Here is a 350,581-nt window from a genome sequence, read left to right as displayed (position 1 = left end):
CCGACTCGGTAGCTCAGCTGGTAGAGCAATACACTTTTAATGTATGGGTCCTGGGTTCGAATCCCAGCCGGGTCACTTGTTGGGACAAACCATTTTTATTTATGGTTTGTCCTTTTTATTTTTCTTTAATTTGTTGTTTATCAGAAGAATATGCTGTAGTGCGGAATTAAGTTTAGGTGTTCGAAAATGATTTTCATCAAATTCTAGTTTTTCAGAAAAAATTGAACACAGAATCTTTCTTTTTGTCAACATATCTCCCTGCTTATAAAGAGTTGATATATTATTTACAATGTTGAGTGCTTGATCTATTTCCGATTTAAGTTTTTGAGTATTTTCTTTTTTTCTGTTATGCTGGTGTTGGAACTCCAAATCTTCAATTTTAGTTTTGTATTCTGTTTTTACGATGCTATAATCTTCGAAATCCAATCTATCTGAAAGATATTTTTCACGAGCATTGGTTAGTCTCTCATTTAATATCTTTATTTGGTCAGAAATGTTTTTATTTTTGTTGTTTGATCTTTTTAAGAGGTTGTTATAGTTTAAGAGAATTATTTCATTTAAAATATTTTTTACTCCTTCAGAATATTTGTATTTGCTGATTTCTTTTTCAAATGCTTTATTTACTATGTTTGAACTGTATCTATAACCACAAGTTGACTTACAACGATAGTAATAGTAATATAATGATTCCGAAGAAGACAAAAAGCCAACCAATCCATGGACTCCCGAACTACTTTCTTTAAAAGATAGAATTGAACAAGATTTTGGCTGTCAGTTCAATGGGGTTCTGTTAAATCTCTACCGTGGCCAAAATGACTCAGTCGCCTGGCATCGAGATAAGGAAAACCGATATGGAAAACGACCTGTCATCGCATCCATTTTGGACAAACCAGAAGCTTTGATTTCAGAAAAAAAGATCATCATCAAAGTAAATACAGCCTTCCTCTTCCTCACGGTTCCTTACTTATTATGAAAGGCGACTTGCAAGAATATTGGGAGCACAGGATAGCCAAATTAATTTTATCAATGAAAGAACGAATTAATCTAACGTTCAGATTAGTAAAGTTATAATAGAACAAAGTCTCAATTGATTCGAGTTATTTATATATTAGTATATGATTAATAACTTCAAACACTAGCCATAGCCTCTATTGGTAATTAAATTTTAGCATATTCAATGAAATGCTATTTTAGATGTAAATTAACTAAAAGAAGTAATAGATATCCTCTTTATAAATCTACACTATGTAAATAAAGAGAATTATTTTATAAAAATGTAATTTTGTTATAATTAATGAACATGTCTGATGAAAAACAATATTTTCTGTATTCTCACTCTCTTTTTTAGTCTTCTCAATGGGCAAAAAATTGATCAACGATCTATTGATAGCTTGTGGGTAGTAACCAAAGACAAGGATGCATATTCTAATAAGGGAACGAAAGAAATGCTTCGTTTATGTACAGAAATTTATTACCAATCTAAAAGTATCAATTACGAAGAAGGTGAATTGAGGTCTCTTGTAAAAATGTCTGAGATTTATATCAATGAACAAAATTATAAAGAGAGTTTGAATAAAATCTCCGAAGGTCTTATACTGGCAGAAAAAAACGAAAACTATGTAATTTGGTCGGATTTTCTTAGATTGCAAAGTACTGTCTATACTAAAATAGGATATTATAAAAAAGCCGATAAAAATTCACGCAAAGCATTATTTATTGCGGATAAAATAAAAGAAAATGACAGTAGATACATTGTAAAATCAAATGCTTACAGGAAAATAGCCGAAAATATAGAACAAGAAAATATATTGAAAAACAAATACAATTCTGTTCAAATCTATTTTTATAAAGCTTATGAAGAAACTAAAAAAATAAGCCAACATTTTCCTAGAAGGAATATATATATTGCAAGAAATGTTAAAAATCTGGCAAAAGTATTTTACTATCAGAATAAAATTCCCGAAGCAGAAAAATATTTGGACAGGTTTGTTGAATTAACCAAAGATGTTAAAAAAAGCCCTGAATATATTTCTTTCTATATCTTAAAAGGAAATATTGAAAACAAAAAAAGAAACTATAAAAAAGCGATTGAATTTTTTAATAAATCAATAGCTTTTTCACAAGAATACAAAATACTACCTGCAGAATTAATTGAAAGCTATTCCGGAATTGCAGAATCTTATAAAAGACTTCGAGATTATAAAAATGAGGCCGATTATCTTGATAAGGCTAAAAAAATCAGTGATAGCTTATCTTTTATGAAAAGCAGTCTCGTAGAAAAGGTAGGTAAATCAGAAAAAGAGGCAATGAATACTTACAAAAGTACAACTTACTTTATCATAGGTTTAGGATTGATTATACTAGCTTTATTAATTATTTTTATTAAAAAAAGAAAAAACATCAAAAATCTATTTTTTGAAAGAAATAAATATAAGGTTGCTGATAATCCAGATACGATGACAATCAATCCTCCCGAAATAAAACAAAATAATAAAGCTCATCCACAGGATTTAAATTACGTTATAGAACTGGCTAAAAATAACAATCATACTTTTTATCTAACATTTTCGGAACTATTTCCAACATTTAATCAGAAATTACTTGAAGTATCCCCTCAACTTACCCCTTCAGATTTAGAATATTGTGCCTTAATGAAGTTAAATTTTGATACTAAACAGATTGCAACATTCAAAAAATCTTCAATAGGTTCTGTAGAAACCAGAAAATCCAGAATAAGAAAGAAACTGAATATTAAAAATTCCGAGAACATTTATACTTGGTTGATGAAAATGTAAACCACTTAAAATCATAAAATTACATGACTTTGAATAGACTTGTAATATCTTGTAATAAAATGTAAGTTAGCTTTTTACTAGTTCTTTATTCCAATATAATAGTTTTGTCTCCAAAATAAAAAACAAACATTATTATGGAGAAAAAAATAGCATCGCTTAGTTTCGTGGCCTGCAGTATTTTTATGTTTTCACAAATAGGTATTAATACCGATACTCCTAGTGCAACTTTAGATGTTGTAAGCAAAGGAAACACTTACGCAACAAAAGCATTAGAGGTTAATAATTCAAGTGCATTAGAAATGTTTACAGTTGTTGACAATGGTAATGTAGGTATTGGTATTGCAAATCCATCTGCTCAATTACACACTACAGGTACTGTGCGGATGGAAGGACTGGGAACTAATCTCAACAATACAAAAGTAATGACTGCAGATACTGCAGGAAATATTACTACAAGGTCAACTAGCACTTTGCTTCCTCAGGTAATTTTAGGGGTAAATGGTCAAGATGCCATTCTTACAGCCCAGACCATATCTTCGATTAATAATGTTACAACTTATACGAATGCACTTCTTGTTAAGACTTTTACAATTTCACAATCCTCCATTGTTTCTTTTTCTTATAGCTTAGGTGCTTTGAGCCTTTCGACTGCATCAGGAAGTAGCGTTTTTAATGATGGATCTACTAAGCAGGTGGGAGCAAGATTAATATGGAAAACACTACCATCAGGAAGCAGTTTTTCATTAAATGGGGTTATTTGCATGAGCGCAATACCATTCTCAAATACCGCAGATACTTATGTAAGCGGTACTTTCTACCCATCAAACAGCTGTTCAATAATTTTAACGCCGGGAAACTATTCTGTTGAATTACAGGGACTAGTAAATGCCTTTGATAATACACAGGGGATTCGTGCTACTTTTGGGAGCAACAGCTACGACAGGCTTGACATTACGGCAACCGCGGTGCAATAATCTAACATTCATTAAATAAAATTATGAGCAATTTTAACTGGTGCTTATTCATCATTTGTTTGATGAATAGCAGTATCTTCTACTCTCAGGCAGGAATTAATACAACTAACCCTTCTGCAATGCTGGATATAGTGAGTTCCGGAAACACGGACACAACCAAAGCTTTCAAAGTCAACAACTCAAACTCCAAAGAAATGGTTACTATCCTTAATAACGGTAATATAGGTATTAATGTTCAGAACCCGGTAACAAAACTACACACTTCAGGAAGTATACGCATGTCTGGTATAGACACCAACAGTGAGAGTATGAAAGTAATGACCACCGATATCTCAGGAAATGTAACAACAAGATCTACCATTCTATTATTACCACAGGCTCTTGCCGGAGCAAATGGTACGGATGCGATATCTGCGACTCAGACTTTATCTTCTATAAACGGTATTCCAAGTTATACAAATAATCTGTTTGCTAGAAGCTTTACTATTTCTCAGACCTCGTTGGTTACTTTTTCTTATCAATTAGGTGTAGGAAATATTATCAATGTATCCGGAAATAGTTTAACTGATGGAGCTTCCAAACAAATTGGGGCCCGTTTAACATGGCAAACTCTGCCTGCGGGCAGCACTTTTACATTAAATGGTGTGATACATACGGATGCGATGTCATTTATGAATTCATCAGCTAATTATACAAAAGAATTTTTCTATCCAAGAGGAAATTGTACAATTACCTTGTCTCCGGGAACCTATTCTGTTGAACTGAAAGGATATGTATATGCATTTGATAATGATCAAGGCATTAGAGCCACTTTTGGAGGTTCACCATATGATCGATTTGACGTAATAGCAACATCTTTGCAATAAATAAAAACACATGAACAAAAAATTAATTCTTAGTATAACATTGCTGTTAACAGGTTTTGTATACTCTCAAGTGGGTATTAATACTAATAATCCATCAGCAACATTAGATCTGGTGAGCAAAGGTAATACCAGCTCAACCAAAGCCATGGAAATCAATAATGCAGCAGCAAAAGAAATGGTAACTATATTGAATAATGGTAATGTAGGAATTGGACAAAGCCTACCCACAGCTAGTTTGCATGTCAAAAACCTAGTTAGCCCTGCATTCAGATTGGAAGACGGAACTCAGGGAGCAGGTAAAGTTCTTACTTCTGACACTAACGGGAACTCTTCTTGGGTTTACCCTGCTTTAAAAGCAATTTCTGGCAATTTACCAACCTCTTTGGTAAGTTTTTCTTCCTATGGAACAGGAAATCCCCCTAATATTTCTATGTATACAGGAGGATATATCAATTTACCTCCCGGAAAATGGTTAATCTCTTTTGGTTCGATAGCCTCAATGGGTCAAAACGACAGAATTAACACTACCGATGCGCAATTATGGTGCACGGCATTTTTATCTGATTCTAATGCAGGAGCAGGAACAATTACAGCAGATTATATTTCTGCATATACAGGGCAAAGAGGTTCTGGAGGTTCTATAGGAAGAGGAATGAACAGGACAATGGTAATTGGTTCAATTGCGGTGAACAATGTGAATGGTGGCAACAAAACATATTATTTATGGGCAAACCAGGAATTAGAAACGGCACCGGCAGGTCCTTCTCAAATTAATATTAACGGAACCAGCACTGCGGGATATTGGATAAATCTTTTTGGAAATGGAAATTGGGAAAGATACTTTTATGCAATACCCATCCAATAATAAATATATAGATGTTGAGCAGTTAAAATTCAATAAGTAAAATACTGAAAATAAAAATTATTTTGAAAAATATACATATCGGAGAGTTTATTGAGGCCAGATGCAAGGAATTAGATATACCTATAGAAAGGATCTGCAAGTTTTTCAAGCTTAATGACGAAGAAATAGAAAAAATGTTTCAATTGGAAAATATGAATTCTGATCATATCCTTAAATGGTGCAAATTATTAGGGTACGATTTCTTCAGATTGTATTCTCAGCATCTCATTTTGTATTCTCCGGAGCATAGAAATATTAAAAATAAAAATACATCCCTGCCCCAATTCAGGAAGAATATCTATACAAAAGAAATTATTAATTTTATTTTGACTGAAATCAACGATGGCTCTAAGACCAAAGAACAGGTGATAGAATACTATAGAATTCCTAAAACTACTTTATACAAATGGATAAGTAAATATAACAATGAAAAAAAGTGAACTTCCAAACTACAAACTGATATATACTGATATCATTATAAAACATTATCCTGAAAAGGAGCCAGGTTGCAAAATTATTCTCGAAAAGAAGGAATTATCAGTTTTAGATGTTATTAAGCTTAATGAACTTATTTTTGGAAATACCGATAAAGAAACATCTATTAGAAATCAAAAACACAGGGCTTATAATGAATCTACGATAAGAGATATTTTGAATTACCAGAAAAACAATAAACTAAACAATTTTCAGCTAGCCAATCACTTTAAGCTAAGCAGAAATACAGTTGCCAAATGGAGAAAAGATTTTCCGATTGATTTTTAATTAAAGGGATTCAGAATTTTACAAACAGGTTTATCATTACCATTAGATTTGTTTTATAAAACTAGAAATCCAAGTAGCAATTTGCGGCTTGGATTTCATCTTTTTATTCTACAAATAACTGTTGTAAGATCATTCTTAAAGATGAATACTGGTGATAAATAATCTGAACTATTCTAAGGCCGATTAATGTATGAAGGCACAATGAATGCAGTAGTCACCTGAAAAATTAAGGGAGGAAAGAAATGGTAATTATTTCGGTCAGCCAAGGTGATGTAAAATTCATTCGATTTGGCAACGGACTTGATGAAATTAAACGGCAAAACCTCCTCCTATTACGACAAGATGTTTTTCATAAAAGGATATTCTTGTGATTGGTGTATAAAATGTATCCAATAATAAGACCAATTACAATAAAAAGTGGATTTACCATTATCTCATGGTTCCTTACTTATTATGAAAGGAGATCTTCAGGAAAATTAGGAACATCGGATCGCTAATTTTACTATTCCCATGAAAGAAAGGATTAATCTCACATTTCGGTTCATTCGAATGTCGGGTCAATAATAATTAAAATATATTAACTTCCAACTTAACGTCTTGTCTGCAAAGAGAAAATTCTTATTCTCCAGTAGATATAAAATTAAAAAATTAACCCCCTATGTCCATCACATATTACGATTTTAAAAATTTATCAAAGGAATCTCAGTATGAACTTGTTAGTGCTAAAGGAGTTGTGATCAGTGAAACTTATAAGGAAAAACTAAAGTTTGTGCTGTATAAAGTATCGTCATTTTCAGTTGAGATTGTTTATAATGTTACAAATGGGAAGATAGAAGGTTTAAATGTATTTCATAATAACGGAGCGTGTGATAAATATTGTGATTGATTTTGTCAGCTGGCTCTTCAATAGAATAACAGTTATTTCTATCATGTATGACGATGGTAGTTGGAATTAAAGTGTTATCACTTTCCGATTCCTGAAAAGAACAAAATTTTCATAAATTGTAATAAGTAGTAACTTGAAGGTTAAAGTTTTATGTTAGTTTTGTACTACTAAATTAAAAATTTATTTAACACAACCTAATTAATCTCATGAAAAATTGATATTTAGTATATAAATATTGCAATATCACTGTATTTATGGGAGATTAAAAGGAATGAAATCTTTTATTTTAGCGTAAGTTTGAAATTTCTATTTTTATCGGATTTTATCATCATTAAGAATTCGTCATACACTCTTTTAGTCCGCTAAAGAATATTACTTGTATTTGTTTGGATTGTATATGTAATTGTTTAATTATTATAAGAATTGGCATCTGTTAAGATATAAATGTATTATCAAGACAGTTATTAAAGTTTGTCTCCTTTTTTATGTCAAAAAGCTGAAAAATACGTTAAGGTGTATCAGATCACCTTATTTTTGAGCTCTTTATATTTTGAACGTCCTATGGGCAGTATTTCACCGGTTTTAATCTGCAGTCCATATCTTGAGCCAGGGTTAATCAGTATTTTTTCTGCCTCTTGGAGATTGACGAGATAAGACTTATGAATCCGTTCAAATCTTTCAGGAAGAAGCTGCTGCAAAAGTTCAAGTGATTTATCATGCAATTCCTGTTTCCCGTTTTTAAGATGCAGCTCTGTGTAGATTCCTGCTCCTTTGATATAGATAATTTCAGCAATGCTGACGAGCCTTATTTGTCCGGATTTCTTTACCGCAAGGTATTTCATCCCGTCATCCGATTTTATTGCAGGGCTGATAAATCTGTTCAGGGCCTGAAAAAATCTTTCTCTGTCAAAAGGTTTGGGAACGAAATCAAGTACACCATATGCAAAAGCAGTAATAGCTTTATCCGTGTTGGCTGAAACGATAACGGTGTGAAAAGAAGAAGCAACCATCTGTTCCAATACTTCAAAACCATTATCACCATTGAGATTCAGGTCTAGAAGAAGTAAATCCGGAAGTTGGGTGGTAATTTGATCAAGTCCTTTTTGAAGAGAATCACAGATGGTGATTCGGACAGATCTGTTTCCAAAGAATTCGGCAGTCATACGCTGTAAACGACGGGCGATTCTGGCTTCGTCTTCTATGATCAGTATATTCATGGTTTTAAAATTTGAATGATAGATATCCAGCCGTTTTCTGTAGCATGCGAATCAAATCTCCAGTTTTGCTCATAGCTTTCAGTGAGACGTGTCCGGATATATTTAAGTCCATTACCTCCTGCACGTTCTGTGAGAATATGCCGGTTCTTTGCAATGGTTTCAAAAACATATTGATGATGGCCTTCTTTTGTTACAAAATAACGAAGCATGAATTTAACAGTGTTCCCCGGTAAGGGTTCACTGTGGGTAATGCCATTTTCCAGCAATGTATGAATGATAGCGGGAGGTACCAGCTGGGTTTCATCTATTCCGTTTTGTTCCCATATATAATTAATTTCCTTACGAAAACTCATTACCGAGAGGTGTTGACGGCAAAGCTCCAATTCTGTTGTTATGGGAATCAGGGTTTGTTCAGAAATTTCGTTCATAATATCAAACTCTGCAGCCAGTGCCTGTATAAAACGCGCTCCTTCTTTTGGAGATTCTTCTACCCAGTCCATCATTGAAGTCAGGGTATTCCTTAAAAAGTGAGGCTGAATATTCTTTTTGAGCAGCTCCAGCTGAAGTCTTGAGGAAAGTAAAATTGCATTCTGTCGTTCTGCCTCCATGACACTTGTACGGATGGAATGCAGATAAAGCATGTTTAAAACAATTATAGTGAAACTGATGAACAGCCCAAAATCATAAAACACAAAACGATTGACCAGAGCACTCATTAAAAGTGCGAGCATCGCTATAAATCCTCCTTTTTCCTTTTGAATGATACCATTCAAAACCACAATGAAAGAAGCAATAAGCATAGCTAAACTATAGAGCCTGGCAGTCAGGTCATAGTGCCCGTAATTGGACCAGTAAAGAAATATTAAAGCTATCAACAGAGCAGCCATCAGCCATGTTCCTTTTTTAAAATTGAACTGGATGATAAAATACAGTGGAACCAATAATGCATTGGCAAAAGTCAGCCATCCGATAATCTCAAGTCGTATGAAAAACTGGGAGTAAGGGATTACAACATGAAATTTCAGATATTCCATAATCAGTAAGGAAAAAAACAGAAAGCAGATGATACCGAAGATCAGTATATCCCACTGTTTTTGCTTGCTGTTTACATAAAGAAAAAAGTAATATACAGCTGCTATAAGAAAAGCTCCCGCCATGAGATTCATATAAGACATTGTAACCAATGGTTCTGTCAATAAGGAATTATAAGGATCAACTTTATATCCAATACCACGTTGTACGTGTGGAAGTAATGATTGTGAACTGCGCAGGGCAACGGTGTGAAGGCCAGGTGAAATCAAATGATCCGGAATTCTGTAATAACTGCTTTCAGTGCCGGGTATTTCCGGGTTGCCATTTTGTGGAATCTGACCGTTATTACCAATCAATATTCCATCCCAGTACACTTCAAAAGAACCAAAGGATTCAATCTGAAGACCAAGCGGTAATACCTCATTTTCAACCTTACGCAGATCTAAATGAGTTCGTGACCAGAAAATTTTATCAGAGGTATTCGCTCTCTCTGGTGACCAATTCCTGTCATTGTAGTCCTTAGATGCCCAAGCCATGTCATCACCTGTTTTGTAAACAGGTGTCGGGTCTTCATTACGAATAACAGATGGGTTCAGTATGCCGAGCAAAATCAGCAAAAACATAAAATTATGCATAATGTAAATATACAAGGTAATTTGTAAAAGCTGATGGCAGTTTGCAAGTCTGTAGAGCCGTTCAGATGTTTTTATTCAAAATGAGTACTTCTGGAATCTAATTTTACATCATGAAACCAATACTACTCATTTTTCTGATCATGTTAACTGCTCAAAATTCCTTTGCGCAGTACGCACAAATAACGGGTGTCATTTATGAAAATCCATCTGTTCCTATCCCACATGTCAATGTAATACTGAAAGATAGCGCGGAAAAAATAATAATTACCAGTATTTCGGATACTAAAGGAATATTTAAGATGGAAAACATACCCGCCGGAAACTACCAGATCACCTATAATCTGATAGGTTTTAAGACAATGAGTAAACCAATAGAAGTTGGTACTGATCCGCTAATAGATGTTGGTATGATAACTTTGGAGGCTGACACAAAACTTTTGAAGGAGGTAGCATTAACCGGACATCGGGGTTCAGTCAGTTTAAAACTTGATAAGAAAGTTTTTGAAGTAGGTAAGGATGTTCTCTCTCAAACAGGAGCGGTAACTGATCTGTTGAACATTGTTCCATCAGTCAGTGTGAGTCCTGCTGGTGCAATAAGTCTTCGCGGTAATGCTAATGTATTGGTCTTAATTAATGGACGGCGAACCGGATTAACTCAGGGGAATGCGCTGGAACAATTACCTGCTGACCAGGTGGAACGTGTTGAAGTAATTGCCAATCCTTCTTCCAGATTTGATGCCGGAGGGTCGGCGGGAATTATTAATATCATTCTTAAAAAGAATAAAAAAGATGGTTTCAGCGGCCAGTTAAGGGTAGTTGGCGGTATTCCTAATGAAACCCGTGTAAGTCCCAGTTTAAATTATAAATCAAATAAACTTAACCTGTTCGCAACGTATGGTTTGCGATTATCAGATTATGTAGGTCTCTATAAAACAGAGCAGTCTACCGGACTTTCAGGTAATCCTGTTTATCTGAACCAAAGGCAGGATGAGAACCGCCATGATAATGCCAAGTTGCTTTATTTTGGTGCGGACTATCAGATTAATGACCATAATATGATTACTGCAGCCTTCCTTAGAAATTCTACACATGATCATGATAAGACCTGGCTGAACTATTCATATTCAGGAAAGAATGGTGCCACTGACAGTACACTCAGCCGCAGCGGAGAATCATGGGAAAAGCGAAGTTACAATCAGTTGGAATTTAATTATACCAAAAGTTTTGAACGCACTGGCAAAAAATTTACAGTGGATATGCAATACGATTTCTGGGATAGTGATAAAGAATGGAATCTGGCAACTAATAGAATTTTTCCGGCTCCTGTTATCTTTCCCACCATCAGAACGAGCTCGGTAGGAGGGAGTAAAGATCTGATGATTAAAACAGATATGATACAGCCACTGGACAGTACTTCGACACTGGAATTTGGATTAAAACTGGAGAACAGGAGGGTTAACAGTGATTTTATTGCAGAACAGCAAAACGCTGCGGGCTGGGAAATTATTGATCAGATCGACAATCATCTTTTATATAAAGAACTTATTGGGAGTGCTTATGTGCAGTTTGCAGGTAAGATTGAGAATTTTAGTTATCAGGGTGGGATACGGGGTGAATTGACCCGTATAGGAATTGAAGACCGCATAGGAAATTATACTAACGATAAAAGTTATAGCAGGTTATTTCCTACGTTAAATGTCAGTTACCGTTTTAATACAAACACAACCTTACAAGGTAGTTACAGCAAACGGATCAACAGGCCGTCATTGGGAATGATCTATCCTTTCAATGAGTTGACCGATCTGAATAGTCGTTATGTTGGTAATCCGGACCTGAACCCATCGTATGCCCATGTACTGGAACTGGCTTTCCTGAAAAACTGGAAGACCCTTACTTTTAATCCATCCCTTTATTATCAAAAAAATACCGGGGTCATTGAAGACTATACATATCGAAATACAGATGGTTTGTTTATTACCATGCCGGTTAATATCAACAAAGAAGAGCGCAGTGGTTTAGAGCTTTCCGTATTATATAACCCTGCCAAATGGCTGCAGGTAAATACGGAGCTTAATCTGTTTCATTATGTCAAGCAGGGGAGTTATCAGAATCAGGTCTTCGATTATTCAGGAAATACGCTTACAGCGCGTATCAGCGCTCAGGTGAAATTAAAGGATAAACTTGCTTTCCAGTCGGTGTATAATTTCAGGGGGGCTAATGCGACTGCCCAAACTTACTCAAACGCTTTGCACAGTATCGATTTTGGGTGCAGCAAAACTTTCTTAAAAGATAAGGCAACGGTGTCCTTTGATGTAAGTAATCTGTTCGATCTTCGAAAATCTGTCAGCAAGACCACAGGAGTCGATTATCAGATCAGTCAGACCAGTATTCCCAATGCAGCCCGTTACCGATTAACACTTGTATATAGACTTAATTTAAGAGATAACCAAACTGTTCGGCAGGCTAAAACAGGTAACCGTAATTAAGGGTATTTACATAAACATCTTCAAAATGAAATAATTACTGAATATTGAATAAATAAAGAAGTTACGATTTGAGATCACTATAAGAATTGAATGATTATTTTTTATATGAACAATGCTGCGAATGTGATTTATTTAAACATAAATAAATTATCTTTACAGTATCAATAAATAATAATGGGTTTGTACAGAAATATTCTTGTAGTTGGTTTTCTACTTGCTTTTCTTTCGATGTATTCCCAGCATTATACCACTCAGCTTTTCAATACAGATAATGGGCTTCCCCAGAATAGTGTAAAAGATATTATTAAAGACAAATATGGCTTTATTTGGCTGACAACAGAAAATGGTATCGTACGATATGATGGCCTTAATTTTTTAGTGTATAAAAATTTTCCCTTGAATAGCCAGAGGTTTACCTATTTCTATGGTAATCCTGAAAAGGATAGCATTTTTACATATGGAGATTATGGAAAAACTGTGCTAATCAATCAGAAAGCTCCAAAGGTAATTAACAATATAAAGAAATCTCCCTCAGTGATTGCCAGGGGGTATATAAATTATAGCGTATGTATTTCAAACTATACCTACAGCTTTTTTTTTATGAACTTTAAAAAAGGGCGGTATTTCATTGCCGAGAATTCCATCATTTATGAGGGTCAGGATTCAAATTCCCAGATCCGGGTGATTGAGAAACCTCTTTATAAAAATAGCCCCAATACTTTTGTCATTGGAGAGACTTTATTTTATATTGATCATAATTCTAAAAAAGTAAGAAAAATAGAAGAAGGAAGGCTTACGGCTACTTATGATGTGCCTATTATAGCTGATGTCAGAAGTAAAGTATTCTGGAATAGAATGAGTGGACAAGGGTTTGTCTTACATAATAATATTCTTTATCGATGTGCCTATAGTAATGGAGCATTCAAAATATCAAAACTTGTTCAGCTGGATAATGTCATTCAAAGCACCTTAATGAGTATTTATTATGATGAAAAATACAAAAAACTTTATTTGGGGAGCAGCACAGATGGGTTGAAAATTGTGAGTTTAACAGATTTTATTTCCTCGAAAAAAAAAAATCCAAAGTCGTTAGCCGTTTTTTATGCCATTCAACCTTTTAGTGACTCATGTGTAATAACGCCTGAAGGTGAAATCTATAACAGAAATGGACTGGTTAAAAGTAAAAATTTCGAAAAAAATATATCCTATTTTTTAAGTTTTGATAAGTACAGGAATATTATTACAAGTAAGGAACAAACTCTTTTTGTATATCATAAACAGAGAGATTTTCTGGATTTTCAAAGAGTTTCTACAGGAGAAGAGACCGTTAAAGATTTTTTATTTGCTGATGGAAAATATTACGTTTTGTCCTCCAAACAAAAAAAGGGAAGTACTCAATTCACGGGTATTTTGAGTATATATGAAGACTGGCCCTATAAATCTTTAAAGAAAAAATATTTTTTTGCCAGTGAACCCACCAGGATTATATTGACAGATGGTGGCAATATTTTAGTAGGGACTATAAAAGGTTTGTTCAAATTACCTGCTATATCGGATAAAATATACAATTTAACTGGTCATAATGAATTGTCGGTCCGGGACGTGATACGCAGCAAGGATGGAAACATATGGATAACAACCTTAGGAAAAGGGTTTTACCTTTTAAAAAATAACAATCTCATAAAATTGCCGGTCGATACTGAAGGAAACCTTCTGTCAGCTCACACCATATTGGAGGATAGAAATGGCTATTTTTGGATTTCCACAAACAATGGCTTGTACAAAATAAAGGAAAACATGTTGTTAAAATATGTTCAGAACCGAAACTTTAAAATACACTATTACAAATATTTAAAAGATACTGGATTTAGTACTAATGAATTTAATGGTGGAGGTAACATAAATGGTAATACATTAAAAAATGGAGACTTTGTTTTACCTTCCTTAGACGGTCTTGTTTTTTTTAATCCTTTAAAGGTCAAAAGCTATTATCCAACAGACATATACTTAGAAAGAGCCAGGATTGATGGTAAAGAATGTTTTTTTGCGAATACTTTAATACTTAGTCAGGAAGACACGAGAGCAGAAATTATTATTGATGTTCCTTACTATGCAAATCCGGACAATGTTATCATTCAGACACATCTTGATAATGAGAAAAAAAATGAATGGATATCTGTAGGAAAAGATAGAAGGGTTTTGCTTGGGAGCCTTGGTTATGGTACACATATTCTTACTGTTAGAATGCTTGTTTCTGATCAGCAGCAATATATCTTCAAAAAAATAAAAATTACTGTTCCTCCCTTTTTTTATCAGACGCTTTGGTTCAAACTGTTTACATGCATTCTACTACTGTTTTTACTTTATTTGTCCATAAGGTGGAGGACAAGTTTTCTTAGAAAAAAAACTCGTGAGCTGGAAGCAGTCATTCAGTTGAGGACAAAAATTTTGTCAGAAACGGTCAATAATCTCGAAGTTACTCAAATAAAATTGGGAAAGGAAATTGAGCAGCAGAAAAAGCTTATTGGAACCATTACCCATGATATTACTACACCGTTGAAGTTTATTGCCTTAACGAGTAAAGAAGTTTTAAATCATCAGGAAATGAGTGTATCCAGTACGGAAAGGATTTTGAACTCTATTTACAAGTCATCCAACCAGCTCTATAATTTTACAAAGACTTTGAAAGAGTACGCTGATATCTACAATGAATACAGGACTGATGAAACCGAACTTTATTCGTTATATGGCCTTGTGGAAGAAAAGAAAATTCTTTTTGAGGAAATTGCAGACAATCATAATACTACAATTATAAATCAGGTCAGCAAACAATTAATGATCCGTACCAGCAAAAATATATTGGCTGTTATTATTCATAATCTGATAGACAATTCAGTGAAATTTACAAGAAACGGAACTATTACGATCAATGGCTCAGATAAGGATACGTTAATAATTTTAGAAATTACGGATACAGGTCTTGGGATGGATGACCAGAAAATTGGGTACTATACTAAACTTCAGGAGAATATTGAAAATGAGAAGTTATTACTGCAAAAGTATGGTATGGGTCTTCATCTTGTACTGCAATTGCTCCAAATGATAGAAAGTAAAATTATAATCAAAAGAAACGAAGCAAAAGGAACTTCCTTCCAATTAATCTTAAAAAATCGGAAAAATGATTAAAAAAATCCTTATAGCGGATGATCATGATATTGTGTTAACGGGAACATCCATCATTTTAGAATCACGTATTCCTAATACTTTAATAGATACGGCGGCAGACTATCCTGAAGTTCTTGATAAAATTTCCAAACAAAAATATGATTTACTCATATTAGACATTAATATGCCTGAAAGCAGGAATAAAAAAATGATTTCAGAAATTAAGATCATCCAGCCTGAAATCAGGATACTTGTGTTTTCAGCGTATGAAGAAGATATTGGAGTGCAATATATCAGAGAAGGGGCAGATGGCTATATTAATAAATTAAGTAAGGTAGATACAATCTCTGAAGCAGTCATGAAAATGTTTGCAGAAGGCAACTATTACCCCAATGGTATTGTAAATAAACTTTTACAACCATCCGCACTTGATGGTATTAAAAGCTTATCCGAGAGGGAATACGAAATTTTTATACTAATGGTAAAAGGAAACGGAAATCTTGAAATTTCAAACGAAATGGAAATCCAGATGTCTACTATCAGTACCTATAAAAAAAGGATTCATAAAAAATTAAAAACGACCAATTTGGCTGACCTTATTAAATTATATGAAGCTTATATGTCATAGCTGTACCGTATTTTTCGTAGAAATTAGTTTTTTAAAGCGTAGAAAATTTTCTACAAATTGCTTAGTTTATTTCTACGCATTGTGATCTTTCCTGTAGTATTTATTCTAATACTTTTACATTATGTTAAACAACAGGGTTTAGTTAATGTAAATAAAATAATGATAAATGCTTAAAATTTCTACAAAACTAATTTTTGCGATGCTGGCTTTGAGCCCGGCCGTTGCTTTTGCCCAGGCGGGAAGTGTTGGAATTAATACTGTGAACCCTGGTTCTACCATGGATATTAACGGATCATTAGCTGCAAGTTATAAAGCGGTGAATACAACGTCTTATAATTTAACATCCTCAGACTTCCACATTTCATATAACGGAGGAGCAGATGCTATATTCAACCTGCCATCTGCTATTAGTGGAGTAGGGAATTTTAAAGGTCGTATTTACAGAATTAAAAATAATACGAACTTTAAAATCACTGTCTTTTCCGCGGCTCCGGAAACAATTAATGGTAGTACTACTATTTCAATTCCTGCGAATCAAAGTGTAGAACTGGTAAATACTGGGCTTACAGGAACAAATTCTACATGGGAACTTCTTTCAACAGGCTCATCTTCTACAGGAGACTATATTATTGTAAAACCTAATGCAGCTCAATCAGTATCTACAGGGTCAGATGTGACCTTCGGATCTGTAATTGCCTCTAATAACATTACTTATAATTCAGGAGTTTTTAATCTGAAAGCGGGAAAGACCTATGTCCTTCGCTGCCAGCTGCACGCCACTGATTTTTCTTTGGCAGGGGGATTTTTTATTTACGAATGGGTAGATGCTTCAAATAACTCTGTTCTTCCTTCCAGTACCACGGGAGTAGTTGATGCAATAAACAACTATCCGGCAACATCTCTTGGAGGGCAGCCGGAAGCTTATGCTATCTATAGACCTACTGTTGATACTTCTGTAAAAGTAAGATTAGGAGGGGCTGGAACTGCTCAACTGAATCCTGGGATAGGATTTATGACAGTTACAGAACTTGCTGGTGGTAACGGAAATGGGGGAACCACAATCATTAATAATAATATTACAGCAAGTAACGGTCTTACTCTTTCCGGAACGGATGTAAAATTGGGAGGCACCCTTTCACAAACAACTGATATTGCAACCGCAGGGAATAATTTAAGCATTAATGGCACCGGAAAAGTCCTTGTAGGAACCAATATTGTACCTGCCGGAGCTTCCAGTGCAAAGATTGTTATTGATAACGGAACCACTAATGGAGCCCTTCAGATTAAAGACGGTACCCAACAACTGGGATATGTACTCACAAGTGATAGTAATGGATTGGCAACGTGGTCTTCCACCGTTACTACTGCATTTGCCAATAACTGGACCTCTTATACCGGAACATTGGTGAACCCTTTTACAGGTGCTACAGGTGGTGGCGGGCTTGCTACTGGGATTTCAGTAACAATACCAGCAAAAGGGTGGTACTTTTTCCGGGCTGGTCTTACAATTGCTTCTGAATGTAACGATTATGTTTTTTACATCAATGGGATTGGTGAGGTCTGGAAAACTTACTGTAATGTTACTACTGTTGCTAATATGAGTCCAAGGGATCAGAACAGGGTACTCTATTTTTCAACTCCCGGAACCTATCCGGTATTAGCTATTAAAACTAACGGAGTAGTTCCTGCATTTAATATAGGAAACCCAAGCTTTTATTTAGATTTTGTGAAGTTTCAAAATTAAGTTGCTCAATTTATTTATAAGATCATCAGATCAGGAAAGATTCTAAAAACACACCATGAAATTTAGCTGTAAAGTATATATTCTTTACAGCTTTTTTTGCAATGTAGAAGAGTTTTAATCTTTATGATTTAACCTTTAAAAAACTTACTTAGGAACATATTTCATACAGATTTCTTCAGGAGAAATATGGGGTATTTCCTGAAACCCTATTTTCCGGTACAGATTGTAAGCCTTATCATTACCGGGAGTGACCTCCAGAATGATTTCAATACGATTAAATTTTTGGGAGGCTTCGGCAATAACGGCCTCAATCAGACCCTGACCGATATTTTTTCCTTGAAACTCTCTTTTTACATACATCTGGTAAATACTTCCGGTATTGTTTTCATTTTTAACAAAAGTGCAGATACCCACAAGTTCATGCTGTGCAAAAGCTCCAAATACAAATCGTTCCGGTGTTTGTTCTTCAATATCGCTTTCTATCCGGAATTTTTCAATATTTACGGCCTCCTGATAGGTTGCTCCAAAAGATTCAGGGAATTTTTCCAGACTTTCCAGGCGGATAGTCCTGTAAATTCTACTTTCTTCACGCTGAAGTTTTCGATAGCTAATATTTATCATAGGTATTGGGTTAGTCATTTTCATTAATATCCGGATACAAATATGTAGATTATTTTGAACTTCTTTTTAGTTTATCCGGTTGAATTTCAACATTTGTGTTAAAATTTTTTAAACTAAATGATGTATTTGTAACAAATTTTACTTCTGCGAGTCTTATTATACACAAAAGCAATCATTTTTTATCGGGAAAGTTTACATGACATTCCGGAAAGCTTAAAAAAATGCTTGTCTAGGGGGAAATTTTAGTACTTTATTTGAATGTTACATTTTTGCAAAATTAACTGCTTATTTCATAATAAGCATGATAAATTATGTATATTTATAACAATTATTGGGGGAAATAGTAAAATAATAGTAGCAGTTTGCCAAAATATTTCAATGAAATATGTATAGGTAGACATAGGGAAAAGTGGTGCTTGATGGAAAGAATTAATCTGATCGTTCTTAAGAATAAAAAAATACATTCAAAGGATATAAAAAAAATAATAGCCTGTACAATCTGCATAGGGTTATTATTATGTATGCTTTCGTGCAGCACTGATTCTCAGAATAAAGAAAGAGAAAATTTTGATACTTCTTTATTAAATCAGACTTCAGACCTTCAGTTGTCAGGGGAGTATGAGGCTCTTATCCGGCTGAATATAAAATATATGAAAAAGGCTGCGAAAATGAAGTATAAAGCCGGAAAAGGACTTTGCTATCTGAATATGGCAGGAGTGAATGTCTCGGCAGGAAATTATGATAAAGCCCGCTTTTTTTTTAACAAAGCAGAGAAAGATCTGAAAAACTCTGAAAATAATTATCATAAAGCAGCATTCTATAATGACTACAGTCTGTATTATTCTCATCTTAAAATAAATGATAAGGCTATTGAATGCAATAATAAAGCATTTTATTATTTAAAAAAGGCTGCAAAAACCAGTCTTGCCCGAAAGCTTCTTCCAAGACTATACGTAAACAAAGGAATTTACTATGCGTGGAAAGGATGGTTCGGAACTTCCTTAAAATGTTTTACCAAAGCAAATATACTGGAAAACTCGGCCTATAGCAATTGTATGGTTGCGCAATACTATTTGTTTGTTCATAAGCCTGATTCTGCTGGAATATATATTGCACAGGCAGATGAGAAGATGCTAAGCCAAAAGACAACTGATGTAGAATCCCTATGGGTTTATTATACTATGGGATACTACTATAATGAAATCAATAATAGTGAACAGGCTGAGAAAGCACTTAAGAAAGCTCTGGACATCAATATTAAAACAAGACGTACTTATTCTTCGCATATCAAAGAGGTTTACATGGCGCTGGCAGAATTGTATAAGAAAAAAAATGACGGTGGCAAAGCCTATTTCTATCTGAAAAAGTACATGGAAGAAGAAGGCAGATTTGATGCCGCAAGATTTACCACGATGAATAAGGCGACTGAGGATTTTATTTCTGAAGTAAAACAGGAGTCGGACTGGCATAAGAATGATCTTCCGCTATTTATTGCCCTGTCTATCGCTGTTCTTACCTTTTCAGGAGTATATGTCCGAAAGATAATTAACAAGCTAAAGCTAAACAAAAACTCCCTGAAAGAAGAAACGGATGAGCTGAAAAATCATGTGGAAACTAAGCAGCTTGAAGAAGTAATAGAACTTGCCAAACGGAATGATTCTTCTTTTTTATTAAAATTTAAAGAATTATATCCTGATTTTATAAAAGCACTTTTAAAAATCAATCCTGATCTTGAAAATTCAGAGCTGACTTTCTGTGCTATGTTGAAACTACGCTTTTCCTCCAAGGAAATAGCAGATTATACCTTTGTACAGCACAAATCTGTACAGCAAAAAAAATACAGAATCAGAAAAAGGCTGAATATTCTGGGAGAAACAGATATTTATGACTTTTTTGAAAACTTGGCAGAATAAAAAAATTCATCACAATAAAAGATGCCGGATTCTGTTTTATAAAAGATTTTATTATTTTAACAGAAGCACTACTAGAGAAAAAATGAGTATAATTTATTCTGATAGATCATTTGTAATCATAATTTATACAGGAATTTAGCTTAAATAGAGAAACATATGACACGTATTTTTCTTGCTGTTTTACTTATTATTTTAGTTTCATGCCATTCTCATTCAAAGAAGGAGGCTGAAAAGAAATTTGATATTTCTCTTCTGAAGCAGAACGAGAAGTTCAGAGTGGCCGGAGAATATGATTCTCTGATCAATCTTAATAAAAAGTATTATAAACTGGCTGATAAAATAAATTATGCTGATGGAAAAGCGCTTTGCTATATCAATCTGGCTGAGCTTAATATTTCATTAGAAAATTTTCAAAAATCTCAGATTCTTTTTGATAATGCAAAAGAAATTCTGGATCATTCGGAAGATAATATACACAAAGCCAGGTTTTATAATGTTTACGGCCGGTTCAATATAGAACTCCGGAGGGTTGACAAAGCTTTTCAATATAATAATGAAGCGATGAGCCTGATACAGAAAAGCGGTCAATCTGAACTTAAAAATGACCTTCTTTTCAGTATTTATTTCAGACAGGCCCTTTATTTTATCCAAAAAAAAGATTACAAAAAAGCACTTGAATATTTTCACAGGGCAAAAAAAATGGATAGCACAGGTCTTACCGATTGTGCAATAGGTGATTATGTTTATATGCATAAGAATAAAGATTCTGCATACAAATACGTTTCTACTGCTTATAATAAAGCTAATATAAGAGGAAAAGAAGACGGAATTGCCCTGTATGCCAATACTATAATGGGAGAATATTTTCTTACCAACAAACAATACGATAAGGCAGAAGAAACCCTTAAGAAGGCTTTGAAAATTAATGAAAAAACTAAACGTATCTATGCCTACTATGGCAAATATATTTATAACGATCTCAGGATATTGTATGAACATACTGGGGATAAAGAAAAAGCATACCTTTATTTGAAAGCATATACAGAGGCTTATTATAAAACTAATACATCTTTACTGGCCACAATCAATCAGGATATGGAATCCTTTATTACCGGAGCCCAACAGGATGCAGACCATCATAAAAATAAAATATACTGGATTTTCTTTTTATCACTGGCGGGTCTTTCTCTGCTAGGATTGTATGCATGGAGAATTATCAGGGCTTTGGGGAAAAGAAAAGAGGTACTTACGATAGAAGCCGAAAATCTGAAAATCAGAATGAATGACAACAAGCAGGAAGAGATTATAGAACTTGGTAAGAAGAATGATCCTGAGTTTCTGAATCGTTTTAAAGAAGCTTATCCTGAATTTATAGATCAGCTTTTAATAATTAATCCCGGTCTTGAAAGTTCTGAATTGATTTTTTGTGCGATGCTGAAACTGCATTTTACATCCAAAGAAATTGCAAATTATACTTTGGTTCAGCATAGAAGTGTCCAACAGAAAAAATACAGAATAAGAAAAAAACTGAATATTCCAGGAGAAACGGATATTTATCATTTCTTTGATACCTTGAAATAATTTTAAAAAAAAACTGTCTGATTCATCATGTCAGACAGTACTCGAAATATTCTCTTTTCACCACTTGGATTTTTTTGTGGTTTCTTTGTCCAAATATGAAAATTTTTAACCGAAACAAGAAAAAAAGCTATACTACACGAATACTACATCGTGTATTTGCTTTTTTAATTGATTGATAATTAGTGTATTATGTTTTATGTTGAATTTAAAGATTTTTTTTAAAAAAAGAATCAACAGTGCTGAAGTAACTTGCTTTTTTAGCTTGTATTCTAAAATAATAGACTCTTTATAAAATATTTTTTAGCCTGATTTTCAAGGTTTTTAATAAGTATATTGATAAAAACACTCAAATAATTTCATCTTTTTGAAATCTCTAAGAAATAAACAAATAATTAGGGCTGAACTATAAGTCATTGGTATATATGTACTTACGATTATGTTGTATCTGTGTAGTATCGTTTTTTTTTGTTTTTTATTCAGAAAATATAAGTTTTGCAAAGAGTTTTGTTGTGAATATCACATGATATATTTTGTTTTATTGAATTTATGATAATGTTTGTCGGTATCTTTAAGTATAGAAGCTCGATAATCCTTTCAATAAAAACCGCAATATATTCTTCCAAAGTAACTTTTAATAGAGCTTTATGAAAAAAAGAATTTTATTTGTTTGCGCATTAGCGTCTTGTTTTACAGCTTTCAATGCTCAGAGATGGGAATCTGTTTCTCAAAAATCTTCGCAGGTAAGAGAAGGTGTAGAAGTACAGCATTCTTACAGAGTTGATCTGAAGTCTTTGAGGGAAATGCTGAAAAATGCTGAAGAAACGGGAAAGAATGCACGTCCTGTTATTATTTCTTTGCCAACAGCAGAAGGAAAGATTGAAAAATTTGCTGTCTATAGCAATCCTGTAATGGATCAATCGCTTGTAGACAGGTATCAGCTGGGCTCCTATGTGGGAATTGGTGTGGATGATACTTCTAAATATTTAAGATTCAGTACATCCCCTACTGACATGCAGTCTATGATTATTAAAGACGGTGTATTCCAATTTATAGAACCCATAAGTACGGATAAACAAACTTACGGTGTATTTTATAAATCAAAAGAAACAGGGGAGCATGGTTTTAAATGTGATACCGGGGAGTATGATTTTAAAAATATAAATAAGCTGGTAGAAAATGGTAAAAAAATGCTTTCCGGAGTGGGAATTACCAGCAGACCTACCAATACAAAATACAGAAATTTTAGAATGGCATTATCCGTTACCGGAGAATACAGCCAATATCAATTGACCGCAGCGGGAACTCCTGCCAACGCAACAGATGATGTGAAAAAAGGAGTTGTTTTGGCAGCAATGAACAATACCATGACCCGTATAAATGGTGTTTTTGAAAGAGATTTTGGTACTCATTTAACAGTTCAGAACCTTCCACAGATTATATATCTTGATGCTGCATCTGATCCTTATACAGATAATTTAAATCTTCAGTTACAGCAGACTCTTACTTCTGCAGTAGGAAATGCCAACTACGATATTGGGCACGTTCTTCATCAAAATGCAGAAAGAAGTGGAAATGCCGGTGGAATTGGGATTGTCTGTACAGATCCTGCCAATAATACAGAAATTAAAAAAGGATCAGCTTATACCCAGGGACCTGTACCTGTTGGTGAAGTTTTTGACTTTACCGCAGCACATGAAATGGGGCACCAGCTGGGAGCTAATCATACATTTTCAAATACTTCTGTTACAGATGCTCTTCAGGGAGCGAATGTAGAACCGGGAGGAGGAACAACAATCATGGGATATGCAGGGATTACTTATGATAATGTACAGGCAAACGCAGATGGATATTTTCATTACAAATCCATTGATCAGGTACTGACCAATTTAGAAAATAAATCTACGTGTGGAGCATCTCAAAATATTATTAATAATACAGCTCCGGCAATTAATCCATTGTCAGCGTATAACATTCCTAAAGGAACGGCTTATTATCTTGAAGCTTCTGCTGCAGATGCTGAAAATGATGCTGTAAACTATACTTGGGAGCAGAACGATACTACAGATGATTTTTCTACCATTTCAGGAGATAGCGGATGGGGGTATAATCCCAAAGGAGCCTTAACGAGATCAGTTCCTGGTACACCAAACGGAAGAAGATATTTTCCTAAGCTGGAGACTGTGATGAACGGAATACTTACAGATAAGCAGGGATGGGAAACTGTATCATATATCCCTCGAACATTGAATTATGCTGTAACGGTAAGAGATCTGAATGCTCAGCGCCCAATGGTTTCAACCTCAACAACTACAGTAACAGTTGGGAATGATGGTCCATTCAAATTCAATGGGCTTACTGCATCTTCAGTATTGTATAATGATGCAGTAAGCACAATTTATTGGGATGTTGCCAATACGAATGCTGCACCTTATAATACAGCGAGCGTAAAAATAGATTATACTACAGATAATGGAGTCAGCTGGACGAACCTTGTTGCAGCAACTCCTAATACCGGAAGCTTTAGTGCACAAATGCCGGCTAATATAAATGGAGCTGTAAAATTAAGAATATCAGCTGTAGGAAACGTTTTTTACGCAGTATCTCCTGCCATTACTGTGGGCAGTGCACCTACATCTCCTACGTCAGCACCTACAGGTCTTTCCACTATAGATACTGAGATTTTCAAAACAACAGCGAGGGTATCTTGGAACAGTGTTCCGGGAGCTACCTATTCTGTTAATTATAGAAAAGCAGGAACTGTAAATTGGTCCAATGCAGTGAGCCCGGCAAATTCATTAGTATTAAATAGCTTAGAAGACGAAACAAATTATGAAGTACAGGTTGCAGCTGTAGTGAACTCTGCTGCCGGAGCTTTTTCTAATAATTATACATTTAAAACAAAAGGTTTAAAGACAGGAGTTGATTACTGTATATTGAATTCAGGGTCACCTTATTTTGCCGGAATTGTATCTGTTAAAGTAGCGAATTTGGATTACTTTAATGGGGTTGCAAGATCATATATAGACTTAAGCGAGGATCCTTCTAAAATAGTGAATCTTGTTCAGGGGAGTTCTTATACACTAAAGCCTGCTGTTGTAAACTTACTTGCTGCTGCAAATGAAAATGTCTCTGTTTGGATTGATTATAACAGAAACGGAGTATTTGAAGCTACTGAGAGAGTAAGCAGTATATCAGGTGGTGCTCCGAAAGGGCTTGTAAATTTTGGAGATCATAACTTTACGGTTCCAGCCACATCATATACAGGAGATAAATTATTAAGAATGAGAATTGTTGGTAAATATTCAACTGCAGCTCTTACTGATACTTGTGGTGAACTGGCAAGCAATGCGGGTGGTATTTTGGATCTTCCTGTTAAAATTACTGCTGGTGCTCTTGCTGTGAGAGAGGCTATTGACACAAAATCTTCAGAGGTATCTATTTATCCTAACCCAGCAGATACATTTGTAGAAGTGAAAAACCTTAAAGGTAAAGCAGATTACAAAATCTACAGTGCAGACGGAAGATTGGTTCAGGAAGGTAAAATTGAAGGTAAAATCAACGTTGCTTCTTTGGTAAAAGGAATGTATGTGATCACTATAAAAGATGATAAGAATACTTACAATACTAAGTTAATCAAGAAATAACACACATGAATCTTCGCATCAGGATCTAAAAAAGCGGAGAGAAAAAAAGTTTATTTAACTGAAAAAGGCTGTCTCTGGTTGAGGCAGCCTTTTGTTTATAATGAAGTAATATGACCATTAAAGAAATCCAGCATGGTTGCTAGTGATTTTTCAGAATGCATCCGTTCTCCATTTTCAAGAGATTCCTGTGTGGCAATAGCCGCTCTTTTACGCATATGATGTTCATAGTCGGAAATAGCTTCCTGTAATGTGCTGTAGCTGTTATTTGTTAAATATTCACTCAGCTCAAGGGCATCCAGCATGGCCATATTAGCACCTTCTCCCGCAAATGGAGGCATTACGTGGGCCGCGTCACCAATCAGTGTCAGATTGGGTTGTGCTTCCCAGGTCTGATCTGAAGGCATAGAGTAGATCAGGCGCGGAATAAACGGCGTAACAGCATTTTCAAACAACTCATCCCAGACAGGGCTCCATCCGGAATACTCTGTTTTGAACCATTTTAGTATCTGTGTATGATCAGAAAAATCAAGACCGCTGTCAGCTGGCCAGTTTTCATCAGCTTTAAAGCTTGCATAAAATCCAAGGTCTCCATTGCCTTTCTGACCTAATAAGATATTTTTGGTATTTCCAAATGCCATTATTTTTCCACCTTTAATCATAGCATCAATCTGAGGGGCATTTTCTTTTGAGACATTGCCTTCCAGCATGATGATTTCGGAATAAACAGGTTTACTATCAGTAAGATAAGGCCGTATTTTAGAATTGGCTCCATCACCGGCAATAACAAGATCTGCATATTCTGAAGTTCCGTTTTTGAAATGCAGAAGCCATCCTTCATTCAGGCGTTCCATCGTGAGAAAATGACTGTCCCAGACTACAGTTTCAGGATGTAATGATTCTAAAAGCATATTCCTTAGAGGCCCGCGGTCTATTTCAGGACGGAAATGTTCTTCGCCAAAATCTTCTTCAGGTTTTGTTTCATGATCATTGAAAAATATTTGAGCCTGTTCATTCATGATCAGGGTTCTGTCTGCTCCGGGGCGGAAAGTCTTTTTAAATTCTTCCAGCAGCTCGGCTTTGCGGATGGCTGCCAGCCCTGAATCTTCATGCATATCAAGAGGGGAACCCTGTACCCGTGCATGTTTATTGAAATCTCTTTCATATACTTTTACATCTGTACCTTTCAACTGTAAAAGTCTTGCCAGTGTAAGTCCTGCGGGACCGCCGCCAACGATTGCTATTGATTTATTGTCTATCAGCATTGTTTATTTAAATTTTACAATGCAAATTTATTTTCCTTTCAGCACGGATAATAGTACAAATCGGTCGTTTTTATTTTTTGATAATTCTTTAGGAGCAACTCCTGAAAATTTCTTCACTTCTTTGATGAAATGGTTTTGATCCGTGTAATTAAGTTCGGGAAAGAGTCTTCCCTGTGCAATGTGTTCTAAGGACTTTCTGAAACGCAGAATAGTAGAATAGGCTTTTAATGACAAACCAAGTTGTTTGGTAAAATAGCGGTTGATCTGTCTGCTGCTCCAGCCTGTTTTTTCAGAAAGTTCCTGCACGCTCATTTCGCCCTTTGAAGCATAAATCAATCCGAAAAGTCTGCGTTTTCTTTCATCTACCTTTGAGGGAAGCAGTTCTTTTATTTTTTGAATTGCTTTTTTACAACAGCAGGAAAAATCTTTTAAATCATCTGCTTTAAAATTCCAGAAATCGGGAGAAAGCTCTTTTCCAATATTCAATAGGTCTGCAATGGAGATATTTAAAATATATTCAACTGCAAGAGGTTTAAAACTTATGATAAATGCGGTAGTATGGGGTGCTATATACCTTTGTTCGGGATAAGTTTCCAGCCCGAGAAGGGTAATATGAAAAGGCTCTGAAGCAGACTGTGAAAAAAATAAATCAATTCTTCCGTCAGGAATGATCACCACTTCTTTAGCCTCATCCGAAAGGTTCTGAAAAGTTCCCAGATTTTCAACAAAATCCGCGATTTCTTTATCAGGTTCGATGAAATTATAGGTGAAGTCATTATCCATAAGTATGGTCTGTGGCAGACTGTTTTAACGAATGAAATTACAAAATTTGTTATAAACTGCAAAGTTATTGATACATTCACTGTAATCCGTGAGGCCAATATTCTTCAATATGAAAGATGACTTTTAAAATATAGACTTTTTAGTGTTACGGTTTTCCGTAAGCTGTACCTGTCTTTTTTATTTAATATTGCCGTAAAAATTTGAAACCATGGCAGTTTTATTGATTATTATTTTGTTTATACTGATGCTCTATGCATTTGGTACATCAGGGAAATTTAAAAAAGAATCACTTAGGAAAGATACACTGATTACCAATTTAAAAAGAGAGAATAATGAACTGAAAATGGAGAGATCCAGATTACAGCTTGATAAGAATACTCTCAACAAAAAAGTAGCTGAACTGATGCAGCATAATGATGCACTCCGAAAGTATCAGGACATTATTGATATTAAAGTTGAATGTGATTATCTTCTTAAAAAAGCAGAAAGAGATAGCTTGAGATTAAGAGAGAAGGCCGGACAAGAGCTTTCTAATGCTCAACTTGAAGCCCGAGAGCTTCGCAGAAATGTAAAGGAAAATACTGAGAAAAAAACCAGAGAGATAGAATTACTCTACGAAAATGCCGTAAATGAAGCTAAGCGTATTGTAGATAATGCTGAAGCGAGAGCAGAATCAATAGGTGGTGACGCTTATCGAAGTTTAAGGGAGGCTGATCAGATAGCGGACAGAATAAAAGCAATGAAAAATGTCATTGAGGGCTATGGCAATGAATATTTGGTTCCAACTTATACTTTATTGGATGAACTGGCAGAAGATTTCAGCCATAAGGAGGCCGGTGACAATCTTAAAAAGCTTCGACAAAACAATAAACTTATGATTGTTAGCAGACAGGCGGGTATCTGTGATTATATGGATGAGTCAAGAAGGAATACAGCGATTGATTTTGTTATTGATGCTTATAATGGAAAGGTAGACTCTATTTTAGCTTCCGTAAAGAAAGATAACTTTGGCATATTGAAACAAAAGATGGACGATGCATTTCAATTGGTAAACTTTAATGGACAAGCTTTTAGAAATGCAAGAATATCAGAGGTGTATCATAGTGCAAGAGTCGAAGAACTAAGATGGGCAGTTGTTGCCCAGGAGCTAAAATGGCAGGAACAGGAAGAACAAAGGCAGATTCGTGAGCAGATTCGAGAAGAGGAAAGAGCCCGTAAAGAATATGAGAAGGCAATAAAAGAGGCTGAAAAAGAAGAACAGACCTTAAAAAAGCTGATAGAAAGAGCAGAATCTCAGGTCGCGAAAGCTAATGAAGAACAGAAAATACTTTTTCAGCAAAAGCTGGAAGAATTACAGCAAAAGCTTAGCCAGGCAGAGGAAAAAAATCAAAGAGCAATATCTATGGCACAGCAGACCAGAACAGGAAATGTTTATATTATTTCAAACATTGGCTCATTTGGAGAAGATGTATATAAAATTGGTATGACAAGACGTCTGGAGCCTCTTGATCGTGTTCGTGAGCTTGGGGATGCAAGTGTTCCTTTTGAGTTTGATGTTCATGCTATGATTTATGCTGAAGATGCTCCGGCTTTAGAGAAACAGCTTCATAAGAAGTTTTTAAAAAGCCAGTTGAATAAAATTAATCCAAGAAAAGAATTTTTTAAATTAAATATTCACGATATCAGAAATTATCTTGATTCTATGAATATTAGCTGTAAATGGACACTGGCAGCGGAGGCCAAACAATACCGCGAAACCTTGAAGCTTGAAGAAGATATGAAAACCAATAAACAGCTGGAAGCAGAATGGGAACAGTATCAGGAGGTTACAGATCCTGTTACTTATGATGAGGTTATGTCTGAGGAATAACTGTATTATTGTTTTAGATATAGAATAAGAAGCCATTGAACTTAAAGTTTAGTGGCTTCCTATTTTTCATAATGAAAGCATTATGAAATTAGTTTTTTTAAGAAAAATAGGGGTTTAATCTATTATTGTCATCTTTAAAGTCTCTATATTTGAATGATATAAAGCATTGTAAATAAGAAATGCAAAATGAAAACGAATACTATGCAAAAAAAGGAAATCAATTTTATACAGCACAATGAATCTGCCTGGAATAAACAGGCATTGGAACAGAATGAATGGTCAAAAGCAGTAAGCTCAGAATTGATCAGTGATGCAAAACAAGGAAAATGGGAAGTTCATCTGACTCCAAAGCCACTGGACAAAGCATGGCTGGGAGATGTGAAAGGAAAGAAAATTCTGTGTCTGGCATCCGCAGGAGGACAGCAGGCTCCGATATTAGCTGCGGCAGGAGCATCTGTAGTGGTGTTTGATATCTCGGAAGAACAGTTGAAGCAGGATCAAAAGGTTGCAGAACGTGACGGATTACCACTGGAAATCGTTCAGGGTGATATGAGAGATTTGAGTGCATTTGAAGATGAAACATTTGATATTGTATTTCATCCTATTTCCAATCATTATGTAGAAGATGTAAATCCTGTTTGGAGGGAAGCTTATAGAGTTTTAAAAAAAGGCGGAGTATTGCTGGCCAGTTTTTTTAATCCTGTCGTGTTTGTAGCAGACAGGAATCCTCAGGATATAAAAGACGGAATTATCAGGCCAAAATATACGCTTCCTTATGCTGATATAAAAGACCTGAGCCAGGATCAGATTCAGAGAAAACTGGAAAATAATGAAGCTCTGGTTTTCGGGCATACACTTTCAGACCTTATTGGCGGACAATTGAAAGCTGGTTTTATGATTGAAGATTTTACTGAAGAAATGCAGCCTAATCCACGTTTTTTAATAGATAAATATCTGCCTACTTTCATGGCTACAAAAGCAGTGAAAGTAAATTTATGACTGTATTCTAATGGACAAATCATCAATTAATGCCTACTTTCATTCCCTTTTCAGTATCAAAGCGGAGGTGGTTGAAAAGATCACAGAAAAATTTATCCAGTTTGAATTAAAAGCCAATACTGTTTTGCTGGATAAAGAGGCCATCAGTACCAAAACATACTTTCTGGAAAAAGGCTATGTCCGTTCATACATCCTAAATGAAGACAATGAAGAGATTACCACCAATATTTATACTGCTCCCTGCTTTGTTAATGATTTTCTGTCTTTTTTCAGGCAGCAGCCTACTAAAGAAATATATCAGACCGTGACTGAATGCGTTTTCTGGGAAACAGGATTGGAGAATGTACAGGACAATTTTCATAATATTCCTGAATTCAGAGAATTCAGCAGACTTCTTTTTGTCCTGAACTACTATAATATTCATGACAGACTAATAGAAATGGCAAGTCAGAAAGCTTCCACAAGATATTTCAATCTGATGAAGAAAGATCCTGATATTTTTCAGCATGTTCCTTTAAAGATAATTGCTTCTTATCTGGGGATCAAAGACAGTTCACTGAGCCGGATCAGAAGGGATATTCATAAAATTTAATTTCTTTTCATTTGTCAAGTAATATTTCGGAGATCATCACTGATCTTTGCTAAAAATAATTTCATGAACAAAAAACATATTGTCGTTGTAGGATTAGGTGGAGTAGGAGGTTACTTTGGTTTTAAAATAAATCAAGCCAATGAAACTTCCGGAAAATATACTGTTTCTTTTGTTGCCCGAGGAGAAACCTATAAAAAAGTAAAAGAAAACGGATTAACCCTGATATCTCCCGAACATTTCAATAGTCAAACACATCCTGATGCTGTTCAAGAGAACATCAGTGATATTCAAAACCCTGATCTTGTGCTGATCTGTGTAAAAGAATATGATCTTGAAAATGTGTGTAAGCAGCTGATACCAGTCATCAGCAAAGATACCATATTGCTTCCGATGATGAACGGTGCAGATATCTATGACAGAATACGTAAAATAATTCCTGAGCATACGGTTCTTCCAACCTGTATCTATGTAGCGTCCCATATTAAAGAAAGAGGAACGGTGGAGCATAAAGGAAAAACAGGGAAAATGATTGTGGGAAGAGATCCTGAACATTTTTCTGCTCCTGTAGAGTGGATTACCGATCTTTTGAGCGAAAGCAAAATTGATTTTGATTTTAAAGACAATTCATTAACGGATATCTGGACGAAATTTATTTTCATTGCCAGTTTCGGATTGGTAACAGCTAAGCATAATTCATCTATAGGAGCTGTATGTACTGATGAACAGCAGAGAAACGAAGCTGCCGAAATTATGAAAGAAATAAAGAAGATTGCAGATAAAAAAGAAATCTATCTTCAGGAAGACATCGTTGATAAAACCTTTGAAAAAGCTTCTACATTTCCTTTTGAAACCCCGACTTCTTTACAGCTTGACATTCATTCAGGAAAGCAGGAAAATGAGCTTGAATTATTTGCCGGAGCCGTCTTAAAATATGGAGCCGAACTTGGAACAGAAACTCCTTTTACCCAAAAAATCTACACTGAAATTAAAGAAAAATAAGGTTTGGCTGAAGCCGATGAAGAATCAAAATAAAAAAGGGCGGGTTTTAACCCGCCCTTTTTGAAATTAAATATAAAAAAGATAGAATTTTAAGCATTGTGCATAAATTTCTGCCGATCGAGTAATACTTCATCCGTTTCCCGATGATCAGGATCATCTATACAGCAGTCTACCGGGCATACGGCCTTGCATTGAGGCTCCTCATGAAAACCTTTGCATTCCGTACATTTTCCCGATACGATATAGTAAACCTCGTCTGAAACAGCTTCATTATAGGTATCGGCATCAGCTTCCGTACCGTCCGGAAATGTGATATGACCTGAAAGTTTTGTCTTGTCTTTCCAGCGCCAGTCGATAGCGCCTTCGTAAATGGCTGAGTTGGGGCATTCAGGTTCGCAGGCTCCACAGTTGATACAGGCATCTGTTATTTTTATAGCCATATTGTTTGAATTTAAAGGGTTTAAAAAAGGGATTTCTTCAACGTCGGACGATTCAGAAATCCCCGCTAAACTTAATTACAGCAGTTCAACACTGTTCTTTTGAAAATAAGCAGCATAAAGTGTGCTAATTTTTATTTTTAAATCATTAATCTGCAGCAATTTGTACTGACAGCCCATCCATCTGAGCTGTAAGATGAATCTGGCAGGCTAATCTGCTGGTTGTATTGGTGTTAAATAATTCTGATAACAAGGCTTCTTCTATATCATTTTTTTCAGGAAGAGAAATGGTTTCACTCAGAATAAAACAATGGCAGGTAGCACACATGGCCATACCTCCGCACATAGCTTCCATAGGTAATTCATAAGCCTTGCAGATGTCTTTTAGGGTTAACCCCATTTCTAAAGGACACAGTAAAGTATGCGCAGTACCACTTTGATCAATAACTGTAATCGTAATTTCGTTTTCCATAATTCTTAGTCAATAGTAGCTACTACCTGTTTTTCTGCCTGCTTTCTGGTACCGTCAAAACCTTCAATACCGCTTACGGTGGTATATTTTAATACAAATTTTTTATTGGGATTTAAACGCTGATAGATACTTTGACAGGCAATGGCCGCTTCATGGAATCCACACAGGATCAGCTTCATTTTATAGGGATAGGTATTGATATCTCCTACAGCATATACACCTGGGATATTGGTCTGAAAATCTGTACTGTTATCTACTCTTACAGCATTCTTTTCAAGCTCTAGCCCCCAGTCAGCCAAAGGACCAAGTTTGGGAACCAATCCGAACAGAGGAATAAAATAATCAGTTTCAATGGGCTGTATTGTTCCTTCTTTTTCAACGAATATTTTTCTTAAGCGATCATCACCTTCTACGGCTATCACTTCTGCTGGAGTAATCAGGTTGATTTTTCCTTCCTGCTTTAATTTTTTCACTTTCTCAACAGAATCCAGAGCTCCTCTGAATTCATTCCTTCTGTGAATAAGAGTAAGTGATAATGCTATTTCAGCAAGATGAACCGTCCAGTCCAGCGCTGAATCTCCACCTCCTGCAATTACAACATGTTTTCCTGCATATTCTTCAGGATTTTTGATAAAATAACTGACTCCTTTTTCCTCAAAAGCAGATATATTTTCTATCGGTGGCTTTTTAGGCTCAAAACTTCCGAGACCTCCGGCAATAATGACGGCTTTTGCTCTGTGTTTTGTCCCTTTATCTGTAATTACTTCAAAAAGATTCTCTTCAAGTTTAAGAAGGTGTATCGCTGTTTCATTGAAGGTAAAACCTGGCTCAAATTGCTTGATCTGCTCATAAAGATTGTCTATGAGCTCTCCGGCAAGCACACTGGGAAATCCGGGTATATCAAAAATAGGTTTCTTAGGATATAATTCTGATAACTGGCCTCCCATCTGTGGCAGTGCATCTATAATATGGCAGCGCATTTTGAGAAGGCCGGCTTCAAATACCGTAAACAATCCTGCTGGGCCGGCACCAATGATCAGTACATCTGTTTCTATCATGTTATGAATGGTTTATAGTCGTGGTTTCTATTTTTTTAGTTGTTGCAATGCTGATAAGCTTATCAAACTTACCGGAATAAAAATCCGAGATTTCAGTTGGATTGCCAGAAGCAAATAATGATGATCTGACAACAGGGACACTGAATGGTAACGGCCACGCACGTAATGACTTGGCAATTGAATCCATTGCATTAATTCCCTGCATTGCCTGCAAACCATCAGCCCAGCATACTAATCCAACTGTTTTATCGGTAAGATAAGGCTCATATCTGCTGGCAGTCACTTCAAGCCAGTCCAGGCAATTTTTCATCACTCCCGGAATACTTCCATGGTAAAGGGGTGCCAGCCAGATGTGCAGATCGGCATCTGTAAACATCTGGGTCATACGTTCTACTGCCAAGGGAGTTTTGGTAAGGGTAACATCAAATAGCGGAATGCCGGAGTCAGCAAGGGTAAAAATATCAGTCTGAATTCCCAGTATTTTCAGACGTTCTGAAAAATAATCGGAAATCTGTCCGGAAGTAGATTGTGTTCTTCTTTCCAGAGATCCGTTGAATATGATTGCTTTCATTTTTTATTGTTTAAAAATTACTTTGGGTAAACCTATCTCGCCATACATCAGCGTTTTAACTAATGGTTTCAGAAGTCCTGCGGCTAATAAATAGAGTGCAGGATCATGATAGGTACTCGCCCGGACGACTACTTTCTGATTTTTATAATGTTTCAGGTCTGCATAGATGAGGCGGCGTTTCCAGAGATCGAGCAGAACTGTTTCTGCATTGTTCAAATCGACATACGAAGCATAGGGAGAAAGTTTATCCATAATCAGCATATAGGCCCAAGGTGGGATAATGGCATCCGTAGAACAGATGATTCCTACTGCTTTTTCGTTATAGACAGAAAAATCCACCGCAGCAATTGATTCTTTAAACTCTTTTTCCCTGACAATCATTCCCATGAAGAGATGGTCTTTGATATCCAGTTCCACCACTTCCGTTGTCGGTTTGTAGTCCGAAAGATCAAGGGCAATAATGCCTGAAGCTTTTGCTTTATTGATAAAATTTTCCTCAGTCATAGTTTGTTTATAATAAGTGTTAATTATCTTACTTTTGACAAAGCTTCTTCATATTTTCTCTCCACAGAAGACCAATCCAGAACAGACCAGAAAGAATCCAGATAATCTGCTCTTTTATTCTGATAGTTCAGATAATAAGCATGTTCCCACACATCTATTCCAAGAATAGGGAAGCCTCTGTTCATCGAAAGAACATCCATCATCGGATTATCCTGATTAGGCGTAGAACTAATGGCCAGAGATCCGTTGAATTTTACAAAAAGCCATACCCATCCGGAACCGAACTGTGCCAAACCTGTTTTTTTCATTTCTGCCTTAAGGTTCTCAAGACTTCCAAAAGTTGCGGTTATGTCATCATTAAGTGCACCTTCAGGATTAAGTTTGGGTTGGGGAGAAAGAATTTCCCAGAATAAAGAGTGATTATAATGACCGCCGCCATTATTTCTTATTGCAGGGCTGTATTCACTTATCCTTTGCAGTAAAGAATCAAGATCGGGATTGGTTTCATTGGTTTGCGCCAGGGCTGCATTCAGATTATCAACATAGGCCTGGTGGTGACGCTGGTGATGAATTGTCATTGTTTCTTTATCTATAAAAGGTTCCAGAGCATCATAAGCGTAAGGTAACTGCGGTAATGTAAATGGGTTCATCGTATTTATTTTTTTGATTATTGTCTGACAAAGGTAAAAATATATTTGAATAAAACAACTTTATGGTTGTTTTATAGATTAAGTAGTTTGAAAAGATAACAGTTTGTAAATCTTTGATTTATCTGTTGCTTTTGGAGGTTATAGAAAATGACTATATTTGTTGTTGAAAAATAAAACAACTTAAATATTGCCAAATGAAGAAGCCGGCTGCGGATCGTATTCTGATGTTTTTGAAGATGAGAGGTGAAGTTACATCACTTCTTATTGCTGAAGAATTGTCGATTACGAAAGAAGGAGCAAGAAAACATTTACTGAATCTTGCTCAGGAAGGATTGATCCGGTCTTCGGTGAAGAGCGAAGGAGTGGGGCGTCCCTCTACCTACTATACCCTTACAGAGAAAGGATTGGCTCAGTTTCCTGATACCCATGCAGATGTAACCGTTCAGATTCTGAGATCAGTGAAAAATCTTTTAGGTGAAAATGCACTGGATTTATTAATCAGTGATCGTGAGAAGAATACTCATGAACGATATGAAAAAGTGCTTTCTAAGGCAAAATCTCTGGAACAACGCCTTGAATCCCTGGCAACAATACGTAGTGAAGAAGGATATATGGCAGAATGGAAAAAAGAAGGAAAAGATTATTTTCTGATCGAAAACCATTGCCCGATATGTGCTGCTGCAACAGAATGCCAAGGGTTCTGCCGTGCTGAATTATCCAATTTCCAGTCGCTGATCGGTAAGGATTATAAAGTGGAAAGAATAGATCATATTATTTCCGGTGGGCAGCGCTGTGTTTATAAAATCAGCCAGTAATTTAATTTATCATTCAAAAAATGGCTTTAAAAGCAGTAATATTTGACATGGATGGAGTCCTGATAGATTCAGAAAAATTCTGGACTCAGGCAGAGCTTGATGTATTTTCATCTTATGGAGTACAGGTCACGGAAGATCTTGCAGCACAAACCAAATACATGACTACTCAGGAAGTAACAGAATTCTGGTATGAAAGATTTCCATGGGAAAATTTTGACGCATTAGATTTAGAAAATAAAGTAGTTTCAAAAGTGATTGAGCTGATACAAACCAAAGACTGTACAATATCCGGCGTGCAGGAATTTATCAGACATCTTAAGAATAAAGAATATAAAATAGGCCTGGCAACCAATGCTCCTTTGCGTGTGGCACACATTGTCCTTGAAAAACTTCAGGTTCGTGAGCTGTTTGATACTGTTCATTCGTCAGAGTTTGAAACTCAGGGAAAACCTCATCCTGCGGTATATCTTACCTCTGCACGAAACCTTGGTGTCTCTCCTGAATCCTGCATTGCTATTGAAGACAGCCATTCAGGATTAAGAGCTGCAAAAGATGCAGGAATGCAGACCATTGTTTTTACCAATAATGATGAAAGCATTGATTCGGATCTTGCCGATTTTAAAATATTGAACTTTGGCAACGCTTTGCTGCCGGTGTTTAGTGAATAGTGAATAGTGAATCCGCTTCGCTGTGAATTTTAATATGTGGTGTAAAATTCACGATTGACTGCGCAGCAAATTGACTATTGACATTAAGATTTGAATAGTGAATAGTGAATCCGCTTCGCTGTGAATTTTAATATGTGGTGTAAATTAACTATTGACTGCTTAGCAAATTGACGATTGACATTAAGATTTGAATAGTGAATAGTGAATCCGCTTCGCTGTGAATTTTAATATGTAGTGTAAATTAACTATTGACTGCTTAGCAAATTGACGATTGATATTAAGATTTGAATAGTGAATAGTGAATCCGCTTCGCTGTGAATTTTAATATGTAGTGTAAAATTCACGATTGACTGCGCAGCAAATTGACTATTGACATTAAGATTTGAATAGTGAATAGTGGATCCGCTTCGCTGTGAATTTTAATATGTAGTGTAAAATTCACGATTGACTGCGCAGCAAATTGACTATTGACATTAAGATTTGAATAGTGAATAGTGGATCCGCTTCGCTGTGAATTTTAATATGTAGTGTAAAATTCACGATTGACTGCGCAGCAAATTGACTATTGACATTAAGATTTGAATAGTGAATAGTGAATAGTGAATCCGCTTCGCTGTGAATTTTAATATGTGATGTAAAAATTGACGATTGACTGCGCAGCAAATTGACTATTGACATTAAGATTTGAATAGTGAATAGTGAATCCGCTTCGCTGTGAATTGTAATATGTGGAGTAAAAACTGGCGATTGACTGCGCAGCAAATTGACTATTGACGCAATCACGAATCCCATCTCTCAATACCTCATCAAAATCTCCATCAGCACAAGAATAGAGACCAGTTTTTTAGACGACTGGTATTCAGGGCTCAGTTGCTCACGGATTTCCCCCAAAGCTTTGCTTAATTTATTACTTACCGTCTTATTGCTTATTCCCAATGCTTCTGCAGTTTCATTAACGGACATATTTTTCCGGATCCTCATATCATATACCTGCTGTTCCGTTGAAGGGAGCTGGGCAACCACTTCATCAATCATCGATAATAAAGTATTGATCTCATTTTCTTCAAGAATTTCAAAATAATCTGTATCCGAAATCTCCAGCTCATTGGGGATGTCAAACTCGTCAATACTCAGCGTGGGAGGAGCTTTTTTATAACTGTTATAAAAGTCAAGGATACGGTAATGAAGGTGGCGGAGAAGATAGCCTTTTGCGCTTTCAGAATCGTCGGTTTGTATTGTATCCGTATTCTCTAAAATCTTTACCCATAGGTTCTGAAGGATTTCTTCAGCGATTTCTTTATCCCGGGTCCGCACAAAAACAAAGCTATATAGACTATCCCAGTATCGGTCATACAGCAGCATAAATGCAGGGCGGTCGCCTGATTTTATTTTCTTTAATAATGTATAGTCTGTTGGGCTCATATTGTTGATGCAAAATTACCTAAAGGAAAATTAACTTTTTGTGAACTTTGGGTATGGTAAGATTAAATATTTCTGAAAAACAAGGTCAAAATAGCGGGTTAATGTTGAGTAAATGTGAAAAATGGTGAAAATTATTAACAATTTGCTCATAATGTGAATATAACGTTAAGAATGCCCTGGGGAAGTTTTTCATTTTCACGGTCTTATAGATAGAAGTATCTGTGAATACAATGAAAGACTTTATGAAAAAACGTTTACCCTATAAAAATATTGAAGCCTTTGTTTTCAGACTTTGGGAACGGGAAGTTTCTGAAGATTCAATTTCTGAAAAAGAAAAAGAACTTTTAACAAAATGGAGAATCCAGACTGAAAAAGATCTGGATGCTGTTCATAGAAAAGAATCCAGAGAAAGGGTATTATCCGGACTGGAACACTATTTCCCCAAAACAGATAATATTGCTGTACATTCTGTAAAAAGATTTACAACACATCTGTATAAAATAGCAGCGGTTATTATTCTGCTTTTGTCATTGGGAGGTATTTTCACATATACAATGTTCATTAAGCCTGATGTTTATCTTGCAAAATCAGAAAACCGTATTGTTCATCTTGAAGACGGATCTGTGGTTACTCTTTTGCCAGGCGCCGAACTTACCGTTGAAAAATCATTTCCTGCTTCTACCAGAGTGGTAGATTTAAAAGGAGATGCCATCTTCTCTGTAGCCAAGTCAAAAGTACATCCTTTTGTAGTACGGGCTGATGGTTTCAGTACTAAAGTTTTGGGAACTGTATTTAAAATCTCCCAGTCTGGAAAGAAGAAAGCGGTTGATCTTTATGAAGGAAAGGTGGCTGTATCTTCTCCGGGAGTTCCGGTTTCTTTCCTTAAACCCAATCAGAAATGGACAAATTTCGGGATTGCGCATACTACAGCGGTTATTTCAATACGTCCGGTGAAAAGTTCAGCAAAGAAAGTTTCTGCACTACTGTCTTTAAGCTTTAACGATGTTCCTTTAAAAGAGGTTGTAACTGTTCTTGAGAGCAGCTATAGTACAAATATATCATATCCTAAAGATGCTGAAGGTAAAAAGATCACTGCAGATTTTACCGGAGGAACGGTAGGAGAAAATATTGAATCGCTGGCCTTCATCCTTGGATTGGAGGTACAGAAAAAAGAAAACACCTATATCCTGAAAAAATAGAAAACAACTCAAAAAATTAAATAATCATAATCAAGAGAACACTTTAAGTATGAAAAGTTTGAAATGTGGGATTACCATAGCAGCCTTATTTTTTACTGTAGCCGCAGAGGCACAGGAGCTGGTTCAGAAAGTAACATTTTCTGTACCTGCCAACAGACCGTTGATTGAAGTTTTGGAGGAATTTGCCGGAAAAACGGGAATGAGACTGGCTTATTCCAAGGTAGATATTAAAGAGCTGAAGGTAAAAGGAGTGAAATGTGAAAATACATCTGTTAACAGCTGCCTGAAGGATATTACCAATGGCCTTCCTGTTGTGTATCGTCTGCATGGTGATCTTATTTCGATAAAATATGAAAATTCTAACATCTCGGTATTGGGAAACGGACGTATTTCCGGTAAAATAGTGGATGAGGTAGGAAATCCTATCACCGGAGCTGAAATTACTATAGCCAAGAAAACTGTAATAACAGATAATAACGGAGATTTTACGGTAGATCTTCCCTCAGGTACCTATAACCTTACAATAAAAGCTTCAAAATACAATACGCTGAGAGTTGAAAAATTATCCGTCATCAATAAAGAAACCAACTCAGTATCATTTGCTCTAAATAAAGCTTCCGATAAAATTACAGATATTAAAGAAGTTGTGATTACGGCAGCGCGTAAAGCTGATACCCAGGCAGGGCTTCTTGCTCAACAGAAAAAAGCGGCACAGATGAGTGATGGTATTTCAGCAGAACAGATTTCTAAAACTCCGGACAGCGATGTGGGAGGAACTCTGAAAAGAGTAACAGGAATTACAACTATCGATAATAAATATGTTGTCGTAAGATCTATGGGGGAACGGTGGAATACGGCAGCCATGGACGGAATTAATCTCCCAAGTACGGAAGCCTATAATCAGAATTTCTCCTTTGATATTATTCCTACGGCAATGGTGGAAAGTGTTGTGGTAAGTAAGTCTGCAACACCGGATATGAATGCCAGCTTTGCAGGAGGGTATGTAGAAGTGAGAACCAAAGATATTCCCAATGAAAATTTTACAACCGTAACAATGGGAACTTCTTATAACGATCAGTCTGCATTTAAAGAATTTCTGACACGCAAGCGGGGAAAGTATGATTATTTCGGATATGACGACGGGACAAGGGATTTTCCCAAAGGACTGGAAGCGGTAAACTGGACGGATCCGAAATTTTTTGAGCAGTCCAAACAATTTACCAATGATAATTTCAGCACCTACAAAACCAGAGGTGACATGGGATCTAATATACAGCTGGCCCTGGGAAGAACTTACGCTCTGAAGAACAATAACAAATGGGGATTTGCCGGAGCATTTGTCATCAGAAACGAACAGAATAAACTGGATATAGACCATACGGGAAGAGGAAACTGGCTGGATACCACAGGAATGCCTGATGCAAACGGACAGATTCCGTTTTATAATTTCAAAAACAGCGGAGCTTCCTATAATTATAATTCTACGCTGGCAGGGATGTTGAATTTCGGGTTACAGCTGGGAAAAAACCGAATTTCATTCCGCAATTCATATACCCATATTTTTGATAATACTTTGACAAGAGTTACAGGGTGGAATGAATATTCAACCGGGAGCGGAATGGCTGCCAACGCTGAATTAGCCTATAATTATTTTTATAACGGAGTTATTCCCAATAATGATCCGGCTCAGATCAAAACATTAGACAGGCCTTATACCGATAATACCAATTACCCGATTTTTCAGACGCTTTTGCAAAATAAGCTGGAAGGAAGCCATAAAATAGGAAATACAGAGATCAGTTGGTTTGGGGCCCGTACAGGAGTAGCTTCCGATACCAAAGATTATACACAGTATATTACCCGGTATGATTTCATTGGAAATGAGATTTTAGCTTTTCATAAAATTTATAATTCCGGAGCAGATTTCTACAGAGGATATATTGAAAACAGAGAAACAGACTACAACTATGGAGCTTCCGTGAAATGGGATATGGATGCGGGAAGTTTTAAAAATACTATTAAAACGGGATATGCAGGGGCTATAAAAAACAATACCAACCAACAGCAGAAGTTTTTTCTTCGTGTTGATGAAAACCGGGACGTTCCCAATAGCGAGAAGAACTATTTGACGATGTATGGTTCGCTTGCTGGCTGGTTTGATGGTTCCCATTATGTTCCGGGTGGTATTGGTTGGGAAACCAGAGGACTCTATAAAAATGACAAATATGAAGGAGAAGTCAATCAGCATGCTGTATATGTTATGTTTGATAACCGTTGGAAGAAGATAAGATTGGTATGGGGACTTCGCGCAGAATATTTTAAATACAATATGATTTCTCAGCAGCTGGACCCTTCAGATTCTAAATACATCATGAGAACTGCGATAGAGGATAAGCCATGGCAATGGATGCCTTCTGCGAATTTTACATACAGTCCTACTAATAAAATCAATCTGAGACTTGCTTATAATAAATCAGTAATACGTCCTCAGTTTAATGAAAGAACAGGGCTTCCCTATTTTGATCCAATCGCCAATGGGTTGATTTACAATACGGAAATGAGTTCTTCAGTCATTAATAATTATGATTTCAAATTTGAATGGTTTCCGGGGCTGGGAGAAATATTTTCTGCAGGACTCTATTACAAAAATATAGACAGACCTATCGAGCGTGAAGGGCATATTTCCAGTGAAGGGAATCTTTTCTTATACAATGGAAATTCAAAAAATGCAAAGCTGATAGGAGTGGAAGCTGAGGTGAGAAAAAGTTTAGGCTTTATTGCAGACGGAACTTTTCTGGAAAAACTTTTCATAAGCGGAAACTTTACCTATAACCATACAAAAGTAGTGGCCTTTAAAGACCTGTACAAAACAGGTGATAATGATGAAACCTATGAAGTGAAACGACCGCTTTACGGACAGACTCCTTATGCCTACAACCTTGGATTGGTCTATGACGGAAGCCGTCTGGGACTGAGTTTTTTGTATAACGCGAAAGGAGATCAGTACATCACGGTGGGATATGCTTACAAAGGAGAGGAAATCCAGCGTCCTTATGCTGTAGCCGATGCCCAGATCTCTTATAAATTCCTTCGTAACAGAAACTTTGAAGTGAAATTTAATGTAAGAAACCTCTTCAACAGGGTAAAGGAATATTATAACAATTTCAATTCTTATCTCGCTGCCAAAAATGGAGGAGGAAGTAATGTGGGTACGGAAAGAGAAGCATGGGATCTTCTTCCGGGAGCAACAGACAAGTATGATAAAAATATTGATAAGATCATGTTTCGGGCGTACAGCGGAAGAATGTTCAGTCTAAGTGTGAATTATACTTTTTAAAAAGAAGACACCAAATGTAAATATAAAAAGAGCTCAGGATAGCACCGTACAGGTTTCGGTAACCTGATCAAAAACTGGAAGAATACTGATGAAGCGCACAGCAGTACCGGTTCAGAAAAAAACCGAACGTTAATGGCTTTTCCCAGGTATTAACGGTTTCTATGGGAACTTCCCCAATGCAGCTCCTCCTGCAGTGACGGATGAATTCTAAAAACCAAATCGAAGGAATAGTGAGGCAGATATTCCTGAATATTAAAAAACTGATCTGGTATATAAAATAACACGACCGGATTTATTAAAAATTATAACAATGAAAAGACTAACTCTAATTGCAGTGGCAGCATTATCTCTTACAGCTTGTCAAAACGATCAACTGGCGGATTCATCATCTCCATTCGAAATGAAATCTACTTCTGCTGAGTACCTTACAGCTTCGGCTCTTCCGGTAACCAGCGTAAGTGGTGCTATTACTACAAATACTACATGGAGCGGTGTAGTTGAATTAGACGGAGTTGTAACCGTAAAAAATGGTGCTACACTAACAATCCAGCCGGGTACATTCATTAAAGCTAAGCCAAACACAAGCAATACTGCTACAGGAGTTTTGGTAATTGCTAAAACAGGAAAAATCAACGCAGCAGGTACTGAAGCACAGCCAATCATCTTCACAAGCTACAAATTGCTAGACGGAAATGAAGATACAACTGCTGCTCCTGGTGATTTCGGAGGGGTTATCGTATTAGGAGATGCTCCTACCAACACTCCTTTCACAAAAACAATTGAAGGATTATCTGGTCCGGATTTCTATTACGGGGGTACTAATGCTTCTCACAACGGAGGAACATTGAAGTATGTACGTATTGAATTTGCAGGATTCGATCTTTTGGCTCCGAACTCAGGAAACGAAATCAACGGTCTTACTTTAGGAGGAGTAGGAAACGGAACTACTTTAGATCATATTCAGGTATCTTTCGGAAAAGATGACTCTTTTGAATTCTTCGGTGGTACTGTAAACGCTTCAAACCTTGTTTCTTTCGCTGCGGATGATGATAACTTCGATTTTGATAACGGATATACAGGAACTATTACTTGTGCTCTTGCTTTGGCAGATTACAACTCTACACACAGTCTTAGCGGATCAAGCCCTGATTCTAACGGTATCGAGCTTGATAACAACGCAGACGGTTCTTCTACATCATTGTTGACTCACCCGGTAATCAACAACCTTACGATCATCGGTTCTAAAAACTCTGCGAAGGGGGCTTTGTATGAAAACGGAATCCATATCAGAAGACACGGAAGATTAACGTTAAATAACGCTGTGGTTACAGGTTACCCTGTGGGAATCAAAGTAGAAGGTACAGGTTCTGAACTTTCTTCAGCTTCAGCATACAACACAATCCAGATCCACGGATTTACTACTTCAGTTACAGGTACAGGAACAGCAGGAATCCCTGCAGCTAACCTATTGACTGGAACTCCTGCATCTCTATGGGGTATGAGTCAGCCTTTCTTCAACGAAGGTGGTTGGAATGTATCTCCAAGAAACTGTGGAAACTTCCAGGGACTTTGGACAAAATACAATTTCTCCATTGTAGAATAAATAAAAACTTTTAAAAAGCAGGGAACAGCACATGCTGATTCCTTGCTTTTAATTCAAAAACCTTAATAATCAGCATTATGAAAAAAATAATTTTATCATCTGTCCTGTTTTTATCTCATTTGGCTGCCGCACAGTCTCTGGTATGGGGAAATTCTTTTGATACTCCTGCTGACCTTCAGGGATGGACTTTTCACGATTTGAACAACAATAGCAACGGATGGGTACAGGGACAGAATATCTACCACAACGGAACATCTTTAGCATATGGAACTGCCGGCGTTCTTCGTCATTCCATCAGTTTGGTTCCAAGTGGAAGTGTTACAGGATTTGGGGCAGAAAATGACTGGATTATTTCTCCTCAGATTGATCTTACAAATACTGCAGGAACTGTTACTCTGGCAGCCTATATCGGGAGACAGAGATCTACTCATACTATTGTTGCCAGAGAACTTTTTATCTATGTAAGCACACCACAGAAAGAAGTTCCTACATTATCAGACTTCCAGGCAATGACGGTAGATGCAAATGGAAATGATGTTCAGAGTATTTATAAAATACAGGTAGGTGACTCAGCCAATCCCTTTCCGGCTGATCTTACCCAGTTTGTAGAATCCCTTGTAGATCTTTCTGCTTTTGCAGGAAAGAAAATCTATATCGGAATGTGGTCAAACAGAAAAACAAGCGGAAATAATGTTCAGAACATCAATATTGATGAGATGGGAATCTACGCTACTTCATTTTTGGGAACTAAGGATGTAAAAAGAAACAAAATTATAACACAAATAACAGAAAATCCGGTAAAAGAATCTTTACAGCTGCAACTTAATCCGGCATTGAAAGAAAATATGACGGTGGTAACCATTTACAACGCAGCAGGACAAAAAGTACTTACCGCTCAGTATTCCAAAGCCATCAATACCGCAGGGCTTACATCTGGAGTTTATATCGCAGAAATCACAGACGGAAAGACTACGGAAAGGTTGAAGTTTATTGAAAAATAGCTCTTCTACCTTTAGAAACTGATTCCAGAAATACCATGAATTTTTAATATAAGATAATGGATAGTATGATAAAAGGCTATCCAGAACATATCCAACTAGTTTTTTTATAATTATATATTGCCCTGCTCTCGGGCAGGGCAATATTTTTTAAGTTTTACAATGAAATAATTGAAGAAAGATGAACAGAATCTTTGCATTACTACTATTATTTACTGTACTGTTATCATGCACAGACAGCAACACGATGGAGCTGTATGATAAAGTACAGAAACCCGGAGAGGTTAATATCAAAGGATTTTCCAAGCCTGATGTCCTTCAGCTGAGGCTCAATGGAGCGCCTGTATCCATTGAAGGAAAAACATCCTATACCAATAAAATAGAAACCCAGCTTCAGTTTGTTCTGGATCAGGGAGAAAACAATAAACTGTCCGTATATAATAATGAAACGGGAACCGAAATTGCAAAATACAATATTACCTATGACAATATAAATGATTTTAAAAACTTATACTTTTTCAATCTTCCGGGGATTTATCTGCAGACTTATGCCGTAAAGCCTCAGGTTAATCTTGGAAAAGTTGGGTTTGAATTTATTTTTTCTAATCTTGGCGAATTTTCAGGAACTATACTGAAAGATGTGAAAGGCGTTCTGAAAAGAGAAAATGGAGTAGTGCTGGCAGAATTTGACAACATTGGGAAAGACAATTTTACCGCAGTAAAAATTTACAGTTTTTTCAGCTCTACAGCTCCGGTATATCTGGAATTGTACAAACCGGGAACTACAGAGCCTTATTCCGGATCTAAAATGATTCAGGTGAAATTGAAACAGCACACAGGAGCAAACATGATCGTCCTTCAGGAAAAAATAGAAAATGGTGAATGGGTGGTAAAAGGAGATATTGATATCGCAGAATATCTGTAATTGCGTATGAAAAATTTTTTAAAACTTCAATGTATTGCGATCGCAGTCTTTCTCATTTCGTGTACGAATAATAATGACGAAAGCGCACCTGTTTTTCCTGAAGGAAGTACAGAATCTGTAAATCTATGGGTTCAGGACAGTATGAAGCGGTATTATTACTGGGCAGATCAGATGCCTGCAAAACCAGATTACCATCTTCCCGTAAAAGATTTTTTTAAAAGTCTGCTGTCTTCCCAGGACCGGTTTTCTTTCATGGTCAATACTGAAGATTCTTCTACCTATCCACGTTCCATAAGGAATATGTATGGTTTTGATTATACCGTTGCCAAGCTTGCCAGCAACCAGGTGGTTACAATTGTTAAGCTGGTTCTTCAAAATTCTCCAGCCTTCAATGCAGGGCTGGAACGGGGAATGATTATTACGAAAATCAATGGAAAAACTATTACAGCAGCAAATGCAGAATCAATGGCTTCATCCATTAAAGACCAGACTGTTGTAGATCTTACCGTAGGAAAATGGCAGAACGGAGCGATTACGGATGAAAAAAATATCACCGTTTACTATGGTTTCTCTTTTGAACAGCCCATTTTATCTAAAGTTTTTGAGAAAAATGGTAAAAAAGCAGGATACCTGTATATCTATGATTTTCCGGACGGAATGACACCAATCCTTAACCAGAAATTTGCAGAATTTAAGGCTGCCGGAGTGCAGGAGCTTATTCTTGATCTCCGCTATAATTATGGAGGTTCCGTATCATCTGCGGCGGCTCTTTGCTCATTGATTCCTTCAGGGTTGTCGTCTGGTTCGCCATTCATCATTTTTAAAGGAAATAAAAACGGAGGAGAAGTAAAAAGAACATTTGCCCAGCAGATTGCTTATGATCCCAAAGCTCTTGATTTTAATACTTTACGTGCCAATGCATTGGGATTACAGAAAGTATTTATTCTCACATCCAACAGTACAGCATCTGCAGCGGAAATTGTCATCAACAATCTGAAGCCGTATATGCAGGTTATTCAGATCGGAGATACTACTTTAGGTAAAGATATGGCCGGGTTTGTAGTGGAAGATAAGCGGAAACCGAGAAAAATTTCCTGGCAGATTCATCCCGTAATTTACAAAGTATTTAATGCCAGCGGAGCCGGTGAATACAACAACGGAATTTCTCCGCAGATCATTGTCAACGAATATGCCGGGCTGCCACTATTACCTTTAGGTGATCCTAACGAAACTCTTATTTCTTCTGCCCTTAACGGAGGTTATTTCAAATCCGAAGGCCAGGAAAAGAACGGAAATGTTACAATTTTATATCAGAGTGACGTGCCTCCGGTGATGATGGAAAAATAATTTGGATTGAAAGAAAATGAATGTCAATATTTTAAACCATTAAGAGGTCTGAAGAAATAAAGTATAGTTAAGATCAATCATTCTGATGTTAAGTTAAAGCTAAGCTTGATCCTAATAATCTTAACGTCTAATGGTTCAAGAAAAATTAAAAGGTTTATTTAATAAAAAATAATATATCGAATAGTAAAAGTAAAAAATCAAATTTCTTTACCCTTTTACTTATTCAGGAACACCATAAAATCACAAAATCATGCAGGGAATAGAACCGAAACTTCACATGAACCTGACCAGCCGTATTGAATATTACCGTCTGCTGATAGAGGCTGCGGAAGATCCTGAAAGCCAGCCTACAGATGTGGCTACGCAGATTTCAGAACTGGGTCATCTGTATGAAGAATATCTGCTTAATAAAAAAAATCTGGAGAACAGTATCAAAAATTATCGCCAGTATCATAATGATCTACGAAAAAACCTTACCGTAAGGCTTCGGGAGCTCAGAAGAAAAGCAAGGCAGAAATAGTATCTGAAATCTACTTTATCGGCTGATTTTACTGTGAAATTCATACCTTTATGACATCAAGTTGAAGGACGACAGGTTTATGAATTTTAATCACACAGAACTTTCCGGTTATTTGCATTTGTTCTGGCAGTTTTCCTGGCCGCAGTGGATGATATTCAGTCTTATTATTAACATTTTTTTGTATCTGTTTTCTATTGGTTTATATGTTTTTATTGAAAAAACTTGCCGTAAAAGTCAGCTGCAGGAAAAAAATCATCCTGTCACAAAATCCGATTTCTACCTCAGCTTCCTTACCATAATCTGTAACAGCTTTGTTATGCTGCTGGGAGCTTTCTTATGGAAAAACGGATGGATTGTGCTTGGAGAGACTCAATCAGCAGTCAGGATCATAGCAGAAGTTGCTGCATTGCTTCTTTTGATGGATCTTTTGATGTATTTCTTTCATTATGGTGCCCATTTGCCTTTTATCTATAAAATGCTGCATAGAAAACACCACGAGCATGTAAGCACCAATTTTCTGAGCCTTTTTGTTCTCCATCCTTTTGAAACAATAGGATTTGGTGTAATGATGCTTGTTTTACTTATTGGATATGATTTCTCCGTAATTTCTATTTCCATTTATCTTATGCTCAACCTTATCTGGGGAACCATAGGACATCTGAACAGAGAGTTTTTTCCGGCCTCATTTGACCGCTTGCTGGTAGGAACAACAAGGTTTCATAATCAGCATCATTTGGATGAAAGCAAAAACTTTGGATTTTATACGTCTATCTGGGACAGGGTATTTGGAACTTATAAGTAGAAGAAGAATATTACAGTTTTACATGATTCAACACTTTGCTTAACAGGTAATTAAAGTTTTCCAATTCTTTAGAAGTCAGTATAGAAGCTGTCTGTCCGGTAATGTTTTTACGAAAAGTTTCCGAATTTTCTATGATAAACCTTCCTTTATCCGTTACTGAAAGGTTAAATTTCCGGTGATCTGTTTCTTCCTGTTTTTTGATAATCAAATCATTGCTGATCAGAAATTTCAGCTGCTTCGAGATGGCTGCCTGGCTGATATTGAATGCTGCTGAGATTTCCCTTCCTGTGGCTGTTTCTTTTCTTAAAATGAATTCAATGATATTATAATGAGCAGCCGTAACTCCATTGATATTTCCCCGGTTCATATGAGCCAGAATAAGACATTGGAAATTCGTAAATGTGTTAAAAAACTCTTTTTCAATGGGTTTCATGATAAATATACTTAACTTAGTTAATTATTAACAAAGTTAAGTATTTAAAATGGAAAATATAGAAATTACCAATGCCCGGCAAAATAATCTCAAAAATATTTCCATAAAAGTTCCAAAATATAAGATCGTGGTTTTTACGGGAGTATCAGGATCCGGGAAATCTTCATTGGTTTTTGAAACCATTGGAGCAGAAGCTCAAAGGCAGATTAATGAAACCCAGAACAGTTTTATCAGAAACCGTCTGCAGCATTATGGTCTGCCTGATGTAGATAAAATTGAAAATCTGAATGTTCCTATCATCATCAATCAGAAGCGGTTAGGAGGAAATGCCAGATCTACCGTGGGAACGGCAGCTGATGTGTCTGCTTCCTTAAGGCTGTTATTTTCGAGAATGGGAAAGCCCTTTGTAGGATACTCTAACGTTTTTTCGTTTAATCATCCGCAGGGAATGTGCCCGGAATGTGAAGGGCTGGGTTTTGTTCAGACTCTGGACGTGAATGCATTAATTGATCGTGAGAAATCTTTAGATGAAGGCGCCATCCGGTTTCCAACCTTCCAGCCAGGTGGATGGCGTTTAACAAGATATACTTTGTCCGGATATTTTGATAATGATAAAAAGCTGAAAGATTTTACCGGTAAAGAATGGGAAATTTTGCTGCATGCACCGGAACATAAGCCTAAACATCCCCATAAAGATTGGGGAAAAACTGTAAAATACGAAGGAATTGTTCCCAGAATAGAAAAAGCGTTCCTGAAAAAAGATTCTAAAGAAAATATCACAAGAAAAGATGCTCTGAAAAATATTGTGATCACAAAAATATGTCCGTCGTGTGAGGGAAAACGGTTGAATGAAAAAATACTTTCATGCAAGATCAAAGGAAAAAGTATTGCAGATTGTATGGCTCTTTCCGTAGATGAATTGTTTGAATTTATCACTTCGTTGGATTCAAAGCCATATGAAGTCGTCATCAATGAACTCTCAGCAAAACTGCAGAATATTATGACCATCGGGCTGCAGTATCTGACTCTTGACAGAAGTACCAATACCCTTTCGGGAGGAGAATCTCAACGTATAAAAATGGTGCGGAGCCTGGGAAACAGCCTGATAGATCTTTTATATATTTTTGATGAACCCAGTATTGGCCTTCATCCGAAAGATCTGCAGAATATTATCACCATTATACAACAGATCAGGGATAAAGGAAATTCGGTCTTAATTGTAGAGCATGATCCGGACCTGATAAAAATGGCAGACCATATTATTGATATTGGTCCGGGCTCAGGAAGAAACGGGGGAGAAGTGGTCTATGAAGGGACATTTAAAAATTTGAAGGCATCCACTGGCAAAACAGGATCTTATTTTGCAAGGAAGCCGTTTATAAAACAAAAATTCAGAAAGCCTGATGGCTATCTGGAAATTAAAAATGCCAACAGGTTTAATCTTAAAAATGTGACTGTAAAGATTCCGACCGGAGTAATGACAGTTGTAACGGGAGTTGCAGGATCCGGCAAAAGTACTTTGATAAATCGTATTCTGCCGGAGCTGTATCCGGATGTGACCATTATTGATCAATCTTTGTTTGCTGCAAGCGCCCGTTCCAATTTGCTTACTTATCTAGGCATATCAGATATTGTGCGTAAGCTTTTTGCACAATCTAATCATATTTCAGACAAGCTTTTCAGCAGAAATAGCGAAGGAGCCTGTAAAAACTGCAAAGGATTGGGAATAGAAAAGATTGATCTTGCTTTTATGGATGATATTGAGCAGCCCTGTGAAGTTTGCGGAGGTTCGGGATTTGATCCTGAAGTGCAGCAATATAAATATAACGGAAAAACAATTGTGGAAGTGATGAATATGACCGTTTCCGAAGCTGTGTCTTTTTTTAAAGAAGAACCGGTTCTCAAAAATTTTGACCTGCTGATACAGCTGGGACTTGACTACCTGACTCTTGGACAAAGACTTGACAGCTTTTCCGGAGGTGAGAGACAGCGCCTTAAACTGACAAGAGAACTGAAAAACACCAATCAGATCATTATTCTTGATGAGCCGAGTACGGGGCTGCATCCAAGTGATACACAAAAGCTGTTGACTTTTTTTAACGGTCTTGTAAATCAGAATAATACGCTGATAGTTATAGAACACAATCTCGATATTATTTCACAGGCAGACTGGATTATTGATATGGGGCCCGGTGCCGGAAAATTTGGAGGAAAAGTGTTATTTGAGGGTACTCCGCCGGAGCTGTTGAAGAGCAAAATATCATTTACTGCAGAGTTTTTGAATAAGCATATTCAGTAAGATAAAATAATGAAGAGTATTAAGTTGAACTGTATTGTCATTGCGAACCAAAGGTGAAGCAATCTCATCAATGCGGTTCAACTTAATACTCTTAAAACCTAATCGGCCTTAATGGTTTAAAGGTTAATTTATTTAACGGCTTTCACAGCAGATTTAATGGCTTTCTCAACCATTCTCCAATCGTAAAAGTGAAATACTCTGCCATTGCTCATTGCAACGAAAACTCCTTTAGGAAATTTGGGTCCTAAATTAACGTTTGTTACCTCAGAACCGTCGCTTTCCAGCGTAGAAACAGGAATCTCGGCAATTTTCCCTTTGGACTGATCTTCTCTCAAATAAACATTGAATGTATCATTCTGCTGATTGGAAACCAGAATATATCCTTTTCCTTCAGAAGTAGGATAGATTGAAATTCCTTCTACATCAGATTTAAAATCCCCTTTTCCAAAGACAGATAGTTCCTCATTTCCTTTGGCCGGATCTGCATAATATTTGTGAATGCCAAACTGTTCATCAGAATAATAAATATAGCCCATTTCATCATCTACAGCAATGCTTTCAATCTCTTTCAGTCCGCTGTATTTCCCGAATTTGCGAACAACCTCACCTGTGATAGAGCCATTCTTTTCAATCAGTTTATATTGCCAGAGATATCCTTCAGCCGGACCTGATTTTCTTCCCACAACAGCAAATATTTCTTCTGTCTGTGGATTTTTATAGAGAGAAATTCCCATCGGGCCACGTTCAGATTCTCCATCAAATACAGAGATTTCTCCAACTTCTTTCAGCTCAGGAAGTGTATATAATTTTACTTTGTTGGTTTCCCTTTCCGTTACGGCAGCGATATCTGTTTTTTTACCGTTCAGCATAAACCCATATTTCAGATCAACGTTATTGGGACGTTTCAATCCCAAAACCTTATTGATGATTTTTCCGTTAAGGTCAAAAGCATACAATCCTCCGTCAGTATCTTTATCGGTTCCAATGATGATGCTTTTTGAGGCATCTTGCGGATTAATCCATATGGCGGGATCATCAGTATCATGAACCACTGTTTCTGTGATAACGATTGGTTTTAATTTTTCTGTTACTTCTTTCTGCCCTGTACAGTTGACCACAAAAGGAAGAACTGAAAGAGCCCATATATAATGTATATTTTTCATGCGTATTTTAAAAATCAAATTTTACCCCCATTGTAAACCTGGGCTTGTAATATTCAGCCTGAGCCGTTCTGCTCTGGATTCCCTGGTAGTATCTTAACGGCTGATTTGTCAGATTATTGGCCTCTGCAAAAACTCTTAGCTGGCTTGTAATCTTGTAGGAAGCATTGGCATCAAGGAAAAACTGCTTGTCATAATAACGGTCGTCAAAGGCTTTTCCCCCCAGTTCATCAATATAATGAGACGCATAGTTCATGGAAACTCTGGCTGAAAAACGTTTGTTTTCCCACGAAAGAGACCCGTTGAACATATGGGGAGCCGCTCCGGGAAACCCTACATCTGTTCTTTCAATCCCTTCTTCATTGGTGATTCCTTTTGCTTTAGATTTGGTGTAAGTATAGTTTACATAAACTCCAAGTCCTTTCCAGAAAGCGCCTGGAATAAAGTCAAGCTGTCGTTGTAAAGCTACTTCAAAACCATAGATATCTACATTGTCACCATTACGCTGCTGGGTAAACTTCCAGTTGCTTTCTCCCGCTGGAATGGGGTTGGCCTGTCCTGCAAAATCATTCGCGAAATCATTGGCAGTATAATTTCTTTTGGAATAGGTATAAATAAAATCGTTCAGGTTTTTATAAAAAATTCCTCCCGAAAGAATCCCTACAGACTTAAAATACTTTTCCGCCATAAAATCAAAATTATAGGCATAAGTTGCTTTTAAGTCCGGATTTCCGGCAGCTACGATCTCGTCTTCTGAAATAACATTCAGGTAGGGAACCAATGAATAATAATTGGGGCGGGCAAGAGCCGTGGTAAATGCTGCACGAAGCACAAGATCCTGTACCGGAACATATTTGAAAGAAATATTCGGAAGTACATTGGTGTATGTATTGGTATTATTGATTTGTCCTACAAGGTCTTTTTCATTCATTACATAGTTTCCGGTGTAATCAATATTCGTGGTTTCAATACGTGCTCCAACGATCATGGATAGCTTATCATTGAAATCCTGATCCCAACGGATATAACCTGCGTAGATCTGCTCTTTTGCATTGTAGTTGCTTGAAAGATATTCTTCAGGTTTCAATGTACCATTAAATAAAACAGGATTGAACAGATCAAGATTTCCCAGATAAGATGGATCAACGAATGCTCCCGGAACATAATTTCCCGGCTGGAAGTTTTGTCCGTTAAGATAAATGGTCGGAACAGATAAAAGGCTTCCCATAGTATTGACAGGTGTAAAAGCGTAGAAATCATTCTCTCTTTCTTTTTTCTTCAAACGCACACGGAAACCAGTACGAAGACGTCCTTTCTGACCATCAATCACTGAAAATGGAAAACGTATATTCACTTTTGCGCCCAGTTCCTTTTCCTGTGTAAAGTTATTGGCATCGGAAAGATCACTCAATTTATAGCTTCCTAAATTATCTGCAGCAAGAAGATTGAACATAGGCTTTTCAGGATTACTAAGGTCAGGAGAGAAATTCATTTTGCTGTTTTCAAACTCTATATAGCGCTGGTGAGGCTTATCTTCACTTGCTATTGCATAGTTAACCGACCAGTCGAGATCTACTTTAGAACCTAATAAATGTTCTCCTCTTAAAGCATAGTTCTGAACTTTCTGTTTCTCAAGACGGGTGTTGTCATTATCAGCATCACCGCCTTTATTTTGTCTGGTAATACTTCCTTTCCAGTCTGTAATCTCGGTTTCATCAGCATTGTAGACCGGCTTTATTTTATATCCTAAAGCCAGTCTTGTTTCCTTATCATTTCTGAAATTATACATTGCTGAAGCGTAGATCTTATTTTTTGAATTGAATTCATAATCCATATTAAGATCAAAACTATGTCTGATACGGTGTTCATTATAATAACGTACCCCCATTTTGCTTACATAAACGGTCTGTGCAAGATCGTTCGCCTGGCTCCAAACCGGTTCTATATTATCCGAACCAAAATTGTTGTTATTATAGGAAAAACTGAATACAGCACCTAATTTTTTATCCAGAAACCGGTTTCCATAGACAAATCCGGCGGTATAATTTCCTTTTTCGCGGATAGGATTGTATCCTCCGGCAACGGTTGCAGAAATCCTTTGTCCGTTCGGGGAAGCTCTGGTAATAAGATTTACGGAACCTCCAATGGCATCAGCATCCATGTCTGGAGTCAGCGTTTTATTAACCTCAATTGTGGAGATCATATCGGACGGAATCAGGTCCATCTGTACATTACGGTTATCTCCTTCTGCTGAAGGGATTCTGTCACCATTCAGGGTAACGGAGTTAAGATTTGGGGCAAGTCCTCTGATGATAAGGTTTCTGGCTTCTCCCTGATCATTTTGTATGGTAACTCCCGGAACACGCTTCAACGCATCCCCGATATTGGCATCAGGAAAACGCCCGATCTGATCCGAAGAAATCACATTGGTAATATTGGCGTTATTTTTTTGCTTGTTTAAAGCTCTTGCCTGATTTTTTAAAGTAGCTCCTGACACTACAACTTCTGCAATAGAGGTTTCTTTTTTATCAAAAATAATATTCTGGCGGGTATTTTTCTCAGATTCAACCGTTACGTTGTATTCATGAACACCATATCCAAGATAATCAATTTTCATGGTATAACTTCCCGGAGGAACATTCAGAAATACAAAGTTTCCGTGCTCATCTGAGGTGGTGTAAATATTCCCCGGACTCAGAGAGATTTTGGCTCCCGGCAGGGCTATCTTTGAATCGTCGTTGATGTTTCCGGAAAGAGAACCGGTCTGTGCATAGAAAAAAATAGAGGCACAAAATAAAACAGATGTAAAAATTTTCTTCACTTTTCCTTTTTTAGATAAGAATCACAACAAAATTAAACGTCTGTTTGGGAAAAGTGTTGAAGAGAAAATTAACTGTTTCTTAAGAATTGTTAATATAAGGTTTTGTAAAAGATAAAAGATAAAAGATAAAAGATCTTGTTGTTAAAATTCAATAGGAGTGGGCATTAGCCCGCTTTAAAATTATAAATCAATCTATTGGCTTTAGCCAAAACTTAAAATTATTGTTTAATGGGAAGACTTAAGTATCTCCTGCACGATAATTTTAGATTTTTCTATCAACTCATTGGATCGGTAGAGCTGGCTGGTAAGTATCGAGCTTTCAAAAAGAAGATAGATATGGGCTGATGCAATATCATCTTGGACGTCTTCATTGAAGCATTCTCTCAGTTTATTTTTATGATATCGGATTACCTTGTGAATCTCTTCTTTATCAGCAGGAATTTCAGATAAGATATTCAGAAAGCTGCATCCTCTGAAGTCTTCTCTTTCATTCATATCAACAAGAAAATCAAAAGATTTCATGATTTTTTCCTGTATTGTTTTTGCTTCTGAAGTAAACTGTTCAAGTTCAGAGACCCAATAGTCATATCTTTTATTGAGAAATTCAATGCAAAGTTCATCTTTAGATCTGAAATGCTGATAAAAACTTGCCTTTGATACATTGGCCTCTTCAATGATCTGATTGATGCCCGTATTGTTGTAGCCTTGTTTATGGAAGAGAATCATGGCAGTGCTTAGTATTCTTTCTCGGGGTCGGGACATAATGTAAGATTTTTGCAAATTTAAAAAAATATGAACAGACTTGTATGTTAGATTTTAAATAAACCCTCTGGCATAATAAAGCTGAACAATAAAAAAAAGTACTGTGAAAAACCATACCACATAAGGATGGTAACTGAAATTATTTTTCAGAATATAGTGCAGGGCTTTGAAAAGCTTAAAGATGCCAATAATTCCAATGATAATAAAAGCCAGAAAGGCCAGGAAAAACAGATAATCTCTTGTTCCATACTCACTTACCTTACCAAGACGGTCCAGATAAGCCTCTACATTCAAGGTTTGTCCCAAAAACATAGCCGAGCTGATCAATATAAAAAATGGAGTAGAGGTATACACCGTGGTATAAATGAAAGAAAACAGTAAAGTCCGGAAAGTAACTGTATTTATTTTTTCCTTTTTGTACCATAATAAAGCAACGCTGAAGAGTACTGCGGTAATATTATTCATCAGGAATATAAACAGAGCCTTCTCTACCATACTCAATCCCTTGATCTTTGAAATAATATTGTGTTCCCCACCATAATCCATTAATAGAACAGAGATAATCACAGAGGTATAAACGGAAAGTTTGATAGGTGATAGATAGTCATGAAAACGTTCGGTCTCTTCTTTTTCCATTTCAAATACAGAAAGATCATAGCAGCGGCGGGGATCCTGAAACAATTTGAAAATGGTTACCGGAACCAGCAGTATTTCAATAATAATCTGCAGACACAGCTTCTCAAAACTATCGATCAACTTTTCAAACATATATGCGGGTATTTGGGAACATGTATGCAATTTAATTAAATTTTAAACGATATTTCAAAAAATAGAATCTGCAAATAAAAAAGAGTGAATGATTGTACTTAAATCATCCACTCTTCTATGGTGTAAAAACATTCCTTATTATCTAGGAAGTCCTCTTTTTAATGCATTATTAGCGATCTCTACCGCTTTTCTTTCTTTCCAGTCCATATACCTTTTTTTGTATCGTCCTTTCATAAAATTATCAAAATTACGCTGAACAGCAAGATTCCAAAGAGAATGTGCTTTTACAGCCCAGCTTTTGTCCCATGCACGCAGGGAAATAGAAAAAGACCCGTCCAGATATTTCATCCAGTGCCACCAGCCGGTAGGCATGAATAAAGTATCTCCGTGTTCCAGGAAGCATTCAATTCCTTCAATACCATCCAATGCCGGAAATTTTTCAAAATCAGGATTGGCAATATCATAATCTTCCAGCGCATAAGTAGCATATGGAAGCTTGTAAAGTCTGGATTTCCATTTGTATTCAAACAAAAGAACATGTTTTCTTCCATTGAAGTGGGTGTGGAAAATATGGGGCATGTCTATATCATAATGAAGGAAGGTCACAGAACCTTTACCTCCGAAAAACATACTCGGATATTTATCTAAAAATCCACCCATCAGATTCTTTGGCGGAACATAATCGTCCAAAAGTTTCGGGGCAAATTTTATAGGATCAAAGAAAAAGATTCTCAAATCAGTAGGCTCTCTCTGAATAAGATCAACATAATCACTGAAAGGCATTTTCGTAGTCGGAGTATTGATAGGAGCGGCAGGATCTGCTTTGGAACTGTCGTAAAGGGGAACTTCAACGTCGCCAACCACTTCTTTCATATATTCCATTGTCCACTTTTGGTAGGCAGGCCATTTTCTTGCCATATTTCTGATTACCACTGGCTTACATGGCTTTAGATATTTTTCACGGAAATCTTCTTGTGAAATGTCATCTACAATATCAATTGGTTTAAGGATTATTCCCATTTGTTCAAATTATTAAGCTAAAGTATTAAATATTTGCGACAATAAAACGGAAACAATTAAAATTATTTGGAATTGATATAAATAAATAGGGAAATAGAAATTCCAGCTTCTTTTTGTTGGAGTTATTGTACTGATTTTATAGTTTCTATATTCTTAGAATGTACTGTGTTTATGCCGTAAAATGACAGTTGCGAAATATAATAATTGTGTGTATCATTGTGCTATTAAAAATATCCATGAAACGTTTTACAACCATTATTTTCTCCCTTGTATTTGCAAGTGCTTTTTCACAGAAATCAGCTAAAATCTTTACTTCAGATATTGACAATTTTTGGGTGGCTTATGACAGCATTCAAAAAACAGAAAATCATACCCAAAAACTAGCCCTGATTAAAAAATTATATATCGATAAAGGAACAGCAGGCTTAAAAGCTTTTATGAAAGCCAGAGATTATAATGATACTGTGTTTGTAAACATCATTGATAAGTATCCTAAATTCTGGAATTCTGTCAGACCAAACACCCTGACGATAAAAACTAAAACAAATGAACTGGAAGCCAGTGTTATCCGGCTGAAGGAGATCTATCCGGATCTTAAAGAAGCTGAAATGTATTTTACGATAGGTGGACTTAATTCCGGGGGAACAGTGAGTGGAAATAAGGTATTGGTGGGTGCTGAACTGGCAACAGGGCTTCCATCTACAGATGTTTCAGAATTTGAGGAAGACTGGCTGAAAACCGTATTTGGCCAACAGTCTCTGGATAATATCGTCTCTTTAAATGTTCATGAATATATCCATACCCAGCAGACCGGAGACCGTAGAAGAGTTTTAAATAAATCTATAAAAGAAGGATCGTGTGATCTGATTGCTGAACTGGTGATGAATAAGCCACTGGAAAGAAAATATCTCTCTTATGGAAATGCTCATGCAGCTGAAGTTAAAGATCTCTTTAAAAAAGAAATGTTCACCGCTAATTTTGCAAACTGGCTTTATAACGGAAGAAAAAAAGGAGAAAGTGCAGATCTGGGATATTATATAGGATATGAGATTTCTAAATCCTATTATCGGAACGCAAAAGATAAAATACAGGCTGTAAAAGATATTATTGAACTGAATTATGACAACGATAAGGCCGTTGAAGAATTCCTCACCAGATCAAAATTTTTCACAGAAAAAATTGATAAACAAAAGCTGATCAAAGAATATGAGAAAAACTTACCCTATGTTGTAAAAACAGAACCTGAAAACGGTTCCGTAAATGTAAATGCTGATACGAAGGAAATAAGAATTACCTTTTCAAAAGAAATGGTTCCCAAAAGCTATTCCTTCAATCTCTCCAATAAAGGAAAAGAGTATTTTCCAATCACCAAAATAATAGGAATGGAAAATAATAACAGAACATTGGTTCTTTCAGCAGATCTGAAACCGGGTAAGGAGTATGAATTTGTGCTGACGAACAAAAGTTTTGCTTCTAAAGACGGGTATCCCCTGAGAAATGAAACACTTCTTGTGAAGTTTAAAACCATTGATAAATAGTTTGATCATCATGAGTGATAACCAGCTCATACCTTTGATAAAATTGCTTTTCTGCAAAATGGTACTATTGAAAGGATCTATAGTAAGGAAGAATTCAGCCAATTGAATGTACTTAAATTCTAGATAGAGTTTTAATTTAATACTCTTTAACATTCACAGTAAGCATCTTCAATGATTTTTTTATTAAATTGCCTTTTCAAACTAATAACTTATTTATTATGAAAAATTTAAAGAAAATCACGAGAGAAAATTTAAAATCAATTACAGGAGGTCGCCCGGCAGCAGAAAGTGAATGTATAGCATGTGGCTGTCCTACATCGTTATGTTATTACAAAAACGGTAATGGCGGTGGCGGTGGTTGTGGCGACCTCAGATGTGCATAAAAATTTTTATAAACAAACCTTCCTTTATCGGAAGGTTTTATTTTTTACTCCAAATTCTGTAGTTGTGATTCCGAAAACCTCTGATACAGTATATAAAGATTTCATTTCATTTTCATTATTTTTTTACAAATTTGCAAAATATACTATCATAAGCGTATATACTTACCTTTTTGAAAGTATGTAATAAAAAAACGATTATTATGCCTCAATTTTTCCACGATAAAAGACTGTATTATACCCCTATCGAATTTGCACTGAGTCATATTGGAGGAACCTGGAAAATGCCTGTTCTATGGAGATTACAGGAAAAACCCCTTCGTTTCAGTGAGCTTAAAAAGGATATTCCTCATATTACAGACAAAATGCTGACCAGCCAGCTGCGAGAACTGGAAGCTAAAGACATGATCCATCGTGAAGTATTCCCCGTAGTACCGCCAAAAGTAGAGTATAGTCTTACAGAGAAAGGGAAAAAAGCCATTCCCGTTATTGAAACCATTATGCAGTTTGGCTACGACCTGATCAAAGATGAAGGCATTGTTTTTCCGCCTAAAGAATAAAAAATAATATTGTCTTTTTTCATACCTTCACCTAAAATCTATTCTATAGTATGAAGCTGAAATTAGGGATTTTGGACCAGTCACCAGTAACAATGGGTGGCAGTGCAGCCTCCGCATTGGAAAACAGTATCAATCTCGCTTTACTGGCTGAAGAGATGGGTTTTCATAGCATTATGTATTCCGAACATCATGGAGTAGAAGCTTATGGCAGTTCCAGTCCTGAACTGTTAGCAGCCATTATACTAAGTAAAACCAGCCGTATTAAAATAGGAACAGCCGGAATTATGATGAGAAACTATTCTGCCTATAAAATTGCAGAATGGGCCAAAATGCTCTCCACTTTTTATCCTGAGCGTTTTATTCTCGGATTGGGAAAAGCTCCCGGAGGATTAAAAGATGCTGTTATGGCACTTAATAATCATAAACCGGTAGTTTTATCAAATATGGAAACGAAACTGGAAGAGATTATTCAACTGATCAGAGAGGAAGAAGGAATTTATGACGGACTTATTGCACAGCCTACCCATGTGCAGCATATGCCTGAAATCATGTGGCTGGGATCAGGAATGACTTCAGCAAAAGAAGCGGCTAAACATGGGACCGGATATTCCTTCGCTGCTTTTATGAACAGTGAGAACGGAATGGAAAATACAGAAGCTTATCTCAGAGAATTTGATGGCACTCAATATTTTTCCCAGCCTTCTTTACAGGTGGCGGTTGCTGTATCAGTAGCAGGCACTATTGAAGAAGCCAGACGAAATGCTTATGGAATGGCCTACCAGTTTTTACAATCCCGCCAGTTAGTAAGTCCTAATGCTGTTCTATCTCCTGAAGTTATAGAGGAAAAGATTTTGGGAACTAAAGATGAAGATGAATTTTTTACCTTTTTAGAAAGGATTATCATAGAAACACCACAGTCTGTACAACAGAAATTGCGGCAGATTTCAGAAAAATACAATACGGATAATCTGTTGATATTGTGTAATATGTACCGGGAAGAAGATCGTGTTTATACCTATAAGAGTATCATTGAAAATAATAACTAAGCCTCGCAGGAAGCAAGAAATTCTGTTTTAGATGGGGCTGTATTTAAAATAATTCAAACCGATGAAGCAGGATATTTCAAAATTATATATCATTACAGGTGGCCCCGGAGCCGGAAAAACAACGCTGCTGGATGAGTTCAACAAATATGGCTTGACAACAGTCCCTGAAGAAGGCAGGAGAATTATTAAAGAGCAGATTGAGTCTGGAGGAGAAGGACTTCCCTGGCAGAACAAAGAACTTTTTGCCAGTCTGATGTTTGATGAATCGGTAAAAACCTATCTGGAAATAAATCAATCGAGCCATTTGAAACCCGTTTTCTTTGACCGCGGAATATGGGACACGCTGGGTTATATGAGGCTTGAAAATATTCCTGTTCCGGAATTAATGACCACAAGAGCCAGAGAAATGGTTTATAATAACAATGTTTTCATTCTTCCGCCATGGAAAGAGATTTATGAAAATGATCCGGAAAGAAAACAGACCATTGAAAAAGCCACGCTTACTTTTGAATGTATGAAAGAGATTTATCAGGAATATGGCTTTAATATCATTGAAGTACCAAAAGTTACTGTAGAAAAGAGAGCCCGTTTTATCCTTGACAGAGTTCTGATGTAAAACTGAAATTAGTTGGCTCAGCGGAGATTTACCTTTACCATCATCAATTATCATTCATAATATGGACAATTTCTCATTTGAAAAAGAACTGATCGAACTTGCTGATAAAGATCTGACGGTAAGAGAAAAACTGTTTGCTGCCGGAAAACTATCCGGAGGTTACCATCCTGAAATGGAAAAGGTTCATAAAGCTAATGCACAGCGGCTCCGGGAAATTATAGCAGAAATCGGGTTTCCAACCCTCTCAAAAGTCGGTGAAAAAGGAAGTAATGCCGCATGGCTGATTATCCAGCACGCTATTGGTGAGCCAGAGTTTATGAAAGAATGCCTTATCATGATGAAAGAAAACAGCAATGATATTAATCCGATACATAAAGCTTATTTATATGACCGGATTCAGTTCTTTCAAAGCAAGCCTCAAAAATACGGAACTCAGCTGACTGCTGAAGGAATAATATATCCCGTAGAAAACAAAAAAACCTTAAACAAAGAACGAGAAAAAGTAAACCTTCCGGTATTGCCTGAAGCAGAAATCAACAAAATTCCGGAACCTGAAAATATTCCGGAAACAGATGATAAAAATGCTGAATATACGATTTGGAGGAAAAAAGTAGGCTGGATTTAAGAATGAAGAATGAAGAAAAAGTTTTTTACTTAAACTACGATAACTTCCAGCTCCGTCTTCCATCTTATTGACCCACTTTCAAAACCTCACGCACTTCAATATTCCCACCTATTTTAAAGATAGGATTGCCCTTAGCCATTTCTACCGCTTCATCAATAGATTCTGCCCGTACAATAATATATCCGCTGATGAATTCCTTGATTTCGGTATAAGGACCATCCGTTACAATATTATCCGCCTTTACCGTTTTTGCAGCTCCCGGTGCGGGCAAAAGAGTATTGCCCTTATCTACAAGCTTGTTTTGTGCAGCGATGCTTCCCAGCCAATTCAGGCGTTCCTGGATCTGTTCCGGAGAAGGCTTAAAATCAGAAATGTCTTTCAGTCTGAAAATTAATGCAAATTCTTTCATAATCAGATTCTTTATTTTAATGACGATCAGAGCAAGAGAAAGGGGACAGCGCTTTTAATTTATTTTACATCTGCCTTTCAACTGTTGAAACTGTTTTTGTATTTCAAATGTAATATAATCAGGTGCTGCATCTCTCGGATATTCAACATTTTTTATTTATCCAATAAAGGTCTGGGATCAAACAGCACTTTTAAAGTATGAATCTTTCCGTTTCTGATCTGATACCATCCGGAAGCTTCTATCGTTTTTTCTCCCATGTCAATAGTATACCAGAAACACACATCTTCACCGGACGTAAAAGCTTTGAGAATGGTATACTTAAACTTCATCTGCTTCATATCTTTGATGTAAACCGAAGCATTATCCCTTTTTCCCAATACTCCTATGAATTTAAAATCAGGATCAAGGCAGCTTTCCGCCTTGTCAAAATTTTCTTCATTTAAATATTGGATAAACTGTTCTGCTGTATTTTGCGTTGTATTGTCCATAAATGCTGTTTTTATTATTGAATACAAAATTAGTGGTTCATTAAATGGCTCACTTGTGACTATAATCACAAAATGAATCGAATTTTCTATTATTTTAGAATAGAAACTCTGCTTTTTGCATACGCAATCTGATCTTTTTCCTTTTCCTGATCCGGATGGTTTTTAAGGTACATCTGATAGTAGGTGAATGCATTTTTAGGCTGTTTCAGATTCAGATCATATAGAAGACCTAAACGGTAATAAATAATATTACTCGTACCAAAGGTTAATCCTCTTTTATAAGCTGTCACCGCATCATTATACTGATTTTTGGCTTCATAGATACCCGCCAATGCAGCATAATACAGCGTAGTATGATCTGAAATGGCTTCATCAATAGTCTTTTGTGCATAGATGGCAGCGTTATTATAATCTTTCAGTTCACGATAGCTTAAGGCCATGAAATACAATGTGCCTTCATTTTGTACTCCCATATCTTCCAGTATTTTATAAAGACTGATGCATCTTTGATAGTCTTTTACATAAAAATAAGCCTGGCCCATATCATTCATTATATTCACATCAGCATGGTTTTTAAGGAGTTTTTCACCAATTTCAATAACTTCCGGATATTTGGCGAGTTGATTGGCAACGGGTAATAGTGCCTGTTGTAAAGTGAAATTTTCTGTATCAGAAGCAATGGCTGTCTTTAAAGCATCATAAGCAGGCTGATACTGTTTCAGACCACTGTAAGTCTGGGAAAGATCATAAGCTACGTCAGGATCTATAGAATTTAATGAGTGGGCTTTTTTGAGGTAGTTCAGTTTAGTTTCGGGAGTCTCGGCATAGATGGCAAGCTGTTTATAAGCATTGAAATTAAGGCTGTCCAGCTGAATAATCTGTTGAAGGTAAGTCTTGGCATTAGTCGCATTACCCCGTCTGGAATTGATGCCGGCGAGACTAAATAGAGTTGACAGGCTGTTCGGTTGTAGGGTATTGATTTTTATATAATTTTTTTCTGCTTCCGGAAGTTTTCCGGCCATCATATTACAGTAGGCTATTTGCGAAAGAGCTTTTACATCCTGCGTATCACCAGGGTATATGCTTTGGAGGTATTGGGCAGCGTCGGCATAGCGTTGTGTTTCATAATATTCAAGAAGCTTTTCAGTGTCAATTTTTGCAGACTGAGCAGTGATCGTATTAAAGCATGATACTACAATGCACAAGCAGATTCCTATTTTCATCATGGTTATTTTTTAACTAAAATATTGGATATTTAATAAGCCTCCAAATTTTACGATCACATAATAGGGATTTTTAAAAATTTTATGAATAATTTATAGTAAAACCAAAACTTCTCTCATTAGATTTCTTATATTCATCCTGAAAAAAGACAGACAAAGATCAATATGGAAATTAAAACGGTACAATCATTCATTGACTATTACGAGAAAATAAGAGAAAGAACCAACCGCATTATTGCTGTTGTCCCGCCTGAACATATAGATTTTTCCTATAAACCCGGGAAGTTTACCATTGGTGATCAGATAAGACATATTGCCACTATAAAACGGTATATGTATGGAGAAACTATCAGAGGAAATAAAAGTGCTTATCCCGGATGTGGAAAAGAACTGGCCGACGGCTATGAAAATATCGTGAAATTTTTCAATGAAATGCACAGACAAACGTTGGAAATCATCAACGGCCTTTCTGATGAAGATCTTACCCGCAAATGCCTAACTCCGGCCAACAGTGAAATCTCTGTCTGGAAATGGCTCCGAGCAATGATAGAACACGAGATTCATCACAGAGCAGAATTATACATTTATCTCAACCTCTTGGATGTAAAAACACCCCAGATCTACGGATTTTCTGCCGAAGAAGTTCAGGAACTGAGTGTGAAACTATAGCGAAGGGGATTTTGAAGAATTTCAATCCGTTGGGGTTAATTTGTATATTAGCCCATTCAAAAAATAATAATGGCCAGACCTTTTATCATCCCTCTTTTACTGTTTCTAAACAGTGCCTATGCACAAACCCATTCAGATCTGAAACCCGGAGACACTTTAAAATATTCTCCCCAATCTCATAAACCTTCCTGGATCTCGGTACAGTCCACAGATGCCAATCTGGGAGTTGCTCTTTTTATGGAGGGGAAAAAGGTGAAAGAACAGGATGATTCCAGAGGGATAAAGAGTGTTGAACGCTTCTACTTTACCCCGGAAAAAGGGAAAAAATATGAATTTAAAATCTGGGCCAAATCTTATGTCGAAAAAAGTAAAACGGCCAGAGTTTCCATTACTGAATCTAAGTATGTTCCTGTTCTGGAAGGGAAATTCAGTCCTGATCAGTTGGTAGAAGACCTTCATACATTCCGTTCCATAAGGGAAAAAGCAAATTCCGGACTGTATGTATACAGAACAAGAAAGCAAATTGACAGTATTTATCAACTGGCTGAGCAAGAAGCCAGAAACAGCAAAAATATTTTTGATTTTTATAAGGTCATTGCAAAGGTTACCGGATTTGAAGGAAGCTGTCACAATTATACAGATCTTCCCAATCATGCTTCTTATTATCTCACCCAAAAACCGGAATATTTGCCCATAACACTGAAGAATATTGACGGTCGTCTGCTTCAGGATTCTAAAGATGTGGCATTGCCTTTAGGCGCTGAAATCCTTTCTATTAACGGAGTTTCTGCAAAAGAAATGATCAGTCGTTTTTCTCAATACTATTTTTCTGACGGATATTCCATGCCTTACAAAGAAACGACGGGCTTTGAGAGAGGAATGCTGGATAAATTTTATATAGAATTCGGAACGAACAAAAACTATATCATTAGCTATAAATGGAACGGAACCATAAAAGAAGTTTCACTGCCGGGAATATCATTGGAAAACTTTAAAAAACTTCAGGATTCAAGATTTTCACTTGCCTTCGACAAAAAACTGATGTCAGAAAAATACAGTTTGAATAAAGAAGGAGATGGAATCTATCGTTTATCCTTGAGAGGGTTTGATTTTGCTACCGGGAAAGAAGATCCTGCCTATAAAAAATTCAGTGCTTTTCTTGACCAGATGATGGATACTCTGGAACGTGAAAAAATAGAAAACCTGATCATCGATCTCAGAGGTAATACCGGAGGTACTGGGGCTCTTTATGAAAAAGTATTCTCTTATCTTACCCAAAGACCTTTCCGTGACAGCCACTATGCCTATACCAACTTTAATGAAGTGCCTATGGAAGAAAATCTGATTATAACACCTCTTTTTCTTTCCAATGGAGTACAGGACAAAAATGGTCTGAATGCTTACCTGAAACAGCTTTACCCTAAAGGAGTTCAGAGGAAATATTATTGGGCAGATGATAAGAATCCTTTGATCCTGCCCAACGAAAGAACTTTTAAAGGACAGCTTTATCTGCTTGTGGATCAACGGGTGGCTTCTGCAGCTTCACATCTGGCTTCCCTGATAAAATCTTATACCAATGCCATTGTGATCGGAAAAGAAACGGTAGGAGGCTACTATGAACATAACGGCCACCTTCCGCTGGTATATGAACTTCCCAATACCGGTATCCAGACCGGATTCTCTATTGTGCATGTCATTCAGGATGCGCAGAATCTTCCCGATCAGAAAAGAGGTCAGGGAATTATTCCTCATATCCAGATACAGCAGACCGATCAGGAATTCCTGGATCAGACTGATGTTTATCTGAAAAAAGTAGCAGAACTTCGGAAACTGTAAAGATTTTATTATTGAATGAATTTGTTTGAACTTTTATTTTTTGAAACATTAAGATTGCATTAAGGTATTGAGAATATTAAGATAGCTTCGCTTTAAACTTAAGAATCAGAATGATTAATCTTAACTATACTTATTTCTTAACCCATTCTTAATGGTTGTAATAGGTATAACATTTTTTGATAAGTTTAAAATAAAAAACCAGCTGTAAATTTACTATTTGCAGCTGGTTTTTTTGTTGCCAGAATTCACTCTTATTTTAGATTATTTCTATTTTAAGTGATAAATTTATTGTTTTTATTTATTAAAAGTTGTTAAATATCCATTTGATAAAGAGGTATTTATTTCTTTTGTTTAAATCATTTATTCTAGAATTATTAACTAAAAGTCGTAGAACTACTACAAAATTTCAGATTACTCACTGAAAATTTTTTGAATAGAGATTAGCGTTTTATCTTTGTAAGAACACCAACCCAATTACAAAAAAAATTGATAATGATTAAAATTCGCATATCATCACGATAAACAGGAAAAATCCTGAAATTCAACAGGGAGTAAAGTAAATACAATAATTGCTTTACCTTTTTACTCATTACATTTATGCCCTGTTTTGATCCCCATATCCGTATTTTATTCTTTAGGATAGAATCCGGATAATGAAAATGTATCTGTTCTTTTTTAGTTCAGGTAGATTTTAGCCTTAAAAAATTTGACATCCAATCAATCAAAATATTACAATTATGTTTCAGGACGATCATTCATCTAAAATGCCTGTTTCCAAAGATAAAATTCCAGCTGCAGATAATCTAAAACAGTCCCTGAAAGATCAGGCAGTAAGCAAAGCTACCCAGAAAGTACAGGAAAAATCAAGCGGAACTGTAAAAAAAGCTACGGAAAAAATGGTTCAGGCGCAGGCTTACACCGGGATGGTTCAAAGCGGCTCCCAAATGTTTATGAATCAGGTTAAACAGCCTAATCCACCTACATTGGTAGAAGATAAAGTATGGTCCAAACAGCCTACTTCCGGAATCTATAACGCCAATACAATCCCTGGCAATCAGGTAGCAGGAATCAACCGTGTAATAAAGCTTGAAATTGTAATTGACGGAAAAGTAATCAAGCATTTCAAACATTTTCAGCTAAAACAAAGTGCTGTGAAGCATCATGAGTTTGATCTTATGCTGGCTCACGATACGCTGGGAAGCTCGGAAAACCACAACCTGGAAGAAGCTCAGAACTTTCTGGGAAAAAGAATTACAGTAATTTTCAGATACAAAGACGTTGAAGACGGCCCTGAAAGAAACTTTGTAGGAGTAATTACCGAAGTAGGTTTCAGTCAGGAAAAAGGAAGTCTGGGAAATATTGTTCTTACCGGTTCAAGTCCTACTGTTCTTTTAGATGCAGCGCCTCACATTCAGAGTTTTGGCGGAGCTCAGGAGATCAGTCTGAACAGTATTGCAGATCAGGTCATCAAAGAAGGTCTGGGACAGAACGCCTTTGATTTCAGAGTAGATGCTGCACACGGAAACGTTTCGTACAGCTCACAATATGAAGAAACCCATTACAACTATCTGGCAAGAATAGCAGAAGCGTATGGAGAACAGTTTTATTATGACGGCGAAGTTCTGCATTTCGGGAAACTTCCTCCTCAGGAAAAACCTGTGAAACTTACTTACGGAAGCAGTGTGAGTGATGTAAAAATCAAAATGAAAGCCCAGCACGTAAATCCTTCATTTTATGGATATAACAGCAGTAAAAATGAAAAATTAACGGCAGGGAACTCTAAAATTAGCCATACTTCAGATATAGCTAAAAGAGCTTACGAAATTTCAGAAAAAACCTTTACAACCCCTTCATTGAGAGTAGCTCCGATAAAAGCGGTGTCTTTTATGGATGTAGAAAACTCTCAGAAAGGAACGGCAGGAAGTAAAGCCTCAGAAGTATTTGTTATTTCAGGTATTACAACAGTGCCATTCCTCTATCCGGGCTGTATCGCTGATATTGAAATGCGGAAAGCAGAAAGCAGTGAAACAACCTATTTCACCAAACTGATGATTATAGATATGCATCATGAGGTGGATGCAAGGGGATATTATACCGGAACATTTGAAGCAATAGCTTCTGACACAGGATTTATTCCCCGCCCTGAGTTCCATACTCCAAAAGCGGATGCACAGTTTGCCAAAGTGATTTCCAATACCGACCCTTTAAACCAGGGAAGAGTTAAAGTCCAGTTTGACTGGCAGAACGGCTCTACCACTACAGAATACATCCGTGTGATGACTCCCGATGGTGGTGGAAGCGAAAAAGTAAGCAAAAACCGTGGGTTTATGGCCATTCCGGAAGAAGGTGATCAGGTAGTAGTCAACTTTGCCCATCAGCATCCTGACCGTCCTTTCGTGATGGGAGGAATGTTTCACGGTGGAGTTGGCGGCGGTGGAGGAACCGGAAATAATATTAAAAGTTTAAGCAGTAAAAGCGGACATACCATGAGTCTGGATGATGCCGGAGGAATTACTGTGAGAGATAAAGACCAGAACTCCGTTTTTCTGGATGGTGCCGGAAATATAAGTATAGACAGTAAAATTTCCATTACCCTGAACTGTGGAAGCAGCTCTATTTATATGGATAAAGATGGAAATATTCAGATCAAAGGAAAAGAAATATTTGTGCAGGGAGTTAATATCGGAGTTGGGGGAACTACAAGTATCGGTGTTGGAGTAGGTCCTGAAGATGGTGATCCTACTTCCGGAGTCGGCATCAAATCAGATACCCTGGATATCGGAACCAAAACCCTTTCAATGAGAGGAGATACGGAAGCCAATCTCAGCAGCGGAGGAAAAATAAATGTGGGTGGCGGAAGTGAAACAAATATTGTAAGTGGAACTGTAAAACTGAATTAAAAGCAGATGAATCCGGTAGATTTGGAGTTGGTGAAATTAAAAAGGCAATGGCAGAAGGTCGTTTCAAAGAACGAAAAAAAACCTATGCTGATCTGTATAGGAGAAAAACATGAAACTGATCTTTTTGACGGATTTATTAAGTCAAAACTTTCCGAAGATGAAGAAGGGGATGATATTTTTTTACTCCATTATCAGGAATTTAACGGGATGAAATCCTTTGGACAGACATTACTGGATGAATGGACCGAGTTCTACGAAATGCTGAAAAAAAGTGAAGAAAATATTCCGCAATGGAACTTCAAAGATCCGGAGAAGACCTTTAAAACAGATGCTTACAAAGCGTTTTATCCTTTACTGGAATTAAAGAAAAACTTCCCGAATATTAAGGATTCCAGAATCTACTTATACATTGCTCCACTCAGAATCAGTGATACAGAAGAATTGTCTCTTTGGGTGAAAGAATGGTGTAAGATATGTGAAATGTCAGAAAATAAAGATATTAAACTGGTCTGGGCAGAACATCACACCCACAGAACACTACCACAGATTTCTTCAGCGTACAGTTTCAGGGTAGAAGTGGATATTCATCAGTTGATGCAGAATACTGCAGCTCACACTAACCGGAAAAAAAACAGCCCGGATACGGATTTTCAGCAGCAGATTCTTATAGCGAGTAATCATTTAAGCAAAGAAAGATTCAAAGAAGCGGAACATGCCTTAAAAACAGCAGTAAAACTGGCTAAAGAACAGAAAAATAAACAGGGAGAGATTTCTGCTTATTTTATGCTGACCCAGTCATATACAGCAGATAAGAAAAAGGACAGGGCAGAAGATACTTACCGGACTATATTTGAAGAAGTAGAGCCTGACTCGCCATTGGAAGTTCAGATGTATATGAATTACGGAAGCCATCTGTTAGGAAATTCCAAAAAATCCAAAGCAGAAAAAATATTTGAAAAAGCCGCAGAAACTGCACAAAAGATAGGAGAATATGCAATGGTTATTGAATGTTACAGAATTATCGGAACATTGAATGATACTGTGTTGACAAAAGATAAAATGATAAGGTATTTTGAAAAATGCCTCGATATAGCAAAATTAATGGATCCTTCGGTACGGGACCAGAGCAGCCTGCGGTTTGTAGCCTCAATGCTGATTCTCAAGTACGAAGGTAATCATGATAAAAAAACAATACTTGACAGTGAAATGAAAGCTTATTTTGGTGATGACTGGAGAGTGAGTGTAGAAAGGCCAAAAGCAGGGTAATCTCAAATTAAAAGAATCATGGCAGATCTGAATAAAAAAACAGTAAAACCCATCAAGGTTGCAAAACCGGATATGAATCCTGACCGCTCCCTGAAGGTAAACGCAGACGTTACTTCGGTTAGCTGGGACAAAACCAAGCAGGGATGGAAGAACGGGATGAAAAATAATGTTGATTCCCTGAACCCTGTATCTATGGTTAAATCCTTAGCCGGAGGAGACAGTGACCCGCAGAAAAGCAGTGGCGGAGGAGGTGGAGAAAGTGCTGTGGCTGCCGAAAAAGCAGCTCCGGAAAGTAAGGTGAAGCTGATCAAAGTTAATACACCGGCAATGCCTTCCACCGCAATTCAGCATACAAGCAAGCATTTTGATATTGTGCTGGCCATTGATATCCACTGGACACTGATTCCGCCGCCACCATCATTTATGCTGATCCCACTGCCATTGCCACATCCTTTTATCGGAATTGTTTTTGACATCATGGATTACATTACGATTACCATTCCAATTCCACAGTTCGCAAGAAATCTGATGCCGTCACTACCGGAAAGTATTCCGATGGGAGGCTCAATATACGTTCACGGAAGACACAAAGCCACCACAACTACAAGTGTAATGGGAGTTGTAATTCCATTCAGGCATATCACGTCATTAATTCCTGTGTATTTAATTCCCTTTCCTCAGGAGGCACCACACGAAGGAGAAGTGTACTATGGTTCGCAAACTGTTTTGGCGCAGGGAAGTAAAATGAGCGGAAACCAGCCGCAACAGGTTCTTACCTGTATGGGATTCCCCTTCGGGATGACTATGCTCCCTGCCATGCCAGATAAACCAAAGAAAAATCCACTGGCTTACTTTGCTTTCTATAATAACTTTTCAAGTATGTATATCCAGATCAATACGGGAGGTCCTGTATTGGTAGGGGGAGCTTTTGTTCCCCATGTCTACACCCCCGGAGAAATGCTGATGCGTCTTGCAGGAATGTTTTTAATGAGAAGCTTAACTAAGAAAATAGGAAAACTGGGAGCTAATGGTTTAAAAAAACTGAACAACAGTGTCCTTAAAAAAGCTCCTTTCAATAAATTTAAATTGGCCAATGCCTTATCCAAAAAATTATGTCATTACGGCCTTGAACCTGTGAATTTTGCAACCGGTGCCATGGTTTTCGAATGGGAAGATTTTATTATTCAGGGCAATATACCTTTAAGTTGGAGAAATATCTGGCATAGCGACCGGCCTTATGATTTTGGTCCTTTAGGAAATGGAGTCTTCAATAATCATGACCTGTTTATTCTTCCTGAAGAAGACAATAAGTTTGCCGGTTGGATGCATCCGGACGAAAATATAGCAATGTTGATTCCTGCACCTGAGATCGGAGAAGAAATGACCTATTTCAGAGATCAAAAGATATGGCAGTACAGACCAAGCAGCAATATTTGGGTGATCCGTAAAGGAACTGATATTTATACCTATAAACGTTTCCATCATGTTTCGGAAGGAACAATTTATAAGGTGATTCGTATTGAATATGGTGACGGAACAATCAGGGAATATGAGTATGAAGACCGGAACATTGTACTGAAAAGTATAAAAGATGTTAAAAGTGGGTACAGTATAGAAACTGTGATCCACCCGGAATATAAAAAAGTTACAGAAGTATATTACTGTTATAAAAAGCAGAGAGACCTGCAGGTTCGCTACGATTATGATGAGCGGGGAAATCTTACCCATGTCTGGGATATTCATAAAAAGGCCATTGTATTTGACTATGATGGAGAAAACCATGTTGTGAGAAGAACTAACCGGAACGGAATGAGCTATCAGTGGGAATATGACAAAAACGGAAGAGTAGTTCATACCACAGGTACGGATGGATACATGGAAGGGAAACTTCATTACCATGATGAGGAAGGCTTTACAGAAGTTATCTATCCAAAGCAAAACAATAAAACAGAGGAATATCATTACGATGAAAACTTTCTGGTTTACAAGAAAGTAGATGGAGAGGGTGGAGAAACATGGTACGATTTTACAGCGCACAACGAACTAAAGATGATAGGAACGCCTGAAGGACGTGTCCAGGGGTATACCTATGATGAAATGGGAAATATTAAAATTTTCCATACTCCGGATGGAGAAGAATACCATTATCAGTACAATGAATTCGGACAGGTAATTGCCCGTTTCTCCCCTTCGGGAGCTTCGGAAACATGGATCTATGATGATGAGGGAAAACTGATAAGCTATACCGATCCTGCCGAAGAAAGTGTTTATTATGAATATGCAGACGGTGGCAGACTTCCCGAAAAAAGCATAAAAGAACATATTACAACATCTTACGAATATAATAAGAGAGGTCAGCTTATTCAGCTTACCAATACAATAGGAGCTGAGCAATATTGGAAGTATGATGAATATGGAAGATTATTGGTTTTCAGCCCCAAACCTCTAAACAGAGTCCTTTGGAACAGAGATAAAATGGGAAGGGTTGTAGAAGTGAATGAACAGGGGCAGTTGCCACTAAAACTTCGTTACGACGCCTATGATCTTCCGGTGTATGCTACCGATGGGCGCGCAGAATGGCTGATGAGCTATACGCCAATGGGAAGGCTTAAACGTCAGGTCCGCAGGAATGCTCTTTCTCATAAAAAAGAAGAAACGTTGGTTTTCGGATATGATGCTTATGAAAATCTGATGAGAATTACCAATGAAAAAGGAGAAGTTTACCAGTTTGAAAGAAACTATAATGACGAAGTCACCGGGGAGACAGGTTTTGACGGCCAGAAAAAGTTCTTTGTAAGAGATAAAGACGGAATGGTCACCCAAACCAGAACTCCCCACGGAAAAGATATTTTTTATGAATATGATCTGGGCGGAAGATTAACACAGACCCATTATCCCGACGGAACCTGGGAAGCCTATCAGTATGACTCCTCAGGATTATTGGTTAAAGCAGATAATGAAAACAGCAGTGTAGCTTTTCAGAGAAATAAATTAGGACAGATCACCAGTGAAAAACAGGGTGCGTACACCATTCAATATGAATATGACACTCAGGCAAATCTGATCGGTTTGAAAAGTAGCTTAGGAGCCGAAGTAGACTATTCTTATAATGATCTGGGACAGCTTAAAACGGTAACTGCCACTATTCCGGAAGTGCATGCACCCTGGCAGATGAATCTTGAGATCAGCCGGAACGGACAGATGCATTCCCGTGAAATGACCGGCGGGGTAGAAAGCACTTTTGAACTTGATCATATCGGAATGCCGGTAAGTCAGAAAGTAATAGTGAATAAAGCCAATACTACCTTCCATAAAGATTATGACTGGGGAGCCGGAAGCCGATTGCTGCATACGCTGGACAGGGTGACAGGAGGAAGAACAAGATTTGATTACGATGCTTTCGGAAGCCTTGTTGCTGCAGAATATTCGAACGGAGAAGTACAGTACAAAAATCCGGATGCTACGGGATGTTTATATGAAAGTGCCCGGCAGACTGACCGCGTATACGACGAAGGAGGAAAGCTGATGCGCGATAAAAACTGGTTTTACCATTACGATGAAGAAGGAAATTTATTGTTAAAAAGTAAACGGCCCATCAACGATGCCAAACCGGAGCATAAAGAAGAACAGGAGAATACACATCCTTATTATAAAACCATTGCTTCAGATTGGCTGAACAGTCCGAAACTGCCGGATGGAGCTGCTTTACCCGATGTAACCGAAGACTCTCCAACAGAAATACAAAACCCGGAATGGTCTTCCGGAGACTGGGCGTATTCCTGGAATGCTAATGGGATGCTGGCTAAAGTAAAACGCCCCGACGGCAAAGAGGTAAGCTTTGAGTATGATGCCCTCGGAAGAAGAACCTCAAAAATTGGCCTAAAGAAAATAACTCGTTATATTTGGGATGGTAATGTTCTTCTGCATGAATGGAGTTATGATGCTGAAGAAGTTTCTGTAACGGTTGTAGATGATGACGGAAATATCATTGTGGGAAAAGAACCTGTGGAGAATGTGGTGACCTGGGTGTATGAAAGAGGAAGTCATGTACCAAGTGCGAAAATAATAGATAATGAATGTTACACGATTGTTAATGATTATTTAGGAACGCCAATACAGGTTTACACTGAAAAAGGAGAAAAGATTTGGGAGAGAGAGCTTAATATTTATGGAGATATAAAAGTTGAAATTGGTGTTGGAAATTTTGTGCCTTTCCGTTATCAGGGACAGTATTATGATGTTGAAATTGATCTTTGCTATAATAGATTAAGATATTATGATGTAAACAGTGGTTTATATATTAGTAAAGATCCGATAGATATTGATGGAGGTTATAATATCTATGCATATGTTCATGATTCTAACAATTATTTAGATATATTTGGTTTAGCCGGGCAAAGATGGGCAGGAAAAACTAAAAAAGATGGTACCCCTTATCAAAAGCCAGGCCCTAAGAGTAAAGGAACTGGTGATCATAATGCTAAAATTGATGAAATCATAGCAAGAGAAACAGCTAAACCTGGAGTAGAGCATATTGGTGGAGGTTCTAAAACAGAAATAATATTAGAAGACCTAGGAGGGCATAAAGATGTGAGAAGAATGGATGCATCATTTAAAAATGCTGATGGAGATATATACCACATAAATGTTGGACGAACATTAGAAGATGGAAAAACAGGAGTAATAAGAGAACGGCTAGCTTTGGAAGATGTTAGAAATGCTGGCCATGATGTTACTTTTGAAGGATATGGTAAAGCATCTGCGTATAGATAATTTAAAATAGTAAATAGAGATTAAATGGCAAGTAAAATAAGTATTTTAAATACAATTGATAATGTAATAGAGTATGCTAAACCTCTTTTAGATAAGTATGAAGTTTATGTATATATTGAATATAGAGATTCAGGAAAAGTGTGGCATACTTTGTTAGAAAATAATATTAAAGAAATTGATATTAATGAAAGCTATAGTTGTTTTTTTCTATCCACAAAGTTAATTGATGTTTCACAGAAAATAAGTTTCTATAGTGATGAAATATATGGTTATACAATAGAGGGAACCGGAGGTAGAGAAGACGGAGATAATATTGAACAGACGGCATTAAGAATGATAAGCAAGACTCCTGAAAAAAATATTAAATCATTTTTTAATGCACTGCTTAATATGTTAAAGAAAGATGCTGATTATGACAAAGGAGTTTACTCTGGTGCGGGAACTTTTTACAAGGATATTTTTTATTTAAAAAGTATGGGGCAAAGTAAAATATTCTGGTTTGATTTCAAAAGAAAAGATAAACCAATTAAAATTACGGGATAAGTAAATCTCATGAATAAATCCTTTATTAGATAACAATGGTTTTACAATTCTTTTTGCTTAAAACTAATATATAATTTTATTCTTCTGATTCAGAAAAGTTGGAGGATTTTATTTAAACTTTAAAAAAAGTATGTGAAGATAAAACTTTCATCAAAGATTTGTTTTCGCCGGGCGAACCAAACTGATCAAACATTAAAAAAATAATCTGAACATGTCGATACCATGGTAAACAGATAAAATTTAATCCAAATCCAATCCAAATATATATGAAGAAAATATTCTCAGAACTTAAAGGTTTTGTGGTATTTAGTCCGCAGCTTTTAGCAAATTACCTGCAAGAAAACAATCTTTCCGGTACTAATATTTTAAAATATTTCGTAGAAAATGAACATGGAGATGAAATAACCAAATCAGGCATCGCAATTCCCATCATAGGGGTTGAAGAAGACCATTATGCATTCCGGGTTTCCGTGAATGATGAAAAGATTTTGAATGATGATGAGGTAGAAGTAGAGTCGAGAGGCTGGATATTTCAGACCGCTAATAATGAAGTGAAAATTGTGGGCATCGGTTATTTAAAAGACATTACTTCTATTAATGCTGAAAACAGCATTACTTTATCTTTAGAAAACGGATGGTATTCCTTAAAAATAAGGGGAGGAAATAAAGATGGCGAAAGATTATTTGAACTGAATATGCAGAAACAGGACATGCATCCTGCTTTTACCGGAGATGTCACCACTGAATATTACTATGGATAAAATAGTGTTAAAAATAGTATAGAAGTCGAAATACTCCCTATTTAAGGGTAAATGACTGGTGATGAGTTCTTAATATTCTTGTTTTACAGGCATGAAAAAATAGAATTTTCTCCAAAGTTGCAGAAATACGAATTTTATTCAAAAAATATTTTGTCAGTAATAAAAAACTTTCTATATTTGCACCACTGAAAACAACGGTACTACCGGAGTTGAAGGAGAGTTGGCAGAGTGGTCGATTGCGGCAGTCTTGAAAACTGTTGACTGTAACAGGTCCGGGGGTTCGAATCCCTCACTCTCCGCTAAGAGAGACGTTTATTTTTAAACGTCTCTTTTTTTTGTTTTGCGAGTTGATTTTTCAGTTGATTGTCTTAGGGTGAGAGATTGTAAAATGTGTTCGACTTTTTGAATGTTTCTCAATATAAAAAATATTTGTTACTAGAATATTCCTTTAACCATTCAATCTTGTTGCTCAAAATCATCATCTTTTTTTAAGGTATTAGCTAGCATGTATAAGAAATCTAATATAACAATTGCTTCCTCTTCATTGGTATGTATCCCATTATTTTTCAGGACTTTTATTGCTTGAATAGTAGAAACCATTCGTCCAGAAAAATATTTTGTGATTCTGTTGATATCTTTCTCAATGATTTTTTGAGTTTTATCAGCCCTCTTATTGATTAATCCATCAAACATTATTATTTTTTTTAGGATTGGATTGATTTCTATATTTTCAAAGTCCTTTTTGAAAATATTTATTTCAGAAGGTGTAAACATACTTGCAATGTGTCTTTTGCCAACGAAGTCTTGAATGTTATAGACTTGAAAAATATTAATCCGATCTTTTGACTCTGTTTCATTGTCTTTATAAAAATCCATATTCAATTTCTGTGTAAGATGCTTTAGTCTCTCGTTAAACCATGGGTAATTTGATTATGCTCTTTTTTAGTGTCTCTGAAATCTTCAAAATCTATTTTTCCGGCTAATAAGTATCTTCTTGCATTTGCCAGTAGCTCATTATTTTGAGAAATTTCTGTAAGGACGATCTTTCTTTCATTCAATGCTTGCCTTCTAGCGGTGAATATATTTTCATCTTCGAGAATGAGATTAAAAAGGTTCATGTACACTTGGAAGGAGGGTGATTTTTTTTAAGAGACTTTCGTATGATTTTTCTAGAAAATCTGCTTTAAACCTGCCTTTGCATTTAGATGTACTACAATGATAATACCCGTATTTTTTGATTTTGCCCTGAGATGTACTTCCTGTCAACTTTCGCCTACAAAAAGGACAATTTATGAACCCTCTGAGTGGGAATAGAAGTTTTGATTGAAGTTTTGACTCATTCTGTTTGCGTTTACTTTTGAGTAATAATTGGACTGTTCGGAAAAGATTCTCTGCTATGATGTGCCTATGAATTCCTTTTACATATTGAATATCTTCAGTTTTAGTTGCTTTAACCGTAATTATTCCACAATAAATAGGATTATGCAGTATCTTCCAAAAATTATTCTTACTGCACAGTAGACCTTTTTGGACGGTCATCGTTCTCACCTGACTGATTGAATAGGTACCAGTAGCAAACTGTTCAAAAGCCCATTTGATTAAATCCGCTTGTGGCTGTTTAAGTTTCATGATTTTTTTATCATCTTCCCATTTTTCTGGCTCTACGCATTCCATCCGAAGCATTTCGTCCTCTTCTGTTGTTTTCAGCTTCAGGAATTGAAAGATAGACAGCAAGCATCACGATACTTTCAGGAACATCAAAATCGATTGGTTGGTCAATAGCGAATGGTTTTGTGTTTAAACTTCTTAATATACCAAGCATTTGATAGGCATATTCAATGTTACGGCTGAACCGATCCCACTTAATAAATAGTATATTTTCCGCAGGTCTTTTTATGTTATTTTTTAAAGTTTTAATAATCCTTTTCCATTCAGGTCGATTAAAGTCCTTTGCTGAAAAATCTTCTCTGAAGATTCCTTTGATTCAGTTCACAATATTTCAACAGCCTTTCCTCCTGCTCAGGAAGAGAATAGCCTTTTCTCATTTGTTCATCAGTACTCACTCTGACATATAAATACGCTGATTTCATAAGTATAGGGTTTATGAAATATCAACGTGAAAAGAGCTGTACTTTATTTAAAATTTAATTATTCCGCGGATCTAACTCTTATTGATTTATAGGTTTGCAGTATTATCTGCAAACTCATTTTATTGTTTTTTCGATGAGGTTATAGCTTTTATATATCAGAGCTTTCATTTTTTTCTAAATAAAATTTAATACGACGAGTTCTGTCGCTTCTGGGGGTGATCTTTGCTTCAAGGAAAAACACAGAAAATGAAATCAGACTTAAAAACTGATGGTGGATATCATTTGCCGGAAACCACCTAAAAAAATAAGGCTAAAACCTGAAGACAATCTACTAAAAAGAGATTCAGATCCTAACCTTTATAAAAACCAAAACAAAATTAAAAAATGGAAGCAATTAATCAAAATAATGGCTCACAAACTTTATTCAGATTTGCAACAATGCGAAGCGCGGAATTATCTGATCCAAAGAACAGGGAGAAAAGATTTATTTTCAGAAACTACCTAAGACAAAAAGGGATAATTGACCCAAGAGTAGAAGCTGGAGAATCTTTAAAAAACGTCTGCGAAAAGATCACAGGTTTAACAATAGAAACAGAAGCATCTCTTAAAGCTAAAAGTGTACAATTTTATGAATTGTCAGTTTGGGTTGCAAAAAATAAAGTAAAAGCAACCAAAGAGGAATTTGATGCTAAAATTAAGACTTACAAAGAGACTCCGAAACCTATTGTTGAAATCGATTCTAATATTTGGGATAATCTTATTTATCAGGTTGTTACCCAAAAGGATTTTTATGCAAAAGAAACTTTAATGCAATTTTTACATCTTGATCATATCCTTTCCAATTATGATGGAGCTACTGAGGCTCAGTATGAAGATGTTATTAAAGCCAAAGTAGTCCTTCCTAAGGAACTTTTTAGCGCAAAGTCTGCTTCTTCAAATACAGCTGTTTCAAGAGAGAGAAGCAGTATACAAAGTACTCCTTTTAACGATAGTGCCTTGAAGTTTGCAGAAGCCACAGTAAACTTAAAAGGAAATGAGGAGCTTAAAAGAACTTTGGAACAATTTGAAAAAAATTATCAAAAGGAATATGGAGCGGCTTATGAAACTGCTTACAAAGAATATCAAGAGCAGGTAAGACCTGAACAGGCAAGATATGATGCCCTTGTCAAAGAACAGGAATATCAGAAAGAGATTTTCCTAGCAGCAGATAATCGTGAAGGGCTCTCAAGTTTGAAATATATTCCGGTTCCGGAAGTTTCCAATTTCCAATTTAATTTTCATCCTGAAATTCAGTTAGAAGATCTTCAGCGACAATTAAGCCAGGGAAATAACGAGTCCTTACAACGAATCTTCGGTACTTCTGATTTGGCAGGTGCATTAAATAAAGTTTCAACCTTTACAGAGCTTTTTCAAACTATTGAACAAAACAGTCAACAGCTGCAGCAAACGATATTAAATAATACAAACCTTAATCCACAGGTTTCTACAACGGTAGGAGGTGTTGTCATTCCTGTAACGCAATCTGTCAATACTCAGGAGATTCCTTTTTTTGCCAGAACATTGAGTGGCAATATGGGCTTGGGGGATCATACCATGATTCTTACCACTGATATCAATGCTCCTAAACATATTGTAAGTGGAAGTTACACTATAAAGTCTTATGATGATCAACTTTTAGCAGGTGGAACCTTAGCTTATACATTTGATGCACCTAACGTAACCTCTTTATTCAATACTCCTGAAAAAATTCCCGTTGCTGTTATAGATACAAATGAAGTTTTGCTGTTGGAAGGTGAAGTTATTCTTAATGATGGTCTTGCATATACCATGAAAGCAAAGTTATTGTGGACGGCGAACAGAATGTACAGATTTGAAGGACCTGGAACATTTATAGTAAAAAATAAAGGTACCGGAGGTGATGGAGGAACCGGTAACTGTTTGCCTGTTTTGTTAAGAACCAGATCTTTTCAGAACTATTCGGACAGATGGTTATTAAGTATGACGCCTAAAGAAACTACATCACTATTTTCATCAGCTTCAGGAACACTCAAAATATTGGATAATAATGGGAATGTAGTTCAAACTTCAAATCAGTTACAAGTTGCCGGTGGAGGAGATTACTTATCCCTGTTTAGCGATGGAATTTTACCTCAATTGCAAATTACAGATGCTATAAAGAATGGCTGTCAGCTTGAAGCAGAGCTTACCCTTGACGACGGAAAAGTATATACCTGCAAAATTCCTATGACCATATATACCGCAGGAGGAATAGATTCGGTAACAAAAACCTATAATCTGACAGGTGAAGGAAGTGTTTGTCTGAAAAGTAAAGATACCTCGACAACACCTGAGGATGATCAGCCATTTATCCCATCAGGCTTTGGAATGAAAAATATTGGTATTGCGGATTACCGAAAGGTAGAACAAAGTACCTACTGTTATGTAGAAGGAGATGTTTCACACATCGAAAATATTATGGCAAGGGAGTATAGAGAAAAATCTTCAAGAAGATTAAAAAGAAGTGAATCCCAAACCACTAAATCTACGGAATCTGAAAAAGAGAAATTGACAGACACTACTTCTACGGAAAGGAATGAGATGCAAAGCGAAATTTCCAAAGTACTTCAGGAATCTAAGGATTTTGCAGCACAGGCAGGATTTAATGCATCATGGGGAGTGGGAGCAAAGTATATGCTAAATACTGCAGCTAACTATGCTACCCATAGTTCCAAAGAGGAAAGTAACAGACAGGCTGTTACTGAGGCGAAAGATGTTACAGCGAGAGCCCTGGAAAGGATTGTCACCAAAGTGAAAGAAGAACGTATTGATAAAATCCTTGAGGAATATGAGGAAAATAACAAACATGGTTTTGATAACACCAAAGGCAGCAATCATGTGGTGGGAGTTTACCGTTGGGTAGATAAAGTAGTAAAGAACCAGATCTTTAATTATGGAAAGCGTATGATGTTTGAGTTTATGATTCCGGAACCTGCCAAATTACATTCATTAGGAATGCAAGTAAGTAATAACCCTGAGAACCAATTGGTAAAACCTATTGATCCAAGAGAATCTGCCGGTATGCAGATCAAAGACTGGAGTGCTCTGACAGATTCCACAAAGCTAAAATACTGGCTGGGTTATTATAATGTTGAAGTTGATGAAAAGCTGGAACCTGTGGTATATGTTGGAAAATCCATTGATTACTCATCCACTGAATCAAAACAAGCCTCTTCAAAATCTGATCTTATTGCTATTCCGGAACATTATATCACTGAATCCTATATTGTGAAAAGCAGTAATTCTTTCCCAGGCTACAATGGTTGGGGAAATGGAGCAAGTTTACTGGTAGGAGGAGATAGTTCGACTAATGCATTTCTAAAATTCGTTCGGGAAGTTCCTATCACTATTGCTACAACCAATGCCCATTATTTCCATGCAACGGTTAATATCAAATGTGTATTACAGGAAGAATATAAAAACGGATGGATGCAGAAAGCATTCAATAAGATTATTGAAGCCTATAAAGTAGAATTGAGCAAATATGAAGCGGCTTTGGCAGATGCAAAAGCTGTAGGAGTTCAGATCAAAGGATCCAATCCGGGATTCTACAGAAAAATAGAAAATACCATTTTAAGAAGAAACTGTATCTCCTATATGCTGAATCAAAGCCCTGATGCATTACTCACGTTTGGTAAAAAAAGATATTATACCAATGATAATGCTTCTGTAGAAACTTTTCAGAATACAGACATCAAAGTGGATGAAAAACTGGATCAATATGCTGCATTTATCAAATTTATGGAACAGGCATTTGAATGGGAAATTATGAGCTATTATTTCTATCCTTATTATTGGGGAGAAAGAAAATCCTGGGCAGATTTATATCAGTTTGATGATAATGATCCTACATTCAGAGCCTTTATGCAGTCAGGAATGGCAAGAGTTATTGTTACGGTAAGACCAGGATTCGAAGAAGCTGTGAGACATTTCCTTGCTACAGGACAAATCTGGAACGGAGGTGAAGTTCCTGTTATTGATGACCCTCTATTCTTATCCATTGTGGATGAATTACGTTCGCCAAAAGCAACAAAAGAAGGAGAACCGTGGAGAGAGAAAATTCCTACTTCCCTTACCATTCTTCAGGCAGGTTCTATTGGGCTAATAGTTGAGAAAGCTTTGCCTTGCAACTGTGAACCGGGAGTGAAGTTTGATGATGAGCTGGGAGAAGTCTGTGGAACCAACTTTGAACCTAATGATTATCTCCTTGGAGTAGAATCATTGGAAGGACAAAAAGTCATTTCAGGAGACTGGAAATAAAATAGTCATTAATCTTAAAAATAAAAAAAATGCCAATTATAGGAAAAATTATACGTGTCAATGAATTACCTCCCATTGGAGAAAGGGAAACGAATGCTATTTATCAGGTAGCAGCGCCGGGTTCCCTATCTTACACAGATTATGCCGTTGATGAAAACGGTGATTTAAAGACCCATGCCGTTGTTGACGGAACCATTCCCCTGGAATTAGCTGATAACCATGTCAGTATTTCAAATGCTGATCTTTTGGCAGAAGGAATTGCGAGCCAGGCTCAGTATAATCTTAATACAAGAGAGAAATTAGCTAAGAAATTAGAAATTCCATTGACAGACGGAAACGCACAGGATTATCCTAAAATTATAGGATTGAATGATAATGGGAATGTTGCTAAACTTCCTGCGGGTGATTTGGGGAAAAATATGATGAATGCAAACCTGTCCAACAATGCAGCAAGAAGTCATACCCTTAATGCTTCATTTTCGATCAATACCTTAGGGAATCCTTATGTATTATCCGGGCTGCCCAATAAGAATTCTGATATTGCTAATTTTCAAAAAGTTGTAGTCCAAAATACCAGCGGCTTACATGCCATTGTAGACAGTAAAAATCTACTGATGGAAATGCCCGGTCAAATGACAGAAACTGAAAGATCAGCATGGAAAACGAAAATGAATGGAGGCTGGAGTACAGGAACAATGAGTGTGGCTGTTATATCCCCTCCGGTGGTGGATAAAACAGATCGTCCGTTCTGGATTAATCTGAAAGGAGCCAACTTAAATCTTCCTTCCACAAGCTTTAAAGTCGAGTTATGTACTCAGGACAGTATTTCTGCTGATACGGCTACTGTTGTTGCGTCCATCCCTGGTTCACAGGTTCAGTTGTATACCAATGGAATTGATCTGACCTTCTACTACAATTTCAAAAATATTCCGGTAGGAGAATATAAAATCAGATTATGGAATGGGGTAGCCTGGTATCTGACAAGTTTTACCATTCGTGTGGTAAGCCAGATCCAGCGTATCCCACTGAATAATATTGTTTGGGAACAGAAAATATACAATAATGCAGTATCACCCGCCATTACACAGGCAGGAACTGCTGTAAGCTACAGTTCTGACAGTAACGTAAAAGCACCAGCCGATGATTCTACTTTCATCGCAGCCAGAAAGACGAATCAACTGATTGGGGCAGACGAAGATTTTTACTTGAATGTTGAAATTACTGGTAAAACTGCAATAATTAATAGTGCTAATGGTAGTATGACCCATTTTGTAGGATTGGTAAATGCTGCTAATGGAGTAGATCTGTTAAATCAAACAGTTGCGAATGTAAGGCTGGTTCAGTCTTATTGGTATCCTATGTGTAAAATGTTTCCTGACAATTCAGCCGAAGCGGTTACTACTGCGGAGCCAACTTATGCCCTAAATGCAACATTTATAAGACGTGGGGGAAGCTGGACCGTTATTGTCAATTTCAATAACAAGACGGTTACCTATACCAAAACAGGCTATACAGGCCCGGTTGCTTTCGGAATGTACAATATGAATACAATGGGAAATACTGGTGTAAGTGCCAATATCGTTGAATTGTATAAACTATAACCTTTATCAAACTTTGAGTTTAAATCAATAAAAAGGCAGAGCCTAAAAATTCTGTCTTTCAATAAAACAGGATCTATGACTTTATAAACACTGTTATTTAACCAACAAAATTTTAAAACAATGAAAGAAAAATTATTAATACCTCAGCAGGTAGAGCAGCTTTTAAAAGAAATTAATACAACAAATCTAAACCTTGGGGAAATCCAGATCTCTGAACATCCTTTACTTACATCTTTTAACAGGTTTATCAGAATCAATAAAATGGTGGTAGACACAGAGCTTCCAAGGACTTACCTTTTTTATCAGCAGATTTTAAGAGATAAGGAAACCCATGAAATAGAACCTTCCAACCTTCCGACTCCGGAATGGCTGATTGGAGAAGAAGAATGGTCAAGCCTGAGAGATAAAAATTTCGACAGAATACTGGTTCCTGTAGTAGATGAAGAAACTCAGAATCCTGTTTTGGATGAGGATGGATATCCTAAAACCTCTATTGTTAAGGTGAATACCCATCATTACATGCTTTGGCTTGTTAAGAACAATAAAATAGGTTTTCTGGATCTTCTGAAAAGTTATTTGCAGGAATTTATTGAGATGAAAAGTAATGAACTCAATAAACTGTCTTAAATACAACATGTTATTGAGATGAATTCAATAACTATTCTACTGGCAGGGCCATAAAGCCCTGCCTTTTTCAAAAAAAGGAAAGATTATGGAAACACTTGAACTTAGAGAAACCATCAGTAAAGAATGGCGTACTGATGATTATATAAGAAAACAGCTGTTATGTAATAAATTAAAATACAGTAATCAGTTTAATCAGCGGTTTATTCTGGATTATAACATCAATGATTATGATGGAATTGCCGAAGAAAAATACATTAAGGATGATAAAGAGAACATCATATACTTAAAAACATATCTCAATAAGAATAAAGAGCTTGTGAATCTGGTACAAACAGAGTGTGAAATCAAATTTGTAATTAATGCAGCACAAGAGGAGATTTCCTGCCAGCTTATTTATTTTTATCACAGAGATGCCGACCAGCAAGAACTTAGGAGAAAGAAAGCTATCGTACTGGAAACCTTTTCCTATGAGGAATTCAGGAGATTAGTGATGCATGTAGGATTTGATGATTTTGAAAATTATTCTGAATACAAAAACTACTTCACAGAAATCTTTAAATCAGGTTTTTTAAAAGCAAAGAGTGCAGAGGAGCTTAAATTCCTTTATACCAATACTCCTGAGTTTGTTCTTCGGGGAATGGCTCTTGAGAATGAAACGTTATTCGGGCATCTGCTTGCCTTAACAAAGCTTGATGATACTGGAATTTTTAGTGGATGGAAGGATGGAAGTTCAGCTCTGATTAATGTATTAAAAGCATTTCCTGATCATATTTTTTTACTGAATAAGTTCAGGAAAAGTCCTGAACTCTGTAACAGGATTTATTTCAACCTGGACGGGGTAAGCGAGTTCAATGGAGAAATGAAATCCAACCGTATCATTTTTGCCACTATTCTGATGGAGTATTGCCTGTTTTCTTATAACCGTCCGAAGGTAGGGGCCCCTACTTTCAAAATAGGAAATGAATATAAAGTAAATACTGAAGTCTTTGGGCTGGCGGGAGATCTATTGGGGTTTGGAAAATCAGATGAAAAAATTTTTTTTCTTCAGCAGCAGAAAGAAGTAACAAAGAGAATTTTCATTGTACCCAAAGAAGGAGATCCTAATGCAACCGAGCAGGTGACAGAAGATCTGGATAAAGGAGCCGAGTTTTATCCTCTCGACATGGTTTACTTTATAAAACAACAGACATCAGAAATCAATGGAGAAGATCAACAGCAGAATTCTGTTGTAATGATGGTCCCGGCTATTTATGTAAAGGCATTGGCTGATGCAGAAAAATGGGAAGATATTAATGAAACCATCCGGATTGTGGCTGATATGGTAGGAGTCGTTTTTGGAATCGGAACATTGGCTTTATCCGGAAACCCGTACCTGTTATTAGCTGCAGCTGCAGATCTTAGTTTGGCATTACCGGATCTTACCATACAGGCATTCCGGGCGGAAATTGCCAAGCTTCCAGGAGGAGATGAGTTTCTGCGGCAATGGGATCTTATTTATAATGTATTGGGATCTGCTGTAGCTGTACCGCAGCTTGTCGTTGGTGTGGCACAAATTGTAACAGCCTTTTACAGAAGCTGTCTAAGCTTACTTAAATTACCCCAGACAGCAGAAAAAGTAAGAGAAGGGTTGCGTGCAAGTGCAATTTCCGTATTTTTAGATATAAATTCTGGACGTTTTGAACGTAGTCAATTAAAATTTTTGCAAACATCAGAATGGGTAATTCCAAGTGGCGGTTTTTTTGATAATATTTCTGGAATCAGACTAGAAAATATAGGTGCAGCTTTTATAGAAATTGTTAATGAGACAGGTAAAGCGAGCAAACAGGAGTATATGCTCATATATAGAGGATTGCCTGTGGCAAAAGGGAATAAATATATTAAACCCTATGCCGAACTTATGCAGAAGGTCAAACAGGCTAGCTATAGTGAAGAGAAGCTTGTAAATGTGCTTGAAGAAGCTCTTGATGATACATGGAAATATTTTCCTAAAGAGCCAGCTTCTGGAGCAAAGTATTCTACAACAAGTTTAGAGAATATGTATACCATAGGTTCTAAAAAAGAGTTTGAAAAAGGTGTAAAATATCTTAATGAGAAGGAACGAGAAACTTATGAAATATTTGTTCAACATGATAAAATAGTTAATTCAGAAGGAAATTTAATTGATACTTCTGGAAGTATATCAATTCTAGAAGATGGTACATCTGATATTACTGATTATGCTATTTTTGTAATGGCGGAAGATGGTAAATTGTACCTATCAAAAAATAGAAAAGTTGGAGAATTTCATCATTCGTCTTTTTTAGCAGGCAATCCCGTTGCAGCTGCAGGAGAGATAATTATAAAGAAAGGAGTGATTATAGAGATAAACAATGCAAGTGGCCATTATAAACCTTCTTTGGACTTTGTTAAAAAAAATATATTAAAAGAATTAAGTAGTAGGTATTACTTTGTTAGTGGTTATATTAATGAAGAAGGCATTAAGTTTACATCAGAATTTTAAAGTTACAATTATGAATAAGATATTATTAGGGGATGTTCTGCATAGTGTTCTATGCTTCCAAAAAATAAAACAGATTTACACCCATAAGGATATGTATAGATTTACAACAGCAGATATAGATTTATCAACTTTAAAAGTTGATATTGTTTTAAGAAATAAAGAAATTCTTGAATGGGTGATACAACATCCTGAATATGATTATAAAAAACTTTTAGAGTCACCATATAGTAATGATGAACTCTTCAGGTTTTTTAAGATTTATTATGAAGATATTATTTTTAAATTAAACAAATATTTTACGGAAGATTATTTTATCAGATTAGCGGAAATAGAAAATATGTAAATAAATGGTCGTCTCACAACTCGTGTAGACGACCATCTTTTATTATTCTCTACCTACTTGTCTAAGAATAAAGTTTTTTATTTTTTAGTTTTGAACAGCGGAGTTTATCAAAGGAAAGATCTTCGTATGTTTAGTCCTACAGAATGGGTAATCCCAAGCGCAGGGTTCATTTCAAAAACATCGGAATGTGATGCTCTGATACAAAATGGGGCTTTTTTTATGGAACTTGATGCAGCTGTTATTATGGAGAATATCGGAAAAAAAGGAGGTATTAATCCAGATGCTATAGGATCAATAAGCAGTAACAGAAAGTTTGCGTTGGTGTATAAAGGTGAGATTATAGCCCAGGGAAGTCGTTATGATAAAGCGTATCAGAAAGTTTTGCAAGAAATAAGAAAGGTAAGCTATAGTTCGGAGAGAGTTGGTGAAATATTGGAGGAATTAGTTGTTTTGAAAAATCGTACAAAACCAAGTAACCCTAAAAATATTTTTGCTAAACCTACAGGAATTATTACCAAAATACCTAAGATATCAGATGATGCAACAAGAATATCATTGGAGTTAGAAAATGAAGCCGCAGAAATTTTAGCAAAGAATGGATTTGATATAGAACAAAATCCATTTATTTCGGGAGTAAAAAATCCTGATTATAAAATTGAAGGGGAAATTTTTGATTGTTATTCACCTTATAAAAATACAAATGTGAGGAATATTTGGTCCTCCATAGAGAAAAAAATTAAAGAAGAGCAAACAAAAAGAATTATATTAAATCTTAAAATTTGGGAAGGAGACATAAATAAACTTCAAAATCAGTTTTCAGATTGGACTATTGAAGATCTGGAAGAGATCATCTATATAACAAAAGACGATAAAATTAATCATTTAAAAATAACAAAGTAAAATGGGACTAACATATAATATACAATTTAAAAGAAAATTAGAACAAAAACAGGAATTAACAGACCTTATTAAAGCACACGATAATTCACTTTTCTTAATATCTAAACTCTATGATTCTACTTTCGGTTGTGTGAACGGAGATTTTGATGGTGAGTTTATTGATTTGGAATTTGCAGGGGCTTCTTATGTTTCATTTGATGTTATAAAAAAACATGCAGGTTCAATATTATTAAGAAAATCTGTATTACAAATGGTTCATAAAATCACTGATGAAATTTATCCTAAAGAAGACTACTATTTAATTTTTAATGGAGATTATATCTTTGAAAAAAGAGAAAATGGTATTGTAAAAAGGAATAGTAACAGTGATTTTTATGATGGATTAGATTAAATTAAAAAAGAATAATTATATAACGGCAGCAATTAGTTGCCGTATTTTGTTTAAATAATATACATACAAAATATAAAATAATGGAACAGATTATACAAAAATTACATCATGGAATAAAACAAAGTGGTTGGGATTCTTATAAGGCTTTAAAAAATGAATTATTAACTTATAATTCAAAAGACTTAATTGTTAAACTGCTTGATACAAAAGATTTTAGATATACAGATAAGAAGTCTTTTTACGATTATTCCCGAATTATGGAAAGATTTTAATCTGGATGATTGGATGTATATTATTCGAAAAGTTGACCGTCCTACAAACTACCGATTATATATAGATGACGGACCCTATTTTGAAGACATTCGTTTTTTATATAATTGGATTGGTATAGATAGTATTAGTTTGTATAAAAATGATCAAGGAGTTTCTTCTAAAAGTAAACAAAGCTTAGATAAGGTATTTCCAATGTTCCTACATGATACATTGAGAAATGGAGATTATAAAGAAGAATTTTCAGACGGAACTTTTGGAGACATAAAGTATTTCCGAGATATGAAAACGCGATTAATAAGTCAAGGGGCAAAGCAAAGTCCGATGCCAAATTTATAATGATTTTTGGTCATTATAATTTATATAATAGAAATATTTAAATGCTTACTAACCGTTCAACTTTTGAACGGTTAGTTTATTTAATTTTACAGAATGGGTAATTCCCAGCGCAGGGTTCATTTCAAAAACATCGGAATGTGATGCTCTGATACAAAATGGGGCCTTTTTTATGGAGCTTGATGCAGCTGCTATTATGGAGAGTATTGGAAAGAAAGGAGGTCTTAATCCTGATGCCATAGGATCAATAAGCAGTAACAGGAGTATGCTTTGGTATATAAAGGGGAAAAGCTGATACAGGGTACCCCTAAATAAAAAGGTTTTAGAATTTTACCGAAGGCTGAAAAAGAACCAAAAGCGCTTGAGTGGGTTTTTAGAGGAAGTAAGACATGAGGGAGGAGCATTTGGTGAATCGATAGTAGCAACAACAGACACTACAAAGGTAAAGGCTTTTGAAGAAGGATTACAACAGTTTGCCAATAAGATAATTGCAAAGCCTTTTGAGAAAATGCCAGAGGCAATGCCTTATTTTAATCATAAATCGGTTGGTGATTCTATAAAACAAATAGGTACGTTGAATTGTGGTAATACTGCAGAAGTCATGGTTGATTTTTTGAGGACAGGGAAGTTACGAAGAGCTGAATCGTCACTTATGCAAGGAAAAGAATTAGTTGCTGTAAAATGTGGTGGTGGCAGTTTTCAACCTACAACAATTCCAAGAATGAAGCAATTAATGACAGAAGGAGATATTGTTGTAATTTATGGTGTTAAAGATAAATATCACATAAAAGGAACTTCTGAAGATTCCACAATAGGACATTATTTTGTAGGGATGAAAAAAGGTGGAGAATTGCATTTGTTTGATGGTCAAACTGGTGAATATGTAATATATGCGAATAATGATAAGGCCCGTAATTTCCTTCAAAGAGGTTATTTAGAATTTCAATATACTAAGGTAAAAAAATAATAGTTAAAAAAATAATTTTATGTTAACAGATCAAGAAATGCTTATAATAGCAAAAAAATTCATACGAAGAATAGTAGATGAAAGCATAGAACCAATGCTATATGATGACATTATTAAAAAACCATATGGAAACATTTATTTTTTTAATTCTAAAGAAGCCATTTTAACAGGAAATGATAATAAATCTTTAGTCGGAGCAGGTCCCTTTTTAGTAGAAAAAAAAACAAGAAGAGTAGTTGTCTTTGGTACTACGGGGATATTAGACAGACAACTAAAAGCCTATGAAAATGGTACTATGTCTACAGCTTTAGACACTTATTGGTATCCAGACGAAGATAGGTTCGATTATAAATAATCCTGATATCGCATAATTTTATCCGTAAAAACTTCTACAGCATTAGTTTATCTGAATTTTACAAAGTATGCTATTAAGGAATTTAAGAAGGTGATGATATAAGGTATATCCTGTACTTACAACTTAATTCAACAACAATTAAATCATATCAACGCTGGGACATATCACAGTTTGAAGGTATTCACAACGTGTTTTTTCAAATATGTTGGGATGTATCATAGTTTGAAAGGCATTCACAACCGAATTGAAGAAGGATATTTACGACCGCGTGTTGGGGCATATCACAGTTTGAAGGGTAGTCACAACATTTTATTCATAGAAATATCATCCCAGTGCGTTGGGACATATCACATTGAAGGATAGTCACAATAATGGTATAACCTCGTATGAGAAGGAAAAGTTGAGACGTATCACAATTTGAAGGATAATCACAATTATTCTTTAAGAAGCACGTCAATATGAGTATATATGTAATAATTCTGTTATATTAATGAAAGAAGATTTGGGGTTTTACTGTATTAAGATGTATGTAAATCAGTTGTTTAATGTTGCTTAGAAAACTCAAAAGGGGTATTAGGAGTTCGTCAGGACTCCCTCACTCTCCGCTAAGAGAGACGTTTATTTTTAAACGTCTCTTTTTTTTGTTTTGCGAGTTGATTTTTCAGTTGATTGTCTTAGGGTGAGAGATTAAAATGTTTTCTGGCTTTCAATGTTCCTTCAGCAAAAAAACGTTAGAATATATTAGGTGTTCAATATTCTCTTATCCATTGTTCTTGTAGTGTATCATTGTAATCTTTTTTAATCAGACTGCTGATATGTATAGAAATCTAAGATAACGATTGCTTTATTTTCATCAATGTATCTAATTATCTTTTAAAGTTTTTATTGCCTGATTGACTGAAATATTCGTCCGGAAAAATTCTCTACTCCCGCAGGCATTTTTCAAGTGATTTTCAATCAAAAAACGGGTTTGTAAATGTATTATATGCTGATTCAAATTTTTATTTAAAAAAGGATAAAAGCACATTTCTATCGTTCAGCTATTTTATTTCGTTACCGTATACAGCTGTAAATAATGAAAATAGAACAAACGCAAGTTTTAGTGCCAGCTTCAAAACTAATTTAGTTAAGGATTTACTTACTTTAAGTATTGCAGCTTCCGATATTTTTAAACAACAGGGAGAGAAAAGAACTACTTATTTTTCTAATGCTGATAAGCAATCTTATTATAGATACAATGATTTTAGAAGAGTGAGCATTACTTTAACCTATAAAATAGGGAAGCGTAAAAATTCAAAAAGAATTGATAATAATGATAGAATTGAAGGCCAATAAGGTTTATCAAAATATCTTCAGAAATCACTGCCATCCGCAGTGATTTTTTTTTGCCACTATGTGCCCGAATGGTATGTTTCCTGAAATCTTTTAAGGATCTTGAACTCATAAAAAATCTATCAATACATCGAAATCTATCGATAGGTTATGTTTTGCTTGATGATGAAAAATCAACAATTTTGCAAAAATTATTATTGACCTGATGTTTACATCAATGAAAACAAGATTCTAAAAACACATTTGACATCCCTCAGGCACACTTTTTATTGATAGGCTGCTGCAATTTGTTGAAGATTTTATTTTCATTTTGGAATCAGGTTTATGAATTATTAAAATGATTTATGAAAGGCTGATTAATCTCATCATGTAATAGTGAGGATTCACAACCTTTATTACCTCAAATTTTTAAATGAGAATATGAGAAAAAAAATACATAAAACACTTATTGTACCTTGTTGCTTCCTTATCAGCACCTTGAACGCGCAGGTAGGAATAGGTACAAATAATCCACAGGGGATTTTACATGTAGATGGAGCTAAGGATAATTCCGCTTCAGGAACACCAACGGTAACACAGGTTTCTAACGATGTTATTGTGAATAAAACAACAGGATTCATTGGTGCAGGAGTTCTTAATCCTCAGGTTCAGTTAGATATTAGGTCAGCAGGAAATGAAAATGCTCTTGGTTTAGGAACAACAACGATGTCTGCGGTAACAGCGGGTGCAGGTGCTACACGATATGATGTAAACAGTGTACCAGTGGGTGCTAAAATCGAAGTGTCTGATGGCGCAGTATGGCACAAAGCTTATATTGCTCCTCAAAAGGCTGTGATCGTCGTTCGTAAAATTGCAAGTCAGTCTATACCGTCTGCTACCGCAATTACCATTATAAATTGGAACGAGGTGCGTGACATGAGCAATAGCTTTGACCCAAGCTCTGGTGAGTTTACAGCTCCCCGAAATGGAACATATACTTTTTTATTAACATTCAATTTTAACGGGGCTGTTATTAGTGATGGTTCCAGAGTTGAGTCTCAATTTTATAATCCTACTACAGGCACTGTTCTTGCCAGTGTATATAAAACGTTCGGCCAGTCTATGACAGGTACAGCTGATGACGCGAATGCTACACGTTCAACACAGGCGGGAGGATCTAGTACCGTTACCCTTACTCTTACGGCAGGGACTAAAGTAAGTGTAAGACTATATCAAAATCTTACTTCAGGTTCAATTCCGCTTAGAGTTACTACTGATTCTTCAAATCCTGCAAATCCCGATGATGGATTTAACAATTTAACGATAATAGAACATTAAGATAGAGATTATGAAAAAGAAGATCAATATACCTTATAAACTATTTGCTTGTATTTTATTTTTTTCTGCAGTTAAAACAAAGGCACAAATAGGGTTTTTTACTCCTACACCTGCACAGACTTTACATATAGATGCCGGAAAAGACAATGGCTCAGCACCTGATGCAACAAAAATATCTAATGATGTTGTTATCACATCAGGAGGCCAGGTTGGTATTGGACTTTTAAATCCGGTTACTAAAGTTGATTTAAGGTCTTCGTCTGACCAGGGAATTATTGGCTTAGGTAATAATACACAGAGCCCTTCTGCAGCTGGAGGAGGAGCAATACGTTACAATAATGGTGGATTTTTAGAATATTCTGACGGTGAACAATGGATCGCATTACCACTTACCGCTCCAACAAAAGCATTGGTAAATGCCAGTAAAGGTTCTGCACAAAGTATTCCAAGTGCAGCTTCGACAGTTATTACAGGCTGGACAGAGACCGTTGATTTAGGAGCCGGTGCCGGTGGAGATTTTGATCCTTCCACAGGAGTTTTTAAAGCTCCCCGTGATGGGTTCTATCTGGTTTCTTTCAATATTACCCTGGCTAATGGAAATATCCCTAAAAATACATTTATAGAAACTGCAATAGAAAGTAGCCAAAGTACAGATAATATTCCTGTATTTAAAACTATAAATTCTTATCCTGCTTTTCAGGCTGGTGCAGTAAGTAATTATATAAGTGGTAATTGCAATGCTATTTTCAACCTTAAAAAAGATGATACTATAAAATTCAGCATAAGACATAATATAGGCAGTGCCCGAAATACCCTGAATGACAGTAAATTAAATAATTTAAGTATCAGTGAATTGTAAACACGTAATAATGGGACAAAAAAATAAAATAAAAAAAGTGATCAGTGCTGTTATTGCTTTGTCACTGAGTGTAACCTATATAAATGCTCAAATCGGAATAGGAGTACCAAATCCGTCAAATCCACTTGAGGTTAAAACGGATGCAGGTAATATTATAATTAATAGTTCAGGAAGAATAGGGACTATGGTTGCCAATCCCAAGGTAGCTCTTGATCTACGTGGTGGAACCAATAGTTCTGTGGCTATTGGAAATACAGCGAAAACAGCTGCCCAGGCTGGTGCTGGCGCATTGCGTTATGTTGCAAGTCCTGCCATTGGGGTAAAAGGATATTTAGAATTTTCCGATGGTTCAAATTGGGTCAGTTTTTATCCTAAAGGGAAACCGCGTATTATAGTAATGGCAAGTAAAACTACTCAGGATACCTATGTATTTGAAAGTGCAACCCCTTCAGAAATAGGAACTAAATCTGGTATAGTTCAAAGAAGATCCTCTTACTTAACGAACTGGACTGAAAAATTAGACTCTGATTCAGGGGTTCCAACCTCAAATTTTGACCCGGCTACAGGTGAATTTACAGCACCACGTGATGGAGTTTATTTTGCAACTTTTACTTTTGCATTACAATCAAGCCAGGTAAATACCGGTGCTAATAATCAAACTGAAGCAATCTGGGAAGTGAGAAATCCTGCCGGCACAATTACACAAAGAATAAAAACAAATAATGGATATGCTTCTGACACCGGAGCAAGTCCCAACGCAGTACCGGTAGGTTCAGCCTGTACAGTAAGTGTTTACCTGAATAAAGGCAGCAAACTAAGACCTTTTACCTGGATTACAGTAGCATTTGATGGTACAACCAGCCAGTTTGATGTATCAGGAAACGGGGCTTACAATGCACTTACGATCGTTGAACAGTAAAGATATTTCATAAGTTTGAACAATCTGATTTTAATTTTTAAGTCTCCCGGTCTGATTGTGGGAGACTTTTTTGAATGAAAAAGTAAACTTAAAATAAAAACCTGCAGCTCATGGGAACTGCAGGTTTTATTTTGGAGATCAGCGTTTTAACTTAATATCTCACAGGGTGCTATACAGATCACCCAGGGACATCTCTTTATTCCCGGAGGTGGGCAGCATGCTTCAGAACAACTCAATGCTCCGCCATTAATATTTTTCAACTGATCTCTTGAAATTTTTTTAGAATTTTTCATAGTCAAGTAATTGAATTAAACTAAAACTTAAGGCTGATTTCCACCGCCACATCCGTCATATGGCATACATTGCCACTTTCCGCCAATTAAGCAAAGCTGTCCGCCTCTGCAGTCAATGCCGCCCTTAATTGTTTTCAATTCCTGTCTTTCGATTTTCTTTAAATTTTTCATAATAATATAGGTTTAGTTCTATTCGAAATTAATCAATTTTTATCAACTGTCGTAGAATTATCATGAAAATATTTATTTTCAATGTGCTGATTGTTTGATATTTTCCTGTGTATTTTCTATAATTAAGCAAAATATAATGTATGTGAAGTAAGCTGAATAGGCCTTGTTAAGGGAATACACAAAGAATTGACATCTTTTGAATAAAATCTTGTCCTGTGGCAAGTTGGATTTCGTAATGACTTGCTAATTTTGGTTAAAAGTTCAATGACCAAATCCGATAATATTATGAAAAGTATATTCAAATCCTCAACCCTGAAGTCACTACTGATTTTAGCTGTTATGGTTATCACATCCCAGGTATACGGACAAAAAGTGAAACCTTCTGAAAGTGGCTATGCACCTGCTAACGGCAGCAAGGTTTATTATGAAGTCTATGGTAAAGGTAAGCCCATTGTATTATTGCATGGTGCTTTCATGACGATTGATACCAATTGGGGACAATTGATCCCGGAACTGTCAAAAAACAGAAAAGTAATCGCTGTTGAATTACAGGGACACGGGCATACTCCGTTTTCAGAAAGGAAATTATCACATACCGATCTGGCGAGTGATGTGACAAAGGTAATGGACTATCTGAAAATTGATAAGGCAGATGTAGCAGGATATAGCTTTGGCGGGGCAATCGCTTATCAGCTGGCAATACAGAGCCCGCAAAGGCTGAATAAGCTGGTTATTATTTCTGCAACTTATAAAAATAGCGGCTGGCTGCCTGAAGTCAATAATGCATTTAAAGGAATGAAGCCTGACCTCTTTATGAACAGTCCTATGCATAATGCTTATGATGCCGTAGCACCTGATAAAACAAAATGGACAAAGTTTCTGGAGCAGATGATTGCTTCTGCCGGACAACCCTTCGATCTGGGTGATGATAATATCTCTAAAATTTCAGCACCAGTTTTAATTATAGCGGGTGACAATGATGGGTTGGATAAAACTGAGCTGTCAAAAACCTATAGATTATTGGGAGGTGGAGTGTCTGCAGATATGGGACCTATGCCCAAATCCCAATTGGCTATTGTTCCCGGGCAGAGCCATGTCAGCCTGATGATGCAGACAGCAACAATTCTGAACTATCTGAACAGCTTTTTACAATAATAAGATACAATATGATTCATAAAACTGAATATCATGAGAAAAATAACTGTCATATCAATGATTACAATGGATGGTGTCATGCAGGCACCCGGCGGCCCTGAAGAAGATATATCCGGAAACTTTAAATATGGAGGATGGACTGTATCATATGGTGATGAACTTTTCGGTGAAATCATGCAGGAAGAAATGAAACAAACCGATTATCTTCTTGGGAGAAAAACATTCGATATTTTTTCATCCTACTGGCCTCAGCATGCTGAAGTCTGGCCGGGAATCAACGAAGGGAATAAGTATATTCTTTCTCAGACTATAGAGAATTTAGATTGGAAGAATACCTTTTTCCTCAAAAATCAGGATGATATCCGAAAGCTTAAGCAATCAGAAGGTGCTGATATTCAGATTTGGGGCAGCAGCGAACTTATTCATCTGCTGTTAAAGAATGACCTTGTAGATGAACTTCGCCTAAAAATCTATCCGTTGATTCTTGGTGAAGGAAAAAAACTGTTTGATGATAATTCGGTTCCGGCTGCTTTTGTCCTCACGGAAAGCCATGTAACATCAAAAGGAGTGATTATAGCTAATTACAAACGTGCTGGTGAGATTGTGACAGGCAATGTTGAAATGTAAATAGAGGGCTTTCATTATTTTTACAACTATTAAACCTACAATATGGATACGAAATTTGAAGCAGGAATAAATATTGCCATAAAAATTCCAAAAAGTAAATATGAAAAAACGGTAGTCTTTTACAGAGACATCCTGAAACTGAATGTTGAAGAAAAACCGATTAATAATCCAACGGTTTCCAGAACCCATGAGGTAAAATTCGGGAATAATGTCATCTGGCTGGACTGTGTAGATAACTATACCCATTCCGAAACCTGGTTGCAGCTTACAGTTCCTGATGTAGAAGAAGCTGCGGAATACCTTCGATCAAACGGTGTGGAAACCTGTGACGAAATTGAAGAGCTTCCTGAAAATATGCATTGGATAACCGATCCTGCAGGCACAGTATTTAACCTACAGGAAAGAGAATAACAAAAGAGGGAAAGATGACGTGGATAATTGTTTAAAATATGGTTTTAATCAAAAATTTAATATCTTTAACCATCAAATCATTAAAATTTTAAACAATTCATGAAGACGAAATCTTTACCTTTCCTCTTAACCCTCTTTTTTCAACTGGTAAGTACCATTGCATTTTCTCAGAAAACAGCAACTTTAAACTCTTTATTAGATAAAAATGCAGAATTTATTTTTCCGCAGACTCCCGATAAAATATCAAAAGCACTGAACATAAAAACTGTATTTTATGAAGATGCCAATGAGGAAAAATATGCGAAATGGCCTATGAAGACAGGATTGGAACTGTATTGCAGTCTGGGCAAAGATAATGCTGTTAATGAAATGTTTTTTGTCACCTCAGACAATAAGCCAGTAGTGGTAGAAGGACTTCCATTTGGTCTCATTATCAATAAAAGCACACTGCAGGACAGCAAAACCAAATTCAGTAAATACAATGCTAAAACGCAGAAACTCGGTGCAGGCAGTGAATTTCCGGGAGGTTCAAAACTGACTTTTAAGAAAGGAAAACGTTATGCAACCTTGTTTTTTGATCATAAAAATCTGCTGAAATCTTTAGGACTTACCACAGAACTTATTGATCCGGCAGCCAATTAATTTCAACAGTCTTCAAATACTATAAAATCCGTCACTTTTTTGGCGGATTTTCTCATTGTATTGAATAAAGTGCAGCCGCTTAAAAATGAACCGTGTCATTCATTCGTAAAAATCCTCCATTCATTTCTTTATTTCCTGAGTTCATTGTTTTCTGATTGAACCGCAGAAGCAGATAGAATAGCTTTGGCTTATCAAAACAGAAACAATTAACATTATCAACTATGAACAGAGAATTGATTTTTTTAAGAACATTTGCTTTTACAGCAGTCATTGGAATTGTATTTTTAGCCGCTTCAGCCTTCAAAACAGGCGGGCATGAGAAATTTACAGAGATTGATGTGGAAAGAATCAATATCGTTGAAAAAGATGGTACCGTAAAGATGATCATTACCAACGCAGGAAAATTTCCCAATGGGGAAGATAAAATAAACGGCAGTCCTACCAATAAAACAAGAAAAAAACGCTCAGGAATGCTTTTCTTCAATGAAGACGGAATAGAATGCGGAGGTTTTATTTATGACGGGCAGAAAAATAAAAACGGGCACAGCTCGGGATTATCCCTTACCTATGATCAGTATGACGGTGATCAGGTAATGCAGCTTTTGACTCAGGATTATAAGAAAGGAGATAAAAGAGTAGTGGCAAGCGGGCTTTACTTCAATGACCGTCCAACAAGAGAATCACAAATCAAAACCGGAGAGATACTTTCAGAACTGAGCCAGATAAAAGATCCGGAAGCTGCTCAGAAAAAATACAAAGAGTATGAACAGCAGGGACTGATTGGAGGAGCACCGAGAATGATGCTCGGGAAAACCAAAGATGAACATAACGGCTTATTCTTATTCGACAGTAAAGGCCAGCCACGGGCCAGATTCTGTGTAGATAAAAATAATGAAGCAAAACTGGACTTCTTAGACGATGAAGGAAACGTTACCGCATCATTTCCTGAAAAGAAAAAATAATAGTACAAAGAAACAGCCCTGTAAAAATATAGGGCTATTTTTGCAGAAAAATGACCACCCATAGCCAATGAAAGCTATTGTAAAACAGATCAGCCAAAACAGATACTTTCTTCTGTTTATCCTTTTGTTCGCTTATGTACAGTCTATTCATACCCGGATAGGGATAAGGAGAACCTTAGACTGGTATATTTTCACTCCGGAAGCCGCAGTTGTAACGCTCATTAGCGCGTGTATCCTGTTTTTTGTGATTGATTTTTTCATCAAGAACTGGCAGAAGTCGTCAACATTCAGTATTGCTGAGATCCTTAAAATATTCAGTTCGTCACTGTTGACGTACCTTCTGGTGATGAAGATAATAGGTTTTTTGATTGCCTTTGCTTTTGGGAAGATTGAAAAGAATTTTAATCAGGAAGTTGTTATTCTTTCTACTTTTTCAGATTTGATCGGGGGTTTTATTTATGGAAGTTTTTTTCTGGCATACCGTTACTACAAGAAGAATACAGATTATCAGAAACAGCTGGCTCTTTATGATCATGCATTGTCTGAAAGTAAGATCAATCAGCTGAAAGCCCAGCTTAATCCTCATTTTTTGTTCAATAATCTCAATATTCTGGATCAGCTTATAGAAGAAGATAAACGAGCCGCTTCAGACTTTCTCAATGAATTCGCAGAGATATACCGCTATGTTTTAGAGGTTTCCGATAAAAAATTAGTAGCAGTGGAAGAAGAGCTTGCTTTTGCAGAGAAATATTTTAATCTGATACAATACAAATACGGAAAAGCCTACTCATTACAAATAAATCATATAAAATCACAAGGAAAGATTATTCCGCTTTCATTACAGCTGCTGCTGGAAAATGCAGTACAGCATAATCTTGGAAGCCTTACAAATCCGGTTTTGGTCACAATAAATCTGGATCAGGCAATAACCGTTTCAAATAATAGCATACCCAAGCGTAACAGTAAAAAAACTTCAGGAAGAGCGTTGAATAATCTTAAAGAACAATATGCGTTATTAACCGACCGACAGGTGGAAATTTTTAAAACAGAAACCGGATTTGCAGTAACACTTCCTATAATTCCAGTATAAAAAAATGATAAAAGTTATAATTATCGAAGACGAAATTCCCGCCAGAAACAAGTTAAAACGTTTTATCAGCGAATTAAAAGAACCGGTTGAGATCCTTGCGGAGATTGCTACCGTAGAAGAAGCCGTTACTTTTTTAAAAAAATCAAGAGTAGATTTGATCTTTTCTGATATAGAGCTATTGGATGGAAATGCCTTTGAAATATACAATCAGGTAAGTATTTCCAGCCCGGTAATTTTCACTACAGCTTATGATCAGTATTGGATGAATGCCTTTGAAAGCAACGGTATAGAATATCTTTTAAAGCCATTTTCACTGCAACGTTTCCAAAAAGCATGGGATAAATTTCTTGTATTGAAAACCTCCGCATCAGAACAAAATGATGTCCTGATAAAGCTTCAGCAAATGCTCAATAGCAGTCAGATAGAGAAAAAATATAAAAAAAGATTTACGATTTCCTCACACCAGGGAATTTATTTTCTAAATACTGAGGATATCACTTTCTTTGAAGCAGAAGAGGGAATTGTCTTTGCTTTTGATGCTGCAGGAAAAAAACATTTGCTTAGTGAATCTACGCTAAAAGAAATTGAAAACCAGCTTAGTCCTTCGGATTTTTTCAGAATTAACCGAAGTGAAGTCGTTCAGAAAATACATATTGAAAGGATAGAGCGTTACAACAAAAATACACTGTCTATCCGGATAAAAGGAAAGCAAGCCCACCTTATAACAAGCCAGAGTAACACATCTGCTTTCAGAAAATGGATTGAAGAATAAAGATTAAATTTTTGACTGAAAATGATATAAAAAAGATCATTTGAAGCCAGAAAATGGGCATCCATTATCGCTAAAAAAATAGTTTAAAAAAACGCTTTAATTCCAGAATGAAAAACAATAACAAGTAGATGGTTTCTTTGAACTTGTTTGATTTTTTAACGACATATCTTAAGGATTTTGTAACAAAAAATGAGCAGAATAATCTAAATTACAATGTCTGCTGGGTGAAAAATGTGTTTTTAATAATAACATAATCAATGGGTTATGGTTAAATAATTATTGTTTGCATAAAATATCTTTCATGTTTTTATAAAATACCTATATTTACCACCAAGGAGTTCTTAACATCTTCTTTATCAACCGAAACTGGTTACACTTAGCTGTGTATTAAAAGGGAATCGTGTGCAAATCACGAACTGTCGCGCAACTGTAAGTAACATCAAGGTTTTTATCAAATAAAGGTCCACTGTATACCTCGTTATATGGGAAGGACGATAAAAACTGTTACAAGTCAGGAGACCTGCCTATTTCGAATTGACGATGCTTTCGCGGTCTGAAGCTTATAGTCAGGTATGATACGATATGGATAACAGTGGGATCAATATTTTTTGTCAGCTCATGTTATTTTTTGATGCAGATAAGTAGTAGAGTAGCATACTCTTTCATTATCGTGTATTCATCGTATTTTCCTTTTCCATACTTTTCTTTCTCACAGGCATTGTGAAGCTTACCGGAACTTTTTATGAGGATTTAATCAATATAAAAAGTAAAAAAAATGTACCCATTAGATGTCGATTATTCATGCAGGAGCAGCAGACTTGGAAATAAACAGGTTTGCAGGGAGGTAATGGTGTATAATTCAGGATTGCAAAAATCGGTTAAAACCAATCAGTTTCTTTTTGATTTCCTTTTTACCCCATCATTGAATAGCGGTGGCTATTCTGATGCCTGTTCATGGTTTTCTGTAAACAAATTTCAACTAAACAATAAAATATTATAATGACTACAAGTGAAAGTTTGAAGTCTCCCGGCATGAAATTCCGGGAGGCCATGCGAAAAGAAAGTCCCCTTCAGATTGTTGGCACCATCAATGCCAATCATGCACTGTTAGCACAGCAGGCAGGTTTCAATGCAATTTATCTTTCAGGCGGCGGAGTTGCTGCGGGCTCTCTGGGGATTCCGGATTTAGGGATTACCACGCTGGAAGATGTATTGATTGACGTTCAGCGTATCACGAATGTTTGCGATGTCCCACTCATGGTAGATGTTGATACCGGATTTGGCCCTTCAGCATTCAATGTGGCAAGAACTGTAAAATCACTGATTAAAGCCGGAGCTGCGGCTCTGCATATTGAAGATCAGGTAGGTGCAAAGCGCTGTGGACACCGCCCGGGAAAAGAAGTGGTAACCAAAGAAGAAATGACAGACCGATTGAAAGCGGCTGCAGATGCCCGTACCGATGAAAATTTTGTAATTGGAGCCCGCACCGATGCGTTTGCTAATGAAGGATTGGAAAAAACATTGGAAAGAGCGGTCGCTTACAAAGAAGCAGGTGCAGATTTCATTTTTGCAGAAGCCGTTCCTGATTTAAGCCTTTACCACAAATTTGTTGAAGCTGCAGGAATTCCGGTGCTGGCTAATATTACCGAATTCGGGATGATCAGTATGTACACGGTAGAAGAATTAAAAAATGCAGGTGTGGGACTGATTCTTTATCCGCTTTCTGCTTTCCGTGCTGCCAATAAAGCGGCTCAAAATGTATTTGAACACATCCGTAAAGACGGAACGCAGGCCAATGTATTAGATACCATGCAAACCAGGGAAGAACTCTATCAAAGCATTGGATACTATGACTACGAACAAAAATTAGACAACCTTTTTAAACAAAATAATTGATAATGTCAACTAACAGTGAACCTACATTTAAACCTAAAAAAAGCGTTGCGCTTTCAGGGGTAGCAGCAGGTAATACTGCTCTTTGCAGTGTTGGAAAAAGTGGAAACGATCTCCATTACAGAGGATATGATATTCTGGATCTGGCAGAGAAAGCACAGTTTGAAGAAGTAGCTTACCTTTTAATCTATGGCCAGCTGCCTACCGGAGCACAATTGAAAAACTATAAAGCAAAGCTGAAATCTTTGAGAGGCCTGCCTCATTCTGTGAGAAATATTCTTAAGAGTATTCCTGCAGCCGCTCATCCAATGGATGTCATGCGTTCTATGGTTTCTGCTATCGGAAGTATTCAGCCGGAAAAAGATGATCATAATATGGCAGGGGCAAGGGATATAGCAGATAAATTACTGGCGTCTTTCAGCTCAGGCCTGTTATATTGGTATCACTATACCCATAATGGAAAAGAAATTGATGTAGAAACCGATGATGATACGATTGGAGGGCATTTCCTTCATCTGTTACACGGGAAAAAACCTGCGAATTCCTGGGTAAAAGCAATGGAAATCTCATTAAACCTCTATGCAGAACATGAATTCAATGCTTCAACATTTACCAGCCGTGTGATTGCCGGAACAGGATCTGATATTTACTCTGCAATTACCGGAGCCATTGGCGCCTTAAGAGGACCAAAACACGGAGGTGCTAATGAAGTTGCTTTTGAAATCCAAAGCCGTTATAATTCGCCGGATGAAGCTGAAAGCGATATCCGCCAGCGTATTGCAAATAAAGAAGTGATTATTGGATTCGGGCATCCGGTGTATACCATTTCAGATCCGAGAAACGTAGTCATCAAAAAGGTGGCTAAAGAGCTTTCCGAAGAAGCAGGAGATATGCTGCTGTATACTATTGCTGAAAGACTGGAAACGATCATGTGGGAAGAGAAGAAAATGTTCCCGAACCTGGACTGGTTCTCCGCTGTTTCCTACCATCTGATGGGAGTTCCTACCCTGATGTTTACCCCGTTATTTGTCATTTCAAGAGTGACCGGATGGAGTGCCCATATCATAGAACAGAGACAGGATGGGAAGATTATTCGTCCAAGTGCCAACTATATAGGGCCGGAAAACAAAGAATTTGTGTCCATCAACGACCGGAAATAATGGAAAAATAGAATGTCGAAATGAAAAAGTAATCATTCATTTTCAATTTTTTACTCTTAACTTTTACTTAATTAAATTTTTCAACGATAAAAAAATGAGTTCACACATCTCAAACGAAAGACCACAACCCGATCAGGTATTAGCAAACATTGCAGACTATGTCTTACACTACGAAATTAAAAATGACCTGGCATGGAAGACTGCCCATTACTGTCTTCTTGATACAATAGGCTGTGGTCTGGAAGCATTGACTTACCCTGCCTGTACAAAGCTTTTGGGACCTGTAGTAAAAGGAACAGTAGTTCCTAACGGAGCAAAAGTACCGGGTACCCAATTCCAGCTGGATCCCATTCAGGCAGCGTTCAATATCGGGGCTATCATCCGTTGGCTGGATTTCAATGATACATGGCTGGCTGCAGAATGGGGGCATCCTTCTGATAATCTTGGAGGAATTTTAGCAACGGCAGACTGGTTATCCAGAACAAATATTGCCGAAGGAAAAGCACCTTTAAAAATGGAGCAAGTACTGGAAGCAATGATCATGGCCCACGAAATTCAGGGCGTAATGGCACTGGAAAATTCATTCAATAAAGTAGGGCTGGACCACGTTTTATTGGTAAAGCTCGCTTCTACAGCCGTAGTAGGAAAGCTGATCGGATTAAACCGTGAAGAAATTATCAATGCCGTATCACTGGCTTTTGTGGACGGGCAGTCTTTAAGAACTTACCGCCACGCTCCCAACACAGGTTCCCGCAAATCGTGGGCTGCAGGAGATGCTACTTCAAGAGCGGTACGCCTTGCGCTGATTGCAAAAACAGGAGAAATGGGCTATCCATCTGTATTGACTGCAAAAACATGGGGATTCTATGATGTCTCCTTCAAAGGAAATGAATTCAAATTCCAAAGAGAATACAGCTCTTATGTAATGGAAAATGTACTCTTTAAAATTTCTTTTCCTGCTGAATTTCACTCACAGACAGCAGTGGAAGCCGCAATGACATTACACGCAACTTTAAGAGACCTTGGGAAAACAACAAATGATATCAAAAAAATTACCATCCGTACCCATGAAGCTGCTATTAGAATTATCGATAAAAAAGGACCGTTGAATAATCCTGCTGACCGTGATCACTGCATCCAATATATGGTGGCAGTACCTTTGATCTATGGAAGACTGACAGCTGCCGATTATGAAGATAACATCGCTTCAGACCCAAGAATTGATGTACTTCGTGACAAAATTGAATGTGTGGAAGACGTTCAGTTTACGGCAGATTATCACGATCCGGAGAAACGCTCCATTGCGAATGCGATGACGGTAGAACTTAATGACGGAACTGTTTTAGACGAAATAGTGGTAGAATATCCTATTGGGCACAAGCGCAGAAGAGATGAGGGTATTCCGGAACTGATCAAGAAATATAAAATTAATCTTGCCCGTATTTTCCCGGAAAAACAACAAAGAACGATCCTTGAAAAATCATTGGAATATGACACATTGGTGAATCTTAACGTCAATGAATTTGTAGATCTTTTAGTCATTTAAAATCAATAAGAAAATGGAGAATTGAGTATCAAAACGTTTTTAAAGAATAGTCGGTATTTTTTTGAAAAATGATCAATTCTCCATTCTCATTTTTTATGATTAAACGTTCAATACTCCATTTTTAATTTAAAAACTATGTCACAAAAAATAAAAATATTAATCAATGGAAATTTTACAGAAAGTAAAACGAAAAACTATCTTCCTGTAGAAAACCCTGCTTCACAGGAGATCCTTGCAGAAGTTCCTCTCACAGAATTATCTGAAATAGATGAAGCCATTGAAGCCGCTGTGGAAGCCTTCAAAATCTGGAAAGAAGTTGCCACTCCGGAAAGAGCAAGACTGTTTCTGAAATATCAGCACCTTTTAAAAGAACATCAAAAAGAAATTGCGGAAATTCTTTCCAAAGAAAATGGAAAAACGTTTGCCGATGCTATGGGAGATGTATGGCGCGGTATAGAAGTGGTAGAGCATGCCTGTAATATTCCCACCCTGATGATGGGGGAAACAGTAGAAAACGTAGCAAGAGGGGTAGATACTTACAGTTACATTCAGCCTCTCGGCGTCTGTGTAGGAATTACTCCTTTCAACTTTCCGGCTATGATTCCTCTGTGGATGTTTCCTATGGCGATAGCATGTGGTAATACCTTTATTTTAAAACCTTCCGAGCAGACTCCTATGACGTCTATGAAAATGGCAGAGCTGTTTTTGGAGGCAGGCTTTCCTAAAGGCGTATTAAATATTGTACATGGCACTAAAGATCAGGTAAATCATATTTTGAACCATGCTGACATCAGGGCTATTTCATTTGTAGGCTCTGTACCGGTTGCAGAACACGTTTACCGCACAGGAACCGATAATCTGAAAAGAGTTCAGGCTTTTGGCGGTGCCAAAAATCATATGGTGGTCATGCCAGATGCCAATAAAAATCAGGTGATCAATAATCTGGTGGGAGCTTCCTGTGGTGCGGCAGGCCAGCGATGTATGGCGATCAGTGTAGCGGTATTGGTAGGAGAGGCACAAAACTGGATAGAAGATATTAAAACTGCTTTAAGTACAATAAAACCGGGAGTCTGGTCTGATGAATCTGCTGCATTTGGTCCATTAATCAATAAGCAATCTAAAGAAAAAGTGCTAAGGTTAATCAAAAGTGCTTACGACCAGGGAGCAGAAGTTCTCTTGGATGGAAGCAGCTGTGCTGTAGAAGGCTATGAAAACGGATATTTTGTAGGACCAACCTTATTTAGCAATGTATCGGTGGATATGGATATCTACAAAGAAGAAATTTTCGGCCCTGCATTACTCTTATTAAAGGCAGAAACATTAGATGAAGCGATCAGAATCATTAATGAAAACCCATATGGAAACGGAACTTCTATTTTTACCAATTCAGGGGCTGCTGCAAGAAAATTCCAGCATGAAATTGAAGTCGGGCAGATTGGAGTTAATCTTCCGATTCCTGTTCCACTGCCGTTTTTCTCTTTTACAGGATGGCGGAAATCATTCTTTGGCGATCTGCATTCTTACGGAAAACAAGGTGTTCGTTTCTATACCGAAACCAAGACCATTACCGCCCGTTGGTTTGAAGAAGATGTGCCGGGAGGAAGCGTGAATATGACCATTAATTTAAAATAAGGAAAAATGGGTAATTGAAATAGTTAGCCTTCTCAATTATTCATTCTCAATTCAAATAATTTTTCAACTCAATACTATGGAGTTTAACCTAAATGAAGATCAGCTGGCATTTCAGAATGCTGCGAGAAAGTTTGCTGAAAAAGAGCTGTTTCCATATGCTTCGGAATGGGATGCTGAAAAGAAATTTCCCAAAGAAGCTATTGTTAAGGCCGGAGAATTGGGCTTCTGCGGTGTATACACCAGTGAAGAAGCCGGAGGATTGGGATTATCACGGCTGGATGCTGCTATTATATTTGAAGAATTAGCAGCAGCATGTCCTTCCACTACAGCCTATATTACCATACACAATATGGTTTCATGGATGGTTGATGAGTTTGGAACTGATGAAATCAGGAAAAAATTATGTCCGGATCTGGCATCAGGCAAACTCTTGGGCTCCTATTGCCTTACTGAACCAGACTCAGGCTCAGATGCAGCAGGGCTTAAAACAACAGCTGTAAAAAAAGGAAATAAATATAGTATTAACGGAACCAAAGCATTTATCTCAGGAGCAGGTGAAAGTGATATATTAATTGTCATGGCGCGTACAGGAGAATCCGGGACCAAAGGGATCAGTGCTTTTGTGGTACATGCGGATACTCCTGGAATCAGTTTCGGAGAAAAAGAAAAAAAGCTGGGCTGGAATACACAGCCGACCCGTTTTGTGTTTTTAGATCATGTGGAGGTAGAAGAGAAATATCTTTTAGGAACATTAGGAGAAGGATTTAAAATAGCTCTGAAAGGATTAGACGGAGGCCGCATCAACATCGGAACCTGTTCTGTAGGAGCAGCCCAGGGAGCAATTAATCAGGCCCAGCGCTATATGCATGAAAGACAGCAGTTCGGAAAATCACTGGCTCAGTTTCAGTCTCTTCAGTTTAAAATTGCAGATATGGTCACAGAACTGGTTGCAGCGCGTCAGATGGTACAGCTGGCAGCATTTAAGCTTGATGGCAAAGATCCCAATGCCACTACTTATTGTGCAATGGCGAAAAGACTCGCTACGGATATGAGTTTTAATATATGCAACGAGGCCCTTCAGATTTTAGGCGGCTATGGCTGTACGCAGGATTTCCCGGTCGAAAGGCTGATGCGCGATGCCAGAGTGCATCAGGTAGTGGAAGGAACCAATGAAATTATGAAACTCGTGATTTCAAGAAAGATCCTTGAAGAAGGAGCTACTTTACAAATAAGGTGATCAACAGATTTTCATCAATGTAGCATTTAACCAGGAGGCTGTCTAAACTTTTACGGTTTTGTAAAGTTCAGACTACTTTTAATAATAATCTTCAATTTTCAATTCTCAATTTTTAATTAATTACCATGAGTGTAATCATAACAGAAATAAAAAATAACGTCGGTATTATTACCCTGAATTCAGAGAAAACCCTCAATTCGCTGTCATTGGAAATGATAGAAGAACTGAAAATTGTTTTGGAAAGCTGGAAGACCTCTGATGAAGTAGCCTGCATATTCCTTCAGGGAGCTGGCGAAAAAGCATTTTGTGCAGGTGGTGATGTAAGAAAATTACATGATGTTATTATTGCCCAGCGAAAAATAGATGGTACAAAGGTACCGCAGGACTGTTTCGACTTCTTTTCAAAAGAATATCAGGTAGACTATACCATCCATACCTATCCAAAACCTGTCATCGTCTGGGGACACGGAATCGTCATGGGCGGCGGAATTGGTCTGATGGTAGGTGCCTCACACCGCATCGTTACAGAAAAAAGTAAGCTGGCAATGCCCGAAATTACAATTGGCCTGTACCCTGACGTGGGCGGAACCTGGTTTTTGAATAAAATGCCTTCTGCCTATGGAATTTACTTAGGTTTAACAGGCGCAAGATTGGATGGTGCAGATTGTAAATTCTTAGGACTGGCAGATTATTACATAGAATCCTCTTCAAAAGAGACTATTCTGAATGCCCTTCTGCAGGCAGATTGGAACAGAGCATCTCATAAAACTGTTTCCCATATTCTCGGAAATATTTCAAAAGAATTCATTATTCCTGAGTCTCAAGCGGAATTACACGCTTCTTTTATCAAGCAGTTTGAAGAAATCGACTCTCTGGAAGATTTCAGAAAAATATTAATCAGTCATAATGATAAAGATGAATGGATCAGTAACAGTGTAAAAAGTTTTGAAGCCGGATCTCCAAGTTCAGCGCACATTATTTTCAGACAATTGAAACAAGGTAAAGATTTAAGTCTTGAAGAGGTTTTTCAGTCTGAACTGAACCTGTCGTGCCAGTGCTGTATCCACCCTGATTTTGCAGAAGGGGTAAGAGCATTATTGGTAGACAAAGATATGTCTCCGAAATGGCAGCCTGCAACATGGGAAGAGATCACGGAAGAATGGATAGATTCCTATTTTAAAGAATTGAAAATGGAAAATGAAAAATTGAGAATAGAGATTTAAGTATTGAAAATAAAATTTTTATTCTCCGTTTTAAACATCCGGTTTTATAGATGTTTTTAATCAATAAAGAGTTTTGCACTCTCAACTTTAAACTTTAAACTAAGAAATTATGTCAAATATAGCATTCATAGGATTGGGAAATATGGGTGGGCCAATGGCCGTTAACCTGATCAAAAAAGGTCATCATGTGATGGGCTTTGATCTTTCAGAAGAAGCTTTGAAAATACTGGTTTCAGAAGGAGGACAGGCTGCCGAATCTGCTGTAGCTGCCTGTAAGGACGCAGATGTAGTGATTTCGATGCTGCCTTCCGGAAAACATGTGGCTGATCTTTATTCAGAGGAATTTATAAGCAGCCTGAAACCAAACACATTGTTGATCGACAGCAGTACCATTGATGCCGTTACAGCCCGTACAGTGGCTGAACTTGCTGTTTCAAAAGGCTGCAGAATGATAGATGCCCCTGTTTCCGGAGGAACTGCCGGAGCTCAGGCAGGTACACTCACCTTTATTGTTGGCGGTAAACAGGAAGACTACGAAAAAGCCAGGCCGATACTCAAATGTATGGGACAGAATATTTTTCATGCCGGAGAATCCGGAGCGGGACAGGTTGCCAAGATCTGTAATAATATGCTGCTGGCCATTCATATGATCGGAACTTCTGAGGCCATCAATCTGGGGGTAAAACATGGTCTTAATCCCCAGATATTAAGTGAGATTATGCAGAAAAGTTCCGGAAAAAACTGGTCTCTGGACGTGTATAACCCTTATCCTGGAGTGATGGAAAATGCTCCCGCTTCCCGTAATTACTCCGGTGGTTTTGCCGTTGACCTGATGACAAAAGATCTGGGCCTTGCTGCAGAAGCAGGCCTGGAAACGAAAACATCCACACCCCTAGGAAACACTGCATTGAATTTATACAGAATGTGGAGTGAATCCGGGAATGGGAAAACAGACTTTTCAAGTATTATTCAATTTCTAAACAGAGATCTTTAAAAATGACTTTTGAAACATTACTATATCAACAGAACGGACACATTGGAACTTTAACAATCAATCGTCCGCAGGCCTTAAATTCATTGAATGAACAGGTTTTACAGGAACTGAAATCATTTGCCGACCAGATAAAATCAGATGAAAATATCAGGGTATTAATCATTACCGGTTCCGGAGAAAAAGCTTTTGTTGCAGGAGCTGATATTAAAGCGATGCAGCAGATGACTCCTGCAGAAGCAGAAGCTTTTTCTATTGCTGCACAAACTGCTTTTAATGCCATTGAGGAACTTCCCTTTGCCGTGATCGCCGCTGTGAACGGTTTTGCATTGGGAGGAGGTTGTGAACTGGCATTATCCTGTGATATTATTCTTGCCAGTGGGAAAGCAAAATTTGGACTTCCTGAAGTGACATTAGGATTATTACCTTGTTTTGGAGGAACCCAGCGCCTTCCAAGAGCTATCGGATTATACAAAGCAAGAGAAATGGTGTTCTCCGGAGAATTTTATTCTGCAGAGGTGTGTCAAGATTTCGGTTTTGTTAATCATGTTTTTGCTCCTGAAGAATTACTGAACGAAGCTCAAAAACTGGCAGAAACAATTGCTGCAAGAGGGCCTGTAGCCGTGGCAAAAGCAAAACAGTCTTTAAATGCAGGATTTGAACTGCATATCAGAGAGGGATTGAAACAGGAAGCCGCCTTATTCGGAGAATTGTTTACGACACAAGATCATAATGAAGGCATCGGAGCATTTATAGAAAAAAGAACTCCGGACTTTAAAGGAAACTAATGAAATGGAAAGTTGAAAATTGAGAATTAAAAAAATTAAAGATGATGCCTGTCGGCCATTATGATTTGACAGGTTAAGTCATGCTATTTTTAATTCTCAATTTTCCATTCTTATTATATAGTAATTCCATGATTGTTTTTCACCTCAGCCATCACAAATGTACTGTGGGTACTCCCGATAGAATCTACAGATCCAAGTTTATTAAACACAAAATCCTGGTAATGCTTCATATCCCGTACCTGAACTTTCAGAAGAAAATCAAAATCTCCGGAAATATTGTAGCATTCCGCCACTTCCTCAATTTCTAAAATTTCTTTCACAAAATCATAGCCTACAGATCTGTCGTGAATTTTCAGTTTGATCTGACAGAAAACCGTAAACCCACGGTTGAGCTTTTCAGCATCAAGAACAGCTGCATACCTTTTCACAAATCCTTCCTGCTCCAGTCTTTTTACCCTTTCAAAAACAGGGGAAGTAGAGAGGTTCACTTCCTTTGCAAGCTCTTTAACGGTCAGTTTTGCATTTTTCTGGAGCAGCCTGAGCAGCTGTATATCCTTATCATCGAGTTGTTCCACAGAATATTATTCTTTTAGATTATAAAAACAGTCAAATGTAGAGAATTATATGCTTTTTATTGTGTTTTTAAAAGTTTATTTTGCTTAATAATTTGATTTTAATTGTATTTTTATTCTGTATTGTTAATTTTACACAAGATTAAAAACTTTTACTGATGATCATCATCATAGGTAAAAGTACAGTTCTTTAGAGATACTTCATCAAACAGGAAAGGTTTTACATAACGTAGATTAATAGGGAATCGTGTGAGAATCACGAGCTGTCGCGCAACTGTAAGTAACATACCAAAAGTTTCTGTCCTTGTATATCCACTGCCAAAATGCGGGAAGGATGACGGAAACTGTTACAAGTCAGGAGACCTGCCTTTACTGAACTGACGATGCTTTCGCGGTCTGAAGCTTTGGGTCATACAGATGATATATCGGATTTATGTATTTTCTCTTCCGGGGAAACTACGTCGTTCGCTATGTCATTATTTTCCTGAACTTCTTATCTGTTAAAACATTACGAAGCATTTTAAAAAGACTTTATCAATAAGTTTAATTAAAAAGTTTAAAAAAATGCAAACTCACATTCTGGGCTATCCGCGTATTGGTAGCAAAAGAGAACTCAAAAAAGCCTGCGAGCAATATTGGTCAGGTAAAATCCTTTTGGAAGAGCTTCTGAATACAGGCAGAAATATCTGTAACCAAAACTGGAACATTCAGAAAGAAGCAGGAATAGATCTTATTCCCTGTAACGATTTTTCATACTATGATCAGGTGCTGGACATGAGCCTTGTGGTAGGGGCAATTCCCACACGTTATCATGAAGTAGTGCTTAAAAAGAATAATTCTGAACTGGATCTTTATTTTGCTATGGCAAGAGGATATCAGAAAGAAGGATTGGATATCACTGCGATGGAAATGACAAAATGGTTTGATACCAACTACCATTATATTGTTCCTGAATTTTATAAAAACCAGCAGTTTAAACTGAGCTCAGATAAAATCTTCAATGAGTTTTCCGGAGCAAAACAGGCAGGAATCAATGCAAAACCGGTAATTATCGGACTGGTTTCTTATCTGTTATTGGGAAAAGAAAAAGAAGAAGGATTTGATAAACTGGATCTGGCTGTAAGCCTTCTTCCCGTATATATAGAGATTTTAACAAAACTTCAGGAACAGGGTGCAGAATGGATTCAGTTTGATGAACCTTTCTTAGCGTTGGATTTAACGGAGAAAGCGAAAGAAACATATCATTTCGTTTACACTGAAATAAGAAAACGTTTCCCGAAACTGAAATTTATTGTGGCCACTTATTTTGAAGGATTAAATGATAACGGATTGCTGGCAGCCTCACTTCCGGTGAATGTATTACATATAGATCTGGTAAGAAATCCTGAACAGCTGGACGGTATTCTGAATGTTATTCCGGAAAACTTAAGTCTTTCATTAGGATTGGTTGACGGAAGAAATATCTGGAAAAATGATTATGAAAAATCTTTGTCTTTCATTCAAAAAGCAGTTGATCAATTGGGGTCAGAAAGGGTTTTGATTGCTCCTTCCTCTTCATTACTGCATTCGCCATGTGATCTGGATTTTGAAACCACTCTTAACCCGGAAATTAAAAACTGGCTGGCTTTTGCCAAACAAAAAGTGACAGAAGTGGTAACGCTTAAAGAGCTGGCATCCGGAACAGAAAATGAACAGGTTCTTGCCTCTTTTGAAGAAAATAAAAAAGCAATTGCGAGCAGAAGAACATCCTCCCTTATTCATGATGATGAAGTGAAGCAAAGAGCAAATGAAGTTACTGAAAAAGATGCTCAAAGGATAAATACGTTCAGAATCCGTAAAGAAGAACAACAGAAAGTACTACAGCTTCCTGTATTCCCAACAACAACCATCGGGTCATTCCCACAAACTACGGAGGTAAGAAGCTGGAGGGCAAAATTCAAAAAAGGAGAGCTTACGGCAGAGCAATATGATACTTTACTGAAAGAAGAAACCCAAAGAACCATTAGGTGGCAGGAAGAAATAGGAATAGATGTATTGGTGCATGGAGAATTTGAACGTAATGATATGGTGGAATATTTCGGGGAGCAGCTGAAAGGGTTTGTGTTCACCAAAAACGGCTGGGTACAGAGCTATGGAAGCCGTTGTGTAAAACCTCCTGTGATCTTTGGTGATGTTTCCCGCCCGGCACCAATGACGGTATATTGGTCCCAATATGCACAATCCCAGACTGAAAAATGGGTAAAAGGAATGCTGACAGGTCCTGTTACGATTTTACAATGGTCGTTTGTACGTGATGATCAGCCCCGTTCAGAAACGTGCAAGCAAATTGCTCTGGCTATCCGTGATGAGGTTGTGGATCTTGAAAAAGCAGGGATCAGAATCATTCAGATTGACGAACCGGCTATAAGAGAAGGGCTTCCGTTACGAAAAGCAGAATGGCAGAGCTACCTGAAATGGGCCGTTGAAGCTTTCAGGATTTCAGCAAGCGGTGTGGAAGATGCTACACAGATTCATACCCATATGTGCTACTCGGAATTCAATGATATTATTGAAAATATTGCTGATATGGATGCAGACGTAATTACCATAGAATGTTCCCGTTCCCAGATGGAACTGCTGAATGCTTTCGCAGATTTTAAATATCCGAATGAAATTGGTCCCGGAGTATATGATATCCATTCCCCAAGAGTTCCGTCAAAAGAAGAAATGATTGAACTGCTGAGAAAAGCTCAAAACGTGATCCCTGCGAACCAGCTTTGGGTAAACCCCGATTGCGGACTGAAAACAAGACACTGGGAAGAAACAGAAAAAGCTTTGATAGCAATGGTGGCCGCAGCTAAAGAAGCTTCCGTAGAATACGCACTTTAAAAAAACTTTAAAATAATTAGATTCCACAATTCAGATCGTGTTATGATTTTCATAGCACGGTCTGTTATTTTAAAAGGATAAAAATAGGGTGGGCGTGTAATATTATATTCATTTATTCTTTGATAATCTTAAAAGCGATATGAAAGTGAAAATCATTACAATAGCTGTTGTCATTCTGGTGATCCTTGCTTTCAGATCCTTTTTCTTAGATGAAGTTTAAGTTATTTCGCCTGTAATGAACTTGGCGGATAGCCAAACTGCTTTTTAAATGCGAAGGAAAAATGCGATAAATTTTCAAAGCCAAGATCCAGATAAATATCAGAAACCGATCTCCCTTTTTGGGTCAGCAGAAAATGAGCTTCCTTTAATCGCCGAAGCTGCAGCCACTGTCTTGGCGGTATCCCAAATATCTTTTGAAAATCTCTTTTAAAGGCAGACAGACTTCTTCCGGTCAAATAAGCAAATCGCTCTACATTGACATTGAAATGAAAGTTTTTGTTCATAAAAGTTTCAATATCTATTTTGTAAGGCTCAGAGAAATCAAATAGAATATCTTTAAGACCTGGATCATCGCTCAGCATCAGAAGTAAAGCTTCTTTCTGTTTCAGACGCAGAAGTTCTGTGGAAGCAGGAAGTTCTTCATAGGCCAGTAAAGAGTACATAAAAGAAGTTAATGCCTTTTGATCCGGTTTTATAAAAGCCGGAACATTGTCCTTTTTCTCTGCCTGATATCCATATTCACGGCTGAAATCACGTAAGATGGCTTCATCAAAATAGATGGTGACTGTTCTTATCTCTCCATTTTTAGGAGGATATTTGGCAAACTTCAGGAGACGGTTTTTTCTCGCAGAATAAAGTTCCCCTTCTTTAAATATCGTCTTTGTGGTCCCGTCATTCAGCTCCATTTCCCCGGAAAGAACCAGCCCCAGGCTATGGATTCGTGCAAACTGTTCTCCTTCCCTGAATTCTGAAAAATGACAGGAATAATTAATAGGTAAAGGAATAGTATTTTCGCTCATGGCTCAGACAGTTATTTCTTGATCGATTCTTTTTTCAAACTTACAAAACTTTTTTAGTATCAATAATGGGGTACTTATTGTTTAAATCCTCAAAGTCCCTATTCACAGACTTTGAGGATTTTACTATCAGGCAAGAATGGTCTTAGGTTCCAGATAAGCTTCCAGTCCAAATATACCATACTCACGGCCGATACCGCTTTGCTTAAACCCGCCGAAAGGAGCATAAGGATCATGCGAAAATCCATTGATACAGATTCTTCCGGCATCAATCTGTGCGGCAATACGTTCCGCATGCTCTTTATCGGAAGAACTGATATAAGCCGCCAGACCATAAGTGGTGTCATTGGCAATTGTTATAGCTTCCTCCTCATTAGTATAAGGAATAATAGACAGTACCGGGCCGAAAATTTCCTCCTGAGCGATACGCATATCATTACGAACATTGGTAAAGATGGTTGCTTTTACAAAATTACCGTTTTCAAGGCCTTCCGGTTTACCTTCACCACCTGCAAGCAGAGTTGCGCCTTCTTCCTGTCCAAGACGGATGTAGTTTTGTACCCTTTCAAACTGCTTGGTACTTACCATAGGTCCTACAAGAGTATCTTCATCGTTAGGGTTTCCTACTTTTACCTGTCCTGCAGCTTTTTTAGCCAGTTCATTCACTTCTTCCAGTCGGTTTTGGGGAACAAGCAGGCGGGTAGGAGCGATGCAAGCCTGCCCGTTGTTCATGTACGCTCCGAAAACAGCCATAGGAATAGCTTTTTCCAGATCGGCATCTTCAAGAATGATATTCGGAGACTTTCCGCCGAGTTCAAGGGTTACCCTTTTCATCGTGTCTACGGCTCCTTTCGCAATAGCTTTTCCTGTAAGTGTGGACCCGGTGAAAGATATTTTTGCGATATCGGGATGCTGGGTGATCTCTGCACCTACTACATTTCCTAACCCGTTTACAATATTGAATATCCCTGCGGGCAGACCGGCTTCATGGAAACATTCAGTAAGCAGCTGAGTTTGGGCAGCACTCATTTCACTTGGTTTGATAACGGCTGTACATCCGGCAGCAATAGCGGTAGCCAGTTTATTGCAGATAAAACTGTTGCTGGCATTCCATGGGGTAATGATTCCTACCACTCCCAAAGATTCAAAACGTACTTTAGAATGTCCAACCGTTTTTTCAAAGTCATAAGATTCCAGAGTGGTAATGGTTGTTGTAAAGGCTGAAATTGCATTTTGAACACTCATTCTGCAGAACTGCAGGGTTCCACCATATTCATTTACCATCACAGAAACCAGTTCATCTTCCCGCTTGCTCACAGCTTCATGCAGTTTTTGAAGTAAACCGATACGTTCTTTTTTTGTCGTTTTTGAAAAGGTTTTAAAAGCTTTCTTTGCTACAGCGATGGCCATTCGGGTGTCTTCTTCATTTCCCAGAACAACTTCTCCTGTTTTTTGATTGGTCGTGGGATTGATAAGGTCAAATGTTTCTGTTCCGTTCGGTGTAACAAATTCACCGTTGATGTAAATTTTATTAATCTGTTTCATTTTGATGATTTTAATATGACAAAGTTCGCCAGAAACAGAAAAGGTAAGTTTGCTGTATGGTTCAATTTTTATTTGTTGTATGGTTCATTTTTAAGAAACCAATTTCTATGGGAAATAAAGGCTGCTGGTTTTTCTTTTTGAATTAATATGAAAAAATGGACTGTTCTTCACTGAAAATGATTATTTTTATCATAACCAAGTAAACAGGTCGTTTTGAGAACAACACTTAAACTTATTACTGCTTAGTATCAGTCTCCGTAACCACAGGCTGATCGTTCTTTCGTTTGGGTAATTCTGCCCGAACAGGTTTTCATTTCATCATATTATGTATTGCATTGCCTGCAAAGGCAGCTATATCTGTTGTTTTGTCTTAATCATTATGATTTTCAAAGACTGAAATACAGATCAAATTATACCTTAAGAATAGTCTTTGGGTAAATCTCAGATGTATCAACCTTCTTGTAATGCGTGCATAATATGGAAAAAATCCAACAAAGAATAGCAAGCACGATTATAAGTAATGAGTACAAAACATATTTGGGAGGTAAAAGCGAAAAATACTCCCTTACTAAAAAAGAAATGCAGTCATTGTAACAGCGACAGGTTTTATTGCAGCGATAAGTTCAGACTGAATGCTCAAAAAAAGAATATTGATATATGGTTGATTTACCGATGTGTAAAATGCAGCAGCACCTATAACATGACTGTTTTTTCAAGAATAAGAACAGAATCTGTCAGTAAAGAACTGTTCAATAAATTTTCAGAAAATAATACGGAAATTGCCTGGCAATACGCCTTCTCGCAGGAGATAAAACGGAAAAATAACGTAGAAACAGATCTGGAAAGTGTAGAGTATGAAATTCTATACAATGGCATTCCTGTTGAAGATCTGATCAGTATGGAGAGTGAAATCATTTCGTTTCAGATACAGTGTTCTTTTGATTTTAATATAAGAATTTCAACCGTTATCAGGACCTGCTTAGGTCTTTCATCATCTAAATTGGACCTTCTGCTTGATTCAGACACTGTTTATTTTAACGGAAAGCCTTTACAAAAAAAGTACAAGATTAAAAACGGTGATATTGTTAACATCAAGAAACAAGCGCTGATCGACATCTATCTTATTGGGAAAGAAGACTTTTTTCTCAATGCTGTAAATGATAAATAATAAAAGAAGAGCCTCCTGATGATTATCGGGAGGCTTTTTTATCTTGAAATTTACTTTGTTTTTAAAAGATTAACCTGTTTCTGTAAAGTCTGTTTTTCCGGCTTTGATTTGGTCAGACGGATTGCTTCTTCAAAATGATAAATCGCCTGGTCCGGATGGATTTCAGAATATAAATATCCCAGCAAGCCATGATAATATTCGTTTCCGGTGAGATTAAGCTTTTCTGCTTCAGCAACAGCGATCTCATTACCATACACTTTGGAAAAAGCAAAAGCCCTGTTTAAGGAAGTAACCGGAGAGTATTCAATAATTACAAGCTGATTGTACAGGTTTAAAATATGCGGCCATTTATCTTTGGCAGATGAAGTATGCCAATACGCAATAGCTGCTTCCAGGTGGTATTTTGAAACGGAAGTACTGTTCATCTGACAGGATTCAATCAGGTAATAATTGCCTTTTTCGATCAAAGTTTTATCCCATAATGCTTCATCCTGCTCATCAAAAAGAATAGTCTCTCCTTCATCATTGGTCCTTGCATCCAGCCTTGAACTCTGAAAACACATTAAAGCCAGCAATGCATTGGTTTTTGGTGTATTGGTAAACGGATTGTCAGTAAGGATCAGAGTAAGCCTTATGGCTTCCAGGCAAAGGTCTTTACGGATCAAAAAATCATTCGTTCTTGAAAAATAGCCTTCATTAAACAATAAATATAAAGTAGCCAGTACCGTTTCCAGTCGTTGGTGAATATCCTGTTCACTTAAAGAATCTATCGTAAAATGGTGCATTCTGAGAGCTTCCCGCCCTCGTTGCAAACGTTTTTTTATAGTCTCTGTTTTAGAAAGAAAAGCGCTGGCGATTTCTTCCACACTGAAGCCGCAGAGAATCTGAAGAGCCAGGCATATTTGGGTTTCCAGGGAATTGACAGGATTACAGGTCACAAAAATCATTTCCAGCTGGCTGTCAGAGATGTTTTTGGTATCGAAATCTATGGTTGGATGCTCTTTTTCTGCAGTGCTTGCTTCATCTTTTTTATTTTTTTCAATAATGGAAAGGTGTTTGAAATAATCTTTTGCTTTATTCTTAGCCACTGTGTAAAGCCAGGCTGCAGGATTATCAGGAAGTCCGTTTAATGCCCAATATTCCGAAGCTTTCAGAAAGGTTTCGCTGGCAATATCTTCTGCAATTTCCATATGTTTGATATCAAAACTTCTGCAAAGTACAGCAACAATTTTACTGTACTCAGTTCTGAATAAATGCGGTGTTATTTCATTCGGATTGGTCATGACTGGTAAAAAGGCTTGACTTAAGGTAATGATTACAATTTACTGATTTCCCTTACTTCTACACTTCCTCCAAATAACAGGATAGGACATTCCTTACATAAAGCAGTGGCTTCTTCAATAGATTCCGCGTTGATAAGCGTGTATCCCATGATGGACTCTTTAATCTCAGCGTAAGGGCCATCAGAAATTATTCCGCCGGATTTTATAACCTGCCCTGTGCTTTCCAGACGGTTTCCTCTGTCTGCCAGTTTATTTTGCGCAGCAATTCCTGCAATCCAGTTCATCCATTTCTGGGTGTTGGCCTGCATTTGTTCCGGTGATGTCTTGGGCATAGACTTGTAGTCTGCACGGAAGACTAATAAGAATTCTTTCATTGTATTCAAATTTTGATTCATCTTAATGACGATCCGTTTTATTCAGTGGGGACAATTTTTTAATATAAATGTCAGAATTATTTCAAATCCATAGTGGTTCTGAAAACACCTACTGCATTTCCGGTAATACTGATGATATCGGGCTGATTGTCTTTCACGCTGACCCGTACTTTTACTTTACCAATCCTGTTGATGGCTTCCCCTTGTTTTCCGGTAAATTCAAAAATGTCATCAGTAGTTTCTATGATCTTGTTCTGAATAAAATAACCACCCAAAGGACCGTTTGCATTTCCTGTTACCGGATCTTCAGTAATACCGATGGCAGGGGCAAACATCCTTCCATTGGTTAATATTTCTTTTTCATTGGTATCAAAAGTAAATACAAAATACCCGTTACAACCGATTTCTTTACTGAGCTTTGTCAAAGTGGTAAGATCAGGAACCAGATGGCGTAAGGTCATATTGCTTTTAATGCCGATCATTACCTTTGAATGACCTGTAGAAGCGATTTGTACGGGGCATTTTTCATCAAGATCATCCATTGTCAGTCCCAGGGCCAGCACAATTTTTTGGGTCATTGAAGCATCAAAAACAGGACTCAGCTCAAATTTTCCCTGTGTCATGGTGATGAGATAATCATTGTTTTCTCTTTCAATATGAATAGGCAGTATTCCGATTTGGGTTTTGATTGTAATGGTACAGGAATCCAGCTGGTCTTCCTGAGCTTTTGCGTAGAGTGCGGCAATGGTAGCATGTCCGCAGGAGGGTACTTCTGTAGTAGGGGTAAAATACCTGACATGATAATCAAAATTTTCCTGGGGATTATCAGGTCTGAAAACAAATGCCGTTTCAGAATTATTAAGCTCTCTGGCAATAAGCTGCATTTCTTCAGACGTCATATTTTCAGCGTTCAATACAACTCCTGCAGGGTTTCCTTTGAATTTTTCTTTGGTAAAAGAATCAATTTGATACACGATAACTTCTTTCATAAAGGATGATTAAGTTTACTGTAAAAATACGGAATGAAACTGGTGATCCGATGCCTGTTTTATTGTCATTTGGCAAAAAATAAACCAGAATCCTTAGACTCCGGTTTATCAATAATGAATAGAAAGTTTCTGAGTATTTTAATCCCACTTATTTTGGGTTGAAACTGCATACTTTCCGGCACCTGTAAAGAAAAAGCTTAGACTTACCAGCATATAGATCACCAGTAATTCCAAAGCCCAGCCTCCAAATTCATTAAGCTTGAAAATATTGGCTGTCTGTGCAAGGATGGTGGCCGTAAAGCAATTGGCAGCAAAAACCATCCCTGCAAGGCGTGCCCGGAATCCTATAATCAACATAACGGGAGCTATAATTTCTCCTGCAAAGACACCATAAGCAAAGAATGTGGGTAAACCGTGCATGGCCATCATATCTTTAATAAATCCAACTCCGTGGATCAGTTTGCTGATTCCATAAACCGACATCGGAAATCCAATAGCTATTCTGGTGATAAGCATTCCTAAATCAATGTTCTTTTTCATTTCGTATTATTATTTAAAAGTTATATTTTATAAATGCCCCGATATTTTCCAGGGTCTTTTTTCCGTTGTTAAACTGATCAAAATTGGAAGCCAGCCCGTACATCATTTTATCCTGTTTTACACCAAGCCTGATGAACTGCAGTCCTCTGGGATACCCGCTGTCATCAAGGTTTCCTATAGCCAGCACACTGAAATATCCTTTAAGGTTACCCGTCAGATAAGGAGTGTATTCAAATGATATGGACTGTTCCAGAGAAAATCCTTTCTGATAGGTTGTTCCTATGGAGTAGGCGAGAGAATAGCCCGGCTGGACGATCTTGTATTGCAGATAAGCACTGAAAAATGCTCCAGGGTTTTTAATTCCAAATGCCGCATTGGCACTCAGCCTTTTGGTAAAGCTGTAAGCCAGCGTATTTCTGATGAAGAATATATTTTCTTTGTCTTTGGTGTATTCCGTATCAAATAAGGTAAGATTGTTCAGTTTCAGCCGTTCATTCAGCTGATAGTTGACATTGTGCATATAGGTATACGACCGATGTCCTAAAACAAGATCGGGAGTATAGGAAAGTTTCTGTGCATTCAGATTCAGGGAAGCTGATACAAGAGCTGTTATTGCAATGATTTTTGCCTTCATATTTCACTCATTAATTCTGTGAGCAAAATTATTCGGGCCGGAACGGAATAAACTTAAGAAATCTTAAGAAAGGTCAGACAGGTGTTTTTTTCTCAGATAACTCAGGTATTCTACGGTGATTCCCAGATAGGAAGCAATCATGTATTGAGGAAAACGCTGCTCAATATTGCGGTAGGTCGAGACGAATGTCCGGTATTTAGTATAGGCATCTACCCTTGAATGTTCAAAGGTTCTTTCTTGTAGCGTAACATAAGCAGACTGCATTTTCAGACGCCAGAATTCTGAGATAGCAGGAACTTCTTTGTATAATAATTCCAAGTTGCTTTTACTGATCTGTATAATGGTGGTTTCTTCATTGGCCTGAATAAACATTCTGGATGGCAATTCGCTCAGATAACTGTAAAGATCATTCACCCACCAGTTTTCAATGCCTAACTGGGTGGTATTTTCTTTTCCTTTTTCATCAATATGATAGGCGTACAGGCTTCCCTGAGCAATGTAACGCATGTGTCTGGAAATCTGTCCTTCACGAAGCAGATAGTCTTTCTTTTTGAGCTGTATAATTTCTAATTTTGAAGTGATACAGTCAATATCCTTATCTTCTAACGAAACGATTTCTTTAAAGTGCTCTATCAGCTGTGAAACTATAGGGTATGTATCTGTCATGAAGTAATGTGCTTTGTCCCCAACAATTATGGGCCTGCTCCGGCGCAAATTTACGTAAATATTAAAAACTTGTAATGATAAAGCTGGCTGAATACCCGCCGAAAGAAAAATGGGGTTTGAAAAATATGGGCTTCCAATGGGGTAAAGTACACAACAAGAAACTATTATTTGTAGTTTTGTAATTATCATGAAAATAGAGAATATGTCATTGATCAACGATTTGGGCAAGATTATTTTTTTCCTGTTTCTGCTGTTAAGCGCTTTCCTGATTACAGCAAAATCTGAAAGAAAACTACCGAATTATTTATTTGCTGCCTTTCTGTTGATTTCCGTCATTGATCTTTCTGGGTTTTTCCTGCCGCCGCCTGATAACAAGATAATCAAAGGATTCAAGCTGGCCAGTGTTCTGCTGCAGATGCCTTTGTATTTTCTGTATGTCAATGCGGCGTGTTATTATAATTTTACCCTTCGGACAAAACATCTTTTTCATGCAGTGCCGTTTTTGTGCTTCCTGGTCTGGTTTAGTATATCAGGAATTTCTCAGCAAAATGATCAGGCATTTGATATCGTTTCTACCATTCAGTATTACTTTTATATGGTTGCTGTATTTCTGGTGTTGAAAACATTCAGAAAGCTGTATCAGGAAAACTATTCCAGTAATCATCATCTTACCTATAAATGGCTGATGCAGACAACGATTCTCTTTTTGATCGGGAATACTTTTGTCCTGATCAGGGAATTATTAAAAGATAATGAAACTGCATTTTTATATTTATATACACTCAACTCGGTATTTGTATTGTTTGTCATCAGCTGGTTTGTATTGAATGCTTTATACCGTCCTAATCTTCTTGCGGGAATCAATAAAAATCTGATTCCTGTACAGCAAATTCAGGAACCCCGGAAAGAAGAGCCGGAGCAGTTGAAAAATCTCCTGAAATTTATGGAAACCGAAAAACCCTATCTGGATGATAAACTTACCTTACAGAAACTGGCGGAACAGATTGGTATGGCGGAAAAGCAGTTGTCGGTATTAATTAATCAGCATACAGGTAAACATTTTTTCGACTTTATTAATGAGTTCAGAATCAACAAAGCGAAAGCCCTTCTTAAAGATCAGCCTCAGCTTACGGTGCTTGAAGTGCTGTATGAAGTTGGATTCAATTCCAGATCTTCATTTTATACTGCTTTCAAAAAAGAAACAGGTGTTACGCCTACAGATTACAGAAAATCAGCAGTGTAAATAGTGTCCGATTTTAAGTCGGACTGATTTTCCAGATAAAAAGAGTCCGATTTCCGGTAGTCGGATATTTAAATCAGTACAAAGTTTCAGATTTGCTTCATCATTAAAATTTAAACAGATGAAACCACAAATCAGATTCGCATTGTTTCTTTTTACCATTCTGAACACCGGATTTTATTCCGGACAGCTGATCAGGCAGGATAAAATACAAAAAGCAGATTCCCTCGTGAGAAGCTACTCCAAATCCAATGAACCCGGAATGGCTGTAGGGATTATCAAAGACGGAAAAGTTATCTATAAAAAAACATACGGACTTGCCAATATTGAAGACCGGATTCCAGTAACGGATTCCACAGCTTTTGATATTGCTTCCGTTTCCAAACAATTTACTGCATTGGTCATACTTTTGGCTGAAAAGGAAGGCCGATTGTCATTGGAAGATGATATCAGAACTTATCTGCCGGAGCTGAAAAATTTACCTTATAAAATCACGATCAGGCAGCTGGCTAATCACATCCATGGTCTGCCGGACTTTACAAGCATCAAACGGTTGCAGGGATTTGGAGATGAATTCCGGGTGACGAATGCGGATGCCATAAAAACTGTTTTGGCGATTAAAAGTATCAATTTTAAACCTGGTGATGAATACAGATACAATAATACAGGATTTATGCTGTTGGCAGAAATTCTTCACAGGGTTTATAAAAAAGATTTTACCGAGATCCTTAAAGAATATATTTTCAAGCCACTGCACATGGATCATACGATGGCCGTGGATGATCCGGTGAAAATTATCCCGAATAGGGCGGAGTCTTACCAGGAAAAAAGTTCCGGTTTTGTAAAAACACCTCTGGGACAAATGGAAAATGGTTCTTCCAATATTTTTACCACTTTGAATGATCTGTGTATATGGGCTGCCAACTTTCAGAAACCATCCGTCGGAAGCCGTGAAATTTATAATAAGATGCAGCAAAGTACCTTATTGAATGCCGGTGAAAAAATAGAATACGGATTGGGTTTACAAACCGGAAAGTATAAAGGACTGGATATTGTATTTCATGGGGGAGGCACAGCCAGCTACAGATCTTATATCCTTCATATTCCTGCTTATCATCTGTCTATTGTTCTTGCGGGAAATAAAAGTGTCTTTGATGGATTGCTGATTGCCTACGGATTAGTAGACGTATTGCTTAAAGATCAGCAGACGTTTCCGGTACCTCCTGAAAAAATAGATTATACCACTGCTGAGTTAAAGCCATTTGCAGGAACTTACGAGATCAATCCCGGAAATTACCTGGATATTAAAACAGATGGCAAAAATCTTTACTGGGATCATAATAAAGCGCCTTTAAAAGCAGCAGGAGATCATAAATTTGATATTCCTTTTCTTCCCACCGCAAGCTTCACATTTCATCCCGGGAAGCTAACGTACAGGATCGGTGACTTTACATTCATCTGTAAAAAAGTAATATTAAAGCCTTTGAATGAAGACAAGATTGATCTTAATAAATATGCCGGGTTTTATAGAAATGAAGAATTCAATACCATTTATCAGTTGGTTGTTGAAGGCAATAAGCTTGTTGCCAGACATGCTATAAACCCTGATATCCCATTATATTTTCTAAGTGAGTCAGAAGTTTATTCCTATAAATCAATCTTTGGCCGTATTAAATTTAAAAATGATAGGAACAATACAATTTCAGGATTTATGCTTTCCGGAGCGAGCCTTAACCAGATTGAATTTAAAAGAATAAAATAGCTTTCAAAAGTGCCATTTCGGATATTGTGCAGTTAAAGTCCGGAATGACACTTTTTCAGTATAAAAAAATTATCTGGCCTGCCCGATATCCAGTTTATCAAATTTTCCTTCTGCATTTTTGTGGAATTTGAAGTAAGTCTGGAATGTTCCCCATTTTCCGGCTTTAAAATTACCATATATATTTTTTCCATCATTTTCTACGCGGTCTATGCTGAGAAACATCTCATTACCCAGAGCATTAGAGAAGAAAGATTGGAAATCTATGGAACGACCGTCATCGGTCATTGCAGGGTTTTCTGTGAAAAAACTATACCAGCTTTTATCACCGTTTTGTAAAGCTTCTATGGCTTTTTTTACTTCAGGGTCTGTTATTTTTGATAAGTCCATTATTTGTTGTTTTTTTGAAAGTTGTGGCTGTAGATTTTCTTTCTTTTTGTTTGTATTTTGTCCGCAGGTTATACAGGAGAAGCCTGTCAGGAATATGATGATCAGCTTATAAGTTCTCATTGGTTTTAGCTTTTAAGAGGGTGTTGCAGATAAATAATAATCAGATTCAGACAAAGAAAAGGAAGTTCTATCATAGCGCCTTTCAGGTCTTTGTTTAAAAGCTGAAAACAAATGATCAGGAGGATGCCGGCTGCCATCAGAAAATTTCCCCAAACAAATGTTTTTGGAAATAAAATCATTACAGAAGCCAGTATAGTAACCGCTCCGTTGATCATGAGTCCTGTTTTGTCAAATCCCCATTTCCCGAACATTTCAGCCATCTCTGGTTTACCGGAAATCATGGCGATTCCTTGTTTGAAGCCCATGAAGACTGCAAATAAAATCAATGCGGAATTAATAATCTTTAGAATCATTGACGTGTTTTTTATATTGTTATTACAAATATCAATGAAATTAATGATATAGCCATGGTGAAGTTTTCGGAATTTTTTTAAATGAAAAACAGGTGGATTTTGCTTGTTTATTCTTAAAGAAGAAGACCACAATTTATCTTATAAATTGTGGTCTTCTACAGCTTAGAACTATATAAACTACGATTCTGTTTTCAAATAACCATAATGTAAAGCTGTTTCTTTTCCGAACAAGCTTGAGAAAATATTCTGAAACTCATGGATGTACTTGCACTTTATAGCATTCCCATATATTTTAAGACCTTCCAGTATTTTCCTGGAACTTAGGTCTATGTCGTATTTTATAAAGGGTTCCGGTCTTTCATACCGTATACTCTTATCGGAACTGTAAGTTCTTGAAAACCCCAGTTTTTCAAGCCATTCTTCTGTTATTTTAATAGGTTTGATAGAAGATGCCGGGACCGAGATACTTTGAATATCATTTTCAATTTTAACAAAATAAGCCTGTTCGACATTGTGAAAGATCTCGGAGATCGTATAAATCTGATTATTATACTCCACCAAGTTCTTGATTTTTAAATCTGCTACGTTCATAATATCTTGATTTTTAGGTGATGATATAGTCCTGTATAAACAGCAAATACTATGCCCGGCATCATATTGTTGTCTCCTGTTTTAGGGAAGGTTAGGTTAAATTTTTACTATAAAAAATTAATAATATGTTAAAATAGTACACGTGTAGGCGAATTATAACGTGTTGCCAAAAAAATGGATGTGGTATGTATGTGGTACTAGTTTTTTGTTCTTGCTTTTGGGACTACATTAGCTGTGGCTAACAGAAGGGCTATAATAACTGCTATGATAAGAATTCCTATGAAGATATTCCAGGAATAAGCATGAAGAAGATAGCCGGTACCACTGCCCAAAATACTTGAACCAAAATAGTAAAACAGCCAGTAAATAGAAGTGGCCGAAGATTTTCCGCGTTTGGCATACAATGCAGTCATCTGGCTGGCCATCGTGTGGGCTGCGAAAAAAGAAAGGGTAAAAAGACCAAGCCCGAAAATAAGAATATAGATATTTTCAGATAATAACAATGCTGCTCCGGTAAGCATAAATAAAATAGAACCTTTCAGAATATCATTCATAGAAAACCTTCTGGAAAGACGCCCAACGATCATTGTTCCAAAGACCCCGAAAATGTACATGAGAAAAATAAAAGCGATGATAAAGTGGCTTAAGGAAAACGGCTTGGCTTCCAGTCTGAATGTCAGGTAATTATAAACGCTTACAAAAACGCCCATCAGTAAAGCGGCGGTACAATATAACCGAAGCATGTAAGGATTAGTCAGGAAAAACTTCATCTGTTTTACCTTAAGATGATAATCTGTTTTCTGTGGATTGAAAAACCTTGATTCCGGGAATAATTTCCAGAATACAGCTCCCAAAATGAAGCTTTCTATCCCGATAAAAAGTACTGCATTGCGCCACCCGAATTCACCAGCAAGAAGAGTCGCCATTATTCTTCCGCTCATTCCTCCGATGGTATTACCGCTGAGATACATGCTGATAGCTGCCGGTACTGCCAGAGCATTCACTTCCTCTGTGAGATAGGCCAAAGCAACGGCTGAAACTCCGGAAACAACAAAACCTTTCAGTACTCCGATAGCGATCAGGAGGCTTAAGCTTGGGATCCAGGTGGAAATAATGGTAAGTACGGCAGATGAAATCAATGAAAAGACCATCAGACCTTTTCTGGAATAGCTGTCTGCTTTAAAAGCAAAAAACAGTAATCCCAATGCCATGCCTATTGTAGAGGAAGATACAAGAAGGGAAGTATCACCTACAGACACCCCGAACTGTTCTGCAGCCATGGGCAGCATCGGCTGGAAAAGATAAAGCTGAGCAAAAACCGAAAGTCCCGAAAAGAAAATACAAAGTTTTATATATCGGAAACGTGAGCTTCCCTGACTGGCTTTTTCAGATGAATTCATGATTTTTTGCAATTAAAATGCAGTGGTTTGACAGAAAAATTAGGTTCTGTAAATTTCCTGATTATTTTTCGGATTTAAAAATCATTGTTTCAATGATATTTATTGGTGAAACAAATCAGAGTATCGGTAGGCTGCTGATATATTCTGAAGGGGTAATACCTTCCATCTGCTTGAATACTCTGTTGAAAGTAGACTGATTTGAAAATCCTGCCTCGGTATAAATGTACATAAGGGTTACCTTCTCAATATCATTTTCAGTAAGCAGTCTTTTCACACACTCAATCCTGTGCATATTCAGATAATTATTGAAATTGGGATACCCCTTTACCCGGATTGATTTTGAGATATAACTGCTGTTGATATCCATTTCTGCAGAAAGTTTTGAAATATTAAAATTAACATCTTTATACAGCTGTTTTTCTTTCATTACAAGCTCAATTTTCTCAAAGAGTTCATCTGCAAAGGGAGCTTTTTCTGTCACAAGGGCTGGCTGAACTTCCGGATTCTGAATTTTATCTTCAATTTCATGGTAAATTTCAAATCTTTTTATTTTATCCTTAAAGTAGAGCAGCAGAGATATTACAGCTACATTGGAAATCATAAGGATCGTATCTGTAATCCTTACATCATCCTGACTGTGCAGAGGGAAGTTAAAGCTGAAATTTTTTGAAATAAGATAGCCTGCAATAATATTCAATAATACAAATAGGCTGTAGATAAAGACGTATTTCCTCTGAAAGAAAACATATGCGGCCAGCGGAATCGGGATAAGCCACACAAAACTTGCTATAGAATTGTTCCAGAAAGCAAGCATGATATAAAAATTAAAAAGGGTTGCAATGATAATATAGGAATGCACCATCACATTTATCGAATACGTTTTACGTACAATCAGGTAAGTGTAAACCATTAAAAAAAGTCCTCCAAAAAGATACCAGGCCATTATTTTATCCGGAATGATAAAAGTAAATATCAAAGCAAATACAGCAAGAATAACAGACATCAGAATGTTGTAACAATACACCAGCTGTTTTTTGTACTGTTCAATTTTTATGTCTTTTGCGGTATTCATTTGTGGTAAAAAGATAATTTTAAATCATTTCAATTCACTTTACAACAGTCAAATATCAAAAAATAACTGCCGTAAAATATTGATTTTTAGTAACTTGTGTTTTAATGAGCCGTTTCCGGTTTTTCATTGATTATTAAGGAATTTGATTTATCCGTGCAGATAACTTTGCACCAGCTAGCTCAACCAAGGTTTATTGATTACCTATCAATTGATCCACATGATTTATTCACCCCCCCTTAATAATTTTAAACAAATATACTAAAATGAAGAAAATAAAATTAACTCTTGCCAGCATAATGATGAGCTTCTCAATAGCGGCATATTCCCAAGTAGGGATCAATACAGATTCCCCTAAAGTAACATTACATGTGGAAGGAAAACCGGATGTCGCTACCATTCCTGATGGGGTAATGGCTCCCAGAGTAACTGGCGATCAGCTGAAGGCGAAAGATAACGTCTATCTGGCTGCGCAGACAGGAGCATTGGTCTATGTGACTCAAGCGGTGACGATGCCTTCTGTAAAAACGGCAAAGGTAGATAAGGCCGGCTATTATATGTTTAACGGAACCACCTGGAAATTTGCATTTGGAGGAAAAGACGATGATATTACAATTGGAGACCTGATTTACTATCATGGGAGCATTCCTGCAGGTACTTCCGGGGCGGGTACATTGGCCAGTACCTATCTTTCTGATCTTCCTGTTTTGGGTGGCTTTTTAAGGCTTGATGCGCAGTTTAACAGCAGTTCAGCGGGTACAGGGGCAGGCACCACTTTTAATCCGAGACTTTATAATGCAGGAACTTCAGATGTGAAAATCTGGGTTTCGGAAATGTCTACCCATACCGGCGATTCTGACAACGGAAATATTAAACTATCACCAGGTGCCTACAGGCAGTTTGATGACGGTGTTTATCTTACACAGACCCATAATGAGACGGTAACTTTTGATATTACCATACAGGAACCAGAGCCAAGATGGTATAGAGTGTATTATGCATTCCGCGTAGATAATAAATCTACAACCGGAAGCAGTGATGCTACTACAACAGATTCCAATACTGCTGATAACACTAGAGAACTGTTTCTTTCTGTGCAGAGATTATATTAACAGAATGCTTTTCTATGATTCTAAAAATACATTGATACTATAAATAATCAACAGATCGACTGGTGAAAAATCTAGTGAGATTTGTGTTTTTCTGGAGCCGGAATACGATGAGATTCCGGCCCCGTTTTTTAATGCATCATTTCGTAGGCCTTGATCAGTTCTGCAATATTGGCGACATCAAGCTTTTGAAAAATTCTCTTTTTGTAAGTACTCACGGTAGACATCTGGATATTAAGCCTGTTGGCAATCTCAAGATTTCCGTTTCCGTCGGCAAGAAGCTTAAAGATTTCATATTCACGGGATGACAGCTTTTCTACAGGATTATTTCTTTTGTTTTGAATAATAAGACCAATCAGCTCTGCGGGATAGAAATACCCTTTTTCAATCACTGTTTTTACTGCATTTTTGATTTCTTCCTCACTGCTTTGCTTATTCAGGTAACCTTCTGCGCCTTCTCTGATATATTGGATGGCAACATCTTTATCATATCCTGAAAAGATAAGAATCTTGAGGTCATTCTGTATATTTTTAAGCTCCGGGATCATTTTTTTATACTGAGTTCCAGGCATATCAATATCTAAAATAAGCAGGTCATAACGTGAACCACCAAGCTTTTTTTTAACCTGGTCATAGTTTTCTGCAAAATCTATTTTCAACTCCGGATAAGCAGTCTCAAGAACCAGAGAGGTTCCTGCTCTTACTACATAATGATCATCAGCGATTAAAATTCTTTCATTCATAGAGATTAGTTTTTTTGAGTATTATTTTCACAACCGTTCCCGAAGGCTGGTTTTGACTGAAACTGATTTCAGCGTTGATTTTTTTTACCAGATGGATAACCATATGCAGGCCAAGACCTTTCCCTTTGAAGCTGGGGGTCTCCAGCGTAGGATTCCTGAAGAGGTTCATATAAGTGGCAATCTGTTCTGTGGACATTCCGATACCTGTATCTGCGATTATGATTGTGGATTTTTGTTGGGTTTCTGTAATATTCAGGCTTATATTTCCTTCAAAGGTGTTTTTCACGGCATTATCAAGAATATTATGAATAATGGCGGTTAAAATACTTTCATTCACTTTAGAATACAAAGTATGTTCAGCGAGTAGGCTGATTGTTGTTCCCTGTTCTTTGGCAATTTCACAGAATAGCCTGTTCTTGATTTCCAGGATTCTGTTGATAGGATATTCTTTTTCTTCAAAAATATTCTCTGCTTTGTAAAGTTCTGTATATTCTTTTAGATTCAGCGTAAACTGATAAAGCTGTTCTGAAGATTTATAAATACTGTCAAAATATTTCTTCTGAAGCTCCAGATCATCAGACTCATGAAGTTTCTGAGAAAGCATGGCAATAAACCGGATAGGAGTGGTGATATCGTGGCTGATGGTTTCCACCAGTTTTTTCTGATATTCCGTTTCTTTTTGCAGATTGCTTTTTACCGCTTCAAGGTGAAGGGAAGTTTCTTTCAGTTCAGAATTTTTATTACGGACAATCTGCTTTAATGCTTTATTCTTTATTCTTAAAAAATTGGTGGTCAGCTGAACAATGATAATGATGATAATCAGTATGACCACAGAGGCAGAAACTCTGAACAATAATGTCTGATAAAAAAGAGGCTGAATGTTGAAACGGATGGTCTTTACCTCATACTTTCCGTCCGGAGAAATAAGTATTCTTATACTGAGCATATATTCACCCGGAGAAAGATCACTGATGGTATATTTTAATTCGTTTCCTGTTGGGATCTGCTCCCATCCTGTATTTTCCTTTCCCGATATTTTTCCTTCGATGTAAAGGTTTTCGGGATTAGAAAAATAGGGGATGTCAATAAAAACATCCGCAGTTTTATAATTATTCTTTAAATCAAGGGTCTGATGGAAATACTGAGGTTCAGAATTTCCTATTTTTACCCTTTCAATATATATTTTATTCCTTTCCGGATAATAAGTCCGGATATTGTCCGGGTTAAAAAATACAAATCCGTCCATTGATGGAAATACAAATTCTCCATTCTCCAGAGCGTAGGCATTAGGCTCAGAGCTGCCATTGAATTCATTCGTGAGGAAGCCGTCTCTTTTGGTGAAGCGGTAATAAAAAACCGGTGTTTTTCTGTTTTCTGCATACTGCAGGAGCTGTTTTTTAGGAACTTTAAAAAGGCCGTTGTTGGAAGAAATCCAGTAAGCGCCTTTTGGATCTTCAAGAATATAATGAGCAGATTGCAGGTAGCCATTTCTGTCATTCGGCATCTTGATGAGCTTGTGGTTTCTGAAAAGATAAAACCCGTTTTTATTCGTCGTAATCCAGATCAGATTATCCTTTGTTCTGAAAATACTTTTGACATGGATATTTTTGATGAGCGGAGTTATGGTATTGCTTCCCAGCATGATCGAATACAGACCGTCACTATTGCCGGTCAGAATTTCACGGTCGCTGTACTGGAAAAAAATATTGACAAAGCTTTTAAAATTATAAGTGAAATCCGGACGGGTAAACAAATTTTTTTTATAAAGACGGAGTTGGGTACCCGAAAGGTCCGTAAATGTAGTGCCATAAAAATTTCCGCTTTTCATAAAAGCTTCAAACCCCTTACCGATGAAAGTTGAGTCCTTCCTTTTATATCCCGAATTTTTGTAATACCTGATAATGCTGTTTCTCTTTCTGATCAGAATATTTTCAGAATCGTCGTACATCATCAGATAATTATCATTGCACCCGAACAGGTGTTTTTTGACAATGCCGTTTTTCCCGAATTCTGTTCCGTCCTCAGCGATGATTGTATTTTTACTGAAGGGGAGAGATGCGTAATAGATATTATTGGAAAAATCAGCTTCCTTTTTTGAAATATAAAAATTGGTAAGCTTAAGTACATTAAGTCCGTTGTTAAGCGTTCCCAGATAAAGTTTATTGAAGTCTTTATCAAAAAACATAGAACAGTAAGAGTGGTTGCCTATTTCCTCAAAATTGATGAGAAACCTTAAACGGAGATTCTTTTCGTTACCCTCTAAAATATAAATGTTATCATGATTGATGATAAAAGTCTGATTGGTAATCTGCTGCCAGTAGATTTTGGTGTCCGGGTGATTAAAAAGTGTTGATTCTTCAGAAACAGAAAGCTGCCCTTTATAGATAGAATAGGTTTTCCTTTTTTTCAGATCATTAATAAAAAGAGTCTCATTCAGTACAAAAATATTATTCAGATCCTTATTGGTAAATGGGAGTGCTGTTTTTGTTTCTTTTTTCCCCTCTTTATAGATGATTGTGTTTTTTTCTGTAAAATAATAGGCTGAATTTTTAAGCTGTATAAAATACTGAATATCATTATAAAAGCTTGATGTTATAATATTATTGGCAATCCGCTGAACAATAGTATTGCCATTGGAAAAAGCCATTTTATCACTTCCGGTGAGATGGGAAAGTTTTGGAAACCTGTTCTTAATGATAATTTTATTCTCCTGGAAATTATTGAGTACCGTAATGCTGTCCAGGAGTGGATCACCAATAAATTCCCCGAAATGAAGATTGTTTACTTTGAAATTATTAAAGGTAATAAACGAACTTCCGTCATATCGTACAAGACCGTTTTCTGTAGAGATCCAGATAAAACCATATTTATCTTTGACAATGGCCTTTGCACTGCTTTGCGGAAGCCCATTGTCTATGTTATACCACGTAGAAGTGTGGCTTTGTCCGTAAATGTTAAAATAGATGCAAGCAAATATAAATGCCCAAACTCTCATATATGTGCAAAACAGATCTATATCTCCTGCATTAGTGCAAAAGACGGTTAATAATAGTGTTTGTACAAGTCAATGTTTTTTTAATGGGCAGGAACGATTGAAAATAAATTTTTATCATTGAAGTTTTCAGGTCTTTTGTGTTTTATATTTTTTGATTGTGTAAAAATAGTGAAATTATGGCGATAAATCAGTATTCTAAAATCTGTTTTGTACAAGTTTTATCCCGGTTTGCAGATGATAGGGTATATGAAATTTTCTGAAACATTATGATATTTCAATAATAAGTGATAAATTTATACTGAATTCAATTTGAAAATACTCCTATAAATCTCAGTGCTGTACCGAACTTGTGATTGGTTTTAGGATTTTGCAAATAATAAATATTGATGCTTTTGCCATTTTTTTTAGAATTTCCTGATGAATGGTTTTTACTTAGATTTAATTGCTTTTTGTAGTAAAAGTTTGACAAAAAAATGAGGTTAATTCTACATGACATCTTTGTTAAGGCTTATGAATATTCATATTTTTGCAAAAATATTTTCACAACGACTAAAGAAGATTTATTGTATAAATAATGATTCTAAGAACACAAACGGTTTTATCTCAAAAAAACAAAAGAGGCTGTATCACAAGTAAGGCCTCTTTTTTATTGTCCCATCAGAAATTTTGTTTTTAAACATACAAAACCTCCCATAGATACGGGAGGCGAATTAAACTGATTGTATATTGAAGTGTAATTCAATCGTTATTTATGAGTTTCAAGCCACTTCAGCCTGCGCTCATCCGGCAGATGCTGTACTTTGAAGTTTTCAAAAACAGCATTGAAGCCCTGTCCGTCAGGGCAGGCCGCCATTAGGCCAACCATTACCGGAGTATTATCCTGAAGAGGAGCATTCCGCATCATGATATAGTTTTTATCATCAAAAGAATAAAATACTTCCACAGCATCAAGTCTTCTTACGGCTTTTATCCAAACTGCAGGAGGTACTTTCTCTAATGTTATGACACTCCAGTCACTTTTGTTGTGGGTCACCACAGTGCTGAGGTTATACTTGCCGTCTACAAATTCCACTCCCGCTTTGATATAATGCTCTTTGTCAGTTCTCAGCATAAGACCCATCTGGTCAAACCTGGCCTTGTAACTGCCGGTGATTTTTACTTTTGCTTCAAATTCACCACCATACGTGGTGTAATAAAAAGGAGCATCATCCACCGTAAATCCATAATGTGAAACTCTCCAGTAATCGCTCTGCGGAGTCACAAACATCGAAAGGCTGTTGTTTTTGATTTCCCATTTTTCAGGCTCATTGAACCAGGTCATTTTCTCCAGGCTCTGGGCAGAAAGCTTTTGAATCAGGAATAGGGCACAAAAGCCTAAAATCAATTTCTTCATTCTCTTTGGATAAATTCTAAGGGTAAATTATTATTTTAGCAAAAGTATTATTAAACCTTATTCGCGTCAATACTGATAAATAACCATTATGGAAATCCGTGAACAGCTCAGCGATAAATTACTAGATAACGCTTCCAGAAAATGCATGCTTGATATAGAAATCTATAAGCAGAGGGCTCTTGCCTATTCCCAGATGGAGGGAGCAATCTGTGTATTGAGTGATATGCAGGCGAATAGAAGCTATATCTATAAATCTGCAGCCGCCGGAGAGCTTGGACTGGCCATGGGAGAAATCCCCACAGAAATTGATTCTATCTGGGAAGAAGAGATGCTGAAAAAAATCCATCCGGACGACCGTCTAAAGAAATATATCCATGAGCTCCGCTTTTTCAAATTACTGGATACTATGGAAATGGAACAACGCACAGAATATAGTGTTGTGTCAAAAATCAGGATGAAGGATAAAAATGAAGAATATCGCTGGGTAAAGCACCGTATGTTTTACATGTATTCACCCTCCAATGGCAGACTGAGGCTGGCTCTCTGTCTTTATAATATTGCTCTGGCTCCATCTATGGTTTCTGATTTTATGATTATCAACACCATAAAGGGAGAAGTTGTTGTAAAAGACAAACTTGATTATAAAAACATTCTGAGTCCAAGGGAATTGGAAGTTTTGAAATTTGTGGGAGAAGGCTATGCCAGCAAAGAAATTGCTGATATACTTTGCATAAGCATCAATACCGTCAGCAGACACCGTCAGAATATTCTGGAAAAACTAAAAGTAAAAAATTCTACACAAGCTTTCAAAGATAGTTTTTATTAACTAATGAGCTTCAAATATCCGAAAAGTTCACCATGTTATTTTGTATCTTATGATTAATTTTATACCTTGAATACAGATTAGCAAGAAAAATACGCGATGAAAAGAAGTGAAGAAATTACCCATAAATATTTTACCTTTCTGGACAAACATATTCAGGATGTTATTTCCGGAACCGTTCCGGATTTTATGGAACTGAACGAAATTGCAGGAGAGCTTGCAGTTTCTCATAAACACCTCACCGATACCATTAAAAAAGAAGCCGGAGAACACCCCTGTTATTTTTATGATGGAAAAATTATCGAGCAGGCCAAAAAAATGCTTATCAGTTCCGATAAATCTGTAGCAGAAATTGCCCGTATTTTTACATACGACCCATCCAATTTTTCAAAATTTTTTAAAAAAATGACCGGTTTTACTCCCGGAAATTTCAGGAATTCCAAAAAGAACTTAATCTGACTACTTTTTTTGTTTAATATTGCTGTAACAGGAGATTGACGCCGTGTTTTGTCTTTGAGTAGGGATTTGGCCAATCAAATTGTTGGTTTTAAAAGGTTGTTTAGTGAATTAAAATGTTAAAATAATGGGAAAATAATCTTTTATGAATGAGTCGTTTGTGAAAAATAATCATCATTTTTTATTATTTATATATTAATATTTCTTTATTGTTTGATTTTTTTATTAAATTTAGGTGAGAAAAAACTAATTAATTCAATAGGAAAAAAAAGTTAAAAAGATGCAGATATATAAAATAGTTTGGTTACCAGATCATAAGAATAAATTATTGTGTCTTTAATAATATTTAATCTTAATGCAGGGGTTTAAGCCCTCTAAATAGTTATATATTTGTTTCTTTTAAACCACAACAAACAAGATTAAGGATGAGCATCAATTTCACAACAGCAACTATTAAAGACTTTGAGAATATACCAGATAACGATATGGCTCAAAGGGCTGAAATTTTTTATGAATATTTAGACTATGTAAAGTCTAACGGACACATGAATTACAGACTGAAGAACACTTCAGGAACCAATGCGATACTGAATGTAAATATTGCAGACCAAAACAGAGAATTTGTTAGTTTTGTATCAAGTGATTATTTAGGATTTACACAGCATCCAAAAGTAAAACAGGCTGCTATTGAAGGAATCGAAAAATATGGTACAGGTACAGGAGCAACTCCTCTTATCGGAGGATATTTTGATTATCACAATGCCTTAGAAAAAAGAATTTCAAGCTTTTTTAAAAGAACAGAAGATGAAGCCGTAGTATTTACTACCGGTTATACTGCTAATAGTGCGAGTTTACAGTGTTTAATGCAGAAAGAAGATCTTGCTATTTTAGACATGGCAGTACATGCCAGTGTACACGAAGGATGCGCTTTTACCAATAAAAAAACCTTTCCGCACAATAATTTGGAATCTTTGGAACACATTTTGAAGGTATCTGAAAATCTGTACCGTACGAAACTCGTTATTGTGGACGGAGTGTATTCCCAGGATGGTGATACCTCCCGTATTAATGAGATCTACAATCTTGTGAAAAAGTATAATGCCTTTCTAATGGTAGACGACGTACATGGCGTTGGTATCCTTGGAGAAACCGGCAGAGGTACTTTGGAACAGACTGGATTATTAGATAAAGTAGACATCATCACAGGAACATTCAGTAAAACGTTTGGAAACCTTGGAGGATATGTCATTGCCGATAAGAAACTGGCCGCATTTATCAGATTCCATTCCCGTCAGCAGATTTTCTCAGCAACAGCTCCGCCATCATCCGCAGGAATTGTTAAAGCCATTGATTTAATAGACGAAGAACCTATCTGGAGAGAAAAACTCTGGAGCAATATCAATTATTTCAAAAAAGGACTTGACGATCTTGGATTGGATACCGGGGTTACCTGTTCCGCAATTATTCCAGTAAAAATAGGAGACCCCTATGTAACAGGAGAAGCCGGAAAACTACTAATAGAAAAAGGAATCTACACCAACCCGATTCTTTATCCGGCTGTACCAAGAAAAGATGCGCGTATCAGGATGAGTGTAACTGCAAGACACGAAAAAGAACATCTCGACAAAACGCTTAACGCGTTTGATGATATTAATAAAAAATTGCATATTGCAAAAAAATAATAATTATGCCTAGAAAAGTAGTGCAGGGCCCCATTAGGGACAAAGAAAAAACAAAGCAAAAACTGCTTGCTGCAGTTGGTAAAATTTTAAGAGTAAAAGGATACTCCGGACTAAAAGTAAGTAAAATTGCCGCAGTAGCCGGATTTGATAAAAAATTGATCTATGAGTACTTTGGAAGTACTGATAAACTGATTGATGAATATATCAAATCTCAGGACTACTGGAGCCAAGTTAACCAGGACGTTGATATGGATTTCTCTGATGGTGGACACGAACTTACTAAAATGGTTGTACTCAACCAGTTCGAAAACCTGAAGAAGAATAAAGAACTTCAGAAGATTATCCTGTGGGAGCTTTCAGAAAGTAAACCTATTCTTAAGAAATTAGTTGAACAACGTGAAGAGGTAGGAGAGGTTTTATTTGGAAATATCTCAGATCCTTATTTTGGCGAAGGGGTAGCTACAAGGCACAGAGCAATTATGGCTTTAATTGTTTCCGGGGCTTACTATCTTAACCTTTATACAGGATATAACGCAAACAAGTTCTGCGGTATTGACCTGAAAACTGAAGAAGGTAGAAAAGAGATTGAAAGCGCTATTGTTGAGTTGATTGACTTTGCATACAGCAAAAAAAAATAGGGATTAAAAGTTTTCCGATTTAAACAGAAATATGTTTTTGTTGATATTTGAAAACTTTTAATTTTCAAATTAAAACTATATTTCTTATTTTTGACCAATGGAAAATTTTATAGTATCTGCAAGAAAATATCGTCCTCAGGAGTTTGATACGGTTGTAGGACAATCCCATATTACGGATACTTTAGAACATGCAATTGAAGAAAGTCAATTAGCTCAGGCATTACTTTTTTGTGGTCCTCGTGGCGTGGGTAAAACTACTTGTGCCAGAATTCTTGCAAGAAAGATCAATGAGAAAGATGGCTCGGTTTCAGAAGATGGCTTTGCTTATAATATCTACGAGCTGGATGCTGCATCCAATAACTCTGTAGATGATATCAGGGAACTGATAGATCAGGTAAGATTTGCACCTCAGGTTGGTAAATACAAAGTATATATCATAGATGAGGTTCATATGCTGTCTTCTGCCGCTTTCAATGCATTCCTTAAAACACTGGAAGAACCGCCTGCTCACGCGATATTTATTTTGGCAACTACGGAGAAGCATAAAATTATTCCAACAATTTTATCCCGTTGTCAGATCTATGACTTCAAGAGAATTGTCATAGAAGACATTCAAAGCCACCTCAGAAATATTGCTCAAAAAGAAAATATCCAATACGAAGATGATGCATTGTATCTGATTGCTCAGAAAGCTGATGGTGCACTAAGAGATGCGCTTTCTATCTTCGACAGGCTTTCTACATTCTCCCAGAAAAACATTACGCTGGCAAAAGCAGCCGAAGTGCTGAATATTCTGGATTATGATCAGTATCTCAATATTGTAGACCTTGCCAAGGAAAACAAAATTCCTGAAGTGCTTTTTGCGTTCAATGAAATTGTAAAAAAAGGATTTGATCCCCATATTTTCATTGCCGGATTAGGAAATCATTTCAGAGATCTGATGATGGCGCAGAATACTTCTACTATTGATCTCATTGAAGTAGGAGAGAAGACAAAATCCAAATTTATAGAACAGGGACAGAAGTGGGCCGCCCAGCAGCTGATAGATGGCATTGAAATCTGCAATCATGCAGATATTAATTATAAGAATTCCAAAAACCCAAGACTTACGGTTGAAATTGCTTTAATGCAGCTGGCTTCACTGACAGCTAATTTAGGCGATACTAAAAAAAAAAGTTCCTGATCCTAGCTCCGTTTCTTAGCGAGAAACAGGAGGTTAAGTTGCCGGAAAAAGCTCCGGAGAAAAAAGAAGTCAAGGCAGACCAACCGTCTGCTGCTTTGGAAAAGGCGGATGAAACTTTAGTGACTAAAACAACCAGACCATTATCCAGACCCGGAATCTCTTCCGGCTTTAGCATCAATTCTTTTCTGAATAAAGAAGATAAAGTGGAAACAACGGAAGATGTTGTTGTGAAAACTGAAAACCTTCCTCAACACCATTTTACAGATACAGATCTGCAGATGGAATGGAAAATTATGCTTAAACAGCTTCAGGTAAAAAATAACTTTGTATTTAACGCAGTAAAAACCTTCAAACTGGAAAAAGCTGAGGAAAATAAAATCAAAGTTTTGTTCCCTTCAGATTCTGCCAAAGTAGAGTTTGATAAAATAAGCGGAGAATTTTTTAATCATTTTAAAAGAAAAATTCAAAACCATAGGATTGAAGTAGAATACGTCAGAGACGTTGAAAATCTGAAGATTGAGGTGGTAACCAAGAGAAAGATGTTTGAAAAAATGATCGAAAAAAATCCACTTTTAAAAGATCTTGATGATTTAATGAAGTTTGATTTGACATAATTTTTATATATTTGTCAAATATTTCTGTTGAAAATAGGTTTTCAACAAGATGAAATTACAACCAGAAAGGCTAAAACAAAGGCATTTCTAAAATAAAATGGAAAAATTGACTAATACATATCTGTCTTTTTTTGCGCCCGCTAATTACTTTTTTAGCGGTTATTTTAGTTTTTCTGCTTCTTATTATAGAAATTTCAGAACGTATTACCGATTTTATTGGTACTGTTAACTGAATTTCTTTCCAAAAAATACAGGAGAAGTAGAGCCCTATTATTTTCCTGATTCCTTTAAACAATTTTGAACGGCATTTTTTGAAAAGAATTATAAATTAAATTTTATAATCCAAAGGGCTATTGCTGTCAACGAAAAAATTATATAAAAAAACAATAAAATTTAGAATATGAATTTAAATGATTTGAAAAATGAGTGGATCGATGGGCTTACACAGCCTTTGATGATCGCGGGACCATGTAGTGCAGAAAGTGAAGCTCAGATGCTTGAAACCGCCAGGAGAATTAAAGAATCCAATGCCAATGTATCGGTTTTCCGTGCCGGAATCTGGAAACCTCGTACCAAACCAAATGGTTTTGAAGGAGTAGGAGTAATCGGTTTGAACTGGCTAAAAAAAGTAAAAGAAGAGTACGGTTTTAAAACAGCGACTGAGGTAGCCAATGCACACCATGTATTTGCAGCTCTGGAAGCGGATGTAGATGTCCTTTGGATTGGAGCACGTTCTACAGTGAATCCGTTTACAGTACAGGAAATTGCAATGGCTTTAAGAGGAACAGATAAACCTGTATTCGTGAAAAACCCTGTGAATCCGGATCTTGCATTATGGGTTGGAGCATTGGAAAGACTTTTAGGTCAGGATATTAAAAATCTGGGAGTAATTCACAGAGGATTTTCAACATACCAGAAAACAAAATACAGAAACAACCCGAACTGGCAGATTGCCCTTGATTTCAAAAGCCAGTTTCCAAATATTCCAATGCTGATTGACCCGTCTCACATCTGTGGAAACAGAACAGGCCTTGCAGATATTACACAGGAAGCTCTGAACGTAGGATACCAGGGTGCTATCATTGAATCACACTGTAACCCGGATGAGGCCTGGAGTGATGCATCTCAGCAGATTACTCCGGAGGTTCTTGCTGACCTTATCGGTAACCTAAAAGTAAGAAGTTCTAATCTTGCAGGATTTGAAGGAGAAATGGGAAGACACAGAACATTAATCTCAGATCTTGACTTCCAGTTAATTGAACTTCTTTCTCAAAGAATGAAAATTTCTGAAAAGATCGGTAAACTTAAAAAAGAAAATGATATTGCGATTTTCCAGCCTGAACGTTGGAAAGTAATCACAGAATACGCTAATCAAAAAGCAAAAGAAACCGGAATGTCTCAGGAGTTTATTGAAAAAGTTTTCAAAGCAATTCATGAAGAATCCATTGAAGTTCAAAACAATATTATGATCGAAAGATAAACTGAAGATAATAAGTAAGAGAATGTAAAGCTTTTACTGAATTTTCAGCTTAAAAAATAGATTAGGGCTTAGCCATCGGTATTTAAGGTATTGAAACATGTGTTTTTAAACCTATTTTCTGAATGCTAAGCCCTAATTGCGTATATTTGCACCAGCATTATCTATGAAAGGAAAAATCATTAAATCTACAGGCAGTTGGTACCAGGTTTTGGAATTGGAAACAAATAAAATTTTCGAAGCCAGAATCAGGGGGAAATTCAAATTAATAAAAACAAGGCTTACCAATCCGCTTGCTGTAGGAGATTTTGTTGAGTTTCAGCTGGAACAGGATGATATTGCCTGGATCACGAAAATTGAACCCCGCTCCAATTACCTGATCAGAAAATCAGTAAACCTTTCAAAAGAAGCCCATATTATTGCTTCCAATATTGATTTAGCATGTTTTATCTTTACCCTGAAGCATCCTGAAACATCTTTAGGATTCCTTGATAGGTTTTTGGCATGCTGTGAAGCCTATAATATTACTCCATTGATTCTTTTTAATAAGATTGATGTTCTCCATGAGGAAGAAATAGAAATTGTAAAAGATGTAGAGTTTCTCTACCAGGAAATTGGATATAATACATTGGAAATTTCATCCTATTCAAGACTGAATCTAGAGCAGCTGGAGGAAATTCTTAAAGATAGAACTTCAGTGTTCTTCGGACACTCCGGTTGTGGCAAATCCACTTTAGTAAATGCTTTACAGCCAGGATTAAATCTGAAGACATCTGAAATTTCAGATACCCACCTGAAAGGAAAACATACCACAACTTTTGCACAGATGCACTTCTGGGATTTTGGCGGAAACGTTATTGATACTCCTGGTGTTCGTGAATTTGCCATGATTGATATTGAAAAGGAAGAAGTGCAGCATTATTTCCCTGAGATTTTCAAAAAGAGGGAAGAGTGCAAATTTCATAATTGCCTGCACGTTAATGAGCCGAAGTGTGCTGTTCTTGATGCCCTTGAAACAGGCGAAATACAACATTCTAGATATTCTACTTACATTAAATTGATGGATGAAGCGGAAGAAGCTTCTCAGAAATAAATATAATAAGATCAATTTACTATATTATATTATAACTGCTGCAGATTAATTCGGACAATCTGTACAGATTCTATTGTTGTCATACCTGTATAATTTTTCTCGGATATTTTTTTTTAACGGTTAAATTTAACATTCTTAAAGGTTGTCTGTTTTTATGATTTGTTTTTTCTGAATTTTAACGAAAAAAATCTCTTTTTTAGATAACTCTACTTTTTGGCATGACAAATTTGGCAGATAACTCCACTTTTGGCATATTTTAGTTTATTGAAAAAATAATATTCTGGAAAACCCGATTATTTTATTAATTGAAATAAAAGCAATAATACTATTAAATATGTTTTTATTTGGCTGTTTAAATTATTAAATTAATAAAAAAGAGTGTTGTTTTTTGAAAATAAAAAACCCAGCCGAAGCTGGGTAAAAACTAATAACCATGAAAACTCAAATTAAACATGAGAATCGCAATAGAATAAACAATTACTGTGCCAAAGATTGGTTCATAATTTCTTAATAAAAGTTATTTTTATGTTAAAAAAAAATTAAAATAAAAATCAAAGATATTTTTTGTAATTTTGCGCCATTAAAAAAATATACATTTATGTCTAACATTACATTCACTATGATTAAGCCTGATGCAGTTGCTGACGGACATATCGGTGCTATATTGGGTAAGATTGCTGAAGGAGGTTTTAAAATCAAAGCTTTAAAATTAACTCAGCTTACAGTTGCTGATGCAAAAAAATTCTATGAAGTACACGCTGAAAGACCATTTTATGGTGAGTTGGTAGAATTCATGAGCTCTGGTCCTATCGTGGCTGCAGTTTTAGAAAAAGATAATGCAGTTGAAGACTTCAGAACATTAATTGGTGCTACTAACCCTGCAGAAGCTGCAGAAGGTACAATCAGAAAGATGTTTGCAAGAAGCATCGGAGAAAATGCTGTTCATGGTTCAGATTCTGACGAGAATGCATTAATCGAGGCTCAGTTCCATTTTTCAGGAAGAGAGATTTTCTAAGAAAATCATCTTACAAAATAAAAAATCCGGAGATAATTCTCCGGATTTTGTTTTTATATGAATGAGGCTTTCAGATATATTAAAGGTTGTTTTCAATGGCACCTACATTTTCTCTGTAGAGTTCCAGCGGTTTATTAAGTAAAACAGCAATGACGGTCATCTGCTTATCCAGCTTTTCCTTTGGAATATCAATATAAATAATTCCCGGTCTATCACTCCAGTAAAGTTTATTGTATATCGTATGTGACAACATAGTGCCTTCGCCTGCCACTCTTATTCTTGCAATTCCGTTTTTTATTCCTTTTAAGGCAATTGGGCCTGTAGGTGTTCCTTCCACAAAAAGATAAAGTGTCTGTTTATCTTTTGACAATGCGCTCATTCCTGAATAATGACCATCCGGTAATCCTTTTTCAGTTTCATAAAGCGCCTCAGCATGCTTACTGATCCACTGCAGGGTTTCCTGATTGGTGTTGGGTGTTTTCTTGATTTTCATATTGAGACCGTCACTGATCAGCCCTGAAGAAGTAGGGAGATTAGAACCATTATATAGCGTATTAGCTATGGTATAGACTGCTTCCTGTGTGTTTTTATTATCCAGAATTTCTGCCAGAGGATGATCTTCCTCCTTAAAGTTTTTCAGAAATACAGGTGGAGTATCAAAAGTAAGTTCTGCAACAGTGACATCTTTGTCAAATTTTACATTGGAAAAATTTAATGTCAGTGTTTTTTCAACATTGTAATCTGTTTGAATAACAGCTGAAGGATCTCCTATTATTTTTGCTGAAGTGGGCTTGGTTTCCAATCCATAAATCTTTGTGAAGTTTTTGGCTTCCTCCAGATAAAGGAATAAGAATTTTTTTGACGCAGATAAAGAAGACTTTCCTTTATAATTTTTAAAAGGTATTCCACGGGTTGTTTCATACTTGCTGATTTTTGGAAGTCCATCGGCCAAGATTTTTAAGAATCTCAACTTGCTCCTCGGGAATTGTACCATCTGACTTTGGACCAATATCAAGCAGTAAATTTCCTCCCATACTGATAACGTCTGCCAACGTTCTTACGATCATATTGGATGTTTTATAGCTTTTATCATAAGGCTGGTATCCCCAGGAATCATTCATGGTATAACAAAGCTCCCAGTATGGATTTTGTGGCGGAACTACCGGAATTCCCTGCTCAGGAGTATCGTAATCCCCATGATTATTGAGTCTTGAATTGATAATGATATTTGAATTGTATTTTTTGAGCAGATCCAGGGTCTGAGAATCTTTCCATTCCTCAGAAGTATGTTCCCAGTCTCCATCAAACCAAAGAAGGTCAGGGGAGTACTGAGAGGAAAGTTCATTAAGCTGGCTTTGATAGTAGCTGATGAAATTCTGCCATCGTTTCGGATCGTCTTTTATTTCGTATCGCTTTTTTGTCCTGGTATTGATGTCATAATAAGGATGGCTCCAATCCGGCAAAGAGAAATAAAGCCCTGTTTTTAATCCTGAACTTTTCAGAGCAGCAACAAAAGGACTTAAAACATCTTTTTTGGCCAAAGACTGCCCGGGAATAGTGGTTGCGTTTTCAGCCTTAGAATTCCATAATGAAATCCCGTCATGATGTTTGGTGGTAATAACAGCATATTTAGCTCCGGATTCTTTAATAAGATTTACCCACTGTTCGGGCTGATATTTTGAAGCTGAAAAACCATTCAGCTGTTTCATGTAATTTTCGTGATTGATATAATTGTTGAAAAATGACCATGATTCTGATATTCCATTCACGGAGTAGATTCCCCAATGAATAAAAATACCCAGTTTGGCATTTTTAAACCATTCCATTTTCTTGCTGTTGCCAACTGTTTGAATCTGTGCATTGGTATTATAAGCAGATAGTACCAATCCAAGGAAAACAGCTTTAATCAGACGGCTTTTCATATATAGTTTTATTTTACCATTAAATATAAATAAAGAAAGCATTACCGCAATAATTTCTTGATATTTACTCATAATTATTATCAGACTGTTTCCTTTATTATTGTATTTTTATTGATTTAAACTAAAAATTAAAATAAAACCCTTTCCATATAATTTAAACTTAAAATAAAAGTTCTGAATACATTGGATGGGAAAAATGGAACGTTTATTGTAAATTTTATCTGAAAAAAGCAATTATGAAAATTCCAGCAATATTAATGGCGAGTTTATTAGCAGTAGGAGTTTCTGCACAAAGCACTAAACCTGAAACTAGAACTAAGAAGTCTGTAAAAAAAGTAAAGAAAGCAACAGCCCCCGATACTGTTGAAAAGAAAAAGCCGGGAACACCAAAGCCTATCGTAAAAAAAGATACGCTTGTTCTTCGTGGCCATGGCTGTCCGGCTTGTGGAATGGGATAAAAGATGAAAAAACCGCTGTTAGGAATATCAATGATGGCAGACGCTGATTTTGTATCTGCTGTTTTGCCATTGCTGCAGAGCAACGCTATTGATGTTCTGGAATGGTCCTTTGATACCCTTTATCATACCAATGAACCGGATTGGCTTCGTGATCTGCTGAATTTTTATGCAGAAAATAATCGTTTGATAGGCCATGGTGTTTATTATTCTCTGTTTGATGCAAGATGGACAGAAAGACAGGACAATTGGCTGCAAAAGCTGAAAGAAGAAGTAAGCCTAAGGAAATACAATCATATCACGGAACATTTTGGTTTCATGAATACTGAAAACTTTCACCAGGGCGTGCCACTGCCGGTATCTCTGCATCCCAAAACTTTACAGATAGGAAAAGACAGGCTGTACAGGCTTCAGGAAACGGTAGGTATTCCTGTTGGTATAGAAAATTTAGCGTTTTCATTCTCTGTTGATGATGTTAAAGAACAAGGTTTTTTTCTTGATAAGCTAACGGAGGATACCAATGGGTTCCTGATTCTTGATCTTCATAATATTTATTGTCAATCCTGTAATTTCGGAGTAAAAATGCAGGAAATAATTGATCTGTACCCTTTGGATAAGGTAAAAGAGATTCATCTTTCCGGAGGAAGCTGGCAGGAGACTGTATATGGGAAAAAGCAGGTAAGGAGAGATACTCATGATGATGTTATCCCTGAAGAGATTTTTTCTGTTTTGCCTTCTGTTTTAGCAAAGTGTCAAAATCTGGAATATATTATTATTGAAAGGTTGGGCCATACGCTTAAAACGGAAGAGGACAAAGAAAATTTCCTGAATGACTTCAATAAAGTTAAAACAATAATCGAAGCTTCTGATTGGAAAGGAAGAAAAAAAAACAGCTGGAATAAGGGGCAAATACAGCTTCCGGAGAAACCTGTTGAAGATCTGGCTTTATTTGAAGAACAGTCCAGGCTTACCAGACTTCTTTTTGACAATGTGGAAGCAGCAGTCATCAAAGATCAGGATTTTCATTATTTTAAAACAGAAAACTGGGACCCTGAAATGATTCTTACTGCCCAAAATATTATCAAAAAATGGAATCCTTATTAATTCTGTCCTGATAACCAAAATTAAAATATATGAAAATGACAACACTAGTATTGATCATTACCGCTGTCCTCACTGCTCTGATAGGAGGACTTTTCTATGCTTATTCATGTTCTGTAGTTCTAGGATTGGGAAAACTTTCTGATGTAGAATATCTGAAAGCTATGCAGAACATCAACAGGGAAATTCTGAACCCTGTTTTCTTCATGAGTTTTATGGGAACAGCAGCACTTCTTCCGATATCTGCTTTTTTGTTCCGCGGACATCAGCCTGTTTTTATTTTTCTTCTGTTGGCAGCACTGGCCTATCTGATCGGTGTTTTTGGAGTGACGGTTGCCGGAAATGTTCCGATGAATGATGCGCTGGATAAGTTTGATATTTCCAATTCTACAACGGAAGCAATCAGGCAGATGCGCGCTAATTTTGAAAACAGATGGAATTTTCTGAATAATATAAGAACCGTTTTCTCTGTTATTTCTATCATTTTTGTAGTCTGTGCCTGTATCTGGAATAAAGAGGTGTAAATGGGTGAATAAGTAGAAATACCGAATCTTAGATTCAGTATTTCTACGGATGTATGTGTATGGTTTTATTCAGATATTTGTATTGTTAGTAAGACAAAACAAAGCTTTAACATTTTCAAAATGTTGAGAAAAAATTTATAACCACGAAGACTTCATTTCAAACAAGAGAAAAGGCAGCCATTGGCTGCCTTTTGTTTTTATGATAAAGATAATGATTAAATCTTTAGAAGCTCAATCGTTCTTTCCGGGCTTTCTGTAGAGAAAACAGCATTTCCTGCAACAAGAACATCAGCTCCGGCTTCAAAAAGCTTAGAAGCGTTATCAAGATTCACTCCACCGTCAATTTCAATAAGTGCTGTAGAGTTGTTGCTTAAGATAAGGTCTTTGGTTTCAGCAATCTTTTTGTAAGTATTTTCAATGAATTTCTGTCCTCCAAATCCTGGATTTACACTCATTAACAATACCAGGTCTACATCTGCAATGATGTCTTCAAGCATCAATACCGGAGTGGAAGGGTTTAAAACGACACCTGCTTTTACTCCTTTGCTCTGAATGTGATGAATGGTTCTGTGAAGATGAGTACATGCTTCGTAATGCACAGAAATAAGATCTGCACCATGATTGATGAATTCGTCAACATATTTCTCAGGCTCCACAATCATAAGGTGAACATCTACAAATTTTTTAGCATGTTGCTGAACGGTTTTCATTACCGGAAAACCAAACGAAATGTTAGGTACAAAACGGCCGTCCATTACATCAATGTGGAACCAGTCGGCCTGAGAATTGTTCAGCATTTCAATGTCTCTTTGCAGATTCCCAAAGTCTGCTGATAATAGGGATGGAGCAATAAGCTTCGTTTTCATTTTTACTTTATATTAGATATTTAGAGTCAGGAATCAAGAACCAAAACATGGTTAAACAGGTGTTTATGTACGTATTTTGGTTATCTTGAATCTTGTGTCTGGCATCTTGATTCTATTAATGATATTTCAGTTTCATTTCCGGTTTGATCTTAAGAATAGTTTCATAGATAAGTTTAATTACATTACCTACATCTTCCTTAGACACCATTTCTACCGTAGTATGCATATAACGCAAAGGTAAGGAAATTAAAGCACTTGGTACTCCGCCATTAGAATGGGCAAAAGCGTCAGTATCAGTTCCTGTAGCTCTGCTTGCTGCGGCTCTCTGGAAAGGGATTTTCTTTGTTTTTGCAGTATCAATAATTAATTCCCTGATGGTGTGATGGACGCTTGGAGCGAAGAATACTACTGGCCCGGCACCACATTTCTGATCTCCTTCTTTTTTCTTTTCAATCATCGGAGTGGTAGTGTCGTGGGTAACATCTGTTACAATGGCAATATTTGGTTTGATGGTATCAGCAATCATGTCTGCCCCATATAAACCTACTTCTTCCTGTACGGAATTGGTAATATAAAGCCCGAAAGGAATAGATTTTTTATTTTCTTTTAAAAGTCTCGCTACTTCAGCAATCATGAAACCACCGATTCTGTTGTCCAGTGCTCTGCAGACAAAATATCTGTCGTTCATTTCAAAGAACTCATCCGGATAAGTAATCATACATCCTACAAAAATTCCCATTTCTTCCACTTCCTTTTTAGAAGTAGCACCACAGTCGATGAAGATGTTTTCGATTTTGGGAGTTGGTTCATTCTGATTTGTTCTCGTATGAATAGCCGGCCATCCGAATACTCCTTTTACAATTCCGTTTTCTCCGTGAATGTGAACCACTTTTGAAGGGGCAATCGTTTGGTCAGAACCTCCGTTTCTGATGACATAGATTAATCCGTCATCCGTAATATAATTGACGTACCATGAAATTTCATCAGCATGTGCTTCAATCACTACTTTAAATTCAGCTTCCGGATTGATGATTCCATAGCAGGTTCCATAATGGTCTACTTCTATTTTGTCAACATAGGGTCTGATATAGTCCATCCAGACTTCTTGTCCCTTATGTTCATAACCTGTTGGAGATGATGTATTTAAATATTTCTCTAAAAATTTCAAAGATTTCTTTTCAAATTTCATAAAAAGGAATGATTTTTGCGTTTAATTTTTGTTGTTATAAGTGTAAAAATAATGAATTTTAGTAAGATTATCTGCCTTTTTATTTTCTTTTTTGGAGTCAGTGTTTTTGGCCAAAAGGATGGTGTAGTGGCAAAACCACTCAATCAATATCCAGCTGAATCCTTGAAAACGGATGAGTTTGGCAATAAATATTATTATGACGAGCAGCAAAAAGTCAAGATTTATGAAATCAACGGAGAGCCTGTAGTTGTATTAGATGAGTTGGTTTTGGTTAATAAACCAAGATTTAATAATCAACTTGATAAAAATTACTATTATTTTCTGAATAAAAAGCTGTACAGGGTATATCCGTTATTTGTTACTGCATTACAGCAGTACAGAGATATCCAGAAAGATATGAATGATATGGATAGCAAGGCTAAAAGAAAATTTGTAAGAGAAAGACAGAATATGCTGGCAGATCAGTATGAAAAACAACTGAGAGATCTTACAACAACTGAAGGGCAGGTTTTTGCAAAGCTGATGAACAGGGCTACTGGAAAAAATGTCTATGAAATTATCAAAGAACTGAGAGGTGGATGGAGCGCTTTCTGGTGGAATGTAAAAGGAAAAATGGCCGATATTGATCTGAAAGAACAATACGATCCACACAAGAACAGAACTGATGAATTTGTAGAGTCATTGCTTCAATCCAATTGGAATTCAGGGTATCTGCAGCCTTACCCGGGAGCAAGTGATTTTAAAGTCAAAAAATAATATAAATTCCTGTAAGTATTCTTACAGGAATTTTTCTTTTAATTTATCGAATACAATCTTATCTATAGGAAGTGGGAAAGGATTGTCCGGTCTGTCTATATCAATCCACTCTGTTTTTTCGATGCAGGGATCCATGATAATAAAATCCTCTTCATTCACTATATCCACTATATAATATATGGTAAGAAGCTGTTCGTTTTCTTTGAAGCGGGAAACCAGAAAGTTTTCCTGAGTATAGAAATGTTCCAGAACATTGATCTGTACATTCAGTTCTTCATCAAACTCACGATGCAGGCATTCCAGTACTCCTTCACCATATTCCAATCCGCCACCCGGAAATTTCATTAAAGGTTCGCCGGCATATTCTTCAAATAAAGTAAGGACTTGTTTGTCTTTTACCGCACATGCATACACTCTAATGTTGATCTTATCTATCATATATATAATGTATAATATTTGTATAGCTAATGTAAGGAATTTTGTTGAAAAAAGCTGGAAGTTGGAAGCGCGAAGCCGGAAGTTTAATACAATCTATTTTTTAATAATATTGAATCAACGTATCTTTATATATTAGTTATTATTTTAAAATAAAAAATCAATATTAATAAAACAGTTGGTTGTAAACATCCAGCTTCCATTCTATAATTTAATTGCATTAATCATCTCTCTCTTTCCCGGAGGTCCCTGTTTTTTTTCTACCTGGAAATTCAGTTCCTGAAGAATTCTTCTTACACTGCCTTTAGAAGAGTAGGTGGTTAATAATCCGTTAATGGCCATTTTGTCAGAAACCAGTTCAAATAGTGGCTTTTCCCAAAGATCGGGCTGTACTCTGGCACCGAAACAATCGAAATAAACAAGATTGATTTTAGGCAAATCAATGTCTTTCAGGTCAAAAAAATCACATTCTATCTTTTTTAAGTTGAATCCACTAATGATTTCTACTGACTTTTCCCAATCTGCCAGATGAATTTTCTGATAAATATTTTTAAACTCAAGGTTGTCAAAATGTTCAAAATAAGCCAAATCCTTAACTTCGGATTCATTTATGGGGTATTTTTCAAGCGAAAAATAATTGATGACATGATTTTTGTCAGTTTTTAAATATTCATTAATTGTTACTAAAACATTCAAACCTGTTCCAAAACCGAGTTCTAAAATATTAATTTCGCAATCATTTATTAAATTCAGTCCATTTTTAATAAACACATGTTCGGCTTCCTGAAGTGCTCCGTGATGAGAATGGTAGTTTTCGTTTAATTCATTGATAAACAGCGTTTTACTACCATCATTTGTGGTCTTAATCTCTCTTTTCAAGCTATTTTTTTGTCAAATTTACTCTAAAATTTTTATATTTAGAAAATTATGTTAAATTTGTAGAACATCGTAAAAATTTTAAAAAATGATAATTCAAAAAACTGAAAACTCCAGAATTTCTACATTTGACCCTAACGATTTTTCATTTGGTGGTACTTTCATAGATCATATGATTATATGTGAGTATGAAGATGGGAAATGGGGTGATGTAAAATTAGTTCCTTACGGTCCGATTCCTTTTACACCTGCCATGATGGGAGTAAACTATGGACAAGCTTGTTTTGAAGGTATGAAAGCCTATAAAGACAAAGACGGGCAGGTTTTCCTTTTCAGGCCTGAAAAGAATTTTGAACGTATCAATAAGTCAGCAAAGCGTCTTGCTATGCCTGAAGTGACTGAAGAAATGTTTTTGGACGGATTAAAAGCATTGGTAGATATGGATAGAGAGTGGATTCCACAGGGGGAAGGAATGTCTCTTTATATCAGACCATTGATTTTTGCTACAGAGGAAGCTTTGAAAGCAAGAGTATCTAATAAATATATGTTTGCAATCGTTGCTACACCAGCGAAGAGTTACTATTCTGAGCCGGTATCTGTAAAGATTTCTGATCACTATTCAAGAGCTGCAAACGGAGGAGTAGGTTCTGCTAAAGCTGCAGGTAACTATGCTGCTTCTTTCTATCCTACGCAATTGGCGATCGAAGAAGGATATGAGCAAATCATCTGGACAGATGATGCTACTCACGAATATTTTGAAGAGAGTGGTACAATGAATGTATTTGTAAGAATTAACGATACTATTTATACACCTCCAACGTCTGAGAAAATCCTTGACGGAGTAACAAGAGACAGCTTCATCCAGCTGGCTAAGAAAAGAGGCATTGAAGTAAAAGTAGAGCCAATTCCTGTGAAAACAGTGATTGAAGCGTTGAAGAACGGTTCTCTTAAAGAAGTATGGGGGGTAGGTACAGCAGTGGTGACCACTCAGTTCCAGGCTTTAGGATATGAAGGGGAAAAACTTGAACTTCCAAGACTGTCTGATGAAGAAAGCTTTGCTGCTATTCTTAAGAAAGACCTGGTAGACCTGCAGAATAACCTTTCCGAAGATCCTTTCGGATGGAGAGTTGTAGTAGATCATGCTTTAGAAACAGTTTAATATTTTTTTAAATAAACTATATAAAAGTCGGGTTTTTCCCGGCTTTTTTTGTATTTATGTATTCGTGTAAAATGTATGAATCACTTTTAATCAGAGATTCAGTCAGCTGTTTTGTTTTATTAGCAGATTGATGCATTCTTACATTCGCATATTTCCGGGTCAAGTTTTGTAATTGATTCGCGAAATGTGTATTTTCGCAAAAGTTTATGAAAAAAATACTCTTCATATCAGCCATAAGCCTGTTGAGCTGCAACAGAAATACACAGACGGCCCATCCTCCGGTAGGCGGTGTTTTAAGCCAAAAAGATCTGGATGTTTCTAAAAACAGGATGAAAAATCTGAATACCATAGAACGAGGCCAGATTCAGGATTGGATCAATGGCCAGTCTGTGAAGTTTTATCCTACGCAGCTTAATTACTGGGTGACGGCTGAAGGCTATGATCGGAGAGAAAGAAGGAAAGATGAAACTTTGATTTCTTATTCTTATGATCTGTATGATTTTGATCAGACTAAAATCTACGACCAGTCTTTTGAAAGGAGAGATGCCAGATTCGGGCACTTTGATGAACTGAGGGCAGTGGAAAACGCTCTGCGTTTTATACATGACGGAGAGGAAGTAACGCTTTTGGTGCCGTCTTCTTTGGCTTACGGGACTTTCGGAGACGAAAAGAAAATAGATAACGACATTCCATTAATCATAAAATTAAAAGCTCTATAATACATGAAATTGTTTAACAAGAATATAATTCTGGCAGCGGCAAGTATCTCGCTGATGAGTTGTACCCCAATTTATAAAAAAATGAACGTAGACAAAGAAACTTACGAAGGTCTTAATGACGGGCTTTATGCCAATCTTCAAACCACAAAAGGTAATTTGATTGTAAAGTTTGAAGACAAGAAAGCACCAGTAACTGTAGCCAACTTTATTGGTCTTGCAGAAGGGAAAATCGACAACAAAGCTAAGGCTAAGGGAGTTCCTTATTATGACGGAACTATTTTCCACAGAGTAATCAAAGATTTCATGATCCAAGGGGGAGATCCTAAAGGAACTGGAGCGGGTGATCCGGGATATAAATTCGAGGACGAAAGAAACGACCTTAAACATACAGGAAAAGGTATTCTTTCTATGGCAAACTCAGGACCTAATACAAATGGTTCTCAGTTTTTCATCACTGAAGTAGCTACACCTTGGTTAGACGGAAAACACACCATCTTCGGAAAAGTAGTAAAAGGTAACGATGTAATCGATGCTATTGCTAACGTTGAAAAAGGAGCTCAGGATAAGCCTAAAACAGATATCGTTTTAGAAAAAGTTTCTGTTTTCAGCAAAGGTGATGAGTACAAGCACTACGATGCAGCTAAGACTTTCAGCGAAGGAAAAGCTAAGATCGCAGAAAACAATAAGGCTTGTTTAGCTAAAGAAGAAGCTGAAAAGAAAAAAAGAGAAGAAGAATTCAAAGCTAACCAGGAGAAATTAGTTGAAAACCTAAAAGCTGGTATGCAGAAAACTGAATCAGGTCTTTACTATAAAATCACAAAAACAGCTGACGGTAAAGCTCCGAAAGCAGGTGATAACGTATCTGTACATTATGCAGGTAAACTGGTAGACGGAACTGAGTTCGATTCTTCATTCAAAAGAAATGAACCAATCGAAATTCCAATCGGAATGGGAAGAGTAATCAAAGGATGGGATGAAGGTATCCTGTTGTTGAAAGAAGGTGAAACTGCTACATTATTGATCCCGCCGGCAATGGCTTACGGAGAAAGAGGAGCAGGAGGGGTGATCCCGCCAAACTCTTGGTTGGTTTTCGATGTTGAGCTTGTAAAAGTAAAATAATTGAATTTTTAAAATATTCTCAAAAAGCCGTCCGCAAGGATGGCTTTTTTTATGGTACTCATTATATTTTGTAACGATCCACATAAAGGTTGCGACACATTTTAATATCCGGAAAGTTTTATCATTTTCTGGTAAAAAGTAATTCTGAAATTTGTAACACCCATTAAATAATGAAAACCAAATCACTTCTGTTTCTGTTCGTTCTGCTGTCGTTGATGGCTTTTTCGCAGACTAAGGTAAATCCTGACGATGCACCGATAAAAAAATCACTTACTTATTTTGTAAACAGCATTAAATCTAAACAGATAGATCAGGCAGTAAACTGTATATATCCAAAATTCTTCACCATAGTTTCAAAAGAGCAGATGACGCAGATTTTGAATATGACTTATAATAATCCATTCATGAAAATTGAAGTACAGGATTTGAAGTTTGGAAATATTGAAAAACCTGAACTCATTACTGGTGAATATTTTTCTATTACTCATTATTTTTTGAAACTGAAATGTAATGTCAGCTCATTAAATGATGAGATGAAAAAGAAAATGAACAGCGCTTTAACTGCCAAATATGGTGCAAATAATGTAAAATATTTAGCCAACGAAGGTTCATATCTCATCAATGCTAGTATGAAAGCCTGTGCTGTTTCAAAAGATAAAAAGTCATGGAAATTTGTGATTCTTGAAAAAGAATATAAAAAAGAACTGGTGAAAATCTTACCAAAGAAAATTCTGGATAAATTTTAAAGAGTTAAGCAGTAGGCATCGGATTTTGTATTAAAATAATGCCGTTTTGAAAATGGCGGTTTTTTGTTTCCTGTAAATACCGTAAAAATACGGATTTCGGTAAAGGGTTATTACTTCTATCTTTACCCATCACTTATAAGAAACAAAATAGAAATATGTTTGATCTGAATTACGACCTCATAAAAAAAGAAATTGAGGCAGAAATGTGTGAAGAACACGGTCTGCATCCGGAATTGATTAAAACAGATGAAGGCTTCGGAATAAAAGCCTGTTGTGAACCTTTCAGAGAAAAGATGGTTGAAAAATCCGGAAATATGATCGAAGAAGAAATCAAAAAGATCCTTGATGAAATGATGAAGGATCTCTTTAAAGAATAAGTTTTTACGATGTTAAGATAACTTTGTTGTTATCGCAGAGCTGCTCCGGAGGGAGTGGCTTTTTTGTTGGAAAGATTGTGTTTATTAAATTATTAATTAAAGTAGATATAAGAAGTCTGAGTTTTAATGGTTGTATAGTTTAATTATACAAGTAAAAAACCGCCCCAAAACAGGACGGTTTTTTCAGTAAAAATTAATTGAAAGTTATATTTATTATCTTTTCTTCATACTGGTTCCGGTTAGAGAACTGATGAATACAAGGCCAAAGCCGATATAAGCGGCAAACGCCGTAAGATATATAATTAAGCTGTTAAAGCTTGGTTTTAAGGCGTATACCAATACAGAAAATGCAGCAAAACTTAGTACCAGCAATAGGCTCCATATATTCAACTTTGCAGCATCTTCATTTCTCTTAAAAATCATTTCAAAAAAGGCTCTCATCATTACTTACATTTTAAGGGTTATACAATTAAATTAAAAAATAAAGGCGTACTCATCGCGGTAAAAAGAATAAATTCCTTTACTGGGCTAAGGTTCGTGATGACTTTGCCGTTTATCTATATCGTAATACCGGGCCTAAAAGTCCGGGATATTTTTGTTTTTTTTTGAATCAATAAATGATTCTGGTTATTGATGATACCAGTGAGATACGGGGTGCAAAGATGCTGTGAAAAATCAACGGGGGTTAATTAATCACGAGCCCGTATCTGTTACGGCATCGTAGAAAAAAAAGGATTCATATACTAGATATGAATTTGAATCAGTGGAAAAACTGAAAATCCACAGAAAACCTTTTTTCTCATCCTTAGTGTTTTTTTAATTTTTTCTCAATATTTTACACGCCAATATCATGCCAAAATACAAGTTTCGCGATTAACACTTTGTTTCACGGGGCTGCTGAAGCTCCTTTCTGAAACGTATTTTTATCTGTTATTTCCTTAAACGTAGAAAAAATTTCTGTTTTTAAAGGTGAGTTATCTGAAGTATAGAAAATATTACGGTGCAATTATTTTTTATATATTTAAAATCCTTTAGAATAGTTTAGAAATGAATCGGGAAAATTTAAAAGAGAGCATCAACATCTGTATAACAAATCTTTTTCAGCTGGTGAAAATCAATTGCCGGAATTCCGTTTCTCCCAACTTATTTTTTATTCTTTCTGATTGTAATGAATTTGAAAGCTCAAATGCCAGTGAACAGCGAGTTTTCCGGCATAGAATAAATAATTCAAAAACACTACTTACTTTAGATGCAGTACTGGATGTTTTACAAAAAGAGTTTGATGATCTTTATGATGTCACTCTGTATGTTTTCCGGGCAACTAGAAGAGAAACTATTATAGAAATTCAATATTACAGAAAATCAAATTTTGATGCCGATTACTTTTCTGTAGTAAAAGATAATCTACCGAGATTCCACTCGAAAATTGCAATGCCTGTGTATGCATGGGAAGAAGAGAAATTTGATGTCAATTGGGAATCGGGAGGTGGAATGCATCATATGTGGAAAACTTTTTTATGGAGAAATTTTCTATACAGACGTAGAATTAAAAATCTCAAAAGATAATTTTTAGGGTAAGAAATTAGCCATTGGAAAATATTTGTAAAATTAACGGGCTTCAGCCCGTTCCTATTGAAATAATGAGATATTGTATGGGAAAACAAAAACCGCCAATAGAGGCGGTTTCATATTTTACCAGTTTTTATCAATCATATAAATAATCTGTGTCAAAGCGGTGGCGCCTAATAAAAGCTCCCTTCTGTTCACTTTTTCAAAAGTATCTTCTTCCGTATGGTGAATGTCGAAATAGCGCTGAGAATCCGGCATTAATTCAGCGGCAGGAATTCCCATGTCATGAAGAGGATAAAGGTCTGTTCCGGAAAACCTTTCCTCAAAATTATAAACTCCGTAAGGAAGGAACAGATTTGACCAGCCTTTGATCTGATTTCTTTTGGCATCATCCATATCCAGGGCAATTCCTCTTGGTGCAAAACCTCCGGCATCGGTTTCTATAGCGAAAAGATGTTTTTCATTCTTTTCTTTTACCGTTTTACCATACTGTATCCCGCCTTTTACTCCGTTTTCTTCATTGGCAAAGCAGACCACCCTGATGGTATGGTTATTTTGTAGTCCTAACTTTTTAAAGGTTCTCAGAACCTCAATACTTTGCACAATTCCGGCTCCGTCGTCATGGGCACCTTCACCTACATCCCAGGAATCAAGGTGTCCGCCGACAACAATAACGCTCTGGTCTTTTTTTCCGGTGATTTCCCCAATTACAGAATGGGAGAGCTTTTCACCTTTCATTCCGCAGTTAGAATTAAGTTTAGCAGTAATTTTCTGGCTTTTCAGTAAAGCTTCCAGTTCATCTGCTGTAGTGCTTCCGATAGCTACGGCAGGTATTTTGGAGACTTTATCTTCATAGCGCATGGCTCCCGTGTGAGGCACATCATCAAAAGCTGATGACAGTGATCTGACGATGGCAAACTTACCTCCTTTTTTAGCCGTTAATGAAGCTGCCGTCGTTCTGTATTTTGCAGCATCACCATATGCTTTGAAGGTTTCTACAAACGACTGGCTGAAAGGGTAGTTGAAGAATACAATCTTATCTTTCACCTTTTCAGCCGGAAGTTTGTCATATTCTTCCATAGATTTTACCATGATAATTTCTCCTGAAATATCTTTTCCTCCGGTTCCTTCAGAATTTCCAAGGGAAAGCATTTTAAGACTTTTCCATTTTCCGTTAGCAGCCTGTATGTGCAGGGATTCTTTTCCTCTTTCCCATACCGGGATCATAACTTCCTGTAGCCATACTTTATCAGCGCCGGCATCACGGAGTTTCTGTTCTGCCCATTTTACTGACTTTTCGTAAGCTTCAGATCCGCTTAAACGATGTCCGATATTTTTTGTAAGCTCTCTCAGCTCAGTATATCCTTTTCCGTTGTTCAGAATTTCCGTAGAGATTTTTCTGAACTGAATAGAATCGTCTTTAGACTGTCCAAAAACAGCCATTCCAACAAGTAATAATGTAGTTCCTACTATCTTTTTCATAGTTACCAATTTTTATCAATCATATAAATAAGTTGTGTCATTACCGCAGAACCAAGTAACAGTTCTCTCCGGTTGACTTTTTCAAAAGTGTCTTCTGCCGTGTGGTGAATGTCAAAATAACGCTGCGGATCTGGTACCAGTTCAGCAGTGGGAACTCCCATTTCATGAAGCGGAGCAATATCCGATCCGGAATATTTACCCTCAAAATTATAAACTCCATAAGGTAAGAACAAATTGATCCAGCTTTTAATCTGGTTTCTTTGAGGATCGTCCATCTCCAGGGAAATTCCCCGTGGTGAAAAACCTCCGGCATCCGTTTCTATAGCAAAAAGGTGTTTTTCGTTGTTTTCTTTAACAATCTTGCCATATTGTTTTCCACCTTTTGTTCCGTTTTCTTCGTTGGCAAAACAGACAGCGCGGATGGTATGGTTATTTTGTATTCCTAATTTTTTAAATGTCCTTAAGACCTCGATGCTTTGTACAATTCCGGCTCCGTCATCATGAGCGCCTTCACCTACATCCCAGGAATCAAGGTGTCCGCCGACAACAATAACACTTTGGTCTTTTTTACCAGTGATTTCCCCAATTACAGAGTGGGAGAGCTTTTCACCTTTCATTCCGCAGTTGGAATTAAGTCTGGCTGTTACTTTCTGATTTTTCAACAGGGTTTCCAGCTCATCAGCAGAAGTATTTCCGATGGTAATGGCCGGTATTTTTGAAACGTTTTCATCATAGCGCATATTGCCGGTGTGAGGCACATCATCAAAAGCGGAAGAAAGTGACCGGATGATGGCAAATTTTCCTCCTTTTTTAGCTGTCAATGAAGCTGCAGTTCTTCTGTAGGGGCTTGCATCACGATAAGAAATGAAAGTCTGTACATTTCCCTGATCAAAAGGATAGTTGAAAAATACAATCTTATCTTTTACCTTTTCTGCGGGAAGTTTATCATATTCTTCCAGTGATTTTACCATAATAATATCACCTGAGATGTCCTTTCCGTTTGTCCCTTCGGAATTTCCGAGGGAAAGCATTTTAATACTTTTCCATTTTCCGTTTGAAGTCTGGATGTGTAGAGATTCTTTTCCTCTTACCCATACCGGAATCATGACTTCCTGAAGCCAGACTTTATCGGCTCCGGCATCACGGAGTTTCTGTGCAGCCCATTGTACTGATTTTTCATAAGCTTCAGAACCGCTTAAACGGTTGCCTATCGTTTTGGTAAGCTCTCTCAGTTCATTGTACCCTTTGCCATTGTTCAGGATTTCTGTGGAGATCTTTTTAAATTGGATAGAATCTTCCTTAGTCTGGCCAAAAACAGCCATTCCAAAAAGCAATAATGAAGTACCTAATATCTTTTTCATATTACCAGTTTTTATCAACCATAAAAATCATTTGTGTGATTGCGACTGCTCCAAGAAGAAGCTCTCTTTTATTTACTTTATCAAAAGTATCTTGTTCAGAATGGTGGTAATCAAAATACCTTTGTGTATCAACTACCAGCTCTGCTAAGGGAATATCAAGTTTTTTTAAGGGTGAAATGTCCTGAATTGCCTCAGTTTGGTCGAAATCATAAACCCCATAAGGAAGAAAATATTCTTTCCAAGGGTAAATCAGTCTTCTTCTCTGAGGTGACATATCCAGAGAAAATCCTCGTGGAGAATACCCTCCGGCATCTGTCCCTAAGGCAAAAACGTGTTTTTCATCTCTCTTTTTCACGAAAGCAGCATACATCTCACGGCCCTGGCCTCCGTTTTCACTGTTGGCATAGAGAACAACGCGGATGGTGTGGTTATTTTCATATCCGAGTGCCTTCAGTGTTCTTAAAACTTCGATACACTGAACAACACCTGTTCCATCATCAATTGCTCCTTCACCAAAATCCCACGAATCAAGCTGAGCACCTAAAACAATTACTTTGGAATCTTTTTTACCCTGAATTTCAGCAATAATATTGGGATTAGTAGTATCACCCTTTGATTCGGCAGTCATATTGATTTTAGCAGTGACTTTTTGCTTTTTTAATGTTTTTTCCAACTCATCTGCGGATCTTACTCCAATGGATAAAGCCGGAATTTTAACTTTATCATCTGGTTCATAGTAAATCATTTTGGCATGTGGAGTATCATCATTAGCTGTTGTAAGTGATCTTATAATTAATGCTTTTGCGCCTGTTTTAGCAATGATAGAAGCGGAAATCAATTTTGATTTTGCAGTCTGTAAATAGGAATCGCTTGTATTGATGATTTTCGGGTCCATAGGAACATTCACGAAAACGATCTTGTCTTTTAACTGGCCTATTGACATTGCGTTAAGCTCTGATGTGGTGTTAATTAAAACAATTTCACCTGTAAGGTCTTTTCCGCCCGTTCCTTCAGAGTTTCCGAAAGAAAGCATTCTGATATTCTTCCAGTCTCCGTTTCCGGCCTTGATCTGTAGAGATTCTTTTCCTCTGATCCATACTGGTGCTTTGGCTTCCTGCCTCCAGATCATGTCAATACCAATTTCCTTGAACTTTTTTTCTGCCCATTCTACTGCTTTTGTATAACCTGGAGTTGCACTGAAACGCGATCCGATTCCTTTCGTAAGTTCTCCAAGATTATCATAAGCCTTACCATTGGTCATGATTTCATCTGAAATTTTTCTGAACTCATCATGATAATTGAATTTGGCAAGCGTTGTTTTTTTTGCCGGATTTTTTTGTGGCTTTTTTTGAGAAAATAAAAATCCACTCAAAAAGAGTGGAAGTATAATGAATATTTTTTTCATTTTTTATTTACCTTTCTTTTTCCTTTGATAAAAGTAGGGAAAAAATGGGAATTTATTAAGGTTTCATATCATACATTACCAGCGCTGTAATCAATTTTGGCTCAATAAATGTACATTTTGGAGGCATGCTTAATTTTAAATCCGAAATTTTGATCATGTCATTAAAACTTACAGGATAAATTCCGAAACCAACTTTACCTTCACCACTGTCTACTTTTTCTTTTAAAAGATTGATTCCGTTGATGTTGGATGTTCCTTTTACATAAGAAATAAGTTCTGAGCTGTCTGGATCTTCAATTTTCAGGATATTTTTGAAAATATACTTGTCAATAAGGTGGTGGTCCAGATTATCCAGAGACATTTCCTTGGAACGGAGATCGTGCTTCACATGAAGAGAATAGAACTTCCCGTCCATATACATTGAAATGTGGAATTTCTGAGAAGGGTAATAGGAGGTTTCTCCTTTTTCGTGAATAAGAAAATAGTGTTCAAGTTCTTTCAGGAAAGTTTCCGGAGACATACCGTTCAAATCGTGTAAAATCCTGTTATAATCATGAATTTTAATAGATTGATTGGAAACAATAAAACTGTAGACAAAGTTGTAAAGCTCTGTACCATTATGTTTTTTGTTTTTCTCTTTATGATATTTGGCATTTATTGCTGTAGAACCAATTCTGTGGTGTCCGTCAGCAATATAAAATGAATCAATCTGATCAATCACTTCTTTAAACTGCTGCAGCTTCAGACGGTTGTCTATTCTCCAGATTTTATGTCTGATACCGATGGTATCTATATGGTTGAAGATAGGAACATTCTTTTCCTCATGATTCATCAGCAGCTCAATTTTTGAGTTGGCTGGATAGGTAAGCAGTACAGGTTCTGCCTGCAGGTTTACTTTTTCAAGGTAATGAGCCAGTTTTTCTTTTTTCTGAGGAATGGTACTTTCATGTCTTTTGATTTTTCCATTCCAGAAATCTTCAATACTAGCTAATCCCAGAAGTCCCCTGAATACCTGTTTATTGGGATAGATCTGCTCATAAAGATAGTAGGCTGAATTGTCCTGGACCAATTTCTTTTCGTCCAGAAGTTCTTCAAATGTAGAACGGATCTTTCGCAGATTCCGGTCAATATCTTTAGATTTACTTACAACATAAGGTTTAATCATATTGATGTAAGTATTTTCAACTTGAGCTTTCTCTGCAATCTCCTCCTGGGTAAAATTATCCAGTGGATGGGTAGGGAAAGTGCTCTCGAAGTCTCTATGAGGTCTTATTCCACGGAAAGGTTTAAAAACAGGCATATTTATCTTATAGTTTCTTTTTGTAGCTTAATAATTTGTTCTGCAAGTTCGATACCGATTTTTTCCTGAGCATCTACTGTATTTCCTCCAACATGCGGAGAAAGAGATAGGGCAGGGTTCATCAGTAAAGGCAACTCCGGGCTCGGTTCGTTTTCAAAAACGTCCAATGCAGCTCCGGCTACTTTTCCTGACTCGATAAAATCAATCAGTGTCACTTCATTGATGACACCTCCTCTTGCAGTATTCACAATATAGACTCCATCTTTCATTTTTTCAAACTGAGGGGTGTCTATAATATATTCATTCGTTTTCGGCGTATTGATACTGATGAAATCTGCATCTTTCAGGAATGCATCCATATCATTGGTGGACGTGATTTCAAAATTGACAGACTGCCCGTTGAAAAAGTTCAGGGTAAGAACTTCTGTTTTAGGGCTTCTTGTCAGAACAGTTACTTTCATTCCTAAAGCAATTCCTATTTTCAGGACTTCCTGACCAATACTTCCAAAGCCGATTACTCCTAATGTTTTCCCTGAAAGTTCATAGGCATTGCTGAATGACTTTTTCATAGCGCTGAAATGAGTATCTCCTTCCAGAGGCATCAGTCTGTTGGATTCGTGAAGGAATCTTGCCAGTGAAATGAAATGTCCGAAAACTAATTCTGCCACCGATTTTGAAGATGCTGTAGGGGTATTGATTACTTTAATCCCCTTACTTTTGGCATATTCCACATCAATGTTGTCCATCCCGATACCGCCTCTTCCAATGATTTTAAGGCCGGGACATGCATCAATCAGCTCCTGTCTCACTTTCGTTACACTTCTTACAAGAAGGACGTCCACGTTATTATCGTTGATAAAATTAATAACGTGATCCTGGGCGACTCTATTGTCCAGAATTTCAATTCCGGCTTCTTTTAAAGCGTTTTCTCCTGCTTTTGAGATTCCATCGTTTGCTAAAACTTTCATGAGTTATTTTGATTTAAAGATTGAAAAATATAAATATTTCAAAATTTTAAAACTGAGGCGCAAATTAATAAATTTAAATTAACTGCTTTTCAATCTTTCAATCTTTGAATTTTTAATGCTTAAATTACTTGATTGACTTCATTACATCCACCAAAACCTGCACACTTTCAATAGGTAAGGCATTGTATAAACTTGCTCTGTATCCGCCCAGGCTTCTGTGTCCGTTTAATCCACTGATACCTGCGGCTTTCCATGCATTGTCAAATTCTTCTTTTTTGCTTTCATCAGTGATTTTGAAAGAAACATTCATCAGTGAACGGTCTTCTTTCACGCAGAAAGTTTCAAATAGGGGATTGCTGTCGATTTCATCATATAAAAGTTTGGCTTTTGCTTCGTTTCTCTGTTCTGCAGCAGCAATTCCTCCGTTTTTTTCAAGATACTGAAGGGTAAGCAAAGACGCATATACAGGGAATACCGGCGGTGTATTGTACATTGATTCTTTGGCGATATGCTGAGAATAGTCCAGGATAGAAAACATGTTTTCTCTTCCGGTTTTACCAAGGATTTCTTTTTTGATCACCACTAAGGTAACTCCTGCAGGTCCCATATTTTTCTGAGCCCCTGCGTAGATCAGATCAAATTTGGAAAAATCAAGCTGTCTTGAGAAAATATCAGAACTCATATCACAAACCATCAAGGTATCCACTTCAGGGAAAGATTTCATCTGAGTTCCATAGATCGTGTTGTTGGAAGTACAGTGGAAATAATCGTATTCTGAACCAACCGTATAATCTTTAGGGATAAAAGAGTAATTTTCTTCTTTTGAAGAGCCTACTACATCTACTGTTCCTACTTTCTTTGCTTCTTTGATGGCTCCGGCTGCCCATGTCCCCGTATCCAGGTAAGCTGCTTTTCCACCTACTTTCATCAGGTTGTAAGGAACCATCGCAAACTGCAGGCTGGCACCTCCGCCTAGATAAAGAACTTCATAATCATCACCAAGATTCATCAATCTTTTTACAATTGCACGCGCTTCGTCCATTACAGCTACGAAATCCTTACTTCTGTGAGAAATTTCAAGAAGAGACAATCCGATACCGTTAAAGTCCAGGATAGCCTGTGCTGATTTTTCAAATACCTCCTGTGGCAAAATACATGGCCCTGCGCTGAAGTTGTGCTTTTTGTTCATATTTTTATTTTTTGGTTGCTTCCGGATTATATATTCCCGAAGCTTTATTTTTGGTTAAATTGGATTTTTGGACAAAAAAACCGCCTCACAGATAATGAGACGGAATTTTTTTATTCGCCGTGTAAGAATGCTTTTTTGTTAAGAAGAGCTTCTTCAGATTCTACGTGATCCTCGTCAGGAACACAACAGTCTACAGGGCATACCGCTGCACACTGAGGTTCTTCATGGAATCCTTTACATTCTGTACATTTATCAGTTACAATGAAATATACATCATCACTTACAGGTTCCTGTGGTGAATCTGCATCTACAGTAAGTCCCGACGGCATTGTAATCGTACCTTGAAGAGCCGTACCGTCAGAAGCTTTCCAATCTACAGCTCCTTCATATATTGCATTGTTTGGACATTCCGGTTCGCAAGCCCCACAATTAATGCATTCATCAGTTATTTTAATAGCCATCGCTAATTTTTTTTAAATTTGCACAAAATTACAAAATATTCCCCAATTTTAAAGTAATTATGAATACCGAAAATCAAGTTTTAGGACTTATTAAATTAAGTGATTATATAAAAGCGTTTTTAGCGAAGAAACCGGAAGATCACAATGAAGATGATGCAGATATTGAATTATTGTTGAAAAGGTCTGAAATAGAGAATCCGTGGTTTACTATTGATAATCAGAAATTTGCTTTACAGCAATGGGCAGATCTTCTGACTGAAGAAAATATTAAAAATTGGCTTGGAAATTATTCAACCTCTAAAATATCAAAAAGAGTTGGACTTATTTTAGCCGGAAATATTCCTTTGGTAGGTTTTCATGATGTGATGTCTGTTGTTTTAGGCAATCATATTCCTGTTATTAAACTTTCTTCAAAGGATAAGCGCATGATTCCGTTTTTATTAAAGAAATGGAATGAATTCTCCAACGATAGTGTAGTGTTTGAATTTGTAGAGAAATTAGAAAATTTTGATGCTGTAATCGCTACCGGAAGTAATAATACGGCCAGATATCTGGAATATTATTTCAAGAATCATTTAAGCATTATCCGTAAAAACAGAACTTCTGTTGCTGTGTTGAAAGGTGATGAAACGGACGCAGAACTGCAGCTGTTAGCAAAAGATATTTTCCAGTATTTTGGACTTGGATGCAGGAATGTGACGCGAATTTTCATTCCGCAGGATTTTGTCATTGACAGATTGTTTGAAAATTTCTTAGAATACCAGGATATTATCAATCATAATAAATATGCCAATAATTATGATTATAACAGGGCGGTTTATCTTTTGAATCAGGATAAATTCTGGGATAATAATTTTGTAATGCTGAAAGAAGATGATAAACTTTTCAGTCCGCTTTCTGTAATCAATTTCAGCAGATATGAGTCTTTGGATGATGTAAAAGCATTTATTGCTGAAAACGAAGAAAATATTCAGTGTGTGGTGTCTAAAGAGGAGTTGGGATTGAATGCTATTCCGTTTGGAGAAGCACAAAATCCGGGTCTTGATACTTATGCAGATAATGTGGATACCATGAAATTTTTAGAACTGGTCTGATTTTCGTATCTTCCATCACTTATTTCACCAGATAACAAAAATGAATACTATGAAAAAATTATTGCTGGGAATTGCTCTTGTGGGTGCACAATTGATGTTTGCTCAGAAAGTAGCAGGTGTAAAGGTTGAGGGTAACCAGAAAAAAGAGCAGCCGGCTGCTATAAGCAAGGAGAAAGTAAGTCTTTACAATGATAACTTTCTTAAGTTTGTTGATGCTCTGCAGGCTTCTGACCGTAAGACCATCGACGGACTGCTTTCTGAGAAGGTAAAGGAAATTGTAACGGATGATGTTCTTAAAAAAGTCAAAGACGGTATTGATCCCAATAAAAAGCTTGAAATCTTAAAAGCAGGATATTACAAAACGATGGATGGTATCAATCATCCAAGTATTAAGTATAAATATGCAGGAGAATCATCTTCCAAAGAGGCTATTACAGCTGTATTTGAGGATGACGGAAAAATTCTTGGCGTATTGCCTGCGAAATAAGATTAAAAATTTATTTTCGATTAACTAAAAAAATATTAACTATGATGACAGATGTTTTAGTCGCTCATTCTTCGGATGTGGAGAAGGCGGGTTTTTACAAGAAGACGTATTTGCATGTTGCTTTATCTATTCTTGCATTTATTGGAGTTGAAACGATATTATTGAAAACTGTTCCGGCAGAGCTTATCGCAATGATGTTTGGTCAGAGATATATCTGGTTGCTAATCATTGGAGTTTTCTGGTTAGCTTCTGTTTTAGCTTCTAAATGGTCGCTTTCACAAAGTAAATCTACTCAGTATTTAGGACTAGGATTTTACATCTTTTTGGAAGCAATTATTTTTATGCCTCTGCTTTTTATTGCTACAAATATACAAGGAGGATCAAATATAATCTTTCAGGCTGCAACTTTAACGATTGCAATGTTTGCAGGTATTTCAGCAGTAGCATTTACTTCTAAAAGAGATTTTTCTTTTTTAAGAAATATCATTGTGATTGGTGGGTTTATTTCCATCGGACTGATTGTAGCAGGGATGATCTTTGGTTTTAACCTTGGATTATGGTTTTCAGTAGGAATGGTAATCCTGGCTTCGGCTACTATTTTATATCAGACAAGTAAATTGAAAGACTCTTATGGAACGAACCAATATGTAGGAGCGGCATTACAGCTTTTTGCTTCAATTATGCTTTTATTCTGGTATATTCTGAGTATTCTGATGAGCAGAAGAAACTAATAGATAAGTTGATTTTATCTTTATAATAATAGTCCCGGTGATTTTTCATCGGGATTCTTTTTTTAATATAAATGGTGCAAATGATTTCACAGATAACACAGATTCAATAGGAACGGGCTTTAGCCCGTTTGTCTTTATAGAATCTTCCGATGGCTTCAGCCGAAATTTTTACCATTCAGCCATTTTTTTAACCACAGATTTCACAGATTGACACAGATGATTACATGTAGTTTTGATGATTTGATAACTATTGTCCTATTTGTGAAATTTGTGTAAAACATTTGTGTTATATTTGTGGTCTTTGGGAATTTAAACCAAAAAATCCTGATGAAAATATCACCGGGATTTTAATTGGTTATTCCTTGAAATTTTTCATACAACTTCCAGCCTCATGTGACCGGTTAAAGTCCTTTGAAGTACATTTTACAGTTGAAATAAAAGATTCTTAAAGAATAGAAAAAAGTATAGTAATGAGGAAAACCTCAGGTATTGTAGGTATGTGTTTTTTATAATCTTTTAATTAAAAATAATCAAAAGATATTATTTGTCGATTGATCCTAAAACCTTCTGAGCAAATGAGTTTAATGCATCTTTTTCGCTCATTCCGTTCTGTACGTTGGCGTGAACTTCTAAAGCTCCGCAAATGTTGGTAATTAATTCTCCTGCAACATTTAAGTCTTCTTCGCTTGTTCCTCTGAATTCGCAGAAACTTTCCAGTACTTCTAATGTTTTTTCAAGGTTTTCAGGAGTCTGATTCTGATAAAACTGTCTGATTACGGGTAATTTCATTATGCTAATTCGTTAAAAAGGTTAATTAAACTTTCTGTCTGGTTAGATTGAACCTGGTTGACCAGTTCTCCGTTTTTAAAGATGGCGAAAGTAGGTAAGTTGTCCACTTTTGCTAATTTTCTGCTTTCAGGAAGCTTTTCAGCATCTACATATAAAAATGGAATAGTATCATTTTCAGATGCCAGTTTTTTGAATTTTGGCTTCATGATTCTGCAGTTTCCGCACCATGTTGCGCCATATTGAACAACTACTTTTTCGTTGTCGTTAACTATATTTTGTAATGTATCTTCGGTTAGTTCTGTGTACATGATCGTAATTTGAAAATTTGTTAATTGGAAAATGTGCCAATGTTTTTGTAAAGAAGAAAATGAGATAACTTTCAATAATCCTGAGATCAGCTTTCAAGCTATCTCATTTTCAAATTAACACATTATATTAGTTCTTAGCTAAGTATTCTGCTGTAGAAGTTCTGTCAGCTTTCATTGCATCTTTTCCTTCTTCCCAGTTTGCAGGGCATACTTCACCATGTTTTTGAACGTGTGTGTAAGCGTCGATTAATCTTAAGAATTCTTTTACGTTTCTTCCAAGAGGCATATCGTTTACCGCTTCGTGGAAAATTTTTCCAGTTTCGTCGATAAGGTAAGTTGCTCTGTAAGTTACGTTAGAACCTGTGAAAACTTCTTCTCCTTCTTCATTATATTCAAAATCCTGATCCACGATTCCTAATGTATTAGCTAATTGTCTGTGAGTATCAGCTAAAAGTGGGTAAGTTACTCCTTCAATTCCTCCGTTATCTTTTGGTGTGTTCAACCATGCGAAGTGTACTTCGTTAGTATCACAAGATGCACCGATTACTTTAGTGTTTCTTTTTTCGAATTCACCTAAAGCCTCCTGAAAAGCGTGAAGCTCAGTAGGGCATACGAAAGTGAAATCTTTAGGGTACCAGAATAAAAGAACTTTTTGCTGGTTGTTTACTGCTTCATCAAGGATGTTGATTCTTAAATCGTCACCCATTTCGGACATTGCGTCAATTGTTAAATTTGGGAATTTTTTTCCTACTAAAGACATAATTTTCTGTTTTTATATTTAAATTTCTGTGGCAAAGGTATAAAAGATTCATCTATCGAACAAATAAATGTTGATAAATAAAATCTATAATTGTTTTTGACATGCTGTTAAACAAAAAGCCCTGATATCAGGGCTTTTTGTTTATTTTAGTAACCAAATACTTCGGTTAAATTAAGTTTTTTTACCTCACCTAATTTCTGCATATCGGCCTCATTTACTTTATCTTGAGATGCAACAAGACAGTATGTGTAGTTTTTGTTCTTCATTTCCTTATCATGGAATGTATTGATGTCTGCAAAAGACAGTTTTGGTGCCTGTTCGTAGACGTTCTTTCTCATGTCGAAATTGTTTCCGAGTCTTTGAGATTTCAGATAAGAGAAGATGATTCCGTCCTGAGTGATTCTTTCAGAAGCAATAGATTTTTTCAATCCGCTTTTTGCTGTTTCAAATAACTGTTCAGATTTTGGAAGCGTTGTTAAAAGTTCATTCATTGCCGTTGTAGACTCATTGAATTTGTCTGCCTGCGTTCCTACATACGCCATAATCATATCCTTGTCTGTTTTCTTGCTTGGAAGTGCAAAATAAGAATAGGTAGAGTAGGCCAGCGCCTTGGATTCTCTGATCGTCTGGAAAACAATAGATCCCATTCCGCCTCCAAAGTAGTTGTTGAACAAGCTTACAGTAGGAGTTGTTGAAGGGTTGTACTGGTCTGCGTTTCTTACCCAGAAAACCTCTGCCTGTACCATGTCATAATGGGCAAACAATACTTTATTTTTATCAGTCGGGATCTGAGCAAAAGTCTTAGACTTAGGTAGGTCTTTCAACGTTGCAGGAAGTTTGTGGACAGGTTTTAGAGAGGCAACCACTTCGTTTCCTGATTTCGGACCATAGTATAATACCTTGTGCTTGAAATTAAACAAATCATGAAGAACATTAATCAGATCTTCTGCTTTTAAGGCGTCAAGTTCAGCATCGCTCAATACATTGTTGAATGGATTCTGTGCACCATATTGAGCATAGCTTCTTAATCCGGCCATAATGGTTCCTTTATTCTGCTTTGCATTGGCTCTGGCTTTTTTCAGTCTTGTTTTGTAAGCATCAAGAGCTGCCTGATCTGCCTGGCAGTTTTTAATCAGATCTTCAAATAAAGAAATGGTTTTATCAAAGTTTTCATTTAAACCTTCAAGAGAAACATAAGTTTCTTCATTTCCGGCGCCTACATTGAAGCTTGAAGCAAGTTTATAAAATTCTTTGCTGATTACTTCTGAAGATTTGTCTTTGGTTCCTAAATACTGAAGATATTCTGCTGCTATAGGAAGAATTTTGTTGTTCCATTTTCCGGAATCAAAGTGATAATACATTCTGAACAGAGCATTGTCTGTATTTTTTACAGAAAGTACATCTACATCAGCCAATTTGTTTTTAGCGATGTCTTTATCATAATTCAACCATACCGGAGCGATTGGGTTTTCGGGCATTTCATCAATCTTCTTAAGGAAAGGAGACTGGTCTTCTCTGTTTACAGAAACAGGCGTAATTGTTGGTTTGTCAACTTTTACAATGCTCTTGTCTTCCCCTTTTCTTTTATAAACCGCAACATAGTTGTTATTCTGAAGATATTTGGAGACGAAGTCCATGATATCTTTCTTTGTAAGTTTGGAAATTTCGTCAACATATTCCAAGGATGCTTTATGGTCAATATCTGAAGTAAATTCATCCATCAGGATGCTTGCTCTTGATGAATATTTTTCATCCTTCTGAATAATACCTTTCTTTTCGTTATTGACAATAGACTGAATAAGATCATCAGAAAATTCCCCTTTTCTTAATTTATCAATTTCCTGAAGAAGAAGATTTTTTACTTCATCCAGAGACTGTCCTTCAGTTGGTTTTCCCTGTAAAAGTAATACCGAATAATCTTTTAAAGCATAAGAACCTGCATATGCTCCCAATAATTTTTGTTTTTTTACCAGATCAAGGTCAATTAATCCTGCCTGCCCGTTGGTAAGCATGTTTCCAACAAGGTTCAGCATTCTTGCATCTTTAGTAGAAGCGCCCGGAAATCTGAAACCAAGCATTACATTTTCAGGATTAGGTCCTGTAACCTCTTTTACAATGGGAGCAGTAATGGGTTTTTCCTGTCCTACTTTATATTCAGGAATAGCTTTAGGCTTCATATAAGAGAAAGCCTTGTCTATTTTTGCAATCACTTCATCCGGATTAAAATCTCCGGACATGATGATTCCCATGTTGTTGGGAACGTAATAATTGTTGTAATATTCTCGGATAGCGTGTAAAGAAGGATTCTTCAAATGTTCAATCGTTCCGATGGTTGTCTGCTTTCCGTAATTGTTGTTAGGGAAAAGGTTGGCAAACATCGTATCGAAAACTTTATCTCCATCATCATCAAGAGATCTGTTTTTTTCTTCATATACGGCTTCAAGCTCTGTGTGGAAGAGTCTTAAAACAGGCTCTCTGAATCTTTCAGCCTGTACAGCAAGAAATTTGTCAAGAACATTGGACGGCACATCTTCTGTGTACACCGTTTGTTCAAAGGAAGTGAAGGCATTAGTTCCGTCAGCTCCCATACCGGCCATCATTTTGTCGTATTCGTTCGCAATTGCATATTTTGCAGCCTCTCCGGAAACTTTGTCAATCTCTTTATAGATTTCTTTTCTTTTAGCTTCATCCTTAGTCTGGTTGTACTTTTCATAAAGAGCGTCAATTTGGTCTAAAAGAGGTTTTTCTTTTGCCCAGTCCTTAGATCCGAACTGATTGGTTCCTTTGAAAAGCATATGCTCCAGATAGTGGGCAAGACCCGTGTGATCTGCAGGGTCTGTTTTGCTTCCTGCCTTAGTGGCAATATACGTTTGTATTCTCGGATCCTTGTTTGTTGGACTTAAAATAACTGTTAATCCGTTCTTTAAGGTGTAATACCTTGCGGAAGTAGGGTCATTGGTAACGTATTTATACTTGTAGCCATTAGAATTTCCCTCTTTCCACTGGAAATCCTGGCCAAAAGCATATCCTGCAAAACTTGCAGCGGCAATACTGGTTGCGATGGTTAGTTTTTTTAACAGATTCATTGCTGTTGTGCTTTATTTTGGTTATTAATTTGTTAGTTGAATTGTTCCAGTAAATTTTTGATTCGCTTCATGGCTTCTCTCAAATCTTCTTCAGAGGCAGCATAAGAGAATCTGATACATTCCGGACTTCCGAAAGAGAATCCGCCAACACAGCCTACATGAGCATTTTCCAGAAGGAACATGGCAAAGTCATCAGAGTTCTTAATTTCGGTTCCGTTCAGGGTTTTTCCGATATAGTGCGAAATATCCGGGAAGAAATAAAATGCGGCTTTAGGAAGCAGTACTTTAAATCCCGGGATTTCTTTGATCAGTTCATACACAAGATCTCTTCTTTCTTTGAAGGCGTCAATCATATATCTGTATTCAGAAGGATCTGTTTTCAACGCAGTAATAGAGGCTCTCTGTGCCATGGTATTGGCTCCGCTGGTCATCTGTCCCTGTACTTTTTCACAAGCTTTTGCCAGCCATTCCGGACATGCAGAATAACCTATTCTCCATCCTGTCATGGCAAATGCTTTTGACATTCCGTTGATTACTGCAGTCTGTTCATATACTTCCGGGAACTGTGCAATAGAAGTTGTTTTTGTTTCGTAATTGATATATTCGTAAATCTCGTCAGAAATTATCGTTACCTGAGGATATTTAGCGATCACTTTAGCGATGGATTTTAATTCGTCATACGTATAATATCCACCTGACGGATTACATGGAGAACTGAAAAGTACCGCTTTGGTTTTCTCTGTAATAGCTTCTTCAAGCTGTTCTGCTGTTACTTTAAAGTCCGTTAAATAAGACGTAGGGAGCATTACGGAAGTTCCGCCCATCATTTTTACCATTTCATCATAGCTTACCCAATACGGAGCAGGAAGAAGCACTTCATCTCCATCGTTGATAATGGATGCCAGAACATTCAGAATCGCTTGTTTAGCTCCATTTGAAACACAGATCTGGGTAGGTTTGTACTCCAGGTTATTATCTCTTTTTAATTTGTAAGCAATAGCCTCACGCAGTTCCAGAAATCCGGGTACGGGAGAGTAGTGGCTATAGTTTTGGTTGATGGCATCAAAAGCGGCCTGTTTGATATTGTCCGGAACATCGAAATCCGGTTCACCAAGAGTTAAGCTGATCACATCTATTCCGCTGGCTTTCATTTCTCTGGCTTTGTTAGACATTACAAATGTCTGTGAGTATCCTAATCTTTTTACTCTATCTGAAAGTTTATCCATGTACTTTTTGAATTTTAACAAATATATAATAAAAACGTCTTTTGGGGGTAATAAAAGTAGGGGTTACTTAAAAGATTTTTGTCAGGTTTTGAACAGATTTTTCCTTGTTGGGATCATTATGTTACTTTGACAGGGATAAGCAGTTGTAACTTGTTTTGATCAAATGACAATCAATAATAGAGAATAAGTGAAAATTTAGGGTAAATAAAAAGTGCTTCTGAAGTTCAGGGTTTCGTATCTTTAAACAATCAAAGACCATTCTATGAAATATTCCGTTTTTTTATTGCTGATTTCCTGTACTGCCTTTTCTCAGCGGTACTCAAAAGATGATGAAGTGAAGAAATATGTCTCGCAGGTAAATGAAGATTCATTAAAATCCTACATCGGCAGACTGGTAAGTTTTGAGACCAGACATACTTTGAGTACAACAGATGATCCAAAACAAGGGATAGGAGCAGCAAGAAACTGGGTTGTGAAAAAATTCAATGAGTATGCAAAAAATTCCGGAGGCAGAATGGAAGTGTACCTTCAGCAGGAAGATCTTCAGCCGGATGGAAAACGAATTGATAAACCAGTCAATCTTGGAAATGCTGTTGCTTTCCTGAAAGGTACAGATCCGAATGACAAAAGAATATTTCTGATCGGCGGGCATCTTGACTCGAGGGTAACAGATGTAATGAACAGAACCTCCAAGGCGCCCGGAGCCAATGATGACGGCAGCGGAGTAAGTGCCGTTATTGAATCTGCAAGAATATTAAGCAGATCTTCATTTCCGACCTCCATTATCTTTGTGGCTTTTTCCGGAGAAGAACAATCCTTGCTGGGATCTAAACAATTGGCAGAAAAAATGAAGAGAGAAAATTTGCAGTTGGAAGCCGTTCTGAACAATGATATGATTGGCAATCCGAAAGCAGGGGAAACAGGAGAAATCAATACCCGTACACTCCGCGTATTCAGTGAAGGCCTGCCTTATAAAGATCTGGATAAAAAGGCAATGACAATCAGGAATCTGGGTTTTGAAAATGACAGCGAATCCAGACAGCTGGCGAGATATATTAAAGAAATTACAGAACAGTACGTTAAAGGACTTGAAATAAAACTGATCTACAGAAATGACAGGTTTCTGCGCGGAGGAGATCATACCAGCTTTGTCAATAACGGATTTCCTTCAGTAAGATTGACTGAGTATTACGAAAATTACGATCATCAGCATCAGGATATAAGAGTAGAAAATAATAAGCAATATGGTGATCTGCCTGAATTTATAGATTTTAAATATCTGAAGAAGAATGTGGCTGCAAACATTGCTGTACTTGCCAGTCTTGCCAAATCCACTTCAAAACCTGAAAAAGCAGAAATGGATGTCAAAGAATTAACGAATTCCACAACCCTCCATTGGGAAAAGCCAAAATCAGGAACTCCGGCAGGGTATTATGTGCTGGCACGGGAAACAGACAGTCCGGTATGGCAGAAAAAAATATTTACAAAAGAGCTTTCTATTAAAGTTCCGCTTTCCAAAGACAATTATATTTTTGCCGTACAGACAGTCAGCCAGTCCGGAAACCTGAACGTTCCTGTAATTCCGGGTATTGCGAAGTAATGATCTCTGCTGAAAAACCTGAAACAGGGCCTGCAGGGAAAAGTAGATTTGAATACAAGAGAAATAAAACTTATTTTTGCTGTTTATAATAATTCACATGTCTGCATCGTTACTATTAAAATATTTCCCGGATCTTACTGAAAAACAGAAAGAACAGTTCTCGCAATTGGAAAATCTGTACAACGAATGGAATGAAAAGATCAATGTAATTTCCAGAAAAGATATGGAGTCGCTGTATGAAAAGCATATTCTCCACTCTTTGGGAATTGCAAAAGTGATGGAATTTGCTCCGGGAACAAGAGTCCTGGATATCGGAACCGGAGGAGGTTTTCCGGGAATTCCTCTGGCGATCCTGTTTCCTGAAACAGAATTTACGCTGATTGATTCTATCGGTAAGAAAATCAGTGTGGTACAGGCTGTAGCGGAAGGCGTAGGATTGACGAATGTAACGGCTATCCACGGAAGAGCAGAAAAACTCAAAGAAAAATTCCACTTTGTAGTCAGCAGAGCGGTAACCCAGATGCCGGAATTTTTAAGATGGCTGAAAGGGAAGTTTGAAAAAGAACAGTTTAACCCTAAACATAACGGGATTTTATATTTAAAAGGCGGTGATCTTGCAGAAGAACTGGCCGGAATTAAATGTGAAATTTTCAACCTTAAACACTATTTTGATGAAGAATTTTTTGATACTAAAAAAGTAGTTTATGTATCAAAAGGTAATTTTAATTCCTGATTTTTATGTAAATAAGGAATAATTTTTGCTAATATTTGTTAATAATCAGAAAATTAAAGGTTATGAAAAAACTTTTAAATATTGGACTTTCAGTATTACTGTTTGGCGGGCTTCTGGTTTCGTGTAATGATGACGATTACCATACAATCGAATCTATCGATAAGATCAAAATAGACAGCGTAAAAATCGTCAATGACACGATGGCCGTTTTTGCAATACAGAGCATAAAAACGTATTCCACCTATCCGTCTCATTGTGATGGCTTTTACGGCTATGATTATATTTACAATACTAATCTTGAAAGAACGGTGACTTCCTACAAATATATCACAAACGGGCCTTGTACACAGGGAAGTTATGTAGGAGCCAATCAGATCAACTTCAGTCCGCAGAGAAAAGGAACCTATACTTTTAAATTCTGGAACGGAGGAAATAACTGGATTACGAAAACAATTGTGGTAGAATAATGAGATGGACTTTTGTATTGTGCTTATTGGCCGCTGCGATGGTATTCGGGCAAAAGATTACCTGGGAAGAAGGCAGAAAACTGACCTGGGATAATTTTAAAAGTCCGGTGAATAAGAAAAATAATCCCGATGTAGCAGCGTATACCCATTGCGGATGGGAATTTTCCTCTATAAAATCTTCCAATCCAAAAGCGCCGGTTACCATTACCATTACCACCATATTTAACGAAGAGAAATCCTGGAAGGATATTAAAAAAATAGATGATTACATACTTCTTCATGAACAGAAACACTTTGATATTGCAGAATTATTTGTAAGAAAATTCAGAAAGGCTGTCGCTGAAAAAATCAGGACTTCCGGTGATTATAACAAGTACTTCAAAACAATTTATGACGGGATATCCACCGATTATCAAAACTTCCAGATGGCCTATGACAGAGAAACCCGTCATGGAATCAATAAAGAAAAACAGGCAGAATATAATAATACGATTTCTGAACAACTAGACAACTTAAAAAGCTATCAAGCCCCTTGAAATTCCTCAATAAGATCATTCACGAACTGCTAGCGCAAAACCCGGACCTTTCTGCGTTTAATATCATTCTGCCCGGAAAACGTCCCATTGTGTTTATCAGACAGATCCTGGAGGAAAATAATTATTCAGGGCTTCTTCCCAATTTTTTTACCATAGAAGAACTCATCAATAAAATTGCAGATCAGCAGTCGATTCAGGGAATCCCGCTGTGGCTTTTCTCATTTGATGTGTATAGAAGTCTGAATCTTATTCCCAGGGATGATTTTTCGGACTTTTTGAAGTGGTTTCCTACTCTGCAGAAGGATTGGGATGATATTCTCAAATTTTCAGATAGTGATCAGGCCGTTCTGCAGTATATGTTTGATGAGGAAAGGATCAAAGAATGGGCTCAGGATCTTGGCGAGGATGATGATGTACCCAGAAAGAAGTTTCTTAATTTCTGGCAGAATATGAATGTTTTTCTCCCTGTTTTGAAAGAGAGGCTCCAGGAAAAAAACTGGGCAACTTCCGGAATGATTCATGAGGCAGCTAAAGCTAAGATTGCTGATTTTGCTGAAAATACCAAAGAAGAATTTGTCTTTTGTGGGTTCAACGCCTTTACTCCGGTGGAGGAAAAGCTGGTAAGAGGTCTTTTGAAATGGAATAAAGCGCAATGTTTCTTCCAGGCAGACCATTATTATTTCGATGATGAAAGACAAGAGGCCGGAAAGTTTCTGAGAAATCATAAAACCTGGAAAGAATTTGATGAAAACAGGACTTTTCAATGGATAGAAGATGACTTTAGCCAACCTAAAAAAATTAAAGTATACGAAGTATCCGGGAATGTGACCCAGACCAAGGTACTGCCCGAAATATTTAAGGAAATCAATAATAAAACCTATTCCAATACAGCAGTGGTATTGCTGGATGAAAACCTTCTTCCCGCCAGCCTGGATGTGATGCATGGGGTTGATAATTTGAATATTACGATGGGATTTCCATTGAAAAACTTATCCTTCTCCAATGCTGTGAAAAGACTTTTTTATCTGCAGAAACAGCTGGAAAAAAATAAATCCTCCTATTATTACAGAGATATTTTTCCGATTCTGGAAGAACTGCCTAAATCTGATGAAGACGAGCTGGTTATCAATGATTTTAAAGCCAAAATAGAAGAACGGAATATAGTATATATTTCTAAAAAACTTCTCTATGAACTGCTCAGCGGGTTATCATATTTTAACCTTCTTCAAAAAGCTGAGGGAACCAATGTTTATCTTGATATGCTTATTACGTTCTGTCAGCAGGTAAAATGGCTTGAAATAGACGATATTCAGTATGAGAATGTTTCTCACTTTGAAAATGCATTCAGAATTATCAAAAATCAGCTGACCCCCTACAATATTGAAATTAAAATGGAAACGCTGGAAATTCTGATCAACCAGCATATCAATTCTGAAAGTATAGATTTTCAGGGGGAACCATTGAGAGGATTGCAGATCATGGGATTGCTGGAGACCCGTCTCCTGAATTTTGAAAACGTTATCCTGCTTTCTGTCAATGAAGGAAAACTGCCGCTCGGAAATTCCCAGAATACTTATATTCCTTTTGATATCCGAAGGTTTTTTGATCTTCATACCTTCCTTGAAAATGACAGCATTTATGCCTATCACTTTTACAGACTGATTCAGGATGCTAAGAATGTACATTTGCTATATAACGCTTTAAGTTCCGGAGTGAATACAGGGGAGAAGAGCCGTTTCATTACGCAGATTGAAATGGAGAGCTCACATGAGATTGAACATCTGATTATTGAAAATTCTTCTGAGCCTATTACCACCAAACCTATAGAAATTTCCAAGACGCAGATTGTACAGGACCGTCTTCAGAAATGGAAGGAAAAAGTATCCGCATCCCACCTTACAAGTTACCTTTATAATCCGATTGATTTTTACCTTTCCAAGATTTTGAATACTTCGGAAACAGATGAAATTGAAGAAGAACTTTCTGTGAAAAATTACGGAAATCTGGTCCATTATTCTCTTCAAGAAGTGTATGAGGTATTGAAGGGTAAGGTTTTAAAAGAAAGTGATTTAAAAGATTCAGTTAAAGCAATAGATCAATATATAAATATTGCCATTGAAAAGCTGAAACACCAGCCGGAATTCTATGAGAAAGGAATGAATTATATTCATAAAGCAATTGCTAAAAAAGTGATTGAAAATATCCTTACTCATGATCTTGAATTGATAAAACAGGGAAATAAACTGGAGATTATTGACATCGAAAGAAGGTTTGAAAGCATCGATTTTCCTCTCGACGGAAATGATAAAATCTCTTTCTTCGGATTCATTGACCGTATTGATAAACTGAACGGGACTTTAAGAATTATTGATTATAAAACAGCCAAAATCAAAAATCTCAGTGTAAAAATTGATGGAGATAATGTAGCTGAATATTTCCATAACAGCGAAAGAAAACAGGCGCTTCAGCTTTGTATTTACCATTATGTGGTGCAGCATCTTCCGGAATTTTGGGGATACCCGATCGAAACAGGAATATGGAGCTTTGCAGATGCTAAAAAAGGAATGGTTTCCCTGCAGTTTGACAAAGGAAATATTGATGATGCAATGAAGTCGGTCAAAAGCCTGATTCTTGAAATCCTGAATCCGGATGTTAATTTTGTGGAAACCATAAAAACATATTAAAATTACTTGGTATTTGATTGAGTGATTTGTTTTGATTGAACATCAACAGATTAATTATTTAAAAAGATAGGCTGAAATACATTAATTTTCTTCGTGAGAGCAGCCGTAAAGCAGGCGGTTTTTTGTGTATCTTTACTCTTTATAACTTTTAAAGTTTCAATCGGATACACCAAGAATCACCAATGAAAAAGATCCTGATATTTTTTGCCATCGCGTTCTCTCTTATTATCAAGTCCCAGCAAAAGAATGATTCCCTGAATATTGCCCTTCAGAATGTGACCAAAGACACTAAATTTGGCCTTGCCCTCAGTGGCGGCGGTGCAAAAGGGTTTGCACACATCGGGATTTTGAAGATGATAGATTCATTGGGAATCAAAGTAGATTACATTACAGGAACAAGTATGGGTGGGATTTTAGGAGGTTTGTATGCAATGGGGTATAATGCGGACCAACTGAAGAATACGATCTATAAAATGGACTGGAACAGGATTCTGAGCAATAAAATCCCATACAGCAAAGTCAATATCAGCGAAAAAGACGAGTATGACAAATACATTCTTGAATTTCCTGTAGTTAAAGGATTTCCGACTCTCCCAGGCTCGTATATTGAAGGGCAGTATATGGGAGAAGTTCTTAATACACTTACTTTCAACGCAAAACATATCAATGATTTCAGCAAACTGAAGATTCCTGTTCAGCTTACTTCTTCCGATATTGAAAACGGTGGTCTGATCATGCAGAAGCAAGGCTCTTTACCGCTGGCTATTCGTGCTACATTGGCAATTCCTGCAGCTTTTGCACCCGTTTATATTGATGGGAAGCTTTTAGTCGACGGTGGATTGGATCGTAATTATCCAGCCAATGAGGTCCGGGAAATGGGAGCGGATTTTGTGATCGGAGGGTATACGGGCTTCAGGCTTTTTACCAAGAAAGAAATTGAAAATCCGATGAAGATGATTTATCAGACCCATGCCATCCGCTCGGTAGAGGATTTTAAACATCAAAAGGAGCTGTCTAACGTATTGGTAGATTTTGTAGATCCGCTGGGCGAAATTACAACGAAGGATTTTGCAAAATTCAGGAGGATCATCAAAATTGGAGAGGTAGAAGCGAGAAAACACCTTCCCGAGTTTGTAGCCTTGGCAGAAGCTCAGAGAAAAGCCGGAATTCAATATGAGCATCAGATGATTGAAGAGGTGAAACTGCCTACTGTAAAATTTACTTTTAATGAAGAAGACGGAACTCCTATTAACGATGCTGCGGAGGTTGAAGTGCTTAAAAAGCAAATGGGGCTGACGGAAGGGAAGTATTATGATGCAAAAACCGTAAATGAAGCCATAGACAGAGTATTCGGAATGCGTCAGTATGTAAAGGTGTATTATACTTACACGAATGAAAATGATGGTCTTGTAATGAATGTTTTCGTGAAAAGAGCAAAAAAAGGGGCTTTTAAACTGGCTCTGCACTATGATACGGAACAGTCTGTAGGGATTATTGTTAATTATACTTACAGGAATATTCTTCTGAACAGATCTCGATTTCTGGCAACGGTAGATATTTCCGAACGTTTTAAGGCTAAACTGGCATATCAGCAGTTCTTGGACAGTGGTGAGCGTTTGTGGCTGGATCTGGAAGCTAAAATGATTAATCTTAAAAGTAATGATCTGAACTTCAGATTATATGATGTAAATGATGATGGCAGTGACCGTTTTCCTAACCATATGTACCGAAATATAACCGGAAAGATTGCTTTGAATTATAATGTAAGCCCCAATGCTTACCTGTCACTGGGAACAGAATTCAGTACGGAAAGAATGTATAGTTTACTGGATAAAGTGGATCAGTCGAAAGTGGATAATTACAGTAAGAAACTGTATAACCACAGCAATTTCAACACATTTTTGAAGTTTGAACAGAACAATCTTAATAAAAGATATTTTACTACAAAAGGGAATCATCTTCAGGTGAGCACAAGATTTTATTACGGAGATCAGTATGAGCTTTACGATCTGAATACAGTACAGCCTCTTCTGTATCTGATACTAAATCCTAAAGATTCTTATTATTACGAACCTAAAAACCTTATTTCTTTTACTTTGAATGAGAATTATTTTTATCCGATCACACGAAGACTGACAGTAAAAGCAAATGTGTTTTTGGGAGCAAGTTTTGGATCAAAGAGAGATGATCAGGTTCCCTATCTTTTCCTGAATCAGAAATATAATCTTGGAGGAAGTGAATATAATAATGATCTTTTAAGCCCTGAATTCAATGGCCTTCGTCAGAAAGAACTTCCTATGACTTCGGTTGCTAAGGCGGCGGTATCCCTGCAGTATAGAATTATGAAAAAACTCTATCTTACTCCTTCCTTCAGCTATGGAAAAGTAAGCGAAGAGCTTTCTCCTTTTAATAACAGTTTTGATATGTTTGGGTATGGTGTGAACCTTGGGTATGAATCTCTCATCGGTCCTATAAGTATAAATGTTTCAAGAAACAATCAGCTTGATTTTTCAAGAATCTATTTCAGTATTGGCTTCAAATTTTAATAAGTATCGGACTTTATTGCTTAAATTAAAAATGTAAGTAAGAGTTTTTATTGTTTTTTATATCAGTATTTTATCAATATTTATTGATCTGTTATCCTTGGAAATAAAAAGCACTTCATTGCTGAAGTGCCAAAAATTAACTTGAAATGAGATATAGAAGAGTGATTGATTCTACAGTTTTACTTTTTTATGAATGACTTTTCCATTAGAAAGAGTGAGTTGTACCAGATATACACCGGATTCTAAATTTCTGGATTCAAATAATGGCTTATTGACTTCCTGCTGAACGACCAGAGAACCGGAAATACTGTAAATGCTGATATTTTTAATATCATTGCCGGCTTTTGCAATAATCTGCTGCTTTTGAGTGAAAATATCGGTACTGTTCTCAGAAGCTGGTGTGCCTCCAATTGCTTTATTAAACTGAAGATTGTAATAGGGAGTAACCACTTCAAAAGTATAATTTTTATTTTCGAGATCCTGAACATTGATTCCGCCAGCTTCATGATATTGTTTTTGAGAAATGCTTCTGATCAGGGTTTTATTTTCATCAAAAATATTCACAGTTGTAAGTTCATCCTGATTAACTTTCAATTGTAAAATTGATGAGTTCGCAGATTGTACGATTTCGTTTTCAGCAACTTCTTTAGGTGTATTTTTGATGTATGGAATTATTTTATTTTCGTTGTTTTCTGATACTTTCAATAGATAAACTCCGTCTTTTAAAGTTGATAAGCTATGTTCATTGGCTGTTCTGCTTTGAATTTTTTCTTTATTAAAATCTGTGATTTCAACCAGCTGCATATTGCCCAAATCCGGCTGTATTTGTGAAGAAAAAGGAGCAGGCTTTTCATTAGTTCTCTCTGCTGACTGTTTGCCGAAAATAGATCCTGCAATTGCCCATTCATTAAGAAGTCCGCCACTTCTCAGCGTATTGAATTTGGCATTGGAAGCCAGAGTGAATGGAAGAATTCCTCCAACATGTCCCAGTGGTCCCCAGTAAAAAGAATCCAGTTTGTATTTGTTCAGATCCCACCAAGGATAATATCCACGCTGAACATCAATGGCTTTAGAAGTGTTTTCAGGCGGAATGGCTAAATCAACAGTAGAATGCCCCAATGTCATAGGTGTTTTGTTGTACCAGTCGTAAACATCCTTAGGTTTCATACACTGTCTTAGCTTGTTATTTGGATTGTTGGTGACATCATTTACGAAGCTGGTTGTAAAGAGTTTTCTCCATATCACAGGTCCCCATAAAAGGCCGCCGTTATCCTGAACAACATGATAATTGTATTTGTCAAGATATTCTGCAGAAATGACTTCTGAAATGTTGTTATTATATGTTTTATATCCTGTATTGTTGCAGGTATGAAGAACGTTGGCCAGGAATGAAGTAAACGGGTAAATATCTTTTTCCAGAACTCCTTTATTTAAAGTAACTCCGGAGAAATCATACGGCCCGTCGCCCATATAGGCATATTTGAATTTGATATTATTAGGATTTGAAATGCTCAATCTTTTTAAAGTAGACATTGCAGCGTGGGCTCCCTGGGAATATCCGGCTAAAAAGTATTCATCATAGCGCTTAACCCCTAACTGACCCAGTACTTTATTGGCAGCAGTGATGAAATCTATGGTTGCGCCTGCTTCAGTGGCGTAGTCTACATAAGGGTGAACTCCGTCTCCGGTTCCCATCCCTACATAATCAGGAGCCATTAAAATGTAACAATTGAGTACGTAAGACAATTCAACAACAAATCCTGCTGTTAACGCTCCCTTAAAATTGGATGGAACATTATTTCTGCTGTCTGTTGTTCCGTGATCTGATACCACTGTTGACAATTTGAACCCTACATTGGGATACATAAGCAGTCCTGTAGCTTTTACAAGAACATTGTTTTCATTTTTGGTGTAATAAGTAATCTTGTAGCCCTTTAGTCCCACATTAAAACTGTTCAGATAGCCTGCGAATTCCGGAGCATCCTGATCACCGAGATTATTGGCGATAAAATTAATGACTCCCTGTGGTGTTAAATCCAGTTTCTGTTCCGCACTTACGACATCTCCAGCCTGCTGTGCAAAGTAGAATGGGGCGGCAAGGCCCAGTAAAAAAGTTGTAATTTTTCTCATATTGATGTATTTTGTATGGTATTAAGGTAATGACTTTAATAAATACGTAAAAATATTACGACATCAACAATTATTCATTGAATATCAATTCTCTGCAATGTGAGTAAAATAAAAGAGTCTGGCCTTCGGCCAGACTCTTTTTATATATTTTGTCTTTTTTTAGAAAGCGTTAATTCCCGTAATGTCTAATCCGGTGATCAGTAAGTGAACATCATGCGTTCCTTCGTAAGTAATCACAGACTCCAGGTTAGCAGCATGTCTCATCATTGGGAATTCACCCATGATTCCCATACCACCAAGGATCTGTCTGGATTCTCTGGCAATTTCAATAGCCATATGAACGTTGTTACGCTTAGCCATAGAAATCTGAGCCGGAGTTGCTTTATGGGCATTTTTAAGATTTCCTAACTGAAGACATAATAACTGAGCTTTTGTGATCTCTGTCAAGAATTCAGCCAGTTTTTTCTGTTGAAGCTGGTAAGAACCGATGGGTTTTCCAAACTGTTTTCTTTCCTTAGAATACTGAACAGCAGTACAGTGGCAGTCAATAGCAGCACCAATTACTCCCCATGAAATTCCATATCGTGCAGAGTTCAGACAAGACAAAGGTCCTTTCAGTCCTGTTACCTTTGGAAGAAGGTTTTCTTTTGGAACCTTTACGTCATTGAATACCAGTTCTCCGGTTTTTGAAGCTCTTAGGCTCCATTTATTGTGAGTTTCAGGTGTAGTAAATCCTTCCATTCCTCTTTCAACGATCAATCCCTGTACTTTTCCTTCCTCATTTTTTGCCCATACCACAGCGATGTCGCATAGAGGAGAGTTGGTAATCCACATTTTAGCTCCATTCAAAAGATAATGATCTCCCATATCTTTAAAATATGTTTCCATAGAACCAGGGTCTGAACCGTGGTTAGGTTCTGTCAATCCAAAAGATCCGATCATTTCTCCGGCAGCAAGCTTAGGAAGATATTTCATTTTCTGTTCCTCAGAACCGAATTCGTTGATAGGAAACATCACCAAAGAGCTCTGAACCGAAGCAGCAGAACGTACTGCAGAATCTCCTCTTTCCAGCTCCTGCATAATCAGACCATAAGAAATCTGGTCTAATCCTGAACCGCCATACTCAACCGGGATATAAGGTCCCAATGCCCCGATTTTTCCCAATTCTCTCATAAGATTAGGGATATCTGTGTGGTTTTGAGCGGCCTGATCAATCTGCGGCATAACAAAACTTTCAACCCAGTCTCTTACAGATTGGCGGATTAGTTTGTGTTCTTCAGTAAGTAAAGCATCAATTCCATAATAATCAGGGATGCTTGTAAGAGGATAATATGACATGATTTTTTGATTTGGTTAAAAGTAACATTTTTCGTGGTGTCTTGAAAATTTTTTTGAAAACTTATCTTAAGTTTGGTTTTCAGACAGATAATGCTCTTTTTATTGGTTTATAAAATAAATTCCGTGTTTTAAGCCTCCTCATCATTGGATATAGGATACTGATTGGTAGAATTGTGAACCTTACTTTTAAATTTATAAAGATAGGGAGCTTTATTGGCTGAGCCATCATACAGTTTTTCCAGCCTGTCAAGAATATTTAAGCTCAAAATTTTGCGTTGGAAATTATTCCTTCTGAATTTTTGGCCTAAAATAGTTTCATAAAGAGACTGAAGATCTTTCATCGTAAACTTTTCAGGAAGCAGATTGCTGGCCGCCACCTCTGTATTGATATTCATCCGCAGGTATTCTAACCCTGTCTCTATGATTCTGTCATGGTCAAAAGCCATCTTGGGCAAATTGTTTACCTCAAACCATTCACAACTTTCATTGAAAGCGTCAGGGAAAGTATTCGCCATTGAAAAATCAATAAGGCTGCAATAACCTACTGTAATGAATCTTTGAAAAATCCAGTGATCTTCCGGCACCTCAATTCCTTTATTGTTAAGAAGGATCTGATGCACATTATTTTCTGTACGGTCTATTCTTCCAAACGTATGAAACTGTTTCAGAAATATATCTTTAAGATGTGTTCTCTCAAATAAAACCCTTGCTGCAGCTTCCCTTAAATCTTCATCATTGAAAACAAAACCACCTGGAAGTGACCATAGATCCAGATCGTGATACTTTAAAAGAAGGACTTTCAAAATATTATTATGAAAGCCGAATATAGTACAGTCAACAGATATATGGGCAACAAAATCTTTGGTATCGATAAGTTCCCGAAGTGTTTCTTTACTTTTTGTGTCTTTGATTTTCATGGCTGTAAAAATAAAACTATTTTCTTTTTGAAACGTTAAAAAATACCAAACTAGTCACAAAAAGAAGAATTACGAAAGATAAGATATATAACGGATAAAAATTCAATAATTGTTTTTCAAACAGAACAGCAATGATAATCGAGCTTACAGAGCTGCCCAGTGAAGAAAATATGACAATAAGAGAGGTGAATAAATTTACTTTTTCCTTGTCCATCTGCGCAATCATTTTTGAATTGATGACAGGGTAGAGTGGTGACAAAAATAACCCGATCACCGGAAATAAGAAGAGAATTATCTTTGAATCTGCTGAATCAAAATATTGTACCCCTACAATCACTGTCAATAAAGAAATAATGAAAGCCATGCATGAAAGATAGTAGCCGGGTAATGAAAATCTTCGGATAATGTTGGCTGTTATTGTTCTTCCTGCATAAGAAAATACTGCCAGAAAAGAAGTAGCCTGAAGGGCAAAGAATGAATTGACTTTCAGATGATTTTTATAAAAAGATGGAAGCCAGGAGTTGAACCCCTGTTCTACAAAAACGATAAAAAATATAACCCCAAGAAATAATATTATTGAAGGAGTTACAAAGCCTGAAAGTTCAGTGAATATACTTTTATTTTCCAAAGGTTTGGCCTCAGAAATTTTAATTTTTGATAATAGGAATATCGTTAATGCCGATAAGAAAGCGATTAATAAAAAACAAAATTTCCAGTATTCAGAATATTCACTTGATACCACCCATCCAAAGCAGGTATTGACTACAAAGATTCCGATCATAAAAGAAGCTTCTACACTGTTCATAGTCTTTGCCAGTGACTTTTCATCCGAAATATTGTTCCTGATAATCCCAAAAACACAGATTTTACCAATCGCAAAACAAGCTCCGATGATGGCAAACCACAATTTGAAAAACCAAAAAACTTCTATAAACGGCAGCAGACAAGAACAAAAGCCGACAATTACCAAAGCCGAAATCAATGCTTTTTTTGTTCCCGTTTTATTGATAAAACTTACTGCAAAAAGAGAAATAAAAGCAATGGGCAGGTCTTTAAATGATTCTAAAAAACCCAATTCTCCGTATGTGATTTTCTCTTCGGCCAACTGCAGAATGATCAATCCCATACAGTTCAAAACCATTGAAAAAATAAGAAAGGTAAGTTTTAACGGAAGAGAAATTTTAGAAAGCTTGATGATCATTTTGGGAGACTTCTTTATTGTTTTTTTGTGAAATTTTATGAAATATTGATGCGAAGATAGGGCTTCTAACCCTGAAAAATAAAAGAAAAATTAAAATATTTATGAATAGAATGTTAATTAATTGAAAAAAAATATATTTTTATTGTCTCAATTTGAGAATTAAACAATAACTGTATATGAATGTAAGAATATCACGAAGCGTAGGAGTGGTTGCCGTCCTCTATTTTACGGCCAACTTCAGTGCCCAGACCACCAAGTCGAAGGACACAATTGCTAAAGAAAACAAAATAGACGAAGTTGTAGTGATAGGTTATGGTACTCAGAAAAAGAGTAATGTGACCGGAGCTATAGCAAGTATTAAAGCCAGCGATATAGAAAATATTCCATCCGGTAAACCGGAACAGGTATTACAGGGAAGGGCAGCCGGAGTTTCTGTAGTAACCAATTCCGGACAGCCAGGAGCTGCTGCTACTGTACGTGTAAGGGGTATTACCAGTTTTGGGGCGGGAAGCAACAGTCCTCTATGGGTAGTGGATGGGATTGTGGTGGACAATATCGGATGGCTTAATCAGTCTGATATCGAAAGTATCGAAGTCTTAAAAGATGGAGCTTCATCTGCAATTTATGGAGTTTCTGCTGCAAAAGGAGTAATTCTGGTTACTACTAAAAAAGGGAAAAGAGGAAAACTGACTCTTTCTTACAATGGGTTCTATGGCTTTTCAAATGCTTCAAAAAAACTGGACCTTCTGGATGCTACACAATATGCTAAAATTATCAATGAAGGCTTCGTTAATGATGGACAAGCTCCCAGATTTGCTAATCCGGAATCATTTGGTAAAGGAACCAACTGGCAGGATGCTATTTTCGGGACAGGTGAAAAATCTTCCCATGAAGTAAGCATTACAGGAGGTAATGAAAAATCAACCTACTATACGTCCTTCGGATATTTTGATCAGTCCGGTATTGTATTGAGTGATATCTCTTATTACAAAAGAATCAATGCTAGATTTAATTCAACCCATAAAGTTACAGACTACCTGACGATAGGCCAAACCTTTGCATACACCCATGTGAAGTCCCAGGGAGTAAGTGCAAACGAAGAATTTGGAGGACCGTTGGCTTCAGCAGTTAACCTGGATCCTACCACTCCCGTTGTTGTAACAGATTGGTCAATGGTAGACCCGAGTGGCTATACCAACCCTTATATCATCCGTGATTCTGAAGGCCGTCCCTATGGAATTTCAAGATATGTAAATCAGGAAATGACCAATCCGCAGGCTTTCCGTCATATACAACAGGGAAATTATAGCTGGTCTGATGATTTCGTAGGAAATGTTTTTGCCGAGCTTAAGTTTCTCGATCACTTTACATTTAAAACCAGCCTGAACGGTAAAAAATCCTATTGGGGAAGCCGTTCTTTTACCCCGAAATATTATTTAAGTCCAAACTATAACAATACCAGCTTCAACAGTCTGAATAAGGTGGATGAAAATAAATTTGAGTGGAGTATGGAAAATACTTTGACCTATCAGAATAAGTTTGGGGATCATAATATCAACATTATGATTGGGCAGGGAGTTTACCGATACAACATTGCTGGCGGAGCTAGTTTGACCTATAGTAATCTGCCTATTGATAACTGGCAGGATGCTTCTTTCAACTTTAATATTCCGCAGGATAATATTACTGCAACAGGATGGGATGGAATTCAAACCCGTAAAGCATCTTATTTTGGTAGAATCATTTATGATTATGCGGACAAATATTTATTCACAGGAACAATTCGTAGAGATGGTTCATCAAAATTTGCAACCAATCAGCATTGGGGAACTTTCCCATCTATGTCCCTGGGATGGAATGTTCATAAGGAAAACTTCTGGCCGGAGAACAAAGTAATTAATAACTTAAAACTAAGAGGAGGTTACGGAGTATTAGGAAATGATGAAATGGATAACTTCAGATTTGCAAGCTTCATGGTTTCAGGAAGTAACTATACCAATTCAGGTAATAATATCATCATTGGATATGCACCAAGTACATTGGAAAATCCAAACCTGAAATGGGAGCAGACCAGTCAGCTCAATATTGCGGCAGATTTAAAATTATTCAATAATTTCACTCTTACTGCCGACTGGTACAAAAAGAAAACAACAGATATCCTTAGACAGATCAATATTCCTGGCTATGTAGGAGTTCCGAATTTACCTTGGTCAAACGTAGGAGATATGCAGAATACCGGTCTGGAGCTTGAGTTAGGATATAAAAAGAACTGGGAAGATTTCGGAATTTCAGTGAATGGTAACTTCGCTACGATAAAGAATGAAGTTCTTAGATTGGAAGATGACATTAAATATTTTAACCTTGCTTCTTTCCAAACAATGGGAGCTGTTTCCAGAGTAGCAGTAGGACAACCTTACGGATCATTTTATGGACAGACTTATAGCGGTGTATTCCAAAATCAGGCACAAATTGATAACTATGTAAATGCAAATGGAGTAAAATTACTACCTGATGCAAAACCGGGAGACTTTATCTGGCAGGATAACAACGGAGATGGTAAAATTGATGATGAAGATAAAGTAAACTTAGGAAGCTCTATCCCGAAATATACTTTCGGACTTACAGTAAATCTTAATTATAAGAATTTTGATTTAATGATGTTCGCTCAAGGACAGGCTGGTAACAAGATTTTCCAGGGTCTGAGAAGATTGGATATGCTTGATGCCAACTATCAGACAAGAATCCTAGACAGATGGACAGGTGAAGGTTCTACCAACGATAATCCTAGAGTTACGCGTAATGACCCTAACCATAACTATTCATGGATGTCAAATTATTATCTTCAGAAAGGTGATTATGTCCGTCTGAAAATTGTTCAGTTAGGCTATACTATTCCTAAGGACGTTACCGAACGTTTCGGCATGAGCAAAGTAAGACTGTACATCACTGGAGAGAACCTTGTTACTTTCACAAAATATACCGGTTACGACCCGGAAATTGCAGGAAGAAATAATTCCGAACAGGATATTATTGGTGTAGACAGAGCTTACTATCCACAGGCAAGAACATTCCTGATAGGTGCTAATATTCAATTTTAATGATTAACAAAATGAAAAATAAGAATTTTATATATAAAGGACTTGCTGTTGCATTCCTGACAGGTCTGAGTTTTACCAATATGGGTTGCAGCGATTCCTATCTGGATGATGTACAGAATTCAGGATCTTTTAACACTGATTTGTATTTTCAGAATGAGCAGCAGTCTTTCAGTGCTCTGGTTTCAGTATATGATCTTTTGAGAAAATATTCCGGCGGATTCGAAAATTCAGTTACTTTCTTTAATGCAGGGTCCGATGATTTTTATTCAGGAGGAGGAAACTCTAATGATGGAGCAGGAATTCAGGGGCTAAATAACTATATGATTAACCCGAATACAATGCCAGCCAGTTACTGGAGAGACTATTATCAGGGAATAGCACGTGCTAACCTTTTAATAGAAAGAGTTCCGGGTGCTAATATGGGTGATGATATTAAGAAAAGATATATTGCAGAAGCAAAAGTTCTTCGTTCATTATATTATTTCGAACTGTTAAGAATGTTTGGAAATATTCCTTTGATCCTTAAATCCGTAAAGTTTGATGATAATTATTGGAATATTCCACAGGCTAATCCTAGTGATGTTTATACTCAGATAGAAAGCGATATCAATGCTGCTATTCCAGATCTGATGATGGTATCAAGTGGGAATGATAAAGGAAGAATCACACAGGGAACTGCAAGAGCTATTTTAGGTAAAATTTATCTTTATGATAAAAAAATGCCTCAGGCAGCAGCACAGTTTGCTGAGGTAAATGGTACTCCCGGAGGAACCAGCCAATATGGATATAAACTGGTAGCCAATTATGCAGACTTATTTAAAGTAGGTCCTGAATTATCGGATCCATATAAGTTTTCAACAGAATCTATCCTTGAAGTAATGCATACCAATAAAGGAAACTCCGATTGGGGATTCTGGGGGCAGGGTAAAGATGAAGGAAACTCTATCAACGTAATGGTAGGACCTCGTTCTTATTCACTAAAAGACATCCCGAATAATAATGCACCTGATATCTATTCAGGGTGGGCATTTAATACTGTAACAGAGAATTTTGTTACTTTCATGCAGGGAGACCCAAGACTGGATGTAACCGTTTTCAATGCAAAAAAACTGGTAGCAGATGGTAAAATTACTTACAGTCCAGCGTTTGCTGATACAGGATATTTCTTAAATAAATACTTACCTACGAATGCTTTAAAAAGTTCACTTCCAGGACCAGCAGAACTCAATTTCCGTCAGAATTATATTGCAATAAGATTAGCAGATACATATCTAATGGAAGCAGAAGCTTTAGGTGGAGCAGGAGCCAGAGCTCAGGCTTTATTAGATGCGGTAAGATCAAGAGTTGGATTAGCATCGGTTCCGGTTTCTTTACAGGCTATAAAAGATGAGAGAAGAAGAGAACTTGCAGGAGAAGGGCACCGATGGTTTGACCTTGTCAGATGGGGAGATGCTCCTTCTAAGCTTGCTTTCAAAGGATTTAAAGCCAATAAAAATGAAATTCTTCCAATTCCGTTCAATGAATTGCCGAATACAGTTTTAAAACAAAATCCCGGATACTAACACATGAAGTTTCACAACTTATATAGTTTCTTTAGAGGTGCCGCACTACTTAGTGGTGTGGCCCTTTTTTCTTTGTCGTGTACATCAGTTGCTTCCAATAAAGGAAATGAAGTTCAGTACTGGCTTACAAAAGGTGATGGTAGTGTAAAATTACAGCAGCAAGCTTCTGTTAAATTTGTAAATACTCCCAACAGCTTTCAACATATTGAAATTGATGATGCTCAAAAGTTTCAATATGTTGATGGCTTTGGATATACATTAACAGGAGGAAGTGTTGAGGTAATCAACAGATTGTCGCCTTCCAAAAGAAAAACACTGCTTAATGAACTTTTTGGAAATGGCAAAAACTCAATTTCCATCAGTTATTTAAGATTAAGTATAGGAGCTTCCGATCTTGATGGTGAAGTATTTTCATATGATGATTTGCCGGAAGGAAGTACTGATCCTTCTCTTTCAAAATTCAGCTTGGAAAAAGATAAAAATCTGATTGCTATGTTGAAAGAGATTTTATCAATCAATCCTAAAATTAAAATCATTGCTGCTCCGTGGTCTGCTCCGGTTTGGATGAAAGACAACGGAAAATCAAAAGGAGGCAGCTTAAAACCTGAATTCTATGGAACCTACGCACAATATTTTGTAAAATATATCCAGGGAATGAAAAAAGAAGGTATTACCATTGATGCTGTAACCCCTCAGAATGAACCTCTACACCCGGGAAATAATCCGAGTTTATATATGCCGTCTGAAAAGCAGGGAGATTTTATTAAAAACCATCTCGGACCGGTTTTTAAAGCCAATGGAATTACCACTAAAATTGTTGTCTACGATCACAATTGCAACAAACCTGAATATGCCATTGATATTTTAAGAGATTCTGAAGCTAATCAATATATTGATGGATCTGCTTTTCACTTATATGAAGGAGATATTTCAGCTTTAAGTGCGGTACATGATGCTTTCCCTGACAAGAATTTATACTTTACCGAACAATGGACCGGATCCAAAGGAACCTTTACCGAAGATTTGAACTGGCACACAAAAAATGTTATCATCGGGTCTATGAGAAACTGGAGTAAAATTGCGCTGGAATGGAATCTTGCCAATGATCCGAAATATGCGCCGCATACAGATGGAGGATGTACAGAGTGTAAAGGAGCAATTACCGTATCTGACAGTGAAAATTTTACAAGAAATGTTTCCTATTATATCATTGCACATGCATCCAAATTTGTTCCGGCAGGATCTCAGCGCATTGCTTCCACACAGACGGATAAACTTTCCACTGCAGCCTTTAAGACTCAATTTGGGAAAATAGTTTTAATTGTACAGAATGATAACCCTTCAGATGAGAATTTTAATATTAAATTTGCCGGGAAAACCGCTGCTGTAACAATTTCAGGACGTTCTGCAGCAACCTATATTTTTTAATTTGATACTATGAAAAGAGTGTATTTCTTACTGGCATTTTCCGCTTTTGGATGGAATGCTTACGGACAAAAGACAATTGATCAGAAAGTAGCTGAGTTGTTGTCTAAAATGACTTTGGAAGAGAAAGTAGGGCAGATGGTGCAATACAGCGGGTTTGAATACGCCACAGGGCCTCAGCATTCTAACTCGGCTGCTGTTTTGGAAGAAATTAAAAAAGGAAAAGTAGGTTCTATGCTGAATGTGGCAGGATCAGAAGAAACCAGATCGTTTCAAAAACTTGCAATGCAGTCAAGACTGAAAATTCCCTTGCTGTTCGGGCAGGACGTTATCCACGGCTATCGCACTACATTTCCTGTGAATCTGGGACAGGCGGCAAGCTGGGATCTTGGAATGATAGAAAAATCCGAAAGAATTGCTGCAACAGAAGCGGCTGCTTATGGGATTCACTGGACGTTTGCTCCAATGGTAGATATTGCCAGAGATCCGAGATGGGGAAGAGTAATGGAAGGTTCCGGTGAAGATACTTACCTGGGAACAAAGATAGGATTGGCAAGGATCAAAGGATTTCAGGGCAGAGGTTTGGGAAGCCTTGATGCGGTGATGGCCTGTGCAAAACATTTCGCAGCATACGGTGCAGCAGTAGGTGGTAGAGATTACAATTCTGTAGATATGAGCCTCAGACAGCTGAATGAAACATACCTTCCTCCGTTTAAAGCTGCTGCAGAAGCGGGTGTTGCAACTTTTATGAATTCTTTCAATGATATTAACGGAATTCCTGCAACTGCCAATCAATATATTCAGAGAGATCTGCTAAAAGGAAAATGGAATTATAAAGGCTTTGTGGTTTCAGACTGGGGAAGTATCGGGGAAATGGTTCCCCACGGTTATGCCAAAGATTTTAACGAAGCTGCTGAAAGAGCAATACAGGGAGGAAGTGATATGGATATGGAAAGCCGTGTCTATATGGCAGAACTTCCGAAACTGGTGAAAGAAGGAAAAGTGGATGCAAAACTGATAGATGATGCAGCGGGAAGAATTTTAACTAAGAAATTTGAAATGGGGCTTTTCGATGATCCTTATCGTTTTAGCAATGAAAAAAGACAAAAAGAACAGACTGATAATCAGGAAAACAGAAAATTCGGAAGAGAATTCGGTGCAAAAAGTATTGTTCTTCTTAAAAATCAGGGAAATATTCTCCCTCTTTCAAAAACTACAAAAACAGTTGCACTAATAGGGCCTTTCGGTAAAGAAACAGTGGCAAATCATGGTTTCTGGTCTATTGCTTTTAAAGATGATAATCAAAGAATCGTTTCTCAATTTGATGGAATTAAAAATCAACTGGATAAAAACTCTACTTTACTCTACGCAAAAGGCTGTAACGTTGATGACCAGGATAAAACTCAGTTTGCAGAAGCTGTAGAAACGGCTAAAAAAGCAGTTGTGGTCATTATGACATTGGGAGAAGGTCATGCGATGAGCGGAGAAGCAAAAAGCCGAAGTACTATTGGGTTTACAGGTGTTCAGGAAGATCTGTTGAAAGAAATTGCCAAAACAGGTAAGCCGATCATTCTGATGATCAACGCCGGAAGACCTCTGATCTTCAATTGGGCAGCAGACAATATCCCTACAATCATGTACACATGGTGGCTGGGAACTGAAGCCGGAAACTCTATTGCGGATGTTCTGTTTGGTACTGTCAATCCCGGTGGAAAACTTCCGATGAGCTTCCCCAGAACAGAAGGGCAGATTCCAGTGTATTACAATCACTATAATACCGGAAGGCCGGCAAAAAATAATACAGACAGAAACTATGTTTCAGCCTATATAGATCTTGATAACGATCCGAAATATCCGTTTGGATATGGCTTAAGCTATACCGATTTTAAATACTCGGATATGGTTTTAAGTTCCGCAAGCCTTACAGGAAATCAGGCTCTGAATATCAGTGTTACTGTTTCCAATACAGGAAAATATGATGGTGAAGAGGTGGTACAGCTTTATATCAGAGATCTTTTCGGTAAAGTAGTAAGACCTGTAAAGGAACTGAAAGGTTTCCAGAAAGTATTCATCAAAAAAGGAGAAAGTAAAAAAGTAGAGTTTAAGCTGACACCGGAAGATTTGAAATTCTTTGATGACAATCTGAATTTTGACTGGGAAGGCGGGGAATTCGATATTATGATCGGAACCAATTCTCAAAATGTGCAGACCAAAAGAATTAGCTGGTCAAAATAAATTGATTCGCATTGAATTCAATAGGAGCGGGCTTTAGCCCGCTTAATAAAATATCAGAAAATGGCTTTAGCTAAAACTTAAAACCTAATATATGAATCTCAAAGCTAAAAATATCATCAAAATAGGTGCAGCAGGGATTTCGTTTTTCTTTGCTTTAAACTGTGCCTCGCACAAACCTGATGCTCACAGAACTCTGATCTGGAATGATGAATTTAATGGTAAAGGTCTTCCGGATTCATTAAAATGGAATTATGATACCGGAGGAAGCGGTTTTGGAAATGAGGAAGCTCAGTTTTATACCAAAAACAGGCTAGAAAATGCCAGAATGGAGAAGGGAAACCTGATCATTGAAGCCAAAAAAGAAAATTGGGAAAACAATAAATATACTTCCGCAAGACTTTTAACCAAAGGAAAATTTGCTTTTCAATATGGAACAATAGAAGTCAGAGCAAAACTTCCCAAAGGCCGCGGTACATGGCCGGCAATCTGGATGATGAGCGAGAATATGAAAAAGTGGCCGGATGACGGTGAACTGGATATCATGGAACATGTAGGATACAATCAGGGTTTTATACATGCTTCCGTTCACACTAAAAAATACAATCATATTCAGGGAACGCAGAAAACAGATACTCTGTTTGTAAAAGATGCCAGCGAAAAGTTCCATGTCTATAAAGCAGACTGGACTCCCGAAAAGATTGATGTTTATATAGATGATAAGAAATTTTTCACCTATGAGAATAAAGAAAAAAATAATGAAGCATGGCCTTTTGACAGACCTTACTTTATTATTGTGAACCTTGCAGTAGGTGGGATGTGGGGAGGACAGAAAGGAATTGATGACTCTATTTTTCCACAGAAGTATTATATAGACTACGTAAGGGTCTATCAGAATAAATAATGAAAATGAGGACAATAGGTCCAAAAACAGAAAAAAAATAATGAGAAAACTAATTGTAAGTTGTTTTGTAGTAGGCGTTGTTATCAACGTTAATGCGCAGAATTATTGGAAAAAGAATGCAGGAAAAACAGCTAAGGTGATCCTTACCAACTCGAAAGCGAATGAGAAGATGGCGGATAAAGGAGCCGTTAAATTTGAACAATTCGGTCAGCCTAAAGAAACTGAGGCCTGTATTTTTGTGGCTCCCAATTTTAAATATCAGAAACTGATAGGAATTGGTGGTGCTATTACCGATGCATCAGCAGAAACTTTTTATAAAATGCCAAAGAACAAGCAAAAGGAAATCCTTGACGCTTATTTTGGCAAAAACGGATTAGGTTACACTGTTGTCCGTACCAATATGAATTCTTGCGACTTTTCCAGTGATTCTTATACTTATGTAGAGGATAATGACACTTCCCTGAAAACGTTCAACGTTGCTCATGATGAGAAGTATAAGATTCCGATGATCAAAGAAGCCCAGAAAATGATTGGGAATAATTTCACCTTCTATTTCTCTCCGTGGAGTCCGCCAGCCTGGATGAAATCAAATAAAAGTTTGTATAAAGGCGGAAGATTAGAAAATGAATATTACCAGACGTGGGCAGATTATTATATCAAATTCATTAAGGAATACGAAAAAAGAGGAATTAATATCTGGGGATTAACTGTTCAGAACGAACCAATGGCTACCCAAAGCTGGGAATCATGTATCTACACCGCTGAAGAAGAAGGAGAATTCCTGAAAAAGAATCTTGGACCAACACTTTGGAAAAACGGATATAAAGATAAAAAAGTAATGATCTGGGATCACAACAGAGACCTTATCTATCAAAGAGCAACGACCACATTAAGCGATCCGGAAACTGCAAAATACGCTCAAGGAATCGGGTATCACTGGTATGAAACATGGAATAATAAAACGCAGCTTTTTGACAATTTAGCAGAAACACACAGGGCTTTTCCGGATAAATTCCTGGCCTTCACGGAAGGATGCAAAGAACAGTTCAGTATGGATAAGATCTATGATGTAAGTCTGGGAGAATTGTACAGCAAAAATATGCTGAATGATTTCAATAAAGGAAATGCACTATGGACTGACTGGAACATTCTGTTGGATGAAACCGGAGGGCCCAATCACAAAGGAAACTTTTGTTTTGCCCCGATTATTGCAGATACCAAAACCGGAGAGGTTTTCTATACCTATGAATATTATTATATAGGACATGTTTCAAAATATATCAAACCGAATGCCCAGAGAATAGGGAGTTCTTCCAACAGAGCAGCACTGACGTCTTCTGCCTTTATGAACGAAAACGGACAGTTGGTAACTGTGATCATGAACGATTCAGATAATGATATTGAAACAAACCTGTGGATAGAAGGAATGGCAGCCAAACTGAACGCTCCGGCACACTCTATACAGACCGTAATTTTATAATATCATATTAATATTATTTTTGACAGACCCGGCGGCCTCGAAGAGGCCGCCGGGTTTATTTTAAATACTCTATACCACTGTATAAATTCTATCTTTAGACTTGAAAAAATAGGCGTAACTTATTGTATGATAGTTTGATATGTTGTTTTTTTATGAATTATATGATTTTTTTCAATAATTTTAATCTGTTCCTAAAATAAAAACTATGAAACCAACAACAAATGAAGAATTTTATGCAGGCCTGCACTTACTTCCCAGGCCTCATTACCCTTTTCCGGATTTCACTCATCCTGAGCTGCAAAAACAAAGACAAGAATATTATCAATGGATTGATGAAGAATACGCTTTTCAAAGTAAAGAAGCCCGTGAAAAGCATAAATCGCATCATTTGACAGATATTGCTGCAAAAGGTTGCCCTTTCCTTAAAAATATTGCAGAACTCAGGCCTTTAGCCAACTATACAGCAAATGGAGCAATGATGGATGATTATTTTGATCGTTGCAGCAGAGATGAAATGTACAGAATAATGGCTCAGGTTATTGCATTATTATCCGGTGAAAACTCTGAAGAACCCTCTGAAAATGGTATTTTTCATTTATTCTGGGTCCTCAGGCAGGATGCTCTCAATTGCGGTATTCCTCAAAGTATATACAGAAGATTTATAAAATCAATTCAGGATGTGCTGATAGGTTATTCAGAAGAAAAAACATACTATCGGGCAAATATTGTCCCGCCATTGCCTGTGTATCTGCTTATTCGTGAAGCTACAAGTGGAGTACTGCCATACTGTGATTATGCAGTATTACAGAAAGAATACAGACAGCTGCCGGATGAAATTTTCGAACATCCGCATATCAGGCGTATTTACTCTCTCTGTTCTTTAATGATTGGTATACACAATGACATCATCTCTTTACCCAAAGAAATTCACAGGGACGGAGATACCATGAATCTGGTAAAAGTTTTGCAGAAGGAGTATACACTCTCATTACATGATGCTTACATGAAAGCTCTGGAAATTCACGATCAATATTTAAAAGAATTTCTGGTATTGCGGGATCATCTTCCTCCGTTTGGGAAATGGCAGAATGAGGTATACAATTATATACAGGATTTGGGAATTATGATTGCCGGAGTATATGTATGGCATACTAATGATACTTCCAGATATGTGAATGGAGGATATGTGGAAGGGGAGTTCCCGGGCTAGAAATATTGATGACTGTTAAAAAAAAGAAAACCCATGAAACAGATTCATGGGTTTTCTTTTATGGTAAACGAAACGTTATCAGTTCGTTATTTTTTCGATGAATTATTATTCAGCATCATATTTACTGATTACTCTCTGAGTAACACCTGAGCTGCTGAAACCACCATCATGGAAAAGGTTCTGCATTGTTACTTTTTTCGTAAGATCAGAGAATAAAGTTACACAGTAGTCTGCACATTCAAGAGCTGTAGCGTTTCCTAGTGGAGACATATCTTCTGCATATCCAAGGAATCCTCCGAAACCTTTCACTCCGCTACCGGCAGTAGTCATTGTAGGAGACTGAGAAACCGTATTTACACGTACTTTTCTTTCTCCCCAATAGTTTCCGAAAGTTCTCGCAATGCTTTCAAGATAAGCTTTGTTATCAGACATATCATTATAATCCGGGAATGTTCTCTGAGCAGCAATATATGTAAGTGCTAAAATACTTCCCCATTCATTCATGCAGTCTTTTTCCCAGGCTACACGCATTACCTTATGGAAAGAAACAGCGGAAATATCCCAGCCTTTTTCCAACCAGTCGTAGTTCATTTCTGTATAATGTTTTCCTTTTCTTACGTTGATAGACATTCCGATAGAGTGAAGGATAAAGTCGATTTTTCCAAATTTTGCAACAGCGGCATCAAAAAGTTTTTCAAGATCTTCTATAGAAGTAGCATCAGCACCTATTACTTCAGAACCTGTTTTTTCTGCTAAACCATTTAGTTCTCCCATTCTTAAAGCAATAGGAGCATTGGATAAGATAAATTCAGCACCTTCTTCATGGCATCTTTCAGCAACTTTCCATGCGATAGATTGTTCATTAAGGGCTCCAAAAATAATTCCCTTTTTGCCTTTAAGTAAACCGTATGACATAATTCTTTAATGTTTATTATAATACAAATGTAGCAATAATTGTGGTTATGACATAATAAAAAATGGAGCCTTATCAATTTAAGACTCCATTTTATTGAAAATATTTATATGACTGAAATACTAATTGGTTTTCTTATTCCATTCTGCCTTTACATCCTCTGCCGCATCTTTGGTTTTTTCCCATGCCTCATCTGCTTTATCCTTGATATCCTCCCAGGCATCGGAGACATTAGCTTTTACCCTGTCAAACCAGTCTTCCTGGCTGGCTTCCTGATCATTATCTCTTTTCTCATTAATATAATCTTTAGCCTTATCTGCCAATTCATTGATTTTCCATTTGGCTTTGTCCGTTGCATTTTGTAAAGAATTTTCTACATTGTTTACTGCATTTTCCGCTTTGTTATACTCTGAATTGTTCATAATATTATAAATTTGGTTAGGTATCAGTAATTAAACAATAACCATTCCTAAAATAAAGAGTCTCTGTTAAACTTTTCATAATCTTTTGTTATTTTTTTCCAAATCAATAGTACCTTTAACTTATTAGAATTTGATAATTATGGAAAATATACGGTGTGGATGGTGCGAAAAAGATGACCTCTACAGAAAATATCACGATGAAGAGTGGGGAAGACCCGTGTATGATGATGAAACAATATTTGAATTCCTGATTCTTGAAAGCTTTCAGGCCGGATTGAGCTGGTATACTATTTTGTCTAAAAGAGAAAACTTCAGAAACGCTTTTGATCATTTTGATTATAAAAAAGTAGCCTCCTATTCAGAGAAGAAGATTGAAGAATTAATGAATAACTCCGGAATTATCAGAAACAGGCTTAAAATTTTGGCCGCAGTTACCAATGCTCAGCGATTTATGGAAGTTCAGAAAGAATTCGGGAGTTTTTCTAGCTATATCTGGAGTTTTACAGGCGGGAAGCCCATTAATAACAGGCCTGAAAAGTTATCAGACGTTCCTGCTACTACAGAAATTTCTGATCTTATTTCTAAAGAACTTAAAAAAAGAGGGTTCAAATTCGTGGGGTCCACGGTAATTTATGCCCATATGCAGGCTACCGGAATGGTCAATGACCACATAAAAGACTGCTTTACGAGGAAGTAATAGTTGGTTTTATTTGAATTTGATGATTTTTTATTTACATCCCGGACATTTGTATGGAATTTAGTCGAGCTTTCGGGACCTTATTTCTTTACGGGCATTTTGCCAGCTATTCCTTATAATCAGGTACAGGGGAAAAAAAGCCAAAGGCAGCGGAGTTATTCCATTGAAACCTTTCTTTATGGTAACATAGATACAGGCTGCTATTAATATTCCCATAATAATACAAAATGTAATATGAGCTGCAGAACGTTTCTTTTCTTCTTTTGTCAGTTCCTCAATAGAAAGTTCGGAAAGTTTATTGATTTCTGGCTGCTTAGTATTTTTCATATTCAATGGTTAGTTTTACTCTCGCTAAAGTAATAAAATAATCATAGCCCGGAATAAAATATATTTTGGGCTTAAACGGTTTTAATTTTTCCTGTCACTTGCACGAATAAACATTTTAAACAAAAATATTGTACACAATATAAATATTCTATCTTTGTTTATTAAAAAAAACGATGATCCCTTTATCAGAACATTTATGCTTTAAAACCTATGCCGTTTCCAGATATATCACAGGTTTATATAAACCTTATCTGGATGAAATTTCATTGACGTATCCTCAATATCTTGTCATGACAGTTTTATGGGAATATGGAGGAATGAATATCGGAAAGATCGGTGAGCACCTACATCTGGATAATGGAACATTGACTCCGCTGCTGAAACGCATGGAAAAAAACGGACTGATCATCCGGATCCGCAGCTCAGAAGATGAAAGAGTAGTACTGATCCATCTTACAGAGAATGGCACAAAACTCAAAGAAAAAGCAAAATTTATTCCTGAAGCCGTTCAAAACTGTATGCGGATGAGTGACGATGTAAAAACTCAGCTGATGGCTTCTTTAGACGGAATATTATCAATTCAACCCATATCTGAAATATGAAAAAAATAGGAATTATAGGCTATGGCTGGCTGGGAGAGAAAATCGCTTCTTCCTTATCCGGAAAATATACCATATCTGCAACGACAACAACGGAAAGCAAGGCCAGCGCTCTGAATAACAAAGGAATGAATGCTGTCGTGGCATCTTTTCCGGACTATCAGCTGACAGAACCTGTTTCTGAATGGGAGGAAATTAAAAATATGGATGTTTTGATTATTACTATTCCGGTGTCTGAAAAAAGCTGTTGTGTAAGTTCTCTATATAACAGAATTCAGAATTTGTCATCATTTATCGGAAATTTTAAAGGGCAAATGTTCCTGATGAGTTCCACAGGAGTGTATCCGGATCTTCCAAAAGACTTTACAGAAGAAGATGTTCCTTTGGAGAGCGTATCAGGAGAAAGAATGTTGAGAAACAAATATCCCCAGCTTAATATTCTGAGATTAGGAGGCTTGATGGGAGACAACAGGCTGCTGAAAAACTATAATGTGAGCAATATGGATCATGCCGTGAATCATATTCATTATGCTGATATCAATGCTATTATTACAAAAATGATTGAAAGCAAAACAGAAGCAAAACTTTATAATATTACGGCTCCGATTCATCCGGCAAAAAGCCAGGTGATTAATGCACAGAAAAATATTCCTGATGAAGAAGTTTTTGAAATAAAAGGGAAAAAGGTCTTATCTTCAAAACTGGTTTCTGAGCTGGATTATGTATTTCAGTATCCTGATCCGAGAACTTTCCATTTGTAATAATTGTATCGATTCCTATCCCTTTTTACCTACGAAACTTCTTTTGACCCCTTTGTTATTCCGTAGGAATCACTACATTATTTTTAAAGATTTGTATGGAATGACGAGGTTAGTGTTGAGCTTTATTCATGGTGAAAGGAACAAAACTCAACGATACAAATTCAATAGGAACGGGCTTTAGCCCGTTTTTTAAAATAAACAAATACCATTGGCTTTAGCCAAAACACAAAAAACTCCGGAAATATTTTCCGGAGTTTTTATTTTATCGTAAACAGAATTAATTACTTGATAATTCTTTCCAATACCCAATCAATAAGGTTTTTCTCTGAAGCATGGTGGTCTGCAGAGAACTCACCGCGTCTTCTGTTGGCGATAACGTTATTTACGGTAATGGCTTTGTGTCCTAATAATTTTGAAAGCGCATAGATCGCAGAGGTTTCCATCTCGAAATTGGTAATTCCAAGATCATTCAATGTTTCTAGGAATTTGTCATCTACTGCTTTCAAACGAAGCTGTCTTCCCTGTGGAGCATAGAACCCCGGGAATGTTGCCGTGTTTCCATGGTATTTGGCATCTTTATAATAATCACCCATTTCTTCAGCCCAGTCTGAGAAGTAAAGCATCGGCTTAATTTTTTCGTAAGGGAATTTTTCTAAGAAACCTTTGGAAAACTCATTCTCGAAGTTATAATCCTGATAGAAATGCATCAATCCGTCTAATCCTACTACATTTTGGGTAACCAGCATATTGTCAACCTGTACATCCGGGTTTACACTTCCACAAGTTCCCATACGGAATAGTTCAAGAGCTTTATGCTCAGTCTTAAATTCTTTATTTTTAAGATCGATATTCACTAAGGCATCAAGCTCGTTCATTACGATATCGATGTTTTCAGTTCCGATACCGGTAGACATTACCGTAATTCTTTCTCCACGAAGCGTTCCTGTATGCGTATAGAATTCTCTTTTATTTTTTTTGATCTCTACAGTATCAAAGTATTTTGAAACTTTTGCCACTCTGTCAGGATCACCTACAAGGATGATTTTGTCAGCAATATCTTCAGGTAAAAGATTCAGGTGGTATACACTTCCGTCTTCATTCAGAACAAGTTCTGAGGCAGCAAGTTTGTTTAGCATAATATGTATAATTTTGTTTTTTTAATTAATGATAATTGCGTCTTTATAAGGAGATGCCATTACTTCATAAATATCATTGTATTCTTCTACAATTCTTTTCTGGCCGTTCATTACTTCGTATACCGTAACGACAGTTTTTTCAATGTTTTTGGGATCCTTTCGCTGTGACGTGATTTCGTAGAAATGATTATCTTTTGTAAGAATAGAAATCAGTTCTTCCTTTGTAGAATTGTTGGAAGTCATCATTCCCGGGAATTCTGCCACAATATCTTTGAGATCAGAATAATTTTTATAAGGCTTGGTAACACCATTGGAATACACATACACATTGGGAATGTTTTTATCCTTTTCAAGGCGCACAAGATAATAATCAGAACCTTTTTTCTCTGCGTAGACAGCCATTTCCTGAGGCTTTCCTGATTGTTGTTCCGGTTGCTTTTTTTTCTGTGAAAATGCAGTCAGAGAAAGGAAACTTGCTGCAACAGCAAACCATAATTTTGTTTTCATAATACTATTTTAGTTTTTGATGTGTTGAATTCAATGTTAAAAAAATCCTCGCCCAATAATCTCCCACCATTATTTTTTACCGGTAATTCGAATAACCGCTTTCTTTAGAATAATGAATTTGATTTCGGGGTTTAAAATTAGTGAAAAATATAATATCAGAAATATAAACATTATTTAATCTGTTATTAAAACTAAGATAACATCAGATTAATACTTTTGCCGCTAAAAATTCATGAGATCTTATCCACTGCTTGTAATCGTCCTTCTGATAGGATTTGCAGTAATGTCTTTCAATCCTGTTTATAAAGGAAGAGAAAGCGAACATACATTTGTCAATAAAGGGTTATCCGACTTCAAAACCAAGCTCGAACAGCTGAAATCAGATGTTGATAAGTTCTCGGAAGACCGAATTTCCCTTGAAGAACTACAGAAATCACTGAGCAGTACCAGAAATTCATTCAAAGAAATTGAATTTTATGTGGCTTATCATTATCCCGAATTTACCAAAACCCATCTGAATGCAGCCCCCTTGTTTCATATTGAAGCTGCAGGAACATCCGCATATACACTTCCTCCGGAAGGATTGCAGGTGTTAGACGAACTTATATTTTCAGAGGAAGCAGGAAATGAAAAAGAAAAGATCAAAACAATTACTACTTTTTTATACAACAGCTATTCCGGATTCTATCTAAGTGCTTTAAAAAATGGCTTAAGCAAGGGCAACAACAAGACATTACCCTTACGTATTGAGCTGATCAGGATCTATTCTCTGGGAGTGACAGGTTTTGATACTCCCGGTTCTTTGAATATTTCTGAGGAAGCAAGCCATGCTTTTTCAGGAATGCAGAAATACATGAATGATGATGCTTATTTTAAAAATTATAATACTCAGAAAGCTAATCAGACTTTAACGGAAGCCATCAGCTACCTTTCAAAAAATACTGATTTTGAAAATTTTGACAGGATTGAATTTTATAAAAAATATGTACAGCCTTTGTATGAAGAATTTGGGAAATGGGACGGAAGACCTGATGATCTTAAAGAATTTTCCGGTTGGAATGTCGGAAACAAGAATTTTTTCAGCAGCGATTTTTTAGATCCGTATTTTTATACCTTACTGAAATCCTCAGAAGACAGCCCTGAACTCCGCAATCTTGGAAAATCAATTTTCTATGATCAGAATTTAAGCGGCAATGAGAAAATGAGCTGCGCAACATGCCATCTTCAGGAAAATGCTTTTACAGATCTTAAAGCAAAATCACAAAGCAATGTGGAAGGAAAAACTGTACTGAGAAATTCCCCTTCTTTATATAATGCTGTTTTTGCCAAGAGGTTTTTCTATGACCTTCGTGCTTTTTATCTTGAACAGCAGGCAGAACACGTCATTTATAATGAGCAGGAATTCAATACAAGCTATGAAAGCATTATTCAGAAATTAAAAACAAAACCTGAATATAAAAAGGCTTTCCGTACAGCTTTCAAAGATGGAAAGATCAGTAAAGAGAACTTTTCGAAGGCATTAAGCTCTTATGTTGCTTCATTGTACTCATTTGACAGTGATTTTGACCGTTTTATGAGGAATGAAAAGAATGTTTCCGATGATGTGAAAAAAGGGTTCAACCTGTTTATGGGGAAAGCCAATTGTGCTACATGCCATTTTGCACCTCATTTTTCAGGATTGGTACCGCCGTTTTTTAATGAAAATGAATCTGAAGTGCTGGGAATACCTGCCAGGCCAATTAAGCAACTCCCTATAGAGCTTGATCAGGATTTAGGAAGAGGAAACAGCCCTGTGAAAAAGGAAAAATCATGGATTTATGATTATTCATTCAAAACAGTTACTGTCAGAAATATTGCCCTTACCAAACCCTATTTCCATAACGGAGCTTTCAATACACTAGAAGAAGTTCTTGACTTTTATAATGAAGGAGGCGGAGAAGGATTAGGACTAAAAATGAAAAATCAAACTCTGGCACCGGATAAGTTAAACCTTACCGAAACAGAAATACATCAGATTATAGCCTTCCTGAACGCCCTTACCGATGTGAGTAAAGCGAAATAGACGGGGTGTAGGATTCGAGTTATGAGTTTATGATATTTCGGGAATGTGGAACAGAATACCGGAAAAAAATAAAAGGAACAGCTGATATGTGTACTACAATACAGCATAACCAGAATCACTTATCTCGAAATCTTGAACCTCGTAACCCACATCATTTAACACAAAATTAATCCCATTAACATTAGGTTTTTGATAAGTTAATATTTACCGATTTATATTTAAAATCCTATTAACAGAGACAAAGCTCTAAAAAAATAGTTTTGCAGTGTCTAATAAATCAAATAAAAAATGAAGAAAAAACTACTAACAGTGGGAGCGTTGGCTATAATGGCCAGTTCAGGTATCCAGGCACAGACTCTGATATTCAATAAGAATGCGTCTTGGAGCTACAAAGACAACAATCAGGCTCAGCCTGCGGGATGGAATGCTCAGACCTACGATATTTCAACGTGGTCGGTAGGAAACGGACCGTTAGGATACGGAGATCCTGTAACCACAACAATCAATTCTGGGCTTACAACAGCTTATTTTGCTAAAGATTTTACAGTAGATCTTTCAACACTTTCTGATACTATGGAATTGGGAGTAATGAGAGATGACGGTATTATAGTATACCTGAACGGAGAAGAAGTTGTAAGAGACAACATGCCTGCAGGTGCCGTTACATTCAATACTTTTTCTAGTACAACTATTGATGGGGCTGCAGAGAGTGTTTATAATATTTTCTCTATTCCAAAATCAAAATTTGTAAACGGTATCAACAGATTTTCTATAGAATTGCATAACAGAAGTACAACCAGTTCGGATCTGAGAATTGATGCTTACCTGAAAACAACAACTAATACAACGATCCCGGTAACTTGCAACGGAACACACATCAGCTGCTTTACTTCAATTGTTCCTACAGCACAGACTGATAAGCTGATCATCCCTGCTGAGCACAAATACCAGCTTATTTTAAAAGAAGGAGACAATTATACTGAAGGTGGAGGTTTGGTAGGAGGCCAGAATGACTTTACAGCTTATGTTGCAAAAGCAGGAAGCAGTACCAACGGATATCTTTCCGTAAACCATGAAACAAATCCTGGAGGAGTTACCATGGCAGAAATCAATTATAACGCAATTTCAAAGCTTTGGCAGCTGACAAAATCAAGGGCGGTAAGTTTCTCAGATCCAAGTCTGGTGCAAACCATCAGAAACTGTTCAGGAGGAATTACACCTTGGGGAACGGTAGTGACTGCTGAAGAATCTGTGACTTCCAATGACGTGAACAATGACGGATATAAAGATTACGGTTGGCTGGTAGAGATTGATCCTGCAACAGCTCAGGTAATTTCTAAAAATACAGACGGATCCAAAGGAAAACTTTGGCAGATGGGAATCATGAATCACGAAAACGTAGTGGTGAATAACGCAGGAACAACTGCTTATTATGGTGAAGACGGTGGAACACACATGGTCTATAAATATGTAATGGATACTCCAAATAACCTTTCTTCAGGAAATCTTTATGTATTAAAATTAGATCAGGGATTAACAACTGCAGGAGATCCGGTAGGAACTACAGCAACATGGATTCAGGTTCCTAATAAAACCAAAGCGGATCAGAATAATACAGCAACACTTGCTCAGTCATTGGGTGGAACGAAGTTTAATGGAGTAGAAGATGTTGATATCAGTCCGCTGGATGGAAGAATCTATTTTACGGCAAAAGGATTAGACAGAGTATACCGTTTACAGGATAACGGAACAACAGCTTCTCAGGTAGAGACATTTGTAGGAGGAGGTTCTTCAATGTATTCTTTCAATACCGCTCAAGGTATGAAAACTGAAGCTTGGGGAGATGGAAATGACAACCTTACTTTTGATGAACTTGGAAACCTTTGGGTACTTCAGGATGGAGGCAAAAACTATATCTGGGTAATTGCTCCTGATCATACACAGGCCAACCCTAAAGTAAGATTATTTGCGTCCATGCCTGCTGGTTCAGAGCCTACAGGATTGACATTTACGCCTGATCATAAATTTGGTTTCTTCTCTATTCAGCATCCGGATTCAACTATCTCTACAGATGTGGATGCTACAGGAAATACAATCAATTATAAAGGAAAATCAGCAACTATTGTTATTGCACTTAAAAACAATCTTGGAACTGAAGGAACTTTAGGGACTATCGACAATAAAACTGCAGAAAATACAGTAACGGTAGCACCAAACCCAACTTCCGGAATCGTAAAAATCAATTCAGAAAAAGGATTGAAAGATATTTCTGTGACAGCTTACAGTATGGACGGAAAAATTGTTTATACAAAGAAATTCAACGGAACCAATAAAGTATTGGACCTTGATTTTACGCAGCAGTTGGAAGGATCTCGTGTTTTAGTTTTAAATATTGAAGCTGAAGGAGGTTTCCAGAAAACAGTTAAACTTTTAAAGAAATAAATTATTTATAATTCTTGTCTGTCAGTGACTTTTGTTGCTGGCAGACCTTTTTATGTTTATGAAAAAGCTTTTCCTACTTATTTCCATTCTATCACTTTCTCAGATCAAGGCACAGATTGATCCGGTGAAATATCCTACTTTTACCAATATTGAAGATGCTTTAAACAGTAAAAAAACGGTCTACAGTATGAGTTTCAGAGAAAAAGGATTGTTCAATCTCCCTCCTCAGATTGTGAAGCTGGATTCATTATTTTTTCTGAATATCATGGCCAATAAGCTTGAAAAAATGGATCAGGAACTCTTTGAATTGAAAGAACTGGAAATTTTAAATGTGAATGAAAACAGCATTAAATACATTCCGGATGAGGTAAGCAGGCTTAAGAAACTGACTACTTTTTCAATGAATCTGAATAGTCTGACAAGCATTAATCCCAATATTGCAAAGCTTCAGAACTTAAAAGTAGTGCATTTTGATGCCAACAATCTGAATACCTTTCCTGAAGCCCTTATGGATATTGCAACGTTGGAAGAAATTAACCTTCAGGGAAACCAGATCAGTTTTATTGCAGACAGACTGGATCAGATCAGAAACCTTAAATTTTTGAATCTTTCTGATAATCAGATCAATGATCTTGGAAATCTGTCTTTTCCTAAAAACTTAAAATATCTTGAACTGCAGCAGAATGCCATCAACAAACTTCCGGAAAACCTTTTCAAAGCTCAGCATCTTGAATTTCTGAATGTAAGCGGAAACAATATCTCGGAAATATCACCCAAAGTAAAAGGGCTGAAGAATGTAGTCAGCATGAATCTGGCCAACAATAATCTGAAAGATATTCCTGTAGAAATCAAACAGCTGAAAAATCTGAAGACTTTGATTCTTACAGGAAACCCTATAGAAAAATCTACAATTGAAAATTTAAAAACCCTACTGCCGGATACGCAGATCTATTTCTAGATCTATCCGCCAACACGCTTGGTTTTATATCCCATTTCTTTAAGGATATTCATGATTTTATCACGGTTATCCCCCTGAATGATAATCGTTCCATCCTTCTCAGAACCGCCTATACCTAAGGTGGTTTTTATTTTCTTTGAGATTTTTTTCAGGTCTTCTTCACTGCCTTCCCAACCTTCAACAATCGTGACAGGCTTACCATTTCTTCCTTTTTTCTCAAATTTGCATACCAAAGGCTCTTTCTGCTTGAATTGCTCTTCAGGCATCTCAAAATCCTGCTCTTCATGCTCAGGAAAAAGATTCTTCAATTGATCTCGTAAATCCATACCGCAAAATTAAAAAGATTTACGGATTAATGAAATGAAATAATCAACGAAATTTTATTTTTCAACCGTGTCAAGATTTAAAACCTTGACACGGTTAAGTGTGTACAAATTAATCCGGTTTTTACGATATAACTTTAAATGGAACTGGTTGATGATCAGTTATCAATAAAATTCAAGACCTCAAATTCTTCTATTCATAGGAAATTAGGTAAATTTGTCTAACAAAAGTTTTACAAAATGTCAAAAAAAGCAATACTGGCAATTCTTGACGGATGGGGATTGGGAACAAACCCTGACGTTTCTGCAATAGATAAAGCAAATACACCATTCATAGACAGCTGTTACCAAAAATTTCCACATACTACGCTTGAAGCGAGTGGACTGGCTGTTGGGCTGCCTGCCGGACAGATGGGAAATTCTGAAGTTGGGCACATGAACCTGGGAGCCGGAAGAGTGGTTTACCAAAACCTGGTAAAATTAAATATGGCCGTTGAAAACGGAACATTGGGTCAGGAAAAAGTCATTCAGGATGCTTTTGAATATGCAAAAAGAGAAAATAAAAAAGTACACTTTATCGGTTTGGTTTCCAATGGAGGAGTACACTCACATATCAATCATTTAAAAGGATTATTGACTGCCGCAAAAGAATTCGGCTTGAATGAGAACGTTTTTGTTCACGCATTTACCGATGGCAGAGACTGTGATCCGCATTCAGGATTCGGATTTATTGATGAGCTTCAGAAGCATATGGATGCTACTACCGGAAAACTGGCAACAGTGGTAGGAAGATACTATGCTATGGACAGAGACAAAAGATGGGAGCGTGTAAAATTGGCTTATGATGCCCTTGTAGAAGGAGTAGGCGAACCAACAACTGATGCTTTGGCAGCGATCAAGACTTCTTATGATAATAACGTTACAGACGAATTCCTGAAACCGATCATTTTAATGAATACTACTGCAACAGGAAATGTAGTTCCGGTAGCAAAAATCATTGATAATGATGTAGTAATCTGTTTCAACTTCCGTACAGACAGAGGTAGAGAAATTACAGAAGTTCTTTCCCAGAAGGATTTCCCGGAATACTCTATGAAAAAACTCAACCTTTATTATATTACATTGACGAATTATGATAAAACATTCCAGAATGTACAGGTTGTTTTTGACGAAAATGTGCTGACGGAAACAATGGGTGAGGTTCTTGAAAAGAATGGAAGATCTCAGATCAGAATCGCAGAAACAGAAAAATACCCTCACGTTACTTTCTTCTTTTCAGGAGGAAGAGAAGAAGAATTTGAAGGCGAAAGAAGACTGCTTTGCCCAAGCCCGAAAGATGTTCCTACTTATGACCTGAAGCCGGAAATGTCAGCTTATGATATTACGAATGCTATTGTGCCGGAATTGGAGCAGGGAACTGCTGATTTTGTTTGTCTGAATTTTGCCAATACAGATATGGTAGGGCATACAGGCGTTTTTGAAGCCGCTGTAAAAGCTGCTGAAGTAGTAGATCAGTGCATCGAAAAAGTAGCCACTGCCGCTTATGAAAACGGATACGCTGTTTTTATCCTTGCCGATCACGGAAACTCAGACGTAATGATGAATCCGGACGGAACTCCTAATACACAGCACTCAACGAACCTTGTTCCATTTATCGTTATGGATAAAGACCATACATGGAATTTAAAGCCAGGAAAATTAGGAGATGTTGCTCCTACGATCCTTAAAGTAATGGGCGTTGAAATACCGGCTGCCATGACGGGAGATGTTTTAGTTGATTAAAATTCAATAATATTGTCAAAAGAATGCCGTTATACTTTGTATGACGGCATTCTTTTATGATTTATATCAGATAAGGTATGAGTTGCATACTTTATTATGCGTTAAATAATAAATAAATCATATCTTTGTAAATTAAAACTGAATAGTAAAATGTATCAAAAGCTTGTTAGGAAAGAAGTAATGGGATTATTGGAAAAGGAAGTAGGTTCTTTTCTTGATAAATTTTTAACGCCAATTGAAAAAATTTGGCAGCCTTCCGATTATTTACCAGATCCTTCAAGCGATGATTTTAAACATGACTTAGAAGAAATTCAGACTTTTGCCCGCGAAATGCCTTATGATCTTTTCGTAACCCTTATCGGGGACTGTATCACAGAAGAAGCTCTTCCTTCCTATGAGTCTTGGTTAATGGGAGTTGACGGAATCAATCAGGAAGAAAGATTAGGCTGGTCCAATTGGGTAAGAGCATGGACTGCTGAAGAAAACAGACACGGAGATTTATTAAACAAGTATCTTTATCTGTGCGGAAGAGTAAATATGAGAGAGGTTGAAATTACCACGCAATATCTGATTAATGATGGTTTCGATTTGGGAACAAGTATGGACCCGTACAGAAACTTCATCTATACAAGCTTTCAGGAAACAGCTACCAATATCTCTCACAGAAGAGTAGGTACGCTGGCTAAACAATCCGGAAACGGGAAATTGGCAAAAATGTGTGGGGTAATTGCTGCAGATGAAGCAAGACACGCTAAAGCATACAAACATTTCGTAGCGAAAATTCTGGAAGTAGACCCTTCAGAAATGATTCTTGCATTTGAAGATATGATGCGTAAAAAGATTGTAATGCCTGCTCACCTGATGAGACAGTCCGGACAAAAGGCTGGTGAACTTTGGGGACATTTTTCAGATGCAGCCCAAAGATGTATGGTATACACAGGTCAGGATTATATCAATATTATGAAAGACCTTTTGGATGAATGGAAAATTGAGCACGTAAAAGGACTTACAGAAAAAGCAGAAAAAGCTCAGGAATACCTGATGAAGCTTCCTGCAAGGCTTCAGAAGATCACAGACAGAGTTTCTACTCCGGATCTTCAGTTCCAGTTCAGATGGGTAAAAAGCTAATAAGATTTACATTATTATTTAAAATATAAAACTATTGAGTGCCTTTCTTTTGGGCACTCTTTTTATTTCTTATCTTTGCAAAGCTAAAAAAACAACAAAATGTTAAATAATAAAAAGATTGCTGTTGACTTTGACGGGACTATTGTAGACGATGCTTACCCGGCAATTGGAAAACCGAAAACTTTTGCATTTGAAACTTTGAAAAGACTTCAGGCTGAAGGATACAGACTTATACTTTGGACATACAGACACGGAAAAACATTAGATGAAGCTGTAGAATTCTGTCAAAAAAACGGGATTGAATTTTACGCTGTGAATTCAAGTTTTGAAGGGGAAGTTTTTGATCATGAAACTCAATCCAGAAAATTAGATGCAGATTGGTTTATTGACGACAGGAATTTAGGAGGTTTCCCGGGATGGGGTGAGATCTACAATATTATTCAGGAAAGAATAGAGTTCCGTGTAGAAGGGAAAGAAGTTCTTGCCTATTCAAAACTTAAAAAAGAAAAGAAAAAAGGACTTTTCTGGTAGTATAGATTAGAAGCCAGATATTAGAAATTAGTTTTTAATGTCAAATCAAAGCTTCTTTTTTTATCAGAAAAATTCTATAGATGGTTATAATATAGAAATACACATAATGCTGTAATCTAGCTTCTAACATCTAATATCTAACATCTATATACAATGATTCAATTAAAAACGATAGACGAATTACGTCTGATGAAGGAGAGTGCCCGACTGGTTTCTAAAACATTGGGAATGTTGGCAAAAGAAATTAAACCAGGGATTACGACCTTATATTTAGATAAACTGGCTCATGATTTTATTAAAGATCATGGTGCTGAGCCTGCATTCTTAGGATATGGAGGATTCCCGAACTCTCTTTGTATCTCTCCGAATGAGCAGGTAGTTCATGGGTTTCCAAACAAGGATGTAGTAAAAGAAGGAGATGTTCTTTCTGTAGACTGTGGAGTGATCCTTAATGGTTTCGTAGGAGATCATGCCTACACTTTTGAAATCGGGGAAGTGAAACCTGAGGTTAAAAAATTACTGCAGGTTACCAAAGAATCTTTATACAAAGGAATTGAGCAGGTTGTCAGAGGAAAGAGAATAGGAGATATCTCCCACGCAATCCAGGCACATTGTGAAAAAGAAGGATATGGAGTGGTAAGAGAGCTTGTAGGACACGGTTTAGGAAGAAAAATGCACGAAGATCCACAGGTTCCAAACTACGGAAGACAAGGAAGCGGAAAAGTAATTAAAGACGGTTTGGCAATTGCTATCGAGCCAATGGTTAATATGGGAACTGAAAAAGTGAAGTTTCATAATGACGGCTGGACGGTAACGACTTTAGATAACATGCCTTCTGCTCACTTTGAGCATGATGTAGCCGTAATCAACGGTAAACCGGTATTGCTTTCAACATTTGATTATGTATATGAGGCTTTAGGGATTGTAAGTGATGAAGAAAAGCAGTTCCAACTGGATTTTTAATGAAAAAGGTAACGAAACTTTTACTGAATAAAATTCCACGCCCTATGCTTATTAAAATGAGTATTTGGGCAAGACCGCTTATTTATCAGTTTTTCAAAGGTGATCAGTTTTATGATCCTATTGATGGAAGATCTTACAGAAAATTCCTTCCGTACGGATATGGAAAACAAAGAGAAAATGCTCTTTCTCCCGGAACTTTAAGCCTGGAGAGACACCGCCAGATGTGGCTTTATCTTCAGAACGAAACTGATTTTTTTATTAAGAATTATAAAGTTCTGCATATTGCTCCCGAACAGGAATTTTTAAGGAAATTCAAGAGAATGAGTAATCTGAACTACATTTCAGCAGACTTGTACTCTCCAATTGTAGATGTAAAGGCAGATATTCTGGATTTACCTTTTGAAAATGAAAGTTTTGATATTATTTTCTGTAACCACGTTCTGGAACATATCGAAGACGATGCCAAAGCAATAAGTGAACTGTACAGGGTTATGAAGCCCGGCGGATGGGGAATTCTTCAGGTTCCGATGAAAAATTCATTGGAGAAAACTTATGAAGATTTTACCATTAAAGATCCGAAAGAACGCCAGAAGCACTTCGGCCAATATGATCACGTCCGCTGGTACGGAATGGATTATTTCGACCGCTTAAGAAAAGCAGGTTTTGAAACAGAACCGAACTTCTATTCACAGAAATTCTCAGAAGAAGAAATTAAAAAATATGGCTTGAGACACAATGAAATCTTGCCTATCGTTTATAAAAAATAAAATAAAACCCGTTTCAACATTGAAGCGGGTTTTTATATAAATGAAAGGTTCTTTTTACTCTTTGACAAAAGGATAGGATTTATAATTTTCTACCGTTACAATATATTGCCCCTTTTGTAAGTTACTTGTATCAATTGATGTTGTGTTGCTATTCGTTGTAGTTTCAAATACCAGTTTTCCTGACAGATCATAGATCTTAATCGAAAGGTTTCTATCAATGTTTTCAAGATGTAAAACCTCTTTTACAGGGTTTGGATATGCTTTAAATGTTTTTGTGGCTGTTTGAGCTTCTTTAGTGCTCAGTTGTGCAGTATTGTTATAATATATTTTGTTTCCTGAAGGATCTGTGATCATAAGTGTTTTGATGTTGCCGTTAGTTGTGATCTGATAGCTGTATATAGATCCGTAAGCTCCTAAAACATACGCATCACAGTTTTTCTGATCATAGGCGCGAACTGGTCCTGCATTTCCTCCATTATAAAACAAAAGAGTACACGAGCTTGCTGTTTTGATGAGATTATTACCTCCGGGCATGACCCCGAAACTCATCATGGATGTGTTATAATATCTGGAGTTAATAACATAGCTTGTTCCTCCTGCTGAATTGAATGTAGTGGCAGGAACTCCGTTATCGATCAAAGGAGTATTGGTGGTCTGGCCGCTGCTTGTTACCATTTTGGAAATATACCAGTTGTTGTTAAGCAGTTCGGAAGTTTGCTGCGCAGCTAATAAACTGCCAGCGAAAAGGAATAGAAATTTTTTCATAGGTTAAATAGTTTCCCATAAAGATAGGGAATTTCTTATTTCTCAGTTCTATTACGTTAAATAAAAATGAGAAAGCAAAAACCGCCTTCAGTACGAAGACGGTTCCATTTTTAAATATAGATAAAAGTTTATGCCCTTTTTAGTGTGATGAAGACACTGCCTTCAAGCCTACCACAGACCCAATAAGTGTTACAATAAAGAAAACTCTCCAGAAACTTACAGGATCTTTAAAGAAAATAATTCCCATTAAAGCCGTTCCTACCGCGCCTATTCCTGTCCATACCGCATAAGCTGTTCCGATTGGTAAGGTCTGAGTAGCTTTGATCAGCAAAAGCATACTGATCGTCATTGTTATCAGGAAACCGGTATACCACAGGTACATCTCAGTTCCTGATGTTTCTTTTGCCTTCCCCAGACATGATGCAAAGGCAACTTCAAATAATCCCGCGATAACTAATATTAACCAATTCATTTTTTAAATTTTTTCTACTGCAAAGTTCAGAATTTGACAGGAGAAAAAATTTTACAATTGTTAAAAAATGAAGGTGGTTTTTAAGAAAGGAAGGTGGGAGCTGGAAGAAAAATTGATTATGATCATTCCTTTGGCTTTAGCCAAAACATTACAGAATTTTTAAATCCTTAAATTTTTCAATCTACTTGATTTCTGCCCGTATCCTGCTCAAACTTACTTGCGTTATCCCAAGATACGAAGCAATATAACCCAGCTGAACTCTTTTAAGCAGATCAGGCTGATAGGTCATAATATCTTTATAACGTTCCAGAGAAGTTTTGAACTGTCTGGAAATAATCAGCTCTTCGGATTTTATCATCTCGGCTTCTGCCAGTTTTCGACCCCAATTGGCAATATGAATATCTTCATTGAACAGTTTTCTGAGGTTTTCCGTTTCCATTCTGTACAGATCACAGTCTTCCAGTAACTCTATGCTTTCATAGCCGGGTTTGTCCTCCACATAGCTTTTCATAGAAAGAATGCACTGTCCCTCACTTCCAAACCAGAATGTAATATCATTATCCGCAGTTGACGAATAGGCACGTGCAATTCCTTTGCGGATAAAATAGAGATAAGGAATCACTTTATCAGCTTCCATAAGGCAAAAGCCTTTAGGATGAGAAACCTCAGTGATGTGATTTTTCAAACTGTTTTTTGATGTTTCAGGCAGGATGTAAATCTGATCAAGAATCTGGTCTATATTCATAAAGATGAATTCTAATATTCAAAAATATCAGTTTTAGACAATGCAATGCAAAATTATTTTATGGTTTTTACAGAAAAAGCAAAGCCGTCAGTTGGAGTACGCAGTTAAATATTTGATTGAAAAGGAATGTAAAGTCCAATAACTCTCTTTTTTCTTTTAAATATTGAGATTAACTGTAAAGACCAATTTTGTTTTAGTAACTTTGCAGTTCGTAATATTATTTTTATGCACAAAGCAGGATTTGTAAATATAGTTGGAAAGCCCAATGCGGGAAAATCGACCTTGCTCAACCAATTAATGGGAGAGAAGTTGGCGATTGTAACGCAGAAAGCTCAGACAACCCGCCACAGAATTTTTGGTATTTATAATGAAGATGACCTTCAGATTGTATTTTCTGATACTCCGGGAGTATTGGATCCAAAATACGGATTGCAGGAAAAAATGATGGATTTTGTAAAAGACTCTTTACAGGACGCCGATGTTTTCCTGTTTATTGTAGACGTTACCGATAAAGCGGAACCATCAGAATTTTTAATTGATAAACTGAATAAAATCCCTGTACCTGTACTTCTTTTATTAAATAAAGTAGATCAGACCGATCAGGCAGGCCTTGAAAAATTAGTAGAAGACTGGCACAACAGAATTCCGAAAGCTGAAATTCTGCCTATTTCTGCTTTGAATGCCTTCAATACAGAGGTTATTTTACCTAAAATAAAATCTTTACTTCCTGAAAATCCTCCTTACTACGATAAAGATCAGTACACGGATAAGCCCGAAAGATTCTTTGTAAATGAGGCAATACGTGAGAAAATCCTTTTGAATTATGATAAGGAAATTCCATACTCAGTAGAAGTAGTGACTGAGCAGTTCAAAGAGAAAGAAGGAATTATCTTCATAGATTCTATTATTTATGTAGAAAGAGATACTCAGAAAGGAATTATTATTGGACACAAAGGAGAAGCGATCAAAAAAGTAGGAACTGAAGCAAGATTAGATCTGGAAAAGTTTTTCACCAAAAAAATTCATTTAAACTTATTTGTGAAAGTGAAAAAAGACTGGAGAAAGAATGACAGAGATCTTAAAAATTTCGGTTACAGGTAAACTAAAATAGCCGGAATCCCGTTGTATTAAAAGATTTTTATTACCTTAGTATAAATTTTTTAGTAAATGAACTATAATAATTCAAGTTGGAGCTCAGTACCTAAAGATGTTATTTTATTAGCAGTGAGAGTATTTGTTGGTTTTGCAATGCTGTCTCATGGCTTTCCAAAACTTCAGATGTTATTGGCTGGCGGTAAAATTGAGTTTTTCGATTTTATGGGACTAGGGCCTCAGATATCTCTGATTCTTACGGTTTTTGCTGAATTTGTTTGTTCAATACTCCTTATATTAGGGCTTTTTACAAGAGTCGCTTTAGGTTTTCTGGTCTTTACCATGATCATCGCTGCTTTTGCAGTACATGGAGCAGATCCCTTTGAGAAAAGGGAAATGGCGCTTGTCTATCTTTCTGTCTATCTTTTACTCATGGTAATCGGAGCTGGAAAAGTTTCTGTGGATCATATGATAGAAAGAAGAAAAAGAGCTTCAGACTGGTAACTTTATAATAAGATAAAATAATAATGCACTTCAGGAAATGAAGTGCATTTTTTGTTCTTAATAATTGCAATGAGGTAGGCAATCCCAGATAGGAGCTCCACTTGGAGTTTTGCCTACTCTGCAGGCCATGTATCCTGGATCACATAATGGAGCACTTCCTCCTTTAATTGTTTTCAAATTGCTCTTTGATAATTTTCTTAAATTTTTCATACTATTTTAATTTGTAAGATAAAAGTAATGAAAAAATAAATATGACACCAAAAAGAGTCTTATTTTTTAATGTTAGAAATCTGTTAAAATTTACTACATTCGTAGAAAATGAATTTATATGAAGATAAAACTGACTATTTGCCTTTTGGCATTTCTCAATTTTTATGATGCACAGGAAAATATTACGTATCAGAAACCTTCTGCTGAGATCTTAAAACTGGCAGATTATGAAAGACCTCCAAGTGTTCTGATGAACAGCAAAAAAGACTGGGTAGTTTTTACTTACCGTCCAACATATAAAACCCTGGAAGATCTGAGCCAGAATGAAATGAAGCTCGGCGGGCTTAGAATCAATCCGGTGACCAATATCTCAAGCAGTATGACCTACTCCAATAATCTGAAGATCAGAAAGATCAATGATAAAAGTGAGATTCAGGTGAAAAATCTTCCTTCCAATCCGAAAATTGCCTATGTTTCGTTTTCACCGGATGAGAAGAAGCTGGCTTTTACCAATACAACAAATAAAGGAGTAGAGCTTTGGATTGTAGATATGGAAACAGCTTCTGCCAAAAAAATTACATCGGATAATCTGAATGCCAACTTAGGAATGCCTTATGTATGGTATAATGACTCTCAGAGCTTTCTGATCAGAACACTTCCGCCAAACAGATCTGCTCTTATAGATGCAGCCAAAGATCTTCCAACCGGTCCGATTGTTTCAACAGCAGATGGTAAAGTTTCCCAAAACAGAACTTATCAGGATCTTTTAAAAAATCCTCAGGATGAAAAAAACTTTGAAACGCTTACTGCTTCTGAAATTTATAATGTAGATCTTACAGGAAATCTTAAGAAATTGAAAGATCAGGATATGTATGCCGGCTTGAGTTTTTCTCCGGACGGAAATTATCTGATGGCTACAACGATTAAAAAGCCGTTTTCTTATATCGTTCCGCTCAACAGATTTCCATCAACAACGGTTGTATATGATATGAAAGGAAACGCTGTGAAAACAGTGAATGAAGTTCCTTTGAATGAAATCATGCCGAAAGGATTCTCATCGGTAAGAACCGGAAAAAGAGATATGGCATGGAGAAGTGATGCTCCTGCTACGCTTACTTATGCTGAAGCTTTGGATGGAGGAGATCAGTCTAAAACAGCTGATTTCAGAGACGAGGTATTTACCTGGGAAGCGCCATTTACAGCAGCTCCGAAATCATTCTTCAAAACAAAGCAGAGATATGATGATGTAGTTTGGACTAATGATCATTATGCTATTGTTTCCGAAGGCTGGTATGACACAAGAAATACAAAATCTTACCTGATAGATACGAATAACGGAGAATCTAAAGTTTTTGATGACAGAAATTATCAGGACGTTTACAGTGATCCTGGAAATTTTAATACAACAAAAAATCAGTACGGGAGATATGTAATAGATATGAAAGGAGGAAAAGCCTACCTGATCGGAGATGGATTTACCAAAGACGGGCAGCATCCTTTTATTGATGAAATGGATGTGAAGTCACTGAAAAAGAAAAGACTTTATACCTCTAATGTAAAAAACGGTAAAGAAGAGATTATTGATATTCTTAATGCTTCAAAAGGGGAAATTCTTACAACTCAACAGTCACCAAGCCTTTATCCTAATTATTTTAAAAAGAATATTAAATCTAATAAAGCAGAAGCCGTAACCAACTTCGCAAATCCCTTTGAAAGTATCAAAGACGTTTACAAAGAAGTAATTACTTACAAAAGAAATGATGGGGTAACTTTAACGGGAACTCTTTATCTTCCTGCCAATTACGACAGAAAAACGAAAAAAGAGAAGCTTCCGTTGCTGATTTGGGCTTATCCTACCGAATATAAAGATAAAAATACAGCAGGGCAGAATACCCAAAATCCGAACGACTTTACATTCCCGTATTACGGATCTTTTGTATACTGGACTACTAAAGGATATGCTGTTCTGGATGATGCTGCTTTCCCGATTATTGGCGAAGGAAAAACAGAGCCTAATGATACTTTTATTCCTCAGTTGGTTGCAAATGCTGAAGCAGCCATTGATGCCGTGGATCATCTGGGGTATATTGACAGAAAGAAAGTAGCTGTTGGAGGACATTCTTACGGGGCATTTATGACTGCAAACCTTTTGACGCATTCAAACCTTTTTGCGTGCGGAATTGCAAGAAGTGGAGCTTATAACAGAACCTTGACACCATTCGGATTCCAGAGTGAGCAGAGAAATTACTGGGATGTTCCGGAGATTTACAATAAAATGTCTCCGTTCATGAACGCTGATAAAATGAAAACACCACTTCTTCTGATTCATGGTGATGCAGATAACAATCCGGGAACTTTCACTTTACAGACTGAAAGATACTTTCAGGCATTGAAAAACCTTGGGGCTCCGGTAAAAATGGTTCTTCTTCCAAAAGAAGCCCATGGATATCAGGCTAAAGAAAATATCTTACACCTTTTATGGGAACAGGATCAGTTCCTTGAAAAATGTTTGAAGAAATAAATTACAAAAGAGACTGTTTATCACAAACAGTCTCTTTTTTTTGATTAAAAAATATAAATACGGAATTAAAAGGTATTAATTAAAACGTTATAGAATATGCATTAAGTTTTTCTTTAAAGCGAAGCTTATCTTAATAATTTTACTTTCTTAATAGACCTTAATGGTTTACATATTAAAGATGCTTCAGAATTTCATCAACACTCTTAAGTTCCATAAAATTCGGATGTTCCAGATTAACATCATGCTGTTCATGACTCCATGTGACATGATAAGGAATATGAGCTGCAAAACCTCCGATTTCCAATACCGGCAGAACGTCTGATTTTATAGAATTCCCAAGCATCAGGAAGTTTTCAGGTTTGCAGTCCAGATGTTTCAAGAGTTTTTTATAATCATTTTCTTTTTTGTCACTCATGATCTCAATATGATGGAAATAGTCCTGTAATCCTGAGTTTTTCAGTTTACGTTCCTGATCCAGAAGGTCTCCTTTTGTAGCCACAACCAGCCTGTATTTTCCCTTTAAGCTTTCAAGAGTCTCTGTAACTCCATCCAATAATTCAATAGGCTTCTGAAGAAGATTCTGCCCCAGCTGAATGGCTTTGTTTACCAGTTCCAGCGAAGCGGTGTTATTGGAAACCCTGCCAATCGTCTCAATCATACAAAGCATAAATCCCTTTACTCCGTAACCGTACAGGTGGAGATTCTGCATTTCTGTCTTAAATAATTCCTGCGATACCGAATGCTGTGGAAGATAGTCCTCAAGCAGCATACAGAACTCTTTTTCTGCCTCTTGAAAATAGGGTTCGTTGATCCAAAGAGTATCATCTGCATCAAAGGCGATAGTAGTAATATGATTATTCATTTTTGTTTTGTAATTTTCTGTTCTCAAAATTCAGTATAATATATCAATAAGCAAAGGACATTTGTCCCGGATCCATATGTTAAGAACCAATCAGGCATTTTTAAGCTATTTTGAAGAACTTTATCAGCAGCAGGACAGAGAAGAAGTAATCTTCAAGTCTTTTTCCAGGGATGGAAATATTCTGGTTCAGGATCAGCTGTTGTCAAAGGTCATGTTAATCAAAGAAGGAATTGCCAAATGCTATTTTACCGAAGAGAACGGAAAAGAATACATTGTCGAATTTCTGGGAAAAGGTGAGATTCTTGGAGAAGTGGAATTGATCAAAAATATCAATTGCTTATGCGGGGTAAAGGCAGTATCTGAGGTAACTGTTTATGAAATAACAGTTTCTTATTTTAAATCGTTGATCAATAATGATCTTACGCTGAATCATCTGTTGCTGGATTCATTTGCAGAACGAATTATCAATACTTCCAGCAGGGCTTCTTATCAACAGCTTTATACGGTAGAACATACTTTAACCCAATTATTGAATATGCAGTCCAAACAGGAAATTCAGATTTCAAAAGAAGATATGGCGGCCTATCTCGGAATTACGGGAAGGAGCTTGAATAGGATCTTGAAGGATTTGAAATAATTTCGTTGACAAGCAAAAAGATGTAAGGTTTTTTCAACGCTTATTTATAATTTTTAAACATCATTCTTTTGTTGGAAAATCGGAAAGACGCAAATTTTTTTTAATCCTTGTATATAATTTTAAGGCGCAAGAAAATCAAAGATTCTCAGCAAGTGATGACTATGAGCTTTTTTATTATAATTTGCTTAATTAGTAAAATCTTCGTGTGATTAAAAAATAACCAGTATTCAATTTTATCGGAGATAAAATCTTTGCGCCTTCAAAATATTCGATCTTTCAATTCCATTGCGCCTTTGCGTATTCCAACAAAAAAAATATTTTTTTTAATTAAAGATGTTTTTTTAATGTTTTTAAGGGGTGTTTTGTTATAAATAATTAAAATTAACAATTTAAGTATGGGTTTTAATGGGGTGTTTTAAAAATTTACTATTTTTGTATAAAATTAAGTTGAATATTCATCCATGGAAAAATTAAAGTTCAGAAATGCTGAATTGGCAGATTTAAATAAAATCGTAGCGATCTATAATTCAACAATTGCTTCAAGAATGGTTACTGCAGATATGGAAGAAGTCTCTGTAGAAAGCAAATTAAAGTGGTTTGAAGAACACAATCCTCAGACAAGACCGCTTTGGGTGGTTGAAGATGAACAGAGCCAGATTGTTGGATGGGTAAGCTTCAGTTCATTTCATGAGAGAGCAGCATACAACGGAACGGTGGAAGTAAGCATTTATCTGGATGAAACCTGCAGAGGAAAAGGATATGGTAAAACAATTCTTCAGTATTGTATTGATAATGCCGGAAAATTTGGGGTGAAAAACCTTGTAGCACTTATTTTCCTTCACAATGAGCCTAGTTTAAAACTGTTCAGATATTTTGGGTTTGAAGATTGGGGAAGTCTTCCTAATGTAGCAATTTTAGATGGCGTTGAGAGAAGTCTGAAGATTCTAGGAAAGAGAATAGATTGATGCACTTATATCGTAAAAAAATCTGCGTAATCAATAAGATCTGCGAGAGAATATAGATTAATGCTTTATTGCAAATTAACGAATATAAAAAAGGCTGTCTCAAATACTGAAACAGCCTTTTTTACTTTTATGAATTCTGCTTAATTCTTTTTGCAGACATATTCAGGAATCGTTTAACCAGGAAAACAGCGGAAACTGTTAATCCTAATCCGAGTGCAATCCACATTCCGAATGCGCCCATTTCCAAAGTAACACAGAAGAAATATCCCAAAGGAATAGTAATCACCCAATAGGCGATAAAAGTATAAATAGATGGGATTTTCACATCCTGCAACCCTCTCAACATTCCTAAAGCTGTTACCTGGATTCCGTCAGAAAGCTGGAACAGTGCGGCAATAATCATTAGTTTTGATGCAAGCATAATAACCTCTACCTCTTCTTTTTTCGTGAAGAAAGTCGGAAGTATATTTCTTCCTAAAATAAATACCAGTCCACAGATGCACATGAAGATAAAGGCAATTTTCAGGTTGTTGATTCCAACTTTTCTGAGTTCCACAAAATTCTGTTCACCCACTTTTCTGCCGATCATTACTGTAGAAGCAACACTAAACCCAACACATAAGTTAAAAGTGAAAGAGGCCATACTTAATGCAATCTGGTGAGAGGCAATATCATGAGCGGAGATTAATCCGCAGATAAATGCAGCTCCGGCGAAAGCTGTTACTTCAAAGAACATCTGTAAAGCTGTAGGCAGCCCCAGTTTCACCATTTTATCAAACATTTGCTTCGAGAAATCCTTAATTTTTAATGAGAAATCTTTGATATAACGTCTTGTTTTTTCTTCTTTTACCAAAACAAAATAAAGGAAAACAACCATGAAAATTCTGGAAATCAAGGTAGCCAGAGCAGAACCCTGTACACCCATCGCTGGAATTCCCCAAAGTCCTTTGATAAAGACATAATTTAAGGCAATATTGATAACATTTGCAATAATGGTTGCCTTGGTAACTCCAATGGTATAGGATAAGCCTTCAGAAACTTCACGAAGTGTCTGAAATGCCATAAATGGGATCATACTGACCACCATTATACTTAAGAAACCTACCGTATCAGGAATAATCTTAGCCGGCTGCCCGGAGTGATAGAGTAGAGGCATTCCCAAAAGTAAAATAACCATCAGAATCACCCCAACAGACATGTTGATGATGAATCCATGGCTGAAAACAGAATTGATTGTAGCATGATCCTGTTTTGAATGTGCTTCCGAAACCAATGGCGGGATAGCAAATGAAAAGCCCAACGCTAATACAAATATGGAGAAAAACACAGCATTACCCAATGAAACGGATGCCAGTGCATCAGCACCCAAAAGTTTTCCGACAATAATATTATCGAATAAGTTGACCGAAACCTGCCCCACCTGGGTAAGCATCACAGGCAGAGCCAAAGTCAGGCATTCTTTTGTATAGTTTTTGTTTAAAAATTTCATAATATTTTAAGATTCATATAGTTTATAATTCAAATAAGGCAAAAAAAAATTTGCAGTGGAACACTGCAAATTTTTATAGTATCGTAAATAATAGCTTTATTATTTCCTTACAAAACTTGCAACGTCACCTTCAGAAACAGTGTTTCCACCAAGAATAATCAATCTTTCCACAACATTCCTTAATTCCCTGATATTTCCAGTCCATGAAAGAGATTTTAAAGCATCAACAGCTTTATCATCAAACTTTTTCACAGCAGTACCATGCTCATCAGCAATCATACCTGAGAAATGCTCAACCAGCAATTTGATGTCCTCTTTTCTGTCATCCAATGGCGGAACATAGATTTCAATAACGGAAAGTCTGTGGTAAAGGTCTTCTCTGAATTTCCCTTCCTCAATTTCTTTCTGCATATTTTTATTGGTTGCCGCAATTACTCTTACGTCAACTTTTATTTCTTTATCACTTCCTACAGGAGAAACTTTGCTTTCCTGAAGCGCTCTCAATACCTTAGCCTGAGCAATAAGACTCATATCACCAATCTCATCAAGGAAAATCGTACCACCGTTAGCCTGTTCAAATTTTCCCTGCTTGTCTTTAATAGCTCCTGTAAAAGATCCTTTTACGTGTCCGAAAAGTTCAGATTCAATAAGTTCAGATGGGATTGCAGCACAGTTTACCTCTATCATAGGACCTCTTGCACGTTCACTTTGATTGTGGATGGCGTGGGCTACCAATTCTTTTCCGGCACCGTTAGGTCCTGTAATCAGAACTCTGGCATCCGAAGCGGCTACTTTTTCGATCATATCCTGAATCTTTTGAAGAGCAGGAGAATCACCGATCATCTGGTATTTTTTATTTACTTTTCTTTTTAAGGTTTTGTTTTCAGTCTGAAGATTTTTGTTTTCTTTCTTCAGGGTTTCCTTCACCAAAGCGTTTTTTACACTCGTGATCAATCTGTTGATATCAATTGGCTTGGAGATAAAATCGTATGCACCCTCTTTCAAACAGGAAACAGCAGAATCAATGTCTGCGTGGCCTGAGATCATGATAAAAGTAGTTTCTGGTTTTAATGCGAGACTTTGCTTCAAAAGTTCAGTTCCTGAAAGTTTAGGCATTTTAATATCAGAAATCACCAATGCGAAATCTTCTTTTTCTACCTGTTTGTAACCTTCAAGGCCATCTTCAGCGATAACAAATTCATAATCGGTTAGTTCATCCGAAAGAATACTGTGAAGTACTCCCGAGATTGCTTTTTCGTCTTCTACTATAAGGATTTTTTGCATAGTTGCAAATTTAAATTTTTTGTTTCAATTATTAGCAAAAACTGTACCTAAATATTCTATTTTGAATAGTCTCTTCTTCCAAAAATCGCAGATCCAACCCTCACAGAGTTAGCCCCACACTCAATAGCTGCCGGGAAATCATCACTCATTCCCATTGATAATGTATTCAGTGTTTTTAATTGATTTAATTCATCAAAAAGCCCCTTTAGTTTTAAAAATTCATTTCTGATCTGTTGCTCATCATCCGTGAATGTTGCCATTCCCATTAAGCCGGTAATTTCAACATTGGGAAACTGACTCTCTACATACTGTTGAAACAGATCTTTTGCTTCAGAGATTTCAAGCCCGAATTTACTTTCCTCAGCCGCAATTTTTACCTGCAGCAGAACCTTAATTACCCTATTGTTTTTTCCTGATTCTTTGTTGATTTCTGCTAATAATTTTTCAGAATCCACACTTTGTATCGTGTCTATGAAAGGTGCAAGGTATTTTACTTTATTGGTCTGCAAATGGCCGATAAGGTGCCATTGAATATCCTGAGGAAGGAGAGGATATTTCTCCATCAGTTCCTGTACCTTATTTTCTCCAAAAACTCTTTGCCCCAGATCATATACTTCCCGTACTGCAGAAACAGGGTGTGTTTTTGAAACAGCAACCAGCTGAACATGGGACGGCAGCTGATCTTTTATGGATTTATAATTTTCTTTAATACTCATAGATGCAAATTTCCGAAAATTCCCTGACAGTTGCCAGCGATGAATACATTTTACATGGCCCTTTTCAAACAAAAATTAATTCAAGACTTCATTGATCTTAGGATACTGAGAAATCTTTCTGAAAACAAACTTGTTGCTTTTCTGCAGTTTTTCAATAAACAGATCCAGCTCATTGATAGAATCTGTATCTCTGAGGTATTGATCATGAGTAAGGAAAACAAGGTGTCTCGAAGTTTTCTCAAGATCGTTAAAGAAAATACTGTCCACTTTCTTAATCATTGCTTCATGGCTTCCTTTTAAAGTCATTTTCTGGGAAGGTCTCCATTCAAGATCCCAGCCGATTACCTTGTAACCTGCTTTTTTAAGACCATCTGCAGCTGCAGTAGAGCTTTTAATATCAGTTACATTAATATTGTTGAGCCTCCAGATATTTCTTCCGGGAGTTCTTGCTATTTTATCAGTAAGCTTCAGGCTGTCTTTGGCGATATCAAAATCGTGTACTACAAATTCCGCATTTTTATAAAAATCGGTGTATTTGTTATGGGCATGGCTAAAGCTGTGATTAGCCAGTTCTACAAGAGGGTTTTGCTTCAGAAGCAGTAAATCATCTTTCTGTTTTTTGCTTCCATAGGCGTGTTTCCCTACCAGAAAGGCGGTTGCACAAACATTTCTTTTATCCAGAATTTTTAAAAGATTTTCGGTTCCCTGATTGGGGCCGTCATCGAAAGTAAGGTAGATCACTCTTTTATCCGGATCTACGCTTTCATCATCCATTTTAGGGACAATTTCTGCGGAAGGATGTTCTTGTGAACTGACGACGGGGTCATTATTCACTTCATTTTTAAAATTACAGCTATACAATAAAGCCGAAGTTGCACTCATCAATGCAAACATCCCGAGAAAAGTCTTATTTGTTGACTTTCCCGCAAAAATTTTTCTCATAAAGATAATGGAATTTAAATTGTTAAAAATCGTTAAAAATAACAGTTGAAAGTTAACAAATTACATGCCATGCTGTACAGCTTTTTTCTTTTTAAGTTTATTTTAAGAACTTTATTTTAAAGGGTATTTCTATTACTCGGTGCATTGTAAATTTATAACCTGTTTTTATTTAAACTTTAACATTTATAAATGCGAAACTAATAGGTTTTCTCTATTTTTATTAAGGTTTCAATATTCTTCATATAATAGGGAATTATTTTATGAGCAGCATCAAATTGTTGCAATAAAAGACAATTATTTTTCTAAAATGCTTTTTAAGTATAGAGAATTTTTAATGGCCGCTGTTCCCCAGGTATTATTAAAAAATATAAAAGCGGTTTGCTGAGAGTTTTTAATTTTTCCGGCAAGTTCATTCAAAAAGGCCTCGCTGTATTCGGATTTGTAAAGGACAGGCTTTCCGTGGAGTCTGTAATAGAGAATGGAAGGGTGGTTAACAATCAAGTCTTCAGGAAGATCAGCCGGAAAACTTACACCGGAAAAAGCAATACCCAGACTTTTTAGCAGATCAAAGATTTCTTTTTGCCACCATGAGTTATGCCGGAATTCAATTACATTCAGAAATGTATGATCTATAGAACTGATGATACGTTCTATATTTTCCGGAGTATTTTTAAAGGATGGAGGAAGTTGGTACAGAAATCCGGAGAGTTTGTCCTTCAGATGGCTGTGGATATGACTGCAGAATGCTGCTATGTCTTCTTTTGAGTTTTCAAGACGGTTTTGATGGGTAATAGATTTTGGGATTTTAATGAAAAACCTGAAAGAACCGGGAGTTTCATCATACCATTTCAAAAGTGTTTTTGATGTAGGTTTTCTATAAAAAGTAGAATTAATTTCTACTGCGTTGAATGTTTTTGAGTATAAAGAAAGAAAATCTTTGCTTGGGGCATTTTCGGGATATAATGACCCTTTCCAGTCGTTATTATAAAATCCTGAACACCCTATGTAAAGATTTTCTTTTGTCATGATGTTATTTTATATCCAGATTTACCGAGTTTAATCTCAATGAATTCAGAATCACAGACAGGGAACTGAAGCTCATTGCTGCAGCTGCAATCATAGGTGATAACAGAATTCCAAAGAATGGATACAATAATCCTGCCGCTATCGGAACTCCCAGTACATTATAGATGAAAGCGAAGAATAGGTTTTCTTTAATGTTTTTGAGAAGCTTTTCACTTAGTAATTTAGCTTTTGCAACACCCAGAATATCTCCTTTTAACAAAGTAATCTCAGCGCTTTCAATAGCTACATCTGTTCCTGTTCCCATAGCGATTCCTACATTTGACTGGGCAAGGGCAGGGGAATCATTGATTCCGTCTCCGGTCATGGCTACGATCTTCCCTTGTTGCTGCAGTCTTTTTACCTCGTTCAGTTTATCTTCCGGAAGACAATTGGCTTTGAAATGTTTAATTCCTAATTCATCAGCGACAGCTTTGGCTGTATGCTCATTATCTCCGGTCATCATAATAATATCAATTCCTTCGTTCATCAGCTGTTTAACTGCTTTTTTGGAGCTTTCTTTAATTTTATCTGTAAAACTTATGAAGCCAAGCACGTGCTGATCCTGTGCGATATAAGAGATGGTATGTGCCTTTGACTGTACTTGCACAGCTTTTTGCTTTAAACTTTCCGGAATAGTGATCTGATGTGAGATCAACAGATTTTCATTTCCTAAATAAGCTGTTTTGCCATTAATATTTCCTTTTACTCCTTTTCCTGAAATATTTTCAAACTGATCCACTTTTTCAGAAGTTATACTTTCATCTTTTGCTCTTTTTATGACCGCATTGGAAAGCGGGTGTTCTGAGTTTTGATTCAATGAAAAAGCCAGCTGTAAAATCTGCTTCTGATCTCCGGCTGCTGTTTCAATATATTCTACAGAAGGTTTTCCTTCCGTTAAAGTTCCTGTTTTATCTGTAATCAGAACATTTACTTTATTCATTTGTTCAAGAGCTTCAGCATTTTTGATCAGAATCCCGTTTTTGGCACCTTTCCCGATTCCTACCATTAAGGACATGGGGGTGGCCAGTCCCAGGGCACATGGACATGCTACAATTAAAACAGCAACAGCGTTCACGAATGCAAATAAGGTTCTTTTTCCTTCCGGACCGAAAAACTGCCACAGGATAAAAGTAAGTACAGCAATAAGAATTACAACAGGAACAAATACTTTTGCAACTTTGTCGGTAAGTTTCTGGATGGGCGCTTTGCTTCGGCTGGCTTCATTCACCATTTTAATGATCTGTGAAAGCAGTGTTTCATCACCTACTTTTTCAGCTTTCATGATAAATACCTGGTTGCCATTTATTGTTCCGGACGACACTTTATCATCCACATTCTTTTCAACGGGAACAGGTTCACCCGTGATCATACTTTCGTCTACGATAGAATTTCCCTCGGTAATTTTTCCGTCCACGGGAATTTTTTCACCTGGTTTTACTTTTAATAAATCTCCGATTTTCACTTGAGAAAGCAGTACTTTCTTTTCTTCACCATTTATAATAAGGTTGGCTTCGTCCGGTGAAAGATTCATGAGTTCCTTGATGGCATTACCTGTTTTTTTATGAGCGGCGGCTTCCATTAACTGGCCTAAAATAACAAGGGTTAAAATCACACAGACTGCTTCAAAATATAACGGAATTTCATGATTGTGGCCGCGAATTTCATGCGGAATAATATCCGGAAATACTAAAGCTACAATACTGAAAATAAATGCAGCAGCCACACCCAGCGCAATAAGGCTGAACATATTGAGATTCCATGTTTTAAAAGAAACCCAGCCCCTTTTCAACAGGAACCATCCGGAATAAAACATGACCGGAATAGTTAATGCAAGTTCAATAAATCCCTGAATCTGATGGGAAAAAGGAAAACTGATAAACATTCCGCCCATTGACAGGATGAAAACCGGAATCGTAAATGCCAGTGAAGTAATGAACTTTCTCTTTAATATATTATATGTTTCATCCTCTTCATCATCACTGCTGTCCGGCATTCTTACGAGATCCATTCCGCAGATCGGGCAGTCTCCAGGTTCATCACGAATAATTTCCGGATGCATAGGACATGTATATTTTGCGGTTTTCTTTTCCGGATACTTTACCAGATCCATACCGCAGACAGGACACCCTACGTTGGAATCATAGGTTTTATCACCTTCACAATACATAGGACAGTAATACCTACCTGCCATTTCCTCAGTTACTTTGGGGGCTTCGTGATTATGGCTGTTGTGATCATGATGATGATGAGCATGGGAGTGAGACTGATGCTGTTGTGCATGTGCTTTTTGTATAAGTTGTTCAGTGATCGGTTCTAAATGCATGTGGCAGACCGGGCAGTCTCCTTTTTCATCGTACACTTTATCACCTTCACAAAACATAGGGCAATAGTATTTTCCGATACTGTCATTAAAGTTTTCCGGAAGATTGGTTGCAGAAAAGGCTGGCTTATGATTGGGGTCTTTGGCCAGTTTTTCTTCAATGGGAACCAGGTACATTTTGCAGACAGGGCATCTTTCACCTTGTTTGAAATATACTTTATCTCCTTCGCATTCCATTGGACAATAGTATACAGAAGATGGTGATACCCGGTCCTGAGGTTTTACAAAGGCTTTCTCAGGATTATTCGGGTCTTCAAGCCTGTATTTTCCTATTTCTGCCAAAGCATCATTTAGCACTGAAAGTTTTACTCCATGATCGGAAGTAATGGTTGCGGTATTGTTTTCCAGATTGACATCGGCTTGTACACCTTCAACACTGTTCAGTTGATTTGAAATCTTTTTCTGGCAGCCGGAACAGGTCATTCCGAGTATTTTATACTGTTGTTCCATGATTCTTAAATTTATACTACAAATTTCCAAAACGGAAGGCTAAGGTTGTTATAAATTTAAGGATAATAGTTATAAAATTAGGTGGAATGGAAGAGTTTGAGGGTTAGAGAGTATAAGAGTAAGAAGGTGTGAGAGTTTGAGAGTTTATAAGTGTGATAGGAGTATTTAACTCCTTCACCCCTAAACGCTCAAACACTCAAACTTATAGATTGTCAAGTGCTTTGCGGTTGTGATCTTTGAGTTTTTTGAACTCAGTAGGAGTGAAGCCGGTTATATTCCGGAATTGGGAAGAAAGATGCTGAACGCTTTTATAGCCAAGCTTTCCGGCAATTTCAGTAAGGTTGAATTCATTGTAGAGAAGAAGTTCTTTTACCTTTTCAATTTTCTGAAGAATGAAGAACTGTTCTAAGGTGATATTTTCGTTTTGTGAAAATGTTTTTGAAAGTGAACTGTAGTCCTTATGGAGTTTTGAACTTAAAAATTCTGAAAGCAGAAAATCTTCAGCAATATCAAGGTCGCTGATCTTTATGATGATCAGGTTTTTGATTTTTTCAATAATCTGATGCGAAGAATCCATGATTCTTTCAAAACCTGTATCAAGCAATTCTTTTTCTATGGCCTGCATTTTTTCAGGAGAAACTTCAGTTTCTGTTTCTGCTGCACCTAATACAATAGAGCTTGTTTTTACATCTGCATTACGGAAAATATTTTCTACTGCCGTAATGCATCTGTTGCAAACCATGTTTTTTATGAAAATTCTCATAGACTGTTGTTTAACCTGTCTTTTACAAATTCAATCTGGGTTTTGCCGTGAGGAGAAGGGTTGCCTTCCGCATCAAGGTTTACCATTACGATTTTTTCTACAGTAATAATGGTTTGATGGGTCATTTTATTTCTTACATCACACCTTAAAGTAACAGAAGAGGAACCAAAATGAGTGGCCTCAATTCCTATTTCTATAATGTCACCCTGCTTAGCAGAACTTACGAAATTAATTTCTGAGATAAATTTGGTCACCACTTTTGTGTTTTCCAACTGGATAATGGCATATAATGCAGCTTCTTCATCAATCCATTGAAGGAGTCTTCCTCCGAAAAGAGAGTGATTAGGATTTAAGTCTTCTGGTTTTACCCATTTTCTTGTATGGTAGTTCATATCTTTTAATAGTTTGTAGCACAAATTTAGTGTTAAAAGCTGATGTTTTCAAAAGAATAGCATTTATTGATCTGAAAATAGTGATTCATTTTCTCAATCATTTCCTTTTGGAGCGCATGGCTTTTGTTTTTGTAACAGAAGTGTCATTCAGTAATGTTTGATATTCTTTGCTTTCTACAGGAAACAGGGCTACTTTCTTATCTTTATTATGGTGGATTCCGAATCCGTATCTTTTAGCTAATGGAGAAGATCGAAGGCAGGCTTGGCCTTTGGAAAAGAATTTTTCTCTTTCTTCCTGTTTTTCATTTTCTGAAATATCATTTTTAATGACATAACACTCAAAAATAATATCATCTGATGAATATTGATAAGGATTTTTTATAAGCTTCTCGTATTGAAGGCTGGCAATTGTTTTTTCTTTTTTCTCAGGAGGAATCTGAGCCCGGGAAACCGGACAGTCTTCGGCTACTTCAATAAAGGTGTTGATGTAATTAGTAGTGTGTTGTTTCATTTCTGAGTTTTAATTGAATAGAATACTATCTCATGGATTTTCAAAGTTATAGATGTCCAAGGCTTTTTTATTTAAAAAAAATTAACTAATTTTATATAATTGATTTTTTAAATGTAACTATTTGTAAATCAGTGTATTTTATTATGTTTGTGTTGTTTTTTGATTTTTGAGATTCAACATAATGTGAGAAATATGTAAAAAAAGCTTTGATTTGAAATTTTTAATTGTATCTTGCATACGTTTATATTTGGAATCAATATTTGTTCATTAATTTATGTTGTTTTTCTTTTATATACCAAATTTTTATTAATTTTTTAATTTATTTAAAATGAACATTTTTGTTTCAAACATCAATTACGCAACTAAAGAGTATGAGTTGCACGATCTATTCGCAGAATTTGGAGACGTATCATCAGCTAAAATCGTTACAGACAGAGAAACTGGTCGTTCCAGAGGTTTCGGTTTCGTAGAGATGGGTGATGAAGAAGGACAGCAGGCTATTGAAGCTCTTAATCAAAAAGAATTCAACGGAAAAGCTCTAAACGTATCTGAAGCTAAGCCAAGAGAGGAGAAGCCAAGAAGAAGCTTCGACAACAACAGAGGCGGAGGTTATGGTAACAACAACAACAGAGGCGGAGGCTATGGTGGTAACAACAACCGTGGCGGAGGCGGCGGAAATCGTTGGTAAAAATATGAAGCGGCTTTTAAGCCGCTTTTTTTATGCAATTTAATTTCCAGTAAATCATTTGATTAGAGTTTTGTATTGAAATATTGAGGTGTTTTGGCATAATTTTAGAAAATTATCAATCAATCAAAAAGTAAATTATAATGAAAAAACATTTATTAGCATTAATGATGGTGTTTGGTGGATTATTAATCAATGCACAAAACATCTACACTGGTCAGACTCTGGAGCAAAACAGAAAGTATTGGGCAAGTAACAACCGATATTATCTAATTTTTCAAAATGACGGTAATCTGGTTTTATACAATAGAGCGGGTGCCTCAATGTGGGATTCTAAAACAAATAATAAAGGGGTGAGAGCTGTTTTTCAGGAGGATGGCAATTTAGTCGTTTATACTCCGGGAAATGGAGTTGCTTTCAGCTCTAATACCAATGGCAGAAGAGCAGAAAGGTTAACGGTTCAGGATGATGGTAATCTTGTGATTTATAATGGTTCAAATCCTTTATGGGCCTCAAAAAGCGATTTGAAAAATGGCGGAAGAAATAATGGCTTTGGCCGTGGAAACGGTAATGTAAATACAGGACACAGATTCCGTAAGGGAGAAAAAGTATTTTCACCTAATGGCAGTTATTATTTAGCATTCCAAAATGATGGAAATCTGGTTTTATCCTATGACAGTGGTGATGTAATCTGGGCAGCCGGAACAGATAATAAAGGAAGCAGAGCTGAATTTCAGGCTGATGGAAACCTTGTTGTATATGATTCCTATAATAAACCTGTCTGGAGTTCAAATACTTCCCGCAGAGGAGCGAATAAGCTTTCCGTACAAAATGACGGAAACCTGGTAATCTACGGAGATTATACTCCACTATGGAGTTCCGGAACCAATAGATAAAATATTTTCTATATACAATAAAAAAAGACTGCCACAAGGACAGTCTTTTTTTTAATCTGTTATTTTAACCTGATCAGGATGTAAACATTTTCGTAATAAATGCTGGCCAGCTCATTGTCAGAATATTTTTCTCTTGTAATTTCATTGAAAATAAGCTTGACGTGGTATTTGCCCAAATCAGATTCCATTGCTATTTCAGGAACTTTTACGGTGCCGTTCTTGTTTTTATTTTCGTCAAATAACTGAATGATCTGCGGGCCGAAATCCACTTCTTCTTTAGAATTTAGTCTCAGTATCAATGAAGATTTATCAGTCAGCTGATCGGTAAGTTCAAACTGATCTTCATTCAGTTTCTGCGGATCTCTGCTGTAACGATGGAAAGAAAGTAAATATTGATAATTTTCGATTCCTATAATTTGTTTTTCAGGAACAAGAACAATTCTGTTCAGTTCGTAAGGCTTGTTTTTAACAGTAATATTTACATCCGAAAATTTATTTTGAATAGTATAATTGATGCTGTAAAATGTGCCTTTTTCAATGTTATCGGATAACTCTGCCTGATCTTTTTGATTCAGAAGATTTGATAAAAATTTGCCTTGTTTTCTCTCCGCCAGAAATTCAAATTTATCAGCAATCTCATTACGGACTGTATCCGTAATTTTTTTATTAAAATTAATTTTACCGGCACTGATCAGCTGATTTTGATTTAAAATATTCATCAGCTCAGTCTTCTGACTTCTCTTAGCAACACTGAAAGCATTAAAATAAGGGAAGATTAAAGCAAAAGCACCAAATAAAAATAAGCTGACCGGAATAAACTTTATCGTTGCCTTTCTGCTGAAAATAAAGTAAACAACAATGCTGAGGAGCCAAAGTGCGAGAAGGAAAACAAAATATCTTGGTTCTGTATAGCCATACTCCAGAATTCTTGTGAAAATAGCTGTGAAAAGCAGAATAATCAAAGGAACAATGGTATAATAAAATGCTTTTGAAAATATCTTAACCCATGATTTTGCATGTTCCTCTTTTAATGGATGTACCAGAAGCAACGCCAGAATTCCAACAATGCTGTAAGCCAGAACAAGATAAGAAACCCAGCCTCTGGGAAGCTGCCAGTTAATAAGGATTTTAAAAGAATAAAAATAAAGAATCGCTACGTAAATAAGCAGCAGCGGGATTAAGATAAACTGAGTAAAAAACTTTAAAACAACAGGATAGGTTCCATCTTTTTCGAGATTATTTAAACCTTTATCACTGAATAAAAGAAAAATAAAGCTGCTTCCGAAAATAGCCAGAACAAAAAATGTATCTGTATAACTTCTGTGATGAAAGTGAAAATCAAAAAGCTTGTCAACAGCTAAAATGGCCAATTCAACTCCGCCGGTCAAAACGCCTGTAAATACAACGGTAAGGAAAAAATTAACAAAAAGATTTTTGTTATACTGCCAGAATCTGAGTTCTCTGTCTTTTTTAAGAAACGGAATAAAAGAAACCAATAAGTGGGAGAGAAGAGCGGTAACAGCAATGATATAAGCATAGACCTCGGTGAAATTATTCTTTTTATCAGGCAGGATACAGTAGAACCCAATAAGAAAAGCAACACCACATAACTGTAATAATAATTCTTTCCCGATTCTCTGTGATACCATTTTCAGGGCAAACATCAGTGAAATTCCGAGGCAGGCACAAATCGTGAATTTAATATACGTTGTAACTTCTTCAAGCTCTGTTTCAGCAATGCAGATGGCCCCGATTGCAGCTAATAAAGCCACTGCCAGAACCATTGGATAACGGAAAATGACTTCATTGGCCCGGCTTAATGTTTCCTGGAGTTTTGTTTTCATGATTTGGTGTTTTTGAGAGTAAGATTAATCTTTTTTCTTCTTTTTCTTTTTGTCCTTCTCCTTCTCCTTTTCTTTCTCCTTTTCTTTCTCTTTTCCTTTAGCCTTCTTCTCTTTTTTAGGACTTAAGATTTCTTCAGCAATTTCAAACTTTGGTTCTTCAACTTTTGATGGTTTTATTTCGATTTTTAAGTCAAAATATCCTTTCATATCTTCCTGGGAAATTAATTTTTCGTTTAATAAAAGTTCCAGAATCTCCTTCCCAGAATTATTAAAGAAGGTATTCGATAGTTCTTTCAATAGGAATTTTTTATATCCTTCCAGAGGAACAAGTACTGTGTATTTGAAAATTCTTCCTTCTTTTACGGTGGATAGGTAGCCTTTCTCAACCAGTATTTTCAAATAAGTGGAAACCGTATTCTGGTGTGGTTTAGGTTCCGGATGCTGCTCCATAACGTCCTTCAGATAGAAAGATTCCATTTTCCAAAACAGCTTCATAAAGTTTTCTTCTGCGGCAGTAAGATGATTTATTTTCATAGAGTATTCTAATGTTGAAATTGAATATTGCAATAAAGATAGATAAAAGATACCATAAAAGCTATTCCGGCTCCCATAAATACCTCTTTTACGGTATGTCTTTTTAAAATAACCCGGGTAATCCCAACCAAAGTGGCAATTCCCAGCCATAGCAGACCCATTTTCCAGTCAAGGCTAAAAAATAAGGCTGCTACAAATATATTGAATGCGGTATGCATCGAGCTTTTGATGAAAAGATTGCTGATCTGTAAGGCAAAAAGAAGAATTAAAATAAACAGCATGACAAGATCAACAGATCCGTTTCTGATATAATGGAAAAGAAGATAAGCAATCACACAGGCTGCAATAAATATGTACAATGTTTTCCTTTGAACCCGGTTGGAGACATCCATATTGGTATACCTTCCTGTTTTCACATTCCACACCAGCCAAATGACAACTGGAATAATAATCATTGCTAATATGGGAATGAAGTACATCATAGAATCTTTAAGGGTGTATTCCCTGATGCTCATAAATGTAAAGAAAATGATCAGAGAGACCAATGGATTAAAAAAATCAGAAATGACTTTTGAAATTTTATGTAGCAATGAAGACTGTTTTTCTTCCATAATCAAGTTTAAAAATCAAATATACCATTATAACCCCAAAAAACAAATGGAAAACAGAGGTGTGAAAGGAGCTGAATAATATGAAAATGATTGGATTTCAGTTACTTTTGATAAAATAAAATATTTTTCTGCTATTTAAATTAATATTAAATTTTACCGAAAATGTATACCTTTAACTAATCAGTTTTAATCCTTATATAATGAAACATCTATTCACATTCCTTTTGATCATTGCAGGTTATTTTACTTTTGGACAAAAGCTTTCTCATGAAAATATTTCTGCGATGCCGGCCCCTGTACATCAGTTAAGAATTTATGAGGTTCCCAAAGAGAATAAGCAGGTTTTTCTGGACCGTTTCCGGGATCATGCGCTCAGGATAATGAAAAAATACGGTTTTACCATTGTAGCAACCTGGGAATCGGAATTCAGGGAAAAAACAGAATTTGTATACCTGCTTGAATGGAAAGATGAAAATGCAATGAAAACTGCATGGGAAGGATTTATGGCAGATAAAGAATGGAAGGAGATTAAAGCCAGAACAGCGAAACAATATGGTAATTTCGTTAATGAAATTGAAGACAGAACCCTGAAACTTACAGATTTTTCTCCGGAAAAGAAGCTATTAAAATAACCAAAAGATATATTAACAATAATTAAAGAGGAAAGAAATAGTAGAGCAAAAAGTACCAAATCCTGAGATCTCCTAATTATGTATTGTTTCAGAAAAGCCACATGGATAGGCAGATTCCTCATATATCGTGGTAAGAATGTAAAGGATAAAGTGCTGCTTCATCAGTCTTTCCAGGGGTCGAAAATTAAGAATAATCCGTTCGGCCTGCAAATAGATTTTACAGAAAAAACGAAAAGTTATCTATGTATAGAATAAAAACAAAGTTTTTTTCATAATTTTGCTCAACTATTTCATCATAAAAAAGCAAGAGCTAACACATGAAAGAATTTTCTAAAGAGGTATACCTGAAGTGGTATGAAGATATGACAATGTGGAGAAGGTTTGAAGACAAATGCCGTTCTCTTTACCTAAAACAAAAGATCAGAGGTTTTTTACATTTGTATAACGGTCAGGAAGCTATCCCTGCAGGATTCACACATGCTATGGATCTTACAAAGGATAGTATGATTACTGCTTACAGATGCCACATCCATCCAATGGCGATGGGCGTAGATCCTAAAAGAATTATGGCTGAACTTTGCGGTAAGGCTACAGGTACATCCGGAGGTATGGGTGGATCTATGCACATTTTCAGTAAAGAGCACCGTTTTTACGGAGGACATGGTATCGTTGGAGGACAAATTCCTTTGGGTGCAGGTATTGCTTTTGCAGATAAATATTTTGACAGAAAAGCAGTGAACATCTGTTTCTTTGGAGACGGAGCTGCAAGACAAGGTTCTTTACATGAGACCTTCAACATGGCAATGAACTGGAAGCTTCCTGTAGTATTTGTGGTAGAAAACAACCAATATGCAATGGGAACTTCTGTAAAAAGAACTGCCAATCACGAAGATATCTATAAATTAGGATTAGGATACGAAATGCCTTGTCTTGCTGTAGATGCAATGGATCCTGTAAAAGTAGCTGAAGCTGCTTATGAGGCTATTGAAAGAGCAAGAAGAGGAGACGGACCTACATTCATTGAAGCAAGAACATACCGATACAGAGGACACTCTATGTCTGATGCTGAACCATACAGATCTAAAGAAGAAGTGGCTATTCATAAAAATGATGACCCAATTGAGCTTGTAAAGCACAGAATTTTAGAAAACGGATGGGCTACGGAAGCAGACTTGGAAGCTATGGATAATAAGTCAAGAGACTTCGTTGAGGAGTGTATCGAATTTATGGAAAATTCTCCATATCCAGAAGCAGAAAAGATCTATGAGTATGTATATGCTCAGGAAAACTATCCATTCCTAGACAAATTAGAAAATTAATAATTAGATAATTTGAGAATTTGAAAATGAATTAGATTTTTTAATTCTCTCATCATCACATTAACAAATTATCATATTAGAAAATTATGGCAGAAGTAATTACGATGCCCCGCCTGTCCGACACTATGACGGAAGGTAAAGTGGCAAAATGGCATAAAAAAGTAGGAGATAAAGTAAAAGAAGGAGATATTTTAGCGGAAATTGAAACCGATAAAGCTGTTCAGGATTTTGAATCTGAAATAGAAGGTACCCTTTTATACGTAGGCGTAGAAGAAGGAGGTGCTGCTGCTGTAGACTCTGTTTTGGCTATTATCGGGAATGAAGGAGAAGATATTTCAGGATTGACAGGTGGAGCTGCTGCTCCCGCTGCAGGAACTGAAGAAAAAAAATCAGAAGAACAGCCTAAAGCAGAAACTGCTACACCTGCTGCAACAGAAGTTCCGGCTGGAGTAGAAGTTATTACAATGCCAAGACTTTCTGATACAATGACAGAAGGTAAAGTAGCTAAATGGCACAAAAATGTTGGAGATACAGTGAAAGAAGGAGATCTTCTTGCTGAGATCGAAACAGATAAAGCAGTACAGGATTTTGAGTCTGAATTCAATGGAGTATTATTGAAGCAGGGTGTAGAAGAAGGAGGTGCTGCTCCGGTTGATTCTGTATTAGCAATCATTGGTCCTGCAGGAACAGATGTCTCTGCTGTAGGCGCTCCAAAAGCTGCAGCTGCATCAACTGAAAAACCAGCTGAACAAAAAGCAGAAGCTAAACCAGAAGAAAAAGCGGCTCCTGCTGCAGACTCTTCATCTTCTGACAGAGTAGCAATCTCTCCACTGGCTAAGAAAATGGCCCAGGATAAAGGAGTTGATATCCACAGTGTTCAGGGATCTGGTGAAAATGGAAGAATTGTTAAAAAAGATATTGAAAACTATCAGCCAGCTGCGAAATCAGCTGCTTCAGCTCCGACAGCAAGTGCTGCTCCGGTTGCAGTAAGCTTTGTACAGGGTGAAGATACAGAGACTCCAAACTCTCAGGTAAGAAATATTATTGCAAAACGTCTTTCTGAAAGTAAATTCTCTGCTCCTCATTACTATCTGATGGTTGAGATCAACATGGATAAAGCTATTGAAGCAAGAAAAGAAATCAATTCTTTACCTGATACTAAGATCTCTTTCAATGATATGATCATTAAAGCTACTGCAATTGCTTTAAGAAAACACCCTCAGGTAAATTCAAGCTGGGCAGGTGATAAGATCATCCACAGAGGAAATATCAATATTGGTGTAGCAGTAGCTATTCCTGACGGATTGGTAGTTCCTGTATTGAAAAATACAGATCAGATGACGTATACCCAGATTTCTGCATCCGTAAAAGATATGGCCTCAAGAGCTAAGAGCAAAGGTCTTAAGGCTAACGAAATGGAAGGATCTACATTCTCTATTTCTAACTTAGGAATGTTCGGAATTGAAACGTTTACAAGTATCATCAACCAGCCAAACTCTGCCATCCTTTCAGTAGGAGCAATTATCGAGAAACCAATTGTAAAAGATGGTCAGATCGTAGTTGGAAATACAATGAAACTTTCATTGGCATGTGACCACAGAGTGGTAGATGGAGCTACAGGTGCTCAATTCTTACAGACATTAAGAACATATTTAGAAAGTCCATTAACATTGTTACTGTAATTTTCTGAAGTGAAAATATTGAAACCTCCCAAACCGGGAGGTTTTTTTGGTTTTGGGTAAATTAAAATGCAGATTACTAATAAACTCTGAAAAAGAAAATAATACTTTTCACATAATTTTTATAGCCAAAATATAAAGGAAATAATTAAAAAAATAATAGAAAAGACCTATATAAGTGGATGAAGAAAATCTAATCGGAATAAAACTAAAATAAAATATAAACCGCTTCAAAAAGCGGTTTTTTATTTGAAGGCAATTCACTATTTTTGAAACATGATTAAAGCAAGAAATATCCATAAATCTTATGGGAATTTAGAAGTACTGAAAGGAGTTGATATCCATATCAAAATGGGAGAGGTAGTTTCTATTGTAGGAGAATCAGGTGCAGGTAAATCTACGTTACTGCAGATTTTAGGAACGCTGGATCATCCGAGCCAATCAAACAAATATGATACTGAAATTGAAATAGCGGGAGAGTCATTTATTAATATGAATGACAAGCAGCTGTCAAAGTTCAGAAATCAGAACATTGGTTTTGTATTTCAGTTTCATCAGCTTCTTCCGGAGTTTACAGCGCTGGAAAATGTATTGCTTCCGACTAAAATAGCTGGAGCCAATGAAAGAGAAGCGCTAGAAAAAGCGTATGCCTTATTTGAAGATCTGAAGATAGAACAAAGACTGAATCACAAACCTAATCAGCTTTCAGGTGGAGAAGCACAAAGGGTCGCTGTAGCTAGAGCTTTAATCAATTCACCCAAAATTATTTTTGCGGATGAGCCTACAGGAAACCTGGATTCCAAGAACGCAGATGATCTTCACAGATTGTTTTTTGATCTTAGAGACAAATATAACCAGACTTTTGTGATTGTAACCCACAACCCGAATCTTGCAGAAATTACAGACCGCAAGCTCGTTATGAAAGACGGAATGATCATAGAATAGAAGCATACAATAGCAGATGATGAAACACTTTATTTTTCTTTTTATAATTTTAATTTCCTGCTCAAAAGCTGAATCTCAGCAGTTGAATTCATTGAATGTGCCTCAGACAAGGATTTCGGAAATTAAAAATTATATTAAAGGAAAAGAGTATAATCAGGAATTGGCTGTTTTTATCAACTTTAAGATTCCTTCCGGGAAGTATCGTTATTTCATTTATAACCTGAAAAATAATACAATTGTACAGCAGGCTGTTGTATCCCATGGTTCAGGTTCAGTCATTCCACAGTCTGATGCTTTAAAATTCAGTAATGTTGAAGGTTCTTATCAGTCGTCTCTGGGAAAATATGCCATCGGAGAAAGCTATGTAGGAAAGTTTGGTAAAGCTTACCGGTTAAAAGGGCTTGATTCTACCAACAGCAATGCAATGCAGAGGGCAATTGTCCTTCATTCCTACGGATGTATTCCTGATGTGGAATCTCAGACTCCGGCATGTTTAAGCTTAGGATGTCCGATGCTTTCGGTAAATGCTCTTAAAGAAACAGCAATATATATTGATCAGTCGACAAAGCCGGTGATCTTGTATGCATTTTATTAATTCATAACCTTTTTTTCATGGCTATAAAATTTCTTGCAGAAGATGACAGACCCAGAGAAAAGTTTTTGCAGAAAGGCAAAAGCTCACTTTCTGATTCTGAGCTGCTGGCTATTATTATGGGAAGTGGAAATAGAGAGGAAAATGCTCTGGAACTGGCACGGAAAATTTTAGCCTCAGTTAATAACAGTTGGCATCAGTTGAGCTTACTTTCTGCTAAAGATCTGATGAAATTCAAAGGAATTGGAGTTACAAAAGCGATTTCGATTATTTCAGCTTTAGAAATCGGAAAAAGAAAGACAGTACAGGAAATTCCTGAAAAAACTTTGATTGGTAACAGTAGTGACGCTTATTTTATTCTTCAAAACCAACTTTCTGACTTAAGAACTGAAGAGTTCTGGGCTATTTTCCTTAACAACAGTAACAAAGTAATTCATGTTTCAAAACTTACTCAGGGAGGAATCAGCCAGTCTATCGTAGATGTCAGAATTCTATATAAAACAGCACTGGATCATTTTTCAACGGGTATTATCATTGCCCACAACCATCCTTCCGGAAGTTTAAAACCAAGCAGGGAAGATATCAATATTACACAAAAAATAAAAGAAGCAGGAAATACTTTAAGTATCCAGCTTTTAGACCATATTATTGTCACGCAAGATTCCTATTTTAGTTTCTCGGACTCAGGATTATTATGATTAGAAGATTGAAATACCATGAAATTGATTTTGTAAAATATGCTCAATGTTTAGAAAATTCCGAACAAAGAAAATATTCTGCAACAAAAGATTTTTTAGATACAACTTCTACAATGCCATGGGAACTTCTGGTTTATAAGGATTATGAGGCTGTGATGCCTGTACCTTTTGTAAGAAAATACGGGATGAAAATTGTTCATAATCCGAAACTCTGCCAGCAACTCGGTGTTTTTTCCACTAAAGATAATGTTGACCTTAATGAGGCTTTTTTAGAATATCTGGAAAAAAATTACATGATCAGAGCTTATCCATTCAATGATGTAAACCAGCTTCGCGCAAAGATCAGAATCAAGAAGAACTTTTTATTATATCCCAATGCTTACGAGAAAGTACGTGCCAACTATTCTCCCAAAAGAAAAAGAAAACTCCGTTTAGATAAAGACGTTTTAAAAGAATCAGAAGTTAAAACCATCTCTTTTGACAAAGCAAAGACTTTTATAGAAGCCAACACGATAGGATTGAGTAAAGACAATGATTTGTGTGAATTCATGAGAATTTTTGAGAGTTTTCATAAGTTGGATTACCTGAAGTTCACAGCTTTTTATTATCAAAACAAGATGATCAACGTAATTGCTACTTACACAGACTGCAATATGGTAGCACTTTTGGGTAATTTTAATGATAAAGATTACGTAAAATTATCAGGAGCTTCAGTACTGATTGATACCGTTATTAAAGAAAATATTGAAACTCATATTTTTGACTTTGAAGGGGGAGAGCTGCCTAATATTGAAGAGTTTTTCAGAGGATTCCGCCCGGAATTAAGACCTTATGGAATTATTGAAAATTCAAAAAAGAACCTCTTTAAAAAATTAGGATATCTTATTATGAGAGGAAAGTCCTTTTTATGATGAAAAGCATTGTTTAGATTGGTTCTAATTAAGTAATATTCCGTAACTTTATAAAATCCTTAGTAAAACAGCTATGTTACAACAGATTCGTCAGTACAAATTATCATATATGCTTTATAACTTGTTTAAAAAGAATAAATTAAAGCATAATATTCCATTGTATAAGAAATACGGAATCAATAAGAATTACTTTTCAAGTATTTCGAGTAAAGATTTTGCTCATCTTCCTGCCAGTGATAGAAAGGTAAATTATGCAAAGCTTACAGAAACTCCTTTTTTTAAAAAGTTATCGGAAGAAAATAAAGAAAGTGTTCTTCAGTATGATGATAATGGCTATCTGATTCTGAGAAACTTTCTGACTCCGGAAACGGCTGATCAAATCAATACAGAAATTGATAAGCTGATGGAAAAAGGTACACTGAAGTTTATTTACGGAGGAAAACTAATGTTTGCCATTCATCATTCAGAAATTATTAGAAATATCGGAAGCGATAAGGAATTGTTAGAATTTTTATCTGTTTTACTAGATGGAAAATCCAAACTTTTCCAAAGTATCAATTTCATCAATGGAAGCCAACAAAAAACACATTCGGATAGTATTCATATGACGACTTATCCTCTGGGAGGATTGCTTGGAGTCTGGATTGCATTGGAAGATGTAGATGAAACGAATGGCGCTCTTCATTACATTCCCAAGAGTCATAAATTACCCTATTTCCTGAATTCTGATTATGATAATGAGGGTACAGCCCTGAAAATCGGCAAGAAAAGTTACAGAGCTTATGAAACATTTCTTGAAGATAAAGTAAAAGAACTGGGATTAAAAAAAGAAGTCTTTAACGCAAAAAAAGGTGATTTATTAATCTGGCATGCCAATATTCTTCACGGCGGTGAGCCTCATACGGATAAAAACAGAACAAGAAAGAGCCTGGTATATCATTTCTTTGATGAAAATAGTGTTTGTTATCATGAAGTGACTCAAAGGCCTGCATTGTTTGAATTGTAATCCTTTATTATAAAAGCTTTTTATAAGAATATAAGTTGATAGTTTTTTTACATTTGTATACTTATAATATCAACGTATGAAAAAAAGGGAAAATATTCTTGTTTTTATATTTTCAATCTATGTATGCATTATGTCATACTACCTATATGCCAACCATTATTACAATACTGATATGGAAGCTTATATGGGGTTGATTTATAAAACAGAATATCCCGAAATGAAAATTGAAGAGATTCATCAGAAAGTATATGATGAATTGCGGGAAAAGAACCCTGACTTTGCAGGATTAGGACCTGTAGATCCAATGGTGAAAGAATTAGCCAAAGGTGAAAGTACCTATTACAAAATATTGTCACAAAATCCTAAAGCCTATGAGGAAGAATTACAGCTTTTTGTAGTGAAGCCTTTTTATAATTTCATCAATTGGGCATTTTTTAAATTAGGTTTTAGTGCATCTGCTTCCAACTCTTTAATTTCAGCTATTTCTTACGCCCTGATTCTTATTTTGATTTTCATTTTTTTGATAAAAATTCTCAAAAACTATAGTCTTGCCTTTATCATCACGATTTTAATTTCCCTGTTCAAACCTCTTCAGGAGTCAGGCAGGCATGTCTCTGCAGATTCTTTATCATGTCTGTTGCTTCTCTTGAGCTTCTATATATTTTTAGTAAGAAAAAATTTCTTTCTTGCAGGTATCTTTGCTATGCTGTGTATTCTCACAAGACCGGAATATTTTATTTTTTATTCTTTTCTGTATGGCCTTATTTATTTTTATAGGAATAGGCTTCAGGTGAAAACAGTTCCATTATTGATATCATATGGATATCTGGTTCTTACCTTCTTTTTAATACAGGCTTTTAACCAGGTTTCATGGTCTGCACTCTTTATGAATCAGTTTACAAAAGTTCAGATTTACCCTGTATCACAGCCTGATCCGTTTTCTCTCTCAGATTATATTCACTTTATTAAAAGTAAAATAATGTTGGAGTTCAATGCTTCCTATTTTCCGTTGCTGTTGATTTTTATCATCATTATTCTGGCTAATAATTTTTCCCTTAATAATAAAAAAACACAGGCCCAGGTCTTGTTTTTTGCAATTGTTTATGGAACTGTCATGTTGAGATTCCTGGTTTTTCCGTCTCTGGCAAACAGGATGATGTCGGGCTTTTATCTTATAATTATCTTAGCATTAGTTTATATACAAAATTCTAAAGTGGATATCTTTAAAAACTCTTTAGAAGACGGAAAATAATTAGTAATTTTGCAGTCTAAAATTATGACGAGTCTTTCAGGATATCTACCGTATGCATTTGCATTAATTATTGCAATTCCTTTTTTGGTTTTGCTCAGACAATTTGTACACTCGTACATTACCCTTAAAAATCAGGAAATCAAACTACTTACCGTGAAGTCGAATTCAGAGAATAAGGCACATTCTTACGAAAGAATGACCTTGTTTCTGGACAGAATGAAGCCGTCAAACCTTATCCAGAAGTTTGATAGAGAACTAGCGGTTCATGAGTTTATTTTCCTTACCGAAAAAACAATCAATGAAGAATTTGAATATAACTCTTCGCAGCAGTTATACATCACAAAAAATTCATGGAAGAATATTGTAGACTCTAAAAATGCAATCATAGAACTCCTTCACAAAACCTATGACGGATTGAAAGGAGAGGTTCAGCTGGATGAATTCAAAACGATTTTCATCATGAACTACATGGAAGGAAACGATTATATTGTGGAAACAATAGAAGACTTAAGAAAAGAAATTTTAATAATAACTTAAAAAATAACAGATAAATAATGATTCCAAATTTTAAAGCACATCCATGGCACGGAATTTCTGCAGGAGAAGATGCGCCAAATGTTGTAAACGTATTTGTGGAAATTGTTCCTTCAGATACTATTAAATATGAAGTAGATAAAGAAACAGGATACTTAAAGGTAGACAGACCACAGAAATTTTCAAATATCATCCCTGCTTTATATGGTTTTGTTCCAAGAACATACTGTGACAAGGAAGTGATGAGACTTGCTGTGGAATCAGGAGCTACGGATGTTACAATGGGAGATCATGACCCTCTTGATATTTGTGTTTTAAGTTCTCACAACATCCACGCCGGAGGTCTATTGATGGAAGCTATTCCAATCGGAGGTTTCAAAATGATCGACGGAGGAGAAGCTGATGATAAAATCGTTGCAGTAATGATCAACGACCATGCTTTCGGACACTTCAGAGATATTGCTGAATTACCAGAAGCTGAAGTAAGAAGATTAATGCACTATTTCCTTACGTATAAAAACCTTCCGGATGAGCCTGCAAAATGTAGAATCCAGGAAGTTTATGGAGCTGAGCACGCAAGAAAAGTGATTAAAGCTTCTCAAACAGACTATGCAGATAAATTCGGAGGATAAGATTCTCTTAATGCAATACAATAAAAGAGGGTATACAGGTTTCTGTTTACCCTTTTTTTACGCATAGAATATGTCTGAAAGCCTTATTCAGTACTGTTTTTTCATAAATTTTGGCAACTATAAGTTCGGTGCAATATTTTTATCCTTTTTGATGATAAGCATCATACTGTTAAATTTTTTAATGCTTTGATGGTAATTATTTATTATATTTAATTTTCTATTACCAAAAAAATATTAAACTATGGATCTATTTGTGTTAGTGCCAATTTTTGGTGTCGTAGCTTTGCTTTATACATTTCTTCAGAGCAACTGGGTAAATAAACAGAATGCCGGAAATGAAAAAATGAAAATAATCAGCGGCCATATTGCAGACGGGGCAATGGCTTTTCTAAAGGCTGAATATAAAATCTTAATGTACTTTGTGGTGGTAGTCGCCATTTTACTCGCCGTAATGGGATCAAGTAATGCCAACTCACATTGGAGTATCGGTATTGCCTTTGCCGTAGGAGCTGTATTTTCCGCATTAGCAGGTTTTATCGGGATGAAAATTGCTACCAAAGCCAATGTCAGGACAGCAGAAGCTGCAAGAACTTCACTGTCGAAAGCGCTTAAAGTATCTTTTACAGGAGGTTCTGTTATGGGAATGGGAGTTGCCGGACTTGCTGTTTTAGGCTTAGGATCACTATTTCTGATCATTAAACAGATCTTTGCGCCCGATGCCACAGTAGATTCTCATGAAATGGAAAAGACTATTGAAATTCTTACCGGATTTTCTCTGGGGGCAGAATCCATAGCACTTTTTGCAAGAGTAGGAGGCGGTATTTATACCAAAGCGGCAGACGTAGGTGCTGACCTTGTAGGGAAAGTAGAAGCCGGAATCCCTGAAGATGATCCCCGAAATCCTGCAACCATTGCAGATAACGTAGGTGATAACGTAGGAGATGTAGCAGGAATGGGGGCCGATCTTTTCGGATCTTATGTTGCAACAGTTCTGGCAACCATGGTATTAGGTAGAGAAACTATTTCTGATGATGCATTCGGAGGTTTTGCTCCAATCCTTTTACCCATGCTGATTGCAGGGACAGGAATTATATTTTCTATGATCGGAACTTTATTTGTAAAAATTAATGATAACGAAGGCTCATCCACTTCCAGTGTACAGAACGCTTTAAACCTTGGAAACTGGGGAAGTATCGTTATTACAGCCATTTCATCATACTTCCTGGTAACTTATATCCTTCCGGAAAAAATGGTTCTAAGAGGCCATGAGTTTACTAAAATGGGAGTATTTGGTGCCATAATGGTAGGATTGGTTGTAGGTACTTTAATGAGTATCATTACAGAATATTATACTGCAATGGGTAAAAGACCTGTTTCCAGTATCGTGAGACAGTCTTCTACGGGGCATGCAACTAATATTATCGGAGGGCTTTCTGTTGGTATGGAATCTACCTTACTTCCGATTATCGTGCTGGCTGGAGGAATCTATGGATCTTATTTGTGCGCCGGACTTTACGGGGTTGCCATTGCCGCAGCAGGAATGATGGCTACTACAGCTATGCAGTTGGCAATTGATGCTTTTGGACCTATTGCTGATAATGCCGGCGGTATTGCCGAAATGAGTGAACTTCCCAAAGAAGTGCGTGAAAAAACAGATATTCTGGATGCGGTAGGAAATACAACGGCAGCTACCGGAAAAGGATTTGCAATTGCTTCAGCAGCTTTAACAGCATTAGCTTTATTTGCAGCTTTTGTTGGGATTGCAGGAATTGACGGAATTGATATTTACAGGGCAGATGTTCTGGCCGGCCTATTTGTTGGTGGAATGATTCCGTTTATCTTTTCATCATTGGCAATCACTGCAGTTGGGCAGGCGGCCATGGCGATGGTAGAAGAAGTAAGAAGACAGTTTCGTGAAATTCCGGGAATTTTAGAAGGGAAAGCACAGCCTGAATATGAAAAATGTGTTGCTATCTCTACAGATGCTTCCATCAGAAAAATGATGCTGCCGGGTGCTATAGCAATCATCTCACCGCTTTTGATAGGATTTATTTTCGGTCCCGAAGTATTGGGAGGATTTCTGGCTGGTGCTACGGTATGTGGGGTTTTGATGGGGATGTTCCAGAATAATGCGGGAGGAGCCTGGGATAATGCTAAAAAGTCATTTGAAAAAGGCGTTGATATCAATGGACAGACCTACTACAAAGGTTCAGAGCCACATAAAGCATCTGTAACAGGAGATACGGTTGGAGATCCGTTTAAAGATACTTCCGGACCTTCCATGAATATTCTGATTAAGTTAATGTCAATTGTTTCTTTGGTTATTGCACCTACTTTAGCTGTTTTACATAAAGATAAAATAGAGGCAAACAGAAAAGCAAAAATAGAAAGTCTTACAGGGGTTACCAGTGCTGCAACAGGTGTCAGTGCAGATGCCAAAATAATTGCTGTAGTTCCGGGAGAAATTAAAGGGCATCTTAATGAAAACGGCGACTTTGTGTATGAAACAGGAAATATTCAGAAAATAAAACTGGATGGAGGAAAAACGATTGCCATAGGAGATGGTAGCCAGCTTTACCAGCTTTATAATGTAGTAAAACAAAAAGACAAATCAGCTTTAGATCCTAATAAATGGTACACCATCGAAAACCTTTATTTTGAAACAGGTTCAAGCGATCTGAAGGCAGAATCTGTACTCCAGCTGAATACTTTAGCTGAAATCTTAAATGCATATCCTGATCTGAAAATAAAATTAGGCGGTTATACAGACAATAGCGGTAATGAGGATAGTAATCTTAAGCTATCCAACCTAAGAGCACAAACAGCAAAACTTAAACTACTTGAGTTGGGTATTTCGGCAGACAGAGTAGAAGCTGAAGGATATGGTTCACAATATCCGGTATGTGACGCTAATGACACCGATGAATGTAAAGCAAAAAACAGAAGAATTGATGTAAGAATTCTGGCTCTTTAAAATCAATTAAACTATAATGAAAGCACTGCCTTGGCGGTGCTTTTTGTTTACCATATAAACCTGGCATAGAAAGAAAATAAATATCTTGTAAGTAAAATATCCATAATCATCTGTGAAAATCCGTGAAATCTGCGGGAAAAAACAAATGCATGAGAAAAATCAAAGATTCCTTTTTAAATGTTCCAACGCCTGGATAATCAGTTCATCCTTTTTAGCAAAACTGAACCTGATATAATCTGAATTCTGCCTTGAATTATAAAAAGCCGAAAGTGGAAGGCAAGACACATTCTTCTCAATTGTAAGCCATTTTGAAAACTCTACATCCGTCATGGTAGTAGAAATATCCCTGAAGTTAACGACCTGAAAGACACTTCCTTCCGCCTGTTGTTCAACTTGCAGTGGAGTTTCCTGAATCAGCTGATTAAAAATATTTCTTTTATTCTGCATTATTTCTTTATTGACGGCCGGATCAAACACGTCCAGATACTTAGCGATAGCATATTGAGCAGGAGCATTGGCACTGTAAGAAATATACTGTTGGTGGCACTGAAATCTAGCTGTTAAAGTTTCAGAAGCAAGCATATAACTGACTTTCCATCCTGAAGTATGAAACATCTTGCCAAAAGAAAAGATACAAAACGTCTTTTCCCTAAGCTCCGGATGAATAAAAGAACTGTAATGATTAACTTCATCATAGCAGTAAGTGTCATATATTTCTTCGGAAATCAAATAAATATCGCGGTCCTTAATTAGTTCATACAATTGATTCCAGTCTTCCTTTTTCCACACTTTTCCGGTTGGATTTTGAGGAGAGTTTACAATGACAGCTTTGGTTTTTTCAGTGATACAGTTTTTAAACAAATCCCAGTTGATTGTAAAATCACCATCAAGATCATAATAAACCGGGATTCCTCCATTCATGACAACGGCAGGTCCATAAGTATAATATGAAGGTTGGATAATAATTACTTCATCATGCTGATTTAAAATTGATTTGAGGGAAGTATATAAAGCAAAGGTTGCACACGGGACTATGGTTATTTCTTTAGTTGTAACAGGAATTCTGTGAGTCCGTTTCGCATTATAACGGATGATACTTTCAATCAGAAGGGGATTGCCGGCGAGGGGCTCATAATGGTAAGTGTCTTTTTCAGCAGCTTCTTTTAAAAGTATTTTAAGTCGTTCATCAATATCAAAATCGGGGAGCCCCAGGGAAAGATCAAAGCTTCCGTGTCTGTCTGCCAGTTCGGACATTTCTGTAAAAAAGGAATAATGAGTAAATCCGAAAATTTTATCCACCTATTTTGTATTTTAATCAAATATAATAAAAAAATAACACCGTATTGGTTTTTAAATTGAAGTATTGTTAATTTTACAATGAATAACATGCGATTTTGTGATTTTGATTCTACATGTTGGGATTCAATAAAATTTGTTATTTTTAAGAAATTTATTCTTTATGAAAAAAATACTTATTCCGTTATTTGCTTTGGCTATAGTGACCAGTTGTGGAACGGCAAAAATATCTGATGGGAATGCCTCACATCCTGTTTCAACAAAACATAACAAAGCGTTTAACAATGCATACAAGGAAATTAATGCTGAGGATTTAAAGAAAAACCTGTATGTTATTGCAGCAGATGATATGGAAGGACGTGATACAGGAAGCAAAGGACAGAAGAAGGCGGGAGAGTATATGATTAATTACTATAAAAATCTTGGTATTTCCGGACCTAAAGCATTAGGCTCATACTATCAGAAAGTTCCATCTGAGTTTATGAAAAAAAGAGGCGGAGGTAACCTTCCCGATTCTGAAAATATTTTAGCTTTTATTGAAGGAAGCGAAAAACCGGACGAGATTGTTGTAGTTTCTGCACACTATGATCATGTAGGAACAAAAAATGGAGTCGTGTACAACGGAGCAGACGATGACGGAAGCGGAACTGTAGCGGTAATGGAAATTGCCAAGGCATTTCAGCAGGCAAAAAAAGCAGGAAAAGGACCTAAAAGATCGGTTCTGTTTCTTCATGTTACAGGAGAAGAACACGGATTGTTTGGCTCAGAATATTATTCCGAAAATCCTGTTTTCCCATTAGCCAATACCGTTGTAGATCTTAATATTGATATGATTGGACGTGATGATCCTGCCAACAGGGGAAAACAATACGTTTATGTAATTGGTTCTGAAATGTTAAGCTCTCAGCTTAAAGTGATTAATGAAGCTGCTAACAAAAGGACGAATAATCTGGAACTTAATTACAAATATGATGATTTGAATGATCCTGAACAGCTGTATTACCGTTCAGACCACTATAATTTTGCCAAACATAATATTCCTGTAGCCTTCTTCTTTGATGGTATTCATGAGGATTATCACAAACCGGGTGATGATCCTGAAAAGATTGATTATCAATTGTTGGAGAAAAGAACCCAGCTTATTTTTACCACAGCCTGGGATATTGCCAACAGGGAAGAAAGAATTGTGGTTGACAAAAAATAATCAAGATTAAAAAAATTGCGCCTTTGCGCTTATCAACAAAACAATTACCATGAATATAATAATCCGAGAAGCGAGACCGGAAGATATTCCCCAGATTCAGATTGTAAGAAATTCTGTGAAAGAAAATACATTGTCAGATCCAGGTTTGGTTACAGATAAAGACTGTGAGGAATTTCTTTTTCGCAGGGGAAAAGGATGGGTAGGTGAGGCAGAAGGTAAGATTGTAGGCTTTTCTATTGCTGACCTGAAAGAAAATAATATCTGGGCTTTGTTTGTACATCCGGATTCTGAAAATCAGGGAGTCGGCAGAAAACTTCATGACATCATGCTCGACTGGTATTTTGAACAAAAGAAAGACGATCTGTGGCTTGGTACTTCACCCGGAACACGGGCTGAGAATTTCTACAGAAAATCAGGATGGAAGGAGACAGGAACCCATGGAAAGGGAGAGGTGAAATTTGAAATGACCTATGAACACTGGAAAAATAAATAGTATGACACTGAAATTAAAATCTATCAGGCCCTTTATCGGGGCACAGAATTTTGAGATCAGCAGAAACTTTTATAAGGATCTCGGATTTGAAGAAGTTATTCTCGAGCCCAAACTGTCACTGTTTATAAGGGAGGAAATAGGATTTTATCTTCAGGATTATTATACAAAAGACTGGGTTGATAATACCATGATCTTTATGGAAGTAGCCAATACGGATGAATTCTGGGAGGAACTTGTATCTTTAAGACTTACTGATGCTTATGAGAATGTAAAACTTACTCCTGTAAGAACCATGGAGTGGGGAAAAGAGTGTTTTGTGCATGATCCTTCAGGGATTCTGTGGCATTTCGGTGAGTTTTTTTAAAGAAATAGAATATGATTTACGCATTTGATACCTATTATTATGAGGATTATGCCAATACCGTGTGTATTGCATTTGAGGACTGGACGTCTGAAAAAGAAGTGGAGGTTTTTATAGAACAGACTTCTGTGAGCTCAGAATATGAAAGCGGGGCATTTTACAAAAGAGAATTACCCTGTATTTTAAGTTTGCTGACGAAAATTGCATTAAAACCAGAAGATATTATCATTGTTGACGGATATGTTACCCTTGACAATGATGGAAAAATAGGCTTAGGCGGACATCTTTACGAAGCATTGGAAGAAAAGTGTCCTATTATCGGGATTGCCAAAAATGAATTTACAACTCCGGATTCCCAAAGGAGAAGTGTATTCCGTGGAGAAAGTAAAACACCGCTTTTTGTGACGGCCAAAGGAATGGATGTAGATGATGTTCAATTGAAAGTAGAACAAATGCATGGCGCTTACAGAATGCCTACGCTGCTTAAAAAACTGGATCAGCTGAGTAGAACATAAAAAAATTAAAGTCTTACCGTAGTGAGATTTTTTTTAAATCTTTAATATACCAATCGGTATATTTTAATTATCTTTGTAGTATTCCTTGTGGAAGGGGAGTTTTTTTTAACTAATAATATACTGATCGGTATTAAAAATAATTTCAAATGAAAGAAGTATTTATATTGGCTGCAAAACGAACTCCGGTGGGTGGCTTTATGGGAAGCCTGTCCGGACTTACAGCTCCTCAACTGGGAGCTGCTGCAATTAGAAATTCCTATGAAAGCATCGGATTGGCTCCGGAGCATATAGACAGTGTGTACATGGGAAATGTACTCAGTGCAGGGCTGGGGCAGTCTCCCGCAAGACAGGCTGCTATTTTTGGAGGAATTCCGGTAGACAAAGATGCAACAACGGTAAACAAAGTCTGTGCTTCCGGTATGAAGTCGGCTATGATCGGTGCTCAGCAGATTCAGCTTGATCTGGAACATATTGTCATGACCGGTGGGATGGAAAGTATGAGTAATGTTCCTCATTACGTTAAGCTCCGTCTGGGAACAAAATTGGGAGATACCCATCTTACTGATGGTGTGATCAAAGATGGTCTTTGGGACGTGTATAATGATTTCCATATGGGAAGTGCCGCTGAATTGGGCGTAAAAAAATATGGATTAACACGGCAGCAGCTTGATGAATACGCTTTGTTTTCCTATCATCGGGCTCAGGAAGCAGCTAAAAGCGGTAAATTCAGCAATGAACTGATCCCGATGCCAATTAGCGGAAAGAAAGGAACTGTAATCGTGGATAAAGACGAAGACATCGACAAGCTTATTCCGGAGAAAATTTCTGTTTTGAAACCGGCATTTGAGGCTGATGGTACACTGACAGCTGCTAACTCCAGCAACCTGAATGACGGGGCAGCAGCGATACTTTTAGGGTCTTTTCAGGCTATACAACAGCATCATTTGAAACCATTAGCCAGAATTGTAGCATATGCAGATGCAGCTCAGTCTCCGGAATGGTTTACCACTTCTCCGTCTATTGCCATTCAGATGTTATTGAAGCAAACAGGTCTCGGTTTATCTGATATTGATTATTTCGAGATTAATGAAGCCTATTCTTCAGTGATTTTATCCAATCAGCAGATTTTGGGTTATGATTTGAGTAAAGTAAATGTTTATGGTGGAGCGGTTGCTCTGGGACATCCGATTGGTGCTTCAGGAGCCAGAATTATAACAACTCTGGTTAATGTGCTTCGTCAGGAAAAAGGAAGATTGGGCATCGCTGCCATCTGCAATGGAGGAGGTGGAGCGTCTGCAATTCTTATCGAAAATATAAACTGATAAGAGAAGAATTCCTTAGATTTCATTCTTTACAACAAAAAGATCTTTCTTAAAGCAAAATTTGAGAAGGGTCTTTTTTATTTATAACAGATTGATTATCCATTAGTAAATGGTGTTGCTGGATGAATATTATCCGACAATAAAAGGGCTGTTTTTGCTAAACTGATAAATATCATCACATTCTTATTTTTATTAATTCTAAATAAATATAAATTTGTCTCAAGAAATTTAACAAAAAAATGAAAAAAATAACTACTCTTTCTGGTATTGTACTTTGCTCGCTGGCGAATGCACAGTTGCAATATTGTATGCCTGCATTTCAGTACGGAGCTGACAGCAATATGATCAGTAACGTTACTTTCGGAAATATTAATAATTCATCACCGGTTCAGTCCGGAAATGCACAAATTTATGAGAATTTTACTTCAATGTCCACAGATGTGCAGCCCGGAAGTAATTATAATATATCTGTAACGGGGCCTTCCAGTACTTTTCCGAGTGATGTAGTTGTTTTTATAGACTTTAACCAGAATGGTAATTTTGATGATGCCGGAGAAAGCTTCTATATTGGAAGACTTGAAGCAGCCAATCCGGCCAATGCATTTACCATCAACAATACAATAGTGATTCCTGCGAATGCGGCTAACGGGAGTACAAGAATGAGGGTTCTCAAGAATACAAATGTTCAGGCTTATTCTGATCCTAATGCTTCCAATTCTATCAGTTCAGCCTGTGATTCTGGTTTAAGAGCAGGGCAGACTGAAGATTATACCGTTAATATTATAGGAAATACAGCGAATTTCCCGGCTCCTTACTGTGGTGCTGAAAATGTGACCAGCCTTACGGTAAGCGAAATAAGCAAGGTAGAATTTGCAGGAACCGTAAGAAGCAGTGCTATTGACGGTAACTCAGACGTTCTTGAAAATTTTACGGCGACTGTCTTTACTGTAAACCGGGGAAATACCTATCCTATAACCGTAACAGGAGGTACGCAAGGGCAGAATACCGTATCAGTGTATGCTTATATTGATTTTAACCATAATAACCAATTTGATGCGGATGAGAAGTTTAACCTGGGTTATCTGGACAATTCCAATCCGGTTTCTGGTAAACAGTCCGGGGTTACAACAGAGAATATTACTATTCCAGCGGGAGCGCAGCTTGGAGAAACCCGTTTCAGATTGGTAAAAGCATATGAATCCAATTCATGGATGGGAACTTTGGAGAATCTTCCTTGTCCTTCAGGATGGTTTATCGGCCAGGCAGAAGATTATACGCTTAAAATTCAGCCGGAAAGTCTTTCAACAACAGAAGTTTCTAAGGAAGCATCAGCCAATGCTCAGATATATCCAAATCCTACAACGAATTCTGTGAATATCAAGATGAAAGAAGGTTTGGAGAAGTATGAAATTTACAATATGTCAGGGCAGAAGGTGCTGGAAGGTCATTCAATGAATATACCTATGGAAAATTTTGTTCCGGGAACCTATCTGATCAAAATTAAGACGAAGAATCACAAAACAGTTACAGAAAAGATTATCAAAAAATAGACACATCATATCTAAATCATATCCATATCAATTTTTGTTTTTAATCGACAGGTCCTTTACCTGTCGGTTTTTTAATTTTAAAGAACTGTTGTATTTAATTGATTTTTAAATATATTATGAACCAGATTCCAACAGATCCATAAGGTCCTGTTTTGAAAGTCCCTGAAGTTTTTTCCCATCAGTAGTTAGCAGATTCTGGGCCAGCTGTTTTTTCTTTTTCTGAAGCGTAAGAATTTTTTCTTCCACCGTATTAGAACAGATCATGCGGACGGCAATTACATTTTTGGTTTGTCCTATACGGTAGCTTCGGTCAATAGCCTGGTTCTCAGCAGCAGGATTCCACCATGGATCTACGAGGTAAATATAATCAGCCTGCGTTAGGTTAAGACCAACACCGCCGGCCTTTAAGCTGATGAGGAATACCCGGATATCATCGTTTTTCTGGAAATTTGTTACCTTTTCTCCTCTGTCCTTAGTCTGTCCCGTCAGATATTCAAACTGAATCTTGCGGCGCTCCAGTTCTGTCTTTATCAGATCCAGCATTCCGACAAACTGTGAGAAGACCAGAATTTTATGATCTTTTGATTTCCCAAGGATCTGTTCCATCAAAATCTCGATTTTAACAGCATTTTCACCGGAATATCCTTCTTTCATCAGAACCGGAGAATTACAGATCTGTCTGAGTCTGGTAAGCCCCGTAAGAACGTGCATGCTGTTTTTGTTCAGGTCGTCTTCATCATTGGCTGCAATAAACTCGCGAAGTTCTTTTTCATAAGCATCATAGATTTTGCGCTGTTCAGCATTCATTTCACAGTAGATGACTGTTTCTGTTTTTTCAGGAAGTTCTTTTGCAACCTGTTTCTTGGTCCTTCTGAGAATAAAAGGTTGTATCTTTTGCTGAAGCTCTACCGCGCGTTTACTGTATTCAAATTTATCGATAGGAATGGCGTAAATATCCTTAAAATACTGCTTGCTTCCCAAAAGACCCGGACAAGCGAAAGAAAGCTGGCTGTAAAGGTCAAAAGTACTGTTTTCAACAGGAGTACCGGTCAGTACAATTCTGTTTCTCGATTGAAGCAGGCGCGCTGCTTTATATCTTTCTGAATTTGGATTTTTAATAATCTGTGATTCATCCAGAAAAACATAATTGAAATTAAAATTTTTCAGGAAACGGATATCTGAAAGAAGCATACCATATGTGGTAAGGACTACTTCATAATCAGACATATGAGCGGTTGTCTTTGGCCTGTCTGCTCCATAATGCAGCAGAACTTTTATAGAAGGAGCAAATTTGCTAATCTCTTCCTGCCAGTTGAAAAGCAGGGAAGTAGGAACTACAATCAGATTGGTTGTGGGACCTCTTTTTTCTCTCTGAGACAGAATAAAAGCAAGGATCTGAATGGTTTTCCCAAGCCCCATATCATCTGCGAGACACCCTCCGAAGTTGAATCCATCAAGAAAATTAAGCCAGTTCAGTCCATCATGCTGATAATCTCTAAGTTCAGCATTCAGTTCAGCCGGGATATTGACCTTGGGAATATTTTTTACTTTTGAGAACTGAGTGGAATATGTGGTGAGTTCCTCCTGAACTTCCTGGCTCAGGATTTCCTTTTCAAACAGTGAAGTAACTTCCGTAAAATTGATTTTCGGAATCTTTAAAAGTTCTTCGTCAATTTCTCCTGCATGAAAGTAAGCGGCTATCTTTTCCATCCATTCTTCAGGGAGGATTCCCATGCTTCCATCATCCAGCTGAACGAATTTACTTTTATTCCGGATCGCGCGGTGAAGCTGTTTTAAAGAGGCTTCTTTAGGGCCAAATTTCACTTTTAGCTTAGCATTAAACCAATCCAGTCCGCTGGTAATCTGAATATTGATTTTAGCCCGGTAAGAGTTTAATTTGTTATTCTTTAATTCGTTAAAGCCCAGTATGGTTATTCCTTCATTTCTCCAGGTTTCAAATGCCTCAAGAAACCAGTTGTTATCCAGGAATTTATCCCTGTGAAGATAAAAATACTGATAGCCGTCCATCTGCTCCTCAAAATCAGGATGCTGCTGCATGATCAAAGAAGTAAAGCGGGCTTCTGCCGATTCATTTCTTTCTATTTTAAATGGGTTTCCATTCTGATCTGTATCAAAAAGCTGCTTTCGGGAATAGACGGGAACCTCTACATCTCCGTATTTCATTACCGGTGTAATTCCTATATAATTTTCCTGCTGGCGGAGATAAACAACTCTTTCTGTCTGATAATTTTTATCTTCAAGCTGTACTTTTGTTGCGGTTTGTATATAGCTGTAGTTTATATGAATACGTTCTTCTATGGTAGAGAGGACGTCCTTCATAAACGCGTCGTATTTTGAAGAATGAATCAGTAAAATTTCATTATTAGCCTTAAAGAACCTGATGATTCTGAGCATGTCAGGATGGTCTACAAAGCTGAAAGTGTTTCTGTTATAAACAAAATATTCATTTCTGAGTACAATATTTTTAAAAGGAACAGAAATATCATTAAACTGTATTTCTCCGGTTATTTCGTAAAACGGATCTTTCTTAAATACAGATAATTGAACCTCGGCATCTAAAGTGTTTAATTCAACTTGTGAAAGAGACTTTGCAGAGACAGTTTCTGCAATTTCCCGGTCGTGGTAATAGACTTCCAGCTGCAGAGGATTCTGTACAATGAGCTTTAAAGCTTCCAGTTCTGAAGCATTGTAATCTTCATTATAATTATTCTGGAAAGAGGTGATAGCCGTATAAAATTTGATGTCTGCCGGCTTCTCTGCTTTCCAAATCAGCTGCATGGCATCCACGGAAGTCACCGGATTTTTAATCTTGCCTGTCTGGGTTATTTCCGCTTCCATCAGGGAGAAGGTCATATGATTATAATAACGGTGCTTACCGATGACCAATATTTGTTTTTTTCCTGTTTCCAGCATAGCCAGCTCATCCAGTCTGGACGAAAGCTGTGGAAGAAGATCTCTTTGAAGCATTACCTCATCTACAGGCAGCATTTCCTTAATCTTAGGAAGGATTTCAATTTTGCCATTCCTGTATTCGAGCTGAAAATAATGATCCAGATCAGTTTCATTTTCAAGGCCATATGTTTTTGCTTTAGGGAGAAAAGCTTTTTTACGGAGCATATCATCAAAAAACAGGCGATAATTTTTATCCTCAATGATGCAATGGATAATTTCTGCCTGATGAGAGCACAGCTGATCTTTCTGGTTATCACATGTGCATGAGCAGAGTAGTGAACCGCCCACCTTGCTGATGCTGACCATTGGAAAATCCTGTAATGAAGATTGCTTTGTAAATATTCCTGAATTGTTTTCGATAGCAGCAGGATAGATTTCGCGGAAATCCCTGATTCCGATAAATGAGCTGTCCGAGGTATGTTTCAGCAGGTCATATACGGAAAGTGTACTGATATTGATGTTGTCAAGAATATATTCTGCCATAAAAATTGATGAAGGCAAACTTACAAAAAACAAATGTATTTAATAATCCATTTTGGCTACAGCTTACCCCATTTTGGCAACTCCTGCGTTTCTCCTAATGCTGAACTTTGTCCTGTAATTTTAAACAAAGAAAAATGAAAACAATTTTTATAACAGGTGCTTCTACAGGATTAGGAAAAGCAACTGCCCAATTATTTCAAAACAACGGATGGAGAGTAATCGCTACGATGAGAAATCCTGAAGCGGGAAGTGATCTTGCTGCCCTGGATAATGTGACTGTACTTCCATTGGATGTCACCAATCCGGAGCAGATAAAGTCAACCGCTAAACAGGTTATTGAGCTGGGAGATATTGATGTGGTTTACAATAATGCAGGATATGGGCTTATAGGCCCTTTGGAAGCGCTTTCGGATGAACAGATCGTAAAACAGCTTGACACGAATTTATTAGGGGTTATACGCGTTACACAGGCATTTATTCCTTACTTCAGGGAACAGAAAAAAGGAATGTTCATTTCTACAACGTCTATAGGAGGACTGGTTGCATTCCCGTTGGGCTCTACTTATCATGCTACCAAGTGGGCGCTGGAAGGCTGGAGCGAAAGTTTAGCTTTTGAGCTTAATACTTTAGGAATAGATGTTAAAACGGTTTCTCCCGGAGGAATCAAAACAGATTTTGTAAGCCGCTCTCTGGACTCAGCATCCAGCCCGGCGTATGAAGACATGACGAATTCTCTGTTTTCTAAAATGGAAGGGATGATGGAAGCCGCTTCTACTCCGGAACAGATTGCTGCAGTGGTGTATGAAGCTGCTACAGACGGAAAAAAACAACTGAGATATGTAGCCGGAGAAGATGCTAAAGCGATCTATGCACAGCGCCTTGAACTAGGTGATGAAGCATTCAGAGAGCAGTTTGGAAAGCAGTTTATTTAATCAGGTTTTGTAAAGACAGTATAAAGTAACTTATTTTATACTGTCTTTTCCGCCAAATAATTTATAATTTTATATCATGGAAAAGAAAGATAATATTCCTCTGAAAATTTCATCCATATCAGAATTACATGACATGTTGCAGCTTCCTAAACCGCTTCATCCGTTGGTAAGTCTGGTGGATAATACGAAAATGAGCATTAAAAAAGATATGCTGAAGAGAAGCTTTATCCTGAATTTTTATAAAATTTCGTATAAATATTCTACCACAGGAAAAATGGGCTATGGGCAGGGGTATTATGATTTCAACGAAGGAGGAATGATGTTTACCGCACCCGGACAGGTTCTTTCCACGGATGAGAATGCAGAATATTGTGGTTATACGTTACTGGTACACCCGGATTTCATCAGAAGCTACCCTTTAGCAAAGAATATCAAAAACTTCGGTTTCTTTTCTTACGATACCAATGAGGCACTGCACCTGTCTGATCAGGAAAAAACAACGATAACAGGACTGCTGGATACTATTGAAAATGAACTGAATACTACTATTGATGAAGTAAGCCAGGATGTTATCATTTCTTATATGGAGGTTCTCCTCAATTACAGTAACCGTTTTTATAAAAGACAGTTTATCACAAGAAAGGCTGTAAACAGTGACCTGTTGACGAAAATGGATGTCGTGCTGGAAAATTATTTTAATCAGCAGGAAACATTAAATAAAGGTCTTCCTACAGTAGAATTTCTTGCATCAACACTCAATCTGTCTCCTCATTATCTGAGCGATATGCTTCGTAATCTGACCGGACTGAATGCTCAACAGCATATTCATGAAAAACTGATCGAAAAAGCGAAAGAATACCTTACTACTACAGGTTTCTCTGTGTCAGAAGTAGCCTATGCTTTAGGATTTGAGCATCCGCAGTCATTCAATAAGCTGTTTAAAAAGAAGACTGATAAAACCCCTCTGAGTTACAGACAATCATTCAATTAGAAATATCACCCGGTTCAACTGCCGGGTGTTTTTTGTTATTGGTTAAAATGGAACATAAAAATGACAAAAACGGACTAGATTTTAATAGAGCAGCGTGTTTACATTTGCAAAAGGAATTTTTATCACCCCAGTTATAATGAACGAGAGAGAATCTTTTAATGCCAAAATGCCAACAGCCTGTTTCTTACTTTTCTTTGCCCATGGACTTGTTTTTTCTTCCTGGGCGAGCCGGATTCCTATCATTAAAACTGCACTTTCGATCAATGAAGCCCAGCTCGGGACGCTTTTGCTTCTGATGCCGATAGGACAGCTTTCAACAATGGTTTTGGCCGGAAAGCTGATCAGTATCTACGGCAGCAGCGGGATTATTAAAAGGTGCTTTTTGCTGTATCCTTTTTTTCTTTTATTAATTGGCTTGTCACCTTCTTACTGGACACTGGCGGTTGTTCTGTTCTTCTTTGGGGTTTCCGGGAACATGTGCAATATAGCGGTCAATACGCAGGCCATTGAAATAGAATCTGTTACCAAAAGATCCCTTCTTTCTTCCTATCACGGAGCCTGGTGTTTTGCTGGTCTTACGGGAGCTGTTGTGGGTTTATTGATGATTAACCTTCATGTGGGAACTTTCTATCATTTTGTTACTGTTTTTATTCTGGTAGGAATACTTTGGTTCTACAGTAAAGGAAATCTGACCAATATTATTCATAAAGCAGAACCGCAAACCCGGTCAATATTCAAGGCTGTGAATCCTACACTGGTTGGTTTGGGAATCATAGGATTTCTGAGTATGGCAATTGAAGGAGCGATGTTCGACTGGAGTGGGGTTTATTTTCAAACTATAGTTAAAGCTCCGGAAAATCTTGTTATACTGGGATATACAAGTTTTATTTTAATGATGACTTTAGGTCGTTTTATCGGGAACAGAATTATAGAAAAATACGGGAAAAAGATCGTTTTGCAATGTTGTGGAGTTCTGATGAGCGGAGGGCTTTTCCTAAGTGTTTTCTTTCCGGAACTCTGGATTTGTATCATCGCTTTTATGATTATCGGTCTTGGCAGTTCGCTGAGTGTGCCGTCCGTTTATAGCACAGTGGGAAAGGTGAGTACAGTCGCTCCAAGTATTGCTTTATCATTTGTTTCAAGCATTTCATTCTTAGGATTCCTGATGGGGCCGCCTCTTATCGGATATATTGCTGAAAGCTTTGATCTCAGGTATTCATACGGTCTTTTTGCCTGTTTTGGGATTTTACTGGCGGTTATGGCTGGACAGATGAAAGTATTCAGAAATAAAAATTAATAGGTTTACACGGGTAATTTTGACATCTGTTTAGAGATTTTTGACATTTTCCGGCTTTTTATTGTTGGCTAATCTTGCATTTCAAAAATACTGTTTCTAAAAACTCTTTATCTTTATTAAAATTTATCTCTATGAAACCGGTCTCAGGAATTTTAACTGAATCTGTTATTGATCATTCTTTTTCCGTCAAGCGACTAGAGAATGATCTGCCTTATTCCGGAAGCTTCGTAAGACTCAATTATCATCATATTCTAATGGTTGAGAGTGGTAGAGGTGTGTTGGTGGTAGATGAACAGTCTTTTGATATCGCAGGTCATAAAATCTTTTTACTGTCTAAAGGTCAGATCTGTAAGTTTGAGAATCATTCTGATGTTTCTGGCTATCATCTTTCCTTTGGAGACTGTTTTTGGGAAAGAGTGCCTTCCAGTGCCAGTAATTGTAAAGCTGTTTTGTTTAATAATGCCGCTGCGAATCAACAGCTATTACCAGATCAGGCTGAAAGAGACGAATTCTTAATTTTGTTTAAAATCTTACTGGCAGAATACGAAACAAAGTCTTATACCAATCAGATGGATGTACTGGCTGCCTATTTAAAGATCATCATGGTCAAATTAGCCAATATAAAAATTGTAAAAGAAGAAACTTTCGACAGTCAGGATTATATTGTTTACCGCAAATTTATGGAGCTGCTGAGCAGTCAGTATCATAGTCTGCATGCGGTAAATGACTATTCAGGGATGTTGAATATTACTCCACGGAGATTGAGCGGGCTGTGTAAGCGGTGCAGTAATAAAAGCGCAAAAGAGATCATCAACGGGCAGATTATCGCAGAAGCCAAAAGACTTCTTCAGTTCAGCTCTTATACTGTAAAAGAGATTGCTTATCAGCTTCATTTCGGGACCTCGGAACAGTTCAGTCACTTTTTTAAAAAAAATACGGAAATATCTCCGGCAAGCTATCGTAGTAATTTCATTCATATCGGGATGTAAAACAGCTTGAAATTTTGACATGTTATCAGTATTTATTGATATTCTCAGGCATCTGTAATCAGGATATCTTTGGATAAAATTACATAAAGCTATGTCAGTAAATCGTATGAAAGAAGTAGCCGGAATCATCATTCCGGACAGCAAAATCGCAGCAGAAGCCACAGAACTTCTATTGGAACACGGAACAGAATTTATCTACAATCATTCCCTGCGTGTTTTTTTATTCTCATCATTAAATGCCAAACGAGAAAACAAGGTTCATGATTCGGAACTGTTATATGTGGCATCAGTATTTCATGATCTGGGACTTGTTTCTCATTATAGCAGTCCGGATCTGAGGTTTGAGGTAGATGGAGCCAATGCGGCACGAGACTTTTTGAAAGGTCATGGGATTGCTCAGGATAAGCTTCAGCTGGTTTGGGATACCATTGCACTTCACACCACCATTGGAATCGCAGAACATAAGGAAAATGAGGTAGCCTTAATGTATTCAGGAGTTGGACTGGATGTGATGGGAGAAGGATATGAAAACCTGAGTACAGAACATCGGGAGGAAATTATCAAAGCTTTTCCGAGAAATGACTTTAAAAAGAAGATTATTCCCACTTTTTTCGGTGGTTTTGAATATAAAACAGAAACCACTTTTGGAAATATAAAAGCCGATGTCTGTGCCTTTATGATTCCGAATTTCCAAAGGAAAAACTTCTGCGACTGTATTTTGCATTCCCCGTGGTCTGAATAAGTAAAAGAAATTTATGCTTACAATTATACAGCCCCGGACATTCTTAGATGCTCAGGGCTGTTAAACTGTTTATATCCAGTTTTCAATAAGGTGAAGCCAAAGTGCTTTTTCTTCATTTAACAAAAAAACAGCTGAAGATTGTCTCCTGTTTGTAGTTTCTCCCGTGATCTGAGTCTCAATATAAGTGGCAAGACCATGATGATCAGAATAATGTACTTCTATATTTTCAATCTGAATATTTCGTTCCGGAAATTTTCCGAATACGGTAGGAAGCCAGTCTTCAAGCATAGACAGAATAACAGTATCTCCATTTCCATTAATCATCCTGAAGTCTGGAGAGAATCCGGATAATAATTTGTTATAAAGATCTTTCTCATTTTCTGTCTTACCCTGAAACCATTTTTCAATATTCCTGTGAAATTCTTCAATTTCCCAAATGATCTTTTCTGTATTGCTCATATTTTAAATGTATAATTTTTTTGTTATTTAAATGACTTTAATCAATGAATTTTCTCAATCTGCTTCCTGCCCTTATTCCAATAAGTTGAAAAATACCAATCATTCCTACTGCTGCTGCAAATGCTTTTGTGAATCCCAACATGGGTATCAGATTAAAAAATAAAGTTCCGATAACAGCTCCTCCGGTTACACTGCCAATCTGAATGCCAATGCTTACAAGTCCGGAAGCCTGCCCGGCTTTATCTTTAGAAATCTGAGAAATAGCTGTACGCATCATAACCGGCATAATGGTACCATGCCCGAATCCGGCTATAAACAAAGTGATATGAGTGATTAAAGATGGTTTTTGCTGAAAATAAAAAACGGCTGCACTTATCACAAAGCCTGTCGTCAGCAATCCCAATCCTACGTAGATCATTTTAGCAGCGCTCAGTTTTATCCGGGCGGTGATTAAAGGTCCCAGAAAAAAGGCAAGCCCATAAGGAACGATAGCCAATCCTGTCTGCATTGAATTCTGATGGAGAAACTGCTGCAAATAATAAGGATAGCAAATGAATAATCCTGCAGTGAAATTGTAAAAGAAGATGATCAGAAGGCTTAATGCAAAAGGTTTATGCTGCAGCAGTGCCGGATCTATGAGTACCGGACGGCTTTTTTGAAGCTGTTTCTTCTCATATCTTAAAAATAAAATAAGTAATAAAATTCCTCCAAGAAGAATCCCGAAAATCCACCATGCCCATTCAAATTTTTGCCCGAAAATAAGAGGGCAGATGAGCATAAGTAAGGCTGTAATTAATAATAAAGCCCCTGTAAAATCAATCCCTGTTTCTTCTTTCTTAGTATCCTCATTCATAGTAAAATGGATGCCCGGAATACAGATCATCGTAATAGGAACATTGACAAGAAATACCATTTCCCATGAAAAACTTCCCCAATGCATGCTTAAAAGAAGGCCGCCAAGTAATTGTCCAACTACAGAAGCAAGACCAAATACTGAACTGAAAAGACTCACAGCTCCAGGCTGCTCCTGACTGCTGAAAAGATCCTTTATAGAAGCCAGTACCTGAGGAGCCAGCAGTGATGCTCCGACCCCTTGAAACAGTCTGAAAATAATCAGCCATGTAATATCAGGAGAAAATGCGCAGGCAAGAGATGAGAACAGGAAAGTATATAATCCTGATATAAACACCTTTTTGCGGCCATAAATATCACCCAGCCGCCCTCCGCAAACAACAAGCGCTGCATAAGTGAGTCCATAAATGGCGATAACCATCTGAAGCTGATGATCGCTTGCTCTGAATGCTTTTTTGATAGATGGCAAAGCCATATTGACAATAAAATAATCCAGAGGTGAGAGAAAAGCACCTGCGATTAGAAAATTGAGTGCCTGCCACCGTTTCGGATATGTGTTCATATTTTTTTATGCAAAAATACCCGCTTTATGTTCTGTTAAAATTGTACTTTTGGAGGAAAATACTGTGTGATGAAAGGACTGCCGCTTGAAGCGATTGATGTAAGAGAAATAAAACTGAAAGACGAAGAGATCATGTTTAAAACAAAGACTCTTCTCTCGTTCGTTTATATCGTCAAAGGCAAAGGTACGCTGATGTATGATGGCCGCATTATTGATTTCTCTCAGAGTAAGCTTTTCATTATCCCTCAGCAGGAAGAGTATTGCTTTAAAAGTAAAGATGCTCAGTTTATCAGTATTCAGTGTCCAATAGAATTTATTGATAAAATACGTTTGGAAGCAGACCGTATTGAAAGCTGTGAAAATTTATATAAATTGCAATATATCAGCCATAATTATCATGCGAGGGCTGGTTGTGTATTCAGGAATAAAAATGATGAACGGTTTGCGGAAACCCTAATTCTGCAGATCGCTAATGAGTTTAAAAACAAAGCAGAAGATTATCTTATTATCCGCAACTGTATGTCGATCCTTCTGAATCTGATTGCCCGGAATATTATTCAGAGTGAAACTCCTGACCTTCAGGAAAACCGCAAAGCCTTTTCGATCATGAAGATCATCACTTATATTCAGCAGCATATAAAGGATCGTGAAAAAACCGGAATTCAGGTTATTGCTGAACATTTCGGAATTTCCGGAAATTATTTCGGAGAATATTTTAAACAGCAGACAGGAGTTTCTTATCAGGATTATCTGCAGGACTATAGACTGAAACTGGTAGAAACGTATCTGAAATACAGCAGTATACGGCTGAGTGAAATTGCCTATGAACTCCAGTTCAGTGATGAGAGCCATCTTTCCAAACTTTTCAAAAAATATAAGGGCGTGACACCTGGTGAGTACAGGAAACACTTCAAATAGAAACCTGCTTTACTAAGATTTTTAGTTCAGTTTTAAAAAAAAATATAAAGTCAACTATGTAGTTGACTTTATATTTTATATATTTACAGTAAATATATTTCAGATGGATTTTGACTTCATTAAAGAATTAGGATATAAAGCATTGGACAGCAGGCTGAAGAGAATCAGTGACAGGATGTCCCATGACGTTCGGAAATTTTATAAAGAATTTGGAATTGATGTTGAACCCAATTGGTATCTGGTCTTTATGCTGCTGAAAAAGAAGGGAGAAATTTCAATTACTGATATTGCTGAGCCACTGGGATATTCGCACCCATCTGTTGTGGTTATTGTTAAAAAAATGAATGAAAACGGTTATCTTATCATCAAGAAAGACAGTATAGATAAACGGAAACAGATTATTTCATTGTCTCCTAAAGCTATTGAAATGCTTCCCCAGCTGGAGAAGATCTGGGACAGCTGTGAAAAAGCAATTTTGAAAGTACTGTCAGAAGATCTGGGGATTTTCACTTATCTGGATCATATTGATCAGGAATTAAAAGATGAGTCTTTCCATCACAGGTTTAAGCACGAATATTTAAAATCAATCAAATCATGAAAGCATTAATTCTCATCACTGCATTTCTTTTTTCAAATCTTATGATTTCGGCAACGGAAACCAAAATCATGATACGAGCGAAAGCAAGAGATGCCAAATTTATCGGAACTTCATTGGGAGGCGCTCATATCATCATCAGAAACAAACTTAATCAAAGAATTCTGGCAGAAGGAAATACCACAGGAAGCACCGGAAATACAGATCTGATTATGAAAACGCCTAAAATCAGAGGAAATTCCATTGCAGACGAGCAGACCGGAGGTTTTGTGGCAGCAGTGGATATTGATGAGCCCACATTTGTGAATATAGAAGTGATTTCTCCTCTGAACAGTAAGCAGGCTCAAGCGGTTGTAAGCACAGAGCTCTGGCTGATTCCCGGGAAGCATATTGTAGGAGAAGGTATTATCCTTGAAATTCCGGGTTATATTATTGATATTCTCAAACCCAGAACGCATCAGTATATTGCATTGAGCAGTATTAAAGATAAACCTTTCCAGTTTCAGGCTAATATTGTTATGATGTGCGGATGTGTCATAGATAAAGGAGGGGTTTGGAATTCCGATGAAATTGAAGTAAAAGGAATTCTGAAAAAAGACGGAAAATTTGTAAAGAATATAGATATGTCGCTGGTTTCAACCAATCTTTTTGAAGGACATCATATGATAATTTCACCGGGAAATTATGAACTTGTCCTGTATGCTTATCATGAAAAAACAGGAAATACAGGTGTAGATAAAGTGAACTATGTAGTCTTTGAATAAAGCAATTACAATAAACTTGAATTAAAATCGGCTCTTTCAAAATTGTCATTCTGAACACAGACTAAAGGTCTGCGAACGTAGTTCAGAAGAGTGGTGAAATATCCTAAACCTTCAGAAAATAAATTATAAAACCTGAAGTTCTCTGAAAACCTCAATAATAGCTTCAATAAGTCCTTTATCTATCGTGTTTTCTGCAGCTAAATCCGGTAAAAGTGCTCTTAAGTCACCATGATCATCACGCTCAATGATAACTTCAGTTCCATCAACATCTACATACAATTTGTAGCCGTGTGAGAATGTGGCAAGCTTTCCGTTGAAAAGCAGTTCTTTACCCTTATAGGTTACCGGTACTTCAAATTCTTCCATTACTGTGGGATCTATTTATCGGACAAAGGTCGGAAAATTTTAATTGATATCCATCATGGCTCAATATGAAGATATCAGCAAAATGCCCGGCAACAAAAAGTCACCGGGCATCAACCAAATATTTAATATGAAAATTAAATCGTTTTCAGATACAGCTCCTGTAATTCCTGTGCTGTAAAGGCTTTGGAAGGTAAGTTTTGTACAAGTTCCCCCTGTTTCATAATACCGATATTGGTGGCTACACTTGCCGCATTGAAAATATCATGGGTAGCCATTAAAACAGTTCGGCCTTCCTTACCGAGCTGGCGCACAATTTCTGTAAATTCTGCTGTGGCTATAGGATCTAATCCGCTGGTGGGTTCATCAAGGAGCAGTACTTTTGCATCTTTGGCGAGGGCAATGGCAATTCCTACTTTCTGACGCATTCCTTTAGAATAACCTCCCAATGCTTTCTGATGGGCTGCTTCCTGTAATCCGGTGCGCTGAAGTAAGGCAGATAATTCTTCTTTCTGATAATTAAATCCTGCAATTTTGGAAAAGAAATCGAGGTTTTCTATTCCTGTAAGATGTGGATATAAAAGAACGGTTTCAGGGATATAAGCCAGATGCTTTTTTATTTTTTGAGGCTGTTCTTTTACAGAAATATCATTAATGAAAGCATCTCCGGAAGTTGCTTTAATAAGCCCCAGAAGAATATTGATCGTTGTGCTTTTTCCGGCTCCGTTTTGTCCGAGAAGAGCAAATATTTCCCCTTTCTTTACTTCCAGATTAAGAGAATGAAGAGCTGTAAAATCATTATATTTTTTATGTAAGTTGATTGTTTTTAACATAGTTTTTTGTATTTGTTTTGTGAAAGGATGATGAATAAAGCAATGAAGAAAAGATAGGGCAGTAGTAGCTGAGCCCATTTCAAATGTTCAGACAAGCTGAATACCTGTATGGTTTGCTGTGCCCAGTTGATAGATTCGGCATTCTTTCCTGAGAAAATAAGCGGATAAAAGAATAACCGTTTGTCCTCGTGAAATTTCTTAAGTGAAGAAGCATATTGCAATTGATTATTCATATCAGTTTTTGCGAGATGACTCTCTGTGAGCTGCGTATGGAGATTCGGAAGGAGATAGCCCAAACAGATGGCTGCCTGATTTCGTTTCTGCATTTTTTCGGTATACAGTTCAGCCGATTTTGCAGACTCCAGATCTCCCATATGCTGCATGGCATAATACCAGGTCCAGGTAAAAGTGTCATTTTCTTCTACGGTAAAATTTCTGTATTGAGGATATGCTTTATAGAATTTTTCCATAGTCGGGCGTTTGGCTTCATCCCATTTGTTGTGGTAGCCTTCTCTCTGTTCCATAACTGCTTTAAGGGATTCATGCACAGGATAGATCTTTTGGATCAGAATATTACTGCTCATCGGAATGATAAAATTGATGCTTACCCACACGATCAGAAGAATCAATGCATTCTGAGCCGATGATTTCCGGAAAGAAATTATCCATCTGGAGAGAGCAAACCAAAACAGAATATAAAGCCACCCACTAAACACAAATGCTGTATAATAAAGGTCTAAAGGTATTTTTATCCAGATCAAAGCAATGATCATTAGAAGAAAATACACAGCTGTTACAGCACAAAGTCTTATGAGCATTTTATAATCCAAAAGCTTTTGTAAATTGCCGCTCTGAACCGAAAGAAGCTTCCAGGTACCTCTTTCTTCTTCCTCAGAAATCAGATTATAGCAGAACGCAACAATCACCAATGGAAAAAGAAATACAATCACAAAGCTGAAATCAAAGTTTCCGACAGCAGCATTGGCAGGATTATAAAAATCAGAATTATAACGCTGTTCTTCAAGATTTCGGATGGTAACTCCCTGTATCGAAGGATTTAAATCACGCATTCCGATATTTAAGGCAGCCAGTCTGGGCGTTTCATTCATCAGATTAAATTTAATATAATAAAGAACCAATCCCAGATCATCTTTATGAAACTTCGTATTCCTTTCTATGCTTTCTTTCTGGAATGCTCCGCTTTTGGAAATAATATCTTCATTCCGGTCCAGAAATTTTTTCCCTGTATAAATAGCCATCATCCCGGCCATGAACAGAAATAACAATGCAATGATGTAGGCTTTGTTACGGTAAAATTGGGTGTATAAATAACGATTCATCTAGATTAGTTTTAATTTTCTTCCACTTATTTCAATTGCGGCAATGCATATTGCTAACCAAAGGAGTAAAGCAACAGCAGGTATTGACTGTTCTTTCAGGCTGTCCCCAACAGGAGTATACTGATAATTAAAGTCCGGGAATTTTTTCCAGTTTTCCTTATCAATCACAGCAGGTGGACCTCCTTTTTCCGGCTTTATATTGCTGATATGCTTAATCTGAAGATCATTTAAATGCTGAGACATCTGATAGCGGTATTCTTCAGCCTGTTTTTGAAACTGAGTGTAAGAGTAAAAATCAGTGCCCGTTGCAATCATAGAAAAATTTTTAACTGCAATGGCAGGATTGATTAATCCTGAGATATCAGTCAGGCTTTGTTGTTTGTGGTAAATAGTCTGCAGTTCTTTCTGATGTCTGATATAAATTTGAGAACTTATCTTTTCCCCCTCTTTCATGACAAACCCGCCATAGTTAAAAGGAAGTTCATCGGTGGAGCTTACTTTATAATAAGCCAGTAAAGAATCTTTAATTTTCTTAAAATGAGGATCATCAGGATTGTGGCTGTCTCCGGATTTTAGAATATCCTTTTCCAGATTGGTTTCAAAAGCGATACGGGAAGGAGCCGGATATAAATTCTGCGCGGCAAACTGAATTCCTTTAGGCAAAACAATAATGAAAAGAAGCCAGAACCCGATAAGACTGATGAGTGCTGAAGATGTGCTTTTACTGTTCGCAGAAACGATAACCGTTAAGGCGCTGATGAAAAAGTAATAGATCATATAGGCGGGCAGCAGGAATAACAAGCGTATTAAAATATCCGCTGAATCTGTGGTTTCTGACATCAGTGCAGCCACGAAAACAACAGGAATTACCGGAATAAGGAAGCATAAAGAAAACAGCCAGAGCCCCAGAATTTTCCCCCAGACAATATCTCTTCCTGAAGCTCCCTGTACACTAATGATTTTTAAAGTAGCGTTCTCACGTTCCTGTACGATCAATCCAAACCCTAAAAAAAGAATAATCAGAGGAACAATGCTCTGCAGAATAAACGCGCTGCTGAATGCCCCGAATCTTACCAAAGTACCTGAACTTCCGGCTTCCGATAGATTAGCTGTATTTTGTTTATGTGCCTCCAGAAATATAACATTTCCAAGATAATCATCTAATCCGTTATCAAAAATATTAAGAGGGTGCCCGATTCTGAAAACCAGATAACCGTAATGTGCCATTCGGTGCGGATGCTTATCAGGTCTGTGTTCCCAATGTTCCCGGATTTCTTTCCGGTATTCTTTAATTTTTGAAAAAGAATCGGTATATTTTGTAAACCCTATTCCGATGCTCAGCATACAGAAAAGGAGTACAGTAATGGTGATAAGCAGGTTCTGTTTCCCTTTAAACAGGTCTTGCCAGGTCTTTCTCACCATCAGTTGTAAGTTTGAAATAGCCATAATTTAAAATTTATAAGTAGCAGTTAGTAAATAATTTCTTGGGGTCCCCGGAAATAGCCTAAGATAATTCTGAGCTCCGATCCAGTAGACCTTGTTGGTCATATTATTCAGGTTAAAAGCCAGCTGGACAGATTTTGCAGGCGTATAATACAAGGCCGCATCTATGGTAGTATACGCCGGAAGCTCAAAACTTCTTGTAAACCAGGGCACTTTTGAACTCTGATAAAGCATTCCTGCTCCAATTCCAAAATCTTTTATCAGTTCTATGGTTGAAAAGTTGTAGCGTGTCCAGATATTGAAAGAATTTTTAGAAGTATTTTCTTTCCTTTTCCCTACAAGATCAGGATTGGTATCATCCAATATTTTAGCATCAATATAGCTGTAACCTCCGTAGATATGCCATTGAGGAAGAATCTGTCCCGAAAACTCAGCTTCAAATCCACGGCTACGGTCCGCACCGCGCTGTACAAGTTCATCAGGTTCTGAAGGATTGTTGGCATTGATGATAAGGTTTCTTTGATGGATCTCATAAATAGCAAGATTCAGAGAGATTCTGCCAAAAATTTGAGCTTTGACTCCCAGTTCTTTAAGATCAGAAGTTAAAGGTTTAAACCTCGCTGCAGATCCTGTAAGACCAGATGTATTAGGCATCAAAGTTACCGTATTGGATTGTGGCTGGAATCCGGTCAGGTAAGTTCCGTAAACGTTAATATGGTCTGTAAGACTATATGTTATTCCAAACCTGTACAGAAGCTTATTATTTTGGAATGAGGACTCATTGGATTCTTTGAAATTGGTAGTGTCCTGAAACCATTCCTGACGTATACCTGATAGAACTTTGAACTTTTTCCATGTGAAAAAATGCTGAATATAGGCAGCGTGTGTGGTTGTAAGGGCAGAAGGCAGAGGAGTTATGACATTCAACGTATTAAAATCATTACCCTGATAATTTTCTGCACCCGGATTCAGATCAAAAGGAGTGACGTTGGGTTTAGGGATGAGTATTCCGTTGTAATTGAGGGTCTGGTAATCAGAAGCATTGGCAGGTTGGTAAGAAGGAGCTACAGAACCATTCTTTAAAAGAAAACCTCTTGCGGCATTTTGCTGTCCGCCATATCTTTTTTCCCAGATCTGGCTGTCATAACCTATTAAAGCCTGATGCTGAACAGCACCTGTTTTGAATTTAAAATTAAAATAAGCATTGATATTGTCTGTTGCCCAATTTTGTTTTCTTTGCACAAACTGCATCATTGCGAGGCTGGAAACCGGTTTGTTATCCATATCAGGAACAAAAGAATTGGTTGTCCGGTGTTCCTGCAGGTTTTCTCTCCAGTATTGCTTCATATAGGAGGCATTAAAACTGATAGCGTCGTTAAAATGATGGGCAACACTTCCCATTAAAATCAATTCTCTGGTTTTAAAAAAATCATCAGGAGCTCCCAGATTCAAAGATCTTGGTGTACTGTACAAATCTGTTTTTCCGGCAACAGCACCGAAAATAGGCTGTCCTCTGTCCAGATTTCCATAAAGATCACTGAAAATCATTTCTACATTCACAGATGTTTTTTCATTGGGAACAAATGTGATGGATGGAGAAATTAAAATACCGCTGTTTTTGACATGGTCTCTGAACGACTGGGCGTTTTGGTAAGCTCCGTTAAAACGGTATAATAGCGTTTTACTCTTATTTAAAGGGCCTGTAAGATCTGTGGTGAGACGGTAAGTATCAAAACTACCTCCCGATAAACTGATCTCATGACGGGAAGTTGACAACGGTTTTTTGGTAACCATATTAATTGTTCCTCCGGGATCCACACTGGACATGGTAATGCTTGCCGGACCTTTAAAAACCTCCACACGCTCGATATTAGAAGTCATAGGCTGTAGAAAATAATACTGTCTGGTCCGCATTCCATTGATAATCTGTCCTTCTTCATTTTGACTGATTCCACGGATGTTGTATTGGTTGTAATAGCTGGAAGGAGAAACTCCATTCACATTTTTCATCACATCTCCAAGCTGAAAGGCCTGGCGGTCGGTAATCAGTTCCTTGGTAACTGTATTAAGAGTTAAAGGAAGATCTTTATTTTTCATAGCAATCTTGGTAGCAGCAAAAGAATAGTCTGATGTATAATCTTTAGACTTTCTTCCGATGATTTCAACCGTTTGTACCTCTGTAGATAAGGAATCTTCAGAACGGGACTGAGCATGTAGAAAAGCGGATGCGGTAACGAAACTTAAACTTAAAAGCTTCGCAGAATTTGGGGAAATACAATGAATTATTCCCAAATAATTATAATTACTGGTAATCATGAACTGGGATGTACGGGCAGTGAAACGCCCATTAATAAAAGGATATCTTTAATTTTGTGAAAACAGAGGTATCCACGGTATAACAGTACAGACTAAAAAATCTGTATACGAAAAAAGACAGCAGGATAAATTAAGCTGCCGCAAAAAATGAGGATGGGGGAGCCCGGGAGCTGAAGAAGTCGAGAAGACAACGGTATGAAATGGCTTTCGGTTGAGGCATTTCGCTGTCATTCGTACTATTGATCGCAAAATCCATATCCAGAGGTTCAGGAAGGAGAACATTATTCATGTGCATATGTAGTGCACACTGACATTCGTCGTCCTGTGAAAAGGTTGGAATTTTCTCTTCTTTGGAACCTTTTTTATAAATCACTTTACTTTTCGAGTGTTTAGCATGATCAAGACATGTGCTTACCCCGCTGACATTAGAAACAAATATCAGAAGTAAAGAGAAAACAAAAAAGACTCTGAGAAATTTTTGCATAATAGAAAAACAAAAGTACAATTTAATTTGATAAAAATGTAATGATGAAGAAAAAGTAATATATATTTTTTCAAGCTGTGATTTCAAACTGAGTGGTTTTATCTTCCGTTGGGCTCATGAAATATTTTCAACAGCCGTATGATCTGAATCATATTTTCTGATATAGACACTTGCTATATTTGGCCCATTGAAATTTCATATTTCTGACAAATTACAGTATAACCTTCCGATGATTCGGGAGGTTTTTTGTTTTATATTAAATTTATAAGTTACAGCCTCAATAAATTCAGAAATTGAGCAAATTCAACAAACATCTGTTTACAGGCAGAAGATGGACTGCAAGCAAAAAATACCGAGACCTTAGAGCATAAAAAATAAAATCAGTACTTAAAGGAAAAATAATAATAACACCCGATAAAAATAGGGGTTTTTCCTCACTGTTTTGGGATTTACAATTTTAATTTTGCTGAACAATACATAAAACGAAATACATGAAAACATCACAAAAAGGAATCAACCTGATTGTCTCATTTGAAGGCTTCAGCGCTAAGCCTTATCTGGACTCTGCGGGAATTCCGACGATAGGGTATGGTAGCACTTACTATCCCGGAGGAAAAAAAGTAACCATGAAAGATCCTGAAATCACAAAAGAAAAAGGAATAGAATTATTTGCTGCAGTCCTGCCAACTTATGAAAAGATCGTAAACTCAAAAGTGAAAATAGCAATTAATCAGAATCAGTTTGATGCTTTGGTTTCTCATGCTTATAATACCGGAGGATCTGAGACTTTGTTTTCTTTGGTCAATAAAAAAGCAGAAGAGCAGGCAATAAGAAATTGGTTTACTACGAAATATATTACTGTTGCTGGAAAAACATTAAATGGTTTAATTCGCAGGAGAAGGGCTGAAGCTAATCTGTTCTTTTCTAAATAAACTTAAGTATTACAAGACCGTTTTTAAATAGCATTATGGGAAACCATAATGTGTGCTTCCGGAATAAGTGTATTTTTGTATAAAATAATGATAACAATGCAACAGATACAAATAAAAATTAACAAAAGTGGTATAAATGGAGAGGCTATATTACATATATGTTTGACAAATACATATGATTTCGAATATACAGTGAAAAGAATCAAGATAGTTTCATGCGCGCCAGATAGTAAAAACAATGTTGTTGAGCATATTAGTAATGATGATTTTGAATTAGCTATTATGCCGAGAGAAAGTAAAGGGCATCAAATAAATATTAAAAATTTTAGAGAAGAAAACTGTTATACAGCAAAGATTGACGAAGATGATCACGGTTATCCTCTTCATGAAGCTCATTATGTTTATGCGGAAGATGCCGAGCAAAGGATAAACGATGATCTTGGACTTAGCTTTAATAGATTTTGGAAATGCAAACTTCCCTAATTCTTCAGGTAATGATCTGAAAGTAATAAAGAATCCCCACTATTAGGTGGGGAATTTCGTTATTTATTATCATAGTTTTCCAGATTATCAGTGGCACCGTCTACTTCTTTAGGTTCTATTGTAAAGCCTTTTTCATTAAAATTGTAAGGAAGTTCTAATTGTCCCTGTTGCCTACTTTTTAACTTGTTAAATTGTCCCCACATATGTTGCATATTATCAGATAATTGAAATAATGTCACCATTTGATTTATTTGAGCTGTTAAATGTGGATTACCAATATCTTCAGTTAATAATTGATGAAGCCTTGCTGTCTTATTTCCCACATTGCTTTTAGGAACATTCTTTTCTAACTCTTCTAAAATGCCAGCAGGAAGTTGTTCGTATATCAATTTCTTTGTCCAAGTTCCAATCACGCCTGGTCTTTTTTTTATTCCATTGACCGTAAAATCCCACCCATTTAACCTGAATAGCTCTTTATAATATATATCAGGAAATTTCTTTTGCCATGGAAGTAATTCCGCACTAATATATTTTGCTAAAATCTTTTGAAGTTCATCATTTTCTCTTTTATATTGGTATCCTGTAACTTCGTCAACTAATGCAACAATACCAACCTTGGCAACTGATCTTATTATTAGTTCTGCATTTTCAATTATATTTTCTGGAATATCTGTGCCGGTTTTTTTTGCTTGTAAAATCGAATCGCAAATATCAATCAATATAGTTACTTCGTAACCGTAAGTGCTTGATTGAGAGCCTCCAGCTTGGGGTCTTTGAAATGCAATAGGATTGTTTAATTGCTCTAAAACGCCAGTATTTAAATATGGTTTTATCGCCGAGTCATTAACAAACTTACTTAACCATGAACCTGAAGTTGATGTAGATCCTAGGGCTTTCTGAATTCCTCTACCTGAGAAAACTCTTGTTCCATCTTCCAGCACATAACAAGGTATTTCTATTTCTCCAAGTTGCAAAGGAGTTTTATCGGAGCCATATTCAGCTTTTATTATTTTTTTTGCTGTCATTTAAATTAGGTATTAGTTAAAATCCGAATATACAAACAATTAGAACACAAGCCTTACGGTTTCCCGTAGAGTTATAGCTACAGTCTATCCGTATATTCACGCAGTTTTTTAAAAGTACAAGTCAAGTTTTTTAAGTGTCCTCGGTTTCCCGGGGATTTTTACGTTAAAAGAAAATGTGCTATTAAACAGTATATGCATTGTTAGTGATAAAAAAGAGTTTTTAAGAGAGACTTTATTTAACACCACATCATTATAACTTATAATTCATTTTGCACTTTTACCTCCCTGTTGACGCGGGAGGTTTTTTATGACTATAGTCATAATTCAATTAATAGAGATTTATTAATTTTGAAATGTTAATAAAATTTTTTATTATAAGTTTTTATCCTCGGAGAGATCCGGGGATTTTTCTTTTAAAAGAGCGATGTTGTCCTGAAGATTTTAAGTGTGAGTTGTAGCCCCAACGGATGATTTCTCGAATTTTTTTAAAGAAGATTTATTGCGAATAGAAAGTATATATGAATATTTTGATTCTAGTGATAAGCCGTTTTGATTTCAAAATTTATATAAATGTCTCGTCCTAAAATAAGTTGACAATTAATTAAATTATTATGAAAGGTCAAGAATTAAAAAGTGAAAAATGAAAAATGAAGACAAAGAGACTACAGCATTGGCTTTAAATTAAAGGTAGTTTATAACCAGGTCCAATAGAAGTATGGCGTTAACGAATTGCTGGAAAATAGTTTACGAAGGTAAAACCACAAATATTAATATGAATAATTTCTATGGTCATCCTTTTTATATAATTTTTGAATATATAGAAACGGTGAGTAAACAGTTAACAATGTTAATTAATAAAAATAATAGATTACTTTCCGATCTTTTTCCTATAGAACTAATCTTGAAAGGTATTATTGATCACAATCAAGGTTACTGGTTAAATTTATGTTTATCTGTTATTATTAAAATGGAATGTTTAAACAGTAATATTATACAGCTTTTGATTACAGCTCAAAATAATAAAAAATTTAGTCAAGAATTAAGGCATAAAATAGCAGGCTGTAAAAGTTTGACATAGAGACTTTTATGCACAAAAAAATAGACAATTATCAAATAGTTGTCTCCTTCAGACTTAACGAGCATATCTTCAAACACTTTTATCGATGATTTGGTTAGATTAAGTCAAATTAAAAATGAATTATATCCCTCCAATTTATCAAACAAATTCTATTATACTTTTGTTTAATGCAATTAAGTTTTCAACACTTGTAGAAATTACTGTTGGAATAATAACTGTTTATTTGGCTGTTTCGTTCTTGTACCCATAAACCGAAGAGATATCGAAACATTTGGTGGAAGATTTAGAAAGAATTTCTGAAATTTCTAAAAAATGTATCGATCGTTGTCAGAAAAAGGGAAAATAGGAAGCAGAAATTTATATTGTAATATTTTAGTGAGAATATGTATCATCATTGTATACTTTTATTCGTCTTTTTGATGAAATGACTGTTTATGCCACTATAAGTTGTCAAAAAACAACAGTAAGTAGTGTAATTACAACTACTGCGATCCGGCTTTATGATAAAACTGACTATAATGTGTTTTACATTTGCCCTGTAGAAAAACTAAAATAAAAAATAATATGAATACCAAAATGATTGGCAGTAAAATTACTGAAGCACGAAAAAAATTAAGTATGTCACAAGCCGAGCTTGCTAAACATGTATTTGTAAGTCCACAGGCAGTTGGGAAATGGGAGCGTGGGGAATCATTGCCAGATATTATTACTTTAAATCAGCTGACAAAAATCCTGGATGTTGATCTAAATTATTTTTCAGAATATCTTCAATCTAGAGATGAGGCAGTACATAAAATAGATGGTAACGCGACCACAGAGGCAGATCAGATTATTCAGGGAAGTACTGATGCATCTGGCATTCGGGAACCAGAATTATTGATCAACTTCAGTGGTAGCAATTTAGCAAAAAGTGATTTTGCAGGTGTTATAGCCCATAAAAGAAAATTTTATGGAAGCTCTTTAAGCGAATCTGATTTTTCGGGTGCAGATTTAGTTGGCAGTACTTTTACGGGGAATGATATGCGTAAAGCTAATTTTGACGGCGCAAACCTGACTGATTGTGTTCTGTCTGTCAGTGACCTTTCAGAGTCAAGTTTTAATGAAACTATTCTCGTACGCACCGAATTCAATAAGTCGGGACTAGCCCAGGCAAAGTTCAATAATGCAAAACTTACCAATGTAAAGCTAATTAAGACCGATCTTACTAAAACAATGTTTGAAAACTGTGTTTTTGAAGGGGTAGATTTTGACTATTCCGATTTGAGGGGAGTATCTTTTGATGGGCAAACTTTTTTAGGCGTTAAATTTCATAATGGAGCATTGAATGAAGTCACATTTATTGGCGCGACCCTTAAAAATGTTTCATTCCGTTCGACATTTGCTTTGACGAATAGATATTATCGTGCTATTAAGACTGTACGTTTTGATGGTGCAATGATGGATAAATTAACATATGCAGCACTCAAAGGGATTGGAGCAGATTTGTCAAAAGTTACTATGATTTGAGTATAAAGTATAAAACAGTATACACCAAATCATTGGGGCTGCATTATAATAACCATAGCAAAATGATACCCTCTGTTATCAAAATGAGAGGGTAATTATTTTACATATTTTTCTAAAATATACAGAAATGCCCGGAAAGACTGATTTTTTATATTTAAACATTTTTTTTGCCAGTCATTTGATCGCAGAGAACCTACTGAATAGAAACTTTTTGATTGGCAGTCCATCACAAGCTTGGTGCTGTGATAACTTATTCCCAAACCAAAGATGTTTTTTTATAGCTAACAGGAATATAGATTTGTACGACAGAAAAATAATTGGCTGGAGTTTAAGTTCGGGGATGAGTAATGATTAGGCAAGTTTAGCCGCATGGAAAATGGCTGTTAAAAATAGAAAAGTTGACCATGGATTAATTCTTAACTCAGATAGAAGAGCTCGATATGCAAGTAAAAAATTCATCATGATTCTTGAATTTTATAGTGTAAAGAGAAGAAAAAGCGGAAAAGATAGTTGTTTGTATAATGCAGTAGCTTAAAGTTTTTTCAAATCATTGAAAACAAAATTGATTTAAAATAAAATATACAAAATTATTTACTTTTTAACAAGAAAAAACCGCCTCAGTTGTGAGACGGCTTCTTTTCATTAAGCATAAATTTGAAATGTACTATTGATTAATAAAAGGATTTGACCATTTTTTATCAGTGTATATATTTTTTCCGGAAAGGGTTTTAAGAAACGCTACAAGTGCTTTTTTTTCTTTTTCCGTGACTCTCAGGTTATTGGCCAGTGCCAAACGTATATCCAGCTTAGGATTCTTGCTGCTTTTTGGCACTTTATTATAATGATCTACAACACCCTCTAAAGTGGTAATAAGCCCCGAATGCATCATCGGTCCGTTGGATACCCCATTGCTGTTTACAAGATCCCGTAAGGAAGGAGATTTTGTAACGTTAATATCAATCCCGTTACTGTTGATTATATTGATGACTCCGTTATTACTGGAAATAGGAGCTATACTGAATTCAGGAGCTCCATGGCATCCGGCGCATCCAAGCCCACCAGCTATACGATCACCCCCGACCAGTAAACTCAGCACAGGGATCTCAAGGAAAAGCTTTTTGCCTAAATTTTCTTCTGCTGTAAAATTCGAGAATGAAGAAAAATCTGAAAAAGACTTGGCTCTGCCCTGATCATATTTAGAATCAAAGGAGGTAATACTTCTTACAAACTGAGCCAACGCATTCTGCATTTTACGTTCAGTAATATCAGAACTTCCATATGCTTTGGTAAATAATTCCTGATAGTAAGGTAGACCTTTAAGTCTGGTAATGAGATCATTCACTGAAAGGTCACCATTACTGCCACTAAATCCCATTTCTATATGATCTTTAATCGGCATTGTAGTTTGGGTTTCTAAAGAGGAAGCTCTTTCATCCCAGAAAAAACGGGATTCAAGGGAAAATTTTGTATTGACCAGTCTCATGGAATGTCTTCCTGTCTGTCCGTTCACCCCTTGGCTTGCAATGCTGTTGTCTCCGAATGCCAGCTCCTGTTTATGGCAACTGGCACATGACACCGTATTGTTAGAGGAAAGATTCTTATCATAAAATAAAACCCTTCCCAAGGTGGCTCCTGCATCTGTTATCGGGTTTAGAAAGGGAGCATTGTCTTGAATTATATACGAAGGAATCTCCTGATCTGAATAGTTTGCCAAATTATTCAGATCAATGTTATTTCCAAAAGTAGCTGTTAAAGCACTGGACCTTTTGTAGTGGGACAAAGCTGAAACTTCAGGATCTGTTTCGGAAATAGGGTCATAAAGAGCATCGTTTTGACATGATACTATGCCCAGCATTATGAAGGGCATAAGGAATAATTTTTTGTTTCTCATATAAAAGTATTTAAAATGTGTTAATCAGTAATAATGTCAAAAAGCTTATCAGCACGCATAATGGAGTGTAGATGATGGTGTCTCTTTGGGAAAATGGAGTATTTTTTATTTTCTTAAAAAAACCGATGTATCTAAAATCTCCTACTGCTCTTATAAAAAAAAGGAAAGTGTTTATCCATAAAATAGGCAGCGAAAATCTGCTGGGAAAGACAATTGCAGATGCTGGCAGCAAAAAACAAAAGCCTGTAATAAGACAAACGAAAGCACCCGGTTCAAAAAGCGGAATTTCGTTTTCTGTTGTGGGAACTGCCAAATCCTTACCCCATGTCCCTCCCAATGCCCAATAGATGTGCAGAAATGATATTGACAGAATAATAATCAATAAAATATACCCGGTTATATTCATATAATATTTTCCTTGATTTTTAAGATTTAAGCCAGTTTTGCATAATATATTTTCCCGTTGGGGTAAGAAAACTCTCAGGATGATATTGCAGTCCAGTAATATCATATTTTTCATGCCTTAGAGACATGATTGTGTCTTGATCATCAGTAGATGTTATGACCAGGTTTTGAGGTAGATTACGGTTTTCCACCACCCAGCTGTGATATCTTGCGACTTCAATATAATCAGGCAATTCTGTATAGATTTTCTCATTTTTGTTAAGTGAAATTATGGAACTGACTCCGTGATAAACTTGAGAAGTATTGATAAGGTGAGCTCCAAAAGCGACTCCTATGGCCTGATGCCCCAAACAGATACCCAATATTTTTTTTGAATGCTTATAAGTCTCAATCAAAGGAATGCATAGCCCGGCATCCTGCGGTATTCCGGGACCGGGAGAGAGGACAACAGCATCATAATCCTGTGCTATTTCCAGCTGGAAGGCATCATTCCTGTAAACGTCAATCTTATAGTTACCACATTCGGAAATAAGCTGTTTAAGGTTGTAGGTAAAGGAATCATAATTGTCTACTAGCAGTATTTTTTTCATAAGGCATATGATGTAAATTCTTTTAACGTGTTCAGAATTAAGGTGATTTTATTGTTTACTTCTTCCAGCTCTTTTTGAGGATCAGACGATATGACAACGCCGGCTCCGGCGCGGTAAGTCATCACTCCGTTTTCGAATAAAGCACTTCTTATAAGAATGCAGGTATTGATATCATTATTAAATCCTATCCAGCCAAGTAATCCTCCATAGTATGAACGCCTGCTGCTTTCTATATCATCAATAAGCTGTACCGCCTTGTATTTAGGCGCTCCGCTTAATGTTCCTGCGGGTAGAAACTCTTTGACCAGGCGGATCGTATTAAGCTCTGTATTTAGTTTTCCCTGCACCTGGCTTACCATATGGATCACATTATTATAATGTTCTATGGTCTTCAGTTTACTGATGTGTACATTTTTTGCATATCTGCTGAGGTCGTTCCTTGCCAAATCAATCAGCATATTGTGTTCTGCATTTTCTTTAGGGTCTGCTAGCAGCTCTTTTTCCAGTAATGCATCTTTTTCTTTATACATTGTTTTTTTATAGGTTCCTGCAATGGGTTTTACTATTGCCAAACCATCTGACGAACTGAAATGGGTCTCTGGTGATGCTCCTGCTATTGTATAGTTTTCTTCTTCCAGGAAGAAATAATACTGGGCACTGTTGTTTTTCAGCTCCACAAAAAATGTCCACGGATCGCCTGCATAGTTTCTGGAAAATCTTCGGGAAACAACCAGCTGGAATACATTTCCTATCTGGCAGTGATGTTTTGCTTTATTCACTTTTTCTAAAAATTCTTCCTCTGTACAGTCTTTTTCTTCTGTGTTGGATACTGAAAATCCTTTTAATCCGGTATTTAAGGTGTATTTCAGTTGTTCTTTCATTTCCGTGATCTCATCGCTTTCTCCATTATAATAGTTATTGATGCAGACAACTTGTGAGAGTGTGATATTGAAAACATAAATATATCGGTATAGAGAAAATTTAAAGAGTGGTAACTGGTTGCTTTCTCTTTCGTCAGCATATTTTTTCAGAGAAATATTTTCTATAAGCTGTATAGAATCATAGCTGCTGAAACCTAAAAGACCATTATACGGATGAGAAATATTTTCAGGGGTGGTTTTTTTCTGCCATTCAGCTGTTTTATCCCAAAAATTGAGCTCGTCAGTTTCTATTGTTTCTGCCTTTTCACCTGATCTGTATTGAAGCTCATTCATATTATTTGACTGTAATGAGGCAATAGATTCTGCCGCAATAAAAACCAGCCTGTGATTGTCATTATTTACAGCTTCAGAAACTTCAAACCAAATAGAACTTGTGGCTTTCTGCCTCAGAGAGTTATAAAAACTCTTCATATCAAAGTTTTCGGGGTAATCTGAACTTATATGAGAAGAAAAGATCTTAGTTTCTTTCATGGATTTAGTGTATTAAATCATTTATTATTTTACTTAGCAGGGCAGAGGTCTGCTTCGGATACTGGAACATAAAAAAATGTCCTCCCTCTACAGGAAAATAGCTTGTAGTATTGGACGTATGACAGTTCCAATCTTTATAGCAGTCTTTATTATTATACAGCTCATCATTTTCTGCTATGATTACTGCCAAAGGAGTTTCGATGATAATGGACGGCCAGTCTTCAACAGGATTTTCTTCTAAAAGTGCTGTATCTTTTTCCATAATCTCTATCCGTTTCTGCTGTACTCTCTGAAAAATCGGGGCATTTTTGCTTCTTTCATATTTCGTTGGAAGAATATCAAGCAGCAGGGCATTCCGCTTTTCTCTCGGCATCGGCAGTTCTGCAGACTGAAACAGGGGAGCCCGCATCCCTGAAACGATCAATCCTTTTGGCGTATAATCGTTCTGTAGATTAAATAAGATAAGAAGGGCTAAAACAGCTCCCATACTATGTCCCCACAATATGAAAGGTTGGTCTTTACTTATCAGCCTGCTTCTGATTTTATCCGAAATATCTTCTATAGTTTCTTCTAATGTTGAATGAAAAGGTTCCGTACTTCTCATTCCCCTTCCCGGCAGTTCTACATAATGTACCTCCACATCTTCCGTATTCAGTACATTGGCTACATTAGACATTGAGGAAGATGAGCCGCCCGCATAAGGAATACAGAACAATAGTGTTTTGTATTCCATCTAAACAGATAATTTACTTTTATCTATAAACATTACGGTTACTTTTCCTTTTGCACAGACAGAACCTTCTGCCGATGCTTTTACATAAATAGAGCAGGCGGGCCCTTTTCTCCAGTCTATACTTACCTCCAGCTGCAGCAAGCATCCTGGTAATACCGACTTTAGAAAATTAATCTGGACATTTCCTAAAACCCCTATTATGGGTCTTTCTGTAGGAGGAAGAGGCCCTCCTTTTTCCCATTCCAGATCATCTAAAGCCAGCATCAGCGATGAAGCCTGTGCTAAAGCTTCCGTAATAAGAACTCCGGGCATAATGGGGAAATCGGGAAAATGACCTGCGAAATAAGGCTCACCCATAGAGACGGCTTTTACAGCAGTAAGTTCTTTTCCGGGAATATAACCCGTCACTTTATCTATCAGAAGAAACGGATGTCTGTATTTTAAAATTTGAGTGATCTGATAGGATTCTAACAATGCTTCCATTTATTTTGTTTTTTCTATTATGGTGAGAATTACAGTTCCTGCCTTGTCTGCTGAAAGGACCAGAATGTTTTCCTGATCTGTTTTGTGAATGCTTTTTCCTTCGAATACCGAAACAGCATAGGCTATTCCCAGCATACCTCCGGCGTTGTCATTATCTCCAAAAAGGTTTTCAGGATAAATGACAGATGTGCTCAGTCCATTTTTTCTTAACACTTCTTCAAAAATAGTTTCATCAATTACCGAAGTGCCTCCGGAAAAAATAATGGTATCAAAACTGAATAGTGCTGCCATACCTGAAATATTCTGATATAGAAATGCTTCTGTCGGCAGATCCTCTGTATGGGTTTCAGAATGTATCTTTTTTATTGTGGCTAAAGGTTTTCTGCCTGCTTCAGATAAAGTTTCCCTACGTTCTAAAACCATTGCAATTCCAAGTTCGGTGGAGACTGGTCTGTGCAGGGTTTCATTTCCCCTGCGGATAGACTCCTGATATTCATTTCGGACTTCTGTAGAGGCAATAACTCCGTAGTCTGTGATTCCTTGTTTTAGATGGAGGGAAGCAATATCTAAAGCCTGAAGGCTTCCTGCCATCCCTGCACATACACTGAAATTGGGACCTTTTATTCCTGCCTGAATGGCCATCTGACTGGCTGCTGCATTGGCAATGGTGCTTGGAGCTTTCATTGGGCTTACACGGTCCGGGCCTTGATTTTTTGCAGTTAAATCAAAGATAAAACAGTCTTCAAGGTTGGAAAGTTCAGTGCCGTCATAAAGCCCGATTCTTTCAGGAGCTTCATTGATTATCGAACTTAAACTCCTGTTATGTATGGCATGAAATGCTGCATTACAGTACAACAATGTCGCTTTGTTAAGGAATCTCTGTCCTTTTGGTTTTAAAAACTTCTGGGGATCATGATCTTCAATGATTAAAGCTTTCGTTTCCGATTCTTTTCGGAAGAAATAATTGTCAATCTCCGTTCCGTATGGACTATTGAAGCCTATTATGGAAATTACTATATCGTTATTTGAAATGTTATTTGCTATCATATTTACTGAATATTACGCTGCATATATTTCCGCCAAAAGCGAAAGAATTACTAAGAACATGATCTACTTTATTTTCGATTTCTGAGGATGGCTGGATATGAAAATGAGTATTGAAAGCTTCATCAATTTTTTCTGTATTGCGGTTTCTGGGAACTTTTTGATGATGTAGGGAAAGAGTAGCCGTTACTGCTTCCAATGCACTGGCTGCTCCCATGCAGTGTCCTAACATGGATTTGATTCCATTGACATATAAAGAATCTATTTCTTCTCCGAAAACATTACGCATCGCATTTACCTCATGGGAATCATTGGCTTTTGTTCCTGTTCCGTGGGCGCTTACATAAGTGATGTTCTCTCTATCAATATTGCTTGATTTTATTGCATTGTTCATAGACAGGGTAGCACCGGAACCTTCAGGATCAGGGGCTGTAGGATCATAGGCATCACAGGCTAAGCCGTATCCTTTGATTTCGCCATATATTTTAGCTCCTCTTGCTAATGCATGTTCCAGTTCTTCCAATACTAAAACAGCAGCTCCTTCTCCTACAATCATTCCGTTCCTGTTCTGATCAAAAGGTTTGCAGTTGTCTTTTGACATGGCTCCCAATCTGTAAAAAACGGTGTAGCAGGACCGTGTAAAAGGGTCAGCTCCTCCTGCAATAATCAGGGAAGATCTGCCTTCACGAATCATAGAATAGGCGGTGCCGATAGCATAATTTCCTGCTGCACATGCTGTAGGAATTACCATATTTGTTCCGCCGAGATTGTAATATTTTGCTATACTGGCACTTAATTCAACCGGTCTGAAATAAGTAAGTGTTTTTGCAGCTTCAGATGAAAGGTCTTCATGTTTCATTTCCAGATTCCACTGATCTACAATTCTTTCTACAATATCCTGGTTGCCGTTTGTAGTACCCAGAATAACTCCGTAATTATTTTTTTTAGTGAATTTTTCAAAACCGGCATCTTTCAGACCCATGTCTATTGCGGCGGCAGCATAAGTAACGGCTTTACCATAAGGCTTAAAATGCTCCAGCAATTCAGTATTCTTATAATCTTTTTCCAAGTCTACTTCAGCAGCGCGGGTAACTCCTTTATAGGTGGAGGGCTCCAGTTTTGTAAGGTCTCCGACTCCTGATTCTCCATTCAGGATTTTTTCCCAAAAGGTTCCTTTTTCACAGGCTAAAGGGCTTACTACACCCATCCCTGTAATTACGATTCTTTTCATCTGTTTTGTGTTTTTTATAAAGTTAATCCTCCATCGATGATGAATGTCTGCCCAGTGATATAGCTGCTTTTGTCCGAGCACAGAAAGGTTACCAGCTCAGCAACTTCTTCCGTTTTTCCCATTCTTTTCATGGGGATCATCTGATCTATTTTCTTTTTGTCCTGTTCATTCATTTTGGCTACCATTTCGGTATCAATAAATCCCGGGGCAACAGCATTTACCTGTAAGTTGAATTTTGCAAATTCCAGAGCCAGTGTTTTGGTTAAAGAGATAACAGCTGCTTTAGTTGCTCCGTAATTGGCCTGTCCCACTGCTCCTCTTACTCCTGAAACAGATGATATATTGATGATTTTTGAATTTTTCTTTCGGATGAAAGATCTTATCACTGCTTTTGTGAGGTAATAGGTCCCATTCAGGTTGGTTTCCAGTACGCTGGTCCACATATCGGTGGTCATGCTGAAAAAAGGGGCATCCATTGTGATTCCTGCATTGTTTACTAAGCCGTATAGCGGACCTAATGCAGATTTTTCAATTTCGGCGATTAAAGAATTTGATTGTTCTTCATCTTTTATGTCAGCCTGGTAAAGCATTGCCTTACCCGGAAATTCAGCTGAAAGTTTGTCCAAAAACGCTTCTGCTGTTTCTTTCCCATGATTATAGGTAAATGATACGGATGCTCCCGATGAAAGCAACTGCTGAACAATGGCTCTGCCGATTCCTCTTCCGCCTCCTGTTACTAAAAAATGTTTGTCTGATAAATCTATTTGCATAATTATTTTTAAATCTTATTGAGTATGGAAAGGTCTCTGCTGCTGGTCTGTATTTTGGAATTAAGGCTGTTCATAAAATCTTCTGCGCTTCCAAAACTGCCTGCCAGGCGATGACCATAAGCAAGAACTTTACGGTTAAGTTCAAAACGCTGCTCCTGATATCCTGCCAGTGCTTCTTCCAAAGAAATCTCACAGTCAAAATACTTTGAAAGCCAGATGAACAGTTCTCCTGTATCTTCAATAGCCAGGTTCATTCCCTGTCCCGTAATGGGATGGATGGAATGTGCCGCATTTCCCAAAAGGAGTACCCTTCCTTTAAAGTATTGTTCAGAATGCATTCTGCATAAGGGAAAAGTGAGGAAATTGTCCAGTGAATTGATCTGGTTTAACATGTCATCACTTTGGGTAACAAATGTTTTCAGTCGGTTGATCAAAGTTTCTTTGTTTCCGGATTCTTTCAGGTTTTTCCCTTCTTCCATATTAAATCCTAAAACACATCGGGCTTCTGTATTGTTGATCGGGTAGAAATAGGCGAGCCCTCCGTTTTTGTCTACATACAATCGGTTGAGCTCTTCTACACTTGATGTAATAGGGTATTTGTTGAAATACATCACATGATCGTAATAGTCGAAATGGGATTTTATTCCCGCATATTCTCTTACAATGGATTTGGTTCCGTCCGCTCCGATAAGGATATTGCTGAAAATCTCTTCTCCTGAATTAAGGGTTACATAGACCCCGTTTTCCACTTCATTAATTTTTGAAACGGATTGATTGACCAAAAGTTCTATGGTTTTGATGGCCTGAATTTTATCATAAATCGTTTCCAGTAAAACACTGTATGGACAAACCATGAAATATCCTCTTTCGTTTTCTGCCTTATAATTGATGTGATCGACCTGAATGCCATTATAAAAAACGCTGAGCTGATCTCTCACTCTGCATTCCTTATTCATAAGTTCCTGTAGCAGTCCGTGTTTTTCAAGGACATTAATTCCGGAAGGCTTTAAAATATCGGCACCATTCATATTGACTTTAGCATTTTTTTCTAAAATCAGGATTTTTTTTCCTTGTGAACCAAGCAGCCAGGCCAGGAAAATACCGGCAATTCCTGCTCCTACAATGCAAACGTCATATTCTGTATATTTTGGATTTTGATTCATACGAATGATTCTGTTTTTAAATGAGAGATTAATAGTTCTATACTTTTTCTGTATACTTTATCCGGAATGAAGGAATGATCCATCACTTTATATTTTGTGCATACGTGATCCACCAATTCTTCTTCTGATAAATAATCTTTATGTAGGGCAACAAACTCTATCAATTCGTTACACCCAAGAAGGCTGCAGACTGGGGCAGATAGGGCCTCCACACTTGTAAGGATACCATTGTGTCCTAAAGCAACGGTCTCGGCACACAAATCTCCCAATCTATTGATGCTGTCTATAAATTGTCTTACATGATCAAAAGCCAATGGAAACCATTTTTTTGTATTGATAATTTCCCCTAGGGCATCCGATACAAACAAAATGTCTTTTTCTTTATAATGAATACTCACAGAACATGGACTATGGCCCGGAGTATAGATTACTTCCCAGATTCCAGATTCCGTTTCTATTTGTTCTTTATCTTTCAGAATGATGAAAGGAATCTGTTGTAAGTCCGCCGGAAATTTTTTAATCTCTTTATCTGAGATCAGGGCATTGAGCTGACGAATCCTTTTTACATATTTTTCATTACGGAAGTTTTTCACTGCATTTTCCGAGGCATATAGTTTTACATGCTTCAGATAAGGATAAAGAGATTCTATAGCTCCGCAATGATCATAATGGGAGTGTGTAATAAACCAGTGTCTGACTAATGACAGATCAGAAACATGTTTTTTCAATTGTGCCAGCAGAGTTTTGGCATCCCGGGTTAATCCTCCTTCTACCAGTATGTATTCCTGATTTTCTTTTACCAGATAAACCGGGTTGGATATTGTTCCCAAGATGGCTAAAGAGTTGTTTATATTTCCTGTTTTATTGATCCACATGGTATTATGAATTAGAATTTATATAAAACACTTCCCCATGTCGCTCCGGAGCCATATCCCACTATAAGTCCCAGCTTTCCTTCTCTTTCTTCCGGAGGAGTATTCTCCATATATTCACTCAAAGTGGTGGGTAAAGAACCGGAAGCAATATTTCCATATTTATGTACATTGATCTGTACCTTATTTCTTGGAATTCCCAGATTATTTATCACTGCATCCAAAATTCTCATATTGGGCTGGTGGGGAATAATAACATCTATATCTTCCATGGAAAGATTGTGCTTTTTCAATGTCTGTACTGTTACTTCAGTGAATTTCTCTACTGCATGTTTAAACATGGCTTTGCCGTTCATCCGGAAATAGGAACATTTGCTCTCATCTCCGCTGAAGGTTTTGCCTGATGTACCGGGACTTTCTGTCCAAAGCAGTTCAAAATAACTTCCATCAGCGTGTATTGCAGCATCCAGAATTCCTTTGTTCTGATCTTCTGAAGCACTTAGCACAACAGCTCCGGCGCCGTCACCAAGTAATATAGAGAGGTTTCTGCCCTCATCAGAATAGTCCATTCTTTTTGATAAAGCTTCTCCGCAGCAGACTAATATATTCTGATGAGTTCCGGTTGCTATAAATTGTCTTGCGATGTCCATTCCATAAATAAGCCCACTACACTGCGCCCGGATATCAAATACGGGAATTGTATTTTTCAGAGAAAGCATTGGCTGAATCAGGCAGGCCTGAGACGGATCATGGTAATCAGGACTCAATGTATTTACAATCAGCATATCGATATCTTCCGGTAAGAGATTGGCTTTTTCAATTGCTTTTTTGCAGGCTTCTACCATTAATACGCCTGTGCTTTCATTTTCAGAAATATGTTGTCTGGTGAGCACGCCTGTACGGGTTTCTATGAATTCTTCCGTGGTATTCATCCATTCAACAATTGTTTTGTTGTCTATGGTTGCAGAGGGCAGAGCATAACCAAATCCGGATATGACAGTATTCATTAGTCGTAGTTTTTGTTCATTACATTATCTATATCCTCTGTTGCGGCAGATTTTTTTCTGAAATATTCTACAGCATCTTCCACATCTTTTTCAAATCTGTTGTCTCTCCATACTTTCATGTTTTCATCATCATTAGGATCGCAGATTCCAAGTTCCAGGAAGTATCTCATCAGGGGAGCCATAATTCTGGAATTGATTTTCTGGCGGTTTTCACTTTCCAACACGGCAGGAATCAGTTTTTTATAATCTCTGAATGCAGGATTCTGAAAGCCAACGCGGGAATACACCACAATACTACAGACCGACATATCAAGCATGCTTCTAAGCATTGGAGCTGTACTTTCCTGTGCTTCTTTCAAAAATTCAGGAACCATATCTATAAACTCACGGATCATATTTTTGCCCCATTCTATATGTCTTGCTTCTTCTTTATGATGTTCTACCGCTACAGCTCTTGATAAGGGGGAAATTTCCTTGCTGTTGCAGTCTTCCATTGCATTGTTTTCTGCCAGCCATTCAATAAGAATGGTAAGGTAGATGGCCTTTAGGGGAAATTCGGACATTGAGGCATTGTGGCTGTATATTTCTCTAAGGTTTAAAGGGCTCGGGAAGGGGGTAATCTGAAAATGGGCCATTGCCTTTTTGAAGACCATTGCATGCACTATTTCTTCTTTGCAGAAATGATGTATGTATTTTACGACTTCGGGAAATTTTTTAAGGGAGCCATGATTGACGATTTTCATATAGTATTCTGACACAAGGTTTTCGAATACGATGAAAGTGTACCACCATGAACCTGTTTCATAGACGGATAAAAGCCTTCTTTCTTCTTCTGTAGCAAGGTCATAATAAGGTGTTCCGTAGATCGCAATATTTTCTCTTTTTTTCAGCCAGGCGCTTTCTACAGGTTCGTCCCAAGGATGATCCAGAAGGAGGCTCATCTGTTTTTTTTCGGAAGCTTTATTCAGTTTTTCTAGTAAGAGGGTAAACTTTGGGCTTAGTGTTTTTTTCTTTAGATTGCTCATATATTTTGTGTTTTTTCCATATTTAATAGTTTTCCTTGTGTAAATCCGAAACACATTGCGGTTTCATAGCCGGGACCTCCGGACCATGTGCTTACCAGTTTTACTTTGTCATTTGGGAAGTTGCTCAATAGCCCTAAATTGGTTTTTGGAAGCATTTTGTAGGCGAAAGCCGAACCTTTGGTAGCCAGTGTAAATTTGTAATTGGTCTTCGGAGTTGAAGATTCTGTATAGATCAGCTTGTCTTCTATCTGAGGAAAGGTTTTAAGAACTCTTTTGATCAGTTTTTCCTGAATTTTATCTTTTCTCTGATTATATTCTTCTTCGGACAGGTGGAACCAGCGGTCTCCATGATCCAGAACTATAAACTGGAGAATATAGCCGCCTTCCGGGTCTACCCGGTGATAATTGCTGACACTCAGGGTAAAAAGGTCATAATACCGGTCGTTCTCAAAATCTTCTTCTGTAAAGTCATCACCCGTGTCGGAGACCAAAAGGTATTCTGGTGAGCTAATTCCCAGTTCATCGGGTGGAACAGAAAGTACAGCAAATACACAAAAATGTCCCCATCCAACAGTAAAGTTTTCGAGAACTTCTTTAAATTCCTGAGACTTTTCATCTTTTTTCAGCATTCTTACTACATCTTCGGGAGGGCAGGTCGCGATGACTCTTTTGGTCTTTACTGTATTTTTCCGGGTGGTTACCAGCATATGGTCGCCCATATCTTCCATCTCATGCACCTGGTTTTTCTTCAGAAGAATTCCGCCGCGGTCTACAAATTCTTTTAACAGCAGATCCGAGATACGCTGTCCGGTTCCTTTCATAAATGCAGGGCCGCCATAGAACATGGCATAAAGGCAATGAAGAAAATAAAAGGCATTGACTTCATTGGAAATAGAACCTGAATAAATAGCAATGGGACTGAGTACTTCTACAATGTCCGGTCCTTTGAAAATGGATTGAAAGTAATCACGGGCTGTAATTTTTGATAAGCCTCTGCTTTCTCTCAAAATATCCCTGTTTATGGTATATTCATTCATCAGTTTTCTAAAAAACATATAATGCTGATATCCGTGAGATTCTATATCCTGAAATAGTTTTTCTATTCCTGCCAATTCATCCGGGAAATGGGTAATGAGTGTTTTTTTTATGTCTTCCGGCTCAGAGGGAAGTTTGATGAATTGGTTTTTATACACTACTGTTCCAATTTCTTCATGCAATTCGAATTCGTCCAGTAATGACTGTAGTTCGAGTCTTTTAAGGGTATTCCATAGGTTTCCAACATTTTCTTTGAGTCCGCTTACTTTATGTTGGCTGCAGTCAAAAACAAATTTTCTTTTGTTCCGATAAAAATTGGTAGCATAACCTCCTACTTTATGATGGGCTTCGCTGATGGCAACCGAGCTTCCTTCGGTAACTGCAGAAATACCGTACATAAGGCCACAAAGTCCTGCACCTATTACTAATTCATCGACTTCTAAATTTTCAATCATTATTTAGATTATTTTGTTTTATTTTTTCCAAAAGAAATAACCCTCACTTTTTTTAAAGTGAGTATTTTTAATTACGGATGTCTGTTATGAACCAACATTAATGGCTGTATTAATATTGGTGAAAAGTCAAAATCTATTAAAATCTTTGGGCCCGACACGCTGGTAAAACCCAAAGATTGTGTTTTGTATTCTTAAACGGCCAATTCTTCTTCCAGAACGTCTACGATATCTTTCGGCGTCTTCATTTTGATCAGGATTCCTTCATCTAAGCTGATGTCGAATTCTCTTTCCAGCTCAACCAAAACTTCCAATCCCATAAGAGAAGTAACTCCTATTTCATTTAACAGGTCTGTATCAGGTTTAATCATATTAATATCGCATTCTGCAATATCTGCTAAAATAGCATACACTTTGTTGAATAATTCTTGGTTTTCCATTCTATTGTAATTTTTAATAGTTAATATTTTCTGTATTCCATACCTGTGCTCCAAAACCCCATCCGATTCCTGCTCCGGCAAGTACAACTGTATTATTGGGTTTTATTTTCCCGTTTTTTAATGCAAAGTAAAGGGTCATGGGGATTGAGGCAGAGCTCAGGCAACTGTATTTTTCTACGGTGGTTGTATATTTTTCTTTCTTTATTCCTATTCCCATTGCCCACATTCTGATAAGCATTTTTGATGGCTGATGAAAGACAAAATGATGTATATCCTCAAGGGATGCGTCTGCCTTTTCTAAAGCTTTAAAGACAACCTCAGGAACATTTTGAGGCACAAATGTCTGCATTTGAGTGGGGGCATCTTCTCCTAATGTAAAGTAAGGACGGATAAATTCTTTTCCTGGTTTATCTGCTGGGGTTTTCCATTGTAATGTTGCAATATCATTATAGGTGGGAATGCTTTTATAGTGGGAAGAAACCAATTTTCCATCTTTTTCTGATTTTCCCATGACTATTGCTGCCGCACCATCTCCAAAAAGGGTAGAAGAGGGTAAGGAGAAGTCTGCAATTTGCGTAAATGTTTCTGCGGAACAGATCAGAACGTTTTTGTACATTCCTGTTTTTATGTAATCAGATGCTATTTGCAGGGCTACCAGGAATGATATGCATGCCTGGTTGACTTCCATGGTCATAGCTGAGTTTTTACAGTTCAGCTCTGTTTTTAAATATTCTGAAATTCCCGGGAAAATTCTGTCATCTTCTTTATCAGACCAACCCGTAATGGTGCATGTGGTTCCTATGATGAGATCTATGTCCTGTGCGGAAAGCCCCGCTTTTTCTATGGCTCCCAAAGATGCTTTTCTGGCAAGTTGAGAGCAGGATTCTCCTTTTTCTTTGTTTACCATATATCTTCCTTCCATTCCCCAGTTTCTCCACCAGTTTTTTGGAAGATTGGGAATTTCGGAAAACGGAGGCATGTCATTGGTGTAATATGTCTCTGGAAGTCCTATGGCTATACTTTTTATGGAGGAGTTATATTTCATCATTTGTAATTTTTAGAACCGAATATTGGGCAAGAAACGGATTATATGATACTATGGTGAGGGGGTGTTCTTTAAGTTGTTTGTTTTCTTGTAAATACCATGGAATAGTATTCATGGCTAGTGTATTTTCAGTTTCATGGGATGAGAGGTGTTCTGAAAACCATTTTTCTGTGATCACCGGGGTCTGTTGTTCTTTTAGTTTTAAGAATATATTTTTCAATTCAGAGTTGATAGCTTTTACAAAGGATGAACTGTAATTCCAGTTCAGTCTGAAAATGTACTTTTTTTTCAGGGCTTCTTCATCTCCTGCATTGAAGCTTAAACCCGCTTTTGATATTTCTGAGGAAAGAATATGGATATTTTCCAATTCTATTTTGTTGCTGTTTAATTTAAGGAGCAATGCATTTACCCCATCAGGAATACAGAATCCGTTTTTATCATCCTTAAGGAAATCCGAGAATTTATTTGATTGAATAATCAATGCATATTTATGCTCAGAGTTTGATAAAAAATCAGATGCGATTTTAATCATATTTCCTAAGTCATTATGAAACATTTCGAAAACGAATGCATTTTTTGCATTCAAATGCTTTTGTACTTCATGTCCTACGCCGGGAGCTGAGGTATTTCTCAGAGCAGTAGTATCGTATAGCGAAATAGAAGCGTTGATAATTATGCCCAGCTCATCTTGCGAAACAGCATTTTTATCCAATAACTGTCTGCTTAATTTTGAAGCCCAGGCGGATAAGGATTTTTCTTTTTCGGTTTCATAAATTTGGCATTTGAAGCCGTTCTGCATTTTACCACGAATACCAATGATATTCATTCCGGGAACTTCGCTTATTGCATCTATTATCTGCATATTTTAATATTAGTAATTTGTGTTATGTTAAATTGTTTTCCAGTCTTTTTCTGATTACTTTTCCATTGCTATTTCTTGTTAATTCTTTTATGAAATAAATTCTGGAAGGACGTTTATAGGAGGGGAAGTTTTCTGACAGTTTTTTTTGAATTTCTTCAGAAAGAGCATCAGTGGCTGTTTTGTTTTTTTCCACCAGATATAATACTGGCTTGGCAAGATCATCATCATCCAGGTAATAGCTGATGGCACATTCATTTACCTGCCTGAAGTTCTGTAATATATAATTTTCTATTTCAATAGGATTTACCCAGCGCCCATTTACCTTAAACAGATCGTCTTTTCTGCCGTGATAGATGTAGGAGCCATCTTCATTTTGAGAACACAGGTCTCCTGAAAAATACCAACCTTCTTTATATTTTATTTTATTGGTTTCTTCTTTTCCCCAATATGAACTGAGTGTGCTTTTTGGAGGATAAATGCACAGTTCACCTATCTCTCCGTAGTTTTCTATTGTTTCATCGGGCGTGTCGATCCTGCTTATTTTTATATGGTAGCCGGGAACGGGAACACCTAGTGATGAATTTTTACTTTGTTCTTTCAATTGGTAGTTGCACATGAAAATATGTCCTATTTCTGTAGAACCGATTCCGTTGATAATCGTTTTGTCAAATACTGCTTCCCATTCTCTGATGATAGATTCAGGAAGGGGAGAACCTGCGGATATAAATAATCTTATGCTATTGAATTCATTTTTTGAAAAGTTCTCGTGCTGATGAAGAATTTCCGTATATACTTTTGGGGTCCCAAATAAAATGGTGGGTTTATAAAGCCTTATGTTTTTTTTCAGATAATCAACTGTGAACCATTTTTCGTCAATTATCACAGAAGCTCCTGTGAGCAACGGAAAAAACAGACTGTTTCCTAATCCGTAACCGAAAAACATTTTGGAAACGGATAGTATGATGTCTTCTTTAGCAATTTCCAATGTCTTTTGTGCAAATAGCTCTGTATTTGTAAGCATAGTATGGTGCCTGTGCTGTACTGCCTTTGGATTACCGGTAGTTCCGGAAGTATATTGCCAGAAAGCAATCGGATTATTTTCTGTATATTCAAATTCCAATTCCAAAGAAACGGCAGGGAAATTTTGAGGAGATAAAAATTTCTGCAAATAATTTATTGAGCCATATTCTTTTACTGAAGGATTATTTACTATGATGCAATCATTTATAATGTGGTATGAGCTATGTATAGTATGATAAAGCCTAAGATATTGGTGATTATCTATAATAACCCCTGTTGCTTTAGAGTCCAGTAAGATATATTCTAATTCCGAATCCTGAATTAAAGGGTTAAGGGGAACGGGAATGCATCCGATGGATATTAAAGATAAGAATGAATAAATAAATTCCGGTGAATCATTCATAATCAGAATCACCCTATCTCCGCAACCAAATTTTCCTGTAGATCTTAGGCTGGTGGCAACGGTTATTATTTTTTCGGCTATTTCTTTTCCCGATAGGCTGTTAAGATCATAGAGGATCTGGTTTTCATTATTATATAACAATAAATTTTTAATGATATTCCTTGATGTATTCATAGAGTATATATTATCACTCCTGACCTTAATTTTAAAGTCAGAGTATGTAAATGATTAATCTGATTTTGATTTTTCTATCTAGAAAAGATTACTATATCTCTTGATTTATCTACCGGGAAGTATTGGAAAATAAGTGAATTAATTTTTGTCATTTGTTTGTGTTTTAAAGAGGAATTGTTATTTGGAATTAAATTTTATTTTAATACATCATCGAAAGTTGATTATCTGTGGTAAGATCTCTGCGAAATTATAAATTTACTGCTATAGCTATATGGGTATTGTGTTATAATTTCTGAAAAAAAGTATTTTTTCTTTGGTGCTTATTTTAGAATTTTTGAATCCTAAGAAAGCATGTTGTAGGAGTTGTGTATTAATTAGTAATATGTTGTTAATGTTGTATTATTGATTTGTTTTTTTTTTGATATATGTTGATGTTTTACTTTATTTAATGTGTAAATGTTGAATTTTTTAATTGTTGTAAATGGGGTATAATTTACTATGTATTTCTGTAAGTATATTGAAGTAGTATAGGTGGGGGGATGTCTTTTTTTATGGTGTCTTTTTCTGAATATATAACATTCATTTTTTAATAAAGGATGTAAATTTTTTTATGTGTATAGCTGTTTTCCTATTTGTCAAAGAAAATATTAACTACAGCTTCTAACACAATTGGTAATATGAATTTCTTACAGAAAAATAATATAAGGAAAGCTCTTTTAAAAATAACTTCATTCAACCACTAAATAACAGATATGCATACTTAGAGCTGGACTGAACCCACTTTCGATTTCTAAAATGGAATACCTTGTAGATAAAGATACTATGGTACCCAGCTGGAAATCTTTCAATTATTTAGCCTTTATTGTAATTGCTCTGAAAAATTCTATAAAAATGAAAAGTTTAAATGACTTCATTTATAAAATTGTGTTAAATGATTTAGATAAAACTCATATAGATTGAATTTCTTTACATTTTTATTGTTCTTTTAAATAAAAAATTGCTGTTTTTACTGCTAGAATTTAGACAGAATGTACAGATATTATCCATCAATTATATAATTTAGGCAAAAAGGGATTCTATCCGCAGGTAAAAATGATGCAGGACCTTTTGTGTTCTTTACTGACCATTATCATTTTCTTTGTCTCAAGTCATATAACTATATAATGATTGTTTGTCTCTTGAACTTTTGCCCTTCTTTTACTGATATTCATTTTCATACAGGCTTAGATACTTAGAAATGTATGGTTATATCAATTTTAAATGAATCAGAATAGTTATTTAATTTATTGACAATTACGTAGTTATGTGTTTTGAGTATATCTGAGTATGATAAAGAGTATATGTAAGAAGCATTTTTTTTTGGTCTGCAAAAGTTTGTTGTTAATATTGTATTCTCCTTATTAAAATAATATAAAGTGAGTTTGTACACATAATGGACAAAAGAGTTCCCCACTAAAGGAGGACCAGTGATGAAAAATATTTATCAATTTATAGTTAAGATCATGAAAAAGATTAGTTTAGTTGCTATTTTCCTATCTACAGTAACTTTTGGTCAGGTAGGGATCAATACGAGTGTTCCCACTGAAATTCTTGATGTTAATGGGATCGAAAGAGTAAGGGAGCTTCCAAAGCATCAAATGGCTAACACTATTTTCACAAAACCGGACGGTACAAAATCAACTGTTAAGGATCAAACTTTCACCGCTGTAAAAACGGTTGTTGCTGATGCGAATGGTGTCCTGGGCTATCTGGATGGATTACCGAAATTAAGTACCGATCCTGGATTGCCTGTAGGGGAGGCCATAACTAGGATTTATACAGTGCCTATTGCAATTGCCCAGGTAAACACTTTTAATTTAAACACATATGTCATCGCCAATAATCTTCCGGCATTGCCAATTATTGACGGACTGCAAATCAATCTACAAGGTGTAAGTTCAGCCTATTATGATCCACGAATTTACAATGTTTCATCAGCCCCCCAGTTGGTAAGCTACCAAACATTTGCTACACAGTTTAACCAAAACGAAACGTCTCTTAATAATACCGTCACAGCAGGAAATTATCTGCAGGTAGATATAGATGATCGCGTATTTTGGAGTACTACTGCTGCAGAAGTAGAAACAACAAATGTTCAGGTACAGATAGATGCCAATACTTACAGATGGTATGAGTTTAAGTGGTGGTGTATGGAGGTATCCGGCGATAAGAAAATTTTTATATCAGTCATTCGTAAAGCATAGGTTTTCACCGATTAGAGCAAAGCATAAGGTGAAGTATTTTATGTTTTTTACTTTCCTGAATAATGAAGATTATCCGGAATTGTTAAATCTTTGAAAACGATTAATAAATACAACAAACATTCTATCTTACTATTATGTGATGGAACAACGAGATGCGATAACACATATGAAAAAATTAAATTTAATTGTTGTTTTCCTATCTACAATGGCTTTGGGTCAGGTAGGAATCAACACAGGTATTCCCACTGAAGTTCTTGATGTCAACGGCATTGAAAGAATAAGGGAGCTTCCAAAACATCAAATGGCTAACGCTATTTTCACAAAACCTGATGGCACAAAATCCGTGAATAAAGATCAAACTTTCACCGCCGTAAAAACAGTTGTAGCTGATGCTAATGGTGTCTTGGGCTATCTGGATGGATTACCGAAATCAGGTACTGACCCCGGATTGCCTGTAGGGGAGGCCATAACAAGGATTTACACTGTGCCTGCAGTGACTGCCCAGACAAGCACTTTTAATTTAAAAACCTATATTATTGCTAATAATCTTCCGGGTTTACCGTCTATTGATGGTTTGGAAATGAATTTACAGGGTACTGCTGATCCCAGCTATTATGATCCCCGAATTTATAACATCTCTGGTTCGCCGCTGCTGGTGAGCTATCAGTCTTTTGCAACGGTAGGAAATGAAAATGAAACGTCCCTAAATAATAATTTACTACCAGGAGCTTATCTTCAGATAGATTATAATAACATCGTATTTTGGACAACCGCAAACGCTGAGGTGGAGACAACAAATTTACAGGTACAGATTGATAGCAATACCTACAGATGGTATGAATTTAAATGGTGGTGTATGCAGGTTTCCGGAGAAAAGAAAATTTTCATGTCTGTTACTCGTAAAGCTTAGTATTTCAGTTTATTATGGTGAAATAAGAAAAAGGGGATTGCATATTTTTTGTTTTCCCGAATAATTATGATAATCCGGAATTATTAAAGCTCTGAAAATTAAATACAAAATATTCCATCATGTTATTATATTGGGAACAATGTAGATACAATAACACATATTAAAAAATTAAATTTAACTGTTGTTTTCCTACTTAGGTACGAATTAAAACAAATTTTCCAACTAAAACCCTTGATGTCAAGAGTATTGAAAGAGTGAAGGCTTTCCCTTTTTCAAACAGTTCATAAATACAAAATATGCTTCAATTGATCAAATATTCTTTAGCATATAACCATGGCTAAGTCCATTTAATAATTTATATGGACGATTGATATTGTAATTTTTGGATTATTCTGATGGTGAACAATGGATTGCCTTGCTGCTTACAACGCCGACTAAGGCGCTGTGATTGCAAAAAATATACAGAGCAATGCTGTTACCTATATTGGCGTATGGATGGAAACTGTAGATTTAGATACTGTTAATGGTGTTTTTTAAAGCCTCACAGGATGGGTTTTATTTGGTTTCTTTCAATATTATCATCTCTAAAAATACATTTTTAGAAACAGCAATAGAAAGCAAAGAGCGCACAGATAATATTCCCATATTTAAAATAGTCAATTCTTATCCGGCATTTCAGGCTGGCACAGTAAGTAATTATATAAGCGGTAATTGCAATACCATTTTTAATCTTAAAAAGGATGATGCTGTAAAGTGTAATTTAAGCATTAGCGAATTGTAAAAAGTGACAATGACTATACTAAATTATAAAATTAAAAGCGTAATAACCGCTTTCATATCTCTGCTGTTCATTGTAACACAGGTTAATTCCCAAATTGTATTAGGGATATAAAATCCCATGGGTCTTGTTGAAATTAAAACTGATTCAGGTAATGTAATCTTAGATAAAACAATGGTTCGGTGGAATAGGAAATACCAATAAAACAGCCCAGGATACATATGTATTTGAAAGTGTTACACCCTTCCGAAATAGAAACTAAATCAGGGGTTATTCAACAACGTTCATCCTATTTGAGTAATTGAGCACAAGCGTTAGACCATTATTCTGGTGTTCCAACGACTAATTTTACACCAGCAACAGGTGAATTTACTGCCTAGCAAGATGGTGTGTACTTTGCAAACTTTACATTTGCATTACAATCCAACAAAGTAACTATGGGTGGTAATAACCAAACGGAGGTTATTTGGAAAGTTAGAACCCCTAGAAGGATAATTACTCAAAGGGTAAAAACAAATAATGGCTACACTTCAGATACTGGAGCCAGTCCTAATGCTGTACCTGTAGGTTCGGCATGTATGGTAAGCGTATACCTGAATAAGAGAGATAGATTAAGACCTTTCTGTAGGATTTGATGGAACAATAAGTCAGTTTGATATTTCAGGAAGTGGGGGGTATAATGTGCTCACTATAGTTAAACAATAAATATAACAAAGTATACTATATATTGTAACAAAGATGGATATTTGTTACAAACTAGAAAAAAGGCACCATTAGTGATCAATGGTACCTTTTTATTATTCTTAATCTATTACAACAATAAAAATAGTAGGTAAGTATATTGTATACTTATATAGTGTGCTGGAATATTTCTTCAGCTTTGGATTGTATTGATATAAAGCATTACGCTGTTTGATTCTCAATTTTTTCTAAATAAAGCTAGTCTGTGAATGGTGCACATATACATACTATTGTAGATATCGTGCGAATGAAATTAAAACAAGTAAGGAGGAGGTGTTTTCCCGAGTCTTGAATACTGGCATTCCTCTATAAGGCCATACTTCATATAAGTACTCATTCGCTCTACAAATCGTTGTATCCATTCATCGGGAAGAAAAGACATGAATTCATTCCGCATAATAGCCGTCTCGTGAAATAGCCCGTTCTCATGGACAGACGGATTTCTTCCCTGTAGTACAGAAAGCATTTGTATTCTTATTTTTTCCAACTCTTTTATAGGACAAAGTCCATAGGTGTCATCAAAGACGGCGATCCAGATCATCCAGCGGTTGCAGGGTATAATATGTTCATCGGGAATTGATGATGCTTCAGGAGTCATTCTTGCGGCAGCCATATGCAGCATCTGCAGTTTGTATCTTTCTCTTACCTCTTCAGTCAAAAAAGTGTAAGCGTTATCATACCAGTCATCAGCAGCTTTTTTCATAAGCTCTGTAGGGGCTGAAATACCATCGGCCCAGGGATAGTATCCCGGAGGGAAAAAATCCTTGGGATTAATTGTTAATTTTCTCTCTGTTTTCATTGGTTTGATGAATAGATTTTTTAAAAATAAATTTGTCAAACGGGTTATCATGGTGTATGATCATTTATGTTGAATAAAGCCTGCAGATCCTCGTTACTTACAATAGGTCCTGCAGTTTCCTGAATCCTGTACAGTATAACCGATTGAAGTGTCTTATTATTCCTTTACAAAAATGCTGTGTGGAATAATTGCATCATCACCCTCTTTACCATATTGTGGAATAATAAATGCTTTATGTTCATATCGGCTGGTTCCGGAGTTATAATACCAGTTGGCACAGCCACTAACATGCAGTTTAATATGATAAACATGATCGTATGCCGCTTCTTGAAATTCACCAAAATCAGGAAGATTATTATGCAGGTGATCAAGTTCCTGGGCATGGGCATTATGTATTCTCATGGCTTCTGTACAGGCTTCCTGGTAAGAAAGTTTATATTGATTTCTTAGAACGAAAATAATATTAAGACATTCATGATCTATTTCAATTTCTTTTTTCAGAGAGACAAAATCATTCTGAACGGCAATAAGCAAACATAGAAGTTCCCTGCAACGCTGCATAATGGGATGATTATAAACGTGAACGGGTAATGCGTAATTAATGGCCGGATCTGTCAGGTCACCATAGGGCATCATGCCAATTGAATACCTTCGGAAACTGAGATAGTGAGCAAGCAAAGGATATGTTCTGTTTTCAGCTTGCTTAAAAGGTATTTCTTCTGCGATACCATACATGATGAATTCATAAAAATTGATGGAAATACGCTCTATCCAGAACTGTGGCATGCCATTAGCCAGCCATTCCTTTCTTGCCGCTGCCATTTGGCGCAAAATTCCAATTTCATCTTCACGCGGATCTTCACCCATCATTACTTCATACACCCGATCTGCAATGACTTCCAGTTCTTTTGCAGGAGTCATCCCGAAATAGTCATCAAAAAGGGTGATATAGATCATCATTCTGGCACAGGGACGCATACGTTCTATGCTGTCGCATGTAGGATTCATATAAGTGGCAACTCTCGATAGAAACTGAGGTTTACATCTTCTTATCCCTTCTTCGGAAATAAAAGTATAATCATTATCATACCAGTCTTTTTCTTCATCATCAAAAGCATTGGCAATAGGGCTATTCACTGTAGGCCAGGGGTAATGGCATTTAGGAACAATTAATTCTTCTCTCATGGTTATCGTATTATATTATTAAAAATTAAATTATAGTAGATCGCATGTTTTAATAATTTGTTCCAAGAAATTTTATGGCATTTCTACTCCTTGGAAATATGTTTTATCTCAATTTTATCTCAAAATCCAAAGGTAGTGTGTCTTGCCCGTTAGTACTTCCTTAAGACTATTTGTTCAGCCGAGTATATTCCTTTTCAGCATATTGATCACTGGAATGATAACGCAAAGTATCCTTTATGTACCATGTATTCAATCCTTGAATCATCATTCCCTGATAAAGTACATATTGATATACCCGGTCGTTCCAATCACCAAAATCTGGCAGGTTTTCATGCAGAGCAACAAATTCAGCTACATCTTCATTATGAATGGATACTACTTTTTGTGTCGCCTCCTCCAATGAGATATTTTCTTCATGCTGTATAATAAGTACCAAATTAATCACCTCTCCTTTTCTGGCAATTTCTTTTTTCAATGAATACACATCATTTTGCCAGCTCATTATTCTACTCGTTAATGCCTGAATTCGCTGGATTACAGGATGAGCAGAAATCTCTTTAGGCAAAACAAATCCAAGCCCAAGTTCAGCCCAGGGTTCATAGGCATACATGGCAATGCTATATTCCCGGAATATCATATAATAGTTCCGCGGAGGAAATGTTCCTGTTGTCTTATAAGGAGCTTCGGCACGCATTCCGTATTTTATATAACGATCCATAAAAAAGGTGAATGTCTCCAGCCATTCGGGAGAGGTAACTGCAAGATATTCATCCCTGATCTGTGCCATTATTTTATCATGAGGATGCGCATCAGGCAGTGGCTGATTACCTTTGAGGATACCAATTATTCTTTTATGTATATTATCTACCTCTTCAACAGTACATAATCCGCAATAATCATCAAAAGTGGTAATCCAGATCATGAAGCGATTACAGGCACTTGCATGCTCATAAGTTGGTGCTATAGCAAGCATCCTGGCGGTGGCCCCGTGTAGGCCCATGCGTTTATAACTTTCACGGGTTTTCGCAGATAAAAAGGTAAAGTCAGTATCCAACCAGCTTTCTAGATCTTCCTTCATTTGATCAAAATGAGGATTTACCAAATCTGGCCATGGATATTCAAAAATTAATGCGTAAGGTTGTTCGAAATGTTTAACTTCAGATTCCATTTTAATTGGTTTTATTTTTAGTTATTCTATTATTAATAACCGTATTTCCTTGGTTATCAAAGGTGATTGTGCCCGAAAGTTTCTTTTAATTCTGAAAGGTTGGGAAACTTGGTATTATAATGATCAAGTTTGGTAAAAATATTCTTCCAATCACTTAGTATCATATACATATAATGTACCCAATTAACCACAGCTTCCTGCCAAATACCAAAATCAGGAAGAGAGGCTTGAAATTGTATAAACTTAAGGTCTTTATCAATTTAACGGATTGTATAAGAGAATCATTTTTTTGCTATTCCTTTATAAAAATACTGTGTGGAATAATAATATCATCACCTTCTCTACCATACTGAGGTACAATAAATGCCTTATGCTCGTATCTGCTTGTACCTGAATTATAATACCAGTCAGCGCAGCCGCTTATTTGCAATTTAATATGATAAACATGATTATATACTTCTTCTTGAAAAGAGCCAAAGTCTGGAAGAGATTGATGCAAATCATCCAGCTCCTGAGCATATGCGTCATGTAGTTTCATAGCCTCTGTACAGGCTTCCTGATAAGAAATTTTATATTGATTTCTTAGAATAAAAATAATATTTAAAGATTCATTTTCTATTTCAAGTTCTTTTTTAAGAGAGGCGAAGTCATTCTGGATCACAATAATCAGAGATAATAGTTCTCTGCAACGCTGTATAATAGGATGATTGTAAATATGGACAGGTAATGCATAATTAACTGAAGGATCTATCAGATCTCCGTAAGGCCACATTCCTATAGAATATTTCCGGAAACTAAGATAGTGGGCAAGTAAGGGATATGTTCTATTTTCAGCTTGTTTGAAGGGGATTTCTTCCATCATACCATACATGATAAATTCATAAAAGTTAATGGAGACACGGTCTATCCAAAAACGAGGCATAAATGTTTCCCATTCTTTTCTGGCTTGTGCCATCTGGCGCAAAATGCCAATTTCATCTTCGTGTGGATCTTGACCCATCATCACTTCATATACACGGTCTGCCATTATTTTCAATTCATTTGCAGGGGTCATTCCAAAAAAATCATCAAATATTGTAATATAGATCATTAATCTGGCACAGGGACGCATGCGGTCCATGCTGTCGCATGTTGGGTTCATATAAGTAGCGACCCTGGATAGAAACTGAGGTTTACATCTTTTTATTCCCTCTTCAGAAATAAAGGTATAGTCATTATCGTACCATGCTTTTTCTTCATCGTCAAAAGCATTGGCAATTGGGCTGGGAATAGTTGGCCACGGATAACGGCATTGTGGAAGGATTAATTCTTCTTTCATATCTATTATTTTACATTATTAAAAACTTAATTATAGTATTATGGTGTGTTTTAATTATTTGTTCTAAGACTTATAGCATTTCTATTCCCGGGAGATATGTTTTACCTCAAAATCCAAAGGTATTGGGGCTTGCCCGTCCGGGGTTACTGCAAAGCCATCCGGGAAGTACCTTTGCGTCCCTCCTTCATAATACCAGGCATTGCAACCAGTTACCATCAGTTTCATGTGATAGACATAATTTTCCACTTCTTTCTGATAAGGGCTGAAATCAGGTAGGCATATAGATAAGGATTCCATTTCTTTTACAAATTCATCATGTATTCTCAATCCTTCAATACAAGCTTCTTCGAATGATATGTTCTGTTCATTCTGTAAGATAAACATGATATTGAATCTTTCCGATTCTATAGTCATTTCCTTTCTTATCGACGCGTAATCATTCTGAATGGCAATAATAGTGGCAAGAAGTATTACCAGACGCTGAATAACCGGATGATTATAGATGTCAACAGGAAGTGCAAAGCCGGTAGCCGGCTCTATCAGGTCTCAATAGGTTACCATACCTATAGAATAGGCACGGATCATCAGATAGCGGGCAAGTGATGGATAGGTTTTGTTGAATTTAAAAGGAGTTTCTTCCATGATACCATACGTAATGAAACGATGAAAATTGGTGGCAATCCGGTCGATCCAGAACTGTGGCATTCCGTTGTCCATAAATTCCTTTCTTGCTGCTGCCATCTGGCGGAGTATCCCTCTTTCTTCAGGGTGGGGATCTTCCCTGGTCATTACTTCAAAAATCCGGTCTCTGAAAACTTTTAACTCTTCCAGCGGCATAAGTTCAACATAATCATCGAAGGTAGTTACATAGACAGCAAATCTGCCAATGGGACGGAAAATATCCCGGTCTGAAGTGGTGGGGGACATAAAAGCTCCCACCTGAACAAGTCTTTGTTTTTTGTACCTTTTTATAGATTCCGGGCTCATGAAACCATAATCAGTGTCATACCAAGTGCTTTCTTCTTTATAAAAAGTTTCACTAATCGGGCTGTATACTGTAGGCCAGGGATAAGCAGGCTTTGGGATGTGAATGATGTTTTTCATAATCAAGTTTTTCGGGCTTTAATTTTAGACTTATTGTTTGATTAATTACGGATCATATTACTGAGGTTATGATATATTTTTCTCGGTTTTCCTTCAACTCAGCAGTGGTATAGTATTTCATTATTATAGACTTATTTTTCTGAAATTATCCCTGTTGAGCATATTCCGGTCTAGGATATTCTCCAGGGACTTCGTAGCAGGGTGATTTTCCCAAATGATACCAAGCACCCAATCCTGAAAGCATCAACGTCATATGATGTACAAAGTTTTCTACATCCTTTTGAAGAGGACCAAATTCAGGGAGATTAACCTTTAATTCCACAAATTCCCTTACATAGTTATTATGCATCTGCATCGCTTCCATACAGGCTTCTTCCAATGAAATTTTGTATTGATGTTTCATCACAAATATAATATTGAGCACATCCGGGCTTATTATCAATTTCTTTTCTATGGACGCAAAGCTATTCTGGATGACCATAATACGGGACATCAGTGTCTTCAGTCGTTTAATAACAGGGTGTTTTGAAACAGAATCAGGTGCAATAAAGCCCATAGATGGTTCAACCGGGTCAGCATAAGGATACATAGAGATTGAATACTCTCGCATGAGGAGTAGGTGGCTTAATGTTGGAAATTCCTGTTTTAATTTGTAGGGGGTTTCCTCCATAATTCCGTAAGTGGTGTAGTCATGGAAAGACTCTGCCCAACGTTGAAACCAATTATCATTAACGTAAGGACGGAACTCATCCCTGCTTAATGCAACCTGTCTCAGTAGCCCGATGTCACCTGGTCTGGGATTATCGCCCAGCATTACATTCATAATGTCATCTCTGACGGAAGCTAACTCTTTTACAGGACAAAGCTCATAATAATCCTCATACAGTGTTAGCCAAACCATAAATCTTGCAATGGGTCTCATCTGTTCCATTGTTTTGGTGGCAGGAAACATATATGAGGCTGCTTGTATCAGATTATTTCTTTTGTATTTAATTCTCGTTGCTTCAGGCATGAATTGGTAGTCTCTATCAATCCAGTCATTCTGTTCTTCATAGAATGATTCTGCAAAAGGTGCAACTTTATAAGCCCAGGAATATTGTAAAACTGGGATGTCCAATTGTTTCATTATTGTGTATTTTAGATTAAAAAATATTTTTGCTTAAAGTCTTATCGAACTTGGTTCAACTTTTCCTTTAGCTCGCTTGCTTCTGGAAATTCCATGGCATTGTAGCGGTCCAGCTTTGTAGATACATTTTTCCATCCACTAAGTACCATGCTCATATAATGAACCCAGTTGACCACTGCATCCTGCCATATTCCAAAATCAGGGAGAGAGGTTTGTAATTCTACAAATTCTTTCAGGTCTTCGTTGTGAAGACGCAAATCCTCAAGACAGGCCTCCTTTAGGGACATCTGGCGTTCATGCTGAATCACCTTTACAATATTGTAATAGATACTGTCGGTTGCTTCATCTTTCAATACAGATTGTACTTCATTGAAAAAAGTAACTAGGTGGCATGCCAGTGTTTGTAAACGAATGATCACGGGATGCTCGTGGATCTCTTGTGGAAGTACAATTCCTGTTTCTAATTCTGTAAGCTGTAGAAAAGGATACAAACAAATAGAATTTTCACGTAAAGCAATGCATTCGCTCACACTGGGATAAGCTTTATTTTTCTTGTATCTTAATTCGGTTTCTAATCCTGTAAAATACCTGCTGATCATTTGGGTGAAGCGGGCCACTGATTCCTGCGGAATAAACTCCAACAGTTCAGCTCTTAATGAAGCCAACATAGGGCCTAAAGGTATTCCTGAGTCCTCAGCATTGATCTCGCCCTTTAGTATGGCAATAGATTGGGCGTGTACATATCCTATATCTTCAGGTTCACTTTCTTCATACAGATCATCATTGTACAAGGTCCACAACATCAGTCTGCAGATGGGCTTGAACCGTTCAGGTGATGCTGTTGGAAACCATTGCGCCGCAATATGCGCCGTTTTGGTTTTTTTGTACTTTTTTCGAAGATCGGGGTTTTGTTCATACAGCCAGAGATATTCTCCATCGATCCACTGATTTTCAGTGAGTTGTTGTAATTGCTCGGCATTGGGGTTTTTTAAGGTGGGGAACGGATACCTGAACTGTTTTCGAAGCAGTTCAAGGGTGCTAAAATTTTCAGTATTCATATTGTGATGATTATTGGTTTTGTCTTCATACTAATATACAATCGTATTGTGTTATAATTGCATTTTATTTCATAAAAAATTGAATATTAATATTAATATTTCTTGAAATGTCAATATTGATGAGGAAATTTTAAATAGAAAAAATCATTAAATAGAGTAAGAAATTCGGAATATCTTAAATTGTATTAATCCATTTAATACTTTTTATGATGCCATTTTAACACAAGAAAACCCAAATAATATAAGATTGAAAAAGGAAATAGGGTAGAATCTGGAAAATGTTGATTGATATTTTAATGGGCTTTCAGTATTTTTTCCTTTTTCTGAAATCTGATCATTAAATAAATCTGTTTTATATAGTTATTAATTTCATTTGTAAATTAATTTTACTATGTTATTTTTTATTACAATCAAGGGTTGAAAAAGTAATTATATAAAAGCTGATTGATGTAAAAGAAGCAAAAGGAATTTGTATTGTATTTGTGACATAATCAGTGTGTTGAGGTGAAATTACTATTTTGTTATTTCCGAAATCATTCAGTATATATTTATGTTTTTGATAGGGTTCAATGTACCTTTGCCGAAAATTATTGTTTCGAATACCTCTGATTATTCCTGTAGAATTCAATGTAATTTTGGATATGTTGATATAATCATAGTTTTCGCCTATCACGCTACTGAGAATTCTAAGAAACCTTTCAGAAATTTTTAGGCATATTAAAAAATACAAAACACAGAAAGATGAAAACTTACCTACTATAATTTCTCGACAACATCCGGACAGGTATCATTCATACACAAAGTCCCTAAAATCAACTACAGGTCTACAAAGAATAAGTGCCTGAAAAACACATATCTCAACGACGGAAGTCTATTAATCAATATATAGACATTTTCTGATTGGGTTATCTCATGATTGAAAAACGCAGGTCTAAACTTCAAAATAACGGAATTAAATTTCAACTTGTAAAACATTCATTATTAGTGAGTTGTTTCTTGGTTGTCTTTGTTTGAAATTCAGACTAAAAAATTATTTAATATTTATTTTCTATGAAATTAAAATCAACCTATTATGATGTCCGAAAATATACTTTTCGGTCGGCATGGATTATTTTGATGGCTTTCAGTAGTTTGACTGCTGTAAAGTCTCAGAATCTGCTGACAGAGAGTTTCAATTATGCTTCCGGTACATTGCTTACGAATGCCAATTGGTTACAGCTTGCAGCAGGAGCCCCTGCCATAGCTGTGTCTAATGGAAACCTTTCGAAGACAGGTACTATTGCCAATGGTTTTGGGAATAAAGTATTTTTGGCAAGCAGCGGACAGGATGTATACCATAGCTTTACATCAACAGCCCTCAATGCAACAACACCGGCGGTATATGCCAGTGCTGTGGTGAATGTATCTGCTGCACAGGCTGCGGGAGATTACGTGATCTCCCTGAATGATATTGCCCGGTTATATATCCGGGCAAATGGTACAGGGTTCAGTTTTGGAGTGATGAGATCCCCAGGAACTGTTGTTTATGAATCAGCCATAAGATCCTTCAATAGTAACATCAGGGTGGTTCTGAAGTACGAACAGATTGCAGGAGCAGCCAATGATATGGTTAAACTATATGTAGATCCCCCCTCAGGAACTGAACCTTTCACAGCGGATGTCTCTCACACCGGGACTGCTGCGGATATGACTTCAGTTTCATATATTGCGCTAATGCAGGGAACAGCGGCTAATGCTCCGACCCTTGAAGTTGATGGGATCACAGTAGGTACAATATGGGCAAGTGTTACTTCAGCTATTTATGATTATGGTGATGTTCCTTCCTCTTATGATTTCACCAAGGACGGAGTTTATGCTCCTGCGGCACATTCCCTTGGTCCCAATTTTTCATTAGGAAGTATGTTTCCGGATTCTGAGCTTGCTCCTAACAGTGTTTCCTCAGGGGCAGATAACAATGGAGCCAACGGAGATGGAGCCGATGAGGATGCCATCAATATTGCATCCAACCAGATCAGGAAAGGAATATCTTATACTTTAAACGTACCGGTTAATAATCCCTCCGGGACAAAATATGTATACGGATGGATTGACTTTAACAACAATGGAAGATTTGAAGCCGGAGAATTTGCAACGGTTGCTTTCAGTACTACAGGAAGCAGTACCCAGGTTCTTACCTGGCTTCCGGCACAAACCTCTACCATTGCAGCTGGAACCACTAAGCTTTATATGAGGCTTAGAATTTCCGACAGAATATTGCAGGATTTTACCACAGCGGCGAGTGGGGGTGCTGTTATTGATGAGAGAAGTATTGGAAACGGTGCTGTTTCCACAGGTAATGCAGCGGACAACGGTATAGTAGCCGGAGGAGAAGTGGAAGACTACCAGATAGAAGTAACCAATGCGTTCGACTACGGAGATGTACCTGCTGCCTTTGAGAATGATAAGGATGGAAATCCTTTGCCGGCATTGCATGCTCCGCTTTCAGGATTTACTATGGGAACTCTTCTGGATACAGAAATTTCTCCAAACAGTGTTGCTGCAGGAGCTGATAATAATGGAACCAATGGAGACGGAGCAGATGAAGATGGTATTACATCGTTAACGAGTGTAAGCCGTAATGTGGCTTACAGTATCACTGTTCCTGTGAATGTTCCGGGAACCCTGACAGGAACCAAATACGTATATGGATGGTTGGATATCAACGCAGACGGACGATTCCAGATAGGAGAATTTACAACTGCTACCATAGCTGTAACGGGTGCTACAAATGCCACACTAACATGGACAGCGGCTCAAACAGCTTTGATTCCAGCAGGAACTTCCAAAGTATACGCAAGGCTGAGACTTTCCAATTTGTCACTTCTTGACTTTAATTCAGGGAGTAATAGTGCTGTCATTGATGAAAGAAGTATAGGAAATGGAGCTACGGCCAGTAATAATGCTGCTAATGCTCTTATTACTGCTTTTGGAGAAGTGGAAGACTATCAGCTGCCTGTGGATTTATATGATTTCGGGGATGTTCCTGCTTCGTATGAGATCAATAATGCAGGTGTTTCAAACCCTGCAAGACAGATTGCTACTCCTCAGTATAAGATTGGCTCTGTTATAGATAGCGAGGATGCTGTACAGAGTGTAACAGTTGGTAATGATAATAATGGAACCAATGGTGACGGTATTGATGAAGACGGCTTTTCTGGAACCCTTCCTATTATTACAAAAGCGGCTCCATTTAGTTTTTCAGTACCGGTTACAGTTCAGACTGCATCATCGGTTATTGCATGGATAGATTTTAACAATAACGGAAAGTTTGAAGCCAGTGAAGCTTCTTACACATTGGCAACTGGTTCTGTTACAGGTTATCAGTCGGCTGCTGTTGGCAATTCTGTAAAAACATTTTGGTTTAGAGGAACACAGACGAATACAATACCAGACGGAATCAATAATCTGTATATAAGGATCAGGCTTACGCAAACTGCAGGTACAGATAACACTGTTACAACAGCTGTGGATGAACGTTCCATAAGTGATGGTGCTAATACTGGGATCTATACGATTCCGGTTAATGGAGAAGTGGAAGATTATCGTTTTATGGTAACCAGAAATCTAGACTTTGGAGATGCTCCGGAAAGCTATGAAATGGATAAGGACGGTTTGGGAAATCCTGCGAACTTTAAACCTGCAAGGAATTCTGCAACAGATGCTTTGTTTTTAGGAATGTCTTACACGCTGGAACCAGGTCCATCTTCTGTTGCTTCCGGAACGGATAATAATAATCCTAATGGCGATGGAGCTTCTGATGACGGCCTTTCCCTGGATCAACTGCGTATCCGTACCAATGCTACAAATACATATACTGTAGGAGTAAATAATACTACAGGAGCTGCGGCTACACTGTATGCCTGGATAGATTTTAATAATAATGGAAGATTTGAAGCAAGTGAGTTTGCTACAGCACCGGTTGCCAATAATGCCGTATCTGCGAATGTCAGCTTCACAGCGGCTCAGGTGAATACTATTGCAGCTTCCACCGGAAAAGTATACATGAGATTAAGATTGGTACAGCCCAATGCCGAATTAACAATAGCAGATCTTACTACAGGCACTAATGTAATGGTAGTGGATGAAAGAGCTATTGCAGATGGGCTTAGTACAGGATTGTATACTTCTGCTTCTCTAGGGGAAATAGAGGATTATCAGCTGATCATCACAAAAGATTACGGAGATGTACCCGGCAGTTATGAAAATGGAATTCCTGCATCTCATACCAACAGTATAATCCCTGAACTTATTATTGGGACGACAGTAGACTATGAGCTTATTAACAATGCGGTAGCTTCAGGAGATGATAATAACGGGACCAATGGAGACGGTGCAGATGAAGATGGAGTGATGACACCTCAAACTATTACAAGCGGTGCTCCGTTTACACTGACTGTACCCGTTAATACAACCGTTACCGGGACGAAGAATCTGTATGCATGGATTGATTTTAACGGAGATGGCGTATTTAACGGAAATGAAGCTTCAGTAGTTTCTGCATCAGTAACTGCGGGTACCACCAGTAACTTTACTCTAACCTGGAATTCCACAAATGCATCACCTTCTGTAATTTCAGCAGGAAAAACCTATGTGAGACTACGTCTTTCAGGAACCGCTCTTACCAATAGCAATAGTGCTAATGTTGTATTGATAGATACACGAAGCTTTGGACAGGGTGTTGATGAAGGAGAAATTGAAGATTATCAGTTTCAAGTGAGTAACTTATATGACTATGGTGATGTACCTGCTAATTTGTACGAATATACCAAAGACGCAGTGCCTGTATACCAGCCCGCACGTCAGGCTTCTTCTTCTACCTTAAGATTGGGTAGCACAGTAGATATTGAATCTGCTCCAAATGCCGTGGCAGCTAATGCTGATAATAACGGAACCAATGGAGATGGAACGGATGAAGATGGTATTACTTCAGTAATGCCCGTTTATAAAGGAATTAATTACTATTCTAAAGTGAGTGTACTGAATAATACAGGTGTCGCAAAAACACTATATGGATGGATTGATATTAATAATAATGGAAGATTTGAAGCTTCTGAGTTAGCTTCAGTTTCAGTACCAACTTCTGCATCTCAACAAACAGCAACACTTTTATGGACAGGAACCAGTACCAATACTATTCCTACAGGTACCACGAAGGTGTATATGCGTCTGCGTGTATCTGAAAATCTTTCTATGAGTGATTTTGTGACAGGTGTACCAGGTGCATTAGTGGATGAACGCTCTATAGGAGATGGGCTTAATACAGGTCTTTATAATATAGCCTATGGTGGTGAGGTGGAAGATTATCTTTTACCTGTAATTACTGATTTAGATTATGGAGATGCTGCTCATGCTTCTTATGAAACAAGCCGGACTAATATGGTAGCTCCTGCAAGACAGGCATCCAGTCAGGGATTATATCTTGGTAATAATCTGGCAGATTATGAAGTGGTAAAACAAATACAAACGGGGAATGCTTTAGGAGATGATACTGATGGGGAAGACGATGAAGATGGAACAGTACCGGGACCTGTAGTGTCTGGCGGTGGTTATAGCTTAAATGTTACGGCAACAAATAGTACAAGTGCTGCCAAAACACTATATGGCTGGATTGATTTTAATAACAATGGCAGCTTTGAAGCCTCAGAAGCAACTATGGCTTCAGTTCCTGCAGGAGTTAGTCAAGGAAATATAGTTTTGAACTGGGCAACAACTGCCACTAGTATTGTTGGAAATCCAAGCCAACTATATATGCGTTTACGTATATCGGAAGGTGTATTGACTGATTTTATAACTGGTGCTCCGGGACTTGTAGTAGATGAACGTGCACTTGCTGATGGCCTTAGTACAGGAGAATATGCTGCCAGTCCTGTAATATACAATGGTGAGATTGAAGACTATACTATTCCGGTAGCCACTGATTTAGATTATGGTGATGTTCCTGTGAGTTATGAAAAACCAGGTGCAGTCTTGATTCCTGCCAGACAAATTTCAAGTGCAGCATTACAGATAGGAACAACTCCGGACATAGAACCTTCTGCACAAAGTGTAGTTGCAGATACTGATAACAACGCAACGAATGGTGATGGACTGGACGAAGATGGAGTAAACCCTAGTGCAAATGAAGTAATAAGAGGAACAGCATTTTCTTTACCTGTAAAAGTAACGAACGTTATAGGATTAGCAAAAGTATTATATGGCTGGATCGATATAAATAATAACGGAGTATTTGAAAGCAAGGAAGCTACCTCTGTTTCAGTTCCTAATAATACTGTAAATGGAACCGTTGCGCTTACATGGACAGCCGCAAATACTGCTGATATAGTGACTTCAAATGTGTATCTGCGCCTGAGATTATCAGACGGAACCCTTACTGATAATACGGTTACTGCTTTATATGACGAAAGAGCTGTTGGCGACGGCCAGACTACAGGAGCTTATGCAGCCAATGCGTATCGTGGAGAGATTGAAGATTACAGACTTCATGTTACTTCTCCAATTGCATGTTCAGGTACTGCCAATATACCTGCTAATGGAACAATAACAGTTAATGGGATTCAGGTAACTTCTTCATCTTCAGGTAATGTGACTTATTATACTCCTGCTTACGGAAGTTGTAGCGGAGATACTATTAGCCCGGGATCATTATGGGTGGGTAATAACTCGCAGACTACTGCTACGCCAGCTTCTGCATGGTCTGTTACCTTTACCTTTGATAAGCCCGTTAATGATTTGGTAATTCTATTATCAGGTTCAGGAAATACCTATAATGAAGATTTTATTTTCAATTCCAATGGGGGAGCAGTATCTCTCTTCTCTAATAATTCTTGTTATTCAACAATTAATGGAAATAAAATAATCTCTGGTCAGGGTTCGCCTGCAGGTACTGGAGGTGGTGGTGTTTTCAAAATCAGTGCGCCAAATGCTTTTACAACATTAACGATCAATGGTGGAGGCGGTGCCAATGGTACCTTAATAGCAATGTGTTCGGCAAGTATTACGCCGCAGCCGCCTGTTATTAAGCAACTTACTCCTGATGACCAAACGGTATGTACAAATACAACACCTGCAGCGATTGCAGTTTCTGCAACAGGAACAGGAACATTGAATTATCAATGGTACAGTAACACAACAAACACCAATACTGGAGGAACAATAATAGCTGGGGCTACATCTGCAAGTTATACACCGCCAGCATCTTCTGTTCCGGTAACAAATTATTACTACGTAGTGATTACAGATGATAATGGAAGTACAACCTCACCTTCGGTAGATGTTATTATAAATGATTGTACAGGAGTACCATGCTATAAACCAGGTGCTACGACTGGTGGAGCAACATTAATTAGCAAGGTAGGAATCACTTCGTTAGACAGATCAATGGCACAAGCTGATAACTGGCCTGCAATACGTAGCGGAGCATGGCTTGTATTGGAAGCTAAAACCAAAGGTTTTGTACCTAACCGATTGGCTTTTGATGCTTCAGATAATCCTGTGGGAATTCCTGCTGCTAATTTCGTAGAAGGAATGATGGTGTATGATACAACAAATAAATGCCTGAAGGTGTATACCTCAACAGATGGTGGAACTACATTCAGCTGGCAATGTATGAACACACAGACATGTCCTGATTAATTAATAATAAATATTCATTCCGGAACCCAGAAGTTGGATTGCCATTCCGGAATGGATTTTAACTGTTAAAAAAACAAAAAATGAAATACACACATCAATATGTCATATTTTTAATAGTGACATTTTTAGCAGGGAGCCTTTCGGTTATCTCTGCACAGGAAAAAAGTCCTTTAACGAACAGCGTTTTAAATTTTGAAGGAACGGGCTTTCATCCCGGAACAAAAATGATGAGACTTTCAGGGGCCTCATTGCAACGTACTGATAACAAAAGAGCTTCCCTTAATGATAAAGGAATAGTAGTCGGGGAAAGCGGATTATATCAGATTTCTTTTTCTGGCAATATGCGCGAAAATGACAATTTTGAGCAAAAAGAAGAATATGTTGTATATATCAACGGTACGGAAGTGATGAAAGGCTATGAAGTTCCTTCACCTCCTACAGGAGTTCTGTCTTTTCAAAAAGAGCTAAAAAAAGGTGATATATTAAGTATCGGGACTACTGCTGATGATAAGGAACTGAAGAGTATGGCCGGAATTAATATGCTGTCGATGAGATTGCTGAAAAACTAATTGTGTAACTATAAAGTAACAATGAAAAAAATAACAACAACAATCATTCTATTCGCTGCGATAGCCGCAAAGTCACAGGTCGCTATAGATAAACCGAACGTAACGAATGGTTCTGTTTCTCTGGAATTTGGTGATACGGAGAACAAGGGAATAATTCTTCCTTATGTTACCTCCAAAAACGGGATTACAGAAAACGGGACAATAATTTATGATGCTTCTGATTTTAAAATTAAATACCTAAAGGATACCAATACCTGGTTTGATTTAAGTGTTGATCCCACAGGAACAGCTGATTTAAGCATTCAGGGTAGTGAAAAAATAGAGCAGCCGGGCGCTAAAGTAACTATTTACTCCACTGCAAGTGCAAATGATGCTCTACAGGGGATTCTTGTGCTTGGTGATGCAGATAAGGCAATGATACTTCCCAAAGTTGCCAGCCCTCATCTGAATATTATCAACCCAAGCGCGGGAATGATGGCCTATGATACTGTTAAAAAACAATTGGCGGTTTATAATGGCAAAGTATGGACATTTTGGAAACCATAGACTTTAATTGATACCATCTTCGGCCAGGTAGTTTGGATAGGGAATATTTATCTACAACTCTGCTTTGGCCGAAGCTTTATGTCATGGAAAAAATATGACAGGATTGTTGGAGAAAGTAAAAAAGAACTTTTAGAAATAATGGTAAATCCGGTTATCGATCCAAAGTATCAATACCTGTTTTTTATAGAATAAATGTTACGAGAACTTATACTATTCTTAAACACCAAAAAACTAAAAAATATTTTAAATGATAGACCTGACAAGAGATTCACATAGGATGACCAATAGAAAAAATGGGGAGAACGGGTAAAAAGAGATAAAAGCTGTGTTTGCAGATGTTCTTATGAAGTAGTCGAAATTCTTGGACTATGATTTTTCAGATTATATTCTCTTTTTATTATCATCATCGATTAATGCTGAAAGTAAAAAATAAAATACAGCTTCTCTGTTTGTTTTTTAGAAAAAATACACACAAAAATTTTTGATTTTATATTAGAATTAGTAATAAAACTGTAGAAAAATGAAACAACAGATCATAACGAAATATAGAATTCATAAGATAACCCTCTATGAATGGTTCATTAAATATTAAGAATTAGGAGAAAAATAATTACCACAACCTAGTTTGAAAAACACAATTAATAAAATATGGAAGAAACAAGCCCTGATTACAAAATGATCTTCACTGATATCATTACCGAACAATTTCCTCACAAAAAAGAATTATGCCAAAACATTTTAGGAAAAGAAAAGTTATCAACGTTCGATATTATAAAATTAAATAAACTACTATTTGAAAAAGAAAACAAGGAAAAAAATATCTTCAATCAAAAGCATCGTTCTTATGACACATCTACAATCCGGGAAATCTTAGATTATCAAATTAAAAATAATCTAAATAATACAGAACTGGCAAATTACTTTATGCTGAGCAGAAATTCAGTAACGAAGTGGAAGAAGATATTTAATATGAATCAATAAGATAAGATGATTTAAGATTTTTCATCTGTGTTCGTTCTATTATTTCCTTATCATTCAAAATAAACACAAACAAGTCTTAAAAACCACAAAAAATAAAAACATCAATAAAACCAGAACCGAAATTTTCGGCTCTGGTTTTATTTTAACTGTCAAAAACTCATTGTAAATGAGAATTTAAGTTTTATGAATACTGCTTTCTGAATTTTATAATTGAGTTTGTCTGTTCTTTTTTAGATTTTCTATAAAATAGGAAGGAGTGACCCCGGTTTCTTTCTTGAATACTGTTATAAATACCTGGTGGGATGCAAAACCGCATTCTTCTGCAAGATAGCTTATTTTATATTCCAGGTACTGAGGATCATCATACAGTTTTTGGGTTATATATTCAATTTTCAATCCGTTAATATAATTACTGAATGATTTCCCTTTTTGAGTTTTGATGATTTCGGTAAGGTATCTCTGATTGGTATTCAATGAATGGGCGAGGGAGCTGAGGTTTATATTTTTTTTCAAGTATTTGTCAGAACTTTCAAACTTATTCAGTTTGGAAAGTATTGAAGCCAGAGTTTCGTCTGAAATAGGCGTAAATGTAGATGCTTTTTTCTCTACTTTACTAGTGTTCTCAGTATTTGATGTATTTACATTGAGCTTTTCAACCAGCTTTTCATAATTCTTCCTGATCTTTCTGTTTTTTTGCCTCAGATATAATACCCCGATAAAAATAACCGCAAAAATTGCTAGTATGGAGCTGGTAAGAATTTTGAAAATGCTGTTATTGTAAGAAATGTCCTTTTGTGTACTGATATCTTTGAGAGTGTTATCTGTTATTTTTTTCTGAGTGACCGAGATACTGTCGGAAAGGTCTGAATACAGCTGGGTATATCGTAAAGTAGAATCTTTACTCTTAAGGGCTTCATAGGAGTTAGCCAGTACCATATAGGCAGTTAGTCTTTCATTGACATGCTTACTTTTCTTTTCCAGCTTCAATACCTCAGTGGAATAGGGGATTGCTTTTTGGGGCTGTTGTGTATACTCATAAAAGCTTCCTAATGCATTTAGGAGAATTATTTTGCTGGGTAATGTTTTAATTTTTTTAGTTTCCAGAATATGTAAAGCTTCCAGAAGGTATTTTTCTGCCAATTCAGGCTGCTGTGGTTTATAAATGCCGGTATAAAACATACCTATCTGGATATGAATAAAAGAAAGCATATAATATTTTTCATCCATACTAAGAATATTTTTATCATTATCAGGTAGCCGCTCTATTTCGTATAAACTCTTCTTGAAGTAAGACAAAATTGTATCCTGCGGGGCTTTGGTGGCCTCGGCATAACTTGCTAACTTTAAATAAGTACTTGATGATCTGAGATGCTGATTATTTTTTTTGTAATAGGAAAGCGCTATTTGAAATTCATTATAAGCTTCGCTATTCAGCCCTAAATTCCGGTAAGCTGAACCCCTAAATTCATGAACCTCTGCAAGAGCCTCATCATCATTAAGTTCCTGAGCCAGTTTTTCTGTTTTTTCTCCGTAGGTAAGAGATTTTTCATTATCTCCATTGCCATCAATAAGCTTTTTCATCAGATATTTACAACTGGACATCAATCCCTCTTTATATCCTATGGCTTCTGATCTTTTTTCAGCTTCTGTATAAAGGGCTATTCCCTTATCCAAATCCATTGCCGGGTTGGCTGGTGAAGAAAGTTTTGTGGCCAGGATGATCATCTTGTCGATTTCTTTTTTTTTTGCTTCTGAGGTTTGCTGTTTGCAGGCAAAAAAAATCAGACAAAATGAAAATAATAATAGTTTTTTCATTGTTGTGTTTTTATAGTTATAGAGGATGATTATTTAAAGATTTCTTTTTTGAGAGATTGAGGAAGAGAAATTATAAGCTCTAAAATTTTATTTAATTAGTTTTGATACTTTTTTGTGAGTGGAAACTTAAAAGTATCACAAAAATTTTTCATTATTTTCGATGCAAATATATATGTTTATAACCTTGGGTTCATTTTTTATGATATTTATAATTAAGTATTTCCAAATTTGATAACTTATAAATAATGTAAAATAGTCTGATTATCAATATTATTCATTTGTAAAATACGCCACTTAAACAAAAAAATAAATCTTTTGAACTTTATACATGAATTCCATATTTGTTAATACAAATTGTTGTTATTGAAATTAATATATCTGTAATATTGTATAAACCTTATTTGACATTTTTCAATAAGATAGTTAAGAAAATTTCCATTATACAACACACACACATACAAATGAAAAAAATATTATTATTACCAATTCCATACAACGGTTCCAATGCCGATAACCTTCATGGCATCGAAGTTGGTTGACCGGATCTTTCTATGATTTTATCAATATAATGCAGAGTTTGCTTTACCTAAGGAAGGAAAATAAATTTGTATGTCGAAAATAAGGAAGGGGTTTATCTGCGGATTTGATAAATTGACTTTGTGCATTATGCTGAATTTGGAAGACGGGTGATGAACTCAATGCAGGAATAATGGAAGGCGGCTGTTTGTAGCAATAAAACAAGGTTCTTAAACTTTAAACTATTTTTTTTAGTTTTTTTCATAGCATTAAAATTAAGAATATAAGAATCAGGCCCTAACAAAAGTAGCAACTCCATCTAATTCATGTATAAAAAGATGAATAAACTATAAGGTTAAATATCAATAGAGTAATAGTTACAATAAAAAAAGTAAATATCTTTGAGTCTTCAAGCAATATTGTTATATTTGTTCATGAATGAACATTCAGTTAGCTAAACTATGCAAGGGGAAAAATTAGATAAAAAAACTCAGATTGTAAAGACAGCATTACGGTTATTTTCAGAACAGGGTCTGCAACAGACTTCAATGGCGCAACTTTCAAAAGAGTCGGGAGTTGCCGTAGGAACAATGTACTTGCATTTTAAAAGTAAGGATGAATTGGTTGAAGGGTTATTTTTGCATATTCAAGAAGCATTTGGTAAAGCGATTGATCTTTCTGACTCAGAAATGAAAGCTTCTTACAAGGATCGTTTTTTTATTTTAGGCCGAAAAGTGCACCATTACTATGTAAACAATCCTGCCCATTTTTTCGTTGTGAATACACTTAATTATTCGCCATATATATCAAAAGAAATTACAGAATTGGGAAGAACATATTATCAGCAGTCTGTAGACCTTATGGCTGAGGGACTTGAGAACGGATCATTTCAGCCTATTAATATTGTGTTGCTTATCCGATTTATTTATAATGCTGTGATTGCACTGGTTCAGGTACAGCTTAAAGATAATGTGGAAGTTACAGAACATATGATAGACCAAAATATAGAAAGAATATGGAAAGCTATTACGTAAAAAAAACAACATAAAAACCGAATGAATATTCATTTATAAATGAATATCATTAATTATTAATGATTTAAAAATTTTATTTAAAATGACAGCGCAAGAAGCTTTTAATCAATTAGACCCTAAGAAATGGGCAGAAACTTCAGTAGTGGAAAAACTTCATCTACTGGAAGAAGTACAGAATAATCTGAAAAAGTATGCAGACGATTTGGGCACCTCTGATCAAAAAATGAAAAACACCATCATGGGTGAAGACATTTACACGCATGCCGAATCAGTATTTGCCACGGCAGTTCCATTGGCAGGAAATGTTTCAGCCTGCATCCAGCTTTACGAATCTATCGCGAAAGGTGAAATGCCAAAACCGTTGAATATTACCAAAGTAGATGATGATACCTATGATGTACATGTATTCCCAATGGATGCCAAGGACAAAGTACTCAGTGGAACACAAAGTGGACATTTGCGTATAAAGGGCACTCCGAAGCAGGTAAATCCTTTAGAAAAGCCAGCCGGGGTAACTGCCATTTTGGGAGCTGGAAATTACAGTTCATCACTTGAAATGGTAAAAGCCCTTTTTTACGATAACAAAGCTGTTATCCACAAACCACATCATCTGAACGAAGAAACTGATGCGATCTGGGAAAAGATTTTCCAGCCTATTATTGATTTTGGAGCCTTACGCTTTGTTTCAGCAGACCAGGGACGTGAACTTACAACAATTAATGGTTTAACGGCCATCTATTTCACAGGGGGGACGGGAACGGCCAAAGCAATTATGAGCAATACCAATACCCCTATGGTAGCAGAGTGTGGTGGCAATAACCCCTGTATTATAGTTCCCGGCGACAGACCCTGGACAAAAAAAGAAATGGAACACCAGGCTAATCAGATTGCTACCGTTGCCAAGCTCAATGGCGGTGCTGTATGTGGCCGCCCGCAAACTCTGGTGACTTCCAGACATTGGGAACAGAGAAATGAATTTTTAAATGCTCTGAGAAAAGCTCTTTCTGAAGATACTCCGGCTGCCGGGGCCTATTATCCGGGGACAGACAAAGCTGAGGAAGGTTTCAAAAAAGCCTATCCGAATGCAGAGATCTTAAAACCTGAAAACGGCAGATTCAAACATGCCAGTTTTATGCTTATTACAGACTGTGAAGAGGACAGCTATGCCACACAAAACGAAGCATTCTGCCAAATTATGGATGAAGTTGCATTAGACATACCAGCCAATGCCAAAGATTTTTTACCAAAAGCTACTGCATTCTGTAATGATAAACTATTGGGTTCATTGGGATGTATGCTTCTTATAGATGAAGACACCAAAAAGGCTTATCAGCATGAATTAGACACCGCAGTAACCCATCTGAAATATGGAGGAATAGCTGTAAACACTATTCCTGTAATTGTATTTTTAAGCCCTTATCTGACTTGGGGCGGAAATGAGCAAGGTAAAGAAATGGTATCCGGTTCCGGTAATTTCGGAAATCTGCTGGGCTTTGAAAATATTGAAAAATCAATTGTTTACGACAAATTTGTATCTCCTGGGCATATGCTTCGTACCAACCAGAAAGCATTTGACCATCTTGCAAAAAATATGGCAAGCTATTCCATGGAACCTACCTGGAGAAACTTAACAAAAATGGCCGGAATAGCAATGATAGACGGCTTAAGAAAGAAAGATTTCTAATTTAGCACCTCAATACATACAATGAGAAAAACAATTTTAATTACAGGATGTGGCAGCGGTATCGGACGTATGACTGCCAAATATTTCCAACAAAAAGGATGGAATGTGGCAGCCACTGTCCGCTCTAATCCGGAACAGGATACAGAACTTAACAGCCTGGATAATGTACAGGTCATAGCACTGGATGTTACCAAAGAAGATACGATTCAATCTGCCTTACAACAAGCCGTTGAACGGTTCGGAAAAATTGATGTACTCCTCAACAATGCAGGATATGGCTCTTATGGTATCCTGGAAGCAACACCAGAACAGGCTATTAGAATGCAGTTTGATGTCAATGTAATTGGGACCCTGCTGGTAGCTAAAAATATCATTCCCATCATGAGAAAGCAAGGTGAGGGGACGATTATCAATATTTCTTCAATGGGAGGTAAAATTTCTTTCCCATTAGGGACGTTGTACCACGGTTCTAAATTTGCAGTGGAAGGGTTGAGTGAAGCTCTTTCGTTTGAATTGGAAGCCATTGGTATCCAGGTGAAAATGATTGAGCCAGGAATGATCAATACGAATTTTGAAGAAACGGTAATGCAGAATATGAATGTGGATCCTACCCAGACTGAGTATGCTCCATTCCTGGAAAAAGTAATGAAAGGAATGCAGCAGGCAGGAAGCCAGAATTCGGAGCCTATTGTAGTAGCTGAGAAAATCTATGAAGCAGCCACAGATGGTAAAAAACAGCTTCGTTACATTGCAGGGGCGGATGCAGAGAAAATTATAGAAGCCCGTAAGCAGCTGAATGACGAGAGTTATTTAGCCATGATAAAACAAAGTATGGGGTTATAATATGGAAATTTTGCAAGAACTCAGTATATGGACAAAAGGAGATGAGTTGCAAGGCAAAATAATGGTAGGCATAGGACTTGTTTTAGTACTGTGCCTGCTATTGGGTTTCAAATATGAAAATCCTTTGTTAAAGGGGATGTTCATTCCTATTTGCCTGCTAACAGCTGCTTCTCTGGGGTATGGAAGTTTTATTACCTATTCCAGAACAAAACATCTCAAAACGCTTACAGAACAATACAGGAATAACCCAAAAGAAACAGTAAAAATGACCTTGGGTAAAGCTCAAAACGACCATAAGATCTACATTATTCTAAAAATTGTTTGGAGTACTTTGCTTATTCTTTCTGTACTTATTTTTTTATTTACTGTAAAAGAATATTACAAAGGACTCTTTCTCGGATTATTCTGTTTATTCGTTGGATTTTTATTGATAGAGACATTTTTACATAGCCGGTTAACCCACTGTTTTGAAAATGTCTCACGACTTGATAATCTATCCATTTTTTGATGAATCCTGGCGCCAGTGCAAGCCTGCCAAAGACATTTATATGTTTGTTCAGTTATAGGGATCACCTGTGATGAGAATAGCGCTTTCAAACTTCCCACGGTATAATTTCTGAGAATGTTATTGAAATTTATATTAAAAACTATTGAAAGAAGGGCGAAACAAGTTTTAAGTATCTATAACAGAAGCTTAAAATAATAACAGGAAAAGTAAAATTGCTTTTTACAAAAAATTTTATACTTTATCTTAATACAGTTATTTACAAGTCTTTAATCTCAATTAAAATTGAGATTCTTGATAAGAAAACCTGTTATTTTCGGAAATCATTACAACTAGTGATATGGTGTAAGTTGTTGGTATTTATTGTGTTGTAAGTGTGTTCTCGTTAGTTTGAATTACGATAAATAATTGAGCGATATTTTGGTGAATAATTATCTTATTTTAGATTTTTATAAATTATTATGTTAAATTATATAAAAGAGAAAAGGCAATTGGCCACTGATGAGATTGAATATGAGAAAAGTCTTTATTTTGATATTTATACTCTTGTCCTTGTATTTATTCTTTCCTGCAATGTCATACTGAATTTTTTCTTTTTAGATCAGCCAGTGTATAGTGGTATATTCTTCGGAATGGCTCTTTTTATGTTGTGCACATTATTGTGGCCAGATAAGATAAGGTTTAACCGGTATCTTTTGATGCTTCTTTTCTGGTTTTTGGGATTGATCATTTTTTATTGCGATATAATAAGCGGAAACGGAGCTATGAATTATTTGTCATATATTTCTCTTACCATAGCAGTTGCGTTTTTTTTTGATTATGATAAGGATAAGTATATTATTTTTATACTGGTAGCCACTTATATCATATTTTTTTTAATCAATATCATTACAGACTATTCTATATTTTCACCTCTTCATCAAAATCTTTCTCCCGTAAAACTTTGGTATATAAGGGTTTATAAGGCTATGGAGATATCCTTTTGTACTTTTGTTGGGATGTATATCATACATAGGAAAGAAAAAATGATCATAAAATATTATATAGAGAAGGAAAAGCTTAATGATTTTATAAAGAAAACGGACAAGATAAGCTCTTCCAATGAATTATATGAGTTAGCGATGAGTAAAAACTCACTTTTTATTACCTATTTTAAATCTGAATTTCCTGAATTTTTTGAAAAGATTTTAGAAGTTTGCCCAAATCTCATTTCATCAGAACTGGAAATATGTGCTTTGTTAAAACTGAACCTGACTACAAAGGAAATTGCCATTGCAACTAATGCAACTATCCGTGCAGTGGAAAACAAGAAACATAGAATCCGTAAAAAAATTGATCTTCCATCAGAAGCTGATCTGAATTTATATATCATAAATAATTTTTAAAACTAATTGATATTCAGTTGTTTAATGTTTTAGAGTATATGTGAGTAGGTTAGAAAGTAGATATGAAAAGAGACTTTTTAGCATTGGAATATCTTTTTATTTAATATTGCACTCATCTGGAAAATCAGATATAATTGAATTTTCTGAAACAAAACACAAATGTCTTAATATATAGCTGGGAATATTATTTTCCCAGCCCTCTCACGAGGATTAGGACACATTTCTTAAAGAAATCGTACACAAATTAAAATTTATGCACTAATGAAAAGAAATTATTATGCTTTAGGGATAACTTTTTTTTCCCTTTGTAATTATGCTCAAGTCGGTATTAATACAGCATCACCGGATCCAACAGTAATGTTGGAAATAAGGGGTCCCGGCAAAACTGATGCATCTTATATTATGAAACTGAATGATCTTGAAGAAGTTTCCTTTGCAGAAGGAGAATCTTATAATGTTCTTGGAGTGAATCAAGATTCTAAAGTTATTGCGACCAAACTTTCTCTAGGATACAGAACTTATGGTAATCATTTGTATGATGATCCCAAAACTTCAATTACCAATGGAAATGTTACAGGCACGAATAAGCTTAACCCGCATTTTGGGTGGTGGTACGCAGATGGGGTAGGTTATAGTGGCTATGGTTCACAGGGAATAAACACAGGGTTGGAAACTAATAGCGGGAGATGGATTTTACCTTATCAGAATACTTCAGGAGCTACCATTTCCAGTGTTTCAGAAAACTTTAATATAACAATCAATAATCTAAATTCATTTTCAGACAGCAGGGGTGCTCCTGTACAGAGTTGGCAGGGACAATGGTCAGAAATCTTCATAATAGAGGGTGATTCTCCTGTGGATGTATTTGTAACCAGTACACTTTCAGATGAGGCCATTAGAGAGTCTCCGGCAGCGTCAAGAACCGGTTTACAGACTTGTCGTGCAAAATCATTAGGTCTGGTAAAGCTTAGCAGTCCCAGTTATAATGCAAGTACGGGTACTCTCGTAAATACAGCATCATCTAATGAACCTTATATTTCACTTAAAACATATAATACTACTATGCCCAGAGTGCATTCTGGGAATTATTTCATATCTGGCGTTATCAGAAATGTAGATCCTGGCTATTATACTATTGTTCAAATGGAAAGGATGGATTGTTCAGATGAGAATTGGTTGGGGACTGGAGCTCCCAATATGGAGATGGGATGGGATGTGATGCGTGCTGACACCCATGCATGGTCTTATAGCTTAGGAATATATCATGAATAAAAATACAATGAAAAAATAAATTATGAAAAAAAATATTTCAATAGTATTGCTTTCTCTTGGTTCAGCTGCTTTTGCTCAGATAGGGATAGGAGTTACAAATCCTCAGGAAATACTGGAGGTAAAAAAAAATACACCTGATACAAACATTTTGAAGCTGGACGATGTTCCCCGTACTGCGGGTTCCTCTGTTGCTCAGCTTTATATAGATACTGAAGGTCATGTTTATGCCTCTCAGGGATTTAAAACTGCTAACCAGCAGGTGTCTACAATTTCTTGGTTTTCAAATGGTATTAATGGCATAGATTATGGCACATCTGGTGTGCAGAGGCCTGCAAAGCTACTTAGTTCTCCCACTTCAATTTATCAGGATTTTCCTTCGGTTAGTTATAAAGAAAATATCAATGGAACTCTTCAGGATATAAATATAGATAACGTAAGTAAGATTGTATTTACAACTGCGACCCCCAATAAAAATGTTCCTTTTGTTTATTCCCTTTCTGCTCTGGATATCCCGTTAGGAGTAGATCCCAATACCAATGAACAGGAAAGAGACGGGAGATTAACAGCAAGCAATTTTGTTTTAATACGAAACTTTCAGTTTGTAACAGCGGAAGTTTTTCTGGATGGCATTGCGACGGGGATTGTTGTTACAGATAAGGTATTCAAATCCCTGGATTGGCAAACTTATCTGTCGGGAGCTGTTATGGTCTCTGCACCGGGAGAACATGTCCTTACTCTAAAATATAAACTGATGAATAATGCTCCCAGAGATCTTAATACTTATTCTTATAGTAATTTTAATTCAGGAAATCATTCCTGGACGCCTAGATTAATGTTGATGTCTTTATCAGGATGGGCAAAACCTTAATTAATTTTAAAAAACACTAAAATGAAACTATTAAAAAAAATCAATATACCTATGGCTGTGTTAATATCAGCTGTGTGTTCAACATTAGGTGCTCAGGTGTTAATGTCAAACGATCTGGGTAGGATGAATAGCAATCCCTCTACAAATTTCGGGTTGGAAATTGACCCTAAAAATGGAGCTCTTCCTTTAAAGATCACAAATTTTCCCTTTAAGAATGAACCTACTCCTGGAAGTCGGCCTTTAATTATTGATGCGGAAGGAAAGGTAAAGAAGCTTAATATTGCAAAAGCCACGATATCTGATGTACTTTACAAAAAGTGGAACGTAACGGATTATAACGATTTGCAGACTGGAGTTTATACTATTTTACCCCCTTTCGGGGGGAGGCCTAATGCTGCATATAATTCCATTACAACGAATCTTACAGGATGTATGCACAGCGGCAGCAAAACAATTCCTTTGGTAGCCTCAGGTAGTGCAGTAACCAATTGTAGTGAGGTACCCAATGGAAACACCAAAATGTCCGGGTATGCAACTGTTCCCAACACAGATTTTAATCTAAGAGTTAATTTTAATCAGAAAGTATTCATTCATGCTTTTATTTTCGGACATGTTATCCCTACTTATCTTAATGGTACTTTATCAGTTGCTACTCCCAATTACGGATATACGACAGCTGCTGTATTGAATTCAAATTACAACAGAGAATGGCTGAATTCAGGTTCATTAACTGCGGACTGGGAGAATCATGGTGGTGCATTATCTTATTCCGGAAAAAAAGATCGTCTCTATCAAAACGGAAGTGATGTGGATGGTTATGACCAGGGTGGGGCTATGGTGTTCTATGAAGTGATTTATTCTACAGATAACGGAGCTACGTGGTTACACTCAGGAATCACATGCAATAATCGATATATTAAAGGGGTTCCTTTAAGAATAACGTTGGCCGGCGGAGTAGATATACCAGCTAATACGGATGTTCAATTTAAAATTATTTCTCATTACCGTTTTCCGTTTTATGCACAGCAAACAACCAATGGTGTGGCAGGCGGGGAGCTTAATGATAACTTTAAATTCCTTATCAATTCAATTAACATCCTTGCGGAAAGCAAAAGACAAATTGATCTGTAACCGGATTTTAACAGTTGAAAATAGCAAAAAATATTAGTTGCATTGACCACGGTTCTGAAAAAATCAGATGCTGTGGTCATTTTCGGATGTAGAATGTTATTTATAACAATACTTAAAATACACTTGATTTGAATTTTAAAAACATAAATATTGGAGCATTAATTAAAGAAATTGTTGCACAGAGCGGGATAGATATGTCTCGTATCTGTAGTTTTCTCAAATGTTCTGAAGAAGAGGTTATCAGTATGTATAGCGAAGAGAATTTGGATACTAATACGCTGCTGCGTTGGAGTAAATTACTGGAATATGATTTCTTCAGACTTTATTCTCAGCATTTAATACTTTATAGTCTGCTTAAAAAAGAACAAAATAAAAATATAAAAACTCAATTACCCCAATTCCGTAAGAATATTTATACTAAGGAGATGATAGATTTTATCCTTGAAAAGATCAATAAAGGAGAAAAAACCTGTAGTGAAGCTATAAATGATTATGGAATACCTAAAACAACACTATATAAATGGGTGAAAAAATACAACAATTAATGCTTAGTTCTAAAAGGATATATTACGATATCCTTTCTGATAAATATTCAGAGAGAATAAATGAATTTAAAAATTTTTTGGACAGGCAGATAAGTTAATAGAAACCTTTAATCAAATGTACAGGTCCTACAGCAGCAATGATATCCTTGAAATATTGGAATATCAGAAAAATAATAACCTGAATAAGTTGCAACTTGCCAATCATTTTAAACTGAGTAGAAATACGATCACAAAATGGAAAAAATGCTCCGGTCATAGATAATATAGATTGATATTCAAAAAATATTGTTAAATAAATAACCTTTTTATACATGAAAGGAGACCTTTTGAGTCTCCTTTCTAATACAAAATTATTATTTAAAAATTACTTTGTAAATCTGCCATTTTCACCTCCTCCGGAACAGTCTCTTTTTACTTCAGTTCTGTTTTCACAAACAACAAAGCAAAGGAAATAAGTTTTTGTCACCTTGTAAGTAACATTACAGTTTCCTTCTTTTACTGTAATTAAAGTGCATACTTGTCTATAGCATTGTGCTGTTTCAATCTCTTTAGCACTGTGTGCTTTTGCACTGATGTTTGCAGTTCCTAATGTTGCAAGTAATAATCCTGCGAATAATGTTTTTTTCATCGTAAATGATTTTTAAAATGTTAATAATGAATGTTATAGTGTGTTTTGTTTTCTATAGAAATATAATTTTCGATTAGCAAGGATAAATTATTGAACAGGTATTGCAATAATATCAAACTGATCTGTAGAAGTAGCTCCAAAGGTTGCCCTTATTCCATTAGAGTCATCAGTGTGGCAAAATAGGTAACCCACCAGATTAACAGTATAGGTACCTTCGTTTAATATAATGCTTCTGTTTCCGTTCAGGTAAAAAAGACCAAAGGCATAGCTCTTACCGCTATTGGTAAAAGGAATTCCGGAATCGATAATATCCTTTGAGTTTAAAATCAGTTTAGCACCCATTTTTTTTGAAGTACCGTCCAAAAGATTGCCTCCATTGGCTTTTAGTATATCAGAAGCGGAAATGTTATAGGAAAATGCAACCATTGATTTTTTAGACAGAGTAAAGGTTTTTGTTGCTAAAACTGGTGTTGTAGTTAGCTCCCCGTTTACGGCAGATATTGTACTGGTGATTGGTACGGCATCCAAACCATCGACTCCGATAATAACTTTGAAAGGCTGTGCAGGCATCCAGTTTACGGAACCTAGTACACCATTAGCATCAGCTACAAGAGTTTTAAGAGCTTTGAAAGACTGGTCTTTATTAACGGATTTTGTTCCATCCGGTTTAGTATAGATAACATTTGAAGTTCCGTCTGCCGGAAGCTCTCTTATTCTTTCTGTACCGTTAATGTCTAAAGTTTCGGTGGGAGTGGAAGTGCTGACACCTACACTGTTGGATTGAGCGTAAAGTGAAATGCATAATGAGACAGAAAAAGCTGTCAATAATTTTTTGTTCATTTTATGTTGTTTTTTAGTTCGGTGTTCAACCTGCCTGCGATTAACAGATTTGCAAACCTACGTGTTTACCTCTGCTATAGAAAATTTAACACAAGATGATTTATGAATATGTCCTCTTTTTTTTGGAAAATATTCTTAAGAAGAATAAATCCATCTATTAGGAATGATATTATATCTAATTATTTAATTATTAAATACTTAACGTTTATTAAGTACGAGTTGAATTATGAAAAACTCACATTGTTCTTTTGTGTAGATCAATAGGTTATGATTTAATTTGTTAACACAAACACGGCTAATGATAGAAAAAAAAAAATTGATTTTTTTGTTTTGTATACTCTCTTTTACAAGCTTAAAATCATTAAATGAATCCCAGATTGAAGAAGAAATTAAAAAAATTCAAAACCTTCCTGATAATAATCCCCATAAAATAATTGCTTTCTCTACGGATATATATCGGATCGCGAGGAATAGAGGGGACAAAAAAGGAATACTTGCAATTAACAGCTTGCTTATTAATAAATATTGCGAGATTGGAAATTTTAAAAAAGCAATTGAAAAATGTGATGAGATTGAAAAATTGGCTGGTAAAAATGATACAATACTGGTTAATTCTCATAGACTTAAAGCATCTGCTTATCTTGAGCTGAATGCTAATTATGAAAGCTTTCGAGAATTAAAAAAAGCCATTAAGACTGCAGATAAGCTAGAATCTCAAAATGATAAAAATTACATGAAAGCTCTTGTATATAAAGAATTTGTATCCTATTTTTCTCATGTGAATGCACCCATTGATTCAGTAATGTATTATCAGAATGAATGCCTGGAAAGCGCTATGAGTATTGATGACAATAAAGATTTTCAGGATAAAAAATACCATACTTTGGCTGTTGCTTATATGAATTTGGGAATGATGAATATAGCTTTAGGAAATATTAAAGAAGCTATCAATAAATTGTCAAAAGCGTTGGGGATTTGTCAGGATGAAAAGTATCATATTCATAAAGACCTTAAAGTAAGTATACTCAATGAATTAGCATGGACATATTATGACCAGAAAAACTATGATAAAGCTGCACACTTTGCAGCTCAGGCAGAAAGAGAAGAAAAAAAGGTAGGTATGCCTTATGTTCGCAGAGACATTTTTGAAATTGCATTTAAAACATATTCAGCATTAAAAAAGAAAGCACTCGCAAGAAAATATACGAATCTTTACATTCAGCTCAATGACAGCCTTGTAAATGTAGAGAAAAATGTAGCGGATATCAATAGGGAAAAATATATTATCGGAAAACAAGAAGATAACACGGGAAGGAAACAGGGTTATATTGTAATCTGGATTACTCTTGCTATTATTCTTCTTATAATCTGTATCGTTGTATGGAAAAAGTTATATAAACCATCTGATATTGCAGACCCAGGAAATAGTACGGCAGAACCAAATGAACATTTGAAAGTTCCCTATGAAAAAAACATAAATATACCTGACTATACAACAAGGTCTATCTTGGATAAGCTTGCCAAATTCGAAAAATCTCAGAAATTTATAAAAAAAGACATAAGTCTCAGCTCTCTGGCCAGCGATCTTGATACCAATACGCGATATCTCTCGGCTATTATAAAGCAGCATAAAAAGAAGAGCTACAGTAACTATATTAACGGGCTAAGAATAGCTTATATTAAAACAAAACTTATTGAAGATCCTATTTATAGAGAGTATAAAATAAGCTATCTAGCTGATGAATGCGGATTTTCGTCAAGAGAAGTTTTTGCTGTTACTTTCAAAAAAGATACAGGAATTACTCCTTCATACTTTATCAGCAGTTTAAATGATAAGTCTATACAGGATAGTCTTTCATTGGACTAATTCTAATTTTTTTGACAAATAATAATATATGTTAATATGATTAATTGATGGAGTCTGAAAGAAAGGCTGCAATTACTTATCGTGATGTATTCAGAATTTATTACCAGATTCTTTTTCCTGTATTAACCTAAAGTCATATTGTTGTACCTTAATAGATCCAGTGATATATATTTTAGATATAAAATAATAAAATGTTTAACCAACAGAATCAATGGACAAATGATAAAAACAAATGAACTTATGATGGATTTAAAACAAATTAAAATTGGGCAATTACTTGAAAACAGTGTAAAAGAAAATCATATAGAAATAGAACGTCTGTGCAGCTTTTTTAATTGTGAGGCTAAGAATATTGAGCAAATGTACGGTTCAGATACTGTAGGTACAGATATTTTAATCAAATGGTCTGAGCTATTACAATATGATTTTTTCAGATTGTATTCTCAGCATTTGGTTTTATATGCTCCTCCGGCTGCTAATAGATATAGCCAAGCGGGAACCAAAAAAAAGGATGTGATTCAAGAACTTCAGTTTCGTAAAAATATTTATACAAAAGAAATTATAGAATTTATTATCAATAGAATCAATAAAGGGGAAATGACCCGGGAAGAGGTCATCAGTAAATACCGGATACCCAAAACAACCCTTTACAAATGGCTGAATAAGTATAATTAATACAGAGAAGAATACAAATGATAGACTAAATATTGAACAATAATATTCTTTTGCTGAAATATTGAATATTTTAAACAACACATATAGTTTAATTTCTATATGGTTTTAGAAATTATAGTTTTTAGGATTGAGCAGTTTGCCAATAATAAAATAATCAAGATTTCCTATATTTTACAATAAAAAACAAACCTTAAGCACAATAAGTTTCTATTGATTTTTAATAGATATTTTGATTAACATAATAGCGTGAAGTAAATAGAGTGTAAAGGAAATTAGGAATTATTGTAATTTCAAAGCCCTTCATCAATATATTTTTTCCGATGTTACGATACTTGTACCAAAGTGTTGATTTTGAGATTAGAATCAATATAAAAATAATCTCATTACAGCAATTGTCTTACCAACATCTATTGTTCTTTTTTTATACTTAATTTACATTAGATTATACAAAGATAATCACGGTATTCGATTTATTTCTATTCAGAAATTATAATGAATCAAAACGGAATTTTGTGATTTTATCAATTGTATTTTGTCGTCTGATAACTTCTGAAAATGTAGCACAAAATTTAAACTAATATTTTTAAATTAATGTTTATCTTGTAAGTTATAAAATAGTAACTATGAAAAATTTTATCTTCTTCATATTGTGCTTCTTTTTTATAGATATCTATTCGCAATCTTTATCTGAAAAGGATTTGGATAAAAAAATTAATGCGCTAAAGGAACTAAGTCGTACAAATCCTAAAAAAACGATTGAGCTTTCAATAGAATGCTATAATTCAGCTAAAAAAATTGATTATAAAAAAGGGATGCTTAGCAGTATTATGATTCAACTGACAAAGTATTTTGATGTGGGAAATTTCAAGAAAGTAATTGAACTTAGCAAAGAAGCAGAACTTCTATCAAACAGCATGGAAGATCTGGAAAATTTATCAAATACATTTAGACTCAGAGCCTCTGCATATACTGAATTGGGTTTCAATGAAGAAAGCTTTAAAAGTTTTAATAAAGCTTTAGAAATATCTGAAAAAATTAAATCTTCTGATTCCAGGTTTTATTATAAATCTCTTATTTATACTGGGATGGGGACCTATATGGCCCATATTAACACACCTATAGACTCTGTAATTTTTTATCAGCAAAAAAGTTTAAATGAAGCATTAAAAATGACCTCCGATAAAAAAAATCTAAACAGAAAGTATTACTTAATTTCAAGAGCTTATATGAATCTTGGGATGACAAGTGTAGCAAAAGGAAACCTTAAACAAGCGGAAGAGCACTTTACCAAAGCTTTAGAAATTTGCAGAAATAAGAATTACTCAATAAATATACAAACCGAGGTATTGGTTTTAAATGAATTTGCATGGCTGTATTTTGATCAGAAAAACTATGACAATGCCATACAGTACGCTAAGGAAGCTGCTATCATGGAAAAACAGTTCAGTTTCCCATATATCCGTAGAGATATATATGAAGTTATGTTCAAATCCTATGTAGAGAAGGGAAACAAAGGAAAATCTTCCGAATACATGGCGAAATTTACCAAGTTGAATGATAGTATTGTAAATGCAGAAAAGAAAACGATCAATACCCCTGTGAAACATATTTTGTCTGAAAAAGAGAATGATAACCGAAGCCTGATGAATAAAATGATGATAACGGGTGCTGGTTTACTTGTGCTTTCAATGTCAGGAGGGTGGATTTATTGGAAAAAAAGAAACCATACCTTACATCTAAAGTATGAGAAGATCATTGAAAACTTAAAAAAATCAGAATCTGCTGAAGAAAAGAATATATCAACTGAAGTTCTGGTCATAGAAAATAATGAAGGTACCACTTATCCCAATGAAAAAACATCAGGTCTTATTATTAAAAATGATACTATAAATAATATTCTGTTGAAACTGGATAAAATTGAAAACTCGCAGAAATTTATAAGAAAAGACTTTACCCTTACATTTCTTGCTAGTGAGCTGAATACAAATCCCAGATATTTATCTGAAATTATAAAACAGCATAAAGGAAAAAGCTACAATAATTATATTAATGGTTTAAGAATTGGCTATATCACTAATAAACTTTATAAAAACCCTATATATAGAGAATATAAGGTCAGTTATTTAGCAGAACAATGTGGCTTCACATCCAGAGAAGTTTTTGCGGTTATTTTTAAAAAAGAAACGGGAATGACTCCTTCTTATTTTATAGGGCAACTAAAAAAAGAAAATACAACGTATTTGCAATAGTTATTTTTACTATTTTAATTTCTATTTATAATTTTTTAAAGGATAAGTCTTCAAAAACAGTGAAGTTTACCAATTTTGAATTTGATCTGCTATAATATTTATTTTATCAAATAACTGCAAAAAAATATTCCTAAAAAATAGAAATAATTATTATTAATGTGTTGTTAACATGAGTAATTGATAATAGCTTATGTGTTTTTCCGCCTTGGCAATCCAATTTCATGTTCCTGGGGATATGGTTTCCGCCATGTCATACTGATATCTTCATGCAGATTACGCTGAGCTTCCAATGATTTTTCTTTATCCATGGAATATCTTGGATCCGGAATAAAAGGCATTTTGGCCATTTTATGAATGGTAATAGTAGGAAAATGAAAATCGACCTCTACCGTTCCTAATAAGAGATAGCAGCCTCCTCCCTGAAAAGGATACTCTTCAAGACAGTTGGGAAAATGAGCGGTATCAAAATATTCTCCTTCAGCATCAATCCAGGTTCCGAAGTACATTGTACCTTTCTTGGTGGGAACATGCTTTCTTGAAATAAGATAAGCAAGCATTTTAACCTGTTTTTTGTGATATCTGATAAGGTTTTTGGCCATTACACTACTTCTGTATCGGGTTTGTAAAAGGTTAAAAGGACTGAATGAAACAGGAAAGCCTAATATTTCTATTTCATCAAAAGCATCTTCAAACTTATTTCTCTCTATAGAAGGTAATTTATAATCCTTTTGAGGCTCTTCCAATAAAGTCGGATGTCTGAAAGGAACTTTATTATTTCCCAACAGAAATCTTGATTCGATTAGCAGTTCATGTTTCTGTTTTTTGGTAAAGCGGAATGCCCCGATAAAGATTAAAATTTGTAATGTTTCAATACCAATAGGAATTCTTTTAACAAAATTTTCTAAAGAAGTATAATCACCATTCTGAATTCTTTCTTCAGAAATCAGCTGTGCTAACCTTGTTTCCAATCTTTCAATATGCATAAATCCCAAATAAACATCCAAACCATAAACCGTTGTCTGATATTCACTTAGATTGATACAAGGATTATAAACTGCAGCTCCCGACATCCGAGCTTCATGAATGTAGACTTCAGTTCTGTAGAAACCTCCGCCGTTATTGATAGCGGAGACCATGAATTCAATAGGGTAGTAAACCTTGAGATATAAGCTCTGATAGCTTTCCACTGCATAGGAAGCGGAATGTGCTTTACAAAATGAATAACCTGCAAAAGATTCGATCTGCCGGTATACTTCCATGGATAACTGTTCAGGATGCCCCAACTTTTTACATGATTCAAAGAAATTATCCTTTACTTTCTGTAAAGCAGATAAAGACCGTCCTTTACCGCTCATGGCTCGCCTTAGTACATCACCATCAGGGGCGGATAATCCACCAAAGTGCAGGGCAATTTTAATAACATCTTCCTGGTATACCATAATGCCATAGGTTTCTCCCAGCTCTTTTTCAAAAACCTCATGGAAGTATTCAAATTTTGTGGGATTGTTGTGCCTGAAAATATATTCCCGCATCATTCCGCTCTGAGCCACTCCTGGCCGGATAATGGAAGAGGCTGCTACCAATACTTTATAGTTATCACATTTCAGCCTTCTGAGTAATCCCCTCATGGCAGGAGACTCAATATAAAAACAACCGATAGTTTTTCCGGAACTTAAAAATTCATTGCATTTGTATTCATCTTTTGACAGAGAAGTATCCCGGATATCAATATCGATTCCTCTTTTTTCTTTAACCAGTTTTACCGTGTCATCAATGGTCCCCAAGCCTCTCTGTGAAAGAATGTCAAACTTTTCAAGGCCAATTTCTTCGGCGGTGTACATATCGAACTGTACAATCGGAAAACCTTTGGGAGGCATTTCCAGTGCAGAATAATCGGTTATGGATTCTTCTGATATAAGAATCCCACAGGAGTGCATGCTTCTCTGGTTAGGAAACTTTTCCAACAATTTTCCGTAGTAATGAACCTGTCTGGATACAGAATTGTTATCATGCTCCTGGATGGGTTTTGTTGCCAATATATCCAGTTCATCTTTTGGAAGTCCGAATACTTTTCCTATTTCCCTGAAAATAGAACGGTATTTAAATTCGACATTGGTTCCACAGAAAGCAACATGGTCTTTACCATATTTATCAAAAATATATTCCAGGATGATATCCCTGGTCTGCCAGCTCCAATCAATGTCAAAATCTGGAGGTGTTTTCCGGTTGAGGTTTAAAAACCGTTCAAAATACAGATCCAGTTCCAGAGGACATATATCAGTAATTCCGATGCAATAACTGACAATGGAATTGGCACCACTACCTCTGCCTACATGCATAAATCCCATCCGGTTGCTGTACTGAATAATATCCCAGGTAATCAGGAAGTAAGCACAGAAATTAAGCTGGTCAATAACTCTTAACTCTTTATCTACTCTTGCCTTTGCCTGTAGGTTATCATCGGAATACCTTTTTGAAAGGCCCTCATACGATAACTTCTTTAAAAGTTCAAAATCATTTTCCCTGCTATCCGTGAAATGCTTTCTATTTTTAGGGGTTGAAAAATCAAAATCAAAATAGCAGCTATTGACAATATACTTTGTATTTTCAATAATCTGTGGTTCATGGTAAAATTGAGCCAGAAGCTTTTTTTTATCCACAAACGTTTCGTTGTTTTTACAGTAATCAGCTTCTGTAAGCTTGCTGATCAATGTATTATGATCAATGGCTCTTAGTATTTTATGAAGCTCATATTCTTCAGAGGAGGTAAAGGTAACCGGATGGAGAATGACCATTCTATGGATGAACGGTTTCAATTCGGGCTTCATCAAAAAGTTTAATTGGTCCTGTCTGATGCCTATAAATTCATGATCTGCTAATTGTTCAGGAATATTCTCCAGTGGGTAAATAACAAAAGTATCTGTAAAATCAGGATTGGCTTTAGGAATTTCAATGCCATCACAGTTATAGGCCGTTAAAAGCCTGTTGATCTCTCCGATACTTTTTTGATTTCTGGCCAGGCAGATATAATACAGTTCATCCTGAACCCGTATTTCCACTCCGACGATCGGTTTGATATGGTGATCCTGGCAAAGCTTATAAAAATCATAGATCCCGGTAATGGTATTGATATCCGTAAGAGCCAGAGTTTTTATATTAAAATGTACAGCCTGATCAACCAGTTCTTTAATAGAAATGGTTCCATACCGAAGGCTATGATAAGAATGACAATTCAGAAACATCTTTTAATTATTTTAATAAACCGGAGGCTCTTCCTACACTTGAAGTTCCAAACCGGTTCTTGATTTTATCCATTGTCTGATACAGTGATATCAATTCTTCCGTATCTTCAAAGAGATCCATTTGATGGCATCCGTGAACCAATCCGGTAAACTTTACGCCAACCAGCCTTATTCTCATACGCCTGGTATATACTTTTTTAAAGAGTTCCAAAACATACCTGAGCAGGGTATGATCAGCTGAGGTGTACGGAATCCTGCATTGCTTATTTTCCGTATCAAAATTGGAATACCGGAGTTTTACCACCACTACCGATACCAGCCATTTTTCTGCACGTAGCTGATAGCAAAGCTTTTCTACCATTCCTGAGAGTATACTTTGAATACCCTGAATATCGATGCTGTCCTGGGCAAAAGTATCTTCTGTAGAGATGGATTTTCGTTCAGAGTAGGGAACTACAGGGGTTTCGTCAATTCCGTGTGCTTTTTTCCAAAGTTCATTTCCGTTTTTACCGATCAACTGCTGAAGTACATCGACAGGCATTTCTGAAAGCGTTTGTATCGTTCTTATACCCAGTCTTGAGAGCAACTGAAAGGTAACATCGCCAACCATAGGAATCTTCTTTACCGAAAGCGGATTTAAAAACGGCTGGATGTCAGTTTGTTTTACTTCCAATCTTCCG

Annotated in this window: 309 protein-coding genes, 2 tRNA genes, 3 pseudogenes and 2 riboswitches; of the genes and pseudogenes, 182 read left to right on the top strand and 132 right to left on the bottom strand. The window is 36.6% G+C overall.

Translation table 11 applies throughout. From position 1 onward, the window contains the following. Positions 1 to 2 precede the first annotated feature (2 nt). Positions 3 to 75: transfer RNA gene (locus FW781_RS19010), tRNA-Lys, on the top strand. A gap of 24 nt (positions 76 to 99) precedes the next feature. Here FW781_RS19010 and FW781_RS19005 read toward each other — a convergent pair. Continuing rightward, on the bottom strand, positions 100 to 702 hold the full coding sequence (locus FW781_RS19005) for a hypothetical protein (RefSeq protein ID WP_149388857.1): 603 nt from the start codon (positions 700 to 702) through the stop codon (positions 100 to 102). 46 nt (positions 703 to 748) lie between these two features. On the opposite strand from FW781_RS19005, the pseudogene FW781_RS22705 reads away from it, so the two are divergent. The 8 genes and pseudogenes from FW781_RS22705 to FW781_RS18960 all read left to right on the top strand — a co-directional run. After that, a pseudogene (locus tag FW781_RS22705) lies at positions 749 to 1,071 on the top strand (alpha-ketoglutarate-dependent dioxygenase AlkB family protein); the annotation flags it as partial. Between the two features lie 236 nt (positions 1,072 to 1,307). Next, a complete protein-coding gene (locus FW781_RS18995) occupies positions 1,308 to 2,795 on the top strand; it encodes a hypothetical protein (protein WP_149388856.1) in 1,488 nt (495 codons plus the stop codon). 134 nt (positions 2,796 to 2,929) lie between these two features. After that, positions 2,930 to 3,769 (top strand): hypothetical protein, encoded by an 840-nt coding sequence (locus tag FW781_RS18990; protein WP_149388855.1) that lies wholly within the window; start codon positions 2,930 to 2,932, stop codon positions 3,767 to 3,769. Between the two features lie 62 nt (positions 3,770 to 3,831). Beyond that, the gene (locus FW781_RS18985; protein ID WP_149388854.1) at positions 3,832 to 4,635 is read left to right on the top strand and encodes a hypothetical protein; all 804 of its coding nucleotides are present in this window, start codon (positions 3,832 to 3,834) and stop codon (positions 4,633 to 4,635) included. Between the two features lie 10 nt (positions 4,636 to 4,645). Continuing rightward, positions 4,646 to 5,500, top strand: a complete 855-nt coding sequence (locus FW781_RS18980) for a hypothetical protein (protein WP_149388853.1) — start codon at positions 4,646 to 4,648, stop codon at positions 5,498 to 5,500. Between the two features lie 62 nt (positions 5,501 to 5,562). After that, a complete protein-coding gene (locus tag FW781_RS18975) occupies positions 5,563 to 5,979 on the top strand; it encodes a DEAD/DEAH box helicase family protein (RefSeq protein ID WP_317133408.1) in 417 nt (138 codons plus the stop codon). Continuing rightward, positions 5,966 to 6,301, top strand: coding sequence for a helix-turn-helix domain-containing protein (locus FW781_RS18970; RefSeq protein WP_149388851.1), 336 nt, complete (start codon positions 5,966 to 5,968; stop codon positions 6,299 to 6,301). Before FW781_RS18975 ends, FW781_RS18970 begins: the two co-directional genes overlap by 14 nt. Before the next feature lie 658 nt (positions 6,302 to 6,959). Continuing rightward, positions 6,960 to 7,187, top strand: coding sequence for a hypothetical protein (locus FW781_RS18960; RefSeq protein ID WP_149388850.1), 228 nt, complete (start codon positions 6,960 to 6,962; stop codon positions 7,185 to 7,187). 518 nt (positions 7,188 to 7,705) lie between these two features. Here the strand turns inward: FW781_RS18960 and FW781_RS18955 are convergent. Then, positions 7,706 to 8,404: a LytR/AlgR family response regulator transcription factor gene (locus tag FW781_RS18955; RefSeq protein ID WP_149388849.1), complete on the bottom strand. Its 699-nt coding sequence runs from the start codon at positions 8,402 to 8,404 to the stop codon at positions 7,706 to 7,708. Beyond that, entirely contained in the window at positions 8,401 to 10,059 is a 1,659-nt protein-coding gene (locus tag FW781_RS18950; protein WP_228720240.1) for a histidine kinase, read from the bottom strand. Before FW781_RS18950 ends, FW781_RS18955 begins: the two co-directional genes overlap by 4 nt. Before the next feature lie 122 nt (positions 10,060 to 10,181). Between FW781_RS18950 and FW781_RS18945 the strand changes: the two genes are divergently transcribed. The 4 genes from FW781_RS18945 to FW781_RS18930 all read left to right on the top strand — a co-directional run bounded on the left by FW781_RS18945 (position 10,182) and on the right by FW781_RS18930 (position 18,094). After that, positions 10,182 to 12,557 carry an outer membrane beta-barrel family protein gene (locus FW781_RS18945; RefSeq protein ID WP_149388847.1) on the top strand — a complete coding sequence of 792 codons (2,376 nt, stop codon included), beginning with the start codon at positions 10,182 to 10,184 and terminating at the stop codon, positions 12,555 to 12,557. A 174-nt stretch (positions 12,558 to 12,731) separates the two neighbouring features. After that, positions 12,732 to 15,743, top strand: coding sequence for a ligand-binding sensor domain-containing protein (locus FW781_RS18940; protein WP_228720239.1), 3,012 nt, complete (start codon positions 12,732 to 12,734; stop codon positions 15,741 to 15,743). Next, positions 15,736 to 16,350: a response regulator transcription factor gene (locus tag FW781_RS18935; protein ID WP_149388845.1), complete on the top strand. Its 615-nt coding sequence runs from the start codon at positions 15,736 to 15,738 to the stop codon at positions 16,348 to 16,350. The genes FW781_RS18940 and FW781_RS18935 overlap by 8 nt, the downstream gene beginning before the upstream one ends. Before the next feature lie 166 nt (positions 16,351 to 16,516). Beyond that, on the top strand, positions 16,517 to 18,094 hold the full coding sequence (locus FW781_RS18930; RefSeq protein ID WP_149388844.1) for an autotransporter outer membrane beta-barrel domain-containing protein: 1,578 nt from the start codon (positions 16,517 to 16,519) through the stop codon (positions 18,092 to 18,094). A 144-nt stretch (positions 18,095 to 18,238) separates the two neighbouring features. On the opposite strand, the gene FW781_RS18925 is transcribed toward FW781_RS18930, so the two are convergent. Then, on the bottom strand, positions 18,239 to 18,715 hold the full coding sequence (locus FW781_RS18925; RefSeq protein ID WP_149388843.1) for a GNAT family N-acetyltransferase: 477 nt from the start codon (positions 18,713 to 18,715) through the stop codon (positions 18,239 to 18,241). A 419-nt stretch (positions 18,716 to 19,134) separates the two neighbouring features. Here FW781_RS18925 and FW781_RS18920 point away from each other — a divergent pair, with 419 nt between their 5' ends. The 3 genes from FW781_RS18920 (at position 19,135) to FW781_RS18910 (ending at position 25,853) form a co-directional block, all read left to right on the top strand. After that, positions 19,135 to 20,628: a tetratricopeptide repeat protein gene (locus FW781_RS18920; protein WP_149388842.1), complete on the top strand. Its 1,494-nt coding sequence runs from the start codon at positions 19,135 to 19,137 to the stop codon at positions 20,626 to 20,628. A 156-nt stretch (positions 20,629 to 20,784) separates the two neighbouring features. Beyond that, positions 20,785 to 22,209: a tetratricopeptide repeat protein gene (locus FW781_RS18915; RefSeq protein WP_149388841.1), complete on the top strand. Its 1,425-nt coding sequence runs from the start codon at positions 20,785 to 20,787 to the stop codon at positions 22,207 to 22,209. Positions 22,210 to 22,853: 644 nt separating this feature from the next. After that, positions 22,854 to 25,853, top strand: a complete 3,000-nt coding sequence (locus FW781_RS18910; RefSeq protein ID WP_149388840.1) for a reprolysin-like metallopeptidase — start codon at positions 22,854 to 22,856, stop codon at positions 25,851 to 25,853. Between the two features lie 95 nt (positions 25,854 to 25,948). Here the strand turns inward: FW781_RS18910 and FW781_RS18905 are convergent, their stop codons facing one another. Both FW781_RS18905 and FW781_RS18900 read right to left on the bottom strand, forming a co-directional pair. Further along, the gene (locus tag FW781_RS18905; RefSeq protein ID WP_149388839.1) at positions 25,949 to 27,115 is read right to left on the bottom strand and encodes an FAD-dependent oxidoreductase; all 1,167 of its coding nucleotides are present in this window, start codon (positions 27,113 to 27,115) and stop codon (positions 25,949 to 25,951) included. 27 nt (positions 27,116 to 27,142) lie between these two features. Beyond that, positions 27,143 to 27,898 carry a helix-turn-helix domain-containing protein gene (locus FW781_RS18900; protein WP_149388838.1) on the bottom strand — a complete coding sequence of 252 codons (756 nt, stop codon included), beginning with the start codon at positions 27,896 to 27,898 and terminating at the stop codon, positions 27,143 to 27,145. A 208-nt stretch (positions 27,899 to 28,106) separates the two neighbouring features. Between FW781_RS18900 and FW781_RS18895 the strand changes: the two genes are divergently transcribed. The 4 genes from FW781_RS18895 to FW781_RS18880 all read left to right on the top strand — a co-directional run bounded on the left by FW781_RS18895 (position 28,107) and on the right by FW781_RS18880 (position 32,358). Beyond that, positions 28,107 to 29,768: a GIY-YIG nuclease family protein gene (locus FW781_RS18895; protein ID WP_198425310.1), complete on the top strand. Its 1,662-nt coding sequence runs from the start codon at positions 28,107 to 28,109 to the stop codon at positions 29,766 to 29,768. A gap of 201 nt (positions 29,769 to 29,969) precedes the next feature. Further along, positions 29,970 to 30,767, top strand: a complete 798-nt coding sequence (locus tag FW781_RS18890) for a class I SAM-dependent methyltransferase (protein ID WP_149388837.1) — start codon at positions 29,970 to 29,972, stop codon at positions 30,765 to 30,767. A 10-nt stretch (positions 30,768 to 30,777) separates the two neighbouring features. Then, a complete protein-coding gene (locus FW781_RS18885; RefSeq protein WP_149388836.1) occupies positions 30,778 to 31,359 on the top strand; it encodes a Crp/Fnr family transcriptional regulator in 582 nt (193 codons plus the stop codon). A gap of 63 nt (positions 31,360 to 31,422) precedes the next feature. After that, complete coding sequence (locus FW781_RS18880) at positions 31,423 to 32,358, top strand: ketopantoate reductase family protein (RefSeq protein ID WP_149388835.1); 936 nt, start codon at positions 31,423 to 31,425, stop codon at positions 32,356 to 32,358. Between the two features lie 89 nt (positions 32,359 to 32,447). On the opposite strand, the gene FW781_RS18875 is transcribed toward FW781_RS18880, so the two are convergent. The 6 genes from FW781_RS18875 to FW781_RS18850 form a co-directional block, all read right to left on the bottom strand. After that, positions 32,448 to 32,798, bottom strand: coding sequence for a 4Fe-4S dicluster domain-containing protein (locus tag FW781_RS18875; protein ID WP_149388834.1), 351 nt, complete (start codon positions 32,796 to 32,798; stop codon positions 32,448 to 32,450). A gap of 145 nt (positions 32,799 to 32,943) precedes the next feature. Next, complete coding sequence (locus FW781_RS18870) at positions 32,944 to 33,267, bottom strand: 2Fe-2S iron-sulfur cluster-binding protein (protein WP_149388833.1); 324 nt, start codon at positions 33,265 to 33,267, stop codon at positions 32,944 to 32,946. A gap of 5 nt (positions 33,268 to 33,272) precedes the next feature. Then, positions 33,273 to 34,325 (bottom strand): NAD(P)/FAD-dependent oxidoreductase, encoded by a 1,053-nt coding sequence (locus FW781_RS18865; RefSeq protein WP_149388832.1) that lies wholly within the window; start codon positions 34,323 to 34,325, stop codon positions 33,273 to 33,275. Position 34,326: 1 nt separating this feature from the next. Continuing rightward, complete coding sequence (locus FW781_RS18860; protein WP_149388831.1) at positions 34,327 to 34,896, bottom strand: NADPH-dependent FMN reductase; 570 nt, start codon at positions 34,894 to 34,896, stop codon at positions 34,327 to 34,329. A 3-nt stretch (positions 34,897 to 34,899) separates the two neighbouring features. Continuing rightward, positions 34,900 to 35,400, bottom strand: a complete 501-nt coding sequence (locus tag FW781_RS18855) for a DUF2480 family protein (RefSeq protein ID WP_149388830.1) — start codon at positions 35,398 to 35,400, stop codon at positions 34,900 to 34,902. Positions 35,401 to 35,423: 23 nt separating this feature from the next. Further along, on the bottom strand, positions 35,424 to 36,050 hold the full coding sequence (locus FW781_RS18850) for a superoxide dismutase (protein WP_149388829.1): 627 nt from the start codon (positions 36,048 to 36,050) through the stop codon (positions 35,424 to 35,426). Between the two features lie 194 nt (positions 36,051 to 36,244). Here FW781_RS18850 and FW781_RS18845 point away from each other — a divergent pair, with 194 nt between their 5' ends. Both FW781_RS18845 and hxpB read left to right on the top strand, forming a co-directional pair. Beyond that, positions 36,245 to 36,865: a helix-turn-helix transcriptional regulator gene (locus FW781_RS18845; protein ID WP_149388828.1), complete on the top strand. Its 621-nt coding sequence runs from the start codon at positions 36,245 to 36,247 to the stop codon at positions 36,863 to 36,865. A 20-nt stretch (positions 36,866 to 36,885) separates the two neighbouring features. Next, entirely contained in the window at positions 36,886 to 37,533 is a 648-nt protein-coding gene (hxpB, locus tag FW781_RS18840; RefSeq protein WP_149388827.1) for a hexitol phosphatase HxpB, read from the top strand. A gap of 795 nt (positions 37,534 to 38,328) precedes the next feature. On the opposite strand, the gene FW781_RS18835 is transcribed toward hxpB, so the two are convergent. Beyond that, positions 38,329 to 38,955 carry an RNA polymerase sigma factor gene (locus tag FW781_RS18835; protein ID WP_149388826.1) on the bottom strand — a complete coding sequence of 209 codons (627 nt, stop codon included), beginning with the start codon at positions 38,953 to 38,955 and terminating at the stop codon, positions 38,329 to 38,331. Between the two features lie 242 nt (positions 38,956 to 39,197). On the opposite strand from FW781_RS18835, the gene FW781_RS18830 reads away from it, so the two are divergent. The 8 genes from FW781_RS18830 (at position 39,198) to FW781_RS18795 (ending at position 49,686) form a co-directional block, all read left to right on the top strand. Next, entirely contained in the window at positions 39,198 to 40,154 is a 957-nt protein-coding gene (locus FW781_RS18830; protein ID WP_228720238.1) for a FecR family protein, read from the top strand. 49 nt (positions 40,155 to 40,203) lie between these two features. Further along, entirely contained in the window at positions 40,204 to 43,491 is a 3,288-nt protein-coding gene (locus FW781_RS18825; RefSeq protein ID WP_149388825.1) for a TonB-dependent receptor, read from the top strand. Positions 43,492 to 43,801: 310 nt separating this feature from the next. Next, entirely contained in the window at positions 43,802 to 45,094 is a 1,293-nt protein-coding gene (locus FW781_RS18820; RefSeq protein WP_149388824.1) for a hypothetical protein, read from the top strand. Between the two features lie 77 nt (positions 45,095 to 45,171). After that, on the top strand, positions 45,172 to 46,095 hold the full coding sequence (locus FW781_RS18815; protein ID WP_149388823.1) for a T9SS-dependent choice-of-anchor J family protein: 924 nt from the start codon (positions 45,172 to 45,174) through the stop codon (positions 46,093 to 46,095). Positions 46,096 to 46,273: 178 nt separating this feature from the next. Further along, on the top strand, positions 46,274 to 47,017 hold the full coding sequence (locus tag FW781_RS18810; protein WP_228720237.1) for a hypothetical protein: 744 nt from the start codon (positions 46,274 to 46,276) through the stop codon (positions 47,015 to 47,017). A 6-nt stretch (positions 47,018 to 47,023) separates the two neighbouring features. Continuing rightward, positions 47,024 to 48,364, top strand: a complete 1,341-nt coding sequence (locus tag FW781_RS18805; protein WP_149388822.1) for a S41 family peptidase — start codon at positions 47,024 to 47,026, stop codon at positions 48,362 to 48,364. Positions 48,365 to 48,614: 250 nt separating this feature from the next. Next, entirely contained in the window at positions 48,615 to 48,884 is a 270-nt protein-coding gene (locus FW781_RS18800) for a hypothetical protein (RefSeq protein ID WP_149388821.1), read from the top strand. A gap of 79 nt (positions 48,885 to 48,963) precedes the next feature. Next, positions 48,964 to 49,686 (top strand): sterol desaturase family protein, encoded by a 723-nt coding sequence (locus FW781_RS18795; RefSeq protein ID WP_149388820.1) that lies wholly within the window; start codon positions 48,964 to 48,966, stop codon positions 49,684 to 49,686. Between the two features lie 10 nt (positions 49,687 to 49,696). Here the strand turns inward: FW781_RS18795 and FW781_RS18790 are convergent, their stop codons facing one another. Further along, positions 49,697 to 50,119 carry a MarR family winged helix-turn-helix transcriptional regulator gene (locus FW781_RS18790; protein WP_149388819.1) on the bottom strand — a complete coding sequence of 141 codons (423 nt, stop codon included), beginning with the start codon at positions 50,117 to 50,119 and terminating at the stop codon, positions 49,697 to 49,699. Between the two features lie 49 nt (positions 50,120 to 50,168). Between FW781_RS18790 and FW781_RS18785 the strand changes: the two genes are divergently transcribed. Next, a complete protein-coding gene (locus FW781_RS18785) occupies positions 50,169 to 52,418 on the top strand; it encodes an ATP-binding cassette domain-containing protein (protein ID WP_149388818.1) in 2,250 nt (749 codons plus the stop codon). Between the two features lie 128 nt (positions 52,419 to 52,546). On the opposite strand, the gene FW781_RS18780 is transcribed toward FW781_RS18785, so the two are convergent. The 5 genes from FW781_RS18780 to FW781_RS18760 form a co-directional block, all read right to left on the bottom strand. Next, complete coding sequence (locus FW781_RS18780; protein WP_149388817.1) at positions 52,547 to 53,581, bottom strand: phytase; 1,035 nt, start codon at positions 53,579 to 53,581, stop codon at positions 52,547 to 52,549. Between the two features lie 7 nt (positions 53,582 to 53,588). Continuing rightward, positions 53,589 to 56,399: a TonB-dependent receptor gene (locus tag FW781_RS18775; RefSeq protein ID WP_149388816.1), complete on the bottom strand. Its 2,811-nt coding sequence runs from the start codon at positions 56,397 to 56,399 to the stop codon at positions 53,589 to 53,591. A gap of 225 nt (positions 56,400 to 56,624) precedes the next feature. Further along, positions 56,625 to 57,161: a TetR/AcrR family transcriptional regulator gene (locus tag FW781_RS18770; RefSeq protein WP_149388815.1), complete on the bottom strand. Its 537-nt coding sequence runs from the start codon at positions 57,159 to 57,161 to the stop codon at positions 56,625 to 56,627. Positions 57,162 to 57,215: 54 nt separating this feature from the next. Further along, a complete protein-coding gene (locus tag FW781_RS18765) occupies positions 57,216 to 57,929 on the bottom strand; it encodes a hypothetical protein (protein WP_149388814.1) in 714 nt (237 codons plus the stop codon). 138 nt (positions 57,930 to 58,067) lie between these two features. Next, a complete protein-coding gene (locus FW781_RS18760) occupies positions 58,068 to 58,949 on the bottom strand; it encodes a cupin-like domain-containing protein (protein ID WP_149388813.1) in 882 nt (293 codons plus the stop codon). A 236-nt stretch (positions 58,950 to 59,185) separates the two neighbouring features. Here FW781_RS18760 and FW781_RS18755 point away from each other — a divergent pair, with 236 nt between their 5' ends. From FW781_RS18755 to FW781_RS18735, 6 genes are all read left to right on the top strand, one after another. After that, positions 59,186 to 60,487 carry an Ig-like domain-containing protein gene (locus FW781_RS18755; RefSeq protein ID WP_149388812.1) on the top strand — a complete coding sequence of 434 codons (1,302 nt, stop codon included), beginning with the start codon at positions 59,186 to 59,188 and terminating at the stop codon, positions 60,485 to 60,487. A 218-nt stretch (positions 60,488 to 60,705) separates the two neighbouring features. Beyond that, positions 60,706 to 60,870: a bacteriocin-like protein gene (locus FW781_RS22860; protein WP_449386663.1), complete on the top strand. Its 165-nt coding sequence runs from the start codon at positions 60,706 to 60,708 to the stop codon at positions 60,868 to 60,870. Positions 60,871 to 61,070: 200 nt separating this feature from the next. Continuing rightward, positions 61,071 to 61,427, top strand: a complete 357-nt coding sequence (locus FW781_RS18750) for a winged helix-turn-helix transcriptional regulator (RefSeq protein WP_149388811.1) — start codon at positions 61,071 to 61,073, stop codon at positions 61,425 to 61,427. 50 nt (positions 61,428 to 61,477) lie between these two features. Then, entirely contained in the window at positions 61,478 to 62,473 is a 996-nt protein-coding gene (locus tag FW781_RS18745; RefSeq protein WP_149388810.1) for an MsnO8 family LLM class oxidoreductase, read from the top strand. Positions 62,474 to 62,534: 61 nt separating this feature from the next. Beyond that, entirely contained in the window at positions 62,535 to 63,089 is a 555-nt protein-coding gene (locus FW781_RS18740) for an AAA family ATPase (protein ID WP_149388809.1), read from the top strand. Positions 63,090 to 63,150: 61 nt separating this feature from the next. Further along, positions 63,151 to 63,714, top strand: coding sequence for a DUF6624 domain-containing protein (locus FW781_RS18735; protein ID WP_149388808.1), 564 nt, complete (start codon positions 63,151 to 63,153; stop codon positions 63,712 to 63,714). Positions 63,715 to 63,778: 64 nt separating this feature from the next. Here FW781_RS18735 and FW781_RS18730 read toward each other — a convergent pair whose 3' ends face one another. The 3 genes from FW781_RS18730 to FW781_RS18720 all read right to left on the bottom strand — a co-directional run bounded on the left by FW781_RS18730 (position 63,779) and on the right by FW781_RS18720 (position 65,837). Then, the gene (locus FW781_RS18730; RefSeq protein WP_149388807.1) at positions 63,779 to 64,123 is read right to left on the bottom strand and encodes a YciI family protein; all 345 of its coding nucleotides are present in this window, start codon (positions 64,121 to 64,123) and stop codon (positions 63,779 to 63,781) included. Between the two features lie 152 nt (positions 64,124 to 64,275). Continuing rightward, complete coding sequence (locus tag FW781_RS18725) at positions 64,276 to 64,611, bottom strand: nuclear transport factor 2 family protein (RefSeq protein ID WP_149388806.1); 336 nt, start codon at positions 64,609 to 64,611, stop codon at positions 64,276 to 64,278. A gap of 89 nt (positions 64,612 to 64,700) precedes the next feature. Next, on the bottom strand, positions 64,701 to 65,837 hold the full coding sequence (locus tag FW781_RS18720) for a tetratricopeptide repeat protein (RefSeq protein WP_149388805.1): 1,137 nt from the start codon (positions 65,835 to 65,837) through the stop codon (positions 64,701 to 64,703). A 162-nt stretch (positions 65,838 to 65,999) separates the two neighbouring features. Here FW781_RS18720 and FW781_RS18715 point away from each other — a divergent pair, with 162 nt between their 5' ends. The 8 genes from FW781_RS18715 to FW781_RS18680 all read left to right on the top strand — a co-directional run bounded on the left by FW781_RS18715 (position 66,000) and on the right by FW781_RS18680 (position 78,881). Then, positions 66,000 to 66,503 carry a DinB family protein gene (locus FW781_RS18715; protein WP_149388804.1) on the top strand — a complete coding sequence of 168 codons (504 nt, stop codon included), beginning with the start codon at positions 66,000 to 66,002 and terminating at the stop codon, positions 66,501 to 66,503. 69 nt (positions 66,504 to 66,572) lie between these two features. Next, complete coding sequence (locus FW781_RS18710) at positions 66,573 to 68,339, top strand: S41 family peptidase (protein ID WP_149388803.1); 1,767 nt, start codon at positions 66,573 to 66,575, stop codon at positions 68,337 to 68,339. Between the two features lie 737 nt (positions 68,340 to 69,076). Next, positions 69,077 to 71,239, top strand: coding sequence for a type VI secretion system Vgr family protein (locus FW781_RS18705; protein WP_149388802.1), 2,163 nt, complete (start codon positions 69,077 to 69,079; stop codon positions 71,237 to 71,239). A 6-nt stretch (positions 71,240 to 71,245) separates the two neighbouring features. Then, positions 71,246 to 72,505 carry a tetratricopeptide repeat protein gene (locus FW781_RS18700; RefSeq protein ID WP_149388801.1) on the top strand — a complete coding sequence of 420 codons (1,260 nt, stop codon included), beginning with the start codon at positions 71,246 to 71,248 and terminating at the stop codon, positions 72,503 to 72,505. 18 nt (positions 72,506 to 72,523) lie between these two features. Next, positions 72,524 to 77,278: an RHS repeat-associated core domain-containing protein gene (locus tag FW781_RS18695; RefSeq protein WP_228720236.1), complete on the top strand. Its 4,755-nt coding sequence runs from the start codon at positions 72,524 to 72,526 to the stop codon at positions 77,276 to 77,278. A gap of 24 nt (positions 77,279 to 77,302) precedes the next feature. Continuing rightward, positions 77,303 to 77,821: a hypothetical protein gene (locus tag FW781_RS18690; protein WP_149388800.1), complete on the top strand. Its 519-nt coding sequence runs from the start codon at positions 77,303 to 77,305 to the stop codon at positions 77,819 to 77,821. A gap of 266 nt (positions 77,822 to 78,087) precedes the next feature. After that, entirely contained in the window at positions 78,088 to 78,582 is a 495-nt protein-coding gene (locus tag FW781_RS18685) for a hypothetical protein (protein ID WP_149388799.1), read from the top strand. A gap of 214 nt (positions 78,583 to 78,796) precedes the next feature. Beyond that, positions 78,797 to 78,881 (top strand) — tRNA-Ser (locus FW781_RS18680). Between the two features lie 157 nt (positions 78,882 to 79,038). Here the strand turns inward: FW781_RS18680 and FW781_RS18675 are convergent. The 4 genes and pseudogenes from FW781_RS18675 to FW781_RS18665 form a co-directional block, all read right to left on the bottom strand. Next, positions 79,039 to 79,458, bottom strand: a complete 420-nt coding sequence (locus FW781_RS18675; protein WP_149388798.1) for a hypothetical protein — start codon at positions 79,456 to 79,458, stop codon at positions 79,039 to 79,041. A 23-nt stretch (positions 79,459 to 79,481) separates the two neighbouring features. Next, on the bottom strand, positions 79,482 to 79,640 hold the full coding sequence (locus FW781_RS22525; RefSeq protein ID WP_172625762.1) for a hypothetical protein: 159 nt from the start codon (positions 79,638 to 79,640) through the stop codon (positions 79,482 to 79,484). Positions 79,641 to 79,686: 46 nt separating this feature from the next. Beyond that, positions 79,687 to 80,256 carry a recombinase family protein gene (locus FW781_RS18670; RefSeq protein ID WP_172625761.1) on the bottom strand — a complete coding sequence of 190 codons (570 nt, stop codon included), beginning with the start codon at positions 80,254 to 80,256 and terminating at the stop codon, positions 79,687 to 79,689. Continuing rightward, positions 80,222 to 80,627, bottom strand: a pseudogene (locus FW781_RS18665) (recombinase family protein). Before FW781_RS18665 ends, FW781_RS18670 begins: the two are co-directional and overlap by 35 nt. A gap of 429 nt (positions 80,628 to 81,056) precedes the next feature. On the opposite strand from FW781_RS18665, the gene FW781_RS18655 reads away from it, so the two are divergent. The 15 genes from FW781_RS18655 to FW781_RS18590 all read left to right on the top strand — a co-directional run bounded on the left by FW781_RS18655 (position 81,057) and on the right by FW781_RS18590 (position 97,706). Continuing rightward, complete coding sequence (locus FW781_RS18655; protein WP_149388794.1) at positions 81,057 to 84,989, top strand: hypothetical protein; 3,933 nt, start codon at positions 81,057 to 81,059, stop codon at positions 84,987 to 84,989. A gap of 29 nt (positions 84,990 to 85,018) precedes the next feature. Further along, on the top strand, positions 85,019 to 86,590 hold the full coding sequence (locus FW781_RS18650; protein WP_149388793.1) for a hypothetical protein: 1,572 nt from the start codon (positions 85,019 to 85,021) through the stop codon (positions 86,588 to 86,590). 120 nt (positions 86,591 to 86,710) lie between these two features. After that, positions 86,711 to 87,217 carry a hypothetical protein gene (locus FW781_RS18645; RefSeq protein WP_149388792.1) on the top strand — a complete coding sequence of 169 codons (507 nt, stop codon included), beginning with the start codon at positions 86,711 to 86,713 and terminating at the stop codon, positions 87,215 to 87,217. Positions 87,218 to 87,302: 85 nt separating this feature from the next. Continuing rightward, positions 87,303 to 89,717 (top strand): hypothetical protein, encoded by a 2,415-nt coding sequence (locus FW781_RS18640; protein ID WP_149388791.1) that lies wholly within the window; start codon positions 87,303 to 87,305, stop codon positions 89,715 to 89,717. 10 nt (positions 89,718 to 89,727) lie between these two features. Next, complete coding sequence (locus FW781_RS18635) at positions 89,728 to 90,060, top strand: hypothetical protein (RefSeq protein ID WP_149388790.1); 333 nt, start codon at positions 89,728 to 89,730, stop codon at positions 90,058 to 90,060. 126 nt (positions 90,061 to 90,186) lie between these two features. Further along, positions 90,187 to 90,960 (top strand): CdiA C-terminal domain-containing protein, encoded by a 774-nt coding sequence (locus tag FW781_RS18630; protein ID WP_149388789.1) that lies wholly within the window; start codon positions 90,187 to 90,189, stop codon positions 90,958 to 90,960. Position 90,961: 1 nt separating this feature from the next. Next, positions 90,962 to 91,351, top strand: coding sequence for a hypothetical protein (locus tag FW781_RS18625; protein WP_149388788.1), 390 nt, complete (start codon positions 90,962 to 90,964; stop codon positions 91,349 to 91,351). Positions 91,352 to 91,549: 198 nt separating this feature from the next. Next, positions 91,550 to 91,960: a hypothetical protein gene (locus FW781_RS18620; protein WP_149388787.1), complete on the top strand. Its 411-nt coding sequence runs from the start codon at positions 91,550 to 91,552 to the stop codon at positions 91,958 to 91,960. Positions 91,961 to 92,129: 169 nt separating this feature from the next. Beyond that, positions 92,130 to 92,252 (top strand): hypothetical protein, encoded by a 123-nt coding sequence (locus FW781_RS22765; RefSeq protein WP_262884125.1) that lies wholly within the window; start codon positions 92,130 to 92,132, stop codon positions 92,250 to 92,252. 66 nt (positions 92,253 to 92,318) lie between these two features. Continuing rightward, on the top strand, positions 92,319 to 92,924 hold the full coding sequence (locus FW781_RS18615; protein WP_149388786.1) for a hypothetical protein: 606 nt from the start codon (positions 92,319 to 92,321) through the stop codon (positions 92,922 to 92,924). Positions 92,925 to 92,943: 19 nt separating this feature from the next. Beyond that, positions 92,944 to 93,279 (top strand): hypothetical protein, encoded by a 336-nt coding sequence (locus FW781_RS18610; protein ID WP_149388785.1) that lies wholly within the window; start codon positions 92,944 to 92,946, stop codon positions 93,277 to 93,279. 897 nt (positions 93,280 to 94,176) lie between these two features. Further along, the gene (locus tag FW781_RS22830) at positions 94,177 to 94,614 is read left to right on the top strand and encodes an outer membrane beta-barrel protein (protein ID WP_149388865.1); all 438 of its coding nucleotides are present in this window, start codon (positions 94,177 to 94,179) and stop codon (positions 94,612 to 94,614) included. Positions 94,615 to 95,031: 417 nt separating this feature from the next. Then, positions 95,032 to 95,928 carry a hypothetical protein gene (locus tag FW781_RS18600; protein ID WP_149388784.1) on the top strand — a complete coding sequence of 299 codons (897 nt, stop codon included), beginning with the start codon at positions 95,032 to 95,034 and terminating at the stop codon, positions 95,926 to 95,928. Between the two features lie 10 nt (positions 95,929 to 95,938). Continuing rightward, positions 95,939 to 96,787 carry a complement C1q domain-containing protein gene (locus FW781_RS18595; protein ID WP_149388783.1) on the top strand — a complete coding sequence of 283 codons (849 nt, stop codon included), beginning with the start codon at positions 95,939 to 95,941 and terminating at the stop codon, positions 96,785 to 96,787. A 10-nt stretch (positions 96,788 to 96,797) separates the two neighbouring features. Then, positions 96,798 to 97,706: a hypothetical protein gene (locus FW781_RS18590; RefSeq protein WP_228720235.1), complete on the top strand. Its 909-nt coding sequence runs from the start codon at positions 96,798 to 96,800 to the stop codon at positions 97,704 to 97,706. A 146-nt stretch (positions 97,707 to 97,852) separates the two neighbouring features. On the opposite strand, the gene FW781_RS22855 is transcribed toward FW781_RS18590, so the two are convergent. Further along, positions 97,853 to 97,999 (bottom strand): bacteriocin-like protein, encoded by a 147-nt coding sequence (locus tag FW781_RS22855; protein WP_167375285.1) that lies wholly within the window; start codon positions 97,997 to 97,999, stop codon positions 97,853 to 97,855. A gap of 27 nt (positions 98,000 to 98,026) precedes the next feature. Then, entirely contained in the window at positions 98,027 to 98,170 is a 144-nt protein-coding gene (locus tag FW781_RS22520) for a bacteriocin-like protein (RefSeq protein WP_002980068.1), read from the bottom strand. Positions 98,171 to 98,455: 285 nt separating this feature from the next. Between FW781_RS22520 and FW781_RS18585 the strand changes: the two genes are divergently transcribed. From FW781_RS18585 to FW781_RS18510, 16 genes are all read left to right on the top strand, one after another. Continuing rightward, positions 98,456 to 99,325 carry an alpha/beta fold hydrolase gene (locus FW781_RS18585; RefSeq protein WP_149388782.1) on the top strand — a complete coding sequence of 290 codons (870 nt, stop codon included), beginning with the start codon at positions 98,456 to 98,458 and terminating at the stop codon, positions 99,323 to 99,325. Between the two features lie 33 nt (positions 99,326 to 99,358). Further along, positions 99,359 to 99,952, top strand: coding sequence for a dihydrofolate reductase family protein (locus tag FW781_RS18580; protein ID WP_149388781.1), 594 nt, complete (start codon positions 99,359 to 99,361; stop codon positions 99,950 to 99,952). A 42-nt stretch (positions 99,953 to 99,994) separates the two neighbouring features. Next, on the top strand, positions 99,995 to 100,363 hold the full coding sequence (locus FW781_RS18575) for a VOC family protein (RefSeq protein WP_149388780.1): 369 nt from the start codon (positions 99,995 to 99,997) through the stop codon (positions 100,361 to 100,363). Positions 100,364 to 100,462: 99 nt separating this feature from the next. Next, positions 100,463 to 101,005 (top strand): hypothetical protein, encoded by a 543-nt coding sequence (locus FW781_RS18570; protein ID WP_149388779.1) that lies wholly within the window; start codon positions 100,463 to 100,465, stop codon positions 101,003 to 101,005. A 221-nt stretch (positions 101,006 to 101,226) separates the two neighbouring features. After that, positions 101,227 to 101,967 (top strand): hypothetical protein, encoded by a 741-nt coding sequence (locus FW781_RS18565; protein WP_149388778.1) that lies wholly within the window; start codon positions 101,227 to 101,229, stop codon positions 101,965 to 101,967. Positions 101,968 to 102,034: 67 nt separating this feature from the next. Beyond that, on the top strand, positions 102,035 to 103,057 hold the full coding sequence (locus tag FW781_RS18560; RefSeq protein ID WP_149388777.1) for a sensor histidine kinase: 1,023 nt from the start codon (positions 102,035 to 102,037) through the stop codon (positions 103,055 to 103,057). 4 nt (positions 103,058 to 103,061) lie between these two features. Next, on the top strand, positions 103,062 to 103,829 hold the full coding sequence (locus FW781_RS18555; protein ID WP_149388776.1) for a LytR/AlgR family response regulator transcription factor: 768 nt from the start codon (positions 103,062 to 103,064) through the stop codon (positions 103,827 to 103,829). A gap of 350 nt (positions 103,830 to 104,179) precedes the next feature. Beyond that, a riboswitch (cobalamin riboswitch) is annotated at positions 104,180 to 104,371 on the top strand. A gap of 233 nt (positions 104,372 to 104,604) precedes the next feature. After that, the gene (locus FW781_RS18550; RefSeq protein WP_149388775.1) at positions 104,605 to 104,829 is read left to right on the top strand and encodes a hypothetical protein; all 225 of its coding nucleotides are present in this window, start codon (positions 104,605 to 104,607) and stop codon (positions 104,827 to 104,829) included. After that, a complete protein-coding gene (gene prpB, locus FW781_RS18545) occupies positions 104,829 to 105,725 on the top strand; it encodes a methylisocitrate lyase (protein ID WP_149388774.1) in 897 nt (298 codons plus the stop codon). Before FW781_RS18550 ends, prpB begins: the two co-directional genes overlap by 1 nt. Positions 105,726 to 105,727: 2 nt before the next feature. Continuing rightward, positions 105,728 to 106,882: a bifunctional 2-methylcitrate synthase/citrate synthase gene (gene prpC, locus FW781_RS18540; protein WP_149388773.1), complete on the top strand. Its 1,155-nt coding sequence runs from the start codon at positions 105,728 to 105,730 to the stop codon at positions 106,880 to 106,882. 94 nt (positions 106,883 to 106,976) lie between these two features. Continuing rightward, the gene (locus FW781_RS18535; RefSeq protein ID WP_149388772.1) at positions 106,977 to 108,428 is read left to right on the top strand and encodes a bifunctional 2-methylcitrate dehydratase/aconitate hydratase; all 1,452 of its coding nucleotides are present in this window, start codon (positions 106,977 to 106,979) and stop codon (positions 108,426 to 108,428) included. Positions 108,429 to 108,563: 135 nt separating this feature from the next. Then, complete coding sequence (locus tag FW781_RS18530) at positions 108,564 to 110,060, top strand: CoA-acylating methylmalonate-semialdehyde dehydrogenase (protein ID WP_149388771.1); 1,497 nt, start codon at positions 108,564 to 108,566, stop codon at positions 110,058 to 110,060. Positions 110,061 to 110,136: 76 nt separating this feature from the next. Next, positions 110,137 to 111,297: an acyl-CoA dehydrogenase family protein gene (locus FW781_RS18525; protein ID WP_149388770.1), complete on the top strand. Its 1,161-nt coding sequence runs from the start codon at positions 110,137 to 110,139 to the stop codon at positions 111,295 to 111,297. Positions 111,298 to 111,422: 125 nt separating this feature from the next. Next, a complete protein-coding gene (locus tag FW781_RS18520) occupies positions 111,423 to 112,520 on the top strand; it encodes an enoyl-CoA hydratase/isomerase family protein (RefSeq protein ID WP_149388769.1) in 1,098 nt (365 codons plus the stop codon). A gap of 109 nt (positions 112,521 to 112,629) precedes the next feature. Further along, positions 112,630 to 113,514 (top strand): 3-hydroxyisobutyrate dehydrogenase, encoded by an 885-nt coding sequence (gene mmsB / locus FW781_RS18515; protein WP_149388768.1) that lies wholly within the window; start codon positions 112,630 to 112,632, stop codon positions 113,512 to 113,514. Positions 113,515 to 113,516: 2 nt separating this feature from the next. Then, on the top strand, positions 113,517 to 114,299 hold the full coding sequence (locus tag FW781_RS18510; RefSeq protein ID WP_149388767.1) for an enoyl-CoA hydratase/isomerase family protein: 783 nt from the start codon (positions 113,517 to 113,519) through the stop codon (positions 114,297 to 114,299). A gap of 113 nt (positions 114,300 to 114,412) precedes the next feature. On the opposite strand, the gene FW781_RS18505 is transcribed toward FW781_RS18510, so the two are convergent. Next, entirely contained in the window at positions 114,413 to 114,874 is a 462-nt protein-coding gene (locus FW781_RS18505; RefSeq protein WP_149388766.1) for an Lrp/AsnC family transcriptional regulator, read from the bottom strand. A gap of 195 nt (positions 114,875 to 115,069) precedes the next feature. Next, a riboswitch (cobalamin riboswitch) is annotated at positions 115,070 to 115,256 on the top strand. 179 nt (positions 115,257 to 115,435) lie between these two features. On the opposite strand from FW781_RS18505, the gene metE reads away from it, so the two are divergent. Continuing rightward, entirely contained in the window at positions 115,436 to 117,739 is a 2,304-nt protein-coding gene (gene metE / locus FW781_RS18500) for a 5-methyltetrahydropteroyltriglutamate--homocysteine S-methyltransferase (protein ID WP_149388765.1), read from the top strand. A gap of 221 nt (positions 117,740 to 117,960) precedes the next feature. Here the strand turns inward: metE and FW781_RS18495 are convergent, their stop codons facing one another. Together FW781_RS18495 and FW781_RS18490 are read right to left on the bottom strand one after the other, a co-directional pair. After that, positions 117,961 to 118,758 carry a helix-turn-helix domain-containing protein gene (locus FW781_RS18495; RefSeq protein ID WP_149388764.1) on the bottom strand — a complete coding sequence of 266 codons (798 nt, stop codon included), beginning with the start codon at positions 118,756 to 118,758 and terminating at the stop codon, positions 117,961 to 117,963. 126 nt (positions 118,759 to 118,884) lie between these two features. Continuing rightward, the gene (locus FW781_RS18490; protein ID WP_149388763.1) at positions 118,885 to 120,300 is read right to left on the bottom strand and encodes an aldehyde dehydrogenase family protein; all 1,416 of its coding nucleotides are present in this window, start codon (positions 120,298 to 120,300) and stop codon (positions 118,885 to 118,887) included. 520 nt (positions 120,301 to 120,820) lie between these two features. Between FW781_RS18490 and FW781_RS18485 the strand changes: the two genes are divergently transcribed. After that, positions 120,821 to 121,468 carry a DUF1062 domain-containing protein gene (locus FW781_RS18485; RefSeq protein ID WP_149388762.1) on the top strand — a complete coding sequence of 216 codons (648 nt, stop codon included), beginning with the start codon at positions 120,821 to 120,823 and terminating at the stop codon, positions 121,466 to 121,468. A gap of 50 nt (positions 121,469 to 121,518) precedes the next feature. Here the strand turns inward: FW781_RS18485 and FW781_RS18480 are convergent, their stop codons facing one another. The 6 genes from FW781_RS18480 to FW781_RS18455 form a co-directional block, all read right to left on the bottom strand. Beyond that, positions 121,519 to 122,751: an RNA polymerase sigma factor gene (locus FW781_RS18480; protein WP_149388761.1), complete on the bottom strand. Its 1,233-nt coding sequence runs from the start codon at positions 122,749 to 122,751 to the stop codon at positions 121,519 to 121,521. A gap of 32 nt (positions 122,752 to 122,783) precedes the next feature. Beyond that, positions 122,784 to 123,125 (bottom strand): YciI family protein, encoded by a 342-nt coding sequence (locus FW781_RS18475; protein WP_149388760.1) that lies wholly within the window; start codon positions 123,123 to 123,125, stop codon positions 122,784 to 122,786. Between the two features lie 77 nt (positions 123,126 to 123,202). Further along, positions 123,203 to 124,114, bottom strand: a complete 912-nt coding sequence (locus FW781_RS18470) for a PhzF family isomerase (protein WP_149388759.1) — start codon at positions 124,112 to 124,114, stop codon at positions 123,203 to 123,205. A gap of 138 nt (positions 124,115 to 124,252) precedes the next feature. Continuing rightward, the gene (locus FW781_RS18465; RefSeq protein ID WP_149388758.1) at positions 124,253 to 124,654 is read right to left on the bottom strand and encodes a DoxX family protein; all 402 of its coding nucleotides are present in this window, start codon (positions 124,652 to 124,654) and stop codon (positions 124,253 to 124,255) included. Between the two features lie 13 nt (positions 124,655 to 124,667). Continuing rightward, positions 124,668 to 125,288 (bottom strand): hypothetical protein, encoded by a 621-nt coding sequence (locus FW781_RS18460; RefSeq protein ID WP_149388757.1) that lies wholly within the window; start codon positions 125,286 to 125,288, stop codon positions 124,668 to 124,670. Between the two features lie 63 nt (positions 125,289 to 125,351). Beyond that, the gene (locus FW781_RS18455; protein ID WP_149388756.1) at positions 125,352 to 125,954 is read right to left on the bottom strand and encodes a Crp/Fnr family transcriptional regulator; all 603 of its coding nucleotides are present in this window, start codon (positions 125,952 to 125,954) and stop codon (positions 125,352 to 125,354) included. Positions 125,955 to 126,141: 187 nt separating this feature from the next. Between FW781_RS18455 and FW781_RS18450 the strand changes: the two genes are divergently transcribed. Together FW781_RS18450 and FW781_RS18445 are read left to right on the top strand one after the other, a co-directional pair. Further along, complete coding sequence (locus FW781_RS18450; protein WP_149388755.1) at positions 126,142 to 127,197, top strand: helix-turn-helix domain-containing protein; 1,056 nt, start codon at positions 126,142 to 126,144, stop codon at positions 127,195 to 127,197. A gap of 118 nt (positions 127,198 to 127,315) precedes the next feature. Then, a complete protein-coding gene (locus tag FW781_RS18445; RefSeq protein WP_149388754.1) occupies positions 127,316 to 128,956 on the top strand; it encodes a serine hydrolase domain-containing protein in 1,641 nt (546 codons plus the stop codon). Positions 128,957 to 129,025: 69 nt separating this feature from the next. On the opposite strand, the gene FW781_RS18440 is transcribed toward FW781_RS18445, so the two are convergent. From FW781_RS18440 to FW781_RS18420, 5 genes are all read right to left on the bottom strand, one after another. Beyond that, entirely contained in the window at positions 129,026 to 129,463 is a 438-nt protein-coding gene (locus tag FW781_RS18440; protein ID WP_149388753.1) for a hypothetical protein, read from the bottom strand. Positions 129,464 to 129,468: 5 nt separating this feature from the next. After that, entirely contained in the window at positions 129,469 to 129,816 is a 348-nt protein-coding gene (locus FW781_RS18435; protein WP_149388752.1) for a DoxX family protein, read from the bottom strand. A gap of 177 nt (positions 129,817 to 129,993) precedes the next feature. Further along, on the bottom strand, positions 129,994 to 130,407 hold the full coding sequence (locus tag FW781_RS18430; RefSeq protein WP_149388751.1) for a hypothetical protein: 414 nt from the start codon (positions 130,405 to 130,407) through the stop codon (positions 129,994 to 129,996). A 197-nt stretch (positions 130,408 to 130,604) separates the two neighbouring features. Further along, positions 130,605 to 131,807: an MFS transporter gene (locus FW781_RS18425; RefSeq protein ID WP_149388750.1), complete on the bottom strand. Its 1,203-nt coding sequence runs from the start codon at positions 131,805 to 131,807 to the stop codon at positions 130,605 to 130,607. Between the two features lie 115 nt (positions 131,808 to 131,922). Further along, on the bottom strand, positions 131,923 to 132,879 hold the full coding sequence (locus FW781_RS18420; RefSeq protein WP_149388749.1) for a helix-turn-helix domain-containing protein: 957 nt from the start codon (positions 132,877 to 132,879) through the stop codon (positions 131,923 to 131,925). A 263-nt stretch (positions 132,880 to 133,142) separates the two neighbouring features. Between FW781_RS18420 and FW781_RS18415 the strand changes: the two genes are divergently transcribed. Continuing rightward, on the top strand, positions 133,143 to 133,988 hold the full coding sequence (locus FW781_RS18415; protein WP_149388748.1) for a hypothetical protein: 846 nt from the start codon (positions 133,143 to 133,145) through the stop codon (positions 133,986 to 133,988). Positions 133,989 to 134,116: 128 nt separating this feature from the next. Here FW781_RS18415 and FW781_RS18410 read toward each other — a convergent pair whose 3' ends face one another. The 3 genes from FW781_RS18410 to FW781_RS18400 all read right to left on the bottom strand — a co-directional run bounded on the left by FW781_RS18410 (position 134,117) and on the right by FW781_RS18400 (position 139,116). Continuing rightward, a complete protein-coding gene (locus FW781_RS18410) occupies positions 134,117 to 134,728 on the bottom strand; it encodes a response regulator (RefSeq protein WP_047384396.1) in 612 nt (203 codons plus the stop codon). Further along, positions 134,721 to 137,723: a sensor histidine kinase gene (locus FW781_RS18405; protein ID WP_149388747.1), complete on the bottom strand. Its 3,003-nt coding sequence runs from the start codon at positions 137,721 to 137,723 to the stop codon at positions 134,721 to 134,723. Before FW781_RS18405 ends, FW781_RS18410 begins: the two co-directional genes overlap by 8 nt. Before the next feature lie 745 nt (positions 137,724 to 138,468). Next, complete coding sequence (locus FW781_RS18400; RefSeq protein WP_149388746.1) at positions 138,469 to 139,116, bottom strand: DUF1349 domain-containing protein; 648 nt, start codon at positions 139,114 to 139,116, stop codon at positions 138,469 to 138,471. A gap of 88 nt (positions 139,117 to 139,204) precedes the next feature. On the opposite strand from FW781_RS18400, the gene FW781_RS18395 reads away from it, so the two are divergent. From FW781_RS18395 to FW781_RS18355, 9 genes are all read left to right on the top strand, one after another. Next, positions 139,205 to 139,942: a response regulator transcription factor gene (locus tag FW781_RS18395; protein ID WP_149388745.1), complete on the top strand. Its 738-nt coding sequence runs from the start codon at positions 139,205 to 139,207 to the stop codon at positions 139,940 to 139,942. A 96-nt stretch (positions 139,943 to 140,038) separates the two neighbouring features. Beyond that, on the top strand, positions 140,039 to 140,398 hold the full coding sequence (locus FW781_RS18390; protein ID WP_149388744.1) for a helix-turn-helix domain-containing protein: 360 nt from the start codon (positions 140,039 to 140,041) through the stop codon (positions 140,396 to 140,398). 422 nt (positions 140,399 to 140,820) lie between these two features. Continuing rightward, complete coding sequence (locus FW781_RS18385) at positions 140,821 to 142,077, top strand: aminotransferase class I/II-fold pyridoxal phosphate-dependent enzyme (protein WP_149388743.1); 1,257 nt, start codon at positions 140,821 to 140,823, stop codon at positions 142,075 to 142,077. 5 nt (positions 142,078 to 142,082) lie between these two features. Beyond that, complete coding sequence (locus FW781_RS18380; RefSeq protein ID WP_077414530.1) at positions 142,083 to 142,715, top strand: TetR/AcrR family transcriptional regulator; 633 nt, start codon at positions 142,083 to 142,085, stop codon at positions 142,713 to 142,715. A gap of 97 nt (positions 142,716 to 142,812) precedes the next feature. After that, positions 142,813 to 143,898, top strand: a complete 1,086-nt coding sequence (dnaX, locus tag FW781_RS18375; RefSeq protein WP_149388742.1) for a DNA polymerase III subunit gamma/tau — start codon at positions 142,813 to 142,815, stop codon at positions 143,896 to 143,898. A gap of 38 nt (positions 143,899 to 143,936) precedes the next feature. Then, a complete protein-coding gene (locus FW781_RS22700) occupies positions 143,937 to 144,512 on the top strand; it encodes a hypothetical protein (RefSeq protein ID WP_228720234.1) in 576 nt (191 codons plus the stop codon). Between the two features lie 400 nt (positions 144,513 to 144,912). Then, a complete protein-coding gene (locus tag FW781_RS18365) occupies positions 144,913 to 145,992 on the top strand; it encodes a chorismate mutase (protein ID WP_149388741.1) in 1,080 nt (359 codons plus the stop codon). A gap of 163 nt (positions 145,993 to 146,155) precedes the next feature. Beyond that, complete coding sequence (gene rsgA, locus FW781_RS18360) at positions 146,156 to 147,082, top strand: ribosome small subunit-dependent GTPase A (RefSeq protein WP_149388740.1); 927 nt, start codon at positions 146,156 to 146,158, stop codon at positions 147,080 to 147,082. 598 nt (positions 147,083 to 147,680) lie between these two features. Continuing rightward, on the top strand, positions 147,681 to 148,097 hold the full coding sequence (locus FW781_RS18355; RefSeq protein WP_034687444.1) for a nucleoside-diphosphate kinase: 417 nt from the start codon (positions 147,681 to 147,683) through the stop codon (positions 148,095 to 148,097). 79 nt (positions 148,098 to 148,176) lie between these two features. Here FW781_RS18355 and FW781_RS22695 read toward each other — a convergent pair whose 3' ends face one another. Next, the gene (locus tag FW781_RS22695) at positions 148,177 to 149,049 is read right to left on the bottom strand and encodes a hypothetical protein (protein ID WP_228720233.1); all 873 of its coding nucleotides are present in this window, start codon (positions 149,047 to 149,049) and stop codon (positions 148,177 to 148,179) included. Further along, the gene (locus tag FW781_RS22690; protein ID WP_228720232.1) at positions 149,015 to 150,091 is read right to left on the bottom strand and encodes an alpha-L-fucosidase; all 1,077 of its coding nucleotides are present in this window, start codon (positions 150,089 to 150,091) and stop codon (positions 149,015 to 149,017) included. Before FW781_RS22690 ends, FW781_RS22695 begins: the two co-directional genes overlap by 35 nt. Positions 150,092 to 150,255: 164 nt before the next feature. Here FW781_RS22690 and chrA point away from each other — a divergent pair, with 164 nt between their 5' ends. The 3 genes from chrA to chrI are packed head-to-tail and all read left to right on the top strand — an operon-like array spanning position 150,256 to position 152,099. Beyond that, complete coding sequence (chrA, locus tag FW781_RS18345; RefSeq protein ID WP_149388739.1) at positions 150,256 to 150,477, top strand: MNIO class RiPP chryseobasin precursor ChrA; 222 nt, start codon at positions 150,256 to 150,258, stop codon at positions 150,475 to 150,477. A 3-nt stretch (positions 150,478 to 150,480) separates the two neighbouring features. After that, entirely contained in the window at positions 150,481 to 151,578 is a 1,098-nt protein-coding gene (gene chrH / locus FW781_RS18340) for an MNIO family chryseobactin maturase (protein ID WP_149388738.1), read from the top strand. 35 nt (positions 151,579 to 151,613) lie between these two features. Next, positions 151,614 to 152,099, top strand: a complete 486-nt coding sequence (chrI, locus tag FW781_RS18335; protein WP_228720231.1) for a chryseobasin maturation helper ChrI — start codon at positions 151,614 to 151,616, stop codon at positions 152,097 to 152,099. A gap of 215 nt (positions 152,100 to 152,314) precedes the next feature. Here the strand turns inward: chrI and rpe are convergent, their stop codons facing one another. Both rpe and chrP read right to left on the bottom strand, forming a co-directional pair. Then, positions 152,315 to 152,965 carry a ribulose-phosphate 3-epimerase gene (rpe, locus tag FW781_RS18330; RefSeq protein ID WP_047384422.1) on the bottom strand — a complete coding sequence of 217 codons (651 nt, stop codon included), beginning with the start codon at positions 152,963 to 152,965 and terminating at the stop codon, positions 152,315 to 152,317. A gap of 115 nt (positions 152,966 to 153,080) precedes the next feature. Continuing rightward, complete coding sequence (gene chrP, locus FW781_RS18325) at positions 153,081 to 154,154, bottom strand: chryseobasin maturation metalloprotease ChrP (protein ID WP_149388736.1); 1,074 nt, start codon at positions 154,152 to 154,154, stop codon at positions 153,081 to 153,083. A gap of 51 nt (positions 154,155 to 154,205) precedes the next feature. On the opposite strand from chrP, the gene FW781_RS18320 reads away from it, so the two are divergent. After that, on the top strand, positions 154,206 to 154,910 hold the full coding sequence (locus FW781_RS18320) for a DUF4294 domain-containing protein (RefSeq protein WP_047422668.1): 705 nt from the start codon (positions 154,206 to 154,208) through the stop codon (positions 154,908 to 154,910). A gap of 21 nt (positions 154,911 to 154,931) precedes the next feature. Here FW781_RS18320 and FW781_RS18315 read toward each other — a convergent pair whose 3' ends face one another. Further along, positions 154,932 to 155,348, bottom strand: coding sequence for an NUDIX domain-containing protein (locus tag FW781_RS18315; protein WP_047384430.1), 417 nt, complete (start codon positions 155,346 to 155,348; stop codon positions 154,932 to 154,934). Positions 155,349 to 155,549: 201 nt separating this feature from the next. Then, positions 155,550 to 156,224 carry a tRNA (5-methylaminomethyl-2-thiouridine)(34)-methyltransferase MnmD gene (gene mnmD / locus FW781_RS18310; protein WP_149388735.1) on the bottom strand — a complete coding sequence of 225 codons (675 nt, stop codon included), beginning with the start codon at positions 156,222 to 156,224 and terminating at the stop codon, positions 155,550 to 155,552. 85 nt (positions 156,225 to 156,309) lie between these two features. Between mnmD and FW781_RS18305 the strand changes: the two genes are divergently transcribed. From FW781_RS18305 to FW781_RS18285, 5 genes are all read left to right on the top strand, one after another. Beyond that, positions 156,310 to 157,380: a branched-chain amino acid aminotransferase gene (locus FW781_RS18305; protein ID WP_149388734.1), complete on the top strand. Its 1,071-nt coding sequence runs from the start codon at positions 156,310 to 156,312 to the stop codon at positions 157,378 to 157,380. A gap of 206 nt (positions 157,381 to 157,586) precedes the next feature. After that, a complete protein-coding gene (locus FW781_RS18300; protein ID WP_149388733.1) occupies positions 157,587 to 158,099 on the top strand; it encodes an FKBP-type peptidyl-prolyl cis-trans isomerase in 513 nt (170 codons plus the stop codon). 81 nt (positions 158,100 to 158,180) lie between these two features. After that, the gene (locus FW781_RS18295; protein ID WP_228720241.1) at positions 158,181 to 159,218 is read left to right on the top strand and encodes a peptidylprolyl isomerase; all 1,038 of its coding nucleotides are present in this window, start codon (positions 158,181 to 158,183) and stop codon (positions 159,216 to 159,218) included. A 170-nt stretch (positions 159,219 to 159,388) separates the two neighbouring features. Beyond that, positions 159,389 to 159,964, top strand: coding sequence for a hypothetical protein (locus tag FW781_RS18290; protein WP_149388732.1), 576 nt, complete (start codon positions 159,389 to 159,391; stop codon positions 159,962 to 159,964). A gap of 155 nt (positions 159,965 to 160,119) precedes the next feature. Further along, positions 160,120 to 160,341 carry a hypothetical protein gene (locus tag FW781_RS18285; RefSeq protein WP_149388731.1) on the top strand — a complete coding sequence of 74 codons (222 nt, stop codon included), beginning with the start codon at positions 160,120 to 160,122 and terminating at the stop codon, positions 160,339 to 160,341. Positions 160,342 to 160,554: 213 nt separating this feature from the next. Here the strand turns inward: FW781_RS18285 and FW781_RS18280 are convergent, their stop codons facing one another. After that, on the bottom strand, positions 160,555 to 160,785 hold the full coding sequence (locus FW781_RS18280; RefSeq protein WP_149388730.1) for a hypothetical protein: 231 nt from the start codon (positions 160,783 to 160,785) through the stop codon (positions 160,555 to 160,557). A gap of 603 nt (positions 160,786 to 161,388) precedes the next feature. Between FW781_RS18280 and FW781_RS18275 the strand changes: the two genes are divergently transcribed. Next, the gene (locus FW781_RS18275; protein ID WP_149388729.1) at positions 161,389 to 161,907 is read left to right on the top strand and encodes a hypothetical protein; all 519 of its coding nucleotides are present in this window, start codon (positions 161,389 to 161,391) and stop codon (positions 161,905 to 161,907) included. A gap of 126 nt (positions 161,908 to 162,033) precedes the next feature. Here the strand turns inward: FW781_RS18275 and FW781_RS18270 are convergent, their stop codons facing one another. The 7 genes from FW781_RS18270 to FW781_RS18240 form a co-directional block, all read right to left on the bottom strand. Further along, positions 162,034 to 163,392 carry a M20/M25/M40 family metallo-hydrolase gene (locus tag FW781_RS18270; RefSeq protein WP_149388728.1) on the bottom strand — a complete coding sequence of 453 codons (1,359 nt, stop codon included), beginning with the start codon at positions 163,390 to 163,392 and terminating at the stop codon, positions 162,034 to 162,036. Between the two features lie 2 nt (positions 163,393 to 163,394). Further along, a complete protein-coding gene (locus tag FW781_RS18265; protein WP_149388727.1) occupies positions 163,395 to 164,753 on the bottom strand; it encodes a M20/M25/M40 family metallo-hydrolase in 1,359 nt (452 codons plus the stop codon). Between the two features lies 1 nt (position 164,754). After that, positions 164,755 to 166,158, bottom strand: a complete 1,404-nt coding sequence (locus FW781_RS18260; protein WP_149388726.1) for a M28 family peptidase — start codon at positions 166,156 to 166,158, stop codon at positions 164,755 to 164,757. Positions 166,159 to 166,213: 55 nt separating this feature from the next. After that, the gene (locus tag FW781_RS18255) at positions 166,214 to 167,458 is read right to left on the bottom strand and encodes a DUF1015 domain-containing protein (RefSeq protein WP_149388725.1); all 1,245 of its coding nucleotides are present in this window, start codon (positions 167,456 to 167,458) and stop codon (positions 166,214 to 166,216) included. 2 nt (positions 167,459 to 167,460) lie between these two features. Beyond that, on the bottom strand, positions 167,461 to 168,426 hold the full coding sequence (locus tag FW781_RS18250) for a D-2-hydroxyacid dehydrogenase (protein ID WP_149388724.1): 966 nt from the start codon (positions 168,424 to 168,426) through the stop codon (positions 167,461 to 167,463). Between the two features lie 124 nt (positions 168,427 to 168,550). Next, on the bottom strand, positions 168,551 to 169,615 hold the full coding sequence (serC, locus tag FW781_RS18245) for a 3-phosphoserine/phosphohydroxythreonine transaminase (protein ID WP_047423190.1): 1,065 nt from the start codon (positions 169,613 to 169,615) through the stop codon (positions 168,551 to 168,553). A gap of 110 nt (positions 169,616 to 169,725) precedes the next feature. Then, positions 169,726 to 170,076: a 4Fe-4S binding protein gene (locus FW781_RS18240; RefSeq protein WP_089691080.1), complete on the bottom strand. Its 351-nt coding sequence runs from the start codon at positions 170,074 to 170,076 to the stop codon at positions 169,726 to 169,728. A 59-nt stretch (positions 170,077 to 170,135) separates the two neighbouring features. Between FW781_RS18240 and FW781_RS18235 the strand changes: the two genes are divergently transcribed. The 3 genes from FW781_RS18235 to FW781_RS18225 are packed head-to-tail and all read left to right on the top strand — an operon-like array spanning position 170,136 to position 172,388. Further along, entirely contained in the window at positions 170,136 to 171,170 is a 1,035-nt protein-coding gene (locus FW781_RS18235; RefSeq protein WP_149388723.1) for an acyl-CoA reductase, read from the top strand. 49 nt (positions 171,171 to 171,219) lie between these two features. Continuing rightward, entirely contained in the window at positions 171,220 to 171,657 is a 438-nt protein-coding gene (locus FW781_RS18230; RefSeq protein ID WP_228720230.1) for a peptidylprolyl isomerase, read from the top strand. A gap of 41 nt (positions 171,658 to 171,698) precedes the next feature. Further along, positions 171,699 to 172,388 carry a Bax inhibitor-1/YccA family protein gene (locus tag FW781_RS18225; RefSeq protein ID WP_149388721.1) on the top strand — a complete coding sequence of 230 codons (690 nt, stop codon included), beginning with the start codon at positions 171,699 to 171,701 and terminating at the stop codon, positions 172,386 to 172,388. 540 nt (positions 172,389 to 172,928) lie between these two features. Here the strand turns inward: FW781_RS18225 and FW781_RS18220 are convergent. From FW781_RS18220 to FW781_RS18200, 5 genes are all read right to left on the bottom strand, one after another. Next, positions 172,929 to 173,177 (bottom strand): DUF6952 family protein, encoded by a 249-nt coding sequence (locus FW781_RS18220; RefSeq protein ID WP_002980002.1) that lies wholly within the window; start codon positions 173,175 to 173,177, stop codon positions 172,929 to 172,931. Continuing rightward, positions 173,177 to 173,485, bottom strand: a complete 309-nt coding sequence (locus FW781_RS18215) for a thioredoxin family protein (RefSeq protein WP_047384463.1) — start codon at positions 173,483 to 173,485, stop codon at positions 173,177 to 173,179. The genes FW781_RS18220 and FW781_RS18215 overlap by 1 nt, the downstream gene beginning before the upstream one ends. Before the next feature lie 127 nt (positions 173,486 to 173,612). Next, positions 173,613 to 174,245, bottom strand: a complete 633-nt coding sequence (locus tag FW781_RS18210) for a peroxiredoxin (RefSeq protein WP_047098363.1) — start codon at positions 174,243 to 174,245, stop codon at positions 173,613 to 173,615. Between the two features lie 146 nt (positions 174,246 to 174,391). Continuing rightward, the gene (locus tag FW781_RS18205; protein WP_149388720.1) at positions 174,392 to 177,331 is read right to left on the bottom strand and encodes a M16 family metallopeptidase; all 2,940 of its coding nucleotides are present in this window, start codon (positions 177,329 to 177,331) and stop codon (positions 174,392 to 174,394) included. A gap of 32 nt (positions 177,332 to 177,363) precedes the next feature. Then, the gene (locus tag FW781_RS18200) at positions 177,364 to 178,557 is read right to left on the bottom strand and encodes a pyridoxal phosphate-dependent aminotransferase (RefSeq protein WP_149388719.1); all 1,194 of its coding nucleotides are present in this window, start codon (positions 178,555 to 178,557) and stop codon (positions 177,364 to 177,366) included. Positions 178,558 to 178,819: 262 nt separating this feature from the next. Here FW781_RS18200 and FW781_RS18195 point away from each other — a divergent pair, with 262 nt between their 5' ends. The 6 genes from FW781_RS18195 (at position 178,820) to FW781_RS18170 (ending at position 187,123) form a co-directional block, all read left to right on the top strand. Further along, positions 178,820 to 180,157 carry a M20/M25/M40 family metallo-hydrolase gene (locus FW781_RS18195; RefSeq protein WP_149388718.1) on the top strand — a complete coding sequence of 446 codons (1,338 nt, stop codon included), beginning with the start codon at positions 178,820 to 178,822 and terminating at the stop codon, positions 180,155 to 180,157. 97 nt (positions 180,158 to 180,254) lie between these two features. Further along, positions 180,255 to 180,890 carry a 16S rRNA (guanine(527)-N(7))-methyltransferase RsmG gene (gene rsmG / locus FW781_RS18190; protein ID WP_149388717.1) on the top strand — a complete coding sequence of 212 codons (636 nt, stop codon included), beginning with the start codon at positions 180,255 to 180,257 and terminating at the stop codon, positions 180,888 to 180,890. Positions 180,891 to 180,952: 62 nt separating this feature from the next. Further along, positions 180,953 to 181,357 (top strand): hypothetical protein, encoded by a 405-nt coding sequence (locus tag FW781_RS18185; protein ID WP_149388716.1) that lies wholly within the window; start codon positions 180,953 to 180,955, stop codon positions 181,355 to 181,357. Next, positions 181,357 to 181,893, top strand: a complete 537-nt coding sequence (locus FW781_RS18180; protein WP_149388715.1) for a DUF922 domain-containing protein — start codon at positions 181,357 to 181,359, stop codon at positions 181,891 to 181,893. The genes FW781_RS18185 and FW781_RS18180 overlap by 1 nt, the downstream gene beginning before the upstream one ends. After that, positions 181,890 to 184,577 (top strand): PD-(D/E)XK nuclease family protein, encoded by a 2,688-nt coding sequence (locus FW781_RS18175; protein ID WP_149388714.1) that lies wholly within the window; start codon positions 181,890 to 181,892, stop codon positions 184,575 to 184,577. The genes FW781_RS18180 and FW781_RS18175 overlap by 4 nt, the downstream gene beginning before the upstream one ends. 182 nt (positions 184,578 to 184,759) lie before the next feature. Beyond that, the gene (locus FW781_RS18170) at positions 184,760 to 187,123 is read left to right on the top strand and encodes a patatin-like phospholipase family protein (RefSeq protein ID WP_149388713.1); all 2,364 of its coding nucleotides are present in this window, start codon (positions 184,760 to 184,762) and stop codon (positions 187,121 to 187,123) included. A gap of 171 nt (positions 187,124 to 187,294) precedes the next feature. Here FW781_RS18170 and FW781_RS18165 read toward each other — a convergent pair whose 3' ends face one another. The 4 genes from FW781_RS18165 to FW781_RS18150 all read right to left on the bottom strand — a co-directional run bounded on the left by FW781_RS18165 (position 187,295) and on the right by FW781_RS18150 (position 192,709). Continuing rightward, entirely contained in the window at positions 187,295 to 189,253 is a 1,959-nt protein-coding gene (locus tag FW781_RS18165; protein WP_149388712.1) for a T9SS type A sorting domain-containing protein, read from the bottom strand. 159 nt (positions 189,254 to 189,412) lie between these two features. Further along, complete coding sequence (locus tag FW781_RS18160) at positions 189,413 to 190,591, bottom strand: acyl-CoA dehydrogenase family protein (protein ID WP_149388711.1); 1,179 nt, start codon at positions 190,589 to 190,591, stop codon at positions 189,413 to 189,415. A 128-nt stretch (positions 190,592 to 190,719) separates the two neighbouring features. After that, entirely contained in the window at positions 190,720 to 191,508 is a 789-nt protein-coding gene (locus FW781_RS18155) for an NUDIX hydrolase (RefSeq protein ID WP_149388710.1), read from the bottom strand. Positions 191,509 to 191,524: 16 nt separating this feature from the next. Beyond that, positions 191,525 to 192,709, bottom strand: a complete 1,185-nt coding sequence (locus tag FW781_RS18150) for an MFS transporter (RefSeq protein WP_228720229.1) — start codon at positions 192,707 to 192,709, stop codon at positions 191,525 to 191,527. 176 nt (positions 192,710 to 192,885) lie between these two features. Here FW781_RS18150 and FW781_RS18145 point away from each other — a divergent pair, with 176 nt between their 5' ends. From FW781_RS18145 to FW781_RS18115, 7 genes are all read left to right on the top strand, one after another. Further along, on the top strand, positions 192,886 to 195,807 hold the full coding sequence (locus FW781_RS18145) for a SusC/RagA family TonB-linked outer membrane protein (RefSeq protein ID WP_149388709.1): 2,922 nt from the start codon (positions 192,886 to 192,888) through the stop codon (positions 195,805 to 195,807). A gap of 11 nt (positions 195,808 to 195,818) precedes the next feature. Beyond that, positions 195,819 to 197,369, top strand: coding sequence for a RagB/SusD family nutrient uptake outer membrane protein (locus FW781_RS18140; protein ID WP_149388708.1), 1,551 nt, complete (start codon positions 195,819 to 195,821; stop codon positions 197,367 to 197,369). A gap of 3 nt (positions 197,370 to 197,372) precedes the next feature. Further along, a complete protein-coding gene (locus tag FW781_RS18135) occupies positions 197,373 to 198,797 on the top strand; it encodes a glycoside hydrolase family 30 protein (RefSeq protein ID WP_149388707.1) in 1,425 nt (474 codons plus the stop codon). A gap of 9 nt (positions 198,798 to 198,806) precedes the next feature. Further along, the gene (locus FW781_RS18130) at positions 198,807 to 201,029 is read left to right on the top strand and encodes a glycoside hydrolase family 3 N-terminal domain-containing protein (RefSeq protein WP_149388706.1); all 2,223 of its coding nucleotides are present in this window, start codon (positions 198,807 to 198,809) and stop codon (positions 201,027 to 201,029) included. Between the two features lie 91 nt (positions 201,030 to 201,120). Continuing rightward, entirely contained in the window at positions 201,121 to 201,930 is an 810-nt protein-coding gene (locus FW781_RS18125) for a glycoside hydrolase family 16 protein (protein WP_149388705.1), read from the top strand. Between the two features lie 40 nt (positions 201,931 to 201,970). Next, the gene (locus FW781_RS18120) at positions 201,971 to 203,410 is read left to right on the top strand and encodes a glycoside hydrolase family 30 protein (RefSeq protein WP_149388704.1); all 1,440 of its coding nucleotides are present in this window, start codon (positions 201,971 to 201,973) and stop codon (positions 203,408 to 203,410) included. Positions 203,411 to 203,615: 205 nt separating this feature from the next. Further along, positions 203,616 to 204,620, top strand: coding sequence for a terpene synthase family protein (locus FW781_RS18115; RefSeq protein WP_149388703.1), 1,005 nt, complete (start codon positions 203,616 to 203,618; stop codon positions 204,618 to 204,620). A 105-nt stretch (positions 204,621 to 204,725) separates the two neighbouring features. Here FW781_RS18115 and FW781_RS18110 read toward each other — a convergent pair whose 3' ends face one another. Then, entirely contained in the window at positions 204,726 to 205,535 is an 810-nt protein-coding gene (locus tag FW781_RS18110; protein WP_062670284.1) for an enoyl-ACP reductase FabI, read from the bottom strand. A 120-nt stretch (positions 205,536 to 205,655) separates the two neighbouring features. Then, on the bottom strand, positions 205,656 to 205,955 hold the full coding sequence (locus FW781_RS18105) for a hypothetical protein (RefSeq protein WP_149388702.1): 300 nt from the start codon (positions 205,953 to 205,955) through the stop codon (positions 205,656 to 205,658). Between the two features lie 139 nt (positions 205,956 to 206,094). Here FW781_RS18105 and FW781_RS18100 point away from each other — a divergent pair, with 139 nt between their 5' ends. Then, complete coding sequence (locus FW781_RS18100) at positions 206,095 to 206,652, top strand: DNA-3-methyladenine glycosylase I (RefSeq protein ID WP_149388701.1); 558 nt, start codon at positions 206,095 to 206,097, stop codon at positions 206,650 to 206,652. Between the two features lie 60 nt (positions 206,653 to 206,712). On the opposite strand, the gene FW781_RS18095 is transcribed toward FW781_RS18100, so the two are convergent. Then, positions 206,713 to 206,979, bottom strand: a complete 267-nt coding sequence (locus tag FW781_RS18095; protein ID WP_149388700.1) for a hypothetical protein — start codon at positions 206,977 to 206,979, stop codon at positions 206,713 to 206,715. Positions 206,980 to 207,152: 173 nt separating this feature from the next. Here FW781_RS18095 and FW781_RS18090 point away from each other — a divergent pair, with 173 nt between their 5' ends. Then, positions 207,153 to 207,581 (top strand): MarR family winged helix-turn-helix transcriptional regulator, encoded by a 429-nt coding sequence (locus FW781_RS18090; RefSeq protein WP_149388699.1) that lies wholly within the window; start codon positions 207,153 to 207,155, stop codon positions 207,579 to 207,581. Then, the gene (locus FW781_RS18085; protein WP_149388698.1) at positions 207,578 to 208,339 is read left to right on the top strand and encodes a Rossmann-fold NAD(P)-binding domain-containing protein; all 762 of its coding nucleotides are present in this window, start codon (positions 207,578 to 207,580) and stop codon (positions 208,337 to 208,339) included. The genes FW781_RS18090 and FW781_RS18085 overlap by 4 nt, the downstream gene beginning before the upstream one ends. A gap of 281 nt (positions 208,340 to 208,620) precedes the next feature. Here FW781_RS18085 and FW781_RS18080 read toward each other — a convergent pair whose 3' ends face one another. Together FW781_RS18080 and FW781_RS18075 are read right to left on the bottom strand one after the other, a co-directional pair. Then, the gene (locus tag FW781_RS18080; RefSeq protein ID WP_149388697.1) at positions 208,621 to 209,475 is read right to left on the bottom strand and encodes a nucleoside phosphorylase; all 855 of its coding nucleotides are present in this window, start codon (positions 209,473 to 209,475) and stop codon (positions 208,621 to 208,623) included. Between the two features lie 21 nt (positions 209,476 to 209,496). After that, entirely contained in the window at positions 209,497 to 209,982 is a 486-nt protein-coding gene (locus FW781_RS18075) for a hypothetical protein (RefSeq protein ID WP_149388696.1), read from the bottom strand. A 232-nt stretch (positions 209,983 to 210,214) separates the two neighbouring features. Here FW781_RS18075 and FW781_RS18070 point away from each other — a divergent pair, with 232 nt between their 5' ends. The 3 genes from FW781_RS18070 to FW781_RS18060 all read left to right on the top strand — a co-directional run bounded on the left by FW781_RS18070 (position 210,215) and on the right by FW781_RS18060 (position 215,444). Further along, positions 210,215 to 212,044 (top strand): cytochrome-c peroxidase, encoded by a 1,830-nt coding sequence (locus tag FW781_RS18070; protein WP_149388695.1) that lies wholly within the window; start codon positions 210,215 to 210,217, stop codon positions 212,042 to 212,044. A gap of 288 nt (positions 212,045 to 212,332) precedes the next feature. Further along, positions 212,333 to 214,486 (top strand): alkaline phosphatase PhoX, encoded by a 2,154-nt coding sequence (locus FW781_RS18065; RefSeq protein ID WP_149388694.1) that lies wholly within the window; start codon positions 212,333 to 212,335, stop codon positions 214,484 to 214,486. 58 nt (positions 214,487 to 214,544) lie between these two features. Continuing rightward, positions 214,545 to 215,444, top strand: coding sequence for a leucine-rich repeat domain-containing protein (locus FW781_RS18060; RefSeq protein ID WP_149388693.1), 900 nt, complete (start codon positions 214,545 to 214,547; stop codon positions 215,442 to 215,444). A gap of 2 nt (positions 215,445 to 215,446) precedes the next feature. Here the strand turns inward: FW781_RS18060 and FW781_RS18055 are convergent, their stop codons facing one another. Beyond that, positions 215,447 to 215,770, bottom strand: coding sequence for a translation initiation factor (locus FW781_RS18055; protein WP_103293686.1), 324 nt, complete (start codon positions 215,768 to 215,770; stop codon positions 215,447 to 215,449). Between the two features lie 237 nt (positions 215,771 to 216,007). On the opposite strand from FW781_RS18055, the gene gpmI reads away from it, so the two are divergent. The 5 genes from gpmI (at position 216,008) to FW781_RS18030 (ending at position 220,938) form a co-directional block, all read left to right on the top strand. Continuing rightward, positions 216,008 to 217,549, top strand: a complete 1,542-nt coding sequence (gpmI, locus tag FW781_RS18050; RefSeq protein WP_149388692.1) for a 2,3-bisphosphoglycerate-independent phosphoglycerate mutase — start codon at positions 216,008 to 216,010, stop codon at positions 217,547 to 217,549. Between the two features lie 150 nt (positions 217,550 to 217,699). Continuing rightward, positions 217,700 to 218,677: an acyl-ACP desaturase gene (locus tag FW781_RS18045; protein ID WP_149388691.1), complete on the top strand. Its 978-nt coding sequence runs from the start codon at positions 217,700 to 217,702 to the stop codon at positions 218,675 to 218,677. A 99-nt stretch (positions 218,678 to 218,776) separates the two neighbouring features. Continuing rightward, positions 218,777 to 219,208 (top strand): BT0820 family HAD-type phosphatase, encoded by a 432-nt coding sequence (locus FW781_RS18040; RefSeq protein WP_047384534.1) that lies wholly within the window; start codon positions 218,777 to 218,779, stop codon positions 219,206 to 219,208. A gap of 153 nt (positions 219,209 to 219,361) precedes the next feature. Continuing rightward, on the top strand, positions 219,362 to 220,171 hold the full coding sequence (gene map / locus FW781_RS18035; protein WP_149388690.1) for a type I methionyl aminopeptidase: 810 nt from the start codon (positions 219,362 to 219,364) through the stop codon (positions 220,169 to 220,171). After that, positions 220,171 to 220,938 (top strand): class I SAM-dependent methyltransferase, encoded by a 768-nt coding sequence (locus tag FW781_RS18030; RefSeq protein WP_149388689.1) that lies wholly within the window; start codon positions 220,171 to 220,173, stop codon positions 220,936 to 220,938. Before map ends, FW781_RS18030 begins: the two co-directional genes overlap by 1 nt. A gap of 54 nt (positions 220,939 to 220,992) precedes the next feature. Here the strand turns inward: FW781_RS18030 and FW781_RS18025 are convergent, their stop codons facing one another. From FW781_RS18025 to FW781_RS18015, 3 genes are all read right to left on the bottom strand, one after another. After that, complete coding sequence (locus FW781_RS18025) at positions 220,993 to 221,703, bottom strand: T9SS type A sorting domain-containing protein (protein WP_149388688.1); 711 nt, start codon at positions 221,701 to 221,703, stop codon at positions 220,993 to 220,995. Between the two features lie 139 nt (positions 221,704 to 221,842). Beyond that, on the bottom strand, positions 221,843 to 222,175 hold the full coding sequence (locus FW781_RS18020) for a DMT family transporter (RefSeq protein WP_077414420.1): 333 nt from the start codon (positions 222,173 to 222,175) through the stop codon (positions 221,843 to 221,845). A gap of 181 nt (positions 222,176 to 222,356) precedes the next feature. Then, positions 222,357 to 222,920: a Crp/Fnr family transcriptional regulator gene (locus FW781_RS18015; RefSeq protein WP_149388687.1), complete on the bottom strand. Its 564-nt coding sequence runs from the start codon at positions 222,918 to 222,920 to the stop codon at positions 222,357 to 222,359. Positions 222,921 to 223,145: 225 nt separating this feature from the next. Here FW781_RS18015 and era point away from each other — a divergent pair, with 225 nt between their 5' ends. Both era and FW781_RS18005 read left to right on the top strand, forming a co-directional pair. After that, positions 223,146 to 224,021, top strand: coding sequence for a GTPase Era (gene era, locus FW781_RS18010; RefSeq protein WP_047384549.1), 876 nt, complete (start codon positions 223,146 to 223,148; stop codon positions 224,019 to 224,021). A 66-nt stretch (positions 224,022 to 224,087) separates the two neighbouring features. Next, entirely contained in the window at positions 224,088 to 224,516 is a 429-nt protein-coding gene (locus FW781_RS18005) for a DoxX family protein (protein ID WP_149388686.1), read from the top strand. Positions 224,517 to 224,573: 57 nt separating this feature from the next. Here FW781_RS18005 and FW781_RS22850 read toward each other — a convergent pair whose 3' ends face one another. Then, positions 224,574 to 224,726 carry a bacteriocin-like protein gene (locus FW781_RS22850; protein ID WP_449386662.1) on the bottom strand — a complete coding sequence of 51 codons (153 nt, stop codon included), beginning with the start codon at positions 224,724 to 224,726 and terminating at the stop codon, positions 224,574 to 224,576. A 118-nt stretch (positions 224,727 to 224,844) separates the two neighbouring features. Between FW781_RS22850 and FW781_RS18000 the strand changes: the two genes are divergently transcribed. After that, positions 224,845 to 227,247 carry an alpha/beta hydrolase family protein gene (locus FW781_RS18000; protein WP_149388685.1) on the top strand — a complete coding sequence of 801 codons (2,403 nt, stop codon included), beginning with the start codon at positions 224,845 to 224,847 and terminating at the stop codon, positions 227,245 to 227,247. 172 nt (positions 227,248 to 227,419) lie between these two features. Here the strand turns inward: FW781_RS18000 and FW781_RS17995 are convergent, their stop codons facing one another. After that, on the bottom strand, positions 227,420 to 228,109 hold the full coding sequence (locus tag FW781_RS17995; RefSeq protein WP_149388684.1) for an HAD family hydrolase: 690 nt from the start codon (positions 228,107 to 228,109) through the stop codon (positions 227,420 to 227,422). Positions 228,110 to 228,185: 76 nt separating this feature from the next. Between FW781_RS17995 and FW781_RS17990 the strand changes: the two genes are divergently transcribed. Both FW781_RS17990 and FW781_RS17985 read left to right on the top strand, forming a co-directional pair. Further along, entirely contained in the window at positions 228,186 to 228,746 is a 561-nt protein-coding gene (locus FW781_RS17990; protein ID WP_149388683.1) for a Crp/Fnr family transcriptional regulator, read from the top strand. 461 nt (positions 228,747 to 229,207) lie between these two features. Continuing rightward, positions 229,208 to 229,711, top strand: coding sequence for a GNAT family N-acetyltransferase (locus FW781_RS17985; RefSeq protein WP_149388682.1), 504 nt, complete (start codon positions 229,208 to 229,210; stop codon positions 229,709 to 229,711). A gap of 127 nt (positions 229,712 to 229,838) precedes the next feature. Here the strand turns inward: FW781_RS17985 and FW781_RS17980 are convergent, their stop codons facing one another. The 9 genes from FW781_RS17980 to FW781_RS17940 all read right to left on the bottom strand — a co-directional run bounded on the left by FW781_RS17980 (position 229,839) and on the right by FW781_RS17940 (position 239,703). Beyond that, positions 229,839 to 231,200: an MATE family efflux transporter gene (locus FW781_RS17980; RefSeq protein WP_149388681.1), complete on the bottom strand. Its 1,362-nt coding sequence runs from the start codon at positions 231,198 to 231,200 to the stop codon at positions 229,839 to 229,841. Positions 231,201 to 231,299: 99 nt separating this feature from the next. Beyond that, complete coding sequence (locus tag FW781_RS17975) at positions 231,300 to 232,484, bottom strand: sigma-54-dependent transcriptional regulator (RefSeq protein ID WP_149388680.1); 1,185 nt, start codon at positions 232,482 to 232,484, stop codon at positions 231,300 to 231,302. Between the two features lie 56 nt (positions 232,485 to 232,540). Then, positions 232,541 to 233,200 (bottom strand): YggS family pyridoxal phosphate-dependent enzyme, encoded by a 660-nt coding sequence (locus tag FW781_RS17970; RefSeq protein ID WP_149388679.1) that lies wholly within the window; start codon positions 233,198 to 233,200, stop codon positions 232,541 to 232,543. A gap of 75 nt (positions 233,201 to 233,275) precedes the next feature. Beyond that, positions 233,276 to 234,142, bottom strand: coding sequence for a polysaccharide deacetylase family protein (locus tag FW781_RS17965; protein ID WP_149388678.1), 867 nt, complete (start codon positions 234,140 to 234,142; stop codon positions 233,276 to 233,278). A 294-nt stretch (positions 234,143 to 234,436) separates the two neighbouring features. Continuing rightward, the gene (locus FW781_RS17960; RefSeq protein ID WP_149388677.1) at positions 234,437 to 235,168 is read right to left on the bottom strand and encodes a DUF72 domain-containing protein; all 732 of its coding nucleotides are present in this window, start codon (positions 235,166 to 235,168) and stop codon (positions 234,437 to 234,439) included. Between the two features lie 4 nt (positions 235,169 to 235,172). Beyond that, entirely contained in the window at positions 235,173 to 238,037 is a 2,865-nt protein-coding gene (locus FW781_RS17955) for a heavy metal translocating P-type ATPase (protein ID WP_149388676.1), read from the bottom strand. A gap of 202 nt (positions 238,038 to 238,239) precedes the next feature. Beyond that, on the bottom strand, positions 238,240 to 238,800 hold the full coding sequence (locus FW781_RS17950; protein WP_149388675.1) for a helix-turn-helix domain-containing protein: 561 nt from the start codon (positions 238,798 to 238,800) through the stop codon (positions 238,240 to 238,242). Further along, positions 238,797 to 239,192, bottom strand: coding sequence for an acyl-CoA thioesterase (locus FW781_RS17945; RefSeq protein ID WP_047384576.1), 396 nt, complete (start codon positions 239,190 to 239,192; stop codon positions 238,797 to 238,799). Before FW781_RS17945 ends, FW781_RS17950 begins: the two co-directional genes overlap by 4 nt. Positions 239,193 to 239,289: 97 nt before the next feature. Next, on the bottom strand, positions 239,290 to 239,703 hold the full coding sequence (locus FW781_RS17940) for a DUF6157 family protein (RefSeq protein ID WP_149388674.1): 414 nt from the start codon (positions 239,701 to 239,703) through the stop codon (positions 239,290 to 239,292). Between the two features lie 328 nt (positions 239,704 to 240,031). Between FW781_RS17940 and FW781_RS17935 the strand changes: the two genes are divergently transcribed. Together FW781_RS17935 and FW781_RS17930 are read left to right on the top strand one after the other, a co-directional pair. Continuing rightward, positions 240,032 to 240,391, top strand: a complete 360-nt coding sequence (locus tag FW781_RS17935) for an RNA recognition motif domain-containing protein (protein WP_149388673.1) — start codon at positions 240,032 to 240,034, stop codon at positions 240,389 to 240,391. Positions 240,392 to 240,531: 140 nt separating this feature from the next. Then, complete coding sequence (locus tag FW781_RS17930) at positions 240,532 to 241,284, top strand: hypothetical protein (RefSeq protein ID WP_149388672.1); 753 nt, start codon at positions 240,532 to 240,534, stop codon at positions 241,282 to 241,284. Between the two features lie 59 nt (positions 241,285 to 241,343). On the opposite strand, the gene FW781_RS17925 is transcribed toward FW781_RS17930, so the two are convergent. From FW781_RS17925 to FW781_RS17915, 3 genes are read right to left on the bottom strand one after another with little or no spacing between them, the layout of a single operon-like run. Then, positions 241,344 to 243,128, bottom strand: a complete 1,785-nt coding sequence (locus tag FW781_RS17925) for a DUF4153 domain-containing protein (RefSeq protein WP_149388671.1) — start codon at positions 243,126 to 243,128, stop codon at positions 241,344 to 241,346. Between the two features lie 24 nt (positions 243,129 to 243,152). After that, positions 243,153 to 243,662 carry a BlaI/MecI/CopY family transcriptional regulator gene (locus tag FW781_RS17920; protein ID WP_149388670.1) on the bottom strand — a complete coding sequence of 170 codons (510 nt, stop codon included), beginning with the start codon at positions 243,660 to 243,662 and terminating at the stop codon, positions 243,153 to 243,155. 8 nt (positions 243,663 to 243,670) lie between these two features. Then, entirely contained in the window at positions 243,671 to 244,273 is a 603-nt protein-coding gene (locus tag FW781_RS17915) for a phosphatase PAP2 family protein (RefSeq protein WP_149388669.1), read from the bottom strand. A gap of 200 nt (positions 244,274 to 244,473) precedes the next feature. Between FW781_RS17915 and FW781_RS17910 the strand changes: the two genes are divergently transcribed. The 12 genes from FW781_RS17910 to FW781_RS17855 all read left to right on the top strand — a co-directional run bounded on the left by FW781_RS17910 (position 244,474) and on the right by FW781_RS17855 (position 257,447). Beyond that, positions 244,474 to 244,905 (top strand): NIPSNAP family protein, encoded by a 432-nt coding sequence (locus tag FW781_RS17910; protein WP_198425309.1) that lies wholly within the window; start codon positions 244,474 to 244,476, stop codon positions 244,903 to 244,905. Between the two features lie 317 nt (positions 244,906 to 245,222). Next, positions 245,223 to 246,224: a pyruvate dehydrogenase (acetyl-transferring) E1 component subunit alpha gene (gene pdhA / locus FW781_RS17905; protein WP_149388668.1), complete on the top strand. Its 1,002-nt coding sequence runs from the start codon at positions 245,223 to 245,225 to the stop codon at positions 246,222 to 246,224. A gap of 86 nt (positions 246,225 to 246,310) precedes the next feature. Next, positions 246,311 to 247,906, top strand: a complete 1,596-nt coding sequence (locus FW781_RS17900) for a pyruvate dehydrogenase complex dihydrolipoamide acetyltransferase (protein ID WP_149388667.1) — start codon at positions 246,311 to 246,313, stop codon at positions 247,904 to 247,906. Positions 247,907 to 248,179: 273 nt separating this feature from the next. Continuing rightward, positions 248,180 to 248,848 carry an ABC transporter ATP-binding protein gene (locus FW781_RS17895; RefSeq protein WP_121487614.1) on the top strand — a complete coding sequence of 223 codons (669 nt, stop codon included), beginning with the start codon at positions 248,180 to 248,182 and terminating at the stop codon, positions 248,846 to 248,848. Positions 248,849 to 248,930: 82 nt separating this feature from the next. After that, positions 248,931 to 249,443: a murein L,D-transpeptidase catalytic domain-containing protein gene (locus FW781_RS17890; RefSeq protein ID WP_228720228.1), complete on the top strand. Its 513-nt coding sequence runs from the start codon at positions 248,931 to 248,933 to the stop codon at positions 249,441 to 249,443. 17 nt (positions 249,444 to 249,460) lie between these two features. Beyond that, on the top strand, positions 249,461 to 250,138 hold the full coding sequence (radC, locus tag FW781_RS17885) for a RadC family protein (RefSeq protein ID WP_149388665.1): 678 nt from the start codon (positions 249,461 to 249,463) through the stop codon (positions 250,136 to 250,138). Next, positions 250,135 to 251,049 (top strand): hypothetical protein, encoded by a 915-nt coding sequence (locus FW781_RS17880; RefSeq protein ID WP_149388664.1) that lies wholly within the window; start codon positions 250,135 to 250,137, stop codon positions 251,047 to 251,049. The genes radC and FW781_RS17880 overlap by 4 nt, the downstream gene beginning before the upstream one ends. Before the next feature lie 73 nt (positions 251,050 to 251,122). Continuing rightward, positions 251,123 to 252,055 (top strand): phytanoyl-CoA dioxygenase family protein, encoded by a 933-nt coding sequence (locus tag FW781_RS17875; RefSeq protein WP_149388663.1) that lies wholly within the window; start codon positions 251,123 to 251,125, stop codon positions 252,053 to 252,055. A 130-nt stretch (positions 252,056 to 252,185) separates the two neighbouring features. Next, entirely contained in the window at positions 252,186 to 253,307 is a 1,122-nt protein-coding gene (locus FW781_RS17870; RefSeq protein WP_172625760.1) for a hypothetical protein, read from the top strand. A 24-nt stretch (positions 253,308 to 253,331) separates the two neighbouring features. After that, the gene (locus tag FW781_RS17865; protein WP_149388661.1) at positions 253,332 to 253,844 is read left to right on the top strand and encodes a DUF7935 family protein; all 513 of its coding nucleotides are present in this window, start codon (positions 253,332 to 253,334) and stop codon (positions 253,842 to 253,844) included. Between the two features lie 17 nt (positions 253,845 to 253,861). Then, positions 253,862 to 254,473 carry an inorganic pyrophosphatase gene (locus tag FW781_RS17860; protein WP_089691215.1) on the top strand — a complete coding sequence of 204 codons (612 nt, stop codon included), beginning with the start codon at positions 253,862 to 253,864 and terminating at the stop codon, positions 254,471 to 254,473. Between the two features lie 241 nt (positions 254,474 to 254,714). Further along, positions 254,715 to 257,447 (top strand): sodium-translocating pyrophosphatase, encoded by a 2,733-nt coding sequence (locus FW781_RS17855; RefSeq protein WP_149388660.1) that lies wholly within the window; start codon positions 254,715 to 254,717, stop codon positions 257,445 to 257,447. Between the two features lie 159 nt (positions 257,448 to 257,606). Here the strand turns inward: FW781_RS17855 and FW781_RS17850 are convergent, their stop codons facing one another. Then, positions 257,607 to 258,746, bottom strand: a complete 1,140-nt coding sequence (locus FW781_RS17850; RefSeq protein WP_149388659.1) for an aminotransferase class I/II-fold pyridoxal phosphate-dependent enzyme — start codon at positions 258,744 to 258,746, stop codon at positions 257,607 to 257,609. 160 nt (positions 258,747 to 258,906) lie between these two features. Here FW781_RS17850 and FW781_RS17845 point away from each other — a divergent pair, with 160 nt between their 5' ends. From FW781_RS17845 to FW781_RS17820, 6 genes are all read left to right on the top strand, one after another. Further along, positions 258,907 to 259,947, top strand: a complete 1,041-nt coding sequence (locus tag FW781_RS17845; RefSeq protein ID WP_149388658.1) for a M28 family metallopeptidase — start codon at positions 258,907 to 258,909, stop codon at positions 259,945 to 259,947. A gap of 49 nt (positions 259,948 to 259,996) precedes the next feature. Next, positions 259,997 to 260,440, top strand: a complete 444-nt coding sequence (locus tag FW781_RS17840; protein ID WP_228720227.1) for a GNAT family N-acetyltransferase — start codon at positions 259,997 to 259,999, stop codon at positions 260,438 to 260,440. 1 nt (position 260,441) lies between these two features. Next, on the top strand, positions 260,442 to 260,804 hold the full coding sequence (locus FW781_RS17835) for a VOC family protein (protein WP_149388657.1): 363 nt from the start codon (positions 260,442 to 260,444) through the stop codon (positions 260,802 to 260,804). 11 nt (positions 260,805 to 260,815) lie between these two features. After that, positions 260,816 to 261,316, top strand: coding sequence for an endonuclease V (locus FW781_RS17830; RefSeq protein ID WP_149388656.1), 501 nt, complete (start codon positions 260,816 to 260,818; stop codon positions 261,314 to 261,316). A 146-nt stretch (positions 261,317 to 261,462) separates the two neighbouring features. Further along, a complete protein-coding gene (locus tag FW781_RS17825; RefSeq protein WP_149388655.1) occupies positions 261,463 to 262,638 on the top strand; it encodes an acetyl-CoA C-acyltransferase in 1,176 nt (391 codons plus the stop codon). Between the two features lie 239 nt (positions 262,639 to 262,877). Beyond that, a complete protein-coding gene (locus FW781_RS17820; protein ID WP_149388654.1) occupies positions 262,878 to 264,188 on the top strand; it encodes a T9SS type A sorting domain-containing protein in 1,311 nt (436 codons plus the stop codon). Positions 264,189 to 264,302: 114 nt separating this feature from the next. On the opposite strand, the gene FW781_RS17815 is transcribed toward FW781_RS17820, so the two are convergent. Further along, the gene (locus tag FW781_RS17815) at positions 264,303 to 267,644 is read right to left on the bottom strand and encodes a DEAD/DEAH box helicase (protein ID WP_149388653.1); all 3,342 of its coding nucleotides are present in this window, start codon (positions 267,642 to 267,644) and stop codon (positions 264,303 to 264,305) included. A gap of 134 nt (positions 267,645 to 267,778) precedes the next feature. On the opposite strand from FW781_RS17815, the gene FW781_RS17810 reads away from it, so the two are divergent. The 5 genes from FW781_RS17810 to FW781_RS17790 all read left to right on the top strand — a co-directional run bounded on the left by FW781_RS17810 (position 267,779) and on the right by FW781_RS17790 (position 272,595). Beyond that, complete coding sequence (locus tag FW781_RS17810) at positions 267,779 to 268,576, top strand: SDR family oxidoreductase (protein ID WP_149388652.1); 798 nt, start codon at positions 267,779 to 267,781, stop codon at positions 268,574 to 268,576. Between the two features lie 76 nt (positions 268,577 to 268,652). After that, positions 268,653 to 269,567 carry a helix-turn-helix domain-containing protein gene (locus FW781_RS17805; RefSeq protein WP_149388651.1) on the top strand — a complete coding sequence of 305 codons (915 nt, stop codon included), beginning with the start codon at positions 268,653 to 268,655 and terminating at the stop codon, positions 269,565 to 269,567. Between the two features lie 136 nt (positions 269,568 to 269,703). Next, a complete protein-coding gene (locus FW781_RS17800) occupies positions 269,704 to 270,864 on the top strand; it encodes an MFS transporter (protein ID WP_149388650.1) in 1,161 nt (386 codons plus the stop codon). A gap of 131 nt (positions 270,865 to 270,995) precedes the next feature. After that, a complete protein-coding gene (locus tag FW781_RS17795) occupies positions 270,996 to 271,853 on the top strand; it encodes a helix-turn-helix domain-containing protein (protein ID WP_149388649.1) in 858 nt (285 codons plus the stop codon). Between the two features lie 91 nt (positions 271,854 to 271,944). After that, positions 271,945 to 272,595 (top strand): HD domain-containing protein, encoded by a 651-nt coding sequence (locus FW781_RS17790; protein WP_149388648.1) that lies wholly within the window; start codon positions 271,945 to 271,947, stop codon positions 272,593 to 272,595. A gap of 69 nt (positions 272,596 to 272,664) precedes the next feature. On the opposite strand, the gene FW781_RS17785 is transcribed toward FW781_RS17790, so the two are convergent. Then, on the bottom strand, positions 272,665 to 273,054 hold the full coding sequence (locus tag FW781_RS17785) for a hypothetical protein (protein WP_149388647.1): 390 nt from the start codon (positions 273,052 to 273,054) through the stop codon (positions 272,665 to 272,667). Between the two features lie 37 nt (positions 273,055 to 273,091). After that, on the bottom strand, positions 273,092 to 274,468 hold the full coding sequence (locus tag FW781_RS17780) for an MFS transporter (RefSeq protein ID WP_149388646.1): 1,377 nt from the start codon (positions 274,466 to 274,468) through the stop codon (positions 273,092 to 273,094). 69 nt (positions 274,469 to 274,537) lie between these two features. Here FW781_RS17780 and FW781_RS17775 point away from each other — a divergent pair, with 69 nt between their 5' ends. From FW781_RS17775 to FW781_RS17765, 3 genes are all read left to right on the top strand, one after another. Further along, the gene (locus FW781_RS17775; protein WP_149388645.1) at positions 274,538 to 275,386 is read left to right on the top strand and encodes an AraC family transcriptional regulator; all 849 of its coding nucleotides are present in this window, start codon (positions 274,538 to 274,540) and stop codon (positions 275,384 to 275,386) included. 103 nt (positions 275,387 to 275,489) lie between these two features. Further along, entirely contained in the window at positions 275,490 to 275,984 is a 495-nt protein-coding gene (locus FW781_RS17770; RefSeq protein WP_149388644.1) for a MarR family winged helix-turn-helix transcriptional regulator, read from the top strand. Next, complete coding sequence (locus FW781_RS17765) at positions 275,981 to 276,745, top strand: hypothetical protein (RefSeq protein WP_149388643.1); 765 nt, start codon at positions 275,981 to 275,983, stop codon at positions 276,743 to 276,745. Before FW781_RS17770 ends, FW781_RS17765 begins: the two co-directional genes overlap by 4 nt. A 123-nt stretch (positions 276,746 to 276,868) precedes the next feature. On the opposite strand, the gene FW781_RS17760 is transcribed toward FW781_RS17765, so the two are convergent. From FW781_RS17760 to FW781_RS17735, 6 genes are all read right to left on the bottom strand, one after another. After that, positions 276,869 to 277,111: a hypothetical protein gene (locus FW781_RS17760; RefSeq protein WP_149388642.1), complete on the bottom strand. Its 243-nt coding sequence runs from the start codon at positions 277,109 to 277,111 to the stop codon at positions 276,869 to 276,871. A gap of 134 nt (positions 277,112 to 277,245) precedes the next feature. Beyond that, the gene (locus FW781_RS17755) at positions 277,246 to 277,941 is read right to left on the bottom strand and encodes an ABC transporter ATP-binding protein (RefSeq protein WP_149388641.1); all 696 of its coding nucleotides are present in this window, start codon (positions 277,939 to 277,941) and stop codon (positions 277,246 to 277,248) included. Continuing rightward, positions 277,935 to 279,281 (bottom strand): DUF3526 domain-containing protein, encoded by a 1,347-nt coding sequence (locus FW781_RS17750; RefSeq protein ID WP_149388640.1) that lies wholly within the window; start codon positions 279,279 to 279,281, stop codon positions 277,935 to 277,937. Before FW781_RS17750 ends, FW781_RS17755 begins: the two co-directional genes overlap by 7 nt. Next, positions 279,282 to 280,727 (bottom strand): ABC transporter permease, encoded by a 1,446-nt coding sequence (locus tag FW781_RS17745; RefSeq protein ID WP_149388639.1) that lies wholly within the window; start codon positions 280,725 to 280,727, stop codon positions 279,282 to 279,284. Between the two features lie 3 nt (positions 280,728 to 280,730). Continuing rightward, positions 280,731 to 283,040, bottom strand: a complete 2,310-nt coding sequence (locus tag FW781_RS17740; RefSeq protein ID WP_149388638.1) for a TonB-dependent siderophore receptor — start codon at positions 283,038 to 283,040, stop codon at positions 280,731 to 280,733. Positions 283,041 to 283,170: 130 nt separating this feature from the next. Beyond that, positions 283,171 to 283,524 (bottom strand): hypothetical protein, encoded by a 354-nt coding sequence (locus tag FW781_RS17735; RefSeq protein WP_149388637.1) that lies wholly within the window; start codon positions 283,522 to 283,524, stop codon positions 283,171 to 283,173. A gap of 491 nt (positions 283,525 to 284,015) precedes the next feature. Here FW781_RS17735 and FW781_RS17730 point away from each other — a divergent pair, with 491 nt between their 5' ends. Further along, positions 284,016 to 284,456 carry a lysozyme gene (locus FW781_RS17730; protein WP_149388636.1) on the top strand — a complete coding sequence of 147 codons (441 nt, stop codon included), beginning with the start codon at positions 284,016 to 284,018 and terminating at the stop codon, positions 284,454 to 284,456. 96 nt (positions 284,457 to 284,552) lie between these two features. Continuing rightward, the gene (locus FW781_RS17725; RefSeq protein ID WP_149388635.1) at positions 284,553 to 284,939 is read left to right on the top strand and encodes a hypothetical protein; all 387 of its coding nucleotides are present in this window, start codon (positions 284,553 to 284,555) and stop codon (positions 284,937 to 284,939) included. A 59-nt stretch (positions 284,940 to 284,998) separates the two neighbouring features. On the opposite strand, the gene FW781_RS17720 is transcribed toward FW781_RS17725, so the two are convergent. Continuing rightward, positions 284,999 to 285,964: a P63C domain-containing protein gene (locus tag FW781_RS17720; protein ID WP_149388634.1), complete on the bottom strand. Its 966-nt coding sequence runs from the start codon at positions 285,962 to 285,964 to the stop codon at positions 284,999 to 285,001. 772 nt (positions 285,965 to 286,736) lie between these two features. Between FW781_RS17720 and FW781_RS17715 the strand changes: the two genes are divergently transcribed. Then, entirely contained in the window at positions 286,737 to 287,042 is a 306-nt protein-coding gene (locus tag FW781_RS17715; protein ID WP_149388633.1) for a hypothetical protein, read from the top strand. A gap of 564 nt (positions 287,043 to 287,606) precedes the next feature. Then, entirely contained in the window at positions 287,607 to 288,548 is a 942-nt protein-coding gene (locus FW781_RS17710; protein WP_149388632.1) for a pentapeptide repeat-containing protein, read from the top strand. A gap of 664 nt (positions 288,549 to 289,212) precedes the next feature. Here the strand turns inward: FW781_RS17710 and FW781_RS17705 are convergent. From FW781_RS17705 to FW781_RS17620, 18 genes are all read right to left on the bottom strand, one after another. Then, entirely contained in the window at positions 289,213 to 290,439 is a 1,227-nt protein-coding gene (locus FW781_RS17705; protein WP_149388631.1) for a cytochrome-c peroxidase, read from the bottom strand. A gap of 10 nt (positions 290,440 to 290,449) precedes the next feature. Then, entirely contained in the window at positions 290,450 to 290,845 is a 396-nt protein-coding gene (locus FW781_RS22825) for a DUF3995 domain-containing protein (RefSeq protein ID WP_172625759.1), read from the bottom strand. A gap of 19 nt (positions 290,846 to 290,864) precedes the next feature. Beyond that, on the bottom strand, positions 290,865 to 291,434 hold the full coding sequence (locus FW781_RS17695) for an anthranilate synthase component II (RefSeq protein ID WP_149388629.1): 570 nt from the start codon (positions 291,432 to 291,434) through the stop codon (positions 290,865 to 290,867). Continuing rightward, positions 291,431 to 292,846: an anthranilate synthase component I family protein gene (locus FW781_RS17690; protein WP_149388628.1), complete on the bottom strand. Its 1,416-nt coding sequence runs from the start codon at positions 292,844 to 292,846 to the stop codon at positions 291,431 to 291,433. The genes FW781_RS17695 and FW781_RS17690 overlap by 4 nt, the downstream gene beginning before the upstream one ends. 4 nt (positions 292,847 to 292,850) lie before the next feature. Continuing rightward, the gene (locus FW781_RS17685) at positions 292,851 to 293,579 is read right to left on the bottom strand and encodes a thioesterase II family protein (protein ID WP_149388627.1); all 729 of its coding nucleotides are present in this window, start codon (positions 293,577 to 293,579) and stop codon (positions 292,851 to 292,853) included. Then, on the bottom strand, positions 293,580 to 294,062 hold the full coding sequence (locus tag FW781_RS17680) for a 3-hydroxyacyl-ACP dehydratase FabZ family protein (protein ID WP_149388626.1): 483 nt from the start codon (positions 294,060 to 294,062) through the stop codon (positions 293,580 to 293,582). Next, positions 294,063 to 295,109: a beta-ketoacyl synthase N-terminal-like domain-containing protein gene (locus FW781_RS17675; protein ID WP_149388625.1), complete on the bottom strand. Its 1,047-nt coding sequence runs from the start codon at positions 295,107 to 295,109 to the stop codon at positions 294,063 to 294,065. It abuts the gene before it with no gap. Then, on the bottom strand, positions 295,096 to 296,337 hold the full coding sequence (locus tag FW781_RS17670; protein ID WP_149388624.1) for a beta-ketoacyl-[acyl-carrier-protein] synthase family protein: 1,242 nt from the start codon (positions 296,335 to 296,337) through the stop codon (positions 295,096 to 295,098). The genes FW781_RS17675 and FW781_RS17670 overlap by 14 nt, the downstream gene beginning before the upstream one ends. 14 nt (positions 296,338 to 296,351) lie before the next feature. Further along, entirely contained in the window at positions 296,352 to 297,107 is a 756-nt protein-coding gene (fabG, locus tag FW781_RS17665) for a 3-oxoacyl-ACP reductase FabG (protein ID WP_149388623.1), read from the bottom strand. Positions 297,108 to 297,115: 8 nt separating this feature from the next. Then, positions 297,116 to 298,270 (bottom strand): FAD-dependent monooxygenase, encoded by a 1,155-nt coding sequence (locus FW781_RS17660; protein WP_149388622.1) that lies wholly within the window; start codon positions 298,268 to 298,270, stop codon positions 297,116 to 297,118. Then, positions 298,267 to 299,145, bottom strand: coding sequence for an MBL fold metallo-hydrolase (locus FW781_RS17655; RefSeq protein ID WP_149388621.1), 879 nt, complete (start codon positions 299,143 to 299,145; stop codon positions 298,267 to 298,269). Before FW781_RS17655 ends, FW781_RS17660 begins: the two co-directional genes overlap by 4 nt. Before the next feature lie 11 nt (positions 299,146 to 299,156). After that, complete coding sequence (locus FW781_RS17650) at positions 299,157 to 300,149, bottom strand: 3-oxoacyl-ACP synthase III family protein (RefSeq protein ID WP_149388620.1); 993 nt, start codon at positions 300,147 to 300,149, stop codon at positions 299,157 to 299,159. Next, complete coding sequence (locus FW781_RS17645) at positions 300,149 to 301,174, bottom strand: diiron oxygenase (protein ID WP_149388619.1); 1,026 nt, start codon at positions 301,172 to 301,174, stop codon at positions 300,149 to 300,151. Before FW781_RS17645 ends, FW781_RS17650 begins: the two co-directional genes overlap by 1 nt. Further along, positions 301,171 to 302,664 carry a phytoene desaturase family protein gene (locus FW781_RS17640; RefSeq protein ID WP_149388618.1) on the bottom strand — a complete coding sequence of 498 codons (1,494 nt, stop codon included), beginning with the start codon at positions 302,662 to 302,664 and terminating at the stop codon, positions 301,171 to 301,173. The genes FW781_RS17645 and FW781_RS17640 overlap by 4 nt, the downstream gene beginning before the upstream one ends. A gap of 191 nt (positions 302,665 to 302,855) precedes the next feature. Further along, positions 302,856 to 303,101, bottom strand: a complete 246-nt coding sequence (locus FW781_RS17635) for an acyl carrier protein (RefSeq protein ID WP_045495542.1) — start codon at positions 303,099 to 303,101, stop codon at positions 302,856 to 302,858. 13 nt (positions 303,102 to 303,114) lie between these two features. Continuing rightward, positions 303,115 to 304,149: a 3-oxoacyl-ACP synthase III family protein gene (locus tag FW781_RS17630; protein WP_149388617.1), complete on the bottom strand. Its 1,035-nt coding sequence runs from the start codon at positions 304,147 to 304,149 to the stop codon at positions 303,115 to 303,117. Then, positions 304,136 to 305,008, bottom strand: a complete 873-nt coding sequence (locus FW781_RS17625; RefSeq protein WP_149388616.1) for a beta-ketoacyl-[acyl-carrier-protein] synthase family protein — start codon at positions 305,006 to 305,008, stop codon at positions 304,136 to 304,138. The genes FW781_RS17630 and FW781_RS17625 overlap by 14 nt, the downstream gene beginning before the upstream one ends. 22 nt (positions 305,009 to 305,030) lie before the next feature. Further along, positions 305,031 to 306,605: an AMP-binding protein gene (locus FW781_RS17620; RefSeq protein WP_149388615.1), complete on the bottom strand. Its 1,575-nt coding sequence runs from the start codon at positions 306,603 to 306,605 to the stop codon at positions 305,031 to 305,033. Between the two features lie 1,637 nt (positions 306,606 to 308,242). Between FW781_RS17620 and FW781_RS17615 the strand changes: the two genes are divergently transcribed. Further along, positions 308,243 to 308,848, top strand: coding sequence for a hypothetical protein (locus FW781_RS17615; protein WP_149388614.1), 606 nt, complete (start codon positions 308,243 to 308,245; stop codon positions 308,846 to 308,848). Between the two features lie 166 nt (positions 308,849 to 309,014). Then, positions 309,015 to 309,758 (top strand): hypothetical protein, encoded by a 744-nt coding sequence (locus FW781_RS17610; protein WP_149388613.1) that lies wholly within the window; start codon positions 309,015 to 309,017, stop codon positions 309,756 to 309,758. 1,772 nt (positions 309,759 to 311,530) lie between these two features. Here FW781_RS17610 and FW781_RS17605 read toward each other — a convergent pair. The 7 genes and pseudogenes from FW781_RS17605 to FW781_RS17570 all read right to left on the bottom strand — a co-directional run bounded on the left by FW781_RS17605 (position 311,531) and on the right by FW781_RS17570 (position 318,780). Then, on the bottom strand, positions 311,531 to 312,076 hold the full coding sequence (locus FW781_RS17605; protein WP_149388612.1) for a terpene synthase family protein: 546 nt from the start codon (positions 312,074 to 312,076) through the stop codon (positions 311,531 to 311,533). Positions 312,077 to 312,232: 156 nt separating this feature from the next. Then, positions 312,233 to 313,261: a terpene synthase family protein gene (locus tag FW781_RS17600; protein WP_149388611.1), complete on the bottom strand. Its 1,029-nt coding sequence runs from the start codon at positions 313,259 to 313,261 to the stop codon at positions 312,233 to 312,235. A gap of 166 nt (positions 313,262 to 313,427) precedes the next feature. After that, complete coding sequence (locus FW781_RS17595) at positions 313,428 to 314,429, bottom strand: terpene synthase family protein (RefSeq protein ID WP_149388610.1); 1,002 nt, start codon at positions 314,427 to 314,429, stop codon at positions 313,428 to 313,430. Between the two features lie 292 nt (positions 314,430 to 314,721). Then, entirely contained in the window at positions 314,722 to 315,747 is a 1,026-nt protein-coding gene (locus tag FW781_RS17590; RefSeq protein WP_149388609.1) for a terpene synthase family protein, read from the bottom strand. A gap of 81 nt (positions 315,748 to 315,828) precedes the next feature. Continuing rightward, positions 315,829 to 316,674: pseudogene (locus tag FW781_RS22680) on the bottom strand (terpene synthase family protein). Positions 316,675 to 316,996: 322 nt separating this feature from the next. Beyond that, positions 316,997 to 317,977 carry a terpene synthase family protein gene (locus tag FW781_RS17575; protein WP_149388606.1) on the bottom strand — a complete coding sequence of 327 codons (981 nt, stop codon included), beginning with the start codon at positions 317,975 to 317,977 and terminating at the stop codon, positions 316,997 to 316,999. Between the two features lie 41 nt (positions 317,978 to 318,018). Then, positions 318,019 to 318,780 (bottom strand): terpene synthase family protein, encoded by a 762-nt coding sequence (locus tag FW781_RS17570; protein WP_149388605.1) that lies wholly within the window; start codon positions 318,778 to 318,780, stop codon positions 318,019 to 318,021. Positions 318,781 to 320,085: 1,305 nt separating this feature from the next. On the opposite strand from FW781_RS17570, the gene FW781_RS17565 reads away from it, so the two are divergent. The 4 genes from FW781_RS17565 (at position 320,086) to FW781_RS17550 (ending at position 328,802) form a co-directional block, all read left to right on the top strand. After that, positions 320,086 to 326,706 (top strand): beta strand repeat-containing protein, encoded by a 6,621-nt coding sequence (locus tag FW781_RS17565; protein ID WP_149388604.1) that lies wholly within the window; start codon positions 320,086 to 320,088, stop codon positions 326,704 to 326,706. Positions 326,707 to 326,786: 80 nt separating this feature from the next. Continuing rightward, positions 326,787 to 327,275, top strand: coding sequence for a hypothetical protein (locus FW781_RS17560; RefSeq protein WP_149388603.1), 489 nt, complete (start codon positions 326,787 to 326,789; stop codon positions 327,273 to 327,275). 21 nt (positions 327,276 to 327,296) lie between these two features. After that, positions 327,297 to 327,821 (top strand): hypothetical protein, encoded by a 525-nt coding sequence (locus tag FW781_RS17555; RefSeq protein ID WP_149388602.1) that lies wholly within the window; start codon positions 327,297 to 327,299, stop codon positions 327,819 to 327,821. Between the two features lie 648 nt (positions 327,822 to 328,469). Beyond that, a complete protein-coding gene (locus FW781_RS17550) occupies positions 328,470 to 328,802 on the top strand; it encodes a helix-turn-helix domain-containing protein (protein WP_149388601.1) in 333 nt (110 codons plus the stop codon). Between the two features lie 204 nt (positions 328,803 to 329,006). Here the strand turns inward: FW781_RS17550 and FW781_RS17545 are convergent, their stop codons facing one another. Beyond that, a complete protein-coding gene (locus FW781_RS17545) occupies positions 329,007 to 330,617 on the bottom strand; it encodes a response regulator transcription factor (RefSeq protein ID WP_149388600.1) in 1,611 nt (536 codons plus the stop codon). Positions 330,618 to 331,594: 977 nt separating this feature from the next. Here FW781_RS17545 and FW781_RS17540 point away from each other — a divergent pair. The 9 genes from FW781_RS17540 to FW781_RS17500 all read left to right on the top strand — a co-directional run bounded on the left by FW781_RS17540 (position 331,595) and on the right by FW781_RS17500 (position 340,400). Continuing rightward, positions 331,595 to 332,167, top strand: a complete 573-nt coding sequence (locus FW781_RS17540; RefSeq protein WP_149388599.1) for a TetR/AcrR family transcriptional regulator — start codon at positions 331,595 to 331,597, stop codon at positions 332,165 to 332,167. An 82-nt stretch (positions 332,168 to 332,249) separates the two neighbouring features. Then, entirely contained in the window at positions 332,250 to 333,851 is a 1,602-nt protein-coding gene (locus FW781_RS17535; RefSeq protein WP_149388598.1) for an aldehyde dehydrogenase family protein, read from the top strand. Between the two features lie 21 nt (positions 333,852 to 333,872). Then, positions 333,873 to 334,694, top strand: a complete 822-nt coding sequence (locus tag FW781_RS17530) for an SDR family oxidoreductase (RefSeq protein ID WP_149388597.1) — start codon at positions 333,873 to 333,875, stop codon at positions 334,692 to 334,694. Between the two features lies 1 nt (position 334,695). Further along, positions 334,696 to 335,202, top strand: coding sequence for a hypothetical protein (locus tag FW781_RS17525; RefSeq protein ID WP_149388596.1), 507 nt, complete (start codon positions 334,696 to 334,698; stop codon positions 335,200 to 335,202). Between the two features lie 458 nt (positions 335,203 to 335,660). Further along, positions 335,661 to 336,584, top strand: a complete 924-nt coding sequence (locus FW781_RS17520; protein WP_149388595.1) for a helix-turn-helix transcriptional regulator — start codon at positions 335,661 to 335,663, stop codon at positions 336,582 to 336,584. 261 nt (positions 336,585 to 336,845) lie between these two features. Then, entirely contained in the window at positions 336,846 to 337,856 is a 1,011-nt protein-coding gene (locus tag FW781_RS17515; RefSeq protein ID WP_149388594.1) for a hypothetical protein, read from the top strand. 22 nt (positions 337,857 to 337,878) lie between these two features. After that, positions 337,879 to 338,724 (top strand): hypothetical protein, encoded by an 846-nt coding sequence (locus tag FW781_RS17510; RefSeq protein WP_149388593.1) that lies wholly within the window; start codon positions 337,879 to 337,881, stop codon positions 338,722 to 338,724. A gap of 21 nt (positions 338,725 to 338,745) precedes the next feature. Beyond that, the gene (locus FW781_RS17505) at positions 338,746 to 339,855 is read left to right on the top strand and encodes a hypothetical protein (RefSeq protein WP_149388592.1); all 1,110 of its coding nucleotides are present in this window, start codon (positions 338,746 to 338,748) and stop codon (positions 339,853 to 339,855) included. Positions 339,856 to 339,983: 128 nt separating this feature from the next. Continuing rightward, complete coding sequence (locus tag FW781_RS17500; protein ID WP_149388591.1) at positions 339,984 to 340,400, top strand: transposase; 417 nt, start codon at positions 339,984 to 339,986, stop codon at positions 340,398 to 340,400. Positions 340,401 to 340,764: 364 nt separating this feature from the next. Here the strand turns inward: FW781_RS17500 and FW781_RS17490 are convergent, their stop codons facing one another. Together FW781_RS17490 and FW781_RS17485 are read right to left on the bottom strand one after the other, a co-directional pair. After that, complete coding sequence (locus FW781_RS17490; protein WP_149388590.1) at positions 340,765 to 341,028, bottom strand: hypothetical protein; 264 nt, start codon at positions 341,026 to 341,028, stop codon at positions 340,765 to 340,767. 87 nt (positions 341,029 to 341,115) lie between these two features. Further along, on the bottom strand, positions 341,116 to 341,868 hold the full coding sequence (locus FW781_RS17485; protein ID WP_149388589.1) for a hypothetical protein: 753 nt from the start codon (positions 341,866 to 341,868) through the stop codon (positions 341,116 to 341,118). A 325-nt stretch (positions 341,869 to 342,193) separates the two neighbouring features. On the opposite strand from FW781_RS17485, the gene FW781_RS17480 reads away from it, so the two are divergent. From FW781_RS17480 to FW781_RS17470, 3 genes are all read left to right on the top strand, one after another. Continuing rightward, positions 342,194 to 343,735 carry a tetratricopeptide repeat protein gene (locus FW781_RS17480; protein WP_172625758.1) on the top strand — a complete coding sequence of 514 codons (1,542 nt, stop codon included), beginning with the start codon at positions 342,194 to 342,196 and terminating at the stop codon, positions 343,733 to 343,735. A gap of 240 nt (positions 343,736 to 343,975) precedes the next feature. Next, a complete protein-coding gene (locus tag FW781_RS17475; RefSeq protein WP_317133406.1) occupies positions 343,976 to 344,410 on the top strand; it encodes a transposase in 435 nt (144 codons plus the stop codon). A 623-nt stretch (positions 344,411 to 345,033) separates the two neighbouring features. Continuing rightward, positions 345,034 to 346,659, top strand: a complete 1,626-nt coding sequence (locus FW781_RS17470; RefSeq protein ID WP_149388587.1) for a tetratricopeptide repeat protein — start codon at positions 345,034 to 345,036, stop codon at positions 346,657 to 346,659. A 188-nt stretch (positions 346,660 to 346,847) separates the two neighbouring features. On the opposite strand, the gene FW781_RS17465 is transcribed toward FW781_RS17470, so the two are convergent. Next, on the bottom strand, positions 346,848 to 349,901 hold the full coding sequence (locus FW781_RS17465; protein WP_149388586.1) for a DNA polymerase III subunit alpha: 3,054 nt from the start codon (positions 349,899 to 349,901) through the stop codon (positions 346,848 to 346,850). Positions 349,902 to 349,908: 7 nt separating this feature from the next. Beyond that, positions 349,909 to 350,581, bottom strand: a 673-nt coding sequence (locus tag FW781_RS17460) for a DNA polymerase Y family protein (RefSeq protein WP_449386661.1), incomplete at its 5' end; no start/stop codon positions are given.

This window comes from Chryseobacterium panacisoli (assembly GCF_008274625.1).
Taxonomy (GTDB): Bacteria; Bacteroidota; Bacteroidia; order Flavobacteriales; family Weeksellaceae; genus Chryseobacterium; species Chryseobacterium panacisoli.
The sequence above is the reverse complement of the archived record's forward strand: the minus strand, read 5'-3'. Positions and strand labels throughout refer to the sequence as shown.

Excerpts from the sequence above, each read along its gene's own strand:
- FW781_RS18715 (WP_149388804.1), top strand. The coding sequence starts at position 66,000 with ATGGAAATTAAAACGGTACAATCATTCATTGACTATTACGAGAAAATA.
- FW781_RS18890 (WP_149388837.1), top strand. The coding sequence starts at position 29,970 with ATGCAAAAAAAGGAAATCAATTTTATACAGCACAATGAATCTGCCTGG.
- FW781_RS18435 (WP_149388752.1), bottom strand. The coding sequence starts at position 129,816 with ATGATTCTAAAGATTATTAATTCCGCATTGATTTTATTTGCAGTCTTC.
- FW781_RS17795 (WP_149388649.1), top strand. The coding sequence starts at position 270,996 with ATGAAACCGGTCTCAGGAATTTTAACTGAATCTGTTATTGATCATTCT.
- dnaX (WP_149388742.1), top strand. The coding sequence starts at position 142,813 with ATGGAAAATTTTATAGTATCTGCAAGAAAATATCGTCCTCAGGAGTTT.
- gpmI (WP_149388692.1), top strand. The coding sequence starts at position 216,008 with ATGTCAAAAAAAGCAATACTGGCAATTCTTGACGGATGGGGATTGGGA.
- FW781_RS17640 (WP_149388618.1), bottom strand. The coding sequence starts at position 302,664 with ATGATTGAAAATTTAGAAGTCGATGAATTAGTAATAGGTGCAGGACTT.
- FW781_RS18750 (WP_149388811.1), top strand. The coding sequence starts at position 61,071 with ATGCCTCAATTTTTCCACGATAAAAGACTGTATTATACCCCTATCGAA.
- FW781_RS18755 (WP_149388812.1), top strand. The coding sequence starts at position 59,186 with ATGAAACGTTTTACAACCATTATTTTCTCCCTTGTATTTGCAAGTGCT.
- FW781_RS18470 (WP_149388759.1), bottom strand. The coding sequence starts at position 124,114 with ATGAAAGAAGTTATCGTGTATCAAATTGATTCTTTTACCAAAGAAAAA.
- FW781_RS17895 (WP_121487614.1), top strand. The coding sequence starts at position 248,180 with ATGATTAAAGCAAGAAATATCCATAAATCTTATGGGAATTTAGAAGTA.
- FW781_RS17490 (WP_149388590.1), bottom strand. The coding sequence starts at position 341,028 with ATGAAAAAAACATTATTCGCAGGATTATTACTTGCAACATTAGGAACT.
- FW781_RS18185 (WP_149388716.1), top strand. The coding sequence starts at position 180,953 with ATGAAAAAACTTTTAAATATTGGACTTTCAGTATTACTGTTTGGCGGG.
- FW781_RS18290 (WP_149388732.1), top strand. The coding sequence starts at position 159,389 with ATGAAAACCAAATCACTTCTGTTTCTGTTCGTTCTGCTGTCGTTGATG.
- FW781_RS17995 (WP_149388684.1), bottom strand. The coding sequence starts at position 228,109 with ATGAATAATCATATTACTACTATCGCCTTTGATGCAGATGATACTCTT.
- rsgA (WP_149388740.1), top strand. The coding sequence starts at position 146,156 with ATGAAAGGAAAAATCATTAAATCTACAGGCAGTTGGTACCAGGTTTTG.
- FW781_RS18830 (WP_228720238.1), top strand. The coding sequence starts at position 39,198 with ATGAAAAAACGTTTACCCTATAAAAATATTGAAGCCTTTGTTTTCAGA.
- FW781_RS18155 (WP_149388710.1), bottom strand. The coding sequence starts at position 191,508 with ATGAAAATCAAAGACACAAAAAGTAAAGAAACACTTCGGGAACTTATC.
- FW781_RS18815 (WP_149388823.1), top strand. The coding sequence starts at position 45,172 with ATGAAAAAAATAATTTTATCATCTGTCCTGTTTTTATCTCATTTGGCT.
- FW781_RS18870 (WP_149388833.1), bottom strand. The coding sequence starts at position 33,267 with ATGGAAAACGAAATTACGATTACAGTTATTGATCAAAGTGGTACTGCG.
- FW781_RS18440 (WP_149388753.1), bottom strand. The coding sequence starts at position 129,463 with ATGAGAACTTATAAGCTGATCATCATATTCCTGACAGGCTTCTCCTGT.
- FW781_RS18885 (WP_149388836.1), top strand. The coding sequence starts at position 30,778 with ATGGACAAATCATCAATTAATGCCTACTTTCATTCCCTTTTCAGTATC.
- FW781_RS18940 (WP_228720239.1), top strand. The coding sequence starts at position 12,732 with ATGGGTTTGTACAGAAATATTCTTGTAGTTGGTTTTCTACTTGCTTTT.
- FW781_RS18595 (WP_149388783.1), top strand. The coding sequence starts at position 95,939 with ATGAAAAAGAAGATCAATATACCTTATAAACTATTTGCTTGTATTTTA.
- FW781_RS17465 (WP_149388586.1), bottom strand. The coding sequence starts at position 349,901 with ATGTTTCTGAATTGTCATTCTTATCATAGCCTTCGGTATGGAACCATT.
- FW781_RS18230 (WP_228720230.1), top strand. The coding sequence starts at position 171,220 with ATGAAAAAATTATTGCTGGGAATTGCTCTTGTGGGTGCACAATTGATG.
- FW781_RS18015 (WP_149388687.1), bottom strand. The coding sequence starts at position 222,920 with ATGAATATAGACCAGATTCTTGATCAGATTTACATCCTGCCTGAAACA.
- FW781_RS17960 (WP_149388677.1), bottom strand. The coding sequence starts at position 235,168 with ATGACAAAAGAAAATCTTTACATAGGGTGTTCAGGATTTTATAATAAC.
- FW781_RS18980 (WP_149388853.1), top strand. The coding sequence starts at position 4,646 with ATGAACAAAAAATTAATTCTTAGTATAACATTGCTGTTAACAGGTTTT.
- FW781_RS18465 (WP_149388758.1), bottom strand. The coding sequence starts at position 124,654 with ATGAAAAAGAACATTGATTTAGGAATGCTTATCACCAGAATAGCTATT.
- FW781_RS18485 (WP_149388762.1), top strand. The coding sequence starts at position 120,821 with ATGAGTACAAAACATATTTGGGAGGTAAAAGCGAAAAATACTCCCTTA.
- FW781_RS18215 (WP_047384463.1), bottom strand. The coding sequence starts at position 173,485 with ATGTACACAGAACTAACCGAAGATACATTACAAAATATAGTTAACGAC.
- FW781_RS18475 (WP_149388760.1), bottom strand. The coding sequence starts at position 123,125 with ATGAAAGAATTCTTATTAGTCTTCCGTGCAGACTACAAGTCTATGCCC.
- FW781_RS17990 (WP_149388683.1), top strand. The coding sequence starts at position 228,186 with ATGTTAAGAACCAATCAGGCATTTTTAAGCTATTTTGAAGAACTTTAT.
- prpB (WP_149388774.1), top strand. The coding sequence starts at position 104,829 with ATGACTACAAGTGAAAGTTTGAAGTCTCCCGGCATGAAATTCCGGGAG.
- FW781_RS17605 (WP_149388612.1), bottom strand. The coding sequence starts at position 312,076 with ATGAAAACAGAGAGAAAATTAACAATTAATCCCAAGGATTTTTTCCCT.
- FW781_RS18685 (WP_149388799.1), top strand. The coding sequence starts at position 78,088 with ATGAAGAAAATATTCTCAGAACTTAAAGGTTTTGTGGTATTTAGTCCG.
- FW781_RS18985 (WP_149388854.1), top strand. The coding sequence starts at position 3,832 with ATGAATAGCAGTATCTTCTACTCTCAGGCAGGAATTAATACAACTAAC.
- FW781_RS18850 (WP_149388829.1), bottom strand. The coding sequence starts at position 36,050 with ATGAACCCATTTACATTACCGCAGTTACCTTACGCTTATGATGCTCTG.
- chrI (WP_228720231.1), top strand. The coding sequence starts at position 151,614 with ATGACAACACTAGTATTGATCATTACCGCTGTCCTCACTGCTCTGATA.
- FW781_RS18865 (WP_149388832.1), bottom strand. The coding sequence starts at position 34,325 with ATGATAGAAACAGATGTACTGATCATTGGTGCCGGCCCAGCAGGATTG.
- hxpB (WP_149388827.1), top strand. The coding sequence starts at position 36,886 with ATGGCTTTAAAAGCAGTAATATTTGACATGGATGGAGTCCTGATAGAT.
- FW781_RS18800 (WP_149388821.1), top strand. The coding sequence starts at position 48,615 with ATGCAGGGAATAGAACCGAAACTTCACATGAACCTGACCAGCCGTATT.
- FW781_RS17570 (WP_149388605.1), bottom strand. The coding sequence starts at position 318,780 with ATGTTGTGGACCTTGTACAATGATGATCTGTATGAAGAAAGTGAACCT.
- FW781_RS17695 (WP_149388629.1), bottom strand. The coding sequence starts at position 291,434 with ATGAAAAAAATACTGCTAGTAGACAATTATGATTCCTTTACCTACAAC.
- FW781_RS17515 (WP_149388594.1), top strand. The coding sequence starts at position 336,846 with ATGAAAAGAAATTATTATGCTTTAGGGATAACTTTTTTTTCCCTTTGT.
- FW781_RS18115 (WP_149388703.1), top strand. The coding sequence starts at position 203,616 with ATGAAACCAACAACAAATGAAGAATTTTATGCAGGCCTGCACTTACTT.
- FW781_RS18110 (WP_062670284.1), bottom strand. The coding sequence starts at position 205,535 with ATGTCATACGGTTTACTTAAAGGCAAAAAGGGAATTATTTTTGGAGCC.
- FW781_RS17610 (WP_149388613.1), top strand. The coding sequence starts at position 309,015 with ATGAAAAAATTAAATTTAATTGTTGTTTTCCTATCTACAATGGCTTTG.
- FW781_RS18445 (WP_149388754.1), top strand. The coding sequence starts at position 127,316 with ATGAAACCACAAATCAGATTCGCATTGTTTCTTTTTACCATTCTGAAC.
- FW781_RS18765 (WP_149388814.1), bottom strand. The coding sequence starts at position 57,929 with ATGTTTGAAAAGTTGATCGATAGTTTTGAGAAGCTGTGTCTGCAGATT.
- FW781_RS18585 (WP_149388782.1), top strand. The coding sequence starts at position 98,456 with ATGAAAAGTATATTCAAATCCTCAACCCTGAAGTCACTACTGATTTTA.
- FW781_RS17720 (WP_149388634.1), bottom strand. The coding sequence starts at position 285,964 with ATGACAGCAAAAAAAATAATAAAAGCTGAATATGGCTCCGATAAAACT.
- FW781_RS18740 (WP_149388809.1), top strand. The coding sequence starts at position 62,535 with ATGAAGCAGGATATTTCAAAATTATATATCATTACAGGTGGCCCCGGA.
- FW781_RS18995 (WP_149388856.1), top strand. The coding sequence starts at position 1,308 with ATGAAAAACAATATTTTCTGTATTCTCACTCTCTTTTTTAGTCTTCTC.
- FW781_RS18675 (WP_149388798.1), bottom strand. The coding sequence starts at position 79,458 with ATGGATTTTTATAAAGACAATGAAACAGAGTCAAAAGATCGGATTAAT.
- FW781_RS18780 (WP_149388817.1), bottom strand. The coding sequence starts at position 53,581 with ATGAAAAATATACATTATATATGGGCTCTTTCAGTTCTTCCTTTTGTG.
- FW781_RS17925 (WP_149388671.1), bottom strand. The coding sequence starts at position 243,128 with ATGAAAACAAAACTCCAGGAAACATTAAGCCGGGCCAATGAAGTCATT.
- FW781_RS17650 (WP_149388620.1), bottom strand. The coding sequence starts at position 300,149 with ATGAATACTGTCATATCCGGATTTGGTTATGCTCTGCCCTCTGCAACC.
- FW781_RS18560 (WP_149388777.1), top strand. The coding sequence starts at position 102,035 with ATGAAAGCTATTGTAAAACAGATCAGCCAAAACAGATACTTTCTTCTG.
- FW781_RS18785 (WP_149388818.1), top strand. The coding sequence starts at position 50,169 with ATGGAAAATATAGAAATTACCAATGCCCGGCAAAATAATCTCAAAAAT.
- FW781_RS22860 (WP_449386663.1), top strand. The coding sequence starts at position 60,706 with ATGAAAAATTTAAAGAAAATCACGAGAGAAAATTTAAAATCAATTACA.
- FW781_RS18790 (WP_149388819.1), bottom strand. The coding sequence starts at position 50,119 with ATGAAACCCATTGAAAAAGAGTTTTTTAACACATTTACGAATTTCCAA.
- FW781_RS17825 (WP_149388655.1), top strand. The coding sequence starts at position 261,463 with ATGAAAGAAGTATTTATATTGGCTGCAAAACGAACTCCGGTGGGTGGC.
- FW781_RS18200 (WP_149388719.1), bottom strand. The coding sequence starts at position 178,557 with ATGGATAAACTTTCAGATAGAGTAAAAAGATTAGGATACTCACAGACA.
- FW781_RS17750 (WP_149388640.1), bottom strand. The coding sequence starts at position 279,281 with ATGAATCGTTATTTATACACCCAATTTTACCGTAACAAAGCCTACATC.
- FW781_RS17880 (WP_149388664.1), top strand. The coding sequence starts at position 250,135 with ATGATTAGAAGATTGAAATACCATGAAATTGATTTTGTAAAATATGCT.
- FW781_RS18070 (WP_149388695.1), top strand. The coding sequence starts at position 210,215 with ATGAGATCTTATCCACTGCTTGTAATCGTCCTTCTGATAGGATTTGCA.
- FW781_RS17735 (WP_149388637.1), bottom strand. The coding sequence starts at position 283,524 with ATGCAAAAATTTCTCAGAGTCTTTTTTGTTTTCTCTTTACTTCTGATA.
- FW781_RS17730 (WP_149388636.1), top strand. The coding sequence starts at position 284,016 with ATGAAAACATCACAAAAAGGAATCAACCTGATTGTCTCATTTGAAGGC.
- FW781_RS18670 (WP_172625761.1), bottom strand. The coding sequence starts at position 80,256 with ATGGAATGCGTAGAGCCAGAAAAATGGGAAGATGATAAAAAAATCATG.
- FW781_RS18280 (WP_149388730.1), bottom strand. The coding sequence starts at position 160,785 with ATGATGAGAGCCTTTTTTGAAATGATTTTTAAGAGAAATGAAGATGCT.
- FW781_RS17705 (WP_149388631.1), bottom strand. The coding sequence starts at position 290,439 with ATGAGAAACAAAAAATTATTCCTTATGCCCTTCATAATGCTGGGCATA.
- FW781_RS18415 (WP_149388748.1), top strand. The coding sequence starts at position 133,143 with ATGAAGAAAATAAAATTAACTCTTGCCAGCATAATGATGAGCTTCTCA.
- FW781_RS17530 (WP_149388597.1), top strand. The coding sequence starts at position 333,873 with ATGAGAAAAACAATTTTAATTACAGGATGTGGCAGCGGTATCGGACGT.
- FW781_RS17800 (WP_149388650.1), top strand. The coding sequence starts at position 269,704 with ATGAACGAGAGAGAATCTTTTAATGCCAAAATGCCAACAGCCTGTTTC.
- FW781_RS18295 (WP_228720241.1), top strand. The coding sequence starts at position 158,181 with ATGAACGTAGACAAAGAAACTTACGAAGGTCTTAATGACGGGCTTTAT.
- FW781_RS17555 (WP_149388602.1), top strand. The coding sequence starts at position 327,297 with ATGAAAAAAATAACAACAACAATCATTCTATTCGCTGCGATAGCCGCA.
- FW781_RS18970 (WP_149388851.1), top strand. The coding sequence starts at position 5,966 with ATGAAAAAAAGTGAACTTCCAAACTACAAACTGATATATACTGATATC.
- FW781_RS18300 (WP_149388733.1), top strand. The coding sequence starts at position 157,587 with ATGAAAAAAATACTCTTCATATCAGCCATAAGCCTGTTGAGCTGCAAC.
- FW781_RS18860 (WP_149388831.1), bottom strand. The coding sequence starts at position 34,896 with ATGAAAGCAATCATATTCAACGGATCTCTGGAAAGAAGAACACAATCT.
- FW781_RS18600 (WP_149388784.1), top strand. The coding sequence starts at position 95,032 with ATGAGAAAAAAAATACATAAAACACTTATTGTACCTTGTTGCTTCCTT.
- FW781_RS17955 (WP_149388676.1), bottom strand. The coding sequence starts at position 238,037 with ATGGAACAACAGTATAAAATACTCGGAATGACCTGTTCCGGCTGCCAG.
- FW781_RS17550 (WP_149388601.1), top strand. The coding sequence starts at position 328,470 with ATGGAAGAAACAAGCCCTGATTACAAAATGATCTTCACTGATATCATT.
- FW781_RS18025 (WP_149388688.1), bottom strand. The coding sequence starts at position 221,703 with ATGAAAAAATTTCTATTCCTTTTCGCTGGCAGTTTATTAGCTGCGCAG.
- FW781_RS18550 (WP_149388775.1), top strand. The coding sequence starts at position 104,605 with ATGTACCCATTAGATGTCGATTATTCATGCAGGAGCAGCAGACTTGGA.
- FW781_RS18265 (WP_149388727.1), bottom strand. The coding sequence starts at position 164,753 with ATGAAAAAGATATTAGGTACTTCATTATTGCTTTTTGGAATGGCTGTT.
- FW781_RS17595 (WP_149388610.1), bottom strand. The coding sequence starts at position 314,429 with ATGGAATCTGAAGTTAAACATTTCGAACAACCTTACGCATTAATTTTT.
- FW781_RS17485 (WP_149388589.1), bottom strand. The coding sequence starts at position 341,868 with ATGAACAAAAAATTATTGACAGCTTTTTCTGTCTCATTATGCATTTCA.
- FW781_RS18590 (WP_228720235.1), top strand. The coding sequence starts at position 96,798 with ATGGGACAAAAAAATAAAATAAAAAAAGTGATCAGTGCTGTTATTGCT.
- FW781_RS18235 (WP_149388723.1), top strand. The coding sequence starts at position 170,136 with ATGAATACCGAAAATCAAGTTTTAGGACTTATTAAATTAAGTGATTAT.
- FW781_RS18825 (WP_149388825.1), top strand. The coding sequence starts at position 40,204 with ATGAAAAGTTTGAAATGTGGGATTACCATAGCAGCCTTATTTTTTACT.
- FW781_RS22855 (WP_167375285.1), bottom strand. The coding sequence starts at position 97,999 with ATGAAAAATTCTAAAAAAATTTCAAGAGATCAGTTGAAAAATATTAAT.
- FW781_RS17525 (WP_149388596.1), top strand. The coding sequence starts at position 334,696 with ATGGAAATTTTGCAAGAACTCAGTATATGGACAAAAGGAGATGAGTTG.
- FW781_RS18020 (WP_077414420.1), bottom strand. The coding sequence starts at position 222,175 with ATGAATTGGTTAATATTAGTTATCGCGGGATTATTTGAAGTTGCCTTT.
- FW781_RS17615 (WP_149388614.1), top strand. The coding sequence starts at position 308,243 with ATGGCTAACACTATTTTCACAAAACCGGACGGTACAAAATCAACTGTT.
- FW781_RS18625 (WP_149388788.1), top strand. The coding sequence starts at position 90,962 with ATGGGACTAACATATAATATACAATTTAAAAGAAAATTAGAACAAAAA.
- FW781_RS18220 (WP_002980002.1), bottom strand. The coding sequence starts at position 173,177 with ATGAAATTACCCGTAATCAGACAGTTTTATCAGAATCAGACTCCTGAA.
- FW781_RS18240 (WP_089691080.1), bottom strand. The coding sequence starts at position 170,076 with ATGGCTATTAAAATAACTGATGAATGCATTAATTGTGGGGCTTGCGAA.
- FW781_RS18895 (WP_198425310.1), top strand. The coding sequence starts at position 28,107 with ATGGCAGTTTTATTGATTATTATTTTGTTTATACTGATGCTCTATGCA.
- FW781_RS17970 (WP_149388679.1), bottom strand. The coding sequence starts at position 233,200 with ATGAGTATTAAAGAAAATTATAAATCCATAAAAGATCAGCTGCCGTCC.
- FW781_RS18150 (WP_228720229.1), bottom strand. The coding sequence starts at position 192,709 with ATGATCATCAAGCTTTCTAAAATTTCTCTTCCGTTAAAACTTACCTTT.
- FW781_RS17965 (WP_149388678.1), bottom strand. The coding sequence starts at position 234,142 with ATGAGAAAAATTTTTGCGGGAAAGTCAACAAATAAGACTTTTCTCGGG.
- FW781_RS17620 (WP_149388615.1), bottom strand. The coding sequence starts at position 306,605 with ATGAATACATCAAGGAATATCATTAAAAATTTATTGTTATATAATAAT.
- FW781_RS17690 (WP_149388628.1), bottom strand. The coding sequence starts at position 292,846 with ATGAAAGAAACTAAGATCTTTTCTTCTCATATAAGTTCAGATTACCCC.
- FW781_RS17915 (WP_149388669.1), bottom strand. The coding sequence starts at position 244,273 with ATGGAAGAAAAACAGTCTTCATTGCTACATAAAATTTCAAAAGTCATT.
- FW781_RS17645 (WP_149388619.1), bottom strand. The coding sequence starts at position 301,174 with ATGAGCAATCTAAAGAAAAAAACACTAAGCCCAAAGTTTACCCTCTTA.
- FW781_RS17505 (WP_149388592.1), top strand. The coding sequence starts at position 338,746 with ATGAAACTATTAAAAAAAATCAATATACCTATGGCTGTGTTAATATCA.
- FW781_RS18000 (WP_149388685.1), top strand. The coding sequence starts at position 224,845 with ATGAAGATAAAACTGACTATTTGCCTTTTGGCATTTCTCAATTTTTAT.
- FW781_RS17875 (WP_149388663.1), top strand. The coding sequence starts at position 251,123 with ATGTTACAACAGATTCGTCAGTACAAATTATCATATATGCTTTATAAC.
- FW781_RS18055 (WP_103293686.1), bottom strand. The coding sequence starts at position 215,770 with ATGGATTTACGAGATCAATTGAAGAATCTTTTTCCTGAGCATGAAGAG.
- FW781_RS17775 (WP_149388645.1), top strand. The coding sequence starts at position 274,538 with ATGAAAGGACTGCCGCTTGAAGCGATTGATGTAAGAGAAATAAAACTG.
- FW781_RS18580 (WP_149388781.1), top strand. The coding sequence starts at position 99,359 with ATGAGAAAAATAACTGTCATATCAATGATTACAATGGATGGTGTCATG.
- FW781_RS17930 (WP_149388672.1), top strand. The coding sequence starts at position 240,532 with ATGAAAAAACATTTATTAGCATTAATGATGGTGTTTGGTGGATTATTA.
- FW781_RS22825 (WP_172625759.1), bottom strand. The coding sequence starts at position 290,845 with ATGAATATAACCGGGTATATTTTATTGATTATTATTCTGTCAATATCA.
- FW781_RS17985 (WP_149388682.1), top strand. The coding sequence starts at position 229,208 with ATGGAAAAATTAAAGTTCAGAAATGCTGAATTGGCAGATTTAAATAAA.
- FW781_RS18710 (WP_149388803.1), top strand. The coding sequence starts at position 66,573 with ATGGCCAGACCTTTTATCATCCCTCTTTTACTGTTTCTAAACAGTGCC.
- FW781_RS18075 (WP_149388696.1), bottom strand. The coding sequence starts at position 209,982 with ATGAAAACAAAATTATGGTTTGCTGTTGCAGCAAGTTTCCTTTCTCTG.
- FW781_RS18395 (WP_149388745.1), top strand. The coding sequence starts at position 139,205 with ATGGAAATCCGTGAACAGCTCAGCGATAAATTACTAGATAACGCTTCC.
- FW781_RS18065 (WP_149388694.1), top strand. The coding sequence starts at position 212,333 with ATGAAGAAAAAACTACTAACAGTGGGAGCGTTGGCTATAATGGCCAGT.
- FW781_RS18915 (WP_149388841.1), top strand. The coding sequence starts at position 20,785 with ATGACACGTATTTTTCTTGCTGTTTTACTTATTATTTTAGTTTCATGC.
- FW781_RS18955 (WP_149388849.1), bottom strand. The coding sequence starts at position 8,404 with ATGAATATACTGATCATAGAAGACGAAGCCAGAATCGCCCGTCGTTTA.
- FW781_RS17790 (WP_149388648.1), top strand. The coding sequence starts at position 271,945 with ATGTCAGTAAATCGTATGAAAGAAGTAGCCGGAATCATCATTCCGGAC.
- FW781_RS18285 (WP_149388731.1), top strand. The coding sequence starts at position 160,120 with ATGTTTGATCTGAATTACGACCTCATAAAAAAAGAAATTGAGGCAGAA.
- FW781_RS18460 (WP_149388757.1), bottom strand. The coding sequence starts at position 125,288 with ATGAAGGCAAAAATCATTGCAATAACAGCTCTTGTATCAGCTTCCCTG.
- FW781_RS18640 (WP_149388791.1), top strand. The coding sequence starts at position 87,303 with ATGGAAACACTTGAACTTAGAGAAACCATCAGTAAAGAATGGCGTACT.
- FW781_RS18140 (WP_149388708.1), top strand. The coding sequence starts at position 195,819 with ATGAAAAATAAGAATTTTATATATAAAGGACTTGCTGTTGCATTCCTG.
- FW781_RS17655 (WP_149388621.1), bottom strand. The coding sequence starts at position 299,145 with ATGTGGATCAATAAAACAGGAAATATAAACAACTCTTTAGCCATCTTG.
- FW781_RS18690 (WP_149388800.1), top strand. The coding sequence starts at position 77,303 with ATGGCAAGTAAAATAAGTATTTTAAATACAATTGATAATGTAATAGAG.
- FW781_RS17670 (WP_149388624.1), bottom strand. The coding sequence starts at position 296,337 with ATGAAAAGAATCGTAATTACAGGGATGGGTGTAGTAAGCCCTTTAGCC.
- FW781_RS17740 (WP_149388638.1), bottom strand. The coding sequence starts at position 283,040 with ATGATTACCAGTAATTATAATTATTTGGGAATAATTCATTGTATTTCC.
- FW781_RS18145 (WP_149388709.1), top strand. The coding sequence starts at position 192,886 with ATGAATGTAAGAATATCACGAAGCGTAGGAGTGGTTGCCGTCCTCTAT.
- FW781_RS18250 (WP_149388724.1), bottom strand. The coding sequence starts at position 168,426 with ATGAAAGTTTTAGCAAACGATGGAATCTCAAAAGCAGGAGAAAACGCT.
- FW781_RS17745 (WP_149388639.1), bottom strand. The coding sequence starts at position 280,727 with ATGGCTATTTCAAACTTACAACTGATGGTGAGAAAGACCTGGCAAGAC.
- FW781_RS18535 (WP_149388772.1), top strand. The coding sequence starts at position 106,977 with ATGAGTTCACACATCTCAAACGAAAGACCACAACCCGATCAGGTATTA.
- FW781_RS17845 (WP_149388658.1), top strand. The coding sequence starts at position 258,907 with ATGAAAAAAATACTTATTCCGTTATTTGCTTTGGCTATAGTGACCAGT.
- FW781_RS18960 (WP_149388850.1), top strand. The coding sequence starts at position 6,960 with ATGTCCATCACATATTACGATTTTAAAAATTTATCAAAGGAATCTCAG.
- FW781_RS18820 (WP_149388824.1), top strand. The coding sequence starts at position 43,802 with ATGAAAAGACTAACTCTAATTGCAGTGGCAGCATTATCTCTTACAGCT.
- FW781_RS18030 (WP_149388689.1), top strand. The coding sequence starts at position 220,171 with ATGAAAAAGGTAACGAAACTTTTACTGAATAAAATTCCACGCCCTATG.
- FW781_RS18745 (WP_149388810.1), top strand. The coding sequence starts at position 61,478 with ATGAAGCTGAAATTAGGGATTTTGGACCAGTCACCAGTAACAATGGGT.
- FW781_RS18650 (WP_149388793.1), top strand. The coding sequence starts at position 85,019 with ATGCCAATTATAGGAAAAATTATACGTGTCAATGAATTACCTCCCATT.
- FW781_RS18900 (WP_149388838.1), bottom strand. The coding sequence starts at position 27,898 with ATGGATAATGACTTCACCTATAATTTCATCGAACCTGATAAAGAAATC.
- serC (WP_047423190.1), bottom strand. The coding sequence starts at position 169,615 with ATGAACAAAAAGCACAACTTCAGCGCAGGGCCATGTATTTTGCCACAG.
- FW781_RS17835 (WP_149388657.1), top strand. The coding sequence starts at position 260,442 with ATGACACTGAAATTAAAATCTATCAGGCCCTTTATCGGGGCACAGAAT.
- FW781_RS18425 (WP_149388750.1), bottom strand. The coding sequence starts at position 131,807 with ATGAATTCATCTGAAAAAGCCAGTCAGGGAAGCTCACGTTTCCGATAT.
- FW781_RS18450 (WP_149388755.1), top strand. The coding sequence starts at position 126,142 with ATGAAAATAGAGAATATGTCATTGATCAACGATTTGGGCAAGATTATT.
- FW781_RS18210 (WP_047098363.1), bottom strand. The coding sequence starts at position 174,245 with ATGTCTTTAGTAGGAAAAAAATTCCCAAATTTAACAATTGACGCAATG.
- FW781_RS18570 (WP_149388779.1), top strand. The coding sequence starts at position 100,463 with ATGAAGACGAAATCTTTACCTTTCCTCTTAACCCTCTTTTTTCAACTG.
- FW781_RS18845 (WP_149388828.1), top strand. The coding sequence starts at position 36,245 with ATGAAGAAGCCGGCTGCGGATCGTATTCTGATGTTTTTGAAGATGAGA.
- FW781_RS17785 (WP_149388647.1), bottom strand. The coding sequence starts at position 273,054 with ATGAGCAATACAGAAAAGATCATTTGGGAAATTGAAGAATTTCACAGG.
- chrA (WP_149388739.1), top strand. The coding sequence starts at position 150,256 with ATGAAAATTCCAGCAATATTAATGGCGAGTTTATTAGCAGTAGGAGTT.
- FW781_RS18525 (WP_149388770.1), top strand. The coding sequence starts at position 110,137 with ATGGAGTTTAACCTAAATGAAGATCAGCTGGCATTTCAGAATGCTGCG.
- FW781_RS17940 (WP_149388674.1), bottom strand. The coding sequence starts at position 239,703 with ATGAAACAACACACTACTAATTACATCAACACCTTTATTGAAGTAGCC.
- chrP (WP_149388736.1), bottom strand. The coding sequence starts at position 154,154 with ATGAAATTTGAAAAGAAATCTTTGAAATTTTTAGAGAAATATTTAAAT.
- radC (WP_149388665.1), top strand. The coding sequence starts at position 249,461 with ATGGCTATAAAATTTCTTGCAGAAGATGACAGACCCAGAGAAAAGTTT.
- FW781_RS18510 (WP_149388767.1), top strand. The coding sequence starts at position 113,517 with ATGACTTTTGAAACATTACTATATCAACAGAACGGACACATTGGAACT.
- FW781_RS18180 (WP_149388715.1), top strand. The coding sequence starts at position 181,357 with ATGAGATGGACTTTTGTATTGTGCTTATTGGCCGCTGCGATGGTATTC.
- FW781_RS18270 (WP_149388728.1), bottom strand. The coding sequence starts at position 163,392 with ATGAAAAAGATAGTAGGAACTACATTATTACTTGTTGGAATGGCTGTT.
- FW781_RS17945 (WP_047384576.1), bottom strand. The coding sequence starts at position 239,192 with ATGAACTACCATACAAGAAAATGGGTAAAACCAGAAGACTTAAATCCT.
- FW781_RS18705 (WP_149388802.1), top strand. The coding sequence starts at position 69,077 with ATGTTTCAGGACGATCATTCATCTAAAATGCCTGTTTCCAAAGATAAA.
- FW781_RS17760 (WP_149388642.1), bottom strand. The coding sequence starts at position 277,111 with ATGGAAGAATTTGAAGTACCGGTAACCTATAAGGGTAAAGAACTGCTT.
- FW781_RS17770 (WP_149388644.1), top strand. The coding sequence starts at position 275,490 with ATGGATTTTGACTTCATTAAAGAATTAGGATATAAAGCATTGGACAGC.
- FW781_RS17470 (WP_149388587.1), top strand. The coding sequence starts at position 345,034 with ATGAAAAATTTTATCTTCTTCATATTGTGCTTCTTTTTTATAGATATC.
- fabG (WP_149388623.1), bottom strand. The coding sequence starts at position 297,107 with ATGCAAATAGATTTATCAGACAAACATTTTTTAGTAACAGGAGGCGGA.
- FW781_RS17935 (WP_149388673.1), top strand. The coding sequence starts at position 240,032 with ATGAACATTTTTGTTTCAAACATCAATTACGCAACTAAAGAGTATGAG.
- FW781_RS18495 (WP_149388764.1), bottom strand. The coding sequence starts at position 118,758 with ATGAGCGAAAATACTATTCCTTTACCTATTAATTATTCCTGTCATTTT.
- FW781_RS17510 (WP_149388593.1), top strand. The coding sequence starts at position 337,879 with ATGAAAAAAAATATTTCAATAGTATTGCTTTCTCTTGGTTCAGCTGCT.
- FW781_RS17840 (WP_228720227.1), top strand. The coding sequence starts at position 259,997 with ATGAATATAATAATCCGAGAAGCGAGACCGGAAGATATTCCCCAGATT.
- FW781_RS17630 (WP_149388617.1), bottom strand. The coding sequence starts at position 304,149 with ATGATGAAATATAACTCCTCCATAAAAAGTATAGCCATAGGACTTCCA.
- pdhA (WP_149388668.1), top strand. The coding sequence starts at position 245,223 with ATGAAAGAATTTTCTAAAGAGGTATACCTGAAGTGGTATGAAGATATG.
- FW781_RS17870 (WP_172625760.1), top strand. The coding sequence starts at position 252,186 with ATGTCATACTACCTATATGCCAACCATTATTACAATACTGATATGGAA.
- FW781_RS18635 (WP_149388790.1), top strand. The coding sequence starts at position 89,728 with ATGAATAAGATATTATTAGGGGATGTTCTGCATAGTGTTCTATGCTTC.
- FW781_RS18795 (WP_149388820.1), top strand. The coding sequence starts at position 48,964 with ATGAATTTTAATCACACAGAACTTTCCGGTTATTTGCATTTGTTCTGG.
- FW781_RS18905 (WP_149388839.1), bottom strand. The coding sequence starts at position 27,115 with ATGCTGATAGACAATAAATCAATAGCAATCGTTGGCGGCGGTCCCGCA.
- FW781_RS17590 (WP_149388609.1), bottom strand. The coding sequence starts at position 315,747 with ATGAAAGAAGAATTAATCCTTCCACAATGCCGTTATCCGTGGCCAACT.
- FW781_RS18160 (WP_149388711.1), bottom strand. The coding sequence starts at position 190,591 with ATGTCATATTATCCTCTTACAAGCATCCCTGATTATTATGGAATTGAT.
- FW781_RS18610 (WP_149388785.1), top strand. The coding sequence starts at position 92,944 with ATGTTAACAGATCAAGAAATGCTTATAATAGCAAAAAAATTCATACGA.
- FW781_RS18305 (WP_149388734.1), top strand. The coding sequence starts at position 156,310 with ATGATAATTCAAAAAACTGAAAACTCCAGAATTTCTACATTTGACCCT.
- FW781_RS17910 (WP_198425309.1), top strand. The coding sequence starts at position 244,474 with ATGAAACATCTATTCACATTCCTTTTGATCATTGCAGGTTATTTTACT.
- FW781_RS17780 (WP_149388646.1), bottom strand. The coding sequence starts at position 274,468 with ATGAACACATATCCGAAACGGTGGCAGGCACTCAATTTTCTAATCGCA.
- FW781_RS17830 (WP_149388656.1), top strand. The coding sequence starts at position 260,816 with ATGATTTACGCATTTGATACCTATTATTATGAGGATTATGCCAATACC.
- FW781_RS18060 (WP_149388693.1), top strand. The coding sequence starts at position 214,545 with ATGAAAAAGCTTTTCCTACTTATTTCCATTCTATCACTTTCTCAGATC.
- FW781_RS18120 (WP_149388704.1), top strand. The coding sequence starts at position 201,971 with ATGAGAAAACTAATTGTAAGTTGTTTTGTAGTAGGCGTTGTTATCAAC.
- FW781_RS17805 (WP_149388651.1), top strand. The coding sequence starts at position 268,653 with ATGGAAAAGAAAGATAATATTCCTCTGAAAATTTCATCCATATCAGAA.
- FW781_RS18080 (WP_149388697.1), bottom strand. The coding sequence starts at position 209,475 with ATGCTAAACAAACTTGCTGCCTCAGAACTTGTTCTGAATGAAGACGGA.
- FW781_RS22520 (WP_002980068.1), bottom strand. The coding sequence starts at position 98,170 with ATGAAAAATTTAAAGAAAATCGAAAGACAGGAATTGAAAACAATTAAG.
- FW781_RS18565 (WP_149388778.1), top strand. The coding sequence starts at position 101,227 with ATGAACAGAGAATTGATTTTTTTAAGAACATTTGCTTTTACAGCAGTC.
- FW781_RS18320 (WP_047422668.1), top strand. The coding sequence starts at position 154,206 with ATGAATTTTAGTAAGATTATCTGCCTTTTTATTTTCTTTTTTGGAGTC.
- FW781_RS22690 (WP_228720232.1), bottom strand. The coding sequence starts at position 150,091 with ATGAGTAAATATCAAGAAATTATTGCGGTAATGCTTTCTTTATTTATA.
- FW781_RS17725 (WP_149388635.1), top strand. The coding sequence starts at position 284,553 with ATGCAACAGATACAAATAAAAATTAACAAAAGTGGTATAAATGGAGAG.
- FW781_RS18725 (WP_149388806.1), bottom strand. The coding sequence starts at position 64,611 with ATGGACAATACAACGCAAAATACAGCAGAACAGTTTATCCAATATTTA.
- FW781_RS18655 (WP_149388794.1), top strand. The coding sequence starts at position 81,057 with ATGGAAGCAATTAATCAAAATAATGGCTCACAAACTTTATTCAGATTT.
- FW781_RS22765 (WP_262884125.1), top strand. The coding sequence starts at position 92,130 with ATGGAGCTTGATGCAGCTGCTATTATGGAGAGTATTGGAAAGAAAGGA.
- FW781_RS18770 (WP_149388815.1), bottom strand. The coding sequence starts at position 57,161 with ATGTCCCGACCCCGAGAAAGAATACTAAGCACTGCCATGATTCTCTTC.
- FW781_RS18195 (WP_149388718.1), top strand. The coding sequence starts at position 178,820 with ATGAAATATTCCGTTTTTTTATTGCTGATTTCCTGTACTGCCTTTTCT.
- FW781_RS18520 (WP_149388769.1), top strand. The coding sequence starts at position 111,423 with ATGAGTGTAATCATAACAGAAATAAAAAATAACGTCGGTATTATTACC.
- FW781_RS18430 (WP_149388751.1), bottom strand. The coding sequence starts at position 130,407 with ATGAACGTAGCAGATTTAAAAATCAAGAACTTGGTGGAGTATAATAAT.
- FW781_RS17765 (WP_149388643.1), top strand. The coding sequence starts at position 275,981 with ATGAAAGCATTAATTCTCATCACTGCATTTCTTTTTTCAAATCTTATG.
- FW781_RS18695 (WP_228720236.1), top strand. The coding sequence starts at position 72,524 with ATGGCAGATCTGAATAAAAAAACAGTAAAACCCATCAAGGTTGCAAAA.
- FW781_RS18945 (WP_149388847.1), top strand. The coding sequence starts at position 10,182 with ATGAAACCAATACTACTCATTTTTCTGATCATGTTAACTGCTCAAAAT.
- FW781_RS18935 (WP_149388845.1), top strand. The coding sequence starts at position 15,736 with ATGATTAAAAAAATCCTTATAGCGGATGATCATGATATTGTGTTAACG.
- FW781_RS18700 (WP_149388801.1), top strand. The coding sequence starts at position 71,246 with ATGAATCCGGTAGATTTGGAGTTGGTGAAATTAAAAAGGCAATGGCAG.
- FW781_RS18530 (WP_149388771.1), top strand. The coding sequence starts at position 108,564 with ATGTCACAAAAAATAAAAATATTAATCAATGGAAATTTTACAGAAAGT.
- FW781_RS17715 (WP_149388633.1), top strand. The coding sequence starts at position 286,737 with ATGAATAATTTCTATGGTCATCCTTTTTATATAATTTTTGAATATATA.
- FW781_RS18390 (WP_149388744.1), top strand. The coding sequence starts at position 140,039 with ATGAAAAGAAGTGAAGAAATTACCCATAAATATTTTACCTTTCTGGAC.
- FW781_RS18040 (WP_047384534.1), top strand. The coding sequence starts at position 218,777 with ATGTTAAATAATAAAAAGATTGCTGTTGACTTTGACGGGACTATTGTA.
- FW781_RS17755 (WP_149388641.1), bottom strand. The coding sequence starts at position 277,941 with ATGTTAAAAACAATCAACTTACATAAAAAATATAATGATTTTACAGCT.
- FW781_RS18315 (WP_047384430.1), bottom strand. The coding sequence starts at position 155,348 with ATGATAGATAAGATCAACATTAGAGTGTATGCATGTGCGGTAAAAGAC.
- metE (WP_149388765.1), top strand. The coding sequence starts at position 115,436 with ATGCAAACTCACATTCTGGGCTATCCGCGTATTGGTAGCAAAAGAGAA.
- FW781_RS18630 (WP_149388789.1), top strand. The coding sequence starts at position 90,187 with ATGTTTAGTCCTACAGAATGGGTAATCCCAAGCGCAGGGTTCATTTCA.
- FW781_RS18405 (WP_149388747.1), bottom strand. The coding sequence starts at position 137,723 with ATGAGAGTTTGGGCATTTATATTTGCTTGCATCTATTTTAACATTTAC.
- FW781_RS17675 (WP_149388625.1), bottom strand. The coding sequence starts at position 295,109 with ATGATAGCAAATAACATTTCAAATAACGATATAGTAATTTCCATAATA.
- FW781_RS18205 (WP_149388720.1), bottom strand. The coding sequence starts at position 177,331 with ATGAATCTGTTAAAAAAACTAACCATCGCAACCAGTATTGCCGCTGCA.
- FW781_RS17475 (WP_317133406.1), top strand. The coding sequence starts at position 343,976 with ATGATGGATTTAAAACAAATTAAAATTGGGCAATTACTTGAAAACAGT.
- FW781_RS18085 (WP_149388698.1), top strand. The coding sequence starts at position 207,578 with ATGAAAAAAATAGGAATTATAGGCTATGGCTGGCTGGGAGAGAAAATC.
- FW781_RS18720 (WP_149388805.1), bottom strand. The coding sequence starts at position 65,837 with ATGATGAAAATAGGAATCTGCTTGTGCATTGTAGTATCATGCTTTAAT.
- FW781_RS18380 (WP_077414530.1), top strand. The coding sequence starts at position 142,083 with ATGCCTAGAAAAGTAGTGCAGGGCCCCATTAGGGACAAAGAAAAAACA.
- FW781_RS18930 (WP_149388844.1), top strand. The coding sequence starts at position 16,517 with ATGCTTAAAATTTCTACAAAACTAATTTTTGCGATGCTGGCTTTGAGC.
- FW781_RS18555 (WP_149388776.1), top strand. The coding sequence starts at position 103,062 with ATGATAAAAGTTATAATTATCGAAGACGAAATTCCCGCCAGAAACAAG.
- FW781_RS18990 (WP_149388855.1), top strand. The coding sequence starts at position 2,930 with ATGGAGAAAAAAATAGCATCGCTTAGTTTCGTGGCCTGCAGTATTTTT.
- FW781_RS18490 (WP_149388763.1), bottom strand. The coding sequence starts at position 120,300 with ATGAAACAGATTAATAAAATTTACATCAACGGTGAATTTGTTACACCG.
- FW781_RS17920 (WP_149388670.1), bottom strand. The coding sequence starts at position 243,662 with ATGAAAATAAATCATCTTACTGCCGCAGAAGAAAACTTTATGAAGCTG.
- FW781_RS17820 (WP_149388654.1), top strand. The coding sequence starts at position 262,878 with ATGAAAAAAATAACTACTCTTTCTGGTATTGTACTTTGCTCGCTGGCG.
- map (WP_149388690.1), top strand. The coding sequence starts at position 219,362 with ATGATTCAATTAAAAACGATAGACGAATTACGTCTGATGAAGGAGAGT.
- FW781_RS17685 (WP_149388627.1), bottom strand. The coding sequence starts at position 293,579 with ATGGAATACAAAACACTATTGTTCTGTATTCCTTATGCGGGCGGCTCA.
- FW781_RS17950 (WP_149388675.1), bottom strand. The coding sequence starts at position 238,800 with ATGAGAATTTTCATAAAAAACATGGTTTGCAACAGATGCATTACGGCA.
- FW781_RS17865 (WP_149388661.1), top strand. The coding sequence starts at position 253,332 with ATGACGAGTCTTTCAGGATATCTACCGTATGCATTTGCATTAATTATT.
- FW781_RS18090 (WP_149388699.1), top strand. The coding sequence starts at position 207,153 with ATGATCCCTTTATCAGAACATTTATGCTTTAAAACCTATGCCGTTTCC.
- FW781_RS18365 (WP_149388741.1), top strand. The coding sequence starts at position 144,913 with ATGAATTTAAATGATTTGAAAAATGAGTGGATCGATGGGCTTACACAG.
- FW781_RS18105 (WP_149388702.1), bottom strand. The coding sequence starts at position 205,955 with ATGAACAATTCAGAGTATAACAAAGCGGAAAATGCAGTAAACAATGTA.
- FW781_RS18950 (WP_228720240.1), bottom strand. The coding sequence starts at position 10,059 with ATGTTTTTGCTGATTTTGCTCGGCATACTGAACCCATCTGTTATTCGT.
- FW781_RS17635 (WP_045495542.1), bottom strand. The coding sequence starts at position 303,101 with ATGGAAAACCAAGAATTATTCAACAAAGTGTATGCTATTTTAGCAGAT.
- FW781_RS18170 (WP_149388713.1), top strand. The coding sequence starts at position 184,760 with ATGAAAAAGATCCTGATATTTTTTGCCATCGCGTTCTCTCTTATTATC.
- FW781_RS18100 (WP_149388701.1), top strand. The coding sequence starts at position 206,095 with ATGGAAAATATACGGTGTGGATGGTGCGAAAAAGATGACCTCTACAGA.
- FW781_RS17900 (WP_149388667.1), top strand. The coding sequence starts at position 246,311 with ATGGCAGAAGTAATTACGATGCCCCGCCTGTCCGACACTATGACGGAA.
- FW781_RS18400 (WP_149388746.1), bottom strand. The coding sequence starts at position 139,116 with ATGAAGAAATTGATTTTAGGCTTTTGTGCCCTATTCCTGATTCAAAAG.
- FW781_RS17710 (WP_149388632.1), top strand. The coding sequence starts at position 287,607 with ATGAATACCAAAATGATTGGCAGTAAAATTACTGAAGCACGAAAAAAA.
- era (WP_047384549.1), top strand. The coding sequence starts at position 223,146 with ATGCACAAAGCAGGATTTGTAAATATAGTTGGAAAGCCCAATGCGGGA.
- FW781_RS18810 (WP_228720237.1), top strand. The coding sequence starts at position 46,274 with ATGAACAGAATCTTTGCATTACTACTATTATTTACTGTACTGTTATCA.
- FW781_RS18385 (WP_149388743.1), top strand. The coding sequence starts at position 140,821 with ATGAGCATCAATTTCACAACAGCAACTATTAAAGACTTTGAGAATATA.
- FW781_RS22850 (WP_449386662.1), bottom strand. The coding sequence starts at position 224,726 with ATGAAAAATTTAAGAAAATTATCAAAGAGCAATTTGAAAACAATTAAA.
- FW781_RS17975 (WP_149388680.1), bottom strand. The coding sequence starts at position 232,484 with ATGCAAAAAATCCTTATAGTAGAAGACGAAAAAGCAATCTCGGGAGTA.
- FW781_RS18855 (WP_149388830.1), bottom strand. The coding sequence starts at position 35,400 with ATGACTGAGGAAAATTTTATCAATAAAGCAAAAGCTTCAGGCATTATT.
- FW781_RS17560 (WP_149388603.1), top strand. The coding sequence starts at position 326,787 with ATGAAATACACACATCAATATGTCATATTTTTAATAGTGACATTTTTA.
- FW781_RS17855 (WP_149388660.1), top strand. The coding sequence starts at position 254,715 with ATGGATCTATTTGTGTTAGTGCCAATTTTTGGTGTCGTAGCTTTGCTT.
- FW781_RS17540 (WP_149388599.1), top strand. The coding sequence starts at position 331,595 with ATGCAAGGGGAAAAATTAGATAAAAAAACTCAGATTGTAAAGACAGCA.
- mmsB (WP_149388768.1), top strand. The coding sequence starts at position 112,630 with ATGTCAAATATAGCATTCATAGGATTGGGAAATATGGGTGGGCCAATG.
- FW781_RS18130 (WP_149388706.1), top strand. The coding sequence starts at position 198,807 with ATGAAAAGAGTGTATTTCTTACTGGCATTTTCCGCTTTTGGATGGAAT.
- FW781_RS17860 (WP_089691215.1), top strand. The coding sequence starts at position 253,862 with ATGATTCCAAATTTTAAAGCACATCCATGGCACGGAATTTCTGCAGGA.
- FW781_RS18260 (WP_149388726.1), bottom strand. The coding sequence starts at position 166,158 with ATGAAAAAAATATTCATTATACTTCCACTCTTTTTGAGTGGATTTTTA.
- FW781_RS18835 (WP_149388826.1), bottom strand. The coding sequence starts at position 38,955 with ATGAGCCCAACAGACTATACATTATTAAAGAAAATAAAATCAGGCGAC.
- rsmG (WP_149388717.1), top strand. The coding sequence starts at position 180,255 with ATGTCTGCATCGTTACTATTAAAATATTTCCCGGATCTTACTGAAAAA.
- FW781_RS17660 (WP_149388622.1), bottom strand. The coding sequence starts at position 298,270 with ATGAATCAAAATCCAAAATATACAGAATATGACGTTTGCATTGTAGGA.
- FW781_RS18735 (WP_149388808.1), top strand. The coding sequence starts at position 63,151 with ATGGACAATTTCTCATTTGAAAAAGAACTGATCGAACTTGCTGATAAA.
- FW781_RS18920 (WP_149388842.1), top strand. The coding sequence starts at position 19,135 with ATGGAAAGAATTAATCTGATCGTTCTTAAGAATAAAAAAATACATTCA.
- rpe (WP_047384422.1), bottom strand. The coding sequence starts at position 152,965 with ATGAAAACGAAGCTTATTGCTCCATCCCTATTATCAGCAGACTTTGGG.
- FW781_RS18760 (WP_149388813.1), bottom strand. The coding sequence starts at position 58,949 with ATGGGAATAATCCTTAAACCAATTGATATTGTAGATGACATTTCACAA.
- FW781_RS17545 (WP_149388600.1), bottom strand. The coding sequence starts at position 330,617 with ATGAAAAAACTATTATTATTTTCATTTTGTCTGATTTTTTTTGCCTGC.
- FW781_RS17810 (WP_149388652.1), top strand. The coding sequence starts at position 267,779 with ATGAAAACAATTTTTATAACAGGTGCTTCTACAGGATTAGGAAAAGCA.
- FW781_RS18480 (WP_149388761.1), bottom strand. The coding sequence starts at position 122,751 with ATGACCAATCCGAATGAAATAACACCGCATTTATTCAGAACTGAGTAC.
- FW781_RS18410 (WP_047384396.1), bottom strand. The coding sequence starts at position 134,728 with ATGAATGAAAGAATTTTAATCGCTGATGATCATTATGTAGTAAGAGCA.
- FW781_RS18880 (WP_149388835.1), top strand. The coding sequence starts at position 31,423 with ATGAACAAAAAACATATTGTCGTTGTAGGATTAGGTGGAGTAGGAGGT.
- FW781_RS18125 (WP_149388705.1), top strand. The coding sequence starts at position 201,121 with ATGAATCTCAAAGCTAAAAATATCATCAAAATAGGTGCAGCAGGGATT.
- FW781_RS18225 (WP_149388721.1), top strand. The coding sequence starts at position 171,699 with ATGATGACAGATGTTTTAGTCGCTCATTCTTCGGATGTGGAGAAGGCG.
- FW781_RS18355 (WP_034687444.1), top strand. The coding sequence starts at position 147,681 with ATGTCTAACATTACATTCACTATGATTAAGCCTGATGCAGTTGCTGAC.
- FW781_RS18645 (WP_149388792.1), top strand. The coding sequence starts at position 86,711 with ATGAAAGAAAAATTATTAATACCTCAGCAGGTAGAGCAGCTTTTAAAA.
- FW781_RS18805 (WP_149388822.1), top strand. The coding sequence starts at position 47,024 with ATGAAAAATTTTTTAAAACTTCAATGTATTGCGATCGCAGTCTTTCTC.
- FW781_RS18275 (WP_149388729.1), top strand. The coding sequence starts at position 161,389 with ATGAATCGGGAAAATTTAAAAGAGAGCATCAACATCTGTATAACAAAT.
- FW781_RS18455 (WP_149388756.1), bottom strand. The coding sequence starts at position 125,954 with ATGACAGATACATACCCTATAGTTTCACAGCTGATAGAGCACTTTAAA.
- FW781_RS18095 (WP_149388700.1), bottom strand. The coding sequence starts at position 206,979 with ATGAAAAATACTAAGCAGCCAGAAATCAATAAACTTTCCGAACTTTCT.
- chrH (WP_149388738.1), top strand. The coding sequence starts at position 150,481 with ATGAAAAAACCGCTGTTAGGAATATCAATGATGGCAGACGCTGATTTT.
- FW781_RS17980 (WP_149388681.1), bottom strand. The coding sequence starts at position 231,200 with ATGAAATTTTTAAACAAAAACTATACAAAAGAATGCCTGACTTTGGCT.
- FW781_RS17680 (WP_149388626.1), bottom strand. The coding sequence starts at position 294,062 with ATGGAAGCATTGTTAGAATCCTATCAGATCACTCAAATTTTAAAATAC.
- FW781_RS18255 (WP_149388725.1), bottom strand. The coding sequence starts at position 167,458 with ATGCCTGTTTTTAAACCTTTCCGTGGAATAAGACCTCATAGAGACTTC.
- FW781_RS17815 (WP_149388653.1), bottom strand. The coding sequence starts at position 267,644 with ATGGCAGAATATATTCTTGACAACATCAATATCAGTACACTTTCCGTA.
- FW781_RS18875 (WP_149388834.1), bottom strand. The coding sequence starts at position 32,798 with ATGGCTATAAAAATAACAGATGCCTGTATCAACTGTGGAGCCTGCGAA.
- FW781_RS18420 (WP_149388749.1), bottom strand. The coding sequence starts at position 132,879 with ATGAATACCGCAAAAGACATAAAAATTGAACAGTACAAAAAACAGCTG.
- FW781_RS17625 (WP_149388616.1), bottom strand. The coding sequence starts at position 305,008 with ATGCAGATAATAGATGCAATAAGCGAAGTTCCCGGAATGAATATCATT.
- FW781_RS18730 (WP_149388807.1), bottom strand. The coding sequence starts at position 64,123 with ATGAAAGAATTTGCATTAATTTTCAGACTGAAAGACATTTCTGATTTT.
- FW781_RS17535 (WP_149388598.1), top strand. The coding sequence starts at position 332,250 with ATGACAGCGCAAGAAGCTTTTAATCAATTAGACCCTAAGAAATGGGCA.
- FW781_RS17600 (WP_149388611.1), bottom strand. The coding sequence starts at position 313,261 with ATGAGAGAAGAATTAATTGTTCCTAAATGCCATTACCCCTGGCCTACA.
- FW781_RS18925 (WP_149388843.1), bottom strand. The coding sequence starts at position 18,715 with ATGATAAATATTAGCTATCGAAAACTTCAGCGTGAAGAAAGTAGAATT.
- FW781_RS17575 (WP_149388606.1), bottom strand. The coding sequence starts at position 317,977 with ATGAAACAATTGGACATCCCAGTTTTACAATATTCCTGGGCTTATAAA.
- FW781_RS18135 (WP_149388707.1), top strand. The coding sequence starts at position 197,373 with ATGAAGTTTCACAACTTATATAGTTTCTTTAGAGGTGCCGCACTACTT.
- FW781_RS18165 (WP_149388712.1), bottom strand. The coding sequence starts at position 189,253 with ATGAGAAAAATTACAACTTTTTTACTGGGCCTTGCCGCCCCATTCTAC.
- prpC (WP_149388773.1), top strand. The coding sequence starts at position 105,728 with ATGTCAACTAACAGTGAACCTACATTTAAACCTAAAAAAAGCGTTGCG.
- FW781_RS18910 (WP_149388840.1), top strand. The coding sequence starts at position 22,854 with ATGAAAAAAAGAATTTTATTTGTTTGCGCATTAGCGTCTTGTTTTACA.
- FW781_RS17565 (WP_149388604.1), top strand. The coding sequence starts at position 320,086 with ATGAAATTAAAATCAACCTATTATGATGTCCGAAAATATACTTTTCGG.
- FW781_RS18575 (WP_149388780.1), top strand. The coding sequence starts at position 99,995 with ATGGATACGAAATTTGAAGCAGGAATAAATATTGCCATAAAAATTCCA.
- FW781_RS18045 (WP_149388691.1), top strand. The coding sequence starts at position 217,700 with ATGTATCAAAAGCTTGTTAGGAAAGAAGTAATGGGATTATTGGAAAAG.
- FW781_RS17520 (WP_149388595.1), top strand. The coding sequence starts at position 335,661 with ATGTTAAATTATATAAAAGAGAAAAGGCAATTGGCCACTGATGAGATT.
- FW781_RS18005 (WP_149388686.1), top strand. The coding sequence starts at position 224,088 with ATGAACTATAATAATTCAAGTTGGAGCTCAGTACCTAAAGATGTTATT.